The following is a 461,373-nucleotide window of genomic DNA, read 5'->3' on the forward strand; positions in this document are numbered from 1 at the left end:
TTGCAGATAATGCCGCTCGTCGTGCCGCGGACAATGGAGTCGTCGACCATGACGATGCGCTTGCCCTTTACGACGGATTTGACGACGTTCAGCTTCATGCGCACAGCCAGTTCGCGCTGCTTCTGATTCGGTTTGATGAAGGTACGGCCCATGTAACGGTTTTTGATGAGGCCGTGGCGGAACGGAATGCCCGAAGCCTGGGAATAGCCGATAGCCGCCGTGTTGCCGCTGTCCGGCACGGAAATGACCAGATCAGCGTCGTACTGCGTTTCATTCCACATTTCCTTGCCCATATTCAGACGGGCCTGGTATACGTCCTGTCCGTCAATAGTGCTGTCCGGACGGGCAAAATAAATATATTCAAAGGAACAGATTTGTTTGCGGTCTACTGTTGCAAAGATTCTCGATTTTACGCCTTGTTCCGTAATTTCCACGAATTCGCCGGGCTGTACGTCGCGGACGAAGGTCGCGCCGATAGCGTCGAGAGCGCACGTTTCCGACGCCAATACCCAGCCGCCGCCGTCGGTCCGGCCGATGCACAGCGGACGGAAGCCGTAGGGATCGCGGGCGCCGTACAATTTATCCTTGGTCATCAGCACGAGGGAATAGGCTCCGCCGAGACGGTTCATGCTTTCCATGATGCGTTCTTCCATCGTTTCCTTCTGGCTGCGGCTGATCAGGTTGACGATGATTTCGCTGTCCATGGTCGTCTGGAAGATGGCGCCGTTTTTATCCAGTTCTTCCCTCAGGGCGCGCGTATTGGTCAGGTTGCCGTTGTGAGCCAGGGCCAGCTGTCCCATAGGCGTATACACGGCCAACGGCTGGATATTGCGGGGATTATTGGAGCCCGTCGTCGAATAGCGGACGTGGCCGATGCCGATGGGGCCGCCTTCTTCGTCGGGAACACCTTTTTCAAATACCGAGCTGATAAGGCCCATGCCGCGGTAGGTGTGAATATCTACGCCGTCGGTCAAGGCCATGCCGCCGCTTTCCTGTCCGCGGTGCTGCAGGGCGAACAGCCCCCAGTAAATGTAGCGGGGAATATCCAGAGTTTTGTCAAAAATACCTAATACGCCGCATTCTTCATGCTGCTTATCCCAAATCGGATCGTAAAACATGAAAACCTCCTGTTTGCTAAATGCTGAAATTTTGGATTACAACGCCTGTACGGCTTCTTGAATCTTTTTGTTCTTTTCCATGACCTGGTTCGCCATGTCTTCGCGGTAGGCTTTGTATTTTGCAGCCAACGCCGGGTCGCTGACCGCGCCGATCTGCAGAGCCAGCAGGGCCGCGTTTTTCGCGCCGTTTACGGCCATCGTCGCTACAGGCATGCCCGACGGCATCTGCACGATAGCCAGCAGGGCGTCCATGCCCTTCAGGCTGCCGCTTTCCAAAGGCACGCCGATAACCGGCAGCGTCGTAAAGCTGGCGACGACGCCGGGCAGATGAGCCGCCATGCCGGCGCCGGCGATGATGACGCTGATGCCCCGTTCTTCCGCGCCGGAGGCGAAGTCCCGCACGGCAGCCGGCGTCCGGTGGGCCGAAGCCAATAATACTTCGTACTCTACGCCAAATTCTTTCAACACATCAACCGCTTTTTTCATGATCGGAAAATCTGAATCGCTTCCCATAATAATGCCGACCTTCAAAAAAATCCCTCCTTAGAATAAGTAAAACCCAAAAGTGAGGCAATCACCTTTGGGTTTATTCACTTAGACGCACTGCTGCATTGCCCGTTTACAAACCGCTTCACTATCAGTCCATAAAGCAATGTCCATAGCGCATCTCCTTATTGAATCATAACTTATCAAAATACACCTAGATTTTACCAAAAACGCCTATACGTGTCAATCGTTTATCTTGCCGATAATCTCGCTGATATGGGAAATTCCCATCTTTTCGCAGTAGGCGTCCATGCCTTCGGCAATTTCTTCTACGGCGCAGGGATTGACGAAGTTATATGCCCCTACGGCAACGGCGCTGGCGCCGGCCAGCATAAACTCGACGGCGTCCTGCCACGACGCGATGCCGCCTAAGCCCAGAACGGGAATCTTCACGGCGTTGGCAACCTGCCATACCATGCGCAGGGCCACGGGCTTTACGGCCGGACCGGATAAGCCGCCCGTAATATTTCCTAACAGAGGCTTCTGCGTATAGATGTCGATAGCCATACCTGTCAGCGTATTAATGAGCGATACGGCGTCGGCTCCGGCGTCTTCCACGGCTTTAGCCATGACGGTAATATCCGTCACGTTCGGCGACAGCTTCATGATGACCGGCTTGCTCGTGTGGTCCTTGACGCTGCGGGCTACCGACGCGGCGGCCTTCGGGTCGGTGCCGAAGACGATGCCCCCCTCTTTGACGTTCGGGCAGGAAATGTTGACTTCTAGGGCGGCGACGCCGTCTACGTCGAGCTTTGCAGCCAATTCGCCGTATTCTTCCGCCGTACCGGCCGAGATATTGACGATGAGCGGCGTACTGTGACGGCTTACTTCCGGCAGGATATCCCGCTTAAAAGCGTCTACGCCGGGATTTTCCAGGCCGATGCAGTTCAGCATGCCTGCCGGCGTTTCGGCGACGCGCACGCCCGGATTGCCCGGCCGCGGCAAAGGCGTAATGCCCTTGGATATAATAGCGCCGATGTTGTCAATGTCGAGGAAGTCGGCGTATTCCAGGCCGAAGCCGAAGGTTCCCGACGCCCCCATGACCGGCGTTTTCATAGAAATGCCGGCAAAGTTCACAGCTATGCGTTCCTTGTTCATCAGAAAACCTCCTTCGCCGGGAATACAGGGCCGTCGGCGCAGACCTTATAGCGCTTGCCGCTCAGCTTGCTTTCAAAGGTACAGCCGAGACATACGCCAATGCCGCAGGCCATCCGTTTTTCCATGGAAACCTCGCAGGCAACGCCGGCCGCGTCGGACGCTTCGGCAATGGTCTGCATCATGACCGTCGGGCCGCACACCGACACGCGGTCGATTGGATTTTCAGCAAAAATCGCCGGCAAAGCGTGGACGGCAAATCCCTTGATGCCCAGCGAGCCGTCGTCGGTCGTCACGTAAATCTTTTCCGCATAGGGCTCAAAAAACTTCGTCCAGAACGTTTCTGCCGCCTTCTTTCCAGCTACGAGCACGACGGGCTTATCCAGCTTCTTGGCCAGGAAAATAAGCGGAGCTAAACCGACGCCGCCGCCGACGAGGAGCGCTTTGCCCGGCGCCGTCGTGAACACGCCTTCGCCCAAAGGGCCTTCGGCGCTGATGACCTCGCCGGCTTTCATGGCTGTCATTTCCTGTGTCCCCGTGCCTACGAGGCGGTAAATGATCGTAACGGCTCCCGTCTCCGTATCGGCGTCGACGATGCCGAAGGGACGGCGCAGGAACGTCTTACCTCCCTGCTTCTGCATATTGACGAACTGGCCGGGCTTTGCTTCGGCAGCAATCTTCGGCGCATGAAATACCATTTTCCAAACGTCGGGAATAATCGCTTCATTCTGCAAAATTTCCGCGTTTTCCAAAAACTTTTTCACTTGTCCCCATCCTTCCACTATCATAGTTATTAGTATTGTATCATAGAACGGCATCCAGATAAATACACGAAAGGCCGCCTTTTCCGCCTCCGCGGCAATATATACGACAACCCGGCCGCAGGGACGCAGCCGGGCTCGTTGCAATCATTATCCTTTTTGAATGGTAAACCAGAAGGTCACGCCGTCCGCTTCGTTGCGCACGCCGTACTGCTGTCCGTGAAGCTTGACCAGGGCGGCGACGATGCCCAGTCCCAGGCCGTGACCGCCGAAGGTCCGCCGGACGTTGCGGCTTCGCGCCGTGTCGACTTTGTAAAAGGGCTCCCAAATACGGGGCTGGTACTCTTCGGGAATTTGAATTCCCTGGTTATATACGCTGACGACGTAATTCGTTTCCTGCTCTTTACAGCTGACGGCAATCCTGCCGCCGTCAGGCGTGTAATCGATGGCGTTGCTCAGGAAATTGCTGAGAACGATGTCGATTTGCTCCGGATCGCCATACACCGTCATTTCATCGGGCACGTGCCATTCCATATGGATGCCCTTCTTGTGAATGGCGTTGGCGAAGCGCTCCTTCGCCTCATCCGTCAGGGCGGCGAAATCAAAGGCCGTCTTTTCTAATTTAAAAGACCCCGTTTCCAGCCGCGACAGGTTCAGAAGGCTCTTGACGAGGTTGTCCATCTTGACCGTCTCGCTTTGGATAACATGACAGTACTTCTGCCGCGTCGCCTCGTCAATGTGCAGGCTGTCCAATCCTTCGGCGTAGCCCTGAATGATCGCCAGAGGCGTCTTCAATTCATGAGACACGGCGAAGATAAAGGACTGGCGCATGTGTTCGACTTCTTTGGCCTTGTCGAGCTGCTTCTGCAGCTCTTCGTTCGACTGCTTCAGCGCCGTCAGGGCTTCGTTCAGCTGATCTGACAAGATATTGAGGCTCGTGCCCAGCTCGCCGATTTCATCAGTCCGCTTCCCCTGCCACTTCTTGGTGAAATCCAAGCGGGTCATGGCCGCCGACAGGCTCTTGAGCTCCAGTAGGGGCCGGGTCATCTTGTTGGTCAGGAGCACCGTACCGACGGCGGCGATGATGAGCCAGATAATGCCGCAGGTGACGATGAACTTCTGGACGAGGTAGATGCTTTCCTGCATAGGCGCCAGCGGACAGATCATCAGCAGGTACGCGCCGTCGTCCATACGGGTCACGAGGTCGAAATAACGGAAATTATTATCGCGCTCATAAAAACGAACCTTGCCGATCGTCGCCGCGTCGGGCTCCCGGCCGTGCAGTAAATCCGTCAGCTCCCGTATATGCTGCGGCATCTGAGTGTTGGCGTCGTGCTTTTGCGCTTCTGTTTCCTTGCCGACGACGACTACGACGTCGTTTTCATCCATCTTCGGCGGGCTGACCCAGACGCGGCGGCTCGGCCGCGACGAATATACGAGCTGGCTGTCGTCGACGATGAGCACGTCTACGCCGATATTTTGACTGACCATATCGATGGCTTCTTCTCCATTCCGGCCCTGCTCGGCGTAAATGCGGCCGATTTCGCGGCTTGCCTCCATCATGGCGTCTTTTTTGCTTTCGTAAAAATAATGGTTAAACCCGAAACCGATCGCTCCGATAAGGGTCAGGATAAAAAACAGGGTAAAACTGAGGACGTACATGCCCGACTGTACCCGCAGGGACAGGCGCATCATTTGGCATCGTAGCGGTATCCGTAGCCGCGGACGGTTTGAATGTATTTTCCCTTATCGCCCAGCTTGATGCGCAGGCGGTTGATATGTGTGTCGACAGTGCGCAAATCGCCGTAATAATCGTAGTTCCACACCTTATTGAGAATCTGACGGCGGCTCAATGCCTTGCCGGCGTTGCTGACCAGATAGGTCAGCAGCTTGTATTCCGTCGGGCTCAAATCGATGTTCTTGCCGTCTAGGACGACTTGGCGCGCTTCCTGGTCGATAGACACGCCGTCCTCAATCTTCTGCACTTCCTGCTCCTTCTGGACGCGCCGCAGGAGGGCCTTAATCTTTGCCACCAGGATTTTCGGGCTGAAGGGCTTGGTAATATATTCGTCGACGCCCAAATCGTAAGCAAAGAGCTGGTCGATTTCCTCGCCCTTGGCCGTAAGCATCATGATAGGCACGGCCGATTCGCGGCGGATTTCGCGGCATACAGTCCAGCCGTCGTAGCCCGGCATCATGACGTCGAGAAGGACCAAGTCGGGATGTTCCTTCTTATACAGCTCCAGCGCTTCCTTGCCGTCGGCCGCTTCAATGAGCTCATAGCCTTCGGGCTGGAGAAAATCTACGACAAGCTGGCGCATGAGCTGCTCGTCGTCGGCAATCAATATTTTTTCCACTACGCTTTCCCCCTTTTACACGTATGGCTTGACCTGACCGGCATCAGGCAGGTCGTCTATCCACTGGTCAATAGTCTTTCCTTCCAGGATCAAATCCGGAGCAATATCCCGCAGCGGCACGAGGACAAAGGCCCGTTCCAGCATATAGGGATGGGGCAGCTTCAGCGTCTCCGTACAGCTCCGCTCATCCGGGCTGTACACGAGATCGATGTCGATGACCCGGGCTCCCCATTTTTCATGGCGCACCCGGCCCAGCTCTTTCTCGATGGATAAGCAAATATCCAGCAGTTCTTGTCCGCTCATGTCTGCGTCGACGGCCGCTGCGCCGTTAAGAAAGGCCGGCTGGTCCGTCTTGCCCCACGGCGGTGTTTCATACCACGGCGACACCGCTGCGACAGCGACGCCCTCCGTCCGGCGCAGGCAGTCGATAGCCTTGCGCAGACTCTGTGCCCTGTCGCCCAGATTTGCGCCGACGCTGATATAAAATCTAGCCATGACGTCTCCTTTCCACCGTCACCGCCACGTCGTCAAAGGGGCCGCCAATCGGAGCCTGCGGCTTGTGCACGGCGACGCGCACGGCGTCGACAGGAAAAGCGGCCAGCACCTCGTCGGCAATGACCGCAGCCAACCGTTCGATGAGCCGGTACGTCCGGCCTTCTACGATAGACTGTACGAGCTGATACACCTTGCTGTAATCAATCGTATCGTTCAGCTCATCGCTGGTCCCAGCCTTTGACAAATCGGCGTACAGTACGGCGTCGACGTGAAAGGGCTGTCCCGTCCGCTGTTCTTCCGGCAGACAGCCGTGATAGCCGTAAAAATGCATTCCCTTTATGGTTATGGTGTCCATGATTCTTCCTCTTTCATCAGTATAGTACCGGCTCCGGCATCGCCCATGAGAAGCTTCCAGGCCTGGTCGTATTCCTTCGTGCCGGCCTGAAGGCAGCCGCTGGTCGCCGCCGTGACGATGTCGGCGTCGGCAGCCATGCCTTCGCGCATCATCAGGCACAGATGGGTTGCCTTGACGACGACAAGCACTCCTTTCGGCTGGAGTCCCCGGCACAGCGATTGGCATAAGTCCTCAGTCAGCCGTTCCTGCAGCTGCGGGCGGCGGGCCAGGACACCGACGGCCCGGGCAAAATGTCCGAAGCCGGCAATGCGCCCGTCTTGGGGATAATACGCAATATGGGCGGTCCCGAAGAACGGCAGGAGATGGTGCTCGCACATAGACTGGAAGCGGATATTGCGGACGGCTACCAAGCCGTTCGTCTGCGATAGAATCGGAGCGGCCCACTCGTCGTCAGGATTTTCCCGCAGGCCGGAAAAAAACTGGCTGAAGGCCTCAGCGACGCGGTACGGCGTCTTTTCCATGCCCAAGGCCGTCAAATCCAGTCCCAAGGCTTCCAAAAATTGTTTCATAGCCTGCACGGCTTCAGGATTGACCGGATAGGATGATGTCATTGTCGTCATAATCTCCTCCTTTTCCGTCCTCATATATTACAAAAGATAGTAGTAAGCGAAAATAAAAATCAGCCCCCCGACAATCACGAAAAACGGGCTGGCATACTGCTGCCGCAGGCTCTGCTTGTGATACAAATAAATTTCTTCCGGATTATCCGGGTTGTAGCGCAAATCCACTTCGTCGCCGGCGACGATATCCCATTCAGGCGAGCCGAAGCCATACCGGGCCCGATAGGTTTGTTCGCCGTCGCTGAACTCGACGACGGGAAAATACCGGTCGCCGCTTTTCGATTTCTGCTGCTCAAAGCCCAGCAGCGTACCTGTAGCAGCAGCCTTGCAGCGGCCGACGAGGCGGCGGAGCTTCCAGCCGTGATAGGTGCCGACGATGATAAACACGATGCCGATGAGAGCCGGCAGGTAATAAAATATGCTCATGAATGCGTTCCTCCTAAAACGACAGGTATCAGTGCGGTCCTTCCAGACGGGGCAAGCGCTTGACAATGACATAGGCTAACACGCCGCCGGCTGCGGCCGTCACGATTTGAGGCCAGCTCATGACCAGCAGTATCATGTGCCGTACGGCAGCGGGAAATTCCACATAGCTGAACAAGACATAAAAAGAGCCGTACACGACGGCGGCCTTGCACAGCGCCGCGCCAGCTAAACCGGCCGCGCGAAACCGCCGCAGCCCATCGACGGCGAAGACAAAGGCGCAGTTTCCGGCCGCGACGGGAAATATGAAGGGCAAAAAGGGCAGCATCCCTTCCAGCCAGGCAAAGACAGGCGTCACGCAGGCCACGACCAGACCGGCTTTCCGTCCGACGCTCCATACTGCCAGCACCAGACAAGCGTTGACCAGAGAGCCGATAACAAACATGCTGACCTGCGGCGGCACGGGAATAAACAGCCGCAGCCCCTGCAAGATCAGCGTCGCCGCCAGCAGCAGGCCCGTCCGGGTGATGCGTTTCGTCATAGATTGATTCATACTGATACCTGCTTAATGCGTCAAAATTTGATATAATAAATACGTCTTTTTATTATACCATACTATACACATCTTATTGTATCTTTCGAGGTGCCTAATGTCAAAGCGATTTATTCATTCCATCAATTATATGCGCGGCCTGTGCATGCTCGGCGTCATCGGCATTCACGTCGGCTCCGTGGCCATTGCCAATCCGACGCCTAATCTGTGGCTCGTCGCCGTATTGGAAATCCTGTCGCGGTTTTCCGTACCGGCCTTCTTCTTCCTGTCGGCCTTCGGCATGTTCTGCAGCCAGCCCCTGAACCAGCCCTTTTCCTACAAAGACTACCTGCGCCGCCGCCTGCGGACGGTCTTTGTCCCCTATATTGCCTGGTCCCTGTTTTACATGCTGTACGTATCCGTTCTCAGCCACAATTTCAACCTGTTTCAGCCGTTGGCCTTCGTGAAAACCCTGTGGTATGGCCTAGCCATGTATCATATCTACTTTCTCGTCATCCTGCTGTGGTTTTACCTTCTCATGCCGCTTTGGCGCGGTCTGCTCCAGCAGATGGAAAAGGCGCCTCTCGCGTCGTTTACGCTGCTGTTCGCGGCCAACGTCGTCTTCAATTTTTATTCCAGCTATATCTGGACGGCGCCGACGGACTCGCCGTTCCTGCACGACGCCTTCGTATACCGGCTGAACTACGTCGTCTTCCACTACCTGTTCATTTTCATGTTCGGCGCCTTTATAGCCGAGCATTTCCAACGAGCCGTCGATTGGATCAGCCGACACGGCGTCTTCATCAATGTCCTGCAGCTGGCCGCTACGGCAGGCATGCTGGCCGCCTACTACGGCGTCATGGATTACCTCCATTACGACGTCCTGTCCGCCGTCTTTACGGTCCACCAGCTCAGCCCCGTCGGCATGGTCTATACGGTCACGACGATTGTCTTCTTCCTGTACTGGCTCGAATGCCATTCCGTTCCTCCGGTCATGCATCGCCTCTTGTCTATGCTGGGAAACTATTCCTATCCCATTTACCTGGTCCATCCCGTATTCCTCAGCGCCTGCACCGGTCTGGCAGCCCATTTCCACCTGTACCTGCGGGCCGTCCATATCCTCGCCATCTACCTCATCGTAGCCGGCCTGGCTGCGGCCTATTCCGCCGTCATCATGAACCTTTCCCTGCCCCGCTGGCTGTCGGTATGCCTGAAAGGCAAATAAAACTGCCCCTGACACGATAAAACTCCCCGCCGCGAATGCGCCTGCATTCCGTAACGGGGAGTTTTTACACGTATGTAAGAAGGGCCGCTGAATTATTTCCGGCGTTCCTGACGTACCTTTTCCAATACGTCGTTGGCCATGCGGGCCCGCGCTTTGATGACGCTGTTGCCGTCTTTGATATCTTCGGGATAGAAGCTGCTCTTGTATTTGCTCTTCTTCGTCTTGGTTACCATTTCCTTGAGCTGGATCGTCTGGTCGTCTACGTTGTAGACATACGTGCAGTAGTCCGTCGTATCGCCGGCCACTTCGATAGTTTCAAAGGTCAATACTTCACGGCCCATGTCATAGGAAATCTTTGCCGAATCCATATCAATCGTCGTGTATTTATTGTATTGCCACATATTATCTTTCGCTGCGAACGCCGTCGCCGAGATTGCCAAGGTCATAGCCAGAGCCAGTACGATTTTTTTTGTTTTCACCTGTATGCACCATCCTTTATTACAGTTACTAATAAGATGATTATACCATGAACGCCGAAAAAAAAGAAGACGCGGCCCGGCGGCTTTAACGATTATCTACCTTTTCCGGATACAAATCATGCTGGGACAGGCGCTGCCAGGCTACTTGCTCCCACGGTGTTCCCTGGCGGCCATAGTTGCAGTACGGGTCGATGCTGATGCCGCCGCGGGGCAAAAATTTTCCCCACACCTCGATGTATTTCGGGTTCATGAGGGAGATTAAGTCGTCCATGATGATATTGACGCAGTCTTCATGGAAATCGCCGTGGTTGCGGAAGCTGAATAGGTACAGCTTCAGCGACTTGCTTTCGACCATCTTTTGGTCCGGCACATAGGAAATATAAATCGTCGCGTAGTCAGGCTGGCCTGTCTTGGGGCACAGGCTGGTAAATTCCGGACAGTTGAATTTGACAAAATAATCCCGGCCGGGATGCTTGTTGTCAAAGGTTTCCAGCAGTCCCGGGTCATAATCCTGACGATACGTCGTATGCTGACTCCCCAACGAAGCCAGCTGGCTTAATTCTTCACTTGTTCTGTTCATATATGCTCCTTATTGACACGATATGCCTTGGTCAAGGCGTGGATGAGAAATACGCCGCAGAGAGCCGGCAGAAATTGTCCTGCCGACAACGACGCGACGAGCATGCCGTAGGGAAGGCCAAATAAGTAGGACAGCCACAGGCTGACGCCCAGCGACGGAACCCACCAGATCGGCAGAGCCGCAAGCCAGACGTTCCATCCTCGCAGGCGGACCTGCACGATGAGCCACGTCGTCAGCCAGCCGACCAGACAGCCGCCGGCCATATCCAGCAGTCCCAGGCCGCCAAACAAGAAATTAGCGGCAAAGTTTGCAATCCCCATAGGCACGACCAGGAAGGGGTACACGAAAGCCAATGCATACAAGGCCGTGGCGATTCGGATTTGATAGGGGCCAAAGGAAACGCCCTGCGTCACATACAGCAGAACGATATACAAAGCAATGACCATACTGGACATAGTCATGCGTTTCGTATTTGCCAGGAAATTATACATCAGCGCCGCCTCCCTTCATTTCATTACAATTAAAAAACGGGCTTGTCCAAAGGCAAACCCGTCGGCATACATACATAAAAATTCATGTCATGTACAGCTTCCTAGTTTTGTTTACCGACAGGATGGATTGCGAACTGTCTTGTGAAATTATGGTACTACCAAATTACCTTGCCCAATACGTGATCCACAGGCACGGGACCGATAAAGCGGCTGTCGCTGCTGTGATTGCGGTTGTCCCCCATGCAGAACACGTAGCCCTCGGGAATCTTGATTTCGTCCTTGCGGCTGTAATTCATGGGCTCGTTGATATACGGCTCGTCCAAGGGCTCGCCGTTGCGCCATACCTTGCCGTCGCGGAAGGCCAGCGTATCGCCGGGCCGTCCGATAACCCGCTTGACCCAGACGTTTTTCGTCTGCAAGTCATGATTGAAAAAGGCCAGGTAGTTATTCATAGGCTCCGTCACATCGTCCTTCCAGGTCCGTTCGTACAGCACGCGGCTGTCGATGATGACGATATCACCGTAATCCGGCACATCGCCCATGACGTGCCCCAGCTTGGACACAATGAGGTATTCGCCGTTATGAAGCGTCGGTACCATTGATTCGCCGGACACGCGCGTCGGCTGGAAAAAGAAAATGTGAATGACCATCGCGATGGCCAACGCTATGATAATGGAATATACCCACTCATATACTTCATGCAAAATTGTATTCACAGCAAACCCTCCTTATGCACTGCATTTATTGTAACAAAGGGAGGCATCAAAAGCAAGATGAGACGGCATACATTTATCGTCATAACCGCGCCGGGCCGACCAGGGATGATTCCTTTGCATCCTCAACGCCGCACGCCGCTCACGCCATCTGCTCCCACCATGCCGAAAAGGTCTGCCTGTCGTCGCCGATGCGGACGGTTTCGCCGATTTTGGGCGTGAGAAGCCGGTACGGTTTGCCTATGCTGGCAACCGACAGGCGCTGGTACGGCTCAGCCCAGGGATGACGGCTCAGGGCGAATTTACCGTTGTGCACGGATAAGATGGCCTTCGCGCCGACGTCGACAGCCGCCCGGGCCGCTTCCTCCGGCATGAGATGAATGCGGGCCCAGCGTTCGTTGTACTGGCCGTTTTCCATGACAGCCAGATCAAAAGGCCCCAAGGTCTCGCCGATATGGCGAAAATGGCTCCCATAGCCGCCGTCGCCGCTGACATAGACGCGCCGCCCCGGCGTAATGAAGGCAAAACCGGCCCACTGGGTCTGATTGCGCTTGAACAGGCGGCCGGAAAAATGCTGGCTCGGCAGAACATGCACCGTCAGGCCGTCGGCCAGAGGAATTTCCGTATACCAGTCTTCCTCGTGGACGCGGGCCATGTCGAATCCCCACTGCTCGAAATACTCGCCGACGCCCAAGGGGCAGACGATGTCCTTCACCTTGTCTTTCAAAGCCATGACGCTGAGATAATCGAGATGATCCCAGTGGTCATGAGACAGAACCAGTACATCCACAGGGGGAATATCAGCAGCCGCATAGACATTGCTGCCATCAAAGGCCCGGTTGATGAAAAAGGCCGGCGAAGCATAGCTGCTGAACACCGGGTCGACAAGGATGCGATAGCCGCCGAGGTGCAGGTACAGCGACGAGTGGCCCATCCAGACGACACAGTCCTCGTCGAGAGGCAGGGAATGCAGGTCCGTTTTCTGGGAAATCATCCGTCCTTTCGGCTTCAATCCCTCGGAGCTGCCGAAAAGGAACTCGGCCATAGCCTTGGCTTCTCCCCCTTTGACAGTCTGGTCGATAGGCTCCAAATTCTGAAACTGCCCGTCGTAATAATGAGGCGAGGCCAAGATGCGCTCCCGCCGTTTCCCCGTCGGCAGGCAGCCGAACTCCGGCCGGTTTACATAATACGTACCGCCGAGAGCCAGGCCGGCTGCGCCGATTCCCATAGCTTTTAAAAACTGTCGTCTGTTCATCATCTATGCTCCATTTCTGCGTTTTTATTTCATTATACTCGTTAGAGTGAAGTTTAAGTCAAGCTGTTTTACTTTTCACCGCACATACAATTTTGACGAAACAACACAGGGAACGCTTCTCGAAATTCATAACCTATGCTGCCGGCAGCATCATACCGGAAATTGCCGTCGTACACTACAATCCGGCAGCATACTAAAATAGAAGCAACACACGCTGCCGCCGCAAGGGACGCATTCTCTGCAACGTCAGCGTGTTCTCTGAAGTTTCTGAAAAACAGACGCCTGCATTGCAGGCGTCCAGTTGTATTGCCATATACCATTAGAGTTCCATGCCGCCGTCGACGAAGCAGATTTCCGCTTTTCGTTCGCGGAAGTCTTCCTTTCGGCCGAAGGGCGCGTCGTAGATATCGGGCACGATGCGGTCGGTGACGGTAAGATCGCCCGGTTCCAGGCGGATGTCGTAGTTGCCGACGAAGAGGCCGGACAAGTCCGATCCTTGGCCGTAGAAGGCGCCGCCGTATTGGAAGCCGATGACGCCGGCGTACCGCCCCGGCCGATATTCCTTAGAGGTATCGCTGGCAGACAAGCCGAAGACGACAGGGCCGAAAACGTCGCCGTTGACAAAGGGCGATACGCTGCCGGTATACAGTGCCGGCATACCGACAGGAATGGTCAGGTCATCGGCGCGGATCGTGAGAGCTGCCGGCGCGACGTGCGATTTGCCTATCGCCGTTACGGTCAGGGACGACGCATCCTTCAGTTTGTAATTGCCTAGAACCGAAGCGTCGAAGGTGACGCTCCAATCGTAGCTGCCGGCGTCGTTCGTCTGCCGCAGGCTGCCGATACCATCTGCCGCGCCGTCGGCGACGGCAAGACGGTCCCGAATACGCCGCATATCATCGTCAAAGCCCTGCACGTCCAAGGTTCTCCCCTTGCCGTTCGTCGCCGTAAGGTGAAGGAAATCCTGGTAGTCCGGCACGATGCGGCCGCCGGCTCCGCCTCCATGCATCTGACCGTTTCCGTATATACGGTAAATATCATCGAGGGTCACGTCCAGCGTCGCCTTGTCTACAGAAATCTTGCCGTTGTCCGACGCCCAGGCGACATCATAGCCTAAGTTATTAGGAGCAAAGGATTCGCCATGGCCGCGGCTGATTTGAGCCGAAGCCAGCCATTCCGTGTAGTCTTTCGCTTCAATCTGTCCCTTCGCATTGTACAGCAGGCTGCCGTTTCCATTGTCATCAGCAGAAGCCGTCGTATGGTCGTAAGCCGCAAAGGGCGCATCCATGCCGTCGGGGCCGGTAAGAAAGCCCTTGGCGATAAGATTCTGAATGTCCAAATCCTGCTCCCGGCCAGTATAGGTCAGGCCAAGGTATTCGTCAATAGATATGGCCTTGCCGTCCACGACAGCCTTGTCCTTCATGGTCAAGGTCGTCAGGAATACCTTCAGGAGGGGCGTGCTGCTGCCGTCGTAGATCCGCCAGGTATAGGCAAAATCATAGCCGCCATAGGAGGATTTCTTCGTCTGCTGGAACGAAGGATCCGACAGGTCGTAGCCATTTCCGGCGGCCGTTCCCGCTCCGACGAGCGTCCCTGTGCCGTAGACATTAGCCAAGGTACCCGTATTGTCGCCGGCCACAGCACCGACTGCTCCATCTCCCCTTGCCTCGCCTGCGCTGTAAGCGTTCGACACGGTGCCGCTATTCGCCCCGACGATACCGCCGACATTCGTCTTACCTTGTACCGCTTCATTTGTACCGTCAGCCGTCATAATATGGCTGAATACCTGATTGATCTTGCCCGTGCCGCTGTTGCTGCCGGCAATGCCGCCGACATTGACGCTTCCTGCCGCATCGACAGCGCCGGTATTGTAGGCTGCCGTTATGACGCCGCGGTTCATCCCGACGAGGCCGCCGATATTTTCTCCGGCAGCGCCCGTATGGATTTCGCCTGCGTCAACGAGTTTATCCCCATCGGCATCCGTCCACGTGCCGACACTGACGACGCCGTTGTTGTAGACCTGATACTTGTAATAGCCGCCTTTGTCGTCGCGGCCGCCGGAAATCGACCCCTGGTTGTCGCCAATAAGTCCGCCGACAGTATGCTGGCCTGCGACCTGGGCCCCAGCGGTATTCACTGCCTGGGAGCGGGAAACCGTACCAGTATGGGTGCCGATAAGGCCGCCCACCGCACCCGTCGTCCCTACGACGGTGCCGCTATTGATCAAGCTGGAATCCGTCATAGCGCCGCCGTTTTGGCCGAAAAGGCCGCCGGCTCCGCCCTTCGTCGCCTTCACTTCGCCCGTATTGGACGCCGTAAGGCCGTTGAAGTCCGCCTGATTTTCCCCGGCTACGCCGCCGACGAAATCACTGCCTATGACGTTGCTGACATTGCCGACCTCTCCGGCCAGTGCGCCCTCATTCAAGCCGACAATTCCGCCGACGTACGTCGCGCCGTCAGCGTACACCTCGGCCTCAGTCATGGCGTTGGTAATGGTCGCGCCACGTTGATTGATTCCGGCCACGCCGCCGAAGTACCGGGCGTCGCCGCTTCCCGGCTTGACGTGCAGTTCGACGGTATTTTTGATATTTTCCAGCGTGCCGTCGATGCGGGTATTTTCGATGACGCCGCCGTCTTCGTTGCTTCCGGCTACGCCGCCGACATATTCACGGCCGGTGATCTTGCCGCGGTTGACCAGGAGCGGCCCGTCCGCACCCTGCCCGTCGCCGGCAGCGGAAATCGTGCCGACGTTTTTGCCGGCAATGCCGCCGACATAGCTGTCGCCTGTAATGGCCGCCGAGCTGTCGTTGACAATGCGTTCCATCTTAGCGCCCTGCTGATTGATGCCTACCAGGCCGCCGACGTAGGCTTGACCGGTGATTTCGCCGTTGTTGCGGCCATTCTGCACAATGCCGCTGTTATCGCCGATGAGGCCGCCGACATATTGGCTGTCGGCTGTCCCCGTAATATTGGCGGCGTTGACGACGTTGGAAACGGTCTTTCCGCTGTGATTTATGCCGATGATGCCGCCGACGTTTTGTTCGCCGCTGATAATGCTTTCGTTGTAGGCGTTGTACATCGTCCCGTCGTTGATGCCGATGACGCCGCCGACGTTGCTGCTGCCGGAGTCGCCGCCATTGGTCACGCCCAAGGAATCGATACGGTACACGCCGCCGGTATTATAGCCGACGACGCCGCCCAGGCCGCCGCTTGAAGCCGTACCATCTGACGTGACGGCACTGTTGCTGTAGCTGAAATCGACGACGCCGTCAGCTTCATTCGTACCGGCAATACCGCCGGCTATCGCTTCTCCGCCCTTGGCAATAACGCTGCCGACAGCTTCTACGTCGTAAATCCCTCGCTTGAAATCAACCGCTCCGGCAGCTTCATCAAAGGCAGCGTCGCCGTTCCGATTGATGCCGGCAATGCCGCCGGCACTGCCCTGGGAGCTGATGGTATTGCCAAAGGTATTGACTTGCGCAATCGTGCCCTCATTCACGCCGGCTACGGCTCCAGCCGTTTCCGTACCGTCAAAGGTACTGCTGTAAATATTAACGTTTTTCACCGTACCGGACGCGCCGATTTGCGAGAAGATACCAGCGTGTTCCACAGACTGCACATTGCCGTCAGACCCTTTCGCCGCATCCAGACCGATAATATGATGGCCCCGGCCATCGAAGGTCCCCATGTAGCCGTCGCTGCCAGTACCGATAGCCGTATAGCCGGTCAGGTTGCTGGCATTGATGTCCTGCTTCAGGGCGTAGTTGTAGTGGAGGGCCTCCGTATCGTTGCTGCCGCCATCAAGTCCATTTTTATAAAACGTTTGAATCCCCCGCAGCTGTTCTGCACTATTTACCCACAGGTACATGAAGTTATTAGTATGGACCCCTTCTTCTTGTGCAATCGACTGCCCGTTGACAGCAGCATTCATGCTATTGAATTTATCTCTAAGCCCAAACTGGCTGCCAAATTTTTCAAAGGTATATTTTCCAGCCGTTTCATCCCACAAGTCGACAGCAAATTTCGCATCGCCCGATGCTGCATTCAAGGCAATGGAAGGCCCATTGGCATCGCTGAAATGATCCATAAACTGGCTAAGCCCTGTCACCGAATCCGCAGCAGTGCCCTGTCGGGCCTGCACTTGGCCGATATGGGTAATGTCGAGGACGACTTCGCTGTGTTCCCCTGTGCTTTCCAAGGTCAGGCTACCGCCGAGGGCCAAGTCGCTGTCGACGAATACGTCGCCCCGGCCAGTTACGGTCAGGTTGCCCTGCGTCGTAATCAGGCCATCCTGCTTATTGCCGAAATAGAGGTGGGCATGACCCTGACCGATAGACTCAGTCTGGCCATTGACGGTTTTCGTACCAGCTGTAATCGTGATATCACCGTTTTTCATCGCCGGATTATTCGTCGTGTAAGCAAACCAGTTTCCTATAGAATTTACGTCCTGACGCGGGTCAGATACAATATCCACCGTTCCGGCCTGCCAGGTGCCGTCGCTTGCCGCTGCGAGACCGGGAATCGTGAGAGTCTCGCCATCCTTTGCCGAGGTCAGCGTACCGTATACGTCCACATCGCCGGCTGTAATGGCAATATCGCCTTTTCCGCCATTGCCCGTCGCCGTCACGTCGCCATATACCGTAACCGTTCCGTCAGCATTTAAGGAAACAGATGAGCCGTACAAGGCCGCACCCGTACCCAGCCCCAGGCCGGCTCCGTCCTTGGCATTCAGCGTCAGCGCACCGTCGCTGTACAGCAGGCCGCCGTAATATGCCGCATCAGCCGCCGTATCGACGCCATTCAAGGTCAGGCCGCCGCCGTATACGGCCAGCCGCCCTTCGCCAGACAGACCTAAATCACTCCAGTTAAAGGTTACATCCTGCTTCGCCCTGACGATGGTCAGCAGGGGATCATAGGCTGTACCGTATTGCACCGTGTCTATTCCCTTCATCCTATCGGGATGAGCCGCCGTATCGCCGAAATACTCCGCCGACTTCGGCATGAAGGCATTTAAAATCGGCGTGGTCTGGCCTTCGTAGATGCGCCAGTCTGTCGAAAAGTTTAAGTTTTTATAGAAATCCTTCGATTGCCGATCTGCATACGCAATTCTGGTGCCTTGCTTATCATTGAGATCGGTAAATATCGATGTATCCTGCGGCGCAATGTAATATCCGCTACCATTAGTTACAATTGCCCTATCACCACCAGTTCCTGTGCCATACAAACTTCCTAAGCCTATTGTAGTGGAATTGCCATCAGCGTCAGCGGCATATAAATTTCCTGTCGTATATACATTGGTCAACGTGGCAGGACCACGGCCAATAATACCGCCAACAGAATTATTGCCTATCGTACGATTCTTTCCCTGATAGCTGCGAATCGTGCCTAAATTATATGCACTCTCTATGAGTCTTGAAGTACTGGAACGAGAACCCGCTCCGACTATGCCGCCAACCGAGCTGGTACCGCTACGATTGCCGGTAGAATCATTGTTCACTACAGTTACATTACCCGTATTAAAGGAATTCCGAATTTTCCCACCATAAAAAAATCCAGTAATGCCGCCGACTACGTTATATCCGTTATATATATCGCCAGCATTATACGATGTATCTACTATGCCGTTTAGGCGGCCAACAACGCCGCCGACGTGGCGGGCATAATAGGTATAGGTCTTATCGCCGATTTCTCCTTTGTTATATACATTATACAACAGAGCCTTAGCTGCACTACCGCTCTCCGTCGTATCGCCGACAATACCGCCTATATTAGCAGCAGGCAAATTATCATCAGGGCTAGCTGTTCTTGTCATATTGACGGTGCCTAAGTTATAAGAATCAGCGACTTCACCATTAAACATCATGCCGACAACGCCGCCGATGTTGATAAAGCCGCGGATATTCCCACTATTATAGCTTTCGCTGACAGCTGCCGCTGCCGTATCGCGCTTTATGTCATCCAGTGGTTTGGTACTGTCCCGATCCAGTTTGCCGATAATGCCGCCGGTATTGCCGGCTTTACTGGCCTTACTGACAGCCTCCTTCGAAGCAATCGGCAGCGAATGAACCGAGCCGCTATTGGCACTTTGGGTCACATATACATTGCCGCCGTTCAAATACCCGGCTATGCCTCCCATATTGCCGATAATAGTTGTTTCTGTACCCTCCGAGGTATTATCGCGCACCAATTCAGTGACAAACCCAGCTGCATTGCGCGCCCCCGTCGCCATGATATCGCCGCCGTCATTCAATCCAGACGCAATGGTATACGTCCCGCTGGCTGAACTGCTGCCGAAGTACCCAGCAACGCCGCCGACGTTATGAGCGCCGCGGACGGCATTTTCCCGGTTTCTCACAGCGGTAATATCCGTATTCACCGCTTTGCCAACAATGCCGCCGACATTTCCGGCAGTGAAGAAATCCTGACCCTCTTGGATATGACTGCTGATATTTCCATCATTCAGGACCTGACGAAGCCGGCTGTCCTGCGGTATCCCATCGCCGTCATAGGTACTGCTGGTTCCGGCGATGCCGCCGACATTTGCAGCCTGCACTGCTACTGTTTTTCCCTTAGATGGGGAATTATAGGAATGATATGTATAGTCTTCTGTCGCATAGCCTTCTGCATGTACATCGCCATGGTTTTCTGCATGCTGTACCGTCGTACCTTCCATATTCCCCACGATGCCGCCGACGTTATAGGCCCCGGTCACGTCTAGGCCGTTGTAGACACGGCCATCTGCGGCATGGTCGTTGCCGATCTCAGAAAGGACGGCATGGCCGACTAAGCCGCCGACGTTGTACCCTTCGCCGGATACGTCGCCGATATTATAGCTCGTCCCTTTGATATCGCCGTGGTACAAATAGCCGATCAGGCCGCCGGCATTGCTGACGTTACTGCCGCTGCCGTCTGGGCTGCCCTTGCTGAGGATAGTCCCCATGTTGACGAGATGGTCAAACGCCGCGTCGGTCTTGACGTCTGCCGAGCGGTTGGCTTCACCGGCATTCTTCACGGTGCCGCCGCTGTAGCCGACGATGCCGCCGACGTCGCTATGGCCTGTAACGGCTGCGCTGTTCGTTCCATAGCGGATATGCGTGTTGCCTACGGCTGCGCCGGCGACGCTGCCGACGAAATGACGGCCCGTAATGCTGCCGCCGACTAAGGTAACGCGGCTGATATCGGCGTCATGGGATACGCCGAACAAGCCGACGTTATCCGTATCGCCCCGGTTGATCGTCAAGCCGAAAATGTTGTAATCCAGGCCGTCGAAGGCGCCGTAGAAGCCGTATTTGGCCGCGCCGTCTGCAGTGCTGACGGATACCTTTCCATCTGCGCCGACGCCGACAGGCTTAAAGCCCTCGCGTACCGTATCGCCGTCATCGTCGTGCCAGGCCGCCGTCCCCGTAGCGTCAATGCTGTTGCGCAGGGCATATTTTCCGCCGAGATTGGTGTCCATCGCCTGAAGCTGCCTGGCGTCTTCCACCCACATGTAGCCGCTGACACCTTGTACTTCGCCGTTTACCTGGACATTTGCAAAGGTCTTGTCCTTGTCTGCATAGGTGTGATTTGCCTCATCGTAGGCGTCGTAGCCTAAAAGCACGCGGCTGGCGTCGCTGGCCCTGACGACGAAACCTTCGTTCTTTTTATTGTCTTCGCTGCGCACCCGTTCCGTATCGATGACAATGCGCCCGTTGCTTTCAAAGGAGACGCTGCCGGCGTTGATGTTACCGAGGCTCATGAGCTCGGCGTCGGTATGGCAGTCCTGGGCGGCGTTCATGAACTCTTCCATATTCGTATCGGCCTGTATACGGCTCAGCATCTCATCTGTCAGACCGGCAGCAGACACATGCAGGCCGCCGGCATTGATCTGGGCGCTCGGGCCGATTTGCACGCCAGCCGGATTGACGACGTAGATATTGCCGCCGGCAGCGTTAATCGTACCGTAAATCTGCGACGCCTCTATACTACCCTTGACGTAGTTCAGCGTATTGAAATTCGCCGCGTCGGCTGAGAAGTTGACGACGGCGTTGGCCCCGATGTTGAAGCTGTCCCAGGTAATGACGCCGGTTTTCCCGTTCTGACGGATATTCATGACCGGATTCGTCGCCGTACCGGCATTCTGATTTAATCCCGTATGGCCGCCCAAGACAGACGCCCCGCCGGCAGGCAGTTCGTTATTAGGTACGACAGCCGCGGCCCCATAGGCTTCGGGCGCTGCGTACAGTGCCGTCGCGCCGGCCAACAGGCCCAGGACTATGCGGCGCTTTAAGTAATAATATTTCGTATAGGTATTCATATGGTACTTCCTCCACCATACAGCGTATCTGAAACAAAAAAAATAAACTAAAACATCTTGTAGACCTGGAACCACCAGCGGTCGTCGTGGTCTGTCGGCTCCGACCAGTCGCGGCGGCCGTCGATCTTACGGGCCCAATCGAGCTGTACGTACCAGTCATTGGGCTTGCTGTAGCGCAGGCCCAGGCCCCAGCCGGACAGATGCTCGCTGTATCCCACCGCCTTGTTATTGCCGTAGCCTTCATCGATAAAGGCCGCCGCTTCCAGACCTTCGACGCCTGTCTGCCGGCGGATTTCCACGCTGCCCAGCCAGCCGGCGTCGCCGTAGCCGTCGTTGTTTCCGTAGGCCCGGACGCCGTTCATGCCGCCGAGGTAAAACTGCTCGCTGCCATCCAGCGCCCGGTTTGCCAACTGCCCCTGAAAGCGGACGCGGTAATTCCACAAGCCGTCATACCATATTTTCAGCAGGCTTCCCGTCAATTTATGGTACGCACCGTCATAGTATGCGCCGCCGTCCGTATCCATGTCGCCGTACCAGTAGATCAGGTCGTATTGGGTAAACTCGTTCGGATAGTATTGGCTGCCGCTGAGCCCGGCATGCCAGACGTCGGCCCGCTTGCCGACCTTGAGCTCCGGCCAGGACGCAGTCCGGAAGCGGTAGCTGTCTTCCATATCCCGGCGGTCGTAGCCGTACATAGCCGTCAGGCGGTTCATGCGGTCCCGGTACAAGGGCGTCATGCCATAGAGGCTGATGCCCCGCGATCTTCCCAGGGAAGTATACAGGCTGTTCGTATGAAGCTCGTATTCGCTCTGGCTGAACGCCGCGCCGAGACGCGTGCCGCCGCGGCCTGCCGGCGTTTCGTAGCGGACGCTGTAATTCTTGACGTCGTGACTGGACATCATGCCGCTCAAGGTCACCTTGTCGCCGTCGCCGCCGGGATTGTTGATTTCCGTATGAAAGCCGTAGCGGTACCGGCCGGAGTAATAGCCGCCGCCATTGTCGGTAAAGACGTAGTTATTCCACACGGGCCGCCGCTCGACCTCCACGTCGACAGACGTCGTTCCCTCTTCCCTGCCGGGACGGAGGACGGCGCGGGCTGTCACGCCGGGCAGGTCGTTGAGATTATTCATCGCCAGCTCCAATTCCCTGTCGGTCATGACTTCCCCCTGTTTCAGCCTGTACAGATACCCCTGCAGGACCGAGTCGGCCACGTCTGACGTGTTCTGCGTAATGCGCACTTCATCATACGCTGCGACGTAAACCTTGATTTCCAGCTGCCCGCCGGCGATTTCCTGCGGCGGTACGACAGCCTGGGCTACGGTGTAGCCGCTGCTCTTAGCATACTTCGTAATGGCATCGGTCAGCTCTTTCAGCTCCGATACCTTGACGCTGCGGCCGCTGTAAGCGTTCACTATCTCTTTCAGCCTTCCTTGTTCGTCGGGAAGAGGAAATCCCGTCAAAGTAATCTGGCGGACAAAAAAAGCCGGTTCCCTATCCGTCCCCGTATTGCCGGGCAAATAGGCCTCAGACGTCGCCTCGTCGACTATGACATCCTGCCGGCCCGTCCGATTGTACGGATGAACCGTCACGGCTTCTTTATCAAACGTCGGTATAGGCGACTGGGCCAACGCCGGACAAGCCAAAGCCAGGCTAAACATCATCGTTGCATACATGATTTTTGTCATAAAGCATCCCTTTCTATGAGCTGAACCCACCGCTGCGCATATACTCGCAGCGGCTATTAAATAAAACAATTTATATATATAAGTATATATTATTCTAGATTTTTATTATCTAATATTGGTGCAAAAAAAATAATACTTTCATCATTCCCCAGCGACAAACCACTGTATTATTTATAATTATATATTATTCTATCATTGTATATTATTATTTTTTACTATTTTTATATACATTTTATCATATATTATTTTCCCCTGTTTGCCAATAGCTTTTCTATGTAAATAATGAAAATGATCTATAGCCTTTGTCTCCTGCATAACAAAAAAAGAGCAAAACCCAACAGGATTTCGCTCCTTTATGCAGCAATACAGATCATGCCGTTTATTTTTTCAGCAGGCCTTTTTCTTCGATGAAGTCCGACACCATATCGGCAGCCGTCGCCGTGATGTTAATGCACTGCTTGCGGTATTCCGGCGTGCCGAAGCTCAAGCGGTTCAGGGCCCGGCAGCAGGTCGTGCCGAAATGAGCCTTGAAACGGTCGTGGAATTCGTGGGTATATTGATATACTTCCGGCAATTCCTTTTCCGACGGGTCGAGACGGCCAACCAGGGCGCTGATAATCAGACAGGAGCCGCTCAATGCGCCGCAGACGCAGCCCGAACGGCCGATGCCGCCGCCCAAGCCGCAGGCCATGCGGATGGCTACGTCGGGAAGATTCAGGTTCATGCTGTCGTTGCAGGCCTTGACGACCGATTCGACGCAGTTATTTCCTTCTAAATGATATTGTTCGGCAAGCTTGTATACACTTTCCAATTCATAACCCCTCCTATGATATAATCAAGATTCATTATACCATGAAGAGACATTACTTGCCAAACAGGGCCGCCGCGTCGGCCATATTCCGCCGTATGTCGACGGAAAAGGGGCAGCGCGTTTCGCAGGCGCCGCACTGAATGCATTCCGATGCTGTATGAGGCAATACGGCGTAGTGTTCCCGCACCGTTTCAGGAATATCGCCCTGAGCCTTGCACAGGTTGAGGAATTTCGTCACCGCCGCCACGTCTATTCCCTGCGGACAGGGCGCGCAGTGGCTGCAGTACATGCAATGGCCCTTCCAGCTGATATTCGGAAAGGACGCCAGCGCCGCAGCGTAGTCCTTTTCTTCGTCAGAGGCGTCTTCATAGTCCAGGTTCTGTTTCATTTCCTCTACAGTCCGCGCGCCGTTCATAATAGACGCTACGGCCGGCCGGTCCAAGGCATAACTCATGCACTGGAAAGGCGTCAAAGCCTTCCCTGCCGGCGAAATATCGCCGTTCAGCAGGTCGCCGCCGCCGAAGGCCTTCATGACCGTAATGCCTACGCCCAGCCGCTGGCACGTTTCATACAGCCGCTGCCGCTGGGGGTCCATGTTGAGCAGGGGCTTTGCGTAGCTTTCAGGAGCCCACAGGAGCTCAAGGTTTTCGTTGCCGGGCTGCAAATCGTAACAGGGATTGACGCTGAACATGAGCACGTCGACGAGGCCGCTTTCGACAGCCGACAACGCCGCCTCAGGGTTGTGGCTCGACATGCCGATGCTGCCGATGACGCCGTCTTTCTTCAACTTCAAGGCATATTTCATGATGTCGCCGTCCTGGATCTGCTGCCAGTCCGACAAAGAATCGACGTAGTGAACCATGCCGATTTCCAGATGGTCGGTCCGCAGCCGTTTCAGCTGGTCTTCAAAGCCGGCCTTCACGTCTTCGATATCGCGGGTGCGCTTATACTGCCCGTCCTTCCAAATGGTGCACAAATGAGCCTGCAAGACGAATGTATCCCGCCGTCCCTGCAGCGCCTTGCCCAAGGCATCGCGAAAATCCGGATGGGGCGCGTACAAATCGATGCAGTTTGCCCCATGGGCTTCCATGACGTCGATAAACGCTTCCGTCCATTCGGGGTGCTCTACCATGCCTTCGCAGCCAAAGCCGATTTCGCCGACGGAAAGGCCTGTCCGTCCCAATACTCTGTATTTCATACTATACCTCCTGACATATCACGTTCTCTGCTGTAAGCATAGCACATGGAGGGCGCTTCAAGTCAAGCCGTTTCTTACAGGTCCTTCTGCATGAAAATAGCCGGAATGGGATTATCATAGTACGGCGGGATTTCGTAAAATCCGTACTGCCGGTAGAGGCCGATGGCCACCGTCATAAAGGGCAGCGTGTCCAGCCGCATCTGCCTGTAACCGATCTGCTTCGCCTCGCCGATGCACTGCTCCATAAGCAGCCGGCTCAGGCCTTGTCCCCGACAAGCCGGCTGAATATACAGCCGTTTCAGCTCGCAGCATGTCTCATCGAGACGGTGAATGGCCGCGCAGCCTACGAGACGCCCGTCGTCGCCACAGACGCCGTACAGCCGCCCGTCAGGCAAGCCGTATTTTTCCTCTGCATGATCCAGCTCATCGCCGTAGCCCTGCGCCGCCAGACAAGCCTTTACCGTCTCATCCGTCTCGACCAGCATGGCCGTATATTCCTGAAACAGCTGCCGTATATCGTCCAATTTGTCATAGGCCAACACAATCTGCATAATCCTGCCTCCCTTGCATGAATACTGTCTATATATGTATTATAACAAAATCTGTAATTTCTAATCTCCTTATTTTTTGCAGTCCTATGCTGCTGCCAAGTGCATAAGCAATGTGTTCACAAAGTTTATAAATAGAAAGCTGCTAATAACGTTTCTTCATTTTATTCAAGCTGGCCGAATTTCAATATACATTATCATTATATCATTTTTTAATTAAAATTTAATGTACATTCTTCGTTTTTTTAATTTTAGTTTTATTTTCATCCTATATAATGACATATAACATCTGTTGGAGGTGACCGACTTATGAATACTAACAAAACAAACTCTCCCTGGCCGGCCCATCGCGTCCAATTCATCACACTCTGCACGCACGAAAAGCAGACTACTCTCGGAAGGATTTATAAGGATAAAAACGGATTCGTCTGGCAGCCGACGGTATGGGGAATGGCCGCGGAGGAAGGGCTGCGGAAGCTGAAGCTTTCATCTCAGCTCGTTCTGATTCAGGATTACGTCATCATGCCCAATCACGTGCATCTGCTCGTCTTGTACAGGCGATGCAACGACCGCGTCGTCAAATGGTTCATATCGCACTGCAAACACACTATGGCCCAACACATGCTGAAAGCACAGCATGCAAACGAACCGATCTGGGAAACATCCTATTCAAGTCACTATGTGCAGCGAGAACACACGCAGCTTGCACTGAGCCAAAACATACGGGAACATAAAACCCGCTGGCATTACGACAGCCTGAACACGTTTTTGCCGCGCCCCTATTCTCCAAAAGTTTGACACAAGCCACATGATTTTCAAAACATAAAGTCTTTCATGCTGCAAAAAAAAGAGAAGCAAGAAATGAGAAATCTCATGTTCTGCTTCTCTTTTATATGCAGCATTTTTTAATGTCCGCCGTATTTTTTTGCCGTGTCCAAGCGGCACAAAGCGCGCTTGAGCGCCATTTCCGCCCGATGTACGTCTATGTCCTTCCGCTGGCTGTGAAGCAATGCTTCCGCCCGCTGCTGGGCTGCTTCTGCCCGCTCGACGTCAATGTCTTCAGGCTTTTCCGCCGCCGGCGTAATGACGGTAATCGCATTATTGCTCACTTCCAAAAATCCGGAAGCTACGCTCAGGCAATGGCGCTGGCCGCCTACATCGTACATAAGCGGCCAGATATCTAAAGACGCGATGAGCGGCGCGTGATTGGGCATAATGCCCAAATCGCCGTCTAAGGCCCGCACGAGGACGAATTCCACATCTTCGTTTAATACGGCAGCATCGGGAGTAATTACTTCCAAACGGATAGTCTTTCCTTTTTCTGCCATAGCCTATTCTCCTTTCAGAGTCTTGGCCTTTTCATATGCTTCTTCGATATCGCCTACCATGTAGAACGCCTGTTCCGGCATGTCGTCGCATCGGCCCGACAGAATTTCCTTAAAGCCGGCAATCGTATCTTTCAGCGGTACATAACGGCCCGGCTGACCAGTAAACTGTTCGGCGACGGAGAAAGGCTGGCTCAGGAAACGCTGGATCTTACGAGCCCGGGCAACGGTGAGCTTGTCTTCTTCCGACAATTCATCGATACCGAGGATAGCGATGATATCCTGCAGGTCGTTGTACTTCTGCAAAATAGCCTGAACGGCGCGGGCCGTCTGATAATGGTCTTCGCCGAGGATATGGGGATCGAGAATACGAGACGTCGAATCCAGGGGATCGACGGCCGGATAAATGCCCAATTCGGCAATCTGACGGGACAATACGGTCGTCGCATCCAAATGGGCAAAGGTCGCAGCCGGAGCCGGGTCCGTCAAATCGTCGGCAGGGACATATACGGCCTGTACAGACGTGATGGAGCCGTTCTTCGTCGACGTGATGCGTTCCTGCAGCGCGCCTACGTCCGTCCCCAACGTCGGCTGATACCCAACAGCCGAAGGAATTCGGCCCAGCAGTGCCGATACTTCCGAACCGGCCTGAATGAAACGGAAAATATTGTCGATGAACAGGAGCACGTCCTGATGTTCTTTATCGCGGAAATATTCAGCCATCGTAAGGCCCGTCAGGCCGACGCGCATACGGGCTCCAGGCGGTTCGTTCATCTGGCCGTATACGAGAGCGGTCTTGCTGATAACGCCCGATTCCTTCATTTCGTTCCACAAGTCGTTGCCTTCGCGGGTCCGTTCGCCTACGCCGGTAAATACGGAGTAGCCGCCGTGTTCCGTAGCAACGTTGTGAATCAATTCCATGATGAGAACGGTCTTGCCTACACCGGCGCCGCCGAACAAGCCAATCTTGCCGCCTTTGGCATACGGTGCGATGAGGTCGACGACCTTAATGCCCGTTTCGAGAATTTCCGTGCCTGTAGACTGGTCTTCAAATTTCGGAGCCGGCCGATGAATAGGCCAATAGTCTTCAGCTTCTACTACTTCGTCTACCTTGTCGACGGTCTGGCCGAGAACGTTGAAAATACGTCCCAGCACGCCCTTGCCGACGGGAACCTTAATAGGGCCGCCTGTATTTTCCGCAGCCATGCCGCGGACGAGACCGTCTGTAGAACTCATAGCAACGCAGCGGACGACGTCGTCGCCTAAGTGCTGCATAACTTCTGCTACCAAGTCGACAGCCTGTTCGCCTTCCCCGCCGGTGACGTGAAGGGCAGTGTAAATGGCGGGCAAATCTGCTTCGGAAGCAAACCGCACGTCAATAACCGGGCCGATGACCTGGATTACTTTCCCAATGTTATTGCTCATGAAGAGGCTCTCCTCTCTTTCTTAGTTTTACTCACGCCCTACTGCAGGGCATTAGCACCGCTGACAATTTCTGTCAGTTCGTTCGTAATGCCGGCCTGACGGACTTTGTTATAATGGACAGTCAATCTGTCGATCAGCTCGCCTGCATTATCCGTTGCCGACGTCATAGCCGTCATACGGGCCCCGAGCTCGCTGGCCGCCGACTGGAGCAGGCTGTTGTACACAAGCATGTCCAGATACTGGGGCAAAAGCGATTCCAAGACCTGATGGGCATCCGGCGCAAAGAGATACTCTTCTTTCGGACCGGTTTTTTCAGAGCCGTCCTGCTGCGAAATAGGCAGTATTTTGACGGTTTGTACTTCTTGCGATAAGGCTGACTTAAACTTCGTATAAATGATATATACTTCGTCAACTTCGCCAGCCAAAAATTGTTCTGTAGCAACATGGGCAATCTGCTGGGCATCGGTGAACTGCGGCTTATCGGAAAAGCCCGTCCACTTCTGGTCCGGCACGATATGCAAATGCTTTAAATATTCAGCAGGCTTACGGCCTGTCACGAGCAGCATCGAAGCGCTGCGGGGCTTATCTTTCAGCACGGCAACCATGGCCTTGTTGATATTGGAATTAAACGCGCCGGCCAGACCTTTATCAGCCCCGACGATAATGTAGCACGTCCTCTTCACTTCGTCATGAGGCGTAAACAAGGCGACTTTTTCGCCTGTAGACGCCGCTGCCAAGCGCTGCAGCATGCCTTCGATTTTTTCCGTATACGGCGCTGTGGCCAACGCCCTTTCCTGTGCACGGCGCAGTCGTACAGACGATACCATTTTCATGGCTTTCGTAATCTGCTGAGTATTCGTAACGGATTTGATCCGCCGGTTTATTTCGCGTGCACTCGGCATAGATTATTCCTCCTCTTTAATCAGCTCATGGGTGGCGCTATACTGCTTTGTATATTCGCCGATGGCCTTCTGGAGGGTTGCTTCTGCGTCCTGGCCGAGTTCCTTCGTCGTCTTGATGCTTTCGCCGACTTCCGGATAATTGGTATGCATGAACGTGATGAAGCCGTCGGCAAACTGCTGTACTTCCGATACCTGAATCGGCATGAGGTAGTTTTTAACAGCCAAATAAATCTGCATAACCTGGTCTTCGACCGGCATAGGATGATACTGCGGCTGAATTAAGAGCTGCATCGTCCGTTCGCCTTTATCGATCTGGGCCTTTGTGCTCTTATCGAGGTCAGAGCCAAACTGGGCGAAGGCCGCCAATTCGCGGTACTGCGCTAAATCCAGGCGAAGGGTACCGGCAATTTTCTTCATAGCCTTAATCTGGGCGGAGCCGCCTACGCGGGATACGGACAAGCCGACGTTGATAGCCGGACGGATACCAGAGTTAAAGGCTTCCGTTTCTAGGAATATCTGACCGTCCGTAATGGAAATAACGTTTGTCGGGATGTACGCCGACAAGTCGCCGGCCAGCGTTTCAATGATCGGCAAGGCTGTAATGGAGCCGCCACCCAAATCATCAGAAAGCTTTGCTGCCCGTTCCAGCAGACGGGAATGTAAGTAGAATACGTCGCCGGGATAGGCTTCACGTCCAGGCGGACGGCGGAGCAGCAAGCTCATGGCACGGTATGCCTGGGCGTGTTTGGACAAGTCGTCATATATGCAGAGGACGTCCTTGCCCTGATACATGAAGTATTCGCCGATAGATACGCCCGAATACGGAGCCAGGTACTGGAGCGGCGCGCCGTCAGATGCCGTAGCAGCAACGACGATAGTATACGCCATCGCGCCGTTTTCTTCCAAAGTACGGACGACGCGGGCAACCGTCGAGGCTTTTTGTCCAATAGCGACGTAAACGCAAATAACGCCGCTGTCTTTTTGATTTAAAATCGTGTCGATAGCGATAGCCGTCTTGCCCGTACCGCGGTCGCCGATGATCAATTCTCGCTGGCCCCGTCCGATAGGAACCATGGAATCGATAGATTTAAGCCCCGTCTGAAGAGGTACCTTTACAGGCTGACGGTCGGCAATACCTGACGCCTGCACTTCGACGAGACGGGATTCTGTCGTCTTGATTTCCCCTTTGCCGTCGATAGGCGCACCCAAGGGGTTTACGACGCGACCAATCATAGCTTCGCCTACGGGAACGCGCATGACGCGGCCTGTACGGCGGACCGTGTCGCCTTCCTTGATGAGGGCGTCATCGCCGAGCAATACGGCGCCGACGTTGTCTTCTTCCAAGTTCAGGGCCATGCCGTAAACGCCGTGCGGCAGTTCCAGCAGTTCCCCGGACATGGCTTTGTCCAAACCGTAAATGTGGGCAATGCCGTCCCCGACTTCCAGAACGGTGCCGACATCGTCGACGTTCATTTCCACATTATAATCTTCGATTTGTTTCTTGATTATAGCCGTTATTTCTTCTGGCTTCATTTTCATTATTCGTCCGTCACCCCATTCGTCACGTCAGCCTGGAGCAGTTTATGCTGCATATCGCGCAGCTGCCGCCGGAGGCTGCCGTCTATTAATTTGTCGCCGATCTGGATGACCATGCCGCCGATGAGCGACGGGTCGATGTAATACAGCGGCTCGATCTTCTTGCCTGTCATCTTTTCCAATCCGGCAACCAGTTTTTCTTCTTCCGCCACCGTCAGCGCCTTGACGACGCGCACCTTCGCGACTTCGATGTTCTGCGCCGCCCGCGCCAGGTCGATAAACCCGTCGATAGCGGGAACAATAGCCGCTTCGCGCCGCCTGTCGATCATGACGTAGAGAAACTGCAGTACCAGCGGCTCTACGTCGCCGGCAAATATTTTCTGCAGCGTATCCTTCTTTACGCCGGGCTGTATGAGCGGATGGCAGATAAACTTCTGCAAATCAGGATTTTCCTGCATGGCATCGCGGACAGCTTTCAACTCTGTTCCAAATATATCAAGTTTGCCCTGTTCTTTTGCAATATCGAACATAGCCTGGCTGTATTTGCTGTATACGACTTCCGGTATCATAGCGTCAGTTCCCCTTTACGCGGTTTTCCTGAAGCTGATCGATGCAGTTTGCAACCAGTTTTGCATTCATATCCGGGTCCAGATTCTTTTTAAGCAGCTTTTCTGCCACAGCCATAGACAGCGTTACTACTTCGTTGCGCATTTCCCGGATAGCAACTTCCCGTTCGTTTGCAATTTCCGCTTGGGCAATCTGTTTTTCCCGGGCAATCTGTTCGCGTATTGCGCTGAGCTGGGCCTGCGCCTCTTTATCAGCCTGCTTTACGGCTTTATCGATAATAGCCTGGGCTTCGGCGCGGGCGCTGCGGAGCTGCGCTTCGTATTCGGCCTGCAGCTGCGCCGCCGTTTCTCTGGCCTGGGCCGCGGCGTCGAGATCCGATTCGATCTTGTTGCGGCGTTCTTCCAAAACCTTCAGCAGCGGTTTATACGCAAATTTTGCCAAAATAGCCACTAAGATAAAGAAGTTGATAATTTGGAACAACAACGTTCCTTCGGTTAAACTAACCAACGTAACACCCTCCTTTCATGATGGAATCCAGTTCCTCCACCATTAAATAAAGGGATTGGCAAATACGAGCACGATGGCGATAACGGCTGCGATAATAGGCATGGATTCGATCAAGCCAACGGAAATGAGGAAGTTGGTCAGCAGCTTGCCGCCCATTTCAGGCTGACGTGCTACGCCTTCCAGCATTTTAGAAGCAGCGTGGCCGTCGCCGACTGCAGCGCCGAGAGCCGCCAAACCGATACCAATTGCTGCGCCAAGAGCCGATAACCCTAATATCAATGCATTTTCCATAATCAATGACCTCCTAAATACGATATACAATGTAGTTTAATGCCCGCCCTGGAAGGAAGGAGCTAAGTACGATGTCGTCAATATAGTAAAAATAAACGCTTGAATTAAGCCGATGAACAAGCTGAAGATCAGCCAGACAATCGGCACGCCTGCCGGAACGAGGAAGTACAGCACTTCCAACAGGATTTCCCCGGCCAGAATGTTGCCGAAAAGACGGAAAGCCAACGTCAGCGGCTTTGTAAATTCTTCCAGCACATTGATGATGACAAAGGGAGCAAATGGCTGGAAGAAGTGCTTAAAGTGCTTCTTCACACCCTGGTTTTTCAATGCGATAACATGAACCATCGCGGAAGATACCAGCGCCAAGGCTACGGTCGTATTCAAATCGTTCGTAGGCGACGCCAGAAGATGGTTTGTCGGCAAGAGCCCCAATTCGTTGGAAAACAAGATGAACAGAAACATGGTCAGTAAGATAGATACAACCTGACTGTACTTGGGGCCAAGGGTTTCCTTAAACTGGGCGAGAAGCGCCGTGACAACCATTTCCATGGCGTTCTGCATCCCTGACGGGACGAGAGACCGCTTTCGCGTGGCTGCCAAGGAAACGATGATGACTAAGATACCGACGATCCACGTCATGATAATCGTATCCATATTGACGTTCATCCCAAGGATCTGGACGACCCAATGATGCCCCGTATGTAATTCCATACGTTTTACCTCCTTTCTTTACCGCTGGCGTACATGCCGGATCAGCATGTCGGCAAAAATCGTCACCCGATAGGTAAACAATCCGGCTACAGCAGCCCCAAAATGAATAGACGGGAACTGCGCCACGACGATTAATACCAGAGCGATCATGACAAGACGCAGGACGGCGCCGCCCCGTATCAAGGCGACAGCCCGCGCCGGCGGTAATTGTACGGCTCGCGTAGAGCGGCTGGTCAGCATCAAAAAATAGGCGATGTTGATTCCGTTGCCGATACACCAGCCCGTAATGTACTGCGTTTCCCCGCTTACGGCAAGGACGGCAGCGACAAAACATGTAAATCCGATGAGCTTGCACAACGTCGCTTTTACATACCTTACAAATTCTTCCACCAGCACCACCCTTATTTGTCTTTTTCCATATGAGACGGCTTGTCTTCATTCAAGCGCACGGCTTTCTTATACAAGGACAAAAAACCAGACGCGGCGCCTATGAGGGAACACACAATCATGCCCCACGGCGCCGTTCCGGCATGTGAGTCAATAAAACGTCCTAACGCTACGCCCGCGCAGATGCAGACAAACAAGGTCAGCCCTAAGGAACCGGCAATTGCAACGATATTCCAGAGCTTCATCTGATTTGCATTGTCATCATGAGATTCAGTACGCCTCCGCTTCATGCTGCAGACACCTCTGTTTCCGTTGATGGCATAGTAGCGGTTGCGAATATCGACGTTGCGTTACCCGCAATCGCTATTGAATTATTTTAGCATGGAAAAAATTTAAAAGCAACATTTTAAATTTGTCAATATTTTCTATTAACAAAAGAAATATATGCATATCTTTTTAGTCATGAACCGGCGTCTCTTTATACATTATTGTTATAGAGAAAATTCTTCCATCACCGTTTCTTCTCCGCCGAAGTCGCGCAAGATGGCCTGAACGATACGCTGCGAAGCCTTCCCGTCGCCATAGGGATTGACGGCGTTGCTCATCGTATCGTAAGCGTGCCGATCTGTCAACAGGCGCTTCGTCTCGCGATACACCACGTCTTTTTCCGTTCCGATAAGGCGTACTGTACCAGCCGCCACGGCTTCAGGCCGCTCCGTCGTATCGCGCAGCACCAGCACCGGCTTGCCCAAAGACGGCGCTTCCTCCTGGATACCGCCTGAATCGGTCAACACGAGGCTGCATTTATTCATGAGGTTGGCGAAGGGCTCGTATTCCATCGGATCGATAAGGTGAATACGGTCTGCGCCGGATAATTCTTCTTCTACGACTTTTCGCACCAGCGGGTTGCGGTGCACCGGGAACACGACTTCCGTATCGGGAATTTCCTCTACGATGCTCCGCAGGGCCTTATAGATATGGCGCATCGGCTCGCCTAGGTTTTCCCGGCGGTGCGTCGTCATCAAGATGACCCGGTGGCGGAGGAAATCGATATGATTGAGCATTTCGTCTTCAAAGGTATAGGCCGGGTCGACGGTCTTCATCAAGGCGTCGATTACCGTGTTGCCCGTGACATAGATATTTTTTTCCGCTACGGCTTCTTTCAGCAGGTTGGCTTTCGCTGTCGCCGTCGGCGCAAAGTGAATGGCTGCAATGGAACCGGTCAGCTTGCGGTTCATTTCTTCCGGGAAGGGCGAATATATATTGCCCGTGCGCAGGCCCGCTTCCACGTGGCCTACGGGAATCTGCTGATAATACGCCGCCAGGGCTCCGGCGAAGGTCGTCGTCGTGTCGCCGTGAACGAGGACAATATCCGGCTTTTCCTGTTCCAACACGGATTTCAGCCCCATGAGGGATTTCGTCGTAATGTCGTATAACGTCTGTCCCTGCGACATAATATCTAAATCATAATCAGGCTCGATGCGGAATAACTCCAGCACCTGATCCAGCATCTGCCGGTGCTGGGCTGTAACGGCCACGACTGTCTGGATTTTATCGGCATGCTTTTTCAGTTCCAGTACGACCGGAGCCATCTTGATTGCTTCCGGACGCGTGCCGAATACAGTCATTACCTTAATCATAGAAATACCTCCTTAGACGAAACAATTCTACCCGCCTATTCTTTGCGGGTAGAATTGGCCGTTGTTTTTTGCAATATGCCAAGGCGTTTCGCCGTATAAATAATCACAGCAAGGACGACCAATACCGTCGCAATGCCTGTCTGATAACTTACGTTAGCGACAAACAGGGCTACGATCCCCAGAACGATGCTGACGAAATACATGATCAATACAGCTTGCTTCTGCGACATGCCTAAAGCCAGCAGGCGATGGTGCAGATGTCCCTTATCAGGCTGAAAAATGGGCACGCCGCTCATCTTGCGGCGGATAATAGCGAATAACGTATCCAAAATGGGCAGGCCCAGAGCGATGAGCGGCACTACCAACGCGATCGTCGCCGCCGTCTTAACCAGCCCCAGCACAGCTGCGACGGCCATCGTATAGCCCAGCAGCATACTTCCCGTATCGCCCATGAAAATCTTGGCGGGGTTAAAATTGTACTGCAAAAAGCCGAGAGCTGCTCCGGCCATTGCGACGATGATCATAGCCGGCAGGTACTGGTTCATGGTATAAGCCAGCAAAAACATCGATACCGACGCGATAAACGACACGCCGGCCGCCAATCCATCCAGGCCGTCAATCAGATTTACTGTATTCGTAAACCCGATAATCCAGAAAATCGTCACCGGAATAGCGACGAGCTCCGGCAGCACGATGAGCGTGCCGAAGGGATTTGTCAGCCATTCGATCTGAATTCCAAAGGCGATGGGAATACATGCCGCAACGATCTGTCCGACTAATTTTACTTTAGCCGGAATATTGCAGATATCGTCCCAAATGCCCAAGGCGACGATAGCCGTGCATCCCAGGAGAAGGCCCAGCAGCTCGTGGCGCACGGGTACGCAAAAGAGTACGGCCGCCATGAAGCCGACGTAGATAGCCAGCCCGCCCAGCCGCGGTATGGCGTGAGTATGGACCTTTCTCGCATTAGGTTTGTCAACGGCGCCGACTTTAATTGCCAACTTTTTAACGCCTGGCGTCAATACATATGCAACTATGAGGGCAATCAAAAACGGCACAAAATATTCAAGCACAACACACGCCTACTTTCCGTAACATCATTAGTTTGTCAGACTGCGCATCGGTGCAGGGATGCGTCCGCCGCGGGCGATAAATGCGTCCGACTTGTATTTATTTACGTTGATAATCGGGCAGTAGCCAAGAAGGCCGCCGAATTCAACCGTATCGCCGACGTCTTTGCCCGGAACGGGAATGACGCGGACGGCTGTCGTCTTGTTGTTAATCATGCCGATAGCCGCTTCATCGGCAATAATAGCGGAAATCGTCGCCGCCGACGTATCGCCGGGAATGGCGATCATGTCGAGGCCGACGGAGCACACGCAGGTCATAGCTTCCAGTTTTTCCAAGGTCAGGCTGCCTCTGCCGACGGCTTCCAGCATCCCCTTGTCTTCGCTGACAGGAATAAACGCGCCCGACAAGCCGCCGACGCGGGACGAAGCCATGAGGCCGCCCTTTTTCACCGCGTCGTTCAGCAAAGCCAGAGCCGCCGTCGTACCGCAGGCGCCGCAGCTTTCAAGACCCATTTCTTCCAAAATGTCGGCTACGCTGTCGCCGACAGCCGGCGTAGGAGCTAAGGACAGGTCGATGATGCCGAAGGGAACGTTGAGCCGCTTCGACGCTTCCATGGCGACGAGCTGCCCTACGCGGGTAATCTTGAAGGCCGTCTTCTTGATCGTTTCGGCAACGACATCGAAAGGTTCGCCCTTGACATTTTCCAATGCCCGTTTGACGACGCCCGGTCCGCTGACGCCGACGCTGACACAGCAGTCGCCGTTCGTCACGCCGTGGAAGGCGCCGGCCATGAAGGGGTTGTCTTCAACGGCGTTGGAAAATACAACCAATTTCGCGCAGCCTAAGGCATCCTTATCCTTCGTCCGTTCGGCCAAATCCTTGAATACCCGGCCCATTTCAGCGATGGCATCCATGTTGAGGCCGGCTTTCGTCGAGCCGACGGCAACGGAGCTGCATACCAAATCGGTGCAGGCCAGGCTTTCGGCGATGGAGTCGATGAGACGGCGGTCGCCGTCCGTAAAGCCCCGTTCCACCAGCGCGGAAAAACCGCCGATGAAGTCGATACCGATTTCCTTCGCCGCCTTGTCGAGCGTTCTGGCGATTTCAACGTAATTCGTCAAATCGCTGGCTCCGGCTACCAGGCTGATAGGCGTAACGGCTACGCGCTTGTTAATGATCGGCACGCCGTATTCGCGGGCAATGTCTTCGCCCGTCTTGACGAGGTTCTCGCCGTACGACGTGATTTTATCGTAAATATTGCGGCATAATACCTTGCCGTCGCTGGAACAGCAGTCAAGAAGACTAATCCCCATCGTAATCGTACGGACGTCCAGATTATTCTTCTGTATCATTTGATTCGTTTCTAATACGTCATGGATTGTCAGCATACCCGGTTCTCCTTATCCTACTTGATGCATCGCATCGAAAATGGCCTGGTTCTGCGCCCGGATTTCTACGCCCAGGGCGTCGCCCTTTTCCCGCAGGATAGCCTGAAGGCCTTCCAAATCGACGGTCGACTGCTCCATGTCTACGATCATCGCCATATTGAAAATACCGTCCAAAATGACCTGATTTATCGTCATAATATTAATCTGGTGTTCTGCCATGACCTGGCTTACTGTAGCGATAATGCCAGTCCGGTCTACTCCGACTACGGTGATAACAACTTTCATGGGGATTCCACTCCTTTATTGCATATCTTTAATTTCTTTCTAATCTACCATGCCCTTTATTATACCATAAGTCAATCGCAAAATTCTACTGCTGCGCCACATAATAGCGCCGTTTCGCCGCGCCGCTTACGGAAATTCCCCGGAAAAGAAAGGACACGCTTTCGCCCGTCCTTTCTTCTTTCCGTTAAGGTATAGTATTGTCTTATTTAGCCAAAGCCTTGGAAATCAGCGCCTTGCCTTCTTCCAGCAGCGCCGCCGCCTGTTCCTGGGATACGAAGCTTTCTGCATACAGCTTGTACAGATCTTCCGTACCGGACGGGCGCGCCGCTACCCAGCCGTCGTCGGTCGCGATCTTGACGCCGCCGATAGCGAAGTCGCCGTATGGGGACTTGGACAGCACCGCCTTGATTTCACTGCCGCACAGGGTCTTTTCCGTAACGTCGCTTTCCGTCAGGGAGCTGATCTGATCCTTTTCTTCCAGCGTCGCCGGCGCATCGCTGCGCATCGTGTACGGACGGCCCAGCTTTTCGCACAAATCATTGTAGTAGTCGATAGGCGATTTGCCCGTAACGGCCTTGATTTCCGCAGCTAAGAGGCACATGATCATGCCGTCTTTATCCGTCGTCCAGACGCTGCCGTCTTTCGCGACAAAGGAGCCGCCGGCGCTTTCTTCGCCGGAAAAGGCGATTTTACCTTCCGTGTACAAGGAGCCGAAATATTTAAAGCCGACGGGCACTTCGTAGCAGGGAATACCGAGCATAGCCGCCGAGCGGGCCAGCATATCCGTCGTGACAACGGTCTTGGCGATACCCCGTCCGGCAAAGTTGCGGTGAGTCATCAGATAGTGGGACGCCACCGTCAGGTAAGCGTTGGCCGAAATCATGCCCTGCGCGCCGGAAACGATGCCGAAACGGTCGTAGTCCGGGTCGTTGGCTAAAATCAGGTCGTATTTGTCCTTGCTCTGCGTAACGGCCGACATGACGTATGCCGACGAGCAGTCCATGCGGACCTTGCCGTCATGGTCGTAATTCATGAAGGTAAACTGCGGATCGTACGTATCATTGACGAAGTCGATGGGAATATGATACTGTTCCGAAATCTTGTGCCAGTAATTCATGCCCGAGCCGCCCAGAGCGTTGACCATAATGCGCAGGTTCGCGCCGCGGATAGCGTCCATATCGATAATGGATTCAAGTTCTGCCACATACAGTCCCTTGTAGTCGTACGGCACGACCCACTGGCTGTTCTTCGCGTCTTCATAGGACATGCTCTTGACTTCGGCGTTATGGCCGGCCAGCAGGCGGTTTGCTTCCGCTTCAATCGCCTTGGTAATATCCGATTCTGCCGGGCCGCCGGTAATCGGGTTGTACTTGATACCGCCGTGTTCGGGAGGATTATGGGACGGCGTAATGATCAAGCCGTCGGCCAGCTTTTCGCTGCGGCAGTCATTGTAGCGGAGAATGGCCCGCGATACGGACGGCGTCGGCACAAAGTCATTTTCGCTGTCTACATAAGCCGTAACGCCGTTAGCCGCCAATACGCCCAAGACCGTTTCATAGGCCAGCTTGGACAAATAGTGGGTATCTTCACCGACGAACAAGGGGCCTTCTGCGCCGAACTGCTTGCGGAAGTTGCAGACAGCCTGGGCAATAGCCGCGACGTGGTCGGCCGTAAAGCTGCCGTTTCCAGCCTGTCCGCGATGGCCCGACGTGCCAAAGCGCACCTGCTGATGCGGATCGCTTACGTCAGGATGAGTATTGGCATAGGCCGCCGCAATAGCCTGCAAATCAATATAATCCTCTTTTCTTACTTTCGTTCCTGCTAATTCATGTACTGCCATTTCTGATCACCTGATTCGATTTTGACAAGCATACTGCTTTTCTATACAATAAGAATGCAATATAAAGGCAAACTTACATTTACTGCTTGCAGCATGCTGCAAAAGTAATATTTTATGTTTATTATACCAAATTTTCTTGAATTACGACAGTAAGTTATCCAAAGAAAGGATGAAGACCCATGAAATGCATTTCCTGGAATGTAAACGGCCTGCGCGCCGTAATGAAAAAAGGATTTATGGATGTTTTTTCCGCTCTGGACGCCGATATTTTCTGCCTGCAGGAAACAAAGCTCCAGGAAGGTCAAATTGATCTGGACTTGCCCGGCTACGAGCAATATTGGAACTACGCCGACCGGAAGGGCTACAGCGGCACGGCCATCTTTACGAAACGCAAGCCCCTGTCCTGCTCGTACGGCATGGGCATCGACGAACACGACCATGAAGGCCGCCTGATTACGCTGGAATTCGATGACATATACTTCGTCACCTGCTACACCCCCAACAGTCAGTCGGAACTAGCCCGTCTCGACTACCGCATGACCTGGGAAGACGATTTTCGCCGCTATCTCGTCGAGCTCAACAAAACCAAGCCTGTCGTGCTGTGCGGCGACCTGAACGTGGCCCACGAAGAAATCGACTTAAAAAATCCCAAGACCAACCGCAAAAACGCCGGCTTTTCCGACGAAGAACGGCAGAAGATGACAGAACTGCTGGCCGCCGGATTTACAGACACGTGGCGCTATTTCTATCCTGACAAAGAAGGCGTGTACTCCTGGTGGAGCTATCGCTTCAAAGCCCGTCAGAACAACGCCGGATGGCGCATTGACTATTTCATCACGTCCAAAGATTTGGACAGCCGGTTAGAACAAGCCGAAATCTACACCGACATCACAGGCAGCGACCACTGCCCAGTCGGATTAGTGCTGAAGTAAATCGTATACCTGCCTTTATAGAAATACCCCTGCCGGTGCGGCAGGGGTATTTGCATGCATATTTTTCTATTTATTAAAATGCGTTGTGAGAGTATTCATAATACAAATCGGTCAGTTCATCCATCTTGTCATTCATGACGACCATGAGGTCCGAAGCGGCGTCGTAGTCGTTAGCGGCCAAGGCCTTTTTAATCTTGGAGAAGATGGACAAGCTCTTATCCGTATCGCGGCCTAATTCCGTGCGGAGGGCGTTGATCTTCGTCCACCGTTCGGCTTCCAGCGGATTGGTATCGGCTTCCATGTGCAGCGGTTTTGCCGAAATGACCTTGGACAAGTTGTCGGGGATAATACGGAACTGCAGTTCCAAGGCCCAGCGATTCAGGGCGCCCAATTTAAACGATTCCATGATGCGCTTTTCAAAAGCCGGGCAGGCCAAAGTATCCAATTTTTCCGGATGGAGTTCGAGAGCTTTGAAGTTTTCCCATACGGTGCGCGGAGCTTTACCGAACATGGCGTCCCGTTCCGCTGCCGTGAATTCTTCAAATACGTCGACTTCAGAGCGATATGCCCGGTCTTTTTCCAGATAATCGGCGGCTTCGCCCGGTTTCTTAGACAGCTCAGCCAGCAATTCGGCCGGCGTCTTGCCGCTGGAAAGGGCGTACTTAATGCCGTCGAGAGCGCTGAGGTAGCCCATGGCGATGGCGATATACGTGTTGGTAAAGGGGTTGGGAGCGCGCAGCTCGAAGCGGGTTCCGTTCGGGCTGTCAACGCTGCGGATTAAGCCGATCAGGACGGAACGATTACGGGTCGGAACGTCCGGCGTTTCGCCGCCCAGGGACGTTACGATGCAGACCGGCGCTTCAAAGCCCGGTTTCAAGCGGTTCAGCGAGTCCGTCGTCGCCGAAACGAAGGGATTCATGACTTCATAGTGCTTCAGTATGCCCATGATAGCGCCGTAGCCGAGGGACGACATAAATTCTTCATTCATATCGTCGGGGTTGAACAGGTTGACGAATTTGCCGCTCTTTAAGATAGCGCCCAATCCGAAGTGGGTGTGTTCGCCGGAGCCGGCAACACCCTGAATCGGTTTGGCCTGGAAGGTAACTTCGAGACCGTTTTCGCGGAATACTTCGCGGACGATGATGCGGGCTTGGATTTCGTTGTCCGCCGTCTGTACGGGATCGTTGGTAAATTTCCAGTCGACTTCGATCTGTTCCAATACGAAAATCAATTTGCCCGAATCGTCAATCTGAGCTTTAATGCCGCCGACTTCCTTATGGCCCATTTCAGGATTGAGGCCGTATTTTTCAAGACGTTCGACAGTCTGTTCCAAGGCCGTGCGGACGACGCCGTGCGTGCGCTGCCAGTACTGTTCCTGCAATTTCTGAGAAGCCGAAAGGAGGCGCGTTTCTACGTCCTGGCTCGGTGTCTTGACCCAGAATTCCAATTCCGTCGCTGTCGTGAATACGATTTTTTCGATGTCGTCGGGGTTGACAGACAAGCCTTTAATCCCGTATTTTTTAATCAGCGCTAATATCTGTTCGCCAACATAATCCGTCGTATTGCGGAGAATCGAACGGGAATCGATGTAGCCCGTCGCATGGCACAAAAAGCTCGGAATACGCAGTGTGCCTACAGGACGGCCCGTAGCCGGGTCGATATTACCGTCGTTGTAGTCTACGAACCAGTTGACGCTAGGATCTGCTTTCATATCGACGCGAGCGTCCGACAATGTAGCAATCCCGGGAAGTACGACAGAAGAACCATCAGTCTGCACAGCCGTGCCGTTGAAGAATTTTTCATAATCGTCGAAAAATACGGAAATAGGAATCTTTTCATCCGTATCGTTGCCGGCCAGATCGACACCGACGAGAGATACGAACTTAATTTCCGGGTGCTGTTCCAATAACGCCAGCACGCCTTCCTTGCCATACTGCCCTGCCGGAATTACGTATACCAAATCATCTTTTACCATAGGTACATCCTCCTTTTAATACAAAAAGACTCCGCCCCTGCTATCTTTTCAGATATAGGTTCGAAGTCTTCTTTGACTTTGCATACATGATTTTGTTGTCGTAAATCATGTTAAAATAATACAATCAATTAGTTTATTTGTCAATATATTTTATGATAAAAACTAATTATGTTGTAAAATTTCTTTGACAATAGCTGAAACAACTTTTCCGTCGGCCTTGCCCTTTACATGCGGCATAACCGCCTTCATGACATCGCCCATCTTCATGCCGTCGTTTCCGGCGACGATGTCCGTCACGATCTTCCGGATTTCATCTTCCGAAAGCTGCTTGGGCATATACTTTTCCAGGACGGCCATTTCTGCCTTTACCTGTTCTACCAGATCGGCGCGGCCGGCCTTTTCAAAATCTGCCAACGATTCTTTGCGCTGTTTCATTTCTTTCGCAATGACTGCTCCGACGCCAGCGTCGTCTAATTCGCATTTACCGTCGATTTCCGTATTGCGGATAGCCGAGCGGACCATGCGGATCACCGATAACGCCGTCTTTCCTGCTTCTTTCGCTTTCATTGCGTCTTTCATGTCCTGAAGCAGTTGTTCCTTTAGAGACATGGTATCACCCTTCTTACTGTTGACGATTATGCTCTGTATTTCCGTTTACGTGCTGCTTCGGATTTTTTCTTTCTCCGTACACTCGGTTTTTCATAGTGTTCGCGTTTCCGTACTTCGGAGAGAACACCTGCCTTTTGGCAAGAACGCTTGAAGCGGCGAAGTGCGCTGTCCAACGTTTCGTTTTTACCTACTTTGATTTCTGCCATCTATTATCCCTCCCTCCAAATTATGTTAGGGAGTGCTTTTATTGCACACAATGAAATTATACTCAAAATGAGTCATTTTGTCAAATGGGACTGACTGACCGCCCTTGCATCGTTACACAGGCCGCAAAGCCAGCAGTCATGAGCTGTTTCGCCGTATTGTTATCCCCTTTCGGCAGGAGCATCGTACGATGGAGACAACATAAATCTGTCAAATAGGCTCTATATTGCAGTAAAAATATCGTAATATCCCGCCTACTCGCGAATAAATTGACTGAATACGTAATTCCCATAATCCCGGCCCAAGGCAGTCATGCGGCAGCCGGCCGGCGTTGCCTCCAACATTTTCTGTGCCAGAAGACGATGCAGCACGTCGGCAAACTCGTCTTCTACAGAACAGCCGAAGCGCTGCCGAAAATCGGCGTAGTCAATGCCTTTGCGCATGCGCAGGGCTAAAAAACAATAGTCCTCGACGGCTCGGTTTCGGTCAATGACAACGCGTTCCGCCGCCGCGTCTTCCCTGCCGGCCTTGCGGATATACAGGGGAATATTCGCAATATTAGCCCAGCGTTCGTCATGATAAAAGGAATGAGCCGACGGCCCGAAGCCGACGTACGGTTCGTACTGCCAATACTTGCAGTTGTGCCGGGACAAACAGCCGTCCTTGGCATAGCTGGAAATTTCATAGTGCGAAAAGCCCAGCCGGTGCATAGCCCGATGAACGGCCTGCCCCATTTGTTCTATCTCCTCGTCGTTCGGAAGAAGGCAGCGGCCTTTGCGCAAATCATCCCACAAGGGCGTATGCTCTTCTACGATAAGGCTGTATATGGACGCGTGGCATACGGGCAAGGACGCCAGCACTTCCATATCGGCGCGGACCATCTCTTCCGTCTGCCCCGGCAGGCCGTACATGAGGTCGATGGAAATATTTCTGACGCCGCCGTCCCAAACGGCCTGCACAGCTCGTTTTCCCTCGTCTGCCGTGTGAACCCGTCCGAGAAAGCGCAGCATGCCATCGTCGAAGGACTGAATGCCGAGACTCATGCGGTTGATGCCAAGAGCCGCCAGCTCGCGGACGTACTGGCAGCTCACGCTGTCCGGATTCGCCTCCACTGTAATTTCCGCATCAGCGGCAATGTCAAAATGCGCCTCGATGCATTTCATGATGGAGCCGATTTGGCCGGCCCGCAGCAGCGACGGCGTACCGCCTCCGAAATAAACAGTATCAGCCTGCTCCCCGCGGGGAAACAGGCTGATTTCGCGGCATACGGCGTCGACGTAGGCGTCGATATACGATTCGACGCCGCTGTACGACGGAAAGTCGCAGTACCGGCATTTTTTGACGCAAAACGGGACGTGCACGTATAGGCCGATCATTTGTCGTCTACCTGCAGGACGGCCATGAAAGCTTCCTGAGGAATTTCGACGGTGCCGAACTGCTTCATGCGCTTCTTCCCTTCTTTCTGCTTTTCCAGCAGCTTGCGCTTACGCGTAATATCGCCGCCGTAGCACTTGGCCAATACGTCCTTGCGCAGGGCCGCGACGTTTTCCCGGGCAATAATCTTGTTGCCCAGCGCGGCCTGAATGGGGATCTGGAACAGCTGGCGCGGAATGAGGCTGCGCAGCTTTTCGACAAGAGCCCGGCCGCGGCGGGCGGCAAATTCGCGATGTACGATGACGCTCAGGGCGTCGACGACTTCGCCGTTGATGAGGATATCCATCTTCACCATAGGCGAGGACTGATACCCGTTGAGCTCGTAATCAAGAGACGCATACCCTCGCGTCGCCGATTTCAAAACATCGAAATAGTCGTATAATATTTCACACAACGGAAGATTATATACAAGAGAAACTCTCGTTTCATCGAGATAATCCATCGTCTCATACTGGCCGCGGCGATTTTGGGAAATTTCCATGACCGTGCCGACCATTTCCTTCGGAATGATAATCGTCGTCTTGACGAAGGGTTCTTCGATATGATCGATTTTCGTCATATCCGGCATGAGAGCCGGGTTGTCTACCTCAACCATCGTGCCGTCCGTGCAGTACACGTGGTAAATAACAGACGGAGCCGTCGTAATCAGCGTCAGGCCGTATTCCCGCTCCAATCGTTCGCGGACGACGTCCATGTGCAGCAGGCCCAGAAAGCCGCAGCGGAAACCAAAGCCCAAGGCCGTCGACGTCTCCGGTTCAAATAACAGGGCCGCATCGTTGAGGTGAAGCTTTTCCAGGGCGTCGCGCAGGTTATCGTAATCGTTCGTTTCAACGGGATATAAGCCGCAGTATACCATCGGCACGGCTTTGCGGTAGCCCGGCAGGGCTTCCGACGCCGGATTATCGGCCAGCGTCACCGTATCGCCGACGCGGCAGTCGCGAACGTTCTTCATGCTGGCAGCTAAATAGCCTACGCTGCCGCATTCCAGCGACGGCACGGGATACATCTGCGGCAGGAAAACGCCCGTTTCGATGACTTCGAACTCCTTGCCTGAAGCCATCATGCGGATGCGGTCGCCAGGCTTGACGCTGCCTTCCATGATGCGGATGTTGGCAATAGCCCCTTTGTACGGGTCGAAATGGGAGTCGAAAATAAGAGCCCGCAACGGTTTGTCGGGAGCGTCAGCCGGCTCGGGAACGTGCTTTACGATCGCTTCGAGCACGTCGTCTATGCCGACGCCGGTCTTCGCGCTGACCAGTATAGCTTCCGACGCGTCCAGCCCGATGAGGTCTTCAATTTCCTTACGCACCCGGTCGGGATCGGCGCTGGGCAAGTCAATTTTATTGATGATAGGAATGATTTCCAAATCATGTTCCAAGGCCAAGTACACGTTTGCCAATGTCTGCGCTTCTACGCCCTGCGTTGCGTCGACGATGAGCAGCGCCCCCTCGCAGGCCGCCAGGCTGCGGGATACTTCGTAGTTGAAGTCGACATGGCCCGGCGTGTCGATCAAGTTCAGCGTGTACTGATGACCGTCTTTCGCATCGTACATGAGACGCGCCGACTGGGCTTTGATGGTAATGCCTCGTTCACGTTCCAAATCCATCGTATCGAGCAGCTGATCTTCCATTTCACGCTGCGAAACGGTTCCTGTCCGTTCCAGCAGCCGGTCGGCCAGCGTCGATTTCCCATGGTCTATATGGGCAATAATTGAAAAATTGCGAATATATTTTGTCGCCACGTTATCTCTCCTCTTTCAGTATTTCAATTTACATAATGATGCCGCCGCCTAAAACGCGGTCGCCCGTCTCGGCGTCGTACAGGACCAGTGCCTGTCCCGCCGTGACCGCCCGCTGGGGCTGGTCGAAGGTAACGCAGATACGGCCATGTTCTTCCAGTTGGACCGTGCAGGACGATTCCTTGGCGGCATAGCGTATTTTTCCCAAAGCGCGGAAGCGTCCTTCAGGCTCTCCTTCTACCCACGATACGCCTTCGGCCCGTACCTCTGCAGAAAATAAATCGTCGTTCGAACCGACGACGACCTGGTTACGAGCCACATCCAGTGCCGTAACGTAATACGGCCCGCCGGGACCGCCCAAATTCAAGCCGCGGCGCTGGCCAATTGTATACGCCGGAATGCCTTCGTGCCGGCCGACGACTCGGCCGTCTGCATCGACAAAATTTCCGGCCTTAAACATGCCGGCCCGTTCCCGGCGCAGAAATCCCTTGTAGTCATTATCGGGAATAAAGCAAATATCCTGGCTCTCCGGTTTATTAAACACGGGCAACCCCCATTCCTGCGCCATCGCCCGCGTATCGCTTTTTTCAAAATCAGCCATAGGGAACAAGACGTGGGGAAGCAGATCCTGCGTCAGCTGATACAGCACGTACGATTGATCCTTGCGCCGGTCTGAACCGCGAAGCAGCGTATACACGCCCCGTTCCGCATCGTAGGCCGTGCGGGCATAATGCCCCGTCGCCAGCAGGTCGGCGCCTCGACGGCGCGCTTCGTCCCACAGCCGGCCAAATTTAACGCACCGATTGCAGGCAACGCAGGGATTGGGCGTCTTTCCCCGACCGTAAGCGTCGATAAAATATTCTACGACATCGCGCCGGAAGGTGTCGCTAAAGTCCAGCGTGTCATGGGGAATTCCCAATATATCGGCTACAGCCTTGGCATCGGCGGCGCTTTTTTCCGCCGCTTCGCCATCCCACAAGCGCATCGTAATGCCGATGACATCATATCCCTTTCGTTTCAGCAGCGCCGCTGTAACGGAACTGTCCACGCCGCCGCTCATGGCAACGGCAACTCGTTTCTGCATGGTATATTCCCCCCTTTTTGCACGACGCGGCTCTGCCGTATCTGCCGTCTCTGCAAGACAATACAGCGGCCGGCGCCCGTTTGCTCCAGGAGCCGCCGCTAGTGTACCACATAGTAGTCAAAGCTTCCTGTATTGAAGCCTATTATTAATAATATCATAATATATTGGCAGTGGCTAGTAACAGCCGCATAAAAAAGGGCCGCATCAGCGCAGCCCTTTGAAAATCACATCTTATCTGTTTTTTATAACCTTTTTCAGCACGATGACCACCGGCACGGTAATAATGGCCGACACCACGGCTTCGGGAATCCCGTTGAACAGGCAGACGCCTACGATGATGTTGACGACGTTATCCAAGGGAATATTGCGGAGCTCGGCAAAGTCCTTTGCATAAATCAGGTAAATACCGCCCATAACGCCGACCGTATTGATGACCGAGCCGGTAAAGCCGGCAACAGCCAGACTGAACGATTCCTTGTGAATCGCCTTCCATACGGCTTTATACACATAATAGGTCCCCAAGCCGATCAGTACGCGGGGAACGACGGAAATCAGCGGATTTAAAAAGGCGAAGGACAATACGACAGGCGTCGTAATCGCCTGAAAAATACTGAAACAGCCGAAGATAAAGCCAACCATAACGCCGACGCGCGGCCCGGCTACCAGAGCGCCGATAATAACAGGCACATGCAGGATCGTCGCTTTCATCAGCGGCAGGGGAATGAATCCATACCCCGTCAGGCCTAACAACATCGTAATTCCCGACAGCATGCCGACGATAGTCAGCTCCCGCGTCGTCAGCAAGGCCCGTTTACGGACGCCGCCCGGCGCTTTGACACCCATTTCTTTTTGCATACATAATTCCTCCGTTCTCGCTCTTCAAAACAAAGATACAAGTCGCATATCGTATCACAGCACTGCTTTCAGGCCCTCTTCCAGTCCCGCTCTTCCGATGCCAACCGGACCATAACGCATACAGACCTGCAACAGCCATGCGTAGTATATCATACTTGCTGTCCCTTGCCAATAGATTTTGCAAAATTTGTGAAAATTGCCACAAGCTTGAAAAGAAGTCCGAAATATGGTAAACTATTGCCTGTCATATAAGCGAGTGTGGCGGAATGGCAGACGCACCAGACTTAGGATCTGGCGTCGTACGACGTAAGGGTTCAAGTCCCTTCACTCGCACCATGCAAGGCAGAATCAGCAGTTGCTGGTTCTGCCTTTTTTCGTTGACATCATAAAATCTGGTGTCTTTGACATCATTTTGACCCCATCACCAGAGCATCAGCAATCCTCATATTCTCCCGCACCGGTGCTGCCGTCGTTGCAATCCTAAAAATAGCCTTTTTTCCATATACTAATATGCCCACATCGTATCTCGTTATTCTCAAAATTCATATCAATTTTATTCTCAATTACTATAGACATTTTGAGAAAACAGGTATATACTATAGGAACATCCTATACTGCGCAGCGATATAGTACTGAAATGGTTTTCTTAGGAGGAATGCCTTATGAAATTCGCTAAATTTATATTGCCTTACGTATTAATTTCGCCGGTGTCCGTAGCCGTATTTTTCATCACCCTCTTTGTGTCCTGTATCGCCATCGAATTCGTCATGAACGGCATGTTGCATGCATTAGGAGTCTTCTCCCTCGTATCGCAAACCTTCCGCAATATTTTCGTATCCGCAGCCGGCTCCGGTATTTCCTTGATTGCTGCCGCGTTGTTCATGAATAAGGCAGTCCATGAAATGAGGCATCTTCAATTTATACATTAAAATATACAGCATTTGACACTCTGCATACACTGCAGAGTATTTTTTTGCCGTTTTACAAGCACTCTCTGCCAAAAGCCTCGTTCATCCGCTCTAAAAACAACTCCGCTGCCGGCGAGAACACCTGATACTTTTTCCAGATGACGTTCATTCCCGACTCCAATAACGGCATCAGCGGGCGAAAACAAAGGGGACTGTCTTCCGACGTATGGGCCAGCTTATCGAGGGTCACGGCATAGCCTATGCCGGCTTCCACCATAATGGCCGCGTTATACACGAGATTAAACGTCGTCACGACATGGAGTCTGTCAAAATCGTCGCCGAACCAGTCGGCAAACTCATTTTCCGTCCGACGCTGTGTCATGACCTGCCGCGAGCAGATGAGAGGCACGTCGAGAAGGTCCTCTTTCCGAATGCTCTCTTTGGCTGCCATGGGGCTATCCTTTCGCATGATAACGCCCCAGCGGTCCCTGCTGGGCAAATTGATGTAATCGTACTTGGAAATATCGGCGGGCTGAATCAGGATGCCGAAGTCGAGAAGCCCCTTGTCCAGCCGTTCGGTTACATCTTCGGCGTTGCCGCTGTACAAATGATAATGAATATCTGGATATTCCTCCTGCAGCTCCCGGATGATTTCGGCAATCTGCCGGATAGCCTGCGTCTCGCCGCCGCCGATGTAAATATCGCCGCTTACGGCGTTTTCCCTGGCCAAAAACTCTGCTTCCGTCTTGTCGACCATGGAAATGATTTCTTCCGCCCGTTTGCGCAGCCGCATCCCTTCCGGCGTAAGGACGACGCGATGGCTTTTTCGCACCAAGAGCTGGCAGCCTAATTCTTCTTCCAAGTCCTTAATCTGCCGCGACAATGTCGGCTGCGTCAGGTGAAGAAAATTTGCCGCCCCCGTAATGTTCCCCTCGCGGGCTACGGCTAAAAAATACCGAAGCACTCTCAGTTCCATGCTCTCTCCTCCTCTATCACTGCTGCCGTCGTGTTCTTTATATATCTTTAAGTTCTTCTTTTAATTTTCATTATGGCCTCTTATGAAATGCCTGTCAAGTATATCATGAGATAAAATCAAAGCATTAGCTATATATCCGCATCGGCGTTACAATAAAGACAGCAAGGAGGTGACCTCGAATGACCGCAGCCGCAGAAACCGATATATTCAAGATACAACGGAATCTGTCCGACGCCGGATTCGCCCCTTCCCTGATTCAGAAATTTCTCAGCCTATCTCAGCAAAAAAAGCGAAAGGAACAGTATCTGCTGCTGGCTCGCCATCGGGCGGAGCTGCTCGAGGAATTACATCATACGCAGTATAAAATCGACTGCCTCGACTACATGGTCTACGCCATGAAAAAAGAGGACAAGCCGACTGATGAACATGTATGAGGAGGTACATATGAAACGAACAACTTTAGCTAAGAAACTTCGGATAGCCCTGGCCGTCATGGCGTTCGCCGGCTGCGCGACGAGTTTCGCCGCCGACGACACAGCAGATGCGGCCGCGTCGCCGGCTGCAAAGACGCAAAATGAAATGAAAAGACAACTTACAAGGGAGGCAACCTATATGGAAGAACAATTGACATTAACACAAGAATGGGATAAAACATTCCCCAAAAGCGATAAGGTCAACCACCGCAAAGTCACATTCCACAACCGCTACGGCATTACCCTCGCCGCCGACCTGTACGAACCGAAGCGCTATAAAGGCAAGTTAGCGGCCATCGCCGTCTGCGGGCCCTTCGGCGCCGTCAAGGAACAGGCTGCGGGCCTGTACGCCCAGGCCATGGCCGAACGAGGATTCCTGACCATCGCCTTCGACCCGTCCTTTACCGGCGAAAGCGGCGGCCAGCCGAGATACGTCGCCTCGCCGGACATCAACACAGAAGACTTCCAGGCTGCCGTCGATTTTCTCTCCGTTCAGGATAACGTCGACCCGAAAAAAATCGGCATCATCGGCATTTGCGGCTGGGGCGGCATGGCCCTGAACGCCGCGGCTATCGATACGCGCATCAAAGCAACCGTCGCCTCGACGATGTACGATATGACCCGCGTGACGGCCAACGGCTATTTCGACGCTGAAAACAGCGAAGAAGCGCGCTACGCAAAGCGCAAAGCCTTGAACGCCCAGCGCACGGAAGATTACAAAAAAGGCTCCTATGCCTTAGCCGGCGGACTTCCCGACGAACTTCCAGCCGACGCCCCCTTCTTCGTAAAAGATTACTACGATTATTACAAGACGAGCCGCGGCTATCATCCCCGTTCGCTCAATTCCAACGGCGGCTGGAACGTCACGTCGTCCCTGTCGTTCCTGAACATGCCCATCCTGCAGTATGCCGATGAAATCCGCAATGCCGTCCTGATTCTCCATGGCGAAAAAGCCCATTCGTGCTACTTCAGCCGCGACGCCTATGCCAAATTAAAGGGCGATAATAAAGAACTCCTGATCATCCCCGGCGCAGTTCATACCGATTTATATGATAAAACCGACGTGATTCCCTTTGATAAAATGACGGAATTTTTCCGAGCCAATTTATCCTAATTATCTCGTTTCACCACTGCATCTGTACAGACGTCAAGGGAGGTATTACCGATGCATACGACTGCCATTCCCTCTATAATCCTGAATAACGGCGTATCCATGCCGATATTAGGCCTGGGTATCTACGCCCTCCACGGCGCGGACTGCGAGCGCGCCGTCTGCGAAGCCGTCGACCTGGGTTACCGCCTGTTCGACACGGCCCAGATGTACGGCAACGAACGAGAACTGGGCAATGCCCTGAAAGCCTGCGGCGTGCCGCGGGAAGAAGTATTTATCACGACGAAGCTCTATTCACCGACAACGACGTATAAAAAGGCCAAAGCGGCTATTTCGGAATCCCTCAAAGCTCTGCAAACCGATTATATCGACCTGCTGCTGATCCACGAGCCTTACAGCTCGTCCCTCGAGATGTATGAAGCCATGAAAGAGGCCTATGAAGACGGTAAAATCAGGGCTTTAGGCATTTCCAATTTCAGCGCCGCCCGCTATTTAAACTTCATTCAGTCCTGCGGCGTCATTCCGGCAGTCAATCAAGTAGAAGCCCACGCCTTTTATCAGCAAAAGCATTTGCAGGCCGTACTCGAACGACACGGCACGCGCATGGAAGCATGGAGCCCCTTTGCGGCCGGAAAGAACCATTTCTTTACCAATCCTATATTGCAGTCCATCGGCAAAAAGTACGGCAAGACGGTGGCTCAAGTCGGCCTGCGCCTCCTCGTCCAGCGCGGCGTCGTCGTCATTCCCAAGTCAGGCCATGCCGGCCGGCTGAAACAAAACCTCGACATTTTCGATTTTTCCTTATCCGACGAGGACTTGCGGCAAATTCAGTCCCTAGAAGGCGAACGCAGCTTATTCGGCTGGTACGATTAGACGCAATGTCATCATAAAACTTATCATGCACAACTAAACGGCAAAGAACGAGCACGATTCTCTTCTTTGTCGTTTTTCTTGACAACCTGCGCCGCCGCAGGCCATACTAAATGCATATTCATTAATTTACAGGAGGCTGCCATGACATTTGCATACTTAGTAATGGGCCCGTTCGACAGCCGGACGGACCGCGCCGCCATACACGACGGCATGATACAGGTAATCGGCGTCGCCGACGTGCAGGACGCGATTGCCGTCGCCAAAGAATTGCAGGAACAAGGAATCAGCTGCATTGAGCTGTGCGGAGCCTTCGGGCCGGAGAATGCCAAGAAAATCATCGACGCGACGGGAAATACCATTCCCATCGGCTTTGCAACGCACCTTCCCGAGCAGGAAGCCTTGTATCAAGCTACCTTCTCCGCATAATAGGAACGATAAAAAATGGACTGCCAGCGCATGACGGGCAGTCCATTTTTTATCGTCTCATATGAAGTTCTGTATCATCGGCCTCTGCCGACGAATCGTCAGTCAGCTATCAGGCCTTCATCTTTTTGATTTCTTCTTCCAGTACAGGCATGACTTCAAAGAGGTCGCCGACGATGCCGTAATGAGCAAACTGGAAAATAGGAGCGTCGGGATCGGTGTTGACGGCAATGATGATGTCCGAATCCTGAACGCCTAATTTATGCTGAATCGCGCCGGATACGCCGAGAGCAATGTAAATCTTCGGCGCAATCTTCTTGCCTGTAATACCGATCTGAATATCGTGCAAGGCCCAGCCGTTGTCGACGAGGGGCTTCGATACGCCGAATCCGGCTCCGATCGCTTCAGCGAAGGCTTTTACCTTGTTCATGCCTTCTTCATCGCCTACGCCACGGCCTGCGCCGACGACAATTTCTGCTTCTTCCAGGCTCAGTTCCGCAACGTCGGCTGGCAGCGCTTCGAAAGCCGTGACCTTCTGTACGGCCTTCAAGCCGCCCAAATCAACGGTTTCCGTAATGATTTCACCGCTGCGGCTGTCGTCGAATCCATTGCCGCGGAAAATCTTGTCGCTGATCGTAGCCAGCTGGGGACGGGTCGTCGTCAAAATCTTGACGAACAGCTTGCCCGTATAGGCCGGACGAATCCAGGTCAGCGTATCGTCGTCGCCTTCATAGCGGACGTCGATGCAGTCGGCGACGAGGCCCAAATTCATTGCGGCAGATAAGCGGCCGCCCAAATCGCGGCCGTTATTGGACGCGCCGATGAGGATAACGCTCGGTTCGTATTTTTTAGCGACTTCTTCTACGGCCTTCGTGTATAATACCGAATCAAAGGCCGCCAATTCGGGATTGTTGACGACTACGACGGCGTCGGCGCCATAGGAAATCACATCCTGCGCGGCCTTTTCATCGCCTACGACGAGGCCGACTAATGTATTGTTGCGGGCATCGGCCAATTCACGGCCTTTGCCCAATAATTCAGCACTGAGGGGGCTTACCTTTCCATCTGCGACTTCGACGTAAACCCAGACATTTTGTTTCAATTCCATGATACGGCCCTCCTTATAACAATTTCTTTTCCGCTAATGTGCCGACGAGATTCTTGGCGGCTTCAGCAGCTGTAGCGCCGCTGATCATCGTGCCGACGGGATGAGGCTCGGGAGCAAACAGTTCCGTAACCTGCGTAGCCGAGCCGGCTTTGCCTGCTTCCTGAGCGTCCAGGCCCAAATCTTCCAGGCGAAGGACATCGAATACGGCTTTCTTCGCCATCATCGTGCCTCTGACCTTAGGCTGGCGCGGCGTGTTCATCGTTTCCATGACCGAGCAGACCGCCGGCAAGGTAACTTCTACCGATTCGATGCCGCCGTTGACTTTGCGCGTGCCTTTGACGACGCCGCCGTCGACAGCGATCGATTCGGCATAGGACAAGAGGGACATGCCCAGATGCTGGGCCACAGCCGGAGGAATCTGGCCCGTATCGCCATCGGTCGAGCGCTTGCCTGTAATGACCAAGTCAGCACCGCCGATTTTTTCAATCGCTTTCGCCAAAATTTTTCCTGTTGCCAATGTATCTGAGCCTGCCATCCGTTCATCCGAAACGAGAACACCTTTGTCTGCGCCGATAGCGATGCCCTGACGCATGACTTCGCCGGCCAGGGCCGTCCCCATCGTCACGAGGGTAACGGTGCCGCCGACAGCCTCTTTAACGGCTACAGCCGCTTCGATAGCGTTCATATCCACGGGGTTGAGCATGGACGGAGCGCCGACGCGGACAAGATTATGGTCCTTTGCGTCGATTTGGATATCTGAAACGGCAGGTACTTGTTTTACCAAAACTACGATATTCATATTCGAACCTCCTTCGTGTTGCTGAATACTTGTCTGTTTCTTTTTATATTATGCCATAGTTTTAAAAAATAATCAACTAATAATAGATATTATTTATTAGTTTTACAAAAAATATACCTAGCAGGAAATTTTCAAATCCTCCTATACAAAAACTGCCTGCACAGCCATAAGGAAAAAGGCCTCGGAGAGTATCTCCAAAGCCTTTTTTCTTATTTTTCCGCTGGCTTTTGCTTCTCCGAACTTTTTTTCTCCGCCGCGCAGCACGACGGGCAGCCTCCAGAGCATCCGCCGCTGCAGCATCCTTTCGTTCCCTTAAATAAACCGATAACATGACGAAGGATGTATGCCGCGGCAGCCAGTACGACGACGGCGATGATAATATTGGAAAGGGTCATGATACCCGCTCCCTTCTGCAAATAATAGATGTGCAAATAGTGGCCGACGCCAGGCGCCAACCACCATTTGCATATAGTATAGAATATATTATGCGCCTAAGCCAAGCAGTAAGGACCCATGATACGTAACGAATGCCAATACATAGGCGAGAACGACGCACATACCGTTTAAGAGGAACAGCATCTTCCAGGAGTTTGTTTCGCGCTTGATGACCGCCATGGCCGCGACGCAGGGCATGTACAGCAGGGTAAATACCATCAGGGCCAAGCCGACAGCCGGGTTAAAGCTCGGGTCTTCCTGCAGATACGTAACGAGGTTTTCCTGGTCTTCTTCGTCAGCCTGTACGCTGTAAATCGTAGCCAGCGTAGAAACCATGACTTCTTTCGCAGCCGAGCAAGCGACGATGCCTACGCCGATCTTCCAGTCGAAGCCGAGAGGCGCGATGACCGGTTCAATAAAATGACCAATTGTAGCAGCATAGCTTTGAGAAATTTTTTCCGACGCTTCTTGTTCGTCGAGAAGGGCGATATTGTCGTCGGCGGCAACCTTCAAATCATACAGAGGCAAGGCCTGAGCATATACGGCCGGATTCTGTTCCTGTAAGGCGGCAAAGCCGGCAGGATATGCAGGTTCTTCTGCCGCAACCGTTTCTTCAGATGCAGCTTCTTCGCCTTCCGCTTCTTCCGGAGCTTCCGCCGCCGCAATCATCGATTCATACATACCGTTTAATTCCGCATTATCTTCCAGAGAAGCGATGCCGTAGCCCTGAAGGACGGCAGCCTGCTGTACTTCCATCTGTTCTTCTACGTTTGCCCGGGCCGCTTCAAAATCCTGAGAGTATTCGACGTCCATGGGATAAGCTGTTAAGAACCAAACGATGATGGACGCGCCGAGAATAAAGGTACCGGCTTTTTTCAGGTACAATACGCTCCGTTCCCACATATGCATGAGCACGTCTTTTACCGTCGGAATATGATAGGGCGGCAATTCCATGACGAAAGGTTCTTTTTCACCTTTAAAAAGAGTATGACGGAGTACGACGGCAACTAAAATCGCAACGATAATCCCTAACAGGTAAATGCCAAATAAGACGGTACCGCCGTTTCCGGAGGCTCCAAAAAAGGCCGCGATGAGCAAAGTATAGACAGGTAAGCGAGCGCCGCAGCTCATGAAGGGCGCAGCGAAAATCGTAACGAGGCGATCCTTTTCATTGTCCAGCGTACGAGCGGCCATAATGCCCGGAACGGTGCAGCCAAAGCCGAGGATCATCGGGATAAAGGACTTGCCGTGCAGCCCCATGGCGCGCATGACGCGGTCGATGAGGAAGGCGGCGCGGGCCATATACCCCGTGTCTTCCAGCAAACTGATAAAGAAATACAAGATAACGATAAGGGGCACGAAGCTCATAACCGAACCGACACCGCCGACGACGCCGTCGACGACAAGGGAGCGAATCTGTTCGTCGGCAATGACGCCGCTAAGCCAGTCGCCAAGCATGCCGAACAGCGTATCCAACCATTCCTGCGGATAGGCGCCGATATCGATAACGGCCGTAAACATGGCCCACATCAACGCCAGGAAAATAGGAATGCCTAACACCCGATGCGTCAGGACGCGGTCGATTTTATCGGACAACGTATCACCTGTCCCGACAGCGATGACGGAATGATTGAAGGCCTGTACGGCAAACTGATGGCGGCATTGGGCAAAATAGAAATCCAAATCGATTTTATCCTTCAAGTCGTTGCGCATCTTCGACGCTAAGTTGAGGATATTCTGCATCCCGTCCATACTTCTAATCTTAGCCACGACGTCCGAATCGTTTTCCAGCAGCTTGACCGCCAGCCAGCGGATAGGATAATCAATGATGCCGGTTTTATTAATAGCATCCGTCAATTCCTGGACATACGGTTCTACGTCTGCGCCGTAATCCACTTTAGCATTAACAAGATTTTGCGTCTTATTCTCATCGGCAATAACTACTAAGAGGTCTTTCGTACCTATATTTTTGCTGCCGATAAGGGGAACGACGACGGCGCCGAGCTCTTCGCCCAATTTCTTTAAATCAATTTTGACGCCCATGCGTTCGGCAATATCCATCATGTTCAGGGCCACGACGACAGGACGGCCTAATTCAACGAGCTGAGCAGCCAGGTACAGGTTGCGTTCCAAATTGGACGCGTCCAATACGTTTACGATAATATCAGGTTTTTCATTGATGATGACGTTTCTGGCTACGACTTCGTCAAGAGAGCGAGCCGTCAGGCTGTATGTGCCCGGCAAATCGACAAACAATAATTCTTTGCCGCCGAAAGAACAATGGCCTTCCTTCTTTTCGACTGTAACGCCGGGGTAATTCCCTACGTGCTGCTTCGCGCCTGTGATGTTGTTAAAAATTGTCGTCTTCCCGCAGTTAGGATTACCGGCAAGGGCGATTTTTATCTTTCCTGCTTGTTCCATACCTACTAATTTCCCCCTTCCACAGCTACGCTGATCATAGCTGCTTCGTTCATGCGCAGCGCCAGGGCGCATCCCTTTACTTTGACTTCAATAGGATCGCCCAGCGGAGCCTTTTTCACTACGGTAATGCGGGTGCCCTTGACGACGCCCATGTCAACCAGCCGATGCTGGATATTGCCTCGGCCCTGCAGGGCTTCGACAATACCCGAATCACCGACCTGCATGTCTGATAATGCAATAACATTCATATTGCTGCCTCCCCTTCTCTTGGCGGAGCGCCTAACCACAGCTACAGCGTTCTGCCCGAGATTCTAATATACTTTTAAGCGAGTTAGCACTGCTCGTATGGGACCGAACGACCTCTACGTTCTTCCGCTGCGCTTCTTTGAGGGCGCAGCGCACCATACTGTGGCTAACTGTGCTTGTAAACAATACAACCAGGTCCGGCGAACCGATTTTCGATTTAAAATCACTCGGAACCTGCGTAAAAACCTTAGCCTTATAAGAATATTTTTTACAAATAGTCTTATACTGACACACCATGCAATCATTTCCACCAACTATGACAACACTCATTTACCTCGCTCCTTTCATGCTCCGTAAATAATACTCACACATCCCTTCTGATTTTGATAACAAACTTCATTACCATGGCATTAGTATACAAAAATACATATCATCTGTCAACACTTTATACTAATTTTCACTATCATATTTTGCAAAATAAAATTATATAAAAAAGGCAATCCCTCTTATTATTTTCTGTACAATGCCGCTGCGGCTCTTTATCAGGCAAATACAGTTTCCCCTTTGTTCGTTATGTTTCACACAAATAAAAAAAGCCGGCTGCAATGGAACAAATTCCCTTGCAGTCAGCTTCTCATTGAATTCTAATCCAGCTTTTGTTGACTCCATGACAATCAATTTTATACAAATATGGGCGAGGCACTACACCGCACGGCAGGCGGTTAAATCAAACTCCTAGATTGGCGTGTTGCATATGACTCCGGACTCCATCAATGCTGCGATTGTACTGTTGATCCTCTTTATGCTCGTATTGCAGCACATAAAGAAATAACCGCCATTCTCCGTCGCAAAGTGAAGGCAGTTATTTCTACTGAGCTTTAATTTTGGCGTAACCGTTTGTCGGTGTAGCGCCTTTTTTTCATGTTTATCTTATCAAAGGGCCCCTTTCCTGTCAAGATTAGCGCTTTTTTATTTGTCAAACTGTGACATATACAAATCGTAATACAGTCCTTTGCATTCCATGAGCTCGTCGTGGGTTCCCTCTTCGCAAATACCGTCCTTTGTCAAGACGACGATGCGGTCGGCGTGGCGAATCGTCGCCAGCCGATGAGCAATGACCAACGTCGTCCGGTTATGAGACAAATCCTGCAGAGCCTGCTGTATTTTCCGCTCTGTCTCGTTGTCCAGAGCCGACGTCGCTTCGTCCAAAATAAGGACAGGCGGATTTTTAAGGAAAACGCGGGCAATAGCCAAGCGCTGTTTTTGCCCTCCTGACAGCTTAACGCCCCGTTCGCCGATGGCGCTGTCGTATCCGTCGGGCAACTTCATGATGAATTCATGGGCGTCAGCCAGCTTTGCCGCTTCGATGATCTCCTGCTCCGTCGCATCGGGCCGGCCATAGGCAATATTTTCACGAATCGAATCAGAAAAGAGAAATACGTCCTGCTGCACAATGCCGATGCTCCGCCGCAGTGACGACAGTGTATACTGCCGGATATCCCTTCCGTCCAGAGTAATACATCCCGCTTGAATATCGTAAAACCGCAGGAGCAGGCTGGCCACACTGGACTTCCCTGCGCCGGTAGGCCCGACGATGGCGACAGTCTTGCCGCGGGGAATATCCAGGGAAAACCGCCGCAGCACCGGGTCCTTCCCATTATAGGAAAAGCTGACGTCTTCAAAGGCTACCCGGCCTTCTATCGTCCCGGCCGCGACGGCATCTGCACCATCAGCAACGGCCGGCGCAACGGCCATGAGCTCTTCATACCGCCGATACCCGGCCAATCCCCTCTGGTATCGCTCTGTCAGCATAGTCAGCTGCATGATGGGCCGGATAAACACCATGAGGTACATGAGAAAGGCCACGAGATCGCCCAGACTCATGACGCCGAGCATGATAAAAAAGCTTCCGGCGGCGATGATAACCAAATTCGTCAGATTAGAAAAAAAGATAATGCTGCTTGTCAAATAAGCTTCAAACATAAAGGTCCGCTGCTGGGCCCGCCGCAGCTTGTCGCTGGCGGCGACAAACTTTTTCAGTTCTACGGCTTCATTACAGAACGATTGGACGAGGCGGATGGCGTTCAGGCTTTCCATAGCCTGAGAGCTGACGAGTCCCATTTTTTCTCTGGCAGTGCGAAAGGTTTCCTTCATGCGGCGATTGAGAATCATTGTTCCCGCCGTTTTCAGCAAAATGAGAAATAAAACAAAAATAGCCAGCTGCCAATTGATATAAAACAGAAAAAAAGCGCTGCCGCACATCGTAATCAGGCAGACCATAATGAGATTCGGCATCTGAAACACCAAGTCGCCTATTTCTGAAATGTCGCTGATAATGCGGGACAAGAGCTGCCCTGTCTTGGCATTGTCAAAAAACGAAAAGCTCATGGACTCGATATGGGAAAACAAGCGGCACCGCAAGTCGTTTTCGATGTGCGTGCCCATACTGCGGCCAAAGTACGACACGCAGAAGGACGAGCACAGACAGACGACGTAAAGAATAAACAAAACAGCTGCCGTATGCACTAATCGCAGCATGTCGCCGGCAGGCAGGATATCCTCCAGGATATAACGGACAATCATGGGAAAGGAAATTTCCAGCCCTGCCGTCAGAACCGAGCCGGCAATGACGAAGAATAAGATGGTATGATACGGCGCATAACACGCCCACAATCGCTTCATGCATCCTCCTCCACAAAAAACAAGGCTTGCCCAAGGAGCCGCTCCATGGCGGACAGCCCCTTTCGGCAAGGCCCTGTTAAAATCTATACGGTGAAACTTGTAATTTATGCCCCGTGAGCCGTTTCCAATGCTAAGTATTCGCCGCCGTCGGCATGAGCGCTGGCAGCGTCTGCTGCCGACTCAGCTGCCGGGTCGTAATGTACGGCGTTGATGACGGCAATTTTTAAGTCAGGCCGCAGACCGTGCAGCTTTTCTACGGCTCCCAAATGGCCTTCGCTGTGGAAATTACCGACGACATGATACACGATGGCATCGCCATGATCATCCAGATACTCGGCTATGCTTTCTGCCATGGCATCGTCCTTGAGGCACTGGGCCATAAACATAGGCTGTATCATCGCTTCGGGTACATTCATGCCGCCGGGCATATTGTTCATGCCGGCCATCGTCGCGGCGAATTTCGTCCGATACGCATCGGAACCGGCGGCATGGACTTTAGGCAAATAGCGCTTGTCGGCTGCCGCCACGCCGTCGAGACTGCGGGCTTTGGCGTACGCCGCGGCCATGCGCCGGGGAATATTGCCCGTCAGCACGGGAATCCCCTTCTCCTTGGCGAATTCTGCCATGGGCTTATAGGCCGTCATATACTGAGGCCAAGGCCGCGATTGAGACAAGAACAGCTCCTCGCTCAGCGTTCCGGCTAAATAATCGTCCATCGTGGTCTGTACGTCCCGTTCAAACATTTCCATGGATAAAACCAGCTTATCGCCGTGCAGGTCATGCAAGCCTTTCAGCACGTCCAGCTCGGCGTCATGTATAGGCTGGCTGTCGTGAAATTCACCGAAAAAGATAACTTGATACTCTTTTAAGCCGTCCAGCATCTCTGCTGTCGATACGGCTTTCTTTGTCGCTCCGTCTATCCATACGACGGCCGGCGCCTTCTCCGCTGCAGGAGCCGGAGCAGCCGCTCCGGCCATTCCTGCCGCAGAGAAGACGGTCATAGCCGTCAAGAGGGAGAGGAGTCGTAGTGTACGTGATATGTTCATGAGAAATTCCTGCTTTGCTGGAAATTAGAACATCCATTCTGCGCCGGCTACCCATGTGCGTCCGTAGAGGTAGGCGTTCGTATTCTTTTCATCAAAAATATTATCGCAGCCGGCAAAAATACGATTTCCCTTACCGAATTTTTTGTTAACTGTTACGTTGAATGTCGAATACGTGGCGTCTTTTGATTCGCTGTTTCCGCTCATTCCACCCATCGTTCCGCCAGTAGTATAGCGATATTTATTCACCCACTGGTTCCACAAAACGACGCTGTATCCATAAGGATCTAAGTCATCGTACATGAGCTGGAGCGTCGTAATATTCTTCGCACGATTATCCAAACGAGAATCATCAGCTTTATCAACGGCATCTAACCAGTTGCTCGTCGCCTTGACTGTCCAATTCTTATTGAAGTGATGTCCCAATTCCAATTCCACGCCATTGATTTGTGCTCTGTTGACGTTGATATATTCATTGACATATCCATCGGCATCTAAGGCATGAGATGTAATCAAGTTCTTGACGTCGTTTTCAAAATACGTGATTTTTCCCCACGTTTTGTCGTCGTCGTATTCGTAACTAATATCCCACGATTCCGCTTCTTCCGGCTGCAAATCAGGATTCCCCAAAACAGTTACCGTTGCCGGCCCCATAGCACGAGTCATACTCATATACAATTCGCTGATTGTCGGAGCCTTGAAGCTCTTGCCCCAGTTCGCTTTGAAACGGTTGTGGTCATTAAGGAAATAAGTCGCACCAATTTTAGGCGTCGTTTCTCCGCCGAACGAGCTGTCGTGGTCATAACGGACAGATGGAATAATCAGCAGCTTATCATTGACCATCCATTCGTCCTGAATATAAGCGGCATATGTATCGACTTCTTTTTCTGAATAATCTTTGGTTTTCAGAACGCCATTGCCCCAGCGATCTTCACTATGGACGTTATCGCCGCCGTTGCCCATACGAGTCCCTTCTACTTTATTGGTGCGGTATTCCGCGCCAAACGTCAGCAAATGGTCCTCGCCAATAGCCATAGTATCCTTGCCTTCAATACCGAATAACTTATATTTTGACTTATCCCAGTCGTATTTGGGGAACATTCCGCCAAGCATACCTTCCATCATCCCTAACGAAGGCCGGTTATTATATAAATTATTGTCTTTATCCAAATAGCTGTAATAGGTCCGAATCATCCAGTCGTTTTTAGGGGTCTTGCCAGTCCACGCTAGGCTAAAATCTTTGCGTGAAAAATCGTACCATTCTTTTTTATCTTTGCTGGTAACATACCCCATCATAGACTCATCAATATAATCGGCCGCTGTTTGTTCATGATAATAACCTAAATTTACATTTAAATTCTGATTTCTGCCCAAGTCGAAATTGCCGTCGAAATGAAAGTCCTGCGTCGGGCCGTAGTAATTGCTGCCGTCGGAGTCTTCAAACATTTGCTTTCTTAATTTAGAAAAGCGCATATCCAAGCTGCCGCTGAAATTTCCCTGCTTGCCGAAATTGATATGGTAGTAGTTATTGATACTGCTCGTACCGGTCGATGCGCCGACTGTAACGGACGGTTTTACACCAGATTTCTTTGTAATGATATTGATGACGCCGCCGAGAGCATCCGATCCGTACTGGGCCGACGCCGGGCCGCGGACGATTTCAATGCGTTCGATGTCGGATAAGCTGAGACGGTCGAGGGCATATACATTCTGCGTAACGCTCGTATCTTCACCGGCACGGCGCATGCCGTTGACCAAAATCAGCGTATGGTTGGTGCTCATGCCGCGGATCATGACGTTGTGGCCTGCCATGCCGGCACGGGTCACATCGACATTGCTGGCCAGCTTCAATGCCTGATATACGTCGGTCGCGCCGAGTTTTTCAATATCTTCGGACGTAATGACTTCTACATTCTGCGGAACAACTTTAACTTCTTCTTCCGTACGCGTAGCGGTAACGATGACGTCTTTTGTCCTCACAACGTCGCCGTCAGCAGGCGCGGCCATGACCGGCAGGCTGCCGCCTACGGCGCACAATACAGCTAAGGTCAGCATACATTTTTTAGATGATGAAAATGAATCCATGAAATAAAACCTCCCCTTCATCTTTGAACATGGTGTCTGTCTGGAATATTTTCCTGATGACAGAGTACGTTATTATGAAATGAATAAAAGATATGTATAATAAACGCCAAAGCGTTATTAACCGAATTTATACGGCAGCGTACGGGAAGCAGGCCAGATACGCGCCGTTTTCTTCTTGTACCGTCGTGACGACGGCGCGGATACCGTAAAGAGGCTCCAGTATATCCTGTCGGAACACATCGGCTACAGGGCCGTCAGCCACGATATTTCCTTTCTTTACGGCGACGAGGCGATGGCTGTAACGAGCTGCGTGGTTTAAATCATGCATGACCATGATGACGATAATGTGCATGGTCTGATACAAATGCACGACGAGCTCCATCAGAGCCAGCTGATGGCGGATATCCAGATATGTCGTCGGCTCGTCGAGAAGGAGGATTTGCGGCTCCTTGGCCAAGGCCATAGACAGCCAGGCTCGCTGCCGTTCGCCGCCTGATAAGGCAGACAAGCGGCTGTGCTGTAAACGCTCCATCTCCGTCGCCTTTAACGCGCTGTTAATGGCCGCAATATCTAAATCGTTTAGTTTTGAAAATAATCCCTGATAGGGCAAGCGGCCATATGTAACCAAATCCCGCACGGTCATATCTCCCGGTGCGCTGGCCGACTGGGGCAGCATGGAAATGGTACGGGCGATTTTGTCCATCGACACGTCTTTGAGATCCTGCCCGTCCAGATATACGGCGCCGCCCGTCGGCACGAGAAGCCGCGCCAGTGATTTCAGAAGCGTCGATTTACCTGAGCCGTTCGGGCCGATAATCGACACGATTTCCGGTTGGTCAAAGGCTATGGTTAGGTCTTCCGCTATAACTCGTTCGCCGTACTGCAGGCGTAAATGGTTTGTCGTAATCGTACTCATGACTGACCCATCCTCCGTTTCAGCAAGTATAAGAAGAACGGCGCGCCGATGAAGGACATGAAAATGCCCACAGGCACTTCTACAGGACTGAACAGCGTCCGGGCCGCTACATCGGCTACGACGACCAATACGGCGCCGAACAATGCCGAGCACGGCAGAAGGGCTTCAAAGTCCGAACCGACGATAAGGCGCATGACATGAGGCACGATGAGACCGACAAAGCCAAGCAGACCGGCTACGCTGACTGCCGATGCGGCCAGCAGAGCCGCCAAAGCAACGAGGACAGCACGAGTACGCTCCGTATTAACACCTAACGTTTTAGCTACGTCATCGCCCAGCTGGAGAGCATTGAGTCTTCGGTAGTAGCATAGAGTCCCGACGATGCCCAGCAGGCTGTACGGCAGAATCATGCGGACGTACGACCAGTTGCTGCCGGCAAAACCGCCGGCCATCCACGATACGGTTCCCTGAATCTTATCGGAGAAAAATACCGACAGGGCCGTCATGCCGCCGCCAAAAAACGCCGCCACGGCTACGCCGGCTAAGACGAGACGCAGCGGATTGACGCCCCGCTCGTAGGCAAGGAAAAAGACGACAGCCGCGGCAAACATAGCACCGATAAAGGCTGCAAAGGGTACGAAACTCGTAAAGGTCGGCGCAATAAGCATGAGGGCCATGGCCGCCAGACCGGCGCCGGCCGAAATGCCGATAATACCCGGGTCAGCCAGCGGGTTGCGCAGAATTCCCTGCAGGATACATCCCGACAAGGCCAGGTTAGCGCCGGCTAAGGCCGCACAGATTGCCCGAGGCATGCGCAGCGTATAAATAATGCGGTAGTTATCTGTCTGTCCCGGCGCGACGACAGCCTGATATATATCCGACAAAGAAATATGTACCGCGCCGGCGGCAATGCCTAATGCCAGAGACAGCATCAGCAGTATCAGGCCGGCGCAGAGCGTCGTCATGCGGACGACGCCGCGGTTATCTTGTTCTACGGCACGCTCCATCAGATACCTCCCTGCCCGTACAGGCAATCTGCCATATATTCCATAGCCTCGCCGATGTTGCTGCCCGGATTGACAGTAAACAGCTCCATAGGCAGATCATAAATGCGGCCGTTTTTAACTGCCGACGTCTGACTCCACGCTTCATTCGTCTGCATTTGTTCCTTGAAGCGAGCCAGATTTTCCGGTGTATTACCCATGGAAATGATGAAGACGACTTCCGGGTCCTGCTTGACGACGTATTCCAAACTGAGAGGAATAAACTGGCCCGTCAGGGATGTATCCAGTTCGGCAATATTTACACCGTGAAGGCGCTGCAGCAAATCGCCGGAAAATGTCTCGCTGCTGGCCATGCTGTTGCTGTCCGGGTTGCTGAACAAAATCAGTGTCCGCGGGCCCGTCTTGCCTTCAGTCATAGCGACAGCATCACGGCACTGCTTGACAATTCTGTCCGTCTCTTCCTGGGCTTTTGCCGTATTGCCGGTCAATTCGCCAAAAAACTTCATCGTTTTCAGCGTGTCCTCGTAATTGTCCAGCGAATTGATATACAGCGGAATATGATTCTGCTTCATCGTTTCCCGCAGCTGATTATGGAACGGCACGTTGACGCCGATGACCAAATCGGGTTTTAAGGACAATATTTTTTCGATATTCGGCGAATGAATAATCCCGATTTCCGGCACGTCAGCGACGGCTTTTGCCAGTTCCGGCGACAGCGACTGCGACGTCGGCCTGCCGACAACCTGCGACGCCCCGCCGGCTGCAACGTACATATCCATGTTGGACGCATTTAAAAAGACAACACGCTGCGGATGCTCCGGGATCTCCATTGTCTCACCCGTACTGTCCGTCACCTGCCGCATGGCTGCCGTTGACGCTGCTATTCCGCCCTGTGTCATCATGTATACGATGCCGCCGAACAAGCAGATAACAAAAGCTGCTGCGACATATAAAATTACTTTGCGCAATCAAATCCCTCCCCAAGACATACGTTATATGATATGAGTTGCATTTTATTAAAGAAATGATAATCACTATCTATAACTATAGCAGGATTCTTCCTTGTTTTCTACTCCAAATAGACATAAAAATAACCCATTTCGTTATGTTAATAAATAATAATTATCCTAAAGCGACATCCAGAGCCATCATGACGGTAAACCCTAACGAAAAGGAAAGAGCGCCAACGTTAGAATGTTTTCCGAAAGACATTTCCGGAATCAGTTCTTCCACGACGACGTACATCATCGCACCGGCAGCCAGGCTCAGCAGGTACGGCAGCAGCGGCACAACGAGACTGGTCAGGCAAATCGTCGCGACGGCGCCGACGGGCTCGACGATGCCCGACAGCATCCCTCCGGCAAAGGCCCGATGAGACGACAGGCCGGCAGAGCGCAGAGGCATAGAAATAATGGCTCCTTCCGGAAAATTCTGGATCGCGATCCCCAGCGATAAGGCAATAGCACCAGCCAGGCTTATTCCTTCCTGCCCCGACAAAAACGCAGCATACACGACGCCTACAGCCATGCCTTCCGGAATGTTGTGCAGCGTAACAGCCAATACGAGCATAGTCGTCTTTTTCAAATGTGCCCGCATCCCTTCCGGCTCATCGCTGTTCAGGTGAAGGTGCGGCACCCAGCGGTCTAGAAGAAGCAGCATGCCTACGCCGAGCCAAAAACCGGCAGCCGCCGGCACAAAGGCCCATTTCCCCCATGAAGAGACTTGATTCATAGCTGGAATGAGCAGACTCCATACCGACGCAGCAGTCATCACACCAGCTGCAAATCCTGTCAGAGCCCGCTGTATGCCTTGCGGCAGCGGACCTCTTATACCATACACACATGCTGCTCCCAAGGTCGTCCCTAAAAAGGGAATGAAAAGCCCAATGGCAATATCGGTCATAACGCCCTCCTCAATCTATCCGCCGAAACGCACAGTATTGCCTGCCCTTTATTTTCGCAATGATTTTCGGTACTCTCGCGGAAGCATGCCGGTCATTTTCTGAAACAGCACGGAAAATTTACTGCTGTTTGCGTAACCTACGCGATTGGCTATCTGTAGGATGCTGTCTTCCGTTTCGGCAAGCATGCGCATCGCCTCGCTGACCCGCAGTTCCTGCAAATGCTGGCCGATGGAGCTGCCGTAAACGCTTTTAAAGCACCGTTTCAACGTCGTCGGCGCAATATGATGCTCTGCGGCAAGTTCTTCTACTCGTTTCTTTGTCGTCAGATTTTCTAATAGTTCCAAATGGATCGCCTTAACGATATCAACTTGCCGCTTCGTCACGTAAACGTATTGGTTTCGTTCCGGCTCGATTGTCCCGAGGAACAAAAATATTTCCAAGATTTTAAGCTGGCAATACCGGCGTCGAATACCTTCCGGCACACGGTACAGTTCTTCAAACAAATGCTGCATGTCATTGTTTTCTTTCATAATAAGGCCGAAATCCGATTCCCGGCAAAAACGGCTGCATAAGGCCGTCAAATCGCCGTCGTCCTCCAACAGCCGGGAAACGACAGGCTGCGCCTTGGATACAGAGCATAAAATAGACAGGCCATGATAATGAGACGAAGGAAAGAAAATAGAATGACAATATTCCTGATGATGCCGCCAGCCAATAGACATATCGCCTGGCCCCATATAGAGAAATTCGCCGTTCTGAAAATTACACTCTATACGGCCTTCCTCACAATGATTGACAGCGAACAAGCCCTGCGTTACGGGATGGCTCCGGCAGGAAAAGGATTCAATATGCGCGTCTATATAGACGAGATCGATGCCCGGATATACGGGATACGACGTCAGACGTGCCGTACCCGTATTATTTTGTATTTCAAACACAACCCTCTCTTCAGAAGATTCGATCATCCGCATAGTATCCATTATTATACTGCACCCTTTCTTGAATAACCAGCTCTAATTTAAACTAAAATCGATATACCTGACGCACAGCTTTTCCCTCTCTGGCAAATTGCCCCCAAAGAAAGACAGCTTCAGACGGAGAAATCTCAATGACATGGAGAACGACGGGCATTTTACGCAGCCGTTTTTCAGCAATACCCTTGGCCGCCGCGGCCGCAGCATAGCCTTCGTCCTGTGGTTCGAGAATCTGTGCCGTGCCGCTCAGCTGCAGTCCTGCCAAATGGGAAAAATCGGAAAATGGCTCGCATACGGAAAAACTGACATGCGGATCACGATATATATTCGCAAATTTTCGTCCGCCTTCGCTGAACAGGTATATTTTTTTATGCCAATATACGTACTCAATCGGCGTCGTCCGAATATTCCGTCCCCATCCGGTAGCTAAAACGCCCGTAGTATGACTCGTCAGGAACGTTTCTAATGCCTGCCATGCCGTACTGTCGCTGTCCGGTACAGCAGCCGGAGGCGGCTGTATTGTCTCAGCAGCACGTATGACCCCTTCTGTAACGTCACTCGCCGGAATAAACGCAGACAAGGCGATAGGCCGTTTCAGCAGCATTTCAGCCTGACTACGCAGCCTCTGTACCGACAATTCATTATCACCAATGACAATGAGTCCCCATGTTGTATCTGGCTCCGCATACTGTACGATCTCTGCCAAGGGCTGTACCGCCTGTTTTTCCGTCAAAACCAGCAAAATCCGCTTATATTGGCGCAGCGATACGTCTTCCCGGCATTCCGCATACCGGCTCATGCTGAGTATACTGCCGATCATGACGGCAACGCGCCGTGCCGCAGCGTTTTCGTAATATAGGCAAAGAGTATTCATGATTGCTTCCCCCTTCTGGATTGTCACGCAGCCAATTTTCCATATCTCCTACTCTTTATTATGAATTTTATGATATAGATTGTCAATATCACACTTGCGTATATGTTATATTTTTCACGCGATTAGATACGGCAAAGACTGCAACAGATCTTCGTTGCAGTCTTTACACAGAGGAGTGCAGCTATCTATGAGTGATTTTTCATTTGCTTCATAATGGCTTGAATCTCATCCTGACTCATATGGCGCATGGCTTCAGCCATTTTTTTCATAGCTTCCACGCTGGGCGTGCCGCTCATAGCTTTCATCCGCTTCATGGCCTCTACCATAGACGCAGTTTTCTTCGAATCTTGCGCAGCTACGCGTTCCATCACCATGGCATTTTTCCCAGTCATGAGGTACTGGATGCATTCCAGCGTCGTCTGCGTGATGTTGACCTGCCAGAACTGACCAGCATCCGTCAGCGTATACATGACGCCGTTATATGTTACAAGACCGCGTGTTTCCCACAGCTTATACAGCCATTCCAGATCTTTCAGCTTGTCGTCAAAGGCGTATATTTTATTTAAATCCATATAGCACATTTCCAGCTGGTTCTGCACCGCATCGACAATCGGCTGCAGCGGCGACTGCTTCATGAGAGCCATAAAGGGCTTTTTGCCTGCTTCGACAAACATTTCATACGGTGCAATGGACCGGTGAAGCATCGTTGAATAGCCGTCTACGCTGCCTCCGGCGCCGCTGCCGAAGGGGAACATGGACGAACCGGAGCGGGCCAGTGTATTGTACAGGCTCCGCTCACGGTTGCTGCAGCTCCAATGGCAGACATTCAGGCGGCGATACGCCCGCTGTTCCAGATAGGCCTTGGCAAAGGCAAACATGCCGGCCTGGTAATCCGTCGTCGCTGCCGGCGGCAGCGCGCCGCGGGCAATGGCCTTATTCAAATCGCTGCCGTCAAAAACGTTGAGCTGATACAAATCAGCGCCGTCTACGCCGGACTGAATCAGCAGATCCAAATCTTCCTTCCAGACCTGCATGTCCTGACCGGGCAGACCGTAAATGAGGTCGACGACGACAGCACACTGGTTGTAATCGAGAAGGCTCCGCAGATTTTTCAATACCGTTTCTTCATCGTCCAGTCGGCCGACAGAACGGCGGATATCCGTATGAAAGGACTGAACGCCCAAAGACATGCGGTTTACACCATTTGCCAGCCAAACGTCCATCTTTTCCGGTACCAGATCATGAACACGCCCTTCCAAAGTCAGCTCGTAATCATTGGCCAAGGGCAGGCAGCGGCAAATCGCCTGCAGCAGCCGTCCGGCATTTTTCGGAGACAAGGATGTCGGCGTACCGCCGCCGATAAATACAGCATGAATAAGGCTGTCCTTTAAGCGCGGTAAGTCGGCAGAGGCTTCCAGTTCCTGAATCAGGCAGTCCACATAATGATCTTCTACGTCCTGATTCGTCCCATTTTGAAAAAATCCGCAGTACAGGCATTTAGTCTTGCAGAACGGAATATGTATATACGCCGTCTGGATGTCCTTTTTAGCCGGTGCAGACGCCATGATGCGCTGCCAAACCTGCTGTGATTCATCAGGCGGGACAACCGTGCCGTGCAGGCCGGCATGAACGACGCGTTTGCGCGGAAACGCGTCCGTCAGCGGGCTGTCCGTTTCCGCACCGAATTGGAAAATGCGCTGCTCTGGCGGCAGGCTGTGAAATAATTCTTCTAAACTCATATGAGTGTCTCCCTTATTCCGCAGCAAGCTTCTTCATGACATCTGCCGCAAAAGCTTTGGCATTTTCCAAATCAGCAGCATCGGGATGCTTGGCTGCTTCGGCATGAAGGGCGTCCCGTTCCGGCGATTTGCCGTGGGGATGGCCAGCTGGGAACTGCTTGTACATCATTTCAATAAGCTTGGGGTCTACTGCGCCCTGGCAGATAAACGTACCGGCGACATGGACGCCTTTCGGCAGAAAGGCCGCGCCGTTATCCAGGCTCTTCGCCGCATGTTCCGACTTCGGATCGGCTCCTAACGTTGCAAATATAGCGACATGCTTATTCTTCAGTTTTTTCAGCATGTCCTGCGAATCCTTATCTGCCGTACCGCGGTCCACCCAAAATCCGAGGAACACGCAGTCGCAGCGGTCAATATCAGCCGGCGCCTCTTTAACGGAAAGGCAAGGCGTCCCTGCCGGCAGGGCTTCGGCAATTGCTTCGGCCACCTTTTTCGTATTTCCTGTACGCGTCGAGTACAAAACGATCGTTTTCATACATACACTCTCCTTTTATGGCATAATTTTTTATAATGGATACGAATCTCATGTCTTCGGCTCTGTGTCTCCTGACTAAAAAAAACGATCCGACAAACCAGGGGAATTAATTCAAATTAAAGGTAACGGGCACGTTTACCGTTACATCCTGCCCGCTGGCATTCGGATACGGGCAGGCGGCATATACAGCGTTGAGAGCTGCCTTATCCAAAATACTCTGTCCCGATGAGCCGGATACATAGGCATTGACGCAGTTTCCGCTGCTGTCCAGCGTAACTGTAACGGTAACGGAACCAGTCAAACCGCGGCGGACAGCCATAGGCGGATAGGATTTATTGGCGTTGACAGCAGACCAGAATCCATCGGAATCAAACGGCGATGAACCGGTCCCTTCTGCACCGCTGTAACCGCTACCCTGACCGTCGCCGACGCCTTCTCCATAGCCCTGGCCATCGCCCGTCCCGTCTCCGACGCCTGAGCCAGTACCCGTACCGCTGCCAGCCCCCGCACTGCTGCCGACACCACCTCCGCCAGCAGCAGACGAACTGGCGGCAGCCGGAGCGGGCTGACTGCTAGGAGCCGGTTCCGGCACGGCATCTGACAACTGCGGATGAGGCATAACAGCCGATTGGCTGGCATCTATTTGCGCCACACGCTCGGCTACGGCTGTTTCAGACAGCTTTTCCGGAAACAGTTCGCCGCCGCTGCCGCCGGCATGCCCGCTTCCAGCACTAGACAGTTCGCTGGTGTCTAAATCTATGACATACATCTGCTGTTGTTCCTGCTGCATCACAGCTCCGGCAAGAAACATAGCTGCCGCGCCTACGACAAGCAGGTGGACTACTGCCGAGCCGGCATAAGCTCGTATCCATGAAATTTCCCGCATAGGCGTCATCCCTTCTGTTCTGCAGCGATGGCCAGACGCTTAACACCAGCAGATTTCAACATATCCATGACAGCGACTACCTGACCATGAGCCGTACGGCGGTCGGCTTGCAGAATCACAGCGGCGTTGGCATTTTCTGCCATGTGTCGCTTCATCCGTTCCGATGCTTCGTCAAAGCTGACAGGACGATTATCCATCGTAATATGCCCTTCCGCATCAACCGTCAGGATAATGGGCATCTGCACAGGCGCCGACGCGCTCTGAGCCTGAGGGAGCTGGACGGACAAGGCCTTCTGCGCTACGGTCTGCAGGCTGTTCATCATAAAAAACACAAGCAGGAAAAAGATAATATCAATCATCGGAATGATCATAAAAGCCGGTTTCTTTTTCATCCTGACATTCGTAAACATCAGCCTTACCTCCTACCTTGCATTTCTGGCGTTCACTACAGTAAGGCACAGCTTTTCCGTATCCGTCACAATGGTGTCCAGCTGATGGTCGAAGTAGGTATATACGCAGAAAGCGATAATCGCGACGCACAGTCCCGACGCCGTCGCAATAAGAGCTTCACCGACACCGCCGGTAATCGCCGTGGCGCCAGCGCCGCTGTCTAAAACGCTGAACGTGCTGATCATGCCCGTTACTGTGCCGAGAAGCCCGAGAAGCGGCGCAATCGTGACGATAGCGCTGAGGTAATCGAGATAGCGGCGAAAGGCGATGGATTCAATCGTCATCTGTTCATTGAAAGCATCTTTCATGGCTTTTTCATCATCCTTATGCCGGAGGCCGCTGGCAATAATGCGGCTGATAGCCGTAGGGAATTTCCGGCAGAAATTTTCCGCCGTATCCCATTGCTGATCACGAATAGCATGATCAACACCAGTAAAAAACTTTTTCGAATCCCGACGATTGGCCCGGTAATAGTAAAACCGTTCAATCGCAATGGCTACCGTAAAAATAGATAAGGCCAGCAGCGGATACATAACCAGGCCGCCGCTGTGAAATAAATGCAGAAAATACGCGAATCCTTCCATTTGTTACACTCCTTAATGATTATAGTTACTAACTTATATAAATGCGATGATGCCTTGATACACTTTGCCGCTTACAAATCTTATATGCATAACGCGGCGGCAGAAACGAAAATAACCCATAACCCCAGAGTGCACGCTACGCTTTCCCATGTACCTTTTTCAGCACTTTTCATGTTTTTTTGCGCCACTGTTATCCATCTCCTTTACTGATCATTTTTAAGATATTGATTATTGTATTCATATAATAAAATGCACGTATATGATACCAAGGATATGAAAAAAAATCTACTCCAATCAGACATAAAAATAGCCCGATTAGACCAAACGACAATAATAATTATTAAAAAATACTCCTCATCCAGACAAATATCAAATATATTAGTCTGCATGAGGAGTATGTCTCTAAAATATATATTTAAATTTTTATGACAGCCAATACGGCGTCGCCGCATCGTTCCATACGCTCTAAAGAAACGGAGAAAAAGGGGCCTTCTCGTTCCATTTGATTGAAAAAATGAATATAGCTCCCGTAAAACCCGCTTAATTCTACATTATATCGGCTTTTTTCCTGCGGCGAGGTATAAAACGACAGTACTTGTAAGCCGCACGCATCGGCCTGCCGCTGTACGACGTTCAGTGCGTCTTCATCGGTTCCCTGCCATTTCCTGATAATGTCTTCCCGATCTTTCCACTCCATTGCCGTTTTATAGGAACAAATGCGGTTGTTAACGGTCTTCCACGCTTGCCATTGCCGGTACCAGTAGGCACAATGGACGGAGGACATCAAAAGCAGTACCAGAAGGATATACCAAAGGACTTGTTTATGCCTTTTGTCGTGAAGTATCTTGTTCATCATTCGCCCATTCTACCTCCAGCTGAAACGCCGTTTCCGCCGTCTGTCCCGCCTGCTTCATACGGCTGGCCGAAACCGAACGTACAGAAGGCTGGCGACGCAGGGCGTCCTGCCATTTTCTCTCGGTGCCGACTTCATTTGCCATACCAGATATTGACAACACATGGCGGCGCATTTCGATTTTTTCTACAAATGCGCCTTCCGGCTTGGTATCGGCAAGGCACACGAGAATTTCCGGCCAATGAAGCCGATTTCGTTGGTCTTCGTCGTGCCGCTCTTTCAACTCGTGCAGCTTTCGTTCCCACTCATTTTGCTGCACAATACGTTTCTGAATAGGAAAAGCCTGATCCGTAAACCGTTCTTGTTCCCAAATCGTCCGCATCTGAAAGATCGCACCGGCTGCGCCGACGGCCAGAGTCACGACGACCAGCAGCGCAGCAAGCTTTTTACTCAACCGCAGCGCCAACAAGGACCATGACGAAGGGCGCTGCTCCTGAGGGATTAAATTGAATTCCATACGCTGCTCCTAATACGCTGCCAGTACGGCAGCCGGATATACTAATTCCCACCGATCCATATCTCGCTTCACAGACTCCGACACCGGCGGAATAGACCACATTCCTTTCTCTTCGTCGTACCACACCCCATGATGCATCTGTTCCTGCGCTTCTTGCCAAATCCGGCCTTCTTCCGGCAGCGCCGAAGTGCAGGCATAGGATAAGGGAACTCCCGACTTCAGCTGAACCACATGAATCAGCGCCGGTTCGCACAGATATAAAATGCCAGTCCCGGACGGACAGAGGCGTCCTGCCGCCGCCGGAAGAACGTCAATTCTCCTGACGCAGCAATTCCCGGACCGCAGCGTCTGAATCATATCTGTTACCATATCGTAAGGATAGGCGGCGCTCATCCAGCCGTACAGGCCTCCCTCAGGCGGTTCTGCAGTTCGGGCTAAATCAAAGGCGTACGCCGTGCTGCCGTCGCCAATCGCCTCATCCCATACGACCATGCTTCGCGCCTCTTCCTTCCGTTTCGTCGCCAGCTTCAGCTCTTTCCACAGTAAAGACGGGCCGCTGAGCAGAAGATACGTCGTATAATCCTGCAATCCATATACAGCAATAATATCTCTCAGGCACTTCTTTATTTTCTCAGGCCATGCGAGCCAGTCGCCAGGACAATCATAAAGGCAGAGCTGCCGGCTCCGGACGCCGCCGTACCAGCTCGTTTCCGTTTTCAAAACATATATGTGCCGCTGCGACAGCCATATGTAGGCCCGATATCCTTGGACTATACTCATTCATTTGCCCTCCTTAATACACAATTTGCCGGACAGCGAAAGAGGCGCTGCCGTCGTCGCCTTTCTGCACCCGGAACTGCAGGGCGCAGGTTCGCTTCAAAAGGGTATGATCCGACACGGCCGACGCGCGCAGCACGCCGTTGAACGGCAGAGAATATGGCGATGCAACACACTGGATTTCTATGCGCTGTCCTCCTTCGGCAATCCCCCATACATCGTTAAAAGCCCACGTCCGCCGTTCCGGCACATCCTGCCACCGCCGGCTGCGCAAGTCGCGCCAGCTCACCAGCAGGGCGCTTTCCGAAGCATAGGATAACTGAACGGCTTCTTCGTATTGACGGGCAGACCGGACGTATTGGGCAGATAAATGCGCAGCCGACGCAGCCAGCAGCAGCGCCGCCGTTCCCAGCGCCAAGATGCAGAACGTCATATACCCGTTTTTTCGTCTCATGCCGCATCCTCCCATTGGCAAGGCAGCGGCGTAACGGTCAGCACGCAGGGCCAGGATTGTCCCGTATAGGCGTCGTACAGCTCAATATAAACGTGTATTTTTTCTCCATCGGCGGAAAAATAGGGCCTGTCACCCTGAGAACGCACGCTGATGCGGTCTTCCCGCAGCCCGGCGTTTACCGAACCCGTCAGAGGCTGTTCGCTGCCGTTGCTCAGCAAACGATATACCCGTCCGTTTTTGACAGAAAATCCTGTCAGCCCGTTTTGTTCGTCGCAGCACCGTACCGTCTTAGGCGATACCTCGATATTCCGGGCAAAACGCAGTACGCCGAATATCGTTTCTTCCATCACCATGCCCTGTCGGGATAGTTCTTCCCAGCTTTCGCCGTAGCGGCAGTTTGCCGCCGTCTGCACCAGCATCGGCAGAAGCGCCGTCATGACGATAGCTGCGACGGCCAGTGCCGCGACGAGTTCGGTCAGCACGAACCCATTAGCTTTCTTCCGATTCCGCCAGGCGGATAAAAACGTGAACGCCTCCATCAGGGTCCTGCACCTCCACTCTGTATCGAATATACAGGCCGTCTACATTCTCAGCCTGGCTGCGCAGCGTATACGTGCCGCGCGGCCCCGTCACCTCTTTCTGCAAAGAAAAATTCCTGTCTTCTCCGCGCAGTTCTTCCATCTCCGACCGCCCTGCAGCAGCAGCTCCGATAATATGGCGGGCCTGCCGGTAAGCCGAAACGGCCTGGGCCGTCAGCATCAACGCCGGCGTAAAGAGGAGAATTCCGATAACAGACGCCGTCACGGCATCGGCCAGCAGAAATCCGTTTTTCTTATTCGATGCGGATACGGCCGGTCTGAGCGGCCACGATGATTTTCTTTTCATAAGGCTGTGCGCCGGAACTGGCGACAGTAAGCTCCATATCGCTCTGCGGTCTTCCTTTGCCATCAAACGTAAAGTCCTTTCGTCCGTTTTTTCCGGTAGGAATCGTAATCCCCTTCGGATATATCCTCGTTTTATGGACAGTATACCGCTGCATGATGACATATTTGTCTTTTCGCAGCGACAACGTCCATCCGTCCATATCGGCCGTCCCGTTCGTCAGGGAATGCTGGCGCATGCGCTGCAGGTCGACGGCGATTTCCCGCGTCATGACGTCTACAGCATAACGGTGGGAATCCCAGGTCATCTTAGGCATCGCCAATGTAAAAAATAACCCCAGCAATCCGAGCAGTACAAGGTATTCCGTCAACAGATAGCCGTTTTCGCGCCGCCGGCATGCATTAGCCAGCCATCCAGGCCATAAGTTCTTCTCCTGCCGCAAAGGCTATCCACCATCCTATCCACAAAAACGGGCCGAAGGGAATGCAGTTCTTTCGGGCATAGAGCCGCCACGCAGCCGCCCCAATCAAAGCGGACAGGAACGCGGCCGTCGTCATAATATAGGCCGTCGAGCCGCTGCAGCCCAGGCACAGGGCCGCCGCCAGCTTGACGTCGCCGCTGCCGATGCCCTGCGGATACAGAAAGTACAGCAGGGCAAAGGACAAGGCAAACCCGATGCTGACTGCACTGCAGGGAGCTACGAGGCCGCCTGCTACGGCGGCCCCGTTTGCCAACGCCGCAACGCATACAATCCCATCGGGAATCCAATACCAGGATATATCCGTATAGATGACGACAATCGTGCATAAGGCCATGACCGCCAGCCATATTCCGTATCCCCAGCTCAAAGCGGCAGCCATATCGCCGGTCATATCTCAGTCATCAGCCGCTCTCCGCAGCTGTCGTCCGATGGCTGGCCGCCGAATCATAGGTCACGCCGTCAAATACGCCGGATACGACGCCTTCGCTGTTAATGCTGTACTCCGTTCCGTCCGGCAATGTCGGCTTGGACTGGAGATAGGCTTTGCCGGAGCTTCCTTTCTTTACCAGGTCATCGACGGAGTCGGGATACGCGCCGGTTTCGACTTCATACAGCGCCGCCGCGTTGCTGATCGTGTGCAAGTCGGCTTCAATCTTGGCAATTTTCGCCGTTTTCCCGGCTGACGTAAACTTCGGCACGGCTACGGTAGCTAAAATCAAAATGATGCTGACAACCACCAGCATTTCCAGCAGAGAAAACCCGTTTTTTCTCCGTCGGGACGGAGATAACCATAAACGAATGCGAATGAACATATACACAACTCTCCTTTCATTTCTTACGGTACCATGCCTGCCGCCATATCCAGCAGCGGCAACATACATGAGATGACAAGTGTTCCTATAACAGCGCCGACGCCAAGGAGCATCAAAGGCCCTGCCAAACGCTGTACGACGGACAGACGCGACTGGATGCGCCACTGGTAATACTCGGAAACAGCCTGCAGGGCATCTTCATACCGCCCCGTCGTTTCCCCGACTAAAAGCATCGTCTCGATATACAGCGTGCCGAATTGGCCTAATCGCACGGCCTGGCTGAAGGAGCTGCCGTTTTCCAACCGCCGCGCCGCCTGATTTACGGCCCGACGAAACCAATCGACGGGCACGACGGCAGCTCCATCGTCCAAGGCGTCCAGCAAGGGAATGCCGCAGCGTATCTGCACGGCCAGTATTTGGCTGAACCGCTGCCAGCAAAAAATCACGCACAGACGCCGCAATGCCGAAAGGGAAAACAGCTTGTCTTCTGCATATCGCCGCACACCGGGACGGCGCAGCAAAAGGAGCAGCGACGCAATACCCGCAACAGCTCCTGCGGCCAGCGCAGCGCCGTAAAACTGCAGTATATGCGCCCCGGCCAGCATATACGCCGTCATCGCCGGCAGCGGCATCTGCATCTGGTTAAACATAGCTTCAAACACCGGCAGGATAAACGCGACGATGCCGACTGTCATAGCCGTCGTACAGAGCAGGAGAAACAGCGGATACGATAAGGCGTCCATCAGAAAACGGCGCTGCTTATCTGCCTGCTCGTAATATTGGCCCAGAAGATACAGCATCTGCTCCAAATTGCCGGCCCGCTCGCCGGCACTGACAATGCGGCAGACCAGCGAAGGAAATAACCCGGTCTGCCCTAAAGCTTCCGACACGGCCATTCCTTTTTCCATATAGTCGACGGCCAGCTTCATAGCCTGACGCTGCTTTTTGCTCGTCACGTCGTGCAATAAAAGCCGGCAGGCCTGCACAAAGGGAATGCCGGCCCGGGTCATCGCGCCCAGCTGGTAAAACAAGAGAGACAAGGTCTTATAGGAAAAAGGGCGGAGGCGGAATACAAAATCCAAAAGGGGCGTCGTTTCTTCCATCGCCATGATTTGCCAGGAACGACGCCGAGCCATGGCGCGAACCGCTTCCGAGCTGGGAGCCGTCAGCTTGTATGTCATTTTCCGTCCGTGCATGTCGGTGCATGTCACAACAAATCGTTTCATATCAGATTCCGCCTATGCCGCTGCAGCGCTTGTTCCATCGTCCGCATCCCCAGGGCCGCGCCGGTCTGCATAACTGTCGCCAGCTGATGCTCCCTGCCGCTGCGGATGAGTTGAGCGACGGCCGGCGTATGCAGCAAGATCTCCCTGGCAATATAAGCGCCGTCAGCTCCATCGCGCCGGCGCTGAGCCAAGATTCCCTGCAGTACCATAGCCAGGCGGCAGCGCATCTCTTCCTGTTCCGCGCCGGCATAGGCTCCGGCCATGCGGCTGACGGCCTGCGCTGCCGAGCGGGTATGAAGGGTAGCGAAGACGAGATGCCCCGTTTCCGCCGCCGTCAATGCCGCATCCATGGTCTCCCTGTCGCGCATTTCGCCGACAAGCAGTATATCCGGGTCCTGGCGCAGCGCTTCCCGTACCCCTTCGGCAAAGGACTGGAAGTGAATCCCATATTCCCGCTGGCTGATAAGGGCCAGCTCCCCCGGCACGACATATTCAATGGGATCTTCCAGCGTAATGATGTGGCAGCGGCGGTTGGCATTCGCCCAGCACAGTATTCGCCATAAGGCTGTCGTCTTGCCGCTCCCCGTCGGCCCGCATACCAGCACGAGGCCGTCGTCCAGTCCGCTCAGCCGCCGCAGCAATAGTTCGTCACCGTCAGGCGGCAGCGTATCGAGGGGATACAGTATCCGCACGACGACGTGAACGCCGGCTTGCTCGCGGCTGCCATGAAGGCGGCAGCGGACGCGCCCGTCCCAGGAAAATGCCGTCGACACATAGGGCCGTCCGTCAAAGGGCTGGCCTAAGGCCTGCAGCCACGCGGAAATATCTTCACCTCCTACACGATGATTTCCCCAGGGAAATAGCTCTGCCCCCAGGCGCAGCAAAGGCAGCCGGCCTTCCTGCAAGTGAATGTCCGATGCTTGCGATTGGACGGCGGCGGCGAGTACAGCAGCTATGTCCATACTTCGTCTCCTACATTGTACACGCGGCCGATTTCCTCTATGTCGGTCCAGCCCTCGGCTAAAGCCCGCTGCACCAGGGATTTCGTAAATATGGCACCATCCAGAGCCGCAGCCCCTGCGATATCAGAAGCGCTTCCGTTTTTTCGGATACGGGCTTTGACGTGTTCTCCTACAGGCAGCACTTCGCACAAGCAGAACCGGCCGTCATACCCGCTGTGAAAGCAGTGTCCGCATCCTTGATGCACAAAGGCCGACGGGCTGCCGGACCGTTCCTGCCTGCGGCATCGGCTGCACAAGCGGCGGGCCAGGCGCTGTGACGTAATGCCGATGAGGGCGTCGGCAACTAAATACGGTGCGATGCCCATGTCGATTAATCGTATCGGCGCCTCCGCCGCGCTGGCCGCATGGAGGGTGCTGAATACGAGGTGCCCCGTCAAGGCCGCGCGGATGGCGATGCGGGCCGTCTCGACGTCGCGGATTTCGCCGATGACCAGGATATCCGGATCCTGACGCAGCAGAGCCCGCAGGCCGTTGTGAAATTCCAATCCGCTTTTTACATGGATCTGGCTTTGGCAGACGCCTTCCAATTTATACTCCACTGGATCTTCCAGCGTAGCGATGCTCACTTCCGGCCGGTGCAGCTCCTGCAGGGCGGCGTATAAGGTCGTCGTCTTGCCGCTGCCCGTCGCGCCGCTGTACAAAAACAGCCCGCTGCTCCGCTTCGTCAGCTGCCGCAGCAACGCCGCCACATCGTCGCCAAGGCCCAGGCAGTCCAGATTCAGCGTTACCTGGCCGGCGTCCAGCAATCGGATGACCGTCTTTTCGCCGCGAATCGTCGGCATCGTACTGACGCGCATGTCGATGGGACGGCGTCCATCGGGCCAGACGAATCGCCCGTCCTGCGGCAGGCGCTTGTTGGCAATATCCAGGCTGGCCAAAATCTTGATGCGCGCCGTCACCGCGTCGAGTCGTTCCGCCGGCAACTCTCCTACGGACATCAGCACGCCGTCGCGGCGCAGGCGGATACGAACGGCCCGGTCCATCGGCTCGATGTGAATGTCGCTGGCGCCGGAATCGGCGGCGTAAACCAGCAGTTCCGATACGATTTCATGGGCCGTGCCGCGAAAGGCCGGCCGGGACGGCCTCGTATATTCCATGATGCTCCTCCTTTCTCGTCGGGGTTACACCGTCATCATACCACGTCCCGGAGCGGCCTCTGAAAAATTTAATCTACCTTTAATGTGCAAACTGCCGATTTTAATGCATCTCTCAGAATCGCTTCATGTACGGCTCATAATAGACGCCGGCTGACTGGTATTGACGGAAATTGACGGAGCAGCCAAATTTTTAAAGCCTCTCTTTTTATGGTATGATTAGCATAGTATTTCCACAGAACGAAAGGAGTCCCGCCTATGGATGAGGCTATCCTGCATGGCTTAAACGCCGAACAGCGCGCCGTCGTCGCCGATTTGGATCATCATATATTGTTAAACGCGCCGGCCGGCACGGGAAAAACCAACGTGCTGGCTCGCCGCGTCGCCGCTATCGTCGAGTCGGGACGAGCCGAAGGAGCTCAGATTCTCTGCCTGACCTTTACGAACCGGGCCTGCAAAGAATTGAAACATCGAATTTTTTCTACGGCACACGAAAAAGGCCTCGACGTCGTCGTCAAGACCATTCACGGTTTCTGCTACTCTCTCATCAAGGAAGAAAGCAAGGCCGGCTCCGACGTATGCAGCGATTTTCTCGTCTACGACGACGAGGACTGCAAAAACATCGTCGCCAGCCTGCCCCTTTCTCTCGATGTATCTGCCCGGGGAAGGATGCAGAATATACAAAATTTCATAGAAGCGTCCAAAAAATACTGCGCCCTCCATGACTGCCAAAGCGGCGACGTACTGGCCGACTTTGCCGCCGGCGCTGCGGCTGTCTGCCGGGACGACGGCTGTCTCCGCTCGTTCTGCACGAATTATACGGACAGCGTCGACGCCGAACTGGAACAGTGGCTGGCAATAAACGGCGTCGACCTCATGGAGCAGTACGCCGCGGCGTTGTCGGCCAACCATGCCCTGGACTTTGAAGATCTCATCGTCCGGGCCTCTCTCCTGCTGCGGCAGGACGACGTATGCCGGCGCTGGCAAAACCGCTTCGCCTACATCGCCATCGACGAAATGCAGGATACGAGCGACATCGAATACGACCTCATTTCCCGCCTGTTTCCGGGGCGTATCATCCTCCTCTGCGGCGATTATTTCCAGACCATTTACGAATGGCGCGGCTCTCACCCCGACGCCATCCTGCGCCGCTTCACTGCGGATTACCATCCCGTCCGCATTACCTTTACGATAAATTACCGGGCTACGGAAACGCTGCTCCAGGCGTCGTCAGACTGTCTGGCCAACCTGTTCGGCCCGTCTGTCGCCTCTTTTTATCCCGCGCCCGGCACAGCTGCCGGCCATGAACAGGGCGAACCCATCGTCGCCGTGGAAACGGCCCATTTCATGGAAGAAGCGCGCTGGATATTCCGTCAAATCGCCGCATTGCCGCCGCAGGAACGGACTAGAGCCTGCATCATGACCCGGACGAATCGCTGCAATAAGGTCATCTGGAACGGTGTCCGCTCGCACAATGAGGGACTGCCGCCGGAACAGCGCCTGCCCTTTACGATGATCGACCAGTTTCAGTTGTTTAAACGGCAGGAATGCAAGGACGTCACGGCCTTTCTGCGCCTGACGATGAACAAGCACGACGCCCTGAGCCTGAAGCGCATCCTCCTGCGCTTTGCCGAACGCGTCGGCCGCCGCACCATCGACACCATCGAGAGCCCGTCGTACCGCCGCCTGGGTCTGGGGCTGTGCGACTTCATCGACGGCGACGCCCTAGCCTTCGGCGATCCCTTCGGCCTGCTGCTGACGGCGTTGGAAAAAGGCAATGTCGTCGTCTTCGACGTAGAGAGCACCGGCACGGACACGACGCGGGACGACATCATTCAGATTGCCGCGATCCGCCTGAACGAGCGCTGCGAAATCGCCGGGAAATTCAACGCCTACGTCCGGCCCAGCCGCAGCGTCGGCGATTCGTACTATATCCACCATATCAGCGACGAACTGCTCCGCCGCGAAGGCCGCGACCCCAAGGAAGCCCTCGCCGACTTTCTCCGGTTTGCCGACGGCGCCGTCATCGTCGGTCACAACGTGTCCTACGACCTGCGCATCCTGCGCAGCGAGCTGCGACGCCTGTCCATGGACAGCCCCGACGACATCGCCTATTACGATACGCTGGATATATTCCGCCGCTTTTATCCCAACCTGCCCAATCACAAGCTCAGCTATTTGAGCAACCGTTTCACGCCGGACACCCAGTCGAGCCACGACGCCTTCGACGACATCGTCGCCACGGCGGCCATCCTGCGCTACGCCCTGGACGAGCACATCCGTCCCTATACGGCCCAGCGCCGGTCCTGCATAGCCATTTATGCCTCGTTGTTTAAACCGGTAAGCGAAAAACTCCACGAACTGCGGCAGCTGTCGTACACGCAGCGCCCCTGCGAGCTCATCGCCGCCGTCATGCTCCGCTGCGGCGTAAAAGACTACTATGAAGGGCGGCAGAGCCGCACAGAACAAGAAGAACACATCGACCGCATGGAAAATATCCGCAAGCTGTACAGCCTGGCTAAGGAAACGGACACCCCCGGCCAGGACCCGCGCGACGCCCTGACGGAATTTCTCCAGCTCACGGCCCTGTCCAACAGCGAATTAGACAGCCTGCTGGAAAAAAAGCCCCAAATCCCGATTATTACAGTACATCAGGCTAAGGGGCTGGAGTTCGATTATGTATTTTTAGCGTGCCTTCAGGACGGCGTCTTTCCCTTGTCCCGCACTGCCGATGACAGCCGCGAGCTCGACGAGGAAAAGCGGCTGTTTTACGTCGCCATGACGCGAGCCAGGAAACGGCTGTTCCTAAGCTGGCACCGCCGCGAAGGAAAGCACGTCTACGGGCCAAGCCGGTTTATCGCCGCCATTCCCGGCCAGTATCTGTTACAGGAGGCCGGCCAGGCCAAATAAGAGGCCCAGGACGCCGGAACCGAGAAGCACTTTGATGACGCCGAATTTCCGGCGGATGGCCGCCAAGGCCAGCAGCAGGATAACCAACGCGCTGACTTTAAAGTCGGCAAAATCATGGGGAATCGCTTCGGCGTTCCACAAGGCCAGCAGAATAAAGCTCAGGCTGGCCGCGCAGATGAGGGCTACGACAGCCGGACGCAGGCCGTTCAGGATGCCGCGGACCGGGCCGATGTCACCGTATTTTAAGAAAATGCGGGCAAAGGCGATGCCGATGAAAAAGGACGGCGTGACAAAGCCGACGGACGCGCAGATAGCGCCGCCTAACCCGGCAATGCGCGTGCCGGCGAAGGTCGCTGCATTGAGGCCGATAGCGCCGGGCATCATCTGGGACAAGGTGAAAATATCGACGAATTCGCTCATGGTCATCCAATGATACGTATCGACGACGCAGTGCTGAATGAGGGGCATAGACGCGTAGCCGCCGCCGACGCAGAACAGGCCGACCTTGCAGAATTCAATAAACAGTATAGCGTATATCATATGGCATCCTCCTAATTGTACTTGGCGGCGCGCATGCACATAAACCCGATGATGCCGTCGATTACGATCAATTCCATAATATTGATATCAAAAACGATGCTGCCGACAAAAGTTCCGACGATAATCAGCATGGGCAGAACTAATTTCTTTTTTACCTGCTTAACTAACAAGTCAATCGCTACGTTGACGATGAGCGCCGTCGCGCCGCACTGCATGCCCCGCAGGATCATGCGGACGATTTCGCTCTGGACAAAGTAGTCGTAGCAGTACGAAACGATGGACAAAGTAATGAGCGGCGGCAATATCGTCGCCACCAGGGCCACGAGGGTCCCCAGGACGCCGGCCATGCGGTAGCCTAAGATGATGGCGCAGTTGGCCGCGATGACGCCCGGCATGGACTGCGCTACGGCCACCATATCTAAGGCGTCCTTGTCGTTAATCCAATGGTATTCATCTACATATTTCGCTTTTAATAAGGGAATGATAATAAATCCGCCGCCGACGGTAAAGGCGCTGACGAGAAAGGTCGCCTTAAACAGCGTCCAATAAAAATGGGCGTCTCTCGGCTTATCCATAATACTGGGTCTAGGTTCCATAGGAAAACTCCTTCCGTGTGATATCTTTTCATCGTCGATTATACCACGAAGCAATATATATTAAAAATATTGGTTTTATTGCCCATACATATGAAAATCATATATAAAGAGGTGCCTTATATGGACATTCGCCAACTACTTTACTTTATTACCGTCGCCGAAGAAGGCCAAATCACGGCGGCGGCTAAAAAACTGCACATGGCCCAGCCGCCCTTGAGCCAGCAGATGAAGCATCTGGAAGACGAGCTGGGCGTCGCCCTGTTCAAGCGCGGCTCCCGTCAGACGGAGCTGACCGACGCTGGAAAAATCCTGTTTCGCCGGGCCCAGCAGATCATCAACCTGTCCGACTCGACGCTGCGGGAAATCAAGGACTTCAAGGAAGGCGTCTACGGCACCCTGTCCATCGGCATGGTATCGTCGTCAGGCAGCGTCATCCTCCGCCCCTTTATGCAGCAATTTCACCGCCAGTACTGCGGCGTGCGCTTCGAGGTATACGACGGCAATACCTTCAAGATCATCGACCTCCTGACGAAGGGCCTCATCGAAATCGGCATCGTCCGCACGCCCTTCAATTACGAGCCCTTTCACTACAAATTCCTCAGCGAAGAGCCCATGGTCCTGGCCTTGACCGACGAGCTGGACTGGTGTCCCCGCCGCGATACGGTTTCCCTAAAGGAACTGGACGACAAGCCCCTCATCATTTACCGACGCTTCGACCAGCTCGTCCAGGATACGTGCGCCGCCCAAAACATGACGCCGACGATCTTCTGCCGCAGCGACGACGCCCGCACGAGCCTCCTGTGGGCCAACGCCGGATTGGGCATGGCTATCCTTCCCCAATCGGCCTTCACGCTGGCGACGCACTCGCGTCTGCACGTAAAAATCATCGACGAGCCGCGGCTCTATACGCGCCTGACGGCCATTTGGATGAAAAACCGGTATTTCTCGTCCCTGGCGGAAAAATTTATCGAAGCCTTCTCCTAACCACGACAAAAAAGCAGCCTGTCCCTTTGGCAAGCTGCTTTTTCGCATATATGCAGTTATCGGTGAAGCTGCTCCATGTCGGCCCCTTCGTGCGCTAAGAGCTGTATTTTCTTATCGATGCCGCCGGCATAGCCTGTGAGGCGGCCCTTCGCGCCGACGACGCGGTGGCACGGAATGATGATGGAAATAGGATTATGTCCGACAGCTGTTCCTACGGCCCGGGCGGACGAGGGTATCCCGCGCAGCGCTGCCGCTTCCTCGGCTATCTGGCCGTACGTCTTCGTCTGCCCATAGGGAATGTGACACAGGAGCTGCCACACGCAGCGCTGAAAGGCCGTCCCCTGAGGTGCTAAGGGCAAGGCCAGGATGGACGGCCGGCGGCCGGCAAAATATTCGTCAAGCCAGCCCTTCGCCTTAGCCAAGGTCGGCGTTTCTCCATCGGACACATCGTCCTCGTCCAAGGACGCCAGATAATATTTCTGCCCTTTGATCCACAGTCCGGCCAGGCAGCCGTCTTTTTCCGCTAAGGTTAATTCGCCTACAGGCGACAGATACGTCGTCTTCCAATACATCGTCGTGCTCCCGTCTAGTTTGCTTCGTTCTTTCGGTCTGTCGTTTCCGCCTTGACGGCCCCTTCGGCCGCTTGCTTTGCTTCCGACGCTTCGGCTTTCACCGCATCGGCCCCGTCTTTGACGGCGTCGCTCGTCTTATTGACTTCTTCCTTGAATTCGCGCAGGCTCGTCCCCATCGCTTTTCCCAGGCCGGCGACTTTTTTCCCGCCGAACAAGATCAAGACAATCAATAAGATAACTATCAATTCCTGTGCGCCTAAATGCATGGTGTGTCCCTCTTTCTTTATAAAAACGTCGCCTTTATTGTATCACGGCCTGCAAAAATAAAAAAGCGCCGCCGCAAAAACTTTACAAATCTTCCGCCGCCATGGCGAAGGCTTCAAAGGCGCCGTCCATGCGCGACAGCGGCTCGATGCCGGACGTGACGTGTCCCAAGAGAACGCGGCCGTCCGACGCGTCCATATCGCGGCAGCAGATATATACCTCTTTGGCCTGGACGTCCAGGACGACGTCGCCGATGACCGGCGCTTCTACTCCGCCGCGAGTTCCTTGGAAAACGCCGTCAGGCACGCCGGCTACAACAATCCGCTCGGGCTTCCGCTCCAGCTGGATGGACAAGGGCTGCCGTTCGGCAAATTCCATCGCCGCTTCTTCGTCGAGCAAGCCGACACGGGCCCGGCCTCCTTCAAAGGCCACGTCTATCTGACGGGCATAGGCCGGCTGGACCGGCGCAATGACGACGACTTGCTCTTCCGTCGCGTCGGCCCTGCCCGGCCCAAAAACACAGAAGGCGGAAACGACGACGGCCGCTCCAATGATTCCGCTCAATAAAGCTATTCCTTTCATCGTTTCCCCTCCATTTCTATGCGCTCATCTGCTTATTGCACGGCGTGAATATCCTTAAGCCATTTCGACACGGCTGCCGGGTCGGACGAATCGCTGCCCCGCACGAGCTGCGCCCCTGCCGCCGATTTCTGCGCATCGGCCATACTGCCGCTGATAGGCGTGCCGCCAGTCGTGCAGAAGGGAACGACAGTCTTGCCCTGGAAATTGTAGCTTTCCAGGAAGGTGTACACGAACATCGGCGCCTTGCCCCACCAAATCGGGTAGCCGACGAACACGACGTCGTACTGATCCATGTTGTCTACCGTATTGGCGACAGCCGGACGGGCGTTTTCATTCATTTCCTTCTTGGCAATATCGACGCATTCGCGGTAATCGCCGGGATATGGCGTCTGCGGCTGGATAAAGAAGATATCGGCGCCCGTTTCCCGCTGAATCTGTTCGGCAACGGCTTTTGTATTGCCGCTCCACGAATAGTAGGCTACGAGGACCTTCTTGCCCTGCAGGCCGCCGTCTATCGTATCAGCAATAGCTCCCGCCTTCGCCTGGGGAGCCGCCGCGCTGGCCGAGCCGCTTTCCGACACGCCGCAGCCGACGAGCATCAGGGCCGCAAAGGCCGTTACTATCATCATAACTAATTTTTTCATCCTATCTCACTCCTATTTCAGCTGACGATACTGGGCGTCGTCTACAGCTTCAAGCCATTCGTTAGACGCGCCTTCAGCCGGCACAGCGATGGCAATGTGGGCAAACCAGCTGTCCGGAGCTGCGCCGTGCCAGTGCTTCACTTCCGGCGGAATGTTGACGACATCGCCGGGATGAAGCTCCTGAGCCGGCTTGCCCCATTCCTGATAATAGCCCCGTCCCGACGTGCACAAGAGGATCTGGCCGCCCTTATGGTGGATGTGCCAGTTGTTGCGGCAGCCCGGCTCAAAGGTGACGTTGGAAATAGACAGGCCCTCTGTCGTCAGGGGATTTAAATAGCTCTGGCCGATGAAATACTGGGCGTAGGCGTCGTTGGATTTGCCGAGGCCGAACATACCTGCGCCGGCTTCGGCTTCGGACATGGCGGCGCGTTGAACCGGCTGAACCGTATCGGCAGCCATGCTCTGTGAAGGGCTCGCAGCCGCAAAGGACAGAGCCGCCAGCGTCGTCATGAGAAAAGGCATTATCTTTTTCATCAGTCATTCTCCTTTAGCAAAAAGTATTATTTTAACTTATTGTATGCTTCGGCATCGACAGGTTCGCACCATTCGTTGGACGCCCCTTCTGCCGGTACTTCGATGGCCACGTGGGCAAACCAGCTGTCGGGAGCCGCACCGTGCCAGTGCTTCACTTCCGGCGGAATGTTGACGACGTCGCCGGGATGAAGTTCCTGCGGTTCCTTGCCCCATTCCTGATAGTAACCGCGGCCTGACGTGCACAAGAGAATCTGACCGCCCTTGTGGTGAATGTGCCAGTTGTTGCGGCAGCCCGGCTCAAAGGTGACGTTGGCCGTAACCAAACGATCCTTTGTCAGCAAATTCAAATAGCTCTGGCCGACAAAATACTGGGCATAGGCGTCGTTCGTCTGGCCTAAGCCGAACAGCCCTGCTTTTTCTTTTTCATCCATCGTATATCCTTCTTTCTCTGCAAACGAAATTTACATAGTTAGTCAATAGAAATCAGCTCGTATTGGTCGTTGCCCATCTTGAGGTCGCGCATGGCCTGCAGCTGATGGAGGCCGCGGCGCGATTCGATGCGTTCCACCAAGTCATGATTCTGGCTCGACGGCAGGCCGTATACCAAGTCGACGCTGGCCTGGTCGACGGCAAGAATATCCGTCGAGGCTACGATGCCAATATCGGGGATGGTCGGCTCCGCCGCGCTGGTGCCGGCGCAGTCGCAGTCGACGGACATGCGGCGCATGACGTTGATAAACACGATGTGCTTGCCGAAATAATCGACAGTCGCCTTCGCCGAATCGGCCATGAGCTCCATGAGATGCTCCTTCGCCGGCCAGGCACCCCAGTCTTCCGGCGGCGTACCCGTCACGCCGTGAACCTGCCGCTTGCCAACCTGTCCCGACGCGCAGCCGATGGCGATATTCTTCATGGAGCCGCCGAAGCCGCCCATGGCGTGGCCCTTGAAGTGGGTCAGGACGACCATGGAGTCGTAGTTTACGATGTGGCCGCCCATGGCGACTTCTTTCAAATGCTTGCCGCCGCGGACGGGCAGATTGACGTCGCCGAATTCGTCCATAATATCGACGGGACAGAAAGTCCAGCCGTTGACTTTCAGCGTTTCCCGATGGCCTTCCGTCGTGTAGCGGTCGCCGGCATACAGCGTGTTCGTTTCGACGATCGTGCTGTCGGGAATATGAGCCATGAATTCCTTTACCATATCCCGCGGCAGGATGTTCGGGCCGTGCTTTTCGCCGGTGTGGAGCTTGACGGCTATCTTGCCGTAAATGCCTTCGTTGATCTTATCGTACAGCTGAATCAGATGGGCCGCGTCGATGTACTTCGTAAAGTACACCTTGGCCCGCGAGCCCGCCGTCGCTTTACCCGTCACGTCGGCCGCCCCGACGACGGGAGCTTGGGCCAGCAAGTCCGTCAGGCCTACGCCCGACAAGGCCACGCCGGCAGCCGTTACGCCGGCCAATTTAAAGAAATCTCGTCTCGACAAATCTTTCATTTAAAGTCACTCCTTTGTGTAGTCGTCATATATAAATGTATATTATCTATATACTTTAATTATGTTTCATTATAAATGTTAGAGTTAACTTTATGTCAAGATATTTCTCCGTAAAATTTGCCGTCCTGCAGCTTATTCGGCGTATACTTCCTTAGCCATGTTGAAGGCCGCCCAGGCCTTCGGCCAGCCGACGTAGAAACCCAGCTGCGTGATGATTTCCGCCATTTCTTCCTTCGTCACGCCGTTTTTCTTAGCCGTCGCCAAGTGGTATTTCAGCGAGCTGTCGATGACGCCCGAGCCGATGAGCGAGCACACCGTCACGATGCTGCGGTCGCGGAGGGACAATTTGTCGTTGCGCGACCAGACTTCACCGAATAAAATGTCGTCGTTGTAGCGGGCAAATTCAGGGGCAAATTCGCCGAGCTGATCCCGTCCTGCTGTCTGTACAATTTTTACTGCTTTCTTTTCCGTTTGATTTTCTGCCATTGCAATCGCTCCCATCGGTACTAATGTCGTCGTAATCATAGCTGCCGCAACGATAGCGGCAACTTTTTTCTGCATCTTCAAAAAGTTCATTTCAAGACCTCCCTATCAGGTACAGAATAATACATGTATAAGCTTATAAGCTGGCCCCCAGGCGGTAGGCCTGGTCGGGGAACTGGGACTGCTCGATGAGCGCCCTGTAGCCGCAGCCGACGGCTAATACTTGCCCGACGTCGGTCCATTCCATGTAGCGCACGAGCGTTTCATAATGGTGGACGAGGGCCTCCATCGTCCAGTCAGCGCTGTTCCATGCCGTAGCCATGAGAATGGATTTCTTGCCGTGAAGCCGTCCCGTCCGCGAATAGAAGCGGTCGACGACGGTCTTGAGCTGAGCCGACATGCCGTAATAGTACAGCGGCGTGACCAGCACGATCAAATCCATTTCCAGCATCTTCGGCATGAGCTTCTGCGAAATAGCGTCGTTAAAGATACAGTCGCCGTCCATGCCGCAGTGGTCGCAGCCCTGACAGGGATGCGTATCTTCAAAGGCCGCGTCAAAGCGGAATACATTGTGCCCTGCCGACTGGGCTCCTTCGATAAACTGGTCGGCTAATACATCCGACGTTCCCTCTCTATGAGGGCTTCCCGTCACTACGACGATATTCATAGGCTTACCTCCTCCAACGATACCGGACGCGCTTTCGGCCCGGGTCAATATATTTCCGCAGCCGCTGAGAAACAAGGTCAGGGCGCCGGCTCCGGTCCATTTCAAAAATTCCCGCCGGTCCATGCCAACCGCCTCCCTTACGTCCCAACGTTGGCCGCCAGCACCGACGGCGACGGCTTGCCTTCGTCGAGGGCGCCGACGACTTTATGGGGCAGGTAAAATTGTTCCAGCCGCGCCATGTCGTCTTCCGTCAGCGTCACGTCAAATGCGCCGGCCGCGTCGTCTAAGTAGCTCATCTTCGTCGCGCCGATAATAGGAGACGCCACGCCCTTGGCAAACTGCCAGGCCAATGCGATCTGGGTCATCGTCGCTCCGTGTTCCGCCGCGATGTCCTGCACCTGTTTGACGATGCGCGAATCCATGACCTGCGTACTGTCGTACTTTTCTACGGCCACCTTGTCGGTCTGGCTGCGCAGGGTATCAGCCTTCCACTCAGGCCGCGCCAGCCGTCCTGCCGCCAAGGGACTGTACGGCGTCAGGGATACGTTCATCTGGCTGCAGATGGGAATGAGTTCCCGTTCATCTTCACGGTACAGCAGGCTGTAGTGATTCTGCATGGACGAGAAAGGCGTCCAGCCGTTTCGCTCCGCTGCCAGCTGCATATTGTAAAACTGGTAGCCGTACATGGCCGACGCGCCTAAGGCCCGCACCTTGCCGGCTTTGACCAGGCTGTCCAACGCTTCCATCGTTTCCTCCATAGGCGTGCCGTAATCGAAGCGGTGAATAATGTACAAATCAAGATACTCCGTGCCGAGGCGGCGCAGGGTGCCGTCAATTTCCCGCTGTATGGCCTCCTTGGATAAATGGCCGTCGTTAAAATAGACCTTCGACGCTAGGACGACCTTATCCCGGGCCGCGTTGCGTTTGATAGCCCGGCCCAGATACTCTTCGCTCGTGCCGGCAGAATAGCAGTTTGCCGTATCGAAAAAATTGATGCCCAAATCCAGGGCGTGCTTGATGATAGCTTCGCTGTCCTGCAGATTCAAGGTCCAGGCGTGCATCTGGCTGGCCCTGTCACCGAAGCTCATGCAACCGAGGCACAGCTTGGAAATCGTAATATCCGTATTGCCTAATTTCGTATACTCCATATGATATCCCCCTCCCTATGGATGTACCTGCTCGATATGGAGCGTGCCGCTCAGCTTCTCAATCTGGCCGGCATCTTCTTCTACATATCCTAATTCGTACAGCTCGCCGCCGTTCAGAGGCGCGTAGAACAATACGACGTCGTCCCACGGCGCGTAATAGGCTACCATGCCCACCTTCGGCTTAGCCATAGGCGTATCGGCCGTATTGAGCTTTTTCGGCGGATAGAAAATCTTTTCATTCGTGCTGTAGTTTTCCACCGCAATATCCAGAGGCAGCTGAGCACATAAGTCCTTTGCCGCCGGGCTGCCGTTCAAATGCAGGGTCAGCGTCGTTCCTTGGCTGTCCGTCACGCGGACGATCTGCTCCGCCGCCGGCATTTGCTGTGCCGCAGCCTTTGCCTGTTCTGCCGGACGAGTGGAAGAACCCCTACTCTCCGCCGCCGAGCCGCAGGCCGTCAGCGACAGGACGGTCAGGGCAACGGCCCCAGCCATTAGATACTGCTTGACCAGTCTCATACTCTCTTTCCTCCTCGTCATAAAACTTTTTCCTTATGCTGACGGATTTGATAGCGCAGATAATCGAGCCAGTCCAATTTTTTCTGATGGAAATGGATTTCGTCAACGGCCTGCTGGCGCAGCTTGTCCAGCATCTTCAGCCGCGCGTCCCTCGTGTCGCCGCCGGACAAGAGAAGGCCCATGTACGCCTCTACCTCTTCGTTCGTAAACCCTACGTCGTGAAGGGTCATGATCAGGCTCAGCCGCTCTACATCCATATCGTCGTACTGCCATTGGCCCATAACGCATTTTACGGAGCTGCACAAGCCCAGCTTCTCGTATTCCTCCAGTACGCTCTTGGGAATGCAGTACCGTTCGCATACTTCGTCAATGGTCATCGGATCCCTCCTCTCGTCGTTCCTTTCTATGGTTCCAGTATACGTCCCGCCGGAACCATCGTCCAATACTTGTATTCTTTGTTAAGAAATACAATTCAGGCATGGTTTAACCAGCAGAGACCCTTAGGAAAAAAGAAAGGGGGCGCGGTGTCTCGGCCGCATAACCGGAGCGCCGCGCCCGTTTCGAGGCGTTACCGTATGAAGTTGGTGTATATCTGTTCTTCCCGCTTAGGCAGGGACACGCCGTTCTGCAGGGCCGTTTCCTTGCATTTCAAGAAGAAGGCCATGTTTCGAGCCAGGGTGCGCATGGTCTGCAGGCCTTCGGCGTCTTGCCGCACGTCGTCAGGGCAGTGGCCGTGAACCATATTCCAGTACTGCGAGGAAATAATCGGCATCTGCATGAGGCCGAAGTATTTATTCAGCTGGTCGTACGTCGCCGTCGTGCCGGCGCGGCGGGCTGAGACGACGGCGGCCGCAGGCTTCAGGTAAAAGGGCATATCTTCCCGGCGCTGCCCGGCGTAGAAGGCCCGGTCCATAAAGGACGTAATGGCTCCGCCGGCGGCGGCCCAGTGGACAGGCGAGCCGAAGACAAACCCGTCGCAGTCTCCGGCCAGCTTCAAAAATTCGTTGACCTTGTCGTCGTCGAATACGCAGCGGTGCAGGTCGTCGCATCGGCAGCAGCCGATACAGCCGCGGACGGCCTGATTGCCGATCCAGAAATGTACCGCTTCTACGCCTTCCTCGCGCAATGTCTTCGCGACTTCGTCCAAGGCCGTATAGGTGCAGCCCTTTTCGTGCGGGCTGCCGTTGACTAAGATGACTTTCATATTCCGTCTCTCCTATCATTTATTCGCCTAATACTCTTTTCGCTACCGTCATGGCGTTATCGCCTGCCGCCTTGCCGACGCGCTGTCCCAGCAGCTTCGCCATGGCTTTCAGCTGATCGCCCGTCACGCCGTTATGCATAGCTACGTTCATATGAGACGCCAGCTGAGCGTTGACGTTGCCGATGCCTGCCAGCATAGATACGGTAGCCAGTTCCCGTTCGTTCCACATCAGAACCGTCCGTTCAAAAATATCTCCGAAAAGATGCTCCTTCAGAAAATCGCTGATCGTCGGGCAAAATTCATACACGTTCCCCTTGACCGGGTGGCCGACAAGCTTCGTCTGGTTCGCATCGCCAATGGCGTGACGATCTCGGTTCGGATCGACTGGGTCGGCGTCAGGCCCCATCGTATCGGTAATGCCGCGAGCCTTTCGTTCTTCCAGCACCGTCATGAGCGTATTCAGTCCGTTCAGGCTGCGGGGAAATCCGGCATAAGCATAGAGCTGTACCAGCAGTTCCTTTTCTTCGTTGACCGTCAGGCCGTTGTTTAATCCGTCAGCCAAAGCAGTCTTCAAGCTTTCCAAATCGCCTTGGGCAGCAAAGGCCGATATGACGACGATCGACTCCTGCCGAGGCGACAGCACCTTATCCTCCGCCGGAGCTGCCGCGAAAGCCGCGCCGCCGACGGTCATCAGAACGAACAGGGACATTAAGAAAAGCAATCGTTGTTTCATACTCCTCCGCTCCCTTCTTCACGATTATTTATATCCCAAATTTCCTAACCAGGCGTAAATAGGCGACGTCGACGCAATATCCGTGCGGTATACAGCAAAGGCGCTGCTGCCGAATTGCGCGCCCGGCTCGGCTGCCTGCAGGCGTTCCACCGTTCCCGTCAGTCCGCTGCCGCCGTGCGTCGCAAAGACGTATATCTGCTTGCCGGACAAATCGTAATTGTCCAGGAAGGTGTACACCGGCATAGGCGCGTCGTACCACCAAATAGGATAGCCGAGGAAAATCGTGTCGTACCGGCTCAAATCGCCGATAGTATCCTTAATGGCCGGATGAACACCTTGCTCCCGTTCGCTCTTCGCCTGGTCGGTCAGGGCGTCATGATCCGTCGGATAATCGACTTGCCGTTCGATACGGAATATATCGGCGCCCGTCTTATCCTGAATCACCTGGGCCACGTACTGCGTCGAACCCTGTACGTCGTACTTCTGCGCCGTTTCCGGCTCGGAGAAATACACGACGGCAACGCGGCTCTGACCGCCGGATTTCGCTTCCGGCACGGCCGCGCCCTTAATAGAAGCCGAGGCGTCGGCGTCGACAACAGGCTTCGTCTGCTGCGCCGCCGGTTTCGTCTCCTGCTGCGAAGCCGTATCCGACGTAGCGCAGGCCGTCACCGTAAGGGCCGTCATAGCGGCCAATAATAAAGCTGCTAATTTTCGTTTGTTCATGATAGGTCCTCCTAAAAATACGTGTTGCCTTCACAGCTGCGGCGCAAAACGCGCAAGATCGCCCCCTACGCATCCCGCGCGCCCGCTGCGCCTTATTTCGGATACGAAGTATCACCGACTTCTTCCAGCCAGACAACAGGGTCCCCAACCTGGGAAATCGCCGTATGGCTCATAGCCGTCGCAGCTGTCGCGCCGTGCCAATGCTTGATGCCTGGCGGGCACCATACGACGTCGCCGGGATAAATCGTCTGCACAGCCTTCCCCCATTCCTGCGTGTAGCCGACGCCAGCCGTGACGATGAGTACCTGCCCGTTCGGATGAATATGCCAGTGCGTCCGAGCGCCGGGCTCAAAGGTGACGCTGGCTCCGTACGCCGTAAACTTCCCCTGGGCCTTAAACAGGGTTTCCATGCGGGCCTGCCCTGTAAAGTTGGCCTTCGGCACAGAGACAGACGGATTCGTACCAGCACGCGTAACGACCTGTCCATCCGGCGCCGGGCCGGCCGCCAAGGCCGACGCCGACACCATGAGAGCCGCTATGGCCGTAAGTATCGTCTTCTTCATGGATCGCTCCCCCATTATTTCAAATGTCCGTTAAAGAAGCTCGTCAGCTTCTGAGAAATAATATCGACGTATTCCGGTACCCAGTAGGTCTGGATATGCGTCGCTCCCGGCACGAGGAACAACTCTTTATCCTTCGTCCCCGTCGCCTTGGAAAACGCGTCCTGCGTCATGTACAGCGAGTCGGCCTTTTCACCGGCAATCATGAGCAAGGGCTGATGAATCAAATCCATGTTGTGCGAGGCGTCGAAGGCCGTCAAATCCATCAGGCTGCTGACCGTATACGTAAAGGTCGAATTGGGATGGGCGTAGTTGACGCCGTAGTAATAATAGCCTTCGCGGTACAAATCAAAGGGCAGCTTGTCGGCCTGTTCCGGCGTAAGGACTTTTTCCGTCCGCGGCGTATAGTCGATTTGTCCCGTCGTCACTTCTTTCTGACGGGCCGCCGCAGCTTGGGCGATGGTCTTCTGCGCTACGGCCGGGTCAGGGGTCGTAGCGCCGTAGCCGTCCTTACGGACGATGCCGCTGTTGAACATGCTCAGCGTCGCCACGGCCTTGACGCGCGGGTCTGTCTGGACGGCCTTCAGCGTATAGCCGCCGCCTCCGCAAATGCCCAGCGCGCCGATGCGGCTTTCATCTACGCCGGGATAGAGGGAAATAATGTCGACCATGCCGTGAATATCTTCGACGCGGTACTGGGGCTTATCGGTATGGCGGGGATATCCGCCGCTGGCTCCCTGGTAGGACGCGTCGGCGGCAATCGTGATATATCCCTGTTCAGCCAGCAGCTGGGCGTACAGGCCGGCGACCTGTTCCTTCGTGCCGCCGTTCGGATGGGCGACGACGACAGCTGCATAAGACTTATTGGGGTCGTAGTTCGCCGGCGTATAGACGTTGGCGGCAATCTGAATGCCGTTCAGGTCGTATGTAATAGGATGAATATTGACCTGGCCCGGCACATTTTCCTTAATAGCCCCGTCGTAGACAAGGCCGTACGGATTGCCCTTGTATTTGACGACATCTTCTACCGGTACATTGGCAAAGGTCTTCGCCTGGCCGCTTTGCTTGTTAAATACAGGTAAATGACGCGTGCCGATAGGCGGTACGGCGTTCGCCGCCGCGGCATAAGCCGGCGTAAAGCCGACGCCCATCGCGGCCGTTCCCAGTAAAGCGCACAGCAATGCTTTTTTATACGTTTTCATAATACATGCCTCCCGATACTTTAGATTTTCTATGGTTATAAGTCTCGCAGCGAAAGAAATGTACGTTGCCAATATCTCTCGCCTTTGATATAATTAGTTTAAAACTTCAAGTCAACTTGATGTCAATAGGAAATGCAATGATGTTACGATAAACGAGGTGACATTTCATGGAATACACCATCGGCGAATTAGCGCAGAAAATGAATATTTCCACGCCGACGCTCCGCTATTACGAAGACCAGGGCTTGCTGCGCCATATCAAGCGCCTGCCCAACGGCCGCCGCGTCTACACGCAGAAAGACGTCGTCATGCTCAACACCATCGAATGCCTGAAAAAGGCCGGCATGAGCCTCCAGGACATCAGCCAGTACATCGACTGGTGTGAAGAAGGCTTCCCGTCCGTCCAAAAACGCTACGAACTATTCGTCCGCAAGCAGGAAGAAATAGAGCAGCAAATCGCCGACTTGCAGAAAATCCTGGCGACGCTGCGGTGGAAACGCAATTTCTACCAAAAAGCCCTGGAGTCAGGCGAGCTTACCATCTGCGACGCCGACAGAGAAAAAATAGCTGAGGCCATCATCGACGACGCCCTTTAATAGATCACAGCAGACCCTGCCTTGCGGCAGGGCTTTTTTTCTGCCGTTCCGCCCCTACTTCCGCAGCTTCCGGGCCTTTACCATGTCATAAAACCATTCGACCATCTTCGGGTCGTAGTGAGAGAAAAACAGGCTTTCCTTTTCATCCAGTCCTTCGAGCTCCTTCATTTCGCTGTCCGATAAAGAAAAATCGAAAATATCGAGATTTTGGGTCATGCGATCCTTATGGACCGACTTGGGAATGACGACGATATCCTTCTGCAGGAGGAAGCGCAGCGCCGCCTGGGCTGCCGTCTTGTGGTGAGCCGCGCCGATGCGCTGCAGCACAGGATGAGTAAAGAAATCCTTGCGGCCTTCGGCAAAGGGGCCCCAGGATTCGTGAACGACGCTGTACTTGTCCATAATAGCGTGCAGCTCCGCCTGCTGATGGAATACGTGCGTTTCTACCTGATTCACTGCCGGCATGACTTCCACATTGTGGCACAAGTCGATGAGGCGGTCGGCAAAGAAATTAGATACGCCGATAGCCCGCAGCTTGCCGGCCTTATACGCCTCTTCCATGGCCCGGTACGTTCCGTAATAGTCGCCGAAGGGCTGATGAATCAGCATGAGATCGATATAATCAGTCTGGAGACGGCGCAGGGAATCGTCGATCGACGCCTTCGCCTTTTCGTATCCGGCATTGGCAATCCAGATTTTCGTCGTCAAAAAGATGTCGCCGCGCACGACGCCGGACTGCCGTAGCCCTTGCCCTACTTCGTATTCATTGTCATAGGACTGCGCCGTGTCGATGAGGCGGTACCCTGCATGCAGGGCGTCTTCGACGCAACGCACGCATTCGTCCGGCGAAACCTGATAGACGCCGTATCCGACGGCAGGCATTTCTACGCCGTTATTTAAGGTAATATAGTTCATACTCTCTCTCTCCTTATTAATCCATATTAATCAAAATGTTTTTCTTTCATCCACCGTTCCATGACATCGGCGACGTCCCGGTTATTTAAATCCGACATGAGAAAATGCGTGTTGCCGTATATCCCTATATCGGGCAAATAGATAAGCGTCGCGTCGCCGCCGCAGCGGTTCACCGCGTCGACCCAGGCCTTAGCAAGGTTCAGGCGCACCCGCCAGTTGTCCAATCCCCAGACAGGCGTCTGCTCCGCCGGGATATTGCCACCGTACAGCACCAGCACGGGAATGCGGGTCAGCTTCATGAAGTCGTCCATCGGAACGCCTACGCCAGCCGCCGGGAAGGGGCTCGTCGTCTCCTCTACAGGCGGCACCTGCCCTTCAGGAAAAAAAAACGTCCCCGGCTCGAGGGCGATAATGCCTTTGACATGGCTGCTCTTTATGGCCGTACGCCAGCCCGGCCCGCCTCCTTGAGAATGGGTGATACACACGCCGTCGCCGGCTTTGCCAAACACAGCCTTCATAGCGTCGCTGATAACGGCTTCGTCATAGGCTCCCGTATCGGGCGTCATTTGCCGGAAAAACTGATCCCGCCACACCGCGTCATCCCTGACCTGGACATTGTCAAATTTCTGCGGCCACTGGCCAATACGGAAATTGTTGTACCACAGCTGGTCGTCAGGCACAGCGCCGATAGCCTGCGGCTCCGTCGACCGGCCGGCTCTGCCGCGCCGCGGCTGGTCTGCAATATAGGTCTTATAGCCTTTTTCTAAAAAAATATTTTGAAATCCGTCGCGCCCGTCAGGCGTCGTTTCCCAGGTCTTGCCGGACTGACCGTACCCGTGCAGGAAAACCAGCGCCGTATTGTGGGCCTGAGCCGGTATCTGATAAAACACGTAGGCGTGGTCGCCGTGCAGCGTCTGTCCAGCCTGATTCAGCGGATTGGTATTGCCGCCATAGGCTCCCGGAGCTGTGACGACCGTTCCGCCGGCCATAAAGCTGCCCTGGTCTGCGATCGTCACCGGCTTCATGGCAGAAGCAGGACTTGCCGCCAGCGACGCCATGACGGCGGCTGCAATCCATATTGATTTCATCGGTATCAACCTCCCCTCCTGATATCTATAGTATAAAAAAACCGGGACTCCCACAGAAGTCTCGGTTAGTTTTACCGTATAAACGATTGGTTTATACAGGCGTCTTCACAATATGAGTGACAGCGTCTAAAAAACGCTGCGTCGTGCCGTTTGGCTTCGGGCTGTGCACAATACAATAGGGCATGCTGCCGGCCTCGTCGATGGAAATAATCTTCAGCAGCGGATGCACGGCCTTCCAGAAGGGAAAGGCGATGAGCACGGCATGGCCGTTTTCACAGGCGTTAAATACCTGGGCGTTATAAAAATCAAAGGTCTGAATGTGAATATCAGGATAGTCCCGTTCAATCGTCTGCCGCAACGCGTCCATCGTCGTAGACCAGCCGGGCTTGATCATGTACAGCGTCTCGCCAGCCAAATCAGACCAGCATAGCCGTTCCTTCCTCGCTAAGGGATGATCCAGGCTGACGGCGCCGCAAACCGGCACGTCTGCAATCTCGATAGTCCGGCAATAGGGATGATAGGCCAGCATGCCCTCGTCAAACACGCCGGCAACGATATCAATGCGCTCGCCCAGATTCCGCAAAATCTCCCTGGCGTTTTCCGGCGTGTTGTCAAAGGGCACGACCTGAAATTTGACGTCGGGAATCTGCTTATATATGCGCGGCCATAGCTCCAGCAAAATGTCGACAGGCGTCATGAGGGACGTGCCAATGCGGATGCAGGGGCCTTCCTGACGCGCCATGACGCGGGCCCGGTCCAGCGCACCGTCAGAATACTTCCGCATATACAGGGCATCCTTGTACAGCGACTTGCCCGCTTCCGTCAGCGTTAAGCCCCGATGCGTCCGCACAAACAGGCGAAGCCTTACCTCCTGTTCCAAGCTGTTGATCTGCTTAATCACGGCGGGAGCCGAAATAAACAACTCCTCCGCCGCCTTATTGAAGCTGCCCGCTTCAGCGACGCATACAAACGTATCTAATAAGGGATTATACAGCATGATACCTTACATCCTTTTGTCAAAACCTCAAAAACCTAATCCGTATAGGTTTTATTATATCATACTTTTCGTCACAGAACGCATACGGAAACACAGCGCCGTACCGTTACCGCACGACGCTGTGTTTCCTTTGTATGTAATTTGTAGAGGTAAGGGTGAATGTACTAATCGTCTTCGCGGTCTAAAATTGCGCCGTAGTTTGCGCTGCTGACCATAGCCCGGTACCGTTTCAGGTAGCCAGTCACCTTCTTAGGAGGCTGCGGGATGATAGAAGCCTTGCGGTGGGCAATTTCATCTTCATCGACGAGGAGTTCGATCTTATGATTAGGAATGTCGATGGAAATCTGGTCGCCGTCCTGCACGTAGGCCAGCAGTCCTCCTGCCGCCGCTTCCGGCGATACATGGCCGATGGACGCGCCGCGGCTGACGCCGGAGAATCGTCCGTCCGTCACGAGGGCACAGGTGCTGTCAAGGCCCATGCCGGCCAAGGTCGCCGTCGGCCCGAGCATTTCGCGCATACCCGGCCCGCCCTTCGGCCCTTCATAGCGGACGATGACGACGTCGCCGGAAACGACCTTTCCTTCGACTAAGCCCTTGCTGCAGGCTTCTTCGCTGTCGAAGCATTTTGCCGGTCCGACGTGAACCATCATTTCAGGCAGCACGGCACCCTTTTTGACGACGGCTCCGTCGGGAGCGAGGTTGCCGTACAAGACGGCCAATCCGCCGGTCTGGCTGTAGGCGTGTTCTCTGTCGCGAATGACGTCTTCATCGGCGATGCAGGCCCCTGCTATGCGGTCGGCCCAGGTGCCGTCAACGGTGCGGGCCGTCGTATCGATGAGGCCCATGTCGTCGAGGCGCTTCATGACGGCGCTGAGTCCGCCGGCATTGTTCAAATCGACAAGGAAATGATGTCCTGCCGGATTGAGCTTGACGATATGCGGCACCTTGTCGCTGATGGCGTTGACGCCGTTCAAGTCGAATTTCAGACCGGCTTCGTGAGCGATAGCCGGCAGGTGAAGCATCGTATTGGTCGAGCAGCCCAGAGCCATATCAGCGCACAGGCCGTTGTAAATGGCTTTGTCCGTCACGATATCGCGGGGCCGGACGTTGTCGCGGACTAAGTCCATGACCTTCATGCCAGCATGCTTTGCCAACAGGATGCGCTGGCTGTCTACGGCCGGAATGGTGCCGTTGCCGGGCAGGCCGAGCCCGAGAAGCTCCGTCATGCAGTTCATGGAATTAGCCGTAAACATGCCGGCGCAGCTACCGCAGCCGGGACAGGAATGCTCGACGATATCGTCGGCTTCGTCCATGCTCATGCGGCCCGTATGGACGGCTCCGGGCGCTTCAAAGGCGTCGGTCAGGGCGACGGTCTTGCCGTTGGCCCGCCCCGGCAGCATGGGGCCGCCGCTGCAGAAGATAGACGGAATATTGACGCGCAGGGCCGCCATAATCATGCCGGGTACGATTTTATCGCAGTTCGGAATGAATACCAACCCGTCGAAGGGATGGGCGTTGGCCATGATTTCTACCGAATCGGCGATGTGCTCGCGGCTCGGCAGGGAATAAAACATACCTTCGTGGTTCATGGCGATGCCGTCGCAGACGCCGATAGCCGGGAATTCGACAGGCGTGCCGCCGGCCATGCGGATGCCCGCCTTGACCGCTTCGGCAATCGTATCTAAATGCATATGGCCGGGAATAATTTCATTCTGGGCGCAGACGACGCCGATGAGCGGCCGGTCCAATTCTTCCTGCGTAAACCCCAGGGCGCGGAACAGCGCGCGGTGCGGGATACGGTCTACGCCATGTTTCATCAAATCGCTTCGCATAGGAAACCCTCCTTGTGTACCAGTTTTGCTGCGTATTCTATTCTTTATTCTATGGCACAGTCTTTCATGCCGTCAATGAATATGATGTTGCAAATTTCTCATATTAGAAGTTGACCTTGTCCCTACCCTTCGTCTGCAGGATTTCGCGCGCTTCGTCGGGCGTTGCGATTTCAAAATCGAGGTCATGAAGAATCTTGACGACCTTTTCTACTTGCTGGGCGTTGCTGACAGCAAGTTCTCCCTGCGGATTGATGTACAGGCTGTCTTCCATGCCGACGCGCATGTTGCCGCCGAGGATCACCGACATGGTTTCAAAGCGGAAGGAGCGGCGGCCGCCGGCTACCATGGAGAAGTTGGCCTTGTCGCCGTAATCGGCCTTGACGTGGTTTACGAAGTACATCAGGTTTTCCGCCGTCATCGGAATACCGCCCATGACGCCGGGAACGAACTGGAAGTACAGCGGTTCGCGAATGAGGCCCTGTTTGTGAAGGGTCTTGATGTTGTTGAGCTGTCCCAAATCGAAGACTTCAAATTCCGGCACCGTACCGGCTTCATGCATCATGTCAAGGCATTTCTTCATGTCGGCAAAGGTATTTTGGAATACGTTTTTTTCCGTTCCCTTGAGGAAGGGGACTTCCCAATCGTATGTAGGGTTAGCTTCAATAGAAGCGGCCAGGCCGGCCAGGTTAAAGTTAACGGAGCCGCTGTTAAACGAGGCGATTTCCGGCTTGAAGCGAGGAATAGAGGCCATTCGTTCTTCGACGCTCATGCCGATCGCGCCGCCTGTCGTAATGCCGATGATGACGTCGCTGTTTTCTTTAATGCGGCTGAGAATCTGCCCCATCGTGTCGAGGTCCGACGTCGGTTTGCCGTTGTCTTCCCGGGCGTGGATGTGAACCATCGACGCGCCGGCGTTGGCGGCGTCAATGGCCGCCTGCGAAATGCCCTGCACGCCGCAGGGTAAATACGGCGACATAGAGGGCGTATGGATCGCGCCGGTGACGGCGGCTGTTACGATGATTTTTCTTTCTTTTTTTGCCATAGTGCATTCTCTCCCTTACCAAAACGATATAAAATTACGTATTACTTTTCGTTGCTTTTCAGCATTTCCATAACTTGCTGGTGCTGATGCTGGATGCGCTTGTAGACTTCGCCTCGTTCGAAATGATAATCTTCGCTGCCGTCGGGATAGGCATAGCGGGTCATGTGCTTATCCTGCGGATAGAGGTAGCGTCCGCCGCAGGCCATGATCGTGATCTGTGTATTCGGGCAGACGTCCTTGCCGAGATATTCCAGTTCTCTCGTCAGCATGGACGGATCGCCGGCGCAGTTGGCCCAGTTGTCGTAGTGATCGGGAATGAAGACCTTGGCGTTTAAGGCCTTGCTGACGCGCACGCAGTCGTACGGCGTCATCTTGTCCGTCGCGCCGGGCGCGTTGAATCCCATGTCGGCGATGGCTACGTCGATGTCGTAATCGTTGCCAATCTGCGTATAGCCGTCGTTAAACCATGTATCGCCCATAAACAGGATATTGCCGGCGCTGGTGCGGAACAAGAAGCTCGTGCAGGCCAATTCATAAGGCAGTACGTCGGGGCCTTCCGTCGTACGGATCGCCGTATCGTCGTAGCACATGAGGAATTCTACTGTCGCGCCTTTGAGCTGCACGCTTTCACCTAAACGGGTCATGTGAATGCGCGATTCGGGAACTTCAAAACCGCGGAGCTTCTTACAGGCCATGTACGGCGCATAAAATTTTACGTCCGTCGTCTTCAAAGCCGCTTTGACAGCGTACAAATCACAGTGGTCCTGATGCATGTGCGTAATGAACGCGCCGTCCAAGCCTTTAAACTGCCACGGATCGATGACCTGCGGGTTGAGGCGAAGCCAGTTGATGCTCTTCGCGCCGGCCTGCTTGCAGACGCCGCAGTTGCCGACGGCTTCTGTATACAAAGACGGGCCGCAGTACTGGTCGATCCAGTAAATACCGCCTTCGTCGGTTTTCAATACCCACGACGGTCCGCCGCACCACCACAAAGCAACCTGGCCTTCCGGCACCTTATACGTCGCAATTTCCTGATTCAAAAAGGTTCCCCATTCGGGATAGCAGTCTTCCAGCCACTGCTGGCGGTCGATGTCCTGATTTGCCGTGACATACGTACCGGAAATAATGCCTCTGCCGTCGCTCTTAGGAATAGTTTGTTGTGCCATGATAAAAAGCTCCTCTCATTGTTAAATACGTGTTAGTAAAGTATTATATATTCATATTATGTCTGACATGATGTATATTGTGGTAAAAAAAATTATGCCGCTGCTTCTTCTTTTACAACAGTCCCTGCATACGTTTCCGGCATAAAAGCCAGCACGACGCCGCAGAGACCAAACATGACAGCCGTAATGCCGATGCCGAACTCCAATCCATAAACCTGGCCGAGAACGCCAACTGTCAGCGGAGCCAAGACGGAGCCGAAGCGTCCCATGTTAAAGCAGAACCCGCCGGCCAAGGCCCGGATATGCTCGGGGAATAACTCGGAAAAATACGCGCCGACGACGCCGAAGGGACCGGACATGGAGAAGCCGACGACAGCGCCCCACCAGAATAAGAAGTTCCCATCACTGATGAATACGTACAGCGGAATCGCGACGACGCATAGGACGATGGATATCATAATAGATTTCTTGCGGCCAATCTTATCGCCTAAATAGCCAAACACCTGATAGCCGACGAACATGCCGATATACATGACGATGGAAAAATTGGCCATCATGACCAGGCTGAGTCCTCGCTCCTTAATGAGGAAAGTCGGAATCCATGTCGCCGCACCCCAGAAGGCGCCCAAGCTGAAGAATACCAGCGCCGTCCCCAGGATAACCCGTTTAAGAGTCTCACCGACAAAGCTGTTAAAAATACTGATCTTCTGCTTCTTTTCCTTCGGCCCCGACGAAACGGTATCGGCAGGAACTGTCACATAGGTATATATGGCAATAGGGATGGACAGCATGCCCAGCAGGAACAAGATCCGCCAGTCGATGGTCAGGAAAATCCGCCCGGCAAAGGACGCGAATACGAAGGCCACGGCAAACATGCTCAGTACGAGAGACGTGACGCGGCTCTGATAAGCCGGCGCCCAATGCTCCATGACCAAGGCTACGCACGGCCCCCACACGCCGCCGATAGCAATGCCCGTAAAGAAGCGCAGGATCATCCAATGTTCCCAATCATCTACGAAAATGATGACGCCCGTGCCGAGGCCAAAGGCTACCAGGCTGAAAATCAGAGCAAAGCGCCGTCCCCTGTTTTCGGCGACAGTCCCCAGAATGATGCTGCCCAGCGCCGCACCGACCATCGTGACGGACACGAGCAGGCCGCCCTGGGCGTAGGAAATATTCAGCACGCTGATTAGGACGGGCATGGATATCGCCAAGATAACGTTATCGTAATTATCGAATATATACGACAAGAACGTAGAAATAAATACGGGCCAGCGATATTTCGTCCCCTTTTCATCCATTTCATACTGACTCACATACATCTTCTCCTCTCCATTACGTGAAAAACCGAACCTTGTTACTTATTACATCTTGTCTGACAACGTTTATGATGTAATCATAGCAGACAACTTGCGATTTGTCAACAGGTAAACAAAAAACGCAGCCAATTTGCTGCGTCATTTTGTACTCATTCTATATTTCTTATTCTAAAGGTGCCGTAACGCAGCCGATGTGGGCTTTCATGGCGGCTCCCGCCCGTTCGGCGTCGCCGCTGGCAATCGCTTGGACGACTGCTTCATGCTGCGAATACATGTCGTGGAATATCTGCGGATTATGCGTCATGGCATGAAAGAAGTTGCGGCGCACGCCTTTATTCCACGCCAGCGTCATGATCACCATGACGGACAGTATCAGCTTATTGCCGCTCATCTTGCTGATAGCCCGATGAAACTCCATGTCCTTGGCGGCGACGTCGTCAATATGGCCGGCGTCGTACAAAGCCTTACTCGCCTTGATGATATCCTGCAAGGCGGCAATATCTTCTTTCGTCGCCCGTTCGGCCGCCAGCTCGGCGCTTCTGACCTCGACAACTTCGCGGAATTCGTTAAAATCCCGGCTGTCGGCGGAGACAAAGGCCTGCTTAATCGGCGTAGCGCTCAAGATGTCCAGGCGGCTGTTGACAAAGGTCCCCTTTTTGCTCCGCGTCACGTAGCCCGACAGCTCCAGGGCCTTATAGGCCTCGCGAATCGTACTGCGGCCGACGCGCAGCTCTTCGCAAAGAACGGCTTCGTTGGGAAAGACATAGCCCTCCGGCAGCTCGCCGGAAAGAATGCGCCGGCTGATTTCGTCAAATAATTTATCCGACATGCTCTTTGAAGAGCTGACTCGTATTTCGTTCCAATCCATAAGTATCCATCCTGCAATCTATATACTCGGCGAACTAAGCGCCTTCCCCTATTGTAAAGAATCGCGGAGTTTCTGTAAAGTAGCCTCGCGAGTTTACAGCTCTTATTTTCCAGCGCGATTTGCCAAAAAGGCTTTGATCTGGCTTTCGCCGATGACGGTAATGCCGTGTTTCTTCAGCAGCTCCGCCGTCACGCCGTCGCCAGCCGTCAGCGTCCGCGTAAACGTGCCGTCGTAAATCCGGCCGCTGCCGCAGGACGGGCTTTTTTCTTTCAGCACGGCGACAGTGCAGCCGAAGGTCTGCGCCAGATTTAAAGCCATCGCCGCGCCGCGGTGATACTGCTCTGTCACGTCTCGGCCGCTTTGCGTCCGAACTGCATCGCCCTGCCGTTCCGCCGGATCTCGCGGCGTAGCCAGTCCGCCGCCCTGCTCGGGACAAAAGGGAATGAGGTGAATGTCTCTCTCCTTCAGCAACTCTTCGACGGCGGAATACTCTTTGCGCTGCCCGTCGTAGCGGCAGGCAAAGCCCAGCAGGCAGGCGCTTATCAATACGTTCATAGCTGCACGCTCCTATTCTTAAAAATGCATTTTCATATATTAAAATAATTCTTTCCTTTCGATGACGGAAAAACCGCATATATACGGCATATACAGCCCATTTCCGCCATGAAAAAATATTAAATTTACATTAAATTATACGGGATAAAATTGCAAAAGTACAGTGGTCATACTATAATACGGGCAAGATACGCAGCGACGAAAGGAGATTTCCTATGACAAGAACGAAAAAACAGCGCAATACGGCCGATTTACTGGTCGAATGCTTGGAAGAAGAGGGAGTCCATTACATATTCGGCATTCCCGGCGAAGAAAACCTGTCTATCATGAATGCCTTGGAACGTTCGAAAATCGAATTTATCACCGTCCGCCACGAGCAGGGCGCGGCCTTTATGGCCGACGTCTACGGCCGCTTGACCGGCAAGGCCGGCGTCTGCATGGCAACCCTCGGCCCCGGCGCGACGAATCTCATTACGGGAGTGGCCGACGCCGACTGCGACGGTGCGCCCCTCGTCGCCATTTCCGGCCAGGTCGGCACGGATAAGATGCATATTACGGCTCATCAGTATTTAGATTTGCGCTCCATGTTCGAGCCCATTACCCGCCGGGCCTACACCGTCGTCCGTCCCGATACGATGGCGGAAATCACCCGCCTGGCCTTCAAATACGCCGAACGGGAAAAACCGGGGGCGACCTTCATCGACTTGCCCGTAAACATCAGCCACATGCCCGTCGCCGATACGGAACGGCCTATGCAGCGCAAGGCTATCCTGCCGGAAACGGCCCTGCAGTCGCAGATCGAAGCGGCGGCGGCCATGATTTCCTATGCCAAAAATCCGGTCATCCTGGCCGGCAGCAGCGCCATTCGCAACCACGCCTCGGAGATGCTGACAAAATTTGCCGAAACGCTGAAAGTCCCGGTCATCAATACGATGATGGCCAAGGGCGTCATTCCCTTTGACAACCCCTATTCCCTGTGGACCGTAGGCATTCCCATGGAAGATTACCAAACCAAGGTACTGGAACGGGCCAGCCTGGTCATCGCCATCGGCTATGACATCATCGAATACGCCCCGGCCAAGTGGCATCTGAGCCAGGCCGACATCATTCACATCGATACCATGCCGGCCGATATTAACAAAAACTACGAACCGGCCGTAGAAGTCGTCGGCGATATTACGGACTCCCTGAGCCGCATCCTGGAAAAGGCCGCCCGCCTGCAGAAACCGACGTACGCCCTGGATATACGCCGCCGCATGGTGGAAGAACACGAAAGCTACGCCTCCGACCTGTCCTTCCCAGTCAAGCCGCAGAAGGCCCTCATCGACTGCCGCCGGGTCATGGGCGAAGACGACATCGTCATTTCCGACGTCGGCGCCAACAAGGTCTGGATTGCCCGCCACTACAACTGCTACAAGCCCAATACGTGCATTATTTCCAACGGCTTTGCAACCATGGGCATCGCCGTCCCCGGCGCCATCGCCGCCAAGCTCGTCCATCCCAACAAGAAGGTCCTGGCGATTACCGGCGACGCCGGCTTCATGATGAACTGCCAAGAGTTTGAAACGGCCTACCGCTTGGGCACGAATTTCGTCACCCTCATCTTCAACGACTGCAGCTACGGTCTCATCAAGTGGAAGCAGGACATGCAGTTCGGCCATCACGCCTACGTCGATTTCACCAATCCGGACTTCGTGAAATTCGCCGAAAGCGTCGGAGCCATAGGCTACCGCATCGAAAAGACGGAAGACCTGCTGCCTACGATGGAAGAGGCCTTCGCCCAGGACCGGCCGGTCATCATCGACTGCCCCGTCGACTACGGCGAAAACATGAAGCTGACGGAACACTTAAAAGAGCTTATGCCAAATTTATAAGAGAAGTATACGAAAAAGGACTGAAATTTTTCAGTTCTTTTTCTGTATTATGACGTATATTTCTACAATACTTTAAAGTACAGTGCTATAATATAGGTTGCTTATATCTGCGCGTCCTTCTTCCGCGCAGGCAAGTTGATTTTATGTGAAAGAGGTGCCCTATATTGAGCCATACATCTGCATTTGATCGGAGAAGGCGGACCATCGGTCTGTTCGGCGCGCCTATCTGCGCCCTTCTCGTCTTTTTAACGCCCATGCCCGACTTATCCCTGGCAGCCCATAAGCTGCTGGCCTTGATGACGCTCGTCGCCTTATGGTGGATTACAGAGCCGCTGCCCCTGCCGGTCACGGCGCTCCTCGGCCCGACGCTGGCCGTCGTCATCGGCATCGTACCGGCCTCGACGGCCTTCAGCGCCTTTGCCAACCCGCTCATCTTCCTGTTTATGGGCGGCTTCATGCTGGCGACGGCCATGATGCATCACCATCTGGACAAGCGCTTCGCCTTTTGGCTCCTGTCGCGCCGCTGGGTCGGCTCGAATCCCAAGAAGATCCTCCTGGCCATGGGGCTGGCGACGGCCCTGTGCTCCGGCTGGGTCAGCAACACGGCGACGACGGCTATGATGTTCCCTATTGCCCTGGGGTTGTTAGGAGCTATTAAGGAAATGTTCGCTGCCCAAGGCAAAATGTTAGACTTGCACACGTCAAAATACGCTACGGGCATCATGCTCATGACGGCCTATGCCGCATCCATCGGCGGGTCGCTCACGCCGATCGGCGCGCCGCCCAACTTGATTATCGTCGGCTTTCTGAGCGAAATGAGCCACATTTATGTCTCCTTCTTCGACTGGATGGTCTGGGGGGCCGTCAGCACGATCCTGTACTTCATCATCGCCTACGTCGTCCTCGCCCGCATGTATCCGCTGGAGGTTTCGGAAATCGCCGGCGCCGACGAATTCATCGCCGCCCGCCGCCAGGAGCTGGGAAAATGGACGCGGGCCCAGAAAAATACGCTGATCGCCTTTATCGTCGCCATCGTCCTCTGGGTGACGCCGGGCATCATGAGCATCGTCCTCGAACCGGGCAGCCCGATGATTAAGCTGTACAACCGCCTGTTCCCCGAAGCTGTCGCCGCCCTCGTCGGCGCGCTGGCCTTATTCCTCCTGCCGGTCAACTTCAAGGAACGGCAGTTCACCTTGTCGTGGAAGGAAGCGGCTAAGGGCATCGAATGGGGTACCCTTCTCCTCTTCGGCGGCGGCCTATCGATGGGTACGATGATGTACGCAACGGGCTTGTCGACATGGTTCGGCACGCTCATCATCGACGCCCTCGGCGGTAATCCGTCGGAGGTAGCCCTCATCGCCGTATTCGCCGTCATGTCCCTCCTCATGTCGGAGCTCACGTCCCACACGGCAGCTACCAACATGGTCGGCCCCTTGGGCATTACGGCTGCCATGGCGGCCGGCTTCAATCCTGTTCCCGTCGCCGTAGCCATCGCCCTGGCCTCGTCGCTGGGCTTCATGCTTCCCGTCTCGACGCCGCCGAACGCCATCGTGTACGCCAGCGGCTACATCCCCATTACCAAAATGATCAAGACGGGCGTATACATCGACATCATCGGCATCGCCTGCGTCACCATCCCCTTGGCAATATACGTCGTCAAATGGGTTATTTCCTAACAGTATCTATATACAAAGACAGCCCTGAAAACGGAATCGCGCCGTTTCAGGGCTGTTCTTTTCTGTATCGTTGAGTTATACCGCTTATTTCAGCGTCTTCATAAAGGCCAGCAGGGCGTCGACGTCTTTTTCCTTCGTCGCCCAGGACGTGCAGATGCGGATGGCAATGCGGCCGTCGGGTAAATCGGCGAAGTGGTCTACCGAATAGGATTGGCTGATTGTCTTCAGCTGTTCTTCCGTCACAATCGGCAGCTGCTGGTTCGTCTGATGCTCGTACAAGAAGGAATAGCCCGCTTCTTTCAGGCCCTTGTACACCTTGACGGCCAGGTCGGCGGCGTGACGGGCGCTCTTCATGTATAAGTCGTCCGTAAACAGCGCTTCGTACTGTACGCCTAAGAGCCAGCCCTTGGCCAGGAGGCCGCCGCGCTGCTTGATGTGGTAGGGAAATTCCTTAGACAGGTCTTCGTCCATAATGACGACGGCTTCGCCGAATAAGGCGCCCTGCTTGGTGCCGCCGACGGTAAAGACGTCGCAGATCTGCGGCAGGTCGGCCAGGGTCATGTCGCTGTCCGGCGCGGCCAGGGCGTAGCCGAGGCGGGCTCCGTCGACAAATAATTTCATGCCGTATTCCTTGCAGACGTCGTGAATGGCGGCGATTTCAGCACGGCTGTACATGGTGCCGACCTCCGTCGTCTGGGAAATATAGACCATGCCGGGCTGTACAAAGAACAGGGCGTGCGTTTCCTTCCAGTACGCCTGGCAGACGTCGCGTACCTGCTGAGCTGTCAGCTTTCCGTCCGCCGTTTCGACCGACAGGATTTTATGGCCCGTCGCTTCGATAGCGCCCGTTTCATGGTTGAAAATATGGGACGTCTGCGGCGCAATGACGCCCTGATAGTTTTTCAGGCAGGAAGCGATGACCGTAAGGTTGGCCTGGGTGCCGCCGACGAGGAAATATACGCCGGCCTCCGGAGCCTGGCAAGCCTGGCGAATCAAGTCGCGGGCATGGTCGGAATGAGAGTCGAACCCATATCCCGGATTCTGCTCCAAATTAGCCTTGGCAATGGCTTCCAGCACCGGCAAGGGCGCTCCCTCCAAATAATCGCATTCAAATCGTACCATCTGTATTCCTCCTCATTTATTTTTTAGGCATTTTTTCAGCGTTTTTCAGCATATCTGTCATGACGGAAAGCAAGCTGTCGTCCTGATTGGCTTCATTGGCGAACAGGATGGCAATTTCTACGGAGCTGCCGTGCTGCCAGGCCAGGCAATGTATCGTTTCGGCAAAATTCGTCTCGTTGATGATAAGCTTGCGCTGGAGCGTGCATTCATAAAACATATGGCCTCTGAACTTTTTGGCGCTCATAGGCTGCACAACCTTGAAGCCTTCGGGCAGGCACTGCTTCATCAACGCCGCCGTACGCTCCATGAGCACGTCCATATTCGGCTTGACGCCGGCGCTGTGCAGTATGCCGGCCTTTTCGCGCTGCCGGTCAACGGCCGCTTCGACCTCCCAAATATTGGCGCTGTAGCGGAGCATATATCCGTATTGGAACGAAGCGCCGTCCCGCTTTACCAGTTGATACGTCTGCGGCTCTATAGGATAAATCCGTTCCAGCATAGCCGCCACGTCGTTGCCGTAGCTTTCCGCCGTGAGCAGCGGCTGGTACCCTTCTTCCATATACAGGCCGTCGGGCACGGTGATAATCCCCCAGTTCGGAAAGGGCGTCTCCGTCCCCTTGTCTTTAGCCAGCAGCGGCATTGTCAGGGACAGTACGGCCGCCGCGGCGAGTATTCCTGCTTTTACCTTCACCATTGTCACATCCTCATTTGGATACATTTCCGTATTGTTGATACTCCCAATACCGTTATTCTATAATATTTAAAGTACGGTGTCAAAAAATAGTGGCACAGTCTTGGCAAGTATGGTATAGTGGTACTGTAATTTAATCGCAATTAGGAGGAACAATCATGGACTTTACAATCAAACCGAATTCGCAAGGTGAAATTTCCGAAGTCGTCGTACTGGACAATACGGCCATCAAAATGGGCAGCGGCAAATCGCCCGTATACGCTACGCCGGCCCTCGTCGCCCTGATGGAAAACGCAGCCATCCTGGCCTGCGAAAGCCAGCTTCCCGAAGGCTACAACACCGTCGGCATCGCCATCAGCGTCAAGCACCTGGCCGCAACGCCTATCGGCCTGACCGTAACGGCGAAAGCAACCCTCGTCGAACAGGACAGAAAGAAGCTGTCCTTCAAAATCGAAGCTTTCGACGACGCCGGCAAGGTCGGCGAAGCGACGCACGACCGCTTCATCATCGAATCGGCTCCCTTCCTGGCTAAAGCCGAAGCGAAAAAAGAATTGAAAAAATAATCCATTCAGTGTGACACAACCCGCCGGTTCAGCCGAACCGGCGGGTTCTTTACCTCTGGCAGACCTTGCAGCAGCGCGTCTCTATTCCGAGTCCAAATGAAGGCACGCCAAAAGGGCCAAATTCAGCGCAGAATTTGACCCTCTCCGTTGCCAATATGATATACTTTTTTCTTACTGTACGATAACGGCCAAGGCGTCGCCGGTCTTGACATTGTCGCCTACGTTGACCCGCAGGCTGTGGAGCTTGCCTTCGGCCGTAGCCGTAATGTCGTTCTGCATCTTCATGGCTTCCAGTACGAGCAGGACGTCTCCCCGTTTGACAGCCTGGCCGGCTTCGGATTTCAGCGCCGAAATCTTGCCGGGCATGGGAGCTTTAATGACGACGGCGCCGTCGGGAATCGGTTCCATAGCGGCCGGAGACGGTGCAGCTGCCGCCGGCGCAGGCGCAGCGGCCGGAGCTGCCGGTGCGGCAGGCTGCGGAGCCGGAGCAGGAGCGGCCGGAGTCGGAACGGCGGCAGGAGCGGGCGCAGCGCCGCCGATTTCTTCTACTTCTACTTCATATGCTTGTCCATTTACCGTTATTTTAAACTTTTTCATTCTATATCCTCCTGGCGAAAAATATATATATCTATTACCGCATACCGGCCAGGCGGCCGGCCATAATCCAGTGTGCATTCTGCCGTTTTTTCGCTTTGATCGAGCGGATAGCCGCCGGCGAATAGCCGTAAGCTGCGACAGCCGCCATGATCACGGCGACGACTTCCGGCGAAATGTCGGAAACGTCGGCCTGCGGCGCCGTCGGTTCCGCCGGAACAGTCGCCATAGGACGGGCGGCGACGACGGCGGGCTGCCGCTGCCCTACGGGCACGACAGACTGGTGCGCCGCTACGGCATGGGTCGGAACGGGTTCTTCCTTCGGCGCGGCTGTTTGCGATGCTGATGCAGGCGCAGTCTGCTGCCCCTGCTTAGCCAACAGGCGCTGCAAATCATCCTTCACCTCTGCCAGCTCGGCAATCTTCCGTTCCATCTCCTGCATGCGGCTTGCGGAATGACGCCACTGCAGCACGCACAGGATAGCCAAGACGATCAGGGCCAATAGTTGCAAATCCATAGCCATCCCTCCCCTTATAACGGCATATTGCCGTGCTTCTTAGACGGGCGTTCTTCCCGCTTGCTGTACAGCATAGCCAAGGCGTCGATGATGCGGGGACGTGTTTCCTTCGGCTCGATGATGCAGTCTACATAGCCGTGTTCCGCCGCTTTGTACGGTGTAGAAAATTCCGTAATATATTCTTGCTTCTTCTTTTCTTTTTCCGGATCGCGCTTAAAGATGATATTGGCCGCGCCGTCCGGACCCATGACGGCGATTTCAGCCGTCGGCCAGGCAAATACCATGTCTGCGCCGAGCTGGCGGCAGCACATGGCGATATACGCGCCGCCGTAAGCCTTGCGCGTAACAACGGTTACCTTCGGCACCGTCGCTTCGCAATACGCGTAGAGCATCTTCGCGCCGTGGCGGATGATGCCGCCGAATTCCTGCGTCGTTCCCGGCAGGAAGCCCGGCACGTCGACGAAGGTGACGAGGGGGATGTTAAAGCTGTCGCAGAAGCGGATGAAGCGGGCCGCCTTATCGGACGCGTTGATGTCCAGGCAGCCGGCCAGGAATTTCGGTTGGTTAGCAATGATGCCGACAGTCTGGCCATCGAAGCGGGCGAAGCAGGTAATAATATTTAAGGCGTAATTTTCCAATACCTGATAGATTTCGCCGTTGTCAACGCAGGATTTAATGACGTCGAGCATGTCGTAAGGCATGTTGCTGCTGTCGGGGATGACCGAATTCAGGCTTTCGTCCTGACGCTGCGGATCGTCGTTCGTTTCGGCGATAGGCGCTTCCTCCATGTTGTTGCTCGGCAGGAAGTCGAGGAGATATTTGATTTTAGCAATGCAGTCGTCTTCGTTTTCGCAGGCAAAGTGAGCTACGCCGGACACGGAATTGTGCGTCATAGCGCCGCCTAATTCTTCAGACGAAACTTCTTCGGCCGTAACCGATTTGATAACTGCCGGGCCTGTAATAAACATATTCGACGTATTTTTAACCATGAAAATGAAATCCGTCAAAGCCGGGCTGTATACGGCGCCGCCGGCACAGGGCCCCATGATGACCGAGATCTGGGGAATGACGCCCGAAGCCGACGTATTGTTCATAAAAATGCGGCCGAAGCCGGACAAGGCGTCTACGCCTTCCTGGATGCGCGCGCCGCCCGAGTCGTTGATGCCGATAATCGGAGCGCCCATCTTCAGGGCCATTTCCTGAACCTGGCAGATTTTATGAGCATGCATCTCGCCGAGAGAACCGCCTTCGACGGTGAAATCTTCGGCATAGGCGAAGACGAGACGGCCGTTTACGGTGCCGTATCCCGTCACGACGCCGTCACCGGGAATGTCTTTTTCCTGCATGTTAAAATTCGTGCAGCGATGGCGGATAAACTGGCTGATTTCCGTAAAGCTGCCTTCGTCGAAGAGCTTGTTCAGCCGTTCCCGCGCCGTCATCTTTCCTTGTGCGTGCTGTTTATCAATGCGTTTTTGACCGCCGCCCATTTCAATGGTTTTCAGTTTTTCATGAAATTGAGCGATTTTTTCTTGAACTGTAGCCATAATGCACCTCCATTGCAACATGTCGCATAGTTTTATAATATACCAAAAACAGCTTAACCATGCCGTTCATCCCATTAATTAGTGCTTATGAGTGCTTATAGGATTATGGAGCTATCTATTTGGTCTTGTAGAAAGTCGTACAAGCCGTCCCGATGCACCAGCCACCGTGAGCCTACACGGAAGGCTTTTAGTTTACCAGAAGCACACAAAGCATAAATTGTTGACAACGGGACACCCAATAGCTCATGGAGTTCCCGTGGCGTAAAGGTGATACGATTCTCCCACACATGGTTAGGGGTGGTAAGAAAAGATTCCTTTGGTAATTTGAGATAACCATTAAGCATTATATCACATTCTCCTTCCTATGAAAATATGACAAGGGAAAATAAAGATAAGCATAAGAACAAATAAAGGTATCTCTATAGATAATCATTAATAATCAACTATAGAGATACCTTATGAATCATTAATTAATAATCATTAATTAGACTATAGAAACTCATAAGAACCGTAATGAACTTATAAGACCATAAGGGCACTTATGAGTACAATAATTATTCATACAATACTATGTTCATGGATGCTGTATGGTTCTTATTGGTACTATATGTAACCTTTTGGCACCTTCTTCAATTAGTGCAACCAACCTAGACGTAGTGTATTAGTGCAACCAACCTATTTCACCTCGTGTCCCTTATGGCTTTAACCATTGCATGTCTATAATCAATATTTGCATATTCTTCCAACACGCTGACTTCCATCCAATGCTCAAGCTGTTCTTCCGTCAGTTCCATGATTTTATCTTCGTCTGCAACATCCATCATTTCCACAAAATGACCAACACCCATTGCTAGGGCATCCAGACGGTCATCATGGGGCAGGGCGTTCTTTTCCCTGCACAAACGGGTCATCTGGTACACAAGGGAATACTCGTACTTCTTTTCCGTAAATACCTTGTAGTCCGCTTCAATTATCGGACGGTTCACGATGAGCTTATGTCGCATCATGACAGGTTCAAGGGTATCAATAATACGAGCTTCCTTTTGGCCTGTGGATTTCACTTCTTCGATACCACAGGGATGAATTTTGTTGAATATCGGTGTCATGACTTTGGTAAACATACCATCCCCAAAGTTGGCTTCGACGATTACTAAGTCCACATCCCAGAATCTAGCACGTGTCGCAAGCTGGGTAAGCGTCAGGTCACTATAACCCTCACTGTATCCGCCGACATCCATCAAGAACAGGTATCCGTTCAGATACTTCAAGACCACGTAGGACGTCTCATCAGTGCCACGCCCACTAGGGTCAATCGCCATGATCGTGGTGTCATATGGCATCGTGTCGGGACTACGGGATAACTCGCTGTAGAAATAATCCCCCTTCATGGCCGTACAGGGAATATCCTTGATGAGGTTTTCACGTGATTTCGCCCAAGACCACTTCACGGACGATTCGTACATATCAAGGTCAGTAACGATGAGGTCAGACACTTTCAGAGGATACTTCTCGGCATCCGAGAGCCGTGTGTTGAGCATAAACTGTAATGCGAACCCAGCCTTGCCATAGGACAACGACCGCTTGAAGATTTCTTCCTCATTGAACCGCAAGGGGTCTGTAGGCTTGCCTTCGAGCGACGGGTCGTCCTTTAGCTTATTCCAGATAAATGGAGCAAGGTTCTGTCCATAGTGGTCTTCCACCTGATGCAACGCTGGGTACACGACAGGCCAGATACGGGTGATGTACCCACGGTCGCCTAAGATGTTATAGAGAGACGATTCCGTCTGTGGTGTCCCAAGGTATATAATGCGTCCATTCGGTTTCAAGATAGCATCAAATTCCTTGACGGCTTCCGACAGTTTTTCTCGCTGCGTCTGTGTCGCACTATTCTTCGGCACCTCTACGTCGTCGGCAATCAGGATGTCAGCACGGGTACCTGTAATCTGCCCTGTGATACCAATAGACTTTACCGACGGGGAAATGTCGGGAATTGCTCCCCCTACGTCAAAAATGTTCTGTGTGTCCAGCTGCTCCTTCGACGCTTTCATATCAGCGAGGAAGGGTATGGTGTGAATAATCTGCTTGATAAAGCGAGCATTGGCATCTGCACGGTCGCCAGAAGCCGACACAATTTCTACCTTTAGCTGCCTATTAAGCCATAAGCACCACACGACAAACGCACAGGTAATGAAGGATTTTGCCACCCCTCGAAAGCCCTCGATGATGATACGGTCGCTGGGTGGGTGTTGCAGATAGTTTGCAATGTCTACCTGTATGGGTGTAGGTGGCGGCAGGGAAATACTTTTCCATACAATATAAAGGAACGCCCAGAAATTCTCCTGAGCGTTCTCAATGTCACGTTTCGTCCATTCTGTTTTTCTTTCTATCATTCGACTAACCTCATCAAGTCAGGGATATTGGAAACGTCCTGCTGAATTTCCGTTACCCCTTCGGTTTCAATGGTAGTTAGGAAGTTGTTATCTTTAAGGAACTGCCGTACCTTAGCAAGGAATGCAGGATTTTTGCGCAATTCTGGGTCTTGAAGACCTTCTAATAGTGCTTGCACCTCTCCCTGAGCTAACTGGTCAAGAAGTTCCTTAGGAAGCTCAAAATTAGCCATTTTACCACCTCTTTCATAAAAACAAAAAGCTCCCGTAGGAATTTACACCTAAAGGGAGCAATACACACAAAAGTCCTACTCCTGACTGGGACTTTTTACAATTTTCACGTCATCCTTATATCTCTTTATGGCTGTATGGGGACTACACCCAAAACGATACGGGAATAAAGGACAACGAACCAAATCACACTTCATTACTTCTTGCGAACTTCCTGCACAGCAATCTAAACATTTTTCACGAATTGCAGACGCATAACTTACTGTGTCTGGGATATACATTAATCGCTTCATTTAATACACCACCCGACCAAGGCCACTCCTGCAAGAGCAGCCCACGTTTTATTCTGCCGTTCTTTGATCATCAGCTCGTGTTCCATTGATTCCATTTCGGTCTGCAATGTCGTTAAGGATTTCTTCAATTCGGTCAAATCGCTCTTTGCTGTCGTCAATGAGGTCTGTGCGTTCGTCAAGGCTTCCTTGCAATTCTCCAACTGAATCCTCAGCTCCGCTAACTTCGATTTGTCCTCGGTCGAGAGCTGCTCCAATCTCGTCAAGTTTTGCTCCAACACTGTCAGCTCCCATTTCAATTCGTTGTACTGTGTCACTGACATGGTTATCGTCTGGGTGGTCGTGCTGGGAGTAGAGGTATACTCCGCCCCCAATGACAACGACGGCCAGCGGATACTTAACGCGCACAATTACAAAATATGTACGAAAAAAAGAACATCCAGAAACACATGACGAAAGAGAATCCTTAACAGAACTGTACCGAAAAATAGATAAAAAATAGCCTATCTTAATTGATAGGCTTTTCTTTTTATTTATGTTCTGTTATGTCTTTAAGAATATATTGTACAATAGGATATTCTTTTTTTAATGTAATTGGCCCTCTTTTACCTTGTGCGCCACTTTGTACTAAATCAGTAATAATTCGCCCCTGCAATAAAACAGGTTTAGTATGTGTATTATAACTAGGTATGGAAAATTTTTCTGTACCAAAACAATATATAGGAAAGGAATATACATAGCTATTATCTTCTAAAAACATATATACATCGTAAATTCTCATTTTCATTTTTTCATTTATAGGGTGCGTAAACTCGTTAGGTATTTTAGATATTAAGAGGATACATCGGTATGAATTAGGTGATCCTTCAATCGCTTCAAAATTACGTGTATCTACACCGCTATTATAAGGGCAATTATAAGCGATTATATTATACCTTGCGTCTTTTCCTGCTGCTAGTGTTATAATATCATTTATAACTATAGGTGTTTTATATGCATAACTATTTAAAGGGATAGTAACAAAAAGCATAAATAAAGTAATACAATATAAAAATTTACGCATAATAAATAACCTCTTTTTCACATGATGATACTTACATTTTACCGCATGTTTCCTAGCATTGTCTACTGGTTTTATATGCGTTCCTTTCGTACAGATGTTTTATAACAATTAAATAAACGTTTAATCGTCTTTTAGCCACCACACTACCATACCAGTCAAAACGTATAGATGCCCCTAGTCACAAACAGCACCATATTACTCCACTATCGCAAGCCTATAGATACACACATTTTCCCACGTCTCCACGTGTACCATTTATTAAACGCATTAGACACAAGCAGGGCGCTTGATGTACAATAAGCACACAATAAGCGCCACAACAGCCATTACGGCGCTACAATATGCGCATAATGATATATCAAAAGATTATGGCATATGTAGCTTGATGTATCGTATGGTATGCAAAATGTTCGCAATGAGTGACATATGGTCAGCTGGCAGTTAATATGATTCAATGCAGGCACCCCTACGGGGGAACACGCACGAATCCAATTCCATATATACCCACTCACAAATTTTTTAAAATTTTCAACTTAGGATGGTGATAACATGGCAACTAAAAGACGGAACAAAGGTGAAGGCAGCATCACACAACTATCCAATGGAAAATACAAGATGACAATTACCATTGGAAAAGGATTAGATGGTAAACAGAAACGTAAATCCATCACCGCAGCTACGAAAAAGGAACTATTTGATAAAGCAGCTTATGTAAAGGCGCAATATGGGGTGATGACACAAGCAGAAATACAAGCTCAGCTTAGCACCGAAACATATCGTGAGTTCTCAAAAAAGATGGCAGCATTACAAGAAGCTGGTCTGACGGAGAACACAAAGAACACCTACAATAATATAGACGAGAAATACCTATTACCCCGTCTAGGAGACAGCAGGATGAAGGACATAACACCTCACATGTGCGAAACTCTTATCTGTGATTTATTATGGCAAAATAAGCTTTCTGGATCTACTTTACGAGGCATAAAGTCCCGAATGAGCTATATGTTTAAACAAGCAGTAAAACGAGACATACTTGCTGTTAACCCACTAGATAAAACAGACATAACGTTGCCCCCTAAAAATAGGAAGGCACTTATGACCTTGCCTACAGTAGAAAAGATGCAGGAATTGTTGACATATATGAAAGAAAAAAGACCAAACTTATACCCCATGGTGTACACAGCCATCTACACAGGAATGCGTAGAGGTGAGCTGTTAGGGCTTAAATGGCCTTGTGTAGATTTCGATAAAAAGACTATTACGATCAATAATCAAATCACGGATAGAGGGAATAGCGATGCTCCTTTAAAAACAGAAACAAGCTATCGGACAATATATGTCAGCGATAAGCTATTAGCGGTATTGAAAGATGTTCCACACAAATCCCAGTACGTGTTCACCTCACCTGCTACAGGTACACACTATTCTAGGGGTGTCACTACAAATCTAAAAAATATCTTTAGAGAGGTAAATATGCCTGAACACTTCTCCATGCACGACTTGCGCCATTTTCATGCGACACAGCTAATTATGCATAATGCAAATATTAAAGTTGTAAGTCGGCGACTGGGACACAAGGATATTAAAGTGACACTCGACCTATATTTCAACTTCATGCCATCTATGGATGAAGAAGCTAGTCGCATTATGGACACCATCATAGACTAAAATCACCTTTCGCAAACTAAAGGATTTCTAACCTGGGCAATGCAGGTCACTTTAGTTAACTAAAGCTAATCTTAGTGCTTATAAGTGCTTATCGTTAGATTTTCGGGGATTATCAGAATAAGAATGGCTTAATGGAGCGGCTATTTAGCTACATTCTCCGTATTATGGCATAGTTTTATATTTTACCATAGAAACTCGCATTTTAACAGTATAGTACTTATATATTATAATACATTTTCACTCTATATAAAAGGCCGCCTTTTCTCTATGCGCCGGCCTTTTCCGTATGCTGGAATTTTATTTTAATATATACGAAATATACGTCGCGAATCCATTATAAATTAAAGAAAGGGCCCATTATTTTTAATATTTCCCATAGCAATACCAAACTATCTCGTCGGCATGAATAATAACATTTGCTACTTTTCCGCTTTTCCAGTACAATAAGAACAGTTTTTCAAAATGAAAAGAGGAGGAAGCCATGGATTACGATACGAGGGACAAAAAACGATATATACGCGCGTCCCGCTGGGTCAAGCCGGACCCGGACGTTCAGAATCCGACGCGGTACTACGCCGTCAGCAGAGGCCGGCGCATCGGCATCTTTACGGATTTCGCCAAATACGAAAGGGCTACGCAAGGCTTTAAGGGCGCCCGCTCCAAAAGCTTCAAATACTATAAGCAGGCCCGGCGCTGGCTCTATCGGGAACTGTTCGCCAAGCCCGGCGAGTATCCCCTCGAAAGGCGGCAGAAAAAAGAGCTGGCCCGCCGCAGGTCTTTATCCTCTCAAGTCAAGGACTTCATCCGCACCCTCGACGCCAGCCGCATCTACGCCGTCGACGTCGAGATGACCGACCTTTCCTCCGACGGCGAAATTCTGCAGGTTTCCATCGTCAACGGCCGGAACGCCGTCATATACAACCAATATTTCAAGCCGGAACACCAAACGGAATGGGACGATACGGTACCCATCCACCACATCACGCCGGAACGCGTACAGGACTCCCCTTCCTTCAGCAGCTACGCCCCGCTGTTCAGCAAGCTGTTTGCCCAGGCCCAGCTTATCGTAGGCTACAATACGATGCAGGACGTGCGCATGCTGCAGCAGGCCGGCGTCGCATTTCCGCCGGCCCTGCCGATACTCGACGCCGGCGAAGCCTATTCCTTCATTCATTCGGAGCATCAGCCCGTGCGCTCCTACGCCAAGCTGAAGGACTGCGCCGCCCACTACGGCTACGGAGAAACTCAGTGGCACGACAGCCTGGCCGACGCAGCGGCGACGCTCTACTGCTTCCAGGCCATGATGGACGACGAAAACGCCCTGTTCCAGCTGTTCCACGCCAATCCCTAAGGCAGACAAAACGCCCGCTCTTGCTTCTGAAAAGGCAAAAGCGGGCGTATCGTATATCTGTATCAGTCAAGCATGGCTCTTAGAGTTCCGGTTCAATCAAGCCGTATTTGCCGTGTTTCCGTTTGTATACGACGCTGATCGTATCGGTCTTGGAGTTGAGGAATACGAAGAAGTCGTGGCCTACGAGGTTCATCTGCAAAATAGCTTCTTCGACGTCCATCGGGCGGGCGGCAAATTTCTTCGTTCTGGCGATTTCAAAGGTTTCTTCCGGTTCCGCCGGCCCTTCTACCAAGGCGGCGTTGAAGGACGAGCCCTTCATGCGGCGAGCCAATTTCGTTTTATATTTATGGATTTGGCGAACCATCTTGTCGTATACCAAATCGATAGCGGCATACATATCGTCGTTCGCTTCGACGCCGCGGAGGACGACGCCGTCTACTTTCAAGGTAATTTCTGCAATCTTACGGTCTTTTTCAACGGAAAGCATCGCTTGTACGTTTACTTCGTTGTCGAAATATTTCGTCACTTTCTTTTCGCGTTTCAATACATAGTCTTTCAGAGCTTGCGTAATTTCTAAGTTCTTGCCTCTAACAGTTGTTGCCATAAAAATCCCTTCCTTTCCGTCGGGAAGTCCATCAGATACGATATGGCTTTCCTACCTCATGGTTGCTTCCCTTATATATATAATATTCCACAGGGATATAGGAAATCCTTCTTGTGATTTTAATTATTTTGCAGAAAACCTAAAGCCTGCAAGGGAGAGAAGCGCTCCAGCCTTTCCGGCTCACAACCCGCAGTCAAATAAAGCCTGAGGCTCGGTGAATTCAAGCATGCCGTCCATCCCGCCTTCGCGGCCGATGCCGCTGTGCTTAAAGCCGCCGAAGGGCGCCGTCACGTCGCGCGGCCCGTCGTTGATATAGACGTTGCCCGACCGGATGCGCCGCGCCGTCGCGACTGCCTGCTCTTTCGGCCCCCAGACGGCGGCGTTCAGGCCGTACGGCGTGTCGTTGGCAATGGTTGCGGCCTCTTCTTCCGTGTCATACGTAAGGACACAGAGGACGGGGCCGAAGATTTCTTCGCGGGCGATGATCATGTCGTTCGTCACATCGGTAAAAATCGTCGGATAGACATAATATCCCTTCTCCGGAGCCGGCGGCAGCCCTCCTGCCAGCAGGGCCGCGCCTTCGTCGATTCCCTTCTGGATATAGGAGCATACCGTCTGGAATTGATGCTCCGACGCGACGGGCCCCACCTTGACGGCCGGGTCGGTTGGATCGCCGACGACGTATTCCGGAAGCAGCTGCAGCAGCAGCCGTTCGACAGTCTCTTTATCGTCTTTCGGGACGACGAGGCGCGACAAGGCCGTGCAGGTCTGCCCCGAATTGAGAAAGATGGAATCGAGGCACATGCGCGCCGCCCCTTCGTAGTCTGCGCCTTTCAAAATAACGCAGGGCGACTTGCCGCCCAATTCCATGCTGATGCGCTTCATCGTCGCCAACGCCCTGCGGGCTACGCCGACGCCGGCTTCCGTCGATCCCGTAAAGGATATCATATCGATCAGGGGATGGTCGCACATGGCATTTCCGATTTGACTGCCCCGGCCGGTTACGAGGTTGAACACGCCTTTGGGGAATCCGGCCTTATGAAAAGCCTCTGTCAGATAATAGGCAGCTAAGGGCGTATGCTGACTCGGCTTCAGCACAACCGTATTGCCTACGAGAATCGCCGGGACGACCTTCTGGATAATCTGCCCCAAGGGATAATTCCACGGCGTAATGCAGCCGACGACGCCGACGGGCTCCCGGTATACCGTCGACTGGGGCAGGGTTTCCACCAAGGGAAGGCCAGCCGCCAAGTCGATATACGACTGGGTGCGCACGTACTGGTATCGGACGTGGCTGGCCGCGGCAAAGGACACGGGAGCTCCCAATTCCTTGACAATGCAGTCTGTCAGCTGCGGCTCCATCTCTTTAAAATACGTCAGCATCTTCTTCATGTACTCCATCCGTTCCGATAAAGGCGTCGCCGCCCAAGCCGGAAGGGCCGCTGCCGCAGCCTTCGCCGCTTTGTCGACGTCAGCGTCGTTTCCTGCAGGCACGCAAGCGAATCTCTCTTGATTCGCCGGATTTTCTACATCGATATAAGCTCCTGACGCGCTGGGCGTCCACGCTCCGTCTATGTACAGCATTTTAAAATTCATAGGGCTCACCTCGATTTTCTCTCATACGTATGCCAAAACTGCCGCACGAAGAACAGGATTTCCTTCATGCGGCAGCGCCTCGTTTCGTTTATCGGCAGAAACCATTGCCTCTGCCTATATGGGATATTTGCGAATTATACTTCCGTTTTCCATAACCCGTGGAGGTTGCAGTATGCGTATACGACGCCGGAAGTTCCTTCAAATTCGGCCTTCGGCGCTTCGCCGGGATTCAGATAACGGATATCAACGGATTTGTCCGATACCAGGGCAATCCATTCGATGTAGTGCTTTTCTTCCATCGGATGCGTTACCGAGCCGACTTCGACCAATAAGCGGCCGCCCTCTTTCCGTACAGCCGGCACGTGTTTTTCCTTCGCGGCGTCTACAGAATCGGCAACTAAGCGAACCAATTTCTGACCGTCTACGACGACTTCCTGTTCAGCCTGAACGCCTACGACTGCTAAAATAGAATTATCTTTTTCATTGCGGTAAAATTCTACATGTTTCATGGTGAAATCTCCTTTATCTATGCGTAAAATAATTTTAAAATTTCTTTCTATCTAATAATTATTATCTCTTGCTATGGTCTTATTGTATACCATTTCAGTGGAAAAGTCAATAATAAATAACGATTATTTTTTATTATTTTCTAATGAATACAGCATGTTATGGTAAAATAATTACGGAGAAACTTTACTGTATAAAAGCGAAAAATATATAAAGCAACGCCAATATCAGTACCGGCACGCTTCCCTAAAAAAACTCATTTCAATCTGATAAGAATAGAACACGGGATATTTTCATTTCTATTAGGGCTTAGTCACGTTAATTAGAACAGTAGGACACGTCGTATGTCCACTCTTTTTGAAAAAAATAAGGCAACGGCAGATATATGACACCTGTCGTTACCCTAACATTTACTATAAAACCAATTATTTCTGCGCCGTTGCCGGAACAACGCGGACGGCTTTCACGCTTCGACGTCCGTACAGGCCATAATATAAGAAAAAGCAGACGATGGCGATGACGCCGGCTACGGCGTATAACTGGGGGAACGTAAGCATGCGGTGCAGCATTCCTAAGACGTACGGCCCTACGCCAAGGCCCAGATCCAAGGCGACGAAATACGTCGACAAGGCCACGCTGACGCGGTGAGACGGCGTCAATTTAATACATACGGCCTGTCCGTTCGACATAAACGTCCCGTATCCCAGCCCGACGAAAACGCCGGCCAGGAGAAGCTGCCATGCCGTACCTGTCGCATACAGCAGAAACAATCCGGCGGCCAGGCAGAGATAGCACGGATAGAGGACGTAATTTTCTCCCTTCCGGTCGAAGATAATGCCCGTCAGCGGCCTCGTCACCGTAATGACGACGGCGTACACGACGAAGAAGAACGTGCCAGCCTGTACGAGGTGAATTTCTCTGGCATAGGAAGCCAAAAACGTCAGTACGCTGGAATAGGCGAAGCCCATGAGGAATCCGATAAAGGAAATCGTCATGACGCGGCGTTCCACGTAATTATCGACAGATATGGCTTTCATATACGCCCGTTCTTCCTCGCTCAGTTCGATTTCGTCTACGTGGAGGAAGACGCAGCCGACGGCACAGGCAATGACTAAGACCGTGCAGAGGCCAATGATAAAGCGGAAGTCCGTAATCAGCATGAGGAACATGCCCAAAAACGGCCCGATAGCCGCGGCCAGGCTGGTGCTCAAGCCGTAATAATTGATGCCTTCGCCCCGTTTATCTGCCGGGATACAGGCGGAAATAATCGTATTGGTAGCCGTCGAGACAATACCGTAAGCCAAGCCGTTCAGCAGGCGGATGATATACATGACGGTCAAATTCGGAATATAAAAGTATAATAATGTCGTAATCAGGTAAAATAAAATTCCTCCATACAAGGTGCGGCGGCGCGTATACAACTCGATGGCCTTGCCGAACTGCAGGCGCGCCAGCAGCGTGCCAACGATAAAGATGCCAGATGCCAGCCCGGCTTCGCTAAGCGACGCATTCAGCTGATCTTTCGCCACCACGGCGATAATGACCATGAGCAAATAATAAATCAAATACACGACGAAATTAATTCCCGTATCCAACAGGAAATCTTTATTCCATAGCGATTTCTGTTCCATACGTCTACATACAACTCCTTTACTTGAATTCAAGGAGAATTGTACTCCTTCCCGTATGGTTTGTATAACAGAAAAAAACGATGTTTGTCATAAAAAACGGCGATGTCACGACGGTACGTGATACGTTCGCTTCATATAGTCGACAAAGACCTGAATGGCCTCGTACCTGGGATTGCTCCGCTTGTACAGCAAGTAGCAAGGCAAAACGATCGGCGGATCTACGTCGTACCAGCCGCCGACGACGCCCAGGGCTTTTAAAAAACGCTCCGGCAGCAGCGCGCCGATGCGGTTAGCTTGGCAATAATTCATCATCGCGTAGGGCGTAGAAAACCAAGCCTGCGTTTGCAGCGGCAAGGACGTATGAGCCGATAAAAATTGATTTAAATACTCGTTCATGACGTACTGCGGCGAATATTGAGCCAGGGGCTGCGAAGCGATGAAATCGGCCGTCGCAACTCCTCCGGAAACGACGATATGGGGCGCGTAGTAAACGATGGTTTCCTTACAGAAGCAGACTTGCTCATAGCCGTCGATATCCATAGAAGGCAGGCGAAATAAGGATATAATGTCGAGCTCGTCGTTTCGGAGCTTCTGCAGCAATTCCTGCGCTTCCAAATTATATACCTGAAAGGAGGCCCCGCTGTAGTGCTGCTGAAAATAGGCTAAATGGCGGTTCATATGAATATCGCCCAGCGACAGCATGATGCCGATGGAAAGAGGCTGGGCTCTGCCGTCCATAGAACGCACTTCGTCTAAGCAACCCTCTAATTCGTCCAATATGGGCTCCAGCCGCTGAAATAATAGTTCGCCGGCTTTCGTCAAATGGCTGCCGCGGTTCGACCGGGCGATCAGACGGACGCCGACGACGTCTTCCAGCTTTTTAATCTGCGCGCTGAACGCCGACTGCGTAATGTTGGCCGCGTTGGCCGCAGATGTAAAATTGCCGTATTTTCCATATATAATAAAATTTTTTAATTGCTGCATACTTGGTAATTCAGCCATAACGTCTCCTGTCGTACGTACAGAAAGAGGCATGCCGCGGCATGCCTCTTTCTATGCTACTATATACCTGTTCTTATTCTTCGTCTTCAGCAGCCAATTCTTCAAAAGCCTTGCTGGCCGCTTCAAATTCTTCTTCCGTCGGTTCTACGTAAACGGGTTCGCCGTCTTCTTCGTCGACGCGGGCGATGATAGCTTCCGCTTCGTCTTCGTTTTCGCAGATTTCAAGGAGCAGCGAAAAGATTTTGCCGTCGATTTCGACTGCGTCTACTTCCTGAAAATCTTTTTCTTCACCATCGGGACTGGTAATCGTAATGACCATTACTTCTTCCATTTCTTCTGTCATGTTATCCTCCTTGAGCGTCTAAATAATTTTGTAATATGAGAACAGCCGCCATTTTATCGACGAACTGTTTTCTCTTTTCCCGCCGTACATTGCCTTCCATCAGCACGTGTTCGGCCATGACGGTCGTTAGGCGTTCATCCCAATAGACAAAGTCCATATCTGGCATGACCTTTTTGAGTTCATCTACAAAGTGCTCGATCTTATCAATATTTTCGCTGTAGTCGCCGTTCATATGACGGGGACGGCCTACGACGATGCGGTGTACTTCCTTTTCGGCGACCAGCTCTTTCAGCCGCTGGAAGTCCTTTTTCTTGGAAACGCGCCGTATCGTCTCGACGCCCTGCGCCGTAATGAGCAAGGCGTCGCTGCAGGCTACGCCGATGGTCTTAGAGCCGACGTCTAATCCTAAAATCCGCATGTTCCTCCTATAAGCCGCGATGCTTTACGTACGAACGGACCAGTTCTTCAATGAGTTCGTCCCGTTCGATGCGCCGGATGTTGCTGCGGGCGTTGTTGTGGCTCGTAATATACGTCGGGTCGCCGGACAGCAAATATCCTACGATTTGGTTTACGGGGTTATATCCTTTTTCTTCCAATGCGTGATACACATCTTCTAAAATCATAGAAGCGACAGTCTGTTCTTCGTTTCTATTCCTGACGATCATCGTTTCGTCGCTGATTGCCATAGAATCACATCCTTTACGACATTGCGTATGTAAATACTTTTTTATCCAATCAATTCACTGACGGCAGCTTTACCGGCCTTCAGGGCTTCGGCCAATTTTTCCGGAGCCTTGCCGCCGGCCTGAGCCATATCGGGACGGCCGCCGCCGTTGCCGCCGGCTGCCTGAGCCGCCGCCTTGATGATCTTGCCGGCATGGAGGCCCTTCTTCGTATCGGCTTTAGCGACCTTGCACACGAAGTTGACCTTGCCGTCATGAACGGCTCCGAGAAGGACGACGCCGCTGCCGACTTTGTCCATGATCGTATCGGCCAGCTCGCGCAGGCTGTCCATAGAATCGGCCTGGGCTTCCGCCGCTACGACGGATACGCCGTTGACGTCTTCCTTAGCGGCCAGCATATCGTCCATATCGGACATAGCCGCTTCCTTCTTGAGCTGCTGCAGTTCTTTTTCCGCCGCTTTCAGCTGCGCCAAAACCTGGCTCAGTTTATCGGGAATTGCGTCGGCCTTGGCTTTCAGCATGTCGGCGACGAGACGCAGTTCCGCCGCGTCGTGCTGCGCTTTCTGCAGAGCCGCTGCGCCGGTAACGGCTTCGATGCGCCGTACGCCCGTGCCCGTGCCGGATTCCGATAAGATGCGGAAGGTACCGATGACGGCCGTCGACGGCACGTGGGAGCCGCCGCACAGTTCGCAGCTGAAATCGTCGACCGATACGACGCGGACGACGTCGCCGTATTTTTCGCCGAAGAGAGCCATAGCGCCCTTTTCCTTGGCCTTGGCAATAGGCATTTCTTCTATATCGACGCGTACGTTTGCCAAAATTTCTTCGTTGACCAGGTCTTCGACTTCGGCCAGTTCGTCTGCCGTAACAGGCGAGAAATGGGTAAAATCGAAGCGCAGGCGGTCCGGCGTAACGAGAGAGCCGGCCTGGTTGACATGGTTGCCCAGTACCTTGCGCAGAGCGGCCTGCAGAAGATGCGTTGCCGTGTGGTTGCGGGCCATGGCCAGGTTGCGGTCCTTATCTACCTTGACGTCGACCATATCGCCGATGCACAGGGCCCCTTCCTGAACAGTCGCCACGAGGTATACCAGGCCGTTCGGCAAGGCTCTGGCATCCGTTACGACGGCCTTGCCTTCTTTTCCTTCCAGCATGCCCGTATCGCCGAGCTGGCCGCCTCCTTCGGGATGGAAGGGATTGTTGTCGATGATGACCGTCACTTCTTCGCCGTCGCAGGCTCTCGCCACTTCTACGCCTTCCTTGCCCAGCATGACGACAGTCGCTTCAATGGCCGTCGGGTCGTTGACCAGCTTGCTCTGATCCAGTCTCGTCGTATCGGGCGTAGCCACTTTCGCCGACACGTCTTCGCGGGCGGCGCGGGCCCGTTCCTGCTGTTCCTTCATGGCGGCGTCGAAGCCGGCATGGTCGATGGTAATGCCGTTTTCACTGGCAATTTCTTCAGTCAGCTCGACAGGGAATCCGTACGTGTCGTACAGCTTGAATACGTCCTTGCCGTCCAGTTCCTTCGCCGGGCCGGCAGCGGCCATGAGCTGGTCGAGGAGTTCCGTCCCCTGGGCCAGCGTAGCGCTGAACTGCGTTTCTTCCGTATCGATAACTTTTTTGATTAATTCTTCATGTTCTTTCAGTTCGGGGTATTCTTCGCCGAGGATGCCGATCACCGTGTCGACGAGGCCGCTGAGGAACAATTCTTTAATTCCCAGCAGGCGGCCGAAGCGGACGGCGCGGCGCAGGATACGGCGCAGGACGTAGCCGCGGCCTTCGTTGGACGGCAGGATACCGTCGCTGATCATGACCGTAATCGCCCGGATGTGGTCGGCAATGACCTTCATGGCCACTTTCTGATGGGGATCGTTGTAATCGCCATGGCAGAGGGCGATGACGTCTTCGATAATCGGGAAAATCAAATCCGTTTCAAAGTTCGATTCCTTCTGCTGGATAACCGAAGCCAACCGTTCCAGGCCGGCGCCTGTATCGATGTTTTTCTTAGCCAGAGGCACGTATTCGCCGTCTTTAGTGCGGTCAAACTGGGTAAATACGAGGTTCCAGATTTCCAAGTAGCGGTCGCAGTCGCAGCCTACGGTGCAGGTCGGCTGACCGCAGCCCCGTTCCGGTCCCAGGTCGTAGAAAATTTCGCTGTCCGGGCCGCAGGGGCCTTCGCCGATTTCCCAGAAATTGTCTTCAAATTTAAAGATGCGTTCGTCCGACAGGCCAATCATGTTGTGCCAGTAATCATAAGCTTCGTCGTCGTTCGGATAAATCGTAACGTACAGCTTGTCCTTGTCCAGCTCGAGGACTTCCGTCAGGAATTCCCACGCCCAGGCGATGGCTTCTTTTTTGAAGTAGTTGCCGAAGGAGAAGTTCCCCAGCATTTCAAAAAACGTATGGTGACGGGCCGTGCGGCCGACGTTGTCGATATCGCCGGTGCGGATGCACTTCTGGCTCGTCGTAACCCGGTAGGACGGCGGTACGAGCTTGCCCGTAAAATACGGCTTCAGCGGAGCCATGCCGGCGCCAATGAGCAGCAGGCTCGGGTCGTCCTGGGGAATCAGGGGAAAACTATGCAGAATCAAATGCTCCTTGCTTTTGAAAAATTCCAAATAGGCTTTGCGGATTTCATTACCCGTCATGTATTTCATCAACAACACTCTCCTGTATTCTTCATATGGAAAAATTATACGCTTATTTGCCCTCGTTGGGCAACCTTTTCCCTTATATTTTTCACTTATTTTTACAAATTTTTCATTATAAGGAATGGCTAGCAGAAGCCGCTCCTGGGACGCCGCCGGAGGAAGGGCCTCTTGCTAGCCATCGTATTCTATTTATCTGACCCGTTTGGCGCCGATATAGCGTTCGGACCAGTAGCCGCTTTTCAGGCTGTCTACGCGGATACCGCCGCTGCTCGTCGCGCTGATGAAGTTGCCGTCGCCGACGTAAATACCCGTGTGGGACACGCCCGGCTCATATGTCGTAAAGAAAACCAAATCGCCCGGTATGAGCTCGTTTTTCCGCACGCGGAACCCCATGCGGTACTGCTCGTCAGCCATGCGCGGCAATTCAATGCCGTTGTGGGAAAAGACGTATTTCGTAAAGCCGGAGCAATCGAAGCCCTTAGGCGTATTGCCGCCGAACACATAGGGCACGCCGATGTACTGGTACGCCGAATCAACGAGCTGATGGCCGATGTGGTCGGAGCCCTTGAGGCTTTTCAGCTTCGTATACTTCAGCTTGGACGTCTTGTCGGCCTTTTTAGCCTTGGCCTTTTTGACAGGCTTCTTCTTGCTCTTTGCCGGCTTCTGTACGGCTTTGGAGCCGCTGTCCTTCGGCATGAGAGTCCGTTTGCCCGTCAGAAGATAGTACGTCCAGCCGCCGACCTTGCCGCTGACCTGTATTTTCTGATCCTTCTGGAATTTAGATACGGCTTTGGCCATATCCTTGGAAAATACGCCGTCGGCTTCGACGTCGTAGCCCCGCTTGATCAGCTGCTTCTGAAGAAGCAGCACGTCGCCGCCCTTATCGCCTACGGCGTAATAATCGGCGGCTCCAACAGGAAGAGCCATGGCAGCCAGCACGGCGGCCAATATCCATATCCGTTTTATTTCGTTTCGCATACAAGCTCCTTTCCGTCTCCGAAACGGCCCGGCCGTTCCGTACCCCGTGAGGATTCGACTACTATCGGTTGCGTTCCTCTGGTTCGCCGCGTCCGCCCAGCTCGGCCCGCAGCCAATAGAGGGGACGCTGCTTTACTTCTTCAAAAATACGGCCTATATATTCGCCTACGATGCCGATAAACATGAGCTGAAGGGCCCCTAAGATGCAGATGACGACGATGACTGTCGTCCATCCCGGCGCAGCCGAGCCGACGGCGCTGGAATACAGGGCGTGCAGTATGATAAGGACGCTCAAAAAGGCGCTGACCAAGCCGGCGTAAAAGGATATGCGCAGCGGTATCTTCGAATAGGCCATGATGCCGTCTAAGGCAAAGTGCAGCATTTTCCGCACGGAAAATTTCGATTTGCCGGCAAACCGCGGCGGCGCTACAAAGTCGACGGTCTTCTGCTTGTAGCCGATGTCGTCAATCATTCCCCGGATAAACCGGTCGTGCTCCCGAAACAGCTTAAACGTCGCCAGCACGCGCTTGTCGATGAGGCGGAAATCAGAGCCGCCCGGCGCGATGTGCACCGGTGACAGGGCGTTCAGCAGGCGGTAATACCACTTGGACGTCTGCCGCTTGAGAAAGCCTACGCCCTTTGTGTCCTTGCGTATCGTCTGCACGACGTCGTAGCCTTCCCGCCAATACTGAACCAGCTGAGGAATCATTTCCGGCGGATGCTGCAGGTCGCCGTCCATCGTGACGATGGCGTCGCCCCTGGCGTGATCCATGCCGCAGGTAATGGCCAGCTGATGACCAAAATTACGGGCCAGCAAAAGCGCACGCACGTGCTCGTCCTGCTGCGTCAGCCGGCTGAGCAGCAGCGGCGTCGCATCCCTGGATCCGTCGTCGACAAATATAATTTCATATTCCATGTCCAGATTCTGAACTGCCTTTGTCGCTTCTGTATAAAACTTCTCAATGTTTAATTGTTCATTGTATACAGGAACGACAATGGACAGGAGCTTCCGGGCTTTCCCCTCAAAAAGTCTCATCATTAACTATACCATCCCTACCAACGTACTGCCAAAACTTACAAAGTATAGAACCGGTAATCTGCCGTTTACGAATTACCGGTTGCGATATGCTGCATACGTTTTTTAATTTTTCATCTGATGAACAGCTGCTTTATCTAATTTATTATAGCAAAAACGCCCCCGTTTTTCCAGTAAATTACTGTAAAACTCGATATAACAGGCGGCTTTGCTGCCGCTTCGGCCTTATAAAAAACATCCGGCGCCGCAATAGGACGCCGGATGTACGCAATGCCTGCGGCATCACGGAAGGCTGCTCGCTTCGTCCAGGCTCATGAGGATGCGTTCTAACAACGCTGCGCTGCCTTCCTTCTTCAAGGAAGAGTGGACAACGGCGTCATGGCCCGTCGGAAAGATCTGTTTGAGCATTATCATATTTTTTCTTTTTTCACTGGCCTTCAGCTTATCGGCCTTCGTCCCGACAATTTGCAGGGGAACGCCATGTTCCGACAGCCATTGATAGGCCTGCCGGTCGATATCCAGTCCGGGATGGCGCAGGTCGACGAGCAGGCACAGCATGACCAGGTGAGGCGACTGGGTGACGTATTCGCCGATAAAGTCGCTCCACATCTGCCGCTTTTGGCCGCCAGTCCGGGCAAAGCCGTATCCCGGCAAGTCGACGAGGAAAAAGGGCGTGCGGCGAATCGCTTCGCCGTCTTTTTCCCGCAGCTCGACGCTGAAGTAGTTGATGGTCTGCGTTTTTCCCGGTTCGCCGCTGACCCGGGCCAGGCCGCGGTAGTTGCACAGAGAGTTGATGAGGCTCGACTTCCCTACGTTGGAACGGCCTAAAAAGGCGATTTCCGGCAAACCGCTGTCGGGATACTGATCCTTGCGGACAGCCGACGCCGTATATTTCGGATTGATTATTTGCAAGCTCTTTGCCATTATGAGTTCACCAATGCCTGTTCTAATACTTCATCCATATGATGTACAAATACAAAGGTCACGTCGTCCTTTACCGACTGAGGCACGTCGTCCATATCGCGCTTATTCTCTTCCGGCAGCAAAATCTTTTTGATGCCGGCCCGATGAGCCGCAATGACCTTCTCCTTGATTCCCCCGACGGGAAGAACCGTGCCCCGCAAGGTGATTTCGCCGGTCATGGCCACGTCGTGCCGTACGGCTTTACCTGTCAGGGCCGAGGCCAGGGCTGTAGCCATCGTAATGCCCGCCGACGGCCCGTCCTTTGGAATCGCTCCTTCAGGCAGATGGATGTGCAAATCCAAATGAGAATAGAAATCTTCCGGCAGCCCCAGCTCGCCGGCGCGGCGGCGGATGTAGGTCATACCGGCTTCAGCCGATTCCTTCATGACGTCGCCAAGCTGTCCCGTCAGCAGCAGGCTGCCCTTGCCCTTGACGGCGACGGCTTCCGTTTCCAGTACTTCGCCGCCGACCTGCGTCCAGGCCAGCCCTGTGACGATGCCGACTTCGTCGGCCTTGTTGACCTTCGTCGGCAAATATTTAACCGGGCCGAGAATCGTCTGGAGATTTTTCATCGAAACCGTCAGCGGCGCTTCTTCCAGCAAAATCGACTTGCCTACCTTGCGGCATACGGCGCCGATGGTCTTTTCCAGAGTGCGGACGCCCGATTCGCGCGTATACCCCTGGATAATCGTCTTCAAGACGGCCTCGGAGAAGCGGGCCTGGCTGGCCTTGAGGCCGTTTTCCTTGAGCTGCTTCGGCACGAGGTACTGTTTGGCGATCTGTACCTTTTCTTCTTCCGTATAGCTCGTAAATTCGATAATTTCCATGCGGTCCAGGAGCGGCCGGGGAATATCGCTGACGACGTTGGCCGTCGTAATCCAGAAGACCTTGGACAAATCGAAGGGAATATCGAGGTAATGGTCGGCGAAGGAATTGTTCTGTTCCGGGTCCAATACTTCGAGAAGGGCCGACGACGGGTCGCCGCGCATATCCGACGTCATCTTGTCGATTTCGTCAAGGAGGAATACGGGGTTCTTGACGCCGGCTTGCTTGAGGCCTGAGATGATGCGGCCGGGCATCGCGCCGATATAGGTGCGGCGGTGGCCTCTGATTTCCGCTTCATCCCGCACGCCGCCTAAGGAAATGCGGACGTACTTGCGGTTCATAGCCCGTGCAATCGAACGGGCTATGCTCGTTTTGCCGGTACCCGGAGGGCCGACAAAACAGAGAATGGGCCCTTTCAGGCTGTGCGTCAGCTGACGGACGGCCAAATACTCAATAATGCGGTCCTTGACCTGTTTCAGGCCGTAGTGGTCTTCATCCAGGACGCTCTGAGCCTCTTTCAAATCGAGGCGGTCCTTCGTTTCCTTTTTCCAGGGCAGTTCCAGAGCCAAGTCCAGATAGGTGCGGATAATCGCTGATTCCGCCATCATAGGCGGCATAGAATCGAGGCGGTCCACTTCTTTGAGCAGAGGCTCTTCGATCTTTTTCGGCAGCTTCATCTTATGAATCTTTTCCCGCAGCTCCTGCGTTTCCGTATCCTTATCGACCTTGTCGCCTAATTCGCGGTGAATGGCCTTGATCTTTTCCCGCAGGTAGTATTCCTTCTGCTGCTGGTCCATCTTGCTCCGCACTTCCATGTTGAGAGACGATTCCAGATTAGCAATTTCTACTTCCGTGTCGAGGAGGATCATGACGCGGCGCAGACGGGCCTTGACTTCGGCCATTTCCAAGATCTGCTGGCGCACGACGAGGCGCAGCGGCAGCTGAGACACGATAAAATCGGCCACGGCGCCGGGTTCTTCAATAGCCTTGGCCTTTTCTCGGATTTCTTCACCGTTGCGGACGTTTTCCAGCCAGTCGGAAAACTGCTTCAATACGACGCGGCGCAGCGCTTCTTCTTCTATAGAATCGTCTTCAATTTCGTCGACCTTGACAGCGGCTACTTCCAGATAATTCTTCTTTTCAGAAAAGCCCTGGAGCTGCACGCGGTCAATCCCGTCGACAAGGATGCGCACCAGCCCGCCAGGAAGGCGGAGAAGTTGCTGAATCCTGACCAGGGTACCGCACTGGTACACGTCGTCAAAGCCCGGGTCGTCTACTTCTTCATCTACTTGAGCCGAAACGACGAGCAGCCGGTCATGTTCCATGGCGTAATCGACGGCGGCCAGGGATTTTTCCCGGCCAATGTCGATGTGGCTGAGCAGTTTCGGATATACGACAATGCCCCGCAAAGGAACGAAGGGCATCGCTAAAATCGAATTTTCATCCATGATGTATCACCTTCTTTAGTCTAAAAATAAAACTCATTTCCGACTGAGAGAAATGAGTTTTATTTCCATAGGCTATGTCACAACAAACAGTTGATAAATAGCCATTTTTATAGGGGAGTATCAGAACTCCCCTACAAACTGTTATTTGCAGTTATCTATACTCATTTGGAATTTCGATATGAAGTGTCTCACACAATAACTTCACATCATGTGCATCATTTTCATCAAACTCGTATCCCAGATGGAACATTACTTGACTATATGGTTCAATACAGGAAACCTCTATTTCCTCAATTCTTCCTTTACCCGAAAAAGTTTCTACCGGAAAACAATCCCCATCATAAAGAATTTCACCTTCGTCCGTATATTCAAAACAATGCAAATCAATAATTCTGTTTTTCAAATCTTCCCATACAGTATGGTTCAATGTTGTATATTCCATCTTAATCTCATAAAAGCCATTAGCTTTCATTATTTCTATAAAGTTCTGATAATCGTTCTTTTCTACAAAAATGTCAATATCATTATGGGCTCTTGACTGATATCCAAGAAGAGCATCTACACCCCAGCCACCATCAAGAAAGACTTTAATCTCCGCATCTATTGCAAATTGAAGAATCTGTTTTACATCTGTTATATTGACCATCTTATCATCTCCACAAATTCTAATTAGGCGACCAGAGGAACTGCTGGTCTGTTTGATAAATCTCTGCATTTAGCAGTTTTCAATGTTGCCAAAACGAAAGTTAAGAAGATGTTCCTTTTCTCCATGTCGCTTTCTTTGGCGTAATTTACAAGGTTATTCCACACAAGATAGTTGTTCAGATACTTGGTAGAAACACCGTTAAAGCCACGCATAAACCTCTTTAGCTGGCTATGGTAGCTATTGATATGTTGGATATTATAAATGCCTTTCTTGGCTTTGCCAGTCTTTAACTGCACAAGGTCAATGCCATTGGCATTTGTAAATCTCACATAGGAGTTCATCTTGTCCGTAACAAGAGTGGAATTGGTCTTAATCCTACCATCATAAATATGATGTAAATCTCTTGTAGAAACTCTACCAGTATTCGTAATCTTGGAGATAGACAAGCCATTCCTATTAACCGCACAAGGAACACATACCTTTTCTTGGGACAAGCCTCTGATATGTGTAGAATGACCACGCTTATGAGCCTTGCGTGGCATAGCAAATGTCTTACTCTTGCTATGATTGCCCTTGTACGAGATGGCGAAAAAAGTTTCGTCAGCCTCAATAATGCCGTCAAGGGTAACATCGTCTGCCATATTCTGAAGTGCATCCAAAATCTTGTGTCTCCAAAGGAATGCGGTGTTTCTGTGAATCCCACAAGCAACAGCAGTCTTACGAATGGATAAGCCATTCATCATACAATCAATGTACTGCTCCCACACGGACAAGTCTTTTCTTGTACCAGACACAATGGAGTTCGTAGCAATCACGAAGGACTTGCCACAATCCTTACATACATATCGCTGTGTGCCATCTTTACGATGACCATTGCGAACCACATGGATACAGCCACAAAGAGGGCATACACGACCATTTGCAAAGCGTTCCTTTGCTACGAAATCTTCAATATTCAAAGACTTTACAAAGGCAGGACTTAAAAGCATTGTTTTAAGGCTTTCCTGCTCTGCGACAGTCAACTTACCGATAATATCTAATGCGTCTTTGATAGTAGGCATATCCAATTACCTCCTTCGGTGGTACTGTTTCTTACTATTATTATACGCTATTTCTCGTCAAAATCAACCATTTGTTGTGACAGAGCCTTTCCATATTATATCATTTTACCTGTTTTAATACAAGGTCAGGCTCTGTCCCTTTTGTGACGCAATCTTCCGTTACGACGCATTTTTCCACGTCGTGACGGCTCGGCACATCGAACATGACGTCCAGCATGATCCGCTCGATGATGGAACGAAGGCCGCGGGCGCCGGTGTTGCGGCGCAGGGCTTCCTTGGCAATAGCCTGCAGGGCTTCGGGAGTAAATTCCAGCTCCACGTCGTCCATATCCAGCATCTTCTGATACTGCTTCACCAAGGCGTTCTTCGGTTCCGTCAAAATGTGAACCATTGCCTCTTCGTCGAGAGGATTCAGCGTGACCAGTACGGGAAGACGGCCGATCAATTCGGGAATGAGGCCGAACTTCTGCAAGTCCGTCGGAATGATTTCCTTCAGGAGCGATTCCATGGAATGCTCTTCCTTCGAATGGATATCGGCGCCAAAGCCCATATTTTTATCCGTCGTCCGGTTCAAAATGGTCTTGTCGATGCCGTCGAAAGCGCCGCCGCAGATGAACAGGATATTGGTCGTGTCAATCTGCAGCATTTCCTGATGGGGATGCTTGCGCCCGCCCTGAGGCGGCACGCCGGCCACAGTCCCTTCGAGGATTTTCAGCAGCGCCTGCTGCACGCCTTCGCCCGATACGTCGCGCGTAATGGACGGGTTTTCCGATTTGCGGGCAATCTTGTCGATTTCGTCGATGTAGATAATGCCCCGTTCGGCCTTGGCGATGTCGTAGTCCGCCGCCTGAATCAGCTTGAGCAGGCAGTTTTCTACGTCTTCGCCGACGTACCCCGCTTCGGTCAGGCTCGTCGCGTCGGCAATGGCAAAGGGCACGTCCAGCAGCCGGGCCAGGGTCTGGGCCAGCAGTGTCTTACCGCAGCCCGTCGGCCCTACCATGATGATATTGGATTTTTGTAATTCTACGTCTTCTACTACACTGTTTGTCTGCAGTCGTTTGTAATGATTATATACGGCGACAGCCAACGTCTTTTTAGCCGCTTCCTGACCGATGACGTATTCATCCAGCGTCTCCTTGATTTGGCGCGGCGTCGGCAGATCTTTCAGTTGGAAGTCAGAAGATACTTCTTGCTTTTCTTCTTCCAAGATGTGCTGGGCAACGGCAATGCATTCGTCGCAGATATACACGCCGGGACCGGCGATCAGCTTCTGCACCTCGTTTTGCGAGCGGCCGCAGAAACTGCATCTCGGTTCGTTATTTCTATCGTTCACAGCGTCTTCCTCCTGTATGGCCCGTTATTTCGCTTCTTCGTGAGGGCGGACGAGAATTTCGTCGACAAGGCCGTAGGCTTTGGCGTCTTCGGCTGTCATGAAGTTATCCCGATCCGTATCCTTCTGAATGACGTCTATGGGCTGTCCCGTGTGCTTGGACAACAGGCCGTTCAATTCCTTGCGCATGCGCAGAATTTCGCGGGCGTGGATTTCGATTTCTGTAGCCTGTCCCTGAACGCCGCCTAAGGGCTGATGAATCATGACCTGCGAATGGGGCAGGGCAAACCGCTTGCCCTTCGCGCCGGCAGCCAGCAGGACCGACGCCATGCTCGCCGCCGAGCCGACGCAGATAGTCGACACGTCAGGCTTAATATACTGCATCGTATCATAAATAGCCATGCCGGCCGTGACTACGCCGCCGGGGCTGTTGATGTACAGGTGGATATCCTTATCCGGGTTATCGGCTTCCAGGAATAACAGCTGGGCGATAATGATGTTAGCCGTCGTATCGTCAATGGGACCGCCTAAAAATACAATGCGGTCTTTGAGCAAACGGGAATAAATATCGTAGCTCCGTTCGCCCTGCGCCGTCTGTTCGACGACAATGGGGACATACATACTCATAAAAACACCTCCGGAAATTACGCTTCCGGTTTGTCTTCAGCCGTTACCTGTTCTACGGCAGGTTCTTCAGCTTTTGCTTCTTCGTTTGTATCGACAGCATTCTTCAAGATGAAGCTTGCGGCCTTTTTGCGGCCGACAGACTGGACAAGCATCGGAACGCGATGTTCTTTCATAATAATTTTGTAAACTTCTTTCGGATCGGCGCCGAAGTTCTGAGCCATCGTGATGATTTCGGCCTGGAGATCGATATCCTTTACTTCGATGTTTTCAGCTTTGGCGATAGCTTCCAATACGAGGTCCATCTTGACGTTTTCTTTGGCCGGTTCGGCATACTGTTCTTTCAGTTTGTCCATATCCTGGCCCATGTATTTGAGGTAATCGTCAAGGTTCATGCGCTGCGTTTCCAATTTCATGGACAGTTCTTCGATCATCTGGTCGATCTTGTCGTCGATCATGACCTGGGGAATGTCTACTTCTGCAGCGTTGACGGCAGTCTTTAATACTTCGGAATTGAATTTTTCCAAAGCCTGGAAGGAAGCTCTCGATTCGAGGCGTTTGCGGATGTCGGCCTTCAATTCGTCGACCGTATCGAATTTGCCCGCTTCCTTTGCAAATTCGTCGTTAATAGCCGGCAGCTCGCTGCGTTTTACGTCGTTGACCTTAACGGCGAAAACGGCTTCCTTGCCAGCCAGGGATTTTTCAAAGTAATCTTCGGGGAACGTGACGGTTACGTCTTTTTCGTCGCCTGCCTTGCAGCCGATGAGCTGGTCTTCAAAGCCGGGGATGAAGCTGCCCGAGCCGATCTGCAGCGGATAGGCCTTGCCTTCGCCGCCTTCAAAAGCTACGCCGTCGACGGTGCCCTTGAAATCGATAACGGCAAAGTCGTCTTTTGCGATTTCCGTTCCTTCCGGAGCTACGACGAGCTTGGAGTGCTGCTTCTGCAGGTTAGCCAATTCTTTCGCTACGTCTTCGTCGCTTACGGCAACGACGTCTTTAGCGACTTTGATGCCCTTGTATTCGCCGAGCTTGACTTCCGGCTTTTTCGTAATCGTAGCTTCGAATACGACGTCCTTGCCCTTTTCATCGCAGATGACGTTGATTTCAGGGTCCGTTACGGGAACGATGTCTTTTTCTTTCAATGCGTCGCTGTACGCTTTATTGGCAATGGCTTCGAAGATTTCCTGTTTCACAGCGTCTTTGCCCAAGAAGCTTTCCAGCACCATGCGCGGTGCTTTGCCTCTGCGGAAACCGGGGATATTTACGCGGTTTGCCAAGTTTTTGCAAGCTGCTGCAGCCGCTTTCGAAGCGTCTTTTGCAGGCACTTCAATGTGCAGGGTTACTTTGTGCTGGTCTACTTCGTTAACTGTTACGTTCATTCTAACTATGTCCTCCTCATGGGCCCAAAAGCCCTAATTTATCTCTAAATTACCATATTACGCTCTACATCATACCACAAGTTTACTTTTTTTACAATATAAAAGTAGGAGACAGGCTGGGCGGGCCTTTGACTTTCAAAGTTCTGCCTCCCTGCCGTCTCCTACTGTCCGCTATGCCGCTGTGCGTCTTACCGCAGTTCGCAGCCGAGCGTTTCTTTCAATTCTGCAATGATCGCGTCGATAGGACCCTGAATATCGCTGTCCGTCAATGTCCCCGTTTCCGAACGGAATACGAGGGAATATGCCAGGCTCTTGAATCCCTTCGGTACCTGTTTGCCCGTGTACATATCAAAGAGGTGCACCGCTTCGAGGTACGGGCCGCCGTCCTTCTGAATGACGCCGATGATGTCGGCGTTGGACGTGCCGATCGGAGCCAGGAAGGCCAAATCGCGGCTCGACGCCGGGAACTTGGCGACCTTGTGGTAATCCGGAATCAGGTTGATGAGCGGCAGGATATCAGTCAAATTCATTTCAAAGACGTATACCGGTCCGGCTACGTCGTAGTTGTCGATGACCTTCGGATGAAGCTCGCCGAACTGGCAAAGCACCTTGCCGTCCTTGACGAATTTCGCCGCCTTGCCCGGATGGAGGGGCGCGAAATCAGATACTTCCAAGTCGGCCTGAATACCCAGGCTGGAAAGAATCGTTTCCACGATGCCCTTTATGTCGTAGAAATCGTACTGTTCCGCTTTGTTCGGCCATTCGCCGGTCTGACGCTTGCCGTACAGGAGGCCTGCAGCGTACATTTCCTGTACGGGCAGCTCCGTAATGGGCAGCGATTTCGGCTTATAGACCGGAGCGATTTCATAAATGCCGACCGATTCGTTCTTTACGGCCTGATTGCGTACGAGGACGTCCATGAGGGACGGCAGCAAGGTCGTGCGCATCCACGGGAATTCTTCCGTAATCGGGTTGAGAATCGGAACGGCTTTGTATACGTCGTCCCCTTCGGGGAAGAGCATTTTTTTCAGCGAGTCGGGATGAACGAAGCTGAAGGTAACCGTTTCGTTCAAGCCGCAGCCGTTGAGGACGGCCGAGACTTTTTCGCTTACCTGATGGTGATAGCCTTCTTCCCCTTTGCTGATGTTGGACCAGGGGCGCGTCGAAGGAATGTTTTCATAACCGAAAATACGGGCGACTTCTTCGGCGATGTCCGGCATTTCCGTGCAGTCGCGGCGATAAGACGGAACGACAGCCGTCAGCGTTTCGCCGTCTTTTTCGATAACGAACTGGAGCGTTTCCAGGATATGAATCATCTGTTCCTCCGGAATCTCCGTGCCGAGGAAGGCGTTGACCTGGGCAGCCGTAAAGGAAATGCGGACTGTCTGCTGCGGCCGAGGATACACATCGACGACGCCCTGGGCTACGTCGCAGGCGCCCATCTGCTGCAGGAGCTGGGCACAGCGGTCGAGGGATGCAATGCAGCCTTCGGCGTCGAGGCCCCGTTCAAAACGGGCCGACGCTTCAGAGCGCAGGCCGAGGGACCGGCCGGTGTGACGGATACTCGACCCTTTGAAGGAAGCGCATTCGAGGATAACCGTCTTCGTATCGGCTGTGACTTCCGAGTCATAGCCGCCCATGATGCCGGCGATGCAGCACGGCTTCGCCGGGTCGGCAATGACCAGCATGTTGCCGCTGAGCTTGCGGTCGACGCCGTCAAGGGTCTTCATATCTTCGCCTTCCTTGGCCCGCCGTGCGATGAGGTGATGGTCGACAACGTGGTCGTAGTCATATGCATGCAGGGGTATGCCCAGCTCGATCATGACGTAGTTCGTCACATCGACGACGTTGTTGATCGGACGAACGCCGGACTTGCGCAGGCGCTGCTGCATCCATAAGGGCGATTTGCCGACCTTGACGTTGACCAGCAGACGAGCGGCATAGCGGCTGCACAGTTCTTCGTCTTCGATGGAAACCTTGACCTTTCCGCTGATGGATTCTTCGCATTCGTCGACGACGATATCCGGATATTTGGCTTCCTGATTGCTCAGTACGGCAAATTCACGGCTCAGGCCGACCATGGAGAAGCAATCGGCGCGGTTCGGCGTCAATTCGTATTCGTATACGACGTCCTGCAGGGCCAGATATTCTACAGCGTCGACGCCTACGGGCGTGTCGTCCGGCAAAATCCAAATGCCGTTCCGTTCTTCCGGCAGGAGCACGCTGTCGTCAAATCCCAGTTCGTGAGCCGAGCAGAGCATGCCGTTCGATTCTACGCCGCGCAGCTTGGAGCGCTTGATCTTGACGCCGCCGGGAAGATGAGCGCCGTGGACGGCGACGGGAACGATCTGCCCTTCCCGCACGTTGGGAGCGCCCGTGACGATCTGCAGCGTTTCACTGCCTACGTCGATTTGGCAGACGACTAATTTATCGGCGTCGGGGTGCTTATCAATTTTCAAAATCTTGCCGGTGACGACCTTTTTGATTTCCGTCCCCCAGTGTTCTACCTGTTCGACAGGAATCCCCGAAATGGTGAGCGTATCGGCAAAGGCCTGAGGGTCCTGCGTCATATCTACATGTACATAATCCTGCATCCATAACAAAGAGCTTTTCATCGTTTTCGTACCTCCTAGAACTGGTTCAAGAACCGCATGTCGTTTTCATAGAACAGGCGCAAGTCGTCGATTCCGTATTTCAGCATGGCAATGCGTTCGACGCCCATGCCGAAGGCGAAGGCGCTGACCTGATTGGGGTCATAGCCGTTCATGCGGAGCACTTCAAAGTTGGTCATGCCGCAGCCGAGGATTTCCAGCCAGCCCGTGTGCGAGCAGACGCGGCAGCCCTTGCCGCCGCACATGACGCAGGAAATGTCGACTTCGGCGCTCGGTTCCGTAAAGGGGAAATAGCTGGCGCGGAAGCGGACCTTTGTCTGCGGGCCAAAGATGTCGCGCAGGAAGTCTTCCAGCATGCCCTTCAAGTCGGAGAAACGGATGCCCTTGTCGACGATCATGCCTTCCATCTGATGGAATACAGGCGAATGGGTTGCGTCGTAGTCGCAGCGGTATACCTTGCCCGGCGCGATGATTTTAAACGGTTCGTTTGGTTTATGAGCCTGCAGCGTCCGCGCTTCCAGCGGCGACGTATGAGTCCGGAGCAGGATGTTCTGCGTTACGTACATAGAATCCTGCATATCCCGGGCCGGATGGTCTTCCGGCAGGTTCAGGCTTTGGAAATTGTAATAATCCGATTCGATGTCCGGGCCTTCTACGATGGAAAAGCCCATGTTCAGGAAGGACTGTTCCATGAGACGGCGCGTCAAATGAAGGGGATGCTCGTGACCCATGACAGGCTTTCTGCCCGGCAGGGTAATATCTATTTTTTCCGACTGGATTTTCATTTCCAGGGATTTTTCCTTGAGTTCTTCCATACGAGCCTTCAAATGGTCTTCAATGATGCCCCGGGCCGTATTGACAAGCTGGCCGACCTGAGGCCGTTCTTCCTTGGAAAGATTTTTTAAATCCTTCATAATAGACGTCAGCTCGCCTTTTTTGCCCAAGTATTTGACGCGTATGTTCTGCACGTCCTGCAGAGCTTCGCTCTTGGCTATTTGTTCGTCTACTGCCGCTTTGATAGCTTCAATCTTATCGCTGATCATCGTCATTGATATATTCCTCCTCTAATACAAATAAAAAAACTTCCGCCCCATGCAGGGGCGAAAGTTTTAATTCCGCGGTACCACCCTAATTGTGTCTCTCGCATTCTGTAACGGGAATACCCGTCCTGCCTACTCTGTTCAGCAGGAAGCTCGAAAGTGAACGTCCTGAATCCTCCGGGTGAAAGCTCTCAATCGACGGCTCTCACTTCCTGTAACCGGCTGCAAATCCAGTCTCTCTTTCTCATCGCCATAATACCCTATGCGGGGCTGTAACGTATATATTGTATCAATATAACGTCTTATTTGCAATAACCAAACGCTGAATTTGGTTCGTGCCTTCGTAAATCTGCATGATCTTAGCGTCGCGCATGTATTTTTCGACAGGATATTCCTTGATATATCCGTAGCCGCCCATAACCTGTACGGCGTCGGTCGTAACGCGCATTGCCACGTCGGAAGCGTTGCATTTGGCAATGGCCGCTTCGCGGCTGAATTCCATACCCTGATCCTTCATCCAGCAGGCGCGGTGTACCAGCAGGCGGGCGCCTTCGATCTGCATGGCCATGTCGGCAATCATGCTCTGTACCATCTGGAACGAAGCGATGGGCTTGTCAAACTGCACGCGGACCTTAGCGTATTCGCAGCAGGCGCGGAAGGCAGCTTCAGCAATGCCGACGGAAACGGCGCCGACGAAGGGACGAGCCGCATCGAGGGTGTTCATGGCAATGCGGAAGCCCTGGCCTTCGCGGCCGAGACGGTCTTCCACGGGGACGAAGCAGTCCTGGAAAATGAGTTCCGTCGTATTGGAAGCGCGGATACCCATCTTATTTTCTTCCTTGCCGATCGTAAAGCCCGGCGTACCCTTGCGGACGATGAATGCCGTCAGGCCGCGGACGCCGCCAGTCTTGCGCGTATTGGCGAATACGACGAAGACTTCGGCCAAGGCGCCGTTCGTAATAAAGCATTTCGTGCCGTTCAGGATATAGCCCTTGCCGTCTTCAGTCTTGACGGCGCGGGTCGATACGGAACCGGCGTCGGAGCCCGTGCCCGGTTCGGTCAAGGCGAAGGCTGCCAAATTATCCTGGTTGATGATATCAAAATACCGTTTTTTCTGGTCGTCGTTGCCAGCGATGATAACCGGGTAGGAAGCCAACGCGTTGGCGGCGACCGTCGTAGCTACGCCGGCGCAGCCCTTGCCCAGCTCTTCATAAATACCGGCAATCGTAACGGCATCTAAGCCGGCGCCGCCGAATTCTTCCGGAATTGCTACGCCCAACAGACCCTGGGCGGCCAATTTTTCCAACAGGCCTTCGTGCAGTTTCCCCGTTTCATCCATTTCGGAAGCGTAGGGAACGATTTCCTTTTCTACTAAATCGCGGACGACTCTGATAAGTTCCTTTTGTTCGTCGTTATAAGCAAAATCCATTGTACTGACCAACCTTCCTTATTTTTTACGTTAGTTAAAGCATGCCAATGATATAAAAAGAAGACCGTCCCTTGACGACGACTGCACCCTGTTCGTTAAAACATTCGCATTCGACGACGATCGTCTTGCCGCCGTGATGAACGACCTGGCCGACGCCGTTCAGGCTTTCGCCGGAATTGACGCGGCGGATATAATTCATATTAATCTCCAGCGTCGTAACCTTGTAGCCCAGCGTACGGCTCGCCATACCCATCAGGGTATCGCAGAACGCAGCCAAAACGCCGCCCGAGGCGATGCCCCGGTAATTGCATAGATTCGGCGTAATTTCAAATTTAAGACGCACCCAACCTTCGGCGAAATCTTCGATCTTGCAGGGAAGATTTTTAAAATAGTGCTTCGGGTCCCGCATATCTGAATAAATGCGGCTAAGCCGTCTCTGCAGCTCTGCGTTCACATCTACATCTATGGGTTTATCAGCGGTCATGTCCCTCTCCACCTCCAAACGCATAGGGTCCGGTTACAAAAAACGTGCCCTTTCCATGAGCTAAATACCGGTCGTTGTTGTCATACAGGTCGCACAAGGCAACCATCGTCGTATGGCCGTTGTGAATGACCCGCGTTTCAGCGCGGATGACCGTATTGGAAAAAGCAGGACGAAGAAAATTCATGGACAAATCCAACGTGAGCACGGCTTTTCCATACACGGCGCAGGCCGTTTCCATCGCGGAAGCCGACATGGAATACAGGACGCCGCCGTACAAGGTGCCGTTGGGATTATCCCATTTCGTCCCTTTGTTTTGAAACTCTAACACCGTCAGTTGTTTATCTGCTGCAATGACGTGGAAATCCATAAACTGATCGAAAGGATTTCTCTGCAATTCGTCATCCAAGGCCTGTACATCAGCCTCCATCGACGCCATCCGCTCCTTTACTTCGTTGGATAAATATATAAATACCTTTATATTTTACTATATCGGCGCAAATACGTCAAACAAAATGGCGCAACTTCCTTGGGATGACAAAAAAAGCTGTGCGCAATGCACAGCTTTGCAACATGCCTGACCTGGTCTTTACCCCCACACTCGCCTGCTGGAAGGTTCGCTCATAGATGTGTATCCCCCACTACTACTTCTCTCGCCGTTTCGCGGCAGGTCTTACTTCTAGGCCGCACTATGATCAGAGCTGCTTTGAGCTCCTTACGTGGATCGCTTCGCCTGCGACTGGCATCGACTTTCAACCACAGCGCATGTTATTTCATATTATACGGAACGGAGCCGTTCCTTGTCAATGGATACACCAAGATGCGGCCCTGCGGCGCGTACTAAAAAGCGCCGCGTCAGTCCGACGCAGCGCTTTTGTTGATGAAATGAAATTTAGAATTTGTAGCCCATACCGACCTGCCAGCCTTCTACGTCATCATCGTAGTTATCCACGTCTACGCTGGCGCTGCGGTATTTTACATGAGCGTCCCAGCTCGACGTAATATCGTAGCCGACGCCGATTTCATAAGAATTAACGTCATCGCCGACGCCGACAGAAGCAAAGCCCTGCAGGCGGTCTGTAAGAGGCAGCTGGCCGCGGAGACCGAACTGATAACCATACGAATTCTTACCCGAATGCCACGTATCCGTGTCGACATAGGAGCCGCCGCCATAAATGGATAAATATGGCGCCAGGCGATAGTTGCCAACTACATAATGTTCGTTGATCTTATTTCCGTTATCGCCTTTCGTATAGTTATTAATATATTGAATATCCCATTTATCATTAAGGACATAGGTCAAATCGCCGCCGACAAAACGGCTTTCCGCACTGCGGTCGCCTTCTTCCTGATCAAACCCGAAGTTGACATTTGCTTTAAAATCACCAGCCTGAGGATTTCGTATAGGTGCAGCAAAAGAAACGGCACTAACCGAAACGAGGGCCGCTAATACGCTGGCCAACACTATCTTTTTCACGGGAAACACCTCCATCGTGTAATCATGCACTACTTATTTCATCATATGTCATATTACTTACATTATACTCTATTTGCCGCGAAAAGGCAAAAATAAGAAAGAGAAATTCTCATTCTTCTTTATAGCGCTCCAGCAATTCTTCTCCAGCCTGTATTACCTGGCTCAGAGGAATGACGGAAATGCCTTTGTATTTGCCTTCTTTAATGATTTTTTTCATGCTCTTGCCCACTTCGTAATGGGTCGTCGATTCCAATACGATAGCCCGGTCTGTATAGGGCCCGTAAAATTTGGGATTGCTCGGCCCGTACAAGGCGACGAGGGGTACGCGCTGGCTTACGGCAATGTGCATAGGACCGCTGTCGTTCGTAATAAACAGGGAGCAGCGCCTAATCGCAGCGGCCAGTTCGCCGATCGAAAATTTTCCCGTCCCTACGACAGGTTTATGCCGCATCAGCGATACGGCTTCGCCGACCATCTCTTCGTCCATCGTACCGCCAAAGAATACGCACGTATAGCCTTTATCGGCAAAGTAATCGGCGACGGCGGCGAACCGGTCGGGAGGCCAGCGTTTCTGGGGCACGGCGCTGCCGATGTTGAAGCCGACGAGCTTATCATTCGGCCCTACGCCCTGAGACGCGTAGAAATCATCGGCCGTTTTATCCCATGCGGGGCAGGTAACCAGCTGCAGGCCGTCGTTTCGGTAATCGTCGATGCCCAGCTGAACCAGCACGTTGAGATACATATCGGCGGCGTGAAAATGGAGGCGATCCAGCCGCGTATACGTGTCCATAAAAGGCCGAATCAAAAAATGACTCATGCCGACGAACTGCTTCGCCTGGATGGCCGCCGCTAAAAACGATGTCCGTTCATTAGGATGAAGATTTATCAAAATGTCGTAATGATTTTTGTGCAGCTCCCGCCCAATACGCCACAGCGCGCCAACTGAATTGTCCTTGCCTTTTTTGTCGACAGTCACGATATGATCCACGTTCGGATTGTAGCGCACGACGTCGGCCACTTTTTCGTCAACGACGAGGGTGATATCCGATCCGTGAGCATGACGGCGCAGTACCTGCAGAAAGGGCGTAATCAGCACCAAATCGCCTAAATGCATTAAGAAGGTTACGATAATTCGTTTGTGACGCAAATTAATCATTATCTGCCTCCTTTACGATGTCCGTATATGTCTCCCAGACCCTGTCGACGGATATCTGTTTCATGCAGTCCGGGTCGTCGACGAGGGGCTGCTCCTGCGTCGCCGCCGACGTAGGCGAAATAATCATATGGATGTATTCGCTGCGGGCGCCGCCGTACGGCCCCGTCCGATCCGGACAGGTCGGGCCAAACAGGGCGATCAGCTCCTTCTTCAGGGCATTGGCAATATGCAGCGGCCCCGTATCGGCACTGATGTACAAGCGGGACATGGCGATAGCCGCCATGAGCTCGCGTAAACTGGTCTTTCCTGTATAATCAAACAGACGCGGCGACGCAACGCCTTCGGCAATGGCCCTCCCCTTCGGCACATCGTCGCCGCTGCCCAACAGGACGACGTTCATGCCACCTTGGACAACGCGGCGCAGAAACTCCTGCCAATACGGAACAGGCCATTCCTTTACGTCCCACCGCGCGCCGGGCACGACGGCAATATAAGGGCCCGTCATGCCATCGGCAGCAAATCGCCCTGAAAGCGACGCTTTTTCCGCGTCGACAGACGGAAGAGGAAATTCGACGCCGTCTACAGCGCCGCCTAAAGCGCGTACCGTATCCAAATACCGTTCGATGACGTGATCGAATTTATGCGTCCCCGTCAGCCCTTTGCTGACCAGAAAGCTGCCTTCGCGCATTTCCCAGTAGCCGTACTTTTCCTTCGCGCCGCTGCAGAAGGCGACGATCGCGCTTTTGGCCAGCCCCTGCAAATCGAGGCACATATCAAAATGATACTCGTGCAAGGTCCGGCGCAGCTCTTTCAAATAGGACAGCGATTTCAGCCCCTTCTTATCGATATACACGATGTCGTCGATATAAGGTTTGCCCGGCAAAACGGCGGAAAACTGCTTGTGCACAGCCCAGACGATGCGCGCGTCGGGGCAGTTTTCCCGCAGGGCGTACAGCGTCGGCAGGGCGTGCAGCACGTCGCCGAGAGAACTCATTTTGACGATGAGGATATTCTTATATGGTTTCACGGCATTTCCCTTCTTTTACGACCTTTCGGACAAAATCGAGCAGAGAACCGCCTTCAAATAAATACGACGGCACGCCGGCACGTTCGCCGCACTCCACGTCGCGGGGCATATCGCCGATCATAACCGACGAAGCCAGGTCAATATCCCAATCGGCTGCCGCCTGCAAAATCATGCCCGGCGCAGGCTTGCGCCAATCGCTCTTTTTATCGTACGCTTTGACAGGCGCGCCTTCTAAATACGGGCAGTAATACACCGCCATGACCTTGCCGCCGGCTTCTTCAATCTGCCGGCACATCCAGTCGTGAAGGCGCCGCACGTCTTCTTCCGTATAATAGCCGCGGGCGACGCCGCTCTGGTTCGTCACGACGACGACGTCATAGCCTTCTTTCGTCAGCCAGGCGACGGCTTCCTTCGCTCCGTCCATCCATTCAAAATCTTCTACGCGGCTTAAATAACCCTTGTCGACGTTGAGGACGCCGTCGCGGTCAAAAAACACGGCCTTTCTCATTCGTAATACCCGCCGCTCTTTTCGAGGATGCTGCAGTATTCCTTTACCGCTTCGCCGAGAAGGGTAAAGCCCCGGTCATAGCCGGCCTTCATCAGCTTCTGCGTATCAGCCTGGGTATAGCTCTGATATTTTCCCTTAAGGACTTCCGGGAAGGGGACGTACTCGATATGCCCTTTGCCGCAGTAATCGATGATGCCCTGGACAAATTCATTGAACGTATGACCTACGCCGGTGCCGCAGTTGTAAATGCCCGACAGCTCCGGATGTTCCCAGAAATAAAATACGACGTTGACGACGTCTTTGACGTAGATAAAATCGCGAATCTGGCCGCCGTCCTCATAGCCCGCCGTACCGGCAAACAAGGTGATTTTGCCCGTTTCCTGCAGTTCGTTGTATTTTTGGAAAATGAGGGACGCCATGCGGTCCTTGTGATTTTCCTGAGGCCCAAAGACGTTGAAGTACCGGAAGCCTACGATCTGGCTCTTCGCCAAGGGCATGACGCGGCGGACGAAGCGGTCGAACTGCAGCTTGGAATAGGCGTAGGGATTGAGAGCCTGCTCGCACTGCGGTTCTTCGCGGAAGCCGTTCTTGCCGCTGCCGTAGGTCGACGCCGACGATGCATACAGGAAGGGAATCTTGCGCTGCATGCAGTAGCGCAGCAGGTTCTTGCTGCCTTCGTAATTGTTCTTCATCATATAGCGGCCGTCGTAGTTCATCGTATCAGAGCAGGCTCCTTCATGGAATACGACGTCGATATAGCCGCAGTCAAAGGTATCGTCGGCCATCTGCATGTCGAAATCTTCATAGTCCATGTAATCGTAGAACGAAAGGCCCTGCAGATTGCGGCATTTGCGTCCGTCCGTCAAGTCGTCGACGATGAAGATATCGTCGATTCCCCGGTTATTCAGTTGTTTTACTATATTGCTGCCGATAAATCCGGCTCCGCCTGTTACGATTTTCATAGTTTACCCTCCTTCGCCAGAGAGGCGATTTTCTGTACTAATCCCGTCGTAGAATATCCTTCTTCAAAGGATATGATTTCTACGCGTTTTACATATTCCCTGCCGACGACCTCTTCGGCCTTATAGTCGCCGCCCTTTACGAGGATATCCGGCCGCAGCACGCTGAGCAGCTCTGCCGGCGTATCTTCCGTAAACATGACGACTTCGTCGACGCAGCCGAGGGCGCTCAGCAGCACGGCCCGGTCCTCCTCGTGGACAAGAGGGCGCGTTTCGCCCTTCAGACGCCGTACCGACGCGTCGGAATTCAAGCCGACGACGAGGTGCTGTCCCAGCATGGCCGCCTGCTGCAGATACAGGACGTGGCCGCGGTGCAGGATGTCGAAGCAGCCGTTCGTAAAGACGACCGTTTCTCCCTGTTTCTGCCACTGCCGTATTTTTTCCGCCGTTTCTTCCCAGCTCAAGGCCTTGTACGGAGCCCAGCGATTGGGATGCCATTCCTGCCACAGCTTCAGCAGCTCGCTGCGGTGAATCGGATAGGTCCCGACCTTCGTGACGACGATGCCTGCCGCCGCATTGGCAACCTGCAGGCTCGTGCGAATCGACAAATGACTGGCTACAGCCGCCAAAAACGCCGCGGCGACAGTATCACCGGCGCCTGATACGTCGAACACTTCCTGAGCCGTCGCCGGATTGTTCCATACCTTGCCATCCTTGCGGATGACCGTAATCCCCTTCTCCGACCGCGTGACCATGATATGGGCGAAATCATACTGCTCATGGAGCCTGCGCGCCGCATCCACGACGGCCTGGCCTTCGTTAGGTATCTTCTCGCCGCAGCAGTCTCCCAGCTCCTTAATATTAGGCGTCACAAAATCAGCGCCGTTGTACTTGTGCCAGTCGCTGCCCTTCGGGTCGACGAGTATGGGAATTCCCGCCCTGCGGGCCCGTTCGATAACCAGCTGGGACATGCGGTCCGTCAGAACGCCTTTTTTATAATCCGACAAAATCATGCCGTCTAAGCCCTGCGCGATGCGCTGATCCAGCCAGGCCGCCAAGGCGTCTTCTTCTTCCCGTTCAAAGGGGACGGCGTCTTCAAAATCCAGCCGTACCATTTGCTGACGCGAGCCGAGGACCCGCACCTTCGTCGTCGTCACGTGGCCCTTGCGCACGACCATCCCCGTGCCGTCGATGCCGACGTCATCCAGCAGACCGCGCAGAAGAGCGGCGTTTTCATCATCGCCGACTAAGCCGGCTAAATATACGCGGCAGTCTAAATTCGCCAGGTTGGCGGCAACGTTCGCCGCGCCTCCCAGGACCGATGAAATGCGGTTGACCTTATTGACCGGCACAGGCGCTTCCGGAGAAATGCGGTCCACGCTGCCGAAGACGTAACGGTCGACCATGATATCGCCGACGACGGCGATTCGCAGCTTCGGCAATGCATCGTTTAAAAAGTTATCAATATACCCTTCAGTCATACTTACTCCTCAATGTCATGCTGTTCTTCTACGGCTTCCTTCTTTTTCGTTCCCATCAAATGCTCCAGCTCGGCCATAAAGCTTTCCAAATCGGCAAATTTCCGGTATACCGACGCGAAGCGGATATAGGCGACTTCATCGATAGACTTGAGTTCGTCCAAGACCATTTCGCCGATTTTCTCGCTCGTGACTTCCTGAGCCAGAGAATTCCGTATATCCCGTTCTACGTGAGAAACGATGTCTTCCAGCTGCTGCCGCGTTATCATCCGCTTATTGCTGGCCCGCAGCAGACCGTTCAATATCTTGCTGCGGTCGAAGAGCTCGCGGCTGCCGTTGCGCTTAATGACGATGAGCGGCGATTCTTCCACCATCTCGTACGTCGTAAACCGCCGGCCGCAGCTCTGGCACTCCCGGCGGCGGCGAATGGCTCTGCCGTCGTCCGTAGCCCGCGAATCGGTTACTTTGGTATCGTCATGCTTGCAAAAAGGACATTTCATGATGTATTCCTCCTAACGCGCGCGCTGCGCGGGGAATTTTGAAAAAAAGCGGGTCCCTAAGGATCCGCTTTTTACTGTACTGCTTATCTCATCCACGTAGGAATTTCTACGCCGCCGGCATCTTTGGAATCCCCGGCTTTAAGTCCGCCCGCCTGTCCGAAGGAAGGAATCGAAGACGGTTCTTTGCCAAATCCAGTCGCAACGACAGTAATGCGAATCGAATCTTCCATATCCGGGTCAATAACGGAACCGAAGATGATATTGGCATCAGGATCAACAGCTTCGGCAACTTTTTCCGCCGCTTCATTGATTTCATACAAGCTGATATCCGGGCCGCCCGTGACGTTGAGCAGGATGCTCTGCGCGCCGTCAATGCCCATTTCCAGGAGCGGGCTGTGGATCGCGCTGTCGACGGCTTCGACGGCTCTGTTTTCGCCGGAGCCTACGCCGATGCCCATAATCGCTTCGCCCTGATCGGACATAATCGTCTTGACGTCGGCAAAGTCCAGGTTGATGAGGCCTGTCGTCGTAATCAAATCGGAAATGCCCTGCACGCCCTGACGGAGAACGTCGTCGGCTACGAGGAACGCGTCTTTGAGCGGCGTCTTTTTATCGATAATCTGGAGCAGCTTATCGTTCGGAATCGTGATGATCGTATCGACCTTTTCCTTCAGATAGGCCGCGCCCTTTTCAGCCTGTTCCTTACGGCGCTTGCCTTCAAAAGCAAAGGGCTTCGTTACGACGGCGACGGTCAGCGCGCCCATTTCCTTAGCGCATTCCGCTACGATAGGAGCTGCGCCCGTGCCGGTGCCGCCGCCCATGCCGGCCGTGATGAAGACCATATCGGCGCCCTGAAGGGCTTTGATGATTTCTTCCTTGCTTTCCAAAGCTGCCTGTTCGCCGACCTGAGGATTAGCGCCGGCGCCGAGGCCGCGCGTCAGTTTTTCGCCGATCTGGAGCTTAACGTCGGCCTGCGATACTTCCAATACCTGATCTTCCGTATTCACGGAAATGAACTGCACGCCCTGCAGACCGCTTTCTATCATACGGTTGACGGCGTTGTTTCCGCCGCCGCCGACACCAATTACTTTTATATTTGCAAACTCTGCCATACTTCTGTTTCCTCCTTCAAATTCGTCAGCACTGCTATATATAGATAGGATTCTATATTATTTTACACTATATCGGAAAAATTATCTACATCTTTTTTTAAATCTTTCGGGCCGCTCAACGGCTCAGTTACGGGCTTTCGCCTGTCGTCAGCCCCTTTGTCGGAGCGGTCCGGCATCTGATTACTTACTCTTAACAGCCGGAGCGCCGGGCGTCGTGTCAATATATTGAACCAGCAAATGGTTGCTGTCTACTTCCCTCAGCAGCTCGTCAGTAATGGCCGCCCGTTCGACGGGCTTATCGCCCTTGCCCAGATGAACGGGCAGCGAGTCCGTCGTATAGGCAATGATATTGTCCGGATTGCCTACGTTGATTTCAGCCATATGCTTCAATACGTCCGGCGGCAAATTCTGCAAATACTCTAAGCCGGCGCGCAGGGCGGGATCGGCTATGGTATCTCCCAGCAGCAGCGTATCGACCTTTTTCCCAGTCATAATCGGTACGGATACGCCCTGTATCTGCGGCTCTAACTCTATGACGACGCCGTCCTTATCTACATAGGCAAAGCCGTACATCGTCATGACGATAGCAGCCGCCTTCCGCTCGGTCAGCGTCACCTGTATCGTCGCAGGGAACTGCCGTTCTACGACGGCGCTGCTGATGCGCAGATCCTTTTCCAGCCGATTCTTCAGCTCGTCCGGCGACAGCTGCACGACGTTGACGTAGCCCGGAACGCCGGCGGCCCGGTATATATCATCCGTCGTCAGCGTTTCATTTCCCTGAATGACCAGTGTGCCGAAGGGAACGGCGGCGAAGCGCAGAAAGACCCACAGCAGCAGGACGAACAGGACGATGCCGACAGCCGTCAGGCGTCCCTTGCGCTTCTGCTTCCGCTTTTTCTTTATCTTCTCGCGCTTTATGCGCCGCTTCCGACGGCGTGTTTCTTCTTCCTGCAGCTGCTGCCGCCGTTCGGCTTCGCGCCGGTTTCCGTACAAATCGTCCAGCGGATCATGCGCCAAATGGGGCGGCACGAACACGTCGCTCGTATGCTTAAACGCTGCCGCGTTGTCCGGCTTCCGCCGCGAAGTTGTATCCGATGTAAATTGGTAATTACGATAGTTTTCTTTCTTCATGCTACATCCTAACGTACTGTGCAGTTAAAACTTGCCGACAGAGGCTTCCAATAAAATTTTTTCGCACAAGTCTTCAAAGGACAATCCCATCGCGATAGCCGCGTCAGGCACGAGGCTCGTCGCCGTCATGCCGGGCACGGTGTTGATTTCCAGGACGAACGGTTCTCCCTGGCTGTTCGTCATGATGTCGACGCGGGCGACGCCGCTGCACTGGCACAGGTGGAAGACCTGCAGGGCTAAATCCTGCATTTTCTTCGTCAGTTCCGGCGAAATCGGCGCCGGGCAGAGATGCTTCGTCACGCCGGGCGTATATTTCGAATAGTAATCATACCGCCCCGTGCTGGGAACGATTTGAATGACCGGCATAGCCATGTCGTCCATGACGGCGACGGTAAATTCTTCTCCGTCGAGAAAGGCTTCGGCGATGATGGCCGGACCGTAACGGAAGGCTTCATCCAGAGCCGCCCGAATATCCGACGCGTCGCTGACGATGACCGTCCCGATCGTCGACCCCTGGGCCGACGACTTGATGACCACGGGCAGCGAAAAGCGACGCCCAATATCGTCAGCTATATAGTCCAAGCCCTGGGCCGAGAAATAATAGGCGAAGGGAGCCGTCGGAATACCGGCGCCCTGAAAAGCGCATTTGCTCACGACCTTACTCATGCCGACGGCGCTGGCCATGACGCCGGGACCCGTATAGGGAAGGCCCATCATTTCGCAAAGCCCCTGCAGCACGCCGTCTTCGCCGTACCGGCCGTGCAGGGCGTTGAATACGACGTCAATATTTTTTTCCTTAAGCGTCTCTACCAGCCGCTCCGGCACCAGTTCAATCGTCTCTACAGCGTAGCCTTTCGTCGTCAACGCTTTGGCAATAGCCGCGCCGGTATTGCGCGATACTTCTGCTTCCGACGACGGGCCGCCGACGACGACGGCAATTTTTTTCTGTTTCATCGTTTCTATAGTAGTGTTCATGTTTTTAATCTTATCCTTTTGCTTCCGCCAAGTATTGTTCTCCCACTTTATAAATGTCTCCGGCTCCCATGGTAATGATTAAATCCAGCGGCCGGGCATGTTCTTTCAAATATGTGACGACGTCTTCCGTATGGGGAATGTAGATGACGTCCTGTCCGGTCTTTTCGCGAACCTTATCGGCAATAAGCCGGCCCGTCACGCCCGGAATAGGATCTTCGCCGGCGCTGTATACGTCGGTCACAATGAGGACGTCGGCTTTAGCAAAGGCCGAGCCGTAATCTTCAAGAAGGAGCTGCGTCCGCGTATAGCGGTGCGGCTGAAACAGGCAGACGACGCGGTGCGTGCCCATGTCGCGGGCCGCCGTGAGGGTGGCGTTGATTTCCGTCGGGTGATGGGCATAATCGTCGACGACCCATACGTCGCCGGCAAAGCCTTTCGTTTGAAAGCGCCGCTTTGCGCCGTGAAAATGGGACAACGCTGAAGCTACCTGACTGAAGGAAATGCCGCAGCGCAGCGCCACAGCCGTCGTCGCCAGCGCGTTCAGGACATTGTGCCGTCCCGGCACGTTCAGCATCAGTTCGCCCAGCGTCTCGCCGTGAAACAGCACGTCAAAATACAGCTTGCCCTTGGCATAATGGAGATTCCGAGCCTGATAATCCGCCTCAGCCTCGATGCCGTACGTCAGATACCGGCGCTGCAGAGACGGCGCCAGACGGCGGATGTATTCGTTTTCAAAGCACAGGACGGCCAGCCCCTGCTCGGCGTCCAGCTTCTGTATAAACTCCTTAAAGGCTTCGACGACGTTGTCCATGGAGCCGTAATGATCCATGTGATCGGCGTCGATATTGGTTACGACAGCGATATACGGCGACTGCTTCAGGAAGGTCCCGTCGCTTTCGTCGGCTTCGGCAATGACGTATTCGCCTTTGCCTAAAATCGAATTGCTGTGCAGGTAATCGACTTCACCGCCGATGACGATAGTCGGTTCCAGATGGCTTTCTTCAAAGACCTGGCCGAGCATGGACGACGTCGTCGTCTTGCCGTGCGCTCCGGCGACGGATATGCCCTTGCCCCAGGTCATGATATGTACCAGCGCGTCGGACCGATGTATCACCGGGATATGCCTCCGCCGCGCTTCTACTACTTCTGCATTCGTTTCGCGAATTGCCGAAGAGATGACGACGACTTCGGCATCCTGCAGATTTTCCGCCTTCTGGCCGATGCAGATGCGCGCGCCCTGTTCGGCAAATTTATCCGTAATGGCCGACCGCTTGAGGTCCGACCCCGATACGATATATCCTTTTTCTATGAAAACGTTGGCTATTGCCCGCATGCCTGCGCCGGCAATGCCGATAAAATGTACTTTTCGTACGTCGTTGAGATTGACCATGGTCTTACACATCCTTACTTTGCGCTGCTTCCCGTGCGTCGGCGCGCAATCGATAACGCCAGCTTCGCAATGTCGTGAGCGGCTTGAGGCCGGCCCAGAGCCTTGCTGGCCTTGGCCATGGAAGCTAACGCTTCCGGATCTTCTTTTAAATGAAGGATTTCTTCCAGCAAATCCTTACCGGTCAGCATCTTGTCCAGGATCATCTTAGCCGCGCCGCACATGACCAGGGCCTGGGCGTTGTACCGCTGATGATCTTCCGCCGCGTAGGGATAGGGAATCAAAATCGAAGGAACGCCCCGCACCGTCAATTCAGCCAACCCGACAGCGCCGGCACGATATACGGCCAAATCAGCCGCCGCCAACGCTTCCGGCATCTGATGCAGGTACGGTATAATACGGCTTCCCTCGCCGTACCGCCCTTTGCCGTCGATGCCTTCGAGCTGCTTGACGACACGGTCGTACTCGTGGTCTCCCGTAATATGAAGAATCTGTATGTCCTTGACATCCTTAAAATACCGATGCACTTCAATCATGGCCGAGTTGATACTGCGCGCCCCGCGGCTGCCGCCGGCGACGAGGAGCGTAAATTTATGCGGGTCCAGCCCAAGCAGGCTGCGCCCTTCTTCCTTGCTTACCGTCAAAATATCCTTGCGGACAGGATTTCCCGTATACACGAGATTTTCTTTTTTCTTAAACCGGCCGGCCGCTTCCCTATATCCCAGGGCGACGCGGTTGGCAAACTTGCTCAAAATCAAATTGGTCACGCCGGGGATGACGTTTTGCTCCTGCACGAGCGTCGGAATACCGCTCAGGCTGGCCGCCAGCAGCACGGGGCCGCAGACGAATCCGCCCGTACCGATGACGACTTCCGGCTTAAACCGATGAATAATGCGTTCGGCCTTAAATACGCTTCCCGCCGTCTTTCCCAGCGTCACTACGTTGCGGAAGGAAATGCGGCGTTCCAGTCCCCGTACGTCTATGGTCACAAAAGGCAGTCCTTCTTTAGGAATCAGCGTATTTTCCAACCCTATCTTCGAGCCTACGTAGAGAAACTCCGTCGGCTCGATATCGGCAATAGCGCGGGCAATTGTTATTGCCGGATAGATATGGCCGCCTGTTCCGCCTCCTGAAATAATTACTCGACCCATGTTTTTGCCCCCTACCAATCAAAAATAAATATATGGCTATATCGCGTTGACGATTCCCTTGAAGACCCGTCCGCGCTGCTCAAAATTATCGTACATGTCAAAGCTCGAGCATGCCGGAGACAACAGTACGGCCTGCGGCGCTTTGGCAATCTTGCGGGCCATCATAATCGCCCGTTCCATGCTGTATCCGGCTCGGCGAATATCCTTGACGCCGGCCTTCTTCGCTTCCTGTTCAAACCGATCTGCCGCCGCGCCGATCAATATAAGCGTATCGACCTTTTCGGCGGCCAGCTTCATAAACTCGTCGAGAGGTGTCATCTTATCGTAGCCGCCGGCAATCAAGACCAAGTGTCCCGAAAACGCTTCCAGCGCTTTGATAGACGCGTCGGTATTCGTTCCTTTTGAATCATTGTAATAGGTGACGCCGTGAATTGTGCGCACTTTTTCCAGACGGTGCTCTACGCCCCGGAACGATTTCAATACGCCAGAGATCACGTCGAGAGGCACGCCGGCGGCGTAAGCCAGCAGCGACGCAGCCAAACAATTTTGAATATTATGCTTGCCGAATAAATGAAGTTCGTCTTCCCGGCAAATGAGCGTATCCTGGCCGTCCATGCGGAGGATAAGCTGCCCGTCCTGATAAAACGCACCGACAGGCACTTCGCCCTGCGTGGAAAACCAGACGACGCGGCCCGTCATGTCCGGAGCCATGGCCCTGACCAGCGGGTCGTCGTAATTCAGCACAGCCGTATCGTCCCCATCCTGATTGCGGAAAATGCGCTTCTTCGCTTCGGCGTAGGCTTCCATCGTATGATGGCGGTCTAGGTGGTCCGGCGTAATATTCAGGACGACGGCCGCTTTAGCCTTCATCGTCTGCGTAAATTCCAGCTGGAAGCTGGACAATTCCGCTACGACGACGGCTTCCTTCGGCAAATCTGCCGCCTGCTCGGAAAGGCCGATGCCGATATTGCCGCCGACGACAGTCTGACGGCCTGAGGCCTTCATGATTTCCCCCAGCAGGGTCGTCGTCGTCGTCTTCCCGTTCGTACCCGTCACGCCCAATATGTCGGCATCGGTTACGCGGCAGGCTGTTTCTACTTCACTCCAAACGGGCAAACGGCGCGACAGCGCTTCTTTCATAATGGGAATTTCCGGAGAAATAACCGGCGACGGCACGACGATGTCCACGCCGTCCAGCAGCGAATTTTCCTGGCTGCCGAATACGAACTTGACGCCGGCACGCTGCAGCGCCGGCCACGGCTCTTCCGTGCAGTCGATGTCCTTTTTGTCATTGAGAATAACTGCGCCGCCGTGACGGGCCAAGGCCATCGATGCGGCCCGGCCGCTGATACCTGCGCCGATGACCAATATTTTTTTCCCGGAAAAATCCATTATGCTCATTTGCCAACACCTGCTTTGTTCAGATAATATGAATACCCTCTATTTGCACGATAAGACGACGATAATCGCCAATATCGCCATGAGGGCGGAAAAACTCCAAAAAACGGTAACTACCTTTACTTCGCTCCAGCCAGACAGTTCAAAATGATGATGAATAGGGCTCATTTTGAATACGCGCACGCCCCGCGTCTTAAAGGAAACAACCTGAATGATAACCGATAAGGCTTCAATGACGTATAATCCGCCTGCCAGAATGAGAAGCAGCTCCGTCTTCGTCAAGATAGCCATCGCCGCCAGCGCCCCGCCCAAAGCCAGCGAACCTGTATCGCCCATAAACATCTTGGCCGGGTGCTGGTTATAAAACAGAAAGCCCAGGCAGGCGCCGGTCAAGGCCGCGCTGAACACGGCGAAATTGACGTATCCCAGCGCTACGGCAATGACGACGTAGGCCACAGACGTAATCGCGCAGGAACCGGCCGCCAGGCCGTCCAAGCCGTCCGTCAGGTTGACGGCATTGCTGGCTCCGACGATCATGACAAACACAAAGATATAATAGAAGAATCCCAAATCGATCGTAATCGACGTGAAGGGAATCCAAAGAGTCGTAGGAAATTGAAGGAATTCCTTTAAAATGAAGCAAAATACGGCTGCCATAACGAACTGGCCGAGCAATTTCTGCTTGGCTGTCAGCCCCAGATTACGCCGTTTCACCGCTTTGATGCTGTCGTCGAGGAATCCGATGACGCCGTGTCCGAACGTCAGAAACAAAGCCAGGCCCTTGCGCAGATCCGACGGATTGAATACCAGACAGGAGACAACCAAAGCGATCAGAATCAAGATGCCGCCCATCGTCGGCGTCCCGGCTTTATACTTATGGCTCTGCGGGCCTTCTTCCCGTTCAGATTGGCGGGCATGGAATTTCTTTAACTGCCCGATAACCGGCTTGCCCAGCACTAAGGCGATGACCAGGCTGACGGCGAATCCAAATATCAGCGTATTTAACATTCACATGACTTCCTTTCGAAATATGACAGTATTTTTTCCATGGCAAACCCGCGGGACCCTTTCAGCAGCACCGTATCACCCGGCTGCAGCAGTTCTTTCAGGCAGGCGGCGCATTCGTCATGCGTCGCGGCCGTGTAGACCTGCTTCATGCCGCCTTCTCTCGCCGCGCAGGCAATATATCCGGCCAGCTCGCCCATGGTAATGAGGACGTCAATACCCGACGAGGCGATCTCCCGGCCGATGGCTTCATGTTCTTCCCGGGCCCAATCGCCTAATTCCAGCATGCCGCCCAATACGGCAATTTTCCGGCCCGTCGTCAAGGCGCCCAGAGAACGGATAGCCGCGCGCATGGAAGCCGGATTGGCGTTATAGGCGTCGTTGATAAACGTATACGGCGCCAAGGAAATCAGCTCTTCCCGCATGGGCACGCCTTTATACGCCGCCAGGCCGCGCCGGATTTCTTCGGCCGAAAGGCCCGTCAAGCAGCCGACGGCAGCCGCAGCCAATCCGTTATAGGCGTGGTGGCGGCTGATTGCCGGAATCTGCGCCGCGAAGACATCGCTGCCGCAGTGGCAGGTGAAGGTTACGCCCTGCTCGCTTACGGCTATCTGCTCGGCCCAGATATCGTCGCCCGCCTCGGTGCCGTAGGTCAGCACGCTGCCGCGGCATAGGGCGGCCATCGGGGCTACGAAGGAATCGTCGGCATTCAATACGGCCGTGCCCTTTTCGTCAAGAGCCAAAACAAGCTCGCTCTTCGCCTTGGCGATGTTTTCCTGCGACCCCAGGAGTTCAATATGGCTCTTGCCGACGTTCGTCACGACGCCGATAGTCGGCTCGGCAATGGCCGCCAGCTCGGCAATCTGTCCCAAGCCGCGCATGCCCATTTCGACGACGCAGGCTTCGTGCCGTTCCGTCAGCTGCAGCAGCGTGCGCGGCAGGCCGATTTCGTTGTTGAAATTTTTTTCCGTCTGCAGCACGTCATATTTCTGCGACAGGACGGAGGCAATCATATTTCGCGTCGACGTCTTGCCGACGGAGCCCGTTACGGCTACGACGGGAATGGAAAAACGGCGGCGATGGAAGCGGGCCAAAGCCTGATAGGCCTTCAGCGTATCGTCTGCGACGAAAACAGCAATGCCGTACTCTCTGTATTCGTCCCGCATTTCGGACACGATAACGCCGGCCGCGCCCTGCTGCACGGCTTTGCCGACAAAATCATGACCGTCAAACCGCTCGCCCTTGAGGGCTACAAACAACGCGTCCCTGCCGATGACCCGCGTATCCGTTTCCACGCCGGAAAATAAAGTCTTTTCGCCGCTGACGGCGACAGACGCTCCCGTCGCCTCTTGTATTTCTGTCTTCGTAAAGGAAGCCATTTTCTTATCGCCCCTTTAACGCCAGCACGGCCTTGCGCGCTTCTTCGCGATCGTCGAAGTGAATCGTGCAGTCTTTTAAAATCTGATACGTTTCATGACCCTTGCCGGCAATAACGATGATGTCGCCGGTCTGCGCCAGTTCGACGGCTCTCTGGATAGCCGACCGGCGGTCGACGATGACTTCGTGATGCTGGCCCGGCTTGAGGCCCTGCTTTACGCCGGCTTCCACTTCAGCGACAATGGCGTCGGGGTCTTCCGAACGGGGATTGTCCGACGTGACGATGGGAATGTCGGCGTGTTCTGCCGCAATCTTGCCCATGATGGGGCGCTTCGTCCGGTCGCGGTCGCCGCCGCAGCCGAAGACGGCTAAAATACGGTTCGGATGCATGGCACGAGCTGTCGTCAAGGCCTTTTCCAGGCTGTCCGGCGTGTGGGAATAATCGACGACGATGGCAAAATCCTGACCGGCTTCGACGAGCTCGAAGCGGCCTGCTACGGAGTGGAAGGTCTGTATAGCACTGTCGATGATTTCCGTATCGACGCCTTCGGCATGGGCCGCGCCGATAGCCGCCAGCGTATTATATACGTTGAACAAGCCGGTAATATTCATATTCAGATGGACGCTGCCGAAGGGCCCGGTCACGTCGAAGGACGATTTCTTCAGTTCAACGTTCAGATTCGACCCTCTCAAGTCGGCTTCTTTTTCTACGCCATAGGTCAGGACCTTGCACTGGCAGGCCTTGAGGATATCCTTGGACCACGGGTCGTCGATGTTGACGACAGCCGTCTTATTGTCCTTGACATGTTCGCGGAAAGACAAGCCCTTGAATAACTTGGCCTTAGCGGCTACGTAGTCTTCCATCGTCTTGTGAAAATCGAGGTGATCCTGCGTCAAATTCGTGAATACGGCCGTATCGAATTCAATGCCGGCTACGCGGTGCAGGGCCAGGGCATGGCTCGATACTTCCATGACGACGTGGGTCATGCCCTTTTCGTACATGAGCGCTAGGAAGCGCTGCAGCTCGACGACGTCAGGCGTCGTGTTGTGAATGGGCAGCTCTTCGTCGTCGATGAGGGCGTGAATCGTGCCGAGAACGCCGACATGATGGCCGGCAGCCCGCAGAATATGGGCGATGATATGGGTCGTCGTCGTCTTGCCGTTCGTGCCGGTTACGCCGATCATGCGCATCTTGCGGCCGGGATAATCATAGAAATAGGGAACCATGTCTTCCAGCGCATGATGAATATCCGGCACCCGGATCTGCACGGTACCCTTAGGCAATTCCAAATGCTTCGTCGTCAAGACGGCAACGGCGCCTTTTTCCACAGCCTGGACGGCAAAGGAAGCGCCGTCGACGTGAACGCCGGAAATGCATACGAATAAATTTCCCGGCTCGATTTCCCGAGAATCGGCGGCGATGCCCGTAATCGGCGTTTCTACGTTGCCTTCTACGTTGTATATGCCCTTAATTTGCTTGCAAAGTTCGCTTACTGTTTTCATCCTCAAACATCCTCCTCGCAATCTGTATGTACGCATACTCATTTCTATTAAAGCAAACAACAATAGCAGCCTTGGGTAAAGGCTGCTGATGTCATCATATTATCGGCCTGTATGGGCTGCTTCCTTCTGGGAATCGGACGACTGGCCGCCGTACAGCACATACGTCGGCGCAACCATGCCCAGCTGTTTCGTAGCGACCGTATATATCCGCTCAGGTGCTTCCAGCTTGGCAATATCGACGCGTAAGTTCTCATTTTCACGCTGCAGTGCCTGCACCTGTCTTTTTTCATTCATCAGCGCATAACCATAATCAGTTTTAGCCGCAGATAAGGCAATATATGTCAGCAAAAAAAAGCAAATCAGCCCTACTACCGACAAGGTACGCAGGATAAGGCCCGAAAAATTCCTGTCGGCCGGAACCGCCTCCTGCCTCTGCTCTGCATACCGTATGTATCCTGCTTTTCTGGACAACATATTATATCACATCCATTCGACGAATTACTACCAGTACCGTGTAAATATTATTTTCGAATTCCGACACGCAACTTGGCGCTCCGGGCACGCGGATTCTGCTCCAGTTCTTCCGGAGACGGAGAAATAGCCTGCCGCTTCGCTTTCAGTATGGCCTTATGATGGCATGTGCACACGGGAATATCGGGCGGGCAGATGCAGTCCGTAGCCAATAATTTCAGCGTTTGCTTTGTAATGCGGTCTTCTAGCGAATGAAAGGTGATGACGCATATATGTCCCCCAGGCTTAAGCCGGTTGGCCGCGCTTTCCAGCGCATTGCGCAGAATGCCGAGTTCGTCGTTGACTTCGATGCGGATGGCCTGAAAGGTCCGCTTGGCCGGATGGGGGCCGTCCTTTCTGGCGCCGGCTGGAATAGCCTTTTTGATAATCGAGACGAGCTCGCCAGTCCGTTCAATGGCCTTTTCTTTGCGGGCGGCGACGATAAAGGAGGCAATGCGCTTGGCCCAGCGTTCTTCGCCGTACTCCTTGATAATGCGGTACAACTCGCCTTCGCTGTACGAATTGACTACGTCGTAGGCGCTTTTGCCGCGGCTGCGGTCCATGCGCATATCCAGCGGGCCGTCCTGCATGTAAGAAAAGCCCCGTTCCGGCGTGTCGAGCTGATAACTGGATACGCCTAAATCAAACATGACTCCGTCGACGGCGTCGATTCCCAGCTCGTCGAGGACGTCGGACAGCTGGCAGAAATTGCGCTGCACCAGAATATGACGGCAAGTCGTATCTTCCAGCCGCTTCGTCGCCGCGGCGATAGCATCGGCGTCCTGATCGAGCCCGATGAGCAGGCCGTCGTCGTTCAGCCGCTCCGCCAGCGCATGGGAATGGCCGCCGCCGCCGAGAGTACAGTCTACGTAAACCCCGCTGGGATTTCCTATAAGATTGTCAATCGTTTCCTCGCGGAGAACGCTAACATGATGAAACGCCATAATACCTCCTAAAACTCAATATCCAGAGATTCGTCCAGACTTTCGGCGATCTCTTCCATATCCGGCACGATCTTGGCCGCATATTCTTCGTACGCCTCCTGGGCCCAGATTTCTATTTTATCGCCCGTCCCCAGTATGGTCACGTCCTTTTTCAACTGGGCGTACTCGCGCAGCGTCCCCGGAATCAGAATGCGTCCCTGCCGGTCAAATTCAACTTCAGCGGCACTGCCGAACAAAAAGCGCTTGAAAGCCCGGACATTTTCCTTCGAAGCCTTCAGCTTTTTCATGCCGTTGGCCAAATTGATCCACGCTTCCATCGTATACACGGAGAGACAACCTTCCAGTCCACGGGTGACTACGAAGGAAGATCCCAATTCGTCGCGGAATTTCGCAGGCAGGATCACGCGGCCCTTCGCATCGATCGTATGCGAATATTCTCCCATGAACATCTTGTCGTCATCTCCTTCCCGTCGCTTTCACTTTTCACCACATTTTACCACATTTCAACACCTCGTGACAACAAATATCAGCTCATTCGCGGGAACTATATATAAAAAATCACCATGCAGGCTGCATGGTGATTAAAAAGAATAGGTACAGATTCATATTATATTGGGTTTATACGGCGCAAATAGCCTGCATCACATCGTCGTCTACGACGATGTCCTCCTGCCGCAGCGCCGTCAAATCGCAGCGCCGCGCCAGCTCTTCCAGCGGATAACGGGCCCGTTCGGATACCAGGCCGCCTTTGTACGCCAAATAGGATAGTACGCTGTCGCGGTCGGCTCCGCCATCCCGCAGGCTCTCTATCGTAATGCCCTGCTGCCGCTTCGACAAACGGCGGCCTTCTCCGTCGATCAGCATGGGCACGTGAGTGTACTGCGGCGCAGGATAGCCGAGGTATTCGATGAGCCAAATCTGCTGCGCCGTCGACGACAGCAGGTCGCGGCCCCGCAGGACGTGGGTAATGCCCATCATCCCGTCGTCGACGGACACGGCCAGCTGATAGGCATACAAGCCGTCGGCACGACGTACGACGAAATCGCCGCAGGCCCTCGGCAAATACGCTTCCTGCCGGCCATACACGCCGTCGCAGAACGACACGGCGGCAGCGGGCACGTGGACGCGCCACGACGGGTCTTTCTGCATCGCAGCTCGTTCCGCCGCCGTCATGCCGTAGCAATGCCCGTCGTACACGCTTCGCTCGCCGGCGTGGGGCGCTCCGATAGCCTGCAATCTGGCCCGGCTGCAGTAGCAGGGGTACAGCAGGCCGCCGCGCTGCAGCGCCGACAGCGCGCCGTCGTACAGAGCATATCGTTCCTGCTGTGTATACGGCCCGGACGATCCGCCTCTATCGGGCCCTTCGTCCCAGGTCAGCCCCAGCCACTGTAAGTCCCGCATCAGGGCGTCGGCAAATTCCTTTTTCGACCGCTGCTCATCGACGTCTTCCATGCGCAGGACCAGCGTGCCGCCGGCTTGCCGGACCTGAAGCCAGCACAAAAATGCTGTCCACGCGTTTCCCAAATGCATGTACCCCGTCGGGCTGGGCGCAAAACGACCTCTCATGAGCTCACGACCTAATCGGGCAGCGACACGAGATTGCCGAACAAGCTCGCTTCTTCACGGATTTTCCCTTCGCCGCCCATGACGCAGAGATTGCCGTCTTCCATGACCGAGCGGATCAAGGGAGCCAGAGCCCGGATATCGGCGGCCGTCGTCGCCAGCAGCTGATCCCGGCGTTTCTGCGCAACGTCCGGCGTCGTCCCCGTAAAGTAACGGTTCATGGCTTTATCGCCGCGCAGGGACGGCGTAAGGGGCACGTCGATGCGGCTCAGCGTGCCGATGACGTATTTCGTCATTTCCCGTTCAGACACGTCGAAGGTTTCCAAATAATCGGCCAGCTCGTCGTAAGCCTGAACTGTGCTGCCCAAATTCGGGTCCCGATAGGAGCAGAATACCATGTCGCCGTTGTCGTAGAATCGGGTAAAGGCGCCGTACGCGCCGCCCTGCACCCGTATCTTCGTCCACAAATACCCGTACTGCAGAATCGTGTCCAGCACCATGAGCGAGCCGGCGTAGGTGTACCCGTGGTCGCGGAAGTTGCCGCCCTTGGCGACGTACTGCACCGTGCCGCTGGTCATGATGCCTTCGTTCTTTTGTTCCATGACGAAATCGCACAGTTCCGTCCGGCGTTCCCCCTTGGGCATGGCATCAAGCCATTGAGGCAATGCGGCTGCGGCGGCTTTCTTTTCGTCGTCGCTGCCGGTAATTTCGATCGTCAGGCCGGCGCGGACGAAGATTTTCTTCATGACAGCCTGCAGCTTGGCGGCTACTTCGCCGCAGGTTTCGCCGATATTCGCCGCTATCTGGCTGATAAACTGGTAATAGGAAAATTCTCCAGCGTTGCAGAACGCTTCAACTGGCGACGTATAAGACAAAACGCGGTGCATGACGAGGATATGGCCGCGGCGGAAGGCGTCCATATCCCAGCCGGCCTTCGTTTCTTCAATCAGCTCGATCAGCCGTTCCTCATTCGTAAAGACCGTATCGAGGGAAATTTCCTTCAGCAGGCCGACGAGTTTGTCGATATGCTGGCTCAGGACTTTCGCCTTAAACTTGAATACGGGAACGTAATTCTTGTTGTTTTCCCGGTCTGAAAAGGCCGAAACAGTGCTGTCGATACCGCCTGTATGCAGGTCGATCAAAGACGCCAATTCGCCGTAGCCGTGGGCCTTCGTATCCAAGTCGCCCAAGATATCGCTCAGCAAGTAGACATAAGGTAGCTCTTCTGCCGTAATGCCGTGAAGGTCAAAATAGGCGTTGACATAAGTAATGCCGTTCGTCACGTCGGGAACGTGGCAGATATGGACGGAGCCCATCGTTTCTTCGTGCATGACGATCCGCTCCGCCTTATGCTCCAAGTCGTCCCGCGAAAGAGTCGGAATAGACAGCAGCGCTTCCGGAGAATCAGGCGTCGCCTGCCGCTTCTTTAAGGCTTCCGTCGCCGCCATGATGCCGGCAATGTCGTCCTCTGTCAGCGTCGCCTTATAGGCCGCCAGCTTTTCAGCCAGCTCGGCGTCGTGCCGCTCCGTCAGGCCCTGTTCCGGCACGAGGGAAATAAGGGCGTAATACGTATTATCCAGGACGTATTTCTGCAAAATACGTTCATAATAGCCCGTTTCTATGCCGTCGCGCAGTACCTTCAGCGCTCCTTCATAGGCCAGCGGCGCTAACGGATCGCCGTCGTAGAGCCACGAATCCATGCAGCGGATACCGTAAATCAGTCCCTTGGGACGGCCGGCAAAATCGGCTTCGCGGAGCGTAAATTCGATGCGGTTCAGAGCCCCCTCCAGAAGCGTCTTGTCGATGCCTTCCTTCACCATATCGCCCAGTACGCGGCGGACGATAGGCAGTATCTTATCCTGCTTGTCCGGGTCAGAGCCGTTGACGGAAATCCCCCACAAGGGCTGAAGCAGCCCGTCCTGGAAGTCGCCGGAAATATCCTTGCCCACGCCGGCGTCGACGAGGGCTTTTTTCAGAGGCGCAGCCGGCGACAGCAGCAGGACGTACGTCAGGACCTTGAAGGCCAGGCCCAGCGTCGGGTCCAGGGCGTCGTCGACGACGTAAGTCAGGCTATGCAGCGTCTTGTGCTCCATTTTTTCTTCCTTGGCAATGCCGTACGGATAGGTCTTGACGACAGACGGCACCGGCGCCTGACGGCCGATAGCCGAATCGATCGGCTCCTTCGTAAACTTGCTCAGGTATTCGCCGTCTATGAAGGCCAGCGTCGCGTCGATATCCATGTCGCCGTACAGGAAGATATAGCTGTTCGACGGATGGTAATATTTGGCATGGAAGGCTGCGAAGGCTTCCTGCGTCAAGTTGGGAATATCGTCGGGGTCGCCGCCCGATTCGACGCCGTACGTCGTGTCCGGGAACAAGTTCTCCATGACCCGCCGTTCGAGCTGCGAGTCGGGAGACGAGAACACGCCTTTCATTTCATTATATACGACGCCGCAGTACGTCAAAGGCGCATCGGGCGATTCCAGCTCGTAATGCCAGCCTTCCTGCATGAGAACCTGTTCGTCCGTCAGCATATTCGGGAAAAAGACGGCGTCCAGATACACATCCATCAGATTTTTGAAATCGACGGCATTCCGGCTGGCTACGGGGTACATCGTCTTGTCGGGAAAGGTCATGGCGTTCAGGAACGTATTCAGCGAGCCCTTGACCAATTCGACAAAGGGTTCCTTCAGCGGAAATTTCCGCGAGCCGCACAAGACGGAGTGCTCGCAGATATGAGGCACGCCGGTACTGTCCGACGGCGTCGTGCGGAAGGAAATGGAAAATACCTTGTTATCGTCTTCATTTTGAATATATAATACGCGCGCTCCCGACTGCAGGTGCTCCATTTCGTAGGCCTGGCTTTCCAGCTCCTTGACGAAGACCGAGCGGGTTACGCGAAATCCATGGAGCGTACTCCCTGTTTCTAATTTCATCAGCATTCCTCTTTTCTCTGTTGTCATTACCGATATTATATTATTATTGTAAAATAAGGGTTTCTAACTCCGCCACGGAAGAAACGAAGAAATCCGGCGGAAACTTCCGCCGTTCCTCTTCGTTGCCGTAGCCGTAGCCGACAACGATGACCGGCAGGCCCGTTTCGCGGGCCCCGCAGACGTCGTACTGCCTGTCGCCGACCATAACGGCCCGTTTCGCTTCATCCGGACCGATGTACTGCAAAATGCGGCGTATAATGTCGGCCTTCGTGTCCGTACCGCCTACGGCCGGTCCGGCAATCCTTTCGACGTACGGCGCGATGCCGAATTTTTCGCAGATAGCCTTAGCGTGAACTTCCGGCTTGGACGTGGCGACGAAGGAGCGGACGCCCCGTTCCTGCAGGTGATGCAACATGGGAACGACGCCGTCGAAGGCCCGGTTTTCAAACTTGCCTATCGTGCTGTAGCGCTGCTGGAAATGAGCGTACGTTTCCCGCGCCTTTTCCTCGGAAAATCCAAAGGTATCGCGAAACGTCGTAACCAGCGGCGGCCCGACGATAATATGCTGATCCAGCCGGCCTTCCGTCGTTTCGCCCATCTGTATGAGGGCATATTCAACAGACTTGATGATTCCTTCCTTCGAATCGGTCAGCGTGCCGTCTAAATCAAATAAAACGGATGTATACATACAAAACCTCCCTAATAGTTTCCAATCAGACCATATATACTATATCATGTTTGCCATTGCCATGCTAGAGGGCGTCCCGTCACGGTTGCTTCGCTCCGGAAAATGAAGTACTATACTATATATACAGTTTAAACTTATAAGGAGGCGATACGCCGTGACAGAAGAAGAAAAAATTTTCGCCGGATATATCTTCAACAACCGCTCGCCGGAACTGGTGGCGATGAAGCACAAGGCCCACAGCGCCTGCCTGCGCTTCAACCAGATGGATGAATACGACCTGCAGCGCCTGCCTATCGTCAGGGAGTTTATCGGAGCCATTGGAAAGGTGTATTACTTCCAGGGACCCATTCAATTTAACTACGGCTGCCATACCTTCATCGGCGAAAATTTCTTCGCCAACTTCAACCTCACCGTCATGGACGACGCCCGCATTTATATCGGCGACAACGTCTGCTTCGGCCCCAACGTATCGCTTATGGCAACGAATCATCCCCTTCTGCCGCAGGAACGGCTCGGCCTCGACAATGAAGGGCGCATGACCATGGCCGAGTACGCCGAAGACATCCATATCGGCCATAACGTCTGGCTGGCCTGCAACGTCACCGTCCTGGGCGGCGTGCGCATCGGCGACAACGTCGTCATCGGCGCCGGCAGCGTCGTCACCAAGGACATCCCCGACGGCTATCTGGCCTACGGCAATCCCTGCCGCCCCGTGCGCAGGATCACGGAACAGGACAGCCAAGTACGCCGCATGCTGCCGGAAGACCGGGAATATTTCAAACATAATTTTAAACTGTAATAATACGTAGGAGGTACGACGATGAAACTCATGATTGCTTCAGATATCCACGGCTCCGCATCCTGTTGCCGCAGATTGCTGGATGCCTTTCGCCGCGAGGAGGCACAGAAATTAGTCCTGTTAGGCGATATCCTGTATCACGGCCCGCGCAACGACTTGCCGAAGGAATACTGTCCCAAAGACGTAGCCGCCATGCTGAACGCCGCAAAGGACCGCATCCTCTGCGTACAGGGAAACTGCGACGCAGCCGTCGACCAGATGGTGCTGGACTTTCCCATTATGGCCAGCTACGCCCTCCTCTATTTAGGGAAGCGAACGGTCTTCGCAACGCACGGCGACGTCTTCAACACGGCGGCTCCGCCTCCCCTCGGCGCCGGCGACATCCTTCTTCACGGCCACACGCACGTGCCGGCCTGGGAACCCTTCGGCAACGGCAATCTATACCTGAATCCCGGCTCGATTTCCCTGCCCAAGGAAAACACGCCTGCCGGATATATGGTCATGACGGCCGACGAATGCCAATGGAAAACCATGGACGGCAGCCTGTACCATGCCTTGACGTTGTAAAATCGTCCGGCAGCGTCCTAAAAAGCAAAAAACGGATTCATCAAGACCAGGCCCGCAGGCCTATCCTGATGAATCCGTTCTTTTTATGTCTTATCCTTGCCGGCACCTGTTACCAATCACTGCAGTGACGGTTGTGGCGATGGCGGCGGTTGCAGTCGCGGTCGCGGTCATTATCGATATCCCGTTCCAAAATTCTGCCCGTGTCGGCGTCAATGGTGAGATCGCCTTCCCAAACAGAGTCGCTGTGAAAATCGACTTCGTAAACTCTGCGGCCGTCGTCATAATCCCGTTCTACGCGGTGGATTACTGCGCCGGGATATTCGTTTTTAACAATCTGTTCTGCATCCTGCATGCTGATGGCGAAGGCCGGTACGATGCCCATGCACGTCACAGCTGCAAGAGCCAGCAATGCGCTCAATTTCTTTTTCATCATCATTCCCCCTACAGACTATATCTTAGTATTTTTCTTTCCGTTCTAAAATCTTGCCCGTATCGGCGTCAATGGTCAATTCGCCGTCCCAGATGCTGTCGGTTCTGAAATCTACTTCATATACTCTGCGGCCGTCGTCGTAATCGCGGTCTACTCTATGAATCGTAGCGCCCGGATATTCTTTCAATACGATGTTTTCTGCATCCTGCGCGCTCATGCTGGCAAACGCCGTCGAAAATCCCATTGCACTTACAGCTAATACCGCTAAGATAGTTCCCATTTTCTTTTTCATACTCTAATACCTCCTAGTGTTTTTAGTTGCAGTAGTTTTTACACTTAAATTATTACATACTTCCGCCCTATTGTCAATATTTTTAATAATCATTATTTGTTAAAAATTTATTTAGAAGCAGTTTAGAGTTGTTTAGAAATCCTTTAGCATTGACAAAAGCAGCCTCCCGACGGATGTTCGGAAGGCTGCTTCGGTAACGAGGCGATTACTGCTGCGCTTTGCGCATCGCTTTCTTTCTGTCGTGTTTGTCCAAAATGGCTTTGCGGATACGAATGCTCTTTGGCGTAACTTCGACGAGTTCGTCGTCGTTGATCCATTCGAGCGATTTTTCCAAGCCCATGACGCGGGGCGGAACGAGGCGGAGCGCTTCATCCGACGCGGAGGAACGCGTATTGGTAAGGTGCTTTTTCTTGCAGGGGTTTACGTCGATGTCGACGTCGCGGTTGCTTTCGCCTACGACCTGGCCGAGGTAAATTTCCTGAGCCGGCGAGATGAACATATCGCCGCGGTCCTGCAGGTTGAAAATACCGTAGCCCGTCGTCGTGCCCGATTCAAAGGCGACTAAGCTGCCGCGCGTACGGCCGGGGATTTCGCCCTTCCAGGGAGCATAGCCGTGGAAGACGTGGTACATGATGCCGTTGCCCTTCGTAGCCGTGAGGAATTCGCTGCGGAAGCCGATGAGGCCGCGGGCCGGAATGATGAATTCCAGGCGCGTGTAGCCGGCGATGTCGACCATATTGACCATTTCCGCCTTGCGGGTGCCAAGCTTTTCCATGACGGAGCCCATGAATTCCTGCGGTACGTCGATGGTCAGGGCTTCCAGAGGTTCGCATTTCTGGCCGTTGATTTCCTTCGTAATAACGCTGGGCTTGCCGATCTGCATTTCATAGCCTTCGCGGCGCATTTCTTCGATGAGGACGGCAATGTGCAGTTCGCCGCGGCCCGATACCTTAAAGGCGTCGGCGCTGTCCGTTTCTTCAACGCGGAGAGACACGTTGGTCTGCACTTCGCGGAACAAGCGGTCGCGGAGGTGGCGGCTCGTGACGAATTCGCCTTCCTGGCCGGCAAAGGGGCTATCGTTGACGTAGAAAATCATCGACAAGGTCGGTTCGTCGATGTTGATTTTCGGCAAGGCTTCCGGATTCTGCGGGTCGGCTACGGTTTCGCCGATTTTCAGGTCAGGAATGCCGATGATGCAGGCGATTTCGCCCATAGCGGCTTCTTCCGTTTCCGTCCGCTTCAATCCTTCGTACGTGTATACGCGGCCGACTTTAGCGCGGCGCTGGCCTTCGCCGTCGGTAATCACGACGTTCTGGTTCGGACGGAGGCGGCCGCGGACGATACGGCCGATGGCGATTTTACCGACGTAGTCGTCGTAATCCAGGGTCGTAACCATGAACTGCAGCGGGCCGTCGATATCGCCTTTGGGGCAAGGGCAGTATTTAATAATGGTTTTAAACAGCGGTTCCAAATCGCTGCTGTCGTCGTCCATGGAATACTTGGCGATACCGTCGCGGCCGTTTGCGTAAATAACCGGGAAATCGAGCTGTTCGTCGTTAGCTTCCAATTCCATGAACAGTTCCAGTACTTCGTCTTCGACTTCCGAAACGCGGGCTTCGGGCTTGTCGATTTTATTGATAACTACGATAGGCTTCAAATTCTGTTCCAGGGCCTTGCGCAGTACGTATTTCGTCTGCGGCATAGGGCCTTCGAAGGCGTCGACGAGCAGCAGTACGCCGTCGACCATATTCAGAACACGTTCTACTTCGCCGCCGAAATCGGCATGGCCCGGCGTGTCGACGATATTGATCTTGACGCCTTCATGCATGACGGACGTGTTTTTGGACAGGATCGTAATGCCTCGTTCCCGTTCGATATCGCCGGAGTCCATGACTCGTTCGGCAACCTTTTCATTGGTGCGGAAAACGTGGCTCTGCTTAAGCATTGCGTCGACCAATGTCGTTTTGCCATGGTCAACGTGGGCAATAATTGCAATATTGCGAATATCTTGACGTTCCATCTAATGTCCTCTCTCCTATGTCAAATAATGATAAGTATAGTTAGTTCGTAACTCATAGAGTATAGCACAAAAAGCCCCGCTTGACTACACGTCGCAGGGCTTTTTACAGAAAAATACGATGAAATTTACCTAGTCTTCGCCGATGATCCGCACTTCCGGCTCTAAATGGACGCCGTGGGCCAGTTCGACGCGGCGCTGCACTTCGCGAATGACCTGCAGGACGTCGCGGGCCGAGGCATGGCCCCGATTGACGACGAAGCCGGCGTGCTTCGTCGATACCTGCGCGTCGCCGCATGACAGGCCCTTCAGGCCGGTCTGGTCGATGAGAGTGCCGGCAAAATATCCCGGAGGACGCTTAAAAGTGCTGCCGGCGCTGTGCATTTCCAGCGGCTGCTTGCTGCGCCGCCGCTGCATGAGGTCGTCCATGGTGCGCTGGATTTCGTCCTTATCGCCGGGCCGCAGGAGCAGTTCCACTTCGACGACGAATTCCTGGGATTTCTGAAACCGGCTCTGGCGATAGCCAAAGCCCAGATTCGGCGCGCTGTACGTATGGACGCCGCCGGTGCTGCTGACCGTACGGACACGGGACACGACATGGCTCATTTCGCCGCCGTAGGCGCCGGCGTTCATGAAGACGGCGCCGCCCAGCGTGCCGGGTATGCCGCAGGCAAATTCTATGCCCGTCAATCCCTGTTCCTGCGCAAATTGGCAAATATCCTTCAGCATGTAGCCCGCGCTGACCAGCATCTTGCCGTCATGGCAGGACAAGACCTTCTTCAGGCGGTTCAGCTGGATGACGACGCCGCGGATGCCGCCGTCCCGGACGAGGACGTTCGATCCGCCGCCCAAGACCGTCACGGGCAGTTCCAGGGAACGGGCGATGCGGATGGCCACGGACATTTCCTTTACCGACGCCGGCAGGACCAGAATATCAGCCGGGCCTCCGACGGCAAAGGTCGTATGCTCGCTCATGGGCGCGTCGAGAATGATGTTGTCCATCGGCGTATACTTGCTCATCTGCGCCGCAAAACTTGTCAATGCGTACTTATTTATCAAGAATGCTCATTCCTTCTGCCATTGCGTTCTGAATTACCTGATACACTTCTCCAGCCATCGCCTGCCAGCGGTTGTATTTCTGCAGGTAAGCCATAGCCGTTTCGTTCTTTCTAAGCTGTTCCGCCATGCGGTTCAGCTGTTCGATTTTCTTGCGGATCGGCTTATTGCCCATGGATTCGGCATAAGCCAGCTGGGCCTGCATGATGAGGAAATCCTGCACCAAATGGGCCGTCTTTTCGTCTTCGGCCAGCACCTTGCCCGCCTCTACCAGTTCTACGTATTCCTTGCAATTTTGAATCGCTTTTGCCAACTCATTGGCTTTATCGTATAATTCCACTATTGTTTCCCGCCTTTTCCTTAGGTTAAATGATCGATGCCGACGCCGCCCTTGGCCATGCCGGGAAATCCGAGCTGGCGCAGCGCTTCATACGAAACGATGGCGACCGTATTCGACAGGTTCAGACTCCGCGCTTCTTCGGCCATGGGCACGCGGAAGCAGCTGTCCGGATACTGCTTAAGCAATTCTTCCGGCAAGCCCTTCGTTTCCTTGCCGAAGACGAGCATGTCGTCTTCTTGAAACTGAATATCGGCATAACACTGGTTTGCCTTTGTCGTCAAATAAAAAAAGCGGTGGCCCTTGTATTTTTCCAGCACTTCATCGAAGTTTTCATGAACCTGTACGTCTACGAGATGCCAATAATCAAGGCCGGCGCGCTTTAAATGCTTGTCGTCGATAGAAAACCCCAATGGTTTTACCAAATGCAGCGTCATCTTATTCGCCGCGCATAACCGGGCTACGTTGCCCGTATTGCCGGGAATTTCCGGCTCTACCATTACAATATGCATAGTATCAATCACTCTCCAACGAATATTGTACAAGATTTCCCGTAGGAGCACAAGAGGAAAGGCCGGCCATGTATTCATTGATTTTTTTTATCATGCATGGTATAATATAAATAATAATTATTCTTTAATTATTATTTTCAAAAATCAAAAGAGAGGTGTTTTCACATGGATACATTTGATAACATTGCCCAGTACCCCATCTACTTTGCCCCCGGCTGTCGCCTCATGCAGCTGGAACCTGCCATGGTTTCGGAAGTGTACGATTACCTGCGGAAATTATTCGGCAACATCCGCCTGTACACGCGCTGCTGCGCCTTTGACGACGCCAAACAGCACGATGAAGAAGCCGTTTTCATCACCTTGTGCGACTCGTGCTTCAAAATCTACGGCGAAACGTACGCCAACCTCCACATGCGCGATTTCTGGAGCGTATACGACGAATACAAGACCATCTATCCCTTAGGCGACAACGAAGCCAAACTCCGCGACGCCTTGGACTCAACCATGTGCGCTCCCGCTCCGATTAAAGCGATGCGCCCCTTCTTCGACGAATGGAAGACCTGGAGCACCAGCCACCGGGAACCGGAAAAATAAGGAGGCTCCTCCCATGAAATTCACGTACTACGGTCATGCAGCCTTTTCGCTGTCTGACGAAACGACTACGATTCTCTTCGACCCGTTTATTACGGACAATCCGTGGACAAACGTCTGTCCCGCCGACATTGACTGTCAGTACGTCGTCTTGACCCACGCCCACGGCGACCACTACGGCGACGTCGAAGCCATCGCCAAGAAAAACGACGCCTTAGTCGTCAGCACGGCTGAAGTAGCGGGCAAAGCGGCCGCTGCAGGCTGCCGGGCTCACGCGATGCACGTCGGCGGCAGTGCCTCTTTTCCCTTCGGCACGATTCGCCTGACGCCGGCCTTTCATGGATCGGGCGTCGAAGGCGGCATGGCCTGCGGCGTCATCGTCGAATTCGGCGGCAAGCGCGTCTACTTCGCCGGCGATACGGGTCTGTTTTCAGACATGAAAATCCTCGACCGCTTCGGCAAGATCGACTGCGCCATTCTCCCCATCGGCAACAACTTTACCATGGGCATAGACGACGCGGCCTTGGCGGCCTTGTGGATTCAGCCGAAGTTCGTCATCCCCGTCCACTACAAGACGTGGCCGATCATCGACGCCGACCCGCAGGAATATAAGCAGCTTACGGAAAGCAAGTACAATATTCCCGTCCAGGTCGTCGAACCGGGAACGACATACGAATTCTAAACAACTGCATAAACAAGAAACGGCCCTGTCGTGAAAGTATCTCCTTTCATGGCAGGGCCGTATTTCATATATTTATCTTCTTTCGTATTCCCGTTCTACGCGCTGTTCCAGCAGGGCCGCTTCGCGTTCGATGCGCTGAATGGCCTCGGTCATATCCCGCACGTACTGCTCGTCTGTAATAGACTGTAAATTGACGCGGACGCTGTAAAAAGCCGACCGCATGGCAGAGCGGGCGTTCATGGCCGCAATGGCTCCGTCCGTAATAACCCACTTATTGCCGTAGCGCACGGTCTGCTCCGCCAGCTGCACGAGGACGAAAATATCCTTTCCCAGAGAAAAGGGGATTTCCGCCGCTTCCTTGAAGGCCTGCTGCACAATGTCTTTCCGATTGGGCGTATCCTTAGGGAGCCGCACGGCCCGGATTACGCCGTCAAAAGCCGCCGCGTCCTCGGCAATACCGGCCAGATAGCGTATGCGCAGGTCTCGGGCCTGTTCCTTAATGGATTCCATCAGCTTGGCCACGTCTTCATACCCTTTTTTACCGAGGGTCAGGTTTGCCACCATCTCGACGAGGGCCGCCGCCGAGGCCGCCGTCATGGCCGCGATGCCGCCGCCGCCGGGAACAGGCTCCTTAGAAGCCGTCGCTTCCAGCAGGGCGTCGAGGGGCATGGACTGGAAGCGGCTGAAATCGGGCTTAGAACAATCCTGTGATAACGCCATTTTCATCGATATCCATTCTATTAGCAGCAGGAACCTTCGGCAAGCCCGGCATCGTCATAATGTCGCCGGTCTGGCAGACGATAAAGCCTGCACCGGTGCAGACGCGCACGTCCTTGACGGTAACGGTGAAGTCCTTCGGCGCGCCGAGGAGAGACGGATCGTCGGACAAGGAATACTGCGTCTTCGCTACGCAGAGAGGCATCTTGTCGAGGCCGAATTTTTCCAGCTCGGCCACCTGTTTCTGCGCTTTGCTTTCAAAGACGACGCCTGCGCCGCCGTAAATCTTTTTGACGATCGTTTCCATCTTCTGGGCGATGGTGTCGTTTACGTCGTACAGCGGCTTGTACGGCGTCTGCGGCTGGGCGATGAGCTGCAGTACCTTTTCTCCCAATTCTACGCCGCCCTTGCCGCCTTCGGCCCAGCAGTTATTGAGGGCTGCGTCGACGCCGTAATCGGCGCAGAGCTGGCGGAGCGTCGCGATTTCCGCATCCGTATCGGTAGCAAATTTATTGATGCCGACGACGACGGGAACGTCGTAGGTACGCATATTTTCCACGTGCTTAGCCAAATTGGCAAAGCCCTTCTTCAAGGCTTCGATATTTTCTTCCTGCAAGTTCTTCTTGTCTACGCCGCCGTGCATTTTAAGAGCCCGGGCTGTTGCGACGACGACGACAGCATTCGGTTTAATGCCGGCGAACCGGCACTTAATGTCCATGAATTTTTCCGCGCCGAGGTCTGCGCCGAAACCAGCTTCCGTAACGGCGATATCGCCCATCTTGAGGGCCAGCTTCGTAGCTACGACGGAGTTGCAGCCATGAGCGATGTTGGCGAAGGGGCCGCCGTGTACGAGGGCCGGCGTGTGCTCGATCGTCTGGACGAGGTTCGGCTTGATGGCGTCCTTCATGAGGATAGCCATTGCGCCTTCGACGCCGAGCTGGCGGGCCGTCACGAGGTTGCCGTCCAAGTCATAAGCTACGGTGATGTCACCCATGCGCTTCTTCAAGTCCATGAGGTCGCTGGCCAGGCACAGGGCCGCCATGATTTCCGAGGCAACGGTAATCATGAAGTGGTCTTCCCGCGGGAATCCGCAGACCTTGCCGCCCATGCCGACGACGATGTTGCGCAGGGCCCGGTCGTTCATGTCCATGACGCGCTTCCAGATGACGCGGCGCACGTCGATGCGCAGGGCGTTGCCCTGATGAACGTGGTTGTCGATGGCAGCGGCCAGAAGATTGTTGGCCGCCGTAATAGCGTGCATGTCGCCTGTAAAATGGAGATTAATATCTTCCATCGGCAGTACCTGCGAGTAGCCGCCGCCGGCAGCGCCGCCCTTAATGCCGAATACGGGGCCAAGGGAAGGTTCGCGAAGGGCGACGACGGCCTTATGCCCCATGTAGTTCAGCGCCTGGGCGAGGCCGATCGTCGTCAGCGTCTTGCCTTCGCCGGCCGGCGTCGGCGTAATAGCCGTGACGAGGACAAGCTTGCCGTCTTCGTTTTTCGAAAGGCGCTTGATAGCGTCAAAGGAAATCTTTGCCTTATATTTACCGTATAATTCCAAATCATCGTCAGTTAATCCGACTTTTTCCGCAATCTTTACGATCGGTTCCAGCGCGGTCTGCTGTGCAATTTCAATATCGCTTAATACCTGTGCCATGATTTGCGTCACTCCTGTTCGTAGCATAAAAAAATACCGACACTTCTGGAAATGTTGCCCAGACGGTCGGCTTCGCGTCAATCATGCTCCCCGTGGTTGATTCCACTTCCGTCAGTCACATGATTATGGACTTATTATACAAGAATTCTCCGTATACTGTCAATGACATTTGCCCCTTCTCCGCTGGATACAGCCTGGCTCCACAAAAATCAAAAAAAGGGGAAATCACCTGGCCCATGTCAGCTAGTACGAAAAGAAGCCGGTTCACAGAGAACCGGCTTACAGGCCATAGCAGTATGATTATATGTCGATTTCCTGTACGTCGCCGAAGGATACGGGGCCGCCGATAAAAATGCTGCGCAGCTCCTTGTCTTCGCCTTCTACGGTCGCAGCGATGGCAATCGCCCCGCCGGGCTGCTGAATCGTGCAGGATACGTCCTTTTTGCCTACGCAGGCCAAGGCCGCCGCTACGGCCGCCGAGCCGGAGCCGCAGCTTTGTTCCCAGTACAGCGTGTCCGTCGCCGTCACGTATACGGCCGGGACCATGTGCAGATGGGCCGGGTCAAAGAGAATGAGGCCGAATGCATCCAGCTGTTCGTCCGACGCATAGTCCTGCAATGCCGTCCAAAACATGTCCTTGTATTCCATTTCCGTTTCAGAGGCAAAGTGGACGAAATGAACGATGCCCGGCAGCTCGACGCGGAAAAAGCGGCTCGGCATGCCGCCTACGTCGAGGAGAACTGCTTCGACAGACAAGGGCAGGGGCATTTCGATATACGCGTCGTAGGCTCCGTCGGGACATTTTTTTGCCTGGGCCTGGAGGAGGCCTTCGCAGCCCGAGCAGGACACGGCATAGTCGCCGCTATCCCTGCCGGCGAGCTGCAAGGCGTAGGCCGCGGCGGAGCGGGATGCATTGCCGCAGAATTCGCCGCCCATCATGTCGACGCGCAGCGGCTGGCCTTCTGTCATAGATAAATACGCGACCTGCTCGGCATCAATCCCCTTGTCTTTCAATAGTTTTGCCGCCAAGGAGCTGCGCTGTTCCGGCGCGACGCCGCTCAGTACGAATAGTGTCGTATTGCCGCTGGGATCTGCTTTTACATATTGCAGTTTCACGTTGCTCAACTTCCTTTCTATCTGATAAAAAAGGTACCGGCCATGCCGATACCTTTTTCTGTAATGCGACTTTTATTTCTTGACGAGTTCTTCTTCTACCTGAATGTGAAGCTCGTGAAGTTGTTTTTTCGTAACTTCCGACGGCGCTTCGCTCATGGGGTCGATAGCGTTCTGCGTCTTCGGGAAGGCGATGACGTCGCGGATGGACTTGCGTTTGAGCATGAGCATGATCATGCGGTCCAGGCCGAAGGCCAAGCCTCCGTGAGGGGGAGCGCCGTATTCGAAGGCCCGGAGCAGGAAGCCGAATTTCTGTTCTGCTTCTTCCGGCGTAAGGCCGATAGCCTTAAATACGCGCTGCTGCAAATCAGGCTGGTAAATACGGAGGGAGCCGCCACCCAGTTCGACGCCGTTGAGAACGAGGTCGTATGCCTTAGCATAGACGTGAGCCGGGTCTGTTTCCAATTTATCCAGGTCTTCGTCGCGGATAGCCGTGAACGGATGATGCATGGCGACGTAGCGTTTTTCTTCTTCGCTGTATTCGAACATAGGGAAATCGACAACCCAGGTGAAGGCGAATTTGCTTTCGTCGATCATGTTCATGCGGCGGGCCATTTCCTTACGCAGTTCGCCGAGAGCTGCTGCGACGACGGCCGGTTTGTCGGCAATCATGAGAACCAAGTCGCCCGTTTCGCTGCCGCACTTTTCGCCGATAGCTTTGAGCGTATCTTCGCCGAGGAATTTCTTAACCTGCGATTTCAGCGTGCCGTCTTCCATGAAGCAGATCCATGCCAGGCCCTTGGCGCCGTAGCGGGATACGTATTCGACGAGGTTGTCCAGTTCGCGGCGCGGAATGCCGGCGTCGCCCTTGACGTTGATGGCCTTGACCTGGCCGCCGTTGTCGACAACGGAGCGGAACACTTTGAATTCCGTATCGCGGACGAGGTCCGTAATGTCGGTAAACTTCATGTCGAAGCGCAGGTCCGGCTTATCAGAGCCGTAGTTTTCCATGGCGTAGTCCCAGGTCATGCGGTGAATCGGCAGTTCTACGTCGTGGCCCAGCGTTTCCTTGAAGATATAGTGAACCATTTCTTCGACGAGCGTCAAGATTTCTTCCTGATCCATAAAGGACATTTCCATGTCCAGCTGAGTGAATTCAGGCTGGCGATCGGCGCGCAGGTCTTCATCGCGGAAGCAACGGGCGATCTGATAGTAGCGGTCCATGCCGGAAATCATGAGCAGCTGTTTGAAAATCTGCGGAGACTGGGGCAATGCATAGAACTTGCCTTCGTTGACGCGGCTCGGTACAAGGTAGTCGCGGGCGCCTTCAGGCGTGCTCTTGCACAGCTCCGGCGTTTCGATATCGATGAAGCCGTGTTCGTTCAGGAACGTGCGCATAGCGTGTTTTACTTTATGGCGCATGATGAGGTTGTTCTGCATTTCCGGACGGCGCAGGTCGAGATACCGGTATTTCAAGCGGATCTTTTCGTCGACGTCGATGTTATCTTCAATGTAGAACGGCGGCGTCTTGGACGAGTTGAGAATACGCAGCTCTTCGCAGCGGATTTCAATCGTGCCGGTCTTCATCTTCGGGTTTACCGTATCCGTATCGCGCATGCGCACGACGCCGCGGACAGCCAGAACGTATTCCGTACGGACCTGTTCGGCCTTTTTAAAGGAAACTTCTTCGTAATCCGGCGAGGCTACGACCTGTACGATACCCGTACGGTCGCGGAGGTCGATGAAAATCAATCCGCCGTGATCGCGGCGGCGTTCCACCCAACCGCACAGAATTACTTCTTTGCCATTGTCCGCTTCGCTGACTTCAGCACAATATTGCGAGCGGTGCAAACCTTCCATTGTATCCATGAATGAATCATCCCTTCTTATGTGTTTCCATATATGCAACAATTCCGTCGATCGGAACGCTGACTTGCTCTTTCGTAGCCATATCGCGGACCTGAGCCTGACCGGCGGCCAGCTCTTCTTCGCCGATAATGACTGTATAATCGGCTTCCAGGCGGTTCGCCGATTTCATCTGCCCCTTCATGCTGCGGCCCATCGTGTCGATTTCGGCATACATGCCCTTGGCACGAAGCTGCTGCTGGAGGCTGAAGGCTTCCGTCTTAGCCGCGTCGCCGAGGGCTACGATGAATACGGGCTGCTTCTTTTCTACCGGCGGCAGCAGGCCTTGTTCCTTCAAAGTCAGGAGCAGCCGTTCCATGCCGATGGCAAAGCCGATGCCCGGCGTCGCCGGACCGCCCACTTCTTCGATGAGGCCGTCATAGCGGCCGCCGCCGCAGACCGTACTCTGAGCCCCTAAGGGAGCGTACATGATTTCAAAGGCCGTATTCGTATAATAATCCAAGCCGCGGACAAGGCGCGGGTCCAATTCGTAAGGAATGCCGATCTTCGTCAGGTATTCCTGAACCTTCGCAAAGTGTTCCTTGCAGTCGTCGCAAAGGTTGTCCGTCAGCTCGGGAACGCCGACAGCGGCCTGCTTGCAGCCTTCTTCCTTGCAGTCGAGGACGCGCAGGGGATTCTTTTCCAGACGGGCCTTGCAGTCGTCGCAGAGCTGCTCTTTTTTATCGGCGAAGAAATCGAGGAGCTTCTGCCGGTAAATGGGACGGCATTTCGGGCAGCCGACGGAATTGAGATGAAGGACTAAGTCGTTCAGTCCCAATTCGCGGAACAGCTGAAAGGCCATCGCGATGATTTCCGCATCAACGGCCGGGTCCTTCGAGCCGATTTCTTCAACGCCGAACTGATTAAACTGGCGGTACCGTCCGGCCTGAGGACGGTCGTGACGGAACATAGGCCCCATGTAATAGAACTTATGAACCTTCGGGTCGCCGTATAATTTATGCTCCAAATACGCGCGGACGACGGACGCCGTATTTTCAGGGCGCAAAGTCATGCTGCGGCCGCCGCGGTCATTGAAGGTGTACATTTCTTTCGTAACGACGTCGGTCGTTTCGCCGATGCCGCGCAAAAACAATTCGGTACTTTCAAACAAAGGGGTACGAATTTCGCCGAACCCGTAAAGCGAACAGATCTGACGGATTTTCTGCTCTAAAATCTGCCAATCTGCCGTTTGTTCCGGCAAGAAATCCTGCGTACCTCTGGGTGCGGTAATTGCCATTACAAATCCTCTCCTCCATATATGATAGCACACAAACGGCGGCGCTGCCTCATGTTTTCCGGCAGAGCCTCTATATATCTGTCTATGTCCTTAGGCATGTACAGCTTTTCCAGACTGTGGCCGTCGCTGCGGACAAATTTCGTCGCTCCCCCCGGCCCGGCGGCCAGGACGGTTCCCCGTTCTTCCATCATTTCGATGTTATAGGGGCTGATTGCTCCCGGCAAGGCGTAGCCGACGTTGGCGAAACTGGCGGCCATATAGGTCTGCCGATACATATAATACGGCCCGTAGCCGCCTTCCTGCAGCGTTTGCCGGCACACGTCCAGCATAGCGCCCACTTCCTCGGCAGAAGGAATCTTCTCCCGCAGGGGGTGATGAAATAAAGGCGCCCGTTTTTTTAATGCTAACGTATGAATTGTAACATTTTCTGGGTGCAGTTGGCAAACAATTTCCATATTTTCCCGCATATCCTCTGCGGTTTGGCCGGGAAGGCCGGCGATAAAGTCCATATTGACGACGGGAAAGGCCATTTGTCTGCATCGCTCGTACATGTCGTATATATCTTCCGTCGTATGCCGCCGCCCGATGGCGTCGAGAAGGCGCTGCTGCATCGTCTGGGGATTGACGCTGATACGTGTCACGCCGCTGCGGCGCAGCAAGGCCAATACGTCTTCCGATGCCGTATCGGGCCGCCCCGCTTCGACAGTCCACTCTTCCGCGCCGGCAAAGACGGAGCTCATGGCCGTCATCAGCCGCCGCAGTATTGGCAGGGGCAGGCACGTCGGCGTGCCGCCGCCTACGTAAGCCGAGCGGATGCGCAGGCCGTACTGCCGGCACAAACGGCCCATATCTTCTATATCGGCGACGATGGCGTCGGCAAAATCCTGAAGTGCGCCATCGTTCTCTTCTCCGATAAGACGCGAAGGAAAGGAACAGTACACGCAATGGCTGGGACAGTAGGGAATGCCGACATATACGGAAATATCCTTCTTGCCGCCCGTCACATAGGGCCGCTGCACCGCCGCCATCTGGACGAGAAACTTCGCCGTGTCTTCCGCTACCTCATACCGGCTGCACAGATGACGACGGACTGCTTCCGCATCCATCCCTTCGTCAAACAGGCGATGAACTAATTTGGTAGGTCGCACGCCGATGAGCGTTCCCCACGGGCTCTTGGGCTTGCCGCTGAACTGTTCGTGCCAATGGAGGAGGCAGTCCTTGATATCGGCCCGCTCGGCTCCCGGCCGGGACAGCCAGGCTTCCGACCGCCAGGTGCCGTCGCCGCCGAAGACGCAGGACAAACGGAGACGGCCGTCCCGTTCTTCCAGGACGACCGCTGCGCCTATAGTGCGGCATTCGCGGCCGCCGACATAGCCCAGGGAGGCCATGACCTGGCCGACGAGGGAGTGATATCGTTCGGGGCCGCTGTAGCTGTAGGTCTGAAGGTCCGGCGTATTATTCATGTTCGCCTTGTTCAGCCTCCCGTTTCTTTTCACATTCTTCACAATAGCCGTATACCTTGAGCTGATGATCTACCGTATGGAAATGGAGGCGCTTCTGCAAAATAGACTCCAGCGTTTCCAGCAGGTCGTCCTGGCATTCCCACACCTTGCCGCAGCCCATGCAGATCAGGTGATGATGGAAATGGCCTTCGTTGTCTCGGTCGTTCAATTCGTAGCGGCTGCAGCCGTCGTCGAAATCGAGTTTTTTCAGAAGGTCCATTTCCGTAAACAAGTCGAGCGTCCGATATACCGTAGCCAGGCCGATGTCCGGAGACATCTTCTTTACGATTTCAAAGACCTCTTCGGCGTTCATGTGGCGGATATCGCTTTCGACGAAGGCCCGCAGGATGACCTGCCGCTGCGACGTCATCTTGCATTTCTTGTCTTTTATCTTGTCTTTCATGCGCTTCATCATGATATTCATGATTTCTTCTTTACTGGTGTTGTTAGTTTCCATATGTATTCATCGCCTTTTCTTTATACGTATTGTAAAACCACAAATGCTTGCACAAAATCTGCAGGACCGCCGTTACGGGTACAGTCAGTATCATGCCGGCCACGCCGAACAGCGTGCCGCCGATGAGCAGCGCGATGACGATGACGACGGGATGGAGGCTGATAACTGCCCCCATAACCTGCGGCATGATGAGGTGGCTGTCTATCTGCTGAATGATGACGTAAAATACGAGGACCTTGACCGACAAGGTCAGGTCGACAGTCGCTCCCAGCAGGATAGCCGGTATGGCTCCCACGATAGGTCCGACGATAGGAACCCACTCTGTAATAGCCGCAATCAAGCCGATGACCATGGGATAGGGAACGCCCATAGCCCACATGCCGAGAAAGGTCAGCGTGGCGATAATGCAGCTCATGAGCAGCTGTCCGCGTATGTAGCGGCTCAGCACCGTGTGTATTTCATCAAACACCACCGCCAGCTGAGGACGGTAGTGCTCCGGGTAAATATTGACAAAGGACCGTACCATGCGGCCGCCGTCCTTCATGAAGTAAAACGTAATGAAGGGGACGACGAAAAATTCCACGACCGTGCCGGCTATGACGAAGACGGAGCGGATGAGGTTGGTCACGCCTTCTACGCCGTAATTGCCGACCTTGACGAAGGCGTCGTTGATGATGACCTTGATCTGCTCGGGAATGTAAAACTGCGTCTGTTCATTTTCCAGCTGGTTGACCAGCGCCGCCGTCTGGGCCACCAGGTTATTGAAGTTGGCCGCCAATAAATTCAGCTGATACAGCAGCGGCTTGAGTATGACGTTCGTCAAGCCGGTCATGACCAGGATAAACGTAAAAAACGAAAGGAGTATGGCTATGTCCGCGGGCAGACGCCGATTCGTCAGCTTGTAGCACAGGCGCATAAACAGATTCCGCATCGGCATCAAGATGAACGTCAGGATCAGCGATATGACGACGGGCCAGTAGATGGAATGGACCAGCAGGAACAGCGCGCCGGCGAGAGCCGTCAGGGTGACGCGCAGCCAGAACTGGGATTCCTTGTACATAGACATGGCTTACCAGCCTCCGTATAGGAAGGGGTTTCCCCGCCGTTCTTCCCCTATAGTCGATTCCGGCCCGTGTCCCGGCAGGACGACCGTATCGTCAGGCAGGCCCATGAGCTTGTCGTTGATGCTGCTGATGAGCGTGCGGGACGAGCCGCCGTATAAATCCGTACGGCCTACGGAGTAGCGGAACAAGGTGTCGCCGGAAAAGACGACGCCCTCGCCGTACAGGCACAGGCCGCCCGGCGTATGGCCCGGCGTTTCAATGACCGTAAAGGACAGATTGCCCAAGGTAATCGTATCGCCTTCATGGGCGATGTAATCGGGCGACGCGCATTCGATGGGATGGCCCATGAACAGGGACAGGTTGTTTCTGGAATTGCTGATTAAATCCTTATCGCCTTCGCCGATGTATACAGGGACGTTTTTACGGTTCCGAAGCTCCTGCAGAGCTCCGATGTGGTCGGCATGGCCGTGGGTCTGGAATATAAATTTTAAATGGAGCTGGTGATCTTCCAGGGCCTGGTTAATTTTGTCGTAATCCCAGGCCGGATCGACGACCATTGCGTCTTTCGTCTCGCTGTCGTATACGATGTAGCAGTTCGTCATAACGGGCCCCAACATCATTGTCATATATTTCATGCTCATATAAGTGTCCTCCTAAAATAATTTTTTGCTGTCTACGAGGATCGTAACCGGGCCGTGATTTTCCAGCGAAACGACCATTTCCGTCCGGAACCGGCCCGTAGCCGTGCGGATGCCCATGGCGCTCACGGCGGAGACGAACTTCTCATACAGCGCTTCGGCCAATTCCGGCGGCGCCGCTTCGGTAAAGCTGGGCCGGCGGCCATGGCGGGCGTCGCCGCACAGGGTGAATTGCGACACGACGAGCATGTCGCCGCCGATATCGACGAGGGATCGGTTCATCTTTCCCTTGTCGTCTTCAAAAATACGCAGGTTGGCGATCTTTTCCGCCATGTACAGCGCGTCCTTTTCGTTGTCATCCTGGGCCACGCCCAGCAGGACCGTCAGGCCCAGGCCTGCGCGGCCCGTTTCCACGCCTTCCGACGTCACGGACGACGTCAGCGTTCTCTGCACTACTGCTCTCATTGCTGTCCTCCTGTATAGCGCTGTACGAGGTATACGTCCTTCAAGCGCCGGATTTTCGTCGTGACGAATTCAAACTGAGCCAAATCCTTGATGCTGATGCTCATATGAATCGTAACGCTCTTCGTGTCGTTGACCTTCGCGTTGACAGACAGGACGGAAATCTTCATTTCCGCCAGGGCCGCCATGATTTCCGCCATGATGCCCGTGCGGTCGTAGGCGACGATTTCCATGCTGACTTCAAAGTTTTCGTTGCTGCCGTATTCCCATTCCACGTCGATGAGGCGGTCGATGTCGTTCTGGTTGTTGCTGATATTGGGACAGTCGGCACGATGGACCGAAACGCCGCGGCCCCGCGTGATAAAGCCGATGATCGGATCGCCCGGCACGGGGCTGCAGCACTTAGCCAGCCGTACGAGAAGGCCCGGCTCGCCCTTGACCAGCACACCTGTGCCGTTGGATTTGACGGGCTTTTTCGGCTTGAGCTTTTCTATCATGGCCAGGCTGCTCTTTTCTTCCTGCTTCTGCAGTTCCTTCTTGTGCAGCTCCAGCAGCTTGATGAGGACCGTATTGACGGCGAATCCGCCGTAGCCTACGGCGGCGACGAGGTCGTCTTCCGAACCGGCGTTCATCTGCTTGGCGACCCGGGCCAGACGGCCGGCCGTGTTGATGGCCTTCCAGTCGTGGCCTAAGCGCTTGCATTCCCGTTCCAATGCTTCGGCGCCTTTCAGGATATTGTCTTCTCTATTTTCCTTCTTGAACCAGTTGCGGATTTTCGAGCGGCTTTCGGAGCTGCCGACGATTTTCAGCCAGTCCAGGCTGGGCTTCCCGACCTTAGACGTGATGATTTCTACGATATCGCCGTTTTTCAGCGCGTAATCCAGCGGCACGATCTTGCCGTTTACCTTGGCGCCGACGCAGCGATGGCCGACGTCCGTATGGATGCGGTAGGCAAAGTCGATGGGAATAGCCCCCTGGGGCAGGTCGATGACGTCGCCCCGCGGCGTAAAGACGAAGACTTCGTCGGAGAAGGCGTCGAGCTTGAGGGCGTTGACGAATTCCTGGGGATTGCTCGTATCCTGCCATTCGAGGAGGTTGCGGAGCCAGCCCATCTTTTCGTCGAATTCGTTCTTGCCGGCGTTGGCGTTGCCTTCCTTATACCGCCAATGGGCCGCGACGCCGTATTCGGCGATGTGATGCATTTCCCAGGTCCGAATCTGGATTTCTACGGGCTGCCCTCTCGTGCCGATGACCGTCGTATGCAGGGACTGGTAGTTGTTCGGCTTCGGCATGGCGATGTAGTCCTTGAAGCGGTACGGCAGGGGCTTCCACAAGCTGTGGACGATGCCCAGGACGCCGTAGCAGTCCTGAACGGAATCGACGATGACCCGGATGGCGAACAAGTCGTATACCTGGCTGAGATCGCGGTTATCTTTTTTCATCTTTTTATAAATGCTGTAAAAATGTTTCGGCCGGCCGTTGATCTCGCATTGGATATGGGCGTCCTCCAGGGCTTTGCGCAGTACGTCGATGGCTTCGTTGATGATTTCCTCGCGGACGTGCCGCTTCTGCTTCATCTGATCTACCAGGTCGTAGTATTTATCGGGTTCCAAATAGCGGAAGGACAAGTCTTCCAATTCCCACTTGATATTGAAAATACCGAGGCGATGAGCCAGGGGCGCGAAGATTTCCAGCGTTTCCTGGGCGATGCGCTTTTGCTTGTCGCTGCGCATGTACCGCAGGGTCCGCATGTTGTGCAGGCGGTCGGCCAGCTTGATGACGACGACCCGCACGTCCTTGGCCATGGCCAGAAACATCTTGCGCATGCTGTTGAGCTGCTGGTCTTCCTTGGTCCGGTAATTGAGACGGCTCAACTTCGTGACGCCGTCGACGAGGAAGGCCACTTCCTTGCCGAAGAGATTTTTCAAATCGTCCAGCGTATAGTCCGTATCTTCGACAACATCGTGCAGAAGAGACGCCGTAATGGTCCGCGTGTCGATTTTCATATCCGCCAAAATCTGGGCCACAGCCAGCGGATGGAGGATATAGGGCTCGCCGCTGGCCCGGTGCTGTTCCTTATGGGCTTCGGAAGCTAAGGCATAGGCCTTTTTTACGTCGTCGCAGCCGGCATCGGGAAGATAGCTGTGAATCGTATCGATTAAATGTTGAAACGCTTTATCCGGCTCGGTAAAGGCCGTTGCTGCATCTTTATGTTCCATACAAATTCCCCCTTAGGTCTTACTGTATTTCTGATATGTCGGCGACATATGCAGGCACATTTTCCCGGAGAGGACGGGAAAGTAATAAGACGGGCCGTCTACGTCGCTTCGTATTTTTAAAACGCCTATTTCCTTCAGCACGAGGATGGCCGCGTAAATGGCATGGGCTTCATACCGGTCGCCTTCAGCCGCCAAGGCGCGCTGCTGCACCTGCCATACGGGCATCCCCCATTCGGGAATGCATTTTTTCAAGGCCAAATATATATCTATCATGACTGTCCGGTCTAAATGGACAGGAATATCGGGGCCGCGCAGGTCCTGCACGACGAGCTGCGGCGACGCCACGCCGTTGAACTCGTTGCGTTCCAGCTGAAAGGCCACGTCGATGCAGTCGCCTTCCATGATTTCGTTGCAGGCCTCCGCCATGGACCATCCCACGCCGGATATCCGCGTATGCTTGCCGCTGCGCAGGACCAGCCGCAGGTGCTTTTTATCCCTGCCGATAGGCCGGGCTTCGTCGACCGTACAGCCTTGCAGGGAAAAGACGGGGCGACTGTTGCCCATGCCGTAGGGCTCCAGCTGGCTCAGCTCGTCGACCAGAGACAGGGTAATATCATCGGGCCGCAGTTCTCCGTCCACAGCCAGCTGCGGGATATAATCTTCTTCCTTCATATGGGCCGCCGCATAGTCTATCAAGCGCCGGCGGAACTCCTCGATGCGGTCGGCCTGTATGGAAAATCCAGCCGCCATGGGATGGCCGCCGTATTGAATCAGCAGGTCGTCGGCATACTGCAGCGCTTCGTACATATTAAAGCCGGCAATGCTCCGGCACGAGCCCTTTCCGACGCCGTCGTGAACGCTGATGACCAGCGACGGCCGGTAATACTCTTCTACCAGCCGCGACGCCGCGATGCCGATAACGCCGGCATGCCAGTCCTGCCCGTAGGCGACGAGCACGCCGTCGTCCCTTCTCTTCTCCGCTTCAATCTGCTGTACCGCCTGACGGGCGATGTCGTGTTCTATATCCTGCCGTTCTTTATTCAGCTCGTTCAGCTCTTCGGCAATGCGCCCGGCTTTTTCTTGATCCGTTTCCAGCAAAAGGCGCACGCCCTTTTCGGCGTGGCTGATGCGGCCGGCGGCGTTGAGGCGCGGCGCCGCCGTAAAAGCGATGCGGCCGGCGCTGATCGAATCCGGCGTCAGGCCCGATACGGCCAGCAGCGCCTGAAGGCCCGTATTATAGCCTTCTTTCATCCGCTGCAGTCCGTCGCGAACGATGATGCGGTTTTCCCCCGTCAAGGGAACTAAATCGGCGATAGTCCCTAAGGCGGCGATTTCCGTATACCCGGCCAGGGCCTCGCCGCACAGGCGGAGCCACAAGGCCTGGCACAGCTTGTAAGCCACGCCGGCGCCGGCCAGCTCCTTAAACGGATAGGCGCAGCCTTCCTGCTTGGGATTCAGCACGGCGTAGGCCGGCGGTATGTCTGCCGGCGGCTCGTGGTGATCCGTCACGATGATATCCATGTCGCCGCGGAAGGAATCGACAATATCGTAGGAGGAAATACCGCAGTCCACCGTAATCAGCACATTCGTATGCTCGTCCTTCAAATGCTGTACGGCATCCCGGTTGAGGCCGTACCCTTCGCTCTGCCGTTCCGGTATATAAAAAGAGGGCTCGGCGCCCAAATCCGACAAGACCCAATACAGAAGCGACGTAGCCGTAATGCCGTCTACGTCATAATCTCCGTAAATGATAATCTTCTCTTTCCCTTCTATGGCCCGGCAGATGCGCTGCACCGCCTTTTCCATCCCTTTCATCAAAAAAGGGTCGCAGCTCTGTTCCAGCGAATCATAGAGAAAATGGCGCCCACATTCTGCCGAGGTGATACCTCTATGTACCAGAAGCTGCGCCAGTATAGGTGATATATGGAGTTGTTCAGACAATGAGCGCGCGCAGCCTTCATCTGCCGGAATGACGCGCCATCTTTTTTTCATGACATCACAACGCATTCTCATAAATAATCACTATCAATAATCATATCCTTATTCTACCACGTTATATTCTCAAAATAAAGACATTGATGAAAAAAACTGTTATTTTCATGAAAAAAAACTGCCGCACCATATGGTGCAGCAGTTTTCTTTATACGTACGCTATGCAGCGTTCAGACATTGCAGATTAAGCTTCAAAACCCTTCTGGAAACGTACATAGGTTTCGCGGCGGTTCTTAGCGTCGGCTTCTGTCTTCGCATACAATTCAGCAGCTTTTTCGGGGAGTGCCTTCTGGAGGGAAGCATAACGAACTTCGCCCTGGAGGAATTCCTGGAATTTGCTGTAATCCGGTTCTTTGGAGTCGAGGCTGAACGGATTCTTGCCTTCTTCTTTGAGAGCCGGGTTGTAGCGGAACAGATCCCAATAACCGCATTCGACAGCGAGTTTTTCTTCTGTCTGGCTCTTGCTCATGCCCTTGCGGATGCCGTGGTTGATGCAAGGAGCGTAGCAGATGACGAGGGACGGACCATGGTAAGCTTCAGCTTCTTTCAGAGCTTTGATGAGCTGGTTCTTGTCGGCGCCCATAGCTACCTGAGCTACGTATACATAGCCGTAGGAAATAGCCATCATGCCGAGGTCCTTCTTCTTCGTGCGTTTGCCAGCAGCAGCGAACTGTGCGATAGCAGCCGTCGGAGTAGCCTTGGAGGACTGGCCGCCCGTGTTGGAGTAAACTTCCGTATCGAGTACGAGGACGTTTACGTCGTTGTCGGAAGCGAGGACGTGGTCAACGCCGCCGTAACCGATATCATAGGACCAGCCGTCGCCGCCGATGATCCACTGAGAACGTTTTACGAAGAACTGTTTCTTGTCGAGGAAGTCTTCGAGAACCGGTTTGCCTGCAGCTTCAGCTTCGAGGAGAGCCGTCAGCTTGTCAGCGCGTTCACGGGAGCCTTCGCCTTCGTGTACGTTAGCAGCCCAGTCGCTCAAAGCAGCCTGGAGTTCTTCCGAAGCGACAGCTTTTGCTTCGTCGAGTTTAGCAACTAAGTCCATGCGGACTTTGTCAACGCCCATGAACATGCCGAGGCCGAATTCAGCAGCGTCTTCGAACAAGCTGTTAGCCCATGCAGGACCATGGCCGGCAGCGTTCGTCGTGTACGGAGCAACCGGAGCGGATGCACCCCAAATGGAGGAGCAGCCTGTAGCGTTGGCGATCATCATGCGGTCGCCGAAGAGCTGCGTAACGAGTTTGACATACGGTGTTTCACCGCAGCCTGCGCATGCGCCGGAGAATTCGAGGAGCGGCGTTTCGAACTGGGAGCCGATAACGCTGTATTTGTTCTGCGGGTTAGCTTTCGGAGCAACCTTTTCCGTGCCATAGTACCAGAAGTCCATCTTAGCACGTTCTTCGTCCGTGTTCGGAACCATGGTGAGGGCTTTAACCGGGCAGACGTTTACGCAGCTGCCGCATTCGAGGCAGTCGAGCTGGTCGACGATGATAGCAACGTCGTATTCTTTGCCGGATTTAGCTTTAGCAGCTACTTTGTAGCCAGCCGGAGCAGCAGCCGTTTCTTCTTTCGTCGTCAATACCGGACGAATCGTAGCGTGCGGGCAGACGAAGGAGCACTGCATGCAGCCGATACATTTTTCAGCATCCCAGGACGGAACATGGAGAGCCGGGCCTGCTTTTTCAAATTTGGACGTGCCGGAAGGCATCGTGCCGTCTTCACGGCCGATGAATGCCGATACAGCGAGGTCGTCGCCAACCTGGCCGAGCATCGGAGCTGCAACGTTCGTGAAGTATTCCGGAGCCGGACGGCTTTCTACTACTTCGTCGACAGCGTCAGCCCAGGAAGCCGGATAGTTGACTTCATGGAATTCGCTTACGCCGGCGTCAACAGCAGCCCAGTTCATGTCGACGACATTCTGGCCTTTCTTGCCGTAGCTCTTAACGATGGAGTCTTTCAGGTATTTAACAGCGTCTTCCAGAGGAATAACTTTTGCCAATGCGAAGAACGCAGCCTGCATTACCATGTTGATGCGGGTGCCGAGGCCAAGTTTCTGGCCGATAGCGTCGCCGTTCAACGTATAGAATTTAACGTGGTTCTTAGCGATGTCGCGTTTGATCTTAGCCGGCAGTTCTTTGTCCAGTTCTTCGTCGGTCCACGTGCAGTTCAGCATGAACGTGCCGCCGTCTTTAATGCCGCGGAGCAGGTCGAAGCGTTTTACATAGGACTGACGATGGCAAGCGATGTAGTCAGCTGCGTCGATGAGGTACGGCATGTCGATAGGCTTCGTGCCGAAACGCAGGTGAGAAATCGTTACGCCGCCGGATTTCTTGGAGTCATAAGCGAAGTATGCCTGAGCATACATATCCGTGTGGTCACCGATGATCTTGATAGCCGACTTGTTAGCGCCGACCGTGCCGTCAGAGCCGAAGCCCCAGAATTTGCAAGCCGTAAGGCCCGTCGTGTCAAGCGGCATCTTCGGTGCGCGCGGGAGGGACAGGTTCGTAACGTCGTCTTCGATGCTGAGAGTGAAACCGTTGAGCGGATGTTCTTTCTTGAGTTCCGTGAATACGGACAAGATGTCTTCCGGCAGAACGTCTTTGGAGCCCAAGCCGGCGCGGCCGCCGATAACGTCGATGTTGAGGCCTTCTTCTTTTACGAAGCCGACGATATCGAGGTACAGGGGTTCGCCGAGGGAGCCCGGTTCCTTCGTACGGTCGATAACGGCGATCTTCTTAACCGTCTTCGGCAATACGTTGAGGAGGTATTTATTGGAGAACGGACGATAGAGGTGAACGTTGATAGCGCCGACTTTTTCGCCCTGGCTCTGCAAGTATTCGACAGCCTGTTTAGCTACGTCGGACAAGGAGCCCATGGAAACTACGACATATTCAGCGTCTTCAGCGCCGTAGTAGTTGAACGGTTTGTAGGTGCGGCCCGTGATCTTGGAGATTTCATCCATGTAGCCAGCTACGATATCAGGCATAGCTTCGTAGTATTTGTTGCTGGCTTCTGTGTGCTGGAAGTAAACGTCCGGGTTTTCTGCAGTGCCGCGGATTTCCGGATGATCCGGGTTCAAAGCGCGTTTGCGGAAAGCTTTTACAGCGTCCCAGTCGATGAGGTTACGGAAGTTTTCGAAGTCCATAACTTCAACTTTTTGGATTTCGTGAGACGTACGGAAACCGTCGAAGAAGTTGATGAACGGCAAGGAACCTTTCAAAGCGGATAAGTGAGCTACGCCGCCGAGGTCCATAACTTCCTGTACGTTGGATTCAGCCAAGAGACAGCAGCCGGAAGCACGAGCGGACATAACGTCCTGGTGGTCGCCGAAAATGCTCAGGGCATGGTTAGCCAACGCACGAGCGGAAACGTGGAATACGCCCGGGAGAAGTTCGCCGGCAACTTTGTACATATTCGGGATCATCAGCAAGAAGCCCTGGGATGCCGTATATGTAGTCGTCAAAGCGCCTGCCTGCAAAGAACCGTGGAATGCGCCAGCTGCACCAGCTTCAGACTGCATTTCGAAAACTTTGACCGGATGACCAAAGAGGTTCTTCATGCCTGCTGCAGCCCAATCATCGACATGTTCGGCCATAGGCGAAGACGGCGTGATCGGATAAATTGCGGCAACTTCAGTAAATGCATAGGACACCCATGCAGCTGCTTCGTTGCCATCCATGGTTTTGAATTTGCTCATAGATAAAACACGCTCCTTATAAAAATATATACCTCAATATAGGTTTTCCTATATTGCAGACAAAGTTAAAAGACATTCCGAATTTACTCGCGCGTCCCTTGCGTTGCATGCATCACAGCTTCCAGTCTGTGATTCTATTCACAAGGCAGGCACACGCGTCCCGCTTCAAAAATAAAAACAGGAAGGTACGGATAATATTCAAAAAAGGTATTGATATTATTGCAAATTTGTAATACTATAATGATAGTATTACAGTTTTGCACACTCACGCCTTTTTTATGTATTTTCTGACCATCACATCCGAACGACTTTGTAACTTTTCCTTACGAGTTAATTATATGCCTAAGCAAATTGAAATTCAATAGGATTATGCCGGATTGCGATGCGATTTTGAACATTGGTTTGTGCCATTTTGTAAACGTATACTGTTTAGGTATTATTATAGGGAGGTGGCATTATGGATTTTCATCATCTCAAATATTTTGTAGAAGTCGCCGATAAAAAATCCTTCAGCAAAGCGGCCCGTACGCTGCATATTTCCCAATCTGCAATCAGCCGTACGATCAAGGCCCTGGAAGAAGAATTAGGCGTCGTCTTGTTTATGCGCAACGCCAAGGCCGTGGAATTAACCGACGCCGGCACGATATTCCTCTCCCACGCCAAGCGCGTCGTCTTCATGTTCGAGCATTTGAAGACCGACTTTGAAAACGAATTCAAGCTGGAGCAAGGGACGGTCCTCATCGGCCTGCCGCCTATTACGGGCGCGCCGATTTTCGCCAATCTCTTAGGGGCCTTTAAGCAGGAATACCCGCAGATTGAGCTCGACCTGTACGAGCACGGCTCGAAAAAGGTCGAAATCAGCGTGCAGGAAGGCCTCATCGACCTGGGCATCGTCTGTACCCAGCCGAAGGAAAAGGATTTCGAATCGTTCTTCCTGACCCAGGACCCGATGAACGTCATCATCCACCGGGACAACATCCTGAGCAAGGAAAAGACCATTCCCCTGAAAAAGCTGGCCAACGAATCGCTGGTATTATATCGCGACGACTTCAACCTGCACGACGAAATCATCCAGCACTGCAAGAAAATCGGCTTCCAGCCGAAAATCGTATTTGAAACGAGCCAGCGCGACCTCATGATTCAGACCGTCGTGGCCAACCTGGGCGTAGCGCTCCTGCCGAGCCGCCTCTGCCCGACGAAGGAAACGAATCCGCGCGTGTCCGAATCGGTCGTCGTCCGTCCGTTAGTAGAGCCGGAAATCATGCACGTATTGTACGTTATCTGGAAACGGGGACATTACCTCTCCCACGCAGCCCAGTTGTGGCTCGACTTCGTCCGCAACAAAGCCCGCGTCATTTCCAATTTATAACTCAGGCGCATTGCAGCGCGAAAGGTCGTGTTCTCCTTGTCCGTACGGGAAAAATTCATCCGCCGTGTCGTCTCCCTTTCTTCCCGCCGTTTAGGCGGCGATACTGATGCAGCCACGGAATTCGACTTACAGAAACGGTCGCTTCACCGGCGTTGGGACGATTTGTTAGGAACGGAAAAGTTTCTCGCCGGCGCGGCGGCAGTCCTTCTGCTGTTGGTTATCGTACAATTCGTCTGGATTGCCGTCCTGCAGTACAACCTTTATACGCTGACGGAACAGGCCCGTATCCAGCAGACGCGAATCGCCCAGCTGGAACAATCTGTAAAAAAACACAATAACTTGCTGTATTCTACAGAAATCACCATGCAGGATATTGAAAAAAAATGGCACGACCTGCATTTCCGCGTATTGCAGAATACGTGGAAATTAGATTCAAAAGCGGAAACTCCGTAAGACGCAAAGCCCCTTGCCGACATAGAACCGGCAAGGGGCTTCTTATATATAATGTATTATGTTGTCGTAAAGACGAGCTCCTTTTTATCGAGGCTGTCCACCTGAAGGACGTTGCCCTCCTTTAAGCTGCCGCCCAGCAGCATCTCGGCAATGGGATCTTCTACCAGCTTCTGGATAGCCCGCTTCAGCGGCCTTGCGCCGTAGGCAAAGTCGGTCCCTTCCTGTACCAGCACGTCGTCGGCTTCGGTCGTCCAGGTCATCTGCACGCCCTTTTCCTGAAGCCGTCTGCCCAGGTCTTCCAGCATGAGGGCCACGATGCGCCGCAGGTCCTCTGTTTCCAGTGGCTTGAAGACGAGCATTTCGTCGATGCGGTTGAGGAATTCCGGACGGAAAAACTTCTTCACGTCGTCGAGGATTTCCTTTTTAGCTATAGCGAAAGACGCCGCCTTGTCCTTGTCGGTTCCCGTCCCGGCTGCAAAGCCCATGACCGGCGCGCTCGGCTTCAAGTGGGACGCGCCGAGATTGCTGGTCATGATGATGACCGTATTGCGGAAATCGACTGTGCGGCCCTTGGAATCGGTCAACCGCCCCTCGTCGAGCACCTGCAGGAGCAGGTTGAAGAAATCGCCGCTGGCTTTTTCGACTTCGTCAAATAAGACGACGCTGTACGGCTTTTCCCGCACGGCGTCGGTCAGCTCGCCGCCTTCTTCATATCCAACATATCCCGGCGGCGCGCCGACGAGGCGGGATACGCTGTACCGTTCCATGAATTCGCTCATGTCGATGCGTATCATCGCGTCCTGGCTGCCGAAAAGCTGACGGGCCAGCGTGCGGGCCAGCTCCGTCTTCCCGACGCCGCTCGGCCCCAGAAATAAGAACGAGCCGATGGGACGATTGACGTCTTTCAGGCCGGCGCGGGCCCGCCGGATCGCCTTGGCCACCGCCGTCACCGCTTCGTCCTGGCTGATAACCCGCTTATGCAGCTCTTCTTCCAGATGGAGCAGACGACGGGCTTCCGTTTCCGTCAGCTGCTGTACGGGGACGCCGGTCCACTGCGAAACGACGTCGGCCACGTCTTCTTCCGTCACGATGAGCTTCGCATCGTCATGGCGCTTCTTTTCCTGCTTCAGCGCGGCGATTTCATCGGCAATCTTCTTGCCTTCGTCACGCAGCGACGCGCACCGTTCAAACTCTTCACTAGCCAGAGCCGCGTCCTTTTCCTGTCGAATCGCCGCCAGCCGCTGTTCCAGGGCCTGCACGTCCTGCGACGGCGCGTAGACCTTCATGCGCACGCGGGCCGCCGCTTCATCGACGACGTCGATGGCCTTGTCAGGCAGATAGCGGTCCGAAATGTACCGGGCCGACAATTTGACGGCAGCCCGGACTGCTTCGTCGGTAATGCGCGCCTTGTGAAAGGCTTCGTACCGATCCCGCAGGCCGAATACGATCTGTTCGGCCTCGCCTTCCGACGGCTCGCCGACGAGGACGGTCTGAAAGCGGCGGGCCAGGGCCGCGTCCTTTTCCAGATTTTTCTTGTATTCGTCGATCGTCGTCGCGCCAATGCACTGCAGCTCGCCCCGCGACAAGGCCGGCTTGAGGATATTGGCCGCATCCATCGAGCCCTCTACGGCTCCCGCGCCGATGAGCTGGTGAAGCTCGTCGATGAATAGGATCATGTCGTCGTCCTGCTGGACGGCTTCGATGACCTGCTTGATGCGGTCTTCAAATTCGCCGCGGTATTTCGTCCCGGCGACGAGGCTTCCCATGTCGAGGGAAAAGATACGCTTATGGGCCAGTACGTCGGGCACGTCGCCCGTTACGATGCGCTGGGCCAGCCCTTCGGCAATAGCCGTCTTTCCTACGCCGGGTTCGCCGATGAGGACGGGGTTGTTTTTCGTACGGCGGCACAAAATCTGGACGACCCGTTCGATTTCCCGGCTCCGACCGATGACCGGGTCGATCTTATCCTCCCGGGCCAGTTCGTTCAAATCGCGGCCAAATTCGGATAAGTCGATGGCCTGCCCTTCGGCTTCACCTCCGGCAGCGCCGTTATTCATGAGCTGGACGATTTTCTGCAGCAGCTCGTCTGGATTGACATCCATCTGCTCTAAAATCCGCCGGGCCATGCAGCCCTGTTCCTGCAGCACGCCGGCCAGCATGTGCTCCGTGCTGATATATTGCTGCCCCAGCTGGTTCGCCGTCCGCACGGCCAGCTCCATGGTCCGCTTCGTCCGCGGCGTGAGCCGCAGGGCCGACGTCGCTTTCTCGCCGACGCCGACGGCGTTTTGAATCGCCCGGGTAACGTGCTCCGACGTCAGCCCCTGCTGTGCCAAAAACTGTCCGGCCATGCTGTCCGTATGGAGCACCAGGCCTAGCAGTATATGTTCCGTCCCGACATAATCATGGCGAAACGATTTTGCCGATTCCTGAGCATAGCGCAGTACCTTCTTCGCGTCGCTCGTAAATCGATTATTCATGTGTCTCACTTCCTTTTATAGGGACTCCGGAAGAGACGCCGCTCCGTCGCCTGCCGATACCATGCGGCGGATGACGGCCGCCCGTTCTCGTTCCATCTCCGTGTCTCCGAGTTCCCGCCCGGCTTCGGCCTGCAAGTATGCCGGCGTAATAGCCGTCAGCAGTCCCTCGTACAGCTGAGCCGGCTTTGCAATGACGCCGGCGTCGATGCCGAAGCGCAGATCGCTCAACAGCGACAGCCCTTCCTGTTCGCTCATCAGCCAGGCCTGCGACAGCGTGCCGTAGGCCCGGCAGAATTTATCCTTCATCATGTCGCCGTCATGGGTCCACAAAATCTGACGGCAGTTTCGTTCTTCCTGCACGACCTGGGCGACGAGCTTGCGCAGCTGTCCTAAAATATCTTCTTCCGACACGCCCAGGGTAATCTGGTTGCTGATTTGGAATATGTTTCCAATATATTCGTCCCGTTCGCCGTACATGCCGCACACGGCGAAGCCGAATTTCGTAATCCCCTGGACGATACGGTTCAGCCTCTTCATCAAGACCAGCGCCGGTATGTGAACCGTGACGCCGGCAATAAGCCCTGTACCGGTAATCGACGGGCTGGACGTCAAATAGCCGAAGTCGTCGCGATAGGCAAAATTCAGCTTCTGTTCCAAGCAGTCGTCGATTTGAGACGCGTCGTCCCAGGCCTTGAGCAGGTCGAAACCGGCCGCCGCCGTCTGGATGCAGAAATGGTCCGTTTCGTTGACCATGACGGCCGCAGCGCCGTCGTCCCGCACGATAACCGCCCGGGAAACAGGCTTTGTAATATGGGCGGCTGAGACGAAATGCTTGGCTGCCATCAGCTCCCGCTGCAGAGGCGTCAGCTCGTCCAAATCGATAAAGGCATATCTCCCCCGTCCCATAGCGCTTAAAAGAGGCGTCATGCGCCGCCCTTCGGCAAAGACAGCCGCCAATTCGGTGTCGGACGCCCGCTGGGGAAAGACGTAGTTCTTTAAATTCCGGGACAGGCGGATGCGGCTGTCGACGACGACGTCGCCATAATCGCCAATCTGTTCCTGCCAGGGACTGAGGGGCTTGCGTAGAAATTCATACGGCATCGGTCAGCCCTCCCTTCCGCCAGCGTCAGGCTGCATTCTCTGCAGGGCCCGTATTTCGTCACGGACCTTCGCCGCTTCTTCGTACCGCTCTTCCTGCACCAGCTTCTGCAGATGCTGGCGGAGGCGCTTGATATGCGTCATCGTGCGGAAGACGCCCGTGCCGCGGTTAGGCACCTTGCCGTCGTGTTTCGTATGGCCGTGAATGCGGCGCAGCAGCGGCGGCAGCTCTTCCTTAAACGCTTCGTAGCAATCAGGGCAGCCAAAGAGCCCCGACCGGTTAAACTCGCCGTACGTCATGCCGCAGCTGGCGCAGCGCGGCTCTTCTTCCGACTGCCCTGTATAATCGGGATAGGCCATCTTGCGGAAAAAATCATTATTGATAATATTTAAGTCCTGAAACAGAGCTAACTTGCTATGTGTCTTTGCACACGCCGCGCACAAATGCAGATCTGTGCGCCGCCCATTTTCGAAGGACGCAATATGGACGACAGCCTCTCTCTTTTTGCAAATATCGCACAGCATCGGTATCACCCTCCTTCCGAAAATGGGCTAATGGGTATTCAGATGACGGAGGATCCGGCTGATGACGGCCAGCCGCTTCGCCTCGTCGTCGATTTCCTTGTACAATGCGTCAAAGGTCTGATGCATGAGAATAGCTTCTCGGTTTGTCATGCGGTGCTGCTTGATAAGCTGGAATAAAAACCCGTCCAAATCGTCCAGGGTAATGCTCACCGCCGGCAGCCGTTCTTCCAGCAGCACAGGCGTGCGGTCCTGTTGTTTCGGACGCAGGCGGACGATGCGGACAAAGCCGCCCGAACCGCGCCGCGATTCGACCAAAAATCCCTTGTCGTTGGAAAAGCGGGTGCTCAGGACGTAGCTGATCTGCGACGGCGCGCAGTTGAGCTCGTCGGCCAATTCATTGCGGCGCAGCACGATGTTTTCTTCCTCTTCTTCCAGCAGTTTATGTAAAATAAATTGTTCAATTTTGTCAGCTAATATACTCATCATAATCACCTGCTCTATTGGTTATCATACAAAAAGACGCCTATTAGTTCATCTTTTTGACTTTATTATATTCGTCTTTTTGACTTTTTGCAAGCAGCTACGGCCTGTTATGACAAAAAAATACTGCAAGCCCTCTGCCGCTGCGCAGACGACTTGCAGTATATCTACATATTATTATTCTTTCGGCGCTTCGATAGGGTCATAATCAGCCGGCTTGTCGACGATAGCCGCCTCGTCCACGGCAGACGGGACGGGCGCGAACCCTTCGCTGAACAGGCCGCGGATCGCCTCGATATAGGCCGGTACGATTGTATCCATGAGCAGATACCGCTTCCGAAACAGATTGCGCTTCTGTGACTTGATTTCATCGTACTTGCGCCGCTTTTCTTCGATAGGCAGGCGAATATACCACTGTTCCTTCCCGTCGGCTACAGCCCCTTCATCGTTCCAGAAGTCGTCGAAATTCGTCTTCTTCGAACGGTTGCCCCGCAGCAGGTGGCTGTTCGTATAAAATCCCTCGTCGGTAATGGCATACATATCGCGGATGCCCAAGGTCTGGACGAAGATGCGCATAAGATACAGGATAAAATTCTTCGGCCGGTAGCCGAAGAGCTTTTTCGTCAGCGCCTTCGTCGTTTCCAGGCCGTGCTTTGAGCCCTGAATCGTGCCGATGTACATAGACGGAGCGCCGTCGGCATTGTAATCAAAGCGGAAGTTAAAATGGTAAATCATTTCGCCTTCATGATATAAGTATAACGACAAAAATCCTTCCTTCCGCTGCCCCGTATCGAAAATCAGGCGGGCCTCCAGCGGCAGCGACTCGTCAGGCGATTTCCACAGCGTATAGCCCTTGCCCCAATACAGCTCATGAATGACTTCGTCGGAAAACATAGTCCGCAAAATCGTAAAATGATGAAGCAGCGCGTCCAGGCGCTGGCGCATCGTCGAATTCTTAAACAGGAACACGCGGGTCATGACTTCCTGAAAATCCGGGTCCTGCCTGTCGAAAAAGCCCTTCATCGGCTCGTAGGCGTCAAAAAAAGAATATAATTCCTCAAATAAAGAGCGGTTCGTCACGGCGCGGGCAAAAAAAACGACGGCCCGCTTATTTTCCTGAAAATTGCGCGGACCGTAAATGGTACGGGACAATCGCCAGAAATAGGATATGCTATGCATGAAACAGCCCCCTTTAGGCAAAAATACATCGATGATAACCGTAGCAATAAATTATATTATACGTTTTTTTATTTTATACTGTCAACGTCTCTTTTTACCTGTTTTTTACCTGCCTTTGACGGTGAGTTTATACATTCTTTATATAGTAAATATATCATGATTAGTCAGAAGGGAGTATTCCGTTTATGAAGTATCCGACAAAAAAACGCATGCAGAAATACGCCGCCAGCGTAGTCTGCGCCTTATCGATCCTCACGGCCGTACAAGCGGCCCCCGTATGGGCCGCACCGGTCCATACTGCCGCCGTCAGCCAGAGCGCAGCGCAGCAGCACGTCCAGAGCGCCAACTGGGAACCGACCGTGAAGGCTTCCTTAAATCAGTTCATGGACATGTACGGCAGCCGTTCTGCTTCGTACGACGCAGCCAACCGCCCCTACGCCGTCTTTGATTTCGACAACACGACGTCTATCCTGGACGTAGAAGAGCAGCTCATGGTCTGGCAGCTCGACCGCCTGGCCTTTGCCATTGAACCGGACCAGATGGAAGCCGTCCTGCGCACGGGCATTCCTGCCGATAAGCTGACCTTGACGTACGGCGCCGACGACGGCGACGGCCGCCCCGTCTCGATTGAAGCAGCCATTAAAGACGCCGCAGCAGCTTATAAACAATTGTACGCCAAGGGATTGATTACCAAAACGGGCAAGGAACAGCCTGCCGAAGTACGGGTCAGCCCGGAATATAAAGAGTTCACTGCCAAGATGCGCTGGCTCTACGACGCTATCGGCGATACGATGGACGCTTCCGTTTCCTATCCCTGGGTCACGTACTGGTACACGGGCATGACGCCTGACGAAGTATACAATTTGGCCTATGAAAGCCACAGCTTCTATGGTAATCCCGATAAAGGCCAGACGTGGAGCAAAGGCAAATATGTCAGCCCCGTCGATTACAAGAGCGAAGCCGGCAATGTATCCGTATCGTACAAACTCGGCATCACCGTCTCTCCGGAAATGAAGGAGCTGTACAAGACCTTAAACGACAACGGCATCGACACCTGGATTGACACGGCCTCGCCCGTTGACGTCGTACGCGCCGCCGTCGATTACTTCCAGGTTCCCGGCGTCGACGGCATCGTCGGCATGACCAACAAAAAAGACACCCAGGGCCGGTATATCAACTCGTACGACTACGAGCTTCATGCCCAGACCCAGGGTGTCGGCAAATCCCTGACCATCGACAAGGTCATCGCGCCGAAGTACAACGGCCAGGGCCCTGTTTTCGCCGCCATGGATTCTCAGGGCGACTTCAATTTCTGCACGGAATATAAAAACACCAAGGCCGTCTTAATCCTGAACCGCGAACGTTCTGACGATGCCGGCTTATGCGCCGCCGTCGCCGCATGGCAGAAAAAACACGGCGTTACCTTGGCCGAAGCCAATAAAAACGGCGACACGCTGTTCCTCCTGCAGGGCCGCAACGAAAACGCCGGCGTCCTGTGGGCAACCGATCAGACCCGGCTTCTCGGCAAAAAAGACAACGCCTACTTATCTGATAAAGCCTTAGACGTAATCAGCCAGTTAGACGCCGGCAAAACGGTAAAACAAGCCCTGGAAGACAACACGAAGCAGAAAGATTACCAAGGCTACAAAACGCGTTAAGCAGCTATATGCCGTCATATAGTTACTTATATACTTCACAATGTATTTCCCAGTCCTTCCCAGCAAGTCCGAGGAAAAAACAAGCCGGAGCGCAGCGCCCGGCTTGTTTTTTTTGCGTCTGAAAGACGACGCGGTTATTTTAATTTTTTGAGGATGCGGGGATTGACGCAGCGGATATCCCGCACGCCCGTAATCATCATGGCGTCGCACAATTCGCGCTTAAACGTATCCAGCATCAGCTTGACGCCTTCCGCGCCGCCGCCGATGGCCGCAACGGCTGCCGGACGGCCGACGAGGACGGCGTCGGCGCCCAAGGCAATGAGCTTCAATACGTCTTCGCCGTGACGGACGCCGCCGTCGGCAAAGATCGTAATCCGTCCCTTGACGGCTTCGGCGATTTCCGGCAGTACGTCAGCCGTGCCGACCATGCCGTCCAGCACGCGGCCGCCGTGGTTGCTGACGACGATGCCCTTAGCTCCCGCTTCCGCGCAGGCCAACGCTTCTTCCGCCGACATGACGCCCTTTACGATAAAGGGAATCTGAATGGACGCCGCTACCTTCGCAATGCTTTCAGCGCTCTTCGGGCCGACAGGCTGGCCGAAAATGCGCATATTGATCAACGTCGCCGCGTCGATATCGCAGGCCACGGCCGGAGCGCCTGACTGTTCCGCCAATACGGCCTTTTCGATGATCTTATCGTCTTCCCGCGGCTTAATCGTCGGGACGACGCAGCCCGGACGCTTTTTACAGGACGCGATGCCCGAAGAGTACATGTACGGCGCGCCGCTGTCACCGGTGAAGGCCCACGTGCCGGCTTCCATCGCCCCCTGCGTAACGGCTTCGTCGTATTTGATTTCTTCCTCTTCCGGGTCGCCGTCGACCTGAGCGTTCAGGACGATGCCGCCTACCGGCGCGATGAGTATAGGCAGGCTCAGGGTCTTGCCAAAAATTTCAACGGCCGTCGACGGTTCTTCTACGCCCGACATGCTGCGCATGATCAAGCCGTACTCCTGCAGCGATTCCAAGTTGCGCGCAAAGGAACGGCCCGTCCGCAGTCCGCCGAAGCCGGGAATCATGCCGACACAGGCTTTGCCGTTGCACTCCGGACAGACGCGGCAGCCTTTCATCCGTTTTTTAGTCTGTTCGCGAATTTCCTTCATATCCATTGCAATATTCCTCCTTTAACAAAAAAAGCTTACTATCATGAGTATACCACATGATAGTAAGCTTTTACTAACAACTTACGCTAATTCTTTTGGAATTAGTCCATTTTTACGAAAGCGTCTTTACCAGCGCCGCAAGTCGGGCATGCCCAGTCTTCCGGCAAATCGGCAAATTTCGTGCCGGCTGCTACGTTGTTTTCAGCGTCGCCTTCAGCTTCGTCGTAAATGTAACCGCAAATGGTGCATTCGTATTTATCCATTGAAAAAACCTCCCTAAAAAGAAACATTAATAAATATCGATTATTGATAATCCTTAACTATCATACCATACAGGACAATATTTTGCAACCTTATTTTGCCTTTTTACCCATGCTGATATCGACGATACCCGTCGAGTACGGCGCGATTTCATACTGCCCGAAAATGAAGTGGATGACCTTGTTTTCGTCGAGGTAATAATTCTTCGGCAGCTCCGTCAGGCCTTCAAAATACGTGGACAGCTGGTACTTGCTCAGGAAAATCTTGGCGTTGATGCGGTCCAGCGTAAAGAATTCCGCGTCTTCCGGCCGTACCAAATCCTGCCAGTCCAGCCGTTCGCCCGTTTCCAAATCGAAGGTCACGCCGTGCTTCCAGCTCGTCGGATGGGCGGCCTTGTCAAAATAGATATAGCCCTGGTCGATGAAGGACAGATACTTGCCGTCGTTGAGCGTCACGACGTACGACTTTTCTTCGGTCATCTTCATGCCTTCCATGCTTTCTTTATCAAAAAACGCCTTGGCCTTGGCCTGTTCTTCTATGAAGTATTGCGCGATTTTCTGGCTGGCTGCGGCATTGCCGGCGACGGAAACAGCCGGATACTGTATCGTCAGCGTGCTGCCGTTCGGTTTCGTGTATACGGCCTTCTGCGCGTCCTGCACCGTCGCCGGAGCCGCGGCGAAGGATAACGAACCGACCAGCAAGGCGGCGCACAACGCGGCCGCTAATTTTTCTTTCATCATACCTACCTCCTGCGTACTGTGTATGCTTTATTATACCATAGTTCAAAAAGCAAATGCCATTGTATTTCAGGGATAATCCTTAAACATTCTGTAAATCCGCCTTGTTTTCCACGATTTTCCTCTTTTCATCCGTTCCCAGGCGGAAAAAATAATAGACGTTTTCCGCCGTCTGCCGGGTCATGCCCGGCACGGCGGCCAGCTCTTCTACCGTAGCCGCCTTCATGGCTTCCAGATTTTTAAAGGCGCCCCACAAGGCCTTGCGCCGCTTCGGTCCGATGCCCTCGATGTGATCCAGGATAGACACGAGATTGCGCTTGCCCCGCAGGCTGCGGTGATACGTAATGGCAAAGCGGTGGGCCTCGTCGCGGATAGCCTGGAGCAGCTGCAGCTCCGGCGTGTGATGGCTCAGGATAATGGAATCGCTCCGCCCTTCGACAAATACTTCTTCTATCCGCTTGGCCAGGCTGATAACCGGCGCTTCGCATCCCGCCTCGCGGATGATGGGCAGGGCGGCGTGCAGCTGCCCCTTGCCGCCGTCGATGACGATGAGGTCCGGCGCAGGCCAGTCCCGTTCACCGTAGCGGCGGCCCATGATTTCCGCCATGGATTTGAAATCGTCAGGCTTCCCCTGCACGGTTTTCAGCTTAAACCGCCGGTACTCCTGCTTCGCCGGCCGGCCGTGCTCAAAGACGACCATCGACGCGACCGTTTCAATCCCCTGCGTATGGGATATGTCGAAGCATTCCATGCGTTCCGGCAGGCGCGGCAGGTCGAGGACGCGGGCCAGGGCTTCGACGGCTCCGCTGGTCTTGTCCGTATCGTGCTGCCACTGGAGGCGGCGCTGCTCGAGGAGAACGCGGGCGTTGTCCTCCGCCATAGTCAGCAGCTTCTTCTTAATGCCCCGCAGCGGGACGACTAAGGCCACGTTCTGCCCCTTCCGCTGCGTCAGCCGCCGTTCGTAATCCTCTTTATCTTCTACGGCAGAAACGACGATTTCCTTAGGCACGAACACGCCGTCGACGTAATACTGATCCAATACGGCCGACGTCAGGGCGGCCGCCGTTTCGTCGGCGCTGTTTTCCAGGCTGAAGGTCTCCCGCCCCATGAGGCGGCCCTGGCGAATGGTGTAAATCTGAACGCAGGTCTGCCCTGCGTCGCCGGCAAAGCCGAGAACGTCCATATCGCCGCCGCCGACAGTCGTAATGTTCTGCTGCTCCTGAATCACCCTGACGGCAGTTATCTGATCGCGGTACATAGCGGCCTTTTCGAACTCCATCTCTTCCGCCGCCGCTTCCATCTGCTCCTGCAGCCTTCGCACGATGCCCGCATCGCGTCCTTCCAGTATGCCGACGGCCTGTTCTACGAGTTTGCCGTATTCACCCTTTGTAATGTAATGGACGCATGGCGCGTCGCAGTGATGCAGATGGTACTGCAGGCAGGGCCGGTCGGCCTGCATCGTCCGGCAGGAACGGATGCGAAAGGCCCGCTGGATGAGCTTCAGCACGCGATGAACGGCGCCGGCGTCGGCAAAGGGGCCGAAATAGCGGGCGCCGTCTCGATGGACGCGGCGGGTCATAAAGACACGCGGATAGTCTTCCTGCACCGTCACCTTGATATACGGGTAGGTCTTATCGTCGCGCAGCATGATATTGTAGCGCGGGCGATGCTTTTTAATGAGCGTGTTTTCCAGTATGAGCGCTTCCATCTCATTGGCTACGACGATAGTTTCCACATCGGCGGCGTGGCTCATCATCGCCGTCACCTTCGGCGCGCGCTTGGCGTCGTGCCGGACGTAGCTGCGCACGCGGTTGCGCAGATTCACGGCCTTGCCGACGTAAATGATCTGTCCCCTGTCGTTTTTCCACAAGTATACGCCGGGCTGGGTCGTCAAATTTCGTACCTTATCGAGTACGGCTTCACTCAAGGCCATGGCAGTTCCCCTTCATCAAGTCCTTCGTCCGTTCCAATACGGGCTTCAGGAATCTTCCCGTATAGGACTGCGGCACCTGGCAGATATCCTCCGGCGTCCCCGTCGCTACGACTGTGCCGCCGCCGTCGCCGCCTTCAGGGCCTAAATCGACGAGATAATCCGCCGCCTTGACGACGTCGAGGTTGTGCTCGATGACTACAACCGTATCGCCGCCGTCGACGAGCATCTGCAGTACGTCCATGAGCTTATGAATATCGGCGGCATGGAGGCCCGTCGTCGGTTCGTCGAGGATGTACAGCGTCCGGCCTGTACTGCGCTTGGACAGCTCCGTCGCCAGCTTGACGCGCTGCGCTTCGCCGCCCGATAAGGTCGTCGCCGGCTGGCCGAGGCGGATATAGCCCAGCCCCACGTCCTGCAGGGTCCGCAGCTTATTGAGGATGCGGGGAATATTTTCAAAGAAATCACAGGCGTCGTCGACAGTCATGTTGAGGACGTCCGATATGGTCTTCCCCTTGTATTTAACTTCCAGCGTCTCCCTGTTGTAGCGCGCGCCGTGGCATACCTCGCAGGGCACGTATACGTCGGGAAGGAAGTTCATTTCGATGCGGATGATGCCGTCGCCGCGGCAGGCCTCACAGCGGCCGCCCTTGATGTTGAAGCTGAACCGCCCGGCCTTGTAGCCTCTCACCTTTGCTTCCGGCGTCTGGCTGTACAGCTGGCGGATGAAATCGAAGACGCCTGTATACGTCGCCGGATTGGAACGGGGCGTACGGCCAATAGGCGATTGGTCGATGTTGATGATCTTATCGATATATTCCGTTCCCCTGATTTCCCTGAACTTGCCGGGACGATGGGGCGTGCCGTATACGGCCTCAGCCAATCCCTTATACAGGATTTCGTTGACCAGCGTCGACTTGCCCGACCCCGATACGCCCGTCACGACGGTCAGGGTGCCGATGGGAATCGATACGTCGATGTCCTTCAAGTTGTGCTCTGCCGCGCCGATGACTTCGATATACGTCCCGTTGCCCTGGCGCCGCTGCTCCGGAATAGGGATATATTTCGCCCCCTTTAAATACTGTCCCGTCAGGGACTGCTCGCAGGCCATAATATCCTCTGCCGTCCCCTGGGCCACGATTTCACCGCCGTGCTCTCCCGCCGCCGGGCCGATGTCCAGTATATAATCGGCGGCCCGCATCGTATCCTCGTCATGCTCGACGACGATGAGCGTATTGCCCAAGTCGCGGAGGTGCTTCAAGGCTTGAAGCAGCTTGTCGTTGTCCCGCTGATGAAGGCCGATAGACGGCTCGTCGAGGATGTATAAAACTCCGACCAGACCGGAGCCGATCTGCGTCGCCAGGCGGATGCGCTGCGCTTCGCCGCCCGACAAGGTCCCGGCCGTACGGGATAAGGTCAGGTATTCCAGGCCTACGGTCTGGAGAAATTCCAGACGGGCCCGGATTTCCTTAAAAATCTGCCGGCCGATCATCTGCTGCTTTTCCGTCAGCTCCAAGCCATCAAAAAATCGAATCATGTCACCGACAGTCAAATCGGTCAGCTCGGAAATATTGAGGCCGCCGATTTTAATAGCCAGCGCTTCATGGCGCAGGCGAGTGCCGCCGCACGTCGTGCAGGGCTTAACCGACATAAACTGCTCGAACTGGTCGCGCATCATGTCGGACGACGCCTCCTTATAGCGGCGGCGCACCATGGGAATGACGCCTTCAAAGGCCGTGGCGTACTGCTTCACTTCGCCGCGCAGGTTTTCATACTCAAAGACGCACGTGTCGTCAGAGCCCCACATCAGCTTTTCCTGCAGCTCGCCGGGCAGCTCGTCATAGCTGCTGTCCAGCGTAAAGCCATAGGGCTTGAGCAAGCCGCCGAGCTGGCGCATAAACCACGAATCGGGGTTGCTGCTCAGAGCTGCAATAGCGCCGTCGGCAAAGGATTTCGTTTTATCAGGCAGCACTAAATGAGGATCGACTTCCATGGTGCTGCCGATGCCGGAGCAGGCCGGGCAGGCGCCGAAGGGGCTGTTGAAGGAAAAAAGATGGGGCTCGATTTCCGGCAGGCTCACATGGCAGTCGGGGCAGGCGAAATGCTGGCTGAAGGTCAGCACCTCGTCCGTACTCATGCGCAGGATATGGACGATGCCGCCGGCCAGCTTGGCCGCCGTTTCCAGCGAATCGGTCAGGCGGGTCAAAATGCTGTCCTTAATGACCAGCCGGTCGATGACCACGTCGATGGTGTGCTTTTTATTCTTATCCAGGGGAATATCGTCGGACAGGAGATATACCTCGCCGTCGACGCGGACGCGGACATAACCGTCCCGCACCAGGCCGGCCAGCACCTTCTGATGGGTTCCCTTACGGCCGTCGACGACAGGGGCCATGACCATGACCTTTTCCCCCGCGCCGAGAGCCATGACAGAGTCGGCCATCTGCTCAATCGTCTGCTGACGGATAGGCTTTCCGCACTTCGGGCAGTAGGCGTCGCCCACGCGGGCGTAAAGCAGGCGCAGGTAATCGTAGATTTCCGTGACCGTGCCTACGGTCGAGCGGGGATTGCGGCTCGTCGTCTTCTGGTCGATGGAAATAGCCGGCGACAAGCCTTCGATATAATCGACGTCGGGCTTGTCCATTTGCCCTAAAAATTGACGGGCGTAAGCCGACAAGGATTCGACATAACGCCGCTGGCCTTCGGCGTAAATCGTGTCGAAGGCCAGAGACGATTTCCCCGAGCCGGACAAGCCCGTAAAGACGACGAGCTTATCGCGGGGAATTTTTACATCTATATTTTTCAAATTGTGCTGTCTCGCACCTTTGATACTGATATATGGTTCCTGCATAGGTTACGTTTTACTCCTTTTTGCCTTAGGTTTGCCCGGCGAGTCCGGCTTTTTCCGCCGCGCGTCGGGCCGGCGCACCTTGCGCACATACCGGGACGAGGGCATATCCTCGCCCTGCAGCTCCTTGGGCAGCGTGTCGTCATGGCTCATATCAGCCAGCTGCTGCCGCAGCTGCCCCAGGCGGTCGCGCAGTTCCGCCGCCTTTTCAAATTCCAGATTTTTCGCCGCCGTCTTCATCTGCTGTGTCATGGTGTTGATGACCTTATGCAAGGCCTCCTTCGTCAGCTTTTCGCCCTTACCTCTATATTCAGCCTGGTCTTCGGCGACCTTCGTCAGCTCGATGAGGTTGACGACGTCTTTCTTGACGGATTTCGGCGTAATATGATGCTTTTGATTGTAAGCGTCCTGCACTTCGCGGCGCCGCTTCGTTTCGTCCATAGCCCGGGCCATGGAATCGGTAATCTTGTCGGCGTACATGATGACCGTGCCGTCGACGTTTCGCGCCGCCCGCCCCATCGTCTGGATGAGGGACGTATCGGAACGAAGGAAGCCTTCCTTGTCAGCGTCGAGAATCGCTACGAGAGACACTTCCGGCATGTCCAGCCCTTCGCGCAGCAGGTTGATGCCAACGAGGACGTCGAATACGCCGGCCCGCAGGTCGCGGATGCTTTCGGCCCGCTCAATCGTCGCAATATCCGAATGGAGATAGCGGACGAGGACGCCCATTTCCTTTAAATAATCGGTCAAATCCTCGGCCATCTTCTTGGTCAGCGTCGTCACCAGCACGCGTTCGTTCTTTTCCGTCCGCTTCCGTATTTCGCCTAACAAATCGTCCATCTGTCCGGCAATAGGCCGCACTTCGACCTTCGGGTCCAGGAGCCCTGTCGGGCGGATAATCTGCTGGGCCAGATTGGTCTGGACTTCCATCTCATAGGGCCCCGGCGTCGCGCTGACGTAGATAATCTGGTTAATCCGTTCAACGAACTCTTCAAATTTCAGCGGCCTGTTGTCCAGCGCCGACGGCAGGCGGAACCCGTATTCGATGAGGTTTTCCTTCCGCGACCGGTCGCCGGCGTACATAGCCCGCAGCTGAGGCAAGGTAACGTGCGATTCGTCGATCATGATGAGGAAATCGTCGGGGAAATAATCGAGGAGCGTGTACGGCGCTTCGCCGGCCTTCCTCCCCGCCAGATGGCGGGAATAGTTTTCGATGCCCGAGCAGTAGCCCATTTCCATCATCATTTCCATATCGTACCGCGTCCGCTGCTCCAGCCGCTGCGCTTCCAGCAAATGGCCCCCTTCCTTCAGGACGGCCAGGCGCTCTTCCAGCTCAGCCTCGATCGTCTTCAGGGCCTTATCCATTTTTTCCTTTGTCGTGACATAATGGCTGGCCGGATAAATCGCCACATGCTTGCGCTCGGCGACGACCTCGCCGGTCAGCACGTTGACCTCCGTCAGCCTGTCGATTTCGTCTCCGAACATTTCAATGCGGATGACGGAATTGTCGAAGGCCGCCGGAAATACTTCTATCGTATCGCCGTGAACGCGGAAGGTACCTCGTTCGAGGTTCATGTCGTTGCGGGAATACTGGATATCGACGAGCTTATGAAGAATTTCTTCCTGCGTCTTTTCCTGTCCCAGACGCAGCGACACGACGAGATCGCTGTAATCTTCCGGGTCGCCTAAGCCGTAAATACAGGATACGGACGCCACGATGATGACGTCGCGCCGTTCAAACAGGCTCATCGTAGCCGAATGGCGCAACTTGTCGATTTCATCATTAATCGACGCGTCCTTTTCGATATACGTATCCGTAGACGCGATGTACGCCTCCGGCTGATAATAATCGTAATAACTGACGAAATAGGCCACTTCATTGTCCGGGAAAAAGGCCTTGAATTCGCTGCACAGCTGGGCCGCCAGCGTCTTGTTATGCGCGATGACCAGCGTCGGCTTCTGCACGGCCTCGATGACCTTGGCCATCGTAAAGGTCTTGCCTGTCCCCGTCGCGCCCAGTAGCACCTGGGCCCATTGGCCCGACCGTATCCCCTCGGCCAGCGACGCAATCGCCTCGGGCTGGTCGCCCATGGGCTCGTACGGCGCGACGACGCGAAACGGCCGCGACGTATCATAATCCTTATTCAAATACGACTGTATATCCATAACCCTCTCCTGCCACGGCATAGTAAAAAATAATTATTATTGATTACCTTAGTATAGCACGGCTGCAAACGTATGTACAGATGATTCTACAACCAATTCGTCTCCACTTCGTCTTTTAGCCGGCAGAACATGTCATAGTACGACGCCTTCGTCTGTCTCACGATGGATAAGGCAATAAGCTCGTTATACGAATGACTCACGTTATTTCGGGCCTGCAACGCCTGAAGCCACATCGTTTCATTGCGTATCATATTCGCTTTATAGGCCGTCTTTAAAATCTGCCTGGGCGAGCCTGTCGCGCTTTCGGCATAGCCGCTGTCTTCCAGCAGTTCTTTCATCATCTTCCATGCTTGTTCAAAGCAATTTTCATACAGCCCGACTAATCCCGTCAAAACAACGGTATTATACGGTTCTTCATAGGAAAATAGCTCCTTCAGATTTTTCAAGGCCGCACAAAAATTATCGTACTTTTTCATAAATGACAACGCCCTCTCTTTCGATAGATTGCCGCAATTCGTCCTGCACCGGTCCGTCTAAATCGACGATATCGTACATGAGCAGCGTCGATGTTTCTTCATCTACTGCCAAGGCAAATCGGACGACGTCGCCGCCGCTGACTGCCAGATCGATATCGCTTGTCCGCTTGTAGTCGCCCCGCGCTCTGGAGCCAAATAAAATGACTTTTTCTATATGATATGTTACTGCCAACTGCCGTATCTCATCCAGTACGCCCGGACGAATTCCAAACTCCATGCCCTTCACCTCATTCCAATATCTATCCTTATTATATCATCCCCGGTATAAAAACTATACGCCGTACATTCACGACGATCACTTTCTGCATATACAAAAACGAGAGCCCTGATAAGGACTCTCGTCGTAACGCTATGGTATTATTTTGCCATCATTTCGGCTACCTTATTGGCGAAGGCTGCCGGGTCGTCAGGCATGATGCCTTCGAGGAGCAAGGCCTGATCGTAGAGCATCTTGCAGTAGTCTTTGAATTCAGGCGTATCCTTGCCGGCTTCGTGAATCCCCTGAAGCTTGGCGAAGAGCTGATGCTGCGGGTTGATTTCCAAAATGCGGCGCGCCTTGAGCATCGGGTTGTCGGCAGCGGCAAAGGCTTGTTCCATGGCCAGGGACGGGCCGGCCGCATCGGCAACGAGGCAGACGGCGCCGCTCTTCAGGCGGTTGGACAGGCGGACGTCGACGACCTTGCCATCGAGGAGCTCCTTCATATCCTTCAGAAGGCCTTCGTTGCTCTTAGCCAGGTCTTCGTTTTTCTTCTTTTCTTCCTTAAATTCTTCGTCTTCCAAATCCAAATCGCCGCGGCTGATGGAATGGAATTTCTTGCCGTCGTATTCGCGGATGGCTTCTACGGCGAATTCGTCGACAGGGTCGGTCATGCACAAGACTTCGATGTCTCTGTCGCGGAGCATTTCCATCTGCGGCAGGGCGTCGATAGCGGCCTTATCCTTGCCCGTAGCGTAGTAGATTTTTTCCTGACCATCCTTCATGCGGCCGACATATTCTTTCAGCGTGCAGAGCTTGCCGTCCTTGGACGACATGAACAGGAGCAGGTCTTTCAGCTTATCTACGTTGTTTTCGCCGGTCATCATGCCGCTGTACACGCCGATTTTCAGGGACTTGCCGTATTCGGCCCAGAATTTTTCATAGGCTTCGCGTTCTTTGTCGAGCTTGCGGGCCAGCGTCTTGAGGATATTCTTTTCCAGATTGCGGCCGATGAGCTTTAATTCACGGCTCTGCTGGAGCAGTTCGCGGGAAATGTTGAGAGACAAATCAGGAGAATCGACAAGGCCTTTGACAAAGCGCAGGTAATCAGGCAGCAAATCCTTGCATTTATCCATGATGAATACGTGGCGCGAATAGAGCTGCACGCCCGGTTCATAGTCGGCGTAGTACAGGTTGAAAGGCGCGCTGCCCGGAATGAACAGCAGCGACGTGTATTCGACATTGCCTTCGACGCGGCTGTGGAAAATTTCCATCGGTTCGTCCCATTCGTAGAACTGATGCTGAAAAAATTCACGGTATTCTTCGGGCTTAATGTCCGATTTATTGCGGGTCCACAAGGGCTGCATGGAGTTGAGGGTCCGCGTTTCCGTATGTTCTTCTTCCGGTGCGTCTTCAATAACCTTACCATCGGCGTCCTTCGGCTTTTCCTTCGTCGTGAAGTCCATCGTAATGGGATAGCGGATATAGTCGGAATATTTCTTGACCAAGCTTTCCAGCAAATATTTGTCCGTGTAGTTTTCTTCCGTTTCGCCGCCGTAAAATTCCTTGCCCAGGGTCAGGATAATCGTCGTGCCGTGCTTCGGCTTTTCGCAGGTTTCCAGCGTATACTGGCCGTCGCCTGCCGATTCCCATTTATAGGCTTCCCTTTCGCCGGCTTTGCGGGTGACGACCGTCACCGTATCGGCGATCATAAAGGCAGAATAAAAGCCGACGCCGAACTGACCGATCAGGTCTTTGTCGACACTGCCGCCTTCCTGAGCTTCCTTCAGCTTTTCCAAAAAGGCCTTCGTGCCCGATTTTGCAATGGTGCCCAAATTCTGCATGAGCTCGTCTTTATTCATGCCGATGCCGTTATCGGAAATCGTCAGGGTATGCTTGTCTTCGTCCGGCGTCAAATGGATTTCAAAGGCCGTATCACCTTCGAGAAGGTCGTTATTCGTCAACGATTCGTAATGCAGCTTATCGATCGCGTCGGATGCGTTGGAAATCAATTCCCGTAAAAATATTTCGTGATTCGTATAAATGGAATGAACCATCAAGTCCAGCAGCTGTTTCGTTTCCGCTTGGAATTCAAAGGTTTCTTTCGCCATGTTCAACAATCTCCTTTATTCAGAATATGTTGGCACTCTTAGCGTCAGAGTGCCAACTCCCTTTTATATAATACAATAAAAAGTCAAATAGTCAATAGCAAACTTGCAAATCTGCGGCAATTCCAGCCCTGTATTCAGCAACATGTTTCCCTGCGTCATTTAGGGTAAATTATTTATTGTATAATGTATTATATATATGCGTTGAATCCTGCCGTCATCAGGTCTATAATAAGCGATATACAATATATACATGATTTTTTATCATATATACGCGCCAGCGTATCCATTATACAGCAGGGGGGTATTACATCATGATACATACGTATGGATTAGAACGAATCGGAATTTTTTACCCGGCAAACGTGTACCGCAACATGTCTCCGGCCTGGCTGACCGAGCAGGCCCTGATTCGCGGCGAAGGCATGCTGAGCGACACGGGAGCCTTAGTCGTCCAGACAGGGAAATATACGGGCCGTTCGCCGAAGGACAAATTCATCGTCGACACGCCGGCCATCCACGAATACATCGCCTGGAACAACGTAAACCGCCCGATTTCGCGGGAAAAATTCGACGCCCTGAAGGCTAAGATGACGGCTTATTTGCAGAACCGCGATATTTTCCTTTTCGACGGCTTTGCCGGCGCCGATTTAGTATGCCGCAAAAAATTCCGCATCATCAACGAATTAGCCAGCGAAAACCTGTTTATCCGCAACCTGCTCATCCGCCCGACAGCCGACGAATTGAGCCAGTTCGGCGACCCGGACTTTACGGTCATCGTCACGCCGGGCTATCGCTGCGACCCGAAGACGGACGGCGTCCGTTCCGAAGCGGCTATCATCATCGACTATGAAACGCGGGTCGTCCTCATCGCCGGAACCCAGTACGCCGGCGAAATCAAAAAGAGCGTTTTCTCCGTCATGAACTACTTCCTGCCCGACGAAGGCGTCCTGCCCATGCACTGCTCGGCCAACATGGACCCGGTCACAAAGGAAACAGCCATCTTCTTCGGCTTGTCCGGCACGGGCAAAACGACTTTGTCGGCAGATCCGAACCGCAAGCTCATCGGCGACGACGAACACGGTTGGTCGCCGCGGGGCATCTTCAACTTCGAAGGCGGCTGTTACGCCAAATGCATCAACTTAAACGCCGAAAAGGAACCGGATATTTACAACGCCATCCGTTCGGGAAGCCTCGTGGAAAACGTCGTCCTCGACCCGGCAACGCGGCGGCCGAACTATTTCGATAGCAAGTATACGGAAAACACCCGCGTCGGCTATCCTATTGAATACATTCCCAATGCGGCCATTCCTGGCATCGGCGGCATCCCAAAGGTCATCATCTTTCTGACGGCCGACAGCTTCGGCGTCCTGCCGCCCATTTCCCGCCTCAGCAAGGAAGCTGCCATGTACCACTTCATTACCGGCTTTACGTCGAAAGTAGCCGGCACGGAACAGGGCATTACTGAGCCTGTGCCGACCTTCTCCACCTTGTTCGGCGAACCCTTCATGCCCCTGGCTCCGGAAATCTACGCCGGCATGCTGGGCGAACGAATCGAAACGTATCATACAAAGGTCTTCCTGGTCAACACCGGCTGGACCGGCGGCCCCTACGGCATCGGCAGCCGCATGGACCTCAAGTACACCCGCGCCATGATTACGGCAGCCCTGAACGGCCGCCTCGATTCGGTCCCCTACAAGCACGACAGCCGCTTCAACGTCGACGTGCCCCAGTCCTGCCCGGGCGTCCCCAACCAGATCCTCAACCCGCGCGATACGTGGGCCAATAAAAAATCTTACGACATCATGGCCGACAAGGTAGCCGCCATGTTCCATGAAAACTTCACGGAAAAATATCCCGACGTCCCGGAAGAAGTCAGCGACGCCGGCCCGAAACCAAAAGCCAGGCTATAAGGTCTGATACTGCTTCTTTCATGCAGAAAACCGTAAGGAAAGGCGTTTCGCCGTCTCCTTACGGTTTTCTTATATCATGTACTAATATTTATTTAGGCGTCAAATATAGTCATGTCCAGGCAGTTGAACCCATCCAGGAAGGATTTGACCTGGGCGATGATATCCTGGCAGCCGCCTTCTTCCTTGCTTTCGACGTTCAGCGGCATGTTCGGGTCGTGGAGGGACATGCGCAGGAGCGCCCAGCCTTCGGGGAATACGAGGCGCACGCCTTCGTACGACGGCTTGGCGACGACGACGCCGGCGGCGACGGCCCGTTCTTCAAAGGCTTGCAGGACCGTTTCACCGTAAGCCTTTACGTCGTCCGTGCCCTGAATTTTGAGGCGGTATTCCTTGCTTTCGGCGGGATGCTTCAAGTTTGCAACCAAATCGCCGACAGCTTTCCCCGCTTTATTGGCCTGAGCCGCTGCAATGAGCAGCTTGACCGCCAAATAGGCTCCGTCGTCGAGGTAGTAGTTTTCGCTCAGCGCGCCGTGGCCTGACGTTTCAATCGCTAAGGGCGATACGACGCCGCTCTGGTTGAGGCGGATGCATTCGTTGATGACGTTTTTATAGCCCCGCATGTAGCGGTGATGGATGAGATGAAGCTCATCTTGCAGGAAGGCCGTCAGCTCGTCCGACGTGACCGAGTCCGTGACGATGGTGCTGCCCGGATAGTCGGGAGCCAAGATGGCCGCCATCATGGCGATGAGGGCATTGCGGTTGATGGCTTCACCATCGGGCAGGACGGCGCTCATGCGGTCTACGTCCGTATCGAAAATGAGGCCCAAATCGGCATGGTTGTCGAGAACAGCTTTGCTGATCGCCGCCATGGCCTCTTTATTTTCCGGATTCGGAATATGATTGGGGAACATGCCGTCCGGTTCGAGGAACTGGCTGCCCGTCGTATCGGCGCCGAGGACGTCGAGGACCTTCGAGGCAAAGAAGCCGCCTGCGCCGTTGCCGGCATCGACGACGATGCGCATGCCTTCCAAGGGCTTGCTGTCCGGGCCTGCGCCTACGCCGCTGCGGATTTTGGAGCACAGGTGCTCGGCATATATATCGATAATCGGCAGCGTCTGCACGCCGGACACATCGCCGTGTGTTTCTTCCAGCGACGCCGCCCGGGTCAGGACGTCTTTAATATCAGCCTTTTCCAGACCGCCGTCTTTCGTAAAGAATTTCAAGCCGTTGCGGTTGTACGGCAAATGGCTGGCCGTAATCATGATGGCCCCGTCCATATGAGTCGATTCGAAGATAATCGACATGAACATAGCCGGCGTCGAAGCCAAGCCGCAGTCAAATCCGGCTACGCCGCAGGCGCAGAGGCCTTCCAGCACGGCCTGCTTCATCGTGCCGGCAGAAATACGCGAATCATGGCCGACGGCGACGCGCAGGCTGTCGACAGGTTTGCCCGTCTTTTCCGCTAAAAAGGAGGCAAAGCCGGCGGCAATGCGGTTCGCCGCTTCGGGAAACAGCGTCACGGGCTCGCCGGGAACGCCTTCTACGGCGACGCCGCGGACGTCGCTGCCGTTCTGCAACTTCATCATATCTGATTCTGTAATCATAATCGTTCACTCCCAATATTAGTAATTCTATATTATAATAGTAATGGAAAGCGCCGCAAAAAACAAGGCGCGTCTTCACAAATAACTCTATGCTGTAAAGGAGATTTTCATGAACCAACCGGATACGCTCGAAAACAAAGCAAAATCCATGATGATTTTAGCTATGCTCATCTTCGGTACCATCGGCATTTTCGTCCGCTACATCCCCCTGCCGTCCAGCGTCATCGCCGTCGGCCGCGGCATCATCGGCACGGCCTTTTTATTTCTGTTCATCAAAGGCAAGGGCATCCCCATATCCTGGCCGGATATCCGGCAAAACCTGCTTCTCCTCTGCCTGTCCGGCGCGGCCCTGTGCGGCAACTGGACCTTCCTCTTCGAAGCCTACCGCTACACGTCCATCGCAACGGCGACGCTATGTTATTACATGGCCCCGATCATCGTCATCCTGGTCTCGCCGATTTTCCTGAAAGAAAAGCTGACGGCCCGCAAATTTCTCTGCGTCCTGACGGCGCTGGCCGGCATGGTCCTCGTATCGGGCATTGGCCAGGAAGGCGGCAGCGCCAACATGACCGGCGTGTTCTTCGGCCTGTGCGCCGCCTGCTGCTACGCCTGCATCGTCATCTTCAATAAAAAAATCAAGCCTATGGCCGCCTACGATAAAACCATCGTCCAGCTTGGTCTGGGAGCCCTGCTGCTGATGCCCTATGTCCTCTTAACAGAAAACGTCACTGCTCTGGACGCCTCTCCCTTCAGCCTGGCCATGTTCCTCGTCGTCGGCGTCGTCCATACAGGCTTTGCCTACGTCTTTTACTTCGGCTCCATGCAGTCCTTAAAAGCCCAGACCATCGCCCTGTTCAGCTACCTGGACCCGATTTTCGCCATCCTGCTGTCGGCCGTCGTCCTCGGCGAGCCACTCGGCATGACCAGCATCATCGGCGCAGTCCTCGTCTTAGGCTCGACGCTGGTCAGCGAATTAAAGGCCTGACCATTTGCAGAAGGAATCATTCCATGCTAGACTATGTGTATACTGCATAGAAAAAAAGGAGAGTACTTACATGCTAACCTATAAAATCATCGCCTGCGACATGGACGAAACCCTGCTCAGCAGCGACGCTTCCATCTGCCGCCGCAATATCGAAGCCATCGCCCAAGCAAAGGCCCAGGGCGTCAAATTCGTTCCCTGCACGGGGCGGGGATTCCGTTCCGTCGAAGGCGTCCTGAAAACGCTGAACCTGTTCGACGAAGCCGGACAATACGTCATCGGCTTCAACGGAGCCAGCATCACGGAAAACAAAGGGCACCGTTCCCTATTCTGGGACCCGATTCCCTTCGACCTAGCCGATAGGATTTACCGCAAAAGCGCATCCTACGGCCTTTGCATGCACATTTACACACGCGATACCGTATACATCAGCGGCGTCACGCCTGACGAAGAGGATTTTCTCCGCGGCCGCATGGCCTATGTGCCGACGGCGGAAAAGACCCTCGACTTCCTGCGCGGCAAGGAAGAAGTCTGCAAGCTCATCATCATGCACACCGACTACAGCCGCCTGCAGGAAATCCACGCCGAAATGAAGCCCCTTCTCGACGACATCACGGTCAGCTTTTCCAGCAACCGCTACATCGAATTCATGCACAAGGGCGTCACGAAAGGCGTTGCCCTCCTCAAATTAGCCGCCATGCTCGGCGTACAGCCTGAAGAAACGATGGCTATCGGCGACAATATCAACGACATTGAAATGCTCCAGGCCGCCGGCCTCAGCGTAGGCGTCCATAATTTAAATCCCCTAATCCGCCAATACTGCAGCGTCGTCACCGACGCGACGAACAACGACGGAGCCGTCGGCGAAGCCATTGAAACCTTCGTATTGAAATAACCCGTTCAATAAAGCAAACGATATATTACATCACGCCAACAAGGCATGCCCTGCGAGTCTCAGACCCGTTAGGCATGCCTTGTTAGTTCATCATATATTTTATGGATTATGAGGGTTAACAAATTATACTATTGAAATAACACACTCTCTGCAAACAAATTCATTTAGGACTTATAAGCCTAATACTTTTTTGCCTGCATTCAATACTTTTATAATTTGATCTACATCGTAAACAGTGCCTTTCCAGGCGCCTCCGCTTACATCCTGCAACGCAGCCCATAACCGCGTATCATCCGGCAAATCTTCATCTGGACGGACATCCGGATTCGTTTCACGTTTAGCTAATTCAGCAGCACCTTCCTCATAGGTCATAGGCTGATCTTCTGTGCCGATAAAGTTCAAACTGCCTTCAAGTTTAACCGTGTCGACAATAATTTCTACAATATCGCCGTCTCTCAATTTACCAATGGGGCCCCCTGCCAACGCTTCAGGTCCAACATGTCCAAAGCAAGCGCCAGTAGAAACACCGGAGAACCGAGCATCTGTAATCAAAGACACATGTTTACCAAAAGGTAAATTCTTCAAAGCAGACGTCAGCTGATATGTTTCTTCCATCCCTGTTCCCAACGGACCGCCGCCCATGACAACCATGATATCGCCAGCAACAATTCGGCCCGGTTCTTTCAAAGCAGTAATAGCAGCTTTTTCAGAAGTAAATACCTTAACTTTAGCAGTATGTCTGAATACATGGTCATCGTCAATTACACTCGGGTCAATGGCTGTAGATTTGACAACTGCGCCTTCCGGAGCAATATTGCCAACAGGGAACGTAACTGTCGAACCAATACCCTTTTCTTTAGCTTTTTCAGGAGAGAAAATAACTTCATTAGGATCAAGATTATCCACTTCCTGCAAACGTTTGCGGCATGCTTGACGCCGTTCCGAATTTTCCCACCAATCAAGATTTTCACCAAGAGTACTGCCGGTAACTGTCATTACATCTTCATGCAGCAAGCCTAATTTGCGCAAATGCAGCATAACTTCCGGAACACCGCCAGCCAAGAATGCTGCCGCTGTCGGATAATTGACCGGTCCAATTGGTAATACACTGACCAAGCGAGGAACTTCCTTATTAATACGTGCCCAATCTTCAACAGTTGGTCTTCTGCAGCCAGCAGCATATGCAATAGCTGGCAAATGAAGCAATAAATTCGTCGAACCGCCAAAGGCTGCATGAAGAATCATAGCATTTTCAATAGCGTGATCAGTCAAGACATCTTTAGTCGTAATACCATTCTTTTCCATTTCAACAGCTGCAATAGCCGATTTTCTGGCAATATCTTTCCAAATTACAGATCCGGACGGAGCCAAGGCAGAATGAGTTAACGCCAAGCCTAAAGATTCTCCAATTACCTGTGAGGTTCCAGCTGTACCAAAGAACTGACAGCCGCCGCCAGAACTTGCACAAGAACTGCAGCCAAGGCGAATAGCATCTTCATAAGATAATTCCCCATTAGCAAAGCGCACGCTGATTGTCTGTACTGTACCAAGGTCTTCCCCTTTATTCGGCATCAGAGTAGAACCACCCGGAACTAAAACTGTAGCAATATCATGCATGCTGGCCAAAGCCATCATCGTTGCCGGTAACCCCTTATCACAGGAGGCAATGCCAATAACAGCTTTACGAGTCGGAAGAGAACGAATCAGTCTTTTCATAACAATAGCAGCATCATTGCGGTACGGTAAAGAATCAAACATGCCAATCGTCCCTTGAGTTCGGCCATCGCAAGGATCAGAAACAAAGGCTGCGTAAGGAACTAATCCCATATTTTTAATTTCATCTGCCGCTTCTGCAACCTGAATATCCAATTCATAATGACCTTGATGAAGCCCAACAGCAATCGGACTGCCATCCGGATTACGGAGTCCGCCTTTTGTGCTTATAATCATTACATCGCCATTGGCTAAGGTATCGGTATTCCAACCCTCACCAGCATTCATAGTCATGCCAAAAATGTTTCCGCTAGGTAATGTTTTCAACATATCCGGCGTCAAGGGCAATGTCCCCTTCGGTCCGTCTGCATGCGTTACGGCATCATAGATACCTTGCGGTTCATTTGTATACAAATTTTTAATAGACATATATTTCTCCTTCCTAATACCGATTAAAAATACCACATCAAAGAGTATAAAAAGAGAGGATGCCGCCGTTTATTAACGAGACATCCTCTCTTTTTCACATAAACGACATATGGTATCGTTTTATATATTTATTATTTTCCTTCTGTCTTCTTAGGCAATGTCAGCGTGAGCAGGAAGCCAGCAAATAAGCAGGCTGCCAAGAAATAAACACCAGCAAAAATGGACATAAACTGCGTCGTAAGATAACCTACGATAAAGGGTCCGACGAAGCCGCCCAAATTCCCCAATGCGTTGATAATGCCCATGGAGCCACCGGCAACATTAGCCGGGAAAAGCAACGTAGGAATCGTCCAGAAAATACCGGAAGCGCACTGTAAGAAAAGCCCGCAACCACAAAGGAAAGCAAAGGATACCCAAGGCTGTGCTTGGAACAATACCGATGCCAAGAAGCAGAGAGCAAAACCTAACAGAGGAAGAGCAACGTATTTCTTACGGTTACCGCTTCTGTCAGAAAGATGTCCGAAGATGTACAAACCAGCCATGCAAGCAAAATACGGAATGGTCGAAAGGAAACCGATCATTGTCATGCTGGAAGATGTAAGATCGCGAATAAGAGCCTGTGAAAAAATCTCTGTAAACATAGATCTTCTATGATACTCGGTAAGCTGAAAGCGAATTTGAGAACTTTCAGCTCATGGTTTATATATAACAACACATGCTGAACATGTCAAGTACAGACAGGATTTTCGCCTGCTTTTGCCAGCTATGCGTTACTCTGGGAGTCGGCCTTCGTACATTATGCTCAGTTCCCCATACACCTGTCCCCAGTTTCGGATTGGCATGGTCCATTTTTTGGTGGCTTCAAACGTCGCCAGATACAGGGCTTTTAAAAGCGCTGTATCGCTTGGAAATACGCTTCTCTGACGGTTCAGCTTCCGGTAGGTGGAATTCAGGGATTCGATGGCATTGGTCGTGTAAATCACTTTTCTTACGTTCATGGAAAACTTGAAAATTGGGCAGATGGCATCCCAGTTTTGCTTCCAACTTTTCATGGAATTCGGATATTTTACAGACCATGTTTTGGTTACCCTTTCCAGAGATTCCAAAGCCTGTTCTTCAGACGGAGCCTGATAAATAGTCTTTAAATCATTGGCAAAAGGCTTACGATCCTTGTCTGCTACATATTTCAGCGTGTTTCGTACCTGATGTACGATGCAGCGCTGGTATTCCGTGTTAGGATAGGCTGCGGCGATGGCTTCTTTGATCCCGCTCAGGCCATCGGCACAGAGAATCAGGATATCTTTTACCCCGCGATTTTTCAATTCATTCAGCACGGAAAGCCAATATTTTGCGCTCTCATTGTCTCCGACCTGAATCGTCAGAACTTCTTTTTGTCCGTCTATGTTGATTCCCAGAATGACGTAGGCTGCCAGCTTCCGGATCACTCCGTTATCCCGGACAGAATAATGAATGGCATCAATATAGAGGACAGGATACACTTCCGACAGCGGGCGTTTCTGCCAGTCTTCAATTTGAGGCAGGATTTTATCGGTTACATCGGAAATGAAGCCTTCGGAAGCCTCAAATCCATAGATATCCTCTAACGTTTCTGAAATTTGCCGGGTCGTCATTCCCTTGGCATACATGGAGATAATTTTCTGGTCGATAGAAGAGATATCTTTTTGCCGTTTACGGACCACCTGCGGTTCGAACGTGGAGTTGCGGTCCTGCGGTACCTGGATATCTACGGTACCATACCGGCTGTTGACCCGCTTTCTCTTATACCCATTGCGGTAATCCTCGCTGTCAGACCGCTGGGATTTCTGATAGCCAAGGTGTTCGTCCATCTCGGTTTCCATCATTTCTTTGATGGTACCGCCCAGCAGGTCTTTCAGTGCTTCCTGAATATCTTCTGCGGATTGAATGTCATATTCTTGAAACAGTTGTTGAATAATGCTGCGTTTTCCTTCGGTCATAATGACCTTATGTACCGGTTTCTTTTCTCTTGCCATGATACTAAGCCTCCTATGATTTAGATTGTATCATAGAAGACCTATACCTGGCAGTTATTTACAGAAAAAGCTTCACATAGTCGCGAATAATGGTAGGCAGCCACATAGCAAAACCATAAATCCCCGTCTGGTATGCAAAGTAAATCAAAATCAATTTCCACATGTTAAGACTGCCAAAAATCTGTCCTAAAGAAACCTTCCCGGTTTCACCGCTAATAGCAGCTTGTTCAGCTTCACGTGCACTGACGATATAATTACGTTCTTCTTCTGAGAGCCATTTAGCCGTTTTAGGATCTTCACTAATCATCGGCCACCATACGAAGATCAAAAGCAAGGATACGAGACCTTCGACGATGAATACGGAACGCCAGCCATAGCTCGTTACAAGCCAACCAGAAACAGGACCTGTGATGATAGAAGCGATAGCAATGTTCATAATGAAGTACGAATTCGCTCTGCCGCGTTCCGATGCAGGGAACCAGTGGCTGAGGATAACGAGAACTGCCGGCCAAACACCGCCTTCAGCAACGCCGATAAGGAATCGGAGAATCAGCATATGCGCCGCCGTATCAACAAAACCTAACAGCACACACATGATACTCCATGCCAAGATAGCTCCAGCAATAAACTTCTTAGCATGTCCTTTTTCAGCCAATGCACCGCCAGGAACCTGAAGAACCATATACCCAACGAAGAAAATACCAGCTGCCAAACCAGAGAGCGTTGCAGTCATCTGCAGTTCTTCACTCATGCCTCCAGCCATAGCAAAACCAATATTTGTTCTATCCATAAAACCAAAAATGTAAACTAAAATACAGGGCGGAATAATCCGAGTCCATCGTTTTCCCGGAATATTTTTAGCAATTGCTTCAGCCATCTTATTTCACTCCATTCAAGCGTTTAGAATAAATTGCCATTTTCATCAAACTGCATAGGAGCTACTTCCCCTATGATTTCCATATTAGGATTAGCTTCTACTTCCGGAATCAAGACTTCAGAAACTTCAATTTCCTCAATTTCCATTGTATTCTTAATACGAATAATGCGAGGTTGAAGTTTATCAGCACCTGCACAGGTTTTAACAGCAGCTTGTACAGCCAATCTGTCATTAGGAGTCCAGAACGGAATTTTAACCATTTCAAGAAGAGTAGAGGTAATAGCATTAGGATAAGCCATTTCATTTATGATCTTATCTACACACCGCTGTGTCGTGACATCTGCTAAACCTAAACCATTCGCATTACCATGAGTTTCTTCCGTTAAATCAAGAACTACAACACGTTTTGCTTTGAAATTACCAATACGCGGTTCAGAGCCATCAGCACCGCGAGGAACACCCGTTTCACGAGGCAAAGTACCGGAAACATTCGGGTCCATGCCATCACCGCTGATATTTTTGCCAATTTCATCAACAATGAGAACATCAGCATTGTCAATAAGAATATGTCCCATTATTTTCTTGGCTTCCAAAAGAAGACTCGGCTCTTGTTCAATAATTTCATCAGGTGTAAGTGCTGTTAATTTATAGGTCTGATCAAATGCGTTTTCAATGGTGCCGATGCCACAAATAATAGGCGCATTCTTTAAAATAACTTTACCGTATCGCTGCAGATTTTCAGCCATTTTAGGGAAGCCCTGTTCATGAACGCCTTCTGCACCATGCTGCTTACCCATGCCGATAACAGCCATTTTCATGAGGCCGCTTTCATACGGACCTACAAACTGCGTATGAGCTTTAATGCGGCCAACCATAATAATGCCGTCGGCTTCCGAAGCATATTTATCGATAAATACAGGCCGTCCATCATCAGTAACGCCAATCTGCTTCGTTTCCATCGATGCTTTGATAGGACATCCCATGGCTTCTTCCGTAATACCATACCCATTAACGATTTCAAGCTGACCTTCCGGAGTTGCACCGCCATGACTGCCCATAGCAGGAAATACAAAGGGGCTTCCGCCTTTTTGTTTTACATAGTCAACAACAGCTTTAATGATGATATCAATGTTCGCAACACCGCGGCTGCCGCAGGTAATGGCAATCGACATTCCCGATTTGATCTGAGATGCTATGATATCCCGATCTAATTCCTTCCAAATAACTTGCGGAATGTCTTCAGGCGCAATATACGAAGGATCAAAATGCTGTTTTACCTTTACCATTTTGGGAATCGCAATATCCTGGCACAAATTTGCAATAATGTTAGCATCCATTTTGCTCTCTCCTTTCAAAATAATTATTTTAAGCCATTATCTTGTAAAATTTTCTCTACTTGCTGAACTTGCTCCGCCGTAATCGGATTAAATTCAAGACAATGCGTAGAAATATTCAATCCTCGCAGAGACATTGCCGTCTTTACTGCAGGAAGGAATGGCTCGTTAATCGTATAGAAATTCATCAATGAATTAATAATTTTTTGGTATTTTTCTATGTCTGCTACATTTCCATCATTAATAGCTTTTACCCAAGCCGAACATACTTCGGGAGCAATATTTGACAACCCGCCAATGCATCCATTTCCTCCGCTCAGCATTGTATGCATCAAGCTTTCATCAAATCCAGACATTACGATAAAGTCAGGGAACTCGCCTTTTGTCGCATTAATCAATGCTCTTGTATGTCCAAAGTTGTCAACCGTATCCTTATACCCTACAAGGTTCTTATGCTTGCGCAAAAGACGCAATGTAATTTCCGGAGTCAAATCATATCCAGAACCGCCGGGATAGTTATAGAGGAAAACATTGCCCTGAATCTGAGGAAGAATCTGGTCATAATACCATTCAATGTTTTGTGCTCCCAAGGTAAAGTAATAGGGCCCAATAATCATAACAGCATCGGCACCAGCTTGAAGAGCATAGTTAGATAATTCAACGGTTTCCTTCGGAGTCATGCAGCCTGTTCCTACTAAAAACTTTACTCTGTGATTGATACAAGAAACTGCCACATCAATCAGCTGCTTTCGTTGCTCCATAGACATAGCGAAAAATTCACCCGAACTGCCCATAACAACAATCCCATCTACGCCGCCTTTAATTAAATGTTCATACACGAGTTTATTACCACTGGCATCAACATTTCCATCTTGATCAAAAATAGTTACAACTGGCGAAAAATATTCGGCTTTTTTCATACAAGTTACGCTCCTCAACTTTCAGTTTTTAAACATAATTACATACACGAGCAATTGCTATTTCCATAAAACCTAGTGCTTCTGATTTTGTCTGCTTGCCATTAGCTACCTCAATCGTCAAATCAAGCAATTCTTTACCCAATTCTTCAATTGTTTTTTGTCCGTAAATTACAGGACTAGCATTGAAATCCATGTTATCTTCCATCTTCTCATACGTGAGCTTATTGCCAGTAAGTTTGATAACAGGACAAATAGGATTGCCCATGACATTTCCTCGTCCCGTTGTAAAGACAACAACTTGGCAGCCGCCTGCAACCATCCCCGCTACAGACGAAAAGTCATTTCCCGGCGTATCCATGATAACCAGGCCTTTTTCATCAATTTGTTTAGCATAATCATATACGGCATTGATTTCTCGGTGACCACCTTTATGAATACATCCTAAAGATTTTTCTTCCAATGTAGTCAAGCCGCCGGCTTTGTTACCTGGAGACGGATTGCCTTCCCGAACTTCTTCACCAACGAGCTGAAGCGCTTTTTCATAGCGATGAACAATTTCGAAAATACGATTACGAACCTCTTCATTCTTAGCACGTCGAGCCAAAATGTGTTCAGCCCCAATAAATTCTGTTGTTTCACTCAAAATAGAAGTAGAACCTAAATCAACCAAACGGTCGCTCAGATCACCAACTACCGGATTGGAAGCCAATCCCGACGTAGGGTCAGAGCCACCGCAGTTCGTACCTACAATTAAATGGGAAATATCAAATTCTTCCCGCTGAACCATGCTGGCTTCAATTACCATCTCTCTGGCATATCGTACAGCCTTTTCTACAGCCTTGATCGTTCCGCCAGATTCTTGAATGATAACCTGCTTAATAGGCTTATTTGTCCGTTCTTGAATGGCTTTGACAACCAAATCCATCTGACAGTTTTCACAACCTAACGATATAACAACAGTACCATAAATATTAGGATTAGCAGCGAAACCTGCCATTATATCCATTGTAAGCTGTTGGTCAGACGGAACTTGGGAACAGCCATTTTGATTATGAAAAGTGACTGTACCCTGAACCTGCTGAGAAACAATACGGGCTGTATCAGTTGCACAAACACTTGCCGGTAATACTAACACGTAATTGCGTACGCCAACGCGGCCATCCGGTCTTTTATATCCGGCGAATTTACAATACAAGTGCAACACCTATAAAAAATGACACATAGGTTTCTGATATAATAATGCTACCAAACAAAATCTATATCTCGGAGGAAACCTATGTGCCACTATCATCATCTTACTCTATCTGAACGAGAAAATCTACTCTTTTTTCGCGCGCAGTCCTATTCTATCTCTCGAATTGCGGCGGCCCTCGGCCGAGATAAATCCACGATCTCACGGGAACTACGCAGAAATACAGTGAACGGCAAGTATCTGCCCATCACCGCACAACAACAGTATGCCCGCCGCCGTAAGGCATGCAAGCCTCACAAGCGGTTAGAGAATGCCGAGCTATTCGCATTGGTTAAAAATCTCTTCCTGGTGCATCATTGGTCCCCAGAAGAAATTGCCGGACGCTTGCAGCTGGAACATCAGAAGGCACTCCTTAGCTATGCAACGATTTACCGCGCCATATATGCCGGTATGTTTGATGAAACGTCGTCCTCCCATGGGTCCCGCGGTGCGGTCCGCCGCTTGCGGCATCATGGAAAATCCCGGCATACCCGGCAATATCAGGAACGACGGGGTTCTATTCCCATCTCTCACGATATTTCGGAACGGCCAGCAGGAGCCGCTAACCGCTCCCGGCGAGGACATTGGGAATGTGATACCATAGCAGGAAAGACAGGAAAAGCCTGTCTGGTTACGTTGGTAGATAGAAAGAGCCGGTATCTGGTAGGAGGCAAAGCAGCCAAAAAGACAGCACAAGCCGTCAATACGGTATTGCTTCAGGTACTGCAAGGGCAACCTGTAAAAAGCCTTACGCCGGACAGAGGAAAAGAGTTCGCCCATCATGCCGCTGTCACGGAGGCCTTGAACGGCGTGCCGTTTTATTTCCCGCCGCCGCATCAGCCCTGGCAGCGGGGAAGCAACGAAAATACCAATGGCCTAGTCCGAGAGTATTTCCCGAAAGGGACGGACATCACACTCGTTCCAGAAGCCTATGTGCAAGCTGTTTTTGCAGAACTAAATCGCCGTCCCCGAAAATGTTTAGGATACAAAACGCCATACGAAGTACATTACTCTAAAAAGTTGCACTTAGCTTGACAATTCGCCCCTAAAAAGTTCATGTCATCTCCTCCTTTTAACCCAGATCTTCTCGAACATTTTTAACATTATGGACGTGAACATGTTCACCTTTTTTTACCAATCCGGCAGCATGTCCAATATGTTCTCCATATTTTACAATCGGTTCATCATCAGCAATATCCCGAATAGCAAATTTGTGGTAAATTTGAATGTCTTCAGCTGCAGTTAACTCGACAGCTTCCTTTTCAAAATTCAAATATGTAATGAGATCGCCTTTCTTGATCTGTTCAATTGCTACAGCAACATTGTCCTTTGGATCAATAATCATACCGTTAATCATGTCTTATTTCGCCTCCTATTTTATATCCATATACACATACAACAATTAGTATTCTATCCAAGACATCTGAAAAACGTCTTGGATAGAATATATTTTTTACGATTCCTGCTTTTTAAATGCTGCAAACAGTATCAAAGACAAAACACAACCTACTAAAACAGTGATCCCCATAAAGTAGAATCCACCGACAAAACTGCCTGTATAATCTTTTATCCAACCAATCGCAATAGGCGCAATAAATCCGCCCAAATTACCAATAGCATTGATAAAAGCAATACCAGTAGCCGCAGCACCACCTACAAGAAACATTGGCGGAATTGTCCAAAAAATAGGCATGCAACCATAGAAGCCAATAGCACTGATAGAGATGAGAGCAATAGAAACACCTAATCCACTATTCAGAGCACCGCAAATAACCAAACAACCACCAGCTAATATCATGGCTCCAATCATATGCCACTTACGTTCCATATGCTTGTCAGAACTCCAGCCAATTGCCAGCATACCAACAGCTGCAACCACAAAAGGAACAGCACTAATCAAGCCAATCGTTGTAGTAGCCAGATCTCCACCAAAAGACTTAACAATCTGTGGAAGCCACATATTTACACCAAATACACCAATAACCTGAGATACATAAATAATGGCCAAAATCCAAACCTTAGGATTCAGCATAGCTTGGAAAGTAGAAACCTTTTCTTTTGCTACAACTTGTTGCTTTTCTTTTTCCAATTCGTCAATCAAAAAATTTCTTTCTTCGGCAGTTAGCCAGTTAGCCTTTGAAGGATTATCAGTTAAATACGACAATGCAATCAAACCAACAATAACCGTTGGGGCACCTTCTAAAATGAACATCCATTGCCACCCTGCTACCCCCATCATTCCGTCTAACGTAAGCAGCCAACCAGATACTGTCGAACCAATCATCAAAGCTAATGGTTGAGCAAACATGAAACGAGACGTAATTGATCCTCTATATTCTGCTGGAAACCATTGTGTCAAATAAAAAATAACGCCTGGAAAAAAGCCAGCTTCTACCGCTCCAAGTAGAAAACGCACCACTAAAAATTGTGTTGTAGTTGTAATAAATGCCATGCTAGCAGAAATACAGCCCCATACAGCTAACAACAACCCCAACCAGATTCTTGCCCCATATTTATTTAACCCTAAATTACTAGGAACGCCAAAAATTAAATACCCAATAAATAATATACCAGCGCCATAACCAAAAGTAGTGGCAGTCAATCCAAGATCTCTATTCATCTCCAAAGCAGCAAACCCTAAGTTAACGCGGTCAATATAGTTAAGCAAATAACAAAGTACTAAAAAGGGAATTAAACGCCAGGTTACTTTTGTAAATACCCTCTGTTTCATTTCTTCCATTGGACTATGCCTCCATCAACATTTATAAATTTTTTAGCTTATCGTATTGAACAACTGCACCTTGTGCACCAGAACCAGCAATTTTGCAATATAAACCTAACCAACCTTTTTTGAACTTAGGTTCCGGCCTTTTCCACTCAGCCAACCGTTTCGTTATTTCTTCATCATTTACAAGAAGATTCAATGAGCGGTTTTCAACATCAATTTCAATACGATCACCATTTTTTACAATAGCAATAGGACCGCCTTCAGCAGCTTCTGGAGAAATATGTCCTACAAAACATCCATTATTTGTACCGCTAAAACGTCCATCTGTAATCAAAGCAGTTGTTTTAGCCAAACCTCTACCATATAAATACTTCATGGCCTTGAACATTTCGCGCATGCCTGGGCCGCCTTTAGGCCCTTCATAACGGATAACTACAACATGACCATCTCGAACCTTACCAGCTAAAATTGCTTCTTCAGCCGCTTCTTCAGAATCAAAACATATTGCTTCTCCTTCAAAATGCTGCAGGCTCTTATCAAACGCTCCTGGTTTTGTAATACCTGTATCCGGAGCCAAATTACCGCGAAGAACAGCCACTCCACCTTCATACCCAAAAGGTTCATCCATCGTTTTAATAATATTATTATTTTTAGGATACTGATATACGTGACTCTCTGTATTTTCCGCTACGGTATGAGCCGTAACTGTCATCGCATTCGTATAAATGATGGAACTCATTTCTTCAAGCAGTTTGCTGACCCCACCAGCTTGATAAAAATCAATCATGTTATATTCTGAAGCAGGATTAATCTTAGCTAACTGCGGCGTATGTCTAGATAATTCATCAAATTCCGACAAAACATCAATATCTAGCTCTGCTTCACGAGCAATAGCAGTTAAATGCATAACTGCATTGGTACTTCCACTCATGGCCAAACAAATTTTAATCGCATTGCGAATACTTTCATTTGTAATAACTTGCCGAGCAGTAATTCCTTTTTCAACAAGTTCCATGATTTTTATGCCGGTAGCTTCTGCAATAGATAATCTGGCAGCTGAATAAGCTGGAATAATACCTCCATCAGGCAAGGTCATACCTAACGCTTCGGAAAGTGCACACATCGTGTTTGCGGTTCCTAAATACGAACAAGAACCACATGTTGGACAGGATAAATTTTCTAATGTTCTATATTCTTTCTCTGTAATTCTATTAGCAGACAACATGCCATATGCTTCTGTACTTGAAGTCTGGTCAGATTTTCTGCCATCAAACACTATTCCACCTTCCATTGGTCCGCCAGGCAATAAAATGCAGGGAATATCTAAACGAGCTGCTGCCATCAACATGCCTGGAACAATCTTATCGCAGGAACCTAATAATACGAGTCCGTCGAATAAATTAATCTGAGCCATCGATTCAACAGAATTAGCTATCAGTTCTCGAGACGGCAAAATATAATGCATACCATCATGACCTTGCGCAAAACCGTCACAACCACCAATAACACCAAATTCAACAGGAGTACCTCCAGCTCGATAGATTCCATCTTTTACTCGTTGCGCCACCTGTCTCAAATTAAAATGTCCTGGAACACATTCACTCCATGCATTAGCTATACCAATAATTGGACGTTTTAAATCATCTGTAGAAAATCCCATTGATTTATACGTAGCACGATAATATTGGTTGTGCAATCCTTCGAGAATTTTTTCACTTCTCATCGTTTCAGACTCCTCCTTTTTTCTTAAATACGTATTATTTCGTATATTCGTCTTTATGCCACTAGTATATCACTTGAAGCACATTAATATCAATACATGGCTTCCAATATATTTTTTTAATATCGCATTTTAATTTTTAATACAAATAAATCATTAGTATACCAAACAATTACGATATTTAGTAATTTTAAAATCTAATTGTGTTAAAAATTATCACTAAAAAAGAAAAAACGAGCCCAATTATATATTTGAACTCGATTTTCCCCTTTCGGATACAGTATCAGCAACCCATTAATTCAGACATTGTTATTTTTTTAACATAACAGCCTTTCCGTCAGTTACAACAACGCCATCTTGATTTGTTACGACAGTACTCAAAATAAGACGGTGTTTTTCAGGAATCTTTTCGATGATAGTCGCCGTGCAGGTAATCGTGTCGCCGATGCGTACGGGAGCTTTGAATTTCAATTCTTGGGAGCAATAAATCGGCGTACCGCCGTGCATGGCTTTCGTCATCGTCGTCGAAATGATGCCAGCAGAAATCATGCCGTGGGCAATACGGCCCTTAAACATCGATTCTTTAGCGATTTGTTCGTTGACGTGCATGGGGTTGAAATCACCTGTAATACCAGCAAAGGCATATACGTCCGATTCACTGATTGTCTTGCCGAAGGTAGTCGTGTCGCCTACCTGCATTTCATCATACGTTAATTCTTCCTTCATGATGCATCACCTTTCTATCATACCATACAATGGCAACCATAAGCGCGGAATGGCTCACCGCAGCAAGCTGCCGGAAATGACCATGCGTTGTACCTGGTTCGTTCCTTCGTAAATCTGCGTAATCTTCGCGTTGCGCAGCAGCCGTTCTACCGGGTATTCGCGCGTGTAACCGTAGCCGCCGAAGATCTGTACGGCATCCGTAGCGATAGCCATGGCCGCATCGGAAGCGTACATCTTAGCCATAGCGGCTTCTTTAGAATAGGGAAGGCCTGCGCCTTTCAAATATGCAGCGCGGTACGTCAGCAGACGAGCGGCGTCGAGACGGGTCGCCATGTCAGCCAGCATAAAAGAAACGCCCTGGAACTTACTGATCGGTTTGCCGAACTGCGTCCGTTCTTTTGAGTATTGAACGGCCGCTTCCAGTGCCGCCTGAGCAATACCTAGAGCTTGAGCAGCTACGCCGATACGACCGCCATCTAAAGATGTCATGGCAATTTTAAAGCCCTTGCCTTCTTCGCCGAGAAGATTTTCTTTTGGTACAACGACGTCCTGGAATACTAATTCCATCGTCTGAGAACCATGAATACCCAATTTATGTTCCTTTTTGCCAAAAGTAAAGCCCGGCATGCCTTTTTCCAAAATGAAAGCGGAAATGCCTTTTGTACCCTGAGACTTATCGGTCATGGCAAATACGACGTAAATATCAGCGGCTCCGCCATTGGTAATAAATATTTTGCTGCCGTTCAGCACGTAGTGGTCACCGACTTTTTCAGCATGAGACTGCTGTTGTGCCGAATCGGTGCCGGCATTGGGTTCTGTCAAGCCGAAAGCGCCTAATTTCGTGCCTTCTGCCAAGGGAACCAAGTATTTTTGTTTTTGTTCTTCCGTGCCGTATGTAAAAATAGGCCATGCGCAAAGGGACACAGACGCAGCGTAGCTGCAGGCAATGGAATCATCTACGCGAGCCAATTCTTCATTTGCGAGAATATAGCTCATGTAGTCTCCGCCGCCTCCGCCGTATTCTTCCGGAAAGAAAATCCCCATTAAGCCCAATTCGCCGAGTTTATCGACGATGCTGCGGTCAAATACTTCTTCTTCGTCACGCTGGTGGACTGTCGGCGCAATTTCCTTTTCGGCAAAATCGCGGACCATTTTGGTTATCATTTTTTGTTCATCTGAAAGCTGGAACTCCATTATTCTGTTATCCCCTTTCTCCCTTAATGAATTTTGTTTATATAATCAAGTAATTAGAAGCTCTGCCGGTGCGAAAGATGGAGCGTTTATCATTGCGTGGACAGAGCTTCTTTTTACTTAATTACCCTTATTTGCCTGCCATTTTAGCGTATTTGGCATAGCGTTCCTTCGCTTCGCGGATCGTCTTTTCATACAATGCTTCTGCACGTTCCGGGAAGTTAATCTGCAAGCGGTTGTAACGGTTTTCACCGCGCAGGTATTCGACCATTTTGTCGGAATCCGGTTCCGGAGAATCAAGCTGGAACGGATTCTTGCCTTCTGCCGCCAAACGCGGATCGTAGCGATAGAGGTGCCAGTAGCCGCATTCTACGGCTTTCTTCATTTCAAGCTGCGTAGCGCCCATACCGGCCTTGATGCCGTGTTCGAGGCACGGGCAGTATGCGATGACGATGGACGGACCCGGATATGCTTCGGCTTCGCGGAGAGCGCGGAGCGTCTGCGCCTGGTTGTAGCCCATAGCGACCTGAGCAACGTATACGTAGCCGTAGGTCATGGCGATAGCGCCGAGGTCTTTCTTCTTGACCTGCTTGCCGCCGGCAGCGAATTTCGCTACGGCTGCCGTCGGAGTAGCCTTGGAAGACTGGCCGCCTGTATTGGAGTATACTTCCGTATCCATGACCAGGATGTTGACGTCGCGGTTCTGGGCAATGACGTGGTCAATACCGCCGAAGCCGATATCGTATGCCCAGCCGTCGCCGCCGAAGGCCCATACGGATTTCTTAGCCAGGTATTCTTTATTCTGAAGGACGAAGGCTACGTCTTCGTTCGCCGGAACCTGTTCCAATGCGGCGATGAGGGCGTCCGTCACTTCGCGGGACTTGTCGCCTTCGCGGTAGTGAGCCAGGTATTCGTCGATAGCTTCTACGGCGACATTCTGTTCCTTCAAGGCATTCAAATGGATGCGCAGTTCCTGCTGGATAACGTCCTGAGCGTGGAAGAAGCCGTAAGCAAATTCGGCGTTGTCTTCGAACAAGGACTGTTCCCAGCACGGGCCGAAGCCGCGGTTGTCCGTGCAGTACGGCGTCGTCGGCAAGGAGCCGCCGTATGCAGAGGAGCAGCCAGACGCATTGGCAACGTACATGCGGCTGCCGAAGAGCTGCGTAACCGTCTTGATGTACGTCGTTTCGGCGCAGCCTGCGCAGGCCGGCGAGAACTGGAAGTACGGTTTAGCAAACTGCAGTTCTTTGACGGTCTTGTCGCTGACAGCTTCCTTCTTGAGGTACTGTTCGTCCATGACGAAACGGTTGAAGTTATCCTGCTGGGCAGCTTCTTCTTCCATGGGAACCATCGTAAGAGCGCCCTTGTCTTTCAGCGGGCAGACGCTTACGCAGACGCCGCAGCCGAGGCAATCGTACGGCGAAACCTGGAGGCGGAAGTTGTAATCGGACAGCTTAGCGCCTTTCGCCTTAACCGTTACGAAGCTTTCCGGAGCGCCGGCCAATTCTTCATCCGTAAGGAGAACCGGGCGGATAGCTGCGTGGGGGCAGGCCATGGAGCAGCTGTTGCACTGCGCGCAGACTTCAGCATTCCAGTGGGGAACCTTGATGGCTACGCCGCGCTTGCTGTATTCCGTCGTGCCGAGAGGCCATGTGCCATCGAAGCAATCATGCTTCTTGAATACCGATACCGGAATAAAGTCGCCCTGCTGACGATTCATCGGTTCCACGATATCCTGAATGAATTCAGGCAAGTGGGACAGATCCTTCGGCGTATCGACAGCATTGGCCCAAGAAGCAGGAACTTCTACTTTTACGAGGCCTTCGATACCAGCGTCAACTGCTTTGTTGTTCTTGTCGACGATTTCCTGACCGCCTTTTTTGAAGTAGCTGTCATAGTTGCCTTGCTTCATCGCTTCCACAGCCATGTCGATAGGAATAACCTTGGTCAGTTCGAAGAACGCAGCCTGGAGAATCGTGTTGACACGTTCGCCCAAGCCGATTTCACCAGCTAATTTTGTAGCATCGATCGTGTAGAACTGAGCATGTTTATTGTACAAATCGCGTTTCATCTTGGCCGGCAGCTGCGTTTCCAACTCTTCCGCCGTCCAGGGACAGTTCAGGAGGTATACGCCGCCGTCTTTTAATTCAGCCGTCGTATCGTATTTATGAACGTATGTCGGAGCGTGGCAGCCTACGAAATCAGCCGAATCGACGAGGTACGTCGCATGGATGGGCTGATCGCCGAAGCGGAGGTGCGACTGGGTCAGGCCGCCGGTCTTCATGGAGTCGTAGGAGAAGTATGCCTGGGCATATTTGTCTGCCGTCAAGCCGATGATGGTAATGGCGTTTTTGTTTGCGCCAACCGTGCCGTCGCCGCCGAGGCCCCAGATCTTAGCAGCTGTCTGGCCTTCGTAGGACAATTTGATCGGTTCGTCTGTCAGGGACGTATTCGTTACGTCGTCTACGATGCCGATGGTGAAGTTGTTTTTCGGCTGAGCCTGTTCCAAGTTCGTGTATACAGCGGCGATCTGAGCCGGCGTCGTATCCTTGGAAGCCAAGCCGTAGCGGCCGCCGACAACGACGATATCGCCGCGGCCAGCCTGAATCAGGGCGCTCTGTACATCTAAGTACAGCGGTTCGCCGATGGAGCCCGATTCCTTCGTGCGGTCCAGTACGGCAACCTTTTTGCACGTAGCCGGAATAGCTTCGGTGAAGTGCTGTACGGAGAACGGACGATACAAGTGAACCTGTACCATGCCGACCTTCTTGCCCTGAGCGTTGAGGTAATCAACAGTGTCGCGGACCGTTTCCGCCGCCGAACACATGACGACTACAACTTCTTCCGCATCGGGAGCGCCGTAGTAGTTAAAGAGTTTATAATCGCGGCCTGTCAATTTATTGATTTCATCCATGTAATGCTGTACGACGCCGGGAATGGAAGCGATTTTTTCGTTCGCCCCTTCTTTGCACTGGAAGAAGATATCCGGATTGACCGTCGTGCCGCGTTCATAGGGATGTTCAGGATTCAAGGCGTTTTTGCGGAAGGCGTTCAGCTGATCGTAGTCGACGAGTTTTTTCAATTCGTCGTAGTCCAGCGCTTCGATGCGCTGCATTTCGTGAGATGTACGGAAGCCGTCGAACACGTGCATGAAGGCATAGCGTCCGCCGATTGCCGCTAAGTGCGACACGGCGCCCAAATCCATGACTTCCTGCGGCGACGAAGACATGATCATGCCGAAGCCGGTGGAACGGCAGGCCATGACGTCGGAGTGATCGCCGAAAATAGAAAGAGCGTGAGCGCTGACCGTACGGGCGGCAATGTGGAATACGCCCGGCAGGAATTCGCCGCCGATTTTGAACATCGGCGGAATCATGAGCAGCAAGCCCTGAGAAGCCGTGTAGGTTGTCGTCAGAGCGCCGGCCTGCAGCGAGCCGTGGCATGTGCCGGCCGCGCCTGCTTCAGACTGCATTTGAATAACATCAACCGTATTGCCAAAGATATTTTTCTTTCCCTTAGCAGCCCATTCGTCAACCTTTTCAGCCATAACTGACGACGGCGTAATGGGGAAAATGGCAGCTACTTCCGTAAAGGCATACGATGCATATGCGGCAGCAGTGTTGCCATCCATTACAACATAGTTTTTCTTCATGATGTAATAGTTCCTCCTTTTTCTAAATGACATGTAAAAACAAGTTCCGCATACAAAAACTTTAGTGAATTACTTTTCATTCAAGGCAATCATTTTTTCATTAGTAAGCATGTCGATTTTGCCCGTTTTTATTGTTCTTATATACGTCTTTATTCTTATATTCGTTATTCTATCATTTTATAAGAAAAAATTCAATGCTTATAAATAATAAAACCATATATAATGCATAAAAAACATGGAACAACTTATAATCATATAATATAAGCAAAGATAATGTATATCCGAATAAAAAAATTTTTAAGGCATATCAAAACAAAAAAATCTCACTAAATCATAGAAAATTTCCTATAGTTCAGTGAGATAAAAATATATTTTCAAATTGTAAATTTCTTTTGGATACTAAAAAGATGATTGATATCTTTTTTATTAATAATAGTAGCGGAAAGAACAATAAGTGTTCGACCTGCACGATACCCTTTATGAACAGAATCATACTCAATATATTCTCTATAAACTAATTCTTTCAATAAATTAGACAATGAGCTTTTAGGTATTCCCGTCTCCTTTTGTATCGCTGTAAATGAGGGAGCCTGATCTGCATTAGCAATAAAATAAACAATATCTAATGCACGAGCCACTGAACGAACAATCGTTTTTGTTCCTTCTCCATTCATAGCGTTCCCTCCCTTCCTTAATTACGTCCAAGTTCTTATATTAGTACTAATTATATGATAACATTGCTATTTTTGAATGTCAATTTGTAAATAATCTACGATACCTTGTATACTAATATTTAATTCTAGATACATATGATAAAGTTTTCATTAAAATAATTGTTCCAATATATGGACGAAAAATTCATAATACTATATAATGTATATGTATAAAGTATTGTTTGCATTGAATAAATAAGGAAGAGGATTATATACTCTTCAACATATATGAGGAAAGAAGTGATACGTTATGGCATATTCTCAGCACAAGCCAACATTGCGAGTTTTAGATATCATGCAGTCGCTTGCATCTGCAAACGACGAAGGCCTGACATTAACAGAAATAGCTACCAAAATTCAAGTTCCCAAAAGTACTATTGTACCAATCATTCACACATTACGCGACAGAGACTTTATTGAGCAAAAAAGCAACGGCAGATATGTCATAGGTATCAGTATGTTCCTCATCGGCTCCGCATCTCTTCAAAACATCGGTTTATTAGACGTGTTTAAGAAAGAAATGAAAGAAATTGTTTATAAAACATCTGAAACTTGCCAATTAGGCATTTTAGTAAATGGCGATGTCTTATATCTTGCAAAAGAAGATTCGGCTGAACCAATTCGCCTCGTTTCATTCGTCGGAAAACGCCTGCCAGCATATAGCACCTCTTTAGGCAAAGCGTTGCTTAGTTGCTATTCCCTTCAAGAGTTGGAATCAATTTATAAAGGCCCGTTAAAACCAGTAACAGAAAAAACATGCCAAACGATAGAACAATTATATGATGAATGTCTCCGGTCTAAATCCGAAGGCTATTTTCAAGAATCAGGAGAAATTTCTCCTGATTTAAGTTGCTTTGCAGTACCAATCCATCATAATGGCAAAATCATTGCAGCTGTCAGTGTAAGTATGCCTACGTTCAGATTGACAAAAGAAAAAAAAGAAACTGTAGTCAAGGCATTATTAACTGGGCAAAATGTACTAGAACGCAATCTGCAGCGGCTTGGAATTTCTGACAGCAACTTATTTCTAGATTCCTTTGTTTCTCAAATACCAAGCATCTCAAATTATTAAAACCAAATGGGAGTAGCTGCAGGATCAATACACTGGTAGCCACTCCTATTTTATTTATAAGTCATTTTACGCTAGTCTTTCTTCGGCATAAAATCATATAAAATAACAAAAAGCTCTTTCTTAAATATGCAAGTTTTGTAATTTAACCTGCGTTCTGAAGAAAGAGCCCTTTATTTTTATATAGAAGCTATCTTAATCTAACTTGAATAACCTCATCTTATTGGTATGCAGCATTTAAAATATTGACGCAGTCCTCTTCCTTCAGTTCCATGCGGTCTCCTTCAAAGAGAAAAGCCATTGCCGATTTCGCATTAGCAGCCATTTTAGGAAATTCATCCGGAACAATGCCATAATCAGACATTTTAAGGTCAGATACATCACATTTTTCCTTTAGTTCTTCTAGCGCTATAATAAATTCCTCCGGCTTTTCCGCATCAGTTCTCCCCATTTTTTTTGCCAAAGCAACAAAACGTTCATCACACACATGGTGCTCAATCATATATGTGAAGTATGCCTTACTCAGCATAATTAAGCCCGCACCATGCGGCAATTCCTGATGATACGCCGTTAAGGCATGTTCCAAAGAATGCTCACTCATATTAGAACTTGTGCACATTTCCAAGCCTCCCAAATAATTGCCAAAGGCAACTCGTTCTCGCGCCTCTATATTAGAGCCATCTTGAACAGCCACAGGAAGCCAGGTACTAATTTGGTCAACGGCTTCAAGAGCAATCATTTCGCTCATGAGATTTGCTTTACATGACAAATATCCTTCAATATTGTGAAATAATGCATCAAATCCTTGGTAAGCAGTATATTTCGGAGGAACTGTCAACATCAATTCCGGGTCGATAATAGCCAATTTCGGAAATAGAAGCGGGCTTTTTATCGGAGTTTTTTCATTCGTTTCCGTATTCGTAATAACACCTCCAGCATCCGTTTCCGAACCCGTTCCAGCAGTCGTCGTAATCGCAATAATCGGCAAAGGGTTGACGGCAATAGGCTGCCGTTTTCCAGTACCATTCTGAATATAATCCCATAAATCACCTTTGTTTGTAGCCATAACGGCAATTGCTTTGGAAGCATCAATACAGCTGCCTCCACCTAAAGCAACAAGAAAATCACATTTTTCCTGCCGAGCAACAGCTGCCCCCATCATAACTGTTGTTTTAGTAGGATTAGGTTCGATTTGATCAAAAAGAACGGTCTCAACGCCAGCCAAGTGTAATTCTTTTTCCGTACGATTTAAATACCCATATTTCTTTGCCGAAATTCCATTAGAAAGAATCAGCAACGCCTTTTTACCTGGCATCATTTGCTCATGCAAATGATTGAGTTGGCCAACACCAAATAATGTTTTTGTAGGAATTCCAAATTGAAAAATCATAAAACATCCTCCATTTCACTAAGGGGAATATATAATAGAATATAAAAAAACTAAAGGTTTGCCACGCATGGTAAATATATACGTGACAAACCCTTCGTATTATGGCCTCAATTCATTAACTAGCCGTCCATCCGCCGTCAATTGCAATATCTGCTCCAGTAATATAACTTGCCTTATCCGATGCTAAAAAAAGAATAACGTTTGCAACTTCATCAGGAGTGCCGACACGCTTCATAGGCGTACGCGAATCTATAATCGTAGTATAAGAAGGATCTTGCAGTACCTTCTCTACTAACGGAGTAGCTATAAATGCAGGCGACACACAATTTACACGAACACCTTTTGTAGCCCATTCATTTGCCAAACCCTTAGTAAAATTGCGTATCCCAGCTTTACTTGCTCCATAGATCGATAATCTTTGCATGTTGATGTGACTTTGCAAGGATGACAAGCTAATAATAGCCCCCTTCTGTTGTTTTAACATTTCCTTACCCACTTCAACCGTGCAGAAATACGCCCCTTTCAGATTGATATTCATAATATAATCCCAATCTTCTTCTACGTAATCTACTGCATATTTTCTATTATTAACTCCAGCAGAATTAACTAACACATCAATTTTGCCAAATTGATCTATAACATCGCCGACCATTTGCTTGATCTCAGCTACTTTACTTACATCCACCGCCAAGGCGCTTGCAGAAAATCCCGCTTGCTGCAATTCATCAGCAAAAGACTGACACTCTTCCAGATGGCGGCTGGCAATAATACAATGTGCGCCTTCTTCACAAAAACGCCTTACCGTAGCAGCGCCAATTCCTTTGCTGCCCCCTGTAACTAGTACGATTTTCCCGGAAAATTCACCCATTATCATCCACACCCCTTCTCAAAAGGATACGCGCATACAGTTTCATCAATGTTCTTTAAAGTAGTCAGCGTTTTCCTTAAAACGAGTAAACAATTCACCTACGTCGCTCGAGAAGGAAACGTACTGTACGCCTCGTTTTTTCCATTCTACGGCTTTCTTCACGTCGTCGACGAAGAAGCCTACGGCTACGCCGACTTCTTTCGCCTGAGCCATGATTTCATTCATCTGTTCGATGACCTTCGGATGATCTACCTGGCCGGGGATGCCCAAGGAGGCCGAGAGATCGTAGGGGCCGACGAACAAGACGTCTACGCCTTTGACCTTCAAGATTTCCGGCAGGGCGTTGACGCCGTCCTGGCCTTCTACCTGAAGGATAACGGCCGTTTCTTCATTGGCCTTGCCGAAGAAATCGGCTTTATCGATGCTGCCGTAGCGGCCGGCGCGAACGAAGCGGTTGCAGCCGCGGCTGCCTTCCGGCGCGAATTTAGCGGCCTGTACGGCAATTTCAGCAGCTTCCTTAGAGCCGATATTCGGAATCTGAACGCCGTCGGCGCCCAAGTCCAGGGCTTTGTCGATCAATTCGGGATTGCCTTCGTATACGCGGACGATAGCCGGAATATCCGTCAATTTCGCAGCGCGGATCAAGTCGACGGTGCTTTCCAAGGGAATTTCGCCGTGCTCGTTGTCGATGATGACAAAGTCAAAGCCTGCCAAGCCAGCGATTTCTACGACGGCCGGGTAATTCATGTTGAGGAACGGCCCAAATAACCGTTCGCCATTTTTCAATCTTTCTTTAAACTTACTCATAACAACTCCTATATAATATGTAATATATGTATGTAATAAATTTATTCAACCTCAATAACTTTAGATGGGTTCATAATATTATTAGGATCCCAAGCTTTCTTCAATAAACGCATAAGTTTTAATTCACCTTCAGGAGTAAATTTTTCAAATTCCTCTTTTTTCTTATAGCCAATGCCGTGTTCGCCAGACATCTTTCCGCCCAGGCTATATACCAATGCAAAAATATCATCATCATATGCATGCAAGGTATTCGCCCATTCTTCTGGACCTTGATTATGTGTATTCAAAATATTCACATGAATATTGCCATCACCAATATGAGCTACAATACCGCCATCAATATCGTGTTTCTTCATGATATTCGGAAGTTCTGTTGTGACATTGATAATTTTATCAAGAGGAACGACATAGTCCGAACTAGCCCAAGTCAAGCAAATTTCGCGGCAAGCATCGGCAAATTGTTTTCTGGCTTCCCAAATTCGGTCATCAGCCATCAGTACCTCGACGGCACCAGCCTCATCGCATAAATCGCCTAATTTTTCCATTTTTTTATCGAGCTCATCTTGATCGTATGATTCAACAGTAATAATATCATACACGCCATTTTTCTTAGCGTACGGCAAATCGCATTTAATAAAATCGCCGCTAATAACAATAGCCCGGTTATCCATATATTCAATGCTTGTCGGCTCAATACCTGCCTTCAAAATCTTTCTCGGCAAAGCTAACGCTTTTGCAGGATCATCAAAAATAGCAACGATATCGAAGGAATACGGCGGCAGCATCCTCAATTTTAACGTCGCTTCTGTAATAATTCCCAGTGTACCTTCAGATCCACAGATCAATTGCTCTAAACAGTATCCCGTGCTGCATTTTTCTAACCGGGCACCAACTTTTACAATGTCGCCAAGCGGTGTTACAACAGTAAGGTCATAGATTTGATGACGAGTCGTACCATAACGAACAGCTTTGTTTCCCCCAGCGTTGGTTGCTAAATTTCCGCCTATCTGACAACTTTCAGCACTGCACGGATCGCCGGCATACAATAATCCTTTTGCTTTCGCAGCTTGCTGCAAATCAACAGTACGAACGCCTGGCTGAACCACGCAGTACAAGTTTTCGGCATCCATTTCAAGAATCTGATTCATTCGTTCTAATTCTATAACAATTCCATGATGCACAGGAATCGCCCCGCAAGATAGCCCTGTTCCAGCCGAACGCGGCGTAATTGGAACTAAGTATTTATTAGCTAACTTAACAACTTCGGCAACTTCTTCAGTAGAAGCCGGAAATACAACAACTTCAGGATAACTGAAATAAATAGAATTCCCTTCTTCGTCAGTCTTATAAATCTCTAATTTATCCGGATCCGTCGTAGCATATTTATCTCCGACAATTTTCTTTAATTCATTGACAACTTCATCTGTCACAGGATTGTATTTCATAAGTATTCCACCCTTTCTATAGCTCTACATGTTTGATAAAAAGACCTTTTTTTGCAGACCGATAGGTGACCTCAAAAAAGGTCTTTTCATTATTTCGCCAAATTCAATAAAAGTTAAATTACTCCATCCCAATTTTCTTATCAAAATTGATTAAAACAGGGAATAAACCCGTTCCAAGGGCTAAAGCAATAAATAACATCAAAGCCCAATAATACGAACCAGTAGCTCCAACAATCAACCCGACAACGATAGGAACAACTGCACCACCGACATTGCCAAACATATTCATAATGCCACTGAGAGTGCCACTATATTGCCGATCCGCAACAATCGACGGTAAAGACCAGTACATTGTTCCACACCATTTTTCAAAAAACATCGAGATACTAAGCATCGCAATAGCAAAGTAGATATCTGTTGCTACTGAAAGCAAATACATCGGAACAGCAATGCATACACCTAACAGAGGAAATAACCGTCTGAATACGGCATTAGTATCTTTTGCACTTTGACGAATTTTATCAGTAACGACACCGCCTAATAATTGTCCAACAGTTCCTACTGCATAAATTAAGAAAATAGACCAACCTAAATCTTTAATATTCAGATGATGTACTGCCGCCAAATATAAGGCGCCCCAGGTCATTAAACCATACCAAAATGCATCATAAGCGCCAAATCCCAGACATACTCCCCAGAAACTCCGTGAACCTAAATATGTCGTAGCCGTTGAACCAGATTTTGCATCATCCATGTTTTGGCCGCTTAAAGAACTAGCATCCTCTTCTTCAAAAGCTTTGCGTAAATATTCACGTTCCGCTTCATTAATGCTCTTATTCGTTTCCGGTGTAGATCCAATAATGGGTTTACAAGCTAGCACTACAATAATTGTTAATACGCCTGCTGCAATTAAAGCGCCACGCCAACCGTCAAGAAAAGCTACAAATAGCGCACATAACGGTGCTCCTAACGCATTCCCCAAAGCCGAACCGGAATCCATTAATGCAGCACCTTTACCACGTTCATTTTTAGTCAGCCAGACAGACTGTAATTTCCCTCCAGAGGGATAAATCGGAGCTTCTGAAATACCCAATAATGCACGAATAGCAATAAACATTGTGCTATTATGGATAAATCCAGTAAAAATCTGAAATATCCCCCACAAGATCCCTGTACCGACAATAACTTTACCGGGTGCAAATTTATCGCATAACCATCCAGAAGGTATCTGCATTACTACATAGCCCCAAAAAAATGCACTCAGAATGACACCTACAAGTTCAGGGCTAAATTGCAAATCTTCCTGAATCATAGGCATTAATACAGAAATAACAGCACGGTCTACGTAGTTGATAGTAACGAGAATCAGCAATGCTAAAAACACTCGCCATCGAACGTTTGTAGGTTTTTGAGTTAATTGAGTCATAAAAATTTCACCATCTTTCTAAAAATATCGCTAAACCTTAAAACTTGCAATATGTGCCTCATAAAAGCCTCCGGAGCAAATATCCGCACACACTATATATATAACCCTGCGCAGGTTACAAGCCCTTCGATAAAAATCCATCAGTTATTTAACTGAATTCGATAAAGTCCCAATGTCAGATATAGTTATTTCTACTAAATCTCCAGAACGAAGATATTTAGGCGGCGTAAAACCTACCCCTACGCCAGAAGGAGTACCAGTTGCAATAACATCACCTGCATAAAGAGTAGTCCCTTCCGATAAAGTTTGAATTATTTTAGAAATGGAAAAAATAAATTCCTTAGTGGTAGCATGTTGCCGTATTTCTCCATTAACCTTAGTCATAATTTCAAAAAAACTTGGGGCTTCATCTTTTAGTAAAATACACGGTCCCATAGGAGCAAATGTATTAAGGCTCTTCCCATGAAACCATTGCCCATATTTACTTTGTAAATCTCTCGCAGAAACATCGTTTAGAATAGTATATCCATACACATACTCCATTGCATTTTCTGCCGATATATTCATACCTGTTTTACCAATAACAACAGCTAGCTCCCCCTCATAATCTAATGCCTTCGTTATCATTGGATGGGAATCAATCAATTCTTCAGGTCCAATAATTGCCGAAGCAGCTTTTGTAAAAATAACTGGACATGACGGTAATTTTTTTTGTATTTCCATATTAAAATTTTTTTCAAATTCACCTACATGTTCTACATAATTTTCGCCAATACAAAATATATTTCTTCTCAAATTCATAATAGGTGCAGTAATAGTGATAGCATCAATATTTAATGATTTAATAACGCAATGTTCTTTTTTTTTAACTTAGCTTTCAGCCTATTTAATCCATTAGGTCCTAAAGAAATAAAATCTAAAAGGTTTTCAGGAAGGTGTACCGATATTGCGTGAGATAAATTTTCTGCACTATACACTTCATCCCCATCCAGTATCCCCCATTGGAGTTTGTTATTGCACTTAAAAGATACTAATTTTCTTATATTCATGACTATCACCTTTTACCACATTTATAAACGCCCTCGACATTCTTAATTACGAATTATTTCGTATTTACGTTTGTATTTATATTTTTGCACGTTATACAATTAAAGTCAATACTTTATCATGAGTATATCTCATTTGCATTATTTAATACAAAGAATCTCTTTTATACATATTTAAATAAAATAATTTGTTAAAAAACATAATAACTACAACCAAATTATTATAAAATGCTAATAAGAACGCTTTCTAACACCTTCTTATAATTTTTATTAAATTATTTACTTAGCTTTATTGCAAAAAATTTCTCAAGGCATACTAAAAATCTCAATTAAAAAGAATGGTTTCAATGAAACTCTTAATCTACTCATATTTTATACTGTTATCTCCATTATAAAAATCCATATCTTATTCACAGTTACACTAAGATTCAATATAATCTTTTACAAATTCATCTTCACCATCATATATCATTAGTACAAGTTATCTACCAAAGAGATATTTCATCAATTCATACCCTTTTTTGTATACATTGATATAAATAAACATACAAAAGCTTGATCTTGCCATCTTCTAAAAAGATGACACCTCAAATACATTCACATAAAAATATTTATCTGACCAGCTTCAATAGTATTGCCATAAAAGCTCCGAATGAGCATAAAACGATCTTCATCCTACTAAATTATTAGAATATCATAAATACAGATAAAGGCTTGCCGCACATGCAAGTATGCATGTGCGATAAGCTTTTTCCTTATGTCCAAAATTATTGACTAACCGGTTTGGAGTACTTGTAAATATAGTTGATACGATACACAGTTCACATGAATCACTTTATAATCACTCGTCTTTCAAATCATTAAAAAATGCGCATTCCAATATTACGCCTTTCATATCTTTACATGATTTACATATTTGCAAATCATTCCCCTTACTTCTCGGTCAGAAAGAAAAATGTATTTTATCTCTTATGCTTTTAAAATATCAGCACCTACTTTTTTATTCAAATTCATAATTAATGGGAAGAAACTAATTCCTAATGCAAAAGCTAAGAATAGAATGATTGCCCAATAATAGTTCCCCGTCGCCATAACAATGATACCGACTAAAACAGGAACAATTGCGCCACCAACATTTCCTAACATATTCATAAATCCTGCAACGATACCAACATCGTCTCGTTGCGATATTGTTGCGGGTAAGCTCCAGAATGTACAACCCACCCAACGTTCACAAAACATCGCAAAGGATAAATAAATGATCGCCATGGTAATGCTAGTTGCATTGCTCAAGAAATACATAGCTATAGCCATCAAAACACCTAAAATTCCAAAAGACCATTTGACAATCTTATTAGGGTCAATTCCCTTTTCTTTTAGATGATCAATAAAAAATCCTCCAAATAATTCACCAATAACGCCAACGCCAAAAACGATAAATATGGACGTGCCTATTGTCATAATGTTGACATTAAAAACTTGTGATAAGTACATGGGTCCCCATGTCATCAATCCGTACCAAAAGCAATCATAACAAATAAATCCCAAAGTCATTCCCCAAAATGTAAAACTTTTTAAATATCTTGTTAATCCAACAGATAATTTTTGATTTGCATCTCCAGATATTTTATATTCATCTTTTAACGCATTATCTATATATTCACGTTCTGCAGCATTAATTCTTGGACTTGTATCTGGCGTAGCTTTACAAAACGGATAACATAATAAAACTACCAAGATGGTCAAAATACCCGCTCCCATTAAAGCACCTCGCCATCCCCCAAACCAAGCAAGGAAAGCTACAATCAATGGACCTCCAATAGCAGTGCCCAAAGGCGAGCCAGCATCAACAATAGCAGCTCCACGAGTCCGTTCATTCTTTGTTAGCCATACAGATTGTAATTTACTACTAGCGGGATAAATAGGGGCTTCAGAAGCTCCCAATAGTGCTCGAACAATCATAAAAGCAGTACTGCTGTGAAGACAACCTGTAATCATTTGAAAAACGCCCCACAAAATACCTGAGCCTAAAATAGTCTTTCCCGGACCAAACCTATCTGCAAACCATCCTGCTGGAATTTGCATTACAGTATATCCCCAAAAAAATGCACTTAAAATAACGCCAACCAATTCTGGACCAAACTGAAGTTCTTCTTCAATTGCAGGCATACATACAGAAATAACAGCACGGTCAATGTAGTTGACTGTACATAATGCAAATAAAGAAGCAAATACCATCCATCTCACTTTCGTAGGTTTTTCGTTGTTCATTCTACCCTCTCCTTTTTTTTGTTTCTTAATACGAATTAATTCGTATTTACGTTTTTTATGTTTATATTATTGCACGCTACACATAAAACGTCAATATTTAATCATGAATATATTTTATTAGTATCATTCAACAAATGAAATGCATTTTATTCATAATTTTATTCATAAAAACCATTTACATTCCATCATTTATAGCACATAAATCACCTGCTTAAATCACAAAAAATAAACCAGTACCAATGTAAGAACTCCTTACATTGGTACTGGTTTATACCTAACCTATAATGCTTTAATGGATTACCATTGGTTATCCGTGTATATTTAATTTTCTTCTATTTCCTCTTTTTCTTCATGAACAACACGCTTCGAACCGTGCTTCTTTGCCGTATAATTTTTCCATACGACCCACAGGGACGTATCTACGCAGATGGACGAGTAGGCGCCGCTGATGAAGCCGATGAGCATGACCAGGGAGAAGTTCTTCGTCGATTCGCCGCCGAAGAAATGGAGGGCCCCGCAGGCAAAGAGTACCGTCGTCAGCGTGTAGATGCTGCGGTGGATACTCTGGGAAATGCTGTCGTGAGCCAGTTTTTCATACGTATCCGTGCGGCGGTGGGTCCTCGTGTTTTCGCGGACGCGGTCGAAAATGACGACGGCTTCGTTCATGGAATAGCCGACGACCGTCAGGATAGCCGCCAGGAAGGAGGCGTCGATTTCCAGCTGGAAGAAGGAGAAAAAGCCCAATACCATGATCAAGTCATGGAGGATGGATACGATAGCCGAAATGGCGATCTTATACTCAAAGCGGAAGGAAATATAGGCCGCCAGGGCGATAAAGGCCACGGCCAGGCTGGTCACGGCATTCTTCGTGACTTCCGAGCCGATGACGGCGCCGACCGATTCGATACGCTTCACTTCCGCGCCGCCCAACTTTTCGTTGAGCTGATCGGAAATGGCCTTGCTTTCGTCGCTTTCCAGGTTGCGCATGCGGATCATCACTTCCTGAGACGATTCCTGATCCGTTACGCCCGACAGCTGGATAACGCTGTTTTCCAAATTCATATTGGAGTCGTCGATGACTTCGCGCACTTGGGCTACCGTAACGGGCTGCTTGAACTGCAAGTCCAAAATCGTGCCGCCCGTATAGTCGATGCCGAAGTTAAAGCCGTTGATAAAGATGGAGATGACGCTCAGGACGACCAGGACGGACGACAGGGTAAACCACCATTTCTTATGGGCTACAATATCAAAACTCATTTCCGTCCCCCCTTTTTGAGCATGTGTTCCGGCACCTTGCGGTTCAATCCATAGAACCACGGATTGGTGAGGAGATTCGTATTAATGAACCAGGTCAGCAGGGAACGGCTGACGATAATAGCCGTAAACATGCTGACGATGAGGCCTAAGGCCAGGTTGACGGCAAAGCCTTTGACCGTACCGGCCCCCATGACGATGAGGACGATGGCGGCGATCATAACCGATACGTTGGCGTCGAGAATCGTATGGAAGGCCCGCTTAAACCCGGCCTCCATCGATGTCCGCAAGGTCTTCCCCACGAGCACTTCTTCCTTAAATCGCTCGAAGATCAGTATATTGGCGTCGACGGCAAAGCCCATGGACAGGATAATCCCCGCAATGCCGGGCAGGGTCAGCGTCGCGTCGAGGTATTTCAAAATAGACAGCAGGATCAGGACGTATACCAGCAGGGCTACGTTGGCGACGATGCCGGACATGCGGTATACGACGACCAGGAAGATCATGATCAGGACGATGCCGATGGCAAAGGCCTTTTCACTCTTAATCTTCGAGTCCTGGCCCAGGCTTGGCCCGATAGTCCGCACTTCCATGACCTTCAGCTTGACAGGCAATGCACCGGAACGGAGCAGGATGGCCAGATTTTTAGCTTCTTCCAGCGTCCGGCTGCCGGTGATGACGGCCTTGCCGCCGGTAATCGGTTCGTTGACGACAGGAGCCGTCAATACTTCGCCGTCCAGCAGGATGGCGATTTTATGGCCTACATTAGCCGCCGTCAAATCGGCGAACTTGTCGGCACCTTCATCGGTAAATTCAATGGCGACAACGTTCTGGTTGCCGTTTTCGATTTGTTCTTTCGCCGTCTTCAAATCCTTACCGGTCAGGCGCGTCGCGCCGCTTTCGTCTTTAAACTCCATGACGGCCGTCTTGCCGATCGTTTCGATGGCTTTTTCCGGATTCTTTTCGCCGGGCAGCTCAACGATGATGCGGCGGGCGCCTTCCTTCTGCACCAGCGGTTCCGTCAGGCCCATTTCATTGATACGCCGTTCGACGATAGAGACGGCGCGGTTCAGCGAGTCTTCCGTGACTGGCGCATCGGGCGTATCTTCCGCTTCCAGGACGATATGCGTGCCGCCCTGCAAATCCAGGCCCTGTTTAATCGAGTTGGCCAGCGGATAAATGAAGGTCAGGAACACGCCCAATATAATGGCGACCGCCCCAAAAAACTTTATCATATTACGGGTCCGCAACAGGTTTCCCTCCTCTTATAAATACAGTAGTCTATACTATAAACGGCGGCGTTCCGCCGTCTGCTTCGTCATGCTTCCCCAAGGCCCGGCCTTCGCCGGCCCATGCAAAAAGGCCATGAACCGGCCCGCCCAGAAATGGCGCGGAGCCGGTCATTCATGGCTTTTCAAAGGTGTTACTTCGCGTCCTGCGATTCTTCAGTTTTCTTTTCTTCAGCCGGAGCTGCTGTTTCAGCCTGTGCTGGTTCGGCAGCCTTCGGTTCTGCCGGCGTTGCGTCGGCCTGTTTTGCTTCCGCCCCTTTTTCTACAGGCTTCGGATCAGCTTTCTTTTCCGCCTTTTTGGATTTCTTCCCTTCCGACCGATCCTGCTTTCCCAAGACCTGGTTGACGGCGTTGCGCGTAATCTTGATTTCTACCTTATCGGCTACGCGGATGACGAGATATTCGTCGTGAAGAGATACGATCGTGCCGTAAATACCTCCGGCAGTGATAATCTTAACTCCTGCTTTCAGGCTGTTCAGCATTTCCTGGCGCTGTTTCTGCTGCTTTTTCTGCGGACGCCAAAGCATGAAATAGAAAATGACTACCATGAGGATAATCGGCCAAAAGGCGTTTAACTGTTCCATCATGTCCACTGTATTCACCTCCAACATTTAGTGATATGGTATATATGCAAGATACGAAATATTATGCATCTTGATATCGCTTCCAAAATTCCTGCCGGAACTGGCGGAACGTGCCGTCCAGAATGGATTGGCGCATGTCGCGCATAAACTGCAGCAGGAAATACAAATTATGAATGCTGACTAAGCGGTACGCCAGCAGTTCTTCCGCTTTGAAGAGATGGCGGATATAGGCCCGCGTATAGTTGCGGCACGTGTAGCAACCGCAGCCTTCTTCAATGGGCGAGAAATCCCTGGCGTATTTTGCGTTGCGCACGGTCAGCCGGCCCGTATGGGTCATGGCCATGCCGTTGCGGGCTACGCGCGTCGGGAAGACGCAGTCGAACATATCTACGCCGCGGGCTACGCCCTCGACGAGGCAGTCCGGCGTGCCGACGCCCATGAGGTACCGGGCTTTCGTCTGCGGCAGGTAGGGCGTCGTATGATCTAGTATATCATACATTATATCCTTAGATTCGCCAACACTCAAGCCGCCGATGCCATATCCGTCAAAATTCATGTCTACTAATTCTTCACAGCTCTTGCGGCGCAGGTCCGCATACATGCCGCCCTGGACGATGCCGAACAAGCCCTGCGTGTCGCTATGGTGGTGGTCCAGGCAGCGCTTGGCCCAGCGGCTCGTCCGCTCCGTCGAATGGAGGGTGTAGTCATAATCCGAAGGGTACGGGATGCACTCGTCGAAGGCCATGGCGATATCGGAATTGAGAGCCATCTGCACGTCCATGGACACTTCCGGCGACAAAAATTTCTTCGAGCCGTCCAAATGGGAGCGGAAGGTTACGCCTTCTTCCGTAATCTTGCGCATCTGCCCCAGGCTGAATACTTGAAATCCGCCGCTGTCCGTCAGGATAGCCTGCTTCCAGTTCATAAACTTGTGCAGGCCGCCGGCTTCCTTGACCAGGTCTTCGCCGGGCCGCAGGAACAGGTGATACGTATTGCTCAGGATGACCTGGGCGCCCATGTCGTACAGCTCTTCCGGCGACAAGGTCTTGACCGTCGCCTGCGTGCCTACGGGCATAAACATAGGCGTCTTGAAGGTTCCGTGAGGCGTGCGCAGGATGCCGGCTCTGGCGCCGTCGCATTCGGCCTGCAGTTCGTAAGTAATAACCAACGTCGTGTCCTCCTATCGTATAAACATGGCGTCGCCGAAGCTGAAGAAACGGTATTTTTCCTGTACGGCAATTTCATACGCCTTTAAGATTTTTTCTCTTGTAGACATAGCGCTGATGAGCATGAGGAGCGTCGACTCGGGCAGGTGGAAATTCGTGACCAGCGCGTCGACGATGTGGAAGGTGTAGCCGGGATAGATGAAAATATTCGTCCAGCCCGACCCGGCCTGCAGCACGCCCGTCGTACCGGCGCTTTCCAGCGTCCGTATAGACGTCGTGCCGACGGCTACGATGCGGCGGCCTTCAGCCTTCGCCCGGTTAATCGTCTGGGCCGCTTCCTCCGTAATGCTGTAAAATTCGCTGTGCATTTCGTGGTCTTCGATGTTTTCCTCTTCTACGGGCCGGAACGTCCCCAGACCGACATGCAGCGTAACGAAAACCAACTCCACGCCTTTGGCCTTGATGCGTTCCAGCAGCTCGTCCGTAAAGTGGAGCCCTGCCGTCGGCGCCGCCGCCGAGCCCCGTTCGCGGGCGTATACGGTCTGGTATTCGTCGGGATCTTCCAGCTTTTCGTGAATGTACGGCGGCAGGGGCATTTCGCCGATCTTGTCGATAATATCGTCGAATACGCCGTCGTATTCAAATTTGACGATGCGGCCGCCGAAGTCGGTGCGGTCCAGTATCTGGCAGGTCAGGCCTTCGGGAAACTCGATAACCGCCCCGGGCAGGGCCCGTTTCCCCGGCTTGACCAGCACTTCCCACGTATCCTCGCCGACGGGCGTCAGCAGCAGCACTTCGACCTTGCCGCCTGTCGGCGACTTTTTCCCGTACAGGCGGGCCGGGATGACCCGGGAATCGTTAAATACCAGGACGTCGCCCTGATGGAGCTCGTCGATCAAATCGTAAAAATGCTTGTGTTCCACAGCCCCGCTCTGCCGGTCGTACAGCATGAGGCGGGCGTGATCCCGCTGCTCTGCCGGGTGCTGGGCAATCAATTCTTTTGGCAAATCATAATAAAAGTCACTGAGTTTCAACGTACTGTCTCCTTAATCTATCTTGTCAAGCTTTACGCCCGTATAGTAATGCTGCAGTATCTTGCGGTACGTATTCTTGGCGTTTTTCTGTTCCTGGGCCATCTGGTATGCGCCGTACTGGCTCATCCCCAGGCCGTGGCCCCATCCGAAGCCGTAAATCGTAATGGGCTTCTTGTCTTTAATTTTAAAGGTCGTCTTGCGGGACGATTTTTTCTTATTCTCTTTCTTACTGTCTTTCTGCTTCTTTTCCGTCCCCTGATAGATGTCAAACAAGGTGCTCTTCAGTCCCATGATGGACTGGAAGGCGTTGCCCGTCAGCCTGACGCTTCCCGACGAGCCCTGAATCGTCATGGACAGGACGCGGCCGGATACGCCGCGGTCGGACACGTCCATGGGCCGCTTGCCCAAGGGCGACAAGGTAATGGACTTTATCTTGCCGACATTTTTACCGGCTGCTTTCAGGTTCGCCGCCAGCTTTTCCGGCGTCGTCGTCACGGTCCAGCTGTAGGACGGCATCTTTTCGCTTCTATCGACGACGCCCCGCAGGTAAGGCACGTAATTGCCCCACACGTTTTCGCTGTGTTCCGTCCAGCCGCCGGCAGTGGCGCAGAAAATCGCCTCGATGGGCTTGCCCTTATACGTCAGGATTTCGCCCTTCGTCGCGTCGACGGCGCTGATAATGGACGGCGATTCGCCGTTGATGCCGGCGTAAACCTGGCTGCGCGTGTCGTCGGTCATATCGAAGCCCTTGTTTCGGAAGGAGTTCTTATGATACACGGCGTAGGTCCGGGCCGCGACGGCCTGGGCTTTCAGCGCTTCGGAGCTCCACGACGGCGACATTTCCTTGCCGACGACGCCGTATAAATACTGCTCCAGGGGCACGACGTTGACTACGGTGATCCCCGAAGCCTTCGACGGCTGCATGCACTCGATGGAGCCGCGGTACGAATAGCCGTCGGTCAGCTTGACGACGCCCTTTTTCAAGGGCCGTACCGACACGGCGCCCTTGCTCTTCGAGCCGTTGACGACGAGGTCTTTTCCCTTGAGTTCCACCTTAACCGGTTTGTTCGCCCCTACCTTTTTCCACAAGGAACCGTTTTTATAAACGGCCGCCCCCTGGGTTCCGATGATGGATACAGATTTGCTCCCTTCACGGATGCCGATGCGCAGCGTCTGGTCCGAGCCGGCGCAGAAAGCCGTCGCCGTCAGGCAGACAAATAATGCCGCCGCGGCGAGGACGCGAAGTAGTCGCGTTTTAATCATAGGTCTTCCCTCCTGTTAATGACGGAAAAATATATTCAGAATGAGGGTCAGCACGACGCTGATGATGAGGCAGGTTACGATGGGGAAATGAAAGGATACGTTTCCCTTCGTAAAATTCAAATCGCCGGGCAGGTTGCCTAAAAAACGGCTTACGCCGATGTGCTCCAGCGCCAGCCAGACAAAGCCTGCCGCAATAAACAACGCGCCGATTAAAATTAAGGTTTTCGCCATATATACCTCCTAAAATAACGAAGAGCCTTTGCCTTCCGACGGCGACGGCAATCCCAGATGGGCGTAAGCCGCCTCCGTTACAACCCGCCCCCGCGGCGTGCGGTTCAAAAATCCGAGCTGCATGAGGAAGGGTTCGTACACGTCTTCGACGGCGTCGACGGACTCGCTGATCGCCGCGGCAATCGTATCGAGGCCGACAGGGCCGCCGCCGAATTTTTCAATGATGACCTGCAAGACCCGCCGATCCGTCCGGTCCAGGCCGCAGGCGTCGACCTCCAGCCGGTCCAAGGCTTTTCCGGCCAAAGCCGATGAAATCGTCTGCTCGCCGGCTACCTGAGCGAAATCGCGGACCCGCTTCAGCAGGCGGTTGGCAATTCGCGGCGTGCCCCGCGAGCGGCGCGCCACTTCCAACGCGCCGGCATCGTCGATTTCTACGTTCAAAATATCGGCAGTCCGCTTGATAATCAGCACCAGCTCTTCGGGCCGGTAAAATTCCAGCCGGCAGATGACGCCGAAGCGGTCGCGCAGCGGCGGCGCCAGGCGTCCGACCTGGGTCGTCGCGCCGACGAGGGTAAAGGGCGGCAGGTCGATGCGCACCGACCGGGCGCTTGGCCCCTTGCCGATGACGATGTCCAGAGCATAGTCTTCCATCGCCGCGTACAGCACTTCTTCCACGCTGTGGGACAAGCGGTGTATTTCGTCGATAAACAGCAAGTCCCGCTCCTGCAAGTTCGTCAGCAGAGCCGCCAAATCGCCGGGCCGCTCGATAGCCGGCCCCGACGTAATGCGCAGGTTGACGCCCAGCTCATTGGCGATGATGCCGGCCATCGTCGTCTTGCCCAGCCCAGGCGGGCCGTACAGCAGCACGTGATCCAGCGCTTCCTGCCGCAGCTTTGCCGCCTGGATAAAGACTTCCAAGTTCTGTTTAACCTTCTGTTGTCCTATATATTCTTTTAAATAGTGGGGACGCAGGCTGTACTGCCAGGAATCTCCCGCAATCGGGCCTGTCTCCACAATGCGATGTTCTTCCACGTCTTACCTCCTGCTTCCCAATGCCTGCAATACGGCTTTCAGCAGTTCCTCTACGGTCCGGCACTGGCCAGCCTTGGCTTCAATAGCAGGAAGTACTTCCTGGGAGGAATAGCCCAGGCTGGTCAGCGCCGCCAAGGCGTCCGAGGCAATGCCCTGAGGCATGCTTTCCAGGCCGCCGTCTTCAGCGGCCGCCGCGCCGTCTCCAACTGGGCCGATTTTATCGTGCAGCTCCAGCACGATGCGCTCCGCCGTTTTCTTGCCGATGCCAGGCATCTTCGTCAGTACCTTCATATTCTTCTGATGCACGGCCAGGCGGAACCCGTCGGGACTGGCGGCGCTCAGAATGCCTAAGGCCACCTTCGGCCCTACGCCGTTTACGCTAATCAGCAGCATGAACAAGTCGTATTCATCCTGCGTGGCAAATCCATATAATACGATGGCGTCTTCGCGGACGCTCATATACGTAAACAAGGTGATTTCCCGATTCAGCACCAGTTTGTCCATCGTCGACGCCGGAATGGACACGCGGTAGCCGACGCCGTGGACGTCGACAAAACAGGAATCGCGGAATATATGCGTCACAATCCCCTTGACATACCCAATCATAACTGCACCGTCCTTTTCAAACGCTGCGAATGGCTGGAATAGATGGCGTAAATGGCCATCGCCAGCCCGTCGGCCGCATCGTCCGGCTTGATTTTCTCGCGAATGCCCAGCAGGCGCATGGTCATATCGATGACCTGCTCCTTCGTCGCCCGGCCGTAGCCCGTCACGCCCTGCTTTACCTGCAGCGGCGTAAATTCCAGCAAGGGAATGCCGGCCTGCTGCGCCGTCAGGAGAATGATGCCGCGGGCCTGGCCGACGGTAATGGCCGTCGTGACGTTGCGATTGAAAAACAGCTGTTCTACGCCGATAATATCGGGCTTATACTTAGCGTACAGCTCGTTCAGCCCTTCAAAGATAGTCACGAGGCGTTCGCCGTCACTGTGGTCCGGCGTCGTTTGAATTGTTCCGTATGTAACCGGTGTAAGACGGCTTCCCTGGGCGTCGACGATGCCGAAGCCGCAGATGGCCGTTCCCGGGTCTATTCCCATAGCCCGCATGAATATCCTTCCTTTCACTACGCAAGCTGTACCGTTTATTATACCATGAATCGGCCTGCCCGTCATAGAGCTGCCGCCGTATTTTCCATGGCATTGCCAAAAAGAGCGCCCTTACGGACGCTCTTTTTATTTCATACTCTTATTCAGCTGTTGTGTTGTTAACAACCTGTTTGCCCTTATAGAAGCCACAAGTGGGGCATACATGATGGGGCATTACTGCTTCGTGGCACTGCGGGCATTCAACGAAACCCGGCGCTGTCAGCTTCCAGTTTGCACGACGCATTTTCTGACGAGTCTGGGACAATCTGTTCTTTGGTACTGCCATGTTCTGCACCTCCTTAAACCATGGTACGTATTTTAGTGCTTTGATTTTAATAAATCCCCCAAGACGGCGAGTCTCGGGTCGATCCTGTCGGTAGGACAACTACAGGGTCCTTCATTCAAGTTTGCGCCACACTGCGGGCACAGGCCCTTACAGTCAGGCTGGCACAACACCTTCATGGGCTCGCTGAGGATCAACGTTTCTCTAATTGTCTCCGTCAAATCGATGTATTCCCCGTTATAAGGCAATACGTCATCAGGAAGCTCTGCTTCCGTACCATAGACTTCAGACAGTGTTGCATTCCGATCCACCGATACCGGCATCAGACAGCGGCTGCATGCATACATGCCGGATGTACGAACTGTTCCTTTGACGACGATGTGCGTGCCATCGGACCAGAACGCGCCTTCCACAGCCACAACATGGTTTTTCCAAGGAAAAGCGTCTACATCACCTAAATCGGCAGCCGGCTTTTGAAAGGAAAAAGGAACTTTCCTTCCTTCCTCCTTTAGTGCTTCTTCGACTTGTAGTTTCATATTTCTACCTCGACTTTACTATTATATCTATCTGTAAATGCTTTGTCAATATATTTTTAGGGAATCGCCGGAAGGCCGGAAAAAGCCGGAATCCCGCCGTTCTGTCAGGGCTGTTTCCGTTCAGGGCCGATAAATTCCCGCAGGAGAGAATTGCTGGGAACGACGGACGCATCCAGTCCCTTGAAGGGGTTCAGGAATTTCAGCAGCCGCTGCGCTTCGGCATAATGGGAGCTTTCCTTGTCAATGGAGCGCAGCAGGGGCTCGGCGTAGGGCTTCAGCACGGACAGCTCGTACGGCAGGGCCGTGTTGAAAATCGTATCAGCGTCTTCCTGATAGGGGTAAATATTCACTTCTTCGCCGCGGCGCACGTCAGCCCATATGTCCATCGTATCCAGAGGGCCGCGGTTGCGGAACTGCTGATCCCGTACCATGCGGCGGATAATCCGCGTGTCGGCCGTCGAAATGCGGTTGTGGTCGTTGATGCGGATCTGCGTCAGTACGCCCAGGGTAATCTTATATTTTTCGTACCGCGGCAGCATGTATGTCAGCGAATCGTTTAGGGCATGGAGCCCTTCGACGACGATGGGCTGCTCCAGCTCCAGATGGACGGGCTTTTCGTCAAAGTAACGCTTGCCGCTTACGAAATCAAAGCGGGACAGGCAGACGTCGCGGCCCTGCTGCAGTTCGTCGATCTGCTGGTTAAACAAGGGGATGTCGATTGCCCGCAGGGATTCGAAATCGTAGCTGCCGTCGGGATTTTTCGGCGTGTCCTCGCGGTTGTAAAAGTAATCGTCCAGCGATATCTTGACGGGCCGCAGCCCTACGACGCGGAGCTGCGTCGTCAATCGCTTGCAGAACGTCGTCTTTCCCGCCGACGACGGGCCGGCGATGAGGATGACCTTGATCTTCGGCCGCTGGCGGACGATGTAATCGGCAATTTCAGCCATCTTTTTTTCCTGCAGCGCTTCGGCCATATCGACGATATCCTGAATCGTTTCGTCGGCAATATAGCGGTTTAAATCAGAAACATACTGACAGCGGACGATACGCCCCCATTCTTCTGCGTCTAAAAACAGACGGGCCATCTTGGGAATTTCCTTGTACGGCGGCAGCTCATTGGGATTATCTACCTTCGGCGTTTCCAAGATGACGCCCGGCGCGTAAGAACGCAGATTGAAGCAGGTCAAGTAGCCCATGCTCGGCAGCATAGGCCCCATGTAGTAATCGAAGACCTGGCCGCACTGATAGGTCATGACGTTCTTGAGGCCGACGTGACGCAGCAGCTCCGCTTCCCGTTCCATATGGCGGTTGCGGCACATGTCCATAGCCGTTTCCGCGCTGAGGACGACTTGCGTAATAGGCTCGTCCTGGGCGACGATTTCCTGCATGCGCCGCTTAATCGATTCGACGTCCCGATAGGTCACAGTATGGCCGATATCCAGCTCGCAGTACAGCGACTTGCGCAGGGCGTGCTTTACAAACACTTTTCCCTGCGGGTATAAATCGCTGACAGCCCGCACGAGCAGCATGATGGCCGTGCGGACGAGGCATTGATTGCCTTCCAGCGTCGCCATGGAAAACCAGGAAATATCCCCGTCTTCCCGCACCTTCGTCTGCAAGCCTACAAATTCATTATTATATAGCGCCGCCGCAATGCGGGGCTCCGCGTCGCCATAATGCTCGGAGCAAAGCTGCAGCAGCGTCGTTCCTTCTTTGAGAGTATATGTCTTGCCGTTTGTCTTGTCATGCAGCGTAATCACAACTGGTCACATCCTTCCGTATAACGCTTGTTCTCTTAACTATATTCGAGAAAACCGACGTTTTTTCCTTTTTTATGCTATAATGAGAGCCGTACCGCATTCTATGCAAAGAAGGAAATGGCTATGAAATTATCGTCTATTCCCAAACCGGATATAAAAATACTGGCAGCCGCCGCTGCGGCCGTCGCCTGCATTGGCACAGCCTGCCTGTCCTATGAAACGATATACAAGGCTACGCCGGAGTATTCCTTTTCCCGTATCGTCGCCGCCGCCCAGGACGGTGACAGCGAAGCCTTGTCCCTCTCAGCAGACGAGGACGCGCTGGCCGGCCAGCTGTTCGACAGCCTGATTCGCCGGCAGCAAGGCCAAACAGCGGCGTCCCGCGCCCTGCTTCTGCCCGTGAAAGGCGAGTTCATCCACGCCTGCCAGACCCTCCTCGCCGGCGATTCAGACGAAGCCCGGCTGGAAAACGCGCGAAAGGTCCTTGCCGACATGGGAAACCAGGCGGGCCTGCTCCTTCCCGCCTCGGACTGGCGCTATGAATCATCGTCGTGGAGCCGCCAGGACGGCTCGGGCTACGCCCAGCTTACGGCCTCCTTTTATAACGATTCGCTGCAAGCGTCGATTCCCATTACCTTTCAGCTGGAAAAGGTATCGGCCCGCCAGTGGCGCGTCGTCGCCTTTGCCGACCCGGACGCCGTCGTACAGGAATTGCAGCAGGCCTCTGAAGCAGCCTTGGCAGCGGCCAACCGGCCCGTTTCCCAGCGCATCGATTCCCTCGTCCAGATTACAAGCCTCTCCGCTTCCGTCGTTCGCGGCAGCACGGAGCAGGATACATACCTGCGCATCCAATACACGCCGAAGCTGTCCGCACAGGGCAAGGAAACCCTCCGGGAAGCCAAAGGCCTGTACGAGCTGCGCCGCGCCGACTCGTCGGTCCTCTTCTCCGCGCCCATACGCATAGCCATCTACGCCGACGGCAAAGCTCATACCAGCCAGTTCCGGCTGAACGCCGCCGTTCCGGCCCAGGCCGAGCTGCTCCGCACGGCGACGCTGGAAGGATTGCAGAGCCGCATTTCCATTACCTCAGTCCAGCTGCAAGACGGCACGCAGCTCGAGCTGAAAGATTCGCTGACAAACTGATACAAAAAAAATCCGTATGGAACACGTCGTCCCATACGGATTTTTACGCAGTATGATGAAATAGTTAGCGGCAGACTTCGATGATCTTCGGCTTGGCGTTGATATCGTTCGTCAAGGACCGGTCAAACAGCTTGACGCCGACAACGCCGATAAGAAACCCGACGATACCGCCGACAATCGCAGCCTGCATGGCATCCATGCCTTGGGAAAGGCCAATCCAGTGACCGGCGACGGCTCCGAGGCCGGCGACGATAAGGGGCATGATAAAGCAGACAAAGGCTCCAATGACGATGTTGACTTCTCGCACTTCAAATTTGACGTGCTGCCCCACTTCCGCGCCGATAGGATTCAGCGCCTTGACGACGATGTGTTCCGCGCCGGGACAAGCGCCACAGGCCATGCAGTCCGAATGGCGGCCGACCTTTACTTCGGCAAGGCCGTCTTCTTCAATCGATAAGATCGTACCTTCTTCTATTTTCATGATCATTCACTCCTTCTCATATGTCACGCCTGCATCAGGCAGGCAGTACCATCAACGTATAGTAATTATCGTTTATATTATTATAGCACGGCTTGTCAACTCAATCAATACCATTATGGTGTAGTTTTATATTTTGAATGCATGTCCCGTATATCCAGAAGATATGCGCTACCGCAAAGCTGCCTAAACAGAAAAGTATACTCCCCCAGTCATGCGAGGAGTATACTTTTTTACTATGTGCTGCTTAGGTTACACTACGGTGTCTTATTCTCCTGATCTGCTGCGAAAACCTTAGCTTTCAACCTTCGGCAAATCGAGAGTCGTACAGATACGGCCTTGGCGCTTGCCGATGGTGTCGATAAATTCTTCGGCCTTCTGCGCGTCCGTTTCAATGCCTGTGGCAACTTTTACGAGGCCTTTCAGGTATTCCCAGTCCGTATACATTCTGGCCATGACGGTCGACGCTTCCTGGTTGCCGCCGCCGTGGAGGGCCATAGCCGTCCAGTTGGAGCCGCGTACCATGTGTTCGATGAAGCGGCTGGCCCGCAGACGGTCGAAGGCGTTGTATTTCGGGTTGCCCGGGTTGAAGGCTCTCTGGCACAGTTCGCCGACTTCGGGATTTCTCATATCCAGTTCGGACGGAGCCGTTTCGCCGAAGCCTGCCAGGATATCGCGGGCGTACCGAACGGCGTCGAAGGGAATCTTCGTGCAGGTGTATTTGCACGTATGGGACATGAGCGGGTTGGGAATCCAGAAGCCGCTGGGATGCTGGAATCCTTCTACGCCCGAAGCAATGGACAGGCCGTAAACCGTTTCAGCAGTCATTGCCATTTCCGTGAGCTTCGTCCGGATATGACCGGCTTTCTGCACGCCGACCATATCGGCCAACAGACTTGCCGCGCCGCAAAGAGCCGAGCATCCGCCGGCCTTACAGCCGCCGGCCGTCAATCTGTGGACTGCCGTGAAGTAGCTCAGGAGCCGTCCTACATACTGCGTTTCGCCGCAGAGGAATACTCTTTCATTCGGTACGAATACGTGATCGAAGTATACGAGCGCCTGATGGTCGGCATACTGTTTGCCCAAGTCGATGCCTTCGATATCGCCTTCGACTTCAAAGAAGCGTTTATCCTGAGGCGTACGACCTAAAACAAAGGTCAGTCCCGGCGTATCGGCAGGAACAGCGCAGGCAACGGCAAAGTCCTTGTCTTCCGGCTTCATGTTCGTCGTCGGGACGATGACGATTTCATGAGCGAAGAGGATACCCGTCTGGTTGCACTTGAACCCGCTGATGACGATGCCGTCTTCGCGGACTTCGTCGACATGGACGTAGGAATCGCGGTCAGCCTGCGCATGAGGCGGCGCCGTCCGCAGCCCTTTGACGTCCGTTACCGTAACGGTACAGGTCAAGTCGTTCTGCTGTACGTATTTCAGGAAATTCATGAAGCGTTCAAAATAGTTGGTACCCAAGTCGTGGTCCATGTCGTAGCACGCAGGGCCTAATCCGGCAAATGCTTCCGAGCCGGTGCAGCGGTGCGTACAGCAACCGATAACTTCAGCCAGCGCTCTGGCAGCTCTGGTCTTGCGGTTCGCGTCTTCTGCCGAACGGAGGGGAGCGTTGTAAATACTGACCCGTTCGTCGAGCATATGGGACGGAACAGTAATCAGATCCTGCCAGTCCGGGCGATGCTGCAGTTCGTAAATCTTGGAGATAGCGTTGAAGCTGGCCGCCAAGGGCGGATAGGTCGTAACGTCTTCAATTTTCTCTCCCAGGAACCATACGTTCATCGGTTTTCTGGCGCGAATGCTGTCTTGGAATTGTTGTTTAGTCATTAACATACCAAACCCCTCCTTCGCTGGACTCATATTTCATACACTATCCTATACCTGATGGATCTTTCACAAATATATATGAAATAAATATGCCAAATACAAAAAAGCTGCAAATGGCGTAAATACGGGCCTTTAAAAACATATCGGCATCCAGTGCGATGTATATTTACATCGCCTGTATGCCGATATCCTTACTGCTTATTGCCGATGCCATGATGGTACCGCTTTCGTCCAACCGATGCGCGTTGACATCACTTCTATGCTATATTGCATCGTTTTTATCCTTTTCATGGGAGCCGACGCCCCATTTTTTCATTTTCCGCACGACCGTTGACTGGTCTATCTCCAGCGCCTTCGCCATGGCCCGCGTCGAGCGGTATTCCCGGTACGCCTGCATCAGCAGCTCTTTTTCCATTTCTTCTACGGCCCGCTTCCACGGCACGAGACGCTGCACCTTGACGGCCGCCCCGGAATCCTCGCCCGTTCCCTTGCCGACAAAATGGCTGGGCGTCAGCTTGTTTTCCGACGGCAGGACGATCATCGTCTCGACGGCGTTTTCCAGCTCGCGGATATTGCCCGGCCAGTCCTGACGCATGAGGAAGCGGTACAGTTCCGGAGAAATCTCCTTTTCCTTGCCGTACTTTTCATTGAAATATTTCAGGAAATAGTTGACCAGGGGGATGATGTCCTCGCGCCGCTCCCGCAGCGGCGGAATATGGATGTGAATGACGTTGAGGCGATAATACAAGTCCTGCCGGAACGTCCCCTGACAGACCATACTCCACAAGTCCTTGTTCGTCGCCGCGATCAGGCGGACGTCTACCTTGACCGGCTTGGCCGCGCCGATGCGCTGCACTTCTTTTTCCTGTATGACACGGAGCAGCTTGACCTGCGCTGCCAGGCTGAGCTCGCCCACCTCGTCCAGGAGCAGGGTTCCCTTGTTGGCCAGCTCGAAAAAGCCGACCTTGCCCTGCCGCCGCGCACCTGTAAAGGCGCCGCTTTCATAGCCGAACAGCTCCGACTCGAACAAGGTGTCGGGGATGGCGCCGCAGTTTATCTTGATAAAAGGCTTGTCCTTTCGCCGGCTCGTGTGATAAATTTCGTTGACGACGACTTCCTTCCCCGTTCCCGACTCGCCCGTAATCAATACGACGGACTCGACGTCGGCGACGACGTGCACCAGATGAAGTATCTTCTTCATGGCCGGGCTGTGGGCCACGATGGGGCCGCCGCTGCCGTTGAACAAGGATATTTCCCGCATATAGCTCTTCGTGTACAGCCGCTGCTCTTCCAGCTTTTTGCGCAGCGTATTGAGAGCCGACATGTCCTGTATGCTGATGACGATGGTCTTGAGGCGGTGCTGCCGGTCGAATATGGGCGCGCCGGTGCACAAGAGCTCCTTTTGCTTGTACGTTCCCGACACGACGATGCGCTTCGGGTCTTCGTTCATCTTGCGGACCAGTTCGCCGCAGACGGAATGCTCCCGGTCAAGTATTTCCATAGACCGCCCCAAGACGTCGCGCCGCTTGATGCCGAAGGTCGTTTCCAAGGCCTTGTTGACCCGGATGATGACGCCGTTTTTATCGGCCACGACGATGCCGTCGGCGACGACCTCCAAAATAGCGTCGATTTCTTCCAGTACGTCTATGACGTTGTCCAATTCCTGGGCGGAGCACCGCTCTTTCCCCGATATATGGGCGACGATAATGCTGCCCTGCCGCTGACCGGCCTGGGTCCAGGGCAGGAGATGGCAGATAATCATGCCCCCCTCTACTGCGACGGCAAAGCGCCCCTGCCCATGTACGACGTCGATTTGCGCCTCCAGCGCGCCGATAAGCTCATCCTCCGTCACGCCTAATTCCGCCTTGAGCTCGTCAGCCGCTCCATTGCGGTATACGGCGCGGCCGTCTGTATGGACGATAAAAATCGCGCAGTAAATAGAATTCAGTATTGCGTCAAAGTCTGCATATCGGCGAAACGCCGCCTCTCCGTTCATGCCGTCCCCCTCCTTTTTCTCCTTATTGTACACTATTTTCCCGCCCTTTGCCTACTCTTTCCGCCTATGCAAAAACCAGCCTCCCCCTAATGGGGAAAGACTGGTTTCTCTTGCGCCTATTATTTTAAGAAGCCCTGGATGATCATTTCTTCCGCTTCTTCTGCCGTAAGGCCTAACGTCATGAGCTTGGTCAGCTGTTCGCCGGCAATCTTGCCGATAGCCGCTTCGTGAATCAGGGCCGCGTCCGTATCGTTGGCCGTCAGCTCAGGAATCGCCGAAATCTTGGCGTCGTCCATGATGATGGAGTCGCAGGCTGAATGGCCGTGGCACTGGGCATTGCCGATGACCTTGGCCCGGAAAATCTGATGGGACGTGCCGCGGGCGACGGCGCGGGATACGACATCCGTGCTGGAATCCTTGCCGTTCAGTTCAACTTCAAACTCCGTTTCGGCAAACTGCACGCCGTCGGTCATGAGCTTTTCCTTGACGATAAACGTCGCGCTGGCTGCCAAATCAGCCTTCGTGACGCGCTTCGTCGAGTCGACGCCCTTAATCTGCGTCGTTTCCATTTCCATATAGCTGCCTTCTTCCATATGGACGATGGTTTCCGGGTTCATGATCTTCTGGCCCTTGCCGTCCCCGTCGCCGTAGTGCTTTTCTACATAGCGGACGCGGGCATTCTTGCCGATATGGAAGGTATGAATTCCGTCGTGCTGCGAGCCGTCGTCGCTGCCGCAGTGGATGCCGCAGCCGGCGACGATAACCACATCGGCCCCTTCTCCGACATAAAAATCATTGTATACGACATCCTTGAGACCGGCCTGGCTCAGGACGACGGGAATGTGCACGGCTTCGTGCTGCGTTTCCGGCTTAATATACACGTTGATGCCCGGACGGTCCTTCTGCGGTTCGATTTCGATATGAGCCGTCGAAGCGCGGCCGACGCTCTGGCCGTTCGAGCGGATATTATATGCGCCTTCAGGAATGCCATGCAAATCGGCGATGACTTCCAGCAAATGTTCTTGATACTTATCCATCAGACTTCCTCCTTATAAAACTTGCAGTTTCCTACGACGTCCATCAATTCAGGAAGGACTTCTTCCTTCGTGCCGACTTTGCGGACCGTGCCGTCGGCAATGAGGACAATTTCATCGGCAATGTTGAGAATGCGTTCCTGATGGGAAATGATGAGAATCGACTGCTTCTGGTCGTGCATTCTTTCAAATACCTTGATGAGCTTATGGAAGCTCCATAAGTCGATACCGGCTTCTGGTTCGTCAAACAACGCCAGCTCCGTGTTCTTGCGGGCTACGATCGTGGCGATTTCAATGCGCTTCAATTCGCCGCCCGACAAGGACGCGTCCACTTCGCGGTTGATGTAATTTTCTGCGCACAGGCCGACTTCGGACAGGTATTGACAGACGACGCATTTGTCGAGCTTCTTATTGCCCGCCGCCAGACAGAGCAGGTCCATGACGGTGATGCCCTTGAAGCGCACAGGCTGCTGAAAGGCGTAGCCGATGCCGTTCTGGGCCCGCTTCGTAATGTCCCAGTCCGTAATGTCCTGGCCGTTGAAGAAAATCTGGCCGCTCGTCGGCTTTTCAATGCCGGCGATTAATTTAGCCAGCGTCGATTTGCCGCCGCCGTTCGGGCCGGTAATGACGACGAATTTCTGTTCGTCGATGACCAGATTGATATCTTTTAAAATTTCCTTTGTATTTTTCGTACCATTTTCGTCGGGAACGGAAAACGATACATGGCGTAATTCTAACATGTATTCTTTCACTCCTTTAATGGTTAGGACTGACTTTCGTCATTCATACAGTAGTATATCATACTAATATGGTGATGTATACATAAAAAAATATAAAATTCCGGATAAAATTGTTTCTCCACCCCGGCAGATAAAAAATAATTCCCTGCAGCTGATTCACTGTACCAACTGCAGGGAATTCCCAGAACAAAGGAGCTTATATGTCAGGATAAAATTACGCTTTCACCATGCGGCGAGACACGCCGAGAATGCGCACGCTGTTCAATACGACGGCCAGCGTCGCTGTATTGTGGATGACTGCGGCCCATAAGGGGCTGATGCGCCCCAGCGCGCCGAGAAGCATAGCTGCTGAATTGACGACAATCGTCGCCGTAAAATTCTGATTGATGACCTTCATGGTCTGCCGGCCAATCTTCAATGCATCATACAATTTTCCCGGATCTTCGGAGCGAATCGTAATAGCTGCCGATTCAGCCGCTATATCCGTCTTGTTGCCGCCCAGGCTGACGCCGATATCGGCAAAGGCCAGTGCCGGCGCGTCGTTGATGCCGTCGCCGACCATCATGACGCTGCCCCGCTTCTGCAGCTTCATGACGTAATTAGCCTTATCTTCTGGCAGTATTTCAGCATGATAGGAATCAATGTCCATTTCGCGGGCCACTTCTGCCGCCACTTCCTTGGAATCGCCAGTCAGCATGATGACTTCGTCTACACCGATGCGGCGCATTTGATTGAGGGTTTTCTTCATAGCCGGGCGAACCGGGTCTTCAATCGTCAGGCAGCCGATATACTGCTTGTCCCGCGCGACAAACAGCAGATTTTTTCCCCATGACTTGTCGCTTTTTTCCGGCATGCCCTGCACGCCTTCTTCCTGCATGAAGCGGCGGCTTCCGACGAGGACGTCGCCGCCGGCAAAGTCTTCAAAGGGAGGCACGGAGGCCCTCATGCCGCGGGCTACAACCGTTTCGGACATATCGTGATGCGGTACGTCCCAGCCGTGAGCCTTGACGTATTTCTGCACCGCTACGGCCAGCGGATGAACGGAGTGCATTTCCGCCGACGCAGCCAGTAAAATCATTTCCTTTTCGCCTACGCCGGGAACCGTAGAAATATGGGCAATCTGCGGTACGCCCATGGTAATCGTGCCGGTCTTATCGAGGACAACCGTATCGATATCGGCCAGATTTTCGATGTAGTTGCCGCCTTTAATGAGAATCCCCTTGCGGGCCGCCATGCCGATGGCCGCAGAAATGGCCGTCGCCGTCGACAGCTTCAGGCCGCAGGAGAAGTCGATGAACAGCAGGTTCAGCACGCGCTGCCAGTCCTTCGTCGCACCATAGACAATAGCCGCGCCGATAAAGGAAATAGGAACGAGCATATTGGCCATCTTATCGGCAAAATTCTGCACTGGCGCGCGGCGGGTCTGCGCCTCTTCGACCAAGTGGATAATCTGGGCCAGCGACGTATCGGCGCCGACCTTTTCGACCTTGACGACGAGGTCTCCGGCCTCGATGACGCTGCCGGCATATACAAAGGTCCCGGGCTGCTTGATAGCCGGATTCGATTCGCCCGTAATGGAGGCCTGATTGACTGCCGCATTCCCGCCGACGACTTTCCCGTCCACACAGATCTTTTCGCCCAGATGGACGGCAATCGTATCGCCTACCTTCAGTGAGTCGACAGGGACCTTTCGTTCCCGGCCATTTTCCACGAGCCATACGTCCCGCTGATCCAGCTTCAAGAGGCCCGAAATCTGGCGGCGCGCCCGTTCGGCAGCATATTCCGTCAGCATTTCCGCTCCATTGGAAAGGGCCAGCAAGGTCAGGCTCGATTCGGGCTTGCCAGCCAGGACGGACGCGGCCACAGCCGTAGCGGTCAGCGTATCGGCATTAGCCTGCTTGTCCCGGATAACGCCCATGACGCCGTTCTGGATAAACCGCCGGGCGATAAATAAGGTAAACAAGCGCCGGAACAGGAGAATGCCGTCGTAAAATTCCGGATTCGTTTTGCGTAAAATATTCATGGCGATAAAGCCGCCGACAGAAATAATGGCTTCGCGCCGGTATGCCGCTACGTCCCATTCTTTTTTATCTTCCTTAGCTTTTCCGTATTTCTGCTCAAAGGAGCGGACCAACATGCGGATAATCCGCAGATCCACCTTCCCCTGGTAGTATATGGTCAGCTTTTGCTCGTCAGACGAGGCGGCAGCCACGCCGGGAATCTGGCGCAGCTTGACGCTCAGGATAGAGCGCATGCGCAGGGGCAGCACGCTGTGAAGCGGCAGGGTACAACACGTATACATCTTATCTCCGCCCCCTCATCAACGACGTAGCCCACCACAGCATCTGCGGTCCCGACGGGCGCTGATTCTGGCCGATCATCTTGCGCATGCCCCGCACGGCCAAAAAGAGAGACAAGAGGGAACGCAAATCAAAGACGTTGGCCGTCTTCTGCGATACGGCAGAATTCAAGAAATTCAGCGTCTCATACAGCACATCCGTATAAGCCGACGCAGCCGTTTTCGTCTGCACAGGCGCCGGCACATACGGCGGAGCCGGAACAGCGGGAAAAATACGTTCCCCTAAATAACGTTCCAACGCATCCAGAGCCCCTTCATTATCCGAGCATACCAGAATACTCCCTGTCGCCGCATTGACTTCCACGCGCCGCGCCGCCGGCAAACTGCCGAGAGCCTGCTGCAGAAGCTCGGCCAGGGGCTGATTCTGCACTAATGCGGCAGCCCGATATCGGCGTCGGCCCCGTGTAGAAGATACACAGGCAAAAGCCGGTATATTCGGTCTGACAGGCGCGGCAGGCATAGCCGGAGCCGCATAGGGAGGATTGGCAGCCTGTTTTCCCATTCCCTTGCCCCTTCCTCCGGCTGGAGAAAATCCGCCGCCGGACACCATGTTATGAATCGCCTTTCCGATAGAAGCTCCCAACATAAATCCGGAAGCATAAGACATAATCAACCTCTCCTTTCCGCATGGTTCATGATATACTGTTCCACCCGGGCCAATTCGGCATTGCTCCGCAGCGCCTGCGGCCTGTACAAAATCAGCACGGAACCGGTAACAATATTGATTTCTACCTTATCAATTTCCCTATAGCTGGCCACATAGGCATATATCTTTCCGGCCAGCTCCGCATTGCCGACCAGCTTGCGGCTGTACAAGCGGATGCGCCCCGGAAGATACGATGAAATGCGCACAGCGCGGATGATAAAATCCCATTTCGATACAGGAAGCACGTGAGTAAGCCGTCCCTTCTTATCAATGATTACCAGTGTAAAAAAGACCGTCACCGCCATGGCGACAGTCTTTTCTATAACGCTTCTTATTTTGCCGCTGCTTCCTGCGCCGCAATCAAGTCTTCCAATTCTTCTTTTTGACGCTGTAATTCAGCCAAAGGCACATCGGCCGTAACCGTCCCGGCTGCCGGCTGCTGCAGGGCCAACAGCTGCTGCTCCCGTTCTGTAAGCAGTTTATACCCAAATACGCCGGCGACGACGCCAATACCTAAGCCAATCCAAAAATCGCTGTTCTGAAACATAGCCAACCTCTCCTTCGTAAATAGAAACTGATACTTATTACTCATTTATTATATATCAAATGAAGGCTGATGTAAATATTTTTGATAATAATTATTTTATTTAATATTGAAATTTGAACAAAAAAATGGAGAGTCCCTTTTGGTACTCTCCATTTCACGCATCCATTTATTTTGTCATCAAATCTTTCAAATACTTCCGGAAGGGCTCGCCCAAATCGGGACGGCGCAGGGCATACTCGACCGTCGCCTTTAAAAAGCCCAGCTTGTCGCCTACGTCGTAGCGTTTGCCTTCAAAGCAGTAGGCGTATACGGCTTCGCGCGACGCCATAGTCTGAATCGCGTCGGTCAGCTGGATTTCTCCGCCTTTGCCCGGCTCGGTGCGGGCCAGCACTTCAAAGACGTCGGGCGTAATGATGTAACGGCCCAGGACGGCCGTACGGCTCGGCGCTTCTTCGATAGACGGCTTTTCAATCATATTCGTAACCCGCAGGACATTCTTTCCTTCGACGGGAACGCCGGCTACGATTCCATAGGACGATACCTTCTCCAAGGGCACTTCCTGGCAGCCTAAAATCGTCGCGCCTAAGTCGTTATAAATGTCGATCATCTGGCGCAGAGCCGGGTTCGTTTCGTTGTATACGACGTCGTCGCCGAGAAGGACGGCAAAGGGTTCGTCATCGATAAAGGACCGGGCGCACAAGATAGCGTCGCCTAAGCCGCGCATGTGCTTCTGCCGGATGTAGTGGATGTTGATTTCCGAAATACTGCGGACCATCTTCAGCAGCGACTCCTGCCCGTGGCTTTCCAAATGCATTTCCAGGCCCGGATTCGTATCGAAATGGTCCTCGATGGCCCGCTTGGCGTGGCCGCTGATGATCAGGATTTCTTCGATGCCGCTCTGCAGGGCTTCTTCTACAATATATTGAATCGTCGGCTTATCGACGATAGGCAGCATTTCCTTCGGCGTAGCCTTCGTCGCCGGCAAAAAACGGGTGCCGAAGCCGGCAGCCGGTATGACAGCCTTACGAATTTTCTTCATAGCAGATCCTCCTTATTCAAACCAGCGGGACAAATCGAATTCTTCGCCGATCTGTTCCTTGATATATCCCTGCGCTAAATACAAGCCTAATAGCGACAAGGTGGAGATGCGCAGCATCGTGCTGTCCCAAATGTCGCCCAAATCGGCCAGTACCGGCGAAATATCTTCCATAATATCCAGGGCTTCTTCGCCGCCGAAGCCGGCAGGCCGTTTTTTCGCCAGCCGCAGCAGCTGCGACTGCATGGCCCTGTCGGAAATACCGGCCAGGCGGAAGAACCGCGTCGCCATGCTTTCGTCGATCATAGCCAGCTTCACCAGGGGCGAATTGAAGGAACGGACGATATATTCCGCCGGCATGGGCGTTCCCTTCAGCACCTTGCGCAGTTCCTCTTCCGTAAAGCCGCGGTAGCGGAATAAGAGCGGATACGAATCAGCCAGGATTTCAGCAAAGTGCGTTTCCTTGCCTTCAAAAGCCGTGCAGTGGAGATAATCGAGCTGCTGGTAATAGGGGCGTTCCGTCGGGAATCCGTCGAGGAAGGGCAGTACGTACTTGTCGATGTACTGGCCGAAGGTTTCGGCGTCGACGTTGTGGGAATTGCGCGAATACAGGAACAGCAGCAGGACAGACAGTATCTTATAGTGGTTGTCCGACAGATAAGGCATGATTTTCAAGGCGTCGACGGCGACGAGATGGCGCGTCGAAACAGGCGAGCCCTGCACGATATCGGCAAAGGCCTGCAATGCCATCGCCGCGACGTAATCCTTCGGATGGGCCACGTAGGCCTTTTGCACGTTCTGCAGCGCTTCCTGGGCCAGCAGCGACGACAGGGCTTTCTTTCGTTCGCCGTCGGATCGGCAGCCGATGCGGCGGAAGGCCGCCGCCGTAATCGAAGCAGCCTGCGCTTTCATATCCTCGGTCACCATGCCGAATTGACGCAGGAAATGAGCCGTGCATTGGGACATAAAGGGCGAATCGGCTTCGGGAGCCGCTTCCCAAATAGACGGCCGGCCGGCCATTGGCGCAGCTTTCGCCGCCGAGCGGGACAGGTCGTTGCCCCAGGGGCTCTTCTGCTGCTTCGTCTCGTTGCCGGCGTCAGTATGCGTATGCTGCCGTACCGGCGGCATGACGGCCGTTTCGTCGCTTGCCGGGGCCGCGCCGGTCTGACGCACGGCATCAGACAAGCGGCCTGCGTCGAACATAACTGTTTCGTCTGCCGCAGCAGCCGTTTCTTCCTGCTTTCTGCGCAGCTCGGCCGGACTGATGACCTGCGTTTCGTCGGAGACGCTTTTGGCGGCAGCCTTGGCCGTTTCAGCCATGACTTCCTGCACGATGCGGCGTCCCGGCCGCGCCGCGGCTTCGCCCTGCGATTTCGCCTCTAAATCGGCGGCTACGACGGCGGCCATATCGGCCAAGGCGGCGCGGGGAGCCTCTTCGTCTTCCCGTTCTCCCTCAGACCGTTCAGCGGCTTTGGCGCTCCGCAATGCTTCAGCCATGTCTTTCTTCTTGGCTTCTTCTTCCTTCGCCTTGTGAGCCGCAGCTTCTTCTTTATCGATTTTATCCATGGCTTCTAATATTTCTTCGCGCGACAATACCTGTGTCGCGTCGAGATGTTCCTGCTTCTTAGCCGGACGATGCGGTTCTTCGTATACGATTTTTCCGTCGCGGCGTACGGCTTCTCCCTTCGTCGTCACGAAGGCCGTTTCGTCGGGATTTTCCTGACGCTCCCGCACGGTTACGTTAGAAATGCGAGGAATGGGCGCCGTATCTTCCCTGACGGGCTGCTGCGGCTGCGCCGAGCGTCTTTTTTCCGCCTCGTCATACCCGAGGGACGACTTGCCCTGGCCTGGCCGTTCGGACGCGGCGCGGCTGTGGCGGTTCTTTCCTTTTTTCTCTTCCTTCTCCGAGCTGCCGCCGGAAAATAAAATATAGCATACTACAAAAAAGACAACTGCAATGCCAGCTACAATAGCATATGGTAACAAATTTGCCATATCAACCTCTCCTCTATCTTGCTCTATCAAATATCTTTCCCTATTGTATCATACTGCATCTATTTTAGCACTAGCCTATTTAGGTTGAAGCCCCATGAATTTAGGAAGCTATCGCCGTTGGACAAAGACCGCCGGGAACGGTATACTATGGGTATACTGCGCAAAGGAGGCGGGCCGTCATGCCCCATGAAATAAACCATTCGTACAAAGCCGTCATCTTCGATATGGACGGCACGGTTCTCGATACGTTGTCCGAGCTGACTCATAGTCTAAATCATATATTCAGGCTCCACCAGCTGCCGGAGCTCTCTCCGCAGGAGGTGCGCCTCTGCCTGGGCTACGGCTATACGGGATTGATCGAGCGGGCCGCTCCGTCCGTGCCGGCCGACGAGCAGGCCCTGTTAGCGGAAGAGTTCAAGCAATATTACAGCGCCCACTGCCAAGGCAATACCCGTCCCTACGACGGCGTCGCAGACATGCTGGCAGCGCTGCGAAACGGCGGATACAAGACGGCCATCGTTTCCAACAAAGGACAAGGCGCCGTATCGCTCCTCCACGAGGAGTTCTTCCGCCAGCTCGTCGATTTCTCCATAGGCGAATCGCCGCAGTACCGCAAAAAGCCTGCGCCGGACATGATAGAGAAAGCCCTGCACCTCTTGAACTGCCGACCCGAACAGGCCGTCTACGTCGGCGATTCAGAAGTAGACAAGGAAACGGCGGACAACGCCGGACTGACGTCGGTCCTCGTCACCTGGGGCTTTCGGGATTCGTCCTTTTTAGAAAGCCTTCATCCTGATTACCTCGTCCATTCCTGTCAAGAACTGACCCATCTGTTTCTCCCCAACGACTAAAAACCGACCCTTCAAAGTGAAGCCTGAAACGCTGACTTGGAAGGGTCGGTTCATTTTATTTCTTTTTTAATTCATTACATCGTTTTCCACGTAAGCGATGGCGTTGGACGTCGCCTGGTCTACGAGGGGTGAATAGCTGATATTGTCATGACGGCGGCCGCGGCGGTCCACGTCGTAGCCTTCGCCGTCACCGCTGCGATTTTCCTGCACATGGACAGCCTTTCCCGGAGCGGCCAGGGTTTCAATGCGGATAACGCCTGCTCCCACCCGCTCGGTCAATGCCTTGAGGGTCTGCTCGCTCACCGGGCGGCGGACCGTAACGACGACCTGTTCGTTGACGTAATCAGGAATGGAGCCGACGTAGGTCTGCACGCCTTCCATCCGCACGATCGTATTGACGGCGCTGTTCAGAATGCGGTCGTAGTCGCTCCGGCTCAAGCGGACGCGGCGAATAGACACGGCGTCGGCGCGAGTCACTTCATGCTCAATGCGGTCTTCCAAATACCGGCCTGGGCTGCCTTTTATACCTAACACGAGGGTATTGCCTTCCCAGTACATCGTCCCGTACCGGAAATAGGCCACGGCCGAGCCGTATTCGGCATTGAGGCATTTCATGACCTGCATTTCCACCTGCACGTGGGATACGTAGTCTTCGTCCGAATGGAGCAGGCGGTATATGACCTCGGCCGCTTCCATGCGGGTAATGCCGTCTTTCGGGCGGAAGCGGTTATCTTCCGGCACCATGATATTCTTGCTGTGCAGCACCTGAACGGCCGTCAGCTCAGCTGGCGATACGTCGCCTTCATCGGCGTAGGCTTCTACCTCACCGTCGGCGTCCGCCAGGCGGCAGTACTGCAGATACCGATACAGGACGCCGGCAAATTCTTCCCGCGTCACTTCTTTATCCGGCTGGAACGAGCCGTCTTCATAGCCCGTCAAAATGCCCTGGGCCGCTACGGCCGCCATGGCGTCGGCAGCCCGTCCTGGCTGGACGTCCTTAAACTCCGGATTCGCTAACGGCATATTGGCAGCAGCGTTGTAAATGAGCTGGGCCAAATCGCCGCGAGTCAACACGGTATTCGGATGAAACTGATCGCCCGTAACGAAGGTCAGGCACTGCGTATCGTACAAGTAGTCGACGGCAGCCCGCTGGGGCAATGTGTTCAAGTCCGTATACGGCGCTTCTGCCGAAGCAGCGCCTGCGGATAGTATAGCGGCGGTGCCTAAAACCGCCGCCAAGGCTCTATATTTCATGCAAATGTCTCCTTTTGCGACAATATTTACTGAACTACGATGCGCAGCGCACCGCCGAGGGCGTCGTCCAGGTTGGCCCGCGTTTCTTCCGAAATGGACTGTACGGTGAGGACGACTTTTTCATTGAGATAGTCGACGTCGGTCTTGACGACGGCATCTGTAGCTTCCGTAGCTCTGTATACTTCTTCGGCTTTGGACATCATCTTCTTATAGTCGTCATAGCTGTATTTAGCCGTCTGTACGTATACGACATTTTTCGGTATCGTCTTATCCGCCGCCAGGACGCTTTCCAGTTCGTCTTTATTCTTCTGCGTCTTCACGCCGATGTGGAGGGTATCGCCCTGCCAGTACATAATGCCGTCGCCGGCGAATTTCTTGATCGAACCGTAGGCTTCCGTAATATCCTTAAATACCTTCGTTTCCAGGGACGCTTCCTCCGGCGTTGCTTCCGGCGCCGCCGCCTGAGCCGAATCGGCAGTCATGACGATGCGGTACAATACGTTGACCGCTTCGCCGCGGGTAACGTATTCCTTCGGATTGAAGACGTTGTTGGAGCCCGTCATATAGCCTGCCGCGCCCATTGCGTTGACGGCTTCCTTAGCCCACGGAGAAATCTTGGCTTCGTCGGCGAAGGGGACGGTCTGCTCGCCCGTCGTCGCCATGCCCTTGTAGCTCATGTAATTATAAGCGATGACGGCGAATTCTTCCCGCGTAATGTTCTGCGTCGGCCGGAAGGTGCCGTTGCTGTAGCCGCTCATAATCTGCTTATCGACAAGAGAGGAAATGGCCCGTTCAGACCAGCGGCCCTTGACGTCCTTAAAGTCCGTCGTCACCGCCGCCGAATCTTCGCCGATCATGTTGTTGATAATCGCCGCGATGCCTTCGCGGGTAATATCCTCATTCGGGCGGAATTTTCCGTCTGTGCCGCTGACATAATGGCGGTCATAGAAATACTGTACGGCCGCTTTTCCCCAGTAATTGTCGATGTCCGTCAGCTGCGACGCATTATTTGCCGCAAAGGCGGCCGTGCTGAGGCCGGCAGCCAAGGCAGCTGTTATGAAAACTTTCGCATATTTTCTCATCGTGCATCTCTCCTGTCCATACTATATAGTTCACAGCATCGCTGTATACGTTATTCTCATATCTTTTTTATTTTATCACACTCAAAACGAATAGGGAATAGGCCGTCCTTGGCCAATCAGTATTCCCGGAAGGCCTCTTCGATCTCATGGATATCCCTGGTTTTGAGCAGGGCCAGCTGCAGCAGGATTTTCGCCTTCTGCGGTGTCAGCGTATCGGCGCAGATCGTGCCCTCGTATTCGGCTACGGGCGTAACGGCTCCGCCCAGGGTCCGGCTGGCCCGCACGACGACGAGGCCCTCTTTCATTGCTTTCTGCAGGGACTGCCATACGGCTCCGGGCATGCGGCCGTGGCCAAAGCCGGCCAGCACGAGGCCGCAGACACCCTGCGGGACGAGGGATTCTATCCAGCGTTCCATGCCGACATAGGCGTAGGCAACAACGACGGTCGGCAGGGCGGCACAGCCGCTGCAGGACAAGCCGGACTCATAGGTATGGCGGCGCAGCGGGGCTTGATAAAACATGGGCATTCCGTCCTGCATCAGTCCTATATAGCCGAGCTGACGGCTTTTAAAGGTGTCGACGTGAGTCGTATCGGTCTTTTCTACAAACCGGGCGCTGCAAATCGTCCCGTTCATGACGATGACGACGCCGTAACGGCCCGTTTCGGCCTGGGCCGCCGCCTGCACGGCTTCCAGCAGATTTAAGGGACCGTCGGCGCTGATAGCCGTCGCCGGACGCATGGAGCCGACGAAGACGACGGGCTTTTCCGTATGGACGGCCAGATTCAGAAAATACGCCGTTTCTTCCATCGTATCGGTGCCGTGGGTAACGACGATACCGTCTACGTCGTCCCTGCCGGCCAGCTCCTGCACCCGGGCGGCCAAGGCCAGCCACAGCCCTTCGCTCATATCAGAGCTGTCTATGCTGCAGAATTGCTCGCCCCGAATCCGGGCATACTGATGAACGGCGGGCACAGCCTGCAGCACCTCGTCTATCGTCGCCGCTCCGGCAGTGTATCCTGTCAAATCTTCTTCTGTCGCCGCCTTTCCGGCAATTGTCCCGCCGCAGGCTACGATGTATATATTAGGCAAAGCCATACATAATTTCCTCCAATCGTCTTTATATGAAAAAAGACCGGCATCGCACAGACGCCCAGTCTTTTTCCATGATTCAGTGTATTTCCGCAAGCCGGCTACCTCACGGGAACAGCCAGCGCTTCATCCAGCCATTGCACGGCGTCGCCCATCATATTCGTCGTCACGAAATGGCCCAGGCCGTCGTACGTCCCGTAACGGCTGATAACCTGGCTGTCTTTCGCCAGCTTCTCCATATACAGCTCCTGAGCCTTATTGTCGACGACGTCGTCGGCGCCGCCGTTAAGAGCCAGGACGGAGCGGCCGGCCAGCTTATGCGTATAGGCGTAGGGGTCCATGGCCTGAATCTGCATGGCCAGCACGCGGTAGCTTCTCGGCTTTTCGATGTGGAGCGCCGCCCGGAACCGGCGGTCCGATTCATCCCACCAGCCGGAGCCGTTCAGGGCTACGGCCGTACGGAATTCGGTATAGTGGGTCATGACGCCCAAGGCCGTAAAGGCCCCCATAGAATGGCCCATGACGGCGCACGGCACATGCCGCCGCCACTTGCGTATGTACTTGATAATCGACGGCGCTTCGCGGATGTTTTGAAAAACCGTCTGCCAAAATTCACCGTACGCCGCAGGGCTGTTGTAGTCGATGGGGCCGCGCTCGCCGTGGTTTACGGCTTCGGGAATGAGCACGTCGTATCCGTAAGCTGCCAGCAGATGGCCGCGGACGGATTGGTATTCCTTCTGCGACGTCCAGCCGTGATAAAACAGCACGACGCCCTTCGGCATATCGCCGCAGGTGATCTGCAGGGCCGGAATGCCGTCTATATTAATTCGAGTTTCTCGTATCATATCCTATCCTCACTTTGTCTCATTATGTCCGATGGAAGGCCTTAGCGCCGGTTGCGGCGGCGAGCCAATGGCGGCTGCAGCAGCTCTTCCCATACGAGGCCGGCGTAAAGATCCCGTGCTTCGGGCGTCAAGCCGCTCCACGGTTCTGTTTTTGTCTTGGCCAGCCGGACCGGCGCGGCCGATTTGGGCTGAGGCGGCAGCGACGCGGCGTATGCCGCCAGCTGCGCCGCAGCGGCAGGAATGGCAGCGGCTGGTTCTTCTGCCGGCGCCTTGACCTTTCGCGACCGTATAGGAACGCGGCGCGGCGCCGTTCGGACCGGTTCCGGTTCTTTCTTAGCCGGCGCAGGCGGCTGCGGTTTCTCTGCCGGCGGGGTCTGACGCTTCGGATAACGCCGCTTTTTACGCATGGCGTCGGGCAGAGAAAACAGGATAATCATAATAATGGGTATGACGTAATTTAAGAGGCTGCCGTCGAATATATCCATGGTATCACCTGCTTATTCTTCCGCCTCAGACGTAAATCCGCCTTTATGGCCTTCGTCCTTCGCCGGCGCCGGCTTCGCCTTGGGGATGCCGGCCTGGGCCACAGCCGAGCGCATTTCCGTATCAGCCATGATATTTTTCATATTATAGTAGTCCATCACGCCAAGCGTTCCGTCCCGCAGGGCCTGAGCCAAGGCCAGGGGAACCTCCGCCTGTGCTTCGACAACTTTGGCCTGCATTTCCTGAGTATAAGCCTGCATTTCCTGTTCCTTCGCTACAGCCATGGCCCGCCGTTCTTCCGCTTTGGCCTGGGCGATCTGCTTATCCGCTTCCGCCTGGTCCGTCTGGAGGCGCGCGCCGATGTTGCGGCCTACGTCGACATCGGCAATATCGATAGACAGGATTTCAAAGGCCGTACCGGCGTCGAGGCCTTTGTTCAGCACGGTCTTGGAAATTTCATCGGGATTTTCCAGCACCTGTGAATGGTCGCTGGCCGAGCCGACGCTGGTAACGATGCCTTCGCCGACGCGGGCGATGACCGTCGCTTCGCCGGCGCCGCCAACGAGGCGGTCGATATTGGCCCGGACCGTCACGCGGGCCCGTACTTTCAGCTCGATGCCGTTTTGGGCGACAGCCGAAATAAAGGGCGTTTCAATGACCTTGGGGTTGACGCTCATCTGCACGGCTTCCAGTACGTCGCGGCCGGCCAAATCGATGGCGCAGGCCCGTTCAAAGGTCAGGGCCATCGTAGCCCGGTGCGCCGCAATGAGGGCGTCGACGACGCGGTCTACGTCGCCGCCGGCCAGATAATGGGCTTCCAGCTGGTTGGCATTGACGTTGAGGCCCGCCTTATTCGCCTTGACCAGCGGCAGGATAATCTTCGACGGCACGACGCGGCGCAGGCGCATGCCGATGAGATTGACGATGCCGACGGACACGCCGGCAGCCATGGCCGAAATCCACAAGCCGATGGGCACGAAGTGCAGAAACAGGGATATGGCCACAATGGCTATGACGATGACGATAATCGGTACGGCAAGAACTGATAATATGGACATAAGGTACCTCCTTTACTCGCTACGTTTGGGAACCGGCTCGACGACGACGCGCGTTCCTTCTACTTCTACGACGCGCACTTCTACGTCCCTCTCGATGAACGAGCCTGCCGATACGGCGTCGACTCGCTCCTTGCCGATGCGGATGGTGCCGGCCGGCCGTAAAATAGTAATGGTTTTTCCCCGCTGATACAGGTACTTGCTCTTATCAGACTGGGACGAATAGCCTTTCTCCTTCGTCGACTGCGTCGTCAGCATGAACTTCGCCGCCAGCCGGCTCTTCGGCAGACGCTTGCCGACAAAATAAAACAAAACTAAAGACAAGACGGTTCCGCCGGCTAAAATGTAGACAGAATCTATAGTCGCCCCCAGCGTATAAAATAAGCTGCCGAAGAGCAGCAGCACGCCCAGGACGCCGAAAATCCCCATGCCGGGAGACAGGATTTCCATCCCGACGAAGAACAGACTGCCGATAAACGCGCCTAAGACGATCAGGCTGTCGCCCAGTGAATCCTCGCCGGACAGGAACAGCAGGCCGCCTAAGACGATAGCCGTAATGATGCCTACGCCGATGCCGGCCGTTTTGATTTCTACAAAGATCGCCATCAGGATGAGGGCGATGACGACCATGCGGACGTATTCGTTCTGCAGAATGCCGATGATGCTATCCTTCCAGCTCTTTTCTTCATACTGAACCGACGCATCGCCCAGGCTGAACAACTTCAGCGCCTCTTCCGGCGAATTGGCCGTCCCTTCGGAAATGCCGAGCTCCTTGGCCTGCCCGTCTGACAAAGATAATATCTCGCCGGGCTCGGCATAGTCAGGATACCCGTGGGTCTTGTCGACCATGGCTTCGGCTACGCGGGGATTATGGCCCATATGGGAAGCTGTCGCGCTGAATTCCGATTTCATGGCGGCGATATTTTTCTCCGTATTGGGAATCGGCTCGGCTGCGCCGATGCTGCTTCCCGGTGCCATGACGATGTGGCGGCACGATAAGGCGATGAGAGCGCCTGCCGACCAGGCCCGCGATTTGACGAAAGCAATCGTCGGCAGGGACGTGCTCCGCAGCATATCCCGTATTTTCAGGGCGCTGTCCGCCCTGCCGCCCATGGTGTCGATAGACACGACAACGGCTGTATCACCCGTTTCTTCCGCCAGCTCCAGGCCCCGCCGCACGAGAGCGGCCTGGCTCCCGTCAATTTCACCGGAAATGACGATAGCCCGCACCGAATCGGCCGCCTGAACAGATGGCAGCGCAGCCGCCGAACATAATATAATGAACCATCCAAGTACAACTAACCAAATGCGCCGCACTGCACTCATAGGCACCTCCTTGTATCACTCCTCACCTTCCGGCACGTCGACGCACCGGAAATATCCGGCCTGCCGCAGCGTATGCAGCTCTTCCTGCGACAATGAATGAGCCGCCTGCTTTTCCAATTCCTCTATCGGCTTGGCTTCCATCGCGCGAACGCGCTCCGCCACGGCCTCGTATACGGCGGCCGGCTTATTTTCTTTCATCCATTCCAGCATATGATCCAGCCACTTCCGGCACGACCACGATTCGTCGCCGTGATTATGGCCGCGCAGGATCTGCACCTGTTCCTTTTCCGGAATTTGAGATAAAAACCAGTTCCATTTTTCCCGAGCAATCACATAGCGGTACATGGCGTCCACATCGCGCAGATGCCGTTCATGCAGCTCTAATGTATATCTCGACCAAAATAAACTGAGCGTCATAAGGACTACCTCCACTTACTAAAGTATATTTGCCTTATTTATTATACGTTTCCACACCCGGCAGGTAAATACCTTCTTTTTCAAAAAAAATTCCCGCCGAAACGCATATACCATATGTATCGGCGTATTATCCTTATTATACTAAATCTACAACTTGTATCGCAAAATATTTTTATAAAAAAATAAGGCTTGCCGATCGAAAACCGGTAAACCTTATTTTCTATCTCTTTAAAAGTCCTGTCAGCCCGAATGATTCATTTCATCCAGAGATAAGGAGAAGCTCGGCGCATAGTCAGCCAAAAACATATCAACCTCCGGCATACCCAGCTGCTCCAGCCGCGCTTTCAGCGATGAGAAGGCCTCGGCAAACTCGCGGTTGCCCGCCGCCAGTTCCTGCCGGCACTTCAAATATGCGCTCAGCGTATCAGCCGCCTTGACGAAGGGCCACGCCGGGTCCTCCTCGGCACCGCAGATGAGCGGTTTATAATGGGCATGCAATTCCTCCGGCAGCGTCTGAACCAGCTTTTCCTGGGCCATGGCTTCCACGTCGCCGTAGGTACGGCGCATCTTTTCGTTGAAATATTTGACCGGAGTCGGCATATCTCCCGTAAAGATTTCCGCCGCATCGTGATACATAGCCAGCACAGCAGCCTGCTTCGGGTCCGTGCGGCCGCCGAAATGCAGATTGCTGAGAAGGCAGAGATGATAGGCGATCATGGCCGTCTGCAGCGTATGCTCCTGGATATTTTCTTCCTGCGTGTTGTGCATCAGGCTCCAGCGACGAATGAACTTCATCCGCGCCAGCAGCGCAAAGAAATGGCTCATGACGGCCTCTTATTTCCGGTTCAGGCCCATAGCACGGACGACTTTTTCGTACGTTTCGCTGGCCTTGGCATGAGCCTTCGCCGCACCTTTATCGAGAATTTCATCCAATTCCGGGTCGTTGACCAGCTGGGCGTAGCGGGCCTGAATCGGCTCGAGGGCGGCGATTACGGCTTCGGCCACGTCCTTCTTGAATGCTCCGTAGCCCTTGCCGGCATACGCCGTTTCGACTTCTTCATGGGTACGGTCCGTCACGGCCGAGAAGATTTCAATCAGGTTGGAAATACCCGGCTTGTTTTCCCTGTCGTAGTGGACGGAGTTTTCGCTGTCCGTCTGGGCCCGCTTGATTTTCTTTTCAATGGCCTTCGGTTCGTCGAGCAGATAAATCGTCGCCGTCGTATTGTCGTCGGACTTGCTCATCTTCTTCGTCGGTTCCTGAAGGCTCATGACGCGCGTGCCATCGTGGCCCAGGTAAATATCGGGAATCGTAAATACTTCACCGTACAGGCGGTTGAAGCGCTGCGCCAGGTCGCGGGTAATTTCCATGTGCTGCTTCTGGTCGTCGCCGACGGGCACGTAATTGGTCTGATACAAGAGAATATCTGCAGCCATGAGAGGCGGATAGACAAGCAGGCCGGCAGGAATCGAATCTCCCCGCTTCGACGCCTTATCCTTGTACTGGGTCATACGTTCCAGCTCGCCTACGTAAGACTGGGTCATCATAATCCAGCCCAGCAGGGCGTGTTCCGGCACTTCGGACTGTACGAACAGCGTGGATTTTTCCGGGTCGAGGCCCGATGCGATGTAAATAGCTGCCAGAGCCCGCGTCCGTTCATGGAGAAGCTTCGGGTCCTGAGGCACCGTAATGGCGTGCTGGTTGACGACGCAGTAATAGCATTCGTTACCGTCCTGCATCTTCGAAAAATTGCGCAAGGCGCCTAAATAATTTCCCAATGTAAGATTGCCGCTCGGCTGAATGCCGGAAAAAATAATCGACATAGTATCATCCTCCTCAAATTCAACACATTGCTATGCTATAAAAAAATCCTTCCATCCCTCTATGATAGGGACGAAAGGAAAGACATTTCCGCGGTACCACCCTGGTTGGCAAGATGCCCGACTCATACGCGCACGTTTCATGCGCTCTTCCTCATAACGGCGGAAGTCCCGGCGGCGCCTACTCGTCGTTCAGACCGCATCTCCCGGGCCCATTCCCGCCTGCGTCCTCATGCCGGCCTTCCACTGCCGCCGGCTCGCTGCAAAGGGTGCCGCAAGGGTACTTGCTCCCGTTCATCGACATTCTCTATTACGTTCAATATTGTATATCCTGCCCATCCCCTTGTCAAGCGCCGCAGCAGCACCGATTTAAGGGCATGCCATGCCTCCATCGTATTTCTTGCCATAAAAGGCAAGCATTAGACATGATCGGATTTAAAACCTATAATGTAATTAGTAAGAATACCTTATGTTAAAGGTCTTGACTTAAAGCAAACTCCATGTGATATGATAAAGTTCATCTCAGGATATACACCGCAAGGAGGGCTGCAAATGAATAAAAAGAAACTGTTGAAACGAATTGTTCCCGTATTGCTCATCGCCTGTGCCGCCGCGTACGCCTTCATTCCCGGCGTCAAGACGGCAGCCCAGCAAAGCCTTCGGACAACAAAGTCCCTGGCCGCTCATTACGAACTCACCAGCAATGTAGACGCCATGAACATCCGTCAGGTCATTACGGAAGACAGCGAGACGTCGCGGACCGTCATGTGGCAGTCGGCAATGGCCGAAGACGACGCTGTCGTAGAATATCATAAGCAGGGCCAGGACGAGGTCTACGCCGTCGCGGCGACGAGCGAAGCCTTTACGGACGACGGCGTGACGACGTATATCCATAAAGCAACGCTGACGGAGCTGTCGCCCGGCACAGCCTACGAATACCGCGTCGGCTACGGCCAAAAGCGAAGTGCCTGGATTCCCCTGCACACGGCAGAAGGAAACGAATTTAAAGCCCTGATATTTCCCGACTCACAGTCCAGCGATTACAGCGTATGGGCCGCCACGCTGGACCCGGCCTGGCAGGCTCATTCCGACGTCCAATTCGTCGTCTCTATGGGCGACCTCGTCGACAACGGCCAGGATCATTACCAGTGGAACGCCTGGTTCGACGCTGCGGAAGATATGATCAGCAAGATCCCCATCGCGCCGGCGATGGGCAATCACGAAACGTACAACCGCGACTGGAAGATCCGCATGCCCGAAGCCTATCTCCGCCTGTTCGCCCTGCCGGCCAACTCGCCCGAGCCGTATCGGAACCAGTTTTATTCCTTTGATTACGGCGATGTTCACTTCGTCGTCCTCAACACGCAGATTTCCGAAATGGCCCAGTTCCAGCCCAAGCTGCTGGAAGATGAAATGGCCTGGTTCCACCAGGACATGGCCCGCACAACAAAAAAATGGAAAGTCGTCGTCATGCACAAGGATGTCCTGCAGTACGGATTCCAAAACCGCCCGCAGCCCCGCGAAGAAGGCTTTTCCGAAGAAGGCCGCCAGTGGATGCCCCTCTTTGACGAATACGGCGTCGACGTCGTATTATCAGCCCATCTCCACAGCTATCGCGACCGCGGCCATATCCGCAACTTCCAGCGCGATGCTTCAGGTCCGCTGTACATCCTGACGGGCGTAGCCGGCAGCGTCCAATATCCCGGCTTATGGAAAAACCATTCCCTGGACGAGTACGCAGCGCCTCAGCCGGAAACGGAAAACTACCTGGTCATGGAAGCCTCCGACGATACCCTTACCTTTACGGGGTACCTGCCTTCCGGAGAGGAACTCCATACCGTCTCTATCAAAAAATAATCGTATCAGCCTGCACGGCCCTTCCCCAACAGTACGCCCGGGGGAGGGCTTTTTTGCGGTACATCGCAGCATACTCGCAACGCCGATAGCCTGCAGCCTTCCCTTCAATAACAAAAAACATCCCGCCTGACGAAAGAGCAGACGGGATGCATACGAATAGAATATGTTACTTATTTCAAGACGGAAACGCAGCGTGCGCACAGCGTCGGATGTTCGGCATCAGCGCCGACGGTTTCACTGTGAATCCAGCAGCGTTCGCATTTTTCATGAGTCGACGGAGCGACGACGACCTTCATATCGCCATGGTCTTCGCCGGAAACGGCTTCAGCCGGGGCCGCTTCGTTCAGCAAGGAAACTTCGCTGACGATGAGCAGCGTCGCCAGCTGGTCTTTCCACTGGCTGAGGAAGTCGTAGTCTTCGCCGGAAGCGTAAATCGCAACGGCAGCGTCCAGGGCATGGCCGATCTTCTTATCCTGACGAGCGCCTTCAAGGATACGCGTCAAATCGCGGCGGTACGACAGTAGCGTATTCCAGCGAGCTTCCAAATCGGCGTTCAAATATTCCGGATGAGCTTTCGGCCAATCCGTCAGAAGAACGCTTTCTTCCTTGCCGGGAATCTGCGGCATGTTCTGCCAAACTTCTTCTGCCGTGAAGGACAATACGGGCGAAATGATCTTGACCAGCGTATCGAGAATCTGGTACATTGCCGTCTGGGCGCTGCGGCGGACCTGCGAGTCGGCCTTTTCCGTGTACAGGCGATCTTTGATGACGTCGAGGTACATAGCGCTCAAGTCGACGGTGCAGAAGTTGTGAATCGCATGGTACATGACGTGGAACTGGTAGTTTTCATAGGCTTCCGTAACCGTTTCATATACTTGTTCCAGACGCATAAGAGCCCATTTATCGAGTTCGGTCATATCGGCATAAGCGACGGCGTCCGTTTCCGGATTGAAGTCGCTGAGGTTGCCCAAAAGATAGCGGAAGGTGTTGCGGATCTTGCGGTATACGTCAGACAGCTGCTTCAAAATCTTCGGGGACAGGCGGATATCGCCCTGGTAGTCGGCCGAGGATACCCACAGGCGCATGACGTCGGCGCCGTACTGTTCGATGACTTCCTGCGGAGCTACCGTATTGCCGACGGATTTACTCATCTTGCGGCCTTCGCCGTCGACGGTAAAGCCGTGAGTCAGTACGGATTTATACGGAGCGCAGCCGTTGACGGCTACAGACGTCAGCAGGGACGAGTTAAACCAGCCGCGATGCTGGTCCGAGCCTTCCAGGTACATTTCGCAGGGATAATCCAATTCCGGATCGTTGCAGAGAACGCCCTGATGGGTGCAGCCGCTGTCGAACCATACGTCCATGATGTCGCTTTCCTTCTGGAAATGGGTGCCGCCGCAGTGGGGGCACGTAAAGCCTTCGGGCAGCAGTTCCTTTTCATCGTGCATCCACCACGTATCGGAGCCTTCTTCGGCAAACATCGTCTGCAAATGAGCGATCGTTTCGTCGTTGATGATGTGTTCGCCGCAGTCCTTGCAGTAGAAAATAGGAATCGGAACGCCCCATACGCGCTGACGGGAAATACACCAGTCGCCGCGGTCGTGAATCATGTTGTAAATGCGGTCGTGGCCCCAGCCGGGAATCCACTGTACCTGGTCAATCGCTTCCAGCGCTTTCTGACGATAGCCGTCAACCGAGGAGAACCACTGTTCCGTCGCGCGGTAGATAATCGGGTTCTTGCAGCGCCAGCAATGAGGATACTGATGGCGGAAGGTGCTCTTGGCGAAGAGCGCGCCCATTTCAGCCAACCGTTTGATGATAGGAACGTTCATATCGAAGACGAACTTGCCTTCGTAATCGGGAACCTTGTCGGTATAGCAGCCGTTGGATCCGACAGTGCCGATCGGCTTGACGCCCCACGACGCGTATTTCATGCAGACATCGAAGTCGTCCTGGCCGTGGTCCGGAGCCGTATGAACGAGGCCTGTGCCGGCGTCGAGCGTAACGTGATCGCCGAGAAGGACGGGAACCTTGCGGTCTGCGTAGAAGGGATGCTGGAAGACGAGGCCTTCGATCTGCTTGCCCGTCATGACCTCAGGCAATACTTCGTAGTCTTCTGCCTTGCCGGCCTTCATCGTCGCTTCGACGAGTTCCTTAGCCATGAGCAGGTATTCTTCGCCGATTTTGACCCATACGTATTCAAAGTTTTCATTGGCGCAAATGGCCATGTTGGCCGGAATCGTCCAAGGTGTCGTCGTCCAAATCAAGGCGAATACCTTATCCGGATCGGCACCCTTCGGCATGTGGCAATTCAAGTCAACAGCCTGGAATTTTACATAGATGGAGAAGGATTTGTCGTCCTTGTATTCGATTTCAGCTTCAGCCAGGGCCGTTTCGCAGTGCGGGCACCAGTAAACGGTTTTGAGGCCTTTGTAAATATAGCCCTTCTTGGCCATTTTGCCGAATACGCCGATCTGAGCCACTTCGACCTGCTTATGAAGCGTCAGGTAGGGATGATCCCAATCGCCGAGAACGCCGAAGCGGATGAAGTCCTGCTTCTGTTCTTCTACGCGTTCCAAGGCATAATCGCGGCATTTCGCCCGCAAATCGAGGGCAGACATTTCATGGCGGTTCAGGCCCGTATCCTTAATGACGGCGTGTTCAATCGGCAGGCCGTGCGTATCCCAGCCGGGAATATACTTCGTATAATAGCCCTGCTGCGTCTTATATTTTAAAATAATATCCTTTAATACTTTATTTAAAGCATGGCCGATATGGAGCTTGCCGTTTGCATACGGAGGGCCGTCGTGCAGAATAAATTTCGGCGCGCCGTCGCGCTTCTGCAGCCGTTTTTCATAAATCTTGTGTTCTTGCCAGAATTTTAAAAAGTCCGGTTCCCGTTTCGGCAGATTGCCGCGCATGGGGAAATCCGTTTTTGGCAGATGTAAGGTCTTGCCGTAGTCCATTGTGTTTCCTCCTCATTCAGTAAAAAAAATAACGCCTCCATCCCTAAGGGACGAAGACGTAATCACCGTGGTACCACCCTATTGACTGCAGTGCAGCCACTCTATGCCCGTAACGGAGCTACCCGTCGGCTGGTTCACAGCCGAAGCTTCCAAGTGATCCGCCTGCATACCGTCTTTCCCGGGCTCACACTCTTCCCGGTTCGCTGTAAAGACCTCCGACGCAGGCCGTCTTGTTCATCGCATTTTAATATACATAAACTTGTATATAGCCGTATTTTAATAGTTTATATGATATTTGTCAAGACGTTTCAAAGATGAACCCGAAACGAAGGGCTCCTACATGCGCATCCCGGCCGCTGTGCGGCAAAAAAAATAAACCTTACTATGAACTAGTAAGGTTTACGTGTGTGGTGGGCGGTAATGGATTCGAACCATCGACCCCCTCGATGTCAACGAGATACTCTAACCAACTGAGCTAACCGCCCTCAACAGTGCCGCTCCATGCGACTTGTTTATTATACGGCAAAATCAGCGAATTTGTCAATAGTAATTTTATAACTTTTTCACGCTGCCATCAACTTTTTTCCCTTCCTACCATCGATGCAGGAACCATGGTGAATAGGCACCAAAAAGGAATTTCCATCGAGGCCTATTCTGCCAATCCAAACGGGAATATCAATACGGACCAGCCTTCTGAGCGCAGCAACTCGCAACCCAAGGCTTTCGCCCAATACGTCACGGTTCCATCCCTCTTTCCACCATATAAGCCAACGATCTTTCATCGGGCAGCCCTGCGACTCTGTCGGAAATGGCTCCGCCTTTGCGGATCATGACGCACTGCGGGACTTCATATACGTTATAGTCGTCGGCGACAGACAAGGCGCCCGTATAAAAGGGCATGGCATAGGCATGCTGCAAATAAAAGGAGCGGGCTTCTTCTGCCGTGCTGCCGAAAGAAAGGGCGACGACATGGATATCATCGCCGTACCTTCGGTATATATTTTCCAGCACAGGCATTCCCTCTTTGCTGTCGTCGCTCCAGGGCATCCAGAAATAGATGAGCACGGGCTTGTCGTTATATAAATCTCGTATTTCTGTATCTTGCCCGTCCATGGCGCGGATATGGCCGTTATGAGCCAAGATTTCCGTATCGGCTATCATGGCTTCTTCCGCTGCTTTTTCATAGGCCTCCAGCGTCGCCTCTTTCTCCGTCCCCATCCAGAAAGCGACAAAATACGCCGCACAAGCGACGGCGAGGGCCGCGATGATTTTATTTTTTATACCGGCACGTGTTTTATTCATGGCATCACCTTATCGTATTTTTTTCAGTATATCATACCCCGTCAAGGACAGCGAATTTCCATCCGTCTCTTGACTTATAGTAAACTCCATACTGTATAGTAAGGGTACTAGGAGGGAATCTATCATGAAAATCAAAGAAGTAAGCGAGCAATACGACATTACGCCGGACACGCTGCGGTATTACGAACGCATCGGCCTGATCCGCAACGTCCCGCGCGATAAAAACGGCATCCGCAATTATTCAGAGGAAAACTGCAATACCATCGCCTTTATTAAATGCATGCGTTCGGGCAACGTATCCATCGAAGGCCTGACGGAGTACATCGAGCTGTACAACCAGGGCAGCCGCGAGACCTATGAGGCGAGAAAGGCCATCCTCGTCCGCGAACGGGACCGTCTCAAAGAGCGGATGAGCGCCATGCAGGAAGCCTTGGCGTATTTAAATCGAAAAATAGCGACGTACGACCGCTGGAGCAAGTGACAAACTCCAGAACCGACGGAGCAGGTGCTTTTTACAAAAAAAATGGCGTACACCTCATGGGTTACGCCATTTTTGATTGCATAGGTTTTAGAGTAGTTATTATGAAAATGATTAACGTTTGGAGAACTGAGAAGCCTTGCGGGCTTTCTTCAAGCCGTATTTCCGACGTTCTTTTTCACGAGGATCGCGAGTCAGGAGACCAGCCTTTTTCAAGGACTGACGGAAATCCTGGTCGACTTCCAACAGCGCGCGGCTGATGCCGTGACGGATTGCGCCGGCCTGGCCGGACGGTCCGCCGCCCTTTACGTCAGCAATGACGTCGTACTGTTCCGTTACGCCAGTCAGTACGAGGGGCTGTCTAATGATCAATTCCAGCGTTTTACGGCCGAAATATTCGTTCAAATCTTTTTTATTAACTGTGATTTTGCCTTGACCCGGAACCAGACGAACTCTGGCAACGGAGGTCTTTCTACGGCCAGTGCCGTAGTACTGTGCTACTGCCATGAAATCTTCCTCCCGGTATGATTAACGAATGTTTAAATTCAGAACTTCAGGTTTCTGAGCCTGATGCGGATGTTCTGCACCAGCGTACACATTGAGCTTGCGGTACATCTGTTCGCCTAATTTGTTTTTCGGCAGCATACCGCGGATAGCCATTTCTACGACCCGTTCCGGACGGTTTTCGAGCATGTGGCCGAGCTGCGTGAATTTAGCTCCGCCGGGATAACCGGAATGACGGAAATATGTTTTCTGAACCAATTTTTTGCCAGTTACTTTTACTTTTGCTGCGTTGACTACGATAACATAGTCGCCTGTATCTACATGCGGGGTAAATGTAGGTTTATGTTTTCCCCGAAGAACTTTGGCTACTTCGGCAGCAAGACGTCCTAATGTCTGGCCTTCAGCGTCAACAACAAACCATTTGCGTTCGATGTTGCCGGCATTAGCCATAAATGTAGTTTTCATGCTGTGTGATTCCTCCCTGATACGACTAACTAACCAAGCTTTAAGGCTCTTTCTCCGGGGCTAAGTGGAGTCCAAGTGAAAAGCTTACCTAATTATTTTACAGATTACGGCACCCCTTGTCAAGTGATTTTTTCGTAAATTTACCGGCTCTCCGCAGACTCTGCCAAGGAATCATATTTGCCGAAAGAATAGGCGGTCCGTCTTGATTTTCCTTTATTCGTTATCGTTCGCCCCGGAGATGATTTCAAAATTTATTTGACAAACGGCTCATTTAATGCTAAACTTAGCGTCAACAATTTGATAGTATTGCAATGAAGAGAAGAGTACATGAAAAAGAACGGCACAGAGAGTTCCCGCTGTGGTGAAAGGGAATCCGGGGCGTTTCATGGAAGATGGACTCCGAGCAGGTTAGTCGAATCATTAGACTGCCCGGGCGCACCCGTTACAGTGCTATGGTATTCAGGGCTTCGGCCTGCGTACCTGAAGAGGCCGGGCCTGCGAAGGTCCGGTGAAATTGGGTGGTATCACGGTGCTTCCGTCCCTTTGGGGACGGGAGCTTTTTTTATTGCCTGCTATCGGCTTGTCACATAAATTTTTTTACAACGGGAGGAACACATCATGAACCCTATCGACACCTATGAATTTGAAACATTGCAGCAGCACGCCGGACAAATCCCCGATCCTGCGACGGGAGCCCGGGCCGTCCCCATTTATCAGACGACGTCGTACGTCTTCGCCAGCGCCCAGGACGGCGAGGACATCTTCGCCCTGCGCAAGCCCGGCTACATTTACAGCCGCCTGACCAATCCGACGCAGGACGTGCTGGAAAAGAGAATCGCCGCGCTGGAAGGCGGAACGGCCGCCTTAGCCGTCGCCAGCGGTTCGGCTGCCATCGCTTACACCATACTGAACCTTGCCGGCGCAGGCGACGAAATCATCGCGGCCCCGACCTTATACGGCGGCACCTTCGAATTATTTACGGAAACGCTGCAGCGCTTCGGCATTACGACCCGTTTCGCCGACGCCGACGACCCGTCGACCTTTGAAGCCCTCATTACGGATCATACGAAAGCGTTGTACATCGAAAGCCTGGGCAATCCGGCCATCAATATTCCCGACTTCGAAGCCCTGGCCCATATCGCCCACCGAAACGGCCTGCCCCTCGTCGTCGACAGCACTTTCGCCACGCCGTATTTATTCCGCCCCTTCGAGCACGGCGCCGACATCGTCGTCCATTCGGCGACGAAATTCATCGGCGGCCACGGCACGACCCTCGGCGGCCTCATCGTCGAAAACGGCGCCTTCGACTGGACGTCGGGCAGATTTCCCAACATCGCATCGCCGGACCCGTCGTACAACGGCATCAATTTTGCGACCGATATGCCCGGAGCCGGCTTCGTCACCCGCATTCGTGCCAAAAGCCTCCGCGACCTCGGGGCCTGCATCAGCCCCTTCAACGCCTGGCTCCTCCTCCAAGGGATGGAAACGCTGTCCCTGCGCATGGAACGCCACGTTGCCAACGCCCAAAAAATCGCCGAATACCTGGAAAGCCACCCCGCCGTCGCCAAGGTCAATTATCCCTCCCTTTCCTCCTCGCCGTACTACGCCCTGGCTCAGAAATATTTCCCCAAAGGAACGGGTTCTATTTTCTCCTTCGAGCTGGCAGGAGGCTATAATGCAGCCCGGGCCTTTATCGACCACGCCGAGATTTTTTCCAATTTAGCCAACGTAGGCGATTCCAAATCCCTGCTAGTCCATCCGGCTTCGACGACGCATCAGCAGCTGTCGGAAGAAGCGCAGCGTGCCTGCGGCATCACGCCCGGCACGGTACGCATCTCCGTCGGCCTGGAAAACGTCAACGACCTGCTGGCAGATGTCGAGCAAGCCCTGTCCGCCGCCAACTAAAGACAAATTTACTTGCAAAGGAAGATAGCCATATGCCCATTAAAATTACAGACGGCCTGTCGGCCAAAGAACTGCTTCATGAAGAAGGAATTTTTACCATAGACAAGGGCTCGGCCCTCCATCAGGATATCCGCCCCCTCCGCATCCTCATCCTCAATCTCATGCCCCTGAAAAAACCGACGGAACTGCAGCTCCTCCGCCTGCTCGGCGATTCGCCCCTCCAGGTTGAAGTAGATTTCTGCCGCACGACGAGCCATGAAAGCGTTCATACAGACCCGTCGTATTTGGAGCAAAATTACTATACCTTCGACGACATTAAGAATAACTATTACGACGGCCTGATCATCACCGGCGCGCCTGTCGAGCAGATTCCCTTCGAAGACGTCGACTACTGGCCCGAGCTGACGACGTATCTGGACTGGTCTGCAGGGCACGCCTTTTCCACCTTGTATTTCTGCTGGGGCGCACAGGCGGCTCTCTATCATTATTACGGCGTCGAAAAGCGCCTGCTGCCGGAAAAATTATTTGGCATCTTCGAATACCAGCTCACGCAGAAAGGCCATCCCCTCCTGCGCGGCTTCGACGACAGGTATTTCATTCCCCAATCCCGTCACACCGCCATCGACGATATCAAGGTGTACAACACGCCGGCCCTGGACATCTTATCCCGTTCTCCGGAAAATGGCATCAACATCATCGGCACCGCCGACCATCGTCGCTTTTTCGTCCTCGGTCACTTCGAATACGACCGGCGGACGCTGGAAACCGAATACCTGCGCGACAAAAACAAAGGCTTGCCCATCAGCGTTCCCAAACATTACTATCCCAAGGACAACGACAAGAACCGCCCGGTCTTCACCTGGTGCAGCTACGCCCATCTGTTCTACCATAACTGGCTCAATATCGTATATCAGGAAACGCCGTACTGCCTGGAGGACATCGGCCGCGGAAAATTCTGCGTCCGCTGACAGCCGGCACGGCTCCTGCATACAGAAAAGGCTGGATACCTTCTGCCGTATCCAGCCCTTTCGTTTCGTATATCCAATATAGAATGGTTCTTGTTACTTCGTGCCGAAAATCCTGTCGCCGGCGTCGCCGAGGCCGGGAACGATATAGCCGTGTTCATTCAGCGTATCGTCCAGAGCGGCCACGTAAATGCGCACGTCCGGGTGATCCTTATTGACCCGCTGCACGCCCTGAGGCGCCGCAACGAGGCACATGAGCTTAATATTCTGCACGCCCTTGTCCTTCAGCAGGGTAATCGCCGCCGACGCGCTGCCGCCCGTAGCCAGCATGGGGTCGACGATGATGAAATCGCGGTCCTGCACATCGGGCAGCTTGCAGTAATATTCGACGGGCTCCAGCGTTTCCGGATCCCGGTACAGCCCGATATGACCAACTCTGGCCATGGGAATTAAATTGAGCAGGCCCTGCACCATGCCCAGACCGGCGCGAAGAACGGGCACGATGCCCAGCTTCTTGCCGCTGATCTGTTTTCCCGTCGTCGGCGCGACAGGAGTCTCAATGGCAATATCTTCCAGCGGCAAATCCCGCGTAATTTCATACCCCATGAGCATCGTAATTTCTTCCAGCAAATTGCGGAAATCAGTAGAACCGGTTTCCTTCTTCCGCATCAGCGTCACCTTGTGCTGAATCAGCGGGTGATCCATTACCTGTACCTGCATACTCTGCGGCTCCCTTCCCAATTATTTGTCCATTTCCGTAATCATCGCAACGCGGTCGGCATGACGGCCGCCGTCGAAACCCGTCGTCAAGAAGACCCGCACGATTTCTCTGGCAACGCCCGGCCCGATGACCCGGCCGCCCATGGTCAGGATATTGGCGTCATTGTGGCGGCGGCAATATTCCGCCGAGAACAAGTCGTGGCACAAAGCGGCGCGGATGCCGTGCACCTTATTCGCCGCAATGCCGATGCCGATACCCGTACCGCAGAACAGGATGCCCCGGTCAAAGGTACCGTCCGCTACGGCTTCGGCCACCTTTTTGGCGACTTCCGGGTAATCGCACCGTTCGCCCGTGAGGGTACCATAATCGGTAAATTCGATTCCCTGTTCGTTCAAATATTCCTTGATGTTTTCTTTCAAATCAAAGCCGCCGTGATCAGCGCCAAGTACTAATTTCATCGTCGTTCCTCCTTATGTCTCCGGACATGTTATATATAGTATATATTCATTATACTCTGTAATAGAGAAGATGAACAGATTGAAATACAATTTATAAGATGATGACGTTGCCGCCGGCAGCTTTCTTCATGCGGTTCATGATCGCCATGCCCAAGCCGTCTCCATCGACGCCTTCCGCTAAAATGAGATCCACCTTGTCCGTATCGAAGGACAACAGCCCCGTATACAGCTGGTTGGCCAGGGCCGCCTTATCGCCTCGCCGGCCCCATATGTACATATCGTCTTTCGGGAAATGAGCGCCCACTTCCTGGCTGACTAAAAATCCAACGGTTTTTCCATCGGCTAATGCGTCTTCATACAAGTCTTTCAACTTGGCCGTTACGGCTGCTTCCGTGCCTACGACGACGGTCATCGGAGCCGACGGAGCGTAATGGCGGTATTTCATACCCGGAGCTTTCGGGGCGCCCTGGCCGGTCACTAAGTTCGTATCCAGACGCACGTACGTGACGACTTCCTTCAGCATGTCCATCGTAATGCCGCCCGGCCGGAGAATCGTAACGGAATCTTCTCCGTCGCATTCGACGATCGTCGATTCGACGCCGATGCAGCAGGGCCCTCCATCGATAACCATGTCGACGCGGCCGTCCATGTCGTGCATGACTTCTTCCGCCGTCGTCGGACTGGGACGGGTCGATAAATTGGCACTCGGGCCGGCAACGGGAACGTCGGCGCAGCGCAGGAAGGCCCGGCATATGTCGTGATCCGGGCAGCGCAAGGCGACTGTATCTAAGCCGCCCGTAGCCGCGTCGGGAACCTGGGGCTGCCGGGGAAAGATAATCGTCAGCGGCCCGGGCCAAAAGCGATCCATCAGCTTTTTCGCCGTCGGCGTAATGCAGGCCGCCACCTTTTCCGCCCCCTGCTGATCCGGCACTGTTAAAATCAGCGGATTGTCGCTGGGCCGGCCTTTCGCGGCGTATATGCTCCGGCAGGCGTCGGCATTGAGACCGTTGGCGCCGATGCCGTACACCGTTTCCGTCGGAAACACGACCAACCCTCCGGCACGTATAATGCGCCCCGCTTCTTCCAGTACGGCTTTATCTTTTTCGATGTCTGTAATGTGTACAAGTTTTGTCTGTTTCATCTACATCTGCTCTTTTCGTATAAATAAGATAACCCGTTCTATTCCGCCGTAATCAGTTACGGTTTTCTTATGACGGTAGGCTCCCGTATTCGTAAAGATACGCACGACGTCTTCCGTCTGGCCCACGCCTATTTCTACGGCGCAGCAGCCGCCAGGCCGCAGAAAGGCCTGAGATTGCTCCGCAATGCGCCGGTAAGCGTCGAGCCCGTCGTCGCCGCCGAACAGCGCCTGCGGCGGATCGTAGCGGACTTCCGGCTGGAGCCGCTCCATGTCGTCCCGCGTCAAGTACGGCGGATTCGATACGATCCAATCAAAACGCTGCTCCGGCAGGGCGGCGCACACGTCGCTTTCCACCCAGGTCACGCGGTCGGCCAATCCCAGGGCCTCGCCGTTTTGACGAGCGACAGCCAGCGCCTGGGGAGAAATATCGACGCCCGTACCTGCCGTCTCGGGCAGGTAATGAAGAAGGCTCAGGATAATCGCGCCGCTTCCCGTGCCGATATCCAATATCGACGCCGGCGGCTGAGATTTCGCCGCATCCAGCATCGTCTCGACGAGCATTTCTGTCTCCGGGCGCGGCACCAGCACGTCCGTCGTAACCCGGAAGTCGAGTCCCATAAAGGCCTTCGTGCCTAAAATATGGGCGACGGACAGGCGGCCGGCCCGTTTTTTGACCATTTCCCGGTACGCCGCCAGCTCCGGCGGATTCATGGGCTGGTCGTAGTGGGCATATAAATAAATTCGTTCCTTCTGCAGGACGTGAGCCAGCAATATTTCCGCGTCCAAACGGGGCGTATCGACGCCTTTCTGGGCAAAATATTCCTGCGTCCACTGCAGGAGACTCCCGATAGTCCACAACTTACTCATGATTTTCTTCTTTCATGAGCTCGGCCCGGCGGGCTTCAGCCAAAGCCTGTATGAATTCGTCGATATCGCCGTTCAAAATATTTTCCAGCTTATACAGCGTCAGGTTAATGCGGTGGTCTGTCACGCGGCCCTGGGGGAAGTTATAGGTACGGATTCGCTCGCTCCGGTCGCCTGTGCCGACCTGGCTGCGCCGTTCCTCCGTAATTTCTGCGTCGGCAGCCTGCTGGGCCTGGTCCAGCAGCCGTGCCTTTAATACCCGCATCGCCTTGGCCCGGTTTTCCAGCTGCGACCGTTCGTCCTGGCATTCTACAACCATGCCTGTCGGAATATGGGTCATGCGCACAGCCGAACTCGTCTTATTGACGTGCTGGCCGCCGGCGCCGCTGGCACGGAAATAGTCGACGCGGACGTCATCCATGTTCAAATCGACTTCTACGTCTTCTGCTTCCGGCAGGACGGCGACAGTCGCCGTCGACGTGTGAATACGGCCGCCGGCTTCCGTCACCGGCACGCGCTGTACGCGGTGCACGCCTGATTCGTATTTCAGCTTGCCGAACACGCCCGAGCCTTCAACGGAAAAGATGACTTCCTTAAAGCCGCCCAGCTCCGGAGCGTTGGAGCTGATAATGCTCGCCTTCCAGCCGGGCTGTTTTTCAATATATTTCATATACATGCGGAACAAATCCCCGGCGAACAGCGCCGCTTCATCGCCGCCGGCGCCGCCGCGGATTTCCATGATGACGTTTTTATCATCCCTCGGGTCCTTGGGCAGCATGAGGATATGGAGCTGTTCTTCCAGCTCGGCCAATTCCTTAGACGTTTCGCCGAGTTCTTCCTTCGCCATGGCGATGAGGTCGGCATCGCTGTCCGGATCGTTCAGGATGTCCTTATCTCCCTCGACGGTATTGGCGACTTCCTTATATTTCCGGAATGTTTCTACCAGCGGCATGAGCGACGCGTGTTCCTTTGTCAGCTTCTGCCATTCGTCCTGTCGGGCAATGACCGACGGGTCGCTGATGCGCTGCTCCAAATCCATGAATTTATTTTCCACGTCCTGCACTTTATCAATAAACACCTGTATCTCTCTCCCATCCTATGCGTATATCCCCTAGCGAAGGTCCAAATCGGCCTGCTCTTCCTTCTTTTCTTCCGGCTTAGCCGCTTCCAGAGCCCGAATAGCAACTTCAATCTGGTCGTCGTGGGGCTCTCTCGTTGTCAAATACTGCAGCCACAGGCCCGGCTTGAACAAGGTCTGCAGCAGCTGGCTTTCCGTCCGGCTGGCCAGCCGTATCATTTCATAGCTGATTCCGGCTACGACGGGCATGAGGACGATGCGCGACGCGACGCGTTCCAGCAGGCTGGGCCAGCCCAAAAAGGCAAATACGAAAATCGACACAACCATGACGATGAGCAGGAAATTCGTACCGCAGCGCGGGTGAAGGCGGCTGTGGCGGCGGACATTTTCCACCGTCAGCTCCTGTCCCGATTCGTAGGTCCAGATCGTCTTGTGCTCGGCTCCGTGGTATTCAAATACGCGCCGAATATCTTTCGTCAGAGATATGCCCCATATATACAATAAAAAGATAGCCAGCCGCAGCACGCCTTCTACAATATTCATCCACACGGCGCTGTGCTCAATGCCGGGAATAAATTTGACGGCGTACGTCGGGATAAGCAAAAAAAAGACGATAGCCAATACGATGGAAAAGGCCATCGTCAGAGCCATTTCCGTGTTGGTAATCTGTTCGTCTTCCTCTCCGGCAGCCTGCGCCGAATAGGACAAGCTCTTCATGCCGTATACCAGCGACTCGCACAGGGCGACGGTGCCGCGCAGGAAGGGCTTTTTCAGTATCGGATACCGCTCCGTAATTGAATGGACCGTATCCTTTTTTACGGTAATCTCGCCGGACGGCGTTCGGACCGCCGTGGCAATATACTCGGGGCCGCGCATCATGACGCCTTCGATGACGGCCTGTCCGCCTACATATATCTTCGTCTGCTTCACTGCTTGTCCCCCTTATTTATTTCTGCATATACAAAGAGAGCAGAGCATCGCTGCTCTGCCGCCAACTTTGTACTTCTTATTTAGCTTTTTTACCATAACGTTTATTGAACTGTTCGATACGGCCGCGAGCCTGCTGTGCACGCTGCTGACCCGTAAAGAACGGATGGCATTTAGAGCAAATTTCAACGCGCAGTTCGGATTTCGTCGAACCGGTTTCAAACGTATTGCCGCAAGCGCACGTAACTACGGCAGTGCCGTACTTCGGATGAATACCTTCTTTCACTATTCACACCTCTTTCTTATCTATCATACCAAACCTATGCTAAGATAGTATAGCATAGTGCCCCATGAAATGCAAGGACATAAATTTACAAATTTTACGTCCCCTGTCCCGGACCTTATCTCCCATCCGGCCAAAGAAGCACGGCCTTTCCGGCCTCGCGGCTTTTCGCCACGTCGATAACCCGCTGGTTCGATGAGCCGCGGAAATACAATCCCGGGTCCTTCAGGGCGTCGACGAAGGGGCCGTCGACGAGGACATCGCAGGCCTCCAGCAGAGCTTTCCGAGCCGGCTGGGCCAGGATTTCTTCGTACAAAAATCCCGAATATACCCAGATGCTTTTTTCCGGCACGGCACGGCGAACGACCTGCACCAGCTCCAGCAGGTCTTCGGCATTTTCCATCGGCTCTCCGCCGAGAAGGGTCAGCCCGCTGTTCGTATCGTCCTGCAGATAGGATATGAGCCGTTCTGTTTCAGCCGCCGTCCATTCGCTGCCGGCGTTAAAATCCTGATATTCTTCATTGAAGCAGTTGACGCAGTGCCGGCTGCAGCCCGTCACAAATACGGTCGCCCGTATGCCCGGACCGTTAGCGATGTCGTACTGCCTGATTTGTCCATATCTCATGACCCGGCCTCCTAGATATGCAGGACGCGGTTCTTAATTTCCTGCGTTCGCCCTTCGTTCCAGAAATTTTCTCCCAAATAACCGCAGGTCCGCCGGATAACCGTCAGCTTGGAGCGATCCCTGTTATGGCAGCGCGGGCATTCCCACTCGTTGTCGCCGTTGAGGACGATTTCCCCGTCAAAGCCACATTCGTGGCAGTAATCCAGCTTCGTGTTGAACTCGGCGTAAGTAATACGGTCGTAAATATATTGGATCATCGTCAGGACGGCAGGAATATTATGGGCCATGTTCGGGATTTCCGCATAGCTGATGCAGCCCCCTGTCGATTTATCTTCAAATTCCGCTTCAAATGCAAATTTGTCGAAGACGTTGATAGGCTCGCGGACGTCGACGTGGTAGCTGTTCGTATAGTACCCCTTGTCGGTCACGTCCTTAATGACGCCGAAACGGGCCGTATCGATTTTGCAGAAACGGTTCGTCAGGTTTTCCGCCGGCGTGCCGTACAGGGCGAAGCCGATGTTCGTTTCTTCCTTCCACCGCTTGATGTGGGCGTTGAATTCGTCCATGATGCGGTGGGCAAACCGCTTCCCTTCCGGAGCCGTATGGGAGCAGCCCTTCGTGAGAAGCGTCGCTTCATATATGCCGATATATCCCAGGGATAAGGTCGCATAGCCGCCGTACATAAATTTCTCAATCGACTCGCCCGGCTTGAGGCGTGCGATGGCTCCGTACTGCCAGTGGACGGGCGACACGTCAGACGTGATCTTTTTGAGCAGCTCTACGCGCAGCAGCAGGGCCTTTTTGCAAAGCTCCAGCCGCTTATGGAGAATCTGGAAAAACTTGTCTTCGTCGCCGTCGGCCAGAATGCCGATTTGCGGCAGGTTAATCGACACGACGCCCATGTTGAAGCGGCCGTCAAATTTATACTTGCCGTTTTCGTCTTTCCAGGGGCTCAGAAAAGAGCGACAGCCCATGGGGCTGAACACGTTGCCTTCGTAGGTTTCGCGCATCTTCTTAGCCGAAATATAGTCGGGATACATGCGCTTAGCGGTGCATTCGGCAGCCAGCTCGGTCAGATAGAAATAAGGGCTGCCCTTGCGGACGTTGTGCTCGTCCAATACGTATATCAATTTCGGAAAGGCCGGCGTGACGTAGACGTTGGCCTCGTTTTTGATGCCCTGAATGCGCTGGCGCAACAGTTCCTCGTCGATGAGGGCCGCTTCCTTCGCGTATTCGTAGTCAGGCTGGAAATACATGAACAAGGTGACGAAGGGAGCCTGGCCGTTCGTGGTCATGAGCGTATTAATCTGGTACTGAATCGTCTGGATACCGTCCTTAATTTCCTTTTTCGTCCGCTTCCAGGCTATTTCTTCAGCCTTTTCCATATCCGGCTCGATGCCGTAAACTTCCTTCTGCTCTTCTACGACGGCTTCCATGTATTTATTGAAGGATTTGCGGACGTAAGGAGCCAAAATGCGGTCGATGCCGTTGATGGACTGGCCTCCGTACTGACCGCTGGCTACCTGGGCAATGATCTGCGTCGTCACCGTACAGGCTACCTGAAACGATTTCGGCGTGTCGATTTTCTTGCCGTTGATGACCGTGCCGTTGGCCAGCATGTCTTCCAGATTGATGAGGCAGCAGTTGAACATAGGTTGGATGATGTAATCCATGTCGTGGAAATGAATGGCCCCGCTGTCATGAGCCTGGACGATATCGGCCGGAATGAGCTTGCGGCGGGCAATATCCTTGGACACCTCGCCGGCGATCAAATCGCGCTGCGTCGACACGACGTGGCCATTTTTATTGGAATTTTCATCAAGGACCTCGAGATTGGTATTGTTCAGCAGGCCGAAGACATCCGAATCAGTCGTATTGGTCTGGCGCTTGAAGGCCTGAATGGCTTTGTAATTTTCATAGGCCCGGGCCGTCGCCGGATTGTTGTATTGAATCAGGCGGTAATACACCTGATCTTCAATGGCATATATGGTCATATCCTTGTGCATGGTCGAGGCATAGGCTTCAATCTCCCTGGCGATTTTCTCCGCCTGGCCCTCTTCATAAATGCCGCTGCTGCTGTTCATGGCTTTTTCTATAGCCGCGACGATTTTATTGCGGTCAAAGGGCGCTCTCTGCCCGTTGCGCTTGATGACTTCCAACATGTGCATACCTCCCATGATATAGTGTATATTTACCTAAAAATCAACGCTGCATATACAATATATATGATTTCCCTTTCGTAAAACAGTGCACACCCATATTACTATATCTGGTATATGTTGTCAATCGCCCAATACTTGATACTGTTGTTATCAAGTCCTATCAAAAAGAGCGGCAAGCCTTCAAAAAACTGCGTTTCTGAAAGCCTGCCGCCTGTGTATAACTCGATAAAAAATTTTTTATGGGATTTGGAGAAGATCCCGTATCACCGCTCCGGCTAAAATGAGTCCGGCTGCCGACGGCACGAAGGAAATACTGCCTATGCCGGAACAGCCTTCTTCCCGCCGTACTGGCCGGGGCGTCTCTTTGGAATATACGACCTTGACGCGGCGGATATTCCGCTTTTTCAGCTCCCTCCGCATCACCTTGGCCAGGGGATCGACAGACGTCTTCTCGATCTCGGCAATTTCAAACAGCTCCGGATGGAGCTTATTCCCCGCTCCCATAGCGGAAATGACGGGAATACCGGCCTCATAGGCTTCTGCTATGATATCGACCTTCGCCGCTACTGTATCAATGGCGTCAACGACGTAATCAGCGCCCGACTGCGCAACCAGGCCCGGCCGCTCTGCCGGCAGGTAAAACACGTGATGCGTTTCGACCTCTATGTCCGGATTAATCGACAAAAACCGCTCCTTCATGACCTCGACCTTAGGCCGGCCAATAGCCGGCACAGTCGCCCCGAGCTGGCGGTTTACATTAGACGGGTCGTATACGTCGCCGTCGACGAGAATCAAGCGGCCGATACCGGCCCGGCAAAGGGCCTCGGCCACAAAGGAACCGACGCCGCCGACGCCGAACACCAGCACCGTTTTGCCCGCTAGGGCTTCTACCTTATCCCATCCCAGCAGCAGCGCCGTCCGCTGGGCGTATTCCTCCCGCACGGCTTACCGTTCCGGAACGACTTCCAGCCAGTAGCCGTCGGGGTCGACGATAAAATAAATGCCCATAGCCGGATTTTCATAGACGACACAGCCCATTTCCTTATGCTTGGCCAGGGCCGCATCCATATCCTTGACGGAAAAGGCCGTATGGAACTCGTTTTCGCCGAGATTATAGGGCTCTTTTCTGTCTTTGAGCCACGTCAGCTCCAACTGGAAATCAGAAACGCCGTCGCCGAGATAAACAATCGTAAAATCAGGCTTTTCAATACGGCGCACTTCCGTAAGGCCCAGGGCTTCTTTGTAAAACTCCATGCTGCGCTGCAAGTCCAGCACGTTAAAATTAGTATGTCTGAATGTAAACTGCATGTGTAGGTTCCTCCTTATGCTTCTTCCTGCCAGCCTTTGGAAACGTCGACCCAGCCTTGAGACCGGGCGTAGAGTTCCAATTCCGGCAGCGTCAGTTCGATAGCGCTGTTGCCGCTGCCGCAGGCCGGAAAGACCGTTTCAAACCGCTTCAGCGATTCGTCCAGATATACGGTCACGCCGGGATTAACGGCAAAGGGGCAGACGCCGCCGACGGGATGTCCAATTAACCGTTCCACGTCGTCATGCTTGATCATCGTCGCCTTTTTATGGAACCGCGTCTTGAATTTATGATTGTCCACGCGGGCGTCGCCGGCAAACAATACTAAAATCGGCCCGTCATCCAATAAAAACGACATGGATTTGGCGATGCGTCTGCCTTCCGTATGAAGGGCCGCCGCCGCTTCGTCGACAGTCGCGCTGGACTGATCCAGTTCCAACACGCGGTCAGCCATGCCCCACTGGGCAAAATACTCCCTTACCTTCTGAATAGACATCCTTTCTGTCCCCTCCTGTATCATAGCGTTATTAGGTTTCATTATATTACCATTTGGAAAGGGATTCAAATAATTTTTACGAATTACGGCAATTCGAAGTCAGCCGTACTGCCCCTGTCGGTCTTGTGGACGGCCAGGCGCGCGTCGATTCGCTCTCTCAGCTCCGGTACGTGGGAGATAATGCCGACGAGACGGCCGCCCTGCTTGAGCTCCATCAGAGCCTTTAAGGCGAAATCCAGCGTTTCTCCGTCGAGAGTACCGAATCCTTCGTCGATAAATATCGTATCGAGGTGAATGCCGCCGGAATAGGCCTGTACCACGTCGGCCAGTCCTAGGGCTAAGGCCAGGGAAGCCAAAAATGTCTCGCCGCCGGAGAGCGTATTAGCCGGGCGGGCGTATCCCGTATAGTTGTCGAATACTTCGATATCCAGGCCGATGCGCCGCACGCGCTTGTCGTCCCACGAGCGGGAACGCTGCAGCTCATACCGCCGGCGGCTCATCAAATCGAGGCGGGCGTTGGCCGCCGCCAAGACTTCGTCGAGAAGTGCTCCCAGCACATACCGCTCGAAGTTGACACCCGTATGCTGTCCGGAAATCAGTTCATATATGGAACCGACTGCCTCATACCGAGCCGACAGCTCCGCTTGCTCTCCCTGCCAGGCGGCAATCTGCTCCCGCCCCCGGCACAGCTCCTGTCGGCGTATCGCCGCGGCGGCACAGGATTCAGATAATCGCTGGCACAGCTTGTTTTTTTCGTCAAGCTGCGCCTTATATGCCGCCATATCTGGCTCCGGCTGCGAGGCGACGGCCTTTTCTTCCTGCGCTATCCGGCCCTGTATCTGCTGTACGTCCCGGTTATACTCGTCGACAGCCTGCTGCTCTCTGTCGATGGAGCCTACAAAGGGCTGCAGTTCCCGGCATTGCTGCAGGCTTTCGATTCCAGCCTGTCGAACCCGTTCCTTCAAATCGGCGGCGTACTCTTTATATTGCTTTCGCAGAGCCGTCACCTGCTCCTGCAGCAGGCGTTCCTGCTCCGTCCAGCGCGCGGCCTCCTTTTCGGCGTCGACGACGGCCTTTCGGCTTCGTTCTGCCTGTTCTTCATAGGCTTTAACGCGCTGGCTCAAATCAGCCATATGCCGTCTCAGTACGGCGGCGTCCCGATATTCTGCCGGTACGTCCGCTTCGGCCTGTTTCTTCGCCAACTGGCTCTGCGCGGCGGCAAGTCGAGCCGCTTCCGCCTGCTGGCGGGACTGCTCTTCTTTTTGTATCCCTTCCTTTTGCTTCAGCTCCCATTGCGTCACGGCGGCCCTCGTCCGTTCTGCCTGGGCGGCTTGTTCGCCCAGGAGGCTAACCTTCTGCTTCTGCGCGTCCAGCCGTACCCGCCATTGGGCGGACGTACATTCAAAAGGATACTGAGCACGCAGGTCGTCGCGCTGCCGCTTCAGACTTTGGAACTCCGCCTGTACGCGCTGGAGAGTCAGTTCAGCCTGACGGCGCTCCTCATCGCGCTGCTGAGCCTGCCGTTTCCGCGCTTCTACATCCTCTTTCCGCGGCATATGAGCCGCCAAAGGAGCCGGCATGGGATGATCCGTCGCGCCGCAAACAGGACAAGGCTCTCCTTCTTTCAGCTCCTTAGCCAGCAAAGCGGCCTGTCCCTGCAAAAACAAGGCTTGTACGCCTTCGTAATCTAGCTGCGCCTGCGCTGCCCCGGCGGCGGCCCGGCGGCAGGCGTCCTCGGCAGCCCGGCACGCGCTGTCCTTCTGCGAGATTTCCTCAGCCAAGGCCTCTATCGCCGCTTCTCGATTCAGCCTTTCTTCCCAGACAGCGGCCTGCCCTTTGGCCTGCTCCCATGCCGCGGCCAGCTCCGGCTGGCCGGCTACTTCCGCCCGTCCAGCGTCTATCCGGGCCTGCAAGGCCTCCCGTTCCTTCTGCAGCGCCGCCAATACCTCGTCGGCGCGCCGACTCTGGTCCGCCAGCTGCCGGGCCCTGCGGCACAGCTCTCCATACTGCTCGGCTTTTTCCGCCATACTCTGCAGCAGTATGAGTTGCCTTGCGTCGGCGTCATGGGCCGCGCCCTGCGCCTGCAGCGCTTCGGCCTCTTTGCGTACGGCCTGAAGTCGCTGTAGCGCCCCCTCGGCCTGTACGGCAGCTTCGCCGGCTTTTTGTCCGGCGGCGACGCCCTGGGCCTGTATCTCATCGAGCTGACGGCATGGTTCCGCCAGCAGCTGTGCGCGGCGCAGCACGTCGATATAAGCCTGTTTCTCCGCCATAGCTGTTTCCTGCTGACGCAGCTGATCCCGCAGCCTGCGGCTTTCCTTCAAATTCTGCCAATGGCTGTACACTACCTGCGCATCCTGGACTGTTTTCTGATAGACATCGCGGTCGGCTATGGCCGCGTCCAATTCGCCCTGACGCAGCCGTTGTTCTTCGTCTGCAGCTTGTTCCATAGCGGTCAGCGCCGCTGCATCGCCGGCTCCCAGGCTCTGCAAAAGCTGAGCAATGCGCTCCTTGCGCAAGTCGTACTGCGACAGGATATCGTCGTATTTTTCCTTTGCCAGCTCCTGCAGCCGGGCGTAGCGCTGGGTATGAAACAAGGTCTGCATAATCTGCTGGCGGTCCGCCGAGCTGGCCAGCAGCAAACGGCGGAAATCCCCCTGGGGCAGCAGGACGACCTGCCGGAACTGCTCGGCCTTAAAGCCCAGCAGCCGTTCCACCTCTTCGCCGACCTTTTTCGTCGCAATGACCGCCGTCTTTTCGCCCTTTTCGTCCACGGCGTATAAGGCGGCCGACGCCGCCGATTTCTTTAAGCCAGTGCCGCGCTTTTTCGCTATCTGCTGCTCCGGCCTTCGCTCGACGCAGTACCGCGCCGGCCCGATGGCAAAGGCAAAGACGACGTACGTCTCCTCTTCCGGCGAAGCATATTCACTGCGCATATGGGCGCCCGAGCGGCGGTTTCCGCTCGTTTCGCCGTACAGGGCATAGCACATCGCATCCAGTACCGTCGTCTTGCCGGCGCCGGTCGGCCCGTATATCAAAAACAGCTTATGATCTTCCAGCCGGCGGAAATCAATAACCTGACGCCCGGCATAGGGACCGAAGGCGTTCATTTCCAAATATAATGGTTTCACAACAAGCCGTCTCCTTCCCGCTGCAGCATATCCGTCCACAAGTCGTCCATGCAAGCCTGCTCGGCCTCCGTCAGCGGCCGGTCCGGCATCATGGCCGTGGCAAAGCTCTCAAACAGCTGCCGCTCCGTAGTCCTGTGCAGGTCGAAGTCCCGTTCTCCCGTGCCGCCGCTTTGACGGTTCGGCATTTCCAGCGCCGCCGCTCGCGGATATTTCTGCCGCAGCTTAGCCATGCCGTCCAGAATCGGAGCCGTATCGGTCAGGCGGAACAGGATATAGTCGTCGGTATGCAAGTCTTCGCCGGCCATGATATCCTCAAACAAGCCCTCGACGACGCGTACGTCATGGCGGGGAGAAAAGGGCAAAAACGACGTCGCCGTCCCGCCCTTTTCGTCTATATCCACGATGACGGCTCCTTTTTTCTGCCTCCATTCGCCGAAGGAATATTTCAGCAGGCTGCCGGCATAGCGCACGTTCGGCCCGCCCACCTGCTGCGGCCCGTGGAGATGGCCCAGAGCCGTATACGTATAGTCGGAAAACAAGGCCGGCGAAACGGCGTCGCTTCCGCCGATCGACAACGGGCGTTCTGAATCGCTGCTTTCGCCGCCGGCAGCGAAGACATGGGCGACGCAGACCGTCCGCATCGCCGTTCCGGCGCGCCGGCTGTCTATGAAACGGGCTAAGGCGTCCTCATGGCTGCGGATCGTATCGTCGCCGAAATACAACCTGGCCGCTGCCGGCTCGATAAACGGCAGGAGCACAAAGGCCACGGGTCCATAGGCGTCATGCAGGACGACCGGCCCGATCAGCTTGTCGAGTTCCCCGGCAATATAAAACCCCTGTTTTTCCAGCATCCGGCTGCCGAAGGACAGGCGGGCCGCGCTGTCATGATTGCCGCTGATGACGAAAAAGGGAACCCCCGCTTCCGCCGTAATCTTCGTCGCGATTTCATCAAACAAGGCCACGGCGTCTGCCGGCGGCAAGCTGCGGTCGTATACGTCGCCGGCCAGCACGACGGCGTCGATGCCCTCGTCCCGGATCATCGGCAGAAGCTGTTCCGTCAGCACATAGGCCTGGTCGTCCGTCAGGTAATCGCCGTAAAATAGTTTTCCTAAATGCCAATCTGCCGTATGCAGAATCCGCATAGGCAATCCCTCCTTATTCGCAGTATAAATCCCGCAGCATAGCGATTTCCCTGGCGTAGCCGTCTAACTCGTTAGGAGTTTCCAGATAAAACGGCAGCGTCCGCAGGGCCGGATGGTTGATAATCTTCCGAAATGCCTCCAGTCCGATATGGCCTTCGCCGATTTTTTCATGCCGGTCCTTGCGGCTGCCCAGGGGATTCTTGCTGTCGTTGATATGAACGGCCTTCAGCCGCTCCAATCCGATAAGGCGGTCAAACTGCTCCAGCACCTCATCCAGGCGCTCCGTAATGTCATAGCCGCCGTCAAATACGTGGCACGTATCCAGGCAGACGCCTACCTTATCAGAAAATTGCACCTTGTCGATAATAGCCGCCAGCTCTTCAAAGCTGCGGCCTACTTCCGTCCCCTTGCCGGCCATGGTTTCCAGCAGCACCGTCGTCCTTTGTCCTGAAAACATGCATTGGTTCATCATGGACGCAATGAGGCGGATTCCCTCGTCCGCGCCCTGCCCGACGTGGCTGCCGGGATGAAAATTGTAACGGCAGTTATCCAGATATTCCAGCCGCTGCAAATCCTCGCTCATCGCTTCGACGGCAAACTGCCGCGTTCGCTCCGTCTTGGAGCAGCCGTTGAGCGTATACGGCGCATGGGCCAGAATAGGCGCAAAATCATGGGCCGCCATGAGCTCGTTCAGCTGCTTCATATCGTCTATATCCAGCTTTCGGACACTGCCGCCGCGGGGATTGCGCGTAAAAAACTGAAACGTATCGGCGCCGATGGTCAGAGCTTCCTCGCCCATATGGCGAAAGCCCTGGGAAACGGACAGATGACATCCTATATGCAGCATATTTCTTCACCTCGCATAAGAAAAAGGCTGCAGCAAATAGTATGTCACTTCGCTGCAGCGCTCTTCGTATTTTTTATTATTCTGCCTCCTGGCAGTCCTTGCATACACCCAGGAAAGACAAACTCACGCCGCTGACAGAAAATCCTGTCTGCGCCTCGGCCTGTCTGGCCAGCTGGCCTTCGTCGATATCGACGTCGAGCACGCGGTTGCATTTGACGCACCGTATATGGGCGTGCTGGGATGTATTATAATCGTAGCGGTGGGCGTCTTCGCCGCACTGCAAAATTTTTACTACGCCGATTTTTGCAAAAATCTCCATGGTCTTGTACACCGTCGCCAAGCTCATCGATGGATACTGGGGCTGGAGCTGCTGGTAAATGGATTCTGCGTTGGGATGGGTCATATTATGATCGATCGCATCGTATACAGCCAGCCGCTGCGGCGTAACCTTGTAGCCGTTACTCCGTAATAATTCGGCAATATTCATATCGTTTCCCCCCTTTTGTGCAAGGATACTGAGCATACTAACTAAACATATAATATGCGAAAGTATTCTCTATTACATTGTAACGGTTATTAATAGATTTTTCAATATAAATAGATAAAATTTTTTAATTTGACGAATACAAAATTTGCAAGCATAATATATACTGTATTAGAAAGGAGTTTTCCATGACAGACCAACACATTATTCAAACAATCGCTCATACGATACACGTGTCAGAAAAGCAAATCCAGACGGCCCTGAGCCTCCTGCAAAGCGGCAACACGATTCCCTTTATTGCCCGTTACCGCAAGGAAGCGACGGGTATGCTGAACGAAATACAGCTGCGCCAAATCCAGGAGCAGTACGAATATGAACAAGCCCTGTCCAGCCGCCGCGAAGCCGTGCGCCAGTCCATTATGGAGCAAGGCCAGTGGACGGAAGAATTAGGACGTCTCCTAGACCAGGCCGGCAAGCTGCAGGAAATCGAAGATCTTTACATGCCTTACAAGCCGAAAAAACGGACAAAAGCGTCCATGGCCCGCGACGCCGGGCTGGAGCCGCTGGCCGACATCTTCTGGCAGCAGGACCCCCACGGTCCGTCTCCGGAAGAGGCCGCCGCGTCTTACCTGAACGAAACGATACCGACAATCGAAGACGCCATTGCCGGCGCGGCCAATATTTTAGCGGAACGCATGTCCGAGCTTGCGCCGTACCGTCAGTATCTCCGCCGCGCCTTGTGGAAAACGTCAAAGCTGGAATGCGCCCTGTTAGTCGAAGAGGACGAAGCCAAGGCCATGCTGACCTATAAGGACTTCAGCGGCCGCATCGCCTCCCTTCCCAGCCACCGCATACTGGCCATCAACCGAGGAGAAGCGCAGAAGCTGCTGAAGGTAACTCTGACCGACACGCCGGACGCCAACATCGGCAAGCTCATACAAGACGTAACAGTCTGCGATTCGCCTTACGGGCAGATCATCGCCGCAGCAGCAGCCGACAGCTATAAGCGCCTCATCTTCCCCCAGTTGGAACGGGAAATCCGCAGCGACCTGACAGAACGGGCCGAAAAGCAGGCCATTTCTATCTTCGCCAAGAACCTGCGCAGCCTGCTCCTCCAGCCGCCCTTTGCCGGACAGGTAATCTTAGGCCTGGACCCGGGATACCGCACGGGCTGCAAGGCCGCCGTCATCGACGCGACGGGCAACGTCCTCGATTACGGCGTCTGCTATTTGACCGGCTCGGAAAAACAGCGCCGCGCCAGCGCCGACACCCTCCTGAGCATGATTCAAAATCACGGCGTAACGCTCTTATCTATCGGAAACGGCACGGCCTCTTATGAAACGGAGCAGTTCGTAGCCAGCCTCATTCAGGAAAACGACTTATCCTGCCGCTACATCATCGCCAACGAATCAGGCGCGTCGGTCTACTCTGCGTCCGATCTGGCTAGGGAAGAGCTGCCCGACCTGGATGTCACCATCCGCGGAGCCGTATCCATTGCCCGCCGGATTCAGGATCCCCTGGCAGAGGCCGTCAAAATCGACCCGAAATCAATCGGCGTCGGCCAATATCAGCACGACGTCAACCAAAAGTCCTTATCAGCCGCCCTGGACGCCGTCGTCGAATCCGTCGTCAACTACGTCGGCGTCGACCTCAACACGGCGTCGGCAGCCCTGCTGCAGCATGTATCGGGCTTGACGGCGGCCACGGCGGCCAATATCGTCGCCTACCGCAAGGAAAAGGGCCCCTTTCACAGCCGGCAGGAGCTGCTGTCGGTCAACCGCTTAGGCCCGGCTACCTTTACGCAGTGCGCCGGCTTCCTGCGCATTAAAGGCGGCGACGAACCCTTGGACAACACGTCGGTCCATCCCGAATCGTACGAGCTGACAGAAAAAATCATCAGCCATTATGGCCTGACGAAAGCAGACCTCCACGACGAAGAGAAACTCCGCGCCCTGCAAAGCAAGGTGCAGATGAATGCCGTCCCCGTCCTGGCCGCCAAATTCCAGGCCGGCGAGCCGACGATCCGCGATATCCTGGAAGAGCTGCGCAAGCCGGGCCGCGATGTCCGCAGTGAATTCCCTCTGCCGCTGACGCGCCGCAACGTCGTATCTCTGGACGAATTAAAAATAGGAACCGTCGTCCGCGGCACCGTCCACAACGTCGTCGACTTCGGCGCGTTCGTCGACTTCGGATTAAAGACACCGGGGCTGATTCACCGCTCCGAGCTGTGCAATCATCCCTTCCGCCACCCGACCGACGTCATCAGCGTCGGAGACGTCGTCGATGCCGTCATCATCTCCGTCGACAGCTCCCGCGGCCGCGTCGGCTTATCGATCAAAAAATTAAAGCAATCCCTGAAAAAACCAACAGAATCCTGACACAACAGCCAGATGTGCCCCGGCATATCTGGCTGTTTTCCATATTAAAGTATATCTCCGTATACGAAAAAAAACGCTAGTGCATCACTGCACTAGCGCTCTCGAGTCTGGTGGGCGATAACAGGATCGAACTGCTGACATCCTGCTTGTAAGGCAGGCGCTCTCCCAGCTGAGCTAATCGCCCAAATAGTGGTGACCCCTACGGGATTCGAACCCATGTTCTCGCCGTGAAAGGGCGGTGTCTTAAACCACTTGACCAAGGGGCCATGGCTCCTCAAGTAGGACTCGAACCTACGACAAATCGGTTAACAGCCGATTGCTCTACCGACTGAGCTATTGAGGAATAACTCATGTGTTCTCACTGGAACGATATTTATTATACTAGTAAGAAAGAAAAAATGCAAGTACTTTTTTGAAAATTTTTTGATGAATTCTGACGCCTCTATGTCCCAGCCTGCTCGCCGGCCTTACACATCCATTTTACCGCAATTACCCTTGTTTCAGCCGTTTGATAAAGCTGAAAATACAATACGCCGACGCAGCAGCCGCCAAGCCGCCTCCGGCATAGCCGATATAGGCAATAGAACTGTACGTAGAAACCATGCCGCCAATCCAGGTGCCGCTGCCGATTCCCAAGTTGAAGATGCCGGAAAAAATAGACATCGCCACGGCAGCCGCGCTGAGAGACGTATGCTGAATTAGTTCGGCCTGGAAAGATACGTTGAAGATCGTAGCAGCCATGCCGAGGACCGCGCATAATATCATGACGGCATACAAGCTGCCTGAAGCCGCGTGCAGCAATAATGGCGGCACAGCCATGCAGATAAACGACAGGCGAAGCATTCCGAAGCGAAAATGGCCGTAGCCGCGCGAAAACAAGACGCTGCCGCCTAATCCGCTGAGGCCGAAAAGAATCAGCGTCAAAGTAATCCACTCTTCCGACATACCGGCAATCTGCTGCAAAAACGGTTCGATATAGCTGTAACTCGTATAATATGCCGTCGCCATGACTACGGTCAGCCCATATAAACGAATCAAGACGGGATTTTTAACGAGCTCCGGCAGCTGCCGTACCGAGAAGGCCGAGCGGCTGGGAATCTGCGGAAATACGCGCCATATATAAACCAAGGTGAGAAAAGATATGATGCCGATCGTCAAGAAGGTCATGCGCCAGCCAATATACAAGCCGATAACGCGGCCTAAAGGCAGGCCTAAAATCATCGCGATAGAAGTTCCCGTCGCCACCATGCTCAGCGCCGTCGAGCGATGTTCCTTTTCTACGAGCTGAACGGCCATAGGAGCCGCAATAGACCAAAAGACGGAATGAGCGCAGGCCACGCAGATGCGCGACGCCGTCAGCAATGCATATTGGCTGGAAAAAGCCGATAGTGCCTGCCCCAGACAAAACACGCCCAGCGTCATCAGCAGCAGCTTGCGGTATTCTACCTTGCAGGCCAGCAGCATGAGAGGCAGCGATAAAATCGTAACCGCCCAGGAATAGGCCGATATCATGACGCCGGCCTGCGCTTCGGTAATCTGAAAGTCCGAAGCGATGCTCGTCAGCAGTCCAATCGGCATAAATTCCGACGTATTAAATAAAAAAGCCGAAACGGTAATCCCCGCCAGGGGCAGAAATTGACGCAATGAAATACGGTGGTTCATAAAAAAACGACATCTCCTGATATAGCTAAGAATTGAACTTCCCTATCATATAAAATTTTAAGCGAAAGGTCAAGAAAAATGCACGTAAAAAAGCTCTCGCGAAAAATCACGAGAGCTTTTGCAATTACATTTACACAGGTAAGAACAACTCTTACATCATGCCAGGCATGCCGCCCATGCCGGGAGCTGCCGGGGCTGCCGGAGCCGGTTCCGGTTTGTCTGCAACCAACGTTTCCGTCGTCAATACCAATGCGGCGATGGAAGCAGCGTTCTGCAAGGCCGTACGCGTAACCTTAGCCGGGTCTACGATACCGGCTTTTACCATGTCGACGTATTCTTCCGTCAGCGCGTTGAAGCCAACGCCCTTATCGGATGCTTTAACCTTCGCTACGATAACCGAGCCTTCCAAGCCTGCATTGGCAGCAATCTGACGAACCGGTTCTTCAATAGCGCGTTTTACGAGGTTGATGCCCGTCTGTACGTCGCCTTCTTCATGGAATTCATCCAAAGCCGGGAGAATGTCGATGAACGTCGTGCCGCCGCCGGCTACGATGCCTTCTTCAACAGCTGCGCGCGTAGCGTTCAAGGCGTCTTCGAGGCGAAGCTTCTTATCTTTCAATTCAACTTCCGTTGCAGCGCCGACTTCGATGACAGCTACGCCGCCGGACATCTTGGCCAAGCGTTCCTGCAATTTTTCTTTATCGAAATCAGACGTCGTTTCAGCGATCTGCGCTTTGATCTGCGCAACGCGGTTTTTGATTTCTTCAGCGTTGCCGTGGCCTTCAACGATCGTCGTTTCGTCCTTCGTAACGCGAACCTGACGGGCCGTGCCGAGGTCTTCCATCGTAATGCTGTCAAGTTTGCGGCCTACGTCTTCTGTGATGACAGTAGCGCCGGTGAGGATAGCGATATCCTGAAGCATCGCTTTGCGGCGGTCGCCGAAGCCCGGAGCCTTAACGGCAACGGCTCTGAAGGTGCCGCGGAGCTTGTTGACTACCAACGTAGCCAACGCTTCGCCTTCTACGTCTTCTGCGATGATGAGGAGTTCTTTGCCGGCCTGTACGACTTTTTCGAGGACAGGGAGCATTTCCTGAATAGAAGCGATTTTGCGGTCCGTAACGAGGATGTACGGTTCAGTCATAACGGCTTCCATCTTATCCGGGTCCGTTACCATGTACGGGGAAATGTAGCCGCGGTCGAACTGCATGCCTTCGACGACAGACAGCTGCGTACCCATCGTCTTGGATTCTTCAACGGTGATGACACCGTCTTTACCAACTTTTTCCATAGCGTCGGCAATGAGGCCGCCGATTTCTTCGTCGCCTGCGGAAATAGAAGCTACCTGAGCAATAGCAGCTTTATCGGAAACGGCGATGGAACGCTGTTTGATTTCTTCTACCAATTTAGCGACAGCTTTTTCAATGCCCCGTTTCAAAATCATCGGGTTCGCGCCGGCCGCTACGTTGCGCATGCCTTCCTGGATCATAGCCTGAGCCAGCAGCGTAGCCGTCGTCGTGCCGTCGCCTGCTACGTCGTTCGTCTTCGTAGCGACTTCTTTGACGAGCTGTGCGCCCATGTTTTCAAAGGGATCTTCCAATTCGATGTCGCGGGCAATCGTTACACCGTCGTTCGTAATCGTCGGGGCGCCGAATTTCTTATCCAATACGACGTTGCGGCCTTTAGGTCCCAACGTAACTTTTACTGCGTTTGCCAAAGCGTCGACGCCTTTGCCCAAAGCGCGGCGTGCTTCTTCATTGAACAAAATCTGTTTTGCCATTGTTAAACACTCTCCTGTATGTAAAGTAATCTAGGTTCTATAAAATTAGCAAATAGCCAAGATGTCGCGTTCGCTGACGATCAAATATTCAGTGCCTTCATATTTGACTTCCGTGCCTGCATATTTGGAGAAAATAATCTTGTCGCCGACTTTTACATCCAATGCAACGCGGCTGCCATTGTCCTGCACTTTGCCGGGACCTACGGCAACGACTTCGCCCTGGCTCGGCTTTTCTTTAGCCGTATCAGGCAAAAAGATGCCGCTGGCAGTTTTTTCTTCTTGTTCCAGTACGCGGATAACAACGCGATCTCCTAACGGTTTTAACATTTTATATTCCTCCTCAATCATACACTGTATCTTTCATCTTGTTAGCACTCGCTGTATCCGAGTGCTAATTACAATATATATATTACTCATGAAAGGTGAAAAAGTCAAGACTTTTGTCTTCTTTTTTTCGCAACCCCTACGTCGAGCCGCCGCGGCGCTGCTCTGCGCTGGCAACGACCGCCTCAGCAACAGATTTTAACGAACGGCGCTTTTTCATGCTGTATTGCTGCAGACGGCGATACGCCTCCTGTTCGGATATCTTATACAGCTCCATCAAGTAGCCCTTTGCCTTTTCGACAACTTTTCTCGTCTCTATGCGCTCGTTCATTTCCCAGAGCTGCCGCGCCGTTTCTTCCTGCCGTTTAAACTGAGATATGGCGATTTCCATGGCAGGAAACAGGTTGACCGGGCTCACGGGCTTGACCAAATACCCCAGCACACCCGAATCCTTGGCTTGCTCAACGACGTCCTGCTGGCTGTAAGCCGTCAGCAGCAAAACCGGCGCAATGCGTTCGTGACAGATCATTTTAGCCGCATGGATGCCGTCCAGCCGCGGCATTTTGATGTCCAGCAATACGATATCCGGCTTTTCTTTCCGCGCCAATTCCAGCGCTTCCACGCCGTCGGCCGCTTCCCCCACGACCACATGGCCGGCTTCTTCGAGCATTTCGCATAAATCCAGCCGGATGATAGATTCATCGTCCCCAATTACGACGCGATATCCCATATTCGTTATCCCCTCTCTGCAATAGAAAACTGTATTCGTACTTCCGTGCCGTGCGGCACAACGGGAGTAAACGACAACTCTCCTTTTAAATCCTTTTCTACCAACGTGCGGACGATTGTCAGGCCCAAATGCTTGCGCCCTTCGCCGCCTTGCGGCAAGGTCATGCCGACGCCCGTATCGCTGACGGTCAGCGCGCACGTCGTCCCTGCCTGCGTCACGGCGACGCGCACTTCCCCTTCGTCCAGCCCCTCAAAGCCGTGGATGATGGCATTAGTAATCAGTTCATTCAGCACTAACGCCAGCGACGTAGCCATATCCGACGGCAGGGGCAGCTCGTTTCCGGAAAACGACGTCCTGACGCGGCATTCCGCCCCGGCCATGCCATGAGTCAGCAGCGACAGCAGCTGTTTGGCGACTACGCAGATATCAATAGATTCTTCGTCGTGGTGCGATAAAATTTCATGAACCAAGGAAATGCTGAGTATGCGGTTTACGCTTTCCTGCAGCACATCCTTCGCCTCCCGGCTTTCGGTCCTGCGCATCTGCATGCGCAGCAGGCTGGCGACAGTCTGCAAATTATTTTTTACGCGGTGGTGAATTTCCTTGATAACCGACGTCTTGATCATCAGCTCTTCTTCTTTGCGGTACAACTCAGTCCGCTCCGTCAAAATAGCTATGACCCGATATACCTTGCCGCGCCGCAGCAGAGGAATGACCCGCCGCGTGACGACGACTTCCCCGAAGGTAATGTCCTCGGCAAAGCCTTCCCGCGTCGCCAGGGCCTGCTTCGCGCCGGTCAGATTGGTCCGGCTGTTGTAGATATTAGAACCGACCAGCATGCCGGAATATCCGCGCATGTGCATGATGCTTTCCGCCATTTCGTCTGCGTAAATCACGACGCCGTTGCAGTTGATGAGGATAACGCCGTCCTGGACGGATAAGGGGCGGTACAGCTTGCGGAAATCCCTCTCGATGGGAACCTGCAGGGCCAAAAAAGCCGTTTCAGTCAGCATATCGCGGTTGCTTTCTATTGTGCCGACAAAGGCGACGACGGCGATCGTTTCCCCGCCGTTATCGACGAAAGGATAGGCGAACAGCGGCTCAATACGCCCATAATCTACCTCTTTGCTGCCTTGCATCATCTGCCCCGTCTGCAGTACCTGCAGCACGACCGGTTCTTCGTACCCGGCGCAGACTGTTCCGGCTTTTTTTCTATTCGCCTGCGTTTCTGCCGGCTGCAGCAGCGGGAGGCGCTGCGCCGCCAAGACTACCGTGCCAGCCTTCTGCCCCGGCACAAAGACCAGCAGCTCCCGATGGGATAAGTCGCTGGCAAACTGCAGCAAATCTTCGCTGTTTTTTAGAATATGAATTTGTACGTCCGACAAGGCGCTGGCACTGCGGCAAATCGTTTCGATAGAAGACATAATCAGGACCTCTTTAATACGAGGAAATCGCCAAGGCCGGCTTGGCGTTGAGCGTTAAATCGGCGAAATGCCCTTCCAGGGCCATGTAATAAGCCCGGCATCCAATCATCGCCCCGTTGTCCGTACATAAAACGGGCTCTGGCCGATAAAACGAATACCCGTGGGCTGCGCAGGCCTGTTCCATCGCCGCGGCTAAGGCGCTGTTGGCCGAAACGCCGCCGGCAACGGCAATCTTGTTCATGCCGCAGTACGCCGCTGCGTCCATGGTCTTTTCTACCAGCGTTTCCACTACGGTCTTTTGGAAGCTTGCCGCAACGTCGTGTACGTCATAGGGCTGCTTTCGCTGTTCCTGTGTATGAAGGTAATTCAGCACCGCCGATTTTAAGCCGCTGAAACTGAATTCAAAGTTATGCTTTTCATGCAGGGCCTTAGGAAATGCAATGGCGTCAGGATTTCCGTCCTTCGCCAGCTTGTCGATCTGCGGGCCGCCAGGATAGGGATAGCCCATGACGCGGGCAATTTTATCGAAGGCTTCCCCCGCCGCATCGTCCCGCGTCTGCCCCAGCAGCGTAAACGTATTGTATCCTTCGATTTTTACCAGCTGCGTGTGGCCTCCCGACACGACCAGCGCCAAAAAGGGCGGCTCCAGCTCGGGATGGCTGAGGAAATTGGCAAAAATATGTCCCTCCATGTGGTTGACGCCAACCAAGGGCTTATCCAAGGCAAAGCTCAGGGCCTTGGCGGCCGCGACGCCGACCAGCAGCGCGCCGACTAACCCCGGGCCATAGGTAACGCCAATGTGATCTATCTCCTGCAGCGACACATGCGCCGTATCGAGAGCTTCTTTAATAATCGGCATGACGTATTCGATATGCTGCCGCGAAGCAATTTCCGGGACGACGCCGCCGAATTTACGGTGAATCGGCACCTGCGTCGATATGATATTAGAAAGAATCTGCCGTCCGTCCTGAATGACGGCGGCCGACGTTTCGTCGCAACTCGTTTCCAGTGCTAAAGTATACATCCTTACTCATCCTTTTTATATGAATTGGTAATCCACTGATAATTTTCTTTTTTACAGTCCATTACGTAGGCGTCTTCTTCCGGCTCAGAATAATAGTTTTTCCGTACTGACAGGACCTGATATCCTAATTTGCGGTACAAATGCAACGCCCCGATATTAGAAACGCGCACTTCCAAAAAAATATCGCTGCATCCGTCTTCCCAAGCCGCTTCCATCAAGACCCGCAGCAGCAGTTCGCCGTAGCCTTGCCGGCGGTATTGCTGTTTCAGCGCGATGTTCGTAATCTGCCCTTCGTCAAGAACGCGCCACAACCCGGCATATCCGGCGATAGTTCCATCTTCATCGGCTAATACGTAATACATGGTCAAATTCGGATTGGCCAGCTCTCTGGTTATAGCCTGCAACGACCACGGCACGGAAAAAGATTCTGTCTCTACGTCGAAAATGCCTTGGGCGTCAGCCTCTTCTGCTTTTCTTACAATCATAGGCACCGTTGGCCTCCATGACGTTTTTCCCACAATACCTCCGCCTCGCTCCGGCGCTTGTACGCCGGCGTCAAGGTCATGCAGTCGTCTGCCTCTCCAGCGGCCAGGCGCTGCTGGCCGGCAAGGGCCAAACTGCCAGCACGGGGAATGACCATCGTCGGCGGTGCAATGCGGAATAAATCGCTGGCAGCGGCAATCTTCTGCCGGCCCAGCAAGGCACCGTCTCCGCAAAATACGACGGGCTCGCCCTGCTGCTGCAGCCGTTCCAATACGTCGTCCAACGGCATGACAGACACGTCGTCCAGCGTTTCCAGTATGCCCCGGTTCCACTTGTATACCGATGCGTACACGTTCCCCTTCTGCGCGTCGATAAGAGGACAGATTTTATCCGCATTTCCTACAAAATTCCAAGCCAAACTCGTCGGCGTTTCTATGCCGACAATAGGCGTCTGCCAGGCAAAGGCCAATCCCTTAGCCGTCGCCAAGCCGATGCGCAGCCCCGTAAAAGACCCCGGTCCGATAGATACGACAATCCCGTCGATATCGGCTTTGCCTACCGACGCCTTATCCAGCATATCGGCGATATGCGGCATCAGCTGTTCCGAATGGGTTAATCTTGCTTGTATCGTAAGCTCCGCCCGCAGCGTCTGCTCATGTAAAAGGGCCACGCTCGACACAAGGCTGGATGTTTCAATGGCTAACAACATAAGACTCTACCTCTTTTTCCGCGGCAGCCCAGCGGGCGCCGTTAAATTCAAAATGAAAGATGCGTTCCGTCAAACCCTTTTTTTCGATAAAAACGCGAGCTGCGTCCTCCGGCAGGCGTTCGGGGAATTTTTCCGACCACTCGATGACGGTCACGCCTCTCGTCAAGTAATCGTCAAACCCCAAATCGTCTAATTCATATTCGTCTTCCAGACGATAAAAATCAAAATGCTGCAGCGGAACGGCATGTTCATAATAGTTCAATATAGTGAATGTCGGACTGACGACGGGCTCGTCAATGCCCATTCCCTTAGCAATGCCTTGGACAAAATGCGTTTTTCCCGCGCCCAAATCCCCCTGCAGCGCTAATACGTCGCCGTCGCTTAAAACTCGTCCTAACGCAGCGCCTAAGGCAATCGTATCTTGTTCCGAATGTGTTTCTATATCTATCATGACGCATCTCCTCACCTATGAAAATGATTCCAACCAGTCGGCTGTAATACAGACGTCTTTCCCTCATGCCGGACGTATACCTGTCCCTTGCCGGCCCGTGCCTGCCCAATGGCCGTCACATAGGGATACTCCCTCCGCAGGGCTTCGAAATCGTCGGGAGCCATCGTAAAGATCAACTCATAATCTTCTCCGCCGTTAAATACATAGGCATATATATCTTTCTGTACAGACTGGGCCCATTGCCGCAGCTCCTCGCTGCAGGGAATCGCCTCTTTATCCAATATCAAATCGACGCCGCTGGCCTTGGCAATTTCATTGGATTCGCTAGCTAAGCCGTCGCTGATGTCATTTAAACTATGGGCACGATATGCTACCAAAGCTCGTCCTAGTTGTATCTGCGGCGTTGGAAATTGATGAGCTTTTTTCAAATGAGTATACCCATCTATCCCATGAAGAAGTACATCCAGACCGCCGGCAGAATCGCCAATCGTATGCGAAACGGCGACGACATCGCCCGGCTTGGCTCCGCTGCGGCAAATAGCTTTCCCTGACTCCACTTCGCCAAAGGCCGCCACAGTGATGACTAACGCGCCTTTAGACAAAACCGTATCCCCGCCAATAATATTGACGCCGTAGGTTTTGCATATGTCTTTCATTCCCTCATACAGCGCCGTCAAATCAGCCATTTCCATATCCGTAGGAATTGCAGTAGACAGGACGATATGCGTCGGAATGCCTCCCATCGCGGCGATATCGCTTAAATTAGAAGCCACTGCTTTATACCCGACGTCAAACCAGGAAGCCGTCTTCCCTATGATGAAATGACTCCCCTCGACCATCGTATCAATGACGGCAATTTGTTCCATGCCTTCTGTCGTCTTATACACAGCGCCGTCGTCGCCAATTCCCACGACGACAGAAGAAGGATTAAACAAGGTCCCTTCCTTGACGGCATCAATGAATCCAAATTCGCCGATCTCTGAAATCTTCATGTTAGTACTCCTCATATATTTAGACTTTTGAATATATTTTAATAGAAACACAGTCAAAAGTAAAATCATTACGCCCATTTAAGTATACAAAAAAACAGCTCATACAAATTGCATGAGCTGTTCTGTGGTGACCCGGTAGGGATTCGAACCCTAGACCTACTGATTCGTAGTCAGTCACTCTATCCAGCTGAGCTACCGAGTCATGGAAGGGATTAAATCGCTAACAGATATAATCCCTTTTTGGCAGGGGCAGAAGGACTTGAACCCTCAACCGACGGTTTTGGAGACCGCTACTCTACCAATTGAGCTATACCCCTATAATAATCAGCGGCTTCCTATCCTCCCAGGGGGCCTCCCCCCAAGTACTTTCGGCGTTTGCGGGCTTAACTGCTGTGTTCGGCATGGGAACAGGTGGATCCCCGCAGCTATCGCCACTGAATTTCCTAAGGGCCCGTGCCCTTACAACTGCATAAAACGAACTTCCTTAACGAGCCTCCGCTCTGTTTACGGTTCCTTCCTCAGAACCTGCTTCCAGATTCCCTCACCCACTCCCTTCGGGAGTAAGCGACTCGCTCCTGTTTGTGCGTCGCTTCTCAGCTCCTTCAAACAGGGCTCCCTGCTTAAGTCAAGCCCTCGGTCTATTAGTACCGGTCCGCTCCGTGCATCACTGCACTTCCACTCCCGGCCTATCTACCATGTCGTCTTCATGGGACCTTACTTGCTTTCACAATGAGAAACCTCATCTTTAGGCTGGTTTCACGCTTAGATGCTTTCAGCGTTTATCCGTCCCGGACGTAGCTACCCAGCTGCACGGCTGGCGCCATGACTGGTACACCATTGGTCCGTCCACTCCGGTCCTCTCGTACTAGGAGCAGCCCCTTTCAAGTTTCTTCCGCCCGCGATGGATAGGGACCGAACTGTCTCACGACGTTCTGAACCCAGCTCGCGTACCACTTTAATGGGCGAACAGCCCAACCCTTGGGACCTACTTCAGCCCCAGGATGTGATGAGCCGACATCGAGGTGCCAAACCTCCCCGTCGATATGGACTCTTGGGAGAGATAAGCCTGTTATCCCCAGGGTAGCTTTTATCCGTTGAGCGATGGCAATTCCACTCTCTACCACCGGATCACTAAGCCCGACTTTCGTCCCTGCTCGACCTGTCCGTCTCGCAGTCAAGCTCCCTTCTGCCTTTACACTCTTCGCGCGGTTTCCGTCCGCGCTGAGGGAACCTTTGGGCGCCTCCGTTGCTCTTTCGGAGGCGACCGCCCCAGTCAAACTGCCCGCCTGAGACTGTCCAAAGACTCGTTACGTCTCTCGTTAGAATCCCAATAAAACAAGGTTGGTATCCCACCAGCGGCTCTGCGGATACTGGCGTACCCGTTTCTCAGCCTCCCAACTATCCTGTACATCTCTTACCGGAATCCAATCTCAGGTTACAGTAAAGCTCCATGGGGTCTTTCTGTCCAGTCGCGGGTAACCTGCATCTTCACAGGTACTTCAATTTCACCGGGTCCCTCGTTGAGACAGTGCCCAAATCGTTACACCTTTCGTGCGGGTCGGAACTTACCCGACAAGGAATTTCGCTACCTTAGGACCGTTATAGTTACGGCCGCCGTTTACTGGGGCTTCAATTCTCTGCTTCGCCTTTCGGCTAACACGTCCTCTTAACCTTCCAGCACCGGGCAGGTGTCAGCATCTATACGTCAGCTTTCGCTTTAGCAGACGCCTGTGTTTGTGGTAAACAGTCGCTTGGGCCTCTCTTCTGCCGCCTATTCCTGCTCCCTGCGTTTCTGCAGCTCACATACTTTAGGCTATCCTTTTCCCGAAGTTACGGATACATTTTGCCGAGTTCCTTAACGAGGGTTTTCCCGCGCACCTTAGAATTCTCTTCCTGCCTACCTGTGTCGGTTTCGGTACGGGCGCCTGAGTCCTCACTAGAAGCTTTTCTCGACAGCCTAGTTCCTGCCCCTTCGCCATTGTCTCCAATGGCTCCCCATCACTTCTCGGCTTTTAGTATGGCGGATTTGCCTGCCACACAACCTACCAGCTTGGACGTGCTCTTCCAATCGCACGCGCGCATTCCTTTCTGTGTCACTCCTTCGCTCAAACAGACTCCTGCGGTACAGGAATTTCAACCTGTTGTCCATCTCCTACGCGTCTCCGCCTCGGATTAGGTCCCGACTTACCCTGGGTCGACGATCGTTGCCCAGGAACCCTTAGGCTTTCGGTGGAAAGGATTCTCACCTTTCTTTTCGCTACTCATACCGGCATTCTCTCTTCCTGCTTGTCCACCTGTCCTTCCGGTCAGGCTTCTCCCATGCAGGAACGCTCCCCTACCCAAGTATCTCATGATACTTGCCAAAGCTTCGGTTCCGTACTTTAGCCCCGGTCATCTTCGGCGCAGAGTCTCTCGACCAGTGAGCTATTACGCACTCTTTTAATGGTGGCTGCTTCTAAGCCAACATCCTGGTTGTTTTCGAAATTCCACATCCTTCGCCACTTAGTACGGCATTGGGGACCTTAGCTGTTGGTCTGGGCTGTTTCCCTCTTGACTACGGGCCTTATTACTCGCAGTCTGACTCCCATGTATAAGTACAGCCATTCGCAGTTTGATTAAGTTCGGTAGCCGGACAGGCCCCTACCTCGTTCAGTGCTCTACCGCCTGTACTCTTACCATGAGGCTAGCCCTAAAGCTATTTCGGGGAGAACCAGCTATCTCCACGTTCGATTGGCATTTCACCCCTACCCACATCTCATCCAAAAGCTTTTCAACGCTCACTGGTTCGGTCCTCCACACATTTTTACCTGTGCTTCAACCTGGACATGGGTAGATCACTGTGGTTTCGGGTCTACTGCTACCAACTTATCGCCCTGTTCAGACTCGCTTTCGCTTCGGCTCCGCGTTTTCCGCTTAACCTCGCTGGCAACAGTAACTCGCCGGTTCATTCTTCAATAGGCACGCCGTCGCGCATGTAAAGCGCTCCGACTGTTTGTAGACATACGGTTTCAGGTTCTCTTTCATTCCCCTCCCGGGTTCTTTTCACCGTTCCCTCACGGTACTATTCGCTATCGGTCCATATCAGTGTTTCGCCTTGGAGGGTGGTCCCCCCTGCTTCCCACAAGGTTCCTCGTGCCCCGTGGTACTCTGGATCCTGCTCCATGGTCTTCCTTACGCTTACCGGGCTCTCACCGTCTCTGGCCCAGTTTCCCAACTGGTTCTGCTTCGTCCAACCATTTGTTAGCAGTCCGCAACCCCACAGCGGTTTCCCGCTCTGGTTTGGGCTCTGCCCTCTTCGCTCGCCGCTACTGAGGGTATCTCTGTTGATTCCTTTTCCTCCGGCTACTTAGATGTTTCAGTTCACCGGGTTCCCTTCCTTTCGGATGACAGCACTCCTGCTGCCGGGTTTCCCCATTCGGACACCTGCGGGTCAATGGTTACTTGCACCTCACCGCAGCTTTTCGCAGCTTATCGCGTCCTTCATCGGCTGATATGGCCAAGGCATCCGCCGTACGCCCTTACTTGCTTGACTTTATGTCTTCACCGTTTTTTCAGAGTTTCTTCGGTTCGTTAAGTCTTTCTCTTTTTCTTCAAAAAAGAGGTTTGTTCGTTTCGTTTTATGCAGTTGTCAAGGTACGGGTCTTTCTCTTTTTTTCTTGAGAGGTTCATGGCCTCTCAAAACTGAACAATGTGTACGTACTCCAGAATGCCGACTTGAAGTTTCGTAACGTCTTCCGCAGAATCCGTTACTTCTTCCCTAGAAAGGAGGTGATCCAGCCGCACCTTCCGATACGGCTACCTTGTTACGACTTCACCCCAATCATCGCCCCCACCTTCGACGGCTGGCTCCGTAAGGTTACCTCACCGGCTTCGGGTGTGAATGACTTTCGTGGTGTGACGGGCGGTGTGTACAAGGCCCGGGAACGTATTCACCGCAGTATGCTGACCTGCGATTACTAGCGATTCCTGCTTCATGCAGGCGGGTTGCAGCCTGCAATCCGAACTGGGACTCTGTTTTTGGGGTTTGCTCCGGATCGCTCCTTCGCCTCCCTCTATTAAGAGCCATTGTAGTACGTGTGTAGCCCAAGCCATAAGGGGCATGATGACTTGACGTCATCCCCGCCTTCCTCCGCATTATCTGCGGCAGTCTCTCCTGAGTCCCCGCCATGACGCGCTGGCAACAGAAGATAGGGGTTGCGCTCGTTGCGGGACTTAACCCAACATCTCACGACACGAGCTGACGACAGCCGTGCACCACCTGTTTTCGCGTCTTCCGAAGAAGAACTCCTCATCTCTGAGGATAGCACTCAATGTCAAGGCTTGGTAAGGTTCTTCGCGTTGCGTCGAATTAAACCACATACTCCACCGCTTGTGCGGGCCCCCGTCAATTCCTTTGAGTTTCAGCCTTGCGGCCGTACTCCCCAGGCGGGATACTTATTGCGTTAACTCCGGCACAGGAGGGGTCGATACCCCCTACACCTAGTATCCATCGTTTACGGCCAGGACTACCGGGGTATCTAATCCCGTTCGCTCCCCTGGCTTTCGCGCCTCAGCGTCAGTTGTCGTCCAGAAAGCCGCTTTCGCCACTGGTGTTCCTCCTAATATCTACGCATTTCACCGCTACACTAGGAATTCCGCTTTCCTCTCCGACACTCCAGTCTCACAGTTTCCGTCCCCTCACGGGGTTAAGCCCCGCACTTTTAAGACAGACTTATGAAACCGCCTGCGCGCCCTTTACGCCCAATAATTCCGGACAACGCTTGCCACCTACGTATTACCGCGGCTGCTGGCACGTAGTTAGCCGTGGCTTTCTCTTACGGTACCGTCATTCTAATGTGGTATTGGCACACTAGCCGTTCGTCCCGTATAACAGAGCTTTACAACCCGAAGGCCGTCTTCGCTCACGCGGCGTTGCTCCGTCAGGCTTTCGCCCATTGCGGAAGATTCCCCACTGCTGCCTCCCGTAGGAGTCTGGACCGTGTCTCAGTTCCAATGTGGCCGTTCATCCTCTCAGACCGGCTACTGATCGTCGCCTTGGTGGGCCGTTACCCCTCCAACTAGCTAATCAGACGCAAGTCCCTCCCCGGCGGTAGCATATTCAGAGGCCACCTTTCTTCCCACTGCCATGCGGCAATGAAAACGTATTCGGTATTAGCAGCCGTTTCCAGCTGTTGTCCCCATCCGGAGGGCAGGTTGCTTACGCGTTACTCACCCGTTTGCCACTAGAGTCCATAGGAAGCAAGCTTCCCATGTCCTCCCGTTCGACTTGCATGTGTTAAGCACGCCGCCAGCGTTCGTCCTGAGCCAGGATCAAACTCTCCATGATATGTGAAGAGCTGATTGCTCGTTCTTACTTATTATTGGTGTTACCTGTTTTGAAATCTTATTGCTAAGACCTCGCACTCTGGCGTATTGTTTCGTATCACACTGTTCAGTTTTCAAAGGCCATGCCGTCTCGCGACGACTTGTATATCTTACCAGACTCGCCCGGGCTTGTCAAGCACTTTTTTGAAGTTCTTTTCAAGCGAACCGGCTATCCGGCCTGCCGCGGCGTCCTGCCGCAACAGCTTGTTTAGTATATCCCCTTTTCGTCCTGTTGTCAATACCTTTTTCACAAATATGCAGAACCGGCAATCGTCTGTACCTTACCAAATTTGACTTCCAGTGCCGCAGCCACCGTATATACGTGCTTAATTTACGGTATCTCTTTATGTATATAAAACGCCCAGCGATTCTAATGCTTCCTGAATGGCGTCTATGTCTTCCTGGCAAGCCGCCGTCACCAAATGCGTATGTATGCCGCCGCTGATCCGGCTTAGGAGTTCTGCCTGCGAGTCTTTCATCTTTTTGACATATTGTTTGACGTCGCGGCGCGAGCGGAGATTCAGCGTACCTTCCAGATTGCCGTACACTTCGTGTTCAATGACGACATTATGAACGACACCGCCGTTATCCACAATAGCCTCTAATTCCGCCTGCATCAATTCCATGTCATGACAGCATACAAATACATGCTGTACCCCCGGGAGAATATCGCCAATCAGCTGATAGCCCCGCGGCGTCGATACGATGCCCAGGCCTTCTGCCCGCAATATAGCCACGTCGCCGACGATGATCTGCCGGCTGACATCACACTGCTGCGAAAGCTCCGTTCCCGTAACGGCACCTTTCGCATTTGTCAAAATCTGAACGATGCGCTTTCTTCTTTCTGCACTATCCACGCGCCGCGCCTCCTTATCTTTTCCGATGCTCCCTATTGCTTTGCGCCCTGATGAGCATACAAATAATTCTTCCCCATAAAAAACCTAAAAAAATTCCCGGAATAAAGCCGATCATTTCATTGAATATCCATGACTGGCTAAAAAAAGGAAATACATAGGCTGCAAACTGAATCCCGCCGAACAGAAGCACTGCGGCGACCAATATAACCGGTGCCAACAGCAGCGGCGGACATTGGATCATATACCCGTCTTCCAACACCTGCATTAGGGGAAAACGCCGGCGAAAATATACGGAAATCCCAGCGCCGAACAAGCCTCCTAGCAAAAACCATAGCACGGCCAATGCAAAAAATACGGCAAAATAATATATAATGCCAATCCCCCACAATAAAAACACGATATAGGGTATGACGATGACAAAGGGCATACAGTTCCTCGGTCTTTGAAAATAGCAGGCATAGGTAAAAAGGATACCAGCCATAATAATTTGAAATCCAGTTAACACATCGTATGCAGGAATCATACGCTCATCTCTCCTTGCAGTCTCCATGTTGTTTTTGCACTCTTTTCCGGGAATCAATACTTATATTATAGGGTATATCAGATAAAATTTAAATACTATTGCATCGCCAGTTCGCTCCTGAAAGGCTGCTCCGCCGCTGCGACGAATCATAAAGGCAAACAAAAAAAAGACCCCGACGCAAATCGAGGTCTTGACTGCCCTTAGCAGATCCTATTATAAATTGGAGAAGTCTAATGTAGCAAACAAATCATCCAGCGTTTCGGCACGACGAATCTGCGTTACGCTGCCGTCGGCATGGAGGAGCAGTTCTGCCGAACGAAGCTTGCCGTTGTAATTAAAGCCCATGGAATGGCCGTGAGCGCCTGTATCGTGAATGACGAGGACGTCGCCGTCGTTAATTTCCGGAAGGGCCCGGTCGATAGCAAATTTATCGCAGTTTTCGCAGAGCGATCCCGATACGTCATAGATATGATCCTTCGGCGCGTTTTCCTTGCCCATGACAGTGATATGGTGATACGAACCGTACATGCCGGGACGCATGAGGTTAGCCATGCAGGCGTCGACGCCAATGTATTCCTTCCAGATATGTTTATGGTGAATCGCCGTCGTGACGAGATAACCGTAAGGACCCGTAATGGCGCGGCCGCATTCAAAAGACATGCGGATATTGCCGAGACCGGCCGGAACCATGATTTCTTCGTAATGAGCCTGAATGCCCTTGCTGAGTTCATCATAATCGATGAAGGACTGTTCCGGTTTGTAGGGCAATCCAATGCCGCCGCCGAAATCGAGAAATTCGATGTCGATGCCGACGTTCTTCTGTACGTCTACAGCCAATTCAAACATCATTTTAGCTGTGTTGATTAAGCCGTTGACGTTCAATTCATTGGAAACGACCATCGTATGGAGGCCAAAATGCTTAACGCCTTTTTCTTTCAGAATACGGAAGGCCTCAAAAATCTGTTCGCGCGTCATGCCGTATTTTGCTTCTTCCGGCGTACCGATGATGGCGTTGCCTTCTTTCAGCAGCGGACCGGGATTGTAACGGGCGCAAATCCATTCCGGCAGCGGGCCGTATGTTTCCAAATACTCAATCATCGTAATATCGTCCAAGTTGATGAGAGCGCCTAATTCCATCGCTTTCTTGTATTCTTCGTACGGTGTATCATTGGAAGAAAATACGATATCGTGGCCTGTAATGCCGACCTTTTCACACAATACCAATTCAGCCATAGAGCTGCAGTCCGCGCCGACGCCTTCGGCCTGAAGAAGTCTCATGAGATAGGGATTCGGCGTAGCCTTGACTGCAAAATATTCCTTGAAATCCGGAGCCCAGGAAAAAGCCTTGATCAGCTTCCGCACGTTGTCGACAATGGCTTTTTCATCATAAATATGAAAGGGCGTAGGATATTTAGCGATAATGTCGCGAATCTGCTGTTCCGTAAACGGTACTGTTTTCTTGTTCATTACATTCAACTCCATTTTATATATACAACATAATAGTAAAATTATAAATGAAACATACTTTCAATTCATTGCTTCCTTACGGCTAATATTATATAATAGCCATAGGCAATTTGTAAAATAGATTATTCTAATTTAATCAATTCGCATTTCAAATTATAAAGCAAAGGACTACCTCATGGATACTACGACACTTCGCACTTTTATCACCTTAGCGGAAATAAAGAATTTTACCAAGACGGCGCAGCAGCTCTTCGTCGCCCAATCGACCGTAACTAACCGCATCCGCGACTTGGAAACGGAACTGGGCGTCGCCTTGTTTATCCGCAATCACAAGCAAGTCGACCTGACGCCGGCCGGCTTGAAATTTCTCGAATACGCCCAGCGTTTTATCGAATTGGAAACGACGGCACTGCAAGATGTGCAGGCCTCTCCTACGTATGCAAAAAAAATCAATATCGGTACGACAAATACGATTTATGAGTGTCATTTGCAGAAAAAAATCCGGGCCTACTTGCATACGAACCCGGACATATCCCTCGGCGTGACGATCAGCCATACCCTCGACATGCTGCAAAAATTGCAGGACGGTATGCTGGACGCCGTATTTTCATTCAGCGCCATCTTCCGCGACGGCTATATATGCCAGCCCTACCGCACGGACACGCTGGTCCTCGTCTGTCAGGCCGACGATAAGGAATACGCTTCCGGCATCTATAAAAGCGACCTGCAAAAGATCAATTATTTATTCTGCAATTTCGCCCTGCAGGGAGTCGGCCTGTATATTCAGGACTTGTTTCCCCGGTATCACCGCTTCCCTATGGAAATCGACAACAGCACCAAGCTGCCCCAATATGTAGCCGAAGGGCTGGGGTATACGTTCCTTCCCCGCAGCCTCATTGAAGACGATTTGCTGCTGGGAAAGCTGCGGGCGATTCCGCTCCTCGACTTTGCACCGCCAAAGGTCGACAGCTACTATATTACCCGCAGCCCTGGCAACGTCCCCGATTCGCTGGAAGCCTTTCTGCTGCAGCCGTAAAACTTTCATTTCCACATAAAAATAAGAGCCCCATAGAGGCTCTTATTTTTGTGCAGTATTACATATTTATGCGTGCTCCTGCTCGTTGCGGGCCGGGCATTGCGAACTATCTTTAAACCAGCGGCACGGCTTGCAGCGCCGGCAGGGCACCGGTTCCTGTCCCGCCAATATTTTTCCGGACCACGCCGGGTCAGCTAAATGGCACCGGCCTACGGCAATGCAGTCGGCGTATCCTTTTTTCAGAATCAATTCGCATTCTTCGCCGCTCTTGATATTTCCCACCGCCAGGACCGGAATCTGCACGGCTTGCTTAACGCGCGACGCGGCGTATATCTTATTGTCGAGGGGAAAATCGTCGGGCACATCGTAATTTTTCGTCCCCGTAGAAATGCTCAGCAGATCTGCGCCGGCGCTTTCTAAAGCCTTCGCCAGGTCAATCAATCCGTCTATCGTCGGATAGCCTATGCGGGCGGACACGATAAAGTCCGATCCGCAGGCTTTTTTAATATCCTGAACTAATTCGACGAGCAGGCGGATACGATTTTCAAAGGAACCGCCGTATTCGTCATCGCGCGCGCTCGTCTCGATAACCTGGCAGAGATAGTATCCATGAGCGCCTTGTAATTCGACACCGTCAAAGCCCGCTTCACGACAGCGGACTGCCGCCCGGATAAAATCCTCTTTATAGGATAAAAATTGTTCCCTGCTGATATCGGCAATGGAATTTTCGTCCATCACTTTCAAACCGACGTTGGAAATCTGGATTAAACCGACGGCTCCGCCGGCCTTGACTATCTCAGCAAGCCGCCGCAAAGGGGGAATGAAATCGTCCTTCCACAGCCCGATAGCTTCGCGCACATCCCGCATTTCCGTCACGTTGCTTCCTTCCACGACGATCATCCCGGGATTGCCGGCCGTATAGGCTTGATACCGCTGCAGCATATACTCCGTAACGTAATTTCCCGGAACCTTTTGGATAATATCGGCCATCGGCGGTATGACAATACGATTGGGCATTGTCTTGCTTCCCACGGCCAGAGGCGCCGCTGCATGGGGAAATAAGCTATTCATAGTCTCACTCCTTCAGATGTATTTTTTTTAATCATAATATAGATGTCGCCGTTCCGTCAATTTTTTATATACATGGACATCCCGGCACGCTTATATTGACATTTGTACAGCCGCTCTGTATGATATATTTAGTTTTAATTAAAACCTTATATCTGTTATCTGGTAAAAGAAAGGAACATTCCGCATGAAAATAAAAGCGATATCGCAAGCCCTCGCCCTAAGCCTGTTTCTCTGTTCTGTCGGCGGCGCAGCGTCCGCTTCCAGTACCAGCCAATCGCTGGAAATATGTCCAACCAAAGAAATGGTACAGCTTGTTTCCAACGTCGTCTATGCCCAGGTGCCCGATCGCGGCTACGTCAGCAAAGCCATGACGATGGATCTCCTCGTCCCCTGCGGAGAGGGTCCTTATCCGGCTATCGTATACATCAACGGCGGCGGCTTTATCAACGCCAATAAAGACGGCTACATCCAGCAGCGCCTCGAACTGGCCGAGCACGGCTACGTCGTCGCCAGCATCACCTATCGCATAGCGCCTGCATCGACCTTTCCGGCTCCGCTGGAGGACGTAAAATCAGCCATCCGGTATTTACGAGCCCATGCAGACCAGTTCCATATTGACTCGCAGCACATCGGCGTCATGGGCGGTTCAGCCGGCGGGTACTTAGCAGCCTTTGCCGGCACGACAAGCGGCACTCGGCAATTTGATTCCGGTGACAACCTGGAACAAACCAGCGACGTACAGGCCGTCGTCGATTTATACGGCGTATCGGATTTGACGGCCATCGGCGCCGACTACGGCCCAGATGTACAGGAACTGCACCGTTCTCCGGCAGCTACGGAAGCCCTGTGGATAAACGGCTCTCCCGTATTCGGCGGTAAAGACGGCGGCATAGACGCCAATCCCGAAGGCGCCGCCGCAGCCAACCCTATCTCCTATATTTCAGAAAAAACGCCGCCCTTCCTCCTGATGCACGGCGACGCCGACACAGTCGTTTCGCCCAGCCAGACGGAAATCCTTCGCGCCGCTTTGGCCCAGCACAACGTCGAAGCCCAGCGCTATGTCATTAAAGGAGCCGGTCATGGCGGAGCACTGTGGATACAGCCGGAAATCATGAAACTCATCATTGACTTTTTCGACGCCCATTTAAAATAAAGGACGCGTCAGCATATCTATACTAGAAAACGAGATGACATATATGAAAATTTTCCTTCTTCGCAACCTTTACTTTATCCTCGGCATTATCATCAACGCCTTGGGCATAGCCTTGATTACTAAGGCAGACCTGGGAACATCGCCTATTTCCAGCGTTCCCTACGTGCTATGTCTGCATTTCACGCCAACCTTCGGGCAGTTTACCTTTGTCATGAATATGTTTTTTATTCTTGCTCAAATACTGATCCTCAGAAAACGCTTCCGCCCGATTCAATTCTTGCAAATCGGCGTAGTCGCCTTATTCAGCGTCTGCATCGACCTTTTTATGTTCCTGTTATCCTGGGTTGAACCTACGGTCTTAATATTGAAGTTAGCAGCACTCTTAGCGGGCTGTCTAATCCTGGCATTCGGCATTTGTATTGAAGTGGCTCCTAATGTGCTCATGGTTCCCGGAGAAGGCTTGGTACAAGCGATTGCCGGGACATTCCGCTGGCGCTTTGGCACCGTAAAAATTGCCTTCGATACCACATTATTTCTGATTGCCTGCTCCATGTCCTTTGCTTTTTCCGGTATAGGCAATTTCGTCGGTCTTGGCGTCGGTACGATTATTTCTATGCTGCTCGTCGGCCGTTTCGTCAATTTAGTGAATATTCGCTTTGCCTTTATTCATCGCATTTCCGCCTTAGCCGTATTGGCGGCCTGGAACAAACGGCACCATGCGTCTAACGTGTCCTGCCGCCCCACATCGCATTAATATGCAAAATATTTTCCCACACACAACAGGGTGTCGAATGAAACGATCATCATTCGGCGCCCTGGTTTTATATACTCTATTGACAACGGTATATTCTGCCATAGTCTCCGCCCATCCCGTCATCAGCATGAGTATAAAGCCCGCATTGACGACGCGCACGAATAGCTGCAGCAGTTGTCACATATGCAAAAAAACCGGAAACTCACGTCTCCGGTTTTAAGTGGCATATGTAATTACTGCGCTTTGGCAACGTCTACCAATTTAGCGAAGGCAGCTGCATCGTTGACAGCCAAGTCAGCCAGCATCTTACGGTCAACGATAACGCCGGCTTTCGTAAGGCCGCAGATGAAACGGCTGTAGCTCATGCCCTGAGCGCGGGCTGCTGCGTTGATACGGGCAATCCACAATTTACGGAATTCGCGTTTCTTGGCGCGGCGGTCACGGCGAGCGTAAAACAGAGCTTTCATTACGCTTTCATTAGCTTTTTTGAACAGACGGCTGCGGGTACCGCGGTAGCCTTTAGCCATTTTTAAGATTTTTTTATGACGAGCGTGTGCTGTAACGCCAACTTTAATTCTAGCCATTCTTAAGTTCCTCCAAATCTATACTAAATATATAAGCTTCTATTAGATGTACGGGCACATTTTGCGAACTGCTTCGTTCATCGTCTTGGAAACGAGCGTAGCTTTTCTCAGGTTACGTTTACGTTTCGGAGATTTGGATTCCAAAATGTGGCTCTTATACGGTTTCATGCGTTTGAATTTACCAGTACCAGTAGTTGTAAAACGTTTTGCCGCTGCACGGCGTGTTTTTAATTTCGGCATAATATATAAATCCTCCTCTTACTTCCCTTTAACGGCAGCGATGACCATCGTCATGTTTCTGCCTTCAATTTTAGGTTCTTTTTCTACGCGGGCGGTTTCTTTGAGCTCATCAGCAAAACGCATCAGCAGGTCTCGGCCCAACTCCGGATGGCTCATTTCCCGACCACGGAACATGATGGTAACCTTTACTTTGCTTCCTTCGCTCAAGAAACGCTGCGCAGCCTTCATCTTGACGTAAAAATCATGATCTTCAATGTTAGGACGTAATTTTACTTCCTTCATGATTAATACTTTCTGCTTCTTCTTGGCTTCTTTTTCCCGTTTTTGCTGTTCATACCGATATTTGCCGTAGTTCATGATGCGGCATACGGGCGGTTTGCCATTCGGTGCAACTTCTACTAAATCCATATGGCGTTCTTCCGCAATCTGGCGGGCAGAACGGAGAGACATTACACCAAGCTGTTCGTTAGTATCGCTGACCACGCGGACTTCACGGGCTCGAATCTGATCGTTGATACGCAATTCCTTACTAATTGCCTTTCACCTCCATAAAAAAAGAACGGACAGCATAACACTATCCGCTCGACTGATTCCTCATAAACCTTAGTAACACGAAAGCCATGTAAGGTGAGAAGCGGATAGCTTCTGCTTTATTTTCAACAAATGTAAGTATAGCAGGTTTATCTGCTGCTGTCAAGAAAAATCAGGTACAAAAAAAGAACCTGCCGAAACAGATTCTTTTTTCATTATGGCGGAGAGCGTGGGATTTGAACCCACGATAGAGCTTTAGCCCTATACATGATTTCCAATCATGCTCCTTCAGCCGCTCGGACAGCTCTCCATGGCTTACACATTGTTTTCCATTATTCAATTTCCGATGCTCTCGGGATCAGCATCCAATGTGTAAAATATGGTCGGGGCGACAGGATTTGAACCTGCGACCTCTTAGTCCCGAACCAAGCGCGCTACCAAACTGCGCTACGCCCCGTCACCTGACTTGTATATAATACCACATCCAGAAGAAATGTCAAGGAAAAAAATAAAAAAATGTGCCGGAGAGAGAAAACTTTTTTACAGTTTGTCTCCCGGCACAGTACGTCCGCAGATACGGCCTTCGCCGTCGCCTTATGCGGCGGCCGCATCCTGCCGATTATGGACGTGTTTCCAAATAAACCCTCCGGCCAAGGTAACGACCAGCAGCGCCGCCTTGACTTCCGACGGATACACCGCGATGAACGAGACATATTCGGCCAGATAATGGTCCGTCGCCAGCATGCCGCCGGCAGCCCAGCCCAGGATTGCGCCGCCGATGTACATTAATATAGGGAACTTATTCATGACCTTGACGACGATGGTGCTGCCGAAGATGATAATAGGCACGGATATGAGCATGCCGAAGATGAGCAGTCCCCAGTGGTTGCCCGTGACGCCGACAATCCCCAACACGTTGTCCAAGCTCATGAGCGCATCGGCCAGAATAATCGTACGGACTGCAGCCCACAGAGAATCCTTCGCTTCGACTTTTACGTCTTCCTCTTCGTTGCGGGCTCCAATGAGCTTGATGCCGATGCCGATGAGCAGTATGCCGCCGACAGTCTTTAAGAAGGGAATATGGAAGAGCCAGGAAACAATAAAGGCCAGGGTAAACCGCAGGACAATGGCCCCAATCGTGCCGTATATAATAGCCCTCTTCTGCAAATGGGGCGGCAGGTTTTTAGCGGCCATGCCAATGACGATGGAATTATCGCCGCCAAGAGCCAAATCGATCAAGATGACCTGAGCCACGATGCTGAAATCAAATAATAACGTCGCTTCTAACGCGTCCACAATACATCCTCCTCATAATACAACATAACAGCTCCATTATAGTCGAAAAGGATGGGCAATACAAGTAAAATCGCAGAAAAGAAGCGCCCTCAAACAGAGCGCTCCCCACATGTAAGCAAAGCCGATTACTCTTTCACGATAACCGATACGCCGTCAGGAATAATCGTAATTTTCGGTTTCGATACGCCTTTGGCGGCGACAATCTCCTTCGCCATAGCCAGGGCTTCGTCTATGCTGGCGGCATATTTCATATGCATAGCTTCTACCATGTCTTTCGGCGCTTCCGTTACCATGATAATGGTATATTTCAGCAGCATGCGCAGAAGAATCTGCGATTCCCACTGGTCGAAGACTGTTTCATTCCGGCCGCGAGCCAAGATGTCATCCATGGCTTTCTGTACATCCGCCGCATCCTTCAGCGTGTTGTAGAACGCTTCGCCGCCATGGCCGTCGGAGCAAGCCGATACGTCAATGATGACGCCGCCTTCTTTGCACGTCGCTTCCGCAGCAGTCATGCCCTTGACGGACTGGTAAATATTCTGATCCAGCGGATACCCGCCGTTTGTCGTAACGACAATATCTGCCGGCACAGGTTTTACGCCAGCCAGCTTCATTTCAAAATCTACGCCGGCGTAATGAGCCTGTTCGCTGTCTCCGGCAAATGCCGCAATGACCTTCTTATCAGCGTCGATGACGACGTTGCAGATAAAGGCTAATTTAGCGGCTTTGGCAGCGTACAGCATGTCCTGATGAATGGGATTGCCTTCCAACACGCCGGTGCGGGCATAGGGGCTGTCGATAAATTCCGAGCAGTGGTTTGCCAATACTGCAATCTTGCTGGCAATGCCCGGAAGAACGGATTTGCGGCCGCCTGACATACCAGCAAAGAAATGAGGTTCAATAAATCCTTCGGCAATAAGCAAATCCGCATTGGCCGCCGCTTTATTGATGAGGCATTCGCCGCCCGACGGTAAGGTGCCGATACTGACCATATCTTCATCCTTACGACTGTCATGGATGACAAATGTTTCATGATCGGCTATTTCTTTTCCGTACTTCGCCACTAGCTCTTCATGCGTCGTAGGCCGATGCATACCCGTAGCAATCAGTATCGTAATGTCGATATCCGGATTTCCCTTCCGCAGTTCAGCCAGCAGCTGCGGCATGATGACATGACTCGGAACGGGACGCGTATGGTCGCTGGATATGATCGTGCACGTCTTTTTGCCCTTAGCCAGCTCGCTTAACCTCGGGCTGCCAATTGGATTGGCCAACGCGTCAGCTACCAATTCCGCTTCCGATTTCGGTGCTTTATATTCATGAGCATGAGAAAGCAATACGCCTGCTACTTGTTCAATCTGGCAAAGAAAAAGTAATCTTTTCCTTACCAAAAGGAATCGAGAAATTTTTCATGATACAATTCACCCTTTCTGTATTCTAATCAGTGCCTTACATTCATTGCTTATTGTTTTAACAATAATATACATTCTCATTATAATGATTATATACGTCCATTTTGAAAATAGTCCGTATACTACAAAAGGTAAAACCGAAACCGGTTTTACCTTTTGCATGTATTTCAGTTATGAATTTTCAGATTATTCTTCTACAGGAACTTCGTCGTTGATGCTGACAACTTTGCCCGGGTTCATGATGTTCTTCGGGTCAAGAGCTTTCTTAACGGCTTTCATCAGCTTCAATTCAACCGGGTTCGTGTATTTAGCTAACAACGCAGCGCGTTTGTAGCCAATGCCGTGTTCGCCGGAGAGACGGCCGCCCAGGTTGTATACGAGTTCGTAAATTTCGCTCTGAATCTGCGGAAGCATTTCTTCCCATTCTTCCTGCGTACGGTCATCTTTCAGGATATCGATATGAACGTTGCCGTCGCCGCAGTGGCCAGCGCAGTGCATAGCGACGTTGTATTTGTCAGCCAAGCGGGAAATCTGCTGTACAGCCTGCGGAATATCGGTCATCGGGACTACGATATCTTCCATGGAGAATACTAAGCTGCGAGCGCGGTCAGCTTCGAGGTATGCTTTACGGGATTTCCAAATAACAGCCGGGTTAGCAACCAATACGTCAAGAGCTTTATTTTCACGAGCCAATTCGTCGATCTTTTCGCACTGTTCGTCGAGGATATCTTCGCTGTCGCCGGCGATCTGAACGATGATGTAGTTGCCAACATCGGAATGCTGCAGTTTTTCGTTCAAGAACACTTCAACCTGTTTGATGGAAGCGTTGTCCATGAATTCTACGCAGACCGGAGTAATACCAGCATTCATGATCTTCGGCGTCAAGGCAATAGCATCGTCGAGATTGTCGAATACTGCCAAGAGGTCCATCTGGTATTTCGGCAAAGCAACCAATTTCAGGTAAATCTTTGTGATAATGCCGAGAGTACCTTCGGAACCAATGTACAAGTGCATGAGCATGTAGCCCGTTGCGTTTTTACGGAATTTGCCGCCCAATGTAACAACTTCGCCGCTCGGAGTAACAACTTCAATACCCATAACCTGATCACGGGTTACGCCATACTTAACGGCACGGTTACCGCCGGCATTCGTTGCAACGTTGCCGCCGATGAAGCAGGAGTCCCCGCTGCAGGGGTCGCCGCCGTAGAAGAGACCCTTTTCTTTAACGGCATCCTGAAGGACAGTCGTCGTAACGCCCGGTTCCGTAACGCATACCATGTTGTCTTTATCGATTTCGAGGATTTTATTCATGCGTTCGATGGAAATGATAACGCCGCCGAACGTAGCAACAGCACCAGCTGCCAGGCCTGTGCCGGCTGCACGCGGTACCATTACGATATCGTTGTCATAGCACAATTTAACGACTTTGGAAACTTCTTCCGTCGTAGCCGGCAATACAACGACCTGAGGCATCTTCATATAATGGGGGTCGGTTACTTCGTCATGAGAATACGGTTCGAGCTTGTCAGCATCCGTATACACGAATTTTTCGCCAACGATTTTTTTGAACTCTTCAATAAGTTCCGGTGTAACTTTACCTTTTGCCATAATACATAACCTCCAACATAAAATAATGATGACTGACATCTATCACTTTAACCGTTTCCGGTATAAAGAGCGCGTGATTGCTGCCTGTCAAAATCCCGCCGTAACGGAATCTTATACAACGTAACCAGCGTTTTCGAGGAAAAATAACTTTAATAGTATATCTCAGTTCTTTCCCTCTTTCGTGTCTTATTATACCGCATTCATTACAAAGTGTAAATTACATTTAGACATTTCACACATATATCTTTCGAATTATGAATCGGTCAGTTATTACATTATATCATGCTAACGTTTTATTTTTAAAATCCGCACCATTACTCATAACATTTTAAGGTTTGTGAATCTTTTCTCAAAATTTGTATGACTTTATGTAATTTTCATTATTCATTTTTTATTAAATAGCATATACTTTTTATGCTGTAAGTCCCTGTCAAAAAAACAGCACGCCATCTGCAATATGGCATGCTGTTTTATCGTTAAAAGTATAATAGTCTACATCGTTTTATTCTTTTCTGCCGACGCTATGACAGCTTCTGCGACAGCTGCCCGGAAACCCCGTTGTTCCAGAGCTAAGACCGCCTCTATCGTCGTACCGCCGGGCGAACATACGTCATCTTTTAATTTTCCCGGATGCATGCCGCTTTCCAGCACCATCTTGGCTGCGCCTAATACGGTCTGAGCGGCAAAGGTATACGCCGTATGGCGCGGCATTCCTTCCAGTACGGCGCCGTCTGCCAAGGCTTCGATAAACATATATACATAAGCCGGAGCGCTGCCGCTGACGCCGCATACGGCGTCGATCAGGCGTTCTTCCATAATTTCAGCCTTTCCGAAGCTGCGGAATATATCGAGCACGGCCTGCACGTCTTCTTCCGTCGCATAGGCATTCGGCGATACAGAGGCCATGCCTTCGCCGACCATCGACGGTGTATTGGGCATTACGCGGATGATCTTAGCCTTTTCCGGCAGGCATCCCGCCAAACGGTCCAGCGTCAGGCCGGCGGCAATCGAAATAATCACCGTATCCTCTTTCACACAGCCCCGTACCTCTTCCAGCGATGACGGAAGGATATGCGGCTTGACTGCCATAATAAGCCCTTGCGAACGTTCGGCTAACTCCGCTGCGGAATAGACAACGGAGGCCCCTGTTTCATCGGCTAAGGCCTGCGCTTTTGCGCTGTGAATATTGTATAACAGGATATTGCCCGGCTCTATCAAGCCGGATGCAGCTAGTCCTTTCACAATAGCCCGGCCCATATTGCCGGTACCGCAAATTCCGATGGTCTTAAACATGATTTCTACCTTCTTTCTTTTTATAACGTCTATTGAATCTTACCTCTATTGTATAAAAAAATTCCGCCGTCATAAAGAAAAATATCGGCGTTACTGACAGATATTTCAGCGCCTCGCCGCATTATTTTACGGGCCGTTCACGCCAATACGAGGAAGCCAGTTCCGTAACCGTTTCCGAAAAGGCCGAACCATCTGTTGCCGTATAATGAGCTGTCGCCTTTAATACGTGGCGGAAGCCAAGGTACAGCAGGGGGACGTTGATATATACCAGCACGATATTGGCCAAGTCGGAAAAGGCCCATAAGTTGCTCAAGTCATATCCTGCCAGCTGTACCGTAATGCCGAAGGCCGAAACGACAATCCCTAAGGACCGGACAAAGTTGGCGGCAAAACGGCTGCGGCTGATGCGGTTGACGGCAATTTCAGAAAAGGTGATCATGCCGATCATCGTCGTATACGCAAATAAGCCGAAGCACAACGCCAACAAAAACAAGATGACCGATGTAATGCCCGACGGCGTCAATACATGAACGGACAACAAAAATTTAGGCAGCTGTCCCGCCGCGGCCCAGGCTTCCGGAGCCGCAGTCCAGGCATGGGCCATAATGACAACAAAACCTGTCATCGTGCAAATCACATGCGTATCTAATAGCACTCCCAAGGCGGCAATCATCCCCTGCTCGCAGGGATGCTTGGCGTCGGCCGCAGCCGCCGACATCGTAATCGTCCCCTGGCCGGCTTCGTTGGACATCAATCCCCTTTTTATCCCCTGTACCAATACGGTACCAAACAAGCCGCCAAATACGGCATCGGGCTGAAAGGCTCCGCCCAGGACGGCGCTGAAGAAATAGGGCACGCTGTTTACATTGGCAAAAACCAAGGCCAATACGGTCACGACATACACGACCGCCATGATGGGAACCAGCTTATTATTTGCGCTGGATACCCGTTTGATTCCCCCAAAGGCCATGACGGCCGCAACGAGCAGGACGATACACGCCGCCGCTACGTAAAAGGATGACATCGCCGCAATGGGATGGCCTGCCGCAAGTTCACCCATAGCGCCGATCGAAGACACGACGTTAAAGGACTGGGCCGGCAGACAAAACATGGCGTAGAAAATATAAACGCCCGATAATATCGTGCCGACCCAGGCCTTATTTCCCAACAATCGCCGGCCGTAAAAGGGCATGCCGCCGACAAACTCCCCGCCCTTTCGTTCCTTGCAGAGCTGAGCCAGCGTCGCTTCCGTATAGGCCATGGCCATTCCAAAAAACGCGGAAACCCACATCCAAAATAAGGCTCCCGGACCGCCGACGGAAATGGCCCCGGTCACGCCGAGAATATTTCCCGGCCCGACGCGCATAGCCGAGCTTAGGAAAAACGCGGCTAGCGGCGATATGCCTGTCGAGGCGGCGCGGCGGTGAATCAAGAGATTCATCCCTCTTTTAAACTGCCGGACTTGGATAAAGCCCAATCGGATGGAAAAATAAATCCCCGTGCCAACCAGGACAATAACAGCCAGCGAAAAGCTGCCGAATACGGGAATGGCTTTATACCACTCCCAATTTGTCGGAACTTCCCATAAAAAATCAGATATAGCCGCTACGATAGAAAGAACCGAATTTAGTTGTTCAAAAAACTCCTTCATGCCCATCCCCCTCATAGAAAAAGCCGGTATAGTAACATCCTATACCGGCCTGCATAGACGTGATTATTGTTTTGCGCCCGTTGCTTCTACAGCAGATTTAATTTTAGCTGCCAGCCCCGTGATTTTGGCTTTAGATACGGAGCAAACGGCGAGGCGAACGCCCTTGCCAAGGGGAACTAAGAAGATATTTTCCTTTTCCAGCAAATCGCAGACAGCCTGAGAACCTTCCATAGGAATGGTGATGAAGAAGCCAGACAAGTACGGCAGGTATTTCAGACCGCATTCCTGCGCTTCTTTCATGAAGATATCGGCCCGTTCTTTAATAAGGGCGAAGTATTTAGCCCGTTCGGCGTCTAATTCGGCGACTTTAGCCGGATCTTTGCAAATATTAGCCATGGCTTTCATCGCGGCGCTGTTGGAATTAGACCAGGTTGCGCGGCTTGTATACTGATTAATAGCTACAAATTCGTTAGCAATATCTTCGTTAGCCGTCACGCAGATCATAGCGCCCATGCGCTGACCATACATGGTAAAGCCTTTGCTGCATGTATAAGCAACTACGACGAGAATATTATCCGGCAAGTTTCCAAATTTCTTGAAGAACTTGCGGCATTCTTTCTTTTCTCCGCTGTAGTCTAAATATGCAACGTCAGGAACGAGAATAATATTTTTATCCTTACCGGCAACGACGTCTTTCAAGAAAGCCAATACCGTATCCCAATCATCCGAGGACAAGGCAAAGCCCGTCGGGTTGTTCGCCGGCGAATTCATGATGATAACCGTATTGTACTGCTTTGCCACCATGTCTTCTACATGTTCCTTAAAGCTGGCGAAATTGAATTTTCCGTCTGAGCCGATCAATTCAAATTCCCGCAGATGGCGGCCGTTGTCATTGCACATGGAGCCATAGGCACCCCAATGCCAGTCGCTGGTCAGGATGTCGTCGCCCCATTCGGAATAGTTATGAATGACGTGATGGAGGACGCCGGAACCGCCGGAGGTTGCGCAAGCGCGGATGTAGCCTTCCGGACGGGATTCGCCAAAGCATTGGTCAATAACTGCATCCAAATAATCAGGATACCCCTGAATCGGCGCATACGCCACGATTTCTTTCGGCGTCAAGGCCTTGAACGCTTCTTCTACCACGTGAAGCATGACCAAATTGCCGTCTTCGTCCAAAATAGAGCCGACTGTGCCATTAATAACCTTGTCTGCCCCTAAGGTTTCAGCTAAGGCAACAGCCCGATTGTTAGCTCCAAAAATTTTATCTTCTGCACTCTTGCCTTTGGCCTGAGGTGCAGCGACGCTTTTTACCATAACAATCAACTCCTCTTTTTTATTACATACACATTTATACCACAAGAAAAGCAATCTGACAATAAAAGCTTAATCATCAGATGTATGTATTCAAAATACAAGAAAAAGCATGGAGAAGATGGTATTAGAAATAAAAGAATATTGTTTTATACAGATACATGATATGATTAAATCACATGTTTTGATGATACGCACTATGGAGATTTGTAAAGGATAGAAAGATAGCTATATAATCGAAGGTATACAAAAAGAACGCATATATGTCGTATACGTCTACTGGTAACGGTCGCCGCACCTATCAGTCGGATCTGCACACATGAATACTTCTTCATGACATGTGCTGCTTACGCACGGACCCGACATAAGCGACTTACACTCGTTTACGTGTCGTGTCTATCTGTTTAGGGTATCTCCATCAGGGCTTCGAATCGGTAGCCTTTGCAACGTGGGCCTATCGCTCTTCTATCTCATGTGTCCCGATTTGAAGTAAGCGACTCACGCGCGTCGCTTCGCTCCTTCAAACGGTGTTTCCTGCTTATGTTTATCCCAGGAACCTGGAAGGATAGGAAGCCGCCATATACAAAAAAAGAACGCATACATGATGTATACGTCTCCTGCTAACGGTCGTCTCACCTATCAGTCGGGTCTGCACACAAGAATACTTCTTCATGACATGTGCTGCTCACGCACGGACCCGACATAAGTGACTCACACTCGTTTGCGCGTCGCTGTCTATCTATCTAGTGTATCTCCATCAGGGCTTCGAATCGGCAGCCTTTGCCACAATAGGCCTATCAGCCCTCTATCTCATGTGTCCCGATTCGAAGTAAGCGACTCACTACCGTTTGCGCGTCGCTGCGCTCCTTCAAACGGTGTTCCCTGCTTATGCTTATCCCAGGGCAGGCCCTGGGTAGATAAGAGGTCGTTGTATACAAAAAGAGAGCAGTGCCAATGCACTGCTCTCTTTTTGTAATCAGCGGCTTCCTATCCTCCCAGGGGGCCTCCCCCCAAGTACTTTCGGCGTTTGCGGGCTTAACTGCTGTGTTCGGCATGGGAACAGGTGGATCCCCGCAGCTATCGCCACTGAATTTTTCCTAAGGGCCCGTGCCCTTACAACTGCATAAAACGAACTTCCTTAACGAGCCTCCGCTCTGTTTACGGTTCCTTCCTCAGAACCTGCTTCCAGATTCCCTCACCCACTCCCTTCGGGAGTAAGCGACTCGCTCCTGTTTGTGCGTCGCTTCTCAGCTCCTTCAAACAGGGCTCCCTGCTTAAGTCAAGCCCTCGGTCTATTAGTACCGGTCCGCTCCGTGCATCACTGCACTTCCACTCCCGGCCTATCTACCATGTCGTCTTCATGGGACCTTACTTGCTTTCACAATGAGAAACCTCATCTTTAGGCTGGTTTCACGCTTAGATGCTTTCAGCGTTTATCCGTCCCGGACGTAGCTACCCAGCTGCACGGCTGGCGCCATGACTGGTACACCATTGGTCCGTCCACTCCGGTCCTCTCGTACTAGGAGCAGCCCCTTTCAAGTTTCTTCCGCCCGCGATGGATAGGGACCGAACTGTCTCACGACGTTCTGAACCCAGCTCGCGTACCACTTTAATGGGCGAACAGCCCAACCCTTGGGACCTACTTCAGCCCCAGGATGTGATGAGCCGACATCGAGGTGCCAAACCTCCCCGTCGATATGGACTCTTGGGAGAGATAAGCCTGTTATCCCCAGGGTAGCTTTTATCCGTTGAGCGATGGCAATTCCACTCTCTACCACCGGATCACTAAGCCCGACTTTCGTCCCTGCTCGACCTGTCCGTCTCGCAGTCAAGCTCCCTTCTGCCTTTACACTCTTCGCGCGGTTTCCGTCCGCGCTGAGGGAACCTTTGGGCGCCTCCGTTGCTCTTTCGGAGGCGACCGCCCCAGTCAAACTGCCCGCCTGAGACTGTCCAAAGACTCGTTACGTCTCTCGTTAGAATCCCAATAAAACAAGGTTGGTATCCCACCAGCGGCTCTGCGGATACTGGCGTACCCGTTTCTCAGCCTCCCAACTATCCTGTACATCTCTTACCGGAATCCAATCTCAGGTTACAGTAAAGCTCCATGGGGTCTTTCTGTCCAGTCGCGGGTAACCTGCATCTTCACAGGTACTTCAATTTCACCGGGTCCCTCGTTGAGACAGTGCCCAAATCGTTACACCTTTCGTGCGGGTCGGAACTTACCCGACAAGGAATTTCGCTACCTTAGGACCGTTATAGTTACGGCCGCCGTTTACTGGGGCTTCAATTCTCTGCTTCGCCTTTCGGCTAACACGTCCTCTTAACCTTCCAGCACCGGGCAGGTGTCAGCATCTATACGTCAGCTTTCGCTTTAGCAGACGCCTGTGTTTGTGGTAAACAGTCGCTTGGGCCTCTCTTCTGCCGCCTATTCCTGCTCCCTGCGTTTCTGCAGCTCACATACTTTAGGCTATCCTTTTCCCGAAGTTACGGATACATTTTGCCGAGTTCCTTAACGAGGGTTTTCCCGCGCACCTTAGAATTCTCTTCCTGCCTACCTGTGTCGGTTTCGGTACGGGCGCCTGAGTCCTCACTAGAAGCTTTTCTCGACAGCCTAGTTCCTGCCCCTTCGCCATTGTCTCCAATGGCTCCCCATCACTTCTCGGCTTTTAGTATGGCGGATTTGCCTGCCACACAACCTACCAGCTTGGACGTGCTCTTCCAATCGCACGCGCGCATTCCTTTCTGTGTCACTCCTTCGCTCAAACAGACTCCTGCGGTACAGGAATTTCAACCTGTTGTCCATCTCCTACGCGTCTCCGCCTCGGATTAGGTCCCGACTTACCCTGGGTCGACGATCGTTGCCCAGGAACCCTTAGGCTTTCGGTGGAAAGGATTCTCACCTTTCTTTTCGCTACTCATACCGGCATTCTCTCTTCCTGCCTGTCCACCTGTCCTTCCGGTCAGGCTTCTCCCATGCAGGAACGCTCCCCTACCCAAGTATCTTACGATACTTGCCAAAGCTTCGGTTCCGTACTTTAGCCCCGGTCATCTTCGGCGCAGAGTCTCTCGACCAGTGAGCTATTACGCACTCTTTTAATGGTGGCTGCTTCTAAGCCAACATCCTGGTTGTTTTCGAAATTCCACATCCTTCGCCACTTAGTACGGCATTGGGGACCTTAGCTGTTGGTCTGGGCTGTTTCCCTCTTGACTACGGGCCTTATTACTCGCAGTCTGACTCCCATGTATAAGTACAGCCATTCGCAGTTTGATTAAGTTCGGTAGCCGGACAGGCCCCTACCTCGTTCAGTGCTCTACCGCCTGTACTCTTACCATGAGGCTAGCCCTAAAGCTATTTCGGGGAGAACCAGCTATCTCCACGTTCGATTGGCATTTCACCCCTACCCACATCTCATCCAAAAGCTTTTCAACGCTCACTGGTTCGGTCCTCCACACATTTTTACCTGTGCTTCAACCTGGACATGGGTAGATCACTGTGGTTTCGGGTCTACTGCTACCAACTTATCGCCCTGTTCAGACTCGCTTTCGCTTCGGCTCCGCGTTTCCCGCTTAACCTCGCTGGCAACAGTAACTCGCCGGTTCATTCTTCAATAGGCACGCCGTCGCGCATGTAAAGCGCTCCGACTGTTTGTAGACATACGGTTTCAGGTTCTCTTTCATTCCCCTCCCGGGTTCTTTTCACCGTTCCCTCACGGTACTATTCGCTATCGGTCCATATCAGTGTTTCGCCTTGGAGGGTGGTCCCCCCTGCTTCCCACAAGGTTCCTCGTGCCCCGTGGTACTCTGGATCCTGCTCCATGGTCTTCCTTGCGCTTACCGGGCTTTCACCGTCTCTGGCCCAGTTTCCCAACTGGTTCTGCTTCGTCCAACCATTTGTTAGCAGTCCGCAACCCCGAAGCGGTTTCCCGCTCCGGTTTGGGCTCTGCCCCGTTCGCTCGCCGCTACTGAGGGTATCTCTGTTGATTCCTTTTCCTCCGGCTACTTAGATGTTTCAGTTCACCGGGTTCCCTTCCTTTCGGATGACAGCACTCCTGCTGCCGGGTTTCCCCATTCGGACACCTGCGGGTCACTGGTTACTTGCACCTCACCGCAGCTTTTCGCAGCTTATCGCGTCCTTCATCGGCTGATATGGCCAAGGCATCCGCCGTACGCCCTTACTTGCTTGACTTTATGTCTTCACCGTTTTTCAGAGTTTCTTCGGTTCGTTAAGTCTTTCTCTTTTTCTTCAAAAAAGAGGTTTGTTCGTTTCGTTTTATGCAGTTGTCAAGGTACGGGTCTTTCTCTTTTTTCTTGAGAGGTTCATGGCCTCTCAAAACTGAACAATGTGTACGTACTCCAGAATGCCGACTTGAAGTTTCGTAACGTCTTCCGCAGAATCCGTTACTTCTTCCCTAGAAAGGAGGTGATCCAGCCGCACCTTCCGATACGGCTACCTTGTTACGACTTCACCCCAATCATCGCCCCCACCTTCGACGGCTGGCTCCGTAAGGTTACCTCACCGGCTTCGGGTGTGAATGACTTTCGTGGTGTGACGGGCGGTGTGTACAAGGCCCGGGAACGTATTCACCGCAGTATGCTGACCTGCGATTACTAGCGATTCCTGCTTCATGCAGGCGGGTTGCAGCCTGCAATCCGAACTGGGACTCTGTTTTTGGGGTTTGCTCCGGATCGCTCCTTCGCGTCCCTCTATTAAGAGCCATTGTAGTACGTGTGTAGCCCAAGCCATAAGGGGCATGATGACTTGACGTCATCCCCGCCTTCCTCCGCATTGTCTGCGGCAGTCTCTCCTGAGTCCCCGCCATGACGCGCTGGCAACAGAAGATAGGGGTTGCGCTCGTTGCGGGACTTAACCCAACATCTCACGACACGAGCTGACGACAGCCGTGCACCACCTGTTTTCGCGTCTTCCGAAGAAGAACTCTCCATCTCTGGAGATAGCACTCAATGTCAAGGCTTGGTAAGGTTCTTCGCGTTGCGTCGAATTAAACCACATACTCCACCGCTTGTGCGGGCCCCGTCAATTCCTTTGAGTTTCAGCCTTGCGGCCGTACTCCCCAGGCGGGATACTTATTGCGTTAACTCCGGCACAGGAGGGGTCGATACCCCCTACACCTAGTATCCATCGTTTACGGCCAGGACTACCGGGGTATCTAATCCCGTTCGCTCCCCTGGCTTTCGCGCCTCAGCGTCAGTTGTCGTCCAGAAAGCCGCTTTCGCCACTGGTGTTCCTCCTAATATCTACGCATTTCACCGCTACACTAGGAATTCCGCTTTCCTCTCCGACACTCCAGTCTCACAGTTTCCGTCCCCTCACGGGGTTAAGCCCCGCACTTTTAAGACAGACTTATGAAACCGCCTGCGCGCCCTTTACGCCCAATAATTCCGGACAACGCTTGCCACCTACGTATTACCGCGGCTGCTGGCACGTAGTTAGCCGTGGCTTTCTCTTACGGTACCGTCATTCTAATGTGGTATTGGCACACTAGCCGTTCGTCCCGTATAACAGAGCTTTACAACCCGAAGGCCGTCTTCGCTCACGCGGCGTTGCTCCGTCAGGCTTTCGCCCATTGCGGAAGATTCCCCACTGCTGCCTCCCGTAGGAGTCTGGACCGTGTCTCAGTTCCAATGTGGCCGTTCATCCTCTCAGACCGGCTACTGATCGTCGCCTTGGTGGGCCGTTACCCCTCCAACTAGCTAATCAGACGCAAGCCCCTCCCCCGGCGGTAGCATATTCAGAGGCCACCTTTCTTCCCACTGCCATGCGGCAATGAAAACGTATTCGGTATTAGCAGCCGTTTCCAGCTGTTGTCCCCATCCGGAGGGCAGGTTGCTTACGCGTTACTCACCCGTTTGCCACTAGAGTCCATAGGAAGCAAGCTTCCCATGTCCTCCCGTTCGACTTGCATGTGTTAAGCACGCCGCCAGCGTTCGTCCTGAGCCAGGATCAAACTCTCCATGATATGTGAAGAGCTGATTGCTCGTTCTTACTTATTATTGGTATTACCTGTTTTGAAATCTTATTGCTAAGACCTCGCACTCTGGCGTATTGTTTCGTATCACACTGTTCAGTTTTCAAAGGCCATGCCGTCTCGCGACGACTTGTATATCTTACCAGACTCGCCCGGGCTTGTCAAGCACTTTTTTTGAAGTTCTTTTCAAGCGGACCGGCTATCCGGCCTGCCGCGGTGCCCTGCCGCAACAGCTTGTTTAGTATATCCTCTTTTCGTCCTGTTGTCAATACCTTTTTAACAAAAAAAAGAAAGCAGAGAACAATTCTCTGCCTTCTTCACCTTTATTACTTATTCTACGGTAACGCTCTTCGCCAAGTTTCTCGGCTTGTCGACGTCGTTGCCCCGGCTGACTGCAATATAGTAGGACAACAGCTGCAGCGGAATAATCGCCATAATAGGTACGACAAAATTATCCGAAGCCGGAACGGTAATCAACGTATCTACAGTCTTCCGTACTTCCGTATCGCCTTCCTGCACTACGCCGATGACATAGGCGTCGCGTGCCTTGACTTCCTTGATGTTGCTGATCATTTTTTCTTCCACGTCTTTTTGCGTAGCCAAAGCAATGACGGGAACGCCTTCTTCAATGAGGGAAAGCGTGCCGTGCTTCAATTCGCCGCCGGCATACGATTCGGCGTGAATATAGGAAATTTCCTTTAATTTTAAAGCGCCTTCCATAGCCAGGCCGTAGTCCATGGACCGGCCGATAAAGAAAACGTCTTCTTTGCCTTCGAAAGAACTGCACATCGCCTTGATTTCGTCAGCGCAGTCAAAAATCTTACGGCACACATCAGGAACAGCCGTCAAGTCATGAAGAATGCGGGACTCTTCATCGGCAGTCAGCGTTCCGTTCAAACGTCCCATATACAGAGCCAGCAGCAGCAATGTTACGAGCTGCGTCGTATAGGCCTTGGTCGACGCGACGGCAATTTCCGGGCCGGCCCAGGTATAGGCTACCTGATCGGCTTCGCGGGAAATTGACGAGCCGACGACATTCGTAATCGCCAGGGAACGCGCACCTAAGCGCTTCGCTTCTTTCAGCGCAGCCAGCGTATCAATAGTTTCGCCGGATTGGCTGATGACGATGCACAGCGTCTTGCTGTCTGTCAGAGGATTTCTATACCTGTATTCCGAAGCGATATCTACTTCAACGGGAATACGGGCCAATTTTTCAATAAAGTATTTTGCCAGCAAACCAGCATGATACGCCGTGCCGCAGGCCGTAATCATAATCTTGCCGATAGACGTAACGTCTTCCGTCGTCCAGTTCAGTTCTTCAAACTGCACGTGCGAGCCGTCTTCGGAAATGCGGCAGCCCATCGTATCCTTAATGGCTTTCGGCTGTTCGTAAATTTCCTTGAGCATGAAATGTTCATAGCCGCCCTTTTCGGCTGCTTCCGCATCCCAGTTGACTTCAAAGACTTTTTTAGAAATGGGATTTCCTTCCAAATCGGTAACCCATACGTTGTCTTTTTTTACGATGGCAATTTCACCGTCATTCATGATATAGGTCTTGCGCGTATAGCTCAAAATGGCTGGAATATCCGAGGCGATATAGTTTTCGCCTTCGCCGAGGCCGACGATAAGGGGATTGTCTTTTTTGCTGCAAATGATCTTATCCGGTTCAAAACGGCTCATGAACACGAGGGAATACGAGCCGCGCAGCCGAGCCAGCACGCGCTGTACAGTCCGCGTAAAATCGCCGTCATACATGTCGGCGCACAAGTGGGCCACGACTTCCGAGTCCGTTTCCGACTTAAAGCGATAGCCTTTTTCCAGCAGTTCTTCCTTCAGCTCCATGTAGTTTTCGATAATGCCGTTATGGACGATAGCAAAATTTCCGGCTTCATCCGTATGCGGATGGGCATTAAGATCCGACGGTCCGCCGTGCGTAGCCCAGCGCGTATGGCCAATGCCGATCGTTCCTACGACAGGGTGAACCTTTACTTCTTCGGCCAGATTCACAAGACGTCCCTTCTTCTTGCGCACGGCAATAGCGCCGTCATGATACACGGCGATGCCGGCAGAATCATAACCTCTGTATTCCAGCTTCGTCAAGCCGTCCATCAAAAAATCAGCTGCTTCTCTTCCTCCAATATACCCTACAATACCGCACATACATATAACCTCCTAGTGTGTGTATTTGCTTCCCACGACGACATTGTCCATTCCGTTGCCGTAATGCTTTTCCGCCATGTAACGACTGAAGCTGCCGAGAGGCATCCGCTGACATGTTCGATACTCCTCTTCCTCGTCCGCCCGTCGCTGCCGGCGGGCACTAGCGCTATCCATTTTACGAAGGATTTCCAAACGCCTGTAAAAAAACAGGAATGAAGCGAACTTCATCACTTCATTCCCACATTCTAATATATTTTATCACCTAGGTCAATACCTACTTGGACGGACCCATTTCGTGCTCTACGACGACGGCAATATCGTCGACGATGCGCTGGAGCTGCTCTAAATCAGGGCCTTCCGCCATAACCCGGATCAGCGGTTCTGTGCCGGACGGACGAACCAGGATGCGGCCTTCGTCGCCCAATTCTGCTTCTCCCGCCGAAATAGCCGCCATGATGAGATTATTTTCTTCCCATCCCGATTTTGTCTGCACAGTCACATTTTTCAAAATCTGAGGATAACGGGTCATGAGGGCCGCTAATTCCGACAGCGGCTTGCTCTGCTGCTTCATGATGCTGAGGAGCTGCACCGCCGTCAGCAGTCCGTCGCCCGTCGTATTATAGTCGAGGAAAATAATATGGCCTGACTGTTCGCCGCCTAAGGAATAACCGTCCTTACGCATTTTTTCCAGGACATACCGGTCGCCGACAGCCGTCGTTTCCGTACGGCAGCCCAGGTCTTTCAAGGCCTTGTGGAAGCCGATGTTGCTCATTACGGTTCCTACGACCGTATCCTGCTTCAAGCGGCCTTCTTCTTTCAGTTTCAGCGCGCAGAGCAGCATGATCTGGTCGCCGTCCATATCCTGACCCTTTTCATCGACGGCCAAACAGCGGTCTGCATCGCCGTCATTGGCAATGCCGATATCGGCGCCGCAGCGCAGCACCGTTTCCTTCAAATCTTCCAAATGGGTGGAACCGCAGTTGTCATTGATATTCACGCCGTTTGGCTCCGTATGGATAGCAATGACTTCGGCTCCCAGGCGTTTCAGGATTTCCGGCCCGATGGAATAGGCCGCTCCATTGGCCCCATCATACACGACCTTTAATCCCGATAAATCGACAGTTGTCGACTTACATACGAAATCGGCATATTCCTGCTGCAAGTCCGTCCACAAGGAAATCGTGCCGATGCCGGCGCCTACAGGCCGGCTCTGCAGACCGGCTCGTTCGTCGCGAAGCATGTATTCCTCAATCCGGTCTTCCATTTCATCGGGAAGCTTGTATCCATACCCGTCAAAGAACTTAATGCCGTTATATTCAAAGGGATTGTGGGACGCCGAAATGACGACGCCGGCATCCATGTGATGCGTTCTCGTCAAATAGGCAACAGCCGGAGTCGGAATCACGCCGGCCATATAGCATTCACCGCCGGCAGATGCGATGCCTGCTGCTAAAATGCTGGCCAGCATGGTGCCGGAACGGCGCGTGTCGCGGCCGATAAGAAATGTCGGGTGTTCCTTATTTTGTCCAAAAATATACGCGGCGGCCCTGCCTAAATGATATGCCAATTCCGGCGTCAGGGAATCGTTAGCAATGCCCCGCACACCATCAGTACCAAACAATCTAGCCATTTACAACTACCTCCAAAGGTTGATATTTACGAATGATTTCATTTGCCGTTTCCAATCCGTCGAGAAAAGCGCTCATAATGCCGCCGGCATACCCCGCGCCTTCTCCCACGGGATACAATCCCGCCGCATCGACGGCCATGCGGTCTTCGCCGCGCACAATGCGCACGGGGGCGCTGGTTCTCGTTTCCACGCCGGTCATGACGACGCCGTCGTCGTCAAAACCGCGGATCTTGCGGCCGAAGTAGGGCAAGGCCCGTTCCAGCGTACTGGTCACAAAATCCGGCAACACGCCATGCAAATCCGTCCAGGTCACGCCGGGACGGTATGTATGTACCGCCGCTTCGGCTGGAGAAGAGCCTTTGAGAAAGCTTCCCACGGTTTGCGCCGGCGCGTGATAATTACTGCCGCCGGCCTGATACGCCAGTTCCTCGTACCGCCGCTGAAACTCGATACCAGCCAGGGGCCCGCTGCCGACGTCGTCTGTCGTCACGTTGACGACTAAGGCACTGTTGGCCACGCCGCTGTCACGACGATAAAGGCTCATGCCGTTCGTCACGACCCGCCCTTCTTCAGACGCCGCCGCCACGACGGCTCCGCCGGGACACATACAGAAGGAATAGCACGACCGGCCTTCCGGGCTGTGGTACACCAAGGCGTAATCGGCCGGGTCCAATCCCAATTCCGCCGCATTGCAGCCGTATTGCCCGCGATCAATGACCTGCTGGTCATGCTCGATGCGCACGCCGACGGCAAAGGGCTTCTTTTCCAGGACGACGCCTTCGTCGTGCAGCATGTAATACGTATCCCGGGCGCTGTGCCCAATGCCTAAGACGACGACGTCCGTCTCATATTCATCCTCGCCGTTGACGGTGACGGCGCATACCCTTCCCCGTTCGTCCCGGCGTATGGAAGTCACGCGGCTCTGAAAACAAACCGTTCCACCTGCCAATTCTATCATATGACGCATATTTTTTACAACGTTCCGTAAAATATCCGTCCCTACGTGGGGATTATAGGCATATAAAATTTCCGGCGGCGCTCCCGCATCGACCAGAGTTTGAAGGATATGGCGCAGGAGCGGATGATTTACCCTCGTCGTCAGCTTGCCGTCAGAAAAAGTACCGGCTCCACCTTCGCCGAACTGTACGTTCGACTCAGGCCGGAAAGGGCCGCCGTTCCAGAATTCTTCTACATGAGCCGTCCGCGTATCTACGTCACACCCCCGCTCGAATACGATCGGCTTATATCCGCCGCGCGCCAAGGCCAGCGCCGCGGCTAATCCCGACGGCCCCGTCCCTACGACGACGGGACGATGCCGCAGCACGACGTCGCCGGGCTTCGGCGGAACATACGCAGTTTCCGCAATCCGGCGGACATCCTTAGCGTCGCGGCAGCGCCGCCATGTTTTTTCTTCGTCATGAAAGGCGACGTCTACCGTAAATACCAGATAAATATTCGGCTTCCGCCGCGCGTCTACAGAACGCCGCACGACGCAGATATGCTCTATATCCGCCGGGCTGCAGCGAAGCTTTTTAGCAACCAGCGCCTCTATGGATTTCCTCATAGGCACGCCGGTGCGAATATTCATTACCCTTAGCACGCAATTCGCTCCTTTACTATTCCACGTCTACGGCAACTTCGATCGTATCGGGCTCGAAGATGACGCCGTTTACAGGCGATACGATAATCTTCCATTTCTTATCCTGCTTCAAGCCTGAAATATCGATAGGCGGCAAGTCGATGCGGGACAAATTCTTGAGAATATTCGCGTCTCCCTTTACGGCAACCGTATCCGGATTGATTTTGATTTCTTTCAGCGATACAGACGGAGACACGTCCCCTTCCGTCGTCACGTAAACGGGAATGTCTTTCGTCACGGCATTATGACCGATGGATATGCGGATATTGCTCTGCCACGGCGTCATTTCCAGCCCTTCGATGCGGGAACCGTCCGCCGCGACCAGCCGGATAGGCGCCATGATGGAAAAATCGTCTATCCTGTCTTCAATAGGAATTTCCACGACAGCCTGTTCCACTTGCTTGACAAGACGGCGGGCGCCGCTGATGACGACCTTTTCCGGCACGACCTTCAGGCTGCTGACGAAAATATCGTTCTTCGTCTGTCCTACCAAATGCGGCGTCAGAGCCAATTCCCGCACGGTGTATACGTCGACCATAATATCGGCCGAGGTCATACTCTGCTTTTTCAGCTCCGTCCCCGCCGGAATTTCTATGCGCACAGGGGCGCTCATTTCGCCTTCCTGGGCGTCGGACAAATCAATATAAGCCTTAATATCCGACGGTCCTACGTTGATAATCGTGTTGCGCGGCCCGGACAGGCGCACGTAGACCGTCTTCGGCACGTTCGACGTAATGTACTGCGAGTCGAGGTTTTCCACAACGATCGGCACCGTATAGCTGCCTTCGCTCATAGGATTCTGTTCGTTGATGATAAAGAACCACAGCACGATCGCCATTAACAGACAAATAATCTTTAATTGCCATTTTTTGTCAAGCTTATTCATCATATCACGGCCTCCACTTGAAAATATTGGCTAATCCCTGAGGCGTCTTGTTCAAGAAAGTCTTCAGCACGTTGCGCAGGGCGTTGCTGTCCAAGTGACGGTAAATATGACCGCCGTACGTATATGAAATAGAGCCCGTTTCTTCGCTGACGACGACGACGACGGCGTCGGCCATCTCGCTGAGGCCGATAGCCGCGCGATGCCGCGTCCCCAGCTCCGTAGACAAGGAACGGTCCGCCGTAAGCGGAAGCAGGCATCCTGCTGCCATGATGCGGTTTTCACGAATAATCACGGCTCCGTCGTGAAGAGGCGTATTGGGAATAAATATGTTTCCCAGCAGCTCGCGCGACACGACGCCGTCGATGGGAACGCCCGTGTCAATGTAGTCGTTCAGGCCGACTTCCCGCTCAAAGACAATCAGCGCGCCGGTCCGCGTTTTGGACATCGAGTCCGTAATCGCCACGATTTCATCAATAAGCCGCTCCAGTTCCTTAGCGTTCAGCACATGCCCCGACTGCAGAAACCGGCCCCGCCCGATTTGTTCCAGGGCGCGCCGCAGCTCCGGCTGAAAGACGACCGGCAAGGCGACCAATATAACCGTCATGCCCTGCTGCAGCATCCAGTTGATAACATGCAGATCCAGAACCCGGCTGACGACCGTTACGGCGCCGAGCACCAGCAGCCCTTTGATCAGGGCTACGGCCCGTGTATTGCGAATCAAAATAAACAGCTTATACAGCACAAAGGCGACAAGCAGAATATCCAATATGTCAAGCAGGCGAAAGCTGCTGATAAATCCCTGAATAGATACGCTCATGTTATTTCTCCATTACGACAACAAAATAATCATGGTTAAGTAAATTCATTGTACACTATTTTTACTTCAAAATAAAGTCCGCAGGCCCGTATAAAAAACAAAGCCGCAGTCAGGAGCTCTTGTCTCCGCTGCGGCTTTTTCATATCCATTACATTTCGTTCGACACCGCTTTTTTCAGCGGCCCGTCGCCTGCGGCTCCGCAGGCTGCCTGAAGCTGCGACTCCTGGCGGGCTAATTCAGCAAAATCAATGGCCTTCAATTTCGTTACCAGATCCCGCTGAATATCGGCAAAGGCGTTGTAAATAGAGCACATGCCGCTGCAGCCGCGGGAGCACGAGCTGATGTCATGCAGACAGCGCTGCAGTTCCGTCTGGCCCTCTACGGCTTCGATGACGTCAAACAAGGTGATGTCTTCCGGCGAGCGCTGCAGGGCAAAGCCCCCGTCGACGCCGCGGTACGATTTCATGATGCCGGCAGCCGTCAAATTTCTCATGATTTTCAATAAAAAACGCTCGGGGATATTTTGTTTTTCTGCTAAGGCAGCGCCGGTTATTTTCGTGCCTTCCGGCAGCGACGCCAGGTACAGGACCATGCGGAAAGCATAATCAGTCGCTTGATTTAATCTCATTACTCTAATCCCTCCTTGCATGTGTCTATTATACAATAAGTCACTAAAAAAGTGTAGTTTGAAATAAAAAAAAGAAAAGGTCCTGATGACGAATGCCTGCCATTCATCACCAAGACCTGTATTACATCGTGCTTATAAGGCGTCGATAATCAAAAAGATAACTGCCGACAATGCGGCGCTGATCGGGATAGTAACGCACCAGGCGATGACCATGCTGCGGGCCACGCCCCAGTGAACTGCGCGAACCCGTTCTGCCGAACCGACACCCATGATAGAGCCCGATACGACGTGAGTCGTACTGACCGGCAAGTGCAGGAACGTCGCAGAAAAAATAACCAGGGACGAATTCAGATCGGCGGCAAAGCCGTTGATGGATTCCATCTTGAAGATCTTCGTTCCCATCGTAGAAATGATACGCCACCCGCCGGCAGACGTACCCAAGGCCATGGACGTGGCGCAGGCCAGCTTTACCCACGTGGGAATTTCCATCGTATCGATGTATCCGCCGCTCAGCAGGGCCAGGGCGATGATGCCCATCGCTTTCTGGGCGTCGTTGGAGCCGTGCGAAAAGGCCATGAGACTAGCCGACACGAGCTGCATCTTGCGGAACTGGCGGTTTAAGGCGATAGGCGAATACTTGCGGACAATCCAAAGGATGCCGATCATGACGAAATATCCCGTCGCCAAGGCGATGACCGGCGATAAGATCAGCGATAAGATGATCTTTTCAATGCCGCCCATATCCAAGGCCGCCGGTCCTACGCTGATGCATACGGCGCCGATAACGCCGCCAATAAGCGAGTGGGACGAGCTGCTGGGTATGCGGTAATACCACGTTGCGATATTCCAAATAATAGAGCCGATCAAGGCGGCTACGATGACTTCCAAACTAATCTGGGCCGGATTTAATACCAAATCCCCGCCAATCGTCTTGGCGACGCCCGTACTGACCATCGCGCCGGCAAAGTTCAGCACGGCGGCCATCATAATCGCATGGCGCGGCGTAATGGCCCGCGTCGAGACGCTGGTAGCAATGGCGTTGGCCGTATCGTGAAACCCGTTGATGTAGTCAAACAGCACGGCCAGCAGCACAATGGCCCATATTAACCAATGCTCAGGCATACTTTAAGACGACCTTTCTGAACGTAGTAACCAGATCTTCGCATTCGTCGGTAATATCTTCGACAGATTGAAGAACTTCCTTCCATTTGATGATTTCAATGGGATCTTTGCATTCCGAGAATAATTTAGCCATTTCCTTATGATACAAATCGTCGCAGTCCTGTTCCAGCTTCAGCACCTTGTGGCTGCGGGCTTCGACCTTCAGGTAGTTTTTCTTTAAATCCTTCATGTAACCGATGGATTTGCAGATTTCTTTCATCGCTTTGGCCGTGATGACGGTCATCTGCTTGGCTCCGTCCGTAGCCTGTCCGATTTGATACATGCACATCTTGTCCATGATTTCGCTGATATTGTCGATAACCGCATCCAATTCATCGATAAGCTGCTGAATGTCTTCGCGGTCCATCGGCGTGATGAACGTTTTTTGCAGACGCTTCATGGTCTCCAATACGAGCTCGTCGGCTTCATCGGCCAGGGAATCGATTTGTTCCAACGCTTCCTCTTTAGGAATCTGGTCGTTCATGGCCTGCCTCAGCAGATCGGCTGCCTGATAACTCAGCATCGCGTGCTGGTCTAATAATGCGAAAAACTTTTCTTCTTTGGGCTTTAAATGGAATGCCATACTAATCAGTTCTCCTTGTCTGCAAACACATTTTTACGCACTAATTACGTACTGTTTACCTATATTTTACATAGCTGTGTCTTTCTGCATTATACCATATACGACTTCATTATTCTAGAAAAGGCGTTGCCAATATGGCATATTCTACATGAATTTTTTTATAGGCACAACGGGCCCTCTTCGCGGCCCATCACCGAAACGTTAAAAGATTTAAGGCTATGCATTCTCCAGATATTGTCATTTTCATGGGTGACAAAGTTACATTACTATTTGTTGCGTTTGCCCCGGCCTGCCGATATACTTAAGCTATCAGAAACACAAGCAGTCCGGAATGCAGCGTGCGTACTGAATCACTTTAGGAGGTACAACAATGAAAGCAAAGATTCAATCGTTCGGCCGCTTCCTCAGCGGTATGGTCATGCCGAACATCGGCGCCTTCATCGCCTGGGGTCTTATTACGGCTATGTTTATTCCCTCAGGCTGGCTGCCGAATGAAAAGCTGGCTGCCATGGTCGGCCCATTCCTGACCTACGTCCTGCCCCTGCTCATCGCCTATCAGGGCGGCAAGGCCGTCGGCGGCGACCGCGGCGCCGTCATCGGCGTCATCGCGACTGTCGGCGTCATCTGCGGTACATCGTACACCATGTTCATGGGCGCGATGGTCATGGGTCCCCTGGCCGGCCTGGTCATCAAAAAGTTCGACGCCGCCGCAGACGGCCGCATCAAGCCGGGCTTTGAAATGCTGGTCAACAACTTCTCCGTCGGCATCATAGGCATGCTCTTATCCATCATAGGCTTTTATCTCATCGGCCCGGTCATGGGCATCCTGCTCACCTTTCTGACGGCGGGCGTTCAGATTCTCGTCACCTACGGCATCTTCCCCCTCATCGGCCTTTTCGTCGAACCGGCAAAGGTGTTGTTCCTGAACAACGCCATTAATCACGGTATCTTCACGCCCCTGGGAGCCGAACAGGTATCGCAGGCCGGCAAATCGATTTTCTACATGATTGAAACGAACCCCGGCCCCGGCGCAGGCGTCCTCATCGCTTACTGGCTGTTCTCCAAAGACAAAACGACGAAGCACTCCGCCCCCGGCGCGCTCATCATTCACGCCTTAGGCGGCATCCACGAAATTTCCTTTCCCTACGTCCTCATGAATCCCATGCTCCTGCTGGCTACGATCGGCGGCAGCGTATCGGCGTTGTTCTATTATTCGCTCCTCGACCTCGGCTTGTCCGGCCCGCCCTCTCCGGGCAGCCTCATTTCGTACCTGGCAATGGCTCCAAAAGGGTCTACGCTGTCCGTCATCATCGGCATCTTCATCGCCGCCGGCGTGTCCTTCCTCATCGCTTCGCCCATCATCCGCATGTCCGGAGCCAAGTCGTCGGACTCTCTCGCCGAAGCCCAGCAGAAGATGAAAGACATGAAAGCCCAGTCTAAGGGCATAGCGACGCCGTCGGCCGTCGAAGCGCCGGCAGTCAATATAAAAGAAATCAAAAATATCGTCTTTGCCTGCGACGCCGGTATGGGTTCCAGCGCTATGGGCGCGGCCGTCCTGCAGAAGCGTCTGAAAAAAGCCGGCCTGACAGACATCAAGGTCAGCCACGCATCCGTTTCGGAAGTACCGAAAGACGCGCAGCTCGTCGTCTGCCATCAGGATTTGGCAGACCGGGCCAAAGCCAGCGCCCCCCAGGCCCGTCTCATTACGATTACCAACTTCATGGCGGCGCCCGAATACGCGACGCTCGTAGAAGAACTGGCCTCGGCCCAGCTCCCGCCGTCATAAAAACCGGCTGCGTTATCCCACGAGGTTCCCGTCACGCAGAGGAGGTGATACTACGGAATTCACACTGCGCATCCAACAAATTTTATCTATCCTGCTGCGGCATCAGGATTTTCTGCACGAACAGCAAATCGCCGACGAACTGGCCATCAGCAAGCGCACAGTCCAGCGCGAGTTGGATTACATCACGACGATTATCGCGCCGTACCAGCTGACGCTGAAGCGCAAGAAAGGAGCGGGCCTCCTGCTGACCGGCACGCCGCAGGCAAGGCAGCGCCTGGCCGATGACTTGAACGCCTCGGACCGGTCGGATTGGTCCGATAAAAAGGAACGGCGGCGCTACTTGTTGTTCGAACTGCTGCGGGACCGGACGCCGAAAAAGCTGTACCATTACAGCCGGCTCCTGGGCGTCAGCGAATCGACAGCCGCTTCCGATTTGGAAGCCCTCGGCCCCTGGCTGCGTAAAAATAATTTATCTATCCTGAAAAAGCCCGGCTTCGGCGTCATCCTGAACGGCACGGAACAAAATTACCGCGAAGCCATGCGGCGCTTCATCAGCGAGACGGCTCCTGTAGACAAATTAAAAGAAATTACCGACCCCCATGCCGCCCTGGCGAAAGCCGTCATGAACGTAACGGACAACGGCATTTACCGCCTGCTGAACAGCCGCACGATCCAGCGCATCGACGCCCTGCTCGGCGAGATGAACGAACCCAAGCTCCGCCAGTTTACCGACTCGGCTTATATCGGTCTGATCATCCACATCGCCATCAGCGTCGAACGCATGCAGCAGGGCAACGTACCGTCAGACGAGCAATTCCTGCCCTTGGAGGAAGATGGCGAAGACCTGCGTCTGGCCCGGCGCATTCTCCAGGCCATCGAAGAAGAATTTCACCTGCATATGCCTGAGCTGGAGCTGTCCTACCTGCTGCTGCACATCAAGGGCGCGAACATTCATTACACCAACGTGCCCGACGAAACAGTGCCGACAGACCTGAACGGCAAAAAATTGATCAACCTCATCGACGCCATGATAGACGCCTTCGATTCCCGCCAAGCTTATATGCTGCGCTGTGACGAAGAATTTATCCGCGGGCTCTTCGTCCACCTGCAGCCGGCCATCGTCCGACTGACCAATCACCTCAATATCATCAATCCCCTGCTGGACGATATCAAGGAAGAATACGCCGACACGTTTCAAAAATCCATCCGGGCGGCCCGCGTACTGGAAAAGGGCATCGGTGCCGCCGTGTCCGAGGAAGAAATCGGGTATTTGACGATTCACTTCGGCGCGGCCCTGGAACGCATGAAGGGGAAAACGGCTTTTACGCGAAAGGTTTCCGTCGGCATCGTCTGCGCCAGCGGCTTCGGCGTCGCCCGCCTGATGATGACACGGCTGCGCAACAAGCTGTCCGCCGCCGTCTCGCTCAAGACCTACGGCAAGGGCGACCTGACGCCGGAGGTCATCAAAGCCACGGATTTCTTCGTCAGCAGCCTGCCCCTGAACCGTCCGGATATCGACGCCGTCCGCATCTCGCCGCTCATCACCCAGTCCGATATGAGCCGCATCCAATGCAAGATCGAAGAATACGCCCACATCCGCAAGCAGGTCCATCGTGAAGAAGGCGAAAAGCAGCCCGACGAGTTCGTACAGGAACTGGCGGAAACCCACAAATCAGCAGAAGAAATCGCCCATATCCTGAAAGGCTACGCCATGTATACTGCCGACGCGTCCCTGCCCTTTGACCAGGCCGTAGCCTGGCTCTGCGGCCAAGTCGCCGAATCGGAGTCGCAAAGCCGGCAGCTGTATGAAGATATTATGAAGCGGGAACGGCTGAGCAGCCAAATCTTTCCCGACCAGGGCTTCGCCCTGCTGCACTGCCGGACCTGCGCCGTCAGTCACGCCGCCTTTTACACCTGTATGCCGTCGGAAAGCAGCTTCTCCGACCCCTACTTTCAAGGCGTCGGCATGATCCTGCTCATGGCGATGCCCGCCGCCGGCCCTACCCGCCTGTACACAGACCTGCTAGGCTTCATCAGCAGCTCCCTGGTCATAGACGACAGCTTCAACGAAGCCGTCCTAAGCCGCAGCGAAGGCCTCATCCGTTCCGAGCTGCAGCGCATCCTCAAGCTGTATTTCAATACATTGCTCATAAAACTTACGTAAGGAGAACATCATCATGGAAATTTTACAGAAAAAGAACATCATCCTCAACTGCCAGCCGAAGGCCAAGGAAGATGTCATTAGGGAAATCGGCAAGATTTTCTGCGAAGACGGCTACACGACAGAAAAATATACCCAGGCCATGCTGGACAAGGAAACGGTCTTCAATACGGCCATCGGCAACAGCGTAGCCATTCCCCACGGCATCGAAGAAGGCAAGGTCGAAGTGCAGCACGCCGGCCTGGTCATCATGACCTTCCCCGAAGGCACGGACTGGAACGGCACGACGGTCAAGCTGGTCATCGGCATTGCCGCCGCCGGCGACGAACACGTCGACATTCTGAGCAATATTGCCGTCACTTGCTCCGACGAAGACGACGTAGAAGACGTCGTCCACAGCTCTGTCGATGAAATCTACAACATGTTCGCTAACTAAGAGGTCAACGTATACTCATATACAGAACCCTATATTAAGCATGATACTCAGGAGGTATATATGATGAAAACAAAAGCAGTCAGAATGTACGGCACGAGAGATTTGCGCCTGGAAGAATTTGAACTCCCGGAAATCAAAGACGATGAAATTTTAGCCAAAATTATTACGGACAGCATCTGCATGTCTACATATAAATTAGTCGAACAAGGAAAAAAGCATAAACGGGCTCCCCAGAACATCGACACGAACCCCATCATTACGGGCCACGAATTTGCCGGCGTCATCGTCAAGGTCGGCAAGAAATGGCAGGACCAGTTCAAGCCGGGCATGCGCTTCGCCCAGCAGCCGGCGCTGAACTATAAAGGCAGCCTGGCTTCGCCGGGATATTCCTATGAATTTTTCGGCGGCGACTGCACGTACTGCATCTTCCCCCACGAAGTCATGGAATTAGGCGCTCTGATGCCCTACGAAGGCGAAAGCTTCTTCGAAGCGTCCTTGGGCGAACCGATGAGCTGCATCATCGGCGGCTACCGGGCCAACTACCACACGAACAAGCATAACTATAACCACGCTATGGGCACAAAAGAAGGCGGCAATATCATCATCCTCGGCGGCTGCGGCCCCATGGGCTTAGGCGCCGTCAGCTACGGCATCCGCTTTGAAAACAAGCCGAAACGCATCGTCGTAACGGACATCGACGAAAGCCGCATCAATCGGGCGAAAGAAGTCATTTCCCCCGAATACGCCGCCCAGTACGGCGTCGAACTCCACTACATCAATACGGGAGCCATGGACGATCCCTATGAAGAACTCATGAAGATCACCGACGGCCATGGCTACGACGACGTCTTCGTATATGCGCCGGTCCGCGCCGTCGCCGAGCTGGGCAACAGACTGCTGGCCTTCGACGGCTGCATGAACTTCTTCTCCGGCCCGACGGACAAAAACTTCAGCGCCGAAATCAACCTGTATGACTGCCACTACACGAGCACCCACATCATGGGCACGACGGGAGGCAACAACGACGACCTCATCGAAGCCAACAACCTGGCTGCCAAAGGCATCATCAACCCGGCCGTCATGGTAACGCATGTCGGCGGCATCGACAGCATCATCGACACGACGCTGAACCTGCCGCATATCAAGGGCGGCAAAAAGCTGGCCTATACGCAGTTCGACATGCCGATGACGGCCATCGAAGATTTCGCCAAATTAGGCGAAACAGACCCGTTCTTCCTCGAACTGGACGCATGCTGCAAAGCTCACAACGGCCTCTGGAACGCCGAAGCGGAAAAAATGATCCTGAAGCACTTCAACGTAGAAATCTAACCGTTCACCTTCTCTTTTCTCTTCATCCGGCAGATTCTACGAATGCAGTACATCCCCTCGCGCAGGCCTCTTTCCTGCCGGGGGGATTTTTCTATTCAAACCAGGCGACCGCCCGGACGGGCGCGCCGTCGCTTTGATGTACTTTTAACGGAAAGCATCCGAACCAAAATAAGCCGCTGCCGCACAGGTGAAGATTTTTCAGGTTTTCTATATTGATCATTTCCCGGCGCTGAAACAGCTTCCTATGCCGCGTCAGCTCTTCGTCGCCTATGGGATCGATGCCGAACGTATCGAACCCGATGCCTTTATACGACCCGGCGACGACGTATTCCAGCACGGAGTCGTCTATACAGGGATAGTCGCCGAAGTATTGGGGCGTTCCCCAGTAGGCGTCCCAGCCTGTGTGAAACAGCAGAAACTCTGCCTTTTCTACTTTGTCTCCATAGGGCCGCAGGCAATCCATCGTAATCGCCCCGCCTTCCTTTACGCGGCGGCAGTCGACGACCAGGGCCTTGCCGATAAATTGGCCGGCATCATACTGATCCAGCGTCGTGCCTTCGTTTAATACATGGGCTGGCGGATCGGCGTGGGTGCCGACGTGCGTGCAGATGGAAATCTTCGTTTCTTTGAAGCCGTCCGTTTCGCAGGTACTTACCGTCTGCAGGGACGGCTCTTCCGTTCCCGGAAACACGGGCATATGCTCCCGTATGGTATGGGTCAAATCGATAACCTTCACAATAAAACGCCTCCTCGCTATGTCTATAGTATTCATCATACTATGAAACGGCGCAAAAAAATACCGTCGGCAAGGTCTACCAACGGTATTTTCGAGCGAAATGCGATTATTTTACAACGGCGTTGTCGATAATAGCCATGAAGTCGTCGACTTTCAGGCTGGCGCCGCCGACGAGGCCGCCGTCAATATCGGGAGAGCCCGTCAATTCGGCTACGTTGCCGCCTTTTACGCTGCCGCCGTAGAGGACGGACACGCTGTCGGCAACGTCGGCGCTGTAGAGGGCCGCGATTTTCTTGCGGATAATGGAGCAAACTTCCTGAGCCTGAGCGGCCGTAGCCGTCTTGCCCGTGCCGATAGCCCAAATCGGTTCGTAGGCGATGACGACCTTCGCCAAGTCGTCGGCGCCGATGCCTTCGAGTGCCTTTTCAATCTGTCCTTCAATCCAAGGCTGCATAATGCCTTCTTCGCGCTGTTCCAGCGTTTCGCCGCAGCATACGATAGGCGTAAGGTTATGAGCCAAGGCGGCTTTCGTTTTCTTATTGACCGTTTCGTCCGTTTCGTTGAAATACGTACGGCGTTCGGAATGGCCGATAATGACGTGGGTTACGCCGATATCTACGAGCATAGCCGGAGATACTTCGCCCGTAAAAGCGCCGCTTTCTTCCCAATGCATATTCTGCGCGGCTACGTGGATCGGCGTGCCTTTCGTCAATTCCACAGCCATCGGCAGATACGGAAATACGGGAGCAACGACGACTTCGGCTTTGACGTCCTGCACTACGCGGCCGACGAGGCCCGTAATCGTTTCCTTGGCGTCCTTGCCAGTATGATTCATCTTCCAGTTGCCGGCAATAATAGTTTTTCTCATGAGAGCATCCTCCTATCTGAAATATGATGATATATTATTTATCGCTCAGCGATTCGACGCCGGGCAGTTTCTTGCCTTCAAGGTATTCAAGGGACGCGCCGCCGCCAGTGGAAATATGGCTGATCTGGTCGGAAAGGCCCGTCTTGTTGACGGCCGATACGGAGTCGCCGCCGCCGACGATGGATACGGCATCCGAAGCCGCTACGGCTTTCGCCACGGCTTCCGTGCCTTTCGCGTAATTTTCCATTTCAAATACGCCCATAGGGCCGTTCCAGACGATGAGCTTCATAGGAGCTAATTCTTTGGCAAAGAGTTCCTGCGTCTTCGTGCCTACGTCGAGGATCATCCAGTCGGCCGGCACGTCGGCGACGTCTACGACCTTGTGGTCGGCGTCGTTGTCAAAGGCAGCTGCTACCATGACGTCGACGGGAAGGAGAAGCTTCGTTCCCTGTTCTTGAGCCTGGGCGATGAGGCTCTTCGCCAGATTGATTTTATCGGCTTCGACGAGGGATTTGCCGATGCCGTAGCCCTGGGCGGCCAGGAACGTATTGGCCATGCCGCCGCCGATGATCATGAGGTCGACCTTCGGCAGGAGATTGGAAATGACTTCGATTTTATCGGAAACCTTCGCGCCGCCGATAATCGCCGCAAAGGGATGGGCCGGATTGTCTACGGCGCCGCCGATGAAGCGGATTTCCTTTTCCAGCAGGAAGCCTGCAGCCATAGGCAGGTACGCCGTAATGCCGGCAACGGAGGCATGGGCCCGGTGGCAGCAGCCGAAGGCGTCGTTTACGCCGACTTCAGCCAATTCGGCGAGCTGGCGGGAAAATTCGGGATCGTTCTTTTCTTCTTCCTTATGATAGCGAAGGTTTTCGAGAAGCAGGACTTCGCCGGGCTGGAGCGCTTCGGCCATGGCTTTCGTTTCCGGGCCGACGCAGTCCGGAGCAAATTTTACGGGGATTCCCAGTAATTCGGAAAGGCGTTCGGCAACGGGTTTCAGCGAATACTTGGGAACGGCTTCTCCCTTCGGACGGCCGAGATGGCTGGCCAGGATGACTGCCGCGTGATGGTCGAGCAGATACTTAATCGTCGGCAGCGTTTTCTGAATGCGCGTGTCGTCCGTAATACGGCAGTCGCCGTCGAGGGGCACGTTGAAGTCCGCTCTGACGAATACCCGTTTGTTGTCCACTGTAATATCTGTAATTGTCTGTTTCATGGAAAAATCCTCCTCCATATCGTAACGATACATATATACTCGTCAGCGTCTGCTAGACGCTGGAAAAGCCTCGTATTAAATCATCTTCATCATTTTTTCCGCCGCGCCTTCGTCCGTCACGAGGATACCCGTCCGGCACGTGCGCATGACGGCTACGATCGCCTCGGCCTTGCTCGCTCCGCCGGCCACGGCGATGACGTGGGGATGATGCTTTATATCTTTCAAGGAAATACCGATGTTGTTGCTGCCGTACAGGATGCGCCCATCCAGGCTGCAGTAACAGCCCAGCGATTCGCCGCGGGCCCCCAGCGTTTCCAGTGTCTGCCGCTGATGGTCCGTCATGCCCCGCTGCTTGGCCATCTTATCGGCGCGGCCGATGCCGAAGACGACGACCTGGGCCTGGGAGGTCATGGCGACATTTTCCCTGGCCTGGGCGTCTGACTCGAACATCAGCCGCAGGGCCGATTCGCTTACGCCTTCGGGCAGGTGAATCATGCGGTACGAGCTGTGCGTCTTGGCGGCGACAGCGGCCGCAATATAGTTCGCCTGAAACTCCACGTGGTTCCCCATGCTGCCGCGGGCCGGCAGTATGGTCGCGCCGGCATTGCTTTCTGGAAGCATACGGGCGATTTCCGCCATGGTCGAGCCGCCGCTGATGGCCACGATGCTGACGCTGCCGAGCAAATCGTTGAGCAGCAGCGCGCCCTTGCGCCCCAGCTCCTCACAGGCCGTTTTATCCGTATCGCTGTCTCCGGGAACAATGTACACGTTCTTCAAGCCCAAGGCCTGCCGTATCTGCCGCTGCATATCGTCTAAATTGTTCAAGCGCAGGAAGCACTCCAATAAGTCCGGCATAAGGGCCTTTCCTTCCGGCTCCATGGAAATTCCCATCGTCGTAAACCGTACCAGCCCGCTGCGCCGGAGCACGTCCACATGGGAGCGCACCACCCGTTCGGACAGCCCCGACAAGCCGGCCAGGGTGCGCCGTCCTACCGGTTCTGCGTCGGAAATATGACGCAGCAGCAAATATCGTTCTTTAATCGTCCCCATGATATCGGGCGCGATTTTTTGAAAGATACTGAGCGTGTCTTGTTCCATCTTTACCTCCATCTAAAGACATTTGCTGTTTCGCCGATACAACGACCGTGTTCATCGGCGGCATCAAAGGTCGATCAAGCATTTTCCCGTCATATCGGCGGGAATGGCCATGCCGGCCATCGTCAGCAGCGTCGGCGCGACGTCGGCTAAAATGCCGTCGTGCAGCTTGGCGTGCTTATATGTTTCGCTGACTAAAATGCACGGCACGTGGTTCGTCGTATGAGCCGTATAGGGCGAGCCCGTTTCCGGATCAGCCATCTGTTCCGCATTGCCGTGGTCGGCGATGATCAGCAGCTGGCCGTCGACAGTCTTCAGGGCGTCTACGATGCGGCCGATGCACGTATCGACGGTTTCCACCGCCTTGACGGCAGCTTCAAACACGCCCGTATGGCCTACCATGTCGGCGTTGGCAAAGTTGAGCATGATCATGTCGTATTCGCCGCTTTCAATCCGTTCGACGACCTTATCCGTGACGAGGGGCGCATTCATTTCCGGCTGCAGGTCGTACGTAGCGACCTTCGGCGACGGCACGAGAATTCGGTCTTCCCCAACGTTGGGCGTTTCTTCGCCACCGTTGAAGAAATACGTCACATGGGCGTATTTTTCCGTTTCGGCAATGCGCAGCTGCGTCTTACCGGCCTTGGCCAGCACTTCGCCCAGCGTATTGGCTATGGTTTCCTTATCATATACGACGTGGACCGGCAAATCGTCTTCATAGCGGGTCATCGTAGCGAAGTACACGTCTAATTTCTTCGGCCGGTCAAAGCCGTCGAAATCGTCGCAGACAAAAGCCGTCGTAAGCTGGCGGGCCCGGTCGGGGCGGAAGTTGAAGAATACGACGCTGTCGCCGTCTTCTACAGGATGTTTATGAATAACCGTCGGAACGACGAATTCGTCGGATACGTCGGCGGCGTAGGAATGCTTCAGGCACGTCTGCGCGTCCGGTTCTTCATGGCCCTGGCCCAGCGCGACGGCATAGTACGCCTTTTCTACCCGGTCCCAGCGCTTGTCGCGGTCCATGGCGTAATACCGGCCGCTGATCGTCGCGATTTCGCCGACACCCAGCTCGGCGCATTTATCTTCTAATTCCTGCAAGTATTCGCCGGCGCTGCGGGGCAGCACGTCGCGGCCGTCGAGAAAGGCATGGACATATACCTTTTTTAAACCGTACCGCTTGGCCATTTCCAGCAGGCCGAATAAATGCTGTTCGCTGCTGTGCACGCCGCCCGGCGATACGAGGCCCAGCAGATGCAGGGCCGAATCGTGTTTCCTGACGTTTTCCATGGCTTCGACAAGGGCGGGCTTTTCAAAAAACGCGCCTTCGCGGATATCCTTGGTGATCTTCGTCAGGGCCTGATAGACGATGCGGCCGGCGCCGATATTCAGATGGCCGACTTCGGAGTTGCCGATCTGGCCGTCAGGCAAGCCTACGTCTTCACCCGACGCGCCTAAATGAGCGTGGGGATATTCCTTCCAGAGAGCCGGCAGCACCTTTAAATCGGCCTGCGCCACGGCGTTGTCCTTTTGGATATCGCTGCAGCCGAATCCATCCATAATCACCAGCATTACAGGTTTCTTTTTTGTCATATACTTCTATCTCCTTCTTTACCTTTACAGCCCGGCTGTGAAGAAAAGAAAAAGCAGGGAAATTCGCAATCCCTGCCTTTTCATTGTATTTCTATTTCGGTCTTGAATATTTGTAACGGGAGGCTGTTTACCCGTTGGGAAATGCGTCGCTACAAATTAGTTTTTGCTGTTGTAGTCGTTCATGACGGCAATGAGGTCGAGAACCTTGTTGGAATAGCCGATTTCGTTGTCATACCAGGAAACGACTTTTACGAATGTATCTGTCAAAGCGATGCCGGCTTTCGCGTCGAAAATAGACGTGAGCGTGCAGCCGAGGAAGTCCGACGATACGACGGCGTCTTCCGTGTAGCCGAGGATGCCTTTCAGTTCGCCTTCGGAAGCTTTCTTCATAGCGGCGCAGATTTCATCGTACGTAGCCGGTTTTGCCAGGTTGACCGTGAGGTCGACAACGGAAACGTCCAGCGTCGGAACGCGCATGGACATGCCTGTCAATTTGCCGTTCAATTCAGGAATAACCTTGCCTACGGCTTTCGCTGCGCCCGTGGAGGACGGAATGATGTTGCCAGCTGCAGCACGGCCGCCGCGCCAGTCTTTCAGGGACGGGCCGTCGACAGTTTTCTGCGTAGCCGTCGTGGAATGTACCGTCGTCATGAGGCCTTCTTTAACGCCGAACGCGTCATTGAGGACCTTGGCGATCGGAGCCAGGCAGTTTGTCGTGCAGGAAGCGTTGGAAACGATCGTCTGGCCTTTGTATGTATCGGTGTTTACGCCGCATACGAACATATCAGCCTGACGGCCGTCTTCGCCCTGTTTGGAAGGAGCGGACAGAACGACGTATTTAGCGCCGGCCTGGAGGTGTTTTTCAGCCAAATCCATGGTGAGGAAGCGGCCTGTCGATTCGACGACGTATTCAGCGCCGACTTCGTCCCATTTGAGGTTTGCCGGATCCTTTTCAGCCGTTACGCGGATAGCTTTGCCGTTTACGATAAGGCGGCTGTTTTCAACGTCGGCTTCAATCGTGCCGTCGAACTGGCCATGCATCGTGTCGTATTTGAGCATATATGCCATGTAATCTACAGGGCAGAGGTCGTTGATGCCTACGATTTCGATATCGTCGCGAGTCTGGGCAGCGCGGAAAACAAAGCGTCCAATACGGCCAAAACCATTAATACCAACTTTAATCATTGTCGATACACTCCTTTTTACAAAACCTATTCAAATTGACTAACTCGTTTAATTCACCTTACACCCATAGTATGCCACACTGGGTACATTTTTGCAATAGCTTGGGCGAAATTTGTCCCGATATTTTTTCCACCGTAATTATTGCAGCCCAGCCCTGGCCGCCGCCAAGCCGACATACTCTTTTATCGCCAGGCAGGAATCGGCCAGCACGCTGGCCTGGGGAACAAAGGAATAGAGAGATATTCCCGTTCCGGCGCGGTAATCGCAAGGATACGGCGTGATGTCCAAGCCTTCGCGGCGGAACAAATAGGCCGCCCGCTCCATATGAAAGGCACTGGTCACGACGATAGGGCGACGCCAGCCGTTGGCCTCGCAGATGGCCTTGGAAAAAGCGGCGTTCTCCGCCGTATTGCGGCTCTCTTCATCAGTATAAATCATAGATTCCGCCGCACCCAGGGACAGCAGCATGCGCCTGGCGACGGCGCTCTCGCTGGCGTCGTCGGGCAGCACCTTCCCGCCTGACAGCAGCAGCGGAAGGCCGAGGGCGCGATGAAGGCGCAGGGCCGTTAAAAACCGATTGGCCGCAGCGCCGCTCAGCTGTCCTTCTCCATCTACATCGGGCACGCCGGCCAGCACTCCGCCGCCCAGCATAATAATGACGTCGCCGTCCAGCGCCTGCGCCGCAGGCTGTTCATACTCCTGTTCCAGGGGCCGCAGCAGCCAATTTGACACTGGCGCAATCGACAGGGCGTACAATACGAGAACGACGGCAGCCAGCCATTTGACGCCTGCCGACCGGCGGCGCCGCTGATACGCTGCAAGAAACCCCAGGGCTAGGACAATGCCGCCCAGCGGCAGCAGCCATGAATAGATCCATTTGACAATATATAACAAAGGGCCGTCCCCTTTCTTTGAAGCCTCTTATTAGAATACTCTTTTTAACACATTTATTATAGCATAAATTACGTATTTTTCCCGTAAAACCTCCGTAAAAATCAACATATTTTCTGCAACTAGTATATATTTTATTTGCGAATCTTTCAAGACTCTTTGCCGTCTACGCTTTCTGCTTCGCCGCATTATCAAAAATAAAGAATTGTCAGAACCCATAGGGTATGATATACTATATAAATCCATGGGGATGTAAAGGTTTCGACGTGGATGGTTGTATCATGAATAGCGAGCCGGCGTTTCATCAGGCCGCAAAACGGTGAACCGTTAAATTAAACGCAAAAGAACAAAACTTTGCTTTAGCTGCCTAATCGCGGCTAACGTCTCTTGCTGCTAATCCTGCGGGCAGTTTGCAGACGTCACTTAGCGGGATACCCTGCGGCATGGGCCTGGCCGCCGCAGCGGGAAACTCACAAGGCTGGAACAGCGTAGTTTGTCCTTGTACGACAGCTGTTTGAGACGATAAAACAAGGTCTGCGCTCGGAGAAGTTCATGGGGCGGCATTTACGGACAGGAGTTCGACTCTCCTCATCTCCACCATACCAAAAAAGCTGATTACGGGGATCATACACTGTAATCAGCTTTTTTATTTTCCTATTTTGATTATTTTACGACCTCATAGGGCCAGTCCATGATGCCGCCGATGCTGTAGACGTTGGTATAGCCCTGTTCTGTCAGCGCCGCTGCCGCGCGGCCGGCGCGCTTGCCGCTGCGGCAATATACGAAGATTTCCGCGTTTTTATCCGGCAGGACCTTGGCGACGGAATCAGCCTTCGCTTCAATCTGCTCTACCGGCAGCAGCACGGCGGAAGGAATATGGCCTGCCGCATATTCTTCCTGAGTGCGCACGTCGACGACGACGAGATTTGTCTGCTGATCCATCTGCAGCTTTGCTTCTTGCGGCGTCAGCGTCCGATACGGGACGGCTGCCGCTGCCGCAGAAGCCGCGTTTAGCCCATCAGCGGCAAGGCAGGCCGAGGCCGCTGAAAATGCTGCAATAGCAATACATACCAATAGTTTTTTCATGTTCATCACTCCTTGTGCATCAATATATCTATTATTATAAAAAGTATAAAATTACTATGTCAACGGCAAAACGGCTCCTTCTCATTAGATACGTCGATACCGCACTGCGCAGTTACGCCCGTTGCCGCCATGCAAAATGTTTGTCGACCTCTTTCCTCCCATTGCCAGCATCATGGTATCGGTCCATCCTACTAAAAACACGACGAGTGGAACTTCGCTTCGCAGCCGTCTCAGGAAACTATCGACGCAACGCGCGCATTGCCGCGCAGCATCAAAAAATTTACGGAATTCAGACAAATATCTTCATTGCCAAGAATAAAAAAATAGGCTACTCTTAATATATACAAAAGGTATGCACTAAGAGGAGGTTATTATTATGGATCGATCCGATATGATGCACGTAATGTACGATAAGAAAGGCCCGAAAGTAGCGGAAAACTTTGCTAAGCGCGGCTTTGAAGCCTATTACTGTCCCACCAAGGAGGAAGCGCTGCAAAAAGCGCTGGCCCTCATTCCGGCAGACCACGTCGTGTCCTGGGGCGGTTCCGTTTCTATTAACGAAATCGGCCTGCGGCCCTATGTGCTGGAGCACTACCAGGTCATCGACCGTGACGCCGCCGGCTCGCCGGAGGAACGAGTCGAGCTGATGCGCAAGGCTCTGCTCTGCGACACGTTCATCATGGGAACGAACGCCGCAACAGAAGACGGCCAGCTCTATAATATCGACGGCAACGGAAACCGCGTCGCCGCCCTGGTATACGGCCCGAAACAGGTCGTCGTCATCGTCGGCATGAACAAGGTCGCGCCGACCCTGGAAGATGCCGTCGTCCGGGCCCGCACAGTAGCCGCTCCCATCAACAAACAGCGCTTCGCCGCTCCGACGCCGTGCATCGTCACGGGCATGTGCGCCGACTGCAACAGCGAAGGCAGCATTTGCAACCAATTCGTCCGCACGCGCCGCTGCAGCCCGGCCGGCCGCATCAAAGTCATTCTCGTCGGAGAAAACCTCGGGTTTTAATTATCCTGCGTCCCTTTGGATGCTGCAAGCCGCCATGTCATTGCACATGGCGGCTTTTTTATATTCCCTGCTAGCATACCTATGACAAATGCGTATACCTCCTTTTTTATCCATGCCATTTACGAATCGTATTATGTATTGATTAATTCTATAAATCTATAGTAAAATATAGTTATTGTTTTCACGAATAGTTTTTCATTTTTATCTATGCGAATAATGAATGAAACTATATTTTAAGCGTGAAACGCATTCCTATCTCTCCTTATTTAAGGGAAAAATTTCACATACTATAAGAAAGGATGGAACGTATTATGCTAACCTTCGTATTAGCCTTGTCTCCTATTTTATGGCTCATCGTTTCTCTGGGATTTCTCAAAATGCAAAGTTTTAAGGCCTGTCCTATTGCCTTGCTCCTCTCCTTTGCCGTAGCGCTTTGGTATTATCATCTGCCGGCGCTCCATGCCGGCACGGCGGCTTTAGAAGGCGTCGCATTAGCTTGCTGGCCTATCTTATTAGTCATCATCGCCGCTATTTTTACATATAATTTGACGTTATATACAAAATCCATGGACATTGTAAAACACATGCTGACGACGGTAAGCAAAGACCAGCGCGTCCTGGCGCTGCTCATCGGCTGGGGATTCGGCGCGTTCATGGAAGGCATGGCCGGTTTCGGCACGGCTATTGCCATTCCGGCCAGCATGCTCGTCGCCATGGGCTTCAATCCTGTAAAGGCTATTTTGCTCTGCCTGATTGCCAATTCTGTACCGACGACATATGGTTCTATCGGCATCCCGGCCAGCACGCTGGCAAATTTGACCGGCCTGGACCCTGTCCAATTGTCTACTTACATCAGCTTGCAGCTCTTGCCTCTCAACATCATCTGTCCATTTCTCATGGTCATAATCGTCGGCGGCTCCATCAAGGCCTTAAAAGGCGTAACGCTGCTGACGCTGCTGTGCGGCTTGGGCCTGGCTGTGCCGGAACTGCTCATTTCAGCTGTTGCGGGTCCGGAGCTGGCCGTTATGATTTCATCTGTCGTCATCATGGGCATCATCGTCCTGTACTCCAAATACCGTCCTTCCCAGGATGAAACGTACCACATGGACATCCATCCGGCCCACGTACCCTTGCACGGCGGATTCTTAGCCTGCCTGCCCTTTATCCTCATCTTCGTCTTCCTTCTGCTGACTTCTAAATTCGTCCCTGTCATCAACGTTCCCTTAAGCGCTATCAAAACTTCCGTCGTCATATATACCGGCCCCGGCGCTTCTCCTTATACCTTCGTTTGGTTAGCTACGCCGGGCGTGCTTATTTTCCTGGCTGCATTTATCAGCGGATACGTGCAAAAGGCTTCGTTCAGCGAAATGTTCTTTGTGCTGCTTCAAACGATCCGCGGCCTGCGCAATACGATCATCACCATTATCGCCGTTATCGCCACGGCTAAGGTCATGGGCTACAGCGGCATGACGTCGGATATCGCCAGCACGGCCGTCGACGTAACCGGCAACTTTTATCCCTTCATCGCTCCGATTATCGGCTCTGTCGGCACCTTTATTACCGGCTCCGGCACGTCGAGCAACGTATTATTCGGCAACTTGCAGACCGATGCCGCCAAAGCTATCGGCGCCAACGCGGCCTGGCTGGCAGCGGCAAATTCTGCCGGCACATGCGTCGGCAAGATGATCTCGCCGCAAAGCATCGCCATCGCCGTAGGCGCTATTTCCCTAGTAGGAAAAGACAGCGAAATCCTCAAAGCTATTATCAAAGTATACGTTCCGTACGCCATTATTTTAGGCTGTATCGTATATTTCGGACAACTCTTTATTAGCTAACTGAACAATACAAAAAAACGCATTCGCAGCAACCGTTGCGAATGCGTTTTTTATATGGCGTCTTATCTTAGAATCTTCACCCGTTCTTCTACAGGGACTTTTTGAATCGGCTTCGGAGCTTCCAACACCTGTCCGAAGGGCATCTGGGCGATGAGCTTCCACGATTCCGGCGCATGGACGAGCTGTTTTACTTCGTCGTCAATGAGGGGATTATAATGCTGTATATTTACGCCCAATCCCAAATCAGCCAGGGCCGTCCAGACAGCAAACTGCATCATGCCGTTAGCCTGCTGGGCCCAAACGGGAAAATTATCGGCGTACGTCGGAAATTGCCGGGCCAGGTCGTCTACGATGGACGTGTCGTCAAAAAACAAGACTGTCCCATAGGCCGCGGCGAAGGAATGGATTTTTTGTTCTGTCGCGGCAAAATTGGCCGGCGGCACGATAGGACGCAGCGTATCCATCGTAATATCCCATATCCTGTCGTGCACGGCGCCGAGGGCCACGACGACCTTGCCGGACTGCATGTTGAATGCCGACGGGACCTCCCGTACCACCGTCTGAATCGTCTCTACAATCTGCCCTTCTGAAACGGGGATTTCTTTCCCCAAAGCATAATTCGTCCGTCTCTGCTTAACGGCATCTATAAAATTGGCCATGCCGATCATCTCCTATCATGATTTTCAAGCAATAATAATTATTCTTTACTATTGATTTCATCATATCATGGGAGACAGCATAAAACAATACTATGATAGTACATTTTACATGAAGATTTCTATGATTTGTCCGTTGCGGACCGGCTCGCTCCGCCGGAATGAAGCCATGCACTGCTCTGCCGTCCATTGCGGATGCTCATACGCCAGAAGGAAATTGCGTATAAACTGCGCATGAGTAAACAGGAGGATAAATTGTTCCGGACGCCGCTGCAGGAGGCTTATCGTCGTCTGAATCCGCTCCATAAGCTGCCGGTAGCTTTCGGCGCCTTCGCCGTCGACATAGTCGGGGTCCAGCTTCCGCCAATAGGCGATGACCCGGGGACGCCGCTGGGCAAAGGTCGTGCCGACGCAGGTCGCCGGCGCCAGATATACAAATTCATGAATGAAGTCCCAAATCCCCGTATGAGCCTGAGGAAACCGCCCGATCGTCGGCATCGCCGTCTGCTGGGCCCGCAAAAAAGGAGACGTGACGATTAAATCGGGAGCCGACGGGATGGCAAGAGCCAGCTCCTGGGCCTGCTGAAGCCCCTTTTCCGACAGCGGGATGGCCGCATGGTCCTGTGTCGGTTCGCCGGCATTGGCAATACTCTCGCCATGCCGGATAAGCCAAATTTTTTTCATACGTATCACCAGCCTTTTCTTGTATGTATTGTACCATGAGAAGCCATAAAATGAAACGAGCTGCCGCGACACCTCGTGCATCGCGGCAGCTCCGTCGTCACAGATAATGTACCCTAAGGATCGTCGAGTTATTTATCTGCTAATTCTTTATAGATTTCATACTTCTTCTTGGCAAATTCTTCGGCCTTGGCGAACAGTTCGTCGGCAATATCCGGGAAGGTCCGGGTCAAGGCAGCGTACCGCGTTTCACCCATGAGGTATTCGCGGAACGATTCCTTCGGTTCCTTCGAATCGAGGATGAAGGGATTCTTGCCTTCTTTTTCCAGCGCGGGGTTGTACCGATACAGGTGCCAGTACCCACAGTCTACGGCCCGCTTCATTTCTTCCTGGGCGTTGCCCATGCCGCCGCGGATGCCGTGATTGATGCACGGCGAGTAGGCGATGATGATGGAAGGACCGTCGTAGGCTTCCGCTTCCTTGATGGCCTTGATAAGCTGGTTCGGATCAGCGCCGAGAGCGACCTGGGCGACGTAGATATGGCCGTACGTCATGAGCAGGCGTCCCAGATCCTTCTTGTTGAACTTGCGGCCCGACGCGGCGAACTGCGCCACTGCGCCGACAGGCGTCGCCTTGGACGACTGGCCGCCCGTATTGGAATATACTTCCGTGTCGACGAGCATGACGTTCAGGTTGGCGTTCATAGCCATGACGTGATCCAAGCCGCCGTAGCCGATGTCGTAGGCCCAGCCGTCGCCGCCGTACATCCAAATCGTCTTTTTGATGATATGTTCTTTATGGGATAAGATGTATTTCTGCAAATCGGCAGCTTCGCCGGTCAGTTCAGCTTCGCTCAGCGCTTTAATATATGCGCGGCTGATGCCTTCCGTGACTTCGCCTTCGTTTGCAACACCGATGGAGTCGAGCCATGCCTGAATCGCGTCGTGCAGCGCGCCGTCCGTCAGCGGCAAAAGCTGTTCCGATTTGATGCGGATATCGTCGCGCTGCTGCGTCATGGACAAGGACATGCCGAGGGCAAATTCAGCGTTGTCTTCAAATACGGAGTTGGACCAAGCCGGACCGAAACCTTCACTGTTCGTCGTATAGGGAATGCTCGGCATCGCGGAACCCCAGGCCTGGGTGCATCCCGTCGCGTTGGCTACGAGCATGCGCGGCCCAAACAGCTGGGTCAAAATCTTCATGTACGCCGTTTCCGCACAGCCTGCGCAGGCACCGGAGAACTCGAGGAGAGGCTGGTTGAACTGGCTGCCCTTGACGGAGAACTTATCGAGGCCCGTATCCTTCGGCGCAATCGTCTGGGCGTAATCCCAGTTTGCGCTTTCATGGCGCTGCGTGTCGAGAGGCTTCATGACCAGCGCTTTTTCCTTGGCCGGGCAGACGTTGACGCAAGTGCCGCAGCTGTAGCAGTCGAGAGGCGATACCTGCATGCGGAATTCATACCCTTCCAGGCCCTTGCCGACGGCCTTCTTCGTTGTGAAATCAGCCGGAGCCGCCTTCTTTTCATCAGCCGTTACCAAGTACGGGCGGATAGCGGCGTGCGGGCAAACGAGGGCGCAGCGGTTGCACTGGATGCAGTTTTCAACGATCCATTCCGGCACCGTCGAAGCAATGCCTCTCTTTTCATATTTCGTCGAACCCAGGGGATACGAACCGTCGGCATACTGGACAAATTCGCTGACGGGAATCGTATCGCCCAGCTGAGCGTTCGCCGGTTCGACGATTTTCGTAATGAAATCGGGCAGACCGCTTTCGGCCTTCGGCGGATCCGCCGGCAGGTCCTTCCAGCTTTCCGGCACGTCGACGGCGACGAGGCCCGTAATGCCCCGGTCCACGGCGGCCTGGTTCATGGAAATGACGGCTTCGCCCTTTGCCAGATACGTCTTGGCAATAGCTTCTTTCATGTAGCGGACGGCGTCTTCAATAGGCAGGATTTCCGTCAGCTTGAAGAAGGAAGCCTGCAGAACCGTATTGGTCCGGTTGCTGCCGAGACCGATTTCTTCGGCGATCTTCGTCGCGTCAATCGTATAGAAACGCAGTCCCTTTTCGGCAATCTGCCGCTTTACCTTATTGCTCAGATGCTGATCCAGCTCTTCGGGGCTCCAGCTGCAGTTCAGCAGGAAAATGCCGCCGTCCTTTACTTCGCTGACGATGTCGTACGAATCCATGTACGCCTGTTTATGACATGCCAGGAAATCAGCCTGCTTGATGTAATAGGTCGAGCGGATCGGATTCTTGCCGAAGCGGAGATGGGATTTCGTCACGCCGCCCGATTTCTTCGTATCGTATTCAAAATAGGCCTGAACATACATATCCGTATTGTCGCCGATAATCTTGATGGAGTTTTTGTTCGCGCCAACTGTACCGTCCGAGCCGAAGCCCCAGAACTTGCAGCTTACCGTGCCCTGGTCGTCAATCTGAATGGGTACGTCCGGCAAGGACAGGTGCGTTACGTCGTCGATGATGCCCAAGGTGAAGTGCTTCTTCGGCTGCAGCGATTCCATATTGCGGAATACGGCGTGAATCGACGCCGGCGGCACGTCCTTGGACGACAAGCCGTAGCGGCAGGCCATGATAGGAATGTAGCGTCCCGTATGTTCTACGGCAGCGCAGACATCTTCAAACAGCGGCTCGCCTAAGGCGCCCGGTTCCTTCGTCCGGTCCATAACGGTAATGGAGCGAACGGTTTCCGGCAAGGCCTGCATGAAGTGTTCTAGCGAGAAGGGACGGAACAGGTGTACCTGCACGTAGCCGACCTTCTTGCCCTGGGCGTTCAGCGAGTCTACGACCTCCTGAATCGCGCCGGTAACGGAACCCATGGCGACGACGACGTGCTCTGCTTCCGGGTCGCCGTAGTAGTTGAACAATTTGTACGTACGGCCTGTCAGCTCGCTGATCTTGTCCATATAGTCTTCTACAATGTACGGAAGGCGGTCGTACCAGGAGTTATTGGCTTCGCGGGACTGGAAGAACATGTCCGGGTTGGTGACGGTGCTGCGGATGACCGGATGTTCCGGATTTAAGCCGTGATGCTTGAAGTCATACAGGGCATCTTGATCAATCAGCTTTTTCAATTCGTCTTCCGGCAGCATGCTGATCTTCTGGATTTCATGAGACGTGCGGAAGCCGTCGAAAAAGTGCATGAAGGGAACGTGGCCCTTAATCGCCGACAAATGAGCCACTGCCGCCAAATCGGCGCATTCCTGCACGCTGGCGCTGCACAACATGGCCCAGCCCGTATTGCGGCAGCCCATGACGTCGGAATGGTCGCCGAAAATAGACATGGTATGAGTCCCGACCGTACGGGCCGCCACGTGGAGGACGACGGGCTTCAATTCGCCCGATAAGCGGTGCATGACGGGAATCATGAGCATAAGGCCTTGAGACGCCGTAAAGGACGAACACAGGCTGCCCGTTTCCGACGCGCCGTGAACGGCGCCGATAGCGCCGGCTTCGGACTGCATTTCTACCAGCTTAACCGGCTGGCCAAATAAATTCTTTCTTCCGTTAGCCGCCCATACGTCGACATGCTCCGCCATGGGAGACGACGGCGTAATAGGATAAATCGTAGCTACTTCCGTAAAAGCGTATGCTACATCAGCCGTTGCTTCATTTCCATCTACGGTTTTAATAATCTGCTTAATCATATAGTACACTCCTTTTCTGATAAACAGCCTCACAATAGATTTCGCGAAATTCGTATAACGTTTAACTTAATTACAGTATAATCTCATTTATTATAAAAGTCAAGCATAGGACATTTGCGTTTTATACATGCATAAGCATAAAAAATGCGCTTTCCTTCACATAAAGAAAAGCGCATTTTTTATGCTTATGAAATTAATACCAGCGAGTCATGGGCAATTCGTTGTTGACGCCCTTGGTCATGAGCACTTGATGCAGGTCGATGTTGCCGATGTAAAATGCTGCGGCGCAGCCGCAGAGATACAAATCCCACATGCGGACAAATTCTTCGCCCCGTTCGGCTGCAATCTGATCATGGACCTTCTGGAAATTATCGTACCAGCACATGAGGGTCTTGTAATAGTGACGGCGCAGGCTTTCGACGTCGATGACCCGGAAATCGCAGTTGTAGGCGACGTTGATGATTTCACGCAGCGACGGCAAGGTACCGCCGGGGAAGATGTACTTGCGCATCCAGGGATTGCCGACGCTTTCGTCGAGGCCGCTGATGTAATGGAGAAGGAACAAGCCGCCGTCCTTCAGCAGGTGATCTGCCGTTTCCATGTAGACAGAATAGTTGGAACGGCCCACGTGTTCCAGCATGCCGACGCTGACGATACGGTCATAAGTCCGGCCTTCTTTAATCAGGTCGCGGTAGTCGATCAGGTCGATTTGCACCTGTCCCTGCAGTCCCAGGGCTTCGATGCGTTCCTGCCCCTTTTTCCACTGTTCGTGGCTCAGCGTGCAGCCATAGCCCTTTACGCCGTATTTCTGCGCCGCTTCGATGAGCAGGTAGCCCCAGCCGCAGCCGATGTCGAGGAGGCTCATGCCCGGCTGCAGATGCAGCTTTTCCAAAATATAGTGGACCTTATTGTGCTGGGCCTGTTCGAGCGTATCGTCTTTCTGCTTGAAATAAGCGCAGGAATAGCTCATAGACGGGTCAAGCCATAATTGATAAAAATCGTTGCCCAAATCGTAGTGAGACGAAACCTGCTGCTTCTGATAGGACTTAGATTCCGGCGTATATAAAATCCGCTTCAGCGCACTCTTGTCCAGGGAAAACTGGCTGGTCTGGCTCAAAATGCACTGCAGTGCCGTGAACAAATCGCCTTCGATTTCCAAATCCTTGCGCATATACGCTTCGCCCAAGGCCAGGGACGTAGAGGACAGCAGCTCGCGCTTGGGAATATCTTTATGAATGACGACGTTAAATAAGGGCTGACCGCTGCCAATGGTATACTTTTTATCATGCAGTTCTACTGTAAAGCAGTACTTGTCAAACCGATGTAAATAATGAATTAAAAACGTATCCAAAATATGCATTTCTTCCACCTCAATTCAAATCTTACATGCTGTGCGTTGTTCCGCCGATGACGTTTGCCAATACCATCATGGTCGTCACCGCCCCGACGCCGCCGGGTACGGGAGTCACCGCTCCGGCTACGCCTGCAACCTCGTCGAAAGCGACGTCGCCTACGGTTTTGCCGTCTACGCGGTTGATGCCGACGTCGATGACGACGGCTCCCGGCTTAATCATATCGGCCGTAACCAGACCGGCCTTGCCAACGGCGGCAATAACGACGTCGCCCCGTCTCGTCACGGCCTTTAAATCCGCCGTGCCCGTATGGCACTGGGTAACCGTAGCATTGCGGGCCAGGCACAGCTGCGCCAGAGGCTTGCCGACGACAGCGCTCCGGCCGATGACGACGACTTCCTTGCCGGCCAGCTCGACGCCGTAATAATCCAGAATCGCCATGACGGCCTGGGGCGTACAAGGCACAAAAGCCGGCCGCCCGGTAAATAAACGCGCCACATTGCAGTCCGTAAGACCGTCTGCGTCTTTGTCCGGACGGATCGCGTTGACGACGCTCTGGGCGTCGAGATGCGGCGGCAGGGGCATCATAAGCAAGATACCGAACACGGAACTGTCAGCGTTGCACTGTTCTATACGGGCAATCAGCTCCGCCTCCTGCACCGCCGCCTCATATTGATACACATCTGCCTGTAATCCGACGGAACGCGCCGTCTTCTGCATAGACGCGGCATACATAGCCGACGGCTTGTCGCCGCCTACTAAAAAGATAACCAGTTTCGGCTGGATGTGCCCCTTCTGCAGCTCAGCGATACGGCGCTCTATACGGCTGCGGTGAAACGCAGCCACTTCCCTTCCGTCCAACAGCTTCACATCCACTCCTCCTTTAACGCATAAATGTTACTGTGACATTGTTCCCCGGGGGAACGTAGCTTCCTCCCTGCGGAACCTGATATACGGCATGTCCCGTGCCGTTCGGTACGAAGCCAAGGCCGGCCTCGTTCAGCCAGTCGTTGACTTCGCGGCTGTCCCAGCCTATAAAAGACGGAAGCAGGACGCCTTCATCAGTCCGATGAATCGGCGGTATGTCCCGCGTCTTCTTCGGCTCGCGCGGCTTCTTGCCCGCTTCTATCATCCATGCTACAGGCTGGGACGGGCGGATGCCCTTGATGCGGACGATGTCCGTCATCATCTCCTTAAATACGGGAGCTGCCACTTCCGCCCCGTAATAGGCGCCGTTCGGATTATCTACGACGATGAGGACGACGTACTGAGGATCTTCCAGCGGGCCGAACCCGATGAAGGAACCGATATACTGCCCTTCGGCGTACCCGCCATGCACCGGGTCCAGCCTCTGGGCCGTGCCGGTCTTGCCGCAGAATTCGTATCCATCGATCTTCGCCGTCTGGCCGCCGCCGGAAGAAATTTCCTCCGCCAATATCTTGCTGATTAATGAAGCCGTTTCTTCCTTAATAGGCCGCCCGACTTCCTGGGGCTCTGTCTTTTGGTATACGCTGCCGTCGGGATTGTCGATTTCCTTGATAATAAAAGGCTTCATCATATGGCCGCCGTTGGCGATGGCTCCGAAAGCCTGCACCATCTGCAGCGGCGTGACGGCGATACTCTGGCCGATAGCCATAGTCGCTTCGTCGACTTCGCTCATATCGTCGGCATCAAACAGGATGCCCGCCCCTTCGCCGGCCAGCTCGATGCCCGTCGCCTTGCCGAAGCCGAAGCGCTTGGCGTAGTCGATCATCGTCTGTCCGCCTGTGGTCAGCCCCATTTTAACCATACCTGTATTGATGGAAAATTTCAGTATATCCTTTACCGTAACGTCGCCTAAGCCTTCTTCGTCCCAGTTCTGAATCGTCCGGTCGGCAACCTGAATATACCCGACGTCGTGGTATACGCGGTTTACGTCCCATTTTCCCGAATCGATAGCCGCAGCGGCCATAATCGGCTTGAACGTCGACCCCGGTTCGTACAAGTTGACGACGGCCCGGTTGCGATACTGTTCGGCGCTTCCCTTGCCGAATTCGTTCAAATTATACCCGGGCCGGCTGGCCATAGCCAGGATTTCGCCTGTCTTGGGGTCCATGACGATGACTGCCGCGCCTTCGGGACGGCTCCGCTCCATGATGCCGTCCAGACTTTTTTCCGCCAGGAATTGAATCGTACTGTCCAGCGTCAGCCGGACGGATCGTTCCTTGTCGGGCAGTATCTTTTCCAGGGCCGAATCAAAAATAGGAATGTTATTCTTATCGGTCATGAGCCGGAAGGTCTGCACGTTGCCCCGTATTTCTTCGTCCAAAATCATTTCGATGCCGTCCAGGCCTTCGTCGTTTTCCCCGACGAACCCGATGACCTGCGCGGCTAAGCCGTTATTGGGATAAAAGCGGTGGTTTTCGTCGATAAACCGCAGCCCTTCCAGTTTCTGCTCTTTGATGACCTGGGCCGCGCCTTCGTATTTTTCGTGATCCATGGTCCGCTCCAGCCACACGAAGGCCGTATCCTCTTCCAAGGCCTTTTGGATATCCGCTTCCGGCATGCGCAAATACGGCGCCAGCATGCGGGCGATATCGGCAGGCGGCTTATTGAGCATCGTCGGGTCAGCGTATAAGGATTTCGCCATTTCGCTGATGGCCAATACCTTGCCGTTGCGGTCAAAAATCGTGCCCCGCGGCGACTGGAGCTTTCGGTCCGTTTCGGCCTGGCTGTCGGCCATCTTCGTGAGCTCTCCCCGCTGGACGACCTGCAGATATACGAGACGCATGCTGATAAAAGCGCAGAATACAAACAGCACCAATACGCACGTTCCTATACGTTTTCGAATCTTTTTGTATTGCTTTATATCCTTATCTTCCGTCATGTACTATCTCCAGTATGGCGCTTGAGCCACTTCTCCGCCGCCTCAGCCAGTACGTCGGCGTCGTTCTGCAATTCCTTATTCTGCACGCGCTTGAGCAGGACGCGCAGGCATTCTCCCGTCCGGCGGCCGCAGGCGTCCGGTATGCGCCGGTCGTAGCGCAGATCCTTCGTGCCGACCGGCATCTGGCTGGCTAACAAGGCCATGTATTCGCCGAACGATTCGGTGCCGCTCGTATCTGCGTCCCGATGGCCGCAGCCAAGGACGTCTCCGCAAGCTACGGCCGTCGCCTGCCGAACGGCTTCCACCAGCTCATCTGTCCGGCGAAAAGGCCCTTCCAGCGCTTCGCGCCGCAGCCACTTATCTACGTCACCCTGCCCTGTATTGGCAAAATAATGAAATTTCATATGCGTCTTTACCAGCCAGGCTACCCTCTTGGCAAAATCCGGCGGCTTGCGCCACCGCAGCAAAACGGCCTCGGCCACTTCGGCGCCCTTGGCGTCGTGGCCGTAGTCCGTATAGCGGCCTTTGTGAACGCCCCGGATTCCCGGCATGCCCTTGGCGACGTCGTGGAAAAAGGCTCCGTAGCGAATCGTCAAATCCGGCGGCGTGTGGGCCACGACGGCTAAGGTATGAAACCAGGCGTCGAACAAGTGAAAGGGACGCGACTGGGGCGTCGACGGCAAATGGCTGCACTCCGGCAAGATGGGCACGTCCTGATACACGCCGTTTTCCCTGCGCCGGCAGCTGCAGGCGCCGAGGCCGGTCCGCACCAACACATCCAGTCCTTTATAAGCCGCCGGCGTCGTCATGAGGCGGTCGATTTCACCGACGACCCGTTCGACGGACAGGCCAGCGACGCGATGAAATGCCTCAGGCATCGCTTGTATCAGTTCTTTATCGGGCAGGAAATCAAGCTGCCCCGTAAACCGGCATGCCCGGAACAGGCGCAGCGCGTCTTCCTGAAACCGCCGCCGCGCGTCGCCGACCGTAACCAACCGTTTCTTGCGGATGTCCTTCTGCCCGCCCGTATAGTCGTAAATCTGGCCGTCCTTATCCATAGCCAGGGCGTTGACGGTAAAGTCGCGGCGCAGCACGTCCTCGCGCAGCGTCGAGGCATACCAGACCTGCTCGGGACGATGGGCGTCGTCGCCGTAGGCCTCACCGCGAAAGGTTGCCGTTTCGATCGTCATGTCGTCGACGACGAGGACGACGATGCCGAAGCGCTCGCTTTGTATCTCCGCCGTACGCCAGCCCCGGGCCGCTGCAACGGCCCGTATTTCCTCAGGCCGGGCCGACGTCGTCACGTCGTAGTCATGAGGCGTTCGCTTCATGAGCAAATCCCGAACGGCGCCGCCGACGATATACGCTTCATACCCGGCTTCGTTCAACGCTTCCAACACGCTGCGTACGACAGGTTCCACAGCCAACGCCCCCCCTTTCCATTAGTCCTGTTAATTTATGTATTATACCACGATTACACCTTGATGAGTAGCTTAGAACGGAATCCGGCGCAGGCAGTCCTCAATACCGTTCATCCCATTTTTTCTGATTGCGGATAATCTTGTGGAACACGTCCATAAAGCAGCGGCGTTCCTCGTCGGATATGCCCTGCCAGCCCTGCCCGTCGATATCCCGCATGACCGACCGCACCCAGGCGGCCTTTTCCTTTCCCGCGTCCGTCAAATAAATGCGGGCGCACCGCAAATCGTCCTGATGAAACTCCTTGCGGATGAGTCCGATCTTTTCCATGCGCTTCAGCAGGCTCGTCACCGTCGACTTATCCAATACGCAGCCCCGGCTGATTTCCTTTTGGTTGCAGCCGTCGTTGGAGCTTAAAAATTCCAAAATCTTAGGCTGTCCCGGCATCAGCCCGCTGTTCGTCGTTTGCTTCACGATTTCCCTATTGGAGCGATAAAAGCCCAGCATCAAGAGAACGTGCAGTTCGTTTTCGTCCATAAAGCCTCCTCTTGTAAAAATGTAATTAAGACATTATAGAATTCTTTTCCCTATTTGTCAAAATTACCTGCAAATTTCAGCTATGCTTTTTTCTATGAGAAAATAGCGTAATATGCTATACTGGAAACTATAAAATTTTATTCTTGACTATCCTATGAGGAGACCTGTTATGGACACCGGATTGATTCATATATATTGCGGCGACGGCAAGGGGAAGACGACGGCCGCCGTCGGCCTGACTATCCGCTGCGTCGGGCGGGGAGGCCGCGTCGTATTCGCTCAGTTTCTCAAAACCAGAGAAACAGGCGAGCTGGCCGTCCTGCAGCAGCTGGACGCCGTCACGGTGATGCGGGGCGAAGGCCCTTCCAAATTCACCTTTCAGATGACGCCGGACGAGCTAGAAGAGACGAAACGGCAGCAGCGAGCCCTGTTCCATGAAATCGTCGAGCACTGCCGCCGGGAAACGCCGGACATGCTCGTACTGGATGAAGCCCTGCCGGCGTGCCGTCTGGGACTACTCCCGGAAGACGAACTGCTTTCCTTCCTCCGTACCCGGCCCGATACGCTGGAAGTCGTCCTGACCGGCCGCGACCCGTCAGAGCGCCTGCTCGCCCTGGCCGACTACGTATCGGAAATCTGCAAGCGCAGGCATCCCTACGACAGGGGAATTGCAGCCCGTGCCGGCATTGAAGAATAACCCAAAGGAGTGTTGACCATGCATCGTATATTACAAGCAGTACAGCAAGAAGCGGCTGAATTGACAGCCATCCGCCGCCGCTGCCACGAACATCCCGAGCTGTCCCGTCAGGAAACGCAGACGATGGCCTATATTCAGGAAAAGCTTGCCGAATACGGCATCGCCAGCCGCCATATAGAGCACGGCGGCATCCTCGGCTGGATAGACGGCCAAAATCCGGGGAAGACCCTGCTCCTGCGCGCCGATATCGACGCCCTGCCTATCGAGGAAAGCGACTGCAACCTGTCTCAGCAGCGCAGCTGCCGGTCCCATACCCCCGGCGTCATGCACGCCTGCGGCCACGACGGTCACATCGCCATGCAGCTCGTCGCCGCCAAACTGCTGAACCAGTGGAAGGACCGCTGGAACGGCAAAATCATCCTCATGTTCGAGCAAGGTGAAGAAGAATCGGGCCCCTTGGCCTATCTCCTTCACTATATAGAAGAAAAAAGCGGCTGGCACATCGACGCCTGCTATGCTACCCACGTGCGCTGGGACATTCCGACGGGAAAAATCGCCGTCTGCCGCGAAGCGCCCATGGCCGGCGGCTTCGGCTTCGAAATCAGGATCAATGGCCACGGCGGCCACGGCTCCCGTCCTGATTTGGCCCAAAGCCCTATCGACTGCTTCCACGCTTTTTACAGCGACCTGCAGGCCCTGCGCATGCGCGTCGTGCCGCCCCTGAGCGGGCTCACCGTATCCATCGGTTCGCTCCACAGCGGCAGCGCCCTCAACGTCATCCCCAACGACCTGACATTTGCCGGCACGTGCCGCTTCTTCAGTTACGACCAGGCCGGCAAACGGTTTTACGAAGAATTCCTGCGCATCCTTGACAACGCTTGCCGCACCTACGGCTGCACCTACGATATCCTGCACATGCCCAAGCCCTTATTTGAGGTACAGAACAACCCGGTCTGCGCAAAACTCGCCGAACAAGCCGTCGCTTCCTATATCGGCCCTGATGCCCTGACTGACTGCACGCCCTGGATGGCCTCGGAAACCTTCGCCATCACAGCCCGCCTCTACCCCGGCGTCCTGACCTTTACGGGCATTGCCAACGCCGACAAAGGCTGCGGCGCCAACCACCACACGCCGGAATTCGACCTCGACGAAGACGGCTTGATCTATGGAACCACAGCCTGCGTAGGCTACGCCTTGGACTACCTGACCCAGGCGCCGGATATTCCCTTCACGCGGCCTGACGAGCCGCTGGAAATCCTCGCCTCGCGGAATATCTAATACAATTTCACTGCATCATCATAAAAAGCTGCCGTCTGAAGAAAATCCATGTTTTCTTCAGACGGCAGCTTTTGCTGCATTGCGGTTCTATTAGTTATTTCTTGTACCGCTTTACCATTCATTCTTATGAGCCGGATAAATCAGCCCGTAAAACGACAGCAACGCCCCCAGTTCTCCCACGACCATGACAACGCCCATGGGAATGGCCGTATAACTGCCGGCAATGCCGACGACCGGGGCCATGACGGCTCCCGATATCATGGAGAAGAAGCCGATGAGGGCCGACGCGCTGCCGGCGTTGCGGCCCTGGGACTGCATGGCCAGGGAAAAGCTGCTCGTCCCCAAAGCCGACAGGGTCGACACGGTGATAAAGAGGACGACGACAACTACGGGCAGCGGCGCCTGGGCGAAGAAAGAAGCCAGCAATACGGCGCTGCCGACGACGGCAATCCACAGCGACGCCCGCAGCGTTTTCCAGTCGGCTACCGTGCCGGCCAAACGTCCCGTCAGCGCGCCGCTCAGCATGAGGCCGATGCCGTTCGTGCCGAAGATGAGGCTGAATCCCTGCGGCGACACGTGATATACATTTTGAAACACGAAGGACGACCCCGATATATAGGCGAAAAAGGCGGCAAAGGCAAAACACTGCATCAGGCAGTGGCCCATAAAATAAGACTGGCGAAACAATCCGCCAAAGCCTTTCAAACTGGACAGGACGCCGCCGGCAGCCCGCCGCCGCGCCGGCAGGGTTTCTCCCATGGCAAACGCGCCGGCCGTTAAAGCGGCCCCAATGAAGGCCAGCAGGACAAACACGCCCTGCCAAGCCGCAAACCGCAGGATCTGCCCGCCGATGACCGGCGCTAAAATAGGCGCCAGCCCGTTGACCAGCATGAGCATGGAGAAAAACCGCGTCAGGGCCGGCCCCTTGCATACGTCGCGGGCAATCGCCCTGGCAATGACGATGCCGGCCCCGCCGGAAAAGCCCTGTACAAAGCGAAAGGCTAAAAAGAGATAAATAGACGAAGAAAAAATACAACCTATCGTAGACAGCGTAAATACGGCCATGCCGATGACGAGAGGCTTGCGCCGCCCCATATCGTCGCTGGCCGGTCCGGCGATAATCTGCCCGGCCGCCATGCCGGCCATCGACGCCGTCAGCGTCAGCTGAATCATAGATGGCGTAACGGAAAAATCTTCCATCATGAACGGAAGGGCCGGCAGATACATATCCGTCGATAACGGCGCGATAGCCGCCAGCATGCCTAAAAAGACCGTCAGGAAGGCCATCATTTTCTTTCGCTGCATCATGCTCTCTCCACCGCCTTTTCTTCCGCTTCCAGCAAGGCCGGCACGTCGGCCAGCGTCCGGCAGCGCTTCCAAGCCAGCGCCGCAACGTCGTCGGAAACGGGAGCGATGTCGGGAATAAAGACCGACGGAATATGAGCCTCATGGGCGGCCAGCAAGCCGTTTCTCGAGTCCTCCAGCACGAGAGCCTGCTCCGGCTTCGCGCCGGACCGGCGGCAGGCTTCCCAAAAGATATCCGGAGCCGGCTTGCCATGAGCTACGTCTTCGCCGCTCTGGACGACGGAAAAATACGAAGCGACGCCGGCCTTTTCCAGCAAAAAGCGAATCTGCGATTCCGGCGAAGACGACGCGACGGCGCAGCGGCTGCCTCGCCCTTTTGCATAGGCCAGTATATCCTGCAATCCCGGTTTAACCGGAATGATGTGCTCCCGGTAATACTGCAGCTGATCGGCTACTTTTTTCTCGCGAATCGGATCGTACGGAAACTCCGGCCCGAAGTATCGTCCGAACACGGCGGCGATGCGCCGGTTGTCCATGCCGATGACGCTGCGGAACACGTCTTCCGGCAGCTCATATCCGTATTCCCTGCAAACGTCCCGCCAGCATATATAAGAAATCTGCTCGGTGTCAAACATCGTTCCATCCATGTCGAAGATAAATACTTTCGGTATATGCATAGGCATTCCCCTTTCTTTTATGCGATGTATACTATTATATGAAAACAATTTTACCATTTCAAGTCCTCGCCGTTTATACCTGGAAGCTATGCCGTTCATTCTCAAATTCTTTCTCGTTTCCTCTTGTTTCTTTTGCAGAATTTGTTACAATAGTACGTAAACGTTTGAAGAAAGGTGACCTCATATGATAGAGTCAATCATACGCCTCTGCATAAAAGATTATGAAAATACGGCAGATAAAAAGGTCCGGGAAAAGTACAGCATTCTCGGCGGCCTCTTGGGCATCATCTGCAACCTCTTTTTATTTGCCAGCAAATTTGCCGTCGGCATGATGTCCAACAGTATCGCCATCTTATCCGATGCCTTCAACAACCTGACGGACATGGGGTCGTCGGCCATTTCCATTATCAGCGCCAAGCTGAGCAACCGCCCGCCCGATAAGGATCACCCCTTCGGCCACGGCCGGTTTGAATATTTAGCGTCCCTGACGATCGGCATGATTATCCTCGTCGTCGGCTACAAGCTGTGCGAAACGTCGATTGCCAAGTTCTTCGCGCCGGAGCCGATGGAAATTTCCTACTGGAGCATCGGCGTCCTCATCTTGTCTATCGCCGTAAAGGGCTGGATGTACTACTATAACCGCTACATCGGCAAAAAAATCAACTCCGGCGTCAACGAAGCCACGGCAGCCGACAGCATCAACGACGCCATCGCCACGACAGGCGTCCTGGTCGCGACGATTGCCCAGCAATTTACGACCCTGCCCGTCGACGCCGCCGCCGGGACCCTCATCGGCCTCATGATCATCTACGCCGGATACGGCATCGTAAGAGAAGTCGTCAACATTCTCCTCGGCCAGGCTCCCGATGAACAGCTCGTCAAGGAAATCGTCCAGATGGCCCTGCAGTGCGATTACGTCGTAGGCGTCCACGACATCAAGATCCACGACTACGGCCCGGGGCGCATGTTCGGCTCTCTTCACGCTGAAATCCCCGACACGGCTGATTTAGTCGAAGTCCACGCGGCTTTAGACGTACTGGAAGACGAAATCCAGGAAAAATTCCAAATCGAGTTCAGCATCCACATGGACCCCTTGTGTACGGACCAGCAGGTCATCACGCAGACGCGCCGCTTGCTGGATACGTTCATCCAAAAGGAATACCCCCAGTACCATACGGACAACCTCCGCATCACGTCGGGAAAGGTCCGCCTCAACATCATCTGCGACCTCCATATCCCGCCGCAGGAATACACGAAGAAGCACATCCGCGCCATACGGAAGCACATTTCCGAAGCGATGAAGCAGTACGGAGAACGGTACCACATCGTCCTAGCCCGCATCCTGCCGGAAGGACAAACAAAATAATATACAAACATACGACAAAACACGACCTGTCAGCACTTCTATGCCGACGGGTCGTGTCTTTTTTTTATGATCGTATTGATTTTATTGTTTATGCTTCAAAGTCATATATACTTTTTCCGCCGTAATGGGAAGGTCCGTAAAGCGGACGCCGACGGCATTGTATACAGCGTCGGCGATGGCCGGAGACGGCGTGTTGATGACGATTTCGCCGATAGATTTTGCACCGAAGGGGCCGTTAGGCTCGTAGCTGGGCGCAAATTCTACGCGGATGCTGCCTAAATCCATGCGGCTGGGAATGCGGTACTGCATGAACGAATTCTGCTGAATGCGTCCTGTCTCAGTAATCGTCACGTCTTCCATGAGGGCCATGCCGATACCCTGGACCAGACCGCCTTCGACCTGCACGCGGGCCAAGGCCGGATTGATGACGGTACCGCAGTCGACGACGGCGGCAAAGTCGACGAGCTCAATATGGCCCGTCTCGGGGTCTAAGTCGATTTCAGCGGCCCCGGCCATATACGGCGGCGGCGACGTCGGCGAGTAATGGGATTCCGTCGCTTCCAAGGCGATTTCATTGCCGCACATGGCACCGTTGCCCAAATCCTTGATGGTAATGGCCTTGCCCGAAACGACGTCGACAATCGCTTCGCCCGTAAAGTCCAAATCCTCTATGGCAGCCGGCTTCAGTACCAAGGCCGCCCGTTCCTTCATGCGCTGAATCAAGGTCTGGCAGGTCTTTTCCACAGCCTTGCCGGTCAAGTACGTCGTAGACGAGGCATAGGAACCGCTGTCGTACGGCGACGTATCCGTGTCGACGCCGTACGTCACGATGTTGTCGACGGGACATTGCAGGCACTCAGCGGCAATCTGGGCCAATATGGTGTCGCACCCCGTACCCATATCCGTCGCGCCGATATTAAGGGAATAGAAGCCGTCGTCGTTGACCTTGATCGTAACGGAGGCTACGTCGACGTTGGAAATGCTCGAGCCCTGCATGGCCAGCGACAGGCCGACGCTGCGGATATGGCCGTTCGGCAGGACCTTTCTCGGATATTTTTCATCCCAGCCGATCATATCCTTTACGCGAAGCAGGCACTGGTCCAGCGTACAGCTCAGGGCCGTTTCATCGAAGTAAGCCGGCATCGTTTCGCCCTGGCGGACCATGTTTTTCAGCCGCAGCTCGACGGGGTCCATCTGCAGGGCCGCCGCCAGTTCGTTGACAGCCGATTCGAGGGCGAAGATGCCCTGCGTCGCGCCGTAGCCCCGGTATGCTCCGGCGGCAATCGTATTAGTATACACCGCTTCATAGGCAAAGCGGAAGGCTTCAAATTGGTTATACAACGGAATGGATTTGTGCCCCGAAAGGGTAACCGTCGTCGGGCTATGGTCTCCGTAGGCGCCGGCATTCCACAAGGATTCGACGGAAATGACGCGGATACGCCCGTCCTTAGAGGCGCCGACCTTGACGTGAACGGCCGCCTCATGGCGCGGCGACGATACGGTCATCGATTCTTCGCGGGTGTAAATCATCATGGCCGGCTTGCCCGTAATATGGGTAATGACAGCCGGATACACTTCCATGACGGCGGTCTGCTTCGCGCCGAAGCCGCCGCCGATGCGCGGCTTGATAACCCGGACCTGCGATTTAGGAATTTCCAGGGCCGTCGCGACGATGCGCCGCACGTGGAAGGGAACCTGCGTCGAGCTGACGATCGTCAGGCGTCCGTACATATCCTTATACGAATAGGCCCGGAAGGTTTCCATCATAGACTGCTGCACCTGCTTGGTGTGGTACGTCCGGTCGATGACGATGTCCGACGAAGCCAGCGTCCCTTCGACGTCGCCCCAGTTTTCTTCGGCCTGGGCCACGAGGTTGCGCTTGTTGTCGCCGCCGACGTCGACGACGGGATTCCAGTCCTCTTCCGGATGGACGACGATGGGGTTATCCTTCGCTTTCGTAAAATCGAGAAGAGGCTCTAATACGTCGTATTCGACGCGGATAATCCGCAGCGCCTTGTCGACGGCCTCTTCGGTCACGCCGGCAACGAGGGCCACCGGATCCCCGACATAGCGGATATGCTTATCCAGGATGAGCTTATCGTAGGGGCTCAATTCGGGATAGGTCTGGCCGGCAATGGTAAACCTCGTATGAGGCACGTCGTCGGCCGTGACGATGCAGGCGATTCCCGGCACCTTTTTCGCCGCGTCAGCCTGCACCGACTTGACCCAGGCGTGGGCATGGGGGCTGCGCAGGGCCTTGACGACCAGGCAGTCCTTCGGCGCGATGTCCTCCGTATACACCGGCTGGCCCGTAACCAGGCTGACGGCGTCTTTCTTCATAATAGGCTGATTGACTGCTTTCATTCCTGCACCGCCTTTCCCTTAGCCTGCAAATAATCTCGTATCGCCCGCATGTGGCCGACGTATCCCGTGCATCGGCACAAATTGCCGGCCAGGTACTCCTTGATTTCCTCTTCCGTCGGCGCTTCCAGCTCGCGGGCCATAGCCAGGACGTTCATGACGAAGCCGGGATTGCAGAAGCCGCACTGGTCGGCGCCTTCGCGTCCCATGTACATGGCGAACTCCGTCGCTTCCTCCTGCAGCCCTTCCAGCGTCGTCACCTGCTTGCCGTCGATACGGGCAGCCAGGACGGCGCAGGACAAGACGGGCTTTTCGTCGATCCACACCGTACACAGGCCACAGTTCGTCGTCTCGCAGCCGCATTTTACGCTGTAGCAGCCTTTGGAGCGCAGGAAATCGAGGAGCATTGTGCCGGCTTCGATTTCATCGCTTTGTTTTATTCCGTTAAGCCAATAGGTTATATTCATCATTTACTCTCCTCCAAGACCTGCTTCAACAGCCGGCGGCACAAGACCTCGGCCATATCGCGGCGATACTCTGCCGAGCCGCGCGTATTGGACTGGTAGGTCAGCGCGTCGGCCCATTGCCGCGCCGTTTCTTCTGCGCCGGCCCGTTCCGCTTCGTCCCTCGCTGTACAAAGAACCTTCGCTCTGGCCGGACGAGCGCCGACGGCGCAGCGTACTTCGGCAGCCGTACAGGAAACGGCGCAGGCAAGAACGGGAAAATCTGTCGCGTTGAGCCGCAGCGACGCATAGGCCGTATGCCGGTTTGTCTTAGGCACGACGACGTGCGTCAGGATATCGCTCCCCGGCCCGGCTTCGGCAAAATCGGCCAGCTTGATCTCGCCGCCTTTGTACAAGACGACGCTGGCGTCTAAGGCCAGCAGCAGCGTCAGCACGTCGGAAAAGCCGAAGCGGCCGCACAGGCTGCCGCCAATGGTAGCCAAGTTGCGGAACTGCACGCCTACGATATGGCGCAACGCTTCCTTGGAAGCGCCCTGCGTATAGGCGGCGAAAGACGGGCAAAGCTCCAGGTCCCGCAGCGAAACCATAGCTCCGATGCGGAATTCTGTTTCCCTTTCCTCTATATCATACAGCGGCAGGGCCGATATATCGACGGCCTGCCGTATGATGCGCTGCGGCGACAAGCGCAGCCAGCAGCAGCCTCCGAGGACGACGGAGCCCTTTTTCTGATGGAGCTCCCAAGCCTCAGCCAAGGTCTGCGCTTTCGTGTATTGCGCAATATGCATATAGTTTCCTCCTAATCTAAAAGCAACGCTTCTCATTATACCTTCTTATATACATTGTAACAATAGGCACCTCGGCCTTTCAAGTCCCAGCAGGGGCAAAAAAACAAAAAACGCGGCTAAACGACGCCGTGTCCGTCATTTAGCCGCTGCCTTTCCCTTATTCCGCTATTCTTAATATATCCCGTATATCGTGAAGCACATAATCTGCTCCGGCCTCTTCGTATACGGCGCGCGCCTGCTCGCAGGCCGCCTGCCGTTCGCCTTCCGTCAGGCTGTCGTACTCTTCCCGGCTCAGCCCCATGACAGAACTGCCGACGATGATGCCCGCCGTCTTGACGCCGGCATGCTTTCCTTCCAGGATGTCCGTCACCGTGTCGCCGACTTTCAACACCCGGCTCGTCTGCTGCCACTTGAAATGCTCCATATTGCGGAAAATCATATACGGGTAGGGCCGGCCAAAACCGGATACGCTGTCCGGCGTAATCCAGAAATCCGCTTCATAGCCCTGCGCGGCAGCAGCCTTAACGACGGATTTCATCATAATATTCGTATAACCCGTCGTACTGCCGATTTGATAGCCCCGGCGTCGCAGCTCGGCTGTCGTGTCAGCCACATACGGTTTGACCTCCGTCCCCCGGGCCAATAGAGCAAGCAGCATCGGCTCAAAATCGTCGTACAACGTATCGACGTCCCAGTCCTGCGGCTCGCTACGGAACCGCCGCCGCCATTCGCCGCGGATCCGCGGCATGTCCAGCATCGCCTGAATATGATTCCACTTCAGCATGCCCATTGGCCGGCGGATTTCCTCATTTGTCACGGCAATGCCCCGTTTGGCAAAAATTTCCCGAAAGACGACGACCGGAGCCATCGACCCGAAATCGACAGTCGTACCGGCCCAATCGAAAATAATTCCTTCCCACTTCATGCGTCTGCCCCTTTCCATTTACCAATATCTGCCGTAATAGTTTCGGATAGTTCCATTTATATACTTATATTATGACATTTTTTTCTAAATTCTGCAAATAAACGGCAAAATATATGTAAATTACAGCACATTTTGTAAAATTCTCGCAAAAGGATTTTACAAAACTATCCTTGTCGCCGCAAACGGATTTGATATACAATAAACTATGACAGAGCAAACGCAAAGGAGCAGCATTCATGATTCAGGAAGAACGCAAGCATATTATTTTGCAGGAACTGAGCCGTACCTCCGTCGTCAAGCTAGAAGATTTGTCCCAGCAGCTGAACGTATCGATCGATACGGTACGGCGCGACCTGAAGGCCTTAGACCGGGCCGGTTTGGTTCAATATATACGCGGCGGCGCCAAAGCCGTCCACGAGTCTCATCAATTCGCCCATTTCAACGGCCGCAAGGTCATACACAACGAGCTCAAGCGGGAAGCCGCCCGCAAGGCCGTACAGCTCATTCAGCCCAACGATCTGGTCATGCTCAATTCCGGCACGACGACGACGATTTTAGCTGAAGAAATCGCCCAGGTCGACCTTACGTGTTCCATCGTGACCAACAACATCGCCGCAGCCGAGGCCGCCGCAGCCAATCCGAAATGCCGCATCCACCTTCTCGGCGGCGATTGGGACGGGGCAGAGCAGTCCACCTGGGGAAGCCGCTGCCTTCGCGAAGCGGAAACGTATTTCCCCGATATCTGCTTTTTGGCCGTCAATTCGCTGGATGTGCAGGCCGGCCTGACAGATTTCCGTTTCCGTGAAATCCCCATCATGCAGGCCATGGCCCGCAACGCTTGGAAAACCTACGCCGTCATGGATTCTACCAAGCTGGACCGCCTGGCCAAAAAGCAGGTCTTCCCCCTGTCGCAGACGCCTGTCGTCATCATGGACAGCGATATCGGGACAGACGACCTGCAGCGCTACAAGGACGGCGGCATTGAAATCCAATGACGAGGTAAGCTACAGCCATTCGTCCGGCAGCGGGTATTCTTCTGCTGCGGACTCATCTATACTACGACAAAGAGGTGTTCCTATGAAAGTATCATTGAAAAAATCCGTACTTCTGTTAGCATGTGCAGCCTGCTTCCCCGCCTTTGCCCAGGGAGCCGTCGTCGAAACGGCCAGCCCGGAGGCAGCGACGGCTCCGGAAATCACGGTGCTCCTGCCCGGCAAGGCCCACGACAACGGCTTTATGGAAGCGGGCTACCGCGGCTACGAACGCATTGCCAAGGGCGTCACGGCGAATGTAAAATGCGTCTCCGACGTGTCTGCCACATCCGACGCCGCCGTCCTGACAGCAGAGCTGCAGAAATTAGCCAAGGAACAGCCGAAGCTGATTATCGGCCACGGCGGGCAGATGAACGGCCCCGTCTCCGCCGTCAGCAAGGAGTATCCGCAAATCCAGTTCGTCGTCATCCAGGGCAGCGTAAAGGGCGACAACATCAGCAGCTACGTCGTCGACCAGGAACAGTCAGCCTTCTTAGCCGGCGCGCTGGCCGGCTATATGACAAAGACCGGCAAGGTCGGCCACATTTCCGGTGCCTGGCCCAAACCGGGCCTTCAAGCCCGGGCAGCATTCTACAACGGCGTAAAGTACGCCAATCCCCACGCCCAGTTCTATTCGACCTTCACGGGCGACCTGGATAATATGAAGGTAAACGCTAAAGCGGCGGAAGCGCAGATCGGAGAAGGCGTCGACGTCATCTATACGATGCTCAACAGCGGGCGCAGCGCCGTCAACCAGGTCATCGCCAAGACCAACGGACAGGTATTGGAAATCGGCAACGTCATCGACTGGACGAAAGAATCGCCTATTTTCGTCGGATCAGCCGTCGCTGACTCCAGCGAAGCCCTGTTCAACGCGGCAAAGGATTACAAAGCCGGCGCCCTGACCCACGATATTACGAAAATCGGCCTGGAAAAGCCGGATATCGTCCGCTTAGCCGTCGCGCCCTTCGTTCCGGCCGAAGCCGTCAACAGGTTACACGACCTGCACCAAAAAGTCGTGTCCGGCGAAGTGCAGATCAGCACGACCTACGACGGTCCGGAATTTGATCCGGCAACCAAGACCTTTGTCAGCCAGGATGCCAAAAACCAGCGCAAAGCTAAGAAATAAGGTTCCTGCCGATTAAAAAACGCAAACAAGCCGTCTCAAAGGAAGCACCCGCTCCCAATGAGACGGCTTTTTGTTTAGGACATACGATTTCCCTTCTGCGATTTATCCTTTAAGATATCGATCATCGTCTGCTCCGTTCCGACCATACCCGGCGAAGCAATACAGCCCATGTAGCGGAACGTGTCCTCCGGCGTCGAACCCAATACGCCGTGAACGGGGTCGACGCCGACGCCCGACAAAGCAAAGCGTACCGAGCGGAACGCCGTATCGACAGCGGTGACGCCCTTCATCGTGCAGCCCTGATTTCCGCCGTCGCAGATCATGCCTGTAATGCTGGCCGCCATATTGGCGACAACGCGCTCCATGACGGCTAAATCGCCGCCCTTCAGCCAGGCCAGGGCGCAGGCCATGCCCGTGCCGGCAGCAATAGCGCAGCCGCAGAACGCTGACAAGCGGCCGGAATATTCCTTGATATACATGGTAATCAAATAGCTCAGCGCCGTCGCCCGCAGAAGCCGTTCCTTCGAATATCCCCGTATCTGACTGACGGCATACAGAGGCATCGTGCAGATAAGGCCGTGCGCTCCAGAGCCGGTAATGCTCATGGCCGGCTTGTCAAGTCCCAATACACGGGCCTCAATAGCGCCGCTGCACAGCAGCTGGGCCGTCGCCGCCTCGTCTTTCGAAATAAGCTGACAGCCGTTCAGCTTCCATAACTCCTTGACAAAGGTAGTCCGGCTATGCCGAAGCCCTTCGTGGAATAAGGCCAGATTCATGTCATAAGCCTGCTGAATAAAGGCAATCTGCTCTATAGGCACAGCTTGAATAAACTCGCACAGTTCAGCTAAGGTATAATCGTGAATAACAGCGCCTTCTTCTCCAGCGTCTTCTGTCTCCCGTCCTGCATCCTGCTGAAATACGGCCTGGCCGTTGACAACTATCTGCACAATATTCGTATGAGTGTGGGCAATTGTCACCGTACAGCAGTCCGATGCCGAGTATACGGAGGCTTCAATATAAATGTCCGATGCAATTGCGCCGACACGGACAGATACGATTCCTGCATCGACCATCTTTTGGGCTTCTGCATTCGCACGGTCATCTACATGCGCCAAGGCCTCCAGGCCTAAAGCGGCATCGCCGGCAACAACGCCCAGCGCTGCTGCATATATGTTTCCTACAGCTGAGGAATGGGGAATGCCGCATGTAAATGCATTCTTGTACATTCCCGAGTTCAGTATGACCTCAACCTTCGTAACCTCTCCCGAAACGTACTCCCTGGATTTGGCCGCTGCAAAAGCAATCGCTCCCGGCTCGGTAACGCCTAAAGCCGGCTGCATATCGCTGCGCAGCAGCTGAAGCAGCCGAGTCATTGCCGTCTCATTCATCATCTGCATTCCTCCTTGATCGTCCTTCTACTACCTATATAATAAAGCTCCCCTGCCAAAACGGCAAGGAAGCTTTGCCTGCAATTTATTTTCCTTCATAAATCAGACGGATGATAGTCATCGTCATCTCATAGGATTTCAGCAGAGACGGCACCGGCAGAAATTCAAACCGTGAATGAAAGTTCATGCCGCCTGTAAAATAATTCGGCGTAAGAATACCTTTGGTAGAAATAAACGAACCGTCTGTGCCGCCGCGCATGGCAATCGTCTTGGGCTCTATAGAAAGCTGCTTCATGGCTTCATAAATATAGTCGATAGCCTTGCGGTTGTCTGCAGTGACTGCATCGGCAATATTGCCGTATGTATCCGTAATGCGGCATTCGACCTTTGCCCTGGGATGAGCCGCCTGAAGAGCCGCTGCATTGTCCCGGATGCGCTGCTTCTTTTCTTCATACTTTTCTTTATTATGGTCGCGTATATTCAGATGCACAGCAGCAGTCGACTGATTGGACTGAATGGACTGGCACCATATGTAGCCTTCTTTGCCTTCTGTACATTCCGGCGTTTCCTGCCGGTCAAACATATTGACAAAATCAACAGCCAGCAGCGTAGGATTGACAAGAACGCCCTTTGCACTCATCGGATGGGCGCTGACGCCATGAATAATGACTTCAGCACTGCCGGCATTAAAGGTTTCATATACGACTTCGCCAACATCGCAGGAATCAATGGTATAGGCAAAATCGACGGGGAATTTAGAAAAATCCATATTCTTGGAACCGAACAAACCGCATTCTTCATCAGGGACAAAGGCAACATAAATATCACCGTGATATGCTGAATCATCAGATGTCAGTGCCGCCAGCGCTGTCATGACATTGGCTATGGCCGCTTTATTATCCGACCCAAGCACGCTTGTTCCGTCTGTGACGATAATATCCTGTCCGACAAAAGAAAGCAGCTCCGGATGCTCCGCTGTTTTCATGATAATATGTTGTTCTGCATTCAATACAATATCGCCGCCATCATACTGATGAATCATTTGCGGATGAATTTCCGGCGACAAGCACACATCTACCGTATCCATGTGCGTACAAAAGCCGACAGACGGCACGGTGTTTTCCATGCCGTCCGGCAAATGAGCCGGAAGCTTTCCTGTCAGAATACATTTATCGCTGATTTCCAAATCAACCAGGCCTAAGGCTTCACACTCAGTCTTCAGCCGCCGGGCCATATTCCACTGCCCTTCCGTGCTGGGAACCTGCGTACCGCCATTGTCATGACTTTGAGATGGAATACTTACATACCGGAAAAACCGTTCTACTAATTCTCTGCCTGTATCATGCATCATAATCCCTCCTTATATATTATGACCTAAAACATCTGCCGCGGATACACATAATCTGCCTGGAATCCCAAGGGAATATTGAAGGCCCAGAATAAATACAGCATGACCGTCAGAACAATAAGCAGCGTAAATGTATACGGAAGCATCAGGCTGCTCAGCGTTCCGACACCAGTCTTTTTATAATACTTCTGACAGTAAATAATAATTAAGGGATAAAAGGCAAACATAGGCGTGCAGACATTGACAGCTGAGTCGCTGACGCGATACGCAGCCTGCGTCAATTCCGGCGCAATGCCGACAGACATGAGCATGGGCACGAAAATAGGCGCCAAAATCGACCATTTAGCCGAAGCCGACGTGATAAGCAGATTCAGCAAGGCAACAAATACGATGATGCCGAAAATAGTAATCTGCGGCGGCAGCGCCAAGGATTTCAAAAATTCCGCACCGGCAATCGCAATGAGCGCCCCCAAATTCGAAGCGCCGAAGGCATACATAAACTGGGCAGCAAAGAAATAAAAGACGATTAACTGAACCAGCGTATGCGTAATGTCTTCCATGGATTTCGTAAAATCTTTAGAACTGCGGAAGGTGCCGCTGATCACGCCGTATACTATGCCGGGGATACCGACGAGCAGAAAGATAATCGCCACGATAGACTGCATAACCGGCGCTTTAAAGCTGGCTATATTGCCGTCGGGATCGCGGAAAATTGAATCTGCCGGCACGAGAGCGGCAAACAATCCGAGAAGCATTAAGACCAGCACTGCCGACGCAATGTAAAAAGCTTTGTTTTCCTGCGGCGTAATCTCTCCTACACCTTCTTCCGACAAGTCTAAATCCGCATCAATCGGACAGGCTTTGCGGCACCAAGGCTCAGTAATCTTTTCCGTAACCCACCAGCAGCTGCCAATAACCGCGAACGTCGAACCGAAGGCGTAAAAATAATTGCACAATACGTTGACTTCATAGGTCGGGTCAATAATCTGCGCAGCCATCTGCGTAAATCCCTGAATTACCGGGTCAATGGCCGATGGCGTATAGTTGGCCGCAAAGGCTCCGGCAATGCCGGCAAATGACGCTGCCACACCGGCTAACGGGTGTTTTCCTGAAGCATAGAACAAATACGCGGCAATGGGAATAATAATCATGTATCCGCTGTCCGGAGCCAAATGACTAAGCATGCCGACGAGGATGACAATAGGCGTAAGCAGGAATTTAGGCGTAATGATAAGAAGCTTTTTCAATCCCGTACTGATATACCCTGACCCCTGGGCTATGCCGATGCCCAGCGTAGCTACGATGACCATGCTCAAAGGAGGAAAGGATGCAAAGTTGCTGACCATTTTGGTCATTAATGTCACTAACGACTGCGGAGCCAGCATGTTGGTAACCTTGATTTCTTCTCCTGTCGTCGGATGGATATACCCAAAATGAATAGTAGAACAAATAGCCGATAAAATGCATGTAATAAAAAATGCACCAATAAACAGCATGGTAATATCGGGAATCTTATTCCCAACACGTTCGATCCAGCCTAAGAATCCGCCTACGGACTGAACCTGTCCCGTTGGCGCTGGTTGTGGTTGTTTTGACATACTCATACTTCCTTTCTTATAAATCAGCCACATTAATTATAAAAAACTCATAAAGCCACAAAAATAATAGTATCATAGTATAAGGTTCTATGGCAATAATTCATTGCATGCAATTAAACAAATTTCACATATTTCGTAAAAGATAGCCTTATTTCTGCAGAAACTAATTAAAATATAACCTATATTGTCACGTCCCCATCTATATCAGGCAGCTTGCTGATTGTACCTTCATATACCATTTAATGCATTTTTTTCATCGCATCAGATTCCGGCCCTTTCCCCCTTAAAACCGCATATCCTGTATGCCCCCTCATTATTCTGCCATATTTCATTTCTCACCATGCTGGGGTTCAGCCTCTGTTATCAGCAAAAATCCATTTGCTATGCAATACCAGTTTCTATAAAACGTATAGACACAGCCCATAAAATTACCCTCTTTACTGGTTGTCCAGCAAAGAGGGTACATAACATTATGGAAAAATTTTTTCTATTCACATCATGCCCGTCTCAGCAAACTGCTTACCGGTCTGAAGCATCGCGGCAAATTACTACATACGGTCCCAGCGGGTCCGCTCCATAAGTATTCGGCCCATCTGTTCCCTTTTTGAACAGCAATAAAAGAGGAATAATAATATTTCCAATAGGAAGCAGTGCCAGCAGCAAAAACCATCCGGAATGATTTATGTCATGGCATCTTCGAACTGACAGCAAAATATTCGGAATTCCAGCAGCAATATACAAGACGATGCCTAACGCCATGAAAAGGCTTTCATCTGCCGCAATAAGCAGCATTGCCACTAAAAGAACGGGAAGCAAGACAAGACTGCGCAGGAAATACCGCTTGCGGTTCAGCCGCCCTGCTGCGTTAAAAAACATCTCCTTTATGCCCCTGTCTTCTCGATACCCATTTCGGAAAATATCATTGGGAATACCTCTTTCCGGTCCTGCCTCTTCATTTGCTGAACCAGAAAGGACAAACGGCTCCGTTATGTCAGCTTTGCCCTGCATCTGACTACCTGGTCTTGCAGGTGCTCCGCAGGCTGGACAAAACTTTGCGTCTTCTGAAATAGGCTTTCCGCATTGCGGACAAAATTTGCTCATATGTCTCTCCTCCTTCAGCAGGATTCATATCGCTGCCGAACAGCAGCAGAAACAGGCAGACTGCCGGTATATACGTTCATGATAATCTTCGTTGTCATAATGCCCGCCAGCAGCGCTAAGATTACGAGTGCCAATACCATGCTATCTTCATCTCTGTCCCCATCGTCATCGCCGGAAAATACATTGGCAATGCCATCAGATGCCATGTGAAAAGCTGCACCGAAAGAGTGTACAGCAGAATATACATTATAGGCAGTAGCAAATGTATTCCATCCGGCAATGCCCATAGCCAGCAAGGATTTCTCCCTTGCCGCCTGGATCCATGAATGGATGGTAATGATAAACCCCGTGCCTAATAACGGAACAATAAGGAATACATATGCTAAACTCGTCATGAAGTAAAGGCCGTTATTAGATACTATGTTAAACGCATTCGCAATATATACTAAAATTGTAACATAAATATAAGAAAAACCAACAGCCGACTGAATGGCTGCACACCATGCCAATATGCGAATCCATCCGCCGATTCCCTTTGACTCAGCCCACACATTTCCGGCAGCCCGGGCATTCATAAAGCTGATAACGCCGTTTACTAATAAAACTAACACGATCATACACTCACATCCTCATCATCCATCATACACATAGGTCAGCAAAACGCTCATACCCCACTGATCAGTCGTCACATCCTGATTAACAACGATTTTTGTAACTTCATACCACGTATATTCTTTTCCTTCTGTAACCGTAAAATACACCTTCCACAACTTTCCGCTGTCTTTATCCCTGCCTTTAAATACAACATAAGTCAGCTCTCCATTTTCTTCAGTGCTCCATTCTTCATCGACAAATCGTTTTTCAAAAGCCTGTCCGACTGTAACGGTTTTGCTAAAATCATCCAGTGTCATATCCTGAACATTCTGAATGTTCCCTGTCCCAGAAAATTTAAAAATCAGCACGGCAATTGCAATGACGACTGCCATAACCGACCAAACAGCTTTAAATCGCTTGAACCAATGGCGGCCAGACGCTGCAGTCCCGGTATCTTGCTGACTCGAAGCCCGTTTGGCTGACTGACCTTCTCCAGCTCCAGGTACATTCAGCTTAACTGCATGCAGAGGCGCTTTCCCTTCAGGCGGTTCTTCAGGTACATGAGCTGCTGTTCCTGCCGCCTTGTCGTCTGCAGATTCATCACCGCTGGTGCTGTCCGTCTGTGCCGGCATAGTTTCAGCATTCTCAGCCATTTGCTCAGCAGGGATGGCTTCCCTTTCTGCCTCGCCTTGTTTTCCTGTTTCCAGATTTTCTTCTCCTTGCTCAGCGTCATTATCAGGCAGAGTTGGTACATCACTTTCTTCCGTTTTTCTGTACTGCACTGGTACCCCGCAGTTTGTACAAAACGCAGCGCCCCTTTCCAGCAATGCTCCGCAGGACTGGCAATATCGTTCTGCTGCGCCCACAGTTTCCACAGGCGTTCCGCAATGCTCGCAAAACTTGCTGTTATCACCAATAACAGCCCCGCAATGTTCACAATACTTACTCATATATCTTCACCTCTGTCATGAATATAAAATAATCAGCAATGCTGATTTTAAATATCCCCCTGTATGTATGCTCAGCCAGGGAAATCGCCAAGCTGCTCCATTCCCCGAACAGCTTCTCTCATCATATTGATTGCTGCCAAGAACAACTAGCAGTACATTATTGACCTTGCAGGCAGCGCTTTTATCCTCTTTCTAATGGACAAATCCTGCTCTTACTGACATAACGTTTTTCACATTTTGTACTTCCAGTATATCAGCTCACTATGACAATATCTGTCGTTTTCTATAAGTCTGCACAAAAAACTTCTTCGTGAAAGCATATTTCACAAAGAAGTTTTTATTTTTACACTATAATGCAATTATACAATACGTTCCAATCCCAAAATCTCGAGAAGGCTCTTTTGATTTCCCTTCATCGGCTCATCGGTCAATGTTTTTATCACTGCGCCGTATTCACTCTTGCTAATGTCTTCAAAAAATGCCAGCTGCAAATACGCCTTTGCCCGGGAACAGCCGACATACAAAAGACGCTTTATCAGCGGGTCTGCTAATTTACTGACCTCAGCATCTATAAGTAAAATAGCCTGTCCTTCCAGACCTTTAAACTTGCGGACTGATGTAAACCAGATATGCCCTGCCTGCGGTTTGTATGATACGGGAATATTTCCTAACGTCGCAACTGAGTGTAAAATGCTGTTAGGCACAGAATGAACCGTCAATATAACCATATCTTCCAAGGAAACGCCCTGAGCCAGCATGCGGGACACAAAGGCCTCTGCAATCGCTTTAGCCTCTGCTTCATTCCGGTAAAAAGCAGCCTGCGGCTGTATGCCATGAATCTGATTGACATAATATTCTTTTTTCAGATTCATGATGCGCCCAATGGCTGAAGCAATTTCCGCTGTATTCCGGCAGTTCCGGTACAGCACAAGCCGGCATTCTGCATGCTTGTCAATCCATTCCGGCTTATCTTTCCGCATAATATATTGGTTGCGGTCATAAAAAATATAAAAACAGCCGTCCTGCAGCTCTGTCAAATACGACAGATGATTCAGCAAAGTATCGCTCAGATCCTGTCCTTCGTCAATAACAATATTAGGGTATTGCCACGTATCATCATCAAATTCATGCTCAAAAAATGCTTCAAAAAAAGGAATAACCTCATTGATTGCCAAAGAATTATCATCCAATATCTCTTCAGCCAGTGAACGGACATTATGAAACGTAATCAGCGGATTGTCATAGTGGCGCCGTAAATGAGCCAGCAAAAATTCATTAAAACATAAATACAATACCTTTTTCCCTTCATCAGCCAGCATCTTTGCTTTTTCTACTGCCATAACCGTTTTTCCTGTCCCTGCCGGCCCATGAATAGCCGCAGTCGGCTGTTCACGCAAAAAACGCAGTACGGAAAATTGCTGATTTGTCAGCTGAATATACGCTTCTTCCGTATCACGACCGCAGCTTGATACGGTTTCCGCCAAGTGAAACGACGGCATCAATATACGCAGTACCTCCTTGTACTCGGTGCTGTTTAATTCCGCTTTCCGGCGCCCCAAGTTCCGCTGCCAGTATGCATACGCTGTATCCAACGCTTTTTCCGGATTTGCCAGCCCCGTTTGATCCAATATAATGTCAGGAACGGCTTCCAGCGGAAGGGGTACCTTATCGGAAACCAATACGGAAGGAAACCAAGCTGCACGGCCAATCAACGGACACTTAGCATAGGAAAACCGTTTGCGCAATACCCCGTAAATTCTATACTGGCTCTCTGCCGCCTGCCCCAGGGGATCAATGACCTTTTCACTCTGCGTGCGCCTGTTCGTCTGAATCCACTGCCCGTCGCGATATGATATGCCGCCAGCTTTCACCTCAATAGACAAAATGCCCTTGCGAGGATGAATAACGATGAAATCGCCTTCTCCCTCGCTTCGCTGCTGCCGTTTCTCGCCGAGCCAGCGGTATGAATGGAACACGGTGTAGTCGTCATTAAGCTGCTTCAGCGCTTTATATACGACTTTCTCCCCGTCGCTGCCATGAAAATTATCAATTACAGTAGGATAAAATTTCGCCATACATATCTCCTATTTCAGATTAATTACGTTTTCAATAAATTCTTTACTCTTCGACAAACTGAAAATATCAAATATTTCATCAGCATAAAAAAATATTCTGCAGACTATTGATATCTACTATCAAAATATTCATGATGATTAATTATCATTTTGGATTTATTCCCACTGAATTTAGTAATAAACCATCTATCCATCAGCTAATTTCAGCATCTTTAAGTACAGTGTATAATAAATTCCAAAAGCTTCATCATTGTCAACAGGATTTACTTATTCTGAATCCCCTATAATCTTATTTAATGACAAGATACTACAAATAATTTATCTTTTAAGAAAAACCATTTTACACTACTATTTTTATGTTTTTCCGACCTTACAACGATTTAAGAAGCAAAAAGAAATTATATATATAATTACAGTTCCTCATTGATATTTTGACCCTTTCTATAAATATAACATGGTACATATTACAAATGCTCTCTGTCAAGAGAGCATTTGCCAGTATCTCATTTCGCTTATATCACCTAATACCTCCAAAAGAATGGACATGTTTTATATCTTCTTTTTTATCAGGAAAACTATGTTTTTTCTCTATTGCCTGTATAAATTCACAAAACAATTCATTTCTACTCTTTACTTCGTTAACTTGTCCAATATAGTCTAAATATGTTCTCATCGTCTCGACAGCTAATATGGAATTATTTTGCAATTGCAGAAGCAAACCCCATTCTATCGTCGATTTATTCTCTTTCTCTTTCAGGTACTTTCGGACTGCCCTGAAAAGGAAAGGATGAAAAGTTCCTTTTTCAGGCATAGCATAAACGGTGTCCCTGAAATCAACATATAATGGATTATCAAATTCCCAAAACCGGCTTTTCTTAGTGCTTTTCACCATATCTTCCTGACTTCGTACTGTCGGCAGTCTCATATCAGTTCCCCAAAAGCGAAATAATAAGAACATATCCGTTTCTGTATCTTCAGAAATATATATTTCCAAAGATTTTTCTGTAATATGATCAGCATACTTTTTTTCGGACCTCTGCAAATATAAATTATACTGCTTATCCTGTAAAGACTTTCCTTGCAAATATACAGTCAAGTTTACCGGTTGGAGAAGGAAGTAATATTCTCCTTGAAACTTGATAATTCCTCGGGTAATGCAAACATTTCCTTCTTGCACTACAAAATCAATGCCCTCTAAAATACCGTCACTATATGAATCGTATTTCAATTTTACGAAATCACGAGGATACTGATATAGCTCCCCCAGCATATCTTTGGTCAAGACGGCTCCATGAACAAAAGAAACTGTTTTTTGTAGTAACATCCTCCCTACCTCTTTCCATTAAAGAATGTTTCCAACGTTTCGCCTTCAAAGCTTTCAAAAGTACCTTTTTCCTGTAAATAAAATTCTCCCTTATGCTTATTGATTTGATAAATATTTACACCATAACCTTGCTTGGCCGGCAAAAGGAAAAGATAAATTAATTCATCTTCATTGCCGCCATATAATGTGCTGATAATCTGATCCCATAAACTTTCTTCTTCAATATTTGCCGTTTCTCTTATGCACTGCTCTATATCTGATTTATTGCACTTATTTTCCCAGCTGAGATTCAGTACATAAGTAAACTGTTTCTGCAACACGCCATTGCTGTCTTTCACAACAAAATCAACTTTTTTAGCCGTATCAGGTCGTTCAATAAGACGGCAACTGCCATCTGCCCCTAAGACCTTTTCTTCACCTGTACTGCCTATGCGATATATATCATAAATTAATTTCGGCACTTGTACGGAAATATTCGGTTTGATTTCTCCAATTTCCTTATCACGGATATATTCAATGCTGCCTTTAATACACGCCAATTTAAGATCAGTACTATTTTCTTTTACAACGCCCTTAGCAGCCCTGAGATACTTTCCAGGAATAAATTCCTTAAACAAATCATGGAATAAACTAATTTTGCAAGACTGCCCTGACAACTTGTAAAAGCTGCAATTCATGAGTTCATCTGGATTTTGTTTTCCAAATAAAGTATTTAACAAGGCGTAAATATCTGGACATAAGACACGCCGGATTTCATTGATCGTAATATCTATATCTTTCATCGGATTATCATACTTGATTAAATCATTACTTGCACCATCATGTATAAACAAATAATATTGTTCATTTTTTTGCGCATAAATCTTCCTATCTTTATCTTTATTAAAGTCGAGGACAACTAAATTGATGCGATAAAATTCTATCTTAATTGCTTCGGCCATTTGCCATAAATAATAGTAATTGCGCTTTATTTTACGCTTTTCTTTCATTAATTTGCTTTCTGCAAATTTTGTAGGAATATATTGTTCAGCCTCATCATAGGCTTTTTCAAATGATTCATAAATGGTTCGTTTAGACTCTCCGCCATCAATACGTGTCATAATTTCATTTTCATCGTTTTGAATCAGTTCTTGAACAGACAAATTTCTATCCGCATGGGAATGTTCTTTTTTAGATTTAATATAATGTGCCAATTTAATTTTTAATATTTGAAGGATTCTATATGTGACGTTGTTGCCACCAAAATTCGAATCGCCGTTTTCAAAACTAGTCACCACATTAATAATTTTATATGAAGCCGTCGGTACATAATGATACGTACACCGAGCCAAATCAGTTGTTCCGCCGCCGCAATCCAATATCATGATTTTTTCTTCATCTTCAGACATGGAATTTTCACAAAGCCGCTTGGCAATATGATTATATATAATCGCAACACCTTCATCCAGACTTGATTGTTCGCGCAGTACCGTATATTGCCCTTTAAATAAGTCGTTCATTTCCTGATTAAACGTTGCTTTTAATTTTACAGGAGCAGAAAAATGCAACGTCTTAAATTTTACCTTAAAATATTGTTCAGCCTTATCGATAACATATTGAATATAGGCCCGAAGAATTTCTTTTCTGGATACATTGCACTTGTTTCCGTTTTCATCAAAAATTTCCTCTTTCTCGTTTATATCAGTAATCCAGCGCTTAATTTCATAAAATACGCTGGCCTGCGTATCATAATCGGCTTCAATGATTTTTTTCTTGGCTTCATAGCCGCAAATATATTCTATATGTTCAGAATCAGCGCATGAAGCGACATAAACAATAGTCGGCAGCATTTCCTTAGACTCCACAGCATCTTCTGTTATGTCCAAAAATTTTACCAGTTCTACATCATTCGAATAGGGCTCTTTAATGCCATAACTTCCAGCAGTCGTATTGCTAGTGCCAAAATCAATGCACAATGTCTTTTCAGTCGTATCTAACTTTTGATAATCTAAATAACATTCTACTTCATATACGTTTCCCTTGTAATTAGAAATGTCAATATTCCTCTGGAAAAAGGAAGCAGCTTCCTGTGGAAAAAGCACTATCTTAAATTTTCGGTTTGCAATAAAGGAATTATAGACTATATTCTTAGATTTGAAGAGTAAGTGAAGTACATCTTTGTTATATTCCAAATAACCTATAGCAGCTACCTCCCCAGTATTGCAATTTATGAGACCTACACATCCCATATATAGAGACAGAGTATTTGGAATTTTAATAAAAAAACTATCCTGCAGCGTCACAGGCATTTTTTCTGTGAACACAAACTCTGCCACATCAATGCTGTCGCTTTTATCGATATGTACAGCCTGAGCATACAAAGAATTCATTTGCTCTGCTGTAATTTCCGGTTCGGACAAGGAGTCAGTAGCAAGTCGGAATCTGCCTGTATATATTTCGCCATCATATAGATTCATATTACCGCCTTTTTCCAGTAATATCTCTGCTTCTGCAGGAAAAAATACCAACATAAATGATTTAACCTGCATAAAAGATTCATAATCTATGGTTTCATTATGTAAAAATAATCGCTGCTTATCTCCCTCGCCTTCCAAATGGCCTGTTGCAATTACATCCCCTGCATCATCGAATACGCCAAAGCAGGCAGAAGAAACAGACATATCATCGCCTAAAAAGGTAATCTCAATATTTTCCTTCAATAGGTCATCCATATGCTGCAGCGCAGGCAGCTGCATCTCTCTTTGCTTATCGACTTTAACTGCTCGTTCATATATATTTGCCATTTCCTTCTTGGTAATCTGTACTGCTGCCGATTTTATACGGCAATGACAAATATATACATCTTCATTATACTGCTGCGACTCAACATTTCCTATAAGCAGGGAAGCGGCTTTCTGAGGAATAAAGGCCAATATAAAATTTTTCAAATTCTTAATGGCATTATCATCACCTTGAACATCTGGCAAAATCAGCTGCAACTTGCCTTGATTCTCTTCTAATTGCCCTACAGCCACGACCTCGCCGCTATCCCGGAGAAGGCCAACGCAGCCGCTATATACAGAAAGCGTATCAGCAATGGAAATATATACTTGACTTTTTTCTATTGCATCATCTCCTTCAATTTCATCTATATGTATATCTCCCTGCGCATCTATTTTATTCGCCCGGCTGTAAAGCGCAGCAAATTGCTCCCTTGTCAGCCTTGTCGGCCAAGCATCATCGTTACCATTCGGAAAAATATTAAACACGGAAAAAAAAATGCCGCAGCGTTCTTCCCGAGTATTTATTTTCCTGACAACACTTTCATCAAAGTCTGCATCTATATCTTGGAGAGCTTTAATCAATAGATCTTTGACTTCAAATCCCTTTGTTCTCGTATGCAACAAATACGCTTTAAATTCCTCTGCCGTTTCAAAGGGACTGTTAGAAGGATCTATATCTAATTCTTCCATATATTCTTTAATTTTTTTTATTTCCAGCCTTTGTTTTCCCATTATGCCATTAGGAAAAACCTTGCCCATTATTTCATCAATCTGCAATGCATCGACCATATCATACTCATCCTTTCTATTATTTCTCCGTAACGCTTAAAACAACTTTTTTAAACGTATCTTTTAATTTCGACATATTATCTAATTTATATACATCTTTTTCAGCAGACATTCTATTTAAGAAATCAAAATTAACGCCTCTTCCAACACCAATAGATATGACGCGCATATGTGCCCCTTTTAAATTTCCAACATAATCCAACGTACTTTGTGAATTATCTGGCGCACCATCCGTAACGATGATAATGACTTTTTCATTTGTACTTTTGCTTAATTCCCCATAAGCCAGCCGCAACGCAGCCGTCATGTTCGTACTACCCCAGGCTTTCATATTCTGTACATATTTGACCAATAAATTACTGTTGGCACTTAAGCCGCTGACCATTTCAGCATTGCTGCTAAACGTGACTAAGCCTACACGATGTACCGTAAAATCAATCATTTCCTCTAACAATGCATAACAAGCTTCTTTGGCTTCTGCTAAAGGAGTTCCATACATACTTCCTGACGTATCAATTAACAGCATAAAATCTACAGGCGATTGCCTTTTTATTTTTTCGGCCCTTTCCCCCTTTTTTACTTCAATTTCTTTTTCAAATCCACTGTCCAAATCTTTAGCCTGTACAGTAAGGATCTGACTGTTGTCAAAACTAAACGTAACTTCAATTTGCGGTTCGCCTACTGGTGCTTTTTTTATTCCATCTAATCTAAAGCTGCCTAAAAAATCATGCCTAGCAATGTCAGCAATATCTTCGCAATCACTGCCAGCTTCATATATATTGATGTCAATAGCCGTTTGGTTATCAGAAATTGTCGTATATATACCGCTCTTTTGGCAAGGATAAGTTTCTCCTTTTTTCAGTAATTTTGATAGAGTAGATTTATGCGTCTGAGGATCCGTCACTTCAATGCCCAAAGAATGAGATAAAATATCTTTAAATGGGTCATCCTCGCCGCCATTATCAAAATTCGCAATAAACCCTGCACCTACAGCAACTAAAGTATCTCGTTCCAATTCCATGCTGGCTAATATATGAAATATATTTTCAACGGCATTCTGAATATAAGGAATATAACAGCTTCCACCGACTAGGATGACTTCGCCAATATCCTCTAAGGCAAACTTTTTACTGGAAGCAATGAAGTTTTCAATACGTCCTATTATTTTGTCGTACAATTCACGGCATAGGCCATTGAACTCATTCCGCGTAAAAGTAATATCAAAATTATAAAATTTACCATTGTATTTAAATAAATTCGGAATATTGACAATAGTTTCTTCCGTATCACTCAATTCAATTTTAGCAATTTCTGCCGCTTCTCGCACTTGACCAACCATGGCATAATACGCTTTATAGTCTAAACCGGAATTTTTCTGATTAGATAAATCAATGCCAAGGTCATCTTCAATAATAGATATAAAATATTCATACACCTTCCTGTCAAAATCATCTCCGCCCAATTTTTTATCACCGTCAATATCCAAGGCCTTATAAATATGTTTTTCCGGCACTGCTTCTAACACGCTTAAATCAAAAGTACCGCCGCCAAGATCAACGATAAAAACCTTTTCATTTAAATTCAATTCTTTTACGGCTGCTACTGCCGCTGCCATAGGTTCGGTAATAATACGCTTGACAAAAAAACCTGCCCTTTCTCCGGCTTTTTTCGTTTCTTCTTTCTGCTTGGAATTAAAATATGCCGGCACTGTAATAATAGCTTCTATTTCAGTATCTTCACTGCTCTTCATTTTTTTTAGAATTCCTTTTTTTACTTCCTGCAAAACTAATGCCGCTACGTCTGTCGGTGTAAATGTCAAGCCGTTGCAAGTCCATGTCTTTTTATCATCGCCCATATACGTTTTAGCTGAGCGAATTTCATTTATTGGATCCAATATGCCCATCTTACGCGCTTTAGAACCAACTATAATATTTTTACTGTCATCTTCATCCACATAAATGACAGATGGAATCAATTTCCCGCTTCCTGGAAATTTTATTAAATCAAGTTTTCCTTTTTTATTTAAATAACATGCCAAGGTATTGGTTGTTCCCAAATCAATGCCTACTCGAATTGTTTCTCGATCCATTCTGTCTCCTTACTCCTTATATAACTACGAATAACTCAAATATCAAAAACTAATTTCTCTCCCATGATGGCGATTCATCATCAGGTGATGCGCTGACATCTTGTTGACTCTCTATAGCGGTCTGAGTATCCTTTGTTGCAGATTCCAGCACCACTTTATCAGGTTGCTCTTCATTTTTTATGTTTTTTTCTTTTTCTGCCTTTTTTTTTAATTGATCCAATTTGTTTTCTGCCTGTACAGCTTTTCTTTTTTCGTCCGCTAACAGCTTTTCAACAACCTTCAATTCATCATTGCGATTTTTCAATTCTGTTTCTAATCTTATAACTTTATCACGTAAACTTTTTTCCTCAGCACGCAATGCAGTTGCTTCCCTCGTTGCATTGTCTAATTTCTTAGTAATATTTTGTAAAACCTTATCTTTATTATCCACTTCTTCCTTTATATGGGCTACTTCCTTTTCCTTCCTTTTTAACTCATCATAAATCTCCTGTTTCTCTATAGCAAAATGCTCTTTTTCCTGTTTAAAATTATTTTTTTCTTCTCTAAAATTACGTTGTTCTTCTTCCAATTCCCGACGCTCCTTGTCTACCTTTTCTTGTTGTTCTTTGCACGACCTCCTCATATATTGCAAGTCTTCTTCCAGAAAATCCAAATGAACTAGCCTATCATTCACTAATTCTTGAATGCTCCGATGCTGTTCATATAAGGCAGCATATTTATCTTGCTCAGCTCTTAGATTTTTTTCTGCCTTAATATCATTAATTTTCATCTGTTCTTCCACTGCCTGCCTGTCATTTTCAGTCTTTTCCAACTTAGTCTTTAAGAGCTTAATTTGTTCTGTCAATCGCAACTGATTTTCTTCTAGCGCTTTTATTTCATCACAATACTGATCAGCTATACTCTTCATCTGCGTCAAAATATCATGTAAGTCCCGTATCATATCATATGCGCTTATTTTATTCACAGTAAAATCCCCCTTTTTTATTGCTCCAGCATTTCTTCTACATTTTTCCGTAATTCTACTATTTTCCGTATATTGTCTTTTAATTGGTCTGCTTTTACTTGTGCCTCTGTCATCTCTTTGATTTTTCTCTCTCTTTCTTCAAACTCATCATTTAACAATTTAAGAATAGCTGTACCATATCCATATAATTCGTTCAGTTCTTCCAACCTAATATTATCCATGACTTTATCCTCCAATCAACACAACTTTATCTTCAATCAGCACGATATTACAGTCTTGCCCTTCACCCTGACATTCATAAACCCGTATGTGCAGTTCGCCTTTTTCGTTCATTTTCATCTTAAATAAAACAGCTTCTTTGTCTGTGTACAAGGTTTTATCCAGTTCAATCTTCCCCATAAATACAATATCTTCATCATCAATAGGAGCATCGGAAATATCATTGAATGTTTGATAAACTGATATAGTATAATTATTTTTTTCTAAATCAGCAATGCGCAAGGGATTATAGAACGTTTCAAATCCATAACGTTCATTACGGTTTATATATTTTACAAACCTATTATTTTCATTAATGCCTATATAAAAAGGAATGATGTTATGAATTTCGATATCATTTTCTTCGTTTTTTAAATAGAAATAATGCGCTGCCCCAGCTGCAATACCTATATAGGCTTCATCCATATCACAATCTTCACTGTCGAATACATCATCTCCTACATACTCACTCAGTATCTCCCTAAAATAGGGGATTTTTGAAGTCCCACCAAATGACCATGCCAGTGTAACCTCATCCTTCGTAATTTCATCAGTACTATCAAACAACTCGTCTAAGCACTGGATAATCCGGTCTTTAATTTTTATATCAGAAAACACAGTATATATTTCATCTCGCGTCAGGGCAAAAATATAGTTTTTCTGTATTCCGCGAAAAATATGAGAACATTCAGCATTTTCTTCTTCACTGTCAAAAATCATCTCTTTTAATTCCTTGACAATAGAAACTAATTCCTGTTCTGCATATCCAGACGTATCTTCAGCAGCAATAATATTCTTTATTTCCGCTTCATACTTAGGCTTAAAACTCCGAGTATATATATCCCAATCGATGTCAATTCCGCCATAATGCATTCCTTTGGCCGCTAATTCCGTAATGCATACTTCGCCGTCTCCGTCGTTTTCTACGCGCAGCAAGCTAAGATCCAATGTCGAGCCGCCGAAATCGAAAATCAGGACAACTTGCTCCCCTTCTTCATCAAAAACATTTTCAATAGAAAATGCTGCCGCAAATGGCTCTGTAATGACCGCTTCCACATCAATATGGGCAGCAATGGCAGCATCATATATCCGCTGCTTCTGCATCTCTGAAAAGCAAACAGGCATCGTAATAACAGCTCGTATTTGCTTCTGCGATAGCGTATTAGATATTGTCTTCTGCAACCAGGAAAATATATCTGTAGCTGCCTCTATAGCCGTTATATCCCGCCCCAAACTATCTATGTAAGCAGACCAGTGTTCTAATTCCAGTTTTCGTTTGACATAGGTAATCATATTCTTCTTATTCCCCAGCTCTGCCGATCGGAGAGCTGCTGTTCCTACATCGTAAGCATTACAATCTTTATAATAAATGACATTTGGCGTCTCTGAGCCTTTGCCAATAGATGTATTTAATTTTATTTTTCGCTGCCTGCCCTGAGCCGTATATGACGCAGCTTTTATGTTGCAAGCGCCGAAATCTATTCCTATAAAATGTTGAGCCACGCTATTCCTCCGTCTCATTCCTCATATTTCAAGATAACACATTGCCCTTCATAACACATAGATTCCCGTTCGCCATCTTCATTAAAAAAATCTATGCAGTATGGCAGACGTTCTATTTCTTCGATTTCTTTATCTTTAGCAATATCTGAAGTCGGCTTTCTAAGTGGTTCCATTTTATCTAAAATAGCGTCAGTATATTTAATGCCTTCTTCTATTTTTTCCGTATATATGCAGCAGGAACGCAAATATGTATTAATTAATTCTAAAAGCTGTACATAAAAAGGTCTATCTTTTTCAATATTCATTCCCCTACGTATAGCCACCATCAAAGTAGATAGCAAATCTTTTTTGATAATCTTAAAGAACGCTTCAGTCACATTTTCAAATACATCATCATCGCTATCAATTACCAATGTATCGATAAATTTTTCCACATCATTTTTCAGCTTATCAAACATTTTAATATAAATAGCTTTTTGCTCAAAATCAGATTGCTTCAAATAATCCAAAATTGGCTTTATATGCAGTACTGGCTGCAACTCGTTTTTAATAGCTTCAGCGTTTCCTGACAAAAGCAAGTTTCTTCTATTCTCTATTTGAAATGCTGTTAACAAAGAATCTTCCTCAGGCTGCGCCGGCACAGCCTGTTCTGAAACATTAAGTTCTAAGCTTTGATTTTTTTGCGCTTGTTGATTTATCTTTTCTTCCAGTGCCTCAAGTTTTTTATATAATTGACAATTTTGCTTTTCATATAAATCAATGCGTTCACTCTGCTTCTTTGCAATATCTTCCAACGCTTTGATACGTTGCTGCAACTGACTCTGCCGTATATTTTCTTTGCTCTTTTCCCTTAATTGTATAAGTTCTTTCTGCAAATCAGCAATTTGACCTTCCAGTGCTGCTATCTTTTCCTGTAATGGTTCAGCACTTTCCCTGGGCTTCTGATTTATGATGACATATACTTTTTCTTCTAACTGATCGTTATATGCAGTATCATTCTCTACAAACCACTGTATATATCTTTTCATATCTTGAAAGGCACATGCTCGAATATACTGCCAAATAATTTGTCTCATACTATAATCGCCCCTTTAATTTTTTTTACCGGCGAATTTACAATACAAGTGCAACACCTATAAAAAATGACACATAGGTTTCTGATATAATAATGCTACCAAACAAAATCTATATCTCGGAGGAAACCTATGTGCCACTATCATCATCTTACTCTATCTGAACGAGAAAATCTACTCTTTTTTCGCGCGCAGTCCTATTCTATCTCTCGAATTGCGGCGGCCCTCGGCCGAGATAAATCCACGATCTCACGGGAACTACGCAGAAATACAGTGAACGGCAAGTATCTGCCCATCACCGCACAACAACAGTATGCCCGCCGCCGTAAGGCATGCAAGCCTCACAAGCGGTTAGAGAATGCCGAGCTATTCGCATTGGTTAAAAATCTCTTCCTGGTGCATCATTGGTCCCCAGAAGAAATTGCCGGACGCTTGCAGCTGGAACATCAGAAGGCACTCCTTAGCTATGCAACGATTTACCGCGCCATATATGCCGGTATGTTTGATGAAACGTCGTCCTCCCATGGGTCCCGCGGTGCGGTCCGCCGCTTGCGGCATCATGGAAAATCCCGGCATACCCGGCAATATCAGGAACGACGGGGTTCTATTCCCATCTCTCACGATATTTCGGAACGGCCAGCAGGAGCCGCTAACCGCTCCCGGCGAGGACATTGGGAATGTGATACCATAGCAGGAAAGACAGGAAAAGCCTGTCTGGTTACGTTGGTAGATAGAAAGAGCCTGTATCTGGTAGGAGGCAAAGCAGCCAAAAAGACAGCACAAGCCGTCAATACGGTATTGCTTCAGGTACTGCAAGGGCAACCTGTAAAAAGCCTTACGCCGGACAGAGGAAAAGAGTTCGCCCATCATGCCGCTGTCACGGAGGCCTTGAACGGCGTGCCGTTTTATTTCCCGCCGCCGCATCAGCCCTGGCAGCGGGAAGCAACGAAAATACCAATGGCCTAGTCCGAGAGTATTTCCCGAAAGGGACGGACATCACACTCGTTCCAGAAGCCTATGTGCAAGCTGTTTTTGCAGAACTAAATCGCCGTCCCCGAAAATGTTTAGGATACAAAACGCCATACGAAGTACATTACTCTAAAAAGTTGCACTTAGCTTGACAATTCGCCCCCCAAACAACACATTGTCCTTCAAGAAAAGCCAATTCGCATTCATCATCCCCATCGATATAGGTTACAAAGTGCGGCTGCAATTCTATTTCATCGATTATATTGAACCATTGTTCTTCCTGTGTTTCTTTCTTCAAAATCTTAAATATTTCTATTAATTCTACTTTCCTATCATCGTTTACTACTTCCATTTCCCGGATCGAACGGCCTTCTCTAACCGGATGAGCCTTCACATATATCTGCTCTAAATACGCTTCTATAGCCCTGTGAAGCCGCCCATAAAAAGCTCTGCTTTCTTCTTCACTTCCCCTCATACCCCGATAGGCACCGATTATAAAATTCACCAAGTACTTTCTAATGAGCCCAAGTATAGTATCTACTACATTTTCTGTTGTTTCTTCATCAAATTCCTTAATCTTGTCAAGTACCTTACTCACCCGTTCCCTATAATTCTCGATATATTTAATATACTCTTTTCCCATGGTATTTTCTCTTAAAACCTGCAGTATAGGGTCTATATGCTTTACTTTGGCCATATATTCAGCAAAATGCTCTCTATCTCTCAAATCAAGCGGCACGGACTGAACAAAATTATCAGCAGAAACCGGTTGTTTCTTTAAAAGCGGCACAAGCCCTTCTGGAGCCTTTTTTACTAGAACAGGATATCGTTCTCTCAACCTTTTTAATACAACCGCCCTATTCCATGATTTATAAGCAACATATTGATTTCTCAAATGCTCTACTAACAGACTCACTCTAAATCACTCTCTTTCTTAACTGACACGCTACCGCTTTGAATCGTATTACCAGTTCCGTCTTTAACAGTAGCTACAGCAGCCAGCGTGTCATCTTTTTGTATTGTAATCTCTACGTCTATGACTGTATTATCTTTCTGCAATCCTGCCGGCAAATCATCGATAATCAACGTATCAATCAGGGTTATGCCGTTGTCATCAATCCGTACAGCTTTGGGAAAATTTTTTACATCACATTCATAAAGGTGTATTTCTAACCGCTGCTGTCCATCGTGCATTAACTTAAACCTTCTCGTCTTGCTGCAAGGCAGAGGCTCATTTTCTGGAATAATCGCCTGGAACTTGCCATATTGCACACCTGATGTTACGGCTATGCCAGTCTGTACATTCGTCTTCCCATCGTGAAGTTCGTCTGCTAGGTCACATTCAGCTAAAATGGTTGCCCCTCGTGAAATCAGCGTCGACACATCATCACCATATATGATTTCATCTTTAACGAGTTTATCCTCCAAGGATTTTTTGACGAAAGGTATATTGGAACTGCCGCCGGCCAATACAATAGGACTGATATTTTCTACACCCATCTCCCTGGCTTCTTCAATGGTCCGAATCGTAATATCAATAGTTCTCTGCACATCTCTGCTAATATATCGTTCTAATTCATTGCGAGAAAATTCTGCCTCATACATAGCCGAAGTACCGTCATCTAGCCAAATATTGCATACTTTCCTCGCTTCCGCCGATTCTGATAATTCCTCTTTAATGACATCTGCTGCTTGCCATATTGCTAACATATTTTGACGATAGTGAATGAGAGGCATTGTATAATATGACTCGTCGAATTCATCTTCCGAAAAAGGTAATTCCATGCCATACTCATCATTAATCCGATTCAGTAATTCTTCAGCCAGACGATCCGTCAGCGTATTGCCGCCTAAGTTCTTGTCGCCGTTCGTTGCAATTTCCTGAAATTTATTTCCTTCTTTGCGAATAATTGACACATCAAAAGTACCGCCGCCAAAATCATAGACCAAAATCGCCTTGTCCTGAATATCCCCCTCGTCCAATCCCATATCTTCCTGGCAGGCTACTGCCGCCGCCGTCGGTTCTGCCACTAATTTAGCGGTTTTAAACCCTGCATCTTTAGCTGCCTTCTTAATCGCTGCTTTATCAGTTGAATTAAATTTAGCCGGAACAGTAATAACCGTTTTATCGATGCACCCTTCTATCGGACCGAATTCTTTTATCAATTTTTCTTCTATGCCGTGAACAATTTCATTTAAAAATAAACGCGCTACTTCACGAGGTCGAATGGAAAATGTGTCCCCATTTTCTGCTGTAACGACAATCTTTTCTTTTTCACCAATTTTAGGCTTAAAATTCAAAACCCCCGCTTGTTTTTGGTTATCGAATATAATAAGTCTTTTAGCTAAGCTGCCTATGACGTATTCATTTTTACTATAAAAATAGATAGCTGAGGGAATAATTTCGTCGCCTTTATATTTTAACTGGCGTAATTTCCCTTTTTTATTAAAATATGAAACGACTGTATTCGTCGTTCCAAAATCAATTCCTATTTCCTTTCCCATACATATAGGCCCTTTCTCAATATATAATAACTTGATCTATCTTCATCGTTTGCTCTTGTCCAATGAATCCAATATGCTGATCCCAAAAGATTTCTATCCCAGCAGTCACGTCAAAAAACAAATCCCGGATTAAATTAAGTTTGTTTTCCATTTCGCTTGTCTTTATATGCGGAATATATAAAAGAAATTTTCTTTCATAGCCATAATAGTACAATTGCGTATACCCTAGAAAATTCGTTACTGCTTCGCAAAAAAAACTCTTTTTATTCCTCATTATTCTCTTTTTCCTAAGCAAATTCAAAAGCTGTTTTTTTTCAGTTTCCGTCAGCAGTAAATACATTTTCCTCACATTGATACCCCAATGTCCCTGCAAAATTTCTTGTTCAATCCCTCTTTCCATGAGCAGGCAAAATCGCATTCCTGCCATGTAATCTAAATAGGCTAAATAATGGTATAATATATTTTCTATCTCTTTTACAACTTTTTCATCTATTATTTCATCCTGCCACGCCTTAAGCAAAGCAGAAAAAACAGGTTCAAAGCGAAAAAGCGGACTTACCACTACGCAGTTACCATTATCCTCTTGTACCTCTGAATATGGTTCTGCAAGTTGTTTCGGAACGTTATATCTCTTTGTTTCATCATATACCTGCCATAAATATTTCATACCTCTTCCCTTTCTGTAACGCCTATCCAAGTAAATTCAGGATAGTGTTGTTCCATGAAATGCAACACATAATTTGCATAATCTGTTAAAAAAATTCCCTCTCCCTCAAACATAACAATACAACAAGGCTTATAGCGCAAATCCGTCAAATACAATTCATTTTGATTGGCAAAGTACCTATGCCCTCTTTTATACCGAAGAATAACTTTACGATTTTCTCGATTTCTTTTTACTACACAGCAAAATTCACAAGAAAAATTTTTATGCTGAAATCTGGATAATACTTGCGTAATATCGGCTCTAGTCCGCAGAGGTATGGCTGTATCAAATCTTTCATTTCGGAACTTATTTTCAAAACATATTTCTTCACCTTTCACATCATGAATGCTAACCTTTTTATACTGAATATCTTCCAGTTCTTCATGACAAAAAATTTCTATCTTATCTTGTCCCTTGCGAATTTCGTCACAAGGAGCCAAGGGATATATAAATGCAGCAGCGTGAGTATCCTCATAAAAATATTCATATCCGCCTGTATCCTGGCTTTGATGCAGAGGCGGCAGGCCTGTTTCACTATCTTCTACTTCAATATTCCACATCAGGCAATATTCTGTCAGCAAAACATTCTTTAATCCATTTTCTTCAAGACGGAAGTTAACCGGCCAATGATGTTGCCATAGGTCTTGTACATCCACATTTTCCAATCGTATATCAACAGCATGCCGCGCATACGGCGAATATATGACCGGCTTGGTAATATGATACATATCAGCTAAGAAAAATAATAAATTTTCTTGTTCAATAAATCGATAGTGAGGCACTAAAGAATATGTAAATTCTCTAGTATCGTTATCACAGCAAATAGTGCCTGTATATGTTCTGCTGCAAATTTCAGATAACTTATCATATGTGCAATTTAAGAAAAATTGACATTCCTGCTGATAAAACGCTGCATCATATTCCATAGAATCAGCAATCCCAAAAAGACTATTGCCTACATGAATTTCCTGGAATCCTCTTTCTGCCATTTTCGCAATATCATTTTTTTTTACCAACACGGTAGTAATGTTCCACACTACGCTCCAATCATTCTGCACTGCGGCAAAAAAATTATTTACTCTCTTTTCTACACGCTGTAATACAATATCTTCATATATCGATAAAGCAGAAAATGTGCTAGTCAGTATTTTTTTTAATTCGCTATCTTTTATAGTTGATTTTTCGATAATATCAGTAATCTTACTCTGTAAATTACGTTCCATCTTTACTTCTCCATTATTAAGAAATATGCACAGTCCTGCCCTGCAAATTCAAAGAACTGTTGCTTTTTACAGTTGCAGAACCGCCAGATTCCATGTGCACCTTGCTATTTCCTTTGATTTGTATCGTCTTAGCCTGCTGATCTACTGTACTATCAGCCTGAATTAGAATGCCATTTTTCTGCAAAACTAATTCGTTTTCAGCCGTTTTTAATAATATTTTATCTTCATCTATACAAACCTGGTTGCTGCCTACACATAATTCAATTTTATTTTCATCCATATATATTTTATTTTCAAATGAATGCAGCTCTAAAGAATTATTTTTCCAAAAGATACGCTGCTTCGTATTATTTCCAATATATTTTTCTTCTACATTGCTGCATTCTTCATCTAAAGCTTCCTGCCGTAATGCCGAATATGCAAAACAAGTTCCATTAGTGAAGAGAATTTCGACTACATCTCCTACATCAGGAAGAAAAACAATACCTCCCCGTTTTCCGCCATAGAAAGTACCATAATCAAACCAAGCCCTCTTACTTTCAGTTCGGTCCATATCTTCTACATAGTCATCAATAAATTCAACCTGAATCCGGCCTCTATGTTCCGGATCTTTCACATTAGTAACCCGAGCTTTAAGCTTTATCGTTTTTTCCAAAGAAAACTTATCCGCCCCTTTAGGTATATCTTTCTTTTTCAATTCTTCAATTTCATATGTAAATTCAGTGCTTTCGTGTACTTTCCTTACAGTAACAGCTGTAATTACATATTTTGTACTGCTTTTTCCTAATGTTACAATACGCCCTAATTCAATATACTTTTGAAGTTTTATATCTTGACTGTACCATTTCTTCTTTCCTCTGCACTGCTGTTTGTATTTAGAGGCAATAATCTCCTCATTTTCTATCTTCATTACCCGCTGATTTATATTAACATCATCAATGGCGATAATAACTTTATCTGCAAATACGTCATTAACCCACAGGTGCGTCTGACAGCACGCAGCTATACGCTGTATAAAAGCGAAATCAGTTTCTTGACTTTGTACTGCAACAGCTTCATAAATTTCTGTCTTTAATTTGTCTGCCAGACGCAGCTCGCACGCTGATAGTGCGAGCCGCTGTGCTGACAGCAAATCACAAAATTTCTTTTGCGGATCTTGAAATATTCTGTTTTTTTCATCTTGATCTAAAAGCACAGAAAGGGATGTCAAGGTTACATCAAGGGATGTAACCGAATACGTTTTTTCAATACTGATTTCCTGAATAATGCCATTGAAAACAGGCATGCCATCGTCTAACTGCACTAAAGCTGCAGTTCCTGCCATCGTTGCATACTTATCTGCTGTATCCTCTGATATGGCAGCGCTGAAATGACAGCAACTATGGCCGTCTCTCTGCTTGTGCAGTTCAAATTCATCAATATAAAACACGTCGTCAAATCCCTTGATCTTCATTGCCGCTCTCCTTTGAAAATTACGTATTAAATAATATCAACAAGATGCTGTGTTAATATTGTCTAAATAATTTTCCTTCTGCGTAAGTTCTAGTTCAAATGTACATTTTTTATCTTCTTTTTCATAATGTTCTATGTAGTCTACTACAAACATCTTTTCAAATTTATAACTGCGTACAACATTGTTTTCTGAACTCTTAATTTCAATTTCTACAGTTCTGTACCATTGATCTTGATTTGGATCTCGAGTCCAGTTAAACACAGCTATCAGCTTGTCCGTTATTTCCGGCTTTATTTCCCCGCATATTTTCAGCTTTGCTAGCATAGAATTAGATTTTTGCCTTACATCATCATCGGTCGTATCAAAAGAAATATTCACTTCCGTAATGATCTGTTTCTCATCCTTGTCACCATCCATCGTCTTGCCAAATTCAATAATGTTTTTGCCGTCGCTTGGAACTATTGTTACTGTGTATAACATAAATACCTCTCCCTTCTTATAATTAATCAATATTAATTTCTACAGCAATTTCGTTTTTATTAAACTTTATTTTTAAATTAGCAATATTGCTGTTTTCTTCATCATCATTTTCTTTGATAACCTCTTCTCCGTTTTGCAAAATCCGGTTGACAATCTTTTCATTTGTCGAAGCTCTTTTCCATGAAACAACTTCATCCTTTGCAAATTGCTTCAAATTTGCCAATTTAACTTTCGAACCGCCCCATTTACCGCGCAAATACTGAAGAACGAAATCTTTCATCAGTATCTGATAAATCGGCGTATACTGGCCTTCTGTATTTTTCTTCAGCGTTCTGGCTAAATAGACATACGTGTTTTTTATTGGCTCATTATTAATATAGATTTTATCACTATTGAATACAAAGCCGAAATTATCTTTTCCTATCTCTTCGATTATATCCTTATTCCAGCGCATTACTAATTCGCGATTAAATTTGGTAATAAGGTTCTTCTTTATTTCTTCATTTTCCAAGTCCACACGCACGCATACATTTTCTTTATCGACTTTAAAGCCATGCTTTTCTAAATAATCCGTTTGCTGACTGCCGACAAGAAGCCCTGCTGCCGGATAGGCTGCATCAATATACACATCCGGCACAGTAAGCATTAACTTTTCATCTTGTACTTCTTCCGCAACACTTACTTTACGTTCTCTTGTAACAGTAAAATTCGGATATGAATATACAGCATGTCCATAATTTACTTCACTTAATACCTCCCGTTTGTTTCTAATATAGCTGGCAGTAATGCTGCCAAAGCCATTGTCTTTGCCTGCCTTGAAATTAAAAATAGTCATGATCCGGTTTTCATCTAACAGCTTCAGCATCATCTTCGCTGTATTGAAGTCCAAATAATCTAAAGACTGTTTCTTTTCCTGCGCATCAATATTTATATCGGCAAACGGATCAATATCACTGCTGCTATTATCAGATATTCCTGCTCCATCTACAACAGCAGGCAAAATAGCAAACCAAATTTTTTCTTCGACTTGGTTAATACCTCTATCTTCAATAAAACGACTGAACTTCTCTTTAACATCTGATACTAATCGGCTTGTCGGACAATTACTTACAATAAGTCCGCTCTTTAAATAGCCTGTATCGCCGCCGTCGGCAGTTGCATGATCAAAGAATATCTTGACTCCTAATAATTTTTCTAAAACCTGTGTCATTTCATCAATAAATGATTTCTTGGCTCGGACATAAATTTTTTCATACTTTTCTTTGTTACTCAATAATTCTTCTTTAGATGCTGTCGTAGTCAATGCGGCACTATTATCCATGGGGGAATATACATTAGTAATTAATGCTTTTACAAATTCATTAGGCTGAAACTCGTTTTTTTCATAATCTTTTTCCAGTACGTCCGTAATCGTTGCCGGAAGATTTTGCCTTGGCATCAACATCTTTGTATCGTCATCATTTTCTTGGGCTATTTCTTTTACTTCTTGAACAATCAGTTCGCCTGAATTATCAAAAGCTAAATATCCGCTAATAGGTCTATTGACAACGTCATCATTGTCAGATTCACTTTTATATTCATCTAATAATTTAATTTTTATATTGATATCTTCTATTGCTACAGGCAATAAACCCATTTGAGAATTTTTATACTGTTCGGTAATCCTCTTTCTGTCTTCTATAAATCTCTGAGCATACTCAGAAGGATTTTCTCCTTTTTCTTTAAGTTCATAATACTTTTCAAGGTTATATTTTAAACTTTTTCGTATATTTCTGGCTTCTTCCACTTCCCGTTTCGGCGTAAGCATTTCTAATATTTTCTTATCATCAAATTCCAAATTAGAACTGCCGCTGCTTCCCTTTGTATAATAAAAATCAGAAAGCATTTTATAATACACATTGTCTGTAATAGAAGTTTCTCTATAATTTGTCTTTCTAGCGACGTTAATATCAGTTGTATACATGAACTGAATATTTCCATTTTCATCTTGCTGGCAGATTTCATACACTTTAGGAGCAAACTTTTCTAAAAATTCCTTAAATGTATGCACTTCTAATTTTTTTAATTCCAACTGAAACATTTCCGTAGTTGGATCATTATTCTGCAATATTGTAAATAAATCAGGGACATTATCATCCCTATTAAATTCCTCAAATAAAATAGTTTTAGAAGTCTGTTTTAAAATTTCCATTGTCGATGCCACTTGCATTCTCCCCTTCCACGTCTTTAAAATATACATTTTTTAAGTTTTCATGTTCTACAGCATGTTTCACTTCCTCGGTAACAATAATCTCTTGATTTACTACATGAGCCAGTTTAAATATTTTATAATTTCCTACCGTTGCTGAATTAATACTAATATGCATCACTTCCTGCATCTGTTCCTCGGCAGAAAGGAATTCATTATTCTCCACAGCTACGTCGCATTTATCCCAATTTAAACAGTTAATACGCGGCGGCAGAGCCAACCAATACGATTCCTTAATGCCAAATTCTTTAAATGTTAAATTAATAGGCTTATAAAATAAATTATCAATATGCAAACTATCAAATATCCTTTTACATCGTTCTGAAACCAGAGGTATGCAGCCAGATATAAGAAAATCAGGAAATTCCATGCCGCCGTCTTCAGAAACTTCGCTTTCCAGCAATAAATGGTCTAAATATTGAAATTCAGAATTCAAACAACCAGAAAACAACCGTTCTTTCAATGAATCACTTAATTTTATATATTCCTCTACACAAGTTTCAGCGTACATGATATAAAACTTCATAGACCAGCCTCACTCAATCGTTCTTTAATTTTTCTCACAGGTGCTGCATAGGAACTTGTGCTGTTTCGCAGAAAAACCAGTATTTCTGTATCATGGGATTGCAAAATTTTTTCTGTTGATTTTCCTGAACAATCAGGCAACTTCAGTATATGTTTGGAATCTACCTGAAAAGGCAGTTTATTGACATCTACGCTGCCAATCTCAATAAAGTGTTCAATATTTTCACAAAAGAAAATACAAGCTTTTCTGCTTACTTCGTCACTAAGTCCAAATTCCTGCGGATTAATTTCTGAAGGATGACAAATTGGATTAAATGCCAAATTGGCATCTTTATTGATAATTGTCTCTTCAAAACGCTTCACCCTATATTTTTCTAAAACCACATTTTCATCATTGCTTCCTCCTTTGACTACGGCAATTTTTCCTGTTCTTGGCAGTCCAAACGTATAGCGGAATGCTTCTAACGATACATAATAGGGATAACTGTGATGAGGTTTTTCTCGGAATGCTGCCAAATATTTTTTTATTTTTGTCGAAAGATTATTCATACGTAAGACAAATGCTGCATTTTGGCGCGGCGTATTGCGACAAACTTTTCGCTGGCACAGCGACAACTGAATCTTACTCATCTCATTTTCTACAAGCTCAGCATAATTTCTTAGTTCCTTAGCTTCTTTTTTAGTAAAAAGCTTAATACGCTGATGAAAAATGGGAATTTCATCTTTAGCAAAAGTATAACTATGCCCCCCTAAATGCCATTGAATCCCAGTCATGCTCATGGCATCATACGCACTAATATTCTTTTTCACTGCGTCATCGGCCTTTTGACGATATTCCCGATCTTTAGAAATCAGCATAATACAGTTAGCTGCACCATTTATATCATACCCTTTATAGGTCGTATTGCCGCTATTTTTCATCTCATTGTAGAAATTCGCCAAACGCACGATTTCCGGATATTTTTTAAATACCTGATTGCCCGAAATAAGGTGGTGTGCTGCATTAGTCCAATACGATTCATTCTTATTCCCCAAGACAGATTCGTAGTATATATCATATTCATCTTTTTCGCGTTCAGGCTTATTTTCATAATTTTTCCGTAAGACAGATGAATCATTATGTACTTCTGTCGATGCCTTTGGATACAAACAAGTCCTGCATTTTTCCCCTTGGTCCATGTTGCACAGCAAAGGCACTAATACAGGTTCGTCTCGCTCTTCTTCACATCTCTGCCGTATTGCAACTGGACTTTCCTTATTAACAGTCAACGGCATTCTCGCCTTTGAAGGATTTTCAGCTTCCATCTTGGCAGGATGCTCCTTGCCTGCGACGGCTTCAGGAGACCTGGAAAATATGGCCTTATCCTCAGCAGGAAGCTCTCCCCTGCTGGCCGAATGAAGCCAATTAACTGCGCTGACATCCAGGTCATTCCCGTCTCCGACTTTAAAATTCATGCTCGCTTTTACCCGAATGAGGCCTCCGCATACTGTACACACATTAAAGGATTTTTCCGTCAAAAATGGCATACTTTGCCTAAATGTAACATTCCGCTTAAAACCGCGCCAGGTTCCCAGAGAACATCGGCACGGCTGCGGAGCGCCCTGTGCCTGTGCAGTCAAGATAGGACAAATGCCCACTTTTACTTGTGCTTTAGCCCCTGTAGTCAATAAGTTCACGCCATTGTACGTTACCTTTCTATTATTACCTTCTCGGCACCGTATTATTGCAGACGGCGCTAAGCTGCACCCAAATACAGTGTTTTCTGTCAAATACGGAATCATACGTTCCCTTTCTACCCTAATTCAATAGTAAACGGTTCATTCTTCATAGACTCTGCATTTAATTCATCTTCGTTTTTAGCGATTGCATATTCCAGAGTATGAGAATTAATAGGCCGAATATACACATAAGCGTCAGGAACAGGCTTATCAAGCGTCACATGAATTTGTCTGGCTATCGTAACAGGCGCTGTATTTGTAGCTGCAATCGGCATATCTGTATACAGCAAATCAAACGAAGCACTGGCATCAATAAACTTATACCATTGGTTCATTTTAGTATTTCTGTCTATTACAGTTCTAAATTTTCGTTTTTTATTACGCCCAATATAATACTGGAATTGTACCTTTGTATGGTCAGGCGTTATATCTATGACCTTAATATTCCCGCCCTCGCGGCAACGCAGAAGGCCAAAAGCTACACCCGTCTTTCCAGTCGGTTTTTCCAAATTATCCTTCTGAACAGGCAAGCCCAATTCTTCCTGTTTTTTATAAGCTTCTTCTGTTCCCAAAGCAGGATATAATACAAATTCAGGCATAGGTTGATCTTTTCCAAATCCCAAAATAGTTCTAGCCTCTCCGTCTTCTCGAATATACTCATCGAAAATTGCCGTAACGATAGATGATTTAGAAGAATTTCCGGCCAAAAAAACGGCAATTGCATCTACGTCAGACAACGCTTTGATCTTGTATGTTTCATCACTGGCACTTTTATCAAAAGCTTCCCGAAGAGCTACAAAAAAGTTATGTATTCCTCTTTCGATTCGCTTCCGCAATATACTCGTCAAATCAGATGCAGTATTGCCCTCCTTCTGAACTGCTGGCAATACCAGTGCCATATTAGGATACTGCATGCCATCATCAGCAAAAAGATTTACGTTGATAATACCGCTGTCTATCATTTTCTGCGCGGTTTCTCCTTCCGGTTCCTCCCAAATAGGGCGAAGCTCTTCTATTAAATTGTGCATATTGATATGTGCTTCTTGAGAATCTTTTATAAGGCCTTCACTGCCAGCAAAGTCTTGCTTTTGTGCAGCCCATGTAAAAGGTATTTTATGCTGAGGCCCATCTGTATTGCCTGATGGGTTCAGCAGCGTTTCCTTATTAGTTTTGAACACTTCAAATGCCAACAGTTTCAGCAAGTTTTCTCCGCCTAAAGTCCTATCACCATTGGCACCAAAATGAATTAATGTATAATCATAACGATCTGATTCCGATTCCCGCAATACGCCGAAATCAAAATCCGTCGTGCCTCCGCCAAAGTCAAATACAGAATAATAATTTTCAGCATCACCACAAGGATCAAAGCCAAATTCTTCTAAGGCCGTCATTGCATAGGCTGCCGGTTCGCTGACTCCTTCTTGAACAATAAACTGCCGCATAGCTTCTTCATTAGACAATAATGCAGTCGGCAGGGATTTGCGTATGCCCGCCTCAAAACTGCGGCGCATTTTTTCCCTGATTCCCCGATCATATGTAACAGGAAAAGACATGATGTACTGCAGAAAGATGTGCTTTTCCTGTAGCATATTGTTGATATAAAGGCCTAAATAGTAAGCATATATTTCTACGGGATTAATATCCTCATCCATCAATTCCAAAAACGGCGGCAAATCTTTTATGACGCCCTTCGCATCTTTAATTTTTACGCGCTGCTTGTCCGTGCCGCACCACTGCTTGATGCTGTCAAAAAATGAATAATACTTATCACTGCTGCTGTTGCTGAGGTTGTCATAGGCTGTATGGGAAACAGTTACATCATTCCAACTCGTATATGGCCGTCCCTTTCTTGCCTTATACGCGTTCATAAAGGATTCAATATCTATGAACTGGACAACTGTGGGATTTTCATAATTCTGCAGCTGCACACCCTGACTGTAATTTCCGCTGCCAACTTGCAGCGGCAAAGTTTGAAGATTTTCATTTTCATAGACGACGACCGTGCTTTTTGTACCAAAATCGATGCCGACAATGCCATGATTAATATCCTCAGCCGGATCACGGGCCGTCAAACCTTCTGGCAAGACCAATTCCCCTGCCGTTTCTTCATCTTCATTCCAGTCCCATAAATCCCAATGTCCCCTATTAGGATCAAATAAAATATTTTCATCGTATACATCTAAGTCGGCCCGTTGCTTGTCACATTGCAGCAAAGAAATTCGCAGTTCATCGGCATACAGCTTATCACGTCGTACTTCACGGGACTGTATGACAGCCTGCGCTTCTTCCGGCGTATGGCTTATAAAATCGAATGATGTTCCTGCTACCAAATCTGCTACAATTTTTTTCTTATCAAGGCCAATTATTTCATCATGAATAATAAAATAATCACTATATTTTTTATATAATGACATAAACAAGTCATATGCTGTTTCCGTATTAGAAAGCCAATTATCACTTGGCCTAAGTCCATTTTTAGCCCATAAAAGCAAAGTTTCTATCCCCGTGATTGGCTGTGCGTCTATTCCCTTTAAACGATATATAGGCATAACCCCAATCGTTCGAGTACAAGTACATCTACCAAATTCTCTGTCTTCTCCATCATATAAATTATAGGCCCAAATCGTATTTTCCTGCCTATAAGCCAAACCATAACTAAGCATACCATTTAATTGAATATAACCGCCGCTTCGTATCAATGGAATAGCAACACATTTTTTTACTTCTTCACAACTTGGCAGCGTCCCATCAAATTGGCTAAAGATAAAAATATTTTCTTCCTTGACTCCATATGTATTTGCTATTGTCGAATATACATTTGACGAAGGAACTGCAGAAGAAACAAAATATCCACAATGATTCACATCAGGAAATAATCCTACAATATCAGGAATATACCATACGCCCTTATTTGACATAAAAACACTTTTATCATTTATCAATCTATCATTTACATATTTACAAAGATTTTCTAACTGCCTCTCGAGTTCACGGCAGTCTTCATCTATCCACGCGGCAATAGTATTCTGATTCCATACATCCAATTCCCCTGCCGTTATAGGCAAGCGGCTCACAATTTTTGTCATTTCACTGTTCCCCTTTTCCAACCGTGACCAAACTGTACTTTACTATTTTGCCGGACACAGCATGCGAATACCCTGACAGCTCGACTGCTTGGACTATACCTAACTGACTGCTATCAGAAGTTTTTCTCATCCAGCGACTATCAAAAGGTATATTCCTCTGTATGTCCAAACGCTTATACAAAGGATACTGCTGACTGTCATTTACCCGGTCAAAACAAAAATCAAAAATCCGGCAAAGACATTGTACCTGCGTCTGTTCTAATTGGCGATTATTAATTTTATTACAGATATAATCCCAAAATTTATCTAACCGATCTTCCTGCAAAGCACAGCAGAAAAATGATATCGGCGTATTTGCCCGGCCAAACAACCCCTTAATTTCAGTTCTAACGTCATCGCTTAACGTTTGATATTCCTGATATATTTTTTCTATTTCCCCATAACATTTTTCATAATCTGCTAGCTGTTTTTTTATCTCTGCTGCATCTTCAAGCGTCTTTTTTCCTGCTTCGAGAGCTTTTTCTGCCTTTTCTTTTTCTTCTCTGCAGACATCCAACTCCTGTTTCAGTTCTTTTTGCTGCATCTTCAGCTCATTATAATTCGAACTTCTTTCATCACATTCCTTCGTTTTTTCTTTGAGCCGTTTTTCTATATTTTGTTTCTCCTTTTCGCAGGCAGCCAAGTTTTGTTCTAATTGTTCCACCTGCTCTTTCTTCTCATCAAAAGCTTGGCATTTTTCATCATATTCTTCTTTGCTTACTAACCCATCTATATTAATAAATTTTCTTTTTAACTCGACAAGATGGGTTTCAATATATTCTTCTATACATTTTTCAATGTACTTTTTACATTTTTTTTTGCTTTCAATTTTATCACTCATTGACAGACCTACACTTTCATATATGTACGAAACCACTCATAATACTTCAGCCATTCTGCCCATTGGGGAAAGTCACGCTTAATTCTTCGCATGCATCTATGGCAAAACATGTCATTGTATATTGGCGAATTTACAATACAAGTGCAACACCTATAAAAAATGACACATAGGTTTCTGATATAATAATGCTACCAAACAAAATCTATATCTCGGAGGAAACCTATGTGCCACTATCATCATCTTACTCTATCTGAACGAGAAAATCTACTCTTTTTTCGCGCGCAGTCCTATTCTATCTCTCGAATTGCGGCGGCCCTCGGCCGAGATAAATCCACGATCTCACGGGAACTACGCAGAAATACAGTGAACGGCAAGTATCTGCCCATCACCGCACAACAACAGTATGCCCGCCGCCGTAAGGCATGCAAGCCTCACAAGCGGTTAGAGAATGCCGAGCTATTCGCATTGGTTAAAAATCTCTTCCTGGTGCATCATTGGTCCCCAGAAGAAATTGCCGGACGCTTGCAGCTGGAACATCAGAAGGCACTCCTTAGCTATGCAACGATTTACCGCGCCATATATGCCGGTATGTTTGATGAAACGTCGTCCTCCCATGGGTCCCGCGGTGCGGTCCGCCGCTTGCGGCATCATGGAAAATCCCGGCATACCCGGCAATATCAGGAACGACGGGGTTCTATTCCCATCTCTCACGATATTTCGGAACGGCCAGCAGGAGCCGCTAACCGCTCCCGGCGAGGACATTGGGAATGTGATACCATAGCAGGAAAGACAGGAAAAGCCTGTCTGGTTACGTTGGTAGATAGAAAGAGCCGGTATCTGGTAGGAGGCAAAGCAGCCAAAAAGACAGCACAAGCCGTCAATACGGTATTGCTTCAGGTACTGCAAGGGCAACCTGTAAAAAGCCTTACGCCGGACAGAGGAAAAGAGTTCGCCCATCATGCCGCTGTCACGGAGGCCTTGAACGGCGTGCCGTTTTATTTCCCGCCGCCGCATCAGCCCTGGCAGCGGGGAAGCAACGAAAATACCAATGGCCTAGTCCGAGAGTATTTCCCGAAAGGGACGGACATCACACTCGTTCCAGAAGCCTATGTGCAAGCTGTTTTTGCAGAACTAAATCGCCGTCCCCGAAAATGTTTAGGATACAAAACGCCATACGAAGTACATTACTCTAAAAAGTTGCACTTAGCTTGACAATTCGCCTTTTATTCTTCCGCAGCGTCTCTTTTTCGCCCCAAATATGGGTAAATACGTTCTGCCTGCCATCAAATAAATCCCTCAGCTGACAAAAACTATGTATGCGACACTGCAGCATATCTGCACACATGGCCAACAATCGCTGCTCTGCAAATACCATATAACACAAATAATCGTCCTTTACATCAGCATGGCACATAAACCGTATTGCTTCATCACAATACATCCTGCGCAGCAGTTCATTGCCAAAAAAAGAAAAGGCTGTATTGCACGGCAAAACCGACCAATTCCAACGAGTATCAAAGGCATAGTCCTTAACATGAAAAAATTCTTTAGGAGGATAGATAGACATATCAATGGCTTCCCGATGAATAACAGCTACTTCATTCTCATATTTGCTAAAATCCAATGTCTTCCACACAATAAAATCTAAATCCATCATGACACAAGGGGCTTTTTGCTGCTGTAAAGCTACTATTTTAGCCCCTGCCCAAAATACATTTTCACGAATTGGCAATTCATTTAATTCATCCAATGATACATCTATACGATTCCATACATTGGCAATTCCATGTTTCTGAACAAAATCTAGTCCCAACTGATCAGTTACCAGCTTTATATTTCCATTATGCTTTCTCCATTCTAATGCTGACAAAACCATAACAAAAATTTCAAAGTCGGCAATATATTTCTTTTTCCGTAAAATGTGAATAGCGTCCATTATTTATGTTCCTTAACGTGCATCAATTAATTCCAGCCCATACCCTCCAAAGCCAGAACCGCTATGTATTTTCTCTGCCTTCGGCAGATCACTAAGCAAAACCTCAATGAAACCATATTTACTAAAATGAATATGTAATTTTGAAATAAAAATTTTATTGCCATCAGTATTAAATACGGCATATACAGCAAATTTTCTTTGCGTCAAATACACATCTTCAGCCATTTTGACATCAGCCATGAACCACATGCTGCGATCTAGCCCTACTTTTGCAGCATAATCTATAAATGGCATATCCCAATTTATCTGTATGTAAAACTTTTGCTCCTCGATATGATAATTATCTTCGTAAAGAAATACTGTGCCGACTTTCACTGGCAATAGATCTTTTACACGTCTGCAAAAATCTCTTTGTGTCTCAAAAGAATTTCTCCCTAAAGATAAATTGTAAAATAAATATAAATTTTTTTCTTCATTTTCTTCGTATGGTAAAATATTCACATTTTCCAAATTATCTGCTGCTATACATATGTTATGAAGTCGATATATCATAATATTTTTCAACGATATATCATAATCGGCAAAATTAATATTTTCTCTATTAGGCAGCGTCACAACTGCTGCACCAGTTCCTATATAATTTCGATGGTTCCAGCCCAGGGGCAGTTTAAAATCTTCATTACATAAGTATATATTATTAGGTGTTTTAGTTATTTTTATGAGCTCAGCTTGGTTTTCAACAACTTCATACTCTTTAATCCCTAGAATGCTTATATAATCAAATTTTCTTCGTTCGTTAGCAAGCGCTTGAGAAATTTCCTTAATAGCATCTAAAGTTAATGTATTTTTTTTTATATCAAAAAGATCACAAATTTGTATGATTAAATCAATATCTGTAAAGTTTTCTCGTTGAAAATATTGTTTTAAAAGATGATTTTCATATTCAAATCCGTGTTCTTCCAACCACTTGCCGAATTCCCCCTTTTTAGCGCTATCTATTAATCCATTCCATCCTACATCTGCTAAAAGTTCTTCAACAGAATAATATTCTTTTTTTATGATCATGATATATCCTCATATAATTTTCTTAAATCTTGCTGAATACACAAAAAAGGCAGCTTACGCTGCCCGACTAATTGTATTGAGGCACGCGTTTCCTGCACGTTCATCATTATAATTTTAATGAAACAGATACAGGTTTCTCCACCCCCATATAAATATTACCTAATGAATATATATGTATTAAACAATAACTAAATTATTACAATTAAATCCAATCATAAACTAAAATTATTCCTTCATGGTTTTTATTATAAATGTATTATTACTATAATTCAAGTAACTATTTTAAAACCAAAAATCATCTTAAATACTTAAATATTACATCCCCCTCATCCATAATAATCTTCCTTGCTTCATACCCATTTTTTCCGCTGATAATTCCCATCGTTTCCATATGCTGAATGAGCCGGTGCGCCCGATTATAACCGATATGAAAGCGCCGCTGCAGCATAGTCGTCGAGGCTTTTTGCTGCCGCAAGACCTCTGATATGGCTTCTTTCATGAGTTCATCTTCAAAAAAGTTCATACTTGTTCCTCCTCACGGCGCAGTGCCTGCGTTTTTTCATAGCCATAGCATACCATACAGCAGCGACAGATACTGTCGTCATTTGCTGCTATTCCAAAAATTACTGCAAAATGAGGAAAAATTTTTTAACACGACAAATATCGTCGTACCTATATGCTACTATCTTTGTAAAACATATTATGGAAAGAAAGATGTGAGTGTATGGAAAAAGCCCATCGTGTATTATTGTTATTTTACCGCCTCCTGAAGGGAGAACGGATTCGCAAGACTAATTTTGCCTTTGAACATCAGGTTACAGAACGGACTGTTGAGCGGGATATCCAAACCATCCGCAATTGTCTGGAAGAGCAGCATGCAAATATGTCTCTTTTATTTGACCGGACAGATGAAAGCTATTACTTATCATTTCCCAAGCATGGCGTTTCCTATTCATCGCAGCAACGAATCCTCCACTATTTAAAAGAAAGCAGTACTTCTGACGATATATAGAAAGTTGGCATTTACATCAGAATCAATTATAATGATTTTAATATAGTGCTGTCTTTTTTTATGTGAGGTATTAGCCATGAGTACATCAAAGTTAGATAGAGAATCGCCAGACAAGATCAGCCGCATCCTCAGCCTGTATACGAAATTGCGCGACGGCCGCTGTATCCATGCAGCGGAAGAAGCCGCATGCCACAATGTAACCATCCGCAGCATTCAGCGCGACATCAAGGACATTCAGGAATTTCTTCAGTACCGGCAAGACGAAGAGTTGGAGCCCTTAGCATATACAGTAGTATATGACCGCCGTCAAAAAGGGTATGTATTGAAAAATATCGAAGCGGTTACATTTTCAAACAGCGAAATCCTGGCAATCTGCAAGATTCTCCTGGACAGCCGCGCATTTACAAAGCCGGAAATGACGGCTATGCTCGATAAATTAGTGACTAACTGCGTTGCCGCTGAAAATCAGGATATTATACGGGAACTTATAAAGAACGAAGCCTTTCATTACATTGAGCCCCATCATAAAACGGTCTTCATCGATAAATTATGGACTATTGGCCAAGCCATCAAAAATCATCAGTGCATTGAAATTACGTACAAGCGCTCAAAGGATAAAAAGTTCGTCACACGAAAGCTTCAGCCTGCGGCCATTATGTTTTCAGAATATTATTTTTATTTGACAGCCTTCATTGATGACAAGGACCTGCAGCAGCATTTCGATGTTATTAACGACTCATTTCCGACAATATACCGCGTTGACCGCATTGCCAGCCTGACGGTTCTGCCAGAAACATTTCGCGTCCTATATGCGGACCGTTTCCAGGAAGGAGAATTCCGCAAGCGAGTTCAATTCATGTACGGAGGCCGCCTGAAGCGCATTCGGTTTATCTACACCGGCCCGGATGTCGAAGCCATTCTGGACCGCTTGCCTACAGCAATCATTGAAAAGAAAGATGGCAAGGCGTACACGATTTCAGCAGAAGTATTTGGCGACGGCATCAACATGTGGCTGCGCAGCCAGGGAAAAAATATTCAGCTATTAAATGAGTAAAATTTCTTGACATCAGTTACTATTCATAGTATACTATACAAGTCAGCCGATGTTGTGGAGTGATACTCAAGAGGCTGAAGAGGACGGTTTGCTAAATCGTTAGAGGTCGCAAGGCCTGCGAGAGTTCGAATCTCTCTCACTCCGCCAAAATATCAGAAAAAGAAGCACTTGGAAAATTCCAAGTGCTTCTTTTTTATTAAATAATTAAGATAACCGCTTTCCTGTCATTTTGATTATTGAAAATTCTATGTCATTGCAGTAATCAGCAGAATACGCCGCTTGACTTGTAAACGGCTGAAAAGAAGACCATGTTTCTCATGTGCTGCTCTAAACCAATTTTTTAAAGTATGTATTGTACGCTCACATTTTTCATATCGTCTATTTTTTATCTTTTTGTGCAGTTCCTATAAAAGTCACCCGGCTCTTTCATCACGCTGCAGCAATAAGTAAGTCTGCAATCCTGTCTTTTGCTTCGTCTGATAAAACTATAATATATCAAAGCAGCAAATCTATTCTAAAAAACAACAGGCCTTCATGATTGCTTTTTCTCCTCTGCACAGGCAAAAATACAATAATAGAAAAGGGCATAAATGTGCCATTTGATTAACAGGCAGTAAAATACTGCCAAAAAATGTTATTCCTTTCTGAATGTTTTTTATCTATGCTTTATTTTTTTGTCCTTTTACAGCAATGCAGCAAGCAAATCTTTCTCCTAACTACGAGTTTTCCTTTCTTGCTGGTATTTTCCTTTCTTGCTGGTATAAACGACTCTGCGACACACTTATTTATCCAACTGCATCAGTATATCACTCTCCATTTCTGCACCATTCAGCAAAATTCTCACAGTTATTCCATATAATATTATACTTTTCCTCTCCCAATCGGCTATAAGCTCTTTGAACAATTTTTTTCCTGGAATATTTCGTCTTATCATTTACTTTTAAAATATTGTCTCCGTCAGAAAAATCTTCCAGCAAGCTGATTTTAATTCTATAATCATTATATTCGATGACTTGACCATTGCCTATGTAAATAGCGTGATGACTATAAACCGTTCGATTAGCTTTTATATGATCCCCTTCTTTTAATATGCGCAGAGCCTCTTCAAGAGGATAACTTAATATATAGTCTGCAAGTCTTTCTGCTGGAGACAGTGCTTTCTCTACATTTTGAATAGATTTTTCTGTATTTGCCAGTTTTTCTGCTGCTTTAGCAATTTGACTATTAGGAGCAATTTTTTTCAAAATGCGACATGATTCTTCAAAAGTATAAGTTTCAGGATATTTAGGTCGTTCTGAAATAATAGGAGAAAAGGGTGTATCTTTAAAATTATTGTCAAATAATCCCATTTTTTATCTTGTATGATAATTACAGAAGCAAAATCATCATTTTCCTTTCTTCAAGATTTGCAGTTCAATTTTTCTGCAGCTCCGACCACTTAGCTGAAGTGCATCGCCGCTGCGCTTGTCTGAAGCGGTTATTAGCTGAATGAGGCGGAGCATACTTCTTATTTCAATCCAATCTGTAAGGATAATCGTCGTCAGGCGCCACGCATCTAACCTGAAAGAAAACGTCTCTACGTGTTATGTTGGTATTGACATTGCCAAACGCACCTATGCAGCGGCAGTTGCAGATTCTGCCGGCCCAATGATTCCATGTTCCACTGCTGCAGACGGCTTCTGTAAACTGTTTGCTGATCTCCCTTCCTGGGAAACAGACAATTTCATCATCAGCATGGAATTTACTGCTCATTATGATTGGAGTATTGTGAAAAAACGGGTACGCATTATTCATACAATGCTGACAAAGGATGTAATATTCCAGCTTTCATAACACTTACAGAGCTATCTCCTGCAGATTTTAAAAATGCCTGATTAAGTATCTTATCAAAATTACCCATTTTTAATTACAAAAAAGAAAAATTTTTGCTAACTTATTATTTATTTTTCGAAACGACTCTCCTTTATTTTAAGCAACTATACTATACCTTACCAATAAATTAATATAATAAAATTTTTTTGACTTTCTACTGCTGCACTCTTTTCTATGTGACCCTGTCCGGCAAGGAAAAAGGCAGCACTATGATCTGCATAACTATATTTTCAGAAAAATATCCTTTATATCAGCAGTACAGATTCAAAAAACAAGTTATAGCATCTATCTTTCATTTTAAGCAGCTAAATAAAATAGTACATCTGTTTTCCGCAACTATCTAACAGGCCACCTCACTGCAGAATCATAAAATTACCTAGTTATAACAGTCATCGTATCCCAACTAAGAATACAGATAGTACCAATAAATAATTATTTTATTGGACAATAAGAAGCCTTGCTGCATGCAGCAGTAACTACTTTTTTTCGCATACACAAAATTACTTTGCAGAGCTAATGCTACTGCTTTGTGCGGACTCAATTCAATTACATATCTGTTTCAATGTTCCTATGCTTCATCATAACTCTAATTTCATGCCATTCATTACAAATGATTTTCTTCATCAAAAAAATATTTTGCAATATGATTCAGTTCCTTGCAATCCTCATTATCTATTGAATTCATAATGTATTTCATATCATCTTCATCCAGCAACTCAATAAATTACTCTACATTACAAAGCAAATTTTCAAATTATTCGGCAATATTACAAATGCAGCAATTTTTTCCTCAAATGCTTTTTCTTTCTTCAATTCTTGCAGCCGTTTTGTCTCGAAATATGTCATGGTTCCAACCCTCCTTTACCTGCTCTTATCATACCAAAATAGGACGACAAAAGCTGTCGTCCTATTTTAATATGCCACTTATGAAGTTTTCACAATTATAGCTGTTCCTCGCTTAATATGCGTTCTACAGCCTGGGGCTTATGCTCCATCATATGGGTATGGCCAGGCCGTATATCTGCCTTCAACACTACTTCCGTCCTCAGTCCTTGTTCAGCCAGGTAAAATGTCGCTTTCTTAACAACAGCCATGACATCATCCCATTCTCCTTCAATTTCCGTAAACATCGAATTAGTCCGGCTGGTAAGTCCTGATTCCCGGATAATTTTTACAACCTGGGCAACATAGGGCGAATAGGAATCTCCCGTGCCGCAGGGAGCTATACAAACGGCAATTAACGTATTCATGCGCTGCGCCTCCTTTTCATTGTGATTCTATTATAAATCTCCAGCCTGCAAATCTCAATATATATGCCAAAAGCGCTGCTGAAAAATCTCAGCAGCGCCTTGCGCATTAATCGGATAAGCTGTCTACATTATGAATATCTATGGAATATACAGTATCATTATCTTCAGCAAAGGTAACCGTTCCCTTTATTCGTTTTCCTGTTAAGAGCAGGGGAATCCACGTTTTATCGCCTTTCCACATCTGCTCATACGGCAGCGATTCTGCAGAAAACCATTTCGGCTCCATTTCTTCCGTCTCCGTAATAATTCCTTCGTACGAGCGGACGAAATACACGTAGCCCAAATGATTCAGCTCCGGAGCAGCAAGAAAGCGGAAATCCAGCAGGCCGACGAGTTCCAGATCCTCACCCTTCGCCTGAAGGCCTGTTTCTTCCCATAGCTCCCGAACAGCACATTGGCGAAAAGTCTCGCCCTTTTCCAATTTCCCGCCGAAGCCATTCCATTTTGAAACGCCAAAACCGCGTTTTTTCCGGCCCAGCAGAATACGGCCTGCTGCATCAACTGGAAAGCATAATGTCGTATCTCTCATCGTTTTTTATGGAAATAAGCGTGTTCTTTATCCAATTCCTGCAGAATGGTATGGATAGTCCAGGAAATATTATTAGGCGTTACCATTGCTTTTAACGGTACGTTTTTCAACCGGCCGCGGCGGATTCCATCTAGCAGCAAATTGACTGCTTTATTGTCAAAGCCGCAAAGAATAAGCGCTTCTTTTGTCACAGGAGCTAATGAATCATCTTCTTCAACTGCCTCATGGACATTTGTCTCGCTTGTTTCTGCCTTGTCGGCAGCAATTTCAGCGATTTCTTCATCGCTCAGTCCCAATAATGCGCCGACTGTTTCTGTCTTTTCTTCTTCTGCTACGACTTTTATCTGAGATTTCGTCAGCAAGCCCAGAAGCTTCAGAAGATCAATTCGTTCCGGTGTAAAATTTACAGCTAACATCATTCGATATGCCATAGTGCATCTCCTTGTAAAAAAACCGCTGCGGCACTGTGCCACAGCGGTCTCGCAAGCTATTAAACTAATTCGATGATTACCATCGGAGCAGCATCGCCCTGACGAACGCCAGTTTTGATAATACGTGTATAACCGCCCTGGCGGTCTTTGTATTTCGGCGCAATTTCATCAAACATTTTCTTAACTACGCTTTCATCTCTTACGTAAGCCAATACCTGACGGCGAGCGTGCAAGTCGCCGCGTTTAGCCAAGGTAAGCATTTTTTCTGCTACTTTGCGGAGTTCTTTTGCCTTTGCTTCCGTCGTTTCGATGCGTTCATGCTGGAATAAAGAGGTAACAATGCTGCGCAGTAATGCTTTACGTGCAGAGCTGTCACGTCCCAACTTTCTATAAGCCATCGTTCATCCTCCTCGAATTATTCTTCGTTGGATTTCAAATCAAATCCATAATCTTTCAGTTTTTCAATAATTTCATCTACAGACTTTTTGCCCAAGTTGCGAATCTTAGACAAGTCATCTTCCGTCCGTTCAACCAAATCGCCTAACGTGTAGATATTAGCCCGTTTCAAGCAGTTCGACGCGCGAACGGACAAATCCAATACGTCAATTTTAACTTGGCTGAGCTCTGGTCCGTTATCTTCTTCCGGTTCTTCGCCGTCGGGAGTCGTAAAGGGAGCGGCTGCTTCATTAGCCTTCGGATCAGAAGCGATCTTTTGGAAGTAATCCAAATAGCTGACCATGATAGACGCAGCTTTAGCCACGGCGTTTTCAGCAGCGATGCTGCCGTTGGTCGTCACTTCAAGCGTCAACGAATCGTAGTCCATTTCGTTGCCGACCCGGATATTGTTAACCTGGTAGTTCGTCTTTACAATCGGAGAGAAGATCGAATCGATGGGAATTACGCCGATCATATCCGTATCTTTCTTATTTCTTGTAGACGGAACATAGCCCTTGCCCCGTTCGATATGGCACTGCATATAAATGTGCGCATCCGAGTCGAGGGTTGCAATATGAAGATCCGGGTTTAAAACTTCAATGTCTGTGCTTACGTTCAAATCTTCTGCAGTAAATTCGCATTCACCAGTGATATCAACCGTGATATCCAATTCATCGACTTCGTCGCGAGTGAATTTCAGACTAAGCTGTTTTAAGTTCAGGATAATTTCCGAAACGTCTTCCCGAACGCCAGGTATCGTCGAAAATTCATGCAATACTCCATCGATCTTAATGGAGGTAATTGCTACGCCGTCCAGCGAAGACAAGAGGACGCGCCGTAAGCTATTGCCCAACGTGATTCCGTACCCTCTGTCGAGAGGTTCGCATACGAATTTTCCATAAGTGCCGTCGTCGCTTCTATCAACGGTCTTAACTTTAAATTTGTTATCATCGATCATCAGGAAAATCCTCCCATTCCAGAATCAAAACAACTTGGTTGAATATCTCTTATACACGTCTGCGTTTCGGCGGACGGCAGCCATTATGCGGGATAGGAGTTACGTCTTTAATGGAATTTACTTCCAGGCCTGCTGCCTGCAATGCGCGGATAGCGGCTTCACGACCGGAGCCAGGACCTTTTACATATACTTCAACCTGACGAAGGCCGTATTCCATAGCGGCTTTAGCAGCCTGTTCAGCAGCCATCTGAGCGGCGAACGGAGTGCTCTTACGGGAACCGCGGAAGCCGAGGCCGCCGGCGCTTGCCCAAGACAAAGCGTTGCCCTTCGTATCGCTGATAGTAACAATCGTATTATTAAAGGTAGAACGAATATGTGCTGCACCCGATTCTACATGTTTCTTTTCTTTTCTCTTATTGCTTCTTGCGTTATTCTTAGCCAAAATCGTTTCCCTCCTTACTTAGAAAATCTTATTTCTTCTTACCTGCTACTGCTTTTCTCGGACCTTTACGCGTACGTGCGTTTGTCTTCGTGCGCTGACCGCGAACGGGAAGACCTGCGCGATGACGTTTGCCCCGGTAAGAGTTAACTTCAATCAGACGTTTAATGTTGAGCGCTGTATCACGGCGAAGGTCGCCTTCTACTTTATAATCAGAACCGATTACTTCACGGATTTTCTGAACTTCATCTTCCGTCAAGTCGCGAACGCGCGTGTCCGGATTAACGCCTGTTTTTTTCAAGATTTCCTGGGACGAAGAAAGACCGATCCCCAAAATATAAGTTAAACCAATTTCAACTCGTTTGTCACGTGGTAAATCCACACCGGCTATACGTGCCATCTAATCATCCACCTCCTGTCGATTAACCCTGTTTCTGTTTATGTTTCGGATTTTCGCAAATGACCATAACGCGGCCTTTGCGTTTAATGATTTTGCATTTTTCGCAAATTTTCTTTACTGACGGTTTTACCTTCATAGTTAACCTCCTGCGTAAACAATCTTACTTGAAGCGATACGTAATACGACCGCGATTCAGATCATACGGTGTCAATTCCATCGTAACTCTGTCGCCGGGAAGAATACGAATAAAATTCATACGCATTTTTCCGGAAACGTGAGCCAGTACGATGTGTTCGTTTTCCAACTTAACTTTAAACATAGCGTTTGGCAGTGCTTCTACGACGACGCCTTCTACTTCAATGACATCTTCCTTAGACATGTGTACCCTCCCTGGTCAATTCCATCTTGGCCCGGTTCAAAACGGACCGTATCCATTCATTGCTGATTCTCAGGGGACCAGCGTTTCCTCTGGATACGCTCGTTCCCACTATCTGGAGATGCCGGCAATTTTTTTTCTTCGGCTTATCCAATTTGTACTTTCGACCGTCAGCAATCCATACATAGGGATAATCCAACTTGCCGACAACGACATACAGGCCCTCTTTATCTCTGCCCGCACAGCTTTTAACGACTGTGCAGACAGGTATCTCTATCCGCTCCATCATTCCGGTAAGGTCAGGATTTCCGGACCGTTTTCAGTAATAGCTACTGTATGTTCAAAATGGGCTGCCGGCTTCTTATCACAGGTAACGACAGTCCAACCGTTTTTCAACTGCCGGACCTTTTCCGTACCCATGTTGATCATCGGCTCAATGGCCAGAACCATACCCGGTTCCAGGAGTTCTCCGTGACCGGCAACGCCATAATTCGGCACTTCCGGTTCTTCATGCATGTCGGTACCGATGCCGTGTCCTACATAATCGCGGACAACGCCGTAACCGAATGATTCGGCATAGGATTGAACGGCATGCCCGATGTCGCCCAGGTGGTTGCCAGCTACTGCCTGCTCAATGCCTTTATAGAGACATTCTTCCGTCACTTTAAGCAACTGAAGAACGGCCGGGTCAACGTGACCGATAGGAATCGTCACCGTCGAGTCTCCATGATAGCCATTTTTGTTTACAACTAAGTCAACACTGATTATATCTCCATCTTTTAGCTTGCGCCGGCCCGGAATACCGTGAACGACTTCTTCGTTTACGCTAGCGCAGATAGTCGCCGGATATCCGTAATAGCCTTTACAGCTCGGAAAGGCGCCGCAGCTGCGGATGTATTCTTCGCAACGCTGATCCAGCTCGCCTGTCGTGACGCCCGGCTTCGCCAGCTTTTTCATCAGCTGCAATGCGTTGGCAGTAATGCGACCAGCTTCGCGAATATACTCTATTTCCCGTTTAGACTTTAAAATAATCATAATTATTTACTCTTTTCAAGGCTCTTTACGATATCATCAAAGACTGCATCCATCCCCTGCTTGCCGTCGACTTCGATGTACAAGTTGGAATTTTTGTAGTAATCAATAAGCGGTTTGGTCTGAGCAGCATATACGCTGAGACGTTTTTCAACGGTTTCGACCTTATCGTCGTCGCGCTGATACAATTCTCCGCCGCATTTATCGCAAACGCCTTCTACCTTAGACGGTTTAAAAGAAATATGATATGTCGCGCCACAGGAGCGGCAAATCTGACGGCCTGTCGTCCGCTTAATCAGTTCTTCATCAGGAACGGAAATGTTGACGACTCCGTCGAGCTTAATGCCCAAATCGCTGAGAATCGCGTCGAGGGATACGGCCTGGGACGTCGTGCGCGGGAATCCGTCGAGGATAAACCCTTTCTTGCAGTCGTCTTTTGCCAGGCGTTCTCTTACGATACCGACAGTAACGGCGTCCGGTACGAGCTGACCGTTATCCATATACTTCTTAGCTTCCAAACCAAGGGGAGTCTGTTCTTTAACAGCTGCTCGGAACATATCGCCCGTTGAAATCTGGGGAATACCATATTTTTCAATCAATCGTTCGGCCTGCGTGCCTTTGCCGGCACCCGGAGGCCCCATTAAAAGAATGTACATGTAAACTACCCCCTTATCATTTCATAAAGCCCTGATACTGTCTGTTGAGCAACAACGATTCGGCCTGCTTCATCGTATCGATAGCGACGCCGACTACAATCAGCAGCGCCGTACCGCCGAAATACACACCTTCAATGCCCGTAATCCAGCCGATGAAGTTCGGCAGAATGGCGATGAAGGCGAGGAAGAACGAACCTGCCAAGGTAATACGCGTCATAATTCTATCGATATACAAAGCTGTCGGCTGGCCCGGACGAATACCGGGGATAAAGCCGCCGTACTTCTGCATGTTTTCCGTAAGCTGCGGAATATTCAGCGAAATAGCGGTATAAAAATAAGTAAAGAAGATAATCAAAATGGCGTACATAATGGTGTTGGTCACCGTACCCCATGCAAACCATCCGGCAATCATCTGTACCGTTTCATTCTGTACGAACTGTGCAATCGTAATCGGGAACATCAGCACGGACGAGGCGAAGATGATGGGGATAACGCCAGCCTGATTGACTTTCAAAGGAATATGCGTCGAATGGCCGCCGTACATCTTCCGGCCGACAATCCGTTTCGCATACTGCACAACGACGCGCCGTTGTCCCTGCGTCACCTCAATGACTACAACAATCATGAAAAGGGCGATCAAGGCGAACAACAGCACCTGGAAAATGTTGATGGAACCTGCCTGAATATATTTGTATACAGTCATGCAGCCATCGGGGAACCGCGCTACGATACCGGCGAAGATGATCAGCGAAATGCCGTTGCCGATGCCGCCTGCTGTAATCTGATCGCCCAGCCACATGAGGAAACACGTGCCGGCCGTCAGAATCACCGCTACCATAAATACCATGGCCCAGCTGTCGTTTACGAAAGCGTTGTTTACTTTCAGCGCATAGCTCATGGCAAAGGCCTGGATGAAACCTAAGACTACCGTGCCATACCGGGTGACCTTCTGGATTTTTTCACGGCCGTCCTGATTGTCCTTCGCCCACTGCTCAAAGGTCGGAACGACCGACGTGAGGAGCTGCATGATAATGGACGCGTTGATATATGGCGTAATACTCATAGCGAGGATAGAAAACTTACTCAAGGCGCCGCCGGAAAATAAATCCAACAGGCCAAATAAGTTGCCGCTGCTGAAAAGATTTTCAATGACTGAGGCGTCTACTCCCGGAACAGGGATGTGGACACCTAGTCTGAAAATAATGAACATGATCAAGGTGAAAACTGCGCGTTTCCGGAACTCCGGAACGTTCAGCACATTCTGGATGTTCTCTAACACCTTAGATCACCTCTACCTTACCACCAGCTGCTTCAATTTTTTGCTGCGCCGATTTCGTGAAGCCCTGCGCTACAACGGTAAGGGATTTTTCCAATTCGCCGTTGCCGAGGATACGAACACCGTCGCATACGTTTTTAAGAATACCTGCTTCTACCAATGCAACAGGATCTACCGTCGTGCCGTTTTCAAAGCAATTCAGTACAGAAACGTTAACTTCTGCATACTGTTTAGCCCAGATATTTTTGAAACCGCGTTTCGGGAGCAAACGATACAGAGGCATCTGGCCGCCTTCAAAGCCCGGGCGTTTACCGCCGCCGCTACGGGAAAGCTGGCCCTTCATGCCTTTGCCGGCCGTCTTGCCGTTGCCGGAGCCAATACCGCGGCCTACGCGATTGCGTTTTTTCTTGGAACCAGGAACAATACTCATTTCATGAAGTTTCAATTCAGCGCACCTCCTTCTATCTTAGATTTCTTCTACTTTGATTAAGTGTTCTACTTTATGAAGCATCCCTTTGATCTGCGGGGTTACTTCTTTTACTACGCTGGAATTCGTCTTGTGAAGACCCAGGGCAACGACAGTTGCGCGCTGGTCGCCAGGACGGCCTGCGAGACTCTTTACGAGCGTAACTTTTACTTGAGCCATCTTGTGTATCCTCCCTTATTAACCGTAAATTTCTTCTACAGTTTTGCCACGGAGTTCAGCAACTTTGTTGACATCCTTCAAACGGCTCAAGCCTTCGATCGTAGCCTGAACCATGTTGTTCGGGTTGGAAGAACCGATGGATTTTGTAAGGATGTTGCGGACGCCAGCCAATTCCAATACGGCACGTACAGGACCGCCTGCAATAACTCCAGTACCTTCGGCAGCCGGTTTCAGGAATACTTTGCCAGCGCCGAAAACACCTGTAATCGGATGGGGAATGGAACCGTTTTTCAAGGAAACAGTTACCAAATGTTTTTTAGCGTCTTCAACACCTTTGCGGATAGCTTCGGGAACTTCGCCGGCTTTACCTAATCCTGCGCCGACTCTGCCGTTGCCGTCGCCGACAACAACCAACGCACTGAAGGAAAAACGGCGGCCGCCTTTAACTACCTTAGCAACACGGTTGATGAATACGACATTTTCTTGTAATTCGAGACCTGCATGGTCAACTTTTGCCATGTGTTATTTCCTCCTTGATTAGAATTTCAAGCCAGCTTCACGAGCGGCTTCAGCAAGAGCGGCAACACGGCCATGATAAATATAACCGCCGCGGTCGAATACGACCGTCGTGATACCTTTTTCAAGAGCACGTTTTGCAACTAATGCGCCAACTAATTTTGCGCCTTCAGCATTGCCACCGCTGACGTTCTGAGCTTTAATTTCCTGATCCAACGAGCTGGCGGAAACCAAGGTAACGCCCTTCGTATCGTCGATGACCTGAGCATAAATATTGGAAAGGCTGCGGAAAACATTCAGACGAGGACGTTCAGCCGTACCGTTGATGTGTTTGCGCAAGCGCCAATGACGTTTCAAGCGAATTGCATTCTTACTGGATTTCAAGGAATTCACTCCTTTCTATGATAAGCTTACGTTAATTATTTCTTCGAACCAGCTTTGCCGGCTTTACGACGTACATGTTCGCCAGCATAGCGAATACCTTTTCCTTTGTACGGTTCAGGCAGGCGATAGCCGCGGATTTTAGCAGCGAATTCGCCGACAGTTTCATTATTAGCGCCGGATACGACGATCGTCGTTGCCGTCGGGCATTCGACCGTAACGCCTTCCGGAGCGTCTAATTCGAGGGGATGGGAGAAGCCGAGAGTCAAGGCCAGTTTCTTGCCTTTCATCTGTGCTCTGTAACCAACGCCGACGATTTCCAATTCTTTCTTAAAGCCTGTCGTAACGCCTGTTACCATGTTGGCAACGAGAGCGCGGGTCAAGCCGTGCAGGGCACGATGTTCTTTTTCGTCAGACGGACGTTCTACAGTAATGACGTTGTCAGCAACTGTAATTTTCATATCCGGGTGAAGCGTACGAGTGAGTTCGCCTTTCGGGCCTTTGACGGTAATCACGTGGCCATCGAGGTTGACATTTACGCCTGCCGGGATATCAATAGGCATTCTACCTACTCGGGACATATTGACACCTCCAAATATTACCAGACGTAAGCGATAACTTCGCCGCCCAAGCCGAGTTTACGAGCTTTTTTGTCGCTCATAACGCCCTGGGACGTAGAAATAACAGCGATTCCCAAACCACCGAGAACGCGGGGCAGTTCTTCTTTGCCGGCGTATACGCGCAGGCCCGGTTTAGAAATTCTCTTGATGCCGGTAATTACTTTTTCTCTATTGGAACCATATTTTAACGTAACTTTCAGCGTTTTGCCTTCGTTTACGGATTCATAATTCTTAACAAAGCCTTCTTCTTTCAAGATTTCGAGGACAGCGGCCTTCATCTTGGAAGCGGGCATTTCTACTTTTTCATGATAAGCCGAATTGGCATTACGGATTCTGGTGAGCATATCCGCAATCGGATCGGTCATTGCCATTGTCTAAAAACCTCCCTTCGTGAAATACATTACCAGCTGGCTTTTTTAACGCCAGGAATCTGTCCTTTGTAAGCCAGTTCACGGAATGTAATGCGGCAGATGCCGAACTTACGCATATAACCGTGAGGACGGCCGGTTACTTTGCAACGGTTGTGCAGGCGTACCGGGGACGAGTTGGCCGGCAGCTTAGAAAGCGCTTCATAGTCGCCCTTAGCTTTCAGTTCAGCACGGAGCTTTGCATAGCGGGCAACCATTTTTTCACGTTTCTTTTCACGTTCAAGCATAGATTTCTTTGCCATGTATGTTATCCTCCTTAATTACTTTTCAAACGGCATACCCATCATCGTCAGCATATCGCGGCCTTCTTCGTCCGTCGTAGCTGTGGTGACGATGGTGATGTCCATACCGCGGGCTTTATCGACCTTATCATATTCGATTTCCGGGAATATGAGCTGTTCCTTTAAGCCCAAGGTGTAGTTGCCACGGCCGTCAAATCCCTTTGCGCTTACGCCATGGAAGTCGCGGACACGAGGCAGAGCCAAATTCATCAATTTATCGAGGAATTCATACATCCGTTCGCCGCGGAGCGTTACTTTGCAGCCCAGGTTCATGCCTTCGCGGATTTTAAAGGCCGCGATGGATTTCTTGGCTTTCGTAATGATCGGCTTCTGACCGGAAATGATCGTCATATCGTTTACAGCAGCGTCCAAAGCTTTGGAGTTGGTAACAGCTTCGCCAACAGCCATGTTGATGACAACTTTTGTAACCTTCGGAATCTGCATTACATTTTTATAATTGTATTTTTCCTGCAAGCC

Annotated in this window: 425 protein-coding genes, 10 tRNA genes, 6 rRNA genes, 1 other RNA gene, 2 pseudogenes, 1 riboswitch and 2 other annotated features (2 of these 447 cut by a window edge); of the genes and pseudogenes, 57 read left to right on the forward strand and 387 right to left on the reverse strand. The window is 51.6% G+C overall.

Going from position 1 to position 461,373, the window contains the following annotated elements:
• The 11 genes from purF to DKB62_RS01705 form a co-directional block, all read right to left on the reverse strand.
• Nucleotides 1–1,118 carry the 5' portion of an amidophosphoribosyltransferase gene (gene purF, locus DKB62_RS01655; RefSeq protein WP_087477050.1) on the reverse strand. It extends 310 nt beyond the left edge of the window, so 1,118 of the gene's 1,428 nt are visible here — the first part of the coding sequence; the start codon lies at nucleotides 1,116–1,118; its stop codon lies beyond the left edge, outside the window.
• Between the two features lie 36 nt (nucleotides 1,119–1,154).
• The gene (purE, locus tag DKB62_RS01660; RefSeq protein ID WP_198643478.1) at nucleotides 1,155–1,649 is read right to left on the reverse strand and encodes a 5-(carboxyamino)imidazole ribonucleotide mutase; all 495 of its coding nucleotides are present in this window, start codon (nucleotides 1,647–1,649) and stop codon (nucleotides 1,155–1,157) included.
• A 198-nt stretch (nucleotides 1,650–1,847) separates the two neighbouring features.
• Nucleotides 1,848–2,762, reverse strand: coding sequence for a dihydroorotate dehydrogenase (locus DKB62_RS01665; RefSeq protein WP_095630063.1), 915 nt, complete (start codon nucleotides 2,760–2,762; stop codon nucleotides 1,848–1,850).
• Nucleotides 2,762–3,547: a dihydroorotate dehydrogenase electron transfer subunit gene (locus DKB62_RS01670; RefSeq protein WP_420845693.1), complete on the reverse strand. Its 786-nt coding sequence runs from the start codon at nucleotides 3,545–3,547 to the stop codon at nucleotides 2,762–2,764. Before DKB62_RS01670 ends, DKB62_RS01665 begins: the two co-directional genes overlap by 1 nt.
• 123 nt (nucleotides 3,548–3,670) lie before the next feature.
• Nucleotides 3,671–5,215: a sensor histidine kinase gene (locus DKB62_RS01675; protein WP_107195930.1), complete on the reverse strand. Its 1,545-nt coding sequence runs from the start codon at nucleotides 5,213–5,215 to the stop codon at nucleotides 3,671–3,673.
• On the reverse strand, nucleotides 5,212–5,877 hold the full coding sequence (locus tag DKB62_RS01680) for a response regulator transcription factor (RefSeq protein WP_107195929.1): 666 nt from the start codon (nucleotides 5,875–5,877) through the stop codon (nucleotides 5,212–5,214). The genes DKB62_RS01675 and DKB62_RS01680 overlap by 4 nt, the downstream gene beginning before the upstream one ends.
• Nucleotides 5,878–5,892: 15 nt before the next feature.
• Nucleotides 5,893–6,372, reverse strand: a complete 480-nt coding sequence (gene folK / locus DKB62_RS01685) for a 2-amino-4-hydroxy-6-hydroxymethyldihydropteridine diphosphokinase (RefSeq protein WP_107195928.1) — start codon at nucleotides 6,370–6,372, stop codon at nucleotides 5,893–5,895.
• The gene (gene folB, locus DKB62_RS01690) at nucleotides 6,365–6,727 is read right to left on the reverse strand and encodes a dihydroneopterin aldolase (RefSeq protein ID WP_107195927.1); all 363 of its coding nucleotides are present in this window, start codon (nucleotides 6,725–6,727) and stop codon (nucleotides 6,365–6,367) included. The genes folK and folB overlap by 8 nt, the downstream gene beginning before the upstream one ends.
• Nucleotides 6,715–7,347 (reverse strand): GTP cyclohydrolase I, encoded by a 633-nt coding sequence (folE, locus tag DKB62_RS01695; protein WP_107195926.1) that lies wholly within the window; start codon nucleotides 7,345–7,347, stop codon nucleotides 6,715–6,717. Before folE ends, folB begins: the two co-directional genes overlap by 13 nt.
• Before the next feature lie 27 nt (nucleotides 7,348–7,374).
• Entirely contained in the window at nucleotides 7,375–7,773 is a 399-nt protein-coding gene (locus tag DKB62_RS01700; RefSeq protein WP_087477059.1) for a DUF3592 domain-containing protein, read from the reverse strand.
• 28 nt (nucleotides 7,774–7,801) lie between these two features.
• Nucleotides 7,802–8,323 (reverse strand): ECF transporter S component, encoded by a 522-nt coding sequence (locus DKB62_RS01705; protein WP_107195925.1) that lies wholly within the window; start codon nucleotides 8,321–8,323, stop codon nucleotides 7,802–7,804.
• A 97-nt stretch (nucleotides 8,324–8,420) separates the two neighbouring features.
• Between DKB62_RS01705 and DKB62_RS01710 the strand changes: the two genes are divergently transcribed.
• Nucleotides 8,421–9,527, forward strand: coding sequence for an acyltransferase (locus tag DKB62_RS01710; RefSeq protein ID WP_107195924.1), 1,107 nt, complete (start codon nucleotides 8,421–8,423; stop codon nucleotides 9,525–9,527).
• A gap of 92 nt (nucleotides 9,528–9,619) precedes the next feature.
• On the opposite strand, the gene DKB62_RS01715 is transcribed toward DKB62_RS01710, so the two are convergent.
• The 10 genes from DKB62_RS01715 to DKB62_RS01760 form a co-directional block, all read right to left on the reverse strand.
• On the reverse strand, nucleotides 9,620–10,006 hold the full coding sequence (locus DKB62_RS01715; protein WP_087477062.1) for a hypothetical protein: 387 nt from the start codon (nucleotides 10,004–10,006) through the stop codon (nucleotides 9,620–9,622).
• An 85-nt stretch (nucleotides 10,007–10,091) separates the two neighbouring features.
• The gene (queF, locus tag DKB62_RS01720; RefSeq protein WP_107195923.1) at nucleotides 10,092–10,586 is read right to left on the reverse strand and encodes a preQ(1) synthase; all 495 of its coding nucleotides are present in this window, start codon (nucleotides 10,584–10,586) and stop codon (nucleotides 10,092–10,094) included.
• Nucleotides 10,583–11,077, reverse strand: coding sequence for a QueT transporter family protein (locus DKB62_RS01725; RefSeq protein WP_107195922.1), 495 nt, complete (start codon nucleotides 11,075–11,077; stop codon nucleotides 10,583–10,585). The genes queF and DKB62_RS01725 overlap by 4 nt, the downstream gene beginning before the upstream one ends.
• Before the next feature lie 155 nt (nucleotides 11,078–11,232).
• Complete coding sequence (gene lepB, locus DKB62_RS01730; protein ID WP_087477065.1) at nucleotides 11,233–11,793, reverse strand: signal peptidase I; 561 nt, start codon at nucleotides 11,791–11,793, stop codon at nucleotides 11,233–11,235.
• Nucleotides 11,794–11,932: 139 nt separating this feature from the next.
• Nucleotides 11,933–13,048: an MBL fold metallo-hydrolase gene (locus DKB62_RS01735; protein WP_232818784.1), complete on the reverse strand. Its 1,116-nt coding sequence runs from the start codon at nucleotides 13,046–13,048 to the stop codon at nucleotides 11,933–11,935.
• 316 nt (nucleotides 13,049–13,364) lie between these two features.
• Nucleotides 13,365–21,341, reverse strand: coding sequence for a filamentous hemagglutinin N-terminal domain-containing protein (locus tag DKB62_RS01740; protein WP_107195920.1), 7,977 nt, complete (start codon nucleotides 21,339–21,341; stop codon nucleotides 13,365–13,367).
• Nucleotides 21,342–21,388: 47 nt separating this feature from the next.
• Complete coding sequence (locus tag DKB62_RS01745; protein WP_095630154.1) at nucleotides 21,389–23,026, reverse strand: ShlB/FhaC/HecB family hemolysin secretion/activation protein; 1,638 nt, start codon at nucleotides 23,024–23,026, stop codon at nucleotides 21,389–21,391.
• A 379-nt stretch (nucleotides 23,027–23,405) separates the two neighbouring features.
• Nucleotides 23,406–23,837, reverse strand: coding sequence for a C-GCAxxG-C-C family (seleno)protein (locus DKB62_RS01750; protein ID WP_087477069.1), 432 nt, complete (start codon nucleotides 23,835–23,837; stop codon nucleotides 23,406–23,408).
• Nucleotides 23,838–23,889: 52 nt separating this feature from the next.
• Nucleotides 23,890–25,035 carry an aldo/keto reductase gene (locus DKB62_RS01755; RefSeq protein WP_107195919.1) on the reverse strand — a complete coding sequence of 382 codons (1,146 nt, stop codon included), beginning with the start codon at nucleotides 25,033–25,035 and terminating at the stop codon, nucleotides 23,890–23,892.
• A 74-nt stretch (nucleotides 25,036–25,109) separates the two neighbouring features.
• On the reverse strand, nucleotides 25,110–25,586 hold the full coding sequence (locus tag DKB62_RS01760) for a GNAT family N-acetyltransferase (protein ID WP_107195918.1): 477 nt from the start codon (nucleotides 25,584–25,586) through the stop codon (nucleotides 25,110–25,112).
• 306 nt (nucleotides 25,587–25,892) lie between these two features.
• Here DKB62_RS01760 and DKB62_RS01765 point away from each other — a divergent pair, with 306 nt between their 5' ends.
• Nucleotides 25,893–26,381 (forward strand): transposase, encoded by a 489-nt coding sequence (locus DKB62_RS01765; protein ID WP_087477072.1) that lies wholly within the window; start codon nucleotides 25,893–25,895, stop codon nucleotides 26,379–26,381.
• A 107-nt stretch (nucleotides 26,382–26,488) separates the two neighbouring features.
• Here DKB62_RS01765 and DKB62_RS01770 read toward each other — a convergent pair whose 3' ends face one another.
• From DKB62_RS01770 to DKB62_RS01840, 15 genes are all read right to left on the reverse strand, one after another.
• Nucleotides 26,489–26,911, reverse strand: coding sequence for a F0F1 ATP synthase subunit epsilon (locus tag DKB62_RS01770; RefSeq protein WP_095630158.1), 423 nt, complete (start codon nucleotides 26,909–26,911; stop codon nucleotides 26,489–26,491).
• 3 nt (nucleotides 26,912–26,914) lie between these two features.
• Nucleotides 26,915–28,333: a F0F1 ATP synthase subunit beta gene (gene atpD, locus DKB62_RS01775; RefSeq protein ID WP_087477074.1), complete on the reverse strand. Its 1,419-nt coding sequence runs from the start codon at nucleotides 28,331–28,333 to the stop codon at nucleotides 26,915–26,917.
• A gap of 38 nt (nucleotides 28,334–28,371) precedes the next feature.
• Nucleotides 28,372–29,235 carry an ATP synthase F1 subunit gamma gene (gene atpG / locus DKB62_RS01780; RefSeq protein ID WP_107195917.1) on the reverse strand — a complete coding sequence of 288 codons (864 nt, stop codon included), beginning with the start codon at nucleotides 29,233–29,235 and terminating at the stop codon, nucleotides 28,372–28,374.
• Nucleotides 29,236–29,238: 3 nt separating this feature from the next.
• On the reverse strand, nucleotides 29,239–30,774 hold the full coding sequence (gene atpA, locus DKB62_RS01785) for a F0F1 ATP synthase subunit alpha (RefSeq protein ID WP_107195916.1): 1,536 nt from the start codon (nucleotides 30,772–30,774) through the stop codon (nucleotides 29,239–29,241).
• Entirely contained in the window at nucleotides 30,774–31,340 is a 567-nt protein-coding gene (atpH, locus tag DKB62_RS01790) for an ATP synthase F1 subunit delta (RefSeq protein ID WP_107195915.1), read from the reverse strand. Before atpH ends, atpA begins: the two co-directional genes overlap by 1 nt.
• Nucleotides 31,341–31,344: 4 nt before the next feature.
• Nucleotides 31,345–31,845 carry a F0F1 ATP synthase subunit B gene (atpF, locus tag DKB62_RS01795; RefSeq protein WP_107195914.1) on the reverse strand — a complete coding sequence of 167 codons (501 nt, stop codon included), beginning with the start codon at nucleotides 31,843–31,845 and terminating at the stop codon, nucleotides 31,345–31,347.
• Between the two features lie 42 nt (nucleotides 31,846–31,887).
• Nucleotides 31,888–32,136, reverse strand: a complete 249-nt coding sequence (gene atpE / locus DKB62_RS01800; protein ID WP_087477079.1) for a F0F1 ATP synthase subunit C — start codon at nucleotides 32,134–32,136, stop codon at nucleotides 31,888–31,890.
• A 36-nt stretch (nucleotides 32,137–32,172) separates the two neighbouring features.
• The gene (atpB, locus tag DKB62_RS01805) at nucleotides 32,173–32,847 is read right to left on the reverse strand and encodes a F0F1 ATP synthase subunit A (protein ID WP_087477080.1); all 675 of its coding nucleotides are present in this window, start codon (nucleotides 32,845–32,847) and stop codon (nucleotides 32,173–32,175) included.
• Between the two features lie 18 nt (nucleotides 32,848–32,865).
• Complete coding sequence (locus DKB62_RS01810; protein ID WP_107195913.1) at nucleotides 32,866–33,237, reverse strand: ATP synthase subunit I; 372 nt, start codon at nucleotides 33,235–33,237, stop codon at nucleotides 32,866–32,868.
• 11 nt (nucleotides 33,238–33,248) lie between these two features.
• A complete protein-coding gene (locus tag DKB62_RS01815) occupies nucleotides 33,249–33,524 on the reverse strand; it encodes an AtpZ/AtpI family protein (RefSeq protein WP_087477081.1) in 276 nt (91 codons plus the stop codon).
• Between the two features lie 201 nt (nucleotides 33,525–33,725).
• Nucleotides 33,726–34,874 carry a non-hydrolyzing UDP-N-acetylglucosamine 2-epimerase gene (gene wecB / locus DKB62_RS01820; protein ID WP_107195912.1) on the reverse strand — a complete coding sequence of 383 codons (1,149 nt, stop codon included), beginning with the start codon at nucleotides 34,872–34,874 and terminating at the stop codon, nucleotides 33,726–33,728.
• Between the two features lie 35 nt (nucleotides 34,875–34,909).
• On the reverse strand, nucleotides 34,910–35,947 hold the full coding sequence (locus DKB62_RS01825; RefSeq protein WP_095630162.1) for an MraY family glycosyltransferase: 1,038 nt from the start codon (nucleotides 35,945–35,947) through the stop codon (nucleotides 34,910–34,912).
• 27 nt (nucleotides 35,948–35,974) lie between these two features.
• Nucleotides 35,975–37,333, reverse strand: coding sequence for a PFL family protein (locus DKB62_RS01830; protein ID WP_087477084.1), 1,359 nt, complete (start codon nucleotides 37,331–37,333; stop codon nucleotides 35,975–35,977).
• 12 nt (nucleotides 37,334–37,345) lie between these two features.
• Nucleotides 37,346–37,618 carry an ACT domain-containing protein gene (locus DKB62_RS01835; RefSeq protein ID WP_087477085.1) on the reverse strand — a complete coding sequence of 91 codons (273 nt, stop codon included), beginning with the start codon at nucleotides 37,616–37,618 and terminating at the stop codon, nucleotides 37,346–37,348.
• A 202-nt stretch (nucleotides 37,619–37,820) separates the two neighbouring features.
• Nucleotides 37,821–39,458 carry a phosphoglucomutase gene (locus DKB62_RS01840; RefSeq protein ID WP_087477086.1) on the reverse strand — a complete coding sequence of 546 codons (1,638 nt, stop codon included), beginning with the start codon at nucleotides 39,456–39,458 and terminating at the stop codon, nucleotides 37,821–37,823.
• Nucleotides 39,459–39,637: 179 nt separating this feature from the next.
• Between DKB62_RS01840 and DKB62_RS01845 the strand changes: the two genes are divergently transcribed.
• A complete protein-coding gene (locus DKB62_RS01845; protein WP_087477087.1) occupies nucleotides 39,638–40,390 on the forward strand; it encodes an exodeoxyribonuclease III in 753 nt (250 codons plus the stop codon).
• A gap of 73 nt (nucleotides 40,391–40,463) precedes the next feature.
• On the opposite strand, the gene DKB62_RS01850 is transcribed toward DKB62_RS01845, so the two are convergent.
• The 7 genes from DKB62_RS01850 to DKB62_RS01880 form a co-directional block, all read right to left on the reverse strand.
• Nucleotides 40,464–42,365: a type I glutamate--ammonia ligase gene (locus tag DKB62_RS01850; protein WP_095630163.1), complete on the reverse strand. Its 1,902-nt coding sequence runs from the start codon at nucleotides 42,363–42,365 to the stop codon at nucleotides 40,464–40,466.
• Nucleotides 42,366–42,527: 162 nt separating this feature from the next.
• Entirely contained in the window at nucleotides 42,528–42,974 is a 447-nt protein-coding gene (locus tag DKB62_RS01855; protein ID WP_087477089.1) for a GatB/YqeY domain-containing protein, read from the reverse strand.
• Nucleotides 42,975–43,000: 26 nt separating this feature from the next.
• Complete coding sequence (gene rpsU / locus DKB62_RS01860) at nucleotides 43,001–43,180, reverse strand: 30S ribosomal protein S21 (RefSeq protein ID WP_087477090.1); 180 nt, start codon at nucleotides 43,178–43,180, stop codon at nucleotides 43,001–43,003.
• Between the two features lie 252 nt (nucleotides 43,181–43,432).
• Nucleotides 43,433–44,554: a radical SAM family heme chaperone HemW gene (gene hemW, locus DKB62_RS01865; protein WP_107195911.1), complete on the reverse strand. Its 1,122-nt coding sequence runs from the start codon at nucleotides 44,552–44,554 to the stop codon at nucleotides 43,433–43,435.
• Nucleotides 44,551–46,353, reverse strand: coding sequence for a translation elongation factor 4 (gene lepA / locus DKB62_RS01870; protein WP_087477092.1), 1,803 nt, complete (start codon nucleotides 46,351–46,353; stop codon nucleotides 44,551–44,553). The genes hemW and lepA overlap by 4 nt, the downstream gene beginning before the upstream one ends.
• A gap of 28 nt (nucleotides 46,354–46,381) precedes the next feature.
• Nucleotides 46,382–47,434, reverse strand: coding sequence for a tRNA 2-thiouridine(34) synthase MnmA (gene mnmA / locus DKB62_RS01875; RefSeq protein WP_107195910.1), 1,053 nt, complete (start codon nucleotides 47,432–47,434; stop codon nucleotides 46,382–46,384).
• A gap of 231 nt (nucleotides 47,435–47,665) precedes the next feature.
• Nucleotides 47,666–48,289 carry an ECF transporter S component gene (locus DKB62_RS01880; protein WP_232818783.1) on the reverse strand — a complete coding sequence of 208 codons (624 nt, stop codon included), beginning with the start codon at nucleotides 48,287–48,289 and terminating at the stop codon, nucleotides 47,666–47,668.
• Nucleotides 48,290–48,541: 252 nt separating this feature from the next.
• On the opposite strand from DKB62_RS01880, the gene DKB62_RS01885 reads away from it, so the two are divergent.
• Nucleotides 48,542–48,625 (forward strand) — tRNA-Leu (locus tag DKB62_RS01885).
• A gap of 326 nt (nucleotides 48,626–48,951) precedes the next feature.
• Nucleotides 48,952–49,218: a hypothetical protein gene (locus DKB62_RS01890; RefSeq protein WP_107195909.1), complete on the forward strand. Its 267-nt coding sequence runs from the start codon at nucleotides 48,952–48,954 to the stop codon at nucleotides 49,216–49,218.
• 52 nt (nucleotides 49,219–49,270) lie between these two features.
• On the opposite strand, the gene DKB62_RS01895 is transcribed toward DKB62_RS01890, so the two are convergent.
• Nucleotides 49,271–50,173 carry a LysR family transcriptional regulator gene (locus DKB62_RS01895; protein ID WP_107195908.1) on the reverse strand — a complete coding sequence of 301 codons (903 nt, stop codon included), beginning with the start codon at nucleotides 50,171–50,173 and terminating at the stop codon, nucleotides 49,271–49,273.
• Between the two features lie 179 nt (nucleotides 50,174–50,352).
• On the opposite strand from DKB62_RS01895, the gene DKB62_RS01900 reads away from it, so the two are divergent.
• The 4 genes from DKB62_RS01900 (at nucleotide 50,353) to DKB62_RS01915 (ending at nucleotide 53,056) form a co-directional block, all read left to right on the forward strand.
• The gene (locus DKB62_RS01900; protein ID WP_107195907.1) at nucleotides 50,353–50,607 is read left to right on the forward strand and encodes a hypothetical protein; all 255 of its coding nucleotides are present in this window, start codon (nucleotides 50,353–50,355) and stop codon (nucleotides 50,605–50,607) included.
• Between the two features lie 10 nt (nucleotides 50,608–50,617).
• Entirely contained in the window at nucleotides 50,618–51,760 is a 1,143-nt protein-coding gene (locus DKB62_RS01905) for an alpha/beta hydrolase (RefSeq protein WP_232818782.1), read from the forward strand.
• Nucleotides 51,761–51,811: 51 nt separating this feature from the next.
• On the forward strand, nucleotides 51,812–52,630 hold the full coding sequence (locus DKB62_RS01910; protein WP_198643477.1) for an aldo/keto reductase: 819 nt from the start codon (nucleotides 51,812–51,814) through the stop codon (nucleotides 52,628–52,630).
• Nucleotides 52,631–52,771: 141 nt separating this feature from the next.
• Nucleotides 52,772–53,056: a DUF6506 family protein gene (locus DKB62_RS01915; RefSeq protein WP_087477097.1), complete on the forward strand. Its 285-nt coding sequence runs from the start codon at nucleotides 52,772–52,774 to the stop codon at nucleotides 53,054–53,056.
• A 109-nt stretch (nucleotides 53,057–53,165) separates the two neighbouring features.
• On the opposite strand, the gene DKB62_RS01920 is transcribed toward DKB62_RS01915, so the two are convergent.
• The 32 genes from DKB62_RS01920 to DKB62_RS02075 form a co-directional block, all read right to left on the reverse strand.
• The gene (locus DKB62_RS01920) at nucleotides 53,166–54,161 is read right to left on the reverse strand and encodes an electron transfer flavoprotein subunit alpha/FixB family protein (RefSeq protein WP_087477098.1); all 996 of its coding nucleotides are present in this window, start codon (nucleotides 54,159–54,161) and stop codon (nucleotides 53,166–53,168) included.
• 13 nt (nucleotides 54,162–54,174) lie between these two features.
• The gene (locus DKB62_RS01925; protein ID WP_087477099.1) at nucleotides 54,175–54,960 is read right to left on the reverse strand and encodes an electron transfer flavoprotein subunit beta/FixA family protein; all 786 of its coding nucleotides are present in this window, start codon (nucleotides 54,958–54,960) and stop codon (nucleotides 54,175–54,177) included.
• Nucleotides 54,961–55,169: 209 nt separating this feature from the next.
• Entirely contained in the window at nucleotides 55,170–55,391 is a 222-nt protein-coding gene (locus DKB62_RS01930) for a FeoB-associated Cys-rich membrane protein (RefSeq protein WP_240320129.1), read from the reverse strand.
• 52 nt (nucleotides 55,392–55,443) lie between these two features.
• Complete coding sequence (gene feoB / locus DKB62_RS01935; protein WP_107195905.1) at nucleotides 55,444–57,816, reverse strand: ferrous iron transport protein B; 2,373 nt, start codon at nucleotides 57,814–57,816, stop codon at nucleotides 55,444–55,446.
• Nucleotides 57,817–57,821: 5 nt separating this feature from the next.
• Nucleotides 57,822–58,064, reverse strand: a complete 243-nt coding sequence (locus tag DKB62_RS01940) for a FeoA family protein (protein WP_107195904.1) — start codon at nucleotides 58,062–58,064, stop codon at nucleotides 57,822–57,824.
• Nucleotides 58,065–58,095: 31 nt separating this feature from the next.
• Nucleotides 58,096–58,392: a DUF2325 domain-containing protein gene (locus DKB62_RS01945; RefSeq protein WP_107195903.1), complete on the reverse strand. Its 297-nt coding sequence runs from the start codon at nucleotides 58,390–58,392 to the stop codon at nucleotides 58,096–58,098.
• A 639-nt stretch (nucleotides 58,393–59,031) separates the two neighbouring features.
• Nucleotides 59,032–60,744, reverse strand: a complete 1,713-nt coding sequence (locus DKB62_RS01950) for an ABC transporter ATP-binding protein (protein ID WP_107195902.1) — start codon at nucleotides 60,742–60,744, stop codon at nucleotides 59,032–59,034.
• 104 nt (nucleotides 60,745–60,848) lie between these two features.
• Nucleotides 60,849–61,790, reverse strand: coding sequence for a ChaN family lipoprotein (locus DKB62_RS01955; protein ID WP_107195901.1), 942 nt, complete (start codon nucleotides 61,788–61,790; stop codon nucleotides 60,849–60,851).
• A 24-nt stretch (nucleotides 61,791–61,814) separates the two neighbouring features.
• Complete coding sequence (locus DKB62_RS01960) at nucleotides 61,815–63,872, reverse strand: TonB-dependent receptor plug domain-containing protein (RefSeq protein ID WP_107195900.1); 2,058 nt, start codon at nucleotides 63,870–63,872, stop codon at nucleotides 61,815–61,817.
• Nucleotides 63,873–63,999: 127 nt separating this feature from the next.
• Entirely contained in the window at nucleotides 64,000–64,788 is a 789-nt protein-coding gene (locus DKB62_RS01965; RefSeq protein ID WP_107195899.1) for an ABC transporter ATP-binding protein, read from the reverse strand.
• Nucleotides 64,785–65,795 carry a FecCD family ABC transporter permease gene (locus tag DKB62_RS01970; RefSeq protein WP_095629846.1) on the reverse strand — a complete coding sequence of 337 codons (1,011 nt, stop codon included), beginning with the start codon at nucleotides 65,793–65,795 and terminating at the stop codon, nucleotides 64,785–64,787. Before DKB62_RS01970 ends, DKB62_RS01965 begins: the two co-directional genes overlap by 4 nt.
• Entirely contained in the window at nucleotides 65,795–66,760 is a 966-nt protein-coding gene (locus DKB62_RS01975) for an ABC transporter substrate-binding protein (protein ID WP_107195898.1), read from the reverse strand. The genes DKB62_RS01970 and DKB62_RS01975 overlap by 1 nt, the downstream gene beginning before the upstream one ends.
• A 154-nt stretch (nucleotides 66,761–66,914) precedes the next feature.
• Nucleotides 66,915–67,694 carry a ZIP family metal transporter gene (locus tag DKB62_RS01980; RefSeq protein WP_107195897.1) on the reverse strand — a complete coding sequence of 260 codons (780 nt, stop codon included), beginning with the start codon at nucleotides 67,692–67,694 and terminating at the stop codon, nucleotides 66,915–66,917.
• A gap of 48 nt (nucleotides 67,695–67,742) precedes the next feature.
• Nucleotides 67,743–68,675: a helix-turn-helix domain-containing protein gene (locus tag DKB62_RS01985; RefSeq protein WP_107195896.1), complete on the reverse strand. Its 933-nt coding sequence runs from the start codon at nucleotides 68,673–68,675 to the stop codon at nucleotides 67,743–67,745.
• A 43-nt stretch (nucleotides 68,676–68,718) separates the two neighbouring features.
• Complete coding sequence (locus DKB62_RS01990; RefSeq protein WP_107195895.1) at nucleotides 68,719–69,543, reverse strand: pyridoxamine 5'-phosphate oxidase family protein; 825 nt, start codon at nucleotides 69,541–69,543, stop codon at nucleotides 68,719–68,721.
• 185 nt (nucleotides 69,544–69,728) lie between these two features.
• On the reverse strand, nucleotides 69,729–71,282 hold the full coding sequence (gene hutW / locus DKB62_RS01995) for a heme anaerobic degradation radical SAM methyltransferase ChuW/HutW (RefSeq protein ID WP_087477113.1): 1,554 nt from the start codon (nucleotides 71,280–71,282) through the stop codon (nucleotides 69,729–69,731).
• Nucleotides 71,283–71,295: 13 nt separating this feature from the next.
• Nucleotides 71,296–71,817: a flavodoxin family protein gene (locus tag DKB62_RS02000; protein ID WP_087477114.1), complete on the reverse strand. Its 522-nt coding sequence runs from the start codon at nucleotides 71,815–71,817 to the stop codon at nucleotides 71,296–71,298.
• Between the two features lie 106 nt (nucleotides 71,818–71,923).
• The gene (locus tag DKB62_RS12870) at nucleotides 71,924–72,703 is read right to left on the reverse strand and encodes an energy transducer TonB (RefSeq protein ID WP_107195894.1); all 780 of its coding nucleotides are present in this window, start codon (nucleotides 72,701–72,703) and stop codon (nucleotides 71,924–71,926) included.
• Between the two features lie 5 nt (nucleotides 72,704–72,708).
• Nucleotides 72,709–73,113 (reverse strand): ExbD/TolR family protein, encoded by a 405-nt coding sequence (locus DKB62_RS02010; protein ID WP_087477116.1) that lies wholly within the window; start codon nucleotides 73,111–73,113, stop codon nucleotides 72,709–72,711.
• 12 nt (nucleotides 73,114–73,125) lie between these two features.
• A complete protein-coding gene (locus DKB62_RS02015; protein WP_095629838.1) occupies nucleotides 73,126–73,737 on the reverse strand; it encodes a MotA/TolQ/ExbB proton channel family protein in 612 nt (203 codons plus the stop codon).
• 415 nt (nucleotides 73,738–74,152) lie between these two features.
• Nucleotides 74,153–74,434 (reverse strand): hypothetical protein, encoded by a 282-nt coding sequence (locus DKB62_RS12505; RefSeq protein ID WP_157949681.1) that lies wholly within the window; start codon nucleotides 74,432–74,434, stop codon nucleotides 74,153–74,155.
• A gap of 124 nt (nucleotides 74,435–74,558) precedes the next feature.
• On the reverse strand, nucleotides 74,559–75,107 hold the full coding sequence (locus tag DKB62_RS02025) for a hypothetical protein (protein WP_107195892.1): 549 nt from the start codon (nucleotides 75,105–75,107) through the stop codon (nucleotides 74,559–74,561).
• A gap of 9 nt (nucleotides 75,108–75,116) precedes the next feature.
• A complete protein-coding gene (locus DKB62_RS02030; protein ID WP_087477120.1) occupies nucleotides 75,117–75,887 on the reverse strand; it encodes a hypothetical protein in 771 nt (256 codons plus the stop codon).
• Between the two features lie 13 nt (nucleotides 75,888–75,900).
• The gene (locus DKB62_RS02035; protein ID WP_087477121.1) at nucleotides 75,901–76,338 is read right to left on the reverse strand and encodes a hypothetical protein; all 438 of its coding nucleotides are present in this window, start codon (nucleotides 76,336–76,338) and stop codon (nucleotides 75,901–75,903) included.
• Entirely contained in the window at nucleotides 76,335–76,877 is a 543-nt protein-coding gene (locus tag DKB62_RS02040; RefSeq protein WP_157949680.1) for a hypothetical protein, read from the reverse strand. The genes DKB62_RS02035 and DKB62_RS02040 overlap by 4 nt, the downstream gene beginning before the upstream one ends.
• The gene (locus DKB62_RS02045) at nucleotides 76,828–77,223 is read right to left on the reverse strand and encodes a hypothetical protein (protein WP_095629835.1); all 396 of its coding nucleotides are present in this window, start codon (nucleotides 77,221–77,223) and stop codon (nucleotides 76,828–76,830) included. Before DKB62_RS02045 ends, DKB62_RS02040 begins: the two co-directional genes overlap by 50 nt.
• Complete coding sequence (locus DKB62_RS02050) at nucleotides 77,171–77,563, reverse strand: hypothetical protein (protein ID WP_162860280.1); 393 nt, start codon at nucleotides 77,561–77,563, stop codon at nucleotides 77,171–77,173. Before DKB62_RS02050 ends, DKB62_RS02045 begins: the two co-directional genes overlap by 53 nt.
• Before the next feature lie 58 nt (nucleotides 77,564–77,621).
• Nucleotides 77,622–78,092, reverse strand: coding sequence for a prepilin peptidase (locus tag DKB62_RS02055; RefSeq protein WP_087477125.1), 471 nt, complete (start codon nucleotides 78,090–78,092; stop codon nucleotides 77,622–77,624).
• Between the two features lie 10 nt (nucleotides 78,093–78,102).
• Nucleotides 78,103–78,513: a competence type IV pilus major pilin ComGC gene (locus tag DKB62_RS02060; RefSeq protein WP_087477126.1), complete on the reverse strand. Its 411-nt coding sequence runs from the start codon at nucleotides 78,511–78,513 to the stop codon at nucleotides 78,103–78,105.
• Between the two features lie 23 nt (nucleotides 78,514–78,536).
• On the reverse strand, nucleotides 78,537–79,739 hold the full coding sequence (locus DKB62_RS02065) for a type II secretion system F family protein (RefSeq protein WP_107195890.1): 1,203 nt from the start codon (nucleotides 79,737–79,739) through the stop codon (nucleotides 78,537–78,539).
• Nucleotides 79,736–80,701 carry a type IV pilus twitching motility protein PilT gene (locus DKB62_RS02070; protein ID WP_087477128.1) on the reverse strand — a complete coding sequence of 322 codons (966 nt, stop codon included), beginning with the start codon at nucleotides 80,699–80,701 and terminating at the stop codon, nucleotides 79,736–79,738. Before DKB62_RS02070 ends, DKB62_RS02065 begins: the two co-directional genes overlap by 4 nt.
• Nucleotides 80,692–81,858 carry a GspE/PulE family protein gene (locus DKB62_RS02075; protein WP_107195889.1) on the reverse strand — a complete coding sequence of 389 codons (1,167 nt, stop codon included), beginning with the start codon at nucleotides 81,856–81,858 and terminating at the stop codon, nucleotides 80,692–80,694. The genes DKB62_RS02070 and DKB62_RS02075 overlap by 10 nt, the downstream gene beginning before the upstream one ends.
• Nucleotides 81,859–82,113: 255 nt before the next feature.
• Here DKB62_RS02075 and DKB62_RS02080 point away from each other — a divergent pair, with 255 nt between their 5' ends.
• Entirely contained in the window at nucleotides 82,114–84,765 is a 2,652-nt protein-coding gene (locus tag DKB62_RS02080; RefSeq protein ID WP_107195888.1) for a 3'-5' exonuclease, read from the forward strand.
• On the opposite strand, the gene DKB62_RS02085 is transcribed toward DKB62_RS02080, so the two are convergent.
• Together DKB62_RS02085 and DKB62_RS02090 are read right to left on the reverse strand one after the other, a co-directional pair.
• Nucleotides 84,739–85,305, reverse strand: coding sequence for a chromate transporter (locus DKB62_RS02085; protein ID WP_087477131.1), 567 nt, complete (start codon nucleotides 85,303–85,305; stop codon nucleotides 84,739–84,741). The two genes, DKB62_RS02080 and DKB62_RS02085, sit on opposite strands and share 27 nt — an antisense overlap.
• Before the next feature lie 11 nt (nucleotides 85,306–85,316).
• Complete coding sequence (locus DKB62_RS02090) at nucleotides 85,317–85,880, reverse strand: chromate transporter (RefSeq protein WP_087477132.1); 564 nt, start codon at nucleotides 85,878–85,880, stop codon at nucleotides 85,317–85,319.
• A gap of 141 nt (nucleotides 85,881–86,021) precedes the next feature.
• Here DKB62_RS02090 and DKB62_RS02095 point away from each other — a divergent pair, with 141 nt between their 5' ends.
• Nucleotides 86,022–86,885 (forward strand): LysR family transcriptional regulator, encoded by an 864-nt coding sequence (locus DKB62_RS02095; protein ID WP_095629829.1) that lies wholly within the window; start codon nucleotides 86,022–86,024, stop codon nucleotides 86,883–86,885.
• A 56-nt stretch (nucleotides 86,886–86,941) separates the two neighbouring features.
• On the opposite strand, the gene DKB62_RS02100 is transcribed toward DKB62_RS02095, so the two are convergent.
• From DKB62_RS02100 to DKB62_RS02180, 17 genes are all read right to left on the reverse strand, one after another.
• Nucleotides 86,942–87,457, reverse strand: coding sequence for a methylated-DNA--[protein]-cysteine S-methyltransferase (locus DKB62_RS02100; protein ID WP_087477134.1), 516 nt, complete (start codon nucleotides 87,455–87,457; stop codon nucleotides 86,942–86,944).
• A gap of 14 nt (nucleotides 87,458–87,471) precedes the next feature.
• Nucleotides 87,472–87,723, reverse strand: coding sequence for a twin-arginine translocase TatA/TatE family subunit (locus tag DKB62_RS02105; RefSeq protein WP_087477135.1), 252 nt, complete (start codon nucleotides 87,721–87,723; stop codon nucleotides 87,472–87,474).
• Between the two features lie 82 nt (nucleotides 87,724–87,805).
• Nucleotides 87,806–88,303 carry a cyclophilin-like fold protein gene (locus tag DKB62_RS02110; protein WP_107195887.1) on the reverse strand — a complete coding sequence of 166 codons (498 nt, stop codon included), beginning with the start codon at nucleotides 88,301–88,303 and terminating at the stop codon, nucleotides 87,806–87,808.
• Between the two features lie 32 nt (nucleotides 88,304–88,335).
• The gene (locus tag DKB62_RS02115) at nucleotides 88,336–88,947 is read right to left on the reverse strand and encodes a flavodoxin (protein ID WP_198643476.1); all 612 of its coding nucleotides are present in this window, start codon (nucleotides 88,945–88,947) and stop codon (nucleotides 88,336–88,338) included.
• Between the two features lie 12 nt (nucleotides 88,948–88,959).
• Entirely contained in the window at nucleotides 88,960–89,481 is a 522-nt protein-coding gene (locus tag DKB62_RS02120) for a cupin domain-containing protein (protein WP_232818780.1), read from the reverse strand.
• 26 nt (nucleotides 89,482–89,507) lie between these two features.
• On the reverse strand, nucleotides 89,508–89,912 hold the full coding sequence (locus DKB62_RS02125; RefSeq protein ID WP_087477138.1) for a cupin domain-containing protein: 405 nt from the start codon (nucleotides 89,910–89,912) through the stop codon (nucleotides 89,508–89,510).
• 38 nt (nucleotides 89,913–89,950) lie between these two features.
• Nucleotides 89,951–90,976, reverse strand: coding sequence for a DUF362 domain-containing protein (locus tag DKB62_RS02130; protein WP_107195886.1), 1,026 nt, complete (start codon nucleotides 90,974–90,976; stop codon nucleotides 89,951–89,953).
• A gap of 132 nt (nucleotides 90,977–91,108) precedes the next feature.
• Complete coding sequence (locus tag DKB62_RS02135) at nucleotides 91,109–91,552, reverse strand: carboxymuconolactone decarboxylase family protein (RefSeq protein ID WP_232818779.1); 444 nt, start codon at nucleotides 91,550–91,552, stop codon at nucleotides 91,109–91,111.
• 43 nt (nucleotides 91,553–91,595) lie between these two features.
• The gene (locus tag DKB62_RS02140) at nucleotides 91,596–92,249 is read right to left on the reverse strand and encodes an NAD(P)H-dependent oxidoreductase (RefSeq protein WP_107195885.1); all 654 of its coding nucleotides are present in this window, start codon (nucleotides 92,247–92,249) and stop codon (nucleotides 91,596–91,598) included.
• Between the two features lie 14 nt (nucleotides 92,250–92,263).
• Entirely contained in the window at nucleotides 92,264–93,274 is a 1,011-nt protein-coding gene (locus tag DKB62_RS02145; protein WP_107195884.1) for an aldo/keto reductase, read from the reverse strand.
• Nucleotides 93,275–93,289: 15 nt separating this feature from the next.
• Nucleotides 93,290–93,790 carry a cyclophilin-like fold protein gene (locus DKB62_RS02150; protein WP_198643475.1) on the reverse strand — a complete coding sequence of 167 codons (501 nt, stop codon included), beginning with the start codon at nucleotides 93,788–93,790 and terminating at the stop codon, nucleotides 93,290–93,292.
• Between the two features lie 17 nt (nucleotides 93,791–93,807).
• Complete coding sequence (locus DKB62_RS02155; protein ID WP_107195883.1) at nucleotides 93,808–94,167, reverse strand: MerR family transcriptional regulator; 360 nt, start codon at nucleotides 94,165–94,167, stop codon at nucleotides 93,808–93,810.
• Between the two features lie 191 nt (nucleotides 94,168–94,358).
• Nucleotides 94,359–94,994 carry a flavodoxin family protein gene (locus DKB62_RS02160; protein ID WP_087477143.1) on the reverse strand — a complete coding sequence of 212 codons (636 nt, stop codon included), beginning with the start codon at nucleotides 94,992–94,994 and terminating at the stop codon, nucleotides 94,359–94,361.
• A 19-nt stretch (nucleotides 94,995–95,013) separates the two neighbouring features.
• Complete coding sequence (locus tag DKB62_RS02165; RefSeq protein WP_107195882.1) at nucleotides 95,014–95,727, reverse strand: carboxymuconolactone decarboxylase family protein; 714 nt, start codon at nucleotides 95,725–95,727, stop codon at nucleotides 95,014–95,016.
• Nucleotides 95,728–95,751: 24 nt separating this feature from the next.
• Nucleotides 95,752–96,450 (reverse strand): flavodoxin, encoded by a 699-nt coding sequence (locus DKB62_RS02170; RefSeq protein ID WP_107195881.1) that lies wholly within the window; start codon nucleotides 96,448–96,450, stop codon nucleotides 95,752–95,754.
• 92 nt (nucleotides 96,451–96,542) lie between these two features.
• Entirely contained in the window at nucleotides 96,543–97,013 is a 471-nt protein-coding gene (locus DKB62_RS02175; protein ID WP_107195880.1) for a (R)-mandelonitrile lyase, read from the reverse strand.
• 14 nt (nucleotides 97,014–97,027) lie between these two features.
• Entirely contained in the window at nucleotides 97,028–98,212 is a 1,185-nt protein-coding gene (locus DKB62_RS02180; RefSeq protein WP_198643474.1) for an alpha/beta hydrolase, read from the reverse strand.
• Nucleotides 98,213–98,379: 167 nt separating this feature from the next.
• Between DKB62_RS02180 and DKB62_RS02185 the strand changes: the two genes are divergently transcribed.
• Entirely contained in the window at nucleotides 98,380–98,808 is a 429-nt protein-coding gene (locus DKB62_RS02185; RefSeq protein ID WP_095629820.1) for a MerR family transcriptional regulator, read from the forward strand.
• A 54-nt stretch (nucleotides 98,809–98,862) separates the two neighbouring features.
• Here the strand turns inward: DKB62_RS02185 and DKB62_RS02190 are convergent, their stop codons facing one another.
• The 9 genes from DKB62_RS02190 to DKB62_RS02230 all read right to left on the reverse strand — a co-directional run bounded on the left by DKB62_RS02190 (nucleotide 98,863) and on the right by DKB62_RS02230 (nucleotide 108,590).
• A complete protein-coding gene (locus tag DKB62_RS02190) occupies nucleotides 98,863–99,723 on the reverse strand; it encodes an aldo/keto reductase (protein WP_107195879.1) in 861 nt (286 codons plus the stop codon).
• A 26-nt stretch (nucleotides 99,724–99,749) separates the two neighbouring features.
• Entirely contained in the window at nucleotides 99,750–100,811 is a 1,062-nt protein-coding gene (locus DKB62_RS02195) for an alpha/beta hydrolase (protein ID WP_107195878.1), read from the reverse strand.
• 91 nt (nucleotides 100,812–100,902) lie between these two features.
• Nucleotides 100,903–101,808, reverse strand: a complete 906-nt coding sequence (locus tag DKB62_RS02200; RefSeq protein WP_095629817.1) for a LysR family transcriptional regulator — start codon at nucleotides 101,806–101,808, stop codon at nucleotides 100,903–100,905.
• A gap of 164 nt (nucleotides 101,809–101,972) precedes the next feature.
• Entirely contained in the window at nucleotides 101,973–103,640 is a 1,668-nt protein-coding gene (gene ilvD, locus DKB62_RS02205; protein WP_107195877.1) for a dihydroxy-acid dehydratase, read from the reverse strand.
• Nucleotides 103,641–103,743: 103 nt separating this feature from the next.
• A complete protein-coding gene (locus DKB62_RS02210; RefSeq protein ID WP_107195876.1) occupies nucleotides 103,744–104,682 on the reverse strand; it encodes a beta-keto acid cleavage family enzyme in 939 nt (312 codons plus the stop codon).
• A gap of 41 nt (nucleotides 104,683–104,723) precedes the next feature.
• A complete protein-coding gene (locus tag DKB62_RS02215) occupies nucleotides 104,724–105,848 on the reverse strand; it encodes an MBL fold metallo-hydrolase (RefSeq protein WP_107195875.1) in 1,125 nt (374 codons plus the stop codon).
• A gap of 92 nt (nucleotides 105,849–105,940) precedes the next feature.
• Nucleotides 105,941–107,164, reverse strand: a complete 1,224-nt coding sequence (locus DKB62_RS02220; RefSeq protein ID WP_157949678.1) for an MFS transporter — start codon at nucleotides 107,162–107,164, stop codon at nucleotides 105,941–105,943.
• Between the two features lie 166 nt (nucleotides 107,165–107,330).
• Nucleotides 107,331–108,035 (reverse strand): FadR/GntR family transcriptional regulator, encoded by a 705-nt coding sequence (locus DKB62_RS02225; protein WP_107195873.1) that lies wholly within the window; start codon nucleotides 108,033–108,035, stop codon nucleotides 107,331–107,333.
• Between the two features lie 102 nt (nucleotides 108,036–108,137).
• Nucleotides 108,138–108,590: a 2-thiouracil desulfurase family protein gene (locus tag DKB62_RS02230; protein WP_107195872.1), complete on the reverse strand. Its 453-nt coding sequence runs from the start codon at nucleotides 108,588–108,590 to the stop codon at nucleotides 108,138–108,140.
• 215 nt (nucleotides 108,591–108,805) lie between these two features.
• On the opposite strand from DKB62_RS02230, the gene DKB62_RS02235 reads away from it, so the two are divergent.
• Nucleotides 108,806–110,464: an acetolactate synthase large subunit gene (locus DKB62_RS02235; protein ID WP_107195871.1), complete on the forward strand. Its 1,659-nt coding sequence runs from the start codon at nucleotides 108,806–108,808 to the stop codon at nucleotides 110,462–110,464.
• A 164-nt stretch (nucleotides 110,465–110,628) separates the two neighbouring features.
• Complete coding sequence (locus DKB62_RS02240; protein WP_198643473.1) at nucleotides 110,629–112,140, forward strand: SLC13 family permease; 1,512 nt, start codon at nucleotides 110,629–110,631, stop codon at nucleotides 112,138–112,140.
• An 84-nt stretch (nucleotides 112,141–112,224) separates the two neighbouring features.
• On the opposite strand, the gene DKB62_RS02245 is transcribed toward DKB62_RS02240, so the two are convergent.
• Both DKB62_RS02245 and DKB62_RS02250 read right to left on the reverse strand, forming a co-directional pair.
• The gene (locus tag DKB62_RS02245; protein WP_107195870.1) at nucleotides 112,225–113,262 is read right to left on the reverse strand and encodes a threonine aldolase family protein; all 1,038 of its coding nucleotides are present in this window, start codon (nucleotides 113,260–113,262) and stop codon (nucleotides 112,225–112,227) included.
• A 16-nt stretch (nucleotides 113,263–113,278) separates the two neighbouring features.
• On the reverse strand, nucleotides 113,279–113,956 hold the full coding sequence (locus tag DKB62_RS02250) for a hypothetical protein (RefSeq protein ID WP_232818778.1): 678 nt from the start codon (nucleotides 113,954–113,956) through the stop codon (nucleotides 113,279–113,281).
• Between the two features lie 155 nt (nucleotides 113,957–114,111).
• Here DKB62_RS02250 and DKB62_RS02255 point away from each other — a divergent pair, with 155 nt between their 5' ends.
• Nucleotides 114,112–114,516, forward strand: coding sequence for a thioesterase family protein (locus DKB62_RS02255; protein ID WP_095629344.1), 405 nt, complete (start codon nucleotides 114,112–114,114; stop codon nucleotides 114,514–114,516).
• A gap of 171 nt (nucleotides 114,517–114,687) precedes the next feature.
• Here DKB62_RS02255 and DKB62_RS02260 read toward each other — a convergent pair whose 3' ends face one another.
• The 8 genes from DKB62_RS02260 to DKB62_RS12510 all read right to left on the reverse strand — a co-directional run bounded on the left by DKB62_RS02260 (nucleotide 114,688) and on the right by DKB62_RS12510 (nucleotide 121,142).
• Nucleotides 114,688–115,113, reverse strand: a complete 426-nt coding sequence (locus tag DKB62_RS02260) for a biotin/lipoyl-containing protein (protein WP_107195869.1) — start codon at nucleotides 115,111–115,113, stop codon at nucleotides 114,688–114,690.
• 34 nt (nucleotides 115,114–115,147) lie between these two features.
• Complete coding sequence (locus DKB62_RS12755) at nucleotides 115,148–115,627, reverse strand: hypothetical protein (RefSeq protein ID WP_232818777.1); 480 nt, start codon at nucleotides 115,625–115,627, stop codon at nucleotides 115,148–115,150.
• Between the two features lie 14 nt (nucleotides 115,628–115,641).
• Nucleotides 115,642–117,171 (reverse strand): methylmalonyl-CoA decarboxylase subunit alpha, encoded by a 1,530-nt coding sequence (gene mmdA, locus DKB62_RS02270; RefSeq protein ID WP_087477154.1) that lies wholly within the window; start codon nucleotides 117,169–117,171, stop codon nucleotides 115,642–115,644.
• 95 nt (nucleotides 117,172–117,266) lie between these two features.
• Nucleotides 117,267–117,515, reverse strand: a complete 249-nt coding sequence (locus DKB62_RS12945; RefSeq protein ID WP_107195868.1) for a helix-turn-helix domain-containing protein — start codon at nucleotides 117,513–117,515, stop codon at nucleotides 117,267–117,269.
• 336 nt (nucleotides 117,516–117,851) lie between these two features.
• Nucleotides 117,852–119,561: a phage terminase large subunit gene (gene terL, locus DKB62_RS02280; RefSeq protein WP_107195867.1), complete on the reverse strand. Its 1,710-nt coding sequence runs from the start codon at nucleotides 119,559–119,561 to the stop codon at nucleotides 117,852–117,854.
• Nucleotides 119,558–119,791, reverse strand: coding sequence for a hypothetical protein (locus DKB62_RS02285; RefSeq protein WP_107195866.1), 234 nt, complete (start codon nucleotides 119,789–119,791; stop codon nucleotides 119,558–119,560). The genes terL and DKB62_RS02285 overlap by 4 nt, the downstream gene beginning before the upstream one ends.
• Before the next feature lie 339 nt (nucleotides 119,792–120,130).
• On the reverse strand, nucleotides 120,131–120,487 hold the full coding sequence (locus DKB62_RS02295; RefSeq protein WP_162860281.1) for a hypothetical protein: 357 nt from the start codon (nucleotides 120,485–120,487) through the stop codon (nucleotides 120,131–120,133).
• 121 nt (nucleotides 120,488–120,608) lie between these two features.
• The gene (locus DKB62_RS12510; RefSeq protein WP_154876617.1) at nucleotides 120,609–121,142 is read right to left on the reverse strand and encodes a hypothetical protein; all 534 of its coding nucleotides are present in this window, start codon (nucleotides 121,140–121,142) and stop codon (nucleotides 120,609–120,611) included.
• Between the two features lie 549 nt (nucleotides 121,143–121,691).
• Between DKB62_RS12510 and DKB62_RS02300 the strand changes: the two genes are divergently transcribed.
• Both DKB62_RS02300 and DKB62_RS02305 read left to right on the forward strand, forming a co-directional pair.
• Nucleotides 121,692–122,810 carry a tyrosine-type recombinase/integrase gene (locus DKB62_RS02300; RefSeq protein WP_107195863.1) on the forward strand — a complete coding sequence of 373 codons (1,119 nt, stop codon included), beginning with the start codon at nucleotides 121,692–121,694 and terminating at the stop codon, nucleotides 122,808–122,810.
• A 481-nt stretch (nucleotides 122,811–123,291) separates the two neighbouring features.
• Nucleotides 123,292–124,161 carry a ribonuclease H1 domain-containing protein gene (locus DKB62_RS02305; protein WP_107195862.1) on the forward strand — a complete coding sequence of 290 codons (870 nt, stop codon included), beginning with the start codon at nucleotides 123,292–123,294 and terminating at the stop codon, nucleotides 124,159–124,161.
• Between the two features lie 79 nt (nucleotides 124,162–124,240).
• On the opposite strand, the gene hpf is transcribed toward DKB62_RS02305, so the two are convergent.
• The 9 genes from hpf to alaS form a co-directional block, all read right to left on the reverse strand.
• Complete coding sequence (hpf, locus tag DKB62_RS02310; protein ID WP_087477156.1) at nucleotides 124,241–124,765, reverse strand: ribosome hibernation-promoting factor, HPF/YfiA family; 525 nt, start codon at nucleotides 124,763–124,765, stop codon at nucleotides 124,241–124,243.
• 180 nt (nucleotides 124,766–124,945) lie between these two features.
• Nucleotides 124,946–126,361 carry an aldehyde dehydrogenase family protein gene (locus DKB62_RS02315; protein ID WP_107195861.1) on the reverse strand — a complete coding sequence of 472 codons (1,416 nt, stop codon included), beginning with the start codon at nucleotides 126,359–126,361 and terminating at the stop codon, nucleotides 124,946–124,948.
• Between the two features lie 134 nt (nucleotides 126,362–126,495).
• Nucleotides 126,496–126,870 carry a desulfoferrodoxin family protein gene (locus DKB62_RS02320; protein WP_107195860.1) on the reverse strand — a complete coding sequence of 125 codons (375 nt, stop codon included), beginning with the start codon at nucleotides 126,868–126,870 and terminating at the stop codon, nucleotides 126,496–126,498.
• A gap of 423 nt (nucleotides 126,871–127,293) precedes the next feature.
• Complete coding sequence (locus DKB62_RS02325) at nucleotides 127,294–128,499, reverse strand: MFS transporter (RefSeq protein ID WP_107195859.1); 1,206 nt, start codon at nucleotides 128,497–128,499, stop codon at nucleotides 127,294–127,296.
• A 105-nt stretch (nucleotides 128,500–128,604) separates the two neighbouring features.
• On the reverse strand, nucleotides 128,605–129,501 hold the full coding sequence (locus DKB62_RS02330; RefSeq protein WP_107195858.1) for a LysR family transcriptional regulator: 897 nt from the start codon (nucleotides 129,499–129,501) through the stop codon (nucleotides 128,605–128,607).
• Between the two features lie 73 nt (nucleotides 129,502–129,574).
• Nucleotides 129,575–129,844, reverse strand: coding sequence for a DUF1292 domain-containing protein (locus DKB62_RS02335; protein WP_087477161.1), 270 nt, complete (start codon nucleotides 129,842–129,844; stop codon nucleotides 129,575–129,577).
• A 1-nt stretch (nucleotide 129,845) separates the two neighbouring features.
• A complete protein-coding gene (gene ruvX, locus DKB62_RS02340; RefSeq protein WP_087477162.1) occupies nucleotides 129,846–130,262 on the reverse strand; it encodes a Holliday junction resolvase RuvX in 417 nt (138 codons plus the stop codon).
• A 7-nt stretch (nucleotides 130,263–130,269) separates the two neighbouring features.
• Nucleotides 130,270–130,530 (reverse strand): IreB family regulatory phosphoprotein, encoded by a 261-nt coding sequence (locus tag DKB62_RS02345; RefSeq protein WP_087477163.1) that lies wholly within the window; start codon nucleotides 130,528–130,530, stop codon nucleotides 130,270–130,272.
• Between the two features lie 41 nt (nucleotides 130,531–130,571).
• Nucleotides 130,572–133,172, reverse strand: coding sequence for an alanine--tRNA ligase (alaS, locus tag DKB62_RS02350; protein WP_198643481.1), 2,601 nt, complete (start codon nucleotides 133,170–133,172; stop codon nucleotides 130,572–130,574).
• A gap of 35 nt (nucleotides 133,173–133,207) precedes the next feature.
• Here alaS and DKB62_RS12515 point away from each other — a divergent pair, with 35 nt between their 5' ends.
• Nucleotides 133,208–133,372, forward strand: coding sequence for a hypothetical protein (locus DKB62_RS12515; protein WP_162860282.1), 165 nt, complete (start codon nucleotides 133,208–133,210; stop codon nucleotides 133,370–133,372).
• Here the strand turns inward: DKB62_RS12515 and DKB62_RS02355 are convergent.
• The 36 genes from DKB62_RS02355 to DKB62_RS02530 all read right to left on the reverse strand — a co-directional run bounded on the left by DKB62_RS02355 (nucleotide 133,365) and on the right by DKB62_RS02530 (nucleotide 173,812).
• Nucleotides 133,365–134,153: a C40 family peptidase gene (locus tag DKB62_RS02355; protein ID WP_095629353.1), complete on the reverse strand. Its 789-nt coding sequence runs from the start codon at nucleotides 134,151–134,153 to the stop codon at nucleotides 133,365–133,367. The genes DKB62_RS12515 and DKB62_RS02355 overlap by 8 nt on opposite strands.
• Before the next feature lie 61 nt (nucleotides 134,154–134,214).
• Nucleotides 134,215–135,189: a glycosyltransferase family 2 protein gene (locus DKB62_RS02360; RefSeq protein ID WP_162860321.1), complete on the reverse strand. Its 975-nt coding sequence runs from the start codon at nucleotides 135,187–135,189 to the stop codon at nucleotides 134,215–134,217.
• Nucleotides 135,190–135,471: 282 nt separating this feature from the next.
• Complete coding sequence (gene yihA, locus DKB62_RS02365) at nucleotides 135,472–136,113, reverse strand: ribosome biogenesis GTP-binding protein YihA/YsxC (protein WP_107195856.1); 642 nt, start codon at nucleotides 136,111–136,113, stop codon at nucleotides 135,472–135,474.
• The gene (lon, locus tag DKB62_RS02370; RefSeq protein WP_107195855.1) at nucleotides 136,113–138,425 is read right to left on the reverse strand and encodes an endopeptidase La; all 2,313 of its coding nucleotides are present in this window, start codon (nucleotides 138,423–138,425) and stop codon (nucleotides 136,113–136,115) included. Before lon ends, yihA begins: the two co-directional genes overlap by 1 nt.
• A gap of 151 nt (nucleotides 138,426–138,576) precedes the next feature.
• Nucleotides 138,577–139,071: a lincosamide nucleotidyltransferase Lnu(C) gene (gene lnu(C) / locus DKB62_RS02375; RefSeq protein ID WP_019543803.1), complete on the reverse strand. Its 495-nt coding sequence runs from the start codon at nucleotides 139,069–139,071 to the stop codon at nucleotides 138,577–138,579.
• 23 nt (nucleotides 139,072–139,094) lie between these two features.
• On the reverse strand, nucleotides 139,095–140,132 hold the full coding sequence (locus DKB62_RS02380) for an IS1595-like element ISSag10 family transposase (protein WP_002837184.1): 1,038 nt from the start codon (nucleotides 140,130–140,132) through the stop codon (nucleotides 139,095–139,097).
• A gap of 100 nt (nucleotides 140,133–140,232) precedes the next feature.
• Nucleotides 140,233–141,465, reverse strand: a complete 1,233-nt coding sequence (clpX, locus tag DKB62_RS02385; protein ID WP_087477168.1) for an ATP-dependent Clp protease ATP-binding subunit ClpX — start codon at nucleotides 141,463–141,465, stop codon at nucleotides 140,233–140,235.
• A 24-nt stretch (nucleotides 141,466–141,489) separates the two neighbouring features.
• Entirely contained in the window at nucleotides 141,490–142,083 is a 594-nt protein-coding gene (gene clpP / locus DKB62_RS02390) for an ATP-dependent Clp endopeptidase proteolytic subunit ClpP (RefSeq protein ID WP_369831699.1), read from the reverse strand.
• Nucleotides 142,084–142,106: 23 nt separating this feature from the next.
• The gene (tig, locus tag DKB62_RS02395; protein ID WP_107195668.1) at nucleotides 142,107–143,465 is read right to left on the reverse strand and encodes a trigger factor; all 1,359 of its coding nucleotides are present in this window, start codon (nucleotides 143,463–143,465) and stop codon (nucleotides 142,107–142,109) included.
• 188 nt (nucleotides 143,466–143,653) lie between these two features.
• A complete protein-coding gene (gene pheT / locus DKB62_RS02400; protein WP_107195669.1) occupies nucleotides 143,654–146,080 on the reverse strand; it encodes a phenylalanine--tRNA ligase subunit beta in 2,427 nt (808 codons plus the stop codon).
• Between the two features lie 14 nt (nucleotides 146,081–146,094).
• Complete coding sequence (gene pheS, locus DKB62_RS02405) at nucleotides 146,095–147,120, reverse strand: phenylalanine--tRNA ligase subunit alpha (RefSeq protein WP_087477186.1); 1,026 nt, start codon at nucleotides 147,118–147,120, stop codon at nucleotides 146,095–146,097.
• Between the two features lie 286 nt (nucleotides 147,121–147,406).
• Nucleotides 147,407–148,546, reverse strand: a complete 1,140-nt coding sequence (locus tag DKB62_RS02410; protein WP_087477172.1) for an acyl-CoA dehydrogenase family protein — start codon at nucleotides 148,544–148,546, stop codon at nucleotides 147,407–147,409.
• 34 nt (nucleotides 148,547–148,580) lie between these two features.
• On the reverse strand, nucleotides 148,581–149,030 hold the full coding sequence (locus DKB62_RS02415; protein ID WP_162860283.1) for a PaaI family thioesterase: 450 nt from the start codon (nucleotides 149,028–149,030) through the stop codon (nucleotides 148,581–148,583).
• A complete protein-coding gene (locus DKB62_RS02420) occupies nucleotides 149,020–149,457 on the reverse strand; it encodes a PaaI family thioesterase (protein WP_095629360.1) in 438 nt (145 codons plus the stop codon). Before DKB62_RS02420 ends, DKB62_RS02415 begins: the two co-directional genes overlap by 11 nt.
• A gap of 462 nt (nucleotides 149,458–149,919) precedes the next feature.
• A complete protein-coding gene (locus DKB62_RS02425) occupies nucleotides 149,920–150,504 on the reverse strand; it encodes an outer membrane beta-barrel protein (RefSeq protein WP_095629361.1) in 585 nt (194 codons plus the stop codon).
• A gap of 109 nt (nucleotides 150,505–150,613) precedes the next feature.
• Nucleotides 150,614–151,660 (reverse strand): glycosyltransferase family 9 protein, encoded by a 1,047-nt coding sequence (locus DKB62_RS02430; RefSeq protein ID WP_107195670.1) that lies wholly within the window; start codon nucleotides 151,658–151,660, stop codon nucleotides 150,614–150,616.
• The gene (locus DKB62_RS02435; protein ID WP_107195671.1) at nucleotides 151,653–152,687 is read right to left on the reverse strand and encodes a glycosyltransferase family 9 protein; all 1,035 of its coding nucleotides are present in this window, start codon (nucleotides 152,685–152,687) and stop codon (nucleotides 151,653–151,655) included. The genes DKB62_RS02430 and DKB62_RS02435 overlap by 8 nt, the downstream gene beginning before the upstream one ends.
• Nucleotides 152,674–153,195 carry a D-glycero-alpha-D-manno-heptose-1,7-bisphosphate 7-phosphatase gene (locus tag DKB62_RS02440; RefSeq protein ID WP_107195672.1) on the reverse strand — a complete coding sequence of 174 codons (522 nt, stop codon included), beginning with the start codon at nucleotides 153,193–153,195 and terminating at the stop codon, nucleotides 152,674–152,676. The genes DKB62_RS02435 and DKB62_RS02440 overlap by 14 nt, the downstream gene beginning before the upstream one ends.
• Nucleotides 153,192–154,157, reverse strand: a complete 966-nt coding sequence (gene rfaD / locus DKB62_RS02445) for an ADP-glyceromanno-heptose 6-epimerase (protein ID WP_107195673.1) — start codon at nucleotides 154,155–154,157, stop codon at nucleotides 153,192–153,194. The genes DKB62_RS02440 and rfaD overlap by 4 nt, the downstream gene beginning before the upstream one ends.
• On the reverse strand, nucleotides 154,154–155,635 hold the full coding sequence (gene rfaE1 / locus DKB62_RS02450) for a D-glycero-beta-D-manno-heptose-7-phosphate kinase (RefSeq protein ID WP_095629366.1): 1,482 nt from the start codon (nucleotides 155,633–155,635) through the stop codon (nucleotides 154,154–154,156). The genes rfaD and rfaE1 overlap by 4 nt, the downstream gene beginning before the upstream one ends.
• A 2-nt stretch (nucleotides 155,636–155,637) precedes the next feature.
• Nucleotides 155,638–156,132 (reverse strand): transcriptional regulator NrdR, encoded by a 495-nt coding sequence (nrdR, locus tag DKB62_RS02455; RefSeq protein ID WP_087478060.1) that lies wholly within the window; start codon nucleotides 156,130–156,132, stop codon nucleotides 155,638–155,640.
• An 83-nt stretch (nucleotides 156,133–156,215) separates the two neighbouring features.
• Nucleotides 156,216–157,244 (reverse strand): cell division protein FtsZ, encoded by a 1,029-nt coding sequence (ftsZ, locus tag DKB62_RS02460; protein WP_087478061.1) that lies wholly within the window; start codon nucleotides 157,242–157,244, stop codon nucleotides 156,216–156,218.
• 180 nt (nucleotides 157,245–157,424) lie between these two features.
• Nucleotides 157,425–158,375: a cell division protein FtsQ/DivIB gene (locus DKB62_RS02465; protein WP_107195674.1), complete on the reverse strand. Its 951-nt coding sequence runs from the start codon at nucleotides 158,373–158,375 to the stop codon at nucleotides 157,425–157,427.
• 24 nt (nucleotides 158,376–158,399) lie between these two features.
• The gene (locus DKB62_RS02470; RefSeq protein ID WP_162860322.1) at nucleotides 158,400–159,329 is read right to left on the reverse strand and encodes a D-alanine--D-alanine ligase; all 930 of its coding nucleotides are present in this window, start codon (nucleotides 159,327–159,329) and stop codon (nucleotides 158,400–158,402) included.
• Between the two features lie 31 nt (nucleotides 159,330–159,360).
• Nucleotides 159,361–160,740 (reverse strand): UDP-N-acetylmuramate--L-alanine ligase, encoded by a 1,380-nt coding sequence (murC, locus tag DKB62_RS02475; protein WP_087478063.1) that lies wholly within the window; start codon nucleotides 160,738–160,740, stop codon nucleotides 159,361–159,363.
• A gap of 14 nt (nucleotides 160,741–160,754) precedes the next feature.
• Nucleotides 160,755–161,888 (reverse strand): undecaprenyldiphospho-muramoylpentapeptide beta-N-acetylglucosaminyltransferase, encoded by a 1,134-nt coding sequence (gene murG / locus DKB62_RS02480; RefSeq protein WP_107195675.1) that lies wholly within the window; start codon nucleotides 161,886–161,888, stop codon nucleotides 160,755–160,757.
• Between the two features lie 36 nt (nucleotides 161,889–161,924).
• Nucleotides 161,925–163,289, reverse strand: a complete 1,365-nt coding sequence (gene murD, locus DKB62_RS02485; protein ID WP_095629368.1) for a UDP-N-acetylmuramoyl-L-alanine--D-glutamate ligase — start codon at nucleotides 163,287–163,289, stop codon at nucleotides 161,925–161,927.
• A gap of 39 nt (nucleotides 163,290–163,328) precedes the next feature.
• Entirely contained in the window at nucleotides 163,329–164,294 is a 966-nt protein-coding gene (gene mraY / locus DKB62_RS02490) for a phospho-N-acetylmuramoyl-pentapeptide-transferase (protein ID WP_087478066.1), read from the reverse strand.
• Nucleotides 164,288–165,670 (reverse strand): UDP-N-acetylmuramoyl-tripeptide--D-alanyl-D-alanine ligase, encoded by a 1,383-nt coding sequence (locus DKB62_RS02495; RefSeq protein ID WP_107195676.1) that lies wholly within the window; start codon nucleotides 165,668–165,670, stop codon nucleotides 164,288–164,290. Before DKB62_RS02495 ends, mraY begins: the two co-directional genes overlap by 7 nt.
• Before the next feature lie 4 nt (nucleotides 165,671–165,674).
• On the reverse strand, nucleotides 165,675–167,171 hold the full coding sequence (locus DKB62_RS02500) for a UDP-N-acetylmuramoyl-L-alanyl-D-glutamate--2,6-diaminopimelate ligase (protein WP_107195677.1): 1,497 nt from the start codon (nucleotides 167,169–167,171) through the stop codon (nucleotides 165,675–165,677).
• Nucleotides 167,172–167,270: 99 nt separating this feature from the next.
• On the reverse strand, nucleotides 167,271–167,465 hold the full coding sequence (locus DKB62_RS12760) for an FtsB/FtsL family cell division protein (RefSeq protein ID WP_240320131.1): 195 nt from the start codon (nucleotides 167,463–167,465) through the stop codon (nucleotides 167,271–167,273).
• A gap of 227 nt (nucleotides 167,466–167,692) precedes the next feature.
• Nucleotides 167,693–168,625 carry a 16S rRNA (cytosine(1402)-N(4))-methyltransferase RsmH gene (gene rsmH, locus DKB62_RS02510; protein ID WP_107195679.1) on the reverse strand — a complete coding sequence of 311 codons (933 nt, stop codon included), beginning with the start codon at nucleotides 168,623–168,625 and terminating at the stop codon, nucleotides 167,693–167,695.
• An 8-nt stretch (nucleotides 168,626–168,633) separates the two neighbouring features.
• The gene (gene mraZ / locus DKB62_RS02515; protein ID WP_087478071.1) at nucleotides 168,634–169,074 is read right to left on the reverse strand and encodes a division/cell wall cluster transcriptional repressor MraZ; all 441 of its coding nucleotides are present in this window, start codon (nucleotides 169,072–169,074) and stop codon (nucleotides 168,634–168,636) included.
• 169 nt (nucleotides 169,075–169,243) lie between these two features.
• Nucleotides 169,244–170,191, reverse strand: a complete 948-nt coding sequence (gluQRS, locus tag DKB62_RS02520; protein WP_107195680.1) for a tRNA glutamyl-Q(34) synthetase GluQRS — start codon at nucleotides 170,189–170,191, stop codon at nucleotides 169,244–169,246.
• 11 nt (nucleotides 170,192–170,202) lie between these two features.
• A complete protein-coding gene (locus DKB62_RS02525) occupies nucleotides 170,203–173,124 on the reverse strand; it encodes an insulinase family protein (RefSeq protein ID WP_107195681.1) in 2,922 nt (973 codons plus the stop codon).
• Between the two features lie 43 nt (nucleotides 173,125–173,167).
• Nucleotides 173,168–173,812, reverse strand: a complete 645-nt coding sequence (locus tag DKB62_RS02530; RefSeq protein ID WP_107195682.1) for an HAD hydrolase-like protein — start codon at nucleotides 173,810–173,812, stop codon at nucleotides 173,168–173,170.
• 154 nt (nucleotides 173,813–173,966) lie between these two features.
• Between DKB62_RS02530 and DKB62_RS02535 the strand changes: the two genes are divergently transcribed.
• Nucleotides 173,967–174,611, forward strand: coding sequence for a sugar O-acetyltransferase (locus DKB62_RS02535; RefSeq protein WP_107195683.1), 645 nt, complete (start codon nucleotides 173,967–173,969; stop codon nucleotides 174,609–174,611).
• Between the two features lie 21 nt (nucleotides 174,612–174,632).
• A complete protein-coding gene (gene yfcE, locus DKB62_RS02540) occupies nucleotides 174,633–175,178 on the forward strand; it encodes a phosphodiesterase (protein WP_107195684.1) in 546 nt (181 codons plus the stop codon).
• A gap of 109 nt (nucleotides 175,179–175,287) precedes the next feature.
• On the opposite strand, the gene DKB62_RS02545 is transcribed toward yfcE, so the two are convergent.
• The 6 genes from DKB62_RS02545 to trmL form a co-directional block, all read right to left on the reverse strand.
• On the reverse strand, nucleotides 175,288–175,608 hold the full coding sequence (locus tag DKB62_RS02545) for a PepSY domain-containing protein (protein ID WP_157949666.1): 321 nt from the start codon (nucleotides 175,606–175,608) through the stop codon (nucleotides 175,288–175,290).
• Between the two features lie 25 nt (nucleotides 175,609–175,633).
• Nucleotides 175,634–175,900 (reverse strand): PepSY domain-containing protein, encoded by a 267-nt coding sequence (locus DKB62_RS02550; RefSeq protein WP_087478078.1) that lies wholly within the window; start codon nucleotides 175,898–175,900, stop codon nucleotides 175,634–175,636.
• 205 nt (nucleotides 175,901–176,105) lie between these two features.
• On the reverse strand, nucleotides 176,106–177,920 hold the full coding sequence (gene typA / locus DKB62_RS02555) for a translational GTPase TypA (RefSeq protein ID WP_107195685.1): 1,815 nt from the start codon (nucleotides 177,918–177,920) through the stop codon (nucleotides 176,106–176,108).
• Between the two features lie 129 nt (nucleotides 177,921–178,049).
• Nucleotides 178,050–178,937, reverse strand: coding sequence for a UDP-N-acetylmuramate dehydrogenase (murB, locus tag DKB62_RS02560; RefSeq protein ID WP_198643466.1), 888 nt, complete (start codon nucleotides 178,935–178,937; stop codon nucleotides 178,050–178,052).
• A gap of 28 nt (nucleotides 178,938–178,965) precedes the next feature.
• Nucleotides 178,966–179,313 carry a YlbF/YmcA family competence regulator gene (locus DKB62_RS02565; protein WP_107195686.1) on the reverse strand — a complete coding sequence of 116 codons (348 nt, stop codon included), beginning with the start codon at nucleotides 179,311–179,313 and terminating at the stop codon, nucleotides 178,966–178,968.
• 20 nt (nucleotides 179,314–179,333) lie between these two features.
• Entirely contained in the window at nucleotides 179,334–179,822 is a 489-nt protein-coding gene (trmL, locus tag DKB62_RS02570) for a tRNA (uridine(34)/cytosine(34)/5-carboxymethylaminomethyluridine(34)-2'-O)-methyltransferase TrmL (RefSeq protein ID WP_087478082.1), read from the reverse strand.
• A 165-nt stretch (nucleotides 179,823–179,987) separates the two neighbouring features.
• Here trmL and DKB62_RS02575 point away from each other — a divergent pair, with 165 nt between their 5' ends.
• Entirely contained in the window at nucleotides 179,988–180,416 is a 429-nt protein-coding gene (locus DKB62_RS02575; protein ID WP_087478083.1) for a hypothetical protein, read from the forward strand.
• Between the two features lie 13 nt (nucleotides 180,417–180,429).
• Nucleotides 180,430–181,095: a metal-dependent hydrolase gene (locus DKB62_RS02580; RefSeq protein WP_095629381.1), complete on the forward strand. Its 666-nt coding sequence runs from the start codon at nucleotides 180,430–180,432 to the stop codon at nucleotides 181,093–181,095.
• A gap of 72 nt (nucleotides 181,096–181,167) precedes the next feature.
• Here the strand turns inward: DKB62_RS02580 and DKB62_RS02585 are convergent, their stop codons facing one another.
• From DKB62_RS02585 to nifJ (DKB62_RS02645), 13 genes are all read right to left on the reverse strand, one after another.
• Complete coding sequence (locus DKB62_RS02585; protein WP_095629418.1) at nucleotides 181,168–181,815, reverse strand: cyclodeaminase/cyclohydrolase family protein; 648 nt, start codon at nucleotides 181,813–181,815, stop codon at nucleotides 181,168–181,170.
• Nucleotides 181,790–183,469: a formate--tetrahydrofolate ligase gene (locus tag DKB62_RS02590; RefSeq protein WP_107195687.1), complete on the reverse strand. Its 1,680-nt coding sequence runs from the start codon at nucleotides 183,467–183,469 to the stop codon at nucleotides 181,790–181,792. Before DKB62_RS02590 ends, DKB62_RS02585 begins: the two co-directional genes overlap by 26 nt.
• A 49-nt stretch (nucleotides 183,470–183,518) precedes the next feature.
• Nucleotides 183,519–183,598, reverse strand: a riboswitch (ZMP/ZTP riboswitch).
• Nucleotides 183,599–183,769: 171 nt separating this feature from the next.
• On the reverse strand, nucleotides 183,770–184,585 hold the full coding sequence (locus tag DKB62_RS02595; RefSeq protein ID WP_107195688.1) for a histidine racemase CntK family protein: 816 nt from the start codon (nucleotides 184,583–184,585) through the stop codon (nucleotides 183,770–183,772).
• A gap of 72 nt (nucleotides 184,586–184,657) precedes the next feature.
• Nucleotides 184,658–186,451, reverse strand: coding sequence for an aspartate--tRNA ligase (aspS, locus tag DKB62_RS02600; RefSeq protein ID WP_107195689.1), 1,794 nt, complete (start codon nucleotides 186,449–186,451; stop codon nucleotides 184,658–184,660).
• A gap of 7 nt (nucleotides 186,452–186,458) precedes the next feature.
• The gene (hisS, locus tag DKB62_RS02605; RefSeq protein WP_107195690.1) at nucleotides 186,459–187,724 is read right to left on the reverse strand and encodes a histidine--tRNA ligase; all 1,266 of its coding nucleotides are present in this window, start codon (nucleotides 187,722–187,724) and stop codon (nucleotides 186,459–186,461) included.
• A complete protein-coding gene (gene hemZ, locus DKB62_RS02610) occupies nucleotides 187,724–189,187 on the reverse strand; it encodes a coproporphyrinogen dehydrogenase HemZ (protein ID WP_107195691.1) in 1,464 nt (487 codons plus the stop codon). Before hemZ ends, hisS begins: the two co-directional genes overlap by 1 nt.
• Nucleotides 189,180–189,683, reverse strand: a complete 504-nt coding sequence (locus DKB62_RS02615) for a Fur family transcriptional regulator (protein ID WP_369831695.1) — start codon at nucleotides 189,681–189,683, stop codon at nucleotides 189,180–189,182. The genes hemZ and DKB62_RS02615 overlap by 8 nt, the downstream gene beginning before the upstream one ends.
• Nucleotides 189,673–190,749: an AI-2E family transporter gene (locus tag DKB62_RS02620; protein WP_087478090.1), complete on the reverse strand. Its 1,077-nt coding sequence runs from the start codon at nucleotides 190,747–190,749 to the stop codon at nucleotides 189,673–189,675. Before DKB62_RS02620 ends, DKB62_RS02615 begins: the two co-directional genes overlap by 11 nt.
• Before the next feature lie 3 nt (nucleotides 190,750–190,752).
• Nucleotides 190,753–191,388 (reverse strand): MBL fold metallo-hydrolase, encoded by a 636-nt coding sequence (locus DKB62_RS02625; protein ID WP_095629386.1) that lies wholly within the window; start codon nucleotides 191,386–191,388, stop codon nucleotides 190,753–190,755.
• 12 nt (nucleotides 191,389–191,400) lie between these two features.
• On the reverse strand, nucleotides 191,401–191,850 hold the full coding sequence (gene dtd / locus DKB62_RS02630; protein WP_107195692.1) for a D-aminoacyl-tRNA deacylase: 450 nt from the start codon (nucleotides 191,848–191,850) through the stop codon (nucleotides 191,401–191,403).
• Nucleotides 191,847–194,066 (reverse strand): RelA/SpoT family protein, encoded by a 2,220-nt coding sequence (locus DKB62_RS02635; protein WP_107195693.1) that lies wholly within the window; start codon nucleotides 194,064–194,066, stop codon nucleotides 191,847–191,849. The genes dtd and DKB62_RS02635 overlap by 4 nt, the downstream gene beginning before the upstream one ends.
• A gap of 12 nt (nucleotides 194,067–194,078) precedes the next feature.
• The gene (gene recJ, locus DKB62_RS02640; RefSeq protein WP_338036508.1) at nucleotides 194,079–196,079 is read right to left on the reverse strand and encodes a single-stranded-DNA-specific exonuclease RecJ; all 2,001 of its coding nucleotides are present in this window, start codon (nucleotides 196,077–196,079) and stop codon (nucleotides 194,079–194,081) included.
• 163 nt (nucleotides 196,080–196,242) lie between these two features.
• Nucleotides 196,243–199,758, reverse strand: coding sequence for a pyruvate:ferredoxin (flavodoxin) oxidoreductase (gene nifJ, locus DKB62_RS02645; RefSeq protein ID WP_087478095.1), 3,516 nt, complete (start codon nucleotides 199,756–199,758; stop codon nucleotides 196,243–196,245).
• A gap of 457 nt (nucleotides 199,759–200,215) precedes the next feature.
• Here nifJ (DKB62_RS02645) and DKB62_RS02650 point away from each other — a divergent pair, with 457 nt between their 5' ends.
• On the forward strand, nucleotides 200,216–201,127 hold the full coding sequence (locus DKB62_RS02650; protein ID WP_014016983.1) for a LysR family transcriptional regulator: 912 nt from the start codon (nucleotides 200,216–200,218) through the stop codon (nucleotides 201,125–201,127).
• Nucleotides 201,128–201,154: 27 nt separating this feature from the next.
• Nucleotides 201,155–201,580, forward strand: a complete 426-nt coding sequence (locus tag DKB62_RS02655) for a hypothetical protein (RefSeq protein ID WP_162860284.1) — start codon at nucleotides 201,155–201,157, stop codon at nucleotides 201,578–201,580.
• 56 nt (nucleotides 201,581–201,636) lie between these two features.
• Here the strand turns inward: DKB62_RS02655 and DKB62_RS02660 are convergent, their stop codons facing one another.
• The 5 genes from DKB62_RS02660 to DKB62_RS02680 all read right to left on the reverse strand — a co-directional run bounded on the left by DKB62_RS02660 (nucleotide 201,637) and on the right by DKB62_RS02680 (nucleotide 207,339).
• Nucleotides 201,637–204,057, reverse strand: coding sequence for an ATP-dependent Clp protease ATP-binding subunit (locus DKB62_RS02660; RefSeq protein WP_107195696.1), 2,421 nt, complete (start codon nucleotides 204,055–204,057; stop codon nucleotides 201,637–201,639).
• Nucleotides 204,058–204,072: 15 nt separating this feature from the next.
• Complete coding sequence (locus tag DKB62_RS02665; RefSeq protein WP_107195697.1) at nucleotides 204,073–205,158, reverse strand: ATP--guanido phosphotransferase; 1,086 nt, start codon at nucleotides 205,156–205,158, stop codon at nucleotides 204,073–204,075.
• 3 nt (nucleotides 205,159–205,161) lie between these two features.
• Nucleotides 205,162–205,680 carry a UvrB/UvrC motif-containing protein gene (locus tag DKB62_RS02670; protein WP_087478099.1) on the reverse strand — a complete coding sequence of 173 codons (519 nt, stop codon included), beginning with the start codon at nucleotides 205,678–205,680 and terminating at the stop codon, nucleotides 205,162–205,164.
• A 27-nt stretch (nucleotides 205,681–205,707) separates the two neighbouring features.
• Nucleotides 205,708–206,163: a CtsR family transcriptional regulator gene (locus tag DKB62_RS02675; RefSeq protein ID WP_087478100.1), complete on the reverse strand. Its 456-nt coding sequence runs from the start codon at nucleotides 206,161–206,163 to the stop codon at nucleotides 205,708–205,710.
• A 174-nt stretch (nucleotides 206,164–206,337) separates the two neighbouring features.
• Nucleotides 206,338–207,339, reverse strand: coding sequence for a VirK/YbjX family protein (locus DKB62_RS02680; protein ID WP_107195698.1), 1,002 nt, complete (start codon nucleotides 207,337–207,339; stop codon nucleotides 206,338–206,340).
• Between the two features lie 185 nt (nucleotides 207,340–207,524).
• On the opposite strand from DKB62_RS02680, the gene DKB62_RS02685 reads away from it, so the two are divergent.
• Entirely contained in the window at nucleotides 207,525–208,997 is a 1,473-nt protein-coding gene (locus tag DKB62_RS02685) for an HAD family hydrolase (RefSeq protein WP_107195699.1), read from the forward strand.
• A gap of 134 nt (nucleotides 208,998–209,131) precedes the next feature.
• Here the strand turns inward: DKB62_RS02685 and DKB62_RS02690 are convergent, their stop codons facing one another.
• From DKB62_RS02690 to htpG, 9 genes are all read right to left on the reverse strand, one after another.
• A complete protein-coding gene (locus DKB62_RS02690; protein WP_107195700.1) occupies nucleotides 209,132–210,163 on the reverse strand; it encodes an alpha-hydroxy-acid oxidizing protein in 1,032 nt (343 codons plus the stop codon).
• Between the two features lie 95 nt (nucleotides 210,164–210,258).
• Entirely contained in the window at nucleotides 210,259–210,420 is a 162-nt protein-coding gene (locus tag DKB62_RS02695; protein ID WP_087478104.1) for a rubredoxin, read from the reverse strand.
• 90 nt (nucleotides 210,421–210,510) lie between these two features.
• Nucleotides 210,511–211,158, reverse strand: a complete 648-nt coding sequence (locus DKB62_RS02700) for a DUF3298 and DUF4163 domain-containing protein (RefSeq protein ID WP_107195701.1) — start codon at nucleotides 211,156–211,158, stop codon at nucleotides 210,511–210,513.
• Nucleotides 211,159–211,237: 79 nt separating this feature from the next.
• Nucleotides 211,238–213,088: an excinuclease ABC subunit UvrC gene (gene uvrC, locus DKB62_RS02705; protein WP_107195702.1), complete on the reverse strand. Its 1,851-nt coding sequence runs from the start codon at nucleotides 213,086–213,088 to the stop codon at nucleotides 211,238–211,240.
• The gene (gene uvrA / locus DKB62_RS02710) at nucleotides 213,075–215,936 is read right to left on the reverse strand and encodes an excinuclease ABC subunit UvrA (protein ID WP_107195703.1); all 2,862 of its coding nucleotides are present in this window, start codon (nucleotides 215,934–215,936) and stop codon (nucleotides 213,075–213,077) included. The genes uvrC and uvrA overlap by 14 nt, the downstream gene beginning before the upstream one ends.
• A 3-nt stretch (nucleotides 215,937–215,939) precedes the next feature.
• Nucleotides 215,940–218,099, reverse strand: coding sequence for an excinuclease ABC subunit UvrB (gene uvrB, locus DKB62_RS02715; RefSeq protein WP_107195704.1), 2,160 nt, complete (start codon nucleotides 218,097–218,099; stop codon nucleotides 215,940–215,942).
• 86 nt (nucleotides 218,100–218,185) lie between these two features.
• A complete protein-coding gene (locus tag DKB62_RS02720; protein ID WP_107195705.1) occupies nucleotides 218,186–218,575 on the reverse strand; it encodes an HI0074 family nucleotidyltransferase substrate-binding subunit in 390 nt (129 codons plus the stop codon).
• Entirely contained in the window at nucleotides 218,559–218,852 is a 294-nt protein-coding gene (locus DKB62_RS02725; RefSeq protein WP_107195706.1) for a nucleotidyltransferase family protein, read from the reverse strand. The genes DKB62_RS02720 and DKB62_RS02725 overlap by 17 nt, the downstream gene beginning before the upstream one ends.
• A gap of 140 nt (nucleotides 218,853–218,992) precedes the next feature.
• A complete protein-coding gene (htpG, locus tag DKB62_RS02730) occupies nucleotides 218,993–220,942 on the reverse strand; it encodes a molecular chaperone HtpG (RefSeq protein WP_107195707.1) in 1,950 nt (649 codons plus the stop codon).
• Between the two features lie 311 nt (nucleotides 220,943–221,253).
• Here htpG and pckA point away from each other — a divergent pair, with 311 nt between their 5' ends.
• On the forward strand, nucleotides 221,254–222,852 hold the full coding sequence (gene pckA / locus DKB62_RS02735; RefSeq protein WP_107195708.1) for a phosphoenolpyruvate carboxykinase (ATP): 1,599 nt from the start codon (nucleotides 221,254–221,256) through the stop codon (nucleotides 222,850–222,852).
• A gap of 92 nt (nucleotides 222,853–222,944) precedes the next feature.
• On the opposite strand, the gene DKB62_RS02740 is transcribed toward pckA, so the two are convergent.
• Nucleotides 222,945–224,456, reverse strand: coding sequence for a phosphohexomutase domain-containing protein (locus DKB62_RS02740; RefSeq protein WP_107195709.1), 1,512 nt, complete (start codon nucleotides 224,454–224,456; stop codon nucleotides 222,945–222,947).
• A 109-nt stretch (nucleotides 224,457–224,565) separates the two neighbouring features.
• On the opposite strand from DKB62_RS02740, the gene DKB62_RS02745 reads away from it, so the two are divergent.
• Nucleotides 224,566–225,441, forward strand: a complete 876-nt coding sequence (locus tag DKB62_RS02745; RefSeq protein ID WP_198643465.1) for a DMT family transporter — start codon at nucleotides 224,566–224,568, stop codon at nucleotides 225,439–225,441.
• Nucleotides 225,442–225,511: 70 nt separating this feature from the next.
• Nucleotides 225,512–226,333 (forward strand): Cof-type HAD-IIB family hydrolase, encoded by an 822-nt coding sequence (locus DKB62_RS02750; protein WP_087478114.1) that lies wholly within the window; start codon nucleotides 225,512–225,514, stop codon nucleotides 226,331–226,333.
• 171 nt (nucleotides 226,334–226,504) lie between these two features.
• Here the strand turns inward: DKB62_RS02750 and DKB62_RS02755 are convergent, their stop codons facing one another.
• The 7 genes from DKB62_RS02755 to DKB62_RS02785 form a co-directional block, all read right to left on the reverse strand.
• Entirely contained in the window at nucleotides 226,505–228,475 is a 1,971-nt protein-coding gene (locus tag DKB62_RS02755; protein WP_095629403.1) for a YjhG/YagF family D-xylonate dehydratase, read from the reverse strand.
• A 131-nt stretch (nucleotides 228,476–228,606) separates the two neighbouring features.
• Nucleotides 228,607–229,116 (reverse strand): MFS transporter, encoded by a 510-nt coding sequence (locus DKB62_RS02760; protein WP_107195710.1) that lies wholly within the window; start codon nucleotides 229,114–229,116, stop codon nucleotides 228,607–228,609.
• A gap of 129 nt (nucleotides 229,117–229,245) precedes the next feature.
• Nucleotides 229,246–230,487 carry an IS256 family transposase gene (locus tag DKB62_RS02765; protein ID WP_107196844.1) on the reverse strand — a complete coding sequence of 414 codons (1,242 nt, stop codon included), beginning with the start codon at nucleotides 230,485–230,487 and terminating at the stop codon, nucleotides 229,246–229,248.
• Between the two features lie 58 nt (nucleotides 230,488–230,545).
• Entirely contained in the window at nucleotides 230,546–231,364 is an 819-nt protein-coding gene (locus DKB62_RS02770) for an MFS transporter (protein ID WP_107196797.1), read from the reverse strand.
• 23 nt (nucleotides 231,365–231,387) lie between these two features.
• The gene (locus DKB62_RS02775) at nucleotides 231,388–232,701 is read right to left on the reverse strand and encodes a nickel pincer cofactor-dependent isomerase, group 22 (protein WP_107196798.1); all 1,314 of its coding nucleotides are present in this window, start codon (nucleotides 232,699–232,701) and stop codon (nucleotides 231,388–231,390) included.
• Between the two features lie 23 nt (nucleotides 232,702–232,724).
• Nucleotides 232,725–233,618 (reverse strand): dihydrodipicolinate synthase family protein, encoded by an 894-nt coding sequence (locus DKB62_RS02780; RefSeq protein WP_107196799.1) that lies wholly within the window; start codon nucleotides 233,616–233,618, stop codon nucleotides 232,725–232,727.
• A 28-nt stretch (nucleotides 233,619–233,646) separates the two neighbouring features.
• Nucleotides 233,647–234,822: a UxaA family hydrolase gene (locus DKB62_RS02785; protein WP_269148085.1), complete on the reverse strand. Its 1,176-nt coding sequence runs from the start codon at nucleotides 234,820–234,822 to the stop codon at nucleotides 233,647–233,649.
• 72 nt (nucleotides 234,823–234,894) lie between these two features.
• On the opposite strand from DKB62_RS02785, the gene DKB62_RS02790 reads away from it, so the two are divergent.
• A complete protein-coding gene (locus DKB62_RS02790; RefSeq protein WP_107196804.1) occupies nucleotides 234,895–235,884 on the forward strand; it encodes an IS30 family transposase in 990 nt (329 codons plus the stop codon).
• Between the two features lie 37 nt (nucleotides 235,885–235,921).
• Here DKB62_RS02790 and DKB62_RS02795 read toward each other — a convergent pair whose 3' ends face one another.
• The 7 genes from DKB62_RS02795 to DKB62_RS02825 all read right to left on the reverse strand — a co-directional run bounded on the left by DKB62_RS02795 (nucleotide 235,922) and on the right by DKB62_RS02825 (nucleotide 245,540).
• A complete protein-coding gene (locus DKB62_RS02795; RefSeq protein WP_107196459.1) occupies nucleotides 235,922–236,206 on the reverse strand; it encodes a UxaA family hydrolase in 285 nt (94 codons plus the stop codon).
• A gap of 96 nt (nucleotides 236,207–236,302) precedes the next feature.
• The gene (locus DKB62_RS02800) at nucleotides 236,303–237,589 is read right to left on the reverse strand and encodes an MFS transporter (RefSeq protein ID WP_095629409.1); all 1,287 of its coding nucleotides are present in this window, start codon (nucleotides 237,587–237,589) and stop codon (nucleotides 236,303–236,305) included.
• A gap of 22 nt (nucleotides 237,590–237,611) precedes the next feature.
• Nucleotides 237,612–239,300 carry a dihydroxy-acid dehydratase gene (gene ilvD / locus DKB62_RS02805; RefSeq protein ID WP_095629420.1) on the reverse strand — a complete coding sequence of 563 codons (1,689 nt, stop codon included), beginning with the start codon at nucleotides 239,298–239,300 and terminating at the stop codon, nucleotides 237,612–237,614.
• Nucleotides 239,301–239,606: 306 nt separating this feature from the next.
• Nucleotides 239,607–240,023, reverse strand: a complete 417-nt coding sequence (locus DKB62_RS02810; protein ID WP_095629410.1) for a MaoC family dehydratase — start codon at nucleotides 240,021–240,023, stop codon at nucleotides 239,607–239,609.
• Nucleotides 240,024–240,077: 54 nt separating this feature from the next.
• Nucleotides 240,078–241,217 (reverse strand): acyl-CoA dehydrogenase, encoded by a 1,140-nt coding sequence (locus tag DKB62_RS02815; RefSeq protein WP_095629411.1) that lies wholly within the window; start codon nucleotides 241,215–241,217, stop codon nucleotides 240,078–240,080.
• Nucleotides 241,218–241,344: 127 nt separating this feature from the next.
• A complete protein-coding gene (gene nifJ, locus DKB62_RS02820) occupies nucleotides 241,345–244,866 on the reverse strand; it encodes a pyruvate:ferredoxin (flavodoxin) oxidoreductase (protein WP_107196458.1) in 3,522 nt (1,173 codons plus the stop codon).
• 374 nt (nucleotides 244,867–245,240) lie between these two features.
• Nucleotides 245,241–245,540, reverse strand: a complete 300-nt coding sequence (locus tag DKB62_RS02825) for a helix-turn-helix domain-containing protein (RefSeq protein ID WP_095629413.1) — start codon at nucleotides 245,538–245,540, stop codon at nucleotides 245,241–245,243.
• A 289-nt stretch (nucleotides 245,541–245,829) separates the two neighbouring features.
• Here DKB62_RS02825 and DKB62_RS02830 point away from each other — a divergent pair, with 289 nt between their 5' ends.
• Entirely contained in the window at nucleotides 245,830–246,651 is an 822-nt protein-coding gene (locus tag DKB62_RS02830; protein WP_107196457.1) for an IclR family transcriptional regulator, read from the forward strand.
• A gap of 217 nt (nucleotides 246,652–246,868) precedes the next feature.
• Here DKB62_RS02830 and DKB62_RS02835 read toward each other — a convergent pair whose 3' ends face one another.
• The 21 genes from DKB62_RS02835 to DKB62_RS02930 form a co-directional block, all read right to left on the reverse strand.
• Nucleotides 246,869–248,038 (reverse strand): iron-containing alcohol dehydrogenase, encoded by a 1,170-nt coding sequence (locus DKB62_RS02835; protein ID WP_107196456.1) that lies wholly within the window; start codon nucleotides 248,036–248,038, stop codon nucleotides 246,869–246,871.
• A 115-nt stretch (nucleotides 248,039–248,153) separates the two neighbouring features.
• Entirely contained in the window at nucleotides 248,154–248,912 is a 759-nt protein-coding gene (locus DKB62_RS02840) for an SDR family NAD(P)-dependent oxidoreductase (protein ID WP_095629500.1), read from the reverse strand.
• A 39-nt stretch (nucleotides 248,913–248,951) separates the two neighbouring features.
• Nucleotides 248,952–249,713 carry an HpcH/HpaI aldolase family protein gene (locus tag DKB62_RS02845; RefSeq protein ID WP_107196455.1) on the reverse strand — a complete coding sequence of 254 codons (762 nt, stop codon included), beginning with the start codon at nucleotides 249,711–249,713 and terminating at the stop codon, nucleotides 248,952–248,954.
• 41 nt (nucleotides 249,714–249,754) lie between these two features.
• Nucleotides 249,755–251,164 carry an FAD-binding oxidoreductase gene (locus DKB62_RS02850; RefSeq protein ID WP_095629502.1) on the reverse strand — a complete coding sequence of 470 codons (1,410 nt, stop codon included), beginning with the start codon at nucleotides 251,162–251,164 and terminating at the stop codon, nucleotides 249,755–249,757.
• Nucleotides 251,165–251,276: 112 nt separating this feature from the next.
• Nucleotides 251,277–252,584, reverse strand: a complete 1,308-nt coding sequence (locus DKB62_RS02855) for an MFS transporter (RefSeq protein WP_107196454.1) — start codon at nucleotides 252,582–252,584, stop codon at nucleotides 251,277–251,279.
• A 144-nt stretch (nucleotides 252,585–252,728) separates the two neighbouring features.
• The gene (locus tag DKB62_RS02860) at nucleotides 252,729–253,385 is read right to left on the reverse strand and encodes a fumarylacetoacetate hydrolase family protein (protein ID WP_331225479.1); all 657 of its coding nucleotides are present in this window, start codon (nucleotides 253,383–253,385) and stop codon (nucleotides 252,729–252,731) included.
• Nucleotides 253,386–253,417: 32 nt separating this feature from the next.
• Nucleotides 253,418–253,633, reverse strand: a complete 216-nt coding sequence (locus DKB62_RS12910; RefSeq protein WP_331225478.1) for a hypothetical protein — start codon at nucleotides 253,631–253,633, stop codon at nucleotides 253,418–253,420.
• Nucleotides 253,634–254,599: 966 nt separating this feature from the next.
• Nucleotides 254,600–255,901: an MFS transporter gene (locus DKB62_RS02865; RefSeq protein WP_095629506.1), complete on the reverse strand. Its 1,302-nt coding sequence runs from the start codon at nucleotides 255,899–255,901 to the stop codon at nucleotides 254,600–254,602.
• Between the two features lie 321 nt (nucleotides 255,902–256,222).
• Nucleotides 256,223–257,158 (reverse strand): protein translocase subunit SecF, encoded by a 936-nt coding sequence (gene secF / locus DKB62_RS02870; RefSeq protein ID WP_087478050.1) that lies wholly within the window; start codon nucleotides 257,156–257,158, stop codon nucleotides 256,223–256,225.
• A complete protein-coding gene (secD, locus tag DKB62_RS02875) occupies nucleotides 257,155–258,390 on the reverse strand; it encodes a protein translocase subunit SecD (protein ID WP_087478049.1) in 1,236 nt (411 codons plus the stop codon). Before secD ends, secF begins: the two co-directional genes overlap by 4 nt.
• Before the next feature lie 188 nt (nucleotides 258,391–258,578).
• Entirely contained in the window at nucleotides 258,579–259,031 is a 453-nt protein-coding gene (gene yajC / locus DKB62_RS12915) for a preprotein translocase subunit YajC (protein WP_331225480.1), read from the reverse strand.
• Nucleotides 259,032–259,089: 58 nt separating this feature from the next.
• Entirely contained in the window at nucleotides 259,090–260,196 is a 1,107-nt protein-coding gene (tgt, locus tag DKB62_RS02885; protein WP_107196453.1) for a tRNA guanosine(34) transglycosylase Tgt, read from the reverse strand.
• 12 nt (nucleotides 260,197–260,208) lie between these two features.
• Nucleotides 260,209–261,228, reverse strand: coding sequence for a tRNA preQ1(34) S-adenosylmethionine ribosyltransferase-isomerase QueA (gene queA, locus DKB62_RS02890; protein ID WP_087478046.1), 1,020 nt, complete (start codon nucleotides 261,226–261,228; stop codon nucleotides 260,209–260,211).
• 12 nt (nucleotides 261,229–261,240) lie between these two features.
• Nucleotides 261,241–262,491 (reverse strand): SpoIID/LytB domain-containing protein, encoded by a 1,251-nt coding sequence (locus tag DKB62_RS02895; protein WP_107196452.1) that lies wholly within the window; start codon nucleotides 262,489–262,491, stop codon nucleotides 261,241–261,243.
• Between the two features lie 15 nt (nucleotides 262,492–262,506).
• Entirely contained in the window at nucleotides 262,507–262,722 is a 216-nt protein-coding gene (locus tag DKB62_RS02900; protein WP_087478044.1) for a DUF2905 domain-containing protein, read from the reverse strand.
• Nucleotides 262,723–262,731: 9 nt separating this feature from the next.
• Nucleotides 262,732–263,754, reverse strand: a complete 1,023-nt coding sequence (ruvB, locus tag DKB62_RS02905) for a Holliday junction branch migration DNA helicase RuvB (RefSeq protein WP_087478043.1) — start codon at nucleotides 263,752–263,754, stop codon at nucleotides 262,732–262,734.
• A gap of 3 nt (nucleotides 263,755–263,757) precedes the next feature.
• Nucleotides 263,758–264,360, reverse strand: coding sequence for a Holliday junction branch migration protein RuvA (ruvA, locus tag DKB62_RS02910; RefSeq protein ID WP_087478042.1), 603 nt, complete (start codon nucleotides 264,358–264,360; stop codon nucleotides 263,758–263,760).
• Nucleotides 264,357–264,857, reverse strand: a complete 501-nt coding sequence (ruvC, locus tag DKB62_RS02915) for a crossover junction endodeoxyribonuclease RuvC (RefSeq protein WP_087478041.1) — start codon at nucleotides 264,855–264,857, stop codon at nucleotides 264,357–264,359. The genes ruvA and ruvC overlap by 4 nt, the downstream gene beginning before the upstream one ends.
• A gap of 139 nt (nucleotides 264,858–264,996) precedes the next feature.
• Nucleotides 264,997–265,182: a 50S ribosomal protein L32 gene (gene rpmF / locus DKB62_RS02920; protein ID WP_087478040.1), complete on the reverse strand. Its 186-nt coding sequence runs from the start codon at nucleotides 265,180–265,182 to the stop codon at nucleotides 264,997–264,999.
• A 32-nt stretch (nucleotides 265,183–265,214) separates the two neighbouring features.
• Entirely contained in the window at nucleotides 265,215–265,715 is a 501-nt protein-coding gene (locus DKB62_RS02925; protein WP_087478039.1) for a YceD family protein, read from the reverse strand.
• A gap of 104 nt (nucleotides 265,716–265,819) precedes the next feature.
• Nucleotides 265,820–267,475 (reverse strand): nucleoside kinase, encoded by a 1,656-nt coding sequence (locus tag DKB62_RS02930; RefSeq protein WP_107196451.1) that lies wholly within the window; start codon nucleotides 267,473–267,475, stop codon nucleotides 265,820–265,822.
• 123 nt (nucleotides 267,476–267,598) lie between these two features.
• Between DKB62_RS02930 and DKB62_RS02935 the strand changes: the two genes are divergently transcribed.
• Nucleotides 267,599–268,618 carry a hypothetical protein gene (locus DKB62_RS02935; protein ID WP_107196450.1) on the forward strand — a complete coding sequence of 340 codons (1,020 nt, stop codon included), beginning with the start codon at nucleotides 267,599–267,601 and terminating at the stop codon, nucleotides 268,616–268,618.
• 64 nt (nucleotides 268,619–268,682) lie between these two features.
• Here the strand turns inward: DKB62_RS02935 and DKB62_RS02940 are convergent, their stop codons facing one another.
• From DKB62_RS02940 to DKB62_RS02990, 11 genes are all read right to left on the reverse strand, one after another.
• Nucleotides 268,683–269,099, reverse strand: a complete 417-nt coding sequence (locus DKB62_RS02940) for a SoxR reducing system RseC family protein (RefSeq protein WP_087478036.1) — start codon at nucleotides 269,097–269,099, stop codon at nucleotides 268,683–268,685.
• A gap of 291 nt (nucleotides 269,100–269,390) precedes the next feature.
• On the reverse strand, nucleotides 269,391–270,935 hold the full coding sequence (locus tag DKB62_RS02945) for a 4-hydroxyphenylacetate 3-hydroxylase N-terminal domain-containing protein (RefSeq protein ID WP_158099962.1): 1,545 nt from the start codon (nucleotides 270,933–270,935) through the stop codon (nucleotides 269,391–269,393).
• A 256-nt stretch (nucleotides 270,936–271,191) separates the two neighbouring features.
• Complete coding sequence (locus DKB62_RS02950) at nucleotides 271,192–272,925, reverse strand: sigma 54-interacting transcriptional regulator (protein WP_087478028.1); 1,734 nt, start codon at nucleotides 272,923–272,925, stop codon at nucleotides 271,192–271,194.
• A 119-nt stretch (nucleotides 272,926–273,044) separates the two neighbouring features.
• A complete protein-coding gene (locus DKB62_RS02955) occupies nucleotides 273,045–273,962 on the reverse strand; it encodes a SufB/SufD family protein (protein WP_087478027.1) in 918 nt (305 codons plus the stop codon).
• On the reverse strand, nucleotides 273,962–274,699 hold the full coding sequence (locus DKB62_RS02960; RefSeq protein ID WP_107196449.1) for an ABC transporter ATP-binding protein: 738 nt from the start codon (nucleotides 274,697–274,699) through the stop codon (nucleotides 273,962–273,964). The genes DKB62_RS02955 and DKB62_RS02960 overlap by 1 nt, the downstream gene beginning before the upstream one ends.
• 214 nt (nucleotides 274,700–274,913) lie before the next feature.
• On the reverse strand, nucleotides 274,914–277,001 hold the full coding sequence (locus tag DKB62_RS02965) for a heavy metal translocating P-type ATPase (protein WP_107196448.1): 2,088 nt from the start codon (nucleotides 276,999–277,001) through the stop codon (nucleotides 274,914–274,916).
• Between the two features lies 1 nt (nucleotide 277,002).
• Nucleotides 277,003–277,665, reverse strand: coding sequence for an HMA2 domain-containing protein (locus DKB62_RS02970; protein WP_095629513.1), 663 nt, complete (start codon nucleotides 277,663–277,665; stop codon nucleotides 277,003–277,005).
• Between the two features lie 2 nt (nucleotides 277,666–277,667).
• Nucleotides 277,668–278,003 carry an HMA2 domain-containing protein gene (locus tag DKB62_RS02975; protein WP_240320133.1) on the reverse strand — a complete coding sequence of 112 codons (336 nt, stop codon included), beginning with the start codon at nucleotides 278,001–278,003 and terminating at the stop codon, nucleotides 277,668–277,670.
• Between the two features lie 32 nt (nucleotides 278,004–278,035).
• The gene (locus DKB62_RS02980; protein WP_087478022.1) at nucleotides 278,036–278,251 is read right to left on the reverse strand and encodes a 50S ribosomal protein L9; all 216 of its coding nucleotides are present in this window, start codon (nucleotides 278,249–278,251) and stop codon (nucleotides 278,036–278,038) included.
• Between the two features lie 166 nt (nucleotides 278,252–278,417).
• Entirely contained in the window at nucleotides 278,418–279,290 is an 873-nt protein-coding gene (gene galU, locus DKB62_RS02985; protein WP_107196447.1) for a UTP--glucose-1-phosphate uridylyltransferase GalU, read from the reverse strand.
• Between the two features lie 12 nt (nucleotides 279,291–279,302).
• Nucleotides 279,303–281,282, reverse strand: coding sequence for an LPO_1073/Vpar_1526 family protein (locus DKB62_RS02990; RefSeq protein WP_107196446.1), 1,980 nt, complete (start codon nucleotides 281,280–281,282; stop codon nucleotides 279,303–279,305).
• Nucleotides 281,283–281,461: 179 nt separating this feature from the next.
• Here DKB62_RS02990 and DKB62_RS02995 point away from each other — a divergent pair, with 179 nt between their 5' ends.
• On the forward strand, nucleotides 281,462–282,133 hold the full coding sequence (locus tag DKB62_RS02995) for an HAD family hydrolase (protein ID WP_107196445.1): 672 nt from the start codon (nucleotides 281,462–281,464) through the stop codon (nucleotides 282,131–282,133).
• Nucleotides 282,134–282,199: 66 nt separating this feature from the next.
• Here DKB62_RS02995 and DKB62_RS03000 read toward each other — a convergent pair whose 3' ends face one another.
• The 10 genes from DKB62_RS03000 to trpS form a co-directional block, all read right to left on the reverse strand.
• A complete protein-coding gene (locus DKB62_RS03000; RefSeq protein ID WP_107196444.1) occupies nucleotides 282,200–283,387 on the reverse strand; it encodes an S-layer homology domain-containing protein in 1,188 nt (395 codons plus the stop codon).
• A gap of 26 nt (nucleotides 283,388–283,413) precedes the next feature.
• A complete protein-coding gene (locus DKB62_RS03005; RefSeq protein ID WP_107196443.1) occupies nucleotides 283,414–284,469 on the reverse strand; it encodes an S-layer homology domain-containing protein in 1,056 nt (351 codons plus the stop codon).
• A 116-nt stretch (nucleotides 284,470–284,585) separates the two neighbouring features.
• A complete protein-coding gene (locus tag DKB62_RS03010; RefSeq protein WP_107196442.1) occupies nucleotides 284,586–285,566 on the reverse strand; it encodes an asparaginase in 981 nt (326 codons plus the stop codon).
• A gap of 95 nt (nucleotides 285,567–285,661) precedes the next feature.
• Nucleotides 285,662–286,405 (reverse strand): alpha/beta fold hydrolase, encoded by a 744-nt coding sequence (locus tag DKB62_RS03015; protein ID WP_107196441.1) that lies wholly within the window; start codon nucleotides 286,403–286,405, stop codon nucleotides 285,662–285,664.
• 41 nt (nucleotides 286,406–286,446) lie between these two features.
• A complete protein-coding gene (locus DKB62_RS03020) occupies nucleotides 286,447–286,890 on the reverse strand; it encodes a hypothetical protein (RefSeq protein WP_087478014.1) in 444 nt (147 codons plus the stop codon).
• A 12-nt stretch (nucleotides 286,891–286,902) separates the two neighbouring features.
• Nucleotides 286,903–287,946, reverse strand: a complete 1,044-nt coding sequence (floA, locus tag DKB62_RS03025; RefSeq protein ID WP_087478013.1) for a flotillin-like protein FloA — start codon at nucleotides 287,944–287,946, stop codon at nucleotides 286,903–286,905.
• Between the two features lie 12 nt (nucleotides 287,947–287,958).
• Nucleotides 287,959–289,269, reverse strand: a complete 1,311-nt coding sequence (locus tag DKB62_RS03030) for an NfeD family protein (RefSeq protein WP_107196440.1) — start codon at nucleotides 289,267–289,269, stop codon at nucleotides 287,959–287,961.
• A 15-nt stretch (nucleotides 289,270–289,284) separates the two neighbouring features.
• The gene (locus tag DKB62_RS03035) at nucleotides 289,285–289,686 is read right to left on the reverse strand and encodes a hypothetical protein (RefSeq protein ID WP_107196439.1); all 402 of its coding nucleotides are present in this window, start codon (nucleotides 289,684–289,686) and stop codon (nucleotides 289,285–289,287) included.
• Between the two features lie 240 nt (nucleotides 289,687–289,926).
• Nucleotides 289,927–290,511 (reverse strand): 5'-deoxynucleotidase, encoded by a 585-nt coding sequence (gene yfbR, locus DKB62_RS03040; RefSeq protein ID WP_107196438.1) that lies wholly within the window; start codon nucleotides 290,509–290,511, stop codon nucleotides 289,927–289,929.
• Nucleotides 290,512–290,520: 9 nt separating this feature from the next.
• Entirely contained in the window at nucleotides 290,521–291,507 is a 987-nt protein-coding gene (trpS, locus tag DKB62_RS03045; protein ID WP_107196437.1) for a tryptophan--tRNA ligase, read from the reverse strand.
• Between the two features lie 549 nt (nucleotides 291,508–292,056).
• On the opposite strand from trpS, the gene DKB62_RS03050 reads away from it, so the two are divergent.
• Nucleotides 292,057–293,361: a purple acid phosphatase family protein gene (locus DKB62_RS03050; RefSeq protein ID WP_107196436.1), complete on the forward strand. Its 1,305-nt coding sequence runs from the start codon at nucleotides 292,057–292,059 to the stop codon at nucleotides 293,359–293,361.
• 170 nt (nucleotides 293,362–293,531) lie between these two features.
• Here the strand turns inward: DKB62_RS03050 and ileS are convergent, their stop codons facing one another.
• From ileS to DKB62_RS03065, 3 genes are all read right to left on the reverse strand, one after another.
• Nucleotides 293,532–296,327 carry an isoleucine--tRNA ligase gene (gene ileS, locus DKB62_RS03055; RefSeq protein ID WP_107196435.1) on the reverse strand — a complete coding sequence of 932 codons (2,796 nt, stop codon included), beginning with the start codon at nucleotides 296,325–296,327 and terminating at the stop codon, nucleotides 293,532–293,534.
• Nucleotides 296,328–296,735: 408 nt separating this feature from the next.
• Nucleotides 296,736–296,812 (reverse strand) — tRNA-Val (locus DKB62_RS03060).
• Between the two features lie 250 nt (nucleotides 296,813–297,062).
• Nucleotides 297,063–297,629 carry a TlpA family protein disulfide reductase gene (locus DKB62_RS03065; protein WP_095629528.1) on the reverse strand — a complete coding sequence of 189 codons (567 nt, stop codon included), beginning with the start codon at nucleotides 297,627–297,629 and terminating at the stop codon, nucleotides 297,063–297,065.
• Nucleotides 297,630–297,753: 124 nt separating this feature from the next.
• Here DKB62_RS03065 and DKB62_RS03070 point away from each other — a divergent pair, with 124 nt between their 5' ends.
• On the forward strand, nucleotides 297,754–298,110 hold the full coding sequence (locus DKB62_RS03070; protein ID WP_087478005.1) for a MerR family transcriptional regulator: 357 nt from the start codon (nucleotides 297,754–297,756) through the stop codon (nucleotides 298,108–298,110).
• A 111-nt stretch (nucleotides 298,111–298,221) separates the two neighbouring features.
• Here DKB62_RS03070 and rpsI read toward each other — a convergent pair whose 3' ends face one another.
• Together rpsI and rplM are read right to left on the reverse strand one after the other, a co-directional pair.
• Nucleotides 298,222–298,614 carry a 30S ribosomal protein S9 gene (rpsI, locus tag DKB62_RS03075; RefSeq protein WP_087478004.1) on the reverse strand — a complete coding sequence of 131 codons (393 nt, stop codon included), beginning with the start codon at nucleotides 298,612–298,614 and terminating at the stop codon, nucleotides 298,222–298,224.
• Between the two features lie 21 nt (nucleotides 298,615–298,635).
• The gene (gene rplM / locus DKB62_RS03080) at nucleotides 298,636–299,076 is read right to left on the reverse strand and encodes a 50S ribosomal protein L13 (RefSeq protein WP_087478003.1); all 441 of its coding nucleotides are present in this window, start codon (nucleotides 299,074–299,076) and stop codon (nucleotides 298,636–298,638) included.
• Between the two features lie 302 nt (nucleotides 299,077–299,378).
• Nucleotides 299,379–299,622 (forward strand) — a binding site (T-box leader).
• Between the two features lie 72 nt (nucleotides 299,623–299,694).
• Here rplM and DKB62_RS03085 point away from each other — a divergent pair.
• Nucleotides 299,695–300,981 (forward strand): O-acetylhomoserine aminocarboxypropyltransferase/cysteine synthase family protein, encoded by a 1,287-nt coding sequence (locus DKB62_RS03085; protein ID WP_107196434.1) that lies wholly within the window; start codon nucleotides 299,695–299,697, stop codon nucleotides 300,979–300,981.
• Between the two features lie 32 nt (nucleotides 300,982–301,013).
• A complete protein-coding gene (locus DKB62_RS03090; RefSeq protein ID WP_107196433.1) occupies nucleotides 301,014–301,949 on the forward strand; it encodes a homoserine O-succinyltransferase in 936 nt (311 codons plus the stop codon).
• A 93-nt stretch (nucleotides 301,950–302,042) separates the two neighbouring features.
• Here DKB62_RS03090 and upp read toward each other — a convergent pair whose 3' ends face one another.
• The 16 genes from upp to DKB62_RS03170 all read right to left on the reverse strand — a co-directional run bounded on the left by upp (nucleotide 302,043) and on the right by DKB62_RS03170 (nucleotide 317,611).
• Complete coding sequence (upp, locus tag DKB62_RS03095; protein WP_107196432.1) at nucleotides 302,043–302,666, reverse strand: uracil phosphoribosyltransferase; 624 nt, start codon at nucleotides 302,664–302,666, stop codon at nucleotides 302,043–302,045.
• Between the two features lie 21 nt (nucleotides 302,667–302,687).
• Nucleotides 302,688–303,125 carry a ribose 5-phosphate isomerase B gene (gene rpiB / locus DKB62_RS03100; protein WP_087477999.1) on the reverse strand — a complete coding sequence of 146 codons (438 nt, stop codon included), beginning with the start codon at nucleotides 303,123–303,125 and terminating at the stop codon, nucleotides 302,688–302,690.
• Between the two features lie 91 nt (nucleotides 303,126–303,216).
• Nucleotides 303,217–304,266, reverse strand: a complete 1,050-nt coding sequence (locus tag DKB62_RS03105; RefSeq protein ID WP_107196431.1) for an L-threonylcarbamoyladenylate synthase — start codon at nucleotides 304,264–304,266, stop codon at nucleotides 303,217–303,219.
• A complete protein-coding gene (gene prmC, locus DKB62_RS03110) occupies nucleotides 304,267–305,133 on the reverse strand; it encodes a peptide chain release factor N(5)-glutamine methyltransferase (protein WP_107196430.1) in 867 nt (288 codons plus the stop codon).
• Nucleotides 305,126–306,208 carry a peptide chain release factor 1 gene (gene prfA / locus DKB62_RS03115; protein WP_162860285.1) on the reverse strand — a complete coding sequence of 361 codons (1,083 nt, stop codon included), beginning with the start codon at nucleotides 306,206–306,208 and terminating at the stop codon, nucleotides 305,126–305,128. Before prfA ends, prmC begins: the two co-directional genes overlap by 8 nt.
• Before the next feature lie 33 nt (nucleotides 306,209–306,241).
• A complete protein-coding gene (locus DKB62_RS03120) occupies nucleotides 306,242–307,087 on the reverse strand; it encodes a DUF1385 domain-containing protein (protein WP_198643533.1) in 846 nt (281 codons plus the stop codon).
• 127 nt (nucleotides 307,088–307,214) lie between these two features.
• Complete coding sequence (gene rpmE / locus DKB62_RS03125) at nucleotides 307,215–307,421, reverse strand: 50S ribosomal protein L31 (protein WP_087477995.1); 207 nt, start codon at nucleotides 307,419–307,421, stop codon at nucleotides 307,215–307,217.
• Between the two features lie 115 nt (nucleotides 307,422–307,536).
• Nucleotides 307,537–308,043: an anaerobic ribonucleoside-triphosphate reductase activating protein gene (nrdG, locus tag DKB62_RS03130; RefSeq protein WP_107196427.1), complete on the reverse strand. Its 507-nt coding sequence runs from the start codon at nucleotides 308,041–308,043 to the stop codon at nucleotides 307,537–307,539.
• 11 nt (nucleotides 308,044–308,054) lie between these two features.
• A complete protein-coding gene (gene nrdD, locus DKB62_RS03135) occupies nucleotides 308,055–310,205 on the reverse strand; it encodes an anaerobic ribonucleoside-triphosphate reductase (RefSeq protein WP_107196426.1) in 2,151 nt (716 codons plus the stop codon).
• Between the two features lie 237 nt (nucleotides 310,206–310,442).
• Complete coding sequence (locus DKB62_RS03140) at nucleotides 310,443–311,147, reverse strand: tRNA threonylcarbamoyladenosine dehydratase (RefSeq protein ID WP_107196425.1); 705 nt, start codon at nucleotides 311,145–311,147, stop codon at nucleotides 310,443–310,445.
• Nucleotides 311,148–311,150: 3 nt separating this feature from the next.
• Nucleotides 311,151–311,513 (reverse strand): VOC family protein, encoded by a 363-nt coding sequence (locus tag DKB62_RS03145; protein WP_087477991.1) that lies wholly within the window; start codon nucleotides 311,511–311,513, stop codon nucleotides 311,151–311,153.
• Nucleotides 311,514–311,527: 14 nt separating this feature from the next.
• A complete protein-coding gene (locus tag DKB62_RS03150) occupies nucleotides 311,528–312,007 on the reverse strand; it encodes a YbaK/EbsC family protein (RefSeq protein WP_107196424.1) in 480 nt (159 codons plus the stop codon).
• Between the two features lie 83 nt (nucleotides 312,008–312,090).
• Entirely contained in the window at nucleotides 312,091–315,135 is a 3,045-nt protein-coding gene (locus DKB62_RS03155; protein ID WP_107196423.1) for an AAA family ATPase, read from the reverse strand.
• Nucleotides 315,132–316,277, reverse strand: a complete 1,146-nt coding sequence (locus DKB62_RS03160) for an exonuclease SbcCD subunit D (protein WP_095629538.1) — start codon at nucleotides 316,275–316,277, stop codon at nucleotides 315,132–315,134. The genes DKB62_RS03155 and DKB62_RS03160 overlap by 4 nt, the downstream gene beginning before the upstream one ends.
• Before the next feature lie 13 nt (nucleotides 316,278–316,290).
• Entirely contained in the window at nucleotides 316,291–317,124 is an 834-nt protein-coding gene (locus DKB62_RS03165) for a deoxyribonuclease IV (protein WP_087477987.1), read from the reverse strand.
• 76 nt (nucleotides 317,125–317,200) lie between these two features.
• Nucleotides 317,201–317,611, reverse strand: coding sequence for a Fur family transcriptional regulator (locus tag DKB62_RS03170; RefSeq protein ID WP_087477986.1), 411 nt, complete (start codon nucleotides 317,609–317,611; stop codon nucleotides 317,201–317,203).
• A 185-nt stretch (nucleotides 317,612–317,796) separates the two neighbouring features.
• Between DKB62_RS03170 and DKB62_RS03175 the strand changes: the two genes are divergently transcribed.
• On the forward strand, nucleotides 317,797–319,986 hold the full coding sequence (locus DKB62_RS03175) for a Tex family protein (protein WP_107196422.1): 2,190 nt from the start codon (nucleotides 317,797–317,799) through the stop codon (nucleotides 319,984–319,986).
• Nucleotides 319,987–320,094: 108 nt separating this feature from the next.
• On the opposite strand, the gene DKB62_RS03180 is transcribed toward DKB62_RS03175, so the two are convergent.
• The 22 genes from DKB62_RS03180 to DKB62_RS03280 all read right to left on the reverse strand — a co-directional run bounded on the left by DKB62_RS03180 (nucleotide 320,095) and on the right by DKB62_RS03280 (nucleotide 337,773).
• Nucleotides 320,095–320,170 (reverse strand) — tRNA-Val (locus tag DKB62_RS03180).
• A 6-nt stretch (nucleotides 320,171–320,176) separates the two neighbouring features.
• Nucleotides 320,177–320,252, reverse strand: a tRNA-Glu gene (locus DKB62_RS03185).
• A gap of 1 nt (nucleotide 320,253) precedes the next feature.
• Nucleotides 320,254–320,329, reverse strand: a tRNA-Asn gene (locus DKB62_RS03190).
• Nucleotides 320,330–320,475: 146 nt separating this feature from the next.
• Nucleotides 320,476–321,648, reverse strand: coding sequence for a sugar transporter (locus DKB62_RS03195; RefSeq protein ID WP_107196421.1), 1,173 nt, complete (start codon nucleotides 321,646–321,648; stop codon nucleotides 320,476–320,478).
• A gap of 151 nt (nucleotides 321,649–321,799) precedes the next feature.
• On the reverse strand, nucleotides 321,800–323,425 hold the full coding sequence (groL, locus tag DKB62_RS03200; protein ID WP_087478854.1) for a chaperonin GroEL: 1,626 nt from the start codon (nucleotides 323,423–323,425) through the stop codon (nucleotides 321,800–321,802).
• A 45-nt stretch (nucleotides 323,426–323,470) separates the two neighbouring features.
• Nucleotides 323,471–323,752, reverse strand: a complete 282-nt coding sequence (gene groES / locus DKB62_RS03205) for a co-chaperone GroES (RefSeq protein WP_087478853.1) — start codon at nucleotides 323,750–323,752, stop codon at nucleotides 323,471–323,473.
• Nucleotides 323,753–323,888: 136 nt separating this feature from the next.
• Nucleotides 323,889–324,479 (reverse strand): ANTAR domain-containing response regulator, encoded by a 591-nt coding sequence (locus DKB62_RS03210; RefSeq protein WP_087478852.1) that lies wholly within the window; start codon nucleotides 324,477–324,479, stop codon nucleotides 323,889–323,891.
• 5 nt (nucleotides 324,480–324,484) lie between these two features.
• On the reverse strand, nucleotides 324,485–325,903 hold the full coding sequence (locus DKB62_RS03215; protein ID WP_095629542.1) for a sensor histidine kinase: 1,419 nt from the start codon (nucleotides 325,901–325,903) through the stop codon (nucleotides 324,485–324,487).
• A gap of 13 nt (nucleotides 325,904–325,916) precedes the next feature.
• The gene (tsaD, locus tag DKB62_RS03220) at nucleotides 325,917–326,927 is read right to left on the reverse strand and encodes a tRNA (adenosine(37)-N6)-threonylcarbamoyltransferase complex transferase subunit TsaD (RefSeq protein ID WP_087478850.1); all 1,011 of its coding nucleotides are present in this window, start codon (nucleotides 326,925–326,927) and stop codon (nucleotides 325,917–325,919) included.
• A 2-nt stretch (nucleotides 326,928–326,929) separates the two neighbouring features.
• A complete protein-coding gene (rimI, locus tag DKB62_RS03225; RefSeq protein ID WP_087478849.1) occupies nucleotides 326,930–327,412 on the reverse strand; it encodes a ribosomal protein S18-alanine N-acetyltransferase in 483 nt (160 codons plus the stop codon).
• The gene (gene tsaB / locus DKB62_RS03230) at nucleotides 327,409–328,119 is read right to left on the reverse strand and encodes a tRNA (adenosine(37)-N6)-threonylcarbamoyltransferase complex dimerization subunit type 1 TsaB (RefSeq protein ID WP_087478848.1); all 711 of its coding nucleotides are present in this window, start codon (nucleotides 328,117–328,119) and stop codon (nucleotides 327,409–327,411) included. The genes rimI and tsaB overlap by 4 nt, the downstream gene beginning before the upstream one ends.
• On the reverse strand, nucleotides 328,103–328,570 hold the full coding sequence (gene tsaE / locus DKB62_RS03235; protein ID WP_095629546.1) for a tRNA (adenosine(37)-N6)-threonylcarbamoyltransferase complex ATPase subunit type 1 TsaE: 468 nt from the start codon (nucleotides 328,568–328,570) through the stop codon (nucleotides 328,103–328,105). Before tsaE ends, tsaB begins: the two co-directional genes overlap by 17 nt.
• An 11-nt stretch (nucleotides 328,571–328,581) precedes the next feature.
• Nucleotides 328,582–329,562 (reverse strand): thiamine-phosphate kinase, encoded by a 981-nt coding sequence (gene thiL / locus DKB62_RS03240; protein WP_107196420.1) that lies wholly within the window; start codon nucleotides 329,560–329,562, stop codon nucleotides 328,582–328,584.
• A gap of 125 nt (nucleotides 329,563–329,687) precedes the next feature.
• Nucleotides 329,688–329,764: transfer RNA gene (locus tag DKB62_RS03245), tRNA-Arg, on the reverse strand.
• A gap of 39 nt (nucleotides 329,765–329,803) precedes the next feature.
• Nucleotides 329,804–329,879, reverse strand: a tRNA-Trp gene (locus DKB62_RS03250).
• Nucleotides 329,880–329,884: 5 nt separating this feature from the next.
• Nucleotides 329,885–330,001 (reverse strand): 5S ribosomal RNA (rrf, locus tag DKB62_RS03255).
• Nucleotides 330,002–330,183: 182 nt separating this feature from the next.
• Nucleotides 330,184–333,094: ribosomal RNA gene (locus tag DKB62_RS03260) — 23S ribosomal RNA — on the reverse strand.
• Nucleotides 333,095–333,323: 229 nt separating this feature from the next.
• A 16S ribosomal RNA gene (locus tag DKB62_RS03265) occupies nucleotides 333,324–334,888 on the reverse strand.
• Together the 16S, 23S and 5S rRNA genes with 2 tRNA genes alongside form the textbook arrangement of a ribosomal RNA operon.
• 148 nt (nucleotides 334,889–335,036) lie before the next feature.
• Nucleotides 335,037–335,177 carry a hypothetical protein gene (locus DKB62_RS12520; protein WP_162860286.1) on the reverse strand — a complete coding sequence of 47 codons (141 nt, stop codon included), beginning with the start codon at nucleotides 335,175–335,177 and terminating at the stop codon, nucleotides 335,037–335,039.
• Between the two features lie 93 nt (nucleotides 335,178–335,270).
• On the reverse strand, nucleotides 335,271–335,783 hold the full coding sequence (locus DKB62_RS03270; protein WP_087478764.1) for a transcription repressor NadR: 513 nt from the start codon (nucleotides 335,781–335,783) through the stop codon (nucleotides 335,271–335,273).
• Between the two features lie 13 nt (nucleotides 335,784–335,796).
• Nucleotides 335,797–336,306 carry a hypothetical protein gene (locus DKB62_RS03275; protein ID WP_087478765.1) on the reverse strand — a complete coding sequence of 170 codons (510 nt, stop codon included), beginning with the start codon at nucleotides 336,304–336,306 and terminating at the stop codon, nucleotides 335,797–335,799.
• Between the two features lie 213 nt (nucleotides 336,307–336,519).
• Nucleotides 336,520–337,773, reverse strand: coding sequence for a diaminopimelate decarboxylase family protein (locus DKB62_RS03280; RefSeq protein ID WP_087478766.1), 1,254 nt, complete (start codon nucleotides 337,771–337,773; stop codon nucleotides 336,520–336,522).
• A gap of 175 nt (nucleotides 337,774–337,948) precedes the next feature.
• On the opposite strand from DKB62_RS03280, the gene DKB62_RS03285 reads away from it, so the two are divergent.
• Nucleotides 337,949–338,809: a LysR family transcriptional regulator gene (locus DKB62_RS03285; protein WP_107196398.1), complete on the forward strand. Its 861-nt coding sequence runs from the start codon at nucleotides 337,949–337,951 to the stop codon at nucleotides 338,807–338,809.
• Between the two features lie 66 nt (nucleotides 338,810–338,875).
• On the opposite strand, the gene DKB62_RS03290 is transcribed toward DKB62_RS03285, so the two are convergent.
• Nucleotides 338,876–339,880: an oxidoreductase gene (locus tag DKB62_RS03290; RefSeq protein ID WP_107196397.1), complete on the reverse strand. Its 1,005-nt coding sequence runs from the start codon at nucleotides 339,878–339,880 to the stop codon at nucleotides 338,876–338,878.
• Nucleotides 339,881–340,064: 184 nt separating this feature from the next.
• On the opposite strand from DKB62_RS03290, the gene DKB62_RS03295 reads away from it, so the two are divergent.
• Entirely contained in the window at nucleotides 340,065–341,033 is a 969-nt protein-coding gene (locus DKB62_RS03295; protein ID WP_107196396.1) for an alpha/beta hydrolase, read from the forward strand.
• A 43-nt stretch (nucleotides 341,034–341,076) separates the two neighbouring features.
• Entirely contained in the window at nucleotides 341,077–341,787 is a 711-nt protein-coding gene (locus DKB62_RS03300; RefSeq protein WP_107196395.1) for a YczE/YyaS/YitT family protein, read from the forward strand.
• A gap of 233 nt (nucleotides 341,788–342,020) precedes the next feature.
• On the opposite strand, the gene rplT is transcribed toward DKB62_RS03300, so the two are convergent.
• The 22 genes from rplT to DKB62_RS03415 all read right to left on the reverse strand — a co-directional run bounded on the left by rplT (nucleotide 342,021) and on the right by DKB62_RS03415 (nucleotide 367,207).
• Nucleotides 342,021–342,371 (reverse strand): 50S ribosomal protein L20, encoded by a 351-nt coding sequence (rplT, locus tag DKB62_RS03305; RefSeq protein WP_087478771.1) that lies wholly within the window; start codon nucleotides 342,369–342,371, stop codon nucleotides 342,021–342,023.
• A gap of 42 nt (nucleotides 342,372–342,413) precedes the next feature.
• Nucleotides 342,414–342,611 carry a 50S ribosomal protein L35 gene (gene rpmI / locus DKB62_RS03310; RefSeq protein WP_087478772.1) on the reverse strand — a complete coding sequence of 66 codons (198 nt, stop codon included), beginning with the start codon at nucleotides 342,609–342,611 and terminating at the stop codon, nucleotides 342,414–342,416.
• 18 nt (nucleotides 342,612–342,629) lie between these two features.
• Complete coding sequence (gene infC, locus DKB62_RS03315; RefSeq protein ID WP_087478773.1) at nucleotides 342,630–343,133, reverse strand: translation initiation factor IF-3; 504 nt, start codon at nucleotides 343,131–343,133, stop codon at nucleotides 342,630–342,632.
• 23 nt (nucleotides 343,134–343,156) lie between these two features.
• Nucleotides 343,157–343,268 (reverse strand) — a sequence feature (ribosomal protein L20 leader region).
• A gap of 92 nt (nucleotides 343,269–343,360) precedes the next feature.
• Nucleotides 343,361–343,452 (reverse strand) — tRNA-Ser (locus DKB62_RS03320).
• Nucleotides 343,453–343,522: 70 nt separating this feature from the next.
• Nucleotides 343,523–343,599 (reverse strand) — tRNA-Pro (locus DKB62_RS03325).
• A gap of 137 nt (nucleotides 343,600–343,736) precedes the next feature.
• Entirely contained in the window at nucleotides 343,737–344,438 is a 702-nt protein-coding gene (locus DKB62_RS03330; RefSeq protein ID WP_107196394.1) for a TerC family protein, read from the reverse strand.
• A gap of 125 nt (nucleotides 344,439–344,563) precedes the next feature.
• Nucleotides 344,564–345,775 (reverse strand): nickel-dependent lactate racemase, encoded by a 1,212-nt coding sequence (larA, locus tag DKB62_RS03335; RefSeq protein WP_232818822.1) that lies wholly within the window; start codon nucleotides 345,773–345,775, stop codon nucleotides 344,564–344,566.
• A 261-nt stretch (nucleotides 345,776–346,036) separates the two neighbouring features.
• Nucleotides 346,037–347,458 carry an FAD-binding oxidoreductase gene (locus DKB62_RS03340; RefSeq protein ID WP_107196393.1) on the reverse strand — a complete coding sequence of 474 codons (1,422 nt, stop codon included), beginning with the start codon at nucleotides 347,456–347,458 and terminating at the stop codon, nucleotides 346,037–346,039.
• Between the two features lie 492 nt (nucleotides 347,459–347,950).
• On the reverse strand, nucleotides 347,951–348,751 hold the full coding sequence (gene proC / locus DKB62_RS03345; RefSeq protein WP_107196392.1) for a pyrroline-5-carboxylate reductase: 801 nt from the start codon (nucleotides 348,749–348,751) through the stop codon (nucleotides 347,951–347,953).
• A 121-nt stretch (nucleotides 348,752–348,872) separates the two neighbouring features.
• Complete coding sequence (locus DKB62_RS03350; protein WP_107196391.1) at nucleotides 348,873–350,402, reverse strand: alanine/glycine:cation symporter family protein; 1,530 nt, start codon at nucleotides 350,400–350,402, stop codon at nucleotides 348,873–348,875.
• Between the two features lie 63 nt (nucleotides 350,403–350,465).
• On the reverse strand, nucleotides 350,466–351,719 hold the full coding sequence (locus DKB62_RS03355) for a pyridoxal phosphate-dependent aminotransferase (RefSeq protein WP_087478779.1): 1,254 nt from the start codon (nucleotides 351,717–351,719) through the stop codon (nucleotides 350,466–350,468).
• A 971-nt stretch (nucleotides 351,720–352,690) separates the two neighbouring features.
• Nucleotides 352,691–352,807 (reverse strand): 5S ribosomal RNA (gene rrf / locus DKB62_RS03360).
• Nucleotides 352,808–352,991: 184 nt separating this feature from the next.
• Nucleotides 352,992–355,902: ribosomal RNA gene (locus tag DKB62_RS03365) — 23S ribosomal RNA — on the reverse strand.
• A gap of 227 nt (nucleotides 355,903–356,129) precedes the next feature.
• Nucleotides 356,130–357,694 (reverse strand): 16S ribosomal RNA (locus DKB62_RS03370).
• A gap of 339 nt (nucleotides 357,695–358,033) precedes the next feature.
• The gene (gene glmS / locus DKB62_RS03375) at nucleotides 358,034–359,863 is read right to left on the reverse strand and encodes a glutamine--fructose-6-phosphate transaminase (isomerizing) (protein WP_107196682.1); all 1,830 of its coding nucleotides are present in this window, start codon (nucleotides 359,861–359,863) and stop codon (nucleotides 358,034–358,036) included.
• Between the two features lie 274 nt (nucleotides 359,864–360,137).
• The gene (gene glmM, locus DKB62_RS03385) at nucleotides 360,138–361,493 is read right to left on the reverse strand and encodes a phosphoglucosamine mutase (protein ID WP_107196684.1); all 1,356 of its coding nucleotides are present in this window, start codon (nucleotides 361,491–361,493) and stop codon (nucleotides 360,138–360,140) included.
• Nucleotides 361,486–363,093 carry an NAD(P)/FAD-dependent oxidoreductase gene (locus tag DKB62_RS03390; protein WP_198643552.1) on the reverse strand — a complete coding sequence of 536 codons (1,608 nt, stop codon included), beginning with the start codon at nucleotides 363,091–363,093 and terminating at the stop codon, nucleotides 361,486–361,488. The genes glmM and DKB62_RS03390 overlap by 8 nt, the downstream gene beginning before the upstream one ends.
• A 16-nt stretch (nucleotides 363,094–363,109) precedes the next feature.
• Complete coding sequence (locus DKB62_RS03395; protein WP_232818847.1) at nucleotides 363,110–364,021, reverse strand: CdaR family protein; 912 nt, start codon at nucleotides 364,019–364,021, stop codon at nucleotides 363,110–363,112.
• Between the two features lies 1 nt (nucleotide 364,022).
• Nucleotides 364,023–364,835, reverse strand: coding sequence for a diadenylate cyclase CdaA (gene cdaA / locus DKB62_RS03400; protein WP_087478312.1), 813 nt, complete (start codon nucleotides 364,833–364,835; stop codon nucleotides 364,023–364,025).
• Between the two features lie 148 nt (nucleotides 364,836–364,983).
• Nucleotides 364,984–365,463, reverse strand: a complete 480-nt coding sequence (locus tag DKB62_RS03405; RefSeq protein ID WP_107196686.1) for an RrF2 family transcriptional regulator — start codon at nucleotides 365,461–365,463, stop codon at nucleotides 364,984–364,986.
• 132 nt (nucleotides 365,464–365,595) lie between these two features.
• A complete protein-coding gene (locus DKB62_RS03410; protein ID WP_107196687.1) occupies nucleotides 365,596–366,585 on the reverse strand; it encodes an inorganic phosphate transporter in 990 nt (329 codons plus the stop codon).
• Nucleotides 366,578–367,207, reverse strand: coding sequence for a DUF47 domain-containing protein (locus tag DKB62_RS03415; RefSeq protein WP_107196688.1), 630 nt, complete (start codon nucleotides 367,205–367,207; stop codon nucleotides 366,578–366,580). The genes DKB62_RS03410 and DKB62_RS03415 overlap by 8 nt, the downstream gene beginning before the upstream one ends.
• A gap of 370 nt (nucleotides 367,208–367,577) precedes the next feature.
• On the opposite strand from DKB62_RS03415, the gene DKB62_RS03420 reads away from it, so the two are divergent.
• The 4 genes from DKB62_RS03420 to DKB62_RS03435 all read left to right on the forward strand — a co-directional run bounded on the left by DKB62_RS03420 (nucleotide 367,578) and on the right by DKB62_RS03435 (nucleotide 372,919).
• Entirely contained in the window at nucleotides 367,578–368,993 is a 1,416-nt protein-coding gene (locus tag DKB62_RS03420) for a PTS mannitol transporter subunit IIBC (protein ID WP_107196689.1), read from the forward strand.
• A 79-nt stretch (nucleotides 368,994–369,072) separates the two neighbouring features.
• Nucleotides 369,073–371,157: a PRD domain-containing protein gene (locus tag DKB62_RS03425; RefSeq protein ID WP_269148082.1), complete on the forward strand. Its 2,085-nt coding sequence runs from the start codon at nucleotides 369,073–369,075 to the stop codon at nucleotides 371,155–371,157.
• 13 nt (nucleotides 371,158–371,170) lie between these two features.
• On the forward strand, nucleotides 371,171–371,590 hold the full coding sequence (locus DKB62_RS03430; protein ID WP_232818848.1) for a PTS mannitol transporter subunit IIA: 420 nt from the start codon (nucleotides 371,171–371,173) through the stop codon (nucleotides 371,588–371,590).
• Nucleotides 371,591–371,650: 60 nt separating this feature from the next.
• Nucleotides 371,651–372,919, forward strand: a complete 1,269-nt coding sequence (locus DKB62_RS03435) for a zinc-binding dehydrogenase (RefSeq protein WP_232818849.1) — start codon at nucleotides 371,651–371,653, stop codon at nucleotides 372,917–372,919.
• Between the two features lie 91 nt (nucleotides 372,920–373,010).
• Here the strand turns inward: DKB62_RS03435 and DKB62_RS03440 are convergent, their stop codons facing one another.
• From DKB62_RS03440 to DKB62_RS03470, 7 genes are all read right to left on the reverse strand, one after another.
• The gene (locus DKB62_RS03440) at nucleotides 373,011–373,655 is read right to left on the reverse strand and encodes a cyclase family protein (protein ID WP_107196693.1); all 645 of its coding nucleotides are present in this window, start codon (nucleotides 373,653–373,655) and stop codon (nucleotides 373,011–373,013) included.
• Between the two features lie 106 nt (nucleotides 373,656–373,761).
• Nucleotides 373,762–374,523, reverse strand: coding sequence for a triose-phosphate isomerase (gene tpiA, locus DKB62_RS03445; RefSeq protein ID WP_107196694.1), 762 nt, complete (start codon nucleotides 374,521–374,523; stop codon nucleotides 373,762–373,764).
• A 34-nt stretch (nucleotides 374,524–374,557) separates the two neighbouring features.
• Nucleotides 374,558–375,739, reverse strand: coding sequence for a phosphoglycerate kinase (locus DKB62_RS03450; RefSeq protein WP_107196695.1), 1,182 nt, complete (start codon nucleotides 375,737–375,739; stop codon nucleotides 374,558–374,560).
• Between the two features lie 75 nt (nucleotides 375,740–375,814).
• Nucleotides 375,815–376,837, reverse strand: coding sequence for a sugar-binding transcriptional regulator (locus tag DKB62_RS03455; RefSeq protein ID WP_107196696.1), 1,023 nt, complete (start codon nucleotides 376,835–376,837; stop codon nucleotides 375,815–375,817).
• Nucleotides 376,838–376,900: 63 nt separating this feature from the next.
• Entirely contained in the window at nucleotides 376,901–378,424 is a 1,524-nt protein-coding gene (gene gpmI / locus DKB62_RS03460) for a 2,3-bisphosphoglycerate-independent phosphoglycerate mutase (protein ID WP_107196697.1), read from the reverse strand.
• A gap of 156 nt (nucleotides 378,425–378,580) precedes the next feature.
• The gene (gene gap, locus DKB62_RS03465; RefSeq protein WP_107196698.1) at nucleotides 378,581–379,609 is read right to left on the reverse strand and encodes a type I glyceraldehyde-3-phosphate dehydrogenase; all 1,029 of its coding nucleotides are present in this window, start codon (nucleotides 379,607–379,609) and stop codon (nucleotides 378,581–378,583) included.
• Between the two features lie 138 nt (nucleotides 379,610–379,747).
• The gene (locus DKB62_RS03470) at nucleotides 379,748–380,503 is read right to left on the reverse strand and encodes a YdcF family protein (RefSeq protein ID WP_107196699.1); all 756 of its coding nucleotides are present in this window, start codon (nucleotides 380,501–380,503) and stop codon (nucleotides 379,748–379,750) included.
• A 243-nt stretch (nucleotides 380,504–380,746) separates the two neighbouring features.
• Here DKB62_RS03470 and ssrA point away from each other — a divergent pair.
• Nucleotides 380,747–381,100: a transfer-messenger RNA gene (ssrA, locus tag DKB62_RS03475) on the forward strand.
• 63 nt (nucleotides 381,101–381,163) lie between these two features.
• Here the strand turns inward: ssrA and DKB62_RS03480 are convergent.
• Nucleotides 381,164–381,586 (reverse strand): rhodanese-like domain-containing protein, encoded by a 423-nt coding sequence (locus DKB62_RS03480; RefSeq protein WP_198643553.1) that lies wholly within the window; start codon nucleotides 381,584–381,586, stop codon nucleotides 381,164–381,166.
• A 376-nt stretch (nucleotides 381,587–381,962) separates the two neighbouring features.
• Between DKB62_RS03480 and DKB62_RS03485 the strand changes: the two genes are divergently transcribed.
• Together DKB62_RS03485 and DKB62_RS03490 are read left to right on the forward strand one after the other, a co-directional pair.
• Entirely contained in the window at nucleotides 381,963–382,604 is a 642-nt protein-coding gene (locus DKB62_RS03485) for a lactate utilization protein (RefSeq protein WP_107196701.1), read from the forward strand.
• Between the two features lie 311 nt (nucleotides 382,605–382,915).
• Nucleotides 382,916–384,439: an L-lactate permease gene (locus tag DKB62_RS03490; protein WP_107196702.1), complete on the forward strand. Its 1,524-nt coding sequence runs from the start codon at nucleotides 382,916–382,918 to the stop codon at nucleotides 384,437–384,439.
• A 62-nt stretch (nucleotides 384,440–384,501) separates the two neighbouring features.
• Here the strand turns inward: DKB62_RS03490 and DKB62_RS03495 are convergent, their stop codons facing one another.
• The 8 genes from DKB62_RS03495 to DKB62_RS03530 all read right to left on the reverse strand — a co-directional run bounded on the left by DKB62_RS03495 (nucleotide 384,502) and on the right by DKB62_RS03530 (nucleotide 395,615).
• On the reverse strand, nucleotides 384,502–385,098 hold the full coding sequence (locus tag DKB62_RS03495; protein ID WP_198643554.1) for a nitroreductase family protein: 597 nt from the start codon (nucleotides 385,096–385,098) through the stop codon (nucleotides 384,502–384,504).
• Between the two features lie 105 nt (nucleotides 385,099–385,203).
• Complete coding sequence (locus DKB62_RS03500; RefSeq protein ID WP_095629630.1) at nucleotides 385,204–385,779, reverse strand: histidine phosphatase family protein; 576 nt, start codon at nucleotides 385,777–385,779, stop codon at nucleotides 385,204–385,206.
• A 128-nt stretch (nucleotides 385,780–385,907) separates the two neighbouring features.
• Complete coding sequence (nifJ, locus tag DKB62_RS03505) at nucleotides 385,908–389,441, reverse strand: pyruvate:ferredoxin (flavodoxin) oxidoreductase (RefSeq protein ID WP_107196703.1); 3,534 nt, start codon at nucleotides 389,439–389,441, stop codon at nucleotides 385,908–385,910.
• Nucleotides 389,442–389,634: 193 nt separating this feature from the next.
• Entirely contained in the window at nucleotides 389,635–390,801 is a 1,167-nt protein-coding gene (locus tag DKB62_RS03510) for a class I SAM-dependent methyltransferase (protein ID WP_107196704.1), read from the reverse strand.
• Between the two features lie 22 nt (nucleotides 390,802–390,823).
• Nucleotides 390,824–391,663 (reverse strand): bifunctional 5,10-methylenetetrahydrofolate dehydrogenase/5,10-methenyltetrahydrofolate cyclohydrolase, encoded by an 840-nt coding sequence (locus DKB62_RS03515; protein WP_107196705.1) that lies wholly within the window; start codon nucleotides 391,661–391,663, stop codon nucleotides 390,824–390,826.
• Nucleotides 391,664–391,676: 13 nt separating this feature from the next.
• On the reverse strand, nucleotides 391,677–393,659 hold the full coding sequence (locus tag DKB62_RS03520; protein WP_107196706.1) for a penicillin-binding transpeptidase domain-containing protein: 1,983 nt from the start codon (nucleotides 393,657–393,659) through the stop codon (nucleotides 391,677–391,679).
• Nucleotides 393,656–395,080 (reverse strand): CCA tRNA nucleotidyltransferase, encoded by a 1,425-nt coding sequence (locus DKB62_RS03525; protein WP_107196707.1) that lies wholly within the window; start codon nucleotides 395,078–395,080, stop codon nucleotides 393,656–393,658. The genes DKB62_RS03520 and DKB62_RS03525 overlap by 4 nt, the downstream gene beginning before the upstream one ends.
• A 100-nt stretch (nucleotides 395,081–395,180) precedes the next feature.
• Nucleotides 395,181–395,615: a MarR family winged helix-turn-helix transcriptional regulator gene (locus DKB62_RS03530; RefSeq protein WP_107196708.1), complete on the reverse strand. Its 435-nt coding sequence runs from the start codon at nucleotides 395,613–395,615 to the stop codon at nucleotides 395,181–395,183.
• A gap of 169 nt (nucleotides 395,616–395,784) precedes the next feature.
• Between DKB62_RS03530 and DKB62_RS03535 the strand changes: the two genes are divergently transcribed.
• Both DKB62_RS03535 and DKB62_RS03540 read left to right on the forward strand, forming a co-directional pair.
• Nucleotides 395,785–396,312 carry a cob(I)yrinic acid a,c-diamide adenosyltransferase gene (locus DKB62_RS03535; protein ID WP_087478337.1) on the forward strand — a complete coding sequence of 176 codons (528 nt, stop codon included), beginning with the start codon at nucleotides 395,785–395,787 and terminating at the stop codon, nucleotides 396,310–396,312.
• Between the two features lie 18 nt (nucleotides 396,313–396,330).
• A complete protein-coding gene (locus DKB62_RS03540; RefSeq protein WP_107196709.1) occupies nucleotides 396,331–397,590 on the forward strand; it encodes a M20 metallopeptidase family protein in 1,260 nt (419 codons plus the stop codon).
• Between the two features lie 111 nt (nucleotides 397,591–397,701).
• On the opposite strand, the gene DKB62_RS03545 is transcribed toward DKB62_RS03540, so the two are convergent.
• Nucleotides 397,702–398,898 carry a multidrug effflux MFS transporter gene (locus DKB62_RS03545; RefSeq protein ID WP_107196710.1) on the reverse strand — a complete coding sequence of 399 codons (1,197 nt, stop codon included), beginning with the start codon at nucleotides 398,896–398,898 and terminating at the stop codon, nucleotides 397,702–397,704.
• Nucleotides 398,895–399,572, reverse strand: a complete 678-nt coding sequence (locus DKB62_RS03550; protein ID WP_107196711.1) for an HAD family hydrolase — start codon at nucleotides 399,570–399,572, stop codon at nucleotides 398,895–398,897. The genes DKB62_RS03545 and DKB62_RS03550 overlap by 4 nt, the downstream gene beginning before the upstream one ends.
• Before the next feature lie 184 nt (nucleotides 399,573–399,756).
• On the opposite strand from DKB62_RS03550, the gene DKB62_RS03555 reads away from it, so the two are divergent.
• Nucleotides 399,757–400,938, forward strand: coding sequence for a cation diffusion facilitator family transporter (locus DKB62_RS03555; RefSeq protein WP_107196712.1), 1,182 nt, complete (start codon nucleotides 399,757–399,759; stop codon nucleotides 400,936–400,938).
• Nucleotides 400,939–401,019: 81 nt separating this feature from the next.
• Here the strand turns inward: DKB62_RS03555 and DKB62_RS03560 are convergent, their stop codons facing one another.
• From DKB62_RS03560 to phnX, 4 genes are all read right to left on the reverse strand, one after another.
• Nucleotides 401,020–403,302, reverse strand: a complete 2,283-nt coding sequence (locus tag DKB62_RS03560; protein WP_107196713.1) for a xanthine dehydrogenase family protein molybdopterin-binding subunit — start codon at nucleotides 403,300–403,302, stop codon at nucleotides 401,020–401,022.
• The gene (locus DKB62_RS03565; RefSeq protein ID WP_462355501.1) at nucleotides 403,299–403,769 is read right to left on the reverse strand and encodes a (2Fe-2S)-binding protein; all 471 of its coding nucleotides are present in this window, start codon (nucleotides 403,767–403,769) and stop codon (nucleotides 403,299–403,301) included. Before DKB62_RS03565 ends, DKB62_RS03560 begins: the two co-directional genes overlap by 4 nt.
• The gene (locus DKB62_RS03570) at nucleotides 403,766–404,548 is read right to left on the reverse strand and encodes an FAD binding domain-containing protein (RefSeq protein WP_107196714.1); all 783 of its coding nucleotides are present in this window, start codon (nucleotides 404,546–404,548) and stop codon (nucleotides 403,766–403,768) included. Before DKB62_RS03570 ends, DKB62_RS03565 begins: the two co-directional genes overlap by 4 nt.
• Before the next feature lie 157 nt (nucleotides 404,549–404,705).
• Nucleotides 404,706–405,473 carry a phosphonoacetaldehyde hydrolase gene (gene phnX / locus DKB62_RS03575; protein WP_107196715.1) on the reverse strand — a complete coding sequence of 256 codons (768 nt, stop codon included), beginning with the start codon at nucleotides 405,471–405,473 and terminating at the stop codon, nucleotides 404,706–404,708.
• Between the two features lie 236 nt (nucleotides 405,474–405,709).
• Here phnX and DKB62_RS03580 point away from each other — a divergent pair, with 236 nt between their 5' ends.
• Both DKB62_RS03580 and DKB62_RS03585 read left to right on the forward strand, forming a co-directional pair.
• The gene (locus DKB62_RS03580; protein ID WP_107196716.1) at nucleotides 405,710–406,468 is read left to right on the forward strand and encodes a DeoR/GlpR family DNA-binding transcription regulator; all 759 of its coding nucleotides are present in this window, start codon (nucleotides 405,710–405,712) and stop codon (nucleotides 406,466–406,468) included.
• Between the two features lie 82 nt (nucleotides 406,469–406,550).
• On the forward strand, nucleotides 406,551–407,633 hold the full coding sequence (locus tag DKB62_RS03585) for a BMP family protein (protein ID WP_107196717.1): 1,083 nt from the start codon (nucleotides 406,551–406,553) through the stop codon (nucleotides 407,631–407,633).
• 74 nt (nucleotides 407,634–407,707) lie between these two features.
• Here DKB62_RS03585 and DKB62_RS03590 read toward each other — a convergent pair whose 3' ends face one another.
• The 15 genes and pseudogenes from DKB62_RS03590 to DKB62_RS03655 all read right to left on the reverse strand — a co-directional run bounded on the left by DKB62_RS03590 (nucleotide 407,708) and on the right by DKB62_RS03655 (nucleotide 427,452).
• On the reverse strand, nucleotides 407,708–409,024 hold the full coding sequence (locus tag DKB62_RS03590) for an L-cysteine desulfidase family protein (RefSeq protein ID WP_198643555.1): 1,317 nt from the start codon (nucleotides 409,022–409,024) through the stop codon (nucleotides 407,708–407,710).
• An 82-nt stretch (nucleotides 409,025–409,106) separates the two neighbouring features.
• Nucleotides 409,107–410,372, reverse strand: coding sequence for a peptidase T (gene pepT / locus DKB62_RS03595; protein WP_198643556.1), 1,266 nt, complete (start codon nucleotides 410,370–410,372; stop codon nucleotides 409,107–409,109).
• Nucleotides 410,373–410,395: 23 nt separating this feature from the next.
• Nucleotides 410,396–411,967, reverse strand: a complete 1,572-nt coding sequence (locus DKB62_RS03600; RefSeq protein WP_107196719.1) for an AbgT family transporter — start codon at nucleotides 411,965–411,967, stop codon at nucleotides 410,396–410,398.
• A 519-nt stretch (nucleotides 411,968–412,486) separates the two neighbouring features.
• A complete protein-coding gene (locus DKB62_RS03605) occupies nucleotides 412,487–413,068 on the reverse strand; it encodes a DUF805 domain-containing protein (RefSeq protein WP_107196720.1) in 582 nt (193 codons plus the stop codon).
• 14 nt (nucleotides 413,069–413,082) lie between these two features.
• Nucleotides 413,083–413,685 (reverse strand): hypothetical protein, encoded by a 603-nt coding sequence (locus tag DKB62_RS03610; protein ID WP_107196721.1) that lies wholly within the window; start codon nucleotides 413,683–413,685, stop codon nucleotides 413,083–413,085.
• A 15-nt stretch (nucleotides 413,686–413,700) separates the two neighbouring features.
• The gene (locus DKB62_RS03615; RefSeq protein WP_107196722.1) at nucleotides 413,701–414,612 is read right to left on the reverse strand and encodes a zinc ribbon domain-containing protein; all 912 of its coding nucleotides are present in this window, start codon (nucleotides 414,610–414,612) and stop codon (nucleotides 413,701–413,703) included.
• Between the two features lie 359 nt (nucleotides 414,613–414,971).
• Nucleotides 414,972–416,096, reverse strand: a complete 1,125-nt coding sequence (locus DKB62_RS03620) for an AAA family ATPase (RefSeq protein ID WP_240320147.1) — start codon at nucleotides 416,094–416,096, stop codon at nucleotides 414,972–414,974.
• Between the two features lie 270 nt (nucleotides 416,097–416,366).
• A pseudogene (locus DKB62_RS12770) lies at nucleotides 416,367–416,687 on the reverse strand (nuclease-related domain-containing protein); the annotation flags it as partial.
• 517 nt (nucleotides 416,688–417,204) lie between these two features.
• A complete protein-coding gene (locus DKB62_RS03625; protein WP_107196724.1) occupies nucleotides 417,205–418,011 on the reverse strand; it encodes a hypothetical protein in 807 nt (268 codons plus the stop codon).
• 5 nt (nucleotides 418,012–418,016) lie between these two features.
• Nucleotides 418,017–421,562, reverse strand: coding sequence for an Hsp70 family protein (locus DKB62_RS03630; protein WP_107196725.1), 3,546 nt, complete (start codon nucleotides 421,560–421,562; stop codon nucleotides 418,017–418,019).
• Between the two features lie 19 nt (nucleotides 421,563–421,581).
• Nucleotides 421,582–423,651: an Hsp70 family protein gene (locus tag DKB62_RS03635; RefSeq protein WP_107196726.1), complete on the reverse strand. Its 2,070-nt coding sequence runs from the start codon at nucleotides 423,649–423,651 to the stop codon at nucleotides 421,582–421,584.
• A 49-nt stretch (nucleotides 423,652–423,700) separates the two neighbouring features.
• Nucleotides 423,701–424,615 (reverse strand): coiled-coil domain-containing protein, encoded by a 915-nt coding sequence (locus DKB62_RS03640; RefSeq protein ID WP_107196727.1) that lies wholly within the window; start codon nucleotides 424,613–424,615, stop codon nucleotides 423,701–423,703.
• Between the two features lie 17 nt (nucleotides 424,616–424,632).
• Entirely contained in the window at nucleotides 424,633–424,836 is a 204-nt protein-coding gene (locus DKB62_RS03645) for a hypothetical protein (RefSeq protein ID WP_107196728.1), read from the reverse strand.
• 4 nt (nucleotides 424,837–424,840) lie between these two features.
• Nucleotides 424,841–426,376, reverse strand: coding sequence for an Hsp70 family protein (locus DKB62_RS03650; protein ID WP_157949745.1), 1,536 nt, complete (start codon nucleotides 426,374–426,376; stop codon nucleotides 424,841–424,843).
• Between the two features lie 14 nt (nucleotides 426,377–426,390).
• A complete protein-coding gene (locus tag DKB62_RS03655; protein WP_107196730.1) occupies nucleotides 426,391–427,452 on the reverse strand; it encodes a coiled-coil domain-containing protein in 1,062 nt (353 codons plus the stop codon).
• A gap of 129 nt (nucleotides 427,453–427,581) precedes the next feature.
• On the opposite strand from DKB62_RS03655, the pseudogene DKB62_RS03660 reads away from it, so the two are divergent.
• Nucleotides 427,582–428,570 (forward strand): annotated as a pseudogene (locus tag DKB62_RS03660) (IS30 family transposase).
• Here the strand turns inward: DKB62_RS03660 and DKB62_RS03665 are convergent.
• The 11 genes from DKB62_RS03665 to DKB62_RS03715 are packed head-to-tail and all read right to left on the reverse strand — an operon-like array spanning nucleotide 428,543 to nucleotide 443,243.
• Nucleotides 428,543–429,334 carry a hypothetical protein gene (locus DKB62_RS03665; RefSeq protein WP_107196602.1) on the reverse strand — a complete coding sequence of 264 codons (792 nt, stop codon included), beginning with the start codon at nucleotides 429,332–429,334 and terminating at the stop codon, nucleotides 428,543–428,545. The pseudogene DKB62_RS03660 and the gene DKB62_RS03665 overlap by 28 nt on opposite strands.
• Entirely contained in the window at nucleotides 429,331–430,923 is a 1,593-nt protein-coding gene (locus DKB62_RS03670) for an Hsp70 family protein (protein ID WP_107196601.1), read from the reverse strand. Before DKB62_RS03670 ends, DKB62_RS03665 begins: the two co-directional genes overlap by 4 nt.
• A 16-nt stretch (nucleotides 430,924–430,939) precedes the next feature.
• On the reverse strand, nucleotides 430,940–431,590 hold the full coding sequence (locus DKB62_RS03675; protein WP_107196600.1) for a hypothetical protein: 651 nt from the start codon (nucleotides 431,588–431,590) through the stop codon (nucleotides 430,940–430,942).
• Nucleotides 431,587–432,852 (reverse strand): hypothetical protein, encoded by a 1,266-nt coding sequence (locus DKB62_RS03680; RefSeq protein WP_107196599.1) that lies wholly within the window; start codon nucleotides 432,850–432,852, stop codon nucleotides 431,587–431,589. The genes DKB62_RS03675 and DKB62_RS03680 overlap by 4 nt, the downstream gene beginning before the upstream one ends.
• 16 nt (nucleotides 432,853–432,868) lie before the next feature.
• Nucleotides 432,869–434,305: a phage baseplate assembly protein V gene (locus tag DKB62_RS03685; protein WP_107196598.1), complete on the reverse strand. Its 1,437-nt coding sequence runs from the start codon at nucleotides 434,303–434,305 to the stop codon at nucleotides 432,869–432,871.
• A 36-nt stretch (nucleotides 434,306–434,341) separates the two neighbouring features.
• Complete coding sequence (locus DKB62_RS03690) at nucleotides 434,342–434,785, reverse strand: hypothetical protein (RefSeq protein ID WP_107196597.1); 444 nt, start codon at nucleotides 434,783–434,785, stop codon at nucleotides 434,342–434,344.
• A gap of 22 nt (nucleotides 434,786–434,807) precedes the next feature.
• Nucleotides 434,808–436,988, reverse strand: a complete 2,181-nt coding sequence (locus DKB62_RS03695; RefSeq protein WP_157949739.1) for a hypothetical protein — start codon at nucleotides 436,986–436,988, stop codon at nucleotides 434,808–434,810.
• Nucleotides 436,951–437,559 carry an imm11 family protein gene (locus DKB62_RS03700; protein ID WP_107196595.1) on the reverse strand — a complete coding sequence of 203 codons (609 nt, stop codon included), beginning with the start codon at nucleotides 437,557–437,559 and terminating at the stop codon, nucleotides 436,951–436,953. Before DKB62_RS03700 ends, DKB62_RS03695 begins: the two co-directional genes overlap by 38 nt.
• Nucleotides 437,556–439,340 (reverse strand): AHH domain-containing protein, encoded by a 1,785-nt coding sequence (locus DKB62_RS03705; RefSeq protein ID WP_107196594.1) that lies wholly within the window; start codon nucleotides 439,338–439,340, stop codon nucleotides 437,556–437,558. Before DKB62_RS03705 ends, DKB62_RS03700 begins: the two co-directional genes overlap by 4 nt.
• Nucleotides 439,341–439,351: 11 nt before the next feature.
• The gene (locus DKB62_RS03710) at nucleotides 439,352–442,363 is read right to left on the reverse strand and encodes an acetate and sugar kinases/Hsc70/actin family protein (protein ID WP_107196593.1); all 3,012 of its coding nucleotides are present in this window, start codon (nucleotides 442,361–442,363) and stop codon (nucleotides 439,352–439,354) included.
• Between the two features lies 1 nt (nucleotide 442,364).
• Complete coding sequence (locus tag DKB62_RS03715) at nucleotides 442,365–443,243, reverse strand: hypothetical protein (protein ID WP_107196592.1); 879 nt, start codon at nucleotides 443,241–443,243, stop codon at nucleotides 442,365–442,367.
• Nucleotides 443,244–443,465: 222 nt separating this feature from the next.
• On the opposite strand from DKB62_RS03715, the gene DKB62_RS03720 reads away from it, so the two are divergent.
• Entirely contained in the window at nucleotides 443,466–444,455 is a 990-nt protein-coding gene (locus DKB62_RS03720) for an IS30 family transposase (RefSeq protein WP_107196804.1), read from the forward strand.
• Here DKB62_RS03720 and DKB62_RS03725 read toward each other — a convergent pair.
• The 3 genes from DKB62_RS03725 to DKB62_RS03735 all read right to left on the reverse strand — a co-directional run bounded on the left by DKB62_RS03725 (nucleotide 444,433) and on the right by DKB62_RS03735 (nucleotide 446,767).
• Nucleotides 444,433–445,179: a DUF6734 family protein gene (locus DKB62_RS03725; RefSeq protein WP_107195743.1), complete on the reverse strand. Its 747-nt coding sequence runs from the start codon at nucleotides 445,177–445,179 to the stop codon at nucleotides 444,433–444,435. The genes DKB62_RS03720 and DKB62_RS03725 overlap by 23 nt on opposite strands.
• A gap of 12 nt (nucleotides 445,180–445,191) precedes the next feature.
• Nucleotides 445,192–446,244 (reverse strand): hypothetical protein, encoded by a 1,053-nt coding sequence (locus DKB62_RS03730; protein WP_107195744.1) that lies wholly within the window; start codon nucleotides 446,242–446,244, stop codon nucleotides 445,192–445,194.
• A gap of 295 nt (nucleotides 446,245–446,539) precedes the next feature.
• Complete coding sequence (locus DKB62_RS03735) at nucleotides 446,540–446,767, reverse strand: DNA translocase FtsK (protein ID WP_107195745.1); 228 nt, start codon at nucleotides 446,765–446,767, stop codon at nucleotides 446,540–446,542.
• A gap of 201 nt (nucleotides 446,768–446,968) precedes the next feature.
• Between DKB62_RS03735 and DKB62_RS12525 the strand changes: the two genes are divergently transcribed.
• The 3 genes from DKB62_RS12525 (at nucleotide 446,969) to DKB62_RS03745 (ending at nucleotide 448,457) form a co-directional block, all read left to right on the forward strand.
• Nucleotides 446,969–447,256, forward strand: a complete 288-nt coding sequence (locus DKB62_RS12525; RefSeq protein ID WP_157949670.1) for a hypothetical protein — start codon at nucleotides 446,969–446,971, stop codon at nucleotides 447,254–447,256.
• Between the two features lie 76 nt (nucleotides 447,257–447,332).
• Nucleotides 447,333–448,310 (forward strand): helix-turn-helix transcriptional regulator, encoded by a 978-nt coding sequence (locus DKB62_RS03740; RefSeq protein ID WP_107195746.1) that lies wholly within the window; start codon nucleotides 447,333–447,335, stop codon nucleotides 448,308–448,310.
• Between the two features lie 56 nt (nucleotides 448,311–448,366).
• Nucleotides 448,367–448,457 (forward strand) — tRNA-Ser (locus tag DKB62_RS03745).
• 659 nt (nucleotides 448,458–449,116) lie between these two features.
• Here the strand turns inward: DKB62_RS03745 and DKB62_RS03750 are convergent.
• The 21 genes from DKB62_RS03750 to rplE form a co-directional block, all read right to left on the reverse strand.
• Entirely contained in the window at nucleotides 449,117–449,659 is a 543-nt protein-coding gene (locus tag DKB62_RS03750) for a lecithin retinol acyltransferase family protein (protein ID WP_107195747.1), read from the reverse strand.
• A gap of 1,464 nt (nucleotides 449,660–451,123) precedes the next feature.
• Complete coding sequence (locus tag DKB62_RS03760) at nucleotides 451,124–451,432, reverse strand: MTH1187 family thiamine-binding protein (RefSeq protein ID WP_107195749.1); 309 nt, start codon at nucleotides 451,430–451,432, stop codon at nucleotides 451,124–451,126.
• 106 nt (nucleotides 451,433–451,538) lie between these two features.
• Entirely contained in the window at nucleotides 451,539–452,021 is a 483-nt protein-coding gene (locus DKB62_RS03765; RefSeq protein WP_107195750.1) for an 8-oxo-dGTP diphosphatase, read from the reverse strand.
• On the reverse strand, nucleotides 452,018–452,452 hold the full coding sequence (locus DKB62_RS03770; protein WP_232818761.1) for a DUF3783 domain-containing protein: 435 nt from the start codon (nucleotides 452,450–452,452) through the stop codon (nucleotides 452,018–452,020). Before DKB62_RS03770 ends, DKB62_RS03765 begins: the two co-directional genes overlap by 4 nt.
• A 59-nt stretch (nucleotides 452,453–452,511) precedes the next feature.
• Nucleotides 452,512–452,850 (reverse strand): 50S ribosomal protein L17, encoded by a 339-nt coding sequence (rplQ, locus tag DKB62_RS03775; RefSeq protein WP_087478737.1) that lies wholly within the window; start codon nucleotides 452,848–452,850, stop codon nucleotides 452,512–452,514.
• A gap of 17 nt (nucleotides 452,851–452,867) precedes the next feature.
• Nucleotides 452,868–453,845: a DNA-directed RNA polymerase subunit alpha gene (locus tag DKB62_RS03780; protein WP_095629603.1), complete on the reverse strand. Its 978-nt coding sequence runs from the start codon at nucleotides 453,843–453,845 to the stop codon at nucleotides 452,868–452,870.
• A gap of 49 nt (nucleotides 453,846–453,894) precedes the next feature.
• The gene (gene rpsK / locus DKB62_RS03785; protein ID WP_087478739.1) at nucleotides 453,895–454,287 is read right to left on the reverse strand and encodes a 30S ribosomal protein S11; all 393 of its coding nucleotides are present in this window, start codon (nucleotides 454,285–454,287) and stop codon (nucleotides 453,895–453,897) included.
• Nucleotides 454,288–454,315: 28 nt separating this feature from the next.
• Nucleotides 454,316–454,684 (reverse strand): 30S ribosomal protein S13, encoded by a 369-nt coding sequence (gene rpsM / locus DKB62_RS03790; protein WP_087478740.1) that lies wholly within the window; start codon nucleotides 454,682–454,684, stop codon nucleotides 454,316–454,318.
• A 22-nt stretch (nucleotides 454,685–454,706) separates the two neighbouring features.
• Nucleotides 454,707–454,820, reverse strand: a complete 114-nt coding sequence (rpmJ, locus tag DKB62_RS03795) for a 50S ribosomal protein L36 (protein WP_007391661.1) — start codon at nucleotides 454,818–454,820, stop codon at nucleotides 454,707–454,709.
• Between the two features lie 24 nt (nucleotides 454,821–454,844).
• The gene (gene infA / locus DKB62_RS03800) at nucleotides 454,845–455,063 is read right to left on the reverse strand and encodes a translation initiation factor IF-1 (protein WP_007391714.1); all 219 of its coding nucleotides are present in this window, start codon (nucleotides 455,061–455,063) and stop codon (nucleotides 454,845–454,847) included.
• Nucleotides 455,064–455,345: 282 nt separating this feature from the next.
• Complete coding sequence (map, locus tag DKB62_RS03810; protein ID WP_087478741.1) at nucleotides 455,346–456,095, reverse strand: type I methionyl aminopeptidase; 750 nt, start codon at nucleotides 456,093–456,095, stop codon at nucleotides 455,346–455,348.
• Nucleotides 456,096–456,097: 2 nt separating this feature from the next.
• Nucleotides 456,098–456,748 (reverse strand): adenylate kinase, encoded by a 651-nt coding sequence (locus DKB62_RS03815; RefSeq protein ID WP_087478742.1) that lies wholly within the window; start codon nucleotides 456,746–456,748, stop codon nucleotides 456,098–456,100.
• A gap of 16 nt (nucleotides 456,749–456,764) precedes the next feature.
• Nucleotides 456,765–458,027 (reverse strand): preprotein translocase subunit SecY, encoded by a 1,263-nt coding sequence (gene secY / locus DKB62_RS03820; RefSeq protein WP_087478743.1) that lies wholly within the window; start codon nucleotides 458,025–458,027, stop codon nucleotides 456,765–456,767.
• Between the two features lies 1 nt (nucleotide 458,028).
• On the reverse strand, nucleotides 458,029–458,469 hold the full coding sequence (gene rplO, locus DKB62_RS03825) for a 50S ribosomal protein L15 (protein ID WP_087478744.1): 441 nt from the start codon (nucleotides 458,467–458,469) through the stop codon (nucleotides 458,029–458,031).
• A gap of 21 nt (nucleotides 458,470–458,490) precedes the next feature.
• Nucleotides 458,491–458,670 (reverse strand): 50S ribosomal protein L30, encoded by a 180-nt coding sequence (rpmD, locus tag DKB62_RS03830; RefSeq protein WP_087478745.1) that lies wholly within the window; start codon nucleotides 458,668–458,670, stop codon nucleotides 458,491–458,493.
• Between the two features lie 18 nt (nucleotides 458,671–458,688).
• Nucleotides 458,689–459,189, reverse strand: coding sequence for a 30S ribosomal protein S5 (gene rpsE / locus DKB62_RS03835; RefSeq protein WP_087478746.1), 501 nt, complete (start codon nucleotides 459,187–459,189; stop codon nucleotides 458,689–458,691).
• A gap of 18 nt (nucleotides 459,190–459,207) precedes the next feature.
• Nucleotides 459,208–459,570 carry a 50S ribosomal protein L18 gene (rplR, locus tag DKB62_RS03840; protein ID WP_087478747.1) on the reverse strand — a complete coding sequence of 121 codons (363 nt, stop codon included), beginning with the start codon at nucleotides 459,568–459,570 and terminating at the stop codon, nucleotides 459,208–459,210.
• Between the two features lie 35 nt (nucleotides 459,571–459,605).
• Nucleotides 459,606–460,148 carry a 50S ribosomal protein L6 gene (gene rplF, locus DKB62_RS03845; protein WP_087478748.1) on the reverse strand — a complete coding sequence of 181 codons (543 nt, stop codon included), beginning with the start codon at nucleotides 460,146–460,148 and terminating at the stop codon, nucleotides 459,606–459,608.
• Between the two features lie 17 nt (nucleotides 460,149–460,165).
• Entirely contained in the window at nucleotides 460,166–460,558 is a 393-nt protein-coding gene (gene rpsH / locus DKB62_RS03850; protein ID WP_087478749.1) for a 30S ribosomal protein S8, read from the reverse strand.
• Between the two features lie 29 nt (nucleotides 460,559–460,587).
• A complete protein-coding gene (gene rpsN / locus DKB62_RS03855) occupies nucleotides 460,588–460,857 on the reverse strand; it encodes a 30S ribosomal protein S14 (RefSeq protein ID WP_087478750.1) in 270 nt (89 codons plus the stop codon).
• An 18-nt stretch (nucleotides 460,858–460,875) separates the two neighbouring features.
• Nucleotides 460,876–461,373, reverse strand: the 3' portion of a protein-coding gene (rplE, locus tag DKB62_RS03860; RefSeq protein ID WP_087478751.1) for a 50S ribosomal protein L5. The gene runs 42 nt beyond the window's last position; 498 of the gene's 540 nt are visible here — the last part of the coding sequence; its start codon lies off the right edge, out of view; its stop codon occupies nucleotides 460,876–460,878.

The organism is Megasphaera stantonii (genome assembly GCF_003367905.1).
Lineage (GTDB): Bacteria > Bacillota > Negativicutes > Veillonellales > Megasphaeraceae > Megasphaera > Megasphaera stantonii.

What these genes read in the sequence shown, in the direction of transcription:
- DKB62_RS01665 (WP_095630063.1), bottom strand. Translation starts at nt 2,762, where the DNA reads ATGAACAAGGAACGCATAGCTGTGAACTTTGCCGGCATTTCTATGAAA.
- DKB62_RS01670 (WP_420845693.1), bottom strand. Translation starts at nt 3,547, where the DNA reads ATGATAGTGGAAGGATGGGGACAAGTGAAAAAGTTTTTGGAAAACGCG.
- DKB62_RS01675 (WP_107195930.1), bottom strand. Translation starts at nt 5,215, where the DNA reads ATGATGCGCCTGTCCCTGCGGGTACAGTCGGGCATGTACGTCCTCAGT.
- folK (WP_107195928.1), bottom strand. Translation starts at nt 6,372, where the DNA reads ATGGCTAGATTTTATATCAGCGTCGGCGCAAATCTGGGCGACAGGGCA.
- folB (WP_107195927.1), bottom strand. Translation starts at nt 6,727, where the DNA reads ATGGACACCATAACCATAAAGGGAATGCATTTTTACGGCTATCACGGC.
- folE (WP_107195926.1), bottom strand. Translation starts at nt 7,347, where the DNA reads ATGACGACAATGACATCATCCTATCCGGTCAATCCTGAAGCCGTGCAG.
- DKB62_RS01700 (WP_087477059.1), bottom strand. Translation starts at nt 7,773, where the DNA reads ATGAGCATATTTTATTACCTGCCGGCTCTCATCGGCATCGTGTTTATC.
- DKB62_RS01705 (WP_107195925.1), bottom strand. Translation starts at nt 8,323, where the DNA reads ATGAATCAATCTATGACGAAACGCATCACCCGGACGGGCCTGCTGCTG.
- DKB62_RS01710 (WP_107195924.1), top strand. Translation starts at nt 8,421, where the DNA reads ATGTCAAAGCGATTTATTCATTCCATCAATTATATGCGCGGCCTGTGC.
- queF (WP_107195923.1), bottom strand. Translation starts at nt 10,586, where the DNA reads ATGAACAGAACAAGTGAAGAATTAAGCCAGCTGGCTTCGTTGGGGAGT.
- DKB62_RS01725 (WP_107195922.1), bottom strand. Translation starts at nt 11,077, where the DNA reads ATGTATAATTTCCTGGCAAATACGAAACGCATGACTATGTCCAGTATG.
- DKB62_RS01735 (WP_232818784.1), bottom strand. Translation starts at nt 13,048, where the DNA reads ATGATGAACAGACGACAGTTTTTAAAAGCTATGGGAATCGGCGCAGCC.
- DKB62_RS01740 (WP_107195920.1), bottom strand. Translation starts at nt 21,341, where the DNA reads ATGAATACCTATACGAAATATTATTACTTAAAGCGCCGCATAGTCCTG.
- DKB62_RS01745 (WP_095630154.1), bottom strand. Translation starts at nt 23,026, where the DNA reads ATGACAAAAATCATGTATGCAACGATGATGTTTAGCCTGGCTTTGGCT.
- DKB62_RS01755 (WP_107195919.1), bottom strand. Translation starts at nt 25,035, where the DNA reads ATGAAATACAGAGTATTGGGACGGACAGGCCTTTCCGTCGGCGAAATC.
- DKB62_RS01760 (WP_107195918.1), bottom strand. Translation starts at nt 25,586, where the DNA reads ATGCAGATTGTGTTGGCCTATGACAAATTGGACGATATACGGCAGCTG.
- DKB62_RS01765 (WP_087477072.1), top strand. Translation starts at nt 25,893, where the DNA reads ATGAATACTAACAAAACAAACTCTCCCTGGCCGGCCCATCGCGTCCAA.
- DKB62_RS01770 (WP_095630158.1), bottom strand. Translation starts at nt 26,911, where the DNA reads ATGGCAGAAAAAGGAAAGACTATCCGTTTGGAAGTAATTACTCCCGAT.
- atpD (WP_087477074.1), bottom strand. Translation starts at nt 28,333, where the DNA reads ATGAGCAATAACATTGGGAAAGTAATCCAGGTCATCGGCCCGGTTATT.
- atpG (WP_107195917.1), bottom strand. Translation starts at nt 29,235, where the DNA reads ATGCCGAGTGCACGCGAAATAAACCGGCGGATCAAATCCGTTACGAAT.
- atpA (WP_107195916.1), bottom strand. Translation starts at nt 30,774, where the DNA reads ATGAAAATGAAGCCAGAAGAAATAACGGCTATAATCAAGAAACAAATC.
- atpH (WP_107195915.1), bottom strand. Translation starts at nt 31,340, where the DNA reads ATGATACCGGAAGTCGTATACAGCAAATACAGCCAGGCTATGTTCGAT.
- atpE (WP_087477079.1), bottom strand. Translation starts at nt 32,136, where the DNA reads ATGGAAAATGCATTGATATTAGGGTTATCGGCTCTTGGCGCAGCAATT.
- atpB (WP_087477080.1), bottom strand. Translation starts at nt 32,847, where the DNA reads ATGGAATTACATACGGGGCATCATTGGGTCGTCCAGATCCTTGGGATG.
- DKB62_RS01815 (WP_087477081.1), bottom strand. Translation starts at nt 33,524, where the DNA reads ATGAAGCGGAGGCGTACTGAATCTCATGATGACAATGCAAATCAGATG.
- wecB (WP_107195912.1), bottom strand. Translation starts at nt 34,874, where the DNA reads ATGATTAAGGTAATGACTGTATTCGGCACGCGTCCGGAAGCAATCAAG.
- DKB62_RS01830 (WP_087477084.1), bottom strand. Translation starts at nt 37,333, where the DNA reads ATGCTGACAATCCATGACGTATTAGAAACGAATCAAATGATACAGAAG.
- DKB62_RS01835 (WP_087477085.1), bottom strand. Translation starts at nt 37,618, where the DNA reads ATGAAAGTTGTTATCACCGTAGTCGGAGTAGACCGGACTGGCATTATC.
- DKB62_RS01840 (WP_087477086.1), bottom strand. Translation starts at nt 39,458, where the DNA reads ATGGCAGTACATGAATTAGCAGGAACGAAAGTAAGAAAAGAGGATTAT.
- DKB62_RS01845 (WP_087477087.1), top strand. Translation starts at nt 39,638, where the DNA reads ATGAAATGCATTTCCTGGAATGTAAACGGCCTGCGCGCCGTAATGAAA.
- DKB62_RS01850 (WP_095630163.1), bottom strand. Translation starts at nt 42,365, where the DNA reads ATGGTAAAAGATGATTTGGTATACGTAATTCCGGCAGGGCAGTATGGC.
- DKB62_RS01855 (WP_087477089.1), bottom strand. Translation starts at nt 42,974, where the DNA reads ATGTCTCTAAAGGAACAACTGCTTCAGGACATGAAAGACGCAATGAAA.
- rpsU (WP_087477090.1), bottom strand. Translation starts at nt 43,180, where the DNA reads ATGGCAGAAATCAAAGTAGGTAAAAACGAAACGTTGGACAGCGCACTT.
- hemW (WP_107195911.1), bottom strand. Translation starts at nt 44,554, where the DNA reads ATGATCGGCCTATACGTGCACGTCCCGTTTTGCGTCAAAAAATGCCGG.
- mnmA (WP_107195910.1), bottom strand. Translation starts at nt 47,434, where the DNA reads ATGCAGAAACGAGTTGCCGTTGCCATGAGCGGCGGCGTGGACAGTTCC.
- DKB62_RS01880 (WP_232818783.1), bottom strand. Translation starts at nt 48,289, where the DNA reads ATGCAAAAAGAAATGGGTGTCAAAGCGCCGGGCGGCGTCCGTAAACGG.
- DKB62_RS01890 (WP_107195909.1), top strand. Translation starts at nt 48,952, where the DNA reads ATGAAATTCGCTAAATTTATATTGCCTTACGTATTAATTTCGCCGGTG.
- DKB62_RS01895 (WP_107195908.1), bottom strand. Translation starts at nt 50,173, where the DNA reads ATGGAACTGAGAGTGCTTCGGTATTTTTTAGCCGTAGCCCGCGAGGGG.
- DKB62_RS01900 (WP_107195907.1), top strand. Translation starts at nt 50,353, where the DNA reads ATGACCGCAGCCGCAGAAACCGATATATTCAAGATACAACGGAATCTG.
- DKB62_RS01905 (WP_232818782.1), top strand. Translation starts at nt 50,618, where the DNA reads ATGAAACGAACAACTTTAGCTAAGAAACTTCGGATAGCCCTGGCCGTC.
- DKB62_RS01910 (WP_198643477.1), top strand. Translation starts at nt 51,812, where the DNA reads ATGCATACGACTGCCATTCCCTCTATAATCCTGAATAACGGCGTATCC.
- DKB62_RS01915 (WP_087477097.1), top strand. Translation starts at nt 52,772, where the DNA reads ATGACATTTGCATACTTAGTAATGGGCCCGTTCGACAGCCGGACGGAC.
- DKB62_RS01920 (WP_087477098.1), bottom strand. Translation starts at nt 54,161, where the DNA reads ATGGAATTGAAACAAAATGTCTGGGTTTACGTCGAAGTCGCAGATGGA.
- DKB62_RS01925 (WP_087477099.1), bottom strand. Translation starts at nt 54,960, where the DNA reads ATGAATATCGTAGTTTTGGTAAAACAAGTACCTGCCGTTTCAGATATC.
- feoB (WP_107195905.1), bottom strand. Translation starts at nt 57,816, where the DNA reads ATGGAACAAGCAGGAAAGATAAAAATCGCCCTTGCCGGTAATCCTAAC.
- DKB62_RS01940 (WP_107195904.1), bottom strand. Translation starts at nt 58,064, where the DNA reads ATGAATGTTATTGCATTATCAGACATGCAGGTCGGTGATTCGGGTATT.
- DKB62_RS01945 (WP_107195903.1), bottom strand. Translation starts at nt 58,392, where the DNA reads ATGAGTGTTGTCATAGTTGGTGGAAATGATTGCATGGTGTGTCAGTAT.
- DKB62_RS01950 (WP_107195902.1), bottom strand. Translation starts at nt 60,744, where the DNA reads ATGAAGCGATTGTGGGCGTGTTATGCGCCGTATCATACCATCTTATTC.
- DKB62_RS01955 (WP_107195901.1), bottom strand. Translation starts at nt 61,790, where the DNA reads ATGAACATATCACGTACACTACGACTCCTCTCCCTCTTGACGGCTATG.
- DKB62_RS01960 (WP_107195900.1), bottom strand. Translation starts at nt 63,872, where the DNA reads ATGGATTCATTTTCATCATCTAAAAAATGTATGCTGACCTTAGCTGTA.
- DKB62_RS01965 (WP_107195899.1), bottom strand. Translation starts at nt 64,788, where the DNA reads ATGAGTACGATTACGACAAACCATTTACGCCTGCAGTACGGCGAACGA.
- DKB62_RS01970 (WP_095629846.1), bottom strand. Translation starts at nt 65,795, where the DNA reads ATGGAGCGTGCCGTAGAACAAGATAACCGCGGCGTCGTCCGCATGACG.
- DKB62_RS01980 (WP_107195897.1), bottom strand. Translation starts at nt 67,694, where the DNA reads ATGACCGATATTGCCATTGGGCTTTTCATTCCCTTTTTAGGGACGACC.
- DKB62_RS01985 (WP_107195896.1), bottom strand. Translation starts at nt 68,675, where the DNA reads ATGGATACTATGCGGATGATCGAATCTTCTGAAGAGAGGGTTGTGTTT.
- DKB62_RS01990 (WP_107195895.1), bottom strand. Translation starts at nt 69,543, where the DNA reads ATGAATACTCTTTGCCTATATTACGAAAACGCTGCGGCACGGCGCGTT.
- hutW (WP_087477113.1), bottom strand. Translation starts at nt 71,282, where the DNA reads ATGAGTTTAGAAGAATTATTTCACAGCCTGCCGCCAGAGCAGCGCATT.
- DKB62_RS02000 (WP_087477114.1), bottom strand. Translation starts at nt 71,817, where the DNA reads ATGAAAACGATCGTTTTGTACTCGACGCGTACAGGAAATACGAAAAAG.
- DKB62_RS12870 (WP_107195894.1), bottom strand. Translation starts at nt 72,703, where the DNA reads ATGCGGGAAATTTCATGGATACGAGCTTATGCCGGCTCGGCAGTAGTC.
- DKB62_RS02010 (WP_087477116.1), bottom strand. Translation starts at nt 73,113, where the DNA reads ATGTTTACGAATGTCAGGATGAAAAAGAAACCGGCTTTTATGATCATT.
- DKB62_RS02015 (WP_095629838.1), bottom strand. Translation starts at nt 73,737, where the DNA reads ATGGAAGGATTCGCGTATTTTCTGCATTTATTTCACAGCGGCGGCCTG.
- DKB62_RS12505 (WP_157949681.1), bottom strand. Translation starts at nt 74,434, where the DNA reads ATGGAGTGGAAAGATCGGGAAGACATTATCAGGAAATGGCAGGGAACC.
- DKB62_RS02025 (WP_107195892.1), bottom strand. Translation starts at nt 75,107, where the DNA reads ATGGAATTCAATTTAATCCCTCAGGAGCAGCGCCCTTCGTCATGGTCC.
- DKB62_RS02030 (WP_087477120.1), bottom strand. Translation starts at nt 75,887, where the DNA reads ATGAGTATAGTCCAAGGATATCGGGCCTACATATGGCTGTCGCAGCGG.
- DKB62_RS02035 (WP_087477121.1), bottom strand. Translation starts at nt 76,338, where the DNA reads ATGAGACGAAAAAACGGGTATATGACGTTCTGCATCTTGGCGCTGGGA.
- DKB62_RS02040 (WP_157949680.1), bottom strand. Translation starts at nt 76,877, where the DNA reads ATGGAGGCGTTCACGTTTTTATCCGCCTGGCGGAATCGGAAGAAAGCT.
- DKB62_RS02045 (WP_095629835.1), bottom strand. Translation starts at nt 77,223, where the DNA reads ATGAAAAGAAAATCATCGTGGCCGCTCAGACCGGCCGTATCCGCATCG.
- DKB62_RS02055 (WP_087477125.1), bottom strand. Translation starts at nt 78,092, where the DNA reads ATGACCGGCGATATGGCTGCCGCTTTGAGCTGGGGATACGGAATATGG.
- DKB62_RS02060 (WP_087477126.1), bottom strand. Translation starts at nt 78,513, where the DNA reads ATGTTCATTCGCATTCGTTTATGGTTATCTCCGTCCCGACGGAGAAAA.
- DKB62_RS02065 (WP_107195890.1), bottom strand. Translation starts at nt 79,739, where the DNA reads ATGAAACGATTTGTTGTGACATGCACCGACATGCACGGACGGAAAATG.
- DKB62_RS02070 (WP_087477128.1), bottom strand. Translation starts at nt 80,701, where the DNA reads ATGGACATAGCTGCTGTACTCGCCGCCGCCGTCCAATCGCAAGCATCG.
- DKB62_RS02075 (WP_107195889.1), bottom strand. Translation starts at nt 81,858, where the DNA reads ATGGAATATACGAGGCCGTCCCGGCCGGCCTTTCGCGGCACGGCCCAT.
- DKB62_RS02080 (WP_107195888.1), top strand. Translation starts at nt 82,114, where the DNA reads ATGGATGAGGCTATCCTGCATGGCTTAAACGCCGAACAGCGCGCCGTC.
- DKB62_RS02085 (WP_087477131.1), bottom strand. Translation starts at nt 85,305, where the DNA reads ATGATATACGCTATACTGTTTATTGAATTCTGCAAGGTCGGCCTGTTC.
- DKB62_RS02090 (WP_087477132.1), bottom strand. Translation starts at nt 85,880, where the DNA reads ATGGATAAGCCGAGAGACGCCCATTTTTATTGGACGCTGTTTAAGGCG.
- DKB62_RS02095 (WP_095629829.1), top strand. Translation starts at nt 86,022, where the DNA reads ATGGACATTCGCCAACTACTTTACTTTATTACCGTCGCCGAAGAAGGC.
- DKB62_RS02100 (WP_087477134.1), bottom strand. Translation starts at nt 87,457, where the DNA reads ATGTATTGGAAGACGACGTATCTGTCGCCTGTAGGCGAATTAACCTTA.
- DKB62_RS02105 (WP_087477135.1), bottom strand. Translation starts at nt 87,723, where the DNA reads ATGCATTTAGGCGCACAGGAATTGATAGTTATCTTATTGATTGTCTTG.
- DKB62_RS02110 (WP_107195887.1), bottom strand. Translation starts at nt 88,303, where the DNA reads ATGAAAGGAATAGCTTTATTGAGCGGAATCATTGGAGCGGCCGTCGTC.
- DKB62_RS02115 (WP_198643476.1), bottom strand. Translation starts at nt 88,947, where the DNA reads ATGAAAAAATTAGTTATGATGATAGTAACGGCCTTTGCGGCCCTGATG.
- DKB62_RS02120 (WP_232818780.1), bottom strand. Translation starts at nt 89,481, where the DNA reads ATGAAAAAGATAATGCCTTTTCTCATGACGACGCTGGCGGCTCTGTCC.
- DKB62_RS02125 (WP_087477138.1), bottom strand. Translation starts at nt 89,912, where the DNA reads ATGGATGAAAAAGAAAAAGCAGGGCTGTTCGGCTTAGGCCAGACGAAC.
- DKB62_RS02130 (WP_107195886.1), bottom strand. Translation starts at nt 90,976, where the DNA reads ATGAAAGATTTGTCGAGACGAGATTTCTTTAAATTGGCCGGCGTAACG.
- DKB62_RS02135 (WP_232818779.1), bottom strand. Translation starts at nt 91,552, where the DNA reads ATGAACTTTTTGAAGATGCAGAAAAAAGTTGCCGCTATCGTTGCGGCA.
- DKB62_RS02140 (WP_107195885.1), bottom strand. Translation starts at nt 92,249, where the DNA reads ATGGACCGGCGGGAATTTTTGAAATGGACCGGAGCCGGCGCCCTGACC.
- DKB62_RS02145 (WP_107195884.1), bottom strand. Translation starts at nt 93,274, where the DNA reads ATGGAGTATACGAAATTAGGCAATACGGATATTACGATTTCCAAGCTG.
- DKB62_RS02150 (WP_198643475.1), bottom strand. Translation starts at nt 93,790, where the DNA reads ATGAGACTGGTCAAGCAGTATCTAATGGCTGGGGCCGTTGCCCTGACC.
- DKB62_RS02155 (WP_107195883.1), bottom strand. Translation starts at nt 94,167, where the DNA reads ATGACCATTGACGAAGTATGCGAACGGTACTGCATTCCCAAGAGCGTA.
- DKB62_RS02160 (WP_087477143.1), bottom strand. Translation starts at nt 94,994, where the DNA reads ATGAAAGTCATCTTAGTCAACGGCAGCCCGCACGAAAAGGGCTGCACC.
- DKB62_RS02165 (WP_107195882.1), bottom strand. Translation starts at nt 95,727, where the DNA reads ATGAAACAACGATTGCTTTTCTTAATGTCCCTGTTCGTTCTGATGACC.
- DKB62_RS02170 (WP_107195881.1), bottom strand. Translation starts at nt 96,450, where the DNA reads ATGAACAAACGAAAATTAGCAGCTTTATTATTGGCCGCTATGACGGCC.
- DKB62_RS02175 (WP_107195880.1), bottom strand. Translation starts at nt 97,013, where the DNA reads ATGAAGAAGACGATACTTACGGCCATAGCGGCTCTCATGGTGTCGGCG.
- DKB62_RS02180 (WP_198643474.1), bottom strand. Translation starts at nt 98,212, where the DNA reads ATGAAAACGTATAAAAAAGCATTGCTGTGCGCTTTACTGGGAACGGCC.
- DKB62_RS02185 (WP_095629820.1), top strand. Translation starts at nt 98,380, where the DNA reads ATGGAATACACCATCGGCGAATTAGCGCAGAAAATGAATATTTCCACG.
- DKB62_RS02190 (WP_107195879.1), bottom strand. Translation starts at nt 99,723, where the DNA reads ATGAACTATATTACCTTAAATAACGGCGTAGAAATGCCTGCCGTCGGA.
- DKB62_RS02195 (WP_107195878.1), bottom strand. Translation starts at nt 100,811, where the DNA reads ATGAAATCAATATGGATTGCAGCCGCCGTCATGGCGTCGCTGGCGGCA.
- DKB62_RS02200 (WP_095629817.1), bottom strand. Translation starts at nt 101,808, where the DNA reads ATGCTGTATAATCCCTTATTAGATACGTTTGTATGCGTCGCTGAAGCG.
- ilvD (WP_107195877.1), bottom strand. Translation starts at nt 103,640, where the DNA reads ATGCGAAGCGATTTGATGAAACATGGCGTAGACCGTATCCCGCACCGC.
- DKB62_RS02210 (WP_107195876.1), bottom strand. Translation starts at nt 104,682, where the DNA reads ATGGCAAAAAAAGAAAGAAAAATCATCGTAACAGCCGCCGTCACCGGC.
- DKB62_RS02215 (WP_107195875.1), bottom strand. Translation starts at nt 105,848, where the DNA reads ATGGCACAACAAACTATTCCTAAGAGCGACGGCAGAGGCATTATTTCC.
- DKB62_RS02225 (WP_107195873.1), bottom strand. Translation starts at nt 108,035, where the DNA reads ATGGATTGGAACGAAATACGAGTCAGCTCTTCAAAGAGCATGTCGGAT.
- DKB62_RS02230 (WP_107195872.1), bottom strand. Translation starts at nt 108,590, where the DNA reads ATGAACGTATTGATAAGCGCCTGCCTGCTGGGCTTTGCCTGCCGCTAC.
- DKB62_RS02235 (WP_107195871.1), top strand. Translation starts at nt 108,806, where the DNA reads ATGACAAGAACGAAAAAACAGCGCAATACGGCCGATTTACTGGTCGAA.
- DKB62_RS02245 (WP_107195870.1), bottom strand. Translation starts at nt 113,262, where the DNA reads ATGGTACGATTTGAATGCGATTATTTGGAGGGAGCGCCCTTGCCGGTG.
- DKB62_RS02250 (WP_232818778.1), bottom strand. Translation starts at nt 113,956, where the DNA reads ATGGTGAAGGTAAAAGCAGGAATACTCGCCGCGGCGGCCGTACTGTCC.
- DKB62_RS02255 (WP_095629344.1), top strand. Translation starts at nt 114,112, where the DNA reads ATGGACTTTACAATCAAACCGAATTCGCAAGGTGAAATTTCCGAAGTC.
- DKB62_RS02260 (WP_107195869.1), bottom strand. Translation starts at nt 115,113, where the DNA reads ATGAAAAAGTTTAAAATAACGGTAAATGGACAAGCATATGAAGTAGAA.
- DKB62_RS12755 (WP_232818777.1), bottom strand. Translation starts at nt 115,627, where the DNA reads ATGGATTTGCAACTATTGGCCCTGATCGTCTTGGCTATCCTGTGCGTG.
- mmdA (WP_087477154.1), bottom strand. Translation starts at nt 117,171, where the DNA reads ATGGCTACAGTTCAAGAAAAAATCGCTCAATTTCATGAAAAACTGAAA.
- DKB62_RS12945 (WP_107195868.1), bottom strand. Translation starts at nt 117,515, where the DNA reads ATGCTTAATGGTTATCTCAAATTACCAAAGGAATCTTTTCTTACCACC.
- terL (WP_107195867.1), bottom strand. Translation starts at nt 119,561, where the DNA reads ATGATAGAAAGAAAAACAGAATGGACGAAACGTGACATTGAGAACGCT.
- DKB62_RS02285 (WP_107195866.1), bottom strand. Translation starts at nt 119,791, where the DNA reads ATGGCTAATTTTGAGCTTCCTAAGGAACTTCTTGACCAGTTAGCTCAG.
- DKB62_RS12510 (WP_154876617.1), bottom strand. Translation starts at nt 121,142, where the DNA reads ATGCGTAAATTTTTATATTGTATTACTTTATTTATGCTTTTTGTTACT.
- DKB62_RS02300 (WP_107195863.1), top strand. Translation starts at nt 121,692, where the DNA reads ATGGCAACTAAAAGACGGAACAAAGGTGAAGGCAGCATCACACAACTA.
- DKB62_RS02305 (WP_107195862.1), top strand. Translation starts at nt 123,292, where the DNA reads ATGGATTACGATACGAGGGACAAAAAACGATATATACGCGCGTCCCGC.
- hpf (WP_087477156.1), bottom strand. Translation starts at nt 124,765, where the DNA reads ATGGCAACAACTGTTAGAGGCAAGAACTTAGAAATTACGCAAGCTCTG.
- DKB62_RS02315 (WP_107195861.1), bottom strand. Translation starts at nt 126,361, where the DNA reads ATGAATTTTAAAATGCTGTACATAGACGGAGCGTGGACGCCCAGCGCG.
- DKB62_RS02320 (WP_107195860.1), bottom strand. Translation starts at nt 126,870, where the DNA reads ATGAAACATGTAGAATTTTACCGCAATGAAAAAGATAATTCTATTTTA.
- DKB62_RS02325 (WP_107195859.1), bottom strand. Translation starts at nt 128,499, where the DNA reads ATGGAACAGAAATCGCTATGGAATAAAGATTTCCTGTTGGATACGGGA.
- DKB62_RS02330 (WP_107195858.1), bottom strand. Translation starts at nt 129,501, where the DNA reads ATGGCTGAATTACCAAGTATGCAGCAATTAAAAAATTTTATTATATAT.
- DKB62_RS02335 (WP_087477161.1), bottom strand. Translation starts at nt 129,844, where the DNA reads ATGACAGAAGAAATGGAAGAAGTAATGGTCATTACGATTACCAGTCCC.
- ruvX (WP_087477162.1), bottom strand. Translation starts at nt 130,262, where the DNA reads ATGCGGATTTTAGGATTAGACGTCGGCTCTAAGACCATCGGCGTAGCC.
- DKB62_RS02345 (WP_087477163.1), bottom strand. Translation starts at nt 130,530, where the DNA reads ATGGCAATCAGCGACGAAACGATGATCGTCAGGAATAGAAACGAAGAA.
- alaS (WP_198643481.1), bottom strand. Translation starts at nt 133,172, where the DNA reads ATGACGGGTAATGAAATCCGCAAAGCCTATTTGGAATTTTTCAAAAGC.
- DKB62_RS12515 (WP_162860282.1), top strand. Translation starts at nt 133,208, where the DNA reads ATGGAAAAATTATACGCTTATTTGCCCTCGTTGGGCAACCTTTTCCCT.
- DKB62_RS02355 (WP_095629353.1), bottom strand. Translation starts at nt 134,153, where the DNA reads ATGCGAAACGAAATAAAACGGATATGGATATTGGCCGCCGTGCTGGCT.
- DKB62_RS02360 (WP_162860321.1), bottom strand. Translation starts at nt 135,189, where the DNA reads ATGAGACTTTTTGAGGGGAAAGCCCGGAAGCTCCTGTCCATTGTCGTT.
- yihA (WP_107195856.1), bottom strand. Translation starts at nt 136,113, where the DNA reads ATGGCAAAGAGCTTGCAAATAATCAATCCGAAATATACGGCGTCGGCT.
- lon (WP_107195855.1), bottom strand. Translation starts at nt 138,425, where the DNA reads ATGGATGAAAATTCGATTTTAGCGATGCCCTTCGTTCCTTTGCGGGGC.
- DKB62_RS02380 (WP_002837184.1), bottom strand. Translation starts at nt 140,132, where the DNA reads ATGCCTACTATCAAAGACGCATTAGATATTATCGGTAAGTTGACTGTC.
- clpP (WP_369831699.1), bottom strand. Translation starts at nt 142,083, where the DNA reads ATGTATGTCCCCATTGTCGTCGAACAGACGGCGCAGGGCGAACGGAGC.
- tig (WP_107195668.1), bottom strand. Translation starts at nt 143,465, where the DNA reads ATGAACGTAACAGTTAACGAAGTAGACCAGCACAAAGTAACCCTGCAC.
- pheT (WP_107195669.1), bottom strand. Translation starts at nt 146,080, where the DNA reads ATGAAAAGCTCTTTGTTATGGATGCAGGATTATGTACATGTAGATATG.
- pheS (WP_087477186.1), bottom strand. Translation starts at nt 147,120, where the DNA reads ATGATCAGCGATAAGATTGAAGCTATCAAAGCGGCAGTAGACGAACAA.
- DKB62_RS02410 (WP_087477172.1), bottom strand. Translation starts at nt 148,546, where the DNA reads ATGGATTTTGCTTATAACGACGAACAAAAGGAACTTATCAGAGTCGTC.
- DKB62_RS02415 (WP_162860283.1), bottom strand. Translation starts at nt 149,030, where the DNA reads ATGACCGCTGATAAACCCATAGATGTAGATGTGAACGCAGAGCTGCAG.
- DKB62_RS02420 (WP_095629360.1), bottom strand. Translation starts at nt 149,457, where the DNA reads ATGGAGGCTGATGTACAGGCCTTGGATGACGAATTGCAGAGAAATCCT.
- DKB62_RS02430 (WP_107195670.1), bottom strand. Translation starts at nt 151,660, where the DNA reads ATGATTAATTTGCGTCACAAACGAATTATCGTAACCTTCTTAATGCAT.
- DKB62_RS02440 (WP_107195672.1), bottom strand. Translation starts at nt 153,195, where the DNA reads ATGAGAAAGGCCGTGTTTTTTGACCGCGACGGCGTCCTCAACGTCGAC.
- rfaD (WP_107195673.1), bottom strand. Translation starts at nt 154,157, where the DNA reads ATGAAAATCGTAACAGGCGGAGCCGGATTTATCGGCAGCAATATAGTA.
- rfaE1 (WP_095629366.1), bottom strand. Translation starts at nt 155,635, where the DNA reads ATGACTGAAGGGTATATTGATAACTTTTTAAACGATGCATTGCCGAAG.
- nrdR (WP_087478060.1), bottom strand. Translation starts at nt 156,132, where the DNA reads ATGAAATGTCCTTTTTGCAAGCATGACGATACCAAAGTAACCGATTCG.
- ftsZ (WP_087478061.1), bottom strand. Translation starts at nt 157,244, where the DNA reads ATGGCAGAGTTTGCAAATATAAAAGTAATTGGTGTCGGCGGCGGCGGA.
- DKB62_RS02465 (WP_107195674.1), bottom strand. Translation starts at nt 158,375, where the DNA reads ATGAAGAAAGAAAACTATCGTAATTACCAATTTACATCGGATACAACT.
- DKB62_RS02470 (WP_162860322.1), bottom strand. Translation starts at nt 159,329, where the DNA reads ATGAAACAGAAAAAAATTGCCGTCGTCGTCGGCGGCCCGTCGTCGGAA.
- murC (WP_087478063.1), bottom strand. Translation starts at nt 160,740, where the DNA reads ATGGTCAATCTCAACGACGTACGAAAAGTACATTTTATCGGCATTGCC.
- murG (WP_107195675.1), bottom strand. Translation starts at nt 161,888, where the DNA reads ATGGGTCGAGTAATTATTTCAGGAGGCGGAACAGGCGGCCATATCTAT.
- murD (WP_095629368.1), bottom strand. Translation starts at nt 163,289, where the DNA reads ATGAGCATAATGGATTTTTCCGGGAAAAAAATATTGGTCATCGGCGCA.
- mraY (WP_087478066.1), bottom strand. Translation starts at nt 164,294, where the DNA reads ATGTTAAATACGCTGATATTTGGATTCGCCGTCAGCCTGGTCATCGCC.
- DKB62_RS02495 (WP_107195676.1), bottom strand. Translation starts at nt 165,670, where the DNA reads ATGGCTTCCTTTACGAAGACAGAAATACAAGAGGCGACGGGAGCGTCT.
- DKB62_RS02500 (WP_107195677.1), bottom strand. Translation starts at nt 167,171, where the DNA reads ATGAAAACAGTAAGCGAACTTTGCAAGCAAATTAAGGGCATATACAAC.
- DKB62_RS12760 (WP_240320131.1), bottom strand. Translation starts at nt 167,465, where the DNA reads ATGAATGAAAAAAGACAGGTGCAGGCACTGCAGCGTGAAAATGAGAAC.
- rsmH (WP_107195679.1), bottom strand. Translation starts at nt 168,625, where the DNA reads ATGGCGTTTCATCATGTTAGCGTTCTCCGCGAGGAAACGATTGACAAT.
- mraZ (WP_087478071.1), bottom strand. Translation starts at nt 169,074, where the DNA reads ATGTTCATGGGAGAATATTCGCATACGATCGATGCGAAGGGCCGCGTG.
- gluQRS (WP_107195680.1), bottom strand. Translation starts at nt 170,191, where the DNA reads ATGAGAGGTCGTTTTGCGCCCAGCCCGACGGGGTACATGCATTTGGGA.
- DKB62_RS02525 (WP_107195681.1), bottom strand. Translation starts at nt 173,124, where the DNA reads ATGAAATTAGAAACAGGGAGTACGCTCCATGGATTTCGCGTAACCCGC.
- DKB62_RS02530 (WP_107195682.1), bottom strand. Translation starts at nt 173,812, where the DNA reads ATGTATACATCCGTTTTATTTGATTTAGACGGCACGCTGACCGATTCG.
- yfcE (WP_107195684.1), top strand. Translation starts at nt 174,633, where the DNA reads ATGAAACTCATGATTGCTTCAGATATCCACGGCTCCGCATCCTGTTGC.
- DKB62_RS02545 (WP_157949666.1), bottom strand. Translation starts at nt 175,608, where the DNA reads ATGAAAAAGAAATTGAGCGCATTGCTGGCTCTTGCAGCTGTGACGTGC.
- DKB62_RS02550 (WP_087478078.1), bottom strand. Translation starts at nt 175,900, where the DNA reads ATGAAAAAGAAAATGGGAACTATCTTAGCGGTATTAGCTGTAAGTGCA.
- typA (WP_107195685.1), bottom strand. Translation starts at nt 177,920, where the DNA reads ATGGAACGTCAAGATATTCGCAATATTGCAATTATTGCCCACGTTGAC.
- murB (WP_198643466.1), bottom strand. Translation starts at nt 178,937, where the DNA reads ATGAGCAAGTATACGCCGATGGACAACATCATTCTCGACGCGCCCATG.
- trmL (WP_087478082.1), bottom strand. Translation starts at nt 179,822, where the DNA reads ATGCATATTGTAATGGTAGAGCCGGAAATTCCCGGCAATACGGGCAAC.
- DKB62_RS02575 (WP_087478083.1), top strand. Translation starts at nt 179,988, where the DNA reads ATGGATACATTTGATAACATTGCCCAGTACCCCATCTACTTTGCCCCC.
- DKB62_RS02580 (WP_095629381.1), top strand. Translation starts at nt 180,430, where the DNA reads ATGAAATTCACGTACTACGGTCATGCAGCCTTTTCGCTGTCTGACGAA.
- DKB62_RS02585 (WP_095629418.1), bottom strand. Translation starts at nt 181,815, where the DNA reads ATGGCGTTATCACAGGATTGTTCTAAGCCCGATTTCAGCCGCTTCCAG.
- DKB62_RS02590 (WP_107195687.1), bottom strand. Translation starts at nt 183,469, where the DNA reads ATGGCACAGGTATTAAGCGATATTGAAATTGCACAGCAGACCGCGCTG.
- aspS (WP_107195689.1), bottom strand. Translation starts at nt 186,451, where the DNA reads ATGGATACAATGGAAGGTTTGCACCGCTCGCAATATTGTGCTGAAGTC.
- hisS (WP_107195690.1), bottom strand. Translation starts at nt 187,724, where the DNA reads ATGGCAATTACCGCACCCAGAGGTACGCAGGATTTCTTGCCGGAACAA.
- hemZ (WP_107195691.1), bottom strand. Translation starts at nt 189,187, where the DNA reads ATGAATAATACGCCGGACCTTCAGACCTACAGCTACAGCGGCCCCGAA.
- DKB62_RS02615 (WP_369831695.1), bottom strand. Translation starts at nt 189,683, where the DNA reads ATGGAAACTAACAACACCAGTAAAGAAGAAATCATGAATATCATGATG.
- DKB62_RS02620 (WP_087478090.1), bottom strand. Translation starts at nt 190,749, where the DNA reads ATGTCTATGTACAAGGAATCCCAGTTCTGGCTGCGCGTCACCCTGACG.
- DKB62_RS02625 (WP_095629386.1), bottom strand. Translation starts at nt 191,388, where the DNA reads ATGAGCATGAAATATATGACAATGATGTTGGGGCCCGTTATGACGAAC.
- dtd (WP_107195692.1), bottom strand. Translation starts at nt 191,850, where the DNA reads ATGAGAGCAGTAGTGCAGAGAACGCTGACGTCGTCCGTGACGTCGGAA.
- DKB62_RS02635 (WP_107195693.1), bottom strand. Translation starts at nt 194,066, where the DNA reads ATGGAACATAAAGATGCAGCAACGGCCTTTACCGAGCCGGATAAAGCG.
- recJ (WP_338036508.1), bottom strand. Translation starts at nt 196,079, where the DNA reads ATGAGAATGCGTTGTGATGTCATGAAAAAAAGATGGCGCGTCATTCCG.
- nifJ (WP_087478095.1), bottom strand. Translation starts at nt 199,758, where the DNA reads ATGAGCAAATTCAAAACCATGGATGGCAACGAAGCAGCTGCATGGGTG.
- DKB62_RS02650 (WP_014016983.1), top strand. Translation starts at nt 200,216, where the DNA reads ATGGATTTTCATCATCTCAAATATTTTGTAGAAGTCGCCGATAAAAAA.
- DKB62_RS02660 (WP_107195696.1), bottom strand. Translation starts at nt 204,057, where the DNA reads ATGAATAATCGATTTACGAGCGACGCGAAGAAGGTACTGCGCTATGCT.
- DKB62_RS02665 (WP_107195697.1), bottom strand. Translation starts at nt 205,158, where the DNA reads ATGCCGTATGAATTTCTACGCAAGCCCCTCAGTCCCTGGCAGGAACAG.
- DKB62_RS02670 (WP_087478099.1), bottom strand. Translation starts at nt 205,680, where the DNA reads ATGCTGTGCGATATTTGCAAAAAGAGAGAGGCTGTCGTCCATATTGCG.
- DKB62_RS02675 (WP_087478100.1), bottom strand. Translation starts at nt 206,163, where the DNA reads ATGAGTATATTAGCTGACAAAATTGAACAATTTATTTTACATAAACTG.
- DKB62_RS02680 (WP_107195698.1), bottom strand. Translation starts at nt 207,339, where the DNA reads ATGCATAGCATATCCTATTTCTGGCGATTGTCCCGTACCATTTACGGT.
- DKB62_RS02685 (WP_107195699.1), top strand. Translation starts at nt 207,525, where the DNA reads ATGAAGTATCCGACAAAAAAACGCATGCAGAAATACGCCGCCAGCGTA.
- DKB62_RS02690 (WP_107195700.1), bottom strand. Translation starts at nt 210,163, where the DNA reads ATGGATATGAAGGAAATTCGCGAACAGACTAAAAAACGGATGAAAGGC.
- DKB62_RS02695 (WP_087478104.1), bottom strand. Translation starts at nt 210,420, where the DNA reads ATGGATAAATACGAATGCACCATTTGCGGTTACATTTACGACGAAGCT.
- DKB62_RS02700 (WP_107195701.1), bottom strand. Translation starts at nt 211,158, where the DNA reads ATGATGAAAGAAAAATTAGCGGCCGCGTTGTGCGCCGCCTTGCTGGTC.
- uvrC (WP_107195702.1), bottom strand. Translation starts at nt 213,088, where the DNA reads ATGGCCTTGAGTGAAGCCGTACTCGATAAGGTACGAAATTTGACGACC.
- uvrA (WP_107195703.1), bottom strand. Translation starts at nt 215,936, where the DNA reads ATGCAGGAACCATATATCAGTATCAAAGGTGCGAGACAGCACAATTTG.
- uvrB (WP_107195704.1), bottom strand. Translation starts at nt 218,099, where the DNA reads ATGGATATACAGTCGTATTTGAATAAGGATTATGATACGTCGCGGCCG.
- DKB62_RS02720 (WP_107195705.1), bottom strand. Translation starts at nt 218,575, where the DNA reads ATGAAAAAGTACGATAATTTTTGTGCGGCCTTGAAAAATCTGAAGGAG.
- DKB62_RS02725 (WP_107195706.1), bottom strand. Translation starts at nt 218,852, where the DNA reads ATGGAGTTTGGAATTCGTCCGGGCGTACTGGATGAGATACGGCAGTTG.
- htpG (WP_107195707.1), bottom strand. Translation starts at nt 220,942, where the DNA reads ATGGCGAAAGAAACCTTTGAATTCCAAGCGGAAACGAAACAGCTGCTG.
- pckA (WP_107195708.1), top strand. Translation starts at nt 221,254, where the DNA reads ATGATACATACGTATGGATTAGAACGAATCGGAATTTTTTACCCGGCA.
- DKB62_RS02740 (WP_107195709.1), bottom strand. Translation starts at nt 224,456, where the DNA reads ATGATTACAGAATCAGATATGATGAAGTTGCAGAACGGCAGCGACGTC.
- DKB62_RS02745 (WP_198643465.1), top strand. Translation starts at nt 224,566, where the DNA reads ATGAACCAACCGGATACGCTCGAAAACAAAGCAAAATCCATGATGATT.
- DKB62_RS02750 (WP_087478114.1), top strand. Translation starts at nt 225,512, where the DNA reads ATGCTAACCTATAAAATCATCGCCTGCGACATGGACGAAACCCTGCTC.
- DKB62_RS02755 (WP_095629403.1), bottom strand. Translation starts at nt 228,475, where the DNA reads ATGTCTATTAAAAATTTGTATACAAATGAACCGCAAGGTATCTATGAT.
- DKB62_RS02760 (WP_107195710.1), bottom strand. Translation starts at nt 229,116, where the DNA reads ATGTTTACAGAGATTTTTTCACAGGCTCTTATTCGCGATCTTACATCT.
- DKB62_RS02765 (WP_107196844.1), bottom strand. Translation starts at nt 230,487, where the DNA reads ATGGCAAGAGAAAAGAAACCGGTACATAAGGTCATTATGACCGAAGGA.
- DKB62_RS02770 (WP_107196797.1), bottom strand. Translation starts at nt 231,364, where the DNA reads ATGGCTGAAGCAATTGCTAAAAATATTCCGGGAAAACGATGGACTCGG.
- DKB62_RS02775 (WP_107196798.1), bottom strand. Translation starts at nt 232,701, where the DNA reads ATGGATGCTAACATTATTGCAAATTTGTGCCAGGATATTGCGATTCCC.
- DKB62_RS02780 (WP_107196799.1), bottom strand. Translation starts at nt 233,618, where the DNA reads ATGAAAAAAGCCGAATATTTTTCGCCAGTTGTAACTATTTTTGATCAA.
- DKB62_RS02790 (WP_107196804.1), top strand. Translation starts at nt 234,895, where the DNA reads ATGTGCCACTATCATCATCTTACTCTATCTGAACGAGAAAATCTACTC.
- DKB62_RS02795 (WP_107196459.1), bottom strand. Translation starts at nt 236,206, where the DNA reads ATGATTAACGGTATGATTATTGATCCAAAGGACAATGTTGCTGTAGCA.
- DKB62_RS02800 (WP_095629409.1), bottom strand. Translation starts at nt 237,589, where the DNA reads ATGGAAGAAATGAAACAGAGGGTATTTACAAAAGTAACCTGGCGTTTA.
- ilvD (WP_095629420.1), bottom strand. Translation starts at nt 239,300, where the DNA reads ATGAGAAGTGAAAAAATTCTCGAAGGATTGCACAACCAATATTATCGT.
- DKB62_RS02810 (WP_095629410.1), bottom strand. Translation starts at nt 240,023, where the DNA reads ATGAAGGAAGAATTAACGTATGATGAAATGCAGGTAGGCGACACGACT.
- DKB62_RS02815 (WP_095629411.1), bottom strand. Translation starts at nt 241,217, where the DNA reads ATGGAGTTCCAGCTTTCAGATGAACAAAAAATGATAACCAAAATGGTC.
- nifJ (WP_107196458.1), bottom strand. Translation starts at nt 244,866, where the DNA reads ATGAAGAAAAACTATGTTGTAATGGATGGCAACACTGCTGCCGCATAT.
- DKB62_RS02825 (WP_095629413.1), bottom strand. Translation starts at nt 245,540, where the DNA reads ATGAATGGAGAAGGAACAAAAACGATTGTTCGTTCAGTGGCTCGTGCA.
- DKB62_RS02830 (WP_107196457.1), top strand. Translation starts at nt 245,830, where the DNA reads ATGGCATATTCTCAGCACAAGCCAACATTGCGAGTTTTAGATATCATG.
- DKB62_RS02835 (WP_107196456.1), bottom strand. Translation starts at nt 248,038, where the DNA reads ATGATTTTTCAATTTGGAATTCCTACAAAAACATTATTTGGTGTTGGC.
- DKB62_RS02840 (WP_095629500.1), bottom strand. Translation starts at nt 248,912, where the DNA reads ATGATAATGGGTGAATTTTCCGGGAAAATCGTACTAGTTACAGGGGGC.
- DKB62_RS02845 (WP_107196455.1), bottom strand. Translation starts at nt 249,713, where the DNA reads ATGAGTAAGTTTAAAGAAAGATTGAAAAATGGCGAACGGTTATTTGGG.
- DKB62_RS02855 (WP_107196454.1), bottom strand. Translation starts at nt 252,584, where the DNA reads ATGACTCAATTAACTCAAAAACCTACAAACGTTCGATGGCGAGTGTTT.
- DKB62_RS02860 (WP_331225479.1), bottom strand. Translation starts at nt 253,385, where the DNA reads ATGAATTTGAGAAGAAATATATTTTGTATTGGCGAAAATTATGTAGAA.
- DKB62_RS12910 (WP_331225478.1), bottom strand. Translation starts at nt 253,633, where the DNA reads ATGAATATAAGAAAATTAGTATCTTTTAAGTGCAATAACAAACTCCAA.
- DKB62_RS02865 (WP_095629506.1), bottom strand. Translation starts at nt 255,901, where the DNA reads ATGAACAACGAAAAACCTACGAAAGTGAGATGGATGGTATTTGCTTCT.
- secF (WP_087478050.1), bottom strand. Translation starts at nt 257,158, where the DNA reads ATGAGTTTTGATATTGTAGCCCATAAGAAATGGTGGTTTACCCTGTCG.
- secD (WP_087478049.1), bottom strand. Translation starts at nt 258,390, where the DNA reads ATGATAAAGTTTTTTGGGGCGGTCGCCATTATATTGGGCGTGTTCCTG.
- yajC (WP_331225480.1), bottom strand. Translation starts at nt 259,031, where the DNA reads ATGATGGAACAGTTAAACGCCTTTTGGCCGATTATCCTCATGGTAGTC.
- DKB62_RS02895 (WP_107196452.1), bottom strand. Translation starts at nt 262,491, where the DNA reads ATGATTAAAACGCGACTACTTCGCGTCCTCGCCGCGGCGGCATTATTT.
- DKB62_RS02900 (WP_087478044.1), bottom strand. Translation starts at nt 262,722, where the DNA reads ATGGCGAAAACCTTAATTTTAATCGGCGCGTTGTTTATTGCGGCAGGC.
- ruvA (WP_087478042.1), bottom strand. Translation starts at nt 264,360, where the DNA reads ATGATTGGGTATGTCAAGGGGATTGTGACGCATATATTCCGCGATTCC.
- ruvC (WP_087478041.1), bottom strand. Translation starts at nt 264,857, where the DNA reads ATGCGGGCTATGGGAATAGACCCGGGAACGGCCATCTGCGGCTTCGGC.
- rpmF (WP_087478040.1), bottom strand. Translation starts at nt 265,182, where the DNA reads ATGGCAGTACCAAAGAACAGATTGTCCCAGACTCGTCAGAAAATGCGT.
- DKB62_RS02925 (WP_087478039.1), bottom strand. Translation starts at nt 265,715, where the DNA reads ATGAAACTACAAGTCGAAGAAGCACTAAAGGAGGAAGGAAGGAAAGTT.
- DKB62_RS02935 (WP_107196450.1), top strand. Translation starts at nt 267,599, where the DNA reads ATGAAATTATCGTCTATTCCCAAACCGGATATAAAAATACTGGCAGCC.
- DKB62_RS02940 (WP_087478036.1), bottom strand. Translation starts at nt 269,099, where the DNA reads ATGAAAATAGAAGAAGGTACGATCTTATCGATTGAAGAAGACGGCCTT.
- DKB62_RS02945 (WP_158099962.1), bottom strand. Translation starts at nt 270,935, where the DNA reads ATGTTAATGACTAAACAACAATTCCAAGACAGCATTCGCGCCAGAAAA.
- DKB62_RS02950 (WP_087478028.1), bottom strand. Translation starts at nt 272,925, where the DNA reads ATGAACGGAGAGGCGGCGTTTCGCCGATATGCAGACTTTGACGCAATA.
- DKB62_RS02955 (WP_087478027.1), bottom strand. Translation starts at nt 273,962, where the DNA reads ATGGATAAGTATCAAGAACATTTGCTGGAAGTCATCGCCGATTTGCAT.
- DKB62_RS02960 (WP_107196449.1), bottom strand. Translation starts at nt 274,699, where the DNA reads ATGTTAGAATTACGCCATGTATCGTTTTCCGTTCCCGACGAAAATGGT.
- DKB62_RS02965 (WP_107196448.1), bottom strand. Translation starts at nt 277,001, where the DNA reads ATGTATACGTGTTGTACCCTGCCGCTTCACAGCGTGCTGCCCCTGCGC.
- DKB62_RS02970 (WP_095629513.1), bottom strand. Translation starts at nt 277,665, where the DNA reads ATGTCTTATGCTTCCGGATTTATGTTGGGAGCTTCTATCGGAAAGGCG.
- DKB62_RS02980 (WP_087478022.1), bottom strand. Translation starts at nt 278,251, where the DNA reads ATGTTTCAGAACAGCGATTTTTGGATTGGCTTAGGTATTGGCGTCGTC.
- galU (WP_107196447.1), bottom strand. Translation starts at nt 279,290, where the DNA reads ATGAAGAAAATTCGTAAGGCTGTCATACCGGCTGCCGGCTTCGGCACC.
- DKB62_RS02990 (WP_107196446.1), bottom strand. Translation starts at nt 281,282, where the DNA reads ATGGCAAATTTGTTACCATATGCTATTGTAGCTGGCATTGCAGTTGTC.
- DKB62_RS02995 (WP_107196445.1), top strand. Translation starts at nt 281,462, where the DNA reads ATGCCCCATGAAATAAACCATTCGTACAAAGCCGTCATCTTCGATATG.
- DKB62_RS03000 (WP_107196444.1), bottom strand. Translation starts at nt 283,387, where the DNA reads ATGAAATATAGAGCCTTGGCGGCGGTTTTAGGCACCGCCGCTATACTA.
- DKB62_RS03005 (WP_107196443.1), bottom strand. Translation starts at nt 284,469, where the DNA reads ATGAGAAAATATGCGAAAGTTTTCATAACAGCTGCCTTGGCTGCCGGC.
- DKB62_RS03010 (WP_107196442.1), bottom strand. Translation starts at nt 285,566, where the DNA reads ATGGCTTTGCCTAATATATACATCGTAGCCTGCGGCGGGACAATTGCC.
- DKB62_RS03015 (WP_107196441.1), bottom strand. Translation starts at nt 286,405, where the DNA reads ATGATACGAGAAACTCGAATTAATATAGACGGCATTCCGGCCCTGCAG.
- DKB62_RS03020 (WP_087478014.1), bottom strand. Translation starts at nt 286,890, where the DNA reads ATGGATATATTCGACGGCAGCCTCTTAAATTACGTCATACCCATTATT.
- floA (WP_087478013.1), bottom strand. Translation starts at nt 287,946, where the DNA reads ATGTCCATATTATCAGTTCTTGCCGTACCGATTATCGTCATCGTCATA.
- DKB62_RS03030 (WP_107196440.1), bottom strand. Translation starts at nt 289,269, where the DNA reads ATGAGTGCAGTGCGGCGCATTTGGTTAGTTGTACTTGGATGGTTCATT.
- DKB62_RS03035 (WP_107196439.1), bottom strand. Translation starts at nt 289,686, where the DNA reads ATGACGCTCAGTTTATTTTGGTCGAGATATACATTAGAGCTGCATGAA.
- yfbR (WP_107196438.1), bottom strand. Translation starts at nt 290,511, where the DNA reads ATGAGCCATTTCTTTGCGCTGCTGGCGCGGATGAAGTTCATTCGTCGC.
- trpS (WP_107196437.1), bottom strand. Translation starts at nt 291,507, where the DNA reads ATGTCGATTATTTTTTCCGGCATTCAGCCGAGCGGCAATCTTACATTG.
- DKB62_RS03050 (WP_107196436.1), top strand. Translation starts at nt 292,057, where the DNA reads ATGAATAAAAAGAAACTGTTGAAACGAATTGTTCCCGTATTGCTCATC.
- ileS (WP_107196435.1), bottom strand. Translation starts at nt 296,327, where the DNA reads ATGGACTACGGCAAGACCTTACATCTGCCAAAAACGGATTTCCCCATG.
- DKB62_RS03065 (WP_095629528.1), bottom strand. Translation starts at nt 297,629, where the DNA reads ATGAATAAAACACGTGCCGGTATAAAAAATAAAATCATCGCGGCCCTC.
- DKB62_RS03070 (WP_087478005.1), top strand. Translation starts at nt 297,754, where the DNA reads ATGAAAATCAAAGAAGTAAGCGAGCAATACGACATTACGCCGGACACG.
- rpsI (WP_087478004.1), bottom strand. Translation starts at nt 298,614, where the DNA reads ATGGCAGTAGCACAGTACTACGGCACTGGCCGTAGAAAGACCTCCGTT.
- rplM (WP_087478003.1), bottom strand. Translation starts at nt 299,076, where the DNA reads ATGAAAACTACATTTATGGCTAATGCCGGCAACATCGAACGCAAATGG.
- DKB62_RS03085 (WP_107196434.1), top strand. Translation starts at nt 299,695, where the DNA reads ATGAACCCTATCGACACCTATGAATTTGAAACATTGCAGCAGCACGCC.
- DKB62_RS03090 (WP_107196433.1), top strand. Translation starts at nt 301,014, where the DNA reads ATGCCCATTAAAATTACAGACGGCCTGTCGGCCAAAGAACTGCTTCAT.
- upp (WP_107196432.1), bottom strand. Translation starts at nt 302,666, where the DNA reads ATGCAGGTACAGGTAATGGATCACCCGCTGATTCAGCACAAGGTGACG.
- rpiB (WP_087477999.1), bottom strand. Translation starts at nt 303,125, where the DNA reads ATGAAATTAGTACTTGGCGCTGATCACGGCGGCTTTGATTTGAAAGAA.
- DKB62_RS03105 (WP_107196431.1), bottom strand. Translation starts at nt 304,266, where the DNA reads ATGAAACAGACAAAACTTGTACACATTACAGACATCGAAAAAGATAAA.
- prmC (WP_107196430.1), bottom strand. Translation starts at nt 305,133, where the DNA reads ATGAGTAAGTTGTGGACTATCGGGAGTCTCCTGCAGTGGACGCAGGAA.
- DKB62_RS03120 (WP_198643533.1), bottom strand. Translation starts at nt 307,087, where the DNA reads ATGATGCGCGGCCCCGAGTATATTGCCACGGCGGTCCGAACGCCGTCC.
- nrdG (WP_107196427.1), bottom strand. Translation starts at nt 308,043, where the DNA reads ATGAGATATGGACAAATCAGGCAGTACGACATCGCTAACGGTCCGGGC.
- nrdD (WP_107196426.1), bottom strand. Translation starts at nt 310,205, where the DNA reads ATGTTGGAAGTCATCAAGCGCAACGGGCAGAGAGCGCCCTTTGACCGC.
- DKB62_RS03145 (WP_087477991.1), bottom strand. Translation starts at nt 311,513, where the DNA reads ATGCAGTTTACATTCAGACATACTAATTTTAACGTGCTGGACTTGCAG.
- DKB62_RS03150 (WP_107196424.1), bottom strand. Translation starts at nt 312,007, where the DNA reads ATGTCTATTCAGAAGGTAAGGGAGTATTTTGCCCAGTGGGGCATGGCT.
- DKB62_RS03160 (WP_095629538.1), bottom strand. Translation starts at nt 316,277, where the DNA reads ATGCGGATTCTGCATACGGCAGATTGGCATTTAGGAAAACTATTTTAC.
- DKB62_RS03165 (WP_087477987.1), bottom strand. Translation starts at nt 317,124, where the DNA reads ATGCTGCATATAGGATGTCATCTGTCCGTTTCCCAGGGCTTTCGCCAT.
- DKB62_RS03170 (WP_087477986.1), bottom strand. Translation starts at nt 317,611, where the DNA reads ATGAATATTGCCGAATTATTACGGAGTAACGGCTACAAGGTTACGCCG.
- DKB62_RS03175 (WP_107196422.1), top strand. Translation starts at nt 317,797, where the DNA reads ATGACAGACCAACACATTATTCAAACAATCGCTCATACGATACACGTG.
- DKB62_RS03195 (WP_107196421.1), bottom strand. Translation starts at nt 321,648, where the DNA reads ATGAACCACCGTATTTCATTGCGTCAATTTCTGCCCCTGGCGGGGATT.
- groL (WP_087478854.1), bottom strand. Translation starts at nt 323,425, where the DNA reads ATGGCAAAACAGATTTTGTTCAATGAAGAAGCACGCCGCGCTTTGGGC.
- groES (WP_087478853.1), bottom strand. Translation starts at nt 323,752, where the DNA reads ATGTTAAAACCGTTAGGAGATCGCGTTGTTATCCGCGTACTGGAACAA.
- DKB62_RS03210 (WP_087478852.1), bottom strand. Translation starts at nt 324,479, where the DNA reads ATGGGATATCGCGTCGTAATTGGGGACGATGAATCTATCATCCGGCTG.
- DKB62_RS03215 (WP_095629542.1), bottom strand. Translation starts at nt 325,903, where the DNA reads ATGTCTTCTATCGAAACGATTTGCCGCAGTGCCAGCGCCTTGTCGGAC.
- tsaD (WP_087478850.1), bottom strand. Translation starts at nt 326,927, where the DNA reads ATGTATACTTTAGCACTGGAAACGAGTTGCGACGAAACGTCGGCCGCC.
- rimI (WP_087478849.1), bottom strand. Translation starts at nt 327,412, where the DNA reads ATGATTGTAAGAAAAGCAGAAGAGGCTGACGCCCAAGGCATTTTCGAC.
- tsaB (WP_087478848.1), bottom strand. Translation starts at nt 328,119, where the DNA reads ATGTTGTTAGCCATTGAAACATCCAGCCTTGTGTCGAGCGTGGCCCTT.
- tsaE (WP_095629546.1), bottom strand. Translation starts at nt 328,570, where the DNA reads ATGATAGATATAGAAACACATTCGGAACAAGATACGATTGCCTTAGGC.
- thiL (WP_107196420.1), bottom strand. Translation starts at nt 329,562, where the DNA reads ATGAAGATTTCAGAGATCGGCGAATTTGGATTCATTGATGCCGTCAAG.
- DKB62_RS03275 (WP_087478765.1), bottom strand. Translation starts at nt 336,306, where the DNA reads ATGATTCCTGCATACGATGTGTTAACTGGATTTCAAATTATTATGGCT.
- DKB62_RS03280 (WP_087478766.1), bottom strand. Translation starts at nt 337,773, where the DNA reads ATGAACAAGAAAACAGTACCGTTTACGGAACAGCAGATTCGCGACATT.
- DKB62_RS03285 (WP_107196398.1), top strand. Translation starts at nt 337,949, where the DNA reads ATGGATACTACGACACTTCGCACTTTTATCACCTTAGCGGAAATAAAG.
- DKB62_RS03290 (WP_107196397.1), bottom strand. Translation starts at nt 339,880, where the DNA reads ATGAATAGCTTATTTCCCCATGCAGCGGCGCCTCTGGCCGTGGGAAGC.
- DKB62_RS03295 (WP_107196396.1), top strand. Translation starts at nt 340,065, where the DNA reads ATGAAAATAAAAGCGATATCGCAAGCCCTCGCCCTAAGCCTGTTTCTC.
- DKB62_RS03300 (WP_107196395.1), top strand. Translation starts at nt 341,077, where the DNA reads ATGAAAATTTTCCTTCTTCGCAACCTTTACTTTATCCTCGGCATTATC.
- rplT (WP_087478771.1), bottom strand. Translation starts at nt 342,371, where the DNA reads ATGGCTAGAATTAAAGTTGGCGTTACAGCACACGCTCGTCATAAAAAA.
- rpmI (WP_087478772.1), bottom strand. Translation starts at nt 342,611, where the DNA reads ATGCCGAAATTAAAAACACGCCGTGCAGCGGCAAAACGTTTTACAACT.
- DKB62_RS03340 (WP_107196393.1), bottom strand. Translation starts at nt 347,458, where the DNA reads ATGGCAAAAGGTAAAGTTACACCGGAACTTATTGAAGAGTTCAAAAAA.
- proC (WP_107196392.1), bottom strand. Translation starts at nt 348,751, where the DNA reads ATGTTTAAGACCATCGGAATTTGCGGTACCGGCAATATGGGCCGGGCT.
- DKB62_RS03350 (WP_107196391.1), bottom strand. Translation starts at nt 350,402, where the DNA reads ATGAAGGAGTTTTTTGAACAACTAAATTCGGTTCTTTCTATCGTAGCG.
- DKB62_RS03355 (WP_087478779.1), bottom strand. Translation starts at nt 351,719, where the DNA reads ATGGTAAAAAGCGTCGCTGCACCTCAGGCCAAAGGCAAGAGTGCAGAA.
- glmS (WP_107196682.1), bottom strand. Translation starts at nt 359,863, where the DNA reads ATGTGCGGTATTGTAGGGTATATTGGAGGAAGAGAAGCAGCTGATTTT.
- glmM (WP_107196684.1), bottom strand. Translation starts at nt 361,493, where the DNA reads ATGGCTAGATTGTTTGGTACTGATGGTGTGCGGGGCATTGCTAACGAT.
- DKB62_RS03395 (WP_232818847.1), bottom strand. Translation starts at nt 364,021, where the DNA reads ATGATGAATAAGCTTGACAAAAAATGGCAATTAAAGATTATTTGTCTG.
- cdaA (WP_087478312.1), bottom strand. Translation starts at nt 364,835, where the DNA reads ATGAGCGTATCTATTCAGGGATTTATCAGCAGCTTTCGCCTGCTTGAC.
- DKB62_RS03405 (WP_107196686.1), bottom strand. Translation starts at nt 365,463, where the DNA reads ATGAGATTAAATCAAGCGACTGATTATGCTTTCCGCATGGTCCTGTAC.
- DKB62_RS03410 (WP_107196687.1), bottom strand. Translation starts at nt 366,585, where the DNA reads ATGCCTGAGCATTGGTTAATATGGGCCATTGTGCTGCTGGCCGTGCTG.
- DKB62_RS03415 (WP_107196688.1), bottom strand. Translation starts at nt 367,207, where the DNA reads ATGGCATTCCATTTAAAGCCCAAAGAAGAAAAGTTTTTCGCATTATTA.
- DKB62_RS03420 (WP_107196689.1), top strand. Translation starts at nt 367,578, where the DNA reads ATGAAAGCAAAGATTCAATCGTTCGGCCGCTTCCTCAGCGGTATGGTC.
- DKB62_RS03430 (WP_232818848.1), top strand. Translation starts at nt 371,171, where the DNA reads ATGGAAATTTTACAGAAAAAGAACATCATCCTCAACTGCCAGCCGAAG.
- DKB62_RS03435 (WP_232818849.1), top strand. Translation starts at nt 371,651, where the DNA reads ATGATGAAAACAAAAGCAGTCAGAATGTACGGCACGAGAGATTTGCGC.
- tpiA (WP_107196694.1), bottom strand. Translation starts at nt 374,523, where the DNA reads ATGAGAAAAACTATTATTGCCGGCAACTGGAAGATGAATCATACTGGC.
- DKB62_RS03450 (WP_107196695.1), bottom strand. Translation starts at nt 375,739, where the DNA reads ATGAAACAGACAATTACAGATATTACAGTGGACAACAAACGGGTATTC.
- DKB62_RS03455 (WP_107196696.1), bottom strand. Translation starts at nt 376,837, where the DNA reads ATGGAACAAGACACGCTCAGTATCTTTCAAAAAATCGCGCCCGATATC.
- gpmI (WP_107196697.1), bottom strand. Translation starts at nt 378,424, where the DNA reads ATGACAAAAAAGAAACCTGTAATGCTGGTGATTATGGATGGATTCGGC.
- gap (WP_107196698.1), bottom strand. Translation starts at nt 379,609, where the DNA reads ATGATTAAAGTTGGTATTAATGGTTTTGGCCGTATTGGACGCTTTGTT.
- DKB62_RS03480 (WP_198643553.1), bottom strand. Translation starts at nt 381,586, where the DNA reads ATGAAAAAACTATTGGTATGTATTGCTATTGCAGCATTTTCAGCGGCC.
- DKB62_RS03485 (WP_107196701.1), top strand. Translation starts at nt 381,963, where the DNA reads ATGGATCGATCCGATATGATGCACGTAATGTACGATAAGAAAGGCCCG.
- DKB62_RS03490 (WP_107196702.1), top strand. Translation starts at nt 382,916, where the DNA reads ATGCTAACCTTCGTATTAGCCTTGTCTCCTATTTTATGGCTCATCGTT.
- DKB62_RS03495 (WP_198643554.1), bottom strand. Translation starts at nt 385,098, where the DNA reads ATGGCCAATTTTATAGATGCCGTTAAGCAGAGACGGACGAATTATGCT.
- DKB62_RS03500 (WP_095629630.1), bottom strand. Translation starts at nt 385,779, where the DNA reads ATGAAAAAAATTTGGCTTATCCGGCATGGCGAGAGTATTGCCAATGCC.
- nifJ (WP_107196703.1), bottom strand. Translation starts at nt 389,441, where the DNA reads ATGATTAAGCAGATTATTAAAACCGTAGATGGAAATGAAGCAACGGCT.
- DKB62_RS03510 (WP_107196704.1), bottom strand. Translation starts at nt 390,801, where the DNA reads ATGCATATTTTGGATACGTTTTTAATTCATTATTTACATCGGTTTGAC.
- DKB62_RS03520 (WP_107196706.1), bottom strand. Translation starts at nt 393,659, where the DNA reads ATGACGGAAGATAAGGATATAAAGCAATACAAAAAGATTCGAAAACGT.
- DKB62_RS03530 (WP_107196708.1), bottom strand. Translation starts at nt 395,615, where the DNA reads ATGGACGAAAACGAACTGCACGTTCTCTTGATGCTGGGCTTTTATCGC.
- DKB62_RS03535 (WP_087478337.1), top strand. Translation starts at nt 395,785, where the DNA reads ATGGACACCGGATTGATTCATATATATTGCGGCGACGGCAAGGGGAAG.
- DKB62_RS03540 (WP_107196709.1), top strand. Translation starts at nt 396,331, where the DNA reads ATGCATCGTATATTACAAGCAGTACAGCAAGAAGCGGCTGAATTGACA.
- DKB62_RS03545 (WP_107196710.1), bottom strand. Translation starts at nt 398,898, where the DNA reads ATGATGCAGCGAAAGAAAATGATGGCCTTCCTGACGGTCTTTTTAGGC.
- DKB62_RS03550 (WP_107196711.1), bottom strand. Translation starts at nt 399,572, where the DNA reads ATGCATATACCGAAAGTATTTATCTTCGACATGGATGGAACGATGTTT.
- DKB62_RS03555 (WP_107196712.1), top strand. Translation starts at nt 399,757, where the DNA reads ATGATAGAGTCAATCATACGCCTCTGCATAAAAGATTATGAAAATACG.
- DKB62_RS03560 (WP_107196713.1), bottom strand. Translation starts at nt 403,302, where the DNA reads ATGAAAGCAGTCAATCAGCCTATTATGAAGAAAGACGCCGTCAGCCTG.
- DKB62_RS03565 (WP_462355501.1), bottom strand. Translation starts at nt 403,769, where the DNA reads ATGATGAATATAACCTATTGGCTTAACGGAATAAAACAAAGCGATGAA.
- DKB62_RS03570 (WP_107196714.1), bottom strand. Translation starts at nt 404,548, where the DNA reads ATGCATATTGCGCAATACACGAAAGCGCAGACCTTGGCTGAGGCTTGG.
- phnX (WP_107196715.1), bottom strand. Translation starts at nt 405,473, where the DNA reads ATGAAGTGGGAAGGAATTATTTTCGATTGGGCCGGTACGACTGTCGAT.
- DKB62_RS03580 (WP_107196716.1), top strand. Translation starts at nt 405,710, where the DNA reads ATGATTCAGGAAGAACGCAAGCATATTATTTTGCAGGAACTGAGCCGT.
- DKB62_RS03585 (WP_107196717.1), top strand. Translation starts at nt 406,551, where the DNA reads ATGAAAGTATCATTGAAAAAATCCGTACTTCTGTTAGCATGTGCAGCC.
- DKB62_RS03590 (WP_198643555.1), bottom strand. Translation starts at nt 409,024, where the DNA reads ATGATGAATGAGACGGCAATGACTCGGCTGCTTCAGCTGCTGCGCAGC.
- pepT (WP_198643556.1), bottom strand. Translation starts at nt 410,372, where the DNA reads ATGATGCATGATACAGGCAGAGAATTAGTAGAACGGTTTTTCCGGTAT.
- DKB62_RS03600 (WP_107196719.1), bottom strand. Translation starts at nt 411,967, where the DNA reads ATGTCAAAACAACCACAACCAGCGCCAACGGGACAGGTTCAGTCCGTA.
- DKB62_RS03605 (WP_107196720.1), bottom strand. Translation starts at nt 413,068, where the DNA reads ATGAGCAAATTTTGTCCGCAATGCGGAAAGCCTATTTCAGAAGACGCA.
- DKB62_RS03610 (WP_107196721.1), bottom strand. Translation starts at nt 413,685, where the DNA reads ATGATCGTGTTAGTTTTATTAGTAAACGGCGTTATCAGCTTTATGAAT.
- DKB62_RS03615 (WP_107196722.1), bottom strand. Translation starts at nt 414,612, where the DNA reads ATGAGTAAGTATTGTGAACATTGCGGGGCTGTTATTGGTGATAACAGC.
- DKB62_RS03625 (WP_107196724.1), bottom strand. Translation starts at nt 418,011, where the DNA reads ATGTTACTACAAAAAACAGTTTCTTTTGTTCATGGAGCCGTCTTGACC.
- DKB62_RS03630 (WP_107196725.1), bottom strand. Translation starts at nt 421,562, where the DNA reads ATGGTCGATGCATTGCAGATTGATGAAATAATGGGCAAGGTTTTTCCT.
- DKB62_RS03635 (WP_107196726.1), bottom strand. Translation starts at nt 423,651, where the DNA reads ATGGATCGAGAAACAATTCGAGTAGGCATTGATTTGGGAACAACCAAT.
- DKB62_RS03645 (WP_107196728.1), bottom strand. Translation starts at nt 424,836, where the DNA reads ATGGATAATATTAGGTTGGAAGAACTGAACGAATTATATGGATATGGT.
- DKB62_RS03655 (WP_107196730.1), bottom strand. Translation starts at nt 427,452, where the DNA reads ATGAGACAAATTATTTGGCAGTATATTCGAGCATGTGCCTTTCAAGAT.
- DKB62_RS03670 (WP_107196601.1), bottom strand. Translation starts at nt 430,923, where the DNA reads ATGGGAAAGGAAATAGGAATTGATTTTGGAACGACGAATACAGTCGTT.
- DKB62_RS03675 (WP_107196600.1), bottom strand. Translation starts at nt 431,590, where the DNA reads ATGAAATATTTATGGCAGGTATATGATGAAACAAAGAGATATAACGTT.
- DKB62_RS03680 (WP_107196599.1), bottom strand. Translation starts at nt 432,852, where the DNA reads ATGGAACGTAATTTACAGAGTAAGATTACTGATATTATCGAAAAATCA.
- DKB62_RS03685 (WP_107196598.1), bottom strand. Translation starts at nt 434,305, where the DNA reads ATGAAGATCAAGGGATTTGACGACGTGTTTTATATTGATGAATTTGAA.
- DKB62_RS03690 (WP_107196597.1), bottom strand. Translation starts at nt 434,785, where the DNA reads ATGTTATACACAGTAACAATAGTTCCAAGCGACGGCAAAAACATTATT.
- DKB62_RS03700 (WP_107196595.1), bottom strand. Translation starts at nt 437,559, where the DNA reads ATGAAGTTTTATATCATGTACGCTGAAACTTGTGTAGAGGAATATATA.
- DKB62_RS03705 (WP_107196594.1), bottom strand. Translation starts at nt 439,340, where the DNA reads ATGATTCCGTATTTGACAGAAAACACTGTATTTGGGTGCAGCTTAGCG.
- DKB62_RS03710 (WP_107196593.1), bottom strand. Translation starts at nt 442,363, where the DNA reads ATGACAAAAATTGTGAGCCGCTTGCCTATAACGGCAGGGGAATTGGAT.
- DKB62_RS03715 (WP_107196592.1), bottom strand. Translation starts at nt 443,243, where the DNA reads ATGAGTGATAAAATTGAAAGCAAAAAAAAATGTAAAAAGTACATTGAA.
- DKB62_RS03720 (WP_107196804.1), top strand. Translation starts at nt 443,466, where the DNA reads ATGTGCCACTATCATCATCTTACTCTATCTGAACGAGAAAATCTACTC.
- DKB62_RS03725 (WP_107195743.1), bottom strand. Translation starts at nt 445,179, where the DNA reads ATGGACGCTATTCACATTTTACGGAAAAAGAAATATATTGCCGACTTT.
- DKB62_RS03730 (WP_107195744.1), bottom strand. Translation starts at nt 446,244, where the DNA reads ATGATCATAAAAAAAGAATATTATTCTGTTGAAGAACTTTTAGCAGAT.
- DKB62_RS03735 (WP_107195745.1), bottom strand. Translation starts at nt 446,767, where the DNA reads ATGAACTTTTTTGAAGATGAACTCATGAAAGAAGCCATATCAGAGGTC.
- DKB62_RS12525 (WP_157949670.1), top strand. Translation starts at nt 446,969, where the DNA reads ATGGAAAAAGCCCATCGTGTATTATTGTTATTTTACCGCCTCCTGAAG.
- DKB62_RS03740 (WP_107195746.1), top strand. Translation starts at nt 447,333, where the DNA reads ATGAGTACATCAAAGTTAGATAGAGAATCGCCAGACAAGATCAGCCGC.
- DKB62_RS03750 (WP_107195747.1), bottom strand. Translation starts at nt 449,659, where the DNA reads ATGGGATTATTTGACAATAATTTTAAAGATACACCCTTTTCTCCTATT.
- DKB62_RS03760 (WP_107195749.1), bottom strand. Translation starts at nt 451,432, where the DNA reads ATGAATACGTTAATTGCCGTTTGTATAGCTCCCTGCGGCACGGGAGAT.
- DKB62_RS03765 (WP_107195750.1), bottom strand. Translation starts at nt 452,021, where the DNA reads ATGAGAGATACGACATTATGCTTTCCAGTTGATGCAGCAGGCCGTATT.
- DKB62_RS03770 (WP_232818761.1), bottom strand. Translation starts at nt 452,452, where the DNA reads ATGGCATATCGAATGATGTTAGCTGTAAATTTTACACCGGAACGAATT.
- rplQ (WP_087478737.1), bottom strand. Translation starts at nt 452,850, where the DNA reads ATGGCTTATAGAAAGTTGGGACGTGACAGCTCTGCACGTAAAGCATTA.
- DKB62_RS03780 (WP_095629603.1), bottom strand. Translation starts at nt 453,845, where the DNA reads ATGATCGATGATAACAAATTTAAAGTTAAGACCGTTGATAGAAGCGAC.
- rpsM (WP_087478740.1), bottom strand. Translation starts at nt 454,684, where the DNA reads ATGGCACGTATAGCCGGTGTGGATTTACCACGTGACAAACGAGTTGAA.
- rpmJ (WP_007391661.1), bottom strand. Translation starts at nt 454,820, where the DNA reads ATGAAGGTAAAACCGTCAGTAAAGAAAATTTGCGAAAAATGCAAAATC.
- infA (WP_007391714.1), bottom strand. Translation starts at nt 455,063, where the DNA reads ATGTCTAAGGAAGATGTCATTGAAGTAGAAGGCGTCGTCGTAGAAGCA.
- map (WP_087478741.1), bottom strand. Translation starts at nt 456,095, where the DNA reads ATGATTATTTTAAAGTCTAAACGGGAAATAGAGTATATTCGCGAAGCT.
- DKB62_RS03815 (WP_087478742.1), bottom strand. Translation starts at nt 456,748, where the DNA reads ATGTACATTCTTTTAATGGGGCCTCCGGGTGCCGGCAAAGGCACGCAG.
- rpmD (WP_087478745.1), bottom strand. Translation starts at nt 458,670, where the DNA reads ATGGCTCAAGTAAAAGTTACGCTCGTAAAGAGTCTCGCAGGCCGTCCT.
- rpsE (WP_087478746.1), bottom strand. Translation starts at nt 459,189, where the DNA reads ATGGCAAAAGTTGACCATGCAGGTCTCGAATTACAAGAAAATGTCGTA.
- rplF (WP_087478748.1), bottom strand. Translation starts at nt 460,148, where the DNA reads ATGTCCCGAGTAGGTAGAATGCCTATTGATATCCCGGCAGGCGTAAAT.
- rpsH (WP_087478749.1), bottom strand. Translation starts at nt 460,558, where the DNA reads ATGGCAATGACCGATCCGATTGCGGATATGCTCACCAGAATCCGTAAT.
- rpsN (WP_087478750.1), bottom strand. Translation starts at nt 460,857, where the DNA reads ATGGCAAAGAAATCTATGCTTGAACGTGAAAAGAAACGTGAAAAAATG.